Origin of the sequence: Lysinibacillus sp. BPa_S21 (genome assembly GCF_023337795.1) — a bacterium.
Lineage (GTDB): Bacteria > Bacillota > Bacilli > Bacillales_A > Planococcaceae > Lysinibacillus.
The window spans coordinates 115,343-576,715 of record NZ_JALIRS010000001.1 but is presented as its reverse complement, the minus strand read 5'-3'; the positions used below and the strand labels follow the sequence as shown (position 1 = coordinate 576,715).

The 461,373-nt window shown below is 36.3% G+C and carries 492 protein-coding genes, 9 pseudogenes, 3 riboswitches and 3 other annotated features (2 of these 507 only partly in view); of the genes and pseudogenes, 133 read left to right on the top strand and 368 right to left on the bottom strand.

Going from position 1 to position 461,373, the window contains the following annotated elements:
- From MOK21_RS03030 to MOK21_RS03020, 3 genes are all read left to right on the top strand, one after another.
- On the top strand, positions 1-860 hold the 3' portion of the coding sequence (locus MOK21_RS03030; protein ID WP_249072499.1) for a sensor histidine kinase. 1,324 nt of this gene lie to the left of the window's left edge; the window shows 860 of its 2,184 coding nt (coding positions 1,325-2,184); the start codon falls outside the window, past its left edge; its stop codon occupies positions 858-860.
- The gene (locus MOK21_RS03025) at positions 853-1,479 is read left to right on the top strand and encodes a response regulator transcription factor (RefSeq protein WP_249072498.1); all 627 of its coding nucleotides are present in this window, start codon (positions 853-855) and stop codon (positions 1,477-1,479) included. Before MOK21_RS03030 ends, MOK21_RS03025 begins: the two co-directional genes overlap by 8 nt.
- A gap of 219 nt (positions 1,480-1,698) precedes the next feature.
- Positions 1,699-1,899, top strand: coding sequence for a cold-shock protein (locus tag MOK21_RS03020; protein WP_053592785.1), 201 nt, complete (start codon positions 1,699-1,701; stop codon positions 1,897-1,899).
- A gap of 66 nt (positions 1,900-1,965) precedes the next feature.
- On the opposite strand, the gene ccsB is transcribed toward MOK21_RS03020, so the two are convergent.
- Complete coding sequence (gene ccsB, locus MOK21_RS03015; RefSeq protein ID WP_249072497.1) at positions 1,966-3,135, bottom strand: c-type cytochrome biogenesis protein CcsB; 1,170 nt, start codon at positions 3,133-3,135, stop codon at positions 1,966-1,968.
- Positions 3,136-3,225: 90 nt separating this feature from the next.
- Positions 3,226-3,552, bottom strand: coding sequence for a hypothetical protein (locus MOK21_RS03010; protein WP_249072496.1), 327 nt, complete (start codon positions 3,550-3,552; stop codon positions 3,226-3,228).
- Between the two features lie 407 nt (positions 3,553-3,959).
- Between MOK21_RS03010 and MOK21_RS03005 the strand changes: the two genes are divergently transcribed.
- Positions 3,960-4,631, top strand: a complete 672-nt coding sequence (locus MOK21_RS03005) for a class I SAM-dependent methyltransferase (RefSeq protein ID WP_249072495.1) — start codon at positions 3,960-3,962, stop codon at positions 4,629-4,631.
- 78 nt (positions 4,632-4,709) lie between these two features.
- On the opposite strand, the gene MOK21_RS03000 is transcribed toward MOK21_RS03005, so the two are convergent.
- Positions 4,710-5,189, bottom strand: coding sequence for a GNAT family N-acetyltransferase (locus MOK21_RS03000; RefSeq protein WP_249072494.1), 480 nt, complete (start codon positions 5,187-5,189; stop codon positions 4,710-4,712).
- A gap of 202 nt (positions 5,190-5,391) precedes the next feature.
- Between MOK21_RS03000 and MOK21_RS02995 the strand changes: the two genes are divergently transcribed.
- Together MOK21_RS02995 and MOK21_RS02990 are read left to right on the top strand one after the other, a co-directional pair.
- On the top strand, positions 5,392-5,985 hold the full coding sequence (locus MOK21_RS02995; protein WP_249072493.1) for a hypothetical protein: 594 nt from the start codon (positions 5,392-5,394) through the stop codon (positions 5,983-5,985).
- 200 nt (positions 5,986-6,185) lie between these two features.
- Positions 6,186-6,740 (top strand): GNAT family N-acetyltransferase, encoded by a 555-nt coding sequence (locus MOK21_RS02990; RefSeq protein ID WP_249072492.1) that lies wholly within the window; start codon positions 6,186-6,188, stop codon positions 6,738-6,740.
- A 66-nt stretch (positions 6,741-6,806) separates the two neighbouring features.
- On the opposite strand, the gene MOK21_RS02985 is transcribed toward MOK21_RS02990, so the two are convergent.
- Positions 6,807-7,361, bottom strand: a complete 555-nt coding sequence (locus MOK21_RS02985) for a histidine phosphatase family protein (RefSeq protein WP_249072491.1) — start codon at positions 7,359-7,361, stop codon at positions 6,807-6,809.
- 11 nt (positions 7,362-7,372) lie between these two features.
- The gene (locus MOK21_RS02980) at positions 7,373-7,999 is read right to left on the bottom strand and encodes a hypothetical protein (protein ID WP_249072490.1); all 627 of its coding nucleotides are present in this window, start codon (positions 7,997-7,999) and stop codon (positions 7,373-7,375) included.
- 558 nt (positions 8,000-8,557) lie between these two features.
- On the opposite strand from MOK21_RS02980, the gene MOK21_RS02975 reads away from it, so the two are divergent.
- Both MOK21_RS02975 and MOK21_RS02970 read left to right on the top strand, forming a co-directional pair.
- Positions 8,558-8,698 (top strand): Spo0E family sporulation regulatory protein-aspartic acid phosphatase, encoded by a 141-nt coding sequence (locus MOK21_RS02975; protein ID WP_374110096.1) that lies wholly within the window; start codon positions 8,558-8,560, stop codon positions 8,696-8,698.
- Positions 8,699-8,778: 80 nt separating this feature from the next.
- Complete coding sequence (locus tag MOK21_RS02970; RefSeq protein WP_249072488.1) at positions 8,779-9,267, top strand: hypothetical protein; 489 nt, start codon at positions 8,779-8,781, stop codon at positions 9,265-9,267.
- Between the two features lie 194 nt (positions 9,268-9,461).
- Here the strand turns inward: MOK21_RS02970 and MOK21_RS02965 are convergent, their stop codons facing one another.
- The 4 genes from MOK21_RS02965 to MOK21_RS02950 form a co-directional block, all read right to left on the bottom strand.
- Positions 9,462-9,821 carry a hypothetical protein gene (locus tag MOK21_RS02965; RefSeq protein ID WP_249072487.1) on the bottom strand — a complete coding sequence of 120 codons (360 nt, stop codon included), beginning with the start codon at positions 9,819-9,821 and terminating at the stop codon, positions 9,462-9,464.
- Between the two features lie 70 nt (positions 9,822-9,891).
- Positions 9,892-10,497 carry a hypothetical protein gene (locus MOK21_RS02960; RefSeq protein WP_249072486.1) on the bottom strand — a complete coding sequence of 202 codons (606 nt, stop codon included), beginning with the start codon at positions 10,495-10,497 and terminating at the stop codon, positions 9,892-9,894.
- Positions 10,498-10,515: 18 nt separating this feature from the next.
- On the bottom strand, positions 10,516-10,599 hold the full coding sequence (locus MOK21_RS23970; RefSeq protein ID WP_374110095.1) for a lipid II flippase family protein: 84 nt from the start codon (positions 10,597-10,599) through the stop codon (positions 10,516-10,518).
- A gap of 321 nt (positions 10,600-10,920) precedes the next feature.
- On the bottom strand, positions 10,921-11,430 hold the full coding sequence (locus tag MOK21_RS02950) for a hypothetical protein (RefSeq protein WP_249072485.1): 510 nt from the start codon (positions 11,428-11,430) through the stop codon (positions 10,921-10,923).
- Positions 11,431-11,714: 284 nt separating this feature from the next.
- On the opposite strand from MOK21_RS02950, the gene MOK21_RS02945 reads away from it, so the two are divergent.
- The gene (locus MOK21_RS02945; protein WP_249072484.1) at positions 11,715-12,074 is read left to right on the top strand and encodes a hypothetical protein; all 360 of its coding nucleotides are present in this window, start codon (positions 11,715-11,717) and stop codon (positions 12,072-12,074) included.
- Positions 12,075-12,139: 65 nt separating this feature from the next.
- On the opposite strand, the gene MOK21_RS02940 is transcribed toward MOK21_RS02945, so the two are convergent.
- Positions 12,140-12,616 carry a hypothetical protein gene (locus MOK21_RS02940; protein WP_249072483.1) on the bottom strand — a complete coding sequence of 159 codons (477 nt, stop codon included), beginning with the start codon at positions 12,614-12,616 and terminating at the stop codon, positions 12,140-12,142.
- 217 nt (positions 12,617-12,833) lie between these two features.
- Between MOK21_RS02940 and MOK21_RS02935 the strand changes: the two genes are divergently transcribed.
- Positions 12,834-13,340, top strand: coding sequence for a hypothetical protein (locus MOK21_RS02935; RefSeq protein ID WP_249072482.1), 507 nt, complete (start codon positions 12,834-12,836; stop codon positions 13,338-13,340).
- A gap of 50 nt (positions 13,341-13,390) precedes the next feature.
- On the opposite strand, the gene MOK21_RS02930 is transcribed toward MOK21_RS02935, so the two are convergent.
- The 6 genes from MOK21_RS02930 to MOK21_RS02905 all read right to left on the bottom strand — a co-directional run bounded on the left by MOK21_RS02930 (position 13,391) and on the right by MOK21_RS02905 (position 18,236).
- Entirely contained in the window at positions 13,391-13,876 is a 486-nt protein-coding gene (locus MOK21_RS02930; protein WP_249072481.1) for a GNAT family N-acetyltransferase, read from the bottom strand.
- An 11-nt stretch (positions 13,877-13,887) separates the two neighbouring features.
- Entirely contained in the window at positions 13,888-14,235 is a 348-nt protein-coding gene (locus tag MOK21_RS02925) for a DUF3147 family protein (protein ID WP_249072480.1), read from the bottom strand.
- Entirely contained in the window at positions 14,235-14,633 is a 399-nt protein-coding gene (locus MOK21_RS02920) for a MarR family winged helix-turn-helix transcriptional regulator (protein WP_249072479.1), read from the bottom strand. Before MOK21_RS02920 ends, MOK21_RS02925 begins: the two co-directional genes overlap by 1 nt.
- Positions 14,634-14,779: 146 nt before the next feature.
- A complete protein-coding gene (locus tag MOK21_RS02915) occupies positions 14,780-15,751 on the bottom strand; it encodes an HD domain-containing protein (RefSeq protein ID WP_249072478.1) in 972 nt (323 codons plus the stop codon).
- Between the two features lie 12 nt (positions 15,752-15,763).
- Positions 15,764-16,399, bottom strand: a complete 636-nt coding sequence (locus tag MOK21_RS02910; protein WP_249072477.1) for a class I SAM-dependent methyltransferase — start codon at positions 16,397-16,399, stop codon at positions 15,764-15,766.
- A gap of 25 nt (positions 16,400-16,424) precedes the next feature.
- Positions 16,425-18,236, bottom strand: a complete 1,812-nt coding sequence (locus MOK21_RS02905) for a S9 family peptidase (RefSeq protein ID WP_249072476.1) — start codon at positions 18,234-18,236, stop codon at positions 16,425-16,427.
- 535 nt (positions 18,237-18,771) lie between these two features.
- Between MOK21_RS02905 and MOK21_RS02900 the strand changes: the two genes are divergently transcribed.
- Positions 18,772-19,422, top strand: a complete 651-nt coding sequence (locus MOK21_RS02900; RefSeq protein WP_249072475.1) for a FusB/FusC family EF-G-binding protein — start codon at positions 18,772-18,774, stop codon at positions 19,420-19,422.
- 257 nt (positions 19,423-19,679) lie between these two features.
- Here the strand turns inward: MOK21_RS02900 and MOK21_RS02895 are convergent, their stop codons facing one another.
- From MOK21_RS02895 to MOK21_RS02885, 3 genes and pseudogenes are all read right to left on the bottom strand, one after another.
- Entirely contained in the window at positions 19,680-20,951 is a 1,272-nt protein-coding gene (locus MOK21_RS02895) for an oligosaccharide repeat unit polymerase family protein (RefSeq protein WP_249072474.1), read from the bottom strand.
- A 404-nt stretch (positions 20,952-21,355) separates the two neighbouring features.
- Positions 21,356-21,738, bottom strand: a pseudogene (locus tag MOK21_RS02890) (helicase); the annotation flags it as partial.
- A 106-nt stretch (positions 21,739-21,844) separates the two neighbouring features.
- Positions 21,845-22,015, bottom strand: coding sequence for a hypothetical protein (locus tag MOK21_RS02885; RefSeq protein ID WP_249072473.1), 171 nt, complete (start codon positions 22,013-22,015; stop codon positions 21,845-21,847).
- A gap of 479 nt (positions 22,016-22,494) precedes the next feature.
- Here MOK21_RS02885 and MOK21_RS23855 point away from each other — a divergent pair, with 479 nt between their 5' ends.
- Positions 22,495-23,499 carry a hypothetical protein gene (locus tag MOK21_RS23855; protein ID WP_308221854.1) on the top strand — a complete coding sequence of 335 codons (1,005 nt, stop codon included), beginning with the start codon at positions 22,495-22,497 and terminating at the stop codon, positions 23,497-23,499.
- A gap of 49 nt (positions 23,500-23,548) precedes the next feature.
- Here the strand turns inward: MOK21_RS23855 and MOK21_RS24050 are convergent, their stop codons facing one another.
- From MOK21_RS24050 to MOK21_RS02840, 8 genes are all read right to left on the bottom strand, one after another.
- Positions 23,549-23,797, bottom strand: a complete 249-nt coding sequence (locus tag MOK21_RS24050; RefSeq protein ID WP_483869387.1) for a YhjD family protein — start codon at positions 23,795-23,797, stop codon at positions 23,549-23,551.
- Between the two features lie 94 nt (positions 23,798-23,891).
- Positions 23,892-24,113 carry a transcriptional regulator gene (locus tag MOK21_RS02870; RefSeq protein ID WP_249072472.1) on the bottom strand — a complete coding sequence of 74 codons (222 nt, stop codon included), beginning with the start codon at positions 24,111-24,113 and terminating at the stop codon, positions 23,892-23,894.
- Positions 24,114-24,258: 145 nt separating this feature from the next.
- Complete coding sequence (locus tag MOK21_RS02865) at positions 24,259-24,807, bottom strand: hypothetical protein (RefSeq protein ID WP_249072471.1); 549 nt, start codon at positions 24,805-24,807, stop codon at positions 24,259-24,261.
- A 146-nt stretch (positions 24,808-24,953) separates the two neighbouring features.
- Positions 24,954-25,838 carry a GH25 family lysozyme gene (locus MOK21_RS02860; RefSeq protein WP_249072470.1) on the bottom strand — a complete coding sequence of 295 codons (885 nt, stop codon included), beginning with the start codon at positions 25,836-25,838 and terminating at the stop codon, positions 24,954-24,956.
- Positions 25,822-26,091 carry a phage holin family protein gene (locus MOK21_RS02855; protein WP_249072469.1) on the bottom strand — a complete coding sequence of 90 codons (270 nt, stop codon included), beginning with the start codon at positions 26,089-26,091 and terminating at the stop codon, positions 25,822-25,824. The genes MOK21_RS02860 and MOK21_RS02855 overlap by 17 nt, the downstream gene beginning before the upstream one ends.
- Before the next feature lie 30 nt (positions 26,092-26,121).
- Positions 26,122-26,349 (bottom strand): hemolysin XhlA family protein, encoded by a 228-nt coding sequence (locus MOK21_RS02850; protein ID WP_249072468.1) that lies wholly within the window; start codon positions 26,347-26,349, stop codon positions 26,122-26,124.
- A gap of 147 nt (positions 26,350-26,496) precedes the next feature.
- Positions 26,497-26,781 carry a hypothetical protein gene (locus MOK21_RS02845; protein ID WP_249072467.1) on the bottom strand — a complete coding sequence of 95 codons (285 nt, stop codon included), beginning with the start codon at positions 26,779-26,781 and terminating at the stop codon, positions 26,497-26,499.
- A gap of 96 nt (positions 26,782-26,877) precedes the next feature.
- Complete coding sequence (locus tag MOK21_RS02840; protein ID WP_483869389.1) at positions 26,878-28,020, bottom strand: siphovirus ReqiPepy6 Gp37-like family protein; 1,143 nt, start codon at positions 28,018-28,020, stop codon at positions 26,878-26,880.
- Between the two features lie 360 nt (positions 28,021-28,380).
- On the opposite strand from MOK21_RS02840, the gene MOK21_RS02835 reads away from it, so the two are divergent.
- Together MOK21_RS02835 and MOK21_RS02830 are read left to right on the top strand one after the other, a co-directional pair.
- On the top strand, positions 28,381-28,779 hold the full coding sequence (locus MOK21_RS02835; protein WP_249072465.1) for a hypothetical protein: 399 nt from the start codon (positions 28,381-28,383) through the stop codon (positions 28,777-28,779).
- 372 nt (positions 28,780-29,151) lie between these two features.
- Entirely contained in the window at positions 29,152-29,361 is a 210-nt protein-coding gene (locus MOK21_RS02830; RefSeq protein WP_249072464.1) for a hypothetical protein, read from the top strand.
- Between the two features lie 86 nt (positions 29,362-29,447).
- Here the strand turns inward: MOK21_RS02830 and MOK21_RS02825 are convergent, their stop codons facing one another.
- The gene (locus tag MOK21_RS02825) at positions 29,448-29,873 is read right to left on the bottom strand and encodes a hypothetical protein (protein WP_249072463.1); all 426 of its coding nucleotides are present in this window, start codon (positions 29,871-29,873) and stop codon (positions 29,448-29,450) included.
- 144 nt (positions 29,874-30,017) lie between these two features.
- Here MOK21_RS02825 and MOK21_RS02820 point away from each other — a divergent pair, with 144 nt between their 5' ends.
- Together MOK21_RS02820 and MOK21_RS02815 are read left to right on the top strand one after the other, a co-directional pair.
- Positions 30,018-30,257, top strand: a complete 240-nt coding sequence (locus MOK21_RS02820) for a hypothetical protein (protein ID WP_249072462.1) — start codon at positions 30,018-30,020, stop codon at positions 30,255-30,257.
- Positions 30,258-30,528: 271 nt separating this feature from the next.
- Positions 30,529-30,870 carry an ATPase gene (locus MOK21_RS02815; protein ID WP_249072461.1) on the top strand — a complete coding sequence of 114 codons (342 nt, stop codon included), beginning with the start codon at positions 30,529-30,531 and terminating at the stop codon, positions 30,868-30,870.
- A 97-nt stretch (positions 30,871-30,967) separates the two neighbouring features.
- Here the strand turns inward: MOK21_RS02815 and MOK21_RS02810 are convergent, their stop codons facing one another.
- From MOK21_RS02810 to MOK21_RS02795, 4 genes are all read right to left on the bottom strand, one after another.
- Positions 30,968-31,219 carry a hypothetical protein gene (locus tag MOK21_RS02810; RefSeq protein WP_249072460.1) on the bottom strand — a complete coding sequence of 84 codons (252 nt, stop codon included), beginning with the start codon at positions 31,217-31,219 and terminating at the stop codon, positions 30,968-30,970.
- A 110-nt stretch (positions 31,220-31,329) separates the two neighbouring features.
- Positions 31,330-31,650: a Holliday junction resolvase RecU gene (locus tag MOK21_RS02805; RefSeq protein ID WP_249072459.1), complete on the bottom strand. Its 321-nt coding sequence runs from the start codon at positions 31,648-31,650 to the stop codon at positions 31,330-31,332.
- A 76-nt stretch (positions 31,651-31,726) separates the two neighbouring features.
- Positions 31,727-31,987 carry a hypothetical protein gene (locus MOK21_RS02800; RefSeq protein WP_249072458.1) on the bottom strand — a complete coding sequence of 87 codons (261 nt, stop codon included), beginning with the start codon at positions 31,985-31,987 and terminating at the stop codon, positions 31,727-31,729.
- 445 nt (positions 31,988-32,432) lie between these two features.
- Positions 32,433-33,023 carry a YpjP family protein gene (locus MOK21_RS02795; RefSeq protein WP_249072457.1) on the bottom strand — a complete coding sequence of 197 codons (591 nt, stop codon included), beginning with the start codon at positions 33,021-33,023 and terminating at the stop codon, positions 32,433-32,435.
- A gap of 634 nt (positions 33,024-33,657) precedes the next feature.
- Between MOK21_RS02795 and MOK21_RS02790 the strand changes: the two genes are divergently transcribed.
- A complete protein-coding gene (locus MOK21_RS02790) occupies positions 33,658-34,620 on the top strand; it encodes a helix-turn-helix transcriptional regulator (protein WP_249072456.1) in 963 nt (320 codons plus the stop codon).
- 75 nt (positions 34,621-34,695) lie between these two features.
- Positions 34,696-35,328, top strand: a complete 633-nt coding sequence (locus MOK21_RS02785; protein WP_249072455.1) for a type 1 glutamine amidotransferase family protein — start codon at positions 34,696-34,698, stop codon at positions 35,326-35,328.
- 222 nt (positions 35,329-35,550) lie between these two features.
- Here the strand turns inward: MOK21_RS02785 and MOK21_RS02780 are convergent, their stop codons facing one another.
- Positions 35,551-35,892, bottom strand: a complete 342-nt coding sequence (locus tag MOK21_RS02780; protein ID WP_249072454.1) for a hypothetical protein — start codon at positions 35,890-35,892, stop codon at positions 35,551-35,553.
- Between the two features lie 34 nt (positions 35,893-35,926).
- Complete coding sequence (locus MOK21_RS02775) at positions 35,927-36,460, bottom strand: DUF4879 domain-containing protein (RefSeq protein WP_249072453.1); 534 nt, start codon at positions 36,458-36,460, stop codon at positions 35,927-35,929.
- 310 nt (positions 36,461-36,770) lie between these two features.
- Between MOK21_RS02775 and MOK21_RS02770 the strand changes: the two are divergent.
- Positions 36,771-36,866 (top strand): annotated as a pseudogene (locus tag MOK21_RS02770) (recombinase family protein); the annotation flags it as partial.
- 435 nt (positions 36,867-37,301) lie between these two features.
- Here MOK21_RS02770 and MOK21_RS02765 read toward each other — a convergent pair.
- The 5 genes from MOK21_RS02765 to MOK21_RS02745 form a co-directional block, all read right to left on the bottom strand.
- Positions 37,302-38,069: an ANT(4')-I family aminoglycoside nucleotidyltransferase gene (locus MOK21_RS02765; RefSeq protein WP_374110094.1), complete on the bottom strand. Its 768-nt coding sequence runs from the start codon at positions 38,067-38,069 to the stop codon at positions 37,302-37,304.
- Between the two features lie 100 nt (positions 38,070-38,169).
- Positions 38,170-38,691, bottom strand: a complete 522-nt coding sequence (locus MOK21_RS02760) for a hypothetical protein (RefSeq protein WP_249072451.1) — start codon at positions 38,689-38,691, stop codon at positions 38,170-38,172.
- 148 nt (positions 38,692-38,839) lie between these two features.
- A complete protein-coding gene (locus tag MOK21_RS02755; protein WP_249072450.1) occupies positions 38,840-39,631 on the bottom strand; it encodes a class I SAM-dependent methyltransferase in 792 nt (263 codons plus the stop codon).
- Positions 39,619-40,050: a BrxA/BrxB family bacilliredoxin gene (locus MOK21_RS02750; RefSeq protein WP_249072449.1), complete on the bottom strand. Its 432-nt coding sequence runs from the start codon at positions 40,048-40,050 to the stop codon at positions 39,619-39,621. Before MOK21_RS02750 ends, MOK21_RS02755 begins: the two co-directional genes overlap by 13 nt.
- Positions 40,051-40,160: 110 nt before the next feature.
- On the bottom strand, positions 40,161-40,373 hold the full coding sequence (locus MOK21_RS02745) for a hypothetical protein (RefSeq protein WP_249072448.1): 213 nt from the start codon (positions 40,371-40,373) through the stop codon (positions 40,161-40,163).
- Between the two features lie 317 nt (positions 40,374-40,690).
- On the opposite strand from MOK21_RS02745, the gene MOK21_RS02740 reads away from it, so the two are divergent.
- Positions 40,691-40,900, top strand: a complete 210-nt coding sequence (locus MOK21_RS02740) for an excalibur calcium-binding domain-containing protein (protein ID WP_374110093.1) — start codon at positions 40,691-40,693, stop codon at positions 40,898-40,900.
- Between the two features lie 573 nt (positions 40,901-41,473).
- Positions 41,474-42,094 carry a hypothetical protein gene (locus MOK21_RS02735; RefSeq protein WP_249072446.1) on the top strand — a complete coding sequence of 207 codons (621 nt, stop codon included), beginning with the start codon at positions 41,474-41,476 and terminating at the stop codon, positions 42,092-42,094.
- 310 nt (positions 42,095-42,404) lie between these two features.
- On the opposite strand, the gene MOK21_RS02730 is transcribed toward MOK21_RS02735, so the two are convergent.
- On the bottom strand, positions 42,405-43,127 hold the full coding sequence (locus MOK21_RS02730; protein WP_249072445.1) for a YukJ family protein: 723 nt from the start codon (positions 43,125-43,127) through the stop codon (positions 42,405-42,407).
- 838 nt (positions 43,128-43,965) lie between these two features.
- On the opposite strand from MOK21_RS02730, the gene MOK21_RS02725 reads away from it, so the two are divergent.
- Positions 43,966-44,154: a hypothetical protein gene (locus tag MOK21_RS02725; RefSeq protein ID WP_249072444.1), complete on the top strand. Its 189-nt coding sequence runs from the start codon at positions 43,966-43,968 to the stop codon at positions 44,152-44,154.
- A gap of 176 nt (positions 44,155-44,330) precedes the next feature.
- On the opposite strand, the gene MOK21_RS02720 is transcribed toward MOK21_RS02725, so the two are convergent.
- Together MOK21_RS02720 and MOK21_RS02715 are read right to left on the bottom strand one after the other, a co-directional pair.
- A complete protein-coding gene (locus tag MOK21_RS02720; RefSeq protein ID WP_249072443.1) occupies positions 44,331-44,573 on the bottom strand; it encodes a hypothetical protein in 243 nt (80 codons plus the stop codon).
- 164 nt (positions 44,574-44,737) lie between these two features.
- Positions 44,738-45,622: a LysR family transcriptional regulator gene (locus MOK21_RS02715; RefSeq protein ID WP_249072442.1), complete on the bottom strand. Its 885-nt coding sequence runs from the start codon at positions 45,620-45,622 to the stop codon at positions 44,738-44,740.
- 130 nt (positions 45,623-45,752) lie between these two features.
- Here MOK21_RS02715 and MOK21_RS02710 point away from each other — a divergent pair, with 130 nt between their 5' ends.
- Positions 45,753-46,511, top strand: coding sequence for an SDR family NAD(P)-dependent oxidoreductase (locus MOK21_RS02710; protein WP_249072441.1), 759 nt, complete (start codon positions 45,753-45,755; stop codon positions 46,509-46,511).
- A gap of 756 nt (positions 46,512-47,267) precedes the next feature.
- Here MOK21_RS02710 and MOK21_RS02705 read toward each other — a convergent pair.
- From MOK21_RS02705 to MOK21_RS02695, 3 genes are all read right to left on the bottom strand, one after another.
- Entirely contained in the window at positions 47,268-47,822 is a 555-nt protein-coding gene (locus MOK21_RS02705; RefSeq protein ID WP_249072440.1) for a putative glycolipid-binding domain-containing protein, read from the bottom strand.
- 122 nt (positions 47,823-47,944) lie between these two features.
- The gene (locus tag MOK21_RS02700; protein WP_249072439.1) at positions 47,945-48,592 is read right to left on the bottom strand and encodes a pentapeptide repeat-containing protein; all 648 of its coding nucleotides are present in this window, start codon (positions 48,590-48,592) and stop codon (positions 47,945-47,947) included.
- A gap of 127 nt (positions 48,593-48,719) precedes the next feature.
- Complete coding sequence (locus MOK21_RS02695) at positions 48,720-48,902, bottom strand: hypothetical protein (protein ID WP_249072438.1); 183 nt, start codon at positions 48,900-48,902, stop codon at positions 48,720-48,722.
- A gap of 145 nt (positions 48,903-49,047) precedes the next feature.
- Between MOK21_RS02695 and MOK21_RS02690 the strand changes: the two genes are divergently transcribed.
- Positions 49,048-49,452 (top strand): VOC family protein, encoded by a 405-nt coding sequence (locus MOK21_RS02690; protein ID WP_249072437.1) that lies wholly within the window; start codon positions 49,048-49,050, stop codon positions 49,450-49,452.
- Positions 49,453-49,645: 193 nt separating this feature from the next.
- Entirely contained in the window at positions 49,646-50,803 is a 1,158-nt protein-coding gene (locus MOK21_RS02685; protein WP_249072436.1) for a Ger(x)C family spore germination protein, read from the top strand.
- A gap of 430 nt (positions 50,804-51,233) precedes the next feature.
- Here MOK21_RS02685 and MOK21_RS02680 read toward each other — a convergent pair whose 3' ends face one another.
- A complete protein-coding gene (locus MOK21_RS02680) occupies positions 51,234-51,566 on the bottom strand; it encodes a DUF1093 domain-containing protein (RefSeq protein WP_249072435.1) in 333 nt (110 codons plus the stop codon).
- Between the two features lie 463 nt (positions 51,567-52,029).
- Here MOK21_RS02680 and MOK21_RS02675 point away from each other — a divergent pair, with 463 nt between their 5' ends.
- Complete coding sequence (locus MOK21_RS02675) at positions 52,030-53,376, top strand: C40 family peptidase (RefSeq protein WP_249072434.1); 1,347 nt, start codon at positions 52,030-52,032, stop codon at positions 53,374-53,376.
- Between the two features lie 160 nt (positions 53,377-53,536).
- On the opposite strand, the gene MOK21_RS02670 is transcribed toward MOK21_RS02675, so the two are convergent.
- The 4 genes from MOK21_RS02670 to MOK21_RS02655 all read right to left on the bottom strand — a co-directional run bounded on the left by MOK21_RS02670 (position 53,537) and on the right by MOK21_RS02655 (position 56,130).
- Positions 53,537-53,806, bottom strand: a complete 270-nt coding sequence (locus tag MOK21_RS02670; protein ID WP_308221860.1) for an S-layer homology domain-containing protein — start codon at positions 53,804-53,806, stop codon at positions 53,537-53,539.
- 221 nt (positions 53,807-54,027) lie between these two features.
- A complete protein-coding gene (locus MOK21_RS02665) occupies positions 54,028-54,723 on the bottom strand; it encodes an SAM-dependent methyltransferase (protein ID WP_249072432.1) in 696 nt (231 codons plus the stop codon).
- Between the two features lie 254 nt (positions 54,724-54,977).
- Complete coding sequence (locus MOK21_RS02660) at positions 54,978-55,397, bottom strand: hypothetical protein (protein WP_249072431.1); 420 nt, start codon at positions 55,395-55,397, stop codon at positions 54,978-54,980.
- A gap of 217 nt (positions 55,398-55,614) precedes the next feature.
- Positions 55,615-56,130, bottom strand: coding sequence for a gamma carbonic anhydrase family protein (locus MOK21_RS02655; protein ID WP_249072430.1), 516 nt, complete (start codon positions 56,128-56,130; stop codon positions 55,615-55,617).
- A gap of 74 nt (positions 56,131-56,204) precedes the next feature.
- Here MOK21_RS02655 and MOK21_RS02650 point away from each other — a divergent pair, with 74 nt between their 5' ends.
- Complete coding sequence (locus tag MOK21_RS02650; protein ID WP_249072429.1) at positions 56,205-57,182, top strand: NAD(P)H-dependent flavin oxidoreductase; 978 nt, start codon at positions 56,205-56,207, stop codon at positions 57,180-57,182.
- Complete coding sequence (locus tag MOK21_RS02645) at positions 57,179-57,586, top strand: PaaI family thioesterase (protein WP_249072428.1); 408 nt, start codon at positions 57,179-57,181, stop codon at positions 57,584-57,586. The genes MOK21_RS02650 and MOK21_RS02645 overlap by 4 nt, the downstream gene beginning before the upstream one ends.
- Positions 57,587-57,637: 51 nt before the next feature.
- Here MOK21_RS02645 and paaX read toward each other — a convergent pair whose 3' ends face one another.
- Both paaX and MOK21_RS02635 read right to left on the bottom strand, forming a co-directional pair.
- On the bottom strand, positions 57,638-58,462 hold the full coding sequence (paaX, locus tag MOK21_RS02640) for a phenylacetic acid degradation operon negative regulatory protein PaaX (protein ID WP_249072427.1): 825 nt from the start codon (positions 58,460-58,462) through the stop codon (positions 57,638-57,640).
- Positions 58,463-58,483: 21 nt separating this feature from the next.
- Complete coding sequence (locus MOK21_RS02635; RefSeq protein WP_249072426.1) at positions 58,484-59,260, bottom strand: enoyl-CoA hydratase-related protein; 777 nt, start codon at positions 59,258-59,260, stop codon at positions 58,484-58,486.
- An 836-nt stretch (positions 59,261-60,096) separates the two neighbouring features.
- On the opposite strand from MOK21_RS02635, the gene MOK21_RS02630 reads away from it, so the two are divergent.
- Positions 60,097-60,276: a hypothetical protein gene (locus MOK21_RS02630; protein WP_249072425.1), complete on the top strand. Its 180-nt coding sequence runs from the start codon at positions 60,097-60,099 to the stop codon at positions 60,274-60,276.
- Between the two features lie 27 nt (positions 60,277-60,303).
- Here the strand turns inward: MOK21_RS02630 and MOK21_RS02625 are convergent, their stop codons facing one another.
- The 13 genes from MOK21_RS02625 to MOK21_RS02565 form a co-directional block, all read right to left on the bottom strand.
- Positions 60,304-61,509 carry an acetyl-CoA C-acyltransferase gene (locus MOK21_RS02625; protein WP_249072424.1) on the bottom strand — a complete coding sequence of 402 codons (1,206 nt, stop codon included), beginning with the start codon at positions 61,507-61,509 and terminating at the stop codon, positions 60,304-60,306.
- Positions 61,506-62,375 (bottom strand): 3-hydroxyacyl-CoA dehydrogenase, encoded by an 870-nt coding sequence (locus MOK21_RS02620; RefSeq protein ID WP_249072423.1) that lies wholly within the window; start codon positions 62,373-62,375, stop codon positions 61,506-61,508. Before MOK21_RS02620 ends, MOK21_RS02625 begins: the two co-directional genes overlap by 4 nt.
- A 73-nt stretch (positions 62,376-62,448) precedes the next feature.
- On the bottom strand, positions 62,449-63,957 hold the full coding sequence (locus MOK21_RS02615; RefSeq protein WP_374110085.1) for an aldehyde dehydrogenase family protein: 1,509 nt from the start codon (positions 63,955-63,957) through the stop codon (positions 62,449-62,451).
- A gap of 16 nt (positions 63,958-63,973) precedes the next feature.
- Positions 63,974-64,747 (bottom strand): enoyl-CoA hydratase/isomerase family protein, encoded by a 774-nt coding sequence (locus MOK21_RS02610; RefSeq protein WP_249072421.1) that lies wholly within the window; start codon positions 64,745-64,747, stop codon positions 63,974-63,976.
- Between the two features lie 2 nt (positions 64,748-64,749).
- Positions 64,750-65,526: an enoyl-CoA hydratase/isomerase family protein gene (locus tag MOK21_RS02605; protein ID WP_249072420.1), complete on the bottom strand. Its 777-nt coding sequence runs from the start codon at positions 65,524-65,526 to the stop codon at positions 64,750-64,752.
- A complete protein-coding gene (locus MOK21_RS02600) occupies positions 65,526-65,828 on the bottom strand; it encodes an EthD family reductase (protein WP_249072419.1) in 303 nt (100 codons plus the stop codon). The genes MOK21_RS02605 and MOK21_RS02600 overlap by 1 nt, the downstream gene beginning before the upstream one ends.
- A 20-nt stretch (positions 65,829-65,848) precedes the next feature.
- Positions 65,849-66,346: a 1,2-phenylacetyl-CoA epoxidase subunit PaaD gene (paaD, locus tag MOK21_RS02595; RefSeq protein WP_249072418.1), complete on the bottom strand. Its 498-nt coding sequence runs from the start codon at positions 66,344-66,346 to the stop codon at positions 65,849-65,851.
- A 28-nt stretch (positions 66,347-66,374) separates the two neighbouring features.
- Positions 66,375-67,175, bottom strand: a complete 801-nt coding sequence (paaC, locus tag MOK21_RS02590; RefSeq protein ID WP_249072417.1) for a 1,2-phenylacetyl-CoA epoxidase subunit PaaC — start codon at positions 67,173-67,175, stop codon at positions 66,375-66,377.
- A complete protein-coding gene (gene paaB, locus MOK21_RS02585; protein ID WP_249072416.1) occupies positions 67,165-67,521 on the bottom strand; it encodes a 1,2-phenylacetyl-CoA epoxidase subunit PaaB in 357 nt (118 codons plus the stop codon). Before paaB ends, paaC begins: the two co-directional genes overlap by 11 nt.
- Positions 67,522-67,543: 22 nt before the next feature.
- Positions 67,544-68,497: a 1,2-phenylacetyl-CoA epoxidase subunit PaaA gene (gene paaA, locus MOK21_RS02580; RefSeq protein WP_249072415.1), complete on the bottom strand. Its 954-nt coding sequence runs from the start codon at positions 68,495-68,497 to the stop codon at positions 67,544-67,546.
- Between the two features lie 71 nt (positions 68,498-68,568).
- Positions 68,569-68,808: a ferredoxin gene (locus MOK21_RS02575; protein ID WP_249072414.1), complete on the bottom strand. Its 240-nt coding sequence runs from the start codon at positions 68,806-68,808 to the stop codon at positions 68,569-68,571.
- A 29-nt stretch (positions 68,809-68,837) separates the two neighbouring features.
- On the bottom strand, positions 68,838-69,854 hold the full coding sequence (locus MOK21_RS02570; protein ID WP_249072413.1) for an NAD(P)/FAD-dependent oxidoreductase: 1,017 nt from the start codon (positions 69,852-69,854) through the stop codon (positions 68,838-68,840).
- Positions 69,851-71,182 carry a phenylacetate--CoA ligase family protein gene (locus MOK21_RS02565; protein WP_249072412.1) on the bottom strand — a complete coding sequence of 444 codons (1,332 nt, stop codon included), beginning with the start codon at positions 71,180-71,182 and terminating at the stop codon, positions 69,851-69,853. Before MOK21_RS02565 ends, MOK21_RS02570 begins: the two co-directional genes overlap by 4 nt.
- A gap of 438 nt (positions 71,183-71,620) precedes the next feature.
- On the opposite strand from MOK21_RS02565, the gene MOK21_RS02560 reads away from it, so the two are divergent.
- Positions 71,621-72,055, top strand: coding sequence for a PaaI family thioesterase (locus MOK21_RS02560; protein ID WP_249072411.1), 435 nt, complete (start codon positions 71,621-71,623; stop codon positions 72,053-72,055).
- 105 nt (positions 72,056-72,160) lie between these two features.
- Here the strand turns inward: MOK21_RS02560 and MOK21_RS02555 are convergent, their stop codons facing one another.
- The 5 genes from MOK21_RS02555 to MOK21_RS02535 form a co-directional block, all read right to left on the bottom strand.
- A complete protein-coding gene (locus MOK21_RS02555; protein ID WP_249072410.1) occupies positions 72,161-72,907 on the bottom strand; it encodes an ABC transporter ATP-binding protein in 747 nt (248 codons plus the stop codon).
- Positions 72,900-73,697, bottom strand: coding sequence for an ABC transporter ATP-binding protein (locus tag MOK21_RS02550; RefSeq protein ID WP_249072409.1), 798 nt, complete (start codon positions 73,695-73,697; stop codon positions 72,900-72,902). The genes MOK21_RS02555 and MOK21_RS02550 overlap by 8 nt, the downstream gene beginning before the upstream one ends.
- Positions 73,690-74,742 carry a branched-chain amino acid ABC transporter permease gene (locus tag MOK21_RS02545; RefSeq protein WP_249072408.1) on the bottom strand — a complete coding sequence of 351 codons (1,053 nt, stop codon included), beginning with the start codon at positions 74,740-74,742 and terminating at the stop codon, positions 73,690-73,692. Before MOK21_RS02545 ends, MOK21_RS02550 begins: the two co-directional genes overlap by 8 nt.
- Before the next feature lie 13 nt (positions 74,743-74,755).
- Positions 74,756-75,637 carry a branched-chain amino acid ABC transporter permease gene (locus MOK21_RS02540; protein WP_249072407.1) on the bottom strand — a complete coding sequence of 294 codons (882 nt, stop codon included), beginning with the start codon at positions 75,635-75,637 and terminating at the stop codon, positions 74,756-74,758.
- A gap of 115 nt (positions 75,638-75,752) precedes the next feature.
- Positions 75,753-76,958 (bottom strand): ABC transporter substrate-binding protein, encoded by a 1,206-nt coding sequence (locus MOK21_RS02535; RefSeq protein ID WP_249072406.1) that lies wholly within the window; start codon positions 76,956-76,958, stop codon positions 75,753-75,755.
- A 493-nt stretch (positions 76,959-77,451) separates the two neighbouring features.
- Here MOK21_RS02535 and MOK21_RS02530 point away from each other — a divergent pair, with 493 nt between their 5' ends.
- Entirely contained in the window at positions 77,452-78,363 is a 912-nt protein-coding gene (locus MOK21_RS02530) for a LysR family transcriptional regulator (RefSeq protein WP_249072405.1), read from the top strand.
- 96 nt (positions 78,364-78,459) lie between these two features.
- On the opposite strand, the gene MOK21_RS02525 is transcribed toward MOK21_RS02530, so the two are convergent.
- From MOK21_RS02525 to pnuC, 3 genes are all read right to left on the bottom strand, one after another.
- Positions 78,460-78,768: a hypothetical protein gene (locus MOK21_RS02525; protein ID WP_249072404.1), complete on the bottom strand. Its 309-nt coding sequence runs from the start codon at positions 78,766-78,768 to the stop codon at positions 78,460-78,462.
- A gap of 180 nt (positions 78,769-78,948) precedes the next feature.
- Positions 78,949-80,019: a multifunctional transcriptional regulator/nicotinamide-nucleotide adenylyltransferase/ribosylnicotinamide kinase NadR gene (gene nadR, locus MOK21_RS02520; protein ID WP_249072403.1), complete on the bottom strand. Its 1,071-nt coding sequence runs from the start codon at positions 80,017-80,019 to the stop codon at positions 78,949-78,951.
- A complete protein-coding gene (gene pnuC, locus MOK21_RS02515; protein WP_249072402.1) occupies positions 80,016-80,708 on the bottom strand; it encodes a nicotinamide riboside transporter PnuC in 693 nt (230 codons plus the stop codon). Before pnuC ends, nadR begins: the two co-directional genes overlap by 4 nt.
- Positions 80,709-80,899: 191 nt before the next feature.
- Here pnuC and MOK21_RS02510 point away from each other — a divergent pair, with 191 nt between their 5' ends.
- The gene (locus MOK21_RS02510; protein ID WP_249072401.1) at positions 80,900-81,271 is read left to right on the top strand and encodes an NUDIX hydrolase; all 372 of its coding nucleotides are present in this window, start codon (positions 80,900-80,902) and stop codon (positions 81,269-81,271) included.
- Between the two features lie 608 nt (positions 81,272-81,879).
- Here MOK21_RS02510 and MOK21_RS02505 read toward each other — a convergent pair.
- Positions 81,880-82,164 carry a hypothetical protein gene (locus MOK21_RS02505; protein WP_249072400.1) on the bottom strand — a complete coding sequence of 95 codons (285 nt, stop codon included), beginning with the start codon at positions 82,162-82,164 and terminating at the stop codon, positions 81,880-81,882.
- A gap of 263 nt (positions 82,165-82,427) precedes the next feature.
- Between MOK21_RS02505 and yjcZ the strand changes: the two genes are divergently transcribed.
- Positions 82,428-82,622 carry a sporulation protein YjcZ gene (yjcZ, locus tag MOK21_RS02500; protein WP_249072399.1) on the top strand — a complete coding sequence of 65 codons (195 nt, stop codon included), beginning with the start codon at positions 82,428-82,430 and terminating at the stop codon, positions 82,620-82,622.
- A 266-nt stretch (positions 82,623-82,888) separates the two neighbouring features.
- Here the strand turns inward: yjcZ and MOK21_RS02495 are convergent, their stop codons facing one another.
- The 3 genes from MOK21_RS02495 to MOK21_RS02485 all read right to left on the bottom strand — a co-directional run bounded on the left by MOK21_RS02495 (position 82,889) and on the right by MOK21_RS02485 (position 85,139).
- Entirely contained in the window at positions 82,889-83,179 is a 291-nt protein-coding gene (locus MOK21_RS02495) for a DUF5316 domain-containing protein (RefSeq protein WP_249072398.1), read from the bottom strand.
- Between the two features lie 152 nt (positions 83,180-83,331).
- Positions 83,332-84,030 carry a Type 1 glutamine amidotransferase-like domain-containing protein gene (locus tag MOK21_RS02490; RefSeq protein ID WP_249072397.1) on the bottom strand — a complete coding sequence of 233 codons (699 nt, stop codon included), beginning with the start codon at positions 84,028-84,030 and terminating at the stop codon, positions 83,332-83,334.
- Between the two features lie 371 nt (positions 84,031-84,401).
- The gene (locus tag MOK21_RS02485) at positions 84,402-85,139 is read right to left on the bottom strand and encodes a polysaccharide deacetylase family protein (protein WP_249072396.1); all 738 of its coding nucleotides are present in this window, start codon (positions 85,137-85,139) and stop codon (positions 84,402-84,404) included.
- Between the two features lie 179 nt (positions 85,140-85,318).
- Between MOK21_RS02485 and MOK21_RS02480 the strand changes: the two genes are divergently transcribed.
- Both MOK21_RS02480 and csaA read left to right on the top strand, forming a co-directional pair.
- Positions 85,319-85,849: a hypothetical protein gene (locus MOK21_RS02480; protein WP_249072395.1), complete on the top strand. Its 531-nt coding sequence runs from the start codon at positions 85,319-85,321 to the stop codon at positions 85,847-85,849.
- Positions 85,850-85,861: 12 nt separating this feature from the next.
- Entirely contained in the window at positions 85,862-86,194 is a 333-nt protein-coding gene (gene csaA, locus MOK21_RS02475; RefSeq protein ID WP_249072394.1) for a chaperone CsaA, read from the top strand.
- Positions 86,195-86,368: 174 nt separating this feature from the next.
- Here csaA and MOK21_RS02470 read toward each other — a convergent pair whose 3' ends face one another.
- The 4 genes from MOK21_RS02470 to MOK21_RS02455 all read right to left on the bottom strand — a co-directional run bounded on the left by MOK21_RS02470 (position 86,369) and on the right by MOK21_RS02455 (position 88,266).
- On the bottom strand, positions 86,369-86,668 hold the full coding sequence (locus tag MOK21_RS02470; protein WP_249072393.1) for a hypothetical protein: 300 nt from the start codon (positions 86,666-86,668) through the stop codon (positions 86,369-86,371).
- Complete coding sequence (locus MOK21_RS02465) at positions 86,668-86,967, bottom strand: DUF2089 family protein (RefSeq protein WP_134026318.1); 300 nt, start codon at positions 86,965-86,967, stop codon at positions 86,668-86,670. Before MOK21_RS02465 ends, MOK21_RS02470 begins: the two co-directional genes overlap by 1 nt.
- 314 nt (positions 86,968-87,281) lie before the next feature.
- Positions 87,282-87,920 (bottom strand): O-methyltransferase, encoded by a 639-nt coding sequence (locus MOK21_RS02460; protein WP_249072392.1) that lies wholly within the window; start codon positions 87,918-87,920, stop codon positions 87,282-87,284.
- Complete coding sequence (locus MOK21_RS02455; RefSeq protein ID WP_249072391.1) at positions 87,907-88,266, bottom strand: hypothetical protein; 360 nt, start codon at positions 88,264-88,266, stop codon at positions 87,907-87,909. The genes MOK21_RS02460 and MOK21_RS02455 overlap by 14 nt, the downstream gene beginning before the upstream one ends.
- A gap of 253 nt (positions 88,267-88,519) precedes the next feature.
- Between MOK21_RS02455 and MOK21_RS02450 the strand changes: the two genes are divergently transcribed.
- The gene (locus MOK21_RS02450) at positions 88,520-88,903 is read left to right on the top strand and encodes a hypothetical protein (RefSeq protein ID WP_249072390.1); all 384 of its coding nucleotides are present in this window, start codon (positions 88,520-88,522) and stop codon (positions 88,901-88,903) included.
- Between the two features lie 18 nt (positions 88,904-88,921).
- Entirely contained in the window at positions 88,922-89,773 is an 852-nt protein-coding gene (locus MOK21_RS02445; RefSeq protein ID WP_249072389.1) for a hypothetical protein, read from the top strand.
- A gap of 430 nt (positions 89,774-90,203) precedes the next feature.
- On the opposite strand, the gene MOK21_RS02440 is transcribed toward MOK21_RS02445, so the two are convergent.
- The 8 genes from MOK21_RS02440 to MOK21_RS02405 form a co-directional block, all read right to left on the bottom strand.
- The gene (locus MOK21_RS02440; protein ID WP_249072388.1) at positions 90,204-90,743 is read right to left on the bottom strand and encodes a S16 family serine protease; all 540 of its coding nucleotides are present in this window, start codon (positions 90,741-90,743) and stop codon (positions 90,204-90,206) included.
- Between the two features lie 520 nt (positions 90,744-91,263).
- Positions 91,264-91,884 carry an NAD(P)-dependent oxidoreductase gene (locus MOK21_RS02435; protein WP_249072387.1) on the bottom strand — a complete coding sequence of 207 codons (621 nt, stop codon included), beginning with the start codon at positions 91,882-91,884 and terminating at the stop codon, positions 91,264-91,266.
- Between the two features lie 57 nt (positions 91,885-91,941).
- Positions 91,942-92,331 carry a hypothetical protein gene (locus tag MOK21_RS02430; RefSeq protein WP_249072386.1) on the bottom strand — a complete coding sequence of 130 codons (390 nt, stop codon included), beginning with the start codon at positions 92,329-92,331 and terminating at the stop codon, positions 91,942-91,944.
- A gap of 158 nt (positions 92,332-92,489) precedes the next feature.
- The gene (locus MOK21_RS02425) at positions 92,490-92,792 is read right to left on the bottom strand and encodes a hypothetical protein (RefSeq protein WP_249072385.1); all 303 of its coding nucleotides are present in this window, start codon (positions 92,790-92,792) and stop codon (positions 92,490-92,492) included.
- Between the two features lie 194 nt (positions 92,793-92,986).
- On the bottom strand, positions 92,987-93,187 hold the full coding sequence (locus MOK21_RS02420) for a hypothetical protein (protein WP_249072384.1): 201 nt from the start codon (positions 93,185-93,187) through the stop codon (positions 92,987-92,989).
- 45 nt (positions 93,188-93,232) lie between these two features.
- Positions 93,233-93,916, bottom strand: a complete 684-nt coding sequence (locus MOK21_RS02415; RefSeq protein WP_249072383.1) for a DUF1963 domain-containing protein — start codon at positions 93,914-93,916, stop codon at positions 93,233-93,235.
- The gene (locus MOK21_RS02410) at positions 93,906-94,481 is read right to left on the bottom strand and encodes a DNA-3-methyladenine glycosylase I (RefSeq protein WP_249072382.1); all 576 of its coding nucleotides are present in this window, start codon (positions 94,479-94,481) and stop codon (positions 93,906-93,908) included. The genes MOK21_RS02415 and MOK21_RS02410 overlap by 11 nt, the downstream gene beginning before the upstream one ends.
- A 25-nt stretch (positions 94,482-94,506) precedes the next feature.
- Positions 94,507-95,103, bottom strand: coding sequence for a class I SAM-dependent methyltransferase (locus tag MOK21_RS02405; protein WP_249072381.1), 597 nt, complete (start codon positions 95,101-95,103; stop codon positions 94,507-94,509).
- Positions 95,104-95,347: 244 nt separating this feature from the next.
- On the opposite strand from MOK21_RS02405, the gene aac(6') reads away from it, so the two are divergent.
- Positions 95,348-95,782, top strand: coding sequence for an aminoglycoside 6'-N-acetyltransferase (gene aac(6') / locus MOK21_RS02400; RefSeq protein WP_249072380.1), 435 nt, complete (start codon positions 95,348-95,350; stop codon positions 95,780-95,782).
- Between the two features lie 210 nt (positions 95,783-95,992).
- On the opposite strand, the gene MOK21_RS02395 is transcribed toward aac(6'), so the two are convergent.
- The 7 genes from MOK21_RS02395 to MOK21_RS02365 all read right to left on the bottom strand — a co-directional run bounded on the left by MOK21_RS02395 (position 95,993) and on the right by MOK21_RS02365 (position 104,033).
- Positions 95,993-96,184: a hypothetical protein gene (locus tag MOK21_RS02395; protein ID WP_132358405.1), complete on the bottom strand. Its 192-nt coding sequence runs from the start codon at positions 96,182-96,184 to the stop codon at positions 95,993-95,995.
- A gap of 544 nt (positions 96,185-96,728) precedes the next feature.
- Complete coding sequence (locus MOK21_RS02390) at positions 96,729-98,276, bottom strand: right-handed parallel beta-helix repeat-containing protein (protein WP_249072379.1); 1,548 nt, start codon at positions 98,274-98,276, stop codon at positions 96,729-96,731.
- Positions 98,277-98,537: 261 nt separating this feature from the next.
- Positions 98,538-100,220 (bottom strand): methyl-accepting chemotaxis protein, encoded by a 1,683-nt coding sequence (locus MOK21_RS02385; protein ID WP_249072378.1) that lies wholly within the window; start codon positions 100,218-100,220, stop codon positions 98,538-98,540.
- A 272-nt stretch (positions 100,221-100,492) separates the two neighbouring features.
- A complete protein-coding gene (locus MOK21_RS02380) occupies positions 100,493-100,930 on the bottom strand; it encodes a hypothetical protein (protein WP_249072377.1) in 438 nt (145 codons plus the stop codon).
- 70 nt (positions 100,931-101,000) lie between these two features.
- Positions 101,001-102,536 (bottom strand): YndJ family protein, encoded by a 1,536-nt coding sequence (locus tag MOK21_RS02375; RefSeq protein WP_249072376.1) that lies wholly within the window; start codon positions 102,534-102,536, stop codon positions 101,001-101,003.
- Positions 102,505-103,116, bottom strand: coding sequence for a DUF4166 domain-containing protein (locus MOK21_RS02370; RefSeq protein ID WP_249072375.1), 612 nt, complete (start codon positions 103,114-103,116; stop codon positions 102,505-102,507). The genes MOK21_RS02375 and MOK21_RS02370 overlap by 32 nt, the downstream gene beginning before the upstream one ends.
- Complete coding sequence (locus MOK21_RS02365) at positions 103,113-104,033, bottom strand: DoxX-like family protein (protein ID WP_249072374.1); 921 nt, start codon at positions 104,031-104,033, stop codon at positions 103,113-103,115. The genes MOK21_RS02370 and MOK21_RS02365 overlap by 4 nt, the downstream gene beginning before the upstream one ends.
- A 352-nt stretch (positions 104,034-104,385) precedes the next feature.
- On the opposite strand from MOK21_RS02365, the gene MOK21_RS02360 reads away from it, so the two are divergent.
- Genes MOK21_RS02360 through MOK21_RS02350 form a run of 3 tightly spaced genes read left to right on the top strand, consistent with a single transcriptional unit; the run spans position 104,386 to position 108,234 of the window.
- Complete coding sequence (locus MOK21_RS02360; RefSeq protein WP_308221859.1) at positions 104,386-104,952, top strand: sigma-70 family RNA polymerase sigma factor; 567 nt, start codon at positions 104,386-104,388, stop codon at positions 104,950-104,952.
- A 52-nt stretch (positions 104,953-105,004) separates the two neighbouring features.
- Positions 105,005-105,733: an ABC transporter ATP-binding protein gene (locus MOK21_RS02355; protein WP_374110092.1), complete on the top strand. Its 729-nt coding sequence runs from the start codon at positions 105,005-105,007 to the stop codon at positions 105,731-105,733.
- Positions 105,733-108,234 (top strand): ABC transporter permease, encoded by a 2,502-nt coding sequence (locus MOK21_RS02350; RefSeq protein ID WP_249072372.1) that lies wholly within the window; start codon positions 105,733-105,735, stop codon positions 108,232-108,234. Before MOK21_RS02355 ends, MOK21_RS02350 begins: the two co-directional genes overlap by 1 nt.
- Positions 108,235-108,394: 160 nt before the next feature.
- Here the strand turns inward: MOK21_RS02350 and MOK21_RS02345 are convergent, their stop codons facing one another.
- The 8 genes from MOK21_RS02345 to MOK21_RS02310 all read right to left on the bottom strand — a co-directional run bounded on the left by MOK21_RS02345 (position 108,395) and on the right by MOK21_RS02310 (position 114,942).
- Positions 108,395-108,919 carry a tubby C-terminal domain-like protein gene (locus MOK21_RS02345; RefSeq protein WP_249072371.1) on the bottom strand — a complete coding sequence of 175 codons (525 nt, stop codon included), beginning with the start codon at positions 108,917-108,919 and terminating at the stop codon, positions 108,395-108,397.
- 85 nt (positions 108,920-109,004) lie between these two features.
- Complete coding sequence (locus MOK21_RS02340; RefSeq protein ID WP_249072370.1) at positions 109,005-110,111, bottom strand: DUF4179 domain-containing protein; 1,107 nt, start codon at positions 110,109-110,111, stop codon at positions 109,005-109,007.
- Entirely contained in the window at positions 110,095-110,637 is a 543-nt protein-coding gene (locus MOK21_RS02335; RefSeq protein WP_249072369.1) for a sigma-70 family RNA polymerase sigma factor, read from the bottom strand. Before MOK21_RS02335 ends, MOK21_RS02340 begins: the two co-directional genes overlap by 17 nt.
- Before the next feature lie 288 nt (positions 110,638-110,925).
- Positions 110,926-111,642 carry a toast rack family protein gene (locus MOK21_RS02330; RefSeq protein ID WP_249072368.1) on the bottom strand — a complete coding sequence of 239 codons (717 nt, stop codon included), beginning with the start codon at positions 111,640-111,642 and terminating at the stop codon, positions 110,926-110,928.
- A 175-nt stretch (positions 111,643-111,817) separates the two neighbouring features.
- The gene (locus MOK21_RS02325; protein ID WP_249072367.1) at positions 111,818-112,699 is read right to left on the bottom strand and encodes a hypothetical protein; all 882 of its coding nucleotides are present in this window, start codon (positions 112,697-112,699) and stop codon (positions 111,818-111,820) included.
- On the bottom strand, positions 112,683-113,216 hold the full coding sequence (locus MOK21_RS02320; RefSeq protein ID WP_249072366.1) for a sigma-70 family RNA polymerase sigma factor: 534 nt from the start codon (positions 113,214-113,216) through the stop codon (positions 112,683-112,685). The genes MOK21_RS02325 and MOK21_RS02320 overlap by 17 nt, the downstream gene beginning before the upstream one ends.
- Before the next feature lie 91 nt (positions 113,217-113,307).
- Positions 113,308-113,691 carry an SRPBCC family protein gene (locus MOK21_RS02315; protein WP_249072365.1) on the bottom strand — a complete coding sequence of 128 codons (384 nt, stop codon included), beginning with the start codon at positions 113,689-113,691 and terminating at the stop codon, positions 113,308-113,310.
- Positions 113,692-113,742: 51 nt separating this feature from the next.
- The gene (locus MOK21_RS02310; RefSeq protein ID WP_249072364.1) at positions 113,743-114,942 is read right to left on the bottom strand and encodes an MFS transporter; all 1,200 of its coding nucleotides are present in this window, start codon (positions 114,940-114,942) and stop codon (positions 113,743-113,745) included.
- Positions 114,943-115,069: 127 nt separating this feature from the next.
- Here MOK21_RS02310 and MOK21_RS02305 point away from each other — a divergent pair, with 127 nt between their 5' ends.
- Positions 115,070-115,945, top strand: a complete 876-nt coding sequence (locus MOK21_RS02305) for a LysR family transcriptional regulator (protein WP_249072363.1) — start codon at positions 115,070-115,072, stop codon at positions 115,943-115,945.
- Positions 115,946-116,020: 75 nt separating this feature from the next.
- On the opposite strand, the gene MOK21_RS02300 is transcribed toward MOK21_RS02305, so the two are convergent.
- The 6 genes from MOK21_RS02300 to MOK21_RS02275 all read right to left on the bottom strand — a co-directional run bounded on the left by MOK21_RS02300 (position 116,021) and on the right by MOK21_RS02275 (position 122,522).
- Entirely contained in the window at positions 116,021-116,185 is a 165-nt protein-coding gene (locus MOK21_RS02300; protein ID WP_249072362.1) for a hypothetical protein, read from the bottom strand.
- Between the two features lie 13 nt (positions 116,186-116,198).
- Complete coding sequence (locus tag MOK21_RS02295; RefSeq protein ID WP_249072361.1) at positions 116,199-117,200, bottom strand: sensor histidine kinase; 1,002 nt, start codon at positions 117,198-117,200, stop codon at positions 116,199-116,201.
- Positions 117,197-117,868, bottom strand: coding sequence for a response regulator transcription factor (locus MOK21_RS02290; RefSeq protein ID WP_249072360.1), 672 nt, complete (start codon positions 117,866-117,868; stop codon positions 117,197-117,199). Before MOK21_RS02290 ends, MOK21_RS02295 begins: the two co-directional genes overlap by 4 nt.
- A complete protein-coding gene (locus MOK21_RS02285; RefSeq protein ID WP_249072359.1) occupies positions 117,865-118,857 on the bottom strand; it encodes an alpha/beta fold hydrolase in 993 nt (330 codons plus the stop codon). The genes MOK21_RS02290 and MOK21_RS02285 overlap by 4 nt, the downstream gene beginning before the upstream one ends.
- 123 nt (positions 118,858-118,980) lie before the next feature.
- A complete protein-coding gene (locus MOK21_RS02280) occupies positions 118,981-120,792 on the bottom strand; it encodes an ABC transporter ATP-binding protein (protein ID WP_249072358.1) in 1,812 nt (603 codons plus the stop codon).
- Complete coding sequence (locus MOK21_RS02275; protein ID WP_249072357.1) at positions 120,789-122,522, bottom strand: ABC transporter ATP-binding protein; 1,734 nt, start codon at positions 122,520-122,522, stop codon at positions 120,789-120,791. The genes MOK21_RS02280 and MOK21_RS02275 overlap by 4 nt, the downstream gene beginning before the upstream one ends.
- A gap of 272 nt (positions 122,523-122,794) precedes the next feature.
- Here MOK21_RS02275 and MOK21_RS02270 point away from each other — a divergent pair, with 272 nt between their 5' ends.
- Positions 122,795-123,856, top strand: coding sequence for a tetratricopeptide repeat protein (locus tag MOK21_RS02270; RefSeq protein WP_249072356.1), 1,062 nt, complete (start codon positions 122,795-122,797; stop codon positions 123,854-123,856).
- A gap of 61 nt (positions 123,857-123,917) precedes the next feature.
- On the opposite strand, the gene MOK21_RS02265 is transcribed toward MOK21_RS02270, so the two are convergent.
- The 15 genes from MOK21_RS02265 to MOK21_RS02195 all read right to left on the bottom strand — a co-directional run bounded on the left by MOK21_RS02265 (position 123,918) and on the right by MOK21_RS02195 (position 136,980).
- Entirely contained in the window at positions 123,918-124,958 is a 1,041-nt protein-coding gene (locus MOK21_RS02265) for a ribonucleotide-diphosphate reductase subunit beta (protein ID WP_249072355.1), read from the bottom strand.
- Between the two features lie 12 nt (positions 124,959-124,970).
- Positions 124,971-127,184, bottom strand: a complete 2,214-nt coding sequence (locus MOK21_RS02260; protein ID WP_249072354.1) for a ribonucleoside-diphosphate reductase subunit alpha — start codon at positions 127,182-127,184, stop codon at positions 124,971-124,973.
- A 162-nt stretch (positions 127,185-127,346) separates the two neighbouring features.
- Positions 127,347-127,536: riboswitch (cobalamin riboswitch) on the bottom strand.
- Between the two features lie 110 nt (positions 127,537-127,646).
- Positions 127,647-128,330, bottom strand: coding sequence for a hypothetical protein (locus MOK21_RS02255; RefSeq protein ID WP_249072353.1), 684 nt, complete (start codon positions 128,328-128,330; stop codon positions 127,647-127,649).
- Positions 128,327-128,821, bottom strand: a complete 495-nt coding sequence (locus MOK21_RS02250) for an ECF transporter S component (protein ID WP_249072352.1) — start codon at positions 128,819-128,821, stop codon at positions 128,327-128,329. Before MOK21_RS02250 ends, MOK21_RS02255 begins: the two co-directional genes overlap by 4 nt.
- Positions 128,822-128,838: 17 nt before the next feature.
- Positions 128,839-129,099, bottom strand: coding sequence for a hypothetical protein (locus MOK21_RS02245; RefSeq protein ID WP_249072351.1), 261 nt, complete (start codon positions 129,097-129,099; stop codon positions 128,839-128,841).
- 261 nt (positions 129,100-129,360) lie between these two features.
- Entirely contained in the window at positions 129,361-129,753 is a 393-nt protein-coding gene (locus MOK21_RS02240) for a bifunctional adenosylcobinamide kinase/adenosylcobinamide-phosphate guanylyltransferase (protein ID WP_249072350.1), read from the bottom strand.
- Complete coding sequence (locus tag MOK21_RS02235) at positions 129,702-130,301, bottom strand: histidine phosphatase family protein (protein WP_249072349.1); 600 nt, start codon at positions 130,299-130,301, stop codon at positions 129,702-129,704. The genes MOK21_RS02240 and MOK21_RS02235 overlap by 52 nt, the downstream gene beginning before the upstream one ends.
- Positions 130,274-131,050 carry an adenosylcobinamide-GDP ribazoletransferase gene (cobS, locus tag MOK21_RS02230; RefSeq protein WP_249072348.1) on the bottom strand — a complete coding sequence of 259 codons (777 nt, stop codon included), beginning with the start codon at positions 131,048-131,050 and terminating at the stop codon, positions 130,274-130,276. Before cobS ends, MOK21_RS02235 begins: the two co-directional genes overlap by 28 nt.
- Positions 131,051-131,090: 40 nt before the next feature.
- Positions 131,091-131,666, bottom strand: coding sequence for a bifunctional adenosylcobinamide kinase/adenosylcobinamide-phosphate guanylyltransferase (locus tag MOK21_RS02225; protein ID WP_249072347.1), 576 nt, complete (start codon positions 131,664-131,666; stop codon positions 131,091-131,093).
- A 12-nt stretch (positions 131,667-131,678) separates the two neighbouring features.
- The gene (locus MOK21_RS02220) at positions 131,679-132,293 is read right to left on the bottom strand and encodes a histidine phosphatase family protein (RefSeq protein WP_249072346.1); all 615 of its coding nucleotides are present in this window, start codon (positions 132,291-132,293) and stop codon (positions 131,679-131,681) included.
- The gene (locus MOK21_RS02215; RefSeq protein ID WP_249072345.1) at positions 132,290-133,375 is read right to left on the bottom strand and encodes a pyridoxal phosphate-dependent aminotransferase; all 1,086 of its coding nucleotides are present in this window, start codon (positions 133,373-133,375) and stop codon (positions 132,290-132,292) included. Before MOK21_RS02215 ends, MOK21_RS02220 begins: the two co-directional genes overlap by 4 nt.
- Positions 133,362-134,318 carry an adenosylcobinamide-phosphate synthase CbiB gene (cbiB, locus tag MOK21_RS02210; RefSeq protein WP_249072344.1) on the bottom strand — a complete coding sequence of 319 codons (957 nt, stop codon included), beginning with the start codon at positions 134,316-134,318 and terminating at the stop codon, positions 133,362-133,364. Before cbiB ends, MOK21_RS02215 begins: the two co-directional genes overlap by 14 nt.
- Positions 134,315-134,998, bottom strand: coding sequence for an adenosylcobinamide amidohydrolase (locus MOK21_RS02205; protein WP_249072343.1), 684 nt, complete (start codon positions 134,996-134,998; stop codon positions 134,315-134,317). Before MOK21_RS02205 ends, cbiB begins: the two co-directional genes overlap by 4 nt.
- Positions 134,999-135,225: 227 nt before the next feature.
- Positions 135,226-135,408, bottom strand: coding sequence for a hypothetical protein (locus tag MOK21_RS02200; RefSeq protein ID WP_249072342.1), 183 nt, complete (start codon positions 135,406-135,408; stop codon positions 135,226-135,228).
- Positions 135,409-135,621: 213 nt separating this feature from the next.
- A complete protein-coding gene (locus tag MOK21_RS02195) occupies positions 135,622-136,980 on the bottom strand; it encodes an aspartate kinase (RefSeq protein ID WP_249072341.1) in 1,359 nt (452 codons plus the stop codon).
- A gap of 641 nt (positions 136,981-137,621) precedes the next feature.
- Between MOK21_RS02195 and MOK21_RS02190 the strand changes: the two genes are divergently transcribed.
- On the top strand, positions 137,622-137,840 hold the full coding sequence (locus MOK21_RS02190) for a hypothetical protein (RefSeq protein ID WP_249072340.1): 219 nt from the start codon (positions 137,622-137,624) through the stop codon (positions 137,838-137,840).
- Between the two features lie 28 nt (positions 137,841-137,868).
- On the opposite strand, the gene MOK21_RS02185 is transcribed toward MOK21_RS02190, so the two are convergent.
- From MOK21_RS02185 to MOK21_RS02175, 3 genes are all read right to left on the bottom strand, one after another.
- Complete coding sequence (locus tag MOK21_RS02185; protein ID WP_249072339.1) at positions 137,869-139,206, bottom strand: sodium-dependent transporter; 1,338 nt, start codon at positions 139,204-139,206, stop codon at positions 137,869-137,871.
- A gap of 590 nt (positions 139,207-139,796) precedes the next feature.
- Positions 139,797-140,017 (bottom strand) — a binding site (T-box leader).
- 260 nt (positions 140,018-140,277) lie between these two features.
- Positions 140,278-141,720 carry a M56 family metallopeptidase gene (locus tag MOK21_RS02180; RefSeq protein ID WP_249072338.1) on the bottom strand — a complete coding sequence of 481 codons (1,443 nt, stop codon included), beginning with the start codon at positions 141,718-141,720 and terminating at the stop codon, positions 140,278-140,280.
- Positions 141,717-142,079, bottom strand: coding sequence for a BlaI/MecI/CopY family transcriptional regulator (locus MOK21_RS02175; RefSeq protein ID WP_249072337.1), 363 nt, complete (start codon positions 142,077-142,079; stop codon positions 141,717-141,719). Before MOK21_RS02175 ends, MOK21_RS02180 begins: the two co-directional genes overlap by 4 nt.
- Before the next feature lie 877 nt (positions 142,080-142,956).
- Between MOK21_RS02175 and MOK21_RS02170 the strand changes: the two genes are divergently transcribed.
- Positions 142,957-143,907, top strand: coding sequence for a TRM11 family SAM-dependent methyltransferase (locus MOK21_RS02170; protein ID WP_249072336.1), 951 nt, complete (start codon positions 142,957-142,959; stop codon positions 143,905-143,907).
- Between the two features lie 882 nt (positions 143,908-144,789).
- Here the strand turns inward: MOK21_RS02170 and MOK21_RS02165 are convergent.
- On the bottom strand, positions 144,790-144,951 hold the full coding sequence (locus MOK21_RS02165; RefSeq protein WP_249072335.1) for a hypothetical protein: 162 nt from the start codon (positions 144,949-144,951) through the stop codon (positions 144,790-144,792).
- Positions 144,952-145,314: 363 nt separating this feature from the next.
- Between MOK21_RS02165 and MOK21_RS02160 the strand changes: the two genes are divergently transcribed.
- Positions 145,315-145,566, top strand: coding sequence for a hypothetical protein (locus MOK21_RS02160; RefSeq protein ID WP_249072334.1), 252 nt, complete (start codon positions 145,315-145,317; stop codon positions 145,564-145,566).
- A 279-nt stretch (positions 145,567-145,845) separates the two neighbouring features.
- Here the strand turns inward: MOK21_RS02160 and MOK21_RS02155 are convergent, their stop codons facing one another.
- The 4 genes from MOK21_RS02155 to MOK21_RS02140 all read right to left on the bottom strand — a co-directional run bounded on the left by MOK21_RS02155 (position 145,846) and on the right by MOK21_RS02140 (position 148,013).
- Positions 145,846-146,223, bottom strand: coding sequence for an SET domain-containing protein (locus MOK21_RS02155; protein WP_249072333.1), 378 nt, complete (start codon positions 146,221-146,223; stop codon positions 145,846-145,848).
- A 97-nt stretch (positions 146,224-146,320) separates the two neighbouring features.
- Complete coding sequence (locus MOK21_RS02150) at positions 146,321-146,530, bottom strand: hypothetical protein (protein ID WP_249072332.1); 210 nt, start codon at positions 146,528-146,530, stop codon at positions 146,321-146,323.
- A 227-nt stretch (positions 146,531-146,757) separates the two neighbouring features.
- Entirely contained in the window at positions 146,758-147,075 is a 318-nt protein-coding gene (locus MOK21_RS02145) for a thioredoxin family protein (protein ID WP_249072331.1), read from the bottom strand.
- Between the two features lie 422 nt (positions 147,076-147,497).
- Entirely contained in the window at positions 147,498-148,013 is a 516-nt protein-coding gene (locus tag MOK21_RS02140; protein ID WP_249072330.1) for a DinB family protein, read from the bottom strand.
- A gap of 183 nt (positions 148,014-148,196) precedes the next feature.
- Here MOK21_RS02140 and MOK21_RS02135 point away from each other — a divergent pair, with 183 nt between their 5' ends.
- The gene (locus MOK21_RS02135; RefSeq protein WP_249072329.1) at positions 148,197-148,520 is read left to right on the top strand and encodes a hypothetical protein; all 324 of its coding nucleotides are present in this window, start codon (positions 148,197-148,199) and stop codon (positions 148,518-148,520) included.
- A gap of 102 nt (positions 148,521-148,622) precedes the next feature.
- Here the strand turns inward: MOK21_RS02135 and MOK21_RS02130 are convergent, their stop codons facing one another.
- From MOK21_RS02130 to MOK21_RS02110, 5 genes are all read right to left on the bottom strand, one after another.
- Positions 148,623-149,456 (bottom strand): CPBP family intramembrane glutamic endopeptidase, encoded by an 834-nt coding sequence (locus MOK21_RS02130; protein ID WP_249072328.1) that lies wholly within the window; start codon positions 149,454-149,456, stop codon positions 148,623-148,625.
- Between the two features lie 151 nt (positions 149,457-149,607).
- Positions 149,608-150,165 (bottom strand): NDxxF motif lipoprotein, encoded by a 558-nt coding sequence (locus tag MOK21_RS02125; RefSeq protein WP_249072327.1) that lies wholly within the window; start codon positions 150,163-150,165, stop codon positions 149,608-149,610.
- An 86-nt stretch (positions 150,166-150,251) separates the two neighbouring features.
- Positions 150,252-150,410 carry a hypothetical protein gene (locus MOK21_RS02120; RefSeq protein WP_249072326.1) on the bottom strand — a complete coding sequence of 53 codons (159 nt, stop codon included), beginning with the start codon at positions 150,408-150,410 and terminating at the stop codon, positions 150,252-150,254.
- 194 nt (positions 150,411-150,604) lie between these two features.
- Positions 150,605-151,399: a MerR family transcriptional regulator gene (locus MOK21_RS02115; protein ID WP_249072325.1), complete on the bottom strand. Its 795-nt coding sequence runs from the start codon at positions 151,397-151,399 to the stop codon at positions 150,605-150,607.
- Positions 151,400-151,472: 73 nt separating this feature from the next.
- Positions 151,473-151,907: a membrane lipoprotein lipid attachment site-containing protein gene (locus MOK21_RS02110; protein WP_249072324.1), complete on the bottom strand. Its 435-nt coding sequence runs from the start codon at positions 151,905-151,907 to the stop codon at positions 151,473-151,475.
- A gap of 349 nt (positions 151,908-152,256) precedes the next feature.
- Between MOK21_RS02110 and MOK21_RS02105 the strand changes: the two genes are divergently transcribed.
- The 3 genes from MOK21_RS02105 (at position 152,257) to MOK21_RS02095 (ending at position 155,557) form a co-directional block, all read left to right on the top strand.
- Positions 152,257-153,459 carry a macrolide family glycosyltransferase gene (locus MOK21_RS02105; protein ID WP_249072323.1) on the top strand — a complete coding sequence of 401 codons (1,203 nt, stop codon included), beginning with the start codon at positions 152,257-152,259 and terminating at the stop codon, positions 153,457-153,459.
- 283 nt (positions 153,460-153,742) lie between these two features.
- Complete coding sequence (locus MOK21_RS02100; RefSeq protein WP_249072322.1) at positions 153,743-154,825, top strand: helix-turn-helix transcriptional regulator; 1,083 nt, start codon at positions 153,743-153,745, stop codon at positions 154,823-154,825.
- Positions 154,826-155,044: 219 nt separating this feature from the next.
- Positions 155,045-155,557 (top strand): GrpB family protein, encoded by a 513-nt coding sequence (locus MOK21_RS02095; RefSeq protein WP_249072321.1) that lies wholly within the window; start codon positions 155,045-155,047, stop codon positions 155,555-155,557.
- Between the two features lie 161 nt (positions 155,558-155,718).
- On the opposite strand, the gene MOK21_RS02090 is transcribed toward MOK21_RS02095, so the two are convergent.
- Positions 155,719-156,813, bottom strand: coding sequence for a DUF418 domain-containing protein (locus MOK21_RS02090; protein ID WP_249072320.1), 1,095 nt, complete (start codon positions 156,811-156,813; stop codon positions 155,719-155,721).
- A gap of 241 nt (positions 156,814-157,054) precedes the next feature.
- On the opposite strand from MOK21_RS02090, the gene MOK21_RS02085 reads away from it, so the two are divergent.
- Positions 157,055-157,783 (top strand): helix-turn-helix domain-containing protein, encoded by a 729-nt coding sequence (locus tag MOK21_RS02085; RefSeq protein ID WP_249072319.1) that lies wholly within the window; start codon positions 157,055-157,057, stop codon positions 157,781-157,783.
- Between the two features lie 132 nt (positions 157,784-157,915).
- Here MOK21_RS02085 and MOK21_RS02080 read toward each other — a convergent pair whose 3' ends face one another.
- From MOK21_RS02080 to MOK21_RS02020, 13 genes are all read right to left on the bottom strand, one after another.
- Positions 157,916-158,638: an SDR family NAD(P)-dependent oxidoreductase gene (locus MOK21_RS02080; protein ID WP_249072318.1), complete on the bottom strand. Its 723-nt coding sequence runs from the start codon at positions 158,636-158,638 to the stop codon at positions 157,916-157,918.
- A gap of 121 nt (positions 158,639-158,759) precedes the next feature.
- Complete coding sequence (locus tag MOK21_RS02075) at positions 158,760-159,488, bottom strand: DUF2087 domain-containing protein (RefSeq protein WP_249072317.1); 729 nt, start codon at positions 159,486-159,488, stop codon at positions 158,760-158,762.
- A gap of 226 nt (positions 159,489-159,714) precedes the next feature.
- A complete protein-coding gene (locus MOK21_RS02070; protein WP_249072316.1) occupies positions 159,715-160,542 on the bottom strand; it encodes a MetQ/NlpA family ABC transporter substrate-binding protein in 828 nt (275 codons plus the stop codon).
- An 18-nt stretch (positions 160,543-160,560) separates the two neighbouring features.
- Positions 160,561-161,214, bottom strand: coding sequence for a methionine ABC transporter permease (locus MOK21_RS02065; RefSeq protein ID WP_249072315.1), 654 nt, complete (start codon positions 161,212-161,214; stop codon positions 160,561-160,563).
- Complete coding sequence (locus MOK21_RS02060; RefSeq protein ID WP_249072314.1) at positions 161,211-162,236, bottom strand: methionine ABC transporter ATP-binding protein; 1,026 nt, start codon at positions 162,234-162,236, stop codon at positions 161,211-161,213. Before MOK21_RS02060 ends, MOK21_RS02065 begins: the two co-directional genes overlap by 4 nt.
- A gap of 48 nt (positions 162,237-162,284) precedes the next feature.
- Positions 162,285-163,463, bottom strand: a complete 1,179-nt coding sequence (locus MOK21_RS02055) for a M20 metallopeptidase family protein (RefSeq protein WP_249072313.1) — start codon at positions 163,461-163,463, stop codon at positions 162,285-162,287.
- Between the two features lie 231 nt (positions 163,464-163,694).
- Positions 163,695-163,943, bottom strand: a complete 249-nt coding sequence (locus MOK21_RS02050) for a hypothetical protein (protein ID WP_249072312.1) — start codon at positions 163,941-163,943, stop codon at positions 163,695-163,697.
- An 18-nt stretch (positions 163,944-163,961) separates the two neighbouring features.
- Positions 163,962-164,192 carry a hypothetical protein gene (locus tag MOK21_RS02045; RefSeq protein WP_249072311.1) on the bottom strand — a complete coding sequence of 77 codons (231 nt, stop codon included), beginning with the start codon at positions 164,190-164,192 and terminating at the stop codon, positions 163,962-163,964.
- Positions 164,193-164,229: 37 nt separating this feature from the next.
- The gene (locus tag MOK21_RS02040) at positions 164,230-164,823 is read right to left on the bottom strand and encodes a TetR/AcrR family transcriptional regulator (RefSeq protein WP_249072310.1); all 594 of its coding nucleotides are present in this window, start codon (positions 164,821-164,823) and stop codon (positions 164,230-164,232) included.
- A 379-nt stretch (positions 164,824-165,202) separates the two neighbouring features.
- A complete protein-coding gene (gene yiaA / locus MOK21_RS02035; RefSeq protein ID WP_249072309.1) occupies positions 165,203-165,673 on the bottom strand; it encodes an inner membrane protein YiaA in 471 nt (156 codons plus the stop codon).
- Positions 165,674-166,088: 415 nt separating this feature from the next.
- Positions 166,089-167,918 (bottom strand): ABC transporter ATP-binding protein, encoded by a 1,830-nt coding sequence (locus tag MOK21_RS02030; protein WP_249072308.1) that lies wholly within the window; start codon positions 167,916-167,918, stop codon positions 166,089-166,091.
- The gene (locus MOK21_RS02025; protein WP_249072307.1) at positions 167,911-169,674 is read right to left on the bottom strand and encodes an ABC transporter ATP-binding protein; all 1,764 of its coding nucleotides are present in this window, start codon (positions 169,672-169,674) and stop codon (positions 167,911-167,913) included. The genes MOK21_RS02030 and MOK21_RS02025 overlap by 8 nt, the downstream gene beginning before the upstream one ends.
- Before the next feature lie 71 nt (positions 169,675-169,745).
- Positions 169,746-170,189 carry a MarR family winged helix-turn-helix transcriptional regulator gene (locus MOK21_RS02020; RefSeq protein ID WP_249072306.1) on the bottom strand — a complete coding sequence of 148 codons (444 nt, stop codon included), beginning with the start codon at positions 170,187-170,189 and terminating at the stop codon, positions 169,746-169,748.
- A gap of 584 nt (positions 170,190-170,773) precedes the next feature.
- Here MOK21_RS02020 and MOK21_RS02015 point away from each other — a divergent pair.
- Positions 170,774-171,286 carry a peroxiredoxin family protein gene (locus MOK21_RS02015; protein ID WP_249072305.1) on the top strand — a complete coding sequence of 171 codons (513 nt, stop codon included), beginning with the start codon at positions 170,774-170,776 and terminating at the stop codon, positions 171,284-171,286.
- Positions 171,287-171,608: 322 nt separating this feature from the next.
- Here MOK21_RS02015 and MOK21_RS02010 read toward each other — a convergent pair whose 3' ends face one another.
- The 9 genes and pseudogenes from MOK21_RS02010 to MOK21_RS01970 form a co-directional block, all read right to left on the bottom strand.
- Positions 171,609-172,022 carry a GNAT family N-acetyltransferase gene (locus MOK21_RS02010; RefSeq protein ID WP_249072304.1) on the bottom strand — a complete coding sequence of 138 codons (414 nt, stop codon included), beginning with the start codon at positions 172,020-172,022 and terminating at the stop codon, positions 171,609-171,611.
- A 73-nt stretch (positions 172,023-172,095) separates the two neighbouring features.
- Positions 172,096-173,322 carry an MFS transporter gene (locus MOK21_RS02005; protein WP_249072303.1) on the bottom strand — a complete coding sequence of 409 codons (1,227 nt, stop codon included), beginning with the start codon at positions 173,320-173,322 and terminating at the stop codon, positions 172,096-172,098.
- A 63-nt stretch (positions 173,323-173,385) separates the two neighbouring features.
- Positions 173,386-173,647: a binding site (T-box leader), on the bottom strand.
- Positions 173,648-173,892: 245 nt separating this feature from the next.
- Positions 173,893-176,022 (bottom strand): type IA DNA topoisomerase, encoded by a 2,130-nt coding sequence (locus MOK21_RS02000; protein WP_249072302.1) that lies wholly within the window; start codon positions 176,020-176,022, stop codon positions 173,893-173,895.
- A gap of 171 nt (positions 176,023-176,193) precedes the next feature.
- Positions 176,194-176,385 (bottom strand): hypothetical protein, encoded by a 192-nt coding sequence (locus MOK21_RS01995; RefSeq protein ID WP_249072301.1) that lies wholly within the window; start codon positions 176,383-176,385, stop codon positions 176,194-176,196.
- 345 nt (positions 176,386-176,730) lie between these two features.
- Positions 176,731-177,966 (bottom strand): HAMP domain-containing sensor histidine kinase, encoded by a 1,236-nt coding sequence (locus tag MOK21_RS01990; RefSeq protein ID WP_249072300.1) that lies wholly within the window; start codon positions 177,964-177,966, stop codon positions 176,731-176,733.
- 3 nt (positions 177,967-177,969) lie between these two features.
- Positions 177,970-178,666, bottom strand: a pseudogene (locus MOK21_RS01985) (response regulator transcription factor).
- An 85-nt stretch (positions 178,667-178,751) separates the two neighbouring features.
- Positions 178,752-180,716 (bottom strand): ABC transporter permease, encoded by a 1,965-nt coding sequence (locus tag MOK21_RS01980; RefSeq protein WP_249072299.1) that lies wholly within the window; start codon positions 180,714-180,716, stop codon positions 178,752-178,754.
- The gene (locus MOK21_RS01975) at positions 180,706-181,425 is read right to left on the bottom strand and encodes an ABC transporter ATP-binding protein (protein ID WP_249072298.1); all 720 of its coding nucleotides are present in this window, start codon (positions 181,423-181,425) and stop codon (positions 180,706-180,708) included. The genes MOK21_RS01980 and MOK21_RS01975 overlap by 11 nt, the downstream gene beginning before the upstream one ends.
- A gap of 26 nt (positions 181,426-181,451) precedes the next feature.
- Positions 181,452-182,123 (bottom strand): lipoprotein BA_5634 family protein, encoded by a 672-nt coding sequence (locus MOK21_RS01970; protein ID WP_249072297.1) that lies wholly within the window; start codon positions 182,121-182,123, stop codon positions 181,452-181,454.
- A 285-nt stretch (positions 182,124-182,408) separates the two neighbouring features.
- Here MOK21_RS01970 and MOK21_RS01965 point away from each other — a divergent pair, with 285 nt between their 5' ends.
- Together MOK21_RS01965 and MOK21_RS01960 are read left to right on the top strand one after the other, a co-directional pair.
- Entirely contained in the window at positions 182,409-183,152 is a 744-nt protein-coding gene (locus MOK21_RS01965; protein ID WP_249072296.1) for a hypothetical protein, read from the top strand.
- Positions 183,153-183,397: 245 nt separating this feature from the next.
- Entirely contained in the window at positions 183,398-184,012 is a 615-nt protein-coding gene (locus MOK21_RS01960) for an FMN-binding negative transcriptional regulator (RefSeq protein ID WP_249072295.1), read from the top strand.
- A gap of 91 nt (positions 184,013-184,103) precedes the next feature.
- Here the strand turns inward: MOK21_RS01960 and paiA are convergent, their stop codons facing one another.
- The 7 genes from paiA to MOK21_RS01925 form a co-directional block, all read right to left on the bottom strand.
- Positions 184,104-184,583, bottom strand: a complete 480-nt coding sequence (paiA, locus tag MOK21_RS01955) for a spermidine/spermine N(1)-acetyltransferase (protein ID WP_249072294.1) — start codon at positions 184,581-184,583, stop codon at positions 184,104-184,106.
- Between the two features lie 207 nt (positions 184,584-184,790).
- The gene (locus MOK21_RS01950; RefSeq protein ID WP_249072293.1) at positions 184,791-185,753 is read right to left on the bottom strand and encodes a proline dehydrogenase family protein; all 963 of its coding nucleotides are present in this window, start codon (positions 185,751-185,753) and stop codon (positions 184,791-184,793) included.
- A gap of 131 nt (positions 185,754-185,884) precedes the next feature.
- Entirely contained in the window at positions 185,885-186,697 is an 813-nt protein-coding gene (locus MOK21_RS01945) for an AraC family transcriptional regulator (protein ID WP_249072292.1), read from the bottom strand.
- Between the two features lie 370 nt (positions 186,698-187,067).
- Positions 187,068-187,964: an NAD(P)/FAD-dependent oxidoreductase gene (locus MOK21_RS01940; protein ID WP_249072291.1), complete on the bottom strand. Its 897-nt coding sequence runs from the start codon at positions 187,962-187,964 to the stop codon at positions 187,068-187,070.
- A 27-nt stretch (positions 187,965-187,991) separates the two neighbouring features.
- Positions 187,992-188,306: a thioredoxin family protein gene (locus tag MOK21_RS01935; protein ID WP_249072290.1), complete on the bottom strand. Its 315-nt coding sequence runs from the start codon at positions 188,304-188,306 to the stop codon at positions 187,992-187,994.
- 132 nt (positions 188,307-188,438) lie between these two features.
- On the bottom strand, positions 188,439-189,335 hold the full coding sequence (locus tag MOK21_RS01930; RefSeq protein WP_249072289.1) for an NAD(P)/FAD-dependent oxidoreductase: 897 nt from the start codon (positions 189,333-189,335) through the stop codon (positions 188,439-188,441).
- Positions 189,336-189,569: 234 nt separating this feature from the next.
- Positions 189,570-189,956 (bottom strand): Rrf2 family transcriptional regulator, encoded by a 387-nt coding sequence (locus MOK21_RS01925; RefSeq protein WP_249072288.1) that lies wholly within the window; start codon positions 189,954-189,956, stop codon positions 189,570-189,572.
- A 567-nt stretch (positions 189,957-190,523) separates the two neighbouring features.
- Here MOK21_RS01925 and speD point away from each other — a divergent pair.
- From speD to MOK21_RS01910, 3 genes are all read left to right on the top strand, one after another.
- On the top strand, positions 190,524-192,029 hold the full coding sequence (gene speD, locus MOK21_RS01920) for an adenosylmethionine decarboxylase (protein WP_249072287.1): 1,506 nt from the start codon (positions 190,524-190,526) through the stop codon (positions 192,027-192,029).
- Between the two features lie 349 nt (positions 192,030-192,378).
- A complete protein-coding gene (locus MOK21_RS01915; protein ID WP_249072286.1) occupies positions 192,379-192,888 on the top strand; it encodes a hypothetical protein in 510 nt (169 codons plus the stop codon).
- A gap of 61 nt (positions 192,889-192,949) precedes the next feature.
- Complete coding sequence (locus MOK21_RS01910; RefSeq protein WP_249072285.1) at positions 192,950-193,438, top strand: hypothetical protein; 489 nt, start codon at positions 192,950-192,952, stop codon at positions 193,436-193,438.
- A gap of 375 nt (positions 193,439-193,813) precedes the next feature.
- On the opposite strand, the gene MOK21_RS01905 is transcribed toward MOK21_RS01910, so the two are convergent.
- On the bottom strand, positions 193,814-194,425 hold the full coding sequence (locus tag MOK21_RS01905) for an undecaprenyl-diphosphatase (protein WP_249072284.1): 612 nt from the start codon (positions 194,423-194,425) through the stop codon (positions 193,814-193,816).
- A gap of 334 nt (positions 194,426-194,759) precedes the next feature.
- Between MOK21_RS01905 and MOK21_RS01900 the strand changes: the two genes are divergently transcribed.
- Positions 194,760-195,158 carry a glucosamine 6-phosphate synthetase gene (locus MOK21_RS01900; protein ID WP_249072283.1) on the top strand — a complete coding sequence of 133 codons (399 nt, stop codon included), beginning with the start codon at positions 194,760-194,762 and terminating at the stop codon, positions 195,156-195,158.
- A gap of 85 nt (positions 195,159-195,243) precedes the next feature.
- On the opposite strand, the gene MOK21_RS01895 is transcribed toward MOK21_RS01900, so the two are convergent.
- From MOK21_RS01895 to MOK21_RS01865, 7 genes and pseudogenes are all read right to left on the bottom strand, one after another.
- Complete coding sequence (locus tag MOK21_RS01895) at positions 195,244-196,020, bottom strand: class I SAM-dependent methyltransferase (RefSeq protein WP_249072282.1); 777 nt, start codon at positions 196,018-196,020, stop codon at positions 195,244-195,246.
- 182 nt (positions 196,021-196,202) lie between these two features.
- Entirely contained in the window at positions 196,203-196,364 is a 162-nt protein-coding gene (locus tag MOK21_RS01890) for a TetR-like C-terminal domain-containing protein (protein ID WP_249072555.1), read from the bottom strand.
- A 110-nt stretch (positions 196,365-196,474) separates the two neighbouring features.
- Positions 196,475-196,690: a hypothetical protein gene (locus MOK21_RS01885; protein ID WP_249072281.1), complete on the bottom strand. Its 216-nt coding sequence runs from the start codon at positions 196,688-196,690 to the stop codon at positions 196,475-196,477.
- Positions 196,691-196,861: 171 nt separating this feature from the next.
- Positions 196,862-197,402 (bottom strand): annotated as a pseudogene (locus tag MOK21_RS01880) (GNAT family N-acetyltransferase).
- 156 nt (positions 197,403-197,558) lie between these two features.
- The gene (locus tag MOK21_RS01875; protein WP_249072280.1) at positions 197,559-198,065 is read right to left on the bottom strand and encodes a hypothetical protein; all 507 of its coding nucleotides are present in this window, start codon (positions 198,063-198,065) and stop codon (positions 197,559-197,561) included.
- Positions 198,066-198,383: 318 nt separating this feature from the next.
- On the bottom strand, positions 198,384-198,827 hold the full coding sequence (locus tag MOK21_RS01870) for a GNAT family N-acetyltransferase (RefSeq protein ID WP_249072279.1): 444 nt from the start codon (positions 198,825-198,827) through the stop codon (positions 198,384-198,386).
- A 25-nt stretch (positions 198,828-198,852) separates the two neighbouring features.
- Entirely contained in the window at positions 198,853-199,170 is a 318-nt protein-coding gene (locus MOK21_RS01865; RefSeq protein WP_053482762.1) for a MazG nucleotide pyrophosphohydrolase domain-containing protein, read from the bottom strand.
- Between the two features lie 141 nt (positions 199,171-199,311).
- Between MOK21_RS01865 and MOK21_RS01860 the strand changes: the two genes are divergently transcribed.
- The 4 genes from MOK21_RS01860 to MOK21_RS01845 all read left to right on the top strand — a co-directional run bounded on the left by MOK21_RS01860 (position 199,312) and on the right by MOK21_RS01845 (position 202,455).
- Positions 199,312-199,887, top strand: a complete 576-nt coding sequence (locus tag MOK21_RS01860; RefSeq protein ID WP_249072278.1) for an LOG family protein — start codon at positions 199,312-199,314, stop codon at positions 199,885-199,887.
- A 629-nt stretch (positions 199,888-200,516) separates the two neighbouring features.
- Positions 200,517-201,674 carry a hypothetical protein gene (locus MOK21_RS01855; protein ID WP_249072277.1) on the top strand — a complete coding sequence of 386 codons (1,158 nt, stop codon included), beginning with the start codon at positions 200,517-200,519 and terminating at the stop codon, positions 201,672-201,674.
- Positions 201,675-201,878: 204 nt separating this feature from the next.
- Positions 201,879-202,067, top strand: coding sequence for a hypothetical protein (locus MOK21_RS01850; protein WP_249072276.1), 189 nt, complete (start codon positions 201,879-201,881; stop codon positions 202,065-202,067).
- Positions 202,068-202,146: 79 nt separating this feature from the next.
- Positions 202,147-202,455 carry an RNHCP domain-containing protein gene (locus tag MOK21_RS01845; protein WP_249072275.1) on the top strand — a complete coding sequence of 103 codons (309 nt, stop codon included), beginning with the start codon at positions 202,147-202,149 and terminating at the stop codon, positions 202,453-202,455.
- 56 nt (positions 202,456-202,511) lie between these two features.
- Here MOK21_RS01845 and MOK21_RS01840 read toward each other — a convergent pair whose 3' ends face one another.
- Entirely contained in the window at positions 202,512-202,955 is a 444-nt protein-coding gene (locus MOK21_RS01840) for a hypothetical protein (RefSeq protein ID WP_249072274.1), read from the bottom strand.
- A 130-nt stretch (positions 202,956-203,085) separates the two neighbouring features.
- Here MOK21_RS01840 and MOK21_RS01835 point away from each other — a divergent pair, with 130 nt between their 5' ends.
- Positions 203,086-203,331, top strand: coding sequence for a YkuS family protein (locus MOK21_RS01835; RefSeq protein ID WP_249072273.1), 246 nt, complete (start codon positions 203,086-203,088; stop codon positions 203,329-203,331).
- A 79-nt stretch (positions 203,332-203,410) separates the two neighbouring features.
- On the opposite strand, the pseudogene MOK21_RS01830 reads toward MOK21_RS01835, so the two are convergent.
- From MOK21_RS01830 to MOK21_RS01805, 6 genes and pseudogenes are all read right to left on the bottom strand, one after another.
- Positions 203,411-203,669 (bottom strand): annotated as a pseudogene (locus tag MOK21_RS01830) (CPCC family cysteine-rich protein).
- A gap of 91 nt (positions 203,670-203,760) precedes the next feature.
- Complete coding sequence (locus MOK21_RS01825; protein WP_249072272.1) at positions 203,761-204,060, bottom strand: YfzA family protein; 300 nt, start codon at positions 204,058-204,060, stop codon at positions 203,761-203,763.
- A 164-nt stretch (positions 204,061-204,224) separates the two neighbouring features.
- Positions 204,225-204,368, bottom strand: coding sequence for a hypothetical protein (locus tag MOK21_RS01820; protein ID WP_249072271.1), 144 nt, complete (start codon positions 204,366-204,368; stop codon positions 204,225-204,227).
- A 366-nt stretch (positions 204,369-204,734) separates the two neighbouring features.
- Positions 204,735-204,962, bottom strand: a complete 228-nt coding sequence (locus MOK21_RS01815) for a hypothetical protein (RefSeq protein WP_249072270.1) — start codon at positions 204,960-204,962, stop codon at positions 204,735-204,737.
- A gap of 135 nt (positions 204,963-205,097) precedes the next feature.
- The gene (locus MOK21_RS01810) at positions 205,098-206,033 is read right to left on the bottom strand and encodes a PD-(D/E)XK nuclease family protein (RefSeq protein ID WP_249072268.1); all 936 of its coding nucleotides are present in this window, start codon (positions 206,031-206,033) and stop codon (positions 205,098-205,100) included.
- Positions 206,034-206,046: 13 nt separating this feature from the next.
- A complete protein-coding gene (locus tag MOK21_RS01805) occupies positions 206,047-206,787 on the bottom strand; it encodes a sulfite exporter TauE/SafE family protein (RefSeq protein WP_249072266.1) in 741 nt (246 codons plus the stop codon).
- 91 nt (positions 206,788-206,878) lie between these two features.
- Here MOK21_RS01805 and MOK21_RS01800 point away from each other — a divergent pair, with 91 nt between their 5' ends.
- The gene (locus MOK21_RS01800; RefSeq protein ID WP_249072264.1) at positions 206,879-207,376 is read left to right on the top strand and encodes a DUF1648 domain-containing protein; all 498 of its coding nucleotides are present in this window, start codon (positions 206,879-206,881) and stop codon (positions 207,374-207,376) included.
- Between the two features lie 104 nt (positions 207,377-207,480).
- On the opposite strand, the gene MOK21_RS01795 is transcribed toward MOK21_RS01800, so the two are convergent.
- The 7 genes from MOK21_RS01795 to MOK21_RS01765 form a co-directional block, all read right to left on the bottom strand.
- Positions 207,481-208,341, bottom strand: a complete 861-nt coding sequence (locus tag MOK21_RS01795) for a hypothetical protein (RefSeq protein ID WP_249072260.1) — start codon at positions 208,339-208,341, stop codon at positions 207,481-207,483.
- The gene (locus tag MOK21_RS01790; RefSeq protein WP_249072259.1) at positions 208,307-208,825 is read right to left on the bottom strand and encodes an RNA polymerase sigma factor; all 519 of its coding nucleotides are present in this window, start codon (positions 208,823-208,825) and stop codon (positions 208,307-208,309) included. Before MOK21_RS01790 ends, MOK21_RS01795 begins: the two co-directional genes overlap by 35 nt.
- 119 nt (positions 208,826-208,944) lie before the next feature.
- Positions 208,945-209,568, bottom strand: coding sequence for a hypothetical protein (locus tag MOK21_RS01785; protein WP_249072256.1), 624 nt, complete (start codon positions 209,566-209,568; stop codon positions 208,945-208,947).
- A 168-nt stretch (positions 209,569-209,736) separates the two neighbouring features.
- Positions 209,737-209,922 carry a helix-hairpin-helix domain-containing protein gene (locus MOK21_RS01780; protein WP_249072254.1) on the bottom strand — a complete coding sequence of 62 codons (186 nt, stop codon included), beginning with the start codon at positions 209,920-209,922 and terminating at the stop codon, positions 209,737-209,739.
- Between the two features lie 450 nt (positions 209,923-210,372).
- Positions 210,373-210,981 (bottom strand): CPBP family intramembrane glutamic endopeptidase, encoded by a 609-nt coding sequence (locus MOK21_RS01775; protein WP_249072251.1) that lies wholly within the window; start codon positions 210,979-210,981, stop codon positions 210,373-210,375.
- Between the two features lie 515 nt (positions 210,982-211,496).
- Entirely contained in the window at positions 211,497-211,925 is a 429-nt protein-coding gene (locus tag MOK21_RS01770) for a GNAT family N-acetyltransferase (RefSeq protein WP_249072248.1), read from the bottom strand.
- A gap of 15 nt (positions 211,926-211,940) precedes the next feature.
- Positions 211,941-212,381, bottom strand: a complete 441-nt coding sequence (locus tag MOK21_RS01765; protein WP_249072246.1) for a GNAT family N-acetyltransferase — start codon at positions 212,379-212,381, stop codon at positions 211,941-211,943.
- A 112-nt stretch (positions 212,382-212,493) separates the two neighbouring features.
- Between MOK21_RS01765 and pdxR the strand changes: the two genes are divergently transcribed.
- Positions 212,494-213,882, top strand: coding sequence for a MocR-like pyridoxine biosynthesis transcription factor PdxR (gene pdxR, locus MOK21_RS01760; protein WP_249072244.1), 1,389 nt, complete (start codon positions 212,494-212,496; stop codon positions 213,880-213,882).
- Positions 213,883-213,904: 22 nt separating this feature from the next.
- On the opposite strand, the gene MOK21_RS01755 is transcribed toward pdxR, so the two are convergent.
- From MOK21_RS01755 to MOK21_RS01740, 4 genes are all read right to left on the bottom strand, one after another.
- The gene (locus tag MOK21_RS01755; RefSeq protein ID WP_249072241.1) at positions 213,905-214,303 is read right to left on the bottom strand and encodes a DUF5412 domain-containing protein; all 399 of its coding nucleotides are present in this window, start codon (positions 214,301-214,303) and stop codon (positions 213,905-213,907) included.
- Positions 214,304-214,549: 246 nt separating this feature from the next.
- A complete protein-coding gene (locus MOK21_RS01750) occupies positions 214,550-215,773 on the bottom strand; it encodes a GNAT family N-acetyltransferase (RefSeq protein ID WP_249072239.1) in 1,224 nt (407 codons plus the stop codon).
- A complete protein-coding gene (locus tag MOK21_RS01745; protein WP_249072237.1) occupies positions 215,770-216,501 on the bottom strand; it encodes an AAA family ATPase in 732 nt (243 codons plus the stop codon). The genes MOK21_RS01750 and MOK21_RS01745 overlap by 4 nt, the downstream gene beginning before the upstream one ends.
- Positions 216,502-216,539: 38 nt before the next feature.
- Positions 216,540-217,451 (bottom strand): DMT family transporter, encoded by a 912-nt coding sequence (locus MOK21_RS01740; protein WP_249072236.1) that lies wholly within the window; start codon positions 217,449-217,451, stop codon positions 216,540-216,542.
- 121 nt (positions 217,452-217,572) lie between these two features.
- Positions 217,573-217,772 (bottom strand) — a binding site (T-box leader).
- A 209-nt stretch (positions 217,773-217,981) separates the two neighbouring features.
- Here MOK21_RS01740 and MOK21_RS01735 point away from each other — a divergent pair.
- Positions 217,982-218,197 carry a hypothetical protein gene (locus MOK21_RS01735; protein WP_249072235.1) on the top strand — a complete coding sequence of 72 codons (216 nt, stop codon included), beginning with the start codon at positions 217,982-217,984 and terminating at the stop codon, positions 218,195-218,197.
- Positions 218,198-218,557: 360 nt separating this feature from the next.
- Entirely contained in the window at positions 218,558-219,949 is a 1,392-nt protein-coding gene (gene fumC, locus MOK21_RS01730) for a class II fumarate hydratase (protein ID WP_249072234.1), read from the top strand.
- A 168-nt stretch (positions 219,950-220,117) separates the two neighbouring features.
- Here the strand turns inward: fumC and MOK21_RS01725 are convergent, their stop codons facing one another.
- The 3 genes from MOK21_RS01725 to MOK21_RS01715 form a co-directional block, all read right to left on the bottom strand.
- Positions 220,118-220,312, bottom strand: a complete 195-nt coding sequence (locus MOK21_RS01725) for a hypothetical protein (protein ID WP_249072233.1) — start codon at positions 220,310-220,312, stop codon at positions 220,118-220,120.
- 263 nt (positions 220,313-220,575) lie between these two features.
- The gene (locus MOK21_RS01720; protein WP_249072232.1) at positions 220,576-221,028 is read right to left on the bottom strand and encodes a VanZ family protein; all 453 of its coding nucleotides are present in this window, start codon (positions 221,026-221,028) and stop codon (positions 220,576-220,578) included.
- Between the two features lie 620 nt (positions 221,029-221,648).
- A complete protein-coding gene (locus MOK21_RS01715; protein WP_249072231.1) occupies positions 221,649-221,795 on the bottom strand; it encodes a hypothetical protein in 147 nt (48 codons plus the stop codon).
- Positions 221,796-222,082: 287 nt separating this feature from the next.
- On the opposite strand from MOK21_RS01715, the gene MOK21_RS01710 reads away from it, so the two are divergent.
- Positions 222,083-222,676 carry a YdeI/OmpD-associated family protein gene (locus tag MOK21_RS01710; protein WP_249072230.1) on the top strand — a complete coding sequence of 198 codons (594 nt, stop codon included), beginning with the start codon at positions 222,083-222,085 and terminating at the stop codon, positions 222,674-222,676.
- 99 nt (positions 222,677-222,775) lie between these two features.
- Here MOK21_RS01710 and MOK21_RS01705 read toward each other — a convergent pair whose 3' ends face one another.
- The 15 genes from MOK21_RS01705 to MOK21_RS01635 form a co-directional block, all read right to left on the bottom strand.
- On the bottom strand, positions 222,776-223,030 hold the full coding sequence (locus MOK21_RS01705; RefSeq protein WP_249072229.1) for a hypothetical protein: 255 nt from the start codon (positions 223,028-223,030) through the stop codon (positions 222,776-222,778).
- A gap of 123 nt (positions 223,031-223,153) precedes the next feature.
- Entirely contained in the window at positions 223,154-223,747 is a 594-nt protein-coding gene (lepB, locus tag MOK21_RS01700; protein WP_249072228.1) for a signal peptidase I, read from the bottom strand.
- Between the two features lie 205 nt (positions 223,748-223,952).
- On the bottom strand, positions 223,953-224,186 hold the full coding sequence (locus MOK21_RS01695; protein ID WP_249072227.1) for a hypothetical protein: 234 nt from the start codon (positions 224,184-224,186) through the stop codon (positions 223,953-223,955).
- A 21-nt stretch (positions 224,187-224,207) separates the two neighbouring features.
- Complete coding sequence (locus MOK21_RS01690) at positions 224,208-224,405, bottom strand: hypothetical protein (RefSeq protein ID WP_249072225.1); 198 nt, start codon at positions 224,403-224,405, stop codon at positions 224,208-224,210.
- Between the two features lie 38 nt (positions 224,406-224,443).
- Entirely contained in the window at positions 224,444-225,094 is a 651-nt protein-coding gene (locus MOK21_RS01685) for a TetR/AcrR family transcriptional regulator (RefSeq protein ID WP_249072223.1), read from the bottom strand.
- Positions 225,095-225,751: 657 nt separating this feature from the next.
- A complete protein-coding gene (locus MOK21_RS01680; protein WP_249072221.1) occupies positions 225,752-226,564 on the bottom strand; it encodes a helix-turn-helix domain-containing protein in 813 nt (270 codons plus the stop codon).
- 33 nt (positions 226,565-226,597) lie between these two features.
- Positions 226,598-228,118 (bottom strand): aldehyde dehydrogenase family protein, encoded by a 1,521-nt coding sequence (locus tag MOK21_RS01675; protein ID WP_249072219.1) that lies wholly within the window; start codon positions 228,116-228,118, stop codon positions 226,598-226,600.
- A 13-nt stretch (positions 228,119-228,131) separates the two neighbouring features.
- Positions 228,132-228,677 carry a hypothetical protein gene (locus tag MOK21_RS01670; RefSeq protein WP_249072215.1) on the bottom strand — a complete coding sequence of 182 codons (546 nt, stop codon included), beginning with the start codon at positions 228,675-228,677 and terminating at the stop codon, positions 228,132-228,134.
- Positions 228,678-228,698: 21 nt separating this feature from the next.
- Positions 228,699-230,645 carry a primary-amine oxidase gene (locus MOK21_RS01665; RefSeq protein WP_249072213.1) on the bottom strand — a complete coding sequence of 649 codons (1,947 nt, stop codon included), beginning with the start codon at positions 230,643-230,645 and terminating at the stop codon, positions 228,699-228,701.
- A gap of 295 nt (positions 230,646-230,940) precedes the next feature.
- Positions 230,941-231,486, bottom strand: coding sequence for a GNAT family N-acetyltransferase (locus MOK21_RS01660; RefSeq protein ID WP_249072554.1), 546 nt, complete (start codon positions 231,484-231,486; stop codon positions 230,941-230,943).
- On the bottom strand, positions 231,486-232,034 hold the full coding sequence (locus MOK21_RS01655; protein WP_249072211.1) for a cysteine hydrolase family protein: 549 nt from the start codon (positions 232,032-232,034) through the stop codon (positions 231,486-231,488). The genes MOK21_RS01660 and MOK21_RS01655 overlap by 1 nt, the downstream gene beginning before the upstream one ends.
- Before the next feature lie 273 nt (positions 232,035-232,307).
- Positions 232,308-233,051, bottom strand: a complete 744-nt coding sequence (locus MOK21_RS01650) for an HAD family hydrolase (RefSeq protein ID WP_249072209.1) — start codon at positions 233,049-233,051, stop codon at positions 232,308-232,310.
- Positions 233,052-233,120: 69 nt separating this feature from the next.
- Entirely contained in the window at positions 233,121-233,894 is a 774-nt protein-coding gene (locus MOK21_RS01645; protein WP_249072206.1) for a DeoR/GlpR family DNA-binding transcription regulator, read from the bottom strand.
- 290 nt (positions 233,895-234,184) lie between these two features.
- Complete coding sequence (locus tag MOK21_RS01640) at positions 234,185-235,132, bottom strand: stalk domain-containing protein (RefSeq protein WP_249072204.1); 948 nt, start codon at positions 235,130-235,132, stop codon at positions 234,185-234,187.
- 435 nt (positions 235,133-235,567) lie between these two features.
- On the bottom strand, positions 235,568-237,340 hold the full coding sequence (locus tag MOK21_RS01635) for a glycerophosphoryl diester phosphodiesterase membrane domain-containing protein (RefSeq protein WP_249072202.1): 1,773 nt from the start codon (positions 237,338-237,340) through the stop codon (positions 235,568-235,570).
- Between the two features lie 256 nt (positions 237,341-237,596).
- Here MOK21_RS01635 and MOK21_RS01630 point away from each other — a divergent pair, with 256 nt between their 5' ends.
- A complete protein-coding gene (locus tag MOK21_RS01630) occupies positions 237,597-237,803 on the top strand; it encodes a FeoB-associated Cys-rich membrane protein (protein ID WP_249072200.1) in 207 nt (68 codons plus the stop codon).
- Between the two features lie 83 nt (positions 237,804-237,886).
- Here MOK21_RS01630 and MOK21_RS01625 read toward each other — a convergent pair whose 3' ends face one another.
- The 5 genes and pseudogenes from MOK21_RS01625 to MOK21_RS01605 all read right to left on the bottom strand — a co-directional run bounded on the left by MOK21_RS01625 (position 237,887) and on the right by MOK21_RS01605 (position 243,402).
- Positions 237,887-239,461 (bottom strand): amidohydrolase, encoded by a 1,575-nt coding sequence (locus MOK21_RS01625; protein ID WP_249072198.1) that lies wholly within the window; start codon positions 239,459-239,461, stop codon positions 237,887-237,889.
- Between the two features lie 342 nt (positions 239,462-239,803).
- Positions 239,804-240,388 (bottom strand): biotin transporter BioY, encoded by a 585-nt coding sequence (locus MOK21_RS01620; protein ID WP_249072196.1) that lies wholly within the window; start codon positions 240,386-240,388, stop codon positions 239,804-239,806.
- Between the two features lie 129 nt (positions 240,389-240,517).
- Entirely contained in the window at positions 240,518-241,180 is a 663-nt protein-coding gene (locus tag MOK21_RS01615; RefSeq protein ID WP_249072195.1) for a TIGR04104 family putative zinc finger protein, read from the bottom strand.
- A pseudogene (locus MOK21_RS01610) lies at positions 241,167-241,682 on the bottom strand (sigma-70 family RNA polymerase sigma factor). The gene MOK21_RS01615 and the pseudogene MOK21_RS01610 overlap by 14 nt, the downstream one beginning before the upstream one ends.
- Before the next feature lie 271 nt (positions 241,683-241,953).
- Entirely contained in the window at positions 241,954-243,402 is a 1,449-nt protein-coding gene (locus MOK21_RS01605) for a tetratricopeptide repeat-containing diguanylate cyclase (RefSeq protein WP_249072191.1), read from the bottom strand.
- Positions 243,403-244,249: 847 nt separating this feature from the next.
- Here MOK21_RS01605 and MOK21_RS01600 point away from each other — a divergent pair.
- Positions 244,250-244,690 carry a MerR family transcriptional regulator gene (locus MOK21_RS01600; RefSeq protein ID WP_249072190.1) on the top strand — a complete coding sequence of 147 codons (441 nt, stop codon included), beginning with the start codon at positions 244,250-244,252 and terminating at the stop codon, positions 244,688-244,690.
- The gene (locus MOK21_RS01595) at positions 244,677-245,030 is read left to right on the top strand and encodes a DUF4260 domain-containing protein (RefSeq protein WP_249072188.1); all 354 of its coding nucleotides are present in this window, start codon (positions 244,677-244,679) and stop codon (positions 245,028-245,030) included. Before MOK21_RS01600 ends, MOK21_RS01595 begins: the two co-directional genes overlap by 14 nt.
- 276 nt (positions 245,031-245,306) lie before the next feature.
- Here the strand turns inward: MOK21_RS01595 and MOK21_RS01590 are convergent, their stop codons facing one another.
- The 6 genes from MOK21_RS01590 to MOK21_RS01565 form a co-directional block, all read right to left on the bottom strand.
- The gene (locus tag MOK21_RS01590; protein ID WP_249072187.1) at positions 245,307-245,528 is read right to left on the bottom strand and encodes a hypothetical protein; all 222 of its coding nucleotides are present in this window, start codon (positions 245,526-245,528) and stop codon (positions 245,307-245,309) included.
- An 11-nt stretch (positions 245,529-245,539) separates the two neighbouring features.
- Positions 245,540-246,604, bottom strand: coding sequence for a LolA family protein (locus MOK21_RS01585; RefSeq protein ID WP_249072185.1), 1,065 nt, complete (start codon positions 246,602-246,604; stop codon positions 245,540-245,542).
- On the bottom strand, positions 246,604-248,052 hold the full coding sequence (locus tag MOK21_RS01580) for a HAMP domain-containing sensor histidine kinase (protein ID WP_249072183.1): 1,449 nt from the start codon (positions 248,050-248,052) through the stop codon (positions 246,604-246,606). The genes MOK21_RS01585 and MOK21_RS01580 overlap by 1 nt, the downstream gene beginning before the upstream one ends.
- On the bottom strand, positions 248,049-248,747 hold the full coding sequence (locus MOK21_RS01575) for a response regulator transcription factor (RefSeq protein WP_249072180.1): 699 nt from the start codon (positions 248,745-248,747) through the stop codon (positions 248,049-248,051). Before MOK21_RS01575 ends, MOK21_RS01580 begins: the two co-directional genes overlap by 4 nt.
- A gap of 264 nt (positions 248,748-249,011) precedes the next feature.
- On the bottom strand, positions 249,012-250,028 hold the full coding sequence (locus MOK21_RS01570) for an inorganic phosphate transporter (RefSeq protein WP_249072179.1): 1,017 nt from the start codon (positions 250,026-250,028) through the stop codon (positions 249,012-249,014).
- 15 nt (positions 250,029-250,043) lie between these two features.
- Positions 250,044-250,664, bottom strand: coding sequence for a DUF47 domain-containing protein (locus tag MOK21_RS01565; protein WP_249072177.1), 621 nt, complete (start codon positions 250,662-250,664; stop codon positions 250,044-250,046).
- A gap of 528 nt (positions 250,665-251,192) precedes the next feature.
- Between MOK21_RS01565 and MOK21_RS01560 the strand changes: the two genes are divergently transcribed.
- Positions 251,193-251,960, top strand: coding sequence for a sulfite exporter TauE/SafE family protein (locus tag MOK21_RS01560; protein ID WP_249072175.1), 768 nt, complete (start codon positions 251,193-251,195; stop codon positions 251,958-251,960).
- A gap of 14 nt (positions 251,961-251,974) precedes the next feature.
- Here the strand turns inward: MOK21_RS01560 and MOK21_RS01555 are convergent, their stop codons facing one another.
- Positions 251,975-252,241: a hypothetical protein gene (locus MOK21_RS01555; RefSeq protein ID WP_249072173.1), complete on the bottom strand. Its 267-nt coding sequence runs from the start codon at positions 252,239-252,241 to the stop codon at positions 251,975-251,977.
- 187 nt (positions 252,242-252,428) lie between these two features.
- Here MOK21_RS01555 and nhaC point away from each other — a divergent pair, with 187 nt between their 5' ends.
- Complete coding sequence (nhaC, locus tag MOK21_RS01550) at positions 252,429-253,811, top strand: Na+/H+ antiporter NhaC (RefSeq protein WP_249072171.1); 1,383 nt, start codon at positions 252,429-252,431, stop codon at positions 253,809-253,811.
- Positions 253,812-254,002: 191 nt separating this feature from the next.
- Here the strand turns inward: nhaC and MOK21_RS01545 are convergent, their stop codons facing one another.
- From MOK21_RS01545 to MOK21_RS01495, 11 genes are all read right to left on the bottom strand, one after another.
- Positions 254,003-254,932, bottom strand: a complete 930-nt coding sequence (locus MOK21_RS01545; protein ID WP_249072169.1) for an LCP family protein — start codon at positions 254,930-254,932, stop codon at positions 254,003-254,005.
- A 30-nt stretch (positions 254,933-254,962) separates the two neighbouring features.
- On the bottom strand, positions 254,963-255,607 hold the full coding sequence (locus tag MOK21_RS01540) for a helix-turn-helix domain-containing protein (protein ID WP_249072167.1): 645 nt from the start codon (positions 255,605-255,607) through the stop codon (positions 254,963-254,965).
- Between the two features lie 110 nt (positions 255,608-255,717).
- Entirely contained in the window at positions 255,718-256,350 is a 633-nt protein-coding gene (ytaF, locus tag MOK21_RS01535; RefSeq protein ID WP_249072165.1) for a sporulation membrane protein YtaF, read from the bottom strand.
- A 665-nt stretch (positions 256,351-257,015) separates the two neighbouring features.
- Entirely contained in the window at positions 257,016-258,188 is a 1,173-nt protein-coding gene (gene bioF, locus MOK21_RS01530; RefSeq protein WP_249072163.1) for an 8-amino-7-oxononanoate synthase, read from the bottom strand.
- Positions 258,189-258,190: 2 nt separating this feature from the next.
- Entirely contained in the window at positions 258,191-258,922 is a 732-nt protein-coding gene (bioW, locus tag MOK21_RS01525; RefSeq protein ID WP_249072161.1) for a 6-carboxyhexanoate--CoA ligase, read from the bottom strand.
- On the bottom strand, positions 258,903-259,406 hold the full coding sequence (locus tag MOK21_RS01520) for a hypothetical protein (RefSeq protein ID WP_249072159.1): 504 nt from the start codon (positions 259,404-259,406) through the stop codon (positions 258,903-258,905). Before MOK21_RS01520 ends, bioW begins: the two co-directional genes overlap by 20 nt.
- 351 nt (positions 259,407-259,757) lie before the next feature.
- Entirely contained in the window at positions 259,758-260,486 is a 729-nt protein-coding gene (queE, locus tag MOK21_RS01515; RefSeq protein WP_249072156.1) for a 7-carboxy-7-deazaguanine synthase QueE, read from the bottom strand.
- The gene (gene queD / locus MOK21_RS01510; RefSeq protein WP_249072154.1) at positions 260,479-260,952 is read right to left on the bottom strand and encodes a 6-carboxytetrahydropterin synthase QueD; all 474 of its coding nucleotides are present in this window, start codon (positions 260,950-260,952) and stop codon (positions 260,479-260,481) included. Before queD ends, queE begins: the two co-directional genes overlap by 8 nt.
- A gap of 3 nt (positions 260,953-260,955) precedes the next feature.
- A complete protein-coding gene (queC, locus tag MOK21_RS01505; protein ID WP_249072553.1) occupies positions 260,956-261,615 on the bottom strand; it encodes a 7-cyano-7-deazaguanine synthase QueC in 660 nt (219 codons plus the stop codon).
- A 128-nt stretch (positions 261,616-261,743) separates the two neighbouring features.
- A riboswitch (PreQ1 riboswitch) is annotated at positions 261,744-261,790 on the bottom strand.
- 108 nt (positions 261,791-261,898) lie between these two features.
- Positions 261,899-264,058, bottom strand: coding sequence for an alkaline phosphatase PhoX (locus tag MOK21_RS01500; RefSeq protein ID WP_249072152.1), 2,160 nt, complete (start codon positions 264,056-264,058; stop codon positions 261,899-261,901).
- A 325-nt stretch (positions 264,059-264,383) separates the two neighbouring features.
- A complete protein-coding gene (locus MOK21_RS01495) occupies positions 264,384-265,442 on the bottom strand; it encodes an alpha/beta fold hydrolase (RefSeq protein WP_249072150.1) in 1,059 nt (352 codons plus the stop codon).
- 188 nt (positions 265,443-265,630) lie between these two features.
- On the opposite strand from MOK21_RS01495, the gene MOK21_RS01490 reads away from it, so the two are divergent.
- Complete coding sequence (locus MOK21_RS01490; protein WP_249072148.1) at positions 265,631-266,389, top strand: class I SAM-dependent methyltransferase; 759 nt, start codon at positions 265,631-265,633, stop codon at positions 266,387-266,389.
- Positions 266,390-266,457: 68 nt separating this feature from the next.
- On the opposite strand, the pseudogene MOK21_RS01485 reads toward MOK21_RS01490, so the two are convergent.
- The 15 genes and pseudogenes from MOK21_RS01485 to MOK21_RS01415 all read right to left on the bottom strand — a co-directional run bounded on the left by MOK21_RS01485 (position 266,458) and on the right by MOK21_RS01415 (position 281,091).
- Positions 266,458-266,870: pseudogene (locus MOK21_RS01485) on the bottom strand (GNAT family N-acetyltransferase).
- 230 nt (positions 266,871-267,100) lie between these two features.
- Complete coding sequence (locus MOK21_RS01480; protein ID WP_249072145.1) at positions 267,101-267,424, bottom strand: YnfA family protein; 324 nt, start codon at positions 267,422-267,424, stop codon at positions 267,101-267,103.
- A 234-nt stretch (positions 267,425-267,658) separates the two neighbouring features.
- On the bottom strand, positions 267,659-268,396 hold the full coding sequence (locus MOK21_RS01475; protein ID WP_249072143.1) for an urease accessory protein UreH domain-containing protein: 738 nt from the start codon (positions 268,394-268,396) through the stop codon (positions 267,659-267,661).
- Between the two features lie 159 nt (positions 268,397-268,555).
- On the bottom strand, positions 268,556-270,034 hold the full coding sequence (locus MOK21_RS01470; protein ID WP_374110091.1) for a multicopper oxidase family protein: 1,479 nt from the start codon (positions 270,032-270,034) through the stop codon (positions 268,556-268,558).
- 86 nt (positions 270,035-270,120) lie between these two features.
- On the bottom strand, positions 270,121-271,164 hold the full coding sequence (locus MOK21_RS01465; protein WP_249072139.1) for a sensor histidine kinase: 1,044 nt from the start codon (positions 271,162-271,164) through the stop codon (positions 270,121-270,123).
- Positions 271,161-271,823 (bottom strand): response regulator transcription factor, encoded by a 663-nt coding sequence (locus MOK21_RS01460; protein WP_249072137.1) that lies wholly within the window; start codon positions 271,821-271,823, stop codon positions 271,161-271,163. The genes MOK21_RS01465 and MOK21_RS01460 overlap by 4 nt, the downstream gene beginning before the upstream one ends.
- A gap of 174 nt (positions 271,824-271,997) precedes the next feature.
- The gene (locus MOK21_RS01455; RefSeq protein ID WP_249072135.1) at positions 271,998-272,867 is read right to left on the bottom strand and encodes a LysR family transcriptional regulator; all 870 of its coding nucleotides are present in this window, start codon (positions 272,865-272,867) and stop codon (positions 271,998-272,000) included.
- 185 nt (positions 272,868-273,052) lie between these two features.
- Positions 273,053-273,985, bottom strand: coding sequence for an ABC transporter permease (locus tag MOK21_RS01450; protein ID WP_249072133.1), 933 nt, complete (start codon positions 273,983-273,985; stop codon positions 273,053-273,055).
- Positions 273,954-274,877, bottom strand: a complete 924-nt coding sequence (locus MOK21_RS01445) for an ABC transporter ATP-binding protein (RefSeq protein ID WP_249072131.1) — start codon at positions 274,875-274,877, stop codon at positions 273,954-273,956. Before MOK21_RS01445 ends, MOK21_RS01450 begins: the two co-directional genes overlap by 32 nt.
- A gap of 5 nt (positions 274,878-274,882) precedes the next feature.
- Positions 274,883-275,578, bottom strand: coding sequence for an ABC transporter ATP-binding protein (locus MOK21_RS01440; protein ID WP_249072130.1), 696 nt, complete (start codon positions 275,576-275,578; stop codon positions 274,883-274,885).
- A gap of 10 nt (positions 275,579-275,588) precedes the next feature.
- Positions 275,589-275,945 carry a GntR family transcriptional regulator gene (locus tag MOK21_RS01435; RefSeq protein ID WP_249072128.1) on the bottom strand — a complete coding sequence of 119 codons (357 nt, stop codon included), beginning with the start codon at positions 275,943-275,945 and terminating at the stop codon, positions 275,589-275,591.
- On the bottom strand, positions 275,942-276,715 hold the full coding sequence (locus MOK21_RS01430) for a hypothetical protein (RefSeq protein WP_249072126.1): 774 nt from the start codon (positions 276,713-276,715) through the stop codon (positions 275,942-275,944). The genes MOK21_RS01435 and MOK21_RS01430 overlap by 4 nt, the downstream gene beginning before the upstream one ends.
- 590 nt (positions 276,716-277,305) lie before the next feature.
- The gene (locus tag MOK21_RS01425; protein WP_249072124.1) at positions 277,306-278,064 is read right to left on the bottom strand and encodes an ABC transporter ATP-binding protein; all 759 of its coding nucleotides are present in this window, start codon (positions 278,062-278,064) and stop codon (positions 277,306-277,308) included.
- Positions 278,065-278,067: 3 nt separating this feature from the next.
- Positions 278,068-280,386 carry an ABC transporter permease gene (locus MOK21_RS01420; protein ID WP_249072121.1) on the bottom strand — a complete coding sequence of 773 codons (2,319 nt, stop codon included), beginning with the start codon at positions 280,384-280,386 and terminating at the stop codon, positions 278,068-278,070.
- Between the two features lie 78 nt (positions 280,387-280,464).
- Positions 280,465-281,091, bottom strand: a complete 627-nt coding sequence (locus MOK21_RS01415) for a TetR/AcrR family transcriptional regulator (RefSeq protein ID WP_283164566.1) — start codon at positions 281,089-281,091, stop codon at positions 280,465-280,467.
- 230 nt (positions 281,092-281,321) lie between these two features.
- Between MOK21_RS01415 and MOK21_RS01410 the strand changes: the two genes are divergently transcribed.
- Together MOK21_RS01410 and MOK21_RS01405 are read left to right on the top strand one after the other, a co-directional pair.
- Positions 281,322-282,185: a pentapeptide repeat-containing protein gene (locus MOK21_RS01410; RefSeq protein WP_249072115.1), complete on the top strand. Its 864-nt coding sequence runs from the start codon at positions 281,322-281,324 to the stop codon at positions 282,183-282,185.
- Positions 282,186-282,373: 188 nt separating this feature from the next.
- Positions 282,374-283,417 (top strand): annotated as a pseudogene (locus MOK21_RS01405) (IS110 family RNA-guided transposase); the annotation flags it as partial.
- 128 nt (positions 283,418-283,545) lie between these two features.
- Here MOK21_RS01405 and MOK21_RS01400 read toward each other — a convergent pair.
- On the bottom strand, positions 283,546-284,418 hold the full coding sequence (locus MOK21_RS01400; protein ID WP_249072113.1) for a phosphotransferase family protein: 873 nt from the start codon (positions 284,416-284,418) through the stop codon (positions 283,546-283,548).
- Between the two features lie 447 nt (positions 284,419-284,865).
- Here MOK21_RS01400 and MOK21_RS01395 point away from each other — a divergent pair, with 447 nt between their 5' ends.
- Positions 284,866-287,214: a M13-type metalloendopeptidase gene (locus tag MOK21_RS01395; protein WP_249072111.1), complete on the top strand. Its 2,349-nt coding sequence runs from the start codon at positions 284,866-284,868 to the stop codon at positions 287,212-287,214.
- A gap of 103 nt (positions 287,215-287,317) precedes the next feature.
- Here the strand turns inward: MOK21_RS01395 and MOK21_RS01390 are convergent, their stop codons facing one another.
- The 5 genes and pseudogenes from MOK21_RS01390 to MOK21_RS01375 form a co-directional block, all read right to left on the bottom strand.
- On the bottom strand, positions 287,318-287,689 hold the full coding sequence (locus MOK21_RS01390) for a hypothetical protein (RefSeq protein ID WP_249072109.1): 372 nt from the start codon (positions 287,687-287,689) through the stop codon (positions 287,318-287,320).
- 12 nt (positions 287,690-287,701) lie between these two features.
- Positions 287,702-287,827, bottom strand: a complete 126-nt coding sequence (locus tag MOK21_RS23680; RefSeq protein ID WP_283164565.1) for a hypothetical protein — start codon at positions 287,825-287,827, stop codon at positions 287,702-287,704.
- Between the two features lie 140 nt (positions 287,828-287,967).
- Positions 287,968-288,462 (bottom strand): DUF6584 family protein, encoded by a 495-nt coding sequence (locus MOK21_RS01385; RefSeq protein ID WP_249072107.1) that lies wholly within the window; start codon positions 288,460-288,462, stop codon positions 287,968-287,970.
- 178 nt (positions 288,463-288,640) lie between these two features.
- Positions 288,641-288,958 (bottom strand): annotated as a pseudogene (locus MOK21_RS01380) (DUF1569 domain-containing protein); the annotation flags it as partial.
- A gap of 160 nt (positions 288,959-289,118) precedes the next feature.
- Positions 289,119-289,613, bottom strand: a complete 495-nt coding sequence (locus MOK21_RS01375; protein ID WP_249072106.1) for a CDI toxin immunity protein — start codon at positions 289,611-289,613, stop codon at positions 289,119-289,121.
- A gap of 425 nt (positions 289,614-290,038) precedes the next feature.
- Here MOK21_RS01375 and MOK21_RS01370 point away from each other — a divergent pair, with 425 nt between their 5' ends.
- Both MOK21_RS01370 and MOK21_RS01365 read left to right on the top strand, forming a co-directional pair.
- Entirely contained in the window at positions 290,039-290,188 is a 150-nt protein-coding gene (locus MOK21_RS01370; protein WP_249072104.1) for a YjcZ family sporulation protein, read from the top strand.
- 419 nt (positions 290,189-290,607) lie between these two features.
- On the top strand, positions 290,608-290,997 hold the full coding sequence (locus MOK21_RS01365) for a spore coat protein (protein WP_249072102.1): 390 nt from the start codon (positions 290,608-290,610) through the stop codon (positions 290,995-290,997).
- A 189-nt stretch (positions 290,998-291,186) separates the two neighbouring features.
- Here MOK21_RS01365 and MOK21_RS01360 read toward each other — a convergent pair whose 3' ends face one another.
- The 10 genes from MOK21_RS01360 to MOK21_RS01315 all read right to left on the bottom strand — a co-directional run bounded on the left by MOK21_RS01360 (position 291,187) and on the right by MOK21_RS01315 (position 302,476).
- Positions 291,187-292,902 (bottom strand): FTR1 family iron permease, encoded by a 1,716-nt coding sequence (locus tag MOK21_RS01360; protein ID WP_249072100.1) that lies wholly within the window; start codon positions 292,900-292,902, stop codon positions 291,187-291,189.
- Entirely contained in the window at positions 292,877-294,136 is a 1,260-nt protein-coding gene (gene efeB, locus MOK21_RS01355; RefSeq protein ID WP_249072098.1) for an iron uptake transporter deferrochelatase/peroxidase subunit, read from the bottom strand. The genes MOK21_RS01360 and efeB overlap by 26 nt, the downstream gene beginning before the upstream one ends.
- 18 nt (positions 294,137-294,154) lie before the next feature.
- The gene (efeO, locus tag MOK21_RS01350) at positions 294,155-295,021 is read right to left on the bottom strand and encodes an iron uptake system protein EfeO (protein ID WP_249072096.1); all 867 of its coding nucleotides are present in this window, start codon (positions 295,019-295,021) and stop codon (positions 294,155-294,157) included.
- Positions 295,022-295,173: 152 nt separating this feature from the next.
- Complete coding sequence (locus MOK21_RS01345) at positions 295,174-296,373, bottom strand: MFS transporter (RefSeq protein WP_249072093.1); 1,200 nt, start codon at positions 296,371-296,373, stop codon at positions 295,174-295,176.
- Positions 296,374-296,385: 12 nt separating this feature from the next.
- On the bottom strand, positions 296,386-296,814 hold the full coding sequence (locus MOK21_RS01340) for a MarR family winged helix-turn-helix transcriptional regulator (RefSeq protein ID WP_249072091.1): 429 nt from the start codon (positions 296,812-296,814) through the stop codon (positions 296,386-296,388).
- A gap of 490 nt (positions 296,815-297,304) precedes the next feature.
- Positions 297,305-298,255 carry a nuclease-related domain-containing protein gene (locus tag MOK21_RS01335; protein WP_249072089.1) on the bottom strand — a complete coding sequence of 317 codons (951 nt, stop codon included), beginning with the start codon at positions 298,253-298,255 and terminating at the stop codon, positions 297,305-297,307.
- A gap of 473 nt (positions 298,256-298,728) precedes the next feature.
- A complete protein-coding gene (locus MOK21_RS01330; RefSeq protein WP_249072088.1) occupies positions 298,729-299,736 on the bottom strand; it encodes a FecCD family ABC transporter permease in 1,008 nt (335 codons plus the stop codon).
- Positions 299,729-300,730 carry a FecCD family ABC transporter permease gene (locus tag MOK21_RS01325; RefSeq protein ID WP_249072085.1) on the bottom strand — a complete coding sequence of 334 codons (1,002 nt, stop codon included), beginning with the start codon at positions 300,728-300,730 and terminating at the stop codon, positions 299,729-299,731. The genes MOK21_RS01330 and MOK21_RS01325 overlap by 8 nt, the downstream gene beginning before the upstream one ends.
- Before the next feature lie 25 nt (positions 300,731-300,755).
- Entirely contained in the window at positions 300,756-301,673 is a 918-nt protein-coding gene (locus MOK21_RS01320) for an iron-hydroxamate ABC transporter substrate-binding protein (RefSeq protein WP_249072083.1), read from the bottom strand.
- A gap of 14 nt (positions 301,674-301,687) precedes the next feature.
- Positions 301,688-302,476, bottom strand: a complete 789-nt coding sequence (locus MOK21_RS01315; RefSeq protein WP_249072081.1) for an ABC transporter ATP-binding protein — start codon at positions 302,474-302,476, stop codon at positions 301,688-301,690.
- Between the two features lie 138 nt (positions 302,477-302,614).
- On the opposite strand from MOK21_RS01315, the gene MOK21_RS01310 reads away from it, so the two are divergent.
- Positions 302,615-303,664, top strand: a complete 1,050-nt coding sequence (locus tag MOK21_RS01310; RefSeq protein ID WP_249072080.1) for an NAD(P)/FAD-dependent oxidoreductase — start codon at positions 302,615-302,617, stop codon at positions 303,662-303,664.
- A gap of 228 nt (positions 303,665-303,892) precedes the next feature.
- Positions 303,893-304,198 carry a hypothetical protein gene (locus tag MOK21_RS01305; RefSeq protein WP_249072078.1) on the top strand — a complete coding sequence of 102 codons (306 nt, stop codon included), beginning with the start codon at positions 303,893-303,895 and terminating at the stop codon, positions 304,196-304,198.
- Between the two features lie 412 nt (positions 304,199-304,610).
- Here MOK21_RS01305 and MOK21_RS01300 read toward each other — a convergent pair whose 3' ends face one another.
- Complete coding sequence (locus tag MOK21_RS01300) at positions 304,611-304,850, bottom strand: hypothetical protein (RefSeq protein ID WP_249072077.1); 240 nt, start codon at positions 304,848-304,850, stop codon at positions 304,611-304,613.
- Positions 304,851-305,043: 193 nt separating this feature from the next.
- Between MOK21_RS01300 and MOK21_RS01295 the strand changes: the two genes are divergently transcribed.
- Positions 305,044-305,790 carry a class I SAM-dependent methyltransferase gene (locus tag MOK21_RS01295; RefSeq protein ID WP_308221856.1) on the top strand — a complete coding sequence of 249 codons (747 nt, stop codon included), beginning with the start codon at positions 305,044-305,046 and terminating at the stop codon, positions 305,788-305,790.
- 106 nt (positions 305,791-305,896) lie between these two features.
- Here the strand turns inward: MOK21_RS01295 and MOK21_RS01290 are convergent, their stop codons facing one another.
- Both MOK21_RS01290 and MOK21_RS01285 read right to left on the bottom strand, forming a co-directional pair.
- Entirely contained in the window at positions 305,897-306,505 is a 609-nt protein-coding gene (locus MOK21_RS01290) for a TetR/AcrR family transcriptional regulator (protein WP_249072073.1), read from the bottom strand.
- Positions 306,506-306,523: 18 nt separating this feature from the next.
- Positions 306,524-307,234, bottom strand: coding sequence for an MBL fold metallo-hydrolase (locus MOK21_RS01285; RefSeq protein ID WP_249072072.1), 711 nt, complete (start codon positions 307,232-307,234; stop codon positions 306,524-306,526).
- A 447-nt stretch (positions 307,235-307,681) separates the two neighbouring features.
- Here MOK21_RS01285 and MOK21_RS01280 point away from each other — a divergent pair, with 447 nt between their 5' ends.
- From MOK21_RS01280 to MOK21_RS01270, 3 genes are all read left to right on the top strand, one after another.
- Complete coding sequence (locus MOK21_RS01280; RefSeq protein ID WP_249072552.1) at positions 307,682-308,812, top strand: DUF418 domain-containing protein; 1,131 nt, start codon at positions 307,682-307,684, stop codon at positions 308,810-308,812.
- A gap of 130 nt (positions 308,813-308,942) precedes the next feature.
- The gene (locus MOK21_RS01275) at positions 308,943-309,941 is read left to right on the top strand and encodes a sensor histidine kinase (RefSeq protein ID WP_249072070.1); all 999 of its coding nucleotides are present in this window, start codon (positions 308,943-308,945) and stop codon (positions 309,939-309,941) included.
- Positions 309,938-310,543, top strand: coding sequence for a response regulator transcription factor (locus MOK21_RS01270; RefSeq protein WP_249072068.1), 606 nt, complete (start codon positions 309,938-309,940; stop codon positions 310,541-310,543). Before MOK21_RS01275 ends, MOK21_RS01270 begins: the two co-directional genes overlap by 4 nt.
- A gap of 58 nt (positions 310,544-310,601) precedes the next feature.
- Here MOK21_RS01270 and MOK21_RS01265 read toward each other — a convergent pair whose 3' ends face one another.
- The 3 genes from MOK21_RS01265 to MOK21_RS23675 form a co-directional block, all read right to left on the bottom strand.
- Positions 310,602-311,960: a PepSY-associated TM helix domain-containing protein gene (locus tag MOK21_RS01265; RefSeq protein ID WP_249072066.1), complete on the bottom strand. Its 1,359-nt coding sequence runs from the start codon at positions 311,958-311,960 to the stop codon at positions 310,602-310,604.
- A 418-nt stretch (positions 311,961-312,378) separates the two neighbouring features.
- Entirely contained in the window at positions 312,379-312,561 is a 183-nt protein-coding gene (locus MOK21_RS01260) for a hypothetical protein (protein ID WP_249072064.1), read from the bottom strand.
- A gap of 63 nt (positions 312,562-312,624) precedes the next feature.
- The gene (locus MOK21_RS23675) at positions 312,625-312,747 is read right to left on the bottom strand and encodes a hypothetical protein (RefSeq protein WP_283164562.1); all 123 of its coding nucleotides are present in this window, start codon (positions 312,745-312,747) and stop codon (positions 312,625-312,627) included.
- Positions 312,748-312,778: 31 nt separating this feature from the next.
- Positions 312,779-312,970: riboswitch (cobalamin riboswitch) on the bottom strand.
- Positions 312,971-313,116: 146 nt separating this feature from the next.
- On the opposite strand from MOK21_RS23675, the gene MOK21_RS01255 reads away from it, so the two are divergent.
- The 4 genes from MOK21_RS01255 to MOK21_RS01240 all read left to right on the top strand — a co-directional run bounded on the left by MOK21_RS01255 (position 313,117) and on the right by MOK21_RS01240 (position 315,800).
- Positions 313,117-313,692, top strand: coding sequence for a TetR/AcrR family transcriptional regulator (locus tag MOK21_RS01255; protein WP_249072063.1), 576 nt, complete (start codon positions 313,117-313,119; stop codon positions 313,690-313,692).
- A 12-nt stretch (positions 313,693-313,704) separates the two neighbouring features.
- Positions 313,705-314,103 (top strand): DUF5367 domain-containing protein, encoded by a 399-nt coding sequence (locus MOK21_RS01250; RefSeq protein ID WP_249072061.1) that lies wholly within the window; start codon positions 313,705-313,707, stop codon positions 314,101-314,103.
- Between the two features lie 59 nt (positions 314,104-314,162).
- Positions 314,163-314,525 (top strand): VOC family protein, encoded by a 363-nt coding sequence (locus MOK21_RS01245; RefSeq protein WP_249072059.1) that lies wholly within the window; start codon positions 314,163-314,165, stop codon positions 314,523-314,525.
- 342 nt (positions 314,526-314,867) lie between these two features.
- A complete protein-coding gene (locus MOK21_RS01240) occupies positions 314,868-315,800 on the top strand; it encodes a C40 family peptidase (RefSeq protein ID WP_249072058.1) in 933 nt (310 codons plus the stop codon).
- A gap of 89 nt (positions 315,801-315,889) precedes the next feature.
- Here the strand turns inward: MOK21_RS01240 and MOK21_RS01235 are convergent, their stop codons facing one another.
- On the bottom strand, positions 315,890-317,275 hold the full coding sequence (locus MOK21_RS01235) for a UDP-N-acetylmuramoyl-tripeptide--D-alanyl-D-alanine ligase (protein ID WP_249072056.1): 1,386 nt from the start codon (positions 317,273-317,275) through the stop codon (positions 315,890-315,892).
- 132 nt (positions 317,276-317,407) lie between these two features.
- The gene (locus MOK21_RS01230) at positions 317,408-318,802 is read right to left on the bottom strand and encodes a UDP-N-acetylmuramoyl-tripeptide--D-alanyl-D-alanine ligase (protein ID WP_249072054.1); all 1,395 of its coding nucleotides are present in this window, start codon (positions 318,800-318,802) and stop codon (positions 317,408-317,410) included.
- A 149-nt stretch (positions 318,803-318,951) separates the two neighbouring features.
- Here MOK21_RS01230 and MOK21_RS01225 point away from each other — a divergent pair, with 149 nt between their 5' ends.
- Positions 318,952-320,157: an ATP-grasp domain-containing protein gene (locus tag MOK21_RS01225; RefSeq protein WP_249072551.1), complete on the top strand. Its 1,206-nt coding sequence runs from the start codon at positions 318,952-318,954 to the stop codon at positions 320,155-320,157.
- 83 nt (positions 320,158-320,240) lie between these two features.
- Here the strand turns inward: MOK21_RS01225 and MOK21_RS01220 are convergent, their stop codons facing one another.
- The 5 genes from MOK21_RS01220 to MOK21_RS01200 form a co-directional block, all read right to left on the bottom strand.
- Positions 320,241-322,511 carry a YheC/YheD family protein gene (locus MOK21_RS01220; RefSeq protein ID WP_249072053.1) on the bottom strand — a complete coding sequence of 757 codons (2,271 nt, stop codon included), beginning with the start codon at positions 322,509-322,511 and terminating at the stop codon, positions 320,241-320,243.
- Between the two features lie 111 nt (positions 322,512-322,622).
- Positions 322,623-323,054, bottom strand: coding sequence for a CotY/CotZ family spore coat protein (locus MOK21_RS01215; RefSeq protein ID WP_249072051.1), 432 nt, complete (start codon positions 323,052-323,054; stop codon positions 322,623-322,625).
- 210 nt (positions 323,055-323,264) lie between these two features.
- Entirely contained in the window at positions 323,265-323,600 is a 336-nt protein-coding gene (locus tag MOK21_RS01210; RefSeq protein WP_249072048.1) for a DMT family transporter, read from the bottom strand.
- 14 nt (positions 323,601-323,614) lie between these two features.
- Complete coding sequence (locus MOK21_RS01205; RefSeq protein WP_249072046.1) at positions 323,615-323,941, bottom strand: DMT family transporter; 327 nt, start codon at positions 323,939-323,941, stop codon at positions 323,615-323,617.
- A gap of 5 nt (positions 323,942-323,946) precedes the next feature.
- Positions 323,947-324,477, bottom strand: coding sequence for a TetR/AcrR family transcriptional regulator (locus MOK21_RS01200; RefSeq protein WP_249072044.1), 531 nt, complete (start codon positions 324,475-324,477; stop codon positions 323,947-323,949).
- Between the two features lie 191 nt (positions 324,478-324,668).
- On the opposite strand from MOK21_RS01200, the gene MOK21_RS01195 reads away from it, so the two are divergent.
- Positions 324,669-325,364, top strand: coding sequence for an SUKH-4 family immunity protein (locus MOK21_RS01195; protein ID WP_249072042.1), 696 nt, complete (start codon positions 324,669-324,671; stop codon positions 325,362-325,364).
- Positions 325,365-325,406: 42 nt separating this feature from the next.
- Here the strand turns inward: MOK21_RS01195 and MOK21_RS01190 are convergent, their stop codons facing one another.
- From MOK21_RS01190 to MOK21_RS01175, 4 genes are all read right to left on the bottom strand, one after another.
- Entirely contained in the window at positions 325,407-326,681 is a 1,275-nt protein-coding gene (locus tag MOK21_RS01190) for a DUF5068 domain-containing protein (protein WP_249072040.1), read from the bottom strand.
- 496 nt (positions 326,682-327,177) lie between these two features.
- A complete protein-coding gene (locus MOK21_RS01185) occupies positions 327,178-328,692 on the bottom strand; it encodes an ABC transporter permease/substrate-binding protein (RefSeq protein WP_249072038.1) in 1,515 nt (504 codons plus the stop codon).
- The gene (locus MOK21_RS01180) at positions 328,685-329,650 is read right to left on the bottom strand and encodes an ABC transporter ATP-binding protein (RefSeq protein WP_249072036.1); all 966 of its coding nucleotides are present in this window, start codon (positions 329,648-329,650) and stop codon (positions 328,685-328,687) included. Before MOK21_RS01180 ends, MOK21_RS01185 begins: the two co-directional genes overlap by 8 nt.
- Before the next feature lie 45 nt (positions 329,651-329,695).
- Positions 329,696-329,896 carry a hypothetical protein gene (locus MOK21_RS01175; RefSeq protein ID WP_249072033.1) on the bottom strand — a complete coding sequence of 67 codons (201 nt, stop codon included), beginning with the start codon at positions 329,894-329,896 and terminating at the stop codon, positions 329,696-329,698.
- A 627-nt stretch (positions 329,897-330,523) separates the two neighbouring features.
- Between MOK21_RS01175 and MOK21_RS01170 the strand changes: the two genes are divergently transcribed.
- Entirely contained in the window at positions 330,524-331,249 is a 726-nt protein-coding gene (locus MOK21_RS01170) for a glucosaminidase domain-containing protein (RefSeq protein ID WP_249072030.1), read from the top strand.
- A 65-nt stretch (positions 331,250-331,314) separates the two neighbouring features.
- Here MOK21_RS01170 and MOK21_RS01165 read toward each other — a convergent pair whose 3' ends face one another.
- The 13 genes from MOK21_RS01165 to MOK21_RS01105 all read right to left on the bottom strand — a co-directional run bounded on the left by MOK21_RS01165 (position 331,315) and on the right by MOK21_RS01105 (position 345,582).
- On the bottom strand, positions 331,315-332,142 hold the full coding sequence (locus tag MOK21_RS01165) for a C40 family peptidase (RefSeq protein WP_249072029.1): 828 nt from the start codon (positions 332,140-332,142) through the stop codon (positions 331,315-331,317).
- The gene (locus tag MOK21_RS01160; RefSeq protein WP_249072027.1) at positions 332,139-332,924 is read right to left on the bottom strand and encodes a serine hydrolase; all 786 of its coding nucleotides are present in this window, start codon (positions 332,922-332,924) and stop codon (positions 332,139-332,141) included. Before MOK21_RS01160 ends, MOK21_RS01165 begins: the two co-directional genes overlap by 4 nt.
- Positions 332,925-332,931: 7 nt before the next feature.
- Entirely contained in the window at positions 332,932-333,864 is a 933-nt protein-coding gene (locus tag MOK21_RS01155; RefSeq protein WP_249072026.1) for a S66 peptidase family protein, read from the bottom strand.
- A complete protein-coding gene (locus MOK21_RS01150) occupies positions 333,861-334,808 on the bottom strand; it encodes an ATP-binding cassette domain-containing protein (protein ID WP_249072024.1) in 948 nt (315 codons plus the stop codon). The genes MOK21_RS01155 and MOK21_RS01150 overlap by 4 nt, the downstream gene beginning before the upstream one ends.
- A complete protein-coding gene (locus MOK21_RS01145; protein ID WP_249072021.1) occupies positions 334,798-335,853 on the bottom strand; it encodes an ABC transporter ATP-binding protein in 1,056 nt (351 codons plus the stop codon). The genes MOK21_RS01150 and MOK21_RS01145 overlap by 11 nt, the downstream gene beginning before the upstream one ends.
- A 15-nt stretch (positions 335,854-335,868) precedes the next feature.
- Positions 335,869-336,843: an ABC transporter permease gene (locus MOK21_RS01140; RefSeq protein WP_249072019.1), complete on the bottom strand. Its 975-nt coding sequence runs from the start codon at positions 336,841-336,843 to the stop codon at positions 335,869-335,871.
- Positions 336,843-337,787, bottom strand: coding sequence for an ABC transporter permease (locus MOK21_RS01135; RefSeq protein ID WP_249072017.1), 945 nt, complete (start codon positions 337,785-337,787; stop codon positions 336,843-336,845). The genes MOK21_RS01140 and MOK21_RS01135 overlap by 1 nt, the downstream gene beginning before the upstream one ends.
- Before the next feature lie 324 nt (positions 337,788-338,111).
- On the bottom strand, positions 338,112-339,935 hold the full coding sequence (locus MOK21_RS01130; protein WP_249072015.1) for a peptide ABC transporter substrate-binding protein: 1,824 nt from the start codon (positions 339,933-339,935) through the stop codon (positions 338,112-338,114).
- A 126-nt stretch (positions 339,936-340,061) separates the two neighbouring features.
- Positions 340,062-341,129, bottom strand: a complete 1,068-nt coding sequence (locus tag MOK21_RS01125) for a dipeptide epimerase (protein WP_249072013.1) — start codon at positions 341,127-341,129, stop codon at positions 340,062-340,064.
- A gap of 23 nt (positions 341,130-341,152) precedes the next feature.
- The gene (locus MOK21_RS01120) at positions 341,153-341,947 is read right to left on the bottom strand and encodes a M55 family metallopeptidase (protein WP_249072011.1); all 795 of its coding nucleotides are present in this window, start codon (positions 341,945-341,947) and stop codon (positions 341,153-341,155) included.
- Entirely contained in the window at positions 341,944-342,690 is a 747-nt protein-coding gene (locus MOK21_RS01115) for a M15 family metallopeptidase (RefSeq protein WP_249072010.1), read from the bottom strand. Before MOK21_RS01115 ends, MOK21_RS01120 begins: the two co-directional genes overlap by 4 nt.
- A 450-nt stretch (positions 342,691-343,140) precedes the next feature.
- Complete coding sequence (locus tag MOK21_RS01110) at positions 343,141-344,448, bottom strand: glycosyltransferase family 2 protein (protein ID WP_249072007.1); 1,308 nt, start codon at positions 344,446-344,448, stop codon at positions 343,141-343,143.
- Between the two features lie 12 nt (positions 344,449-344,460).
- A complete protein-coding gene (locus MOK21_RS01105) occupies positions 344,461-345,582 on the bottom strand; it encodes an FkbM family methyltransferase (protein WP_249072006.1) in 1,122 nt (373 codons plus the stop codon).
- A gap of 786 nt (positions 345,583-346,368) precedes the next feature.
- Between MOK21_RS01105 and rfbF the strand changes: the two genes are divergently transcribed.
- The 6 genes from rfbF (at position 346,369) to MOK21_RS01075 (ending at position 354,349) form a co-directional block, all read left to right on the top strand.
- Positions 346,369-347,151, top strand: coding sequence for a glucose-1-phosphate cytidylyltransferase (rfbF, locus tag MOK21_RS01100; protein WP_249072003.1), 783 nt, complete (start codon positions 346,369-346,371; stop codon positions 347,149-347,151).
- An 829-nt stretch (positions 347,152-347,980) separates the two neighbouring features.
- Positions 347,981-349,219 carry a UDP-glucose dehydrogenase family protein gene (locus MOK21_RS01095; RefSeq protein ID WP_249072001.1) on the top strand — a complete coding sequence of 413 codons (1,239 nt, stop codon included), beginning with the start codon at positions 347,981-347,983 and terminating at the stop codon, positions 349,217-349,219.
- A gap of 57 nt (positions 349,220-349,276) precedes the next feature.
- Entirely contained in the window at positions 349,277-350,359 is a 1,083-nt protein-coding gene (locus MOK21_RS01090; protein WP_249072000.1) for an NAD-dependent epimerase/dehydratase family protein, read from the top strand.
- Positions 350,360-350,379: 20 nt separating this feature from the next.
- On the top strand, positions 350,380-351,723 hold the full coding sequence (locus MOK21_RS01085) for a glycosyltransferase family 2 protein (RefSeq protein WP_249071998.1): 1,344 nt from the start codon (positions 350,380-350,382) through the stop codon (positions 351,721-351,723).
- A gap of 17 nt (positions 351,724-351,740) precedes the next feature.
- Positions 351,741-352,613 carry a glycosyltransferase family 2 protein gene (locus MOK21_RS01080; protein ID WP_249071995.1) on the top strand — a complete coding sequence of 291 codons (873 nt, stop codon included), beginning with the start codon at positions 351,741-351,743 and terminating at the stop codon, positions 352,611-352,613.
- Between the two features lie 206 nt (positions 352,614-352,819).
- Complete coding sequence (locus tag MOK21_RS01075) at positions 352,820-354,349, top strand: glycosyltransferase family 2 protein (protein WP_249071993.1); 1,530 nt, start codon at positions 352,820-352,822, stop codon at positions 354,347-354,349.
- Positions 354,350-355,084: 735 nt separating this feature from the next.
- Here the strand turns inward: MOK21_RS01075 and MOK21_RS01070 are convergent.
- The 3 genes from MOK21_RS01070 to MOK21_RS01060 form a co-directional block, all read right to left on the bottom strand.
- Entirely contained in the window at positions 355,085-356,131 is a 1,047-nt protein-coding gene (locus MOK21_RS01070) for a DmpA family aminopeptidase (protein WP_249071991.1), read from the bottom strand.
- Position 356,132: 1 nt separating this feature from the next.
- Positions 356,133-356,831 (bottom strand): aspartate/glutamate racemase family protein, encoded by a 699-nt coding sequence (locus MOK21_RS01065; protein ID WP_249071989.1) that lies wholly within the window; start codon positions 356,829-356,831, stop codon positions 356,133-356,135.
- A gap of 81 nt (positions 356,832-356,912) precedes the next feature.
- Positions 356,913-357,197 (bottom strand): hypothetical protein, encoded by a 285-nt coding sequence (locus MOK21_RS01060; protein WP_249071988.1) that lies wholly within the window; start codon positions 357,195-357,197, stop codon positions 356,913-356,915.
- Positions 357,198-357,444: 247 nt separating this feature from the next.
- On the opposite strand from MOK21_RS01060, the gene MOK21_RS01055 reads away from it, so the two are divergent.
- Positions 357,445-358,842, top strand: coding sequence for an alanine/glycine:cation symporter family protein (locus MOK21_RS01055; RefSeq protein ID WP_249071986.1), 1,398 nt, complete (start codon positions 357,445-357,447; stop codon positions 358,840-358,842).
- Between the two features lie 50 nt (positions 358,843-358,892).
- Here the strand turns inward: MOK21_RS01055 and MOK21_RS01050 are convergent, their stop codons facing one another.
- Complete coding sequence (locus tag MOK21_RS01050; protein ID WP_249071984.1) at positions 358,893-360,854, bottom strand: methyl-accepting chemotaxis protein; 1,962 nt, start codon at positions 360,852-360,854, stop codon at positions 358,893-358,895.
- A 46-nt stretch (positions 360,855-360,900) separates the two neighbouring features.
- Between MOK21_RS01050 and MOK21_RS01045 the strand changes: the two genes are divergently transcribed.
- The gene (locus MOK21_RS01045) at positions 360,901-361,170 is read left to right on the top strand and encodes a transposase (RefSeq protein WP_308221855.1); all 270 of its coding nucleotides are present in this window, start codon (positions 360,901-360,903) and stop codon (positions 361,168-361,170) included.
- Between the two features lie 292 nt (positions 361,171-361,462).
- Here the strand turns inward: MOK21_RS01045 and MOK21_RS01040 are convergent, their stop codons facing one another.
- The 7 genes from MOK21_RS01040 to MOK21_RS01010 form a co-directional block, all read right to left on the bottom strand.
- The gene (locus tag MOK21_RS01040; RefSeq protein ID WP_249071979.1) at positions 361,463-363,424 is read right to left on the bottom strand and encodes a methyl-accepting chemotaxis protein; all 1,962 of its coding nucleotides are present in this window, start codon (positions 363,422-363,424) and stop codon (positions 361,463-361,465) included.
- 267 nt (positions 363,425-363,691) lie between these two features.
- Entirely contained in the window at positions 363,692-365,371 is a 1,680-nt protein-coding gene (locus tag MOK21_RS01035; protein WP_249071978.1) for a methyl-accepting chemotaxis protein, read from the bottom strand.
- 259 nt (positions 365,372-365,630) lie between these two features.
- Entirely contained in the window at positions 365,631-366,167 is a 537-nt protein-coding gene (locus MOK21_RS01030; protein ID WP_249071976.1) for a DUF1572 family protein, read from the bottom strand.
- A 181-nt stretch (positions 366,168-366,348) separates the two neighbouring features.
- Positions 366,349-366,957 (bottom strand): SCO family protein, encoded by a 609-nt coding sequence (locus MOK21_RS01025; RefSeq protein ID WP_249071974.1) that lies wholly within the window; start codon positions 366,955-366,957, stop codon positions 366,349-366,351.
- A 101-nt stretch (positions 366,958-367,058) separates the two neighbouring features.
- The gene (locus MOK21_RS01020; protein ID WP_082337366.1) at positions 367,059-367,181 is read right to left on the bottom strand and encodes a YvrJ family protein; all 123 of its coding nucleotides are present in this window, start codon (positions 367,179-367,181) and stop codon (positions 367,059-367,061) included.
- 76 nt (positions 367,182-367,257) lie between these two features.
- Positions 367,258-367,482, bottom strand: a complete 225-nt coding sequence (locus tag MOK21_RS01015) for a DUF2922 domain-containing protein (protein WP_249071972.1) — start codon at positions 367,480-367,482, stop codon at positions 367,258-367,260.
- Positions 367,483-367,494: 12 nt separating this feature from the next.
- The gene (locus tag MOK21_RS01010) at positions 367,495-367,710 is read right to left on the bottom strand and encodes a DUF1659 domain-containing protein (protein WP_249071969.1); all 216 of its coding nucleotides are present in this window, start codon (positions 367,708-367,710) and stop codon (positions 367,495-367,497) included.
- A gap of 120 nt (positions 367,711-367,830) precedes the next feature.
- Here MOK21_RS01010 and MOK21_RS01005 point away from each other — a divergent pair, with 120 nt between their 5' ends.
- Positions 367,831-368,259 carry a DUF2621 domain-containing protein gene (locus tag MOK21_RS01005; protein WP_249071968.1) on the top strand — a complete coding sequence of 143 codons (429 nt, stop codon included), beginning with the start codon at positions 367,831-367,833 and terminating at the stop codon, positions 368,257-368,259.
- A gap of 113 nt (positions 368,260-368,372) precedes the next feature.
- Here the strand turns inward: MOK21_RS01005 and MOK21_RS01000 are convergent, their stop codons facing one another.
- Positions 368,373-369,539, bottom strand: a complete 1,167-nt coding sequence (locus MOK21_RS01000; protein ID WP_249071966.1) for an ABC transporter permease — start codon at positions 369,537-369,539, stop codon at positions 368,373-368,375.
- Entirely contained in the window at positions 369,523-370,275 is a 753-nt protein-coding gene (locus MOK21_RS00995) for an ABC transporter ATP-binding protein (protein WP_249071964.1), read from the bottom strand. Before MOK21_RS00995 ends, MOK21_RS01000 begins: the two co-directional genes overlap by 17 nt.
- Positions 370,276-370,452: 177 nt before the next feature.
- On the opposite strand from MOK21_RS00995, the gene MOK21_RS00990 reads away from it, so the two are divergent.
- Complete coding sequence (locus MOK21_RS00990) at positions 370,453-371,151, top strand: LytR/AlgR family response regulator transcription factor (protein ID WP_249071963.1); 699 nt, start codon at positions 370,453-370,455, stop codon at positions 371,149-371,151.
- Positions 371,152-371,165: 14 nt separating this feature from the next.
- The gene (locus MOK21_RS00985) at positions 371,166-372,116 is read left to right on the top strand and encodes a sensor histidine kinase (protein WP_249071961.1); all 951 of its coding nucleotides are present in this window, start codon (positions 371,166-371,168) and stop codon (positions 372,114-372,116) included.
- Here MOK21_RS00985 and MOK21_RS00980 read toward each other — a convergent pair.
- The 5 genes from MOK21_RS00980 to MOK21_RS00965 form a co-directional block, all read right to left on the bottom strand.
- On the bottom strand, positions 372,082-372,324 hold the full coding sequence (locus MOK21_RS00980; protein ID WP_249071959.1) for a hypothetical protein: 243 nt from the start codon (positions 372,322-372,324) through the stop codon (positions 372,082-372,084). The genes MOK21_RS00985 and MOK21_RS00980 overlap by 35 nt on opposite strands.
- Before the next feature lie 2 nt (positions 372,325-372,326).
- Positions 372,327-372,461: a hypothetical protein gene (locus MOK21_RS23665; protein WP_283164561.1), complete on the bottom strand. Its 135-nt coding sequence runs from the start codon at positions 372,459-372,461 to the stop codon at positions 372,327-372,329.
- Between the two features lie 62 nt (positions 372,462-372,523).
- Positions 372,524-373,021: a CcdC family protein gene (locus MOK21_RS00975; protein WP_249071957.1), complete on the bottom strand. Its 498-nt coding sequence runs from the start codon at positions 373,019-373,021 to the stop codon at positions 372,524-372,526.
- A gap of 22 nt (positions 373,022-373,043) precedes the next feature.
- The gene (locus tag MOK21_RS00970; protein ID WP_249071955.1) at positions 373,044-373,412 is read right to left on the bottom strand and encodes a response regulator; all 369 of its coding nucleotides are present in this window, start codon (positions 373,410-373,412) and stop codon (positions 373,044-373,046) included.
- A gap of 52 nt (positions 373,413-373,464) precedes the next feature.
- Entirely contained in the window at positions 373,465-374,175 is a 711-nt protein-coding gene (locus MOK21_RS00965; protein WP_249071953.1) for a cytochrome c biogenesis CcdA family protein, read from the bottom strand.
- Positions 374,176-374,703: 528 nt separating this feature from the next.
- Here MOK21_RS00965 and MOK21_RS00960 point away from each other — a divergent pair.
- The 4 genes from MOK21_RS00960 to MOK21_RS00945 all read left to right on the top strand — a co-directional run bounded on the left by MOK21_RS00960 (position 374,704) and on the right by MOK21_RS00945 (position 378,609).
- A complete protein-coding gene (locus tag MOK21_RS00960) occupies positions 374,704-375,429 on the top strand; it encodes a FadR/GntR family transcriptional regulator (RefSeq protein ID WP_283164560.1) in 726 nt (241 codons plus the stop codon).
- Between the two features lie 199 nt (positions 375,430-375,628).
- Complete coding sequence (locus tag MOK21_RS00955) at positions 375,629-376,342, top strand: (Fe-S)-binding protein (protein ID WP_249071950.1); 714 nt, start codon at positions 375,629-375,631, stop codon at positions 376,340-376,342.
- A 123-nt stretch (positions 376,343-376,465) separates the two neighbouring features.
- Positions 376,466-377,893, top strand: coding sequence for a LutB/LldF family L-lactate oxidation iron-sulfur protein (locus MOK21_RS00950; RefSeq protein ID WP_249071949.1), 1,428 nt, complete (start codon positions 376,466-376,468; stop codon positions 377,891-377,893).
- Positions 377,893-378,609, top strand: a complete 717-nt coding sequence (locus tag MOK21_RS00945) for a LutC/YkgG family protein (protein WP_283164559.1) — start codon at positions 377,893-377,895, stop codon at positions 378,607-378,609. Before MOK21_RS00950 ends, MOK21_RS00945 begins: the two co-directional genes overlap by 1 nt.
- 240 nt (positions 378,610-378,849) lie before the next feature.
- Here the strand turns inward: MOK21_RS00945 and MOK21_RS00940 are convergent, their stop codons facing one another.
- Positions 378,850-380,136 (bottom strand): MFS transporter, encoded by a 1,287-nt coding sequence (locus MOK21_RS00940; RefSeq protein ID WP_249071948.1) that lies wholly within the window; start codon positions 380,134-380,136, stop codon positions 378,850-378,852.
- A gap of 139 nt (positions 380,137-380,275) precedes the next feature.
- On the opposite strand from MOK21_RS00940, the gene MOK21_RS00935 reads away from it, so the two are divergent.
- Positions 380,276-381,526 (top strand): helix-turn-helix domain-containing protein, encoded by a 1,251-nt coding sequence (locus MOK21_RS00935; RefSeq protein WP_249071946.1) that lies wholly within the window; start codon positions 380,276-380,278, stop codon positions 381,524-381,526.
- A 48-nt stretch (positions 381,527-381,574) separates the two neighbouring features.
- Here the strand turns inward: MOK21_RS00935 and MOK21_RS00930 are convergent, their stop codons facing one another.
- From MOK21_RS00930 to MOK21_RS00885, 10 genes are all read right to left on the bottom strand, one after another.
- On the bottom strand, positions 381,575-383,479 hold the full coding sequence (locus MOK21_RS00930; RefSeq protein WP_249071944.1) for an endonuclease MutS2: 1,905 nt from the start codon (positions 383,477-383,479) through the stop codon (positions 381,575-381,577).
- A 428-nt stretch (positions 383,480-383,907) separates the two neighbouring features.
- On the bottom strand, positions 383,908-384,297 hold the full coding sequence (locus MOK21_RS00925; protein WP_249071942.1) for a DUF302 domain-containing protein: 390 nt from the start codon (positions 384,295-384,297) through the stop codon (positions 383,908-383,910).
- A 129-nt stretch (positions 384,298-384,426) separates the two neighbouring features.
- The gene (gene rarD, locus MOK21_RS00920; protein ID WP_249071940.1) at positions 384,427-385,332 is read right to left on the bottom strand and encodes an EamA family transporter RarD; all 906 of its coding nucleotides are present in this window, start codon (positions 385,330-385,332) and stop codon (positions 384,427-384,429) included.
- A 123-nt stretch (positions 385,333-385,455) separates the two neighbouring features.
- Positions 385,456-385,989, bottom strand: coding sequence for a hypothetical protein (locus MOK21_RS00915; RefSeq protein ID WP_249071938.1), 534 nt, complete (start codon positions 385,987-385,989; stop codon positions 385,456-385,458).
- A 135-nt stretch (positions 385,990-386,124) separates the two neighbouring features.
- Positions 386,125-387,297: a toxic anion resistance protein gene (locus MOK21_RS00910; RefSeq protein ID WP_249071936.1), complete on the bottom strand. Its 1,173-nt coding sequence runs from the start codon at positions 387,295-387,297 to the stop codon at positions 386,125-386,127.
- 324 nt (positions 387,298-387,621) lie between these two features.
- Positions 387,622-388,872 carry an ABC transporter permease gene (locus tag MOK21_RS00905; protein ID WP_249071934.1) on the bottom strand — a complete coding sequence of 417 codons (1,251 nt, stop codon included), beginning with the start codon at positions 388,870-388,872 and terminating at the stop codon, positions 387,622-387,624.
- Complete coding sequence (locus tag MOK21_RS00900) at positions 388,850-389,755, bottom strand: ABC transporter ATP-binding protein (protein ID WP_249071932.1); 906 nt, start codon at positions 389,753-389,755, stop codon at positions 388,850-388,852. The genes MOK21_RS00905 and MOK21_RS00900 overlap by 23 nt, the downstream gene beginning before the upstream one ends.
- Before the next feature lie 11 nt (positions 389,756-389,766).
- A complete protein-coding gene (locus MOK21_RS00895; RefSeq protein WP_249071930.1) occupies positions 389,767-390,297 on the bottom strand; it encodes a DUF2812 domain-containing protein in 531 nt (176 codons plus the stop codon).
- A 211-nt stretch (positions 390,298-390,508) separates the two neighbouring features.
- Entirely contained in the window at positions 390,509-391,048 is a 540-nt protein-coding gene (locus tag MOK21_RS00890) for a DUF2812 domain-containing protein (RefSeq protein ID WP_249071928.1), read from the bottom strand.
- Positions 391,041-391,364 carry a PadR family transcriptional regulator gene (locus tag MOK21_RS00885; RefSeq protein ID WP_249071926.1) on the bottom strand — a complete coding sequence of 108 codons (324 nt, stop codon included), beginning with the start codon at positions 391,362-391,364 and terminating at the stop codon, positions 391,041-391,043. The genes MOK21_RS00890 and MOK21_RS00885 overlap by 8 nt, the downstream gene beginning before the upstream one ends.
- A gap of 433 nt (positions 391,365-391,797) precedes the next feature.
- Between MOK21_RS00885 and MOK21_RS00880 the strand changes: the two genes are divergently transcribed.
- Together MOK21_RS00880 and MOK21_RS00875 are read left to right on the top strand one after the other, a co-directional pair.
- A complete protein-coding gene (locus tag MOK21_RS00880; RefSeq protein WP_249071923.1) occupies positions 391,798-392,379 on the top strand; it encodes a TetR/AcrR family transcriptional regulator in 582 nt (193 codons plus the stop codon).
- Positions 392,380-392,432: 53 nt separating this feature from the next.
- Positions 392,433-393,635 (top strand): YhgE/Pip domain-containing protein, encoded by a 1,203-nt coding sequence (locus MOK21_RS00875; protein ID WP_249071921.1) that lies wholly within the window; start codon positions 392,433-392,435, stop codon positions 393,633-393,635.
- 244 nt (positions 393,636-393,879) lie between these two features.
- On the opposite strand, the gene MOK21_RS00870 is transcribed toward MOK21_RS00875, so the two are convergent.
- Complete coding sequence (locus MOK21_RS00870; RefSeq protein ID WP_249071920.1) at positions 393,880-394,599, bottom strand: metallophosphoesterase family protein; 720 nt, start codon at positions 394,597-394,599, stop codon at positions 393,880-393,882.
- Between the two features lie 224 nt (positions 394,600-394,823).
- Entirely contained in the window at positions 394,824-395,396 is a 573-nt protein-coding gene (locus MOK21_RS00865) for a TetR/AcrR family transcriptional regulator (RefSeq protein WP_249071917.1), read from the bottom strand.
- 191 nt (positions 395,397-395,587) lie between these two features.
- Here MOK21_RS00865 and MOK21_RS00860 point away from each other — a divergent pair, with 191 nt between their 5' ends.
- Positions 395,588-396,346: an SDR family oxidoreductase gene (locus MOK21_RS00860; protein ID WP_249071916.1), complete on the top strand. Its 759-nt coding sequence runs from the start codon at positions 395,588-395,590 to the stop codon at positions 396,344-396,346.
- 313 nt (positions 396,347-396,659) lie between these two features.
- On the opposite strand, the gene abaF is transcribed toward MOK21_RS00860, so the two are convergent.
- Genes abaF through dapA form a run of 3 tightly spaced genes read right to left on the bottom strand, consistent with a single transcriptional unit; the run spans position 396,660 to position 400,366 of the window.
- The gene (gene abaF / locus MOK21_RS00855; RefSeq protein WP_249071913.1) at positions 396,660-397,967 is read right to left on the bottom strand and encodes a fosfomycin efflux MFS transporter AbaF; all 1,308 of its coding nucleotides are present in this window, start codon (positions 397,965-397,967) and stop codon (positions 396,660-396,662) included.
- A 32-nt stretch (positions 397,968-397,999) separates the two neighbouring features.
- A complete protein-coding gene (locus MOK21_RS00850) occupies positions 398,000-399,484 on the bottom strand; it encodes an aldehyde dehydrogenase (RefSeq protein ID WP_249071911.1) in 1,485 nt (494 codons plus the stop codon).
- A gap of 15 nt (positions 399,485-399,499) precedes the next feature.
- Positions 399,500-400,366: a 4-hydroxy-tetrahydrodipicolinate synthase gene (gene dapA / locus MOK21_RS00845; protein ID WP_249071909.1), complete on the bottom strand. Its 867-nt coding sequence runs from the start codon at positions 400,364-400,366 to the stop codon at positions 399,500-399,502.
- 449 nt (positions 400,367-400,815) lie between these two features.
- Between dapA and MOK21_RS00840 the strand changes: the two genes are divergently transcribed.
- A complete protein-coding gene (locus tag MOK21_RS00840) occupies positions 400,816-401,361 on the top strand; it encodes a helix-turn-helix domain-containing protein (RefSeq protein ID WP_249071907.1) in 546 nt (181 codons plus the stop codon).
- 162 nt (positions 401,362-401,523) lie between these two features.
- Here the strand turns inward: MOK21_RS00840 and brnQ are convergent, their stop codons facing one another.
- Positions 401,524-402,861 (bottom strand): branched-chain amino acid transport system II carrier protein, encoded by a 1,338-nt coding sequence (gene brnQ / locus MOK21_RS00835; protein WP_249071905.1) that lies wholly within the window; start codon positions 402,859-402,861, stop codon positions 401,524-401,526.
- Positions 402,862-403,106: 245 nt separating this feature from the next.
- Positions 403,107-403,859, bottom strand: a complete 753-nt coding sequence (locus MOK21_RS00830; protein WP_249071904.1) for an alpha/beta hydrolase — start codon at positions 403,857-403,859, stop codon at positions 403,107-403,109.
- Between the two features lie 346 nt (positions 403,860-404,205).
- Here MOK21_RS00830 and MOK21_RS00825 point away from each other — a divergent pair, with 346 nt between their 5' ends.
- Positions 404,206-405,087, top strand: a complete 882-nt coding sequence (locus MOK21_RS00825; RefSeq protein ID WP_249071902.1) for a LysR family transcriptional regulator — start codon at positions 404,206-404,208, stop codon at positions 405,085-405,087.
- 155 nt (positions 405,088-405,242) lie between these two features.
- On the opposite strand, the gene MOK21_RS00820 is transcribed toward MOK21_RS00825, so the two are convergent.
- The 3 genes from MOK21_RS00820 to MOK21_RS00810 all read right to left on the bottom strand — a co-directional run bounded on the left by MOK21_RS00820 (position 405,243) and on the right by MOK21_RS00810 (position 407,248).
- Positions 405,243-405,716 (bottom strand): GNAT family N-acetyltransferase, encoded by a 474-nt coding sequence (locus tag MOK21_RS00820; protein ID WP_249071899.1) that lies wholly within the window; start codon positions 405,714-405,716, stop codon positions 405,243-405,245.
- A 92-nt stretch (positions 405,717-405,808) separates the two neighbouring features.
- Entirely contained in the window at positions 405,809-406,609 is an 801-nt protein-coding gene (locus tag MOK21_RS00815) for a DUF1835 domain-containing protein (RefSeq protein WP_249071897.1), read from the bottom strand.
- A 15-nt stretch (positions 406,610-406,624) separates the two neighbouring features.
- A complete protein-coding gene (locus tag MOK21_RS00810; RefSeq protein ID WP_249072548.1) occupies positions 406,625-407,248 on the bottom strand; it encodes a LysE family translocator in 624 nt (207 codons plus the stop codon).
- 313 nt (positions 407,249-407,561) lie between these two features.
- Here MOK21_RS00810 and MOK21_RS00805 point away from each other — a divergent pair, with 313 nt between their 5' ends.
- The 6 genes from MOK21_RS00805 to MOK21_RS00780 all read left to right on the top strand — a co-directional run bounded on the left by MOK21_RS00805 (position 407,562) and on the right by MOK21_RS00780 (position 414,102).
- The gene (locus tag MOK21_RS00805) at positions 407,562-407,945 is read left to right on the top strand and encodes a sodium:proton antiporter (RefSeq protein ID WP_249071895.1); all 384 of its coding nucleotides are present in this window, start codon (positions 407,562-407,564) and stop codon (positions 407,943-407,945) included.
- A 595-nt stretch (positions 407,946-408,540) separates the two neighbouring features.
- On the top strand, positions 408,541-409,635 hold the full coding sequence (gene proB, locus MOK21_RS00800; protein WP_249071893.1) for a glutamate 5-kinase: 1,095 nt from the start codon (positions 408,541-408,543) through the stop codon (positions 409,633-409,635).
- A 12-nt stretch (positions 409,636-409,647) separates the two neighbouring features.
- On the top strand, positions 409,648-410,898 hold the full coding sequence (locus MOK21_RS00795) for a glutamate-5-semialdehyde dehydrogenase (protein ID WP_249071890.1): 1,251 nt from the start codon (positions 409,648-409,650) through the stop codon (positions 410,896-410,898).
- Positions 410,899-411,190: 292 nt separating this feature from the next.
- Entirely contained in the window at positions 411,191-412,099 is a 909-nt protein-coding gene (locus MOK21_RS00790) for a DMT family transporter (RefSeq protein WP_249071887.1), read from the top strand.
- 150 nt (positions 412,100-412,249) lie between these two features.
- Positions 412,250-413,230: a carbohydrate kinase family protein gene (locus MOK21_RS00785; RefSeq protein WP_249071885.1), complete on the top strand. Its 981-nt coding sequence runs from the start codon at positions 412,250-412,252 to the stop codon at positions 413,228-413,230.
- A 107-nt stretch (positions 413,231-413,337) separates the two neighbouring features.
- On the top strand, positions 413,338-414,102 hold the full coding sequence (locus MOK21_RS00780; protein WP_249071883.1) for an aminoglycoside 6-adenylyltransferase: 765 nt from the start codon (positions 413,338-413,340) through the stop codon (positions 414,100-414,102).
- Positions 414,103-414,137: 35 nt separating this feature from the next.
- Here the strand turns inward: MOK21_RS00780 and MOK21_RS00775 are convergent, their stop codons facing one another.
- Together MOK21_RS00775 and MOK21_RS00770 are read right to left on the bottom strand one after the other, a co-directional pair.
- Entirely contained in the window at positions 414,138-414,836 is a 699-nt protein-coding gene (locus MOK21_RS00775) for a hypothetical protein (RefSeq protein ID WP_249071881.1), read from the bottom strand.
- A gap of 106 nt (positions 414,837-414,942) precedes the next feature.
- A complete protein-coding gene (locus MOK21_RS00770) occupies positions 414,943-415,368 on the bottom strand; it encodes a GNAT family N-acetyltransferase (protein WP_249071879.1) in 426 nt (141 codons plus the stop codon).
- 153 nt (positions 415,369-415,521) lie between these two features.
- On the opposite strand from MOK21_RS00770, the gene MOK21_RS00765 reads away from it, so the two are divergent.
- Positions 415,522-415,731, top strand: a complete 210-nt coding sequence (locus MOK21_RS00765) for a hypothetical protein (protein ID WP_249071878.1) — start codon at positions 415,522-415,524, stop codon at positions 415,729-415,731.
- A gap of 226 nt (positions 415,732-415,957) precedes the next feature.
- Entirely contained in the window at positions 415,958-416,410 is a 453-nt protein-coding gene (locus tag MOK21_RS00760; protein ID WP_249071875.1) for a MarR family winged helix-turn-helix transcriptional regulator, read from the top strand.
- Positions 416,411-416,658: 248 nt separating this feature from the next.
- On the opposite strand, the gene MOK21_RS00755 is transcribed toward MOK21_RS00760, so the two are convergent.
- The 16 genes from MOK21_RS00755 to MOK21_RS00680 all read right to left on the bottom strand — a co-directional run bounded on the left by MOK21_RS00755 (position 416,659) and on the right by MOK21_RS00680 (position 438,779).
- Entirely contained in the window at positions 416,659-417,486 is an 828-nt protein-coding gene (locus tag MOK21_RS00755) for an ABC transporter permease (protein WP_249071873.1), read from the bottom strand.
- Between the two features lie 11 nt (positions 417,487-417,497).
- A complete protein-coding gene (locus MOK21_RS00750) occupies positions 417,498-418,439 on the bottom strand; it encodes an ABC transporter permease (RefSeq protein WP_249071871.1) in 942 nt (313 codons plus the stop codon).
- A 17-nt stretch (positions 418,440-418,456) separates the two neighbouring features.
- Entirely contained in the window at positions 418,457-420,004 is a 1,548-nt protein-coding gene (locus tag MOK21_RS00745; protein ID WP_249071870.1) for an ABC transporter substrate-binding protein, read from the bottom strand.
- Positions 420,005-420,021: 17 nt separating this feature from the next.
- Complete coding sequence (locus MOK21_RS00740) at positions 420,022-420,993, bottom strand: P1 family peptidase (protein WP_249071868.1); 972 nt, start codon at positions 420,991-420,993, stop codon at positions 420,022-420,024.
- A gap of 37 nt (positions 420,994-421,030) precedes the next feature.
- Complete coding sequence (locus MOK21_RS00735; RefSeq protein ID WP_249071866.1) at positions 421,031-422,008, bottom strand: ABC transporter ATP-binding protein; 978 nt, start codon at positions 422,006-422,008, stop codon at positions 421,031-421,033.
- Complete coding sequence (locus MOK21_RS00730; RefSeq protein ID WP_249071864.1) at positions 421,983-423,011, bottom strand: ABC transporter ATP-binding protein; 1,029 nt, start codon at positions 423,009-423,011, stop codon at positions 421,983-421,985. Before MOK21_RS00730 ends, MOK21_RS00735 begins: the two co-directional genes overlap by 26 nt.
- A 14-nt stretch (positions 423,012-423,025) precedes the next feature.
- On the bottom strand, positions 423,026-424,483 hold the full coding sequence (locus MOK21_RS00725) for an aldehyde dehydrogenase family protein (protein WP_249071862.1): 1,458 nt from the start codon (positions 424,481-424,483) through the stop codon (positions 423,026-423,028).
- A gap of 11 nt (positions 424,484-424,494) precedes the next feature.
- Positions 424,495-425,241 carry an SDR family NAD(P)-dependent oxidoreductase gene (locus MOK21_RS00720; protein ID WP_249071860.1) on the bottom strand — a complete coding sequence of 249 codons (747 nt, stop codon included), beginning with the start codon at positions 425,239-425,241 and terminating at the stop codon, positions 424,495-424,497.
- 1 nt (position 425,242) lies between these two features.
- The gene (locus MOK21_RS00715; protein ID WP_249071858.1) at positions 425,243-426,331 is read right to left on the bottom strand and encodes a tartrate dehydrogenase; all 1,089 of its coding nucleotides are present in this window, start codon (positions 426,329-426,331) and stop codon (positions 425,243-425,245) included.
- Positions 426,328-427,560, bottom strand: coding sequence for a M20 family metallopeptidase (locus MOK21_RS00710; RefSeq protein ID WP_249071856.1), 1,233 nt, complete (start codon positions 427,558-427,560; stop codon positions 426,328-426,330). The genes MOK21_RS00715 and MOK21_RS00710 overlap by 4 nt, the downstream gene beginning before the upstream one ends.
- 450 nt (positions 427,561-428,010) lie before the next feature.
- Complete coding sequence (locus MOK21_RS00705; RefSeq protein WP_249071854.1) at positions 428,011-431,679, bottom strand: S8 family serine peptidase; 3,669 nt, start codon at positions 431,677-431,679, stop codon at positions 428,011-428,013.
- 481 nt (positions 431,680-432,160) lie between these two features.
- On the bottom strand, positions 432,161-433,285 hold the full coding sequence (locus MOK21_RS00700; RefSeq protein WP_249071852.1) for a conserved virulence factor C family protein: 1,125 nt from the start codon (positions 433,283-433,285) through the stop codon (positions 432,161-432,163).
- Between the two features lie 11 nt (positions 433,286-433,296).
- Positions 433,297-435,183, bottom strand: a complete 1,887-nt coding sequence (locus tag MOK21_RS00695; protein WP_249071850.1) for an ABC-F family ATP-binding cassette domain-containing protein — start codon at positions 435,181-435,183, stop codon at positions 433,297-433,299.
- A 175-nt stretch (positions 435,184-435,358) separates the two neighbouring features.
- On the bottom strand, positions 435,359-436,828 hold the full coding sequence (locus MOK21_RS00690) for an anion permease (RefSeq protein ID WP_374110090.1): 1,470 nt from the start codon (positions 436,826-436,828) through the stop codon (positions 435,359-435,361).
- Positions 436,829-437,166: 338 nt separating this feature from the next.
- Positions 437,167-437,781, bottom strand: a complete 615-nt coding sequence (locus MOK21_RS00685) for an HD domain-containing protein (protein WP_249071846.1) — start codon at positions 437,779-437,781, stop codon at positions 437,167-437,169.
- A gap of 764 nt (positions 437,782-438,545) precedes the next feature.
- Complete coding sequence (locus MOK21_RS00680; protein ID WP_249071845.1) at positions 438,546-438,779, bottom strand: S-methyl thiohydantoin desulfurase domain-containing protein; 234 nt, start codon at positions 438,777-438,779, stop codon at positions 438,546-438,548.
- A 69-nt stretch (positions 438,780-438,848) separates the two neighbouring features.
- On the opposite strand from MOK21_RS00680, the gene MOK21_RS00675 reads away from it, so the two are divergent.
- Positions 438,849-439,067, top strand: a complete 219-nt coding sequence (locus tag MOK21_RS00675) for a hypothetical protein (RefSeq protein ID WP_249071843.1) — start codon at positions 438,849-438,851, stop codon at positions 439,065-439,067.
- A gap of 205 nt (positions 439,068-439,272) precedes the next feature.
- Here the strand turns inward: MOK21_RS00675 and MOK21_RS00670 are convergent, their stop codons facing one another.
- Complete coding sequence (locus MOK21_RS00670; RefSeq protein ID WP_249071841.1) at positions 439,273-440,952, bottom strand: formate--tetrahydrofolate ligase; 1,680 nt, start codon at positions 440,950-440,952, stop codon at positions 439,273-439,275.
- A gap of 213 nt (positions 440,953-441,165) precedes the next feature.
- Here MOK21_RS00670 and MOK21_RS00665 point away from each other — a divergent pair, with 213 nt between their 5' ends.
- Positions 441,166-441,366 (top strand): cold-shock protein, encoded by a 201-nt coding sequence (locus tag MOK21_RS00665; RefSeq protein ID WP_249071839.1) that lies wholly within the window; start codon positions 441,166-441,168, stop codon positions 441,364-441,366.
- Positions 441,367-441,457: 91 nt separating this feature from the next.
- On the opposite strand, the gene MOK21_RS00660 is transcribed toward MOK21_RS00665, so the two are convergent.
- Positions 441,458-442,243 (bottom strand): VOC family protein, encoded by a 786-nt coding sequence (locus MOK21_RS00660; RefSeq protein WP_249071838.1) that lies wholly within the window; start codon positions 442,241-442,243, stop codon positions 441,458-441,460.
- Positions 442,244-442,437: 194 nt separating this feature from the next.
- Between MOK21_RS00660 and MOK21_RS00655 the strand changes: the two genes are divergently transcribed.
- Positions 442,438-442,926: a flavin reductase family protein gene (locus tag MOK21_RS00655; RefSeq protein WP_249071835.1), complete on the top strand. Its 489-nt coding sequence runs from the start codon at positions 442,438-442,440 to the stop codon at positions 442,924-442,926.
- Positions 442,927-443,019: 93 nt separating this feature from the next.
- On the opposite strand, the gene MOK21_RS00650 is transcribed toward MOK21_RS00655, so the two are convergent.
- The 3 genes from MOK21_RS00650 to MOK21_RS00640 form a co-directional block, all read right to left on the bottom strand.
- Complete coding sequence (locus tag MOK21_RS00650; protein WP_249071832.1) at positions 443,020-443,175, bottom strand: YezD family protein; 156 nt, start codon at positions 443,173-443,175, stop codon at positions 443,020-443,022.
- Between the two features lie 256 nt (positions 443,176-443,431).
- Positions 443,432-444,097 (bottom strand): phosphopantothenoylcysteine decarboxylase domain-containing protein, encoded by a 666-nt coding sequence (locus tag MOK21_RS00645; protein ID WP_249071830.1) that lies wholly within the window; start codon positions 444,095-444,097, stop codon positions 443,432-443,434.
- A gap of 101 nt (positions 444,098-444,198) precedes the next feature.
- The gene (locus tag MOK21_RS00640) at positions 444,199-445,074 is read right to left on the bottom strand and encodes a LysR family transcriptional regulator (protein ID WP_249071827.1); all 876 of its coding nucleotides are present in this window, start codon (positions 445,072-445,074) and stop codon (positions 444,199-444,201) included.
- Positions 445,075-445,209: 135 nt separating this feature from the next.
- Between MOK21_RS00640 and MOK21_RS00635 the strand changes: the two genes are divergently transcribed.
- On the top strand, positions 445,210-446,109 hold the full coding sequence (locus MOK21_RS00635; RefSeq protein ID WP_249071825.1) for a DMT family transporter: 900 nt from the start codon (positions 445,210-445,212) through the stop codon (positions 446,107-446,109).
- 145 nt (positions 446,110-446,254) lie between these two features.
- On the opposite strand, the gene MOK21_RS00630 is transcribed toward MOK21_RS00635, so the two are convergent.
- A complete protein-coding gene (locus MOK21_RS00630) occupies positions 446,255-446,695 on the bottom strand; it encodes a Dps family protein (RefSeq protein WP_249071823.1) in 441 nt (146 codons plus the stop codon).
- 138 nt (positions 446,696-446,833) lie between these two features.
- Complete coding sequence (locus MOK21_RS00625; protein WP_249071822.1) at positions 446,834-447,808, bottom strand: RpnC/YadD family protein; 975 nt, start codon at positions 447,806-447,808, stop codon at positions 446,834-446,836.
- A 158-nt stretch (positions 447,809-447,966) separates the two neighbouring features.
- On the opposite strand from MOK21_RS00625, the gene pepF reads away from it, so the two are divergent.
- Together pepF and MOK21_RS00615 are read left to right on the top strand one after the other, a co-directional pair.
- On the top strand, positions 447,967-449,781 hold the full coding sequence (gene pepF, locus MOK21_RS00620; RefSeq protein WP_249071820.1) for an oligoendopeptidase F: 1,815 nt from the start codon (positions 447,967-447,969) through the stop codon (positions 449,779-449,781).
- A 219-nt stretch (positions 449,782-450,000) separates the two neighbouring features.
- Positions 450,001-450,984 (top strand): SEC-C domain-containing protein, encoded by a 984-nt coding sequence (locus MOK21_RS00615; protein ID WP_249071818.1) that lies wholly within the window; start codon positions 450,001-450,003, stop codon positions 450,982-450,984.
- Between the two features lie 276 nt (positions 450,985-451,260).
- Here MOK21_RS00615 and MOK21_RS00610 read toward each other — a convergent pair whose 3' ends face one another.
- Positions 451,261-451,452 carry a zinc-finger domain-containing protein gene (locus MOK21_RS00610; protein ID WP_053482386.1) on the bottom strand — a complete coding sequence of 64 codons (192 nt, stop codon included), beginning with the start codon at positions 451,450-451,452 and terminating at the stop codon, positions 451,261-451,263.
- A gap of 157 nt (positions 451,453-451,609) precedes the next feature.
- On the opposite strand from MOK21_RS00610, the gene MOK21_RS00605 reads away from it, so the two are divergent.
- Positions 451,610-452,002 (top strand): ribonuclease HI family protein, encoded by a 393-nt coding sequence (locus MOK21_RS00605; RefSeq protein ID WP_249071816.1) that lies wholly within the window; start codon positions 451,610-451,612, stop codon positions 452,000-452,002.
- Between the two features lie 328 nt (positions 452,003-452,330).
- Positions 452,331-452,969, top strand: a complete 639-nt coding sequence (locus MOK21_RS00600) for a C40 family peptidase (RefSeq protein WP_249071814.1) — start codon at positions 452,331-452,333, stop codon at positions 452,967-452,969.
- A 396-nt stretch (positions 452,970-453,365) separates the two neighbouring features.
- Here MOK21_RS00600 and MOK21_RS00595 read toward each other — a convergent pair whose 3' ends face one another.
- Both MOK21_RS00595 and MOK21_RS00590 read right to left on the bottom strand, forming a co-directional pair.
- Positions 453,366-454,556, bottom strand: coding sequence for an MFS transporter (locus tag MOK21_RS00595; RefSeq protein ID WP_249071812.1), 1,191 nt, complete (start codon positions 454,554-454,556; stop codon positions 453,366-453,368).
- 14 nt (positions 454,557-454,570) lie between these two features.
- On the bottom strand, positions 454,571-454,969 hold the full coding sequence (locus MOK21_RS00590) for a MarR family winged helix-turn-helix transcriptional regulator (RefSeq protein ID WP_249071810.1): 399 nt from the start codon (positions 454,967-454,969) through the stop codon (positions 454,571-454,573).
- Between the two features lie 380 nt (positions 454,970-455,349).
- Between MOK21_RS00590 and MOK21_RS00585 the strand changes: the two genes are divergently transcribed.
- A complete protein-coding gene (locus tag MOK21_RS00585) occupies positions 455,350-455,925 on the top strand; it encodes a DJ-1/PfpI family protein (RefSeq protein ID WP_249071808.1) in 576 nt (191 codons plus the stop codon).
- Positions 455,926-455,946: 21 nt separating this feature from the next.
- Here MOK21_RS00585 and MOK21_RS00580 read toward each other — a convergent pair whose 3' ends face one another.
- From MOK21_RS00580 to coaW, 4 genes are all read right to left on the bottom strand, one after another.
- Positions 455,947-456,231 carry a DUF3889 domain-containing protein gene (locus MOK21_RS00580; protein ID WP_308221853.1) on the bottom strand — a complete coding sequence of 95 codons (285 nt, stop codon included), beginning with the start codon at positions 456,229-456,231 and terminating at the stop codon, positions 455,947-455,949.
- Between the two features lie 131 nt (positions 456,232-456,362).
- A complete protein-coding gene (locus tag MOK21_RS00575) occupies positions 456,363-456,506 on the bottom strand; it encodes a hypothetical protein (protein WP_185903432.1) in 144 nt (47 codons plus the stop codon).
- Positions 456,507-456,525: 19 nt separating this feature from the next.
- Positions 456,526-456,762, bottom strand: a complete 237-nt coding sequence (locus tag MOK21_RS00570) for a hypothetical protein (protein ID WP_374110079.1) — start codon at positions 456,760-456,762, stop codon at positions 456,526-456,528.
- 124 nt (positions 456,763-456,886) lie between these two features.
- Complete coding sequence (gene coaW / locus MOK21_RS00565) at positions 456,887-457,723, bottom strand: type II pantothenate kinase (RefSeq protein ID WP_249071805.1); 837 nt, start codon at positions 457,721-457,723, stop codon at positions 456,887-456,889.
- 563 nt (positions 457,724-458,286) lie between these two features.
- Here coaW and MOK21_RS00560 point away from each other — a divergent pair.
- Complete coding sequence (locus tag MOK21_RS00560; RefSeq protein ID WP_249071803.1) at positions 458,287-459,108, top strand: squalene/phytoene synthase family protein; 822 nt, start codon at positions 458,287-458,289, stop codon at positions 459,106-459,108.
- A gap of 60 nt (positions 459,109-459,168) precedes the next feature.
- Here the strand turns inward: MOK21_RS00560 and MOK21_RS00555 are convergent, their stop codons facing one another.
- Positions 459,169-459,657 (bottom strand): metal-dependent hydrolase, encoded by a 489-nt coding sequence (locus MOK21_RS00555; protein WP_249071801.1) that lies wholly within the window; start codon positions 459,655-459,657, stop codon positions 459,169-459,171.
- Positions 459,658-459,848: 191 nt separating this feature from the next.
- On the opposite strand from MOK21_RS00555, the gene MOK21_RS00550 reads away from it, so the two are divergent.
- Together MOK21_RS00550 and MOK21_RS00545 are read left to right on the top strand one after the other, a co-directional pair.
- Complete coding sequence (locus tag MOK21_RS00550) at positions 459,849-461,093, top strand: ferredoxin reductase family protein (RefSeq protein WP_249071799.1); 1,245 nt, start codon at positions 459,849-459,851, stop codon at positions 461,091-461,093.
- Positions 461,094-461,204: 111 nt separating this feature from the next.
- A protein-coding gene (locus tag MOK21_RS00545) for a nitroreductase family protein (protein ID WP_249071797.1) crosses the window boundary here: on the top strand, positions 461,205-461,373 show its 5' end (the start). It continues 458 nt past the right edge of the window; only the first 169 of its 627 coding nucleotides appear in the window; the start codon lies at positions 461,205-461,207; its stop codon lies beyond the right edge, outside the window.

Sequence of the window (461,373 nt, the reverse complement as noted above, 5' to 3'; positions counted from 1 at the left end):
TTACTCGCGAAGAAGACAACTTCGGGAATCACCTACTCTTACATGATACTGGTGAAGAAAAAATCATGTTAAACATTAGACATGTCCTACAGAAAGAAGAGCTACTTTGGCTTGAGTTACTTGCCCTCTATGTCTCGATGTTTATTGATAATTTGAAGCTCATTGAAGATTTAGTATATGAAATAAAGCTTATGAAGGATAACAATGATACACATCTCCCTTGGCTCGACAAATTACTATGGAATATCATTGAAAAGGAGAAAAGTATTTTAGCGCAGGAATTACATGATACGATTTTGCAAGAGCAGCTCCATTTAGCAAGAGAGCTAGATGTCATTGCCAGTTCGCCTATTATAAAAAAAGAAAAGGTCTTAGATATTCGTGAGCAATTGCTAAATGCATCGAAGGATTTACGTGAGTATTGTGAGAATCTAAGCCCTCCTTTGCTAGACACATTTGGGCTACAAATCGCCTTAAAAAAACTAATTCAAAAGGTGAAAATACGTGCAGACTTTTTGGTAAATGCTCAAATAGAACGTGTCCATTTTCAAGATGTCACTTTACATTTAGTCGTCTATCGGCTAGTACAGGAACTCTTCAATAATGCCATTAAGCACGCAGAGGCAACCGAAGTTTCACTAAGACTACAAGCGATAAATCGTGGCTTCATCCTCCAATACGATGATAATGGAATTGGCTGTGATATTGAAGACTTAATGCAATCTTCCGCTTCTATGGGTATTAACGGTATTCGAGAACGAGTCCGGGCTTTTAATGGAGACATCACGATAACCTCCAGTCTAAATGAAGGAATGCATATATTTATTCAAATACAAGAGGACGTGAATTCAGATGATTAATATTCTTATTATAGATGACCATCCTGTCGTTTTAGATGGTACAAAAACATTATTACAAGATTTACCAAACACCCATATTGATACGGAACAGGATAGTGCCGCTGTTCTGTCAAGAATGGACGTTCAATCTTTTCAATTATTTTTGATTGATATTAATATGAAGCCCATCAATGGCATCCAACTTGCTGAAATGATTAAGAAAAAGCAACCTGAAGCACTGATTTTACTGTATACAGGCTATGAGCTTTCCGATTATTACGAACTACTTATTGAGAAAAAGGTCGATGGACTTTTATCGAAGCTTGCTACGAAACAACAAGTAATTCAAACCATTGAAGCCGCGCTACGAGGCGAGATTCTACTCGCAGCTGATTTTTTAGATTTTGTACATCAGCGCACGAACCTACCGAATGTACAACAAGAGATTTTACTGAGCGACAAGGAGCAAGAGATTTTACAGCTTGTAGCGCAAGGCTGTACTAATAAAGCAATTGCTTCAGCTATTGGGGTCACACAGCGCACCGTTGAAAACTATTTATCCAAACTGTTCGTCAAACTCAACGTAGAATCACGTGCAGAGGCCGTAATTGTCGCAAAAGAAAAGGCATGGATCAACTAATTATACAGAAAAGAGATTTAATGTAAATTTTCTCTTACTAAAAGCGGAATATACTGGATAAATATCTAGGACTGTTATATAATAAGAACAATAATTACATTACTTCATCTTAGCCGTTAAAATCACGTATTCAAAAGTAATACGAGCTTTTGAATATGTGATTTATTTGCAAGCGATCGAAGCAATATGATTGTTTAATTTTTTTGGGAGGTTGTTCACATGACACAAGGTACAGTAAAATGGTTTAACGCAGAAAAAGGTTTTGGTTTTATCGAGGTAGAAGGTGGAAATGATGTATTCGTACACTTCTCTGCGATTCAATCAGATGGCTTTAAAACTCTAGAAGAAGGCCAAAAAGTAGAGTTCGGCGTTGAAGAAGGTAACCGTGGACCACAAGCAACTAATGTTGTAAAGCTTTAATTTATAGCTTTAGCATATAGAGTGCAAAATTCAAGAGACATCCAAATTGCGGATGTCTCTTTTTCGTTATGCGTAAGAATGTAACCCTGCAATGACTAAATTAACAAATACTTGATTAAACACGATAATGCCAAATCCAATTATCGCTAACCAAGCTGTCTTTTCTCCTTCCCAGCCTTTAGAAAGTCGGAAATGAAGGAAAGCGGCATAAAATAAAAATGTGATAAGTGCCCACACTTCTTTAGGGTCCCAACCCCAATACCTACTCCAAGCAATCTGCGCCCAAATCATGGCAAACAATAAGCCTCCTAGAGCAAACAATGGGAAACCTATAACAACTGCTCGATATGTAATTTCATCCATTAATGCTGGTTGTACACGGTTTGTTAATGGCTTTAATAAAACAATTAGTCGTCTTCTCGTAATGAGTACAATTACCCCATATAAAATTGTTCCAACGATAAATGACCATACAATAGTATTTAATTTCTTCGCATCTAACTTATTGGTAATCTGCAACTTACCAACTTGATCCCCACTAGATGTTACTGCACCTTTATTGACAACGATCGGCGTCATCGTATAAACCGCTGTTTCTACCTTCTCTAGCTTATTTTCAAATTGAACCTCGATTTGATCTCCAGCTACGTTAAAATAAGTACCCACACCGATAAAACCAACCACGACAATTAAACAATACATGACAAATTCCAAGGCAACTGTACTTTTCGAAAATTTAGAAACATCTAATGTTCTTAACAAATAAATAATACCTGTTGCAAATGAGATCGATAAAACAGCACTTGAAAATGCCACTGTCATAACATGAATCGTTAACCAATTACTTTGTAGTGACGGAACAAGTGGTGAAACTGTTTTTGTAAAAACGCTTCCATAACCGAGAATAATTAATGACACAGGGATCGCAAACAAGCCAACAACAATTTGTTTATATAAAAAATGAATGATCAAATAGCTACCAGTAAGCATGATGCCAAAGAACGTCATAAACTCATACATATTACTTACAGGTGCATGATCAACAGCCATCCATCTTAAAACGAAATAAACTAGCTGTAAAGCAAAAGCAATATATGTAAGTAGAAGCCCAATTTTTCCAAACATCTTGCCTTTTGATTTCACGGCAAGTCCAATCGGTATAATAGCGATCAGTAATAAAATAAATGCTACGAACAATGAATTACTACTTATACTTAATAATGTTTCTTTACTCAATGTAAAATCCTCCAAACTTTTTTCTCATACCCATAACGCGAGGCTGAGTTCTATTCCGACTGGCGCTTTGTAGCTGCCGCTTCGCTTTCGCTACAGAAAAACATTTTGTTGCTGCCGCTTCGCTTTCGCACAGAAAACATTTTGTTGCTGCCGCTTCACTTTCGCTACAGAAAACATTTTGTTGCTGCCGCTTCGCTTTCGCACAGAAAAACATTTTGTTGCTGCCGCTTCGCTTTCGCACAGAAAACATTTTGTTGTTGCCGCTTCACTTTCGCTACAGAAAACATTTTGTTGCTGCCGCTTCGCTTTCGCACAGAAAAACATTTGTAGTTGTCGCTTCGCTTTCACTACAGAAGAAATTGTTGCTGCCGCTAGCCTTCGTTCCTCTATCGCTGCAAGGAGTTGCCCCGTCTCCACTTCAATCAACTTTTATGTATCAGTATTCGTTTTAGAAAATGCCATCCCCGCCCTTTAATGATGATCTATTTTTTAGAGACTATATAGTAGCTTCCAATAAAAATAACGTTATTCGTCAAAAGAAGTGCCATCATTCTCCTATTAAATATTTATTTTCCTATAATTGTTACAATATTACGACACATAAAAACATAAAGTATAGAATAAATCTCTAAAGGAACCCCCTCATGTCAAAAAAATAAACCATCTATACAAGCAAATAGATGGCGAATTAGAAAAGTTGGCATGTCTCTACCTACATCTTACTAAAAATTGAAATAAAAGTCTATTTCTTTTCGAGTAGCTATGTGACAATAAATATGCGCAAATGTAACATAACGTTATGTAAGACAAGTGGAGGGTAACAAATGAAACAAAATATTTATGACCACCCTGAATTTTTCCATCAATATCAAAAGCTTCGTCAAGCGTCTTACAATTTCAATAATTTGCTTGAACAACCTGCATTAAAATCTTTACTTCCTAATTTAACTGATTTACAGATACTTGATATTGGCTGCGGAATGGGAGAATTCGCATATTATTGTATAGAAAATAACGCAAGGCATGTAACCGCTATTGATGTTTCAAAAAATATGTTGGCAATCGCTCAACGTGAACATGCTCATCAGAATATAGACTACTATTTGCAAGCAATAGAGGATTTTCGTGCCGTCATTCGTAACATTGCGAGCATGCTTCGACCAGGTAGCTTGTTTATTTTTTCTGTAGAGCATCCAATTGTTACAGCTCGTAAAACAATGGAGGATAATTGGATTTATGATAGCAGCGGCCGTAGGAGCCATTATGCGATGGACCATTACCACGATGAGGGCATACGTGAGCGAACATGGTTTGTAGATGGTGTAGTTAAATATCATCGGAGCATGTCTACAATTATAAATACGTTAATCGCATATGACCTTACAATAGAAAAAATGCTAGAGCCGCTTCCTGATTCAGAAGCCATTCCAAAACTGCCTTCCTTAGAAAAAGAGCATCGACGCCCGTCCTTTTTATTAATAAGAGCAAGAAAATAATCTCATCATTGCAAGGCCTCCCAGTAGTACTCTACAGAGAGGCCTTTAATTTTATCTTTGGTATCTTCATCTAAGTTTTCAATTAATTTCACTGAAGTAATAACTCATCACTTTAATCTCATCCCTAAACCCTTTTACCATTCTTCCTTCATCAACAAATCCGCATTTTTTATAAAGGGACTGTGCGGCAGTATTCGGTAGATTTACCCCTAGCACAAGCTCATTGATCGTTGGAAAATGCGCCAAAACAAAGTCCGGCAAAAGCTGTAATGCCGCTTTCGCATAGCCTTTACCTTGTTCATAAAAGTCGGTCGAAAAGGCGCGGATTAAAATAGCTTGTTCATTAGAGGAATATGGCGTAACGCCCTCTTTTTCATGCAACACAAAGAATGTCACGAGCTTATCTTCATTTAATACGAGAACGGCATGGCGATTTTTATCCTGCTTCACTAGTTTAATGCTCTCTTTCAGAGACATCGTATAACGAAGCTGCTCCTCTGTAATCGTATATCGTTTAATTAAGTGATCATCTTTTTCTTCATAAAATTTTAACCTCATCAAAGCTCTCCCCATTCATCTTAAGTTGTCACTTCTCCTAGGCATAATAGTAACTTCACTATCGTTCAGATCAACAATGCTTCCGGATTTTTATATTCATTCTGCTTTATTTGATTCGTTAACGATTATAATATATTAAATAAACGGAAAATATAATATATTCTAACACGATGTAGAAATTTATTTAAGAGAGGTGTTCATATTGGAACTATTAGAGAGAGCTCAGAAGCGGAAAGAAACTGCCATTCTTATTTTGGAAGAATTGGAATTGCTAGAAAAGTGGAATACAATTGGACAAGCTTATGTTGTCGGCGCTACAGCGTATGATTTACTAGTAGATCCAGATATTGATATCGAAACATTCTGTAGTCGCCCTAATGCAGCGGAAGCTATGATGATATTATCGGATTTAACTAACAATCCGAAAGTACTAGAATTAAAGTTTCGAAATTACTTGGAAACACCATTTAAAGGGTACTATTTTAAAATACAATATGAGCATGCGCCGTCAGAAATTTGGAATATTGATATGTGGCTGTTTTCCGAAACACGGAAAGGTCCCCTATCAAGAGATTTAGTATCATTAATGAACGATTCCTTAACAATTGAAAGTCGGAGGTATATTTTAACTATTAAAGAACAATTGCTTAAAAAATCCCTAGTACTCCCCTCGATTTATGTATATGAAGCTGTGTTAGACTACGATATTACATGCACAGAGGATTTTCTATATTGGATGGAGCAACAAGATGTAGACATTCAGACAAATTGGCGCCCTTTAAAAAACAGTAAATAGATACATCACTAGAAATCAGGGATATTTTACGTTATGAAAATTTTTATTTCCACTAATCACCAAAAATGCTACGATAATGTTATCTAAACGTAAGGAGTTGTGGATATGAGTGCGAAAAGTGCAGTAGATGTTTTGTTTAAACAATAAATAATCCAAGGGGTGTAAACTCTTACTGCAGCCCTTGAACAAGGGAGAAAACAATGGAAAACTATTTTAAAGAATTTCTTACAGGTCAATCTATTACTTTACAGCAAATGACTTCCTCCGACTTAGAAGCATTTGTTTCCATCGAAAGCGAAATGAAAACGTTGCTACTTGCCAATGACGAGATTCCCTTTCCAAATACCTACGAGGATCATGCTTCATTCTTTAAAAATATTAGTGCTAAAAAAGAGGAGTTTTTCTTCGGTATATTTGAAAAGTCGACGAATGAGCTTGTCGGCTCTTGTGGTGTCTATTCAATCAACTGGCAAAATAGCACTTGCTGTGTAGGCATTTCGATTGGCGAACAATGGCAAGGTAAAGGACTTGGAACGGATGCAATGAAAACTCTTATTCATTTTATTTTTAATTATATGACGGTTAATAAAGTAAAGCTTCAGGTTTTTAGCTTTAATAAAGGAGCTATTCGTTCCTATGAAAAATGTGGCTTTACAAAGGAAGGTATTTTACGCAATGAGCTTTTCCGTTTTGGTCAATTTCATGATATCGTCTTATTTGGCCTTTTACGAGAAGAATGGAATCAAATTGGGTAAGTAATTTTTCATAAGGTTGAAATACTTCAAACGAACCAATGGGCTGCCAGTAGACAGCCCCTTCTGTTATTCTTCCCAAACTCTTCGAATGTCACATAACACGGATTGTTCGAATGTAAGTTGATAGACATCAGGCATTGAAAGTTTTTTCCAAAACGTGTAGTCATACTCCGCATCAAAATATTGCATCATTAAGACCATTATATTGCCATGTGTACCAATCACTATATTGTCATTTGGATGGCCAATTATAATTTTTTGCAAGGCCATAATAGCCCTCGCTTTTGCGGTTTCATTTGATTCTCCACCCTCAAATACAAAAGTCGGTTGACTCCATACTTGATGCATGGCAGCGTCAAAATCAAGAATATTTTCAGTAGATAATATTCTTTCTTTCATAGAATCAATCGTCGTTATCTGTAATTTATGTTCTTGAGCGATGCCTTCCACCGTCTGCACAGCTCTTTTATATGGACTTGAATAGATAGTATGAATTTCTTTATTTGTAAATATAGACGTTACACGATCCCTATCATTGAATCCTTTATCCGAAAGTGGTCGATGATACTCGTCAGCTGTATAATAAGAATGAGCGTGTCTTACAAAATATATTACTGTCATGATAATCCCCTCTATTTTTCTTCAGATTTTGCTTTCTTTTCTTTCATATAATTGTATAAATCAACCTTCCACATACCATCCTCTTTTAGTAAAGAAAATAGCTTACGATAATGAGAGCTACCAAAAATTATATCCAACTGAACAATTGCTATACTTTCTGTACTAGTCTCTTTATCCAATGAAATATGATCGTAATATCGATACATTAAATAATCCTGTATTTGCTCATCAAATAAATAGTTTATATACTCACTAATAAAGGTTTGTTTATCGGGAAGTTCATCGTTATTGTAAGTAATTGCATATAGTTTATCGAAATTGTTCTCAAAAATTAAATTCATCATAATTAACACCATTTCCTCTGGTGTAAAAGTTTTTAAACTATTCATTTTCCCATTGCTTAAGAATTCATCATATAAATTTCTTTTTTCCTCTCCCAATTCCTCTAAATATGTAAAATCATAATCTCTATCAATGACCGGGGGTGTCGATTTAGAATCTTCCACTTGTCGAACAGTATGGTTCGTAACTGCAGTTGATCCTGAAGATTCTCCTGATTTTGTTTTCACTTCTGAACATGCGATTAACATTAAACTAGAAACGACAATAACGCTTACTATCGACAACCTTTTCTTCAACACTGGCACCTCCCCCTATCATTTAATAGATTAAAACCATTTCACCTATCATTCTATATTTTTCGAAAATTCTCAACATTTTAAACCTGAAAGAAATCTCCTCAATAACAAACAACAAAAAAGTATATTTGATAAATTGTGACAAGAAAATAAAGTCCATTAAAACTTCAGTCGATTACAGAATAAATTTTTATAGTAAAAAAGATGCGAATCTATTAAATAACACTCTATTCATTTTCTAAAATTTAGTCAAAAAAAAACACTAATATTCTATTGTATAGAGCATTGAAACATATTAATAATACAAAAAAAGTAATTTAAATAATGTAAAATACCCAATGATGATCATCTATATTTTTTTCCAACCTATAAGAATATATATTTTTTTCTATGACTAAATTACGAATTTCTCAACCGATACACAATATGACATATTTTTCATTTTAGGTGAGATACAATGAAAAAGTTGAATCGAGGTCAATGTATTTCAAGAATATGGAGAAAAAATTTTAGGGGGAAAAGATTTTGCTTAATATATCGTTTAAACATTTCTTGAAGATGGAGATTGAAATTAAAAGGAAAATTATGTATAAAAAAGCGATGGATTTAGGTTTCACCCATCCTAGCGTGGTAGATTGTAGTCAAGAATTAGATGTCCTACTAAATAAATATTCAAAAGCGATCAATAAAGCAAGCTAAAACTATTATCATAAACCTGTATTAGGTTCCGTGCTGTTGTAAAGAACGTATAAATAACATAAAAATGGGCTACCTTCTTTATGACAGGAAAAAGGAGGCCTAATTATGCAGGTATTTTTTTATCATTGGTCGTTACAAGCTTTATATTCCAGCAACCTCAAGATTCAGTAGAAAATACAGCACCGATTCTTTGCATACCTTCTAGAACTACATCTTATAAATATCCTAATAATCAATATCAGTCATTTCTTACTGAGAATTATTTTTATCATCAATTAGATAGGGCAATCTATGAGGAATATAACGAAGCTACCTTAAACATTCGTCAGAAAATAGCCTTTAAGGACGTTCAAAAGGCTGAGGAAACATTTCATCTAAAAACAAATTTTATACGTGAAAAAATAGACCTCTCTCAACATACTTTTATTCATCCCAATCGACAAGTATATTTTTTAGCATCCTTTAAGCAAAATAATCAGGACACTTATTATAAATACCTGGTCATTGACGCTGAGACACAAACTATCCTTTTAGGAAGTAGTAATTATCAAAGGAATAACGACAATTAAATCTATTTCGTTAGTTGTTTAATTTATTGTATGCTTAAAAATTCAATAATAGTAGCAAAACCGAAGAAAAAACTAACATTTTTTAGAAAATTTTCAAAAAAACATTTTCAAAACATTTATTTTAGCTTATTTTGCTCGCTACTAGGGGTAGTAACTTCCCCCTAGCAGCGAGCTAACAGATTGGTGTTACGTCTTCAGCCACTTCTTACTTCTAAAGTCTCATTGTGAGACTGCCACTGAATGCGAATATTTGGGGTAGCATCCTTTTTAAAGATTTTTGCGCTTTCTTTTTTCTTTAAGACAAACTGCTTATCCGTATTTACTCGTACATCATTAAAAGCATTTAATTCTTTAGACCCTTCAATCGTAATTTGTAAATCCCCTAATTCTTGCTCATCTCCAAGATAGAAAATTCGTAAACCATCGTCAGTATTACTATGATATACAGCCTTCCAATTTTCACTTTTCGCTATGTAATGTACCTCCTCTTGTTGATTCGTACTACAAGCAACTAACACAAACATCAATAAAATTACGAAGCATATTTTTTTCATTAGATATCGATTTTCCTTTCCTTGAAAGTGATCAACTTCAATCTATCCTTCCTAATTCCTAGAAAAGCTGTTACTCCGCTTGAATAGTTATCTTCAATCCAGTGGGCTTATCGCCAAAGGCATCGCTATGTTCTTTAAAAACAAAATCTAAACCTTTTAATTGATCAGGTAATGGGGGTGAAACGATAAAAGTGCAGCTGTCATGGCCATTAGTCCCTCCTCCGCTATCGATCCAACAGTCATATGCATCTCCTACATACAACTCAAAACTAGTATAATTTTCTCTAACATGAACAGTAGATTCTTGTCGAGGATCCCAATCCGTTAATAGCTGTACAACACTGGCATTTTCATACTGACGAACATACGTTACCGTATAGTATCGTTCATCAACTTCAACTGACTTTAAGACTGGGATATGCTTTCTAAACCCCGTCGGCTCTACACGAGGTTTATAATATTCTTCTGTTCTCATCACCCCAAATAATGATGCAAGAAAGGCTTCATAAAAACCATATTTTTTTGCCCATCGAGCAAGGGCTTCATCCGGTGGAAAACCAGGATTTTTATTTGATAGATGGTTACGCTGATTGATAAGTGCACAAATTTGCTCATCAATTGTAAACAGCTGATGATCATAATACTCTGTTGGACGGTCATACGATTCTTGATTCATGTAAATCCTCCTAAGTCATTATTGTGTAAACCAAGCAATATACTTTGCTTCAGGAAAAAATAAGAGCTGTGCCAAGAAAGTTCCTTGTAGCCTAGATCCCATCATCGATAAAAATGGAAATGTCAGGGTCAATAAATATAATTAGTCACATCGTCGCTATACCATTAATAAGCCCTGGCGACATTACAGCAGCATTCCTTTCCTCAGACTGATAGCTACAAATGTCGGTAATTGGAGAGTGCCTACTAATGTACGTCTTTCCACCTTATAAATTATACTTTATTTTCCATTCCACAACGAACTGGGATCATCCTTCCTTTTAATATTCTACGAAATTTACTGGATTAGGTTCCGTTATTTTCCTAACAAATAAAAAGCTATTCATTCGGTACTTCCCTCCTAATGAATAGCTTTTCTCAGTATTCAATGACTCACTACAAAATCATTATTCCAACTAATTGAATCAGAAAGTTGATAGGTCACCATATTAACCGTTACAGCAAGAATCACACCTGCTCTAGATTTATTTGTAGGAACAGGGTCCTCTAATACTAATACAACATACCCCTCACCACGTCCCATATTATCTATAGCCTTTGCAGCATTTATTTCGAATGTTGAATATGTTGTTTCTTTTATAGGAAAGAGCAATCGTTCCTCCTGATAAGCTCCGTTTTCCTTTAAATTATAGCATACGGGCATCCATCCTTTTGACCAATCAATACTGCCTATTATTTCGTTTTTATGAGAGGTAAGTTTGCCAATTGAAAATGTAAAGTTAATCTTCATAATAGCTTGGTCTAATTTATTTTTCCCTTCACATACAGCTGTAACTTCTAGCTGTATATCACCCTTCGAATGCTTCCGAATAACCACTAAAGCAACAGTTGAAATGAGGATAACAAGTACTATGCTGATAGAAATCAAACCCATTTAGTCCCTCCTAACATCAGTATGATCATTACTTTTAGATTACCACGTTTTAGGTGTAATGGTATTTATACACCAAACAATCTTATAAAATGACACAGGCATAAATGATCAGACAAAAAGCGAGAACAGCTTGCTTCGTTATTTGGGATGTAAACTGGCCATAAGGTTTTCTTATTTACACTTTCTCCTTGGATTTCCCAACTTTTTAACACCAATATTTTCTACTTACTTTTGAAATAAAATTCACCTATACTTAAGTGAATTTTATTTTTAGGAGATTTATTATGAGAACATTTATACCTTGTCCAAATTGTCAAGAAGCGATAACCCTTGATGACTTTGAGGATTTTTCATCACCATTTACGATGAAATGTCCATACTGCTACGCCAAATTAAAAGAAACAAAGGTAACCCCTCTTCTTTTAATTGGTTTGATTGTAGCAATTCCGTTACTTATTTTCTTAACAAAAACATTGATATCTTATCTATCAGGCATACTCCCCGTTATTGAAAAAATACCTCCTTATCTCGTAACGCTTGTCGTGTTATATCCGTTATATGTTATTTATGAGCGTTTTAATGGACTTGTTATGTTTAATAAAGGCAATTTACAACTAAAAAACAAAAGTGATAAAACAGATTAAAACCTAAAAAGTGCGAGAAATCCATATACATTGATTTCTCGCACTTTTATAGGAAGTCTCGCTGATTATAGTTTCACTTTAGTACTAGCTTGTAACTCAGCTGTTAAAGTAAATGGCATTTTTAAATATTCGTACTTAATCGTTATTTTTTTAATAGTAGGTGCTTCAACTTTGACTGCATAATGCTGAGGTTGCTTTCCGATAGCCTGGCGATCTATGTATGGACTAGGCAAAATGTTTATTTGCCTTAACTTATGATACGTAATATTCGGATTACCAACTAGCTTCGTTTCTGCCTCAAACGGTTCAGCCTTACTCACAACCAGCTCGACTTTTTCAGGCACTTTATCATTGACGAGTATTTGCTGAAGCTTTATGTCACGCAGGCCCTTATTCTCTATTTCCACGATTCTTATAGTTGAATCATCTGTAGGATTTGTATAGCTATTCATGACAAGTGGTGGATTGCTTTTTAAATAAATGATAAAGGCCGCTCCCACTACTAGAACACTAAATAATAAAACAAATAGTAATTTTTTCATTTCTTTCCTCACTTTCTTGCTACCTATCAAGTATAGCGAGAAATCGTAAGTGATGAAACCTCGAAAATAAACAGTGGTTCTTTCCGTAGCTCGTGAGGGTCTATTCATCAATTCAGAGACTCTAACCACGTTTTGGTACGTTCTTCGATCATTCTAGAAAGTCTATCCACGATTTTTGGTGTTCTATCCATCATTTTAGAGAGGCTATCCACGATTTTTGGCGTTCTATCCATCATTCCGTGGTCTATCCACGATTTTGGACGTTCTATCCATCATTGCAGAGGGTCTATCCACGATTTTTGGCGTTCTATCCATCATTCCAGAGGGTCTATCCACGATTTTGGACGTTTTATCCATCATTCCGTGGTCTATCCACGATTTGGGACGTTCTATCCATCATTCCAGAGGGTCTATCCACGATTTTTGGCGTTCTATCCATCATTCCGTGGTCTATCCACGATTTGGGACGTTCTATCCATCATTCCAGAGGGTCTATCCACGATTTTGGACGTTTTATCCATCTTTCCGTGGTCTATCCACGATTTTGGATGTTCTATCCATCATTCAGAAGGGTCTATCCACGATTTTTGGTGTTCTATCCATCATTTCAAAGGGTCTATCCACACTTAAGGTGTTCTATCCATCTTTCCGGAGGTTAATCCACGACTTTGGACGTTCTATCCATCTTTCCGAAGGGGCTATCCACCGCTTCAAGTTCTACTGAGGCTTTTTCTTCGCTTTGCGCTTCTCTTTAATGCAAAAAAACAACCTGACTCATGATAAGCCAGATTGCTTTGCTAATCTTATTTCATCACGTATTGGAATCCCGTCATTGCCGATTAAAGGAATTTCAGGTTTATATGTTCTTGCTTGATCGACTGCGTTTTGTATGATTTCGACTAAATGGTAACCTCGTTTTTGATAAAATTTTAACGCGTGTAAATTATCATTTGTCGTAATAAGGGAAATCATCTTACAGCTTTGTTCCAATGCATGTCGTTCAACTGCTTGTACAAGTAATGAACCAATCCCTATTTCTTCTACAATACTGTCGAGGGAAATAATTTCACATTCTTCAGGACGAATGATATACGTAACGAGACCTAATATTTTGTTCTGTTCATCCATATATGCGAAGCCATCTAATTGACTACAGTCATAAATCCCACTGGAAATAACCATTTCTGTACTTCCCCAATGCTCCTTAAAAAACTGCAACATCTCATTTTGTGGTAATTGTTGAATAGGAATTACTGTCATCTATTTTCCTCCTAAACTGAGATATGAAAAATACTAGTAATAGCTTTTTGAACACCTAGAAATACTGCCCACGAAGCAATGCCTAGTCCAATGGCAAACACGATATGGATCGATGATTTCATCGCCATATAGATAACAAATAGCATAAACATTGTAGCTGGTAGTCCAACAATTACACCAACCGTAAAGCGCTGAATATGCTCACTAGGTTCACTTTGCACAGTAAGCCAAATGATGCTTAAAATACTGACAAGTGGTAATGCTGCAATAATACCACCGTATGTAGGAAACCTTCTAGCAACCTCTGTCACGATACCAATAACGGCTGCCGAGCAAAGAATTTTTACAAATGTATACATTATTTAGCCACCTCGCTTAAAAGACGAAATGCTTGTAAAATCGATTCTTGCTCTTCTTCTGAAAGCTTGTCTAGTGCATGCTGTAGTTTTTCATCATCTAACTCTGTGTTTTTCTTTAAGATATGAAACCCTTCAGCTGTCAGATAAAGATGTACTTTGCGCTGATCTTCGATGGCCCGCTCCTTTTTCACCCAACCACTTCGCTCTAGCTTTTTTATATGTTCAGACGCCGTATTTTGAGAAATATTTAGTAACTCTGCAATATCGCGTACAGTTACATCGTCTTCCTTTTGAATCATCTGTAAAATACGCACACTTTGATGCGAAATTGCCACTTCGTGCGTTGGATGTAGTTGGTAATAAATCGATGTAAAATAGTTATTTAAATCTTTTATCATAAAAATTACCCCTTTGTATATATCGTCTTTTACGATTATATCGTAATCACAGATATATTAAAAGAAATATTTTAAATTTCATACTTTCAGTAGAAAGATGAAAAGGCTGACAATTGTCAGCCCCTTTCATCGTTTTATCGAGAAATTTAAAGAATTTTCACAAACGCTCCTTGTTGAAATTTTCCTTCAGCAACTGCATTCATTTTTCTAACATCTTCAGATAATTCGCTTGACCTTATTAATCGATTCTCAAAGTAAAGCAAAGGATCGATAAGTCTAGTTTTACCCTTTTGATGAATATCAAATTCTGTTTGGTCCACCCTCACGTTAATATGAGGATGAAGCTGTTTTAAAAGACTTTGCACTTGCCTATCATTTGAAGATTTCATCAGCGCAATTAGTTCTTCATCTTCCTTAAGAAAATCTGCAAGTGTAATAATCATTTTATCTAATGCTACCTTTAGCGTTTGTGATAGTTTATGATAGGCATAAATATTTAATGGATCCATAAAGAAATCAAGTACTTCTTGATAATATGTTTTCACAAACCATTCTGCACTTTCGATGCTTTTAAGACACATCTTCCCTTGATGAACAATGATATCATTTAAAAAAATTTGTATTTCTTCTAGGGATGCTCGCCCATATGTGTACATATCTCTTAAAGTATAATCTACTCGATCTGCACATAAATGAGGAGCTGGTTGTTCAAGTAAATCCCAAGTCGTAGTATTAGAAAGTAAATGTTCATAATCAAAATTATACTTTTTAAGAATAAGAGGAATTTCAGAATTCATAATGACATTCATTAATATTTCTTCATGATAGTCTTCAGCTTTATTCTCAAGAACAAAATCAATGACATGTGAAAAAGCTGTATGCGAAACATCATGCAATAATCCAGCAATTTGCTCCTCTAAAGAGCCACCTAGTTGTTTAATGACCAGCATGACACCTACCGAATGCTCATAACGTGTTACATTCCACTTGCTATTTACAAGATAACTTGCCCCACCTTGATGAATACCCTTTAACCTTTGCATCGGTTTACTCAAAATAAGTTCCGTTAACACTTCATCTATCTCGTATTCACCGTATAATACATCAGAAATAATCATGTAATCATCTTCCTAAACAAGATTCGAAAGTACAAAAACTCCACCACAATGTGAGATTGGGTAAAATTCTAATTGGCATACTCCTTGTAATAAGGTGCTAATTTCCTCATGGACAAAGTAAAATTCATCATCATCCCAATAATCAATACTGTCTTGACGACATTTTTCAAGCTGCGCTCTTGTTTCAAAGGCGATGTCGCCAATAAAAATTTTGCCTGCAGGTGTGAGTTGCTGCAATAATTCCGTAATGTATTGTACTTTCATTTCATCAGTAAAATGATGCAGCGCATAGGTGCTTATAATCGCGTCATATTTTTGATGAAGGAACTCTGTTGGCAGCCCCTTTGATAAATCCCACTCTATTAAGTTTGCATCAGGCATTTTTTCTTGAGCGATTTCGATCATTTTCGAGGAGAAATCGAGGCCATTGATAAAATGGCCATTGTCATAAAGCTTTGACGTTAACACCCCTGTGCCAAATCCAATGTCTAATACAGTGGATTTCGGAATGGCCATAACCTCATTAAAAATTGTATTTAATATTGCTTTATATCCTGCAAATGGATATTGATTGCTTTCTTCACTTAGCTGAACCGTTTTATCATAACCATCAGCCCATAAATTAAATCCTTGTTGATTTAGTAACATAAAATCCTCCTATATTTTCAAACGTTTAAGCTTTTGGAATTTCTAGTTGATTAATATGTGTAGTAAAGAATTCAAGTATTTTCTCATACACGTAAATTTCATTGGCCTTTTTCGTGAATCCATGTCCCTCATCTTCTAGCACAATATATTCCATTTCTCGCCCCTTGTCCTTTAAAGCAGCAACGATTTGGTCAGATTCCTTTTGCACAACACGTGGATCGTTCGCCCCTTGAATGACTAACATAGGTTTCGTCATACCATCTAAATACGTAATTGGCGAATCCGCCGTTAATCTTTCCTTATCCTTTACAGGGTCTCCCACCCACTGCTTCATAAATGGCACCCAAAAATCCGGAACAGACTCGATAAATGAAAATAAATTACTTGGTCCAAAAATATCGACAACCGCTTTAAAATAATTTGCATGGCGACCATGTAATAGCAGTGCCATATAACCGCCATAACTGCCGCCTAAAAGCAGCATTTTATCACGATCGGCATAGCCATTCTCAATAAGCCAATCAACCCCAGTAATATTATCAAGGCGTGGACCATAACCCCAATCGCCCTCAACCATTTTCATAAAGTCTAGACCGTAGTTCGATGAGCCTCTAAAGTTTGGTGCAAAAATAGAGTATCCCTGGGTAACTAGCAATTGGAACATCGGTCGAAATGATTTGCGTTCAAGGGCTTGTGGACCACCATGGGGCCATAAAATAACATGGCCATTCGAATTTTCTTCCTTCGCCTTAAATAAGAGTGCCTCAATTTCTAAACCATCAAACGATGGATAACGTAGCACTTCGGGTTCCACCAAATCCTCGTCTCGAACACCCGGTACTCTATAGTGAGTTAACTCCAACCAAGAACTTCCCATTTCCTTTGAAACAAAAATATTATTTGGCTTCGTAGCAGATTTCCCAAGCAAATATAAATGTCCGCTTGGCATAATCATCATTTTCTCAATAATATCAACAGGTGTTTCGAGTTTTTCATTTTTTCCATCGGCAATTGTATAACGATAAAGCCGATCCTCTACTCCATAGGAACCAACAATATATAGTGCATGCTCTTCTTTCGAATAATAAATACTTGAAAAGTTTTCTTTTTCAATTTGAAGCAACTTTGTAAATTGCTTTGTTTGAATATCGAATTTTGCCAAGTAGCTAAAATCGTCATCGTAATCTGTTAAAAAATAAATTTCCGTTTCAGAAGTATACACGATATCTGAAACTGTATGCTGCTTATCCGTTAATGGTGTAAGTAATACTTCCTCACCATCAATTTGTACATACGCTAAGGAATGCGTATTCCCAAACTGTTTAATATAGACAAACGTTTTTTCCTCTAGGCTCACTGCATCGATAAAAGTTGGTGCAATACTCCCCTCTATCAGTAGCTGTTCCTCTTCACTCTCAATGTCATAAACAAAACTATTTAAATACGTGGAATTTCCAGCTGTAGTTGAGTAATAAAGATGTCTACCATCCTCAGTCAAATATGAGTAAAAATGACGTTCTCCCTCTTTATAGCGAATTGGTACTAGACTTCCTCCCTCAGGTGAAATTGCGTAAATTTGACTATTTTCATCACCGTCTTTATCAAATCCAGCTAAAATAAATTCACCTGTTTTCGAATATTTTATAAAATTTGAAGTTTGATTATTAAACGTCATTTGATATGGGAATTTTTTCTCTAAATCCATTCCCCATAAATTAAAATATCCATTAAAATTCGTACTTAATACCATCTGCTTTTCATCAGGACTAATCGCAAAATCACTCACTGTTAAACTTTGTAAAAAATGCTTTGTGTTCATCTTTTCAAACTGAATCATAGACCTTCCTCTTTTCTAAAAAATTTTCTTTGAAAAATACTTTTAATTGTATTAAAGGTGTTAATCACTTATGAAAAATTTTTTGAGGCATAATGATATCTAAATTCCAATTTCACGTCATTCGAATAACACCTAAAAAACGGTGATTCCGAATAACACTATATTTCGCACTAAATACTTCTTGTTAGTACAATCCCTTTCCAACGGAGGCTTAACAAATGATCCAGGATCGCACAGTCAAAATGGAAATCAAGCCGACGCTATAGCGAATATCCTAATATAAACAAGTATACCATTTATTTATTGTAAATATCTGAATCTTTCTAACTTTATTTAATTCCTAAAAAATGCTATAATAAGGATAGTTTTCTTTTCAAGGAGGAATCGAAATGGACGCATTCTTTTGTAATGCTTGCTCTAGACCCAACACTTTACAGGTCAAAGAGGTCTAGAAAAGTTAACGAAATAACAACATTGAAGGATCTCTATAGGCCATAAATCTTAATAAAAGCCTACTATACTGGAGTGAATTCAAATGGAAAAACAAACAATTCAGCCGTTTCTAACGGTCGCAAACTATCATTTACTTGAGCAGCAAATGAATAAAATCATACAAACACTCGCAACAACAAAAGATAAAAACGTTATCCTAGCCGTACGCGGTATTGTTGAAAGCGAAATTATGGCAAAGTTAGCGCTGTCCACTGCGGAAGCTCAGTTAATTGAACAACTTTTTAAAGTCACGGATCGCGCACAGGGTGAAGCATATTTAGAGCAATTAAAACCATATGTCATCCCGTTCAAAACAGTCACTGCAAGCACACTAAAGAGCCTGTTTAAAAAGGAAAAAAAACTCAAGCTACCAAAGCTTGAAGAAATAGATTTTCAACAGATCTGTTATTTAGCTTGGGATGACCCTGGGACACATCGAAAATATGTCGTACTGGAACAAGATGAACAGCTAAAAGCCATTAAAGGAACTTTCTCAAATAATATAATTAAAGGAATATGTGCAATTTGTAACAGGCATTCCGATGTTGGCTTTTATACAACTTCCATAAAAGGGCAAGTCGTTGGAACGTATACCAGTCATAGTAATTACATTTGCGCAGATAGCCAAACATGCAATAAGCATGTAACAGATATCGAAAAGACAAAACAGTTTTTCAATAGCATCACTCAATAAAATAAAAATCAGTGGGGTATTCTTCATTCCCACTGATTTTTATTTTTCACCAATCGTTCTTTTGTACAATTATTGAGGGATAGGAAAAGCTCTCTCTCATTTTTCATTTCATTTACAATTTCCTTCAAAATTTCATTGCGCTCTCTTTGCAGCTTCACCATTGAAAACGTAAACCAAATGACAAAAGCTATCGGCAAAATGTAAAAAAGTAATATTGGTAAAATAGCAAAACCATACATACTTGAATATTCTTTTCTTTAAATTCGAATTTGTCCACGATCCCTTTTCATAATCGACGATGCAATGATGACAAAGCCAAGCATTAAAATAAAGATTAAATCGAGGAAACCAGTATGCATAGACACTGTAAATAGTGTAATGGTAAATGCATAGGCGACAGAATGGAAACTACGAATGCCCGCCTGTTTCACTTTATTATAAATAAGCGAAATTAAAACACCGTATAAAAAGAAGCCAATTGCGACTAATAAATAGCCACCATCTAAAAATAATTGACCGATAAAGGTTGGTGTGGTTGTGCGATTTCCACGTGTAATCACTTTTCCCTTCTCCACACTCACGGAATTGACAACTTCCGTTACCCTCATACGAGGTGAAATTTGCTCACCAGGTAATATCGTACTAAAGACACCTTTATGGATTTCACCGTTTAAATAACCGTTCTCCTGTGTATATTCCATAATTGTACTTAACACAATATGTCCTGTTACACTTTCTTCATTTAGTGCACGAATCCATAACGGCGTTTGGTTTACTTTTTGTTCAGCCGTTAACAGCTTGTCTCTCGCATCTTCCGTTAGCTCTACATCAGGCTGATCTCGGTTATTGAATTCTAATGACCTATCCTCCGTTAACACACGAATAAAACTAAACATAGAGAAAGCTACACCAATAACTAACAGCGTAGTTAAAAACCATGTTAATTTCACTCGCTTTACGACGTAGTGGATAATGATAATTGCCGTAAATAGCATAATTATTAACGGCGTGCGATAGGCTACTAGCACAAATAAAGACATAACTACTGCATAAATAGCACCGTAGATGAATGCTTTTTTCCATGTCAAACGTTCTTCCAAAATCATTTTATATGATAATAGCAATAATGCGCCAAACCATAGTAATTGACTAAAGAAGTTCAACTTTGGATTTAGATTTCGACGATTGGACTCATCCGAAATGCCAAGGCCGCTTCCAAAAACCATTAGTATGTAGGCACTTAAACCAAGTAATGTGAGAAACACAATAAAATGAATCACATATTTACCTAAAAAAGAAAGGCCAAATGAAGGGATTGTCCATTTCATCTTATCTATAACGTAAACCCCTATGTAATAGCAAATAATCGCTAAAATCACTGCTGGCCAAATAGAAACACGTATATTGAACATTTCAAACCTATGCCAATCAAACATGCTCGTAAAGAAATAAAGCAGTAAAATAAATGGTAAAAAGAAATACGGCGAAAACGTATCGATTTTATTTAGTTTTCTAAAAAATTGTTTCATAGCTTTTTACACCCCAAAATACTTACCCCTCCAAACTTTTAATAAATTTCCAATTTTGTAAAGCAAAAATAGTATAACATATTAATAGATTATTTAAAATATACACTTAAATTCTCTTTCAACCATAAAATTAGAAAATATCTCTGAGCTTTGCTTAATTCTTCTCCAACCACTAATATTTAGCTATTTTTGCTAGTAATACTCGTTTTTATTTTGGAAAGTTAGCTAGCGAAAATAAAGTGACAGGTGAATTAGAAAATCAGGCTCTTTTTGAAAATTAAGGCGGATTATTCAATGTATCTTGAAGATCCATCAGGGAATATTGTAAGGTTTATTTCCCGCAATGGTATAAATAAAGAACATTCAACGCCATTTCACAACCTGTATTCAGCATATTCATATTTTCAAGCTCTTAACTTGTCCTGTAGTGTTTTTTGATAAAAGATAAAATGATCATTAGGGTACCAAATGTGTAGCTGATCAGCACAGTATCCACGAAGCCACAAAACACCGTTAATTGTCTTAGGTAGAATCCTCTTGGAAACTCATCATCTTCAGTTAGTATCTCCGATGTTATTGTGATGGAGCTTGATGGAGCTTGTTGTTGCTGTAAAGAATTGCATGAATAACCCTCAAGCTGATCCAGGTACTCTAGTCTTAGGCGAGGTCCCAACTCTAGTGGGCACAATGCCAAACCAAGTTCCCTAGCTCTTTCAAAGATTCGAGCCATATTAGCTCCTTCAGGAAAGCCCAGGTCTGCAACAGTTAGTTCAACGGTCTGTAGGCTTCCTCAACCCACTATGATCATTCCAAAATGTTGTATAGACTCTAATTAGCGAATTGCTCTCGCCTCTCCTTTTTACGTAATAATCAAATTATTAATCATAGAGTATTTACAAAAACCCTATAGCATCAAACACCATAATATTTTTTATCTGCCTTACCAACAGCTTTTTCAGGTTAGGAAATAAGAAATAATTTCCCGGGTAAGCGCATGAACCGACAATTTTAGCTTTATCAGTACTGTTCAATTTCGGGAGCACTCGTTTTTCTTCTCCCTCCATTTCCGAGACAACTCTATACGTTATAAACATTGATAGTTCAATATTGTCGAACAAAAAAACACTCGTAGTTAAACGAGTGTTTTTTGACTTTTATGACAACCACTTAGGTGGCGTATTTTTTTCCCAGAGTTCAAATGATTTTATATTGTGTATTCTCCTATAGATAGATTGCTATAATATCAACGATTCATAGAGTATCTCATTTTTTACTATTTATATTATCGTATATTTTCGTATACTCTTTTGGGGTACTTCTGGGGTACTGAACAATTTTATGTACTTTCTATATAGCAATATCCATGCCCTATGCGTTTAGCTCTTTATAATTCGTTTGGCTATAATGTGAAATATCCCGATGTCCATACTTTAGTATTTGTGTTTTTAGCGAAATCTAATCTTTTTTGTACTAAACCATTACTGACAACGTTTGCCATAATTGATACAATTTGAAGTGAACATATAAAGGAGAATATTTACAAATGAAGAAAAAATTGATTTTTAGTGCAGCATTAGTATTGAGTTTAGGGTTGGCTGGTTGTGGAAGTGATTCTGCAAAGAATGAAAAGCCAAAAGAAAATGGTACTGAAGAACATCAAAAAGTTTTGGCTAAAACAATAGATGATGTACTTAAACATTTTAAAGATGATGGTCTAGAACTAGGTGATTTTTCAGATTTACCAAAAGATGAATTCGGAAACATCCGAAAAGAAGGTAAACGAATTTTAATCCCTTCTCTTGGTGATGATTCAGGCGGTCGATTATTTTTATTTGATAATGAAGAAGGTCTAAAAAAAGCAAAGGCTTATTATGATGAATTAGGAAATTCAAGCCCTATGTTTTATTCTCACACTCATCAAAGTGGCCTATTCTTAATTCAAATGAATGGTGATATGGAAGATGATGAATTTGCTAAGTATGCAGCTTCACTAGAAAAAGCAGTAACAGGTTCTACTGACATTGAAATAAAAGAAGGAAACAAAGCTAATAAAGCAGACAATTTAACAGTCGCGAATGTTGGTGATGTAGTGAAAGATGATTTTGCTGGTACATATACAATCACCGATTTATATGAAGCGCCAACTGAAAAATATAAAAGTGCTGATGTTGAGTTTTCAATTGATGGAATGAAAACAGCTAAACTGGTTGCACGTGATCCAGGAATGATTGAAACAGAAGCTGAAACAAACGTCCTTATATTGTCAATCACAGGAGAAAATTTATCTGACGATACTTTAAGTTTCCATCCAAATACAGCTAAAATGACTACAGATACAAAACGTCAAATCAATTCAATTGTTGAAATTTCTCATTTCGAATCTGAATTTATTGGCAAAGTAATTCAAAAAGGTGAAGTTATTTTTGATTTAGGAAAAGAAGGTTTAGAAGGCGTTAAAGAATTGAAATTTGTATTTGATAGCACTTCAAAAGATAACAGATTTATTGGCGATAAAGTAACAGTAGTTGTACCAGTAAATAAAAAATAGGTCACTCAAATGAGTGGCTTTTTTCATTGCATAAAAAATAGGCACCATATTAATCAGTGCCTACATTTATATGGCTAAAAAGTAGTTTCTCTACCTGTGTTTTAAGGGCTTGATTTGCATATGTCAGAACTATGTCTTCTCCGGCTGTAGTAACAATGAGATCACTAAAGTAGTCGTCTTTCTTTTCCCACTTTACCACTCTAATTTTATCTTTGGCCAACAGCCTTTTAGAGTTGTAATAATCATTAGTGATTATCTTTAGTAAATTATTAAGGATTGGCAAATATACTTTACTCATTTTAATGTTTCTATCTCTTTATAATCACGTTGCAAGGATTGTATAGCCATATCATAAACCACAAATTTATGGAGTTTTCTTTGCTCCGCATTTATCATACAACCTCTCGCTCCTTGTGAAGGACTGGAACAACTACTAGTACGCTATCAATAATAAATGTACGTTTTGCCTGTTTATTAAAACAATAAGCCTGAAACGAATCACTACCAATTTTAATGATTTTGATACGTCTTTTTGACACTTGACCGTCTTTAGCCATGTACATCATATTTAGAAATTGGTTACGTTGCATCCCTTTTATTAGTTGTTCTTTCATCATTCCACTCCCTAAATAAGAACATTTGTTTGTAACCATTTTAGAACAAACGTTTGCATATTGGCAAGAAAAAATTTTGGAAATAAAAAAAGTCAGGTACTCAACTATAATGAGCTCTAACCTTTTGGTTTACTCTACTCTCTTTTTAAATAAAAATAGTTCGTTGAAATTGATGATGGAATACTGTATTTCCTTCTTGAGGTACTCCGGTGTTATTAACCCCCCATGTATTAAAGATAACGGGGTCTCCAGGAGAAAAAGATGGAATGATAGGATCAGGTGGATACATCACAATTACTTCATAAATAGAGTCATTTGGTAACCAAGCATTTTGCGGAGTTGCATGAACGGTGAGAAGTTTTTTTGCTGGTATGTTAAATGTAAGAGGCTTAGGTGTTCCATTAAAAAGTGAAGGTTGGGATTCTCCACATAAAAAAGCGTCCTTCGGCATCTCAGCTTGGTCACAGCTTTGCCAATCTAATACAGATACTGTTACTGTTTGAGCTGTATCTGTTTTATTTAGAAGAGTGACAACAATCGTCTCTGTTGCTGGATTCCTCCATATTCCTCCTGTTGTAAAATTATTAGGAACTAGAAGTTGATCAGAACTAACGGTACAAACGGGACATGAAGATACTTTATTCAATCGGATTATTTTCTTATCGCAACCACAATTACAAGAAGGTTTTATCATTGCACCACTCCTTTTAAATAGACTAATAATAATAGGATATGGTAATTTATCAATAAAGTTTGGGAAATTTACTAAAGAAGAAGTTACAAAGTGGATAAACAAGAAAAGCCCAGTCTCAAAATTAATTGAGTACCTGGGCATTAGTATTACTTAATAAATTTATCGTAAAAACGTTTAAACATTGTTGCCATTTGCTGACGTGTTAGAACACCGGCCGGATTAGTGCCAGCTCCATCACCTTTGATTATTTTCTCTTTAATAGCCCAATCCCATGCGTCTTTATGCGTTGCTGCTACAGCTGATTCAGATTTTAGATTTGCTTTCTCACCTAATATTTTTTTGATTTCAGCAAGTTCTTTTTTTAGTTGATTATTTTCCTTTTTCAATTCATTATATTGGTTCACTGTTAGGCCCTCCTTTTTATTGTTGCTGTTGGTAAACCACGATAATGGCTTTGTACCATTCAATACGTTTAAATCCACGTTGCCTTTGATACCTGCAACAGAGCCACTTTCTGTATACTGCCATAGATCACAAGCGTAGTCGGGTTTCTTTCCCATAGCACTTGTGCCACTGTAACGTGGAATCCACAAGAAATCATAATTTTTGACAGTATCCATTTTGTAAGGCTTGTAAAAATGATGCCCAGTGTATAGCCCAACTTTGACACCTTTATCTTTTAAATAATCGATAAATGCCTGTGTACCTTCTTGGATATTCTTTGAATTTGCTCCAAAAGATTCTTCAACGTCCACAACGTAAAACAATGAATTATGTCCTTTTGCTCGCTCATAGAAGTCTTTTGCTTGCGCTAGTGCTGTTGCTTTGTTGGTGAATGTCACATAGATATACACACCATATGGCACTTTGTATTTTTTACATTCAGCAATATTTCGGACGTACTTACGGTCAATAGTGCTTGTACCGTATTGCGTGCGGATGATAGCGAGATCAACTTCTTTACTAGCTTTCGACCAATCAATATCTCCTTGGTGATGTGATATATCAATGATTTTACCGATTTTGTTCACCTTCTTTACTAGAGTATTGTTTGTATAATTGATTAGTGAATACAGCTGCTCCACTTACTAGTACGCCTTGTACAATAGCTTGTATATTGATACCCATAATTCCAATTGTAAATATCACGCCAAATAGTAATAAAATATATGGAACCAACCAGTCTTGCACTTTAGGTGTGTTCTTTAAAACTTGTCCGATAACTAATAAAACAGGCACTACAATAAGCGCCTGTTCGATGATGTAATCATATAAAAATTCCATAATAAAATCCTCCTATTTTGTTTTAATAATTTAAGCTAATAAAGCTAAAATTACGGATCCAATGATGGTTGTTGAAACCCACCAAATTACTTTGTCGATTTTATCTAATCGCTTATGAGCGCTTTTCGTACTTGCTAAAGCTTCCTCTGCAATATCTTTAGCATTTTCAGCAGTTTGACGAATGTCTCTTATATCATCAATCTTTGCCTCAATCCCACCCAAACGTTCATATATATTTCTAACCAATTCATCACCCATGCCATCACCAATCCTTTGCCCTAAAATAAAAAGCCATGAGAAGCATCGAGATTCAGTAACATGTACCGTTGCCCATCTCGATTTCTCTCACAGCGCATAATAAAAGCCCTCCACACTGTGGAAGGCATAAAACAAAATGTATTATTACTAATTTTGTAGTAAATCAAAGTTATATTTTTTATTTATCTTATTTGCAATTGTTTCTAAAAACAATTCAACAGTCATGTTTTCAACTTCTCTTGTATACCATGCAAGTTTTGCACCATAATCTTTTTTATTATAATTTACTTTTAATGGCCAAAAGTTTTTGGTTGCATAAGTATAATCAAATTTCACAAATAGCTCCTTCCCATCTGGGCATTCCATAATAACGTTATACATCGGATTTTTTCTTTCTGGCTCAAACTTAACTTTTCTAATTTTGGTTAGCAATAAATCACTCCTCTATTTACTAAATTCGACAAAAGGAAAGGAATCCCTCCTAAATTAAATAAATAATAAAAATAATGCTAAGCCTTAGCTTGCGTTTTATCGCCTTACTTCACCACTAATCTGACTCAGTTCTTGTTTAATCTTTTGAATCAAGGTAGGTCTGTTATTACCAAATGTAGCTTCAACACTAAATCCACCTGTCTCATAAATCTCCTTAATATCAGTAATACGAGCATCCATTGTTATTCCCCAACTGTTATTTTGAATAGTGGTAACATCACCAAGGTTATAATCCTTTTGATACTTAAAAGGGCTATTGGTTAATATCTGACCTTCGAAGTATTCCTCTTGCATAAGTTCACCGAGCTTTTGTTGCCCACGATCAGTTAAAGCTTGAATGACTTGTTGCTCTGGTAATGGATTATCGTCATCATCCGTTTCTGAAATATCACGTGCGTCGATAAATTCCTCATGTCGATTGATACCAGTTCCAATTCCAATGCCAGCAACTTCGATTACTGTTCTTTCTACACCTTCACCCTGTCCAGCAACTATTGCTACATTTTTATAATTGAGCTCGCTTTGTACATATTGTAATGATTTAAGTGATTCAAATTGTGGACTGAAAATTACAGGTGGATTAACAGATTGACTAGCAACTAAGTTACGGCCTTCCACAATATCGAATACCCACTGTTTATTTCGTATATCAAGAGTGACTTCCCAACCTAATCCGCTAGCTAATGATATAGTTGACATTTCTTCTGCAACATTTTTAAAACGTGAAGAATAATGATCTATATGAATGCCACGCTGTTCGTCAGCTGCAATTACTAACTGTGGTATTTTACGTCTTTTGTCTACAGGATTTACTATATTTTTATTTACATAATGCTTCATAACCGTTTCGGAGCTACCTGATTTATTGTCATAAGCCGTATGCTCTGGTGGCATTGTAATACGCTGTGCAACTACAGATTTTAGGGCATAACCTTTAATGAGCCAGTTTTCTGTTATCTTGCCGTTTTCATCAAGTTTGATTTCTCGGTGCTTAATAATAAAAACCTTATTCAAGTCTGTTCCGACCAAAATAAGGTTACCTTTTAACAATGTATCTGCGTATTTTTTGTAACGGTTGATTCGTAGTTCAATGCCTCCTATACCATGCCAGGAACGATTAAAAAACATGGACTGGTAGTTGTCAATTTCGCCTAGTATGTCCATGCTTAGTGATAAAATGCGAATGGCGCGGGTCGGTCGTCGGTCTGCCTTTTCCTAATATTTAGTATTTTATAAATACCAAGTGAAGAAACATTTACCTGTCCGACCTCCACTTTAGTTTACATCGCAGCTTACCCACAATGATACGTTTGGAACATCTGGAACATTTGTAACACTTGTCACATTTGAAACATTTGAAACATTTGAAACATTTGTCACTATTATATTTATATAACTAAAATCAATCATTCCGAATATTTTAGGTAATATATAACACATATGTTTTACGAAAGAAAAATAAGACTTCATTTACAAATATATCTATATATATATTAATTTTGTAATTGTTCACAATAATTACTAAAGTAGAGACTTTCTATGTCACAAACAAAAAAGTTATTTATGTGTTTAATCAGTTTAATTTTTTTAGTTGTTTTAGCAATACCTAGTTTAACCTCAGCAGCAATTTTAGACACTAATGAACTTTCTAAAGATGAAGTTGATGCATTGCTTTCTGATAGTGCATTTTACCAATCTGAAAAAAATGTACGTCCTGCAACAGATGCAGAATTCCGTCAAATTGCTGATAAAGTAATGGAAAAAAGAATCGAAAATCCAAATGCAAAAGTAGATGTAAAAGAAATTTTATCTGAATTAAATTTAGAGGATATTGGTTACATAGAAGAAGATAATTTTAATAATAGTGCGATAATAAGTCCAAGATTTTTGGCTGTTGGTTCAGTTGGTTTTAGTAATTATAAAACGGACAACATCTAGTTTCGAAGCTCGTGCTCACGTAAATAATTCAATCCCTTTTACGACTATTGATCAAATTTGGTTATTTCAAAGGATACTCAATCCTACCAGGTGCTACAGGAAATGTACTTCAATTCAATCAATATTTAAGGTTCCTTATGGAATAACTAAAGTTACAAGTTTGAAAAGTGTACCTCATTTCGGATATCATGCAAGGATGGAAATTTCTGCAGTAGTATATGATGGGGGGAAATCAACAACTGTATCTAATCGAGCAATAAGTAACCCCGATGGTACCTTCTCTCAGTAAAACATAGTAAAATAAAAAAACATCCATATAGGATGTTTTTTTATAATTGCTCTTTAATAAATTAATATTTTGGAGGTATTATTGTGTTTTATAAAACGGATTCTAAACTAAAAGATAGCTATTTTGTTATCATTCACCCAGCAACCTATTTATTTATTACAACTTTGGGATTGATAGGTATTATTACTTTATTAAAAAATAGAAAGAATAGATCTTATAATGATCAACATGTTACATCATCAAAAATTCTTTCCCAGTCCGAAGTAGAGGCATTACTTATGGAATCTGAATAACAATAATTAATCAATTTAATAATGATTATTAATTGCTTTTCGATCTTTTCCTAAATAAATAAATGAAAGGGTGATCTATCACCCTTTCATTTATTTATCATCATATCTAAAACTCGTTCTCGCACCCTCTGTACGCTTGTATGGCTCATATTTAGCTTAGCACCAATCCAACGGAAAGGCATGCCTTCTAACAACCAGAAAAGTACTTCTTGCTCTATGTCGCCAGTTACCTTGTCAGTTAAATTTTGTATCATTAGCAATTCGTCTTTGATTTTGTTAATGCGAACCTCTCGCGAAGCTCTGATTTGGACATGTGCATGTACTGGATCACTTGTTCCTCCAACAGCTTTTGGCATTGTTGCTTCAATTCCGTATTGTGCTGTAGATGCAGCAGCCGTTAAAGAATCAAGCTCATCCTTCATTCTCATGTATTTACACATGTTGTCATGATACTTCTTGATTGCCTTATCCAACTGATAACGATTTAATTTTATTTGCTCTTGTTTGCCCATTAGGTTTGCCCTCCTAAGTTGTGGTATAATGTCTTATCTGACCAACCGTAAAAGGGCATGAACCAATTCTGAGCTGTAGCGTGTGACGACGCTGTGGCTTCTTTTATGTTACAATTTACATAAAATACATAATGAGGTAATTGTATGGAGTTATTAAAAGCTTTTGCATTTGGTGGATTAAGCGTGCTATCTATCATATTGCCAGTATTAATGTTAATGGTTGTTGTAATTGGTTGTATCGTTGTTTTCTCGTCAATTTTTGAAAAACTACTCCCAAAAATAATTTATAAACCTCTTTTAGTTTGTGTGGTTCTAGTTGGTTTTTATATCTGGGCTGTGCCCATGGATATGGGATTTCGTGAATTTTTTAGAGCGATGTTTTAATCGCTCTATTTTCGTTTAATCCTCATATTGTTCACTTACCTAATATTGCTCTCACCTTATTAGGTGTTTCTACTACAATATTATGTCTTGATATATAGGATCACATTTGTTTATAGATTTTCTTTTGATATTTTTCCCACTTAACAATCCACATTTTTCTTTTATTTGTAGATATTGATCAATTAGACTAGAGAGTGTAACCGAATACTACATACTATGAAAATATAATCTGCAGATTATTCATCTTTAGTTATGAGGAGGTGAATATTACATGCCTTTAACAACTGGCCCAATTGAAAACACAGGAAATCAACCCGCTAATGCCGCTAGCGTTCGTATCAAAGTTCTCAATCTCACTGGAGGTTTACTAACTGGAGTAGTAAGAGTATTTAGACTTAACGGTACAAGACAATTATTATCAACAACTCCTTTTGCCGCTAATGCCAATGCTTCTACTTTTGTAACTCCAAGTGTAGCTAGCTCAGCTCAGTATGAAGTTGAAATTGTTCCTAATCAAACAGGCGGATTATACAGCGTTTACGGGCGAACAGCTTCAGGTGTAATCATCGCTGCCCAACGATTTGTGAACTCAGAATTAACTCCGATTCTATAATTTTATAAACAGATTTTAACTGTTAAAATCGCGGAAGCCTTATACTCAGTTATAAGGCTTTTCGTATTTTATCAATTCCCTTTCTGCACAATATCTTTCAACTAACCACTTTCTGTTCACCTAGTAATCCACCAATCCTTTGCTTAATCCGCCCAGACATTTCTAGGACCATAGCAATCAATGCCGCGCTTACTTGGCTAGTACAAAGCCTTTGAACTATCTTATTTATTGGACAGCCAAGATTCCAAAGAGTGATGAATATTTCAATCTGTTTTGTTGTAAATTCAAACTTAACCTTGTCGTGAGCTTCTCCAGTAAACAAAATGTATTTTTTCGGCTTTCTGTTCATCATTACACCTCCAACGCTTCCAGATAATGCAGTGTATAACCATCCTTTGACTTAACCTCTATACACTCATTCTCGAATGTTTCCCAGGCAATAGATTTTCTACCGCCGTTTTAAGCACTCCGAAAGGTAAGAGATATGTTCCGCCAAACTTCTTCATACTCACCAACAGAAAGACTTATAGCGCCTTTTTTGTGCCATGATTCTAGTAGCCTGTATTGGTGATGTGATAAATTTTGCAATGGGAAACTAGTTCCTGAAGTCTCTTTAGCATCAAAAGCAATGGCTCGCCCTTTACTTTTAGTGATTTGTACTGGCGTAGGTACTTTACGAATATCTGCTACACCAGTATTTCGGTATTTAGTGTTAACCATATCGATTATACGCTCGAATGTTACTCCTCGATTGGCGTATGATCTGTTTTTAACTGCCATTTTTCCTCCTGTTATCTCTCTAAGAAGTCTGCTGATAAAACAACCTAATGCCGTTCTATCAGCAGCGTGTATTTGGTTAAATTAAGCTTCCATCAATCAACAGCAATTCTGGTTGATCACTCTGTAATTGCTCCAGGATTTCATTCAAAGGAACCAACTCACCATCCTCGCCTTTTGCTTGGCTAAACTTAACGATTGCATAATCTCTTTCGATTTCATCAAACTCTAAATCACCTTCGTCATCAGCTACCCACTCAACATACTTTTCTTTCGCTTGTTCCTCATTTTCAGCCAAAATTAATGCGATATACGGGTTGTAAAAATCAAAGAATTTCATATTATTTTTCCTCCTCTAATCTTCCAGTTTAAATAGGCTGTAATCTATTATTTACTTCACTTTTCGAACGTCTTTGATAAACACCTGACATATAGAATCGAATCGTTTCAGGCTTCACACCATGTTCTTCTGCAATATCATTCACCGTTACTATTTTCTCGCTCGCATATTAAATCAATGATGCGTTTCTATAAAGTTTATGCACACTCATTTGAAAAAGATGAAGTACACTCATCTAATCTTATGGATGAGATTATCAATCTGAGTTCATTTGAAGAATCTGAGGAAATTAGAAAATGATGAATTTGGGGTACACGTTTTTCTCTCCACTCCCCCATTAAACTAACTTCTTTAACTAACAACTAAGCTGATTACTTTAAACGTTGATATATCAATGTTTTCGAACAAAAAAACACTCGCATTATAAGCGAGTGTTTCATAATTTTTAGGATAACCATTTCGGAGGTGTGTTTTTTTCCCAATAGATATCCCCTAAATTATTGTGTGCCATAAAGTCGTCCTCAGCACTGTGGTAGTGGAAGTTGTAAAAATAACCGTCTTGTGGTCTTTTTTCTGTGCGGACATGGAAGCGAATTAAATCCATGCCTGTTTCATTGTTGGTAATATTAAAAATTTTCTCACCATAGTTACCACTTGGCTTTTCTGAAATTGTTAATGATGCTAAAGACGTATCGTCTAAACCTTCAACTGTCATTGCAATAGCTTCCTCCATTTTCGGGAAAATAATGGAGTCAAACTCATTGCTAATTTTTGGACCGATTTTTGTGCCGAATTTAATATAGGATTGCTCTTTTGCTGCATCAACAAGCAACGCACTATAGTCAACCGGTTGTATTTCAGTTTGTTCTATCGGAAGAGCATTCGCTTCTGCAGAGCTTGTCCCTGATGGCCCGATAGAAGCACGATTTGATGGATTTTGATCAAACGCTTCCCATATTTCATGTGTTGGCGTAATTAATCCAAATGTTAAAAACGCAACCATTATGACGATACTTTTTTGAACCCATTTCTTCATTAATTAACACCTTCTCTTTATGTACAAATTGGTAATTCTATTACTTATATATACGTACAAGCCTATAAAAGGTTCCATATTTCTATATTTCATTGTACAATATTTATGTATAAAGTAAAAACTTCACATCCTGTGAAAACGCTTGTATGACCATCGTCCTGTTGCCCAAGATTAATTGGGCATTTACTGGCAGTATGCGGGATAAATGTGTCGTTTTGGTAAAAGGAGGTACAAAACATGGAAATCGCAATGGGTATTGGACTTTTATTAATGTTAGGTTATTTATCATCTTTATGCTTCACGAACTAATTTTATTATTTTGCATATGTACCCTATTAAGCCCTCAAAAGCCTGTGAAATTTCAGTCTTTTGAGGTTTTTCATTTTTCTTTACAATGCATATTAACGCAAAATAATGCACAGAGTTGAGGCTGTGTTGGGGCAAATCGGGGCTAATAAAATACTAATTGGCGGTGAGATTGTGAAGAATTGTACTTATACTAACTAAACATAATAATCTAATTCAAGGAAATAAGTTAAATTCAAAATGATACCTACAGTAAAATTGCTTACTACTAATTAAGGAAAATAAACTAATATGATAAATAATCAACTCCATTTAAGGGTGGATTTATATGCCTAAAATTGACAATATACTAGCAATTCTATGGATGCTTAATTCAAATGAAAAAATTACTGCAAAACAAATTTCGGAAAAGTTAGAAATAAACATAAGGACTGTGTATCGTTATATTGATACACTTTCAACAAGTGGTGTACCTATAATTTCAGAAACAGGCCATAATGGTGGATACACTTTATTGAACAATTTTATTGAGGCTCCTCTTTTTTTTGATTTTGAGGAGCAAACTTCACTAGTTCACGCTGCTATTTTTGCAGAAGAAGCTGGATATTATGGAGGTGAAGCACTAAATAGGGCTATTTCAAAGCTAAGTAAATATTCAAATCAAGAACAGGAAACAAAGATAAACCAACGTTTAACCAATCTTGAAGTAATAAATCGATTAAGTTCCTTCTCTACAGAGCCTTACTTGAAAGACTTGGAGCAGGCAGTAGCTGACGAAAACTCTGTAAAAATTCTATATCTTAAAAATGGGGAAAAACAATCAACATATAGATTAGTTGATCCGTACAGAATTATTTATTGGAATAATAATTGGTATGTGATTGGATTTTGTCATCTTAGGAATGATATCCGTAGCTTTAGAGTAGATCGAATTAAAAGCTTAATGCTAACTGAAAATAAGTTTAACCGACCAGAAAATTTTTCAGCACATGACTTTTTTATGGACAATCTCCTTCCAACTATAGAAGATAAAGAAGAGATTATCCCTTTGGTTATTAATGGGAATACAAGGGCATTGGAGGATATTTGCCAACATTGGTTTTTTGGACATTATTTACAAGAACGGACTTCAACTCAAGCAGTATTTCTTCTTAATAATGATATGATACATACATATGTACCTCATTTACTTTTGCCGTACGGTAAATCTATTCAAATTATTGGGCCAATAAGTCTTAAGCAAAGACTTACTGAAGTTCTGTCGGAATTAATAACATTTCATCAAGTATGATAACTTCACTGACGTTAACTGTCAGGGAAGTTATCTTATAATAGGCTATATTAATTGTGATTGGAGTGTTATTGAATGCAACCAAAAAAAGTTTATCTGTATGTATTTAATACAATGTCAGACTGGGAATATGGATATTTAATTGCTGAACTAAATTCCGGAAGATATTTCAAAAAAGATTTAGAACCTTTAAAAGTAGTTACAGTAGGAGCTAATAAAGAAATGATTACTACGATGGGAGGACTGAGCATACAACCAGATATTTCCCTTGATGAATGTACACTTGAGAGTAAAGATCTCTTAATCTTACCTGGAGGGACTACTTGGAGAGAAGATATTCATCAACCTATCTTAAAAAAAATTGGCGAAGCTTTAAAGCTTGGTACTATTGTTGCTGCAATTTGCGGTGCAACCGAGGCTCTTGCGAATATGGGATACTTAGATTCTAGAAAACACACAAGCAATGACTTAGAGTATATTAAAATGGTCTGTCCTAATTATAAAGGAGAAAAATTTTATGAGATGAGATCTGCAGTATCTGGTGAGAACTTGGTTACTGCATCAGGGGTGGCACCTCTGGAATTTACGATGGAAGTACTGAAAAAATTAGATGTATTTGCACCTGATACATTACACGCATGGTATAACCTAAATAAGACTCATAACGCTGAATACTTTTTCCAGTTAATAAATTCAATAAATAGATGAGCAAAAAAAATCAACTTAGCAGTTTTATATTATAAATAATTAATTTATATTATTTTGCATATGTACCCTATTAAGCCCTCAAAAGTCTGTGAAATTTCAGTCTTTTGGGGTCTTTACAATGCATATTAACGCAAAATAATGCACAAAGCCCGATTATTGAATAAGAAAAAAATCCTGCATATCAACACAGGATTTTTAATCACTCTTTATTTAAATAATAGCTTAAATGGATCTTTTATAAGCACTCATTGTTGAAGTGTATTGGAATATTTTAGGATTAACTAGTCCCTCACGTAAATCCATCATCCCTAATCGTCCCATTCTATTCAATAAAGGAATCAACCAACTACCACTTGGAGCACCTTGTAACACTTTAATTTGATCGGATGATAATTTTGAAACTTTACTAGTATCAATCGGTTCTTTTGCATTTTCTATTGCTTCTATAAAACCTTTCAAATCAGTTTTATACATATTCTCGCCAATTTGTTCAGTAAAACCTTTATATCCATAAGCTCCTTGAAGAATAGTTAACCTTATACTCCAATCTTCCATTGAAACCATTTTTAAATACACCTCTCTTCATAGTATTCCTAAATTATAAATGTGGAATATTTATAGTTCTTTCAATGGTGTTCCAAGGGTAATTTTGTGAAGTAGATCTAAACTTATATAATGCAGATGTTCCACTTGAGATTTTTAAGTCTGAATTAAAAGTTACTGTATGATAAAACGCATCTATAATTTTGTCATTATTAAAATCAATAGCAGCTTCATTAAGTTTGTAATCTCGATTTTGATATGTAATACGCTCATCATCTAACCATTGATTTTCAGTTCCATAGCCAACTTCCATAACTGCTACAGTAACAGTGCCTGAAACTGCATGAGAAGTTTGCTGCAAGCCAATATCCTCAATTTTTTGATTGCTTGTTCCAACTTGAGATATTACTTTGTCAATATAAACATTTGTTAAAGGTGGTGCTGGACCTCTTAGAACGGAACTATTTTGACTATTTTTTAATTCTTCTTTAATTTTGGCAACCTCATCTGAAGTTACTAATGTAATAGTCCAATCAGAATGGTTTGTTTTTAAATCTTTAATTAATGGATCTACTTCAACCTTACCCATTTCTATCTCTGAAGCTTCAGCTGTATTTAGCCCCAATCCAATTGTAAAATTCCAACAGCTAGTAAATATTTCCCTATATAACAACCTCTCCTTTCACATTATTTGTAACACATTATATTCATCGGACAACGAATAGTATTTTTAACATTATTTTACAAAAAATGATTATTTATTAAATAACTTCATAACTTTATTATATCACTTCAGAAAATGTTCATTTTAAGTAGCCGCCAGATGAACAAATCTTAATGTATTATCAATATATTAGATTATTCATTTTAAGTTATTCAGTAAATGGGATTGGAAAGTAATGATTTTTGGTTATGCGAGGGTTAGTTCTGTAGATCAAAATTTAGATCGTCAATTGAAGGAGCTTGAAGCTTTTGGTTGCGAAAGAATATATACATAGAAGAAGTCAGGGAAAGATTTTTCTAGGCGGTTTATCGTGAAATGCAATCCAAAATGCGCTTTTAGCTGAAATGCCATCAGTTTTCACGATAAATTGGACAAGGGGCAGCCTCGCTTTTGCGAAGCCACCCCTTTAGTATTTAATAGGTAACATTTTTCGTAAATTGTAAAGTCTCAACCCAATCATCTGGGGAATATTATATTGAAACATGTAGTTTCATCACCGCGGTAAAATTCCACTGTGTGCTTTCTAACTTAAGCAACGCAAACCCAACCTTCTTTTGCGTCCTTGCAGCCCCAAAGCATGCGCCAGTGTGAATAAGTATCCTTAAAAACAAAAAGCAGAATTCCAGATTACGTAAATATGCCACCTAAAATAGCACGGTTCATATTATAGCATAGAGTTTTTAAAAAGTAAACATTTCATTTCATGTTACCAAGGTATAGCAGTTGAACATTCAATTTGATACCCATGTAAAGAAGACCATTTTAGTAACGAATCCCAATAATTTTCGCAAATCGCAATAATATGTTGTGGATCAGAGAGCTTCCCAGACATCACCAATTCGCATAGATCGTCAAACCCTTCAGGTTGATCGGTTAACGACAATGCTTCAGATAATACTTGTGCAGAAGTTGAGAATAATTGTTTATTGTGTAATCCCAAAATCATTGCACCTGCAGTGGCAATTTCCATCGCCAAAATCGGTAAAAATGTTTGAGGACCTCGAACTTCGATATTCTTCATTTTACCAATATACTCGTACATTTCTTCTACTAAAGTCCGACAAATCGCTTCTTTAAATATCGAGCTATCCACTGAGCTAGCTTTTGCTCTCAATTCAGTGAAAAAATTCTTCGGGTCATAAATAGGTAGAACGTTGAAAAATTGTCCATGGGTCAGCGGCCATTCTTCGTCAACTGTAGTCGCTTCTTCGATAATATGTTCCGCACTATCAAAGTTCACTTCTGCCTTCCAATCTCCTGCTGTCCATTCATAGCTAAAGTCTTCATCTAAAGCGTTTAAAATACACTTTATTTCTATATCTGAAAATGGTCCATCTGTTTTTCTGGCTAATGAACCGTAAATTCCTATAGCTTGGACCTTTGAACCATATCTTTCTAACACTTGGTTAGCAATTGAATAAGCAATTTTCATTCTTTCTTCTCTCGTTACTTTTTTCGGACCAATCATATTTATCTCTCCTTGTGAATTATTTAAATGAGATAATAATTCGCCAGGGAGGACCACGAGCTTAACGAGGAATTTTGTCTGCTGTCATGTATATAATCCCCTTTCCTTAATTAACTTTCTGCTTTCTTTTTTCCAGCAAATCCGACATTTCGTCTATATCCATTTCAAACATAACCGAGTCATGTGATAGAGGTGCAAAATAATAGGCCACTTTTTCTTCCCCATATTCTTTCTCTAACCTCAACCATTTTTCAGTTGGTAGCAAACAAAAAGCCAACGTATCTCCGCCAAGCGAATCCATGTACCAACGGATTTGATATTTTGGAGCAATAAAATCCTGAACAGCTTTCAAAGTTGTGTCCCTATCCGTTTTTTCTTCATCATAAGGGATTGCTTTCTTTACTTCATCTTTTATCAAGAAAATATCAACACACCTTGGCTTATCATTTTCAACTAGTTCAACATTTATTTTATCTTCTTCAAGTAAAAAATCGTTAAAATATTCAACAATTGAATCGTCAAAATCTTTCCAATCCACCCAGACCAATGCTTCACTATCCCAAAAGCTTTCTTCTTCCGCAAGTGGATTTTTCAAAAACAGCTCGATTTCTTCAATTACTTGCTTCATATACATCCCCCTCAAAATTCTTTCCTCTCTGCATAAATGATATTTCTAGCCCCTCTTTTCATACTAATATTACCATATTTTAAATTTTAGATAAAAAATAGAGACCCGTTCAAATGAACAAGCCTCTAAAAAACACATAATATTTATTTCATTCAACAGTCAAAACACCATAATGAAATTTCGCAGTTGCTCTTTCAAATTGTTTAAAATGATGTTTGGCAAACCATTCTGAGCGAAAATGAGCCTTTAACACTACCCGTTTTCTTGCCACTCGTTTCGCCTCACTAACCCATTCATCTGTTAATGTCACATGTTCCCCTGCTAAGCGTAATGCTTCAAAATTATTGGCTTCTTCAATAATCTCTTCGAACATTGGATCCATATAGACGACATCAAATGAATTGTCAGGCAAAGTTTTTAAATAACTAACTGCCTCTGCTTGCACCACTTCAATTTGGCGCATACATACAGTCAAAGGAAGCTCTGTCGTATCGTAGGTTTTCATCCCCTGCTCAACAATAAATGCCACATTCGGATTTGCTTCGAGCCCAACGACTCGCCCCGCTTCACCAACTGTAAAAGCCGCCAGCATAGCATCCGCAGCAAGCCCCAATGTACAATCAAGCACCGAATCTCCTTTTTTAAGCTGTGCCGCTTCTAAAAACGGCTCCGCTTCCCCACGAGCAACACGCTTTAAACGAAACGCTGCTGAATTCGGATGAAAGAAAAACGGCTCATTTGCACCAAATGCATAATACTCAAAACGATTCTTCCCAGCAACGATCACATGCGCATGCAATTCCTGAGAAATCTTCCGAACAGAACGCTTTTTTCTTGGCTCAAACGAAGCCCCTAATTGTTCACACGCAAAAGCAGCGAGCGCCAACGATAAATCGTCTGGTCTGCCCGCTGTCGTAATAATGGTTTTTATTTCTCGCATGTTTGCTCTAAAACACCTGTTAAATGTGTAACGATTTGCTCCACAGGGAATCCTTCAATTTGCTCACGTGGAATAAAGTATGCCAATTGCCCATCCTTTAAAATCGCCATTGATGGTGAACTTGGTGGCACATCCTCAAAAAAGCTACGCATGGCTGCAGTCGCTTCAGGATCTTGACCTGCAAAAACAGTCACAAGATGATCAGGCTTAACCGCCTCCACTGCCTCACGAGCAGCCGGACGTGCCAACCCAGCCGCACAACCACAAACCGAGTTAATCACAACTAACGAAGTCCCTTTCGTCTCCGCCATAAATTCATTCACCGCGTCAGCAGTCGTAAGCTCCGTAAAACCAGCCACCACTAACTCCTCACGCATCGGCTTCACAACCTGTTTCATATATTCATCATAAGCGTTCATGCTTTTACCCTCTTTCATATGTATTCGCAAAGGTTATTATAGCAAGGATTTTCGCGAATGTACAAAGACTTGCTTTTTACCCGATTTCATGGGTTTTATTAAAAGATAATCTATAATTCTTCTAAATAAATTGTAACTTTAATGTTTCTCGGACTGTAAGTGAAAGCTCTTTCACTCACGGTCCTGTAATTATCCTTAATATTAACTACATCACCAATGTTCGGAATCAAAGCTGATAGAGAATCATTGATCTCGTAGCTCATCATTTCATCCCCGTTTTGTTCACAAAAACTTATATGAATATTTTCTAATTTACCTCTCATCTTTTACCACCACCTTCTACACTAATCATAGACTGGACATGATAAATTTCGTGATAGGATTTTGATACATTATTAAAAGCCATACTCGTTTACATGTGACTTTTTGCGCATTTGCTAATTGTTAATATAAAACAATTATGGATAATTTGATTTTCTACAAATATATTAGTAATATTTACTTAAGGTCATTAAACCCATTTTTCGCATTCATTAACAACTACATCAATACCCTAAAACAATAAAACTATTCTAGGAGGAACATTATGAAAAAATTAGCTACTACCATAATCGCAAGTTCATTATTAATCGGTGTAACAATGAGCAACCCTACACCAATAGAGGCAGCAGCGAAATCATACAAAAATTGCGCAGAATTAAATAAGGACTACAAAGGTGGGGTTGCGAAGGATGCCAATGTGAAAAATAAAGGTGGAAAAACTAAATACAAACCTTTTGTATCAGCTGAACTATATAAAGCAAATATTACGAAAGATCGCGACAAAGATGGCATTGCCTGCGAGAGATAAAGTTTGTAATACCGTAATTAATTTACCTTAGCTGAAGATACCTTGTGCTGCGGGGAACGTTTTAAAAAAATTATTGACTTTTTCCAGTTTTTTGTTCTATATTTACATTATCCATGTGCTGTTTAACAGTTAACTGTTAGGCAGCCTCTTTATTGCCAGCATGCAATACTTACTGGTACACCCTAGCTACAATAATTTGCCCACATTTCACAAAAAACCCTTATTTTCTCGATCTTGCCATCTAATATATAGATTCACTAACATTTGTAACGATAACTATTCCTATTTTCCGCTACATATTGATTCGTCATAATCAAATTCTCTTCCAATGAATCACTAGCTATATAGCCTTACATAGCGCTTGATTACTTTCCTAACATCCATCAAAAAAAACAGCCCAATTGGTTTAACAAAGCCTCCATTCCATACATCATGGTAGCCACTGCCTGCCTTATCAGGGTTTTTGGATTTAGCATACATCCATAAACCATTTTCAAAATGGCATTTTTTAAACTTTCAATTGAGTAGTAGTTTGTTATTGATTCAGATAAAACTACCAATAAAGGAGTTGTTTTGGTGTCTTCAAAAAAAGTATCTATCGGTCTTACACAATTTACAGATTTTACTTTCAAAGGCGTTACTGGTAAAACTTCAATGGTTCGACAAATAAAATATCAGGATGAATACAATCCTGCTTTTGATTACTGGAAACCTTTACGAAATGGTATCCGAAAATTTCATGAGAACAAATTTAATAACGATTTTCTGCTTTCTCTTGCTAACAATGTTTCTCAAGCTAAACAGAAAAATTATCTTGAAGCCGTAAAAGCACATTTAAAATTCATTAAAAATAAAGAAATTGAGTGGTTTGAGCCAGGTAAATCCAATTGGTTTAGCGATTATTTAACGGTTCGTTCATCACCAGAACTCGGATTAAAAATTGACGGCGTTCCATACTTAATCAAGTTATATTTCAAAGGGAAGGACGAACGTATTGATAAAAACAAATGCCGCTCATCATTAACACTATTAAATCAATCTCATTTTACCATTGAGCATTCTCCTGATATAAAACCTGCTATTTTAAACGTTCAAAAAGGACGATTAATTTCAGATGAACCCTCTACTGAAGATCATTTAATTGCACTTGAATCTGAAGCAGCACAATTTATGGTCATCTATAATAGAATTTAATCATCAAATACTTCACCTATATTGCCTTAGTCAGTTTTCAGTCATAGAAAAAGCATTCGATTTTGGCGAATGCTATGTAGACATAAGAAAAGTTTCGAAAAAGCAAGGGATTACCATTAATTAGCTGTAATAAAACACCTTACGTTGATAGATAAGGTTCAATGCCCATTCTCCAACGAAAGGTGTTTATTTGTTTCGTTTTTGGGGTTAGCTGCAACATTGCTACACTAGGCTTCTTTCAGTTTTCTTCTATTTAACTACTTCTACGGATAAAACACTAAACATAAATCTATTTATCGACAGTTAACGATTATCTGAGTGAAGCAATTATTGCCGATTTCCTATTTGCATGATTACATACACTAACTGGCTTTGTCGCATGACCTTGGTCATCTGTACACCAAGACTGCGATTGGAAGGCTAGGAATATACCTATCCATCTATTCTCTTCTTCAAAATGAATGAGTACCCCACCATCTTGCCATATCCCGTCGTCTTGTCTAAATTCCTTACTATTTCCTTGATTCATATGAATATCGTGTACACCTCTGCCTGGAGAAAAACCGAAATATTTATCTTTTTCCTCTTCTACTTTAAATTTTTCTCCGTAAGCATAAACAGTAGCTTTTTTAGTCATAGCCTCTTGCATATATTTATTAACTTTTTCATTTAGGTCATTGTCTGGTCCATTCTTTGTGGCTGGGAGAGGAATCATTTTTGAGGAATCAAATAAGCCTCCCCGAATATAATCTAATGCAATTTCACGATTTTCATTCGTAACTTCGGTAAATCCTTCTTCGTAGTTTGGAATAATTGTTAGTTGATTCGAGTTAAAATCTTCACTAACAAAATAGAGCACTTCTGAAGGCTTTACCTTAGAGGCAACATTAATGGCAATCCTATAATTCTCCTCCCGTTTATCCTTCTTTGTTGCTCGAATATGCACTTCGTAATGAGGAGTTTTGTCATATGAATCCACAGGTCTCACGTCAACAACTTTACCTTTTAGTACTCCGTATTTGTATAATGGCATAGTCAATTACCTCCAATAAAGTTTTATAGGCAAACTCTTTTGTTCAGGATTCATTGTCTAAAATTGCAAAATCAAACTTTCTCCATTTTGTTTGTCTAGCATTTATCTCCTCCCTTTTCTTTCGATCACTCCGAATTTATAATTGAATACCACTCTAAACACTTAATACCTTCTATAAAATTCCAATAACTCCTTCTAATTCAAATCAATTAGACTAAAAATTCAAGAAAGGTATGCCAATTTTAAAGTGAAAAATGGGACGTCGCTAGGGCTCTTTATTTTTATATCTATTTCTCAGGCTATGAACTATACAAACAAAGCTATCACGACATATTAATAGTAATGTAAAGCTAATTTAGCCTTACACCTCCGAATCTTGTTACAAAGGGTCACTCCTATCCCAAGTGGCCCTTTTTATAGTTTTATCACTCATAATGTTTCAGTAAAATACTTTTCATAAACTAGTGATATAACTAATATCATGCTATAATTTATTGACAATTTTTATCGAGGTGCTTTAATTGACATTGACATCCTTCAGAAAATACATATCTTTTGCTATCTTTGTAACATTGTTTTTATCAACAACCGTTTGGGATTATTTCAGAAATGGAGATTGGCATTTACTAAAAAACTTTCTCTATTCTTTATGGGCCGGGATTTCTTTTGCCCTGGGAACACTTTTAATTAAAAATAAAAAAGATGAAACTTATTAAAACTAAAACAGAAGCTGTTAAGACTAAATTAGCTTTTTTACTGCTCATAAATCTTCTAATTAAACAACTTCCATATTATGTTATACTCAATAATAATGATCCGTATTTCAGGAGGTCATTCATTGAAAACGCATACTACAATTGGAAAATTCATTTTTGGGATAGGCTTGTTATTATCTTTAAGTGGACTTGGAACATCATTTGGTCCATTTCATTTCAATTCATTTATTCAGAATAAATCTGTGGCACTTATATTCATTTTAGTTGGAGTTACTTTTTTGATCACATCAAGTTTCTTTAAAAAACATTAAAGGCTATTCACAATGCCATCCACCACTTCAACTCAACTACTCCGTTCGTAGAATAGCAACAATCTTTTCGAAAACCAAAGAAGCATATTCAAATTTAACGAATATGCTTCTTTTTATTAATGGCGAATAATGAAAATCGTCCTCACTATTTAATTAACCTTTACTACATCAAAGAATTAGTGAACAGCTTTTTTATCGATCAGTTTAGAACTTCCAAAAGCCATTACCAGCGCAACGAAAGATATAACAAATGTCGGCATAAAGCTTGTCTTTCCAAATACCACTTGCGATTGTAAAGATGAAACCTCTTCCCATTGAATGCTAGGCGTATAAAACATCGTTAATAACATCCCTGATAGCACATGCAACACGACAAATACTAACGTAAAACTTCCTGCAAACACTAAGAATTTTTTCAAGTTATCCCTCCTCCCTATTAACTATTACGATTGGAGTTTAAATAAGTTTCGCAATATTCTATTTTTAGTACGTAGTGGTTGTCTAGAAATTATTGTGTACCCACTATTATAGTACATTTTGGTATTTTGCGGTTTCCTCAAAATAACAACTTCGCAATTCCCTCTTACATTGTACTATCCTTCAAAAATGAAATAGCAAAATCACGAAAACTGTTTACGACAAACGAATTTTTTCTCTTTTTATTCCAAGCAATCCCTACGGTTTGGAAGCAATCCGGATTTGAAATTTTTACTATCTTTACATTGTCTAAATACTGATCTAAAAATGAGTATTTGAAAATAAAAGAGATACCCTTTCCTTCATTCACCAATTGTAAAATAATCGATAAATCTTCACCTTCAAAGGCAATATTCGGCGTAAAGCCTGCTCTTTCAAATAATTGATTTTCGGTAGTTCGGAAGTTTTGCCCTGTTTCTGACAAAATAAACAGTTCATCCTTTGTCTCCATCAATGAAATACTGTCCTTAGCCGCTAATGGATGACTTTTCGGGACTACTAAAAAGACTTCTTCTGTAAATAACGGAACCCACTCTATTCGTTCATCTTCTATAGGATTGATGACAATCATTAAATCAATTTCACCGTAAATTAATTTTTGTAGCGCTAATTTATCTGGTAATAAATACTGTCGGATTTTAACATTCGGGCGTTTTTTATAAAAATCATAAAATAACTTTGGCAGAAGTTTTGAATTCATCACATTTATCGCTACACTATCTTCCCGAATATTAGCTAGTTCTTGAACCTCTGTTTTCGCCTCTTGTAAATCATCTAAAACCTTTCCGACCTTTTCATAAAAAATACGTCCATATTCATTTAAACGAATAGATTTCCCTTTTCGATCAAAAAGTGGTACGCCAATATCATCCTCTAAACGCGCTATCGTTTTGCTTAATGAAGATTGCGAAACCTCTAATTCCAATGCGGCCTGCGACATATGCTCCAAGCGGGCTACTACTATGAAATATTCTAATTGTGTTAATTGCATGATTATTCACCTTCTTATCCTTATTACTATAAAGGAATAAGCTCATGCATTCAAAAATATTGAATACGTTTTTTACTGAAAGCTATACTACACATGTAAAGAAGACTTACAACTATGGGGAGGCAATACTATGAATGTTAAAGATTTTGAAGGTCGAGTTGTTTTAATCACTGGAGCTGCTACTGGTATTGGTCGTGCTACAGCACTAGCGTTTGCACGCCGTGGGGCGAAAGTAGCAATTGGTGATGTGGATGATCGTGCACAAGAAACTGTAGCGCTAATTCAACAAGAAGGTGGAGAAGCAGTTTTCTTTAAAACTGACGTAACAAGTCCAGAACAATTGAAATTACTTGTGAAACAGACTGTAGAAAAATTTGGTGGATTACATCACGCATTCAACAATGCAGGTGTTTTAAATAAACCAGCAAAATTTGTAGATATTGAAGAAGACACATTTGATAAAGTGATGGCAGTGGACGTTAAAGGTGTATTCTTTGCAGTGAAACATGAGCTCGAATACATGATTGCCAATGGTGGCGGTACGATTGTAAACACAGCATCAGTAGCCGGTGTCATTGCCGACCCAAATATGGCACCATACGTAACAGCAAAACACGCAGTGACTGGTTTAACAAAAGCAGCTGCCATTGACCACGCTCGTGACGGTATCCGAGTGAATGCTGTAGCGCCAGGTTTAACAGAAACACCAATGACGCAAATGTGGAAAGATAATCCTGAAGTTTGGCATGAAGTGGTGTCAAACGTTCCACTAGGTCGCGCTGCTAAACCGGAAGAAATTGCTGAAGTCGTTGTATTCCTTTCTTCAGACGCAGCAAGCTTCTGTAATGGCTATGTTTATGTAGCAGATGGCGGACAAGTTGCGCACTAATTTTTATTAAAAGAAGAACGAAAATAGACCGAGACAGATTTCGGTCTATTTTTATAAACAAGTTCGTGTCCATTTAGATGGCATAACTGACCAACAACAAAAACTTATCAAGGCATAAAATAGCATGAACGGAATACATTTTCAGTAAACGTTCACGCTTCTCCCTCTTCATATGTATTTGTAAATCTTAGATGAAACTTCTTAGCTACTCCTGAACTTTCTCTATAGCATGAATGAGTTTTTATACAGTATTAAAAAATATCGTAGTAACCTAATGGGAATCTTCGTCACATTATTTTTTACTTACGTATTTTAAAATATAAACAATAATCATAAATAATGTTATATAAATACTGCCTATTGAAATAGTTAGATAAAGAGTGTCTTTAATAGTATTAATATCAAAATTAACTAAACTAAAAATTAGTGCAAAAATGAATGCACAAATTAAATGCTTAAAATACATGAATACAACATTTTATTCTTACTGTTTTTTTTCAGTTACAACTGATACTACTAGAGCTACAAGCATGACGGGTGCAGTAAATGCAGTACCATAGATTCCGTATGCAATACTGTATGTTATCCAATAAATAATGGAACGATAAATATTCCCAGATTTATTGTAATGACAAATGAGATAATTTTATTTTTCAACATAGTATTTCACAACCTCTTCTTTACTTTAAAGCTGTCCTAGCAACGACATTCAGCAATATGAATTTTCTTTGACATTAGCCTATGCCCTATAGATATTTATATTCTTCTAAATACATTCGGATAGTCTATAACCAAACCATGTTCGTCTATACATATAATTGTTTCATAATCATAAGAACGGTATCTAAAATATCTCAATTTACCATTGTTTTTTAAATATTTATAGGATTGGGGAACTTTTTTTACTTCGAGGGATGGAATGGATATGTACACCATTTCAAAATGTTCCTCTTGATTAAGGACCCAATTCATTCTATTAATAGGAAGTGAATTCGAAAATGGTGTTGCAGATATATCAATATCAATTGCCCCTTTTAGCTTATCAATTACCTGTCCATCATTTCCGAACCAGTTTCCCTTTCCATCAGACTTTAATTTTAAACTGTTGTGTTCATCAACTATTATGGTCAATTTTTTAGTAAACCATTTGGAGTCTAAATCAACTTTGTATTCTACAATATGAGCATTAGATTGATCCCCTTCTACATATATAATTGTCCCTTTCGCTGAGAAGTTTTTTTCTTCTTTAAAAATGCTTAAATGCTCACAACCAAACTGTTCTTCATTCTGCCATACTACCTTTTGATTCAAAACTTTCTCCCCTATCTTTAATAAACTCTTCATCGAAGGCTAATTCTTCCCTGAATAAAACACCTATTTTCCTTAATAGCGGAATCTAGAATAAATAAATTTAATCGAGTACCTAGTCAATATTACCGTTTCACTTTTAAACCAATCAATTCAGCAAAGCCAATTGCTTGTTCAGTGGAAATCACACAGCCGTTTAAATTTTTTAAAGTTACATTTAAACGTTCAAAAGTGCATGTACTGATATCCACATCATGTAAAGGAGTGTCGTTAAAATCAACTTCATCAATATTGCATTGTTCAAATTTCACTTTTTTAAATTGGCAGTCATAATAGCTTGCACTACGTAATGAGGATTGCTCAAAACAAATCTGTTTTAATCTCGCTACTCCAAAGTTGCACAAATTCATCATACAGCCGTCAAACGTAACATTCCCTAAATGAGCCTCTGAAAAATCAACACCTACTAGTTTACAGTTTTTAAATGTAACCCGATGTATAATTCCTTCGTTAAATTTGGAGTTGGATAAGTCACAGTTTTCAAAAATAACATCAGTCATATCAATTTTATTGAAATTTGAGTTGATCAAAGATGCTTTTTGAAACAGTACTTTAGAAACAATTAAACGTTCAATATGATCATTCTCTCTACTTATATTCGTAATCAATTGATTCGTTAGATAAGGTTCTTCATCGTAAAAAATATCTTCAAAAGTTCCTTCAGCCAAATAGTTTGGAATAAGTGGAAGTTCAATTTTAAATTTAGTAGTCATTCTGTTCCCCTCTCTTGCTTTTATGTCGCTACTTAATTTTACCTCTAAATGCTTCCTCTACAAAAGAGAAAATCAAAATACCACAACCCAAAGATTGTGGTAAGAATTTTATTTATGGTCTTCCTTTTTATTTGTTGCGTTTGGAGGAAGTGTTTTCGTTGTGTTGTTTTTCATGCTTTGCATTGTTCATTTGCTCTTTCGTTAGATCATTTTCTTCACGCACATCTAGATCGTCGGGGCTTAAATCTGCTCCAAATTCTACTTGCTCTTCTTCACTTTTATTGCGCTTGTCGTTTGTCAAAATTATCACCTCCGCTATATAAATTATCCATTTTAGCGTAAATTATACTTGTAGGAATTTAAGATAAATGTTATTTTAATTTCTTCAGTTATTAACTATTCTGGTGTCATTTAGGGAGAAGCTGTTTGTTTTGAAATAAAAGGAGAGAGATTTTATGACTAAAAAGTATGTGCATCACATTTGCATACAAACAAATACATATGCTGAATCGTTACATTTTTACACGGAAGTACTAGGGTTTGAACTAGTACAGGAATCACCGAATTTCCACAATCGACATTTTAATACTTGGTTAAAACTTGGAGATTTTTATATTGAACTCCAAACTGGAAAATATAATGAAGACCTTGATCATTACAATCCGAATGCTCATGGCATTGTACATTTCTGTTTATGGGTGGACAATCTAAGACAAGAAGTTGAACGTTTGAAGGCTATGAATGTCAATTTTATTTGTAAAAATGATGAAATTATTTATAAGGTTGAAAATGGTCAACTTTGTAAGCTAACAGCACCTGAAGGAACCATTATAGAATTTCGCGATAATAAAGGAGTTTAAAAGAGGTTTTCTTCATACCTTTTCGCTTTTTATACCAGGTCTCATAGTAATGATGAGTCCTGGTATATTTGTTTGGGATGGCTAAATGTAGCTACTCTTCGTTTTTCACCACTTATAATCCTCTAATTTTTTGTCCAAGCTATATAAAGAACCTCAACATTTCACAAGAATTTCTAAAAGTAGGGATCAAAAAATGAAAAAGTTAATGACATTAATGGTAAGTTTGACAGCTGTACTATTACTTTCCGGATGTTGGGATATTACTGAACCACAAAGAATGTACTATGTTGATGGAATTGGTATCGATTTTAAAGATGGTCAATATGAAATATATATGCAAATTATCAATTTTGCGAATGTAGCTAAATCTGAAGGGCCGACTCCTCAAGCAGCACCTTCAGAGATTGGATTTGCAAAAGGGAAAACTATGGAAGAAGCCTTTTTTAAGTTATATCGCTCCATTGACCAAAAAGTGTTCTGGGGACATATGACTTTTCTTATTTTCTCCGAAGATGCTTTAAAAAACGAGAATGCCATTCCTGTTATTGACAGTTTTTTGCGTCATCGAGAAACTAGATACCAAATATTGACATTTTGTACAAAGGACCCTATTAAAGATCTTCTATTAGTGACACCGATATTAAATAAATCACTAACCGATTCGAAGCTAAGCAATCCTATGCATACAAAAGAGCTACAAACATATGTAGAGCCCATTGATTTAAGAAAACTAATTCTCAACTTAAATGAGCCGAGTCATGAAGCAAATATTCCGTTAATGACAATCAACAAAAACTGGGAGACTACCGATGAACCAACAAAGGAAACTGCTTTAACAGGTTTTGGAGTAGTTTCAAAGGATGGATTTAAAGGCTATTTAAATGATGGAGCAGCGAGAGGCGTACAATGGATGTATACTAAAAAAACTCGTGGAGATGTAACCTTTAAATTAAACAATAAAGAAAAAGAATTCTTAACAGTAGACTTAGAAAAATTAAGTACAGAATTGAAACCAATTGTAAAAAACAACGAAGTAACATTTGAAGTGGATGTAAAACTAAATGCCACCATCAATGGTTTCAAAGGAAAAGTATCCACCGACGAAATAAGAAAAGGTATTATTCGTGCAGTTAAAAAAGATATAAAAAATTCATATGCAGAAGGCTTAAAATTAGATGTTGATGTTTTCCGTCTATCTGAGACACTTTATCGTAAAAACGTAAAGGCATGGAAAAAACTTCAGAAAGATGGCAAAATACCGTTAACAGAAGATACACTTAGTAAAATAAATATTACCGTAATCAAAGTGAATCCTGGTCGAATAACATTTGCCGAAACGATTAAAGAATAACTATTTATAACACCTTTGTATCCACCCAGCGCTATATTCGATTCACTGAAATAAATTTTCTTTCATTAGCACTATGATTTTTCATTCTATGTGGTATAATGCTGTAGATGGCTAAGCCATTTATAAGGGCAAGACCAATTCTGAGCTGTAGCGTTGTCATACGCTACAGCTTTTTTATATTGTTATGGTAAAAACATACTTGGGTGACTTCATGCGGATCAGCACTAGGGTCAGTGGCACAAAAGTTCATTTCCCTTCTTAGGAAGAAATACAACTAGTCAAATCAAATTGCTTTTTTAGTAATCCTAATAAAGATACAGTGTTTGATTAATTCGTAAGTTTGGTTTTAAATTCAAGCATTATTTGAAAAAAGGCCAATTTCTTACTGTTAATGTTAAGAAATTGGCCTTTTCTATAGAGTAAATAGAATCTAATTCAGATTAAATTTCCCCTTAATATTTTTTGGTATCTCATCTGCTTTAATGACTTCCGGCTCCCCAGTATATCCTTGTAAACTTCTAGGGACACGGAGTAGCGTTCCTTTATCATAAGCTTTTTCTGCAAAAAAACTTACAACCTGCTCATTTCCATCCTCATCAAACCCCTCTAGTGCGTATACGTAATGACCATTACTATTTGGAGTTTGTAATTCCTCGTTGATTTGAATAAAGTAATCTTTTTCTATCAATGCACCTTTTTCACCACAACCAACTAATAAAGTAGCGAATAAAATGGTCATTGCTATAAATTTCATCATCTTCATTTTGCATGTCCTCCTCTTTTCTAACGAATTCGTATCGTTACCGAAGAGTATAGATCATCTCTTCACAACCTTAATTTTCGGGACATGACAGTTAGCTTACGAAATTGTCACCTTTAAAGCAAGAACATTTGTGTCATTAGAACCTTGCTACTGTTTCCAAATTTTTTTACGTTCAGCTTCAAAATAAATAGCTTGTCCGGCTTCTGTATTACTGCATGTTTATGGCGTTGATGGAACCATTGATTTTTGGGATACAAATCGGGAACATGTCCGAACACTTCACCCCTGAAACATTTGTAATAAAACTGTAATTTAAGGCACTGAAGCCTTTTATACCAGGTGTTTACAGCGAATCGCCATTCAGCGTGGTAACAATTACCTCGAAGAAGCCCTACTTTCTCATGCTACGATTAATGCCAATGGCAAGCCAACCTAACAATTGCATCAGGAGGACATGAACAACATGAATAAACGATTTTTAACAACAACATTAGCATTTACGATAGGTTTTAGTACATTGGGAACTATACAACCAACCATTCAGCCCATCAAAGTTGAAGCAGCAACTACAAATGTTCTAAATAACGATCAGGCCGTTACAGCGAAAGCAGAACAATTAATTCAAACTGGCAAAAGCTTAATTGGTAAGGCGACATATAGTAATACTGAATACAAGACTACATATCCTTATAAATTTTCTTGCGCTTCATTTTTGATGTACATTTTCGAGAAAAATGGTGTTGACCTTGCAACTTATAATGAAGATTATATGATACAGCAAGGAACATCTGTTAACAGAGGTCAATTACAAAAAGGTGATTTACTATTCTTTAAGAGTAAAAAAACCGGGACAGACCCAGACCACGTTGGTATGTATATAGGAGACAATAAAATGATTCACATGGCTGATTCTCAGCAAAATATTGTTATTTCTGATTTAAATAGCAAGCCCTATTATACAGAAAATTATGTAGGGGCCCGTAGAGTTTTACCTACATTACTCTCCGCTAATCCTGCAACTACAGGCGATAAAATCGTTGAAAATGCTTATAACTATAAAGATAAAGTAACTATGGGCACAACGAATAGTGAACAGAGTCTTCGTTTTACAGCGCCAGGATTTATAGACTTTATCTATCGTAAGAGTGGCATTAAACTTGGGACAACCGATTTAAAGGAACAAATGAATGTTGGGACAACGGTTTCACGTACCAATTTAAAAAAAGGTGATTTGGTGTTCTTCAATAGTGTTAAAGGTTCTAAAAATCCTTCACTAGTAGCTATCTATGCAGGAGATCATCGTCTGATTATTCCAAGTTCAAATGATATTACGACAAGAGTACTATTCGTTGACTATTATAATGAACATTATATTACTGCAAAACGTGTTGTTTCAGATAACTCAAATCCAACCCCTAGCACACCTTCTACTGCTGCTGACAAAATTATTTCTACTGCCACAAATTTGAGTAGTAAAGTGAAGTTTGGCTATTCGTATGACGAAAGCTCACTTACGTTTACGAGCGCAGGATTTACGTATTATGTTTTTAAACAGCATGGGATTGATTTAAAAGATAAATTAGCAAGCAGACAAGCATTAGTTGGGACTAAGGTGGAAAAAGCTCAGTTACAAAAAGGAGATCTTATTTTCTTCTCTACTAACAATGGCGGGATAGATATTAAACAAACAGGCATCTATCTAGGTAATAATCAATTTATTAGTATGACAACAAATCATGTTGTTACACAAAGCTTGACTTCAACATGGGCAAATCAAAACTATGTAACAGCCCGTCGTGTTTTAAAATAAACATAGAAAAGGCTGGATAGAAAAAATAACGAAAAGAAAAAATAACTTTTCTATTTCACAATATGAATTTCCTTATTTAAAATCAAAAAATGTCAGACCGATTTTATCTTGGTCTGACATTTTTCTTTTTGTCCCATCTCTTTCTTTTCAAAACCTCGCTTTATAAACCAAGCGCTCTATACATAAGCGCTGTAAATTGGGCGCGTGTTAAGTTTTCATTTGGTCTAAAATTACCGTTTTCATCACCTAGCGCAATATTGTGGTCCGCAAGAGCAGCAATATAGCCACTTGCCCAGTGTGATGAATCGACATCCTTGAACTTACTCTTACCTTCTGGCGTTAAGCCAAATGCAAGGACCATTACTTTCGCCATTTGCGCACGTGTAATATAGGCATTTGGACGAAATGCTCCGTTTGCACCATCCACGATACCTGCTCCGACCTTCTAAAACACGCCCCCTCCCCTGCCCTATTTTCATCCGTCCATGGACCAACGAAATATATCAACTGTTTACGTCATAAAAAGACATATAAACAGTGTTCATAACAAAAGCCACGAAACGTTGATTTAACAACATTTGTGGCTTTTAAAGTCATTTCGAAGCTTTCATTTGTGAACGTTAATTAAGTTTGTTTTGTATATTTTATAAATCATTTTTTTATTATTAACATTGAATTAGCATTTATTTGAAATTCATATGGCACGTTTACTTCTTCAACTGTACAGCCACTGTTATTCAGATAACTTATTAATTGCTCTAAATGTTTATATCTTTTTCCTTCTAAATCAACTAAAGGGAATATACGAATTTCTTCTTTCGTAATCCTCAATAATTCATTTAGCGTATCAAGATGGAATTGATAATCTAATCTATCTGAATACATAAATAAAAAATGTGCTGAAAGAAGCATATCAAATTCTTCATTTTCAAATGGTAATGAAGGTAAAGTAACGGGGATATATCTTTCATTAAATTCCTTCATATCATTGGTACAATCATATAATGCCCTTAAACGATTGTGTTTAAGACCTTCTATATCCTTGAAATAAGCCCATTTATAATTGCTTTGAACTTTTTGCAAATGCTCCGCCGTGTGTTCAATATCTTGAAGACCTTTATTTTTTAAGTCTTCACCCGAATGGTAATAAGCAATATCACAAGCTGTTACATCTGATTTGTTACCTATTGCAGTAAATGAACAAGCACCTGCTGGACAATCAAGTATTTTCTTTCCATGAAGTTCTTTCTCTGATAGTGAGAACATATTCAAATACTCTTCAAACGTTCTCCCAATAAAAACAATCCGTTCTAAATCTAACTTTGTACTCTGCTCGACTTCACTCATCTAAACTCACCTCATTAAAAAATTATATTTACAATATAACACAAATATTAAGTTATCCTTTTAAATACATTTAATCCAATATGTTAATTGAACAAAAAAATACACCCAAAGCGTTGTGGATCTCAAGATTCCGGACACACAAAAGTTAAGTTTTTATTGTGAGGCGCCTTCAATGGATTTCTCGCTCAAAATACAAAAAAATAGAACATGCTACACTGCATGTCCTATTACCCTTCTTATGATCCATTAATGTTTTATTTATATAATTCTTTATAAACGATTACTTTTAGTGCCATCAATTCTTCGTCTGTCAATTTACCTTCCATTTCTTGAATGACCTGTTCTTTTGTCATAGTACCATTTTGTACTTTTACTCTTATATTATTAAGCTCCGAAATACCAACTTTTTTAATGATTACTTTTGTCGCCTCTTCTTTTGTTGTAAACGGCAACTTGCTGCTATCTGCCGTTTTAGCCTCTTCCATAAAGGATTTTAATTGAGGGTCGCTTTCAATCGTATTTTTAATTTCATCCATTTGTCCACTTTCCTCTAACTCTGACGAAATTGTATCAGCGACTTTTTCGGACGCATACTTGACACCAAAATGATACACCCCATAACCAATAATACCAAGAACAATTACTATGATCAGAAGGAATTTAATGAATCTCATATTCTCACACTCCTTAATTCTAAACTTAATAATACTATACAGTGTGGAGAGATGAGAAATGATAACCTTGCGCACAAGACATTTTACAATATCATCCCTCTTTTAACAAATCCAACAAACAATAAAGAAATAATGAAAAGGATTAAGTTCGACACAACATTGAACTTAATCCTTACAAGCAGTTTAAATCTTTGTGGTTCACAAAGGTTTTTCGTATTTAATCCTCTATTATTTCTTTAAACTCTTTTCCCTTTTGAACGTATGTGTCGATTGATAACTGGATTAACTCGATGTCTTTGTCTTGCAGCTGGCGCACGACTTTCCCTGGTGAGCCAACGACTAATGAACGCGGTGGGATTTTTGAGCCTTGTGTAATAAGTGTGTTTGCACCGATAATGCATTCTTCTCCAATTTCAGCATGATCTAAAATAACAGAACCCATACCAACAATCGAGCGGCGACCAATTTTGCAACCATGTAAAACTACTTGATGACCTACTGTTACTTCATCCTCTACAACAACTGGAGCTCCTTCATATAAATGAATGGTTGAATTATCTTGAATACTACAACGTTTACCAATGGTAATACTATCTTCATCACCACGTAGTACAGCGTTAAACCAAATAGACGATTGTTCACCAACCGTAACATCTCCAATAATATACGTGCCTGGGGCCTGAAATACTGATTCATGAACATTTGGCTTCTTTAAAGCGTATGTAATCTCCATAAAAATCATCCTTTCAATCATCGGAATATTTTGCTAGAATTTAGTATAACACATTTTCAACGGAGGTGCTATTTTTGAATGAATTATGTTCTGTATTAGAAATAAAATACCCTATTATCCAAGGGGGAATGGGTAATATCAGTAGTCCTAAACTTGTGGCAGCTGTATCGAATGCAGGTGGCTTAGGGACAATTGGCTGTGGGACAATGACGCCAGCAGAAGTTGAAGAACGCATTATAGCAACGAAGCAATTAACGCAAAAACCTTTTGCCCTCAATGTGCCAATCAATGTCAATCCTTATACAAAGGAATTATTGCAATTAGCTATTACACATAAAGTACCGGTCGTTTCTTTATCTGCAGGTAATCCAACTTTATATATAGAAAAATTACATGCTCACCATATTCGAGTGATTGCTGTTGTAGCCTCTGTTAAGCATGCTATTAAGGCCGAGCAAGGCGGAGCAGATGTGATTGTTGCTGAGGGTTATGAAGCTGCAGGAATTAACTCCAATTTAGAATTGACTACCTTTACGTTAATTCCTCAAGTAGTCGATGCGGTTTCTATACCTGTTGTAGCAGCAGGTGGTGTTGGCGATGGTCGTGGATTAGCCGCTGCTTTAATGCTTGGAGCAGCCGGTGTTCAGATGGGAACTCGCTTTATTGCTACACAGGAAATGCCAGTACATCAGACCTATAAACAAAGACTAATTGATGCAACTGATGTGGAAACGGTCATACTAGGACGTTCGATTGGTCAGGTTCGCCGTGTGTTATGTTCACCTTTCACCTCTTCGTTTCTTGCTGATGAAGCAAAAGGTATAACACTTGCTGAATATCAAGAACGCACATCCGAAACCTATCATATAAAAGGTGCTTTGGAAGGAAATGAGCAAGGCGGTTTTATGAATAGCGGTCAAATCGCAGGGATTATCCAAGACTTACCGACCGTTACGACTCTTATCGAGACTATGATGGATGATGCTCAGCAATGTCTAAATCGGACATTACTGAATACTTTCCAAGACTCAGTTAGGGGTGTTCAATTATGACGACTATGATCGACTTAAAGCGAGTGATTGCTGGAGAAATTGAACCACCAGCATGTGATAAAACTTTAGGTATTCATGTAAAATCGGCTATTGCCGGTAAAGCCATTTGCATTTGGAACATCGATGAACGATTTTTAAATGGGCATCAAGTCGTCATGGGAGGATTCATCACTTCTGCAGCAGATATTACGATGGCCTATTCGATGGCTTCAATATTAGAAAGTAATCAAGGATTTGCGTCGATTAATTTGCAAACAACATTTTTACGACCTCTTCACACCGGGATGGCTACGGTTGAATCATCAATTGTCAAGCAAGGCCGAAAAACATGCTATGTGGAAGCAACTGTTTCTCAAAATGGACAGTATGCTGCCAAAATAACATCTTCTATCATGGTCCTCTAAACGCAAAAGAGCTTATCCATAATAAGTATGGACAAGCTCTTTTTTCGTATTTTAATTATCTGCATGGAATATTTCTTCAAAGAAACGGCATGATGGACCTTCCAATAGATTGTAATATTCTTGGAATAATAGCGCAGCATGATTTCCACTCCACATAGGCGGTAATAATTCTTGTGGCAGTCCTGGATCGATAAATAAAAATTTACGATATTCATGAACAAGATTTGTACGCTCTACAAAACACTCTGCATCTGACATTTCTTGTCTTGAGATTGCACTTTGATGAATAATATATTGCTTACTATATTGATCCATAAACTTCTCATAACGTGCCTCAATCTCAGCCAATGACCAGCTTTTTTCGATTAGCGCTTCATGATCATGAGGGCCAATGTATTCAGCCGTAAAAAAATCTACATGATTAGCAATATCATATTTTTGAATGAGGAGTTTAACCTCTTCTTCTAAATTATTCGGAGATATCCAACAGCCATTCGAAAAGGAGCCAAATCCACTCCATAACAGCTCTTTACGTAATTCATCTCGAATTTGTCGCTTATCTTCTGGAATAGAGTACATTAAAAGTCTCCATTTCCCATCCCACTGTGTTGGTTTTAATTTAAAAATACGATTTGCCGCCTCCTGCATCCGTATTTCACCGCGTTTAGTTAAAAAATAATAACTACGGTTCCCTCTCTTTTCAGATTGCAGCCAACCTTGTTTAACCATTCTAGATACAGAAACACGTACATTTTGCTCTGTGTGACCGAATTCTTTTAATAAACGAATCAAACTACCGATCCAAATTTTTGAACCGTAATGCATAATATAATCGCCATAGAGCGTAAAAATCATAGACTGTGTATTTGCGCCCATTCTCTCCCTCTACTTTCTAACTCATTTTCCTTGAAATGCAGGCTGCCGTTTCTCGCTGAACGCCTGTAAAGCTTCTAGGCGATCTTCTGTCGGAATAACTAACTCATAGGCCTTCGATTCGATCGCAAGACCCGTTTGAAGATCGACATTCATTCCTTGTGTAATGGCATATTTTGCTTGACAAACAGCGACAGGGCCATTTTGCATAATGCGCATTGCGAGTGATTCACATTCGTCCAACAATGTCTCCCGAGGCACTGATTTCAAAATTATGCCAAGAGCTTCTGCCTCTGTAGCTGTAATTTTTGCGGCTGTTAAAATCATTTCTTTTGCTTTCATTTCGCCGATTAATCGTGGTAACCTCTGCGTACCACCTGCACCAGGAATGATTGCCCAACTTGTTTCCGTTAGGCCGAGTAATGCCTCGTTAACTGCAATCGCAAAATCACATGCTAATAACCATTCAAATCCACCGCCTAGTGCATGCCCATTCACTGCTGCAATTGTTGGTTGTGGTAAATTTGCTATACTATTAAACACGTCTCGAATTGCTCGTACGTTTCGACGTACTTCTTGCGTTGTTAATGTTTTTCGTTCTTTTAAATCTGCACCCGCACTAAATGCCTTTTCACCCGCACCTGTAAAAATGATTGCGCGGACATTCTCAGCTATATGTAATTCGTCTACTACTTGTTGCAGTTGAAATAATGTATTATAGTTGAAACAATTTAACACCTCTGGACGATTTATTGTTACATAAGCAATATAATTTTCTATTCTAAATGAAATACTTTTCATTTGCAAACTCTCCTTTTCTATTCGATTGTTTCAAAAAAACGGCACATCGATTGTGCCGTTTCATGTTGTTGAAAACTTTTATGTTAATGAGATTAAAGTGTCCTATTAAAAGAAAGTATGACTTTTTTGCAACACGAAGTGGGTGATTTCCGTTCCAGCTGGGCGCTTTGTTGCTGTCGCTTCGCTTTCGCTACAGAAAACATTTGCCGCTGACGCTTCGCTTTCGCGCAGAGCAGAGCTTCCTGGGGGCGTCCGATGAGCCGCTTGGGCCAATATGATGTTGGTCACGAAGGCGTTATCACAGGACGTGATGGTTTTAGCCTTCGTTCCCCTATTTGCTCGCTCCAGGGTCTCGGGCCAACACGAGGTTGGTCACGAAGGCGTTATCACAGGATGTGATGATTTTAGCCTTCGTTCCTATATTGCTGATCCCCAAGGAGTCGCCCAGCCTTCACTCCAATCACCCATATCACCTAACATGTATATTCTGGCATGTCATTTTAAAATATTAAAACAAATATGCAGCGACAAGTGTTTTCTGAGCTAAAGCGAAGCGCCAGCAACTACAGATTTACAATCGCATCACCTTTATAATTCTATTACGCTCGATTAAGATGAGTAGCCTGGCTCGGAAATCACCTCATTTAAAGCGCCACAACAAAATTCCCTTGACCATTTAATTATTAAGCGGGTTGATTAGGAAAAAATAGGTTTATCATTGAGCGATAAGATTTTTTTTCCATTTTGCTAATATATGCCCATTTTAACTGATTGTAGCGTAGGGCTACTCTACTCCCGCGGGAAAGCGAGACAGACGAGACCCTGAGGCCAACACGATGTTGGTCACGAAGGCATTGTCACAGGACGTGACGCACTTAGCCTTCGTTCCGTTAGCGGAGGAAGCGGCTCGACGCTCGCCCGCAGGAAGCTTTGCTCTGTGCGAAAGCGAAGCGACAGCAACAAAGCGAGTAGCCCGTAGCGGAAATCAGCCTCTTCGAATTAATCCGAATGTATAAAAATGGTTAATCAATACACCTGTTTAATTATGATTCAATATTTTCAATAATCGTTGCAATCCCTTGCCCTACACCAATACACATGGAAGCAAGGCCATATTGTACGTTTTGTTTTTTCATTTCGTAAAGTAATGTGGTCACTATTCGTGCACCGCTTGCACCTAGCGGATGACCGAATGCAATAGCGCCTCCGTTAACATTGACTTGTGCTGGATTTAGTTCAAGCTGCTTCATGGATTCTATTGCTTGGGAAGCAAACGCTTCATTTATTTCATATAAACCAATATCATTTGTTGTTAGTCCAGCACGTTGTAATGCCTTTTTCGAAGAATAGATAGGGCCTAAACCCATAACGGCAGGCTCTAATCCTGCAACAGCACCTGTTATATATCGTGCTAATGGTGTTATACCTAAATCTTTTGCTTTATCCGCACTCATTAATAATAATGCTGATGCACCATCATTCACACCAGAAGCATTACCCGCTGTCACAGTACCATTTTCAAAAATAGGTCGTAGTTTGGCAAGTGCCTCTAATGTTGTGTCAGGGCGTGGATGTTCATCTGTATCTACGATGATTTCATTTCCTTTCTTATCTTTCACGTATACAGGTACGATTTCTTCTGCGAAACGGTTTGTAGCAAGCGCTTTTTTCGCACGTTGTTGGCTTTCAAATGCAAATGCATCTTGTTCCTCACGACTAATATTAAAACGTTTGGCTACGTTCTCAGCAGTTTGGGGCATTGTATCCGCTCCATACATGCTTTGCAATTTTGGGTTCGTAAAACGCCAGCCGATTGTTGTATCAAACATCTTTTGATCGCCTCTCGGATAATCCACTTCAGGTTTCCCCATCACAAAAGGTGCACGCGTCATACTTTCCGTACCACCTGCGATAAAAATATCGCCTTCACCACTCTTTATAGCACGTGCTGCATAATGTATAGCATCCATGCCTGAACCACAAAGGCGATTAATAGTAGTTCCCCCGACCTCTATTGGTAGCTCAGCAAGTAATGCAGCCATACGGGCGACGTTTCGATTATCTTCTCCCGCTTGGTTGGCATTTCCGAAAATAACATCCTCAATTTGTTGGACTGGCACTTTTGGGTTACGCTCTATTAGCGCCTTTATGACCGTCGCAGCTAAATCATCTGGCCGAACGGTTTTTAATGCACCTTTATAACGACCAATTGGTGTACGAACAGCATCTACAATTACGACTTCTGTCATTTTTTCACCACCTCTTTTTGCTCGCTATAGTCATAAACCCCTTTTCCACTCTTTCGGCCCAAACGTCCAGCTTGTACATATTGTTCGAGAAGTGGTGCTGGGCGATATTTTTCACCGAGCTTTTCATGTAAATATCTCAAATTATTCAGACGTACATCAAGACCTACTAAATCGACCAATTCGAACGGTCCCATTGGATAATTTAAGCCCAGTTTAATGGCTTTATCGATGTCTTCAGGACTACCTAAGCCTTCCTGTAACATATAAAACGCTTCATTTCCTACGAGTGCACTAATACGACTTGTAACAAAACCCGGGAATTCATTGATGACGACAGTTTCTTTGCCCATTTGTTTAGCAATTTCACAAATAGTTTGGACTGTTTCATCACTAGTCTCTAAACCTCTAATAATCTCCACGAGCGCCATTTTATGCACAGGATTAAAAAAGTGCATCGCAATAGTTCGTTCAGGTCGTTTTGCATAAGACGCAATTTCTGTTGGACTCATCGTTGAAGTATTTGTGGCAAATAAACAGTGCGGTGAAGCAAACCGTTCCATCTGCTCGAAGACAGCCCGTTTAATGTCCCTTTTTTCGGGTACGGCTTCAATGATTAAGTCTGCTTTATTTGCGACAGTAGCTAAATCTGTTACATAAGTCAGACGTAGCGTTGCTTCTTGTACTTGCTGCGCTGTTAATTTTCCGCGTACAACCGCTTTTTCGAAAATGGATGTAATTTCATTTTGGGCATTTTGTAACGCCTGTTCGTTAATGTCTATAATAGCTGTTTCAAAGCCACTGATTGCGCTAACGTAGGCAATGCCACGCCCCATAACCCCTGACCCGATGACAATAATTTTTTTCATGAAAACAACCTCCTTATTGTGAAAACCACATACGACGAGTAAAGATATCTCATCGCATATGGTTTTTGTGGGGTTAGACGCCAAGTGGATTTAGTGGGCGACTACCATAATATGAAATGATACTTTTCGTCTCTGTATATAAATCTAATGTTTCGATACATAGCTCACGTCCGAAACCAGATTGTTTATACCCGCCAAATGGGGTACCTGGCATTGCGGAGAATGGGCAATTGACCATTACGATTCCTGCTTGGATTTGATTTGCAACACGAGTAGCACGTGCCCCATCTTTAGACCAAACTGCTGAGCCTAAACCAAACTCTGAATCATTTGCTAGTCGAATCGCTTCTTTTTCATCGCTAAACGGCATAACAACTACTACTGGACCAAATATTTCTTCACGCACAACTTTCATGGATTGCGTTACGTCTGTAATAATAGTTGGTTCATACCAGAAACCATTTTCAAAGCCCTCTACAGCCGCCACTTTGCCACCTGTTAAAATGGTTGCTCCCTCTTCAACGGCAGATTTCACATAGCCATCGATTGTATTTAATTGGTCTTGGTCGATAATTGCCCCCATGTGAGTACCTTTATCGAATGGATCACCTAGTTTAATTGCTTTTGTTTTGGCAACAAATTTTTCTAAAAACTCATCATAAATGTCTTTGTGTACGTATAAGCGTGAACGTGCCTCGCAAGATTGCCCTGAGTTATAGAAAATGCCGTACAACGAACCATCTACCGCCGCATCAATATCAGCATCTTCAAACACTAGATTTGGTGATTTCCCACCTAGCTCTAATGTAACGCGTTTTAATGTTTGAGAAGCTTTTTCCATAATTCCTTTTCCGACTGGTGTGGAACCTGTGAAGGCCACTTTATCGACTTGCTGATGCTCCACTAAGTAATTCCCTACATCTTTACCTGAACCAGGAATGATATTCACAACCCCTGCTGGTACACCTGCTTCTAGACAAATTTCACCTAACACGATCGCTGTTAGAGGCGTTAAAGAAGCTGGTTTAACAATAACGGAACAGCCAACAGCAATGGCTGGGGCAATTTTCCAAGCAGCCATCATAAGTGGGTAATTCCAAGGAACAATTTGGGCACATACTCCGACAGGCTCTTTTTCAGTGTAATTATGAAATTGACCTGGCATATTATTTACGGCTCCACGATGGCCAACAATCGCGCCTGCGTAAAATTCGAAATCTTCTATTGCTTGGTTTACTTGGCCCTGCGCAGTGCCAATGGATTTCCCGGTATCTAGCATCTCAAGCTCTACGATTTCATTAAAGCGAGAGCGCATAATAGCAGCAATCTTATGGAGCACCTGTGCACGACGATTAACTGGATATTGCTTCCACTTTCCGAAATCAAATGCTTGGCGAGCTGCTTGCACCGCACGCTCAGCGTCTTCCTGGGAAGCTTTTGCGACAGTCGCTACGACTTCACCTGTCGCAGGATTTATCGTTTGGAATGTCTCACCATTACTGCTCTCTACCTTTTCGCCATTAATAATTAAATGATAAAAATCGCGTTTCACTAATACTTTCTCTTGTACTTGTTGTGTCATTATCATTCACTCCTTTTTATTGTCCATTAAATTGAGGCTGTCTTTTTTCTGCAAATGCTTTCATACCTTCTTGATGATCATCTGTCGCTCCAGCAATACTTTGGCTTTGTGCTTCATAAACAAGGAAATCTTCGAACTTTAAGTGTTCTGCTGCCTTGATATTACGTTTAATAAGGCCGATTGCTTTTGTCGGTAACTGGACAATCTGTTGCGCGAATGAATGAACGTCATCTTCAAATGTTTCATTGCTATAGACAGCAGTTGTTAAACCTAATTGTTTGGCTTCCTGTGCTTTAATACGTTGACCGAGTATTGAAATTTCAAGTGCTTTAGCATCGCCAACTAATCGTTTTAAGTAGTAAAGATTCCCAGAATCAGGAATCAGCCCTACGTGGATAAAGGCATTCATAAAGAATGATTTTTCCGACATTACACGGAAGTCTGCAGCAAGCGCTAAACTAAAGCCAGCACCTGCAGCTGCACCATTCACAGCTGCGATAATCGGTTTTTCACAGCTATGTAACTGTTGAACCATCGGACCATAGTTATCTGTTAAAATATCACCAAGTTTCATATCTTCGCCAATAGCTGAAAGATCTTGTCCTGAACAAAATGCGCGTCCTTCACCACGAAGTACAATACAACGTACTTCATCATTTAATGATGCTTGTTTGACGGCAGTACGTATTTCATGATTCATCTGTGCAGTGAATGCATTTAATGTGTCGGGACGATTTAATGAAATATAAGCTATGGATTCTTTTAGTTCGTATTTTATAGTTTCAAACATAATTATCTCCCCTTAAAGTTCGGTTGACGTTTTTCAACAAATGCTTGCATGCCTTCTTTTTGATCTTCTGAAGAGAATAATAAATAGAAATTTTTTCGTTCAAACTGCATACCTTCATAAAGCGAGTAGTCGACAGCTTTGTTAACAGCTTCTTTAATAAGACGTAAAGCGAGAGCTGGCTTTTGTGCGAGCAGTGTCGCTGTTTTATGTGTTTCTTCTATTAATATCTCTGGTTGTACTACCTTGTTGATAATGCCATATGCGAGCGCTTCATCAGCAGTAATCCTTGCTGCGCTCCAAATCCACTCTAATGCTTTCGTTCGCCCTACTAATTTAGTTAAGCGCTGAGTACCGCCCGCACCCGGCATAACCCCTAGGTTTATTTCAGGGAAGCTAAATTCTGTGCCCTCTGCTGCGATTAATACATCACAACAAAGGGCTAATTCAAAGCCACCTCCGAAAACGAATCCTTTCACACTACCGATAATAGGCTTTTTAATTTGCCCTATACGATCCCAATCAGCGAATTGATTTAAAAGTTCTAAACGCACCGTGTTGTCTGCGACCATTTCATCAATATCTGCACCGGATGAAAACGCTTTTCCATTTCCGGCTAAAACGATGACCTGTACGCCTTCGTCACGGTCAAACAATTCCATCGCCTGCATAATTTCCCGTACCATGGCACGATTTAATGAATTGTATTGGCGAGGACGGTTTAAGTTAATAAACCCTATCCCACTGTCAATCGTTACTTCAATAAATGTGAATGCTGTCATTATGCATCTTCACCGATGATTAATGTGACGATATCACTTGCAAAGCTCATTAAATCTTTGCCCGACGCTTTCCCTTCTGGTGACCTTAGTCCATTCTTTAAATCTTCTGGGCTATCATAGGTCATTTCACACATTAAGTAATACGGTGTTTCTGTTCCCATCGGAGTTGAATTAAATTTCGTTACTTTCATTTCACGCAAACCTGGTATTTTCGCAGTAATTGGCGTATGAACTTTTTCGTAATGCTCATCAAATGCCTCTTTATCAACAGGGTGTTTATATAACGCGATTAATTTAGCCATCTTAAAATACGCTCCTTTGTCTACATGGAAGTAGAAATTATTTTCATTGCTTCAAATGGATTTTTACAGCTTTTGCAATATAAAATACTACGACAAGCTGTTGGACCAAAAATATTTTCTAGCGTGACATAGGTAGAGCCACAGTAAGGGCAATCTACATGCCAAGAGCCGTCTTCTTTTAAAAAACGAGGTGGTGGTGCAATACCGAATTTCTTTAGTCCTTCTCGTCCCTTTTCTGTTACACGATCAGAAGTCCAAGTAGGATGATTGATAAACACGACACTCACTTCCCGAACGCCATCTAGTTGTTCGACTGCTTTTTTTATATTTTGTTGAATAATTGTCAATGCAGGACATCCTGAAAATGTTGGTAGCACTTCAATACGGATATGACCATCATTCACTTGCACACGCTCAATCATGCCAAGGTCAATAATACTCACCGTATCAATTTCAGGGTCCTTCACTGCATCGAGTACTTCATAGATGTGTGCTTCGTGCAGACCCGTAGTTGCCATCGTTATCCTCCTTTTTTGCAATAGATCGTTACCAGCTTGCCGCCAAATCTGATCGATACACCTCTGACATTGTCTCAATAGCCGAAGTTAAATCATCAGTATGTTGCCCGTCGCGACCATTAATGATCGGATCAGGTAATACAGGTATAGCGATTTCCACCGCTTCAAAAGTTGGTGTTACAATGGCTAGCCAACGCTCTTTTATAGCCACTTCTGATTCTATTAATTCACATGCTGTAATATGCTTAACTGATTTGCCAAATGACAATAAATCACCGGCATCTTTTATTACTTCTTGTAATGCTTTCATCATACGGGAACGTGATTCTTCTGTTGCTGTACATAGTTGCGTAAACCACGTTGTCCAGTGCATTTGATGATAATAAAGTTCGGTACTTATTTTCACAGCCACTTCTCTGATGGGTGCATAGCTGCTTGCTTTGAGTGCATCAATCTTCGCTTTTTTCGCCGTTGTATAGATATAATTACGCGCAACTGCGTATCCCCAATCATAATTCGGTGCTTCTTTGTAGTAACCTTCTCCATTCGGGCGTTCTACAAGTAGACTGTTACAACGCTCCTCTTTCGGTCGTAGCTGGGCTAATGAATCTGCAGAACCTTCGCCAAGCTCTTCTAAAAGCGTATAATATAATTTTGCGTGTCCCATTGTGTCTTGTGTTATGGAGGAGAATGCTACATCTTCCTCAATATGCGGCGCCAGCCCAAGCCACTCAGAGCCACGATAGGAAAATAAGTAATCGTCATCCGCTAATTGATAAAGTACTGTAAGGACTGCCTTTTTATATTCAGGCGTTATTTCATTTGTCATCTTTTTTCCCTCCCCCGCCCCAAGATAGAATTTCTTTTTCGTCTAGCATGACTTGTTCATAGTGACGCCATTTTTTCTTTAAATAGCCGTAGCCTTTTGTTGTACGGTAATCTTTATTGTCTAGTCGCTGCAGCGCTTGTTTATTGACTTGGGTTAGACCGTGTAAATGTTTACGATTCACTACCCAAATGTCTACCACAGGCTCACGACGCATAAAGTTTTCCTGTGCCATAACTAACGCCATTTCTCCATTCGGTGCTAAAAGGCTAAACTGATGTTGAAAATTTGATGTTGGTGTTCGTTTGCTAAATACTTCAAATTCTTGATAGAAAGATTGCTTTTCCACGATGATCCTCCTCTCTAAAGAGTTAATTTACTAGTGCGGTTAATGCTTCCCGTACCCAAGCGTTATTTTCATAGGATGAACGGCGAAGAGCTAAGCGTTCTTGTGAACATGGACCTTCGTTGCGTTGGATTTTTTTAAAAATTTCCCAGTTTGGCTCTTGGTATATCCATTTATTTTGTGCTTCATCAAAGTGCAAAGTTGGATCTGGCACTGTCAAGCCTATCGATTGAATACGAGGAATGTATTTAGATAAAAAGCTTTGGCGTAGCTCTTCATTCGTTTGGACACGAATTTTATATTTAATGGTTATATCTTGTTTGCTTGTACCTGTTGTGTCCTTTGAAGCTGGACCAAAGAAAAATAATAGTGATTCCCACCAGCGATTTAACGCATCTTGTACAAGTGCACGCTGCTCAGGTGTCCCCTCTACCAGAGCCATAATAATGGCTTCACCGTGTTGTGCATGGAATACTTCTTCTGCACATATACGTTGTAATGCACGCGCATAAGGTCCGTATGAAGAACCTAACATGTTGGTTTGTGAAATAATGGCCGAACCGTCAACAAGCCAGCCAATCAACCCCGCATCCCCCCATGATTTTGTTTCCATATGGAATACGTTGTGGAACTTTAGACGTCCTTCGAATAAATCAATCATTAAATCGCCGCGATTTTTACCATATGGTTTAAGCAAATCCTCTGCTACGCGTAATAATAATTGACCATGCCCCATCTCATCTTGAACCTTTGCCATAATGCCTAGCTTTCGATATAAAGTCGGTGCTTTCGGAACCCACTCTTTCTCAGGAAGAGCACCCATAATTTCACTAATACCATGCATCGAAATTAATTTGATTAGTGCCAAGCGATATTCTTCTGGCATCCAATCGTCTACTTCAATCTTTTCACCCGCAGCAATCCGCGCCTCGAATTGCTCTTGTAATTCTTGTTCAGACAATTGTGTAACGACACTCATAATAAAAGCCTCCTTATATAACCTTTTCCCGATAACCGTTACCATTATGTTATGTTGGAGGGCAAAAAAAATCACACTTCCAACAAGATTTTATTATCGTTTGCTACTTTAATTGATTCTGTTGGACAGCCTTCCATTGCATCCTCTAAATCATCATATAAATCTATCGGAACTTCTTTAGAACCTTTGTTATTGTCTAAAATAACAAAGGCTATTCCTTCGTCATTATAGTCAAAAATATCCGGAGCCGATGCGCCACATGCCCCACAAGCAATACATGTATCTTGATCTACTCTAGTGAATTTCGGCATATACTCATTCCTTTCACAAACCTATAGCGTTAAGTAATTTGTTTCTTTTTTTCCTCCATTAGACTCGTACTATGCAACGGCTGCACTTTAGATGTTGGATCAATGTATACTTTTGCGTTACTAATAGCAGTAGGCGCCTCTCCAAACCCACTAACAATTAACTTTACTTTCCCTTCATATGTGCAAATATCACCTGCCGCATAAATACCCGGAATGTTAGTTTCCATGCGTGAATTAACGACGATGGAGTTTTTGTTAATTTCTAAGCCCCAATCTTTAATGGCACCTAAAGAGGAAACAAAACCAAAATTCACGATTATATCATCGACTCCATAGATTGGTTGTTGTGTTTCATCTTTTGCATGTTTTAATTTAACTTGTGTAATGCAATCTTCCCCTATAAGTTCTTCAGGTACATAAGGTGTGATCACCTCAACCGATGATTGCATTAACTTTTCTACGCTATGCTCATGTGCACGGAATTTATCTCGTCTATGGACAATAGAGACCTTTTTAGCAATTGGTTCTAGCATCATTGCCCAATCTACTGCTGAATCACCGCCACCAAAAACCATCACGTTTCGGTCTTTAAAAGCATTGAGATCATTAATGAAGTAATGCAAATTACATTCTGCATACTTTTCTTCCCCTTCAAATTCAAGCGTACGAACTTTAAACGCACCGTTTCCGGCAGTAATCAGTATTGTACGTGAATAATGAGTACCCGTAGTCGTTTTAAGCTTAAAAATACCGTTTGCATCTTTTTCGATTGTTTGTACAGATTCATTCGTACAGACATCCACTGGGAAAATATTCATTTGTTCTTTTAAATTATTGATAAGATCTTGTGCACGAATTTTTGGAAAGCCCGCAATATCATAAATATATTTTTCTGGATAAAGAGCAGCTAACTGGCCACCCAGTTGAGGAAGGCTTTCGAGAATTTTGACGCTCATGCCTCGCATACCACCATAGAAGGCAGCAAACATACCAACGGGTCCCCCACCTATAATGGTCACATCTTTTATTAGCTCAGTATCAATCATTGAAGAACCTCCTTATGTTCCATTCTTCTATCAATGACACGAATTGCTTTTCCTTCAGAGCGTGGAATAGAACCAATATTTTCAATGACAAGACTAACAGAAATTAAACATGCATTTTTTAAATCGTGCTTGATTTCCTTCATTAACAATTGTATTAGAGGATGGCTTAGGTCACCTCCTACTTTTTCGTATAACTTCGGTGTTAACTCAACATGAAGTTCGATCGCATCCATATTTCCTTTTTTCAATAAATGGATTTGATAATGAGGTGCTAACCCTTCAATTTGCAATAACTCACGCTCAATTTCAGATGGGAAAATATTGACTCCTCGAATAATCAGCATGTCATCTGTACGTCCCTTAACACGTGCCATACGCATTGTTGTACGTCCACATTTACATTTTTCACGTGTAATCGATGTAATATCACCTGTACGATATCGAATAATTGGTAGCGCTTCCTTCGTTAAACTTGTGATAACCAATTCTCCGTCTTCTCCATCGGTTACAGGCTCTAATGTATCAGGATCGATAACTTCTACTAAAAAATGATCCTCTGCTATATGTAAACCATTTTGAGCTTCGTAGCATTCAATTGATACGCCTGGACCTAGCACTTCACTTAAACCATAAATATCCATTGCGCGAATTTTAAATTTATCCTCAATGGCACGGCGCATTTCCTCTGACCAAGGCTCTGCCCCAAAAATTCCATATTCAATCCCGTTCGCTGCTGGATCAATTCCCATTTCCTCCATCTTTTCAGCGATGGTTAAAATATAAGAAGGTGTACCCGCGATGCCTCGTGGTTTAAAATCTTCAATTAATGTAATTTGACGTTCTGTATTACCACCTGAAACCGGTACAACTGCTGCTCCTAAAGTTTCCGCTCCGTAGTGTAAACCCATCCCACCAGTAAATAGACCATAGCCATAAGCATTATGAAAAATATCTGATTTACGTCCCCCTGCGGTAACAATAGCGCGAGCTAAAAGTCCCGACCACATCTCAATATCATTTTTTGTATAACCAACAATTGTTGGTTTTCCACTAGTTCCCGAAGAACCGTGAATGCGGACTACATCATCCATCGGTACTGCAAAAAGTTTAAATGGATATTGCTCACGTAGATTTACTTTATTAGTAAATGGCAATTTGCGAATATCTTCTAAACTTTCAATATCAGCCGGTTTAACGCCAAGCTGATCAAACTGTTCCTTGTAGAATGGTGTATTGTTATAAACTTTTTCAACTGTTGCTTTTAATCGCTCTAGCTGAATTCTTGCCATTTCTCCCCTTGAAGCTGTTTCTATTTCTAGATGATACATTTTCCTAGCCCCCTTTATGCTATTACAATACATCAAATATAACAAATTAATTACGAGAGTTTTAATTTCGTAATTAATATTAAGATAAAACAAATTTGTCCGAATTGTCAATATATTTTATTTTTTCTGGTTATAGTTGATTAATTAGTCGTCTATAAACGTTTTATCTTGAATACTATTTATTCATAAACACAAAAAGCAACCTGTAAAGTTCCCCTTCTAGTCCACTATTAATAAGAGATATTTAAATAAAAACACAAAATAGACAGAAAACTCAAAATAATTACGCAAAACTATAATAATACGTTTACTTTCCCCAAAATAGGTGTTAAATTGATTTTGCATATCACTTTTATTTCATTCGTTTTTATTTTGTATGCAGAATTTTACTTATTCATGAATGATGAACACATTTTTATTTACAAAGGGGGATTTACATTGACATTAACTGAGTCACAACAACACGAAAAATATTATGATGAAATTTTTCAAGCTTTATCAAAGGAGCCATACGCGAATTATTTAGGGATAGAATTAGTTGAATTAAAAGCTGGCTTTGCAAAAGTGACACTTTTTCCAAAACCTCATATGCTCAATACACATGGTACTGTACATGGAGGCATTATTTTTTCTTTAGCTGACTACGCATTTGCAGCGGCTAGTAATTCTTACGGTAAGACGGCTGTCGGTGTTACGAATACCATACATTACATGAGCGCAGGTTTGGCAGGACAGCAACTAACCGCTGTCGCAGAAGAGGTAAAAAAAACGCACCGTTTAGCCTGGTATCGGATTCATGTTTGGAGCAACGATGAATTATGTGCCACAATGGAAGCTATGGTTTATCGTAAAAACGAAAGTTTCATCGAATAACGGAAAGAGATGTGAGTGACCTCCGATCAAGGGGTTTCTCACATTTTTTTGACATAGTAAAATCCCTCACTTGTTACAACAAGGAGGAATCTCGATGAAGTTATTTTATACCTGCATAATATTTTTCGACGTTGTATGAGGTTTACCGAAGTACGCTTCTTGGATTTTCGGATCATTCAACAGCTCTTGTGCTGTACCTGAAATGGCCATCTTCCCATGAGCTAACACGCAGGCACGATCAGCCACCTTCAAAGCAGCTTTTACATTTTGCTCTACCAAAATAATCGTGACACCTCGTTCATCACACAATCTACGTAAAATATTCATAATGTCTTTGACGATTAAAGGAGCGAGTCCTAATGATGGCTCATCAAGCATCAAAACTTTGGGGTTGGCCATTAAACCTCGCCCAATTGCCACCATTTGCTGTTCTCCACCTGAAAGTAAACCTCCTGGGCGATTAAGCATTTGCTTTAAGCGGGGAAATAACTCTACAATCTCCTCGTAGTCTCGATGAACCGTTTTTTTATCTCTACTATAGCGATGATAAGCACCGAGCATCAAATTGTCCTTAACAGATAATGCAGAAAAAATCTGTCTTCGCTCTGGCACTAAACATATCCCATTGGCAACTGTCTTTTGTACTCCGTCTTTCGTAATATCTATTCCTTTGTATTCAATTTTTCCTTCACTCGGTGAATACACACCCGCTAATGTGCCGAGGAGTGTACTTTTCCCCGCACCATTTGATCCAACAATCGATAATAACTCTCCTTCTACTAGTTCAAAGTCAATACCATCAAGAACATGTAAATGCCCGTGATAAGTATGTAAATTTTCGACTTTAAGCATAGACCGCACCTTCTTCCGCTTCATCATCGCCTAAGTACGCTGCCACAACCTTTGGATTTTTGTAAATCTCTTCTGGCGTACCTTCTCCAATTTTGACCCCGTTATCTACAACAACTAAACGATCTGAAATAGACATAACGGTTTCCATATCATGCTCGACGAATAAAAAAGTCATTCCTTCAGCGCGCATTCTTAATATGACTTCTACTAATTGCCTTGATTCCTCAGCATTTAGGCCCGCCATCGGTTCATCTAATAAAATCAATTGAGGTTTAGAGATTGCCGCACGTGCAATTTCAAGAAGTCGTTGGCTGCCATAAGGTAATTTATCTGCCATTTCATAGGCAAACTCAGCAATACCTACATCTTTTAAACATTGTAATGCTCTTTCCATCGTATCTACTTCTTCTTTCACTACAGTTGGTAAGCGTAACCCAGCCGTTAAAATATTTGTTTTCATCGCAATATGAGCACCGGTCATGACATTCTCGATAACGGTCATATTATCGAAAACTTCCAGGTTCTGAAATGTTCTTGTAACACCTGCTTGTGCTATTTGATAAGGCTTTTTGCTTGTTAACCGCTTGCCTTGGAAATAGACATTTCCTGATGAACTTGGCAAGACCCCTGTTATCATATTGAAAAGTGTTGTTTTCCCTGCACCGTTAGGACCAATAACTGCGAATATTTCTCCTTTATTAATCGTGAAGGACACATTATCTACCGCAACAACTCCTCCAAATACTTTCGTTAAGTTTTCGACACTTAAGATAAGTTCTTTGTTAGTCATTTGCTTTCCCCCCTGTAGCTTGCGTATCAATTGTGAACGCAATCGATGCATGGCGTTCTTTCTTCTTAAGCTTTCTGGCAATTTTCATAAATTGAGGAACTAAGCCATTAGGCATATAAATCAATGTTAAGACTAGTAATAAACCGAAAAATACGATTTCGAATTCCCCACCAATGTTAGGGAAGAAAACTGGCACAAAATGTTTTAATAATTCTCCAAGTAAAACGTAAGCAGCTGAACCGACTATGGCACCCCAAATATTATTTAATCCACCGATAATAACCATTATTAATAAATAAATGGAGGTATTCGCTGTGAATAAATTTGGATTAATAAATGAAACATAGTGTGCTAATAACGAACCTGAAATAGAGGTGAAAATAGCACTTGTCACAAAAATTTGTAATTTATATTTCATTAAATTTACACCAACGGCATCTGCTGCAATCTCACTTCCCTCAATCGAACGTAGGCCACGCCCGATTCTTGAGTGTATAATATTCCGTGAAAAAACAAGTGCCATAAAAACAAATAGCCAAATAAGATAAAAATAACTTTGATCTGTAACGAATTCAAAGCCGAATAAATGAATAGACGGTATCCCAAAGAAGCCATTCGAGCCACCTGTAATGGATGTTAATTCTTTAAATGCTGTGTAAACAATAATTCCAAATCCTAGAGTTGCTAATGCTAAATAATAGCCTTTCAACTTAAAGGTAGGAATTCCGATTAATAATGCAACAAGCGCAGAAATGAGCGCTCCTACCAATATTGCTAGCCAGGGAGAAAACCCTAATGTAGCTGTCATATAAGCAGACGTGTAGGCACCAATTCCATAGAAGGCCGCATGCCCTAGTGAAATTTGTCCCGCATAGCCTGTTAGCATCGTTAAACCAATACATATTAATGCATAAAAACCAATCATCGTAAAAATAGCGAGTGTATAATTTGATCCAACTAGTGGGATACAAAATAATAGTGCGAAAAAAATACTTGGTCCAACTAAGCTGTTATTATAGATAAGCTTTAAGCTTTTTTTGTTCATAGTTGTAACCTCCCTATACACGTTTTCCAGAAGCTTTCGCAAATAGGCCTTCTGGTTTTATAAACAAAATTAAAAGCAATAAAGAGAAACTCACTACATCTTTTAATCCAGATGACCATAACCCCTCTGTAAATGCTTCAATAATTCCAATTAGAAAGGCGCCAGCAATTGCAGCTGGAGCATTTGTTAAGCCACCAACGACTGCTGCTACAAACGCTTTTATGCCAAGCATCATCCCCATATCGTAGGAAGCACCGGAAATCGGTGCGATAACTGTACCCGCTAAAGCCCCCACACCAGCACTTACTACAACAGCAAGCAATGACATTTTATTTGGGTTGATCCCCATTAGGCGTGCAGCAAATGGATTTACAACACAAGCCGTTAATGATTTCCCAGTAAATGTAAAGTTAAAGAAGTACATCATTACGATTAGAATAACGATTGATAGACCAATTGCCCATAAATTTTGCGGAAGCAATACAGCTTCTAAAAATTTTATAGGTGTATTATCCGTAAACGGCGGTAATGTTTGGGCCTGTGTTCCCCAAATTAAAATCGCAATACCTCGAAATGCAATGGATACACCAATTGTAATGATTATGAGTGTTGTCATGGATGATTTACGCGCTGTATGAATTGCTGTTCGTTCAAATACAGCACCAATTGCTGCCACAATGACGATACTTAAAATAATAGCTAACCATAATGGTAGATTAGCTTTCACCAGTGAAATACTAATTAAAGCACCAAACATAGCAAATTCACCTTGTGCAAAATTAAGGATGCCTGTCACGTTATAAATAATGACAAATCCAACCGCAATCAATGCATAAATGGCTCCTATAGTTAAGCCTGAAAATAATAATTGCAACATTTGAGAAAATGTTTCCATATGTCGTTCACTCCATTCATTTCGGGATTACTAAGCTAATAATTTAATGAACAGTGATGGAGAGACACCACTGTTCACTAAATTTGTATTTTATTGAGGTGTGTTGATTAACCATTTATTTGTCTTCTAAAGTCCACTTTCCATCAACAATTCGTACCATAGCAAAACTATCCGGACTCAATCCCATATGATTATCCGCAGTAATGTTAAATGTACCTGTCAAGCCTATATATTCACCTAGTTCTTGCTCAATGTAATCTCGAAGTGCAGCGCTATCACCGCCTTTTGCTTCAATTGCTTTCGTAGCTATCGAGAAACCATCTGCTGCATACGCACCAAATGTACTTGCTGGTTTATTGTATTTTGCTGTGAAAGCTTCGTTATACGCTGATAATAATTCTTTTTGTGGATTTGAATCTTCTAATTTGTCCGCAATTAATAATTTACCAGTTGGCAACACCACATCGTTTGCTGCCTCACCAGCTACTTCGATAAATTGACCCGTTGCAACACCATGACTTGCAAGAACTGGTAAATCAAGTGATAATTCACGAATATTTTTAATGACAACCGCTGACTCTTGTACGGTTCCCCATACAATTATTGCATCAGGATTTGCTTTTTTCACACGAGTTAACAGTGGTTTTGCATCTGTGACTGTCGCTTCAAATTCATCTTCAATTACTGATTTCACACCGTAATTTTCCATGTGTTTAACAAATTCTTCGTGACCACCAGTTCCAAAAGAATTCGCAACGTTTAACCAGGCAACTTTCGTTAAGTTATTATCTTTTAAATATTGTAAAATTCGCTCCACAGCTTGTTGATCATCTTGTGGCATTTTGAATACCCATTTGCGTGCTTGTCCATTTTCATTCATGTAAATTTGTTTGCTGGCAGCAACAGAAATGTAAGGCACTTGATTTTGCTCTGCCAAAGGTAACATCGCTAATGAGTTGCCACTTGTTGTCCCTCCGATAACAATCGATACCTTGTCTTGCGTTAATGCTTTTTTCATCGAAAGAATGGCTTCATTTTGGTCAGATTTGTCATCATAAGTGACTAAATCAATTTTTCGACCGTTAATGCCCCCATCCTCATTTTTTTGATCGACTAACATCTTCAACGTTTGCATTTCTGGTTCCCCTAGAGCAGCTGCCCCACCAGATGCTGAGAAGATTCCAGCAATTTTGATTGAATTAGCTGATGCTTCAGAACCTGTACTGGCGGAAGATGCATCACCTTTCCCCGAAGATGAACTACAGGCCACAAGCAATAGTGCCCCCATCAATAGGAATAGAGACAATAAAGTCTTTTTCATAAATCCTACACCCCTTAAAAATTTTTTATTCCTATAAAACCGCATCCCCTTTTAAAATGACGGTATGTATAGCCTCTCTAACGAAAATAAAAACCTTTGATGATATCTGCAATATATTATTTTGCTTAAATAATAAGATAAAATTAGATTATTGAAGCTTATCAGCTACATTAGGCAGAATTTTCAGATTTCGATTATTCAAAAGAATAACATGTATTTTAATAAATGATAAATACTAAAAATATATATAAAAAATTCATATATATACGTTTTAGGTATATCCGTACTTTTATTGTTATATAAATTACATAAAAAACACACTATTTAAAAATCCGCAAAACCCTTATTAATTCTGTGATTTTGCGGATTATTTATCCAAAAAGCCAGAAATGTCTAACAAATATTACGAAAATACTCGAAAAAGTGTTACTATACAGATGAAGTATACAAATTGCATAAACTATTTAATTTTAAGTATAGGGGTGAGAGAGTAATGGATTTAAGACAATTAAATTATTTCATTACAATTGTTGAAGAAAAACAAATTACGAAAGCCGCCAAAAGATTGCATATGGCACAACCACCACTTAGCAATCAATTGAAATTTATGGAGAAAGAATTAAATTGTAAACTACTGGATCGAAATGGTAGAACATTAGAGCTTACTGAACCAGGAAAAATTTTATATGAAAAAGGAAAAGCATTATTAGCTAATTTTGAAGATACGATTTTGGAAATAAAAGAAGTTGGTGAAGGGCTAAAGGGGGTATTATCGATTGGCGCAGATCAAACTTGTTTATCTTACCTACCTGAAAAAATTAAGCTGATGCGCGAAAGATACCCTAATTTATGCTTCAAGATTATTGAAGGAGATACATTTTTCTTAACGAAAAGTCTTTTAAGTAAAGAAATCGATTTAGCTGTACTGCAGCAACCAATTGAAGATGAAAATTTCTCTTCGATAGATTTAGAATTTAAGGAGTTTGTACTTGCCACTCCTGCAAAATGGAATTTACCGAACCCAATTCGTATGGAAGATTTAAAAAACTTACCGTTTCTTTCTTTTTATCGTCATCGTAGTTGTAATACGTTTCGCATTATTATCGATGAATTTAAAAGTCATGGTTTTGAGCCTAATATTATTTGTGAATGTATTGATATTGCAATGGTCATTTCCTTAATAAGTGAAGGATTGGGGGTAACGATTTTACCAAAAGCAAGTCTCGAAAAATTTTCAATTAGAGATATTAGAATTATTAATTTTGCCAATTGTAATATCCAATCCAATGCGAATATTGTTTGGCCAAAAGATCGCTATTTAGCAAAGTATGCGATGAACTTTTTAGAATTATTTATGGAAGAAACTCATTTGCTATCCCGTGAAACAATCCCTCAAAGTCAATGAACTACATGAAGAATTAATCTGGCACTTAAGTGATGAACCCTGATTAAATAAAATGATACGCTCCCGGTTAAAATGATTGACCGGGAGTTTTTTGATTTATTTCACATACTTCAAATACTTTTTCACAAAATCTACAATGTATAGCACTTCTTCTTCTGAAATCGTAAATAGGGTGCTCACTTTTCGTAGTTTAGCGGGTGATTTTAATTGTTCACGTACTTGATCAATTCTCATGTATTTACATTTACGAGGATTTACACAATCCCGAATCTGCTTGTAACGAAGGTAAGCATACCGAGCAAAAGCATTTAGCATTTCCCGCTCCTGCTCATCTCGTTGTAATTTCTTTGCGGCTTCATCGATTTCTTCAGAATCAAATGTCCATGTACCATCTGTTAATTGCATAGTACCACCTCTTTCGTTGCGTAAACTGGATGTCAAATATAGCAGCACCTTAATCGACTAATATTAAGAAAGCTTCCACTACTAGTTAGTAAATGCATAAAAAAAAGCCACACTTAGTTAAATGTGACTCTTTTTGTATTTTTGTTTAGTTGTAAACTAGTTTATTCGAATCACCATTCATTAAAACAGGTTTGTAATCGCCTCAACGCATTTTTCGAAACGCTTATTTCTGTCCTCCTCATCGACAATTACTAATTCGATTTCGTAATAGTCGTAAAGCGTTTTAAGTAAATTATTTCGCGAATGACGTTCTTCTTTCGTTAAATGTCTACGAGTACCGTCTAACTCATGAAAGTTATGCGGTTCGATATAAATATATTTTGCAATTCCTTCAGCTTTTGCTCTAATTAATTCATCAATCACCTTGTTGTAACGCTCGTTCTCTAAGAAATGAAAGAATTGAGTGTAAGAAAGGTCTGTATCTACCAATAACAGTTTGTTAGATTTTTTACTAGCATCATTGATTAAATGACAATGCCCTACTGCAATATCTATATAATCGTTAGGGTGTGAAATGTCTTGAAAACCGTTTATTTCATCATAATAAGATCGTCCATACTCCCCAACATAATTCGTATGAAAATGCTTCGCTAGCATTTTTGTTAAATGCGACTTTCCAACTGATTCAATACCACAAATCGCTACCCGTTTTGTGTAATATTCTTGTACTGACTTCGGCAGAAAGTTCCACTTGGCATACACTCCTTCATACCGAATTTGCGTAGCTGAAATAGGTCGGTCAGTTCTACCTTCATCTAAAACTACGTGTTGAATGCCAGGAAGGTATCTCTCAAAGTAAACGTCATATTCTTTCTCACTACTAAATACAATGTCGATCTTTCCGCCGATTTTATTTAGAAGTTCCGTATACGATTGCTCAATAGAAGTGTCATTCATGTATTCATCTGATCGTCTTTCATATTGTGACAATACCCTAATATTTTTGAATTCCTTTAACTCCTTCGTAATCCAACGCTCCCGTACTCGATGATTTACATGTTCAAATTTAGTACCTTCACAGATTTTACCGTCGTGAAGGACATCATATCCTACAACTACAAATAGAATATCTACCATAGACTGTGCTTTTAATATGCAATCTAAATGGCCGTAATGGAAAGGCAGAAACTTCCCTCCATAATAGCCTATTGTCTTTCCCTCATACTCGTTTACTTGTACGCCGTAATTCATTGCGCCTCATTCCCCTCGACTTTACTAATACGTAGCCAGTTAACATATCCGTAAATAGAATTAATTAAGAAGGCTACCCACATTGCTAATAAAGTCCAATCGTTTCCTCCGCTGCGCACTAAAATAACAATCCAAAGCGTGATAGTAATCACGTTAATGATAATCCACATTAACCATTGCTCCGCGAAACGTAACACTAGCAATAACTGTGCTACTACTGAAAGAACTACTGCTAATCCATCTAAACCAGCTAAATTTGCACCTACTTTTGCAAGGAATGCCGAATAACCAATATATGAAACAACTACAAAAACTAAAACATACATCCATTGTTTACGATTTAAGCGTTTTGCATAAACATCTTCCCCGTTTATTTGATTAGCATTTTTACGGTTTTTCCACCATAAATAAAAACCTATAAACTGAGATGGTAAGAAAAATAAGAGGTTTAACATCGACTCTCCATAAAGTCCATATGTATATGAAATATAGCCATAAGTTGAACATTGAATGATGCCGAACAAATAACTCGAAATCTTCCCTTTAGCTACCAATACCACACAGATGATTCCGGCAATAGATGAAATCATTCCTAGTAAAGTGTCGTTCCACAAAAATCCTAAAAATGTGATAATTGCTACTGAAATTATTAACCATGCTTTCTCAAATAACGTCCAATCTTTTAACATATTAATCCTCCCTACCCTTTATTTTTACACAATCATATGTTTCCTCTCGAACTCCTTCCACCGAGAAAGAAACGGCATCGTTAAATTATACCATCTCTATTCAATCGATGTGATTACTGTTTCAGCAAAATGATTGAGAATTACAGCAAGTAACAAGTGTACATGGGGTTTGTTTTTATCAAGGGAATGTTTTGTTAGATCATGTTGACGGGAGAGGATTTAACTTTCCTGGAGGTCATATAGAAAAAGTAGAAACACCTGAAGTAGCATTTCATAGAGAGGCATTTGAGGAATGCTATGTCAAGGGTCCTATCAATTATATAGGAGACATCGAAGTCAGCCACGAAGAGAACCCTTTATACAACGCTGAAAGTAAGTACCCTTTTATCGGAAAAATGTTTTATCGCATGGACATTCAAGAGAGTCTCCCATTTCTTCGAGAATATGAAACGCTTTCCCGCATTTGGGTTGAGCCGGAGCAAATTCCTTATGTAGTTAATGACTATGAGCTTATACACATAGTATTACAAGCAGCTTTAAGTATTAAGCCTTCTTATATGTAAGCTGTACTTCAGCGGAAAATTATGTTTTAGTAAATAAATATTGAAAAATAGGCTATTATGGTCTGTGATCATTGTGGATGCATTACTTTTATTTACCTGCATATTTTATTTTTTTAATCTCATTCACAGGCATTTCACTATACAAACATAGCTACCAAATCATATTAATAATAGTATAAAGCTAACTTAGCTTTGTACCTCCTAGTTTGTGGTTTAGGGTCACTTTGGTTCGAGTGACCCTTATCTATGCTAAATTTTACTTTTTTCTGTTGATTTTTAAAATTATTAAGCTAACAACACTTATAAGCGCAACTCCATACATAATTGTTTTATTCGTTTCACCCCAAGTGTCCACCATTGCTATAAAAATTATGATTAATAATAAAAAATAAAGTAAGTAATTCCGCATTTGGTAAAACCTCTGTTTCTTAAGAAAAAAGAAGAAGATTCCACTTTTTAGTGATTATTAAGCGAATTTTTTTTAAGCATTTTCATTTTCCTGTTTATTATTTTCGTATAAAACTAGCTTTGGGATATTCTCTTTCATAGTTTTCAAATGGTGTCACTGTTTCACCAATCGATTTGTTAGTCATTCTATCTAGGTTAATTTATCTAAACGATACCTTCCTTTTATCTTTCCGAACAATTAAAAACATGTATAGGCTAAACATTAAAATGATAATGACTATCACTGCTAAGAAATATGTATCTTGAATCTTAAACAAGAATAAATTCAAAGAATTTAATAATCCAGCTAACATTAAGAATAACCAATAGTTATTTTTTCTTTTTGATTGATCACCGTACCTTAAATAACTAGCAGAAAGCCAGATAAAGAAAGGTAAGAAACATACAATGGAAAAAGTTAGCACAATCCATCCAATAACCGACATAGCAAAACACCTCCTAGAGCCTTCCTTATTTTTTACGATTGACATGAGTAATAGTTTCATTTTTATTATTCTATAAAAATTTCGAAGAAGCATTTTGACTTTTAAACCATGAAAGAGTAGAATTTTGGAAAAAATGCAACCTTATTTCATCCACACCTAAAGCAATGGGTTTTCTCACTCGGTAAATCTGTATTATCTAGTTGAATACCTCCCCTCCTTTCAACACCCAAGCATACTATGATTGTAGAAGGGGGGGATATTTCATGGGATACTACGGTGGAAATTATGGTAACTGCTGTTACGGAGGCTACGGTGGTGGCTATGGCGGCGGTTACGGCGGCGGTTGTGGCTATGGCGGTGGTTATGGCTATGGCGGCAGAGGTACTGGTTCAGCATTCGCCTTAATTGTAGTTCTTTTCATCCTTTTAATTATTGTTGGTGCAACATTCATGTATTAAATTTTTTAATACTTTAATTTCTATTCAGGTCTTTAATGAAAAAGTTAAGGCTATTTATCATTGTCACAATTAATCTTTTCCAAAACCGCTTTTGCTAAATATCACATACCTAGTAATAGTAGGATAAAAAACCAGCCTAACATACTACAGTGAAAACAAAAAAGGTCACTATTGTCCGAGTGACCTTTTATTTCAGATTGTTCAACTTTTATCATGGTCTTTGTTCCATAAAATGCTTTACTTCTCCTACGGCGGCCAATTAAATATCATTTATTTAAATAATAAAATAAAACCGCCACAACAATATTTGGTATAGCAATATATAAGGAATTTAAAGTAAATTTATTACGTTCGTCTCGATGATCTGTTGTTTCGGTAGCAAAGTTAGCCCTCATCCTGTCCCCACTAACCATGGATCCCGAAAAAATCATTGAAATGACAATAAAGATACAGCCAACCGTGCCTGACACTAAATAACTCTTTTCCATCCCCCACAAAATGATCGATATTAAAACACCGCAAAGTGATAAGAAAAGACCAATTAATAAATATTTCACCCAGCATCCCCCTATCCTTATTATATGTTTGATACCATATTTTGTTTCGTCTTTGCTACTGAATTCTTCGCCTCAGGAATACTATAGAAGCAATTTATGGAGAGCATTAACTTCTCTTAAAAAATCATGAGGTAGCTTTTTGTTTGAAGTTATTAAATACTTCCTAAATAGTCAACAGGTAACGCTTGCTCATTAATTTCTTGATTCAAGGAGACCTTATATGCTTTACCATTAGGTTTTGAACTGATGATTTTATGGATTTCTTGATCGATAAAATGAACGGCTACCCCGTCATCTGCGGCAATTCCAGATGAGAGTTTTTTAGCTTTCATCAAATCGTGATATGCTGGTCTGCGATGGATTTCTCCATCATAATGAGGACAGTTACTACCCGGAAGAAAACCTAAGCATTTTATCGGCTCTAAATCTTCCCCGAATGAATCTGTTATTCCTTCTTCAAACCAACAAATTGAGCCAGCACTAATGCCCGTTAACACGATTCCCTCATGCCAAGCAGTTTTAAAAATGGCATCTAAAGACCATTCTTTCCATAAAGCTAAAAGGTTTTTTGTATTGCCTCCCCCTACATAAATAATATCCTTGTCCAACACAAAACTTTCCAAATCCCGAGTAGGTGGAGAAAAAAGTGATAAGTGGGACGGAGTACATGGCTGTGAGTGAAAAAAGGAATAAAATCTTGATATATAATTTTCTGAATCTCCACTTGCCGTAGGAACAAAGCAAATTTTAGGATTCGCTTTGTTAGATTGTTGTAAAATATATGTATCTAATAACGGATTATGAGGCTCCATAGAAAAGCCTCCTCCTCCTAATGCAATAATTTGTTTCATCTTTTCCCCTCCTTTTTAGAAAATACTGTATTTTCTAATTATATTAAATTTCTAAAGGGAACGCATCCATTAGATGAAAAACTTTTCATTAGGTATACTATTTTTCGATAAAAAGTACAGCAAAGAATTTTTGCCAAATTGTCCTGCACATATTGGGTTCGCCGCAAAAAGTGTGAGTTGCGCCGCTAACTGAAGGAAGAACGCCGCTAAACCATAAAATTGCGCCGCTAGGTTTGCAAAGAGCCAACATGTATTGGAGAACGCCGTCAAACTATAAAATTGCGCCGCTAACCTAGCAAGGATCGAATACACCAGGTTCAAATAAAAAAGCAAGGCCCAGGTTATATAAAAAAATGAGCCCTGCCTATATATTATTTTCCATCCTTTTTACTTAATTTTTGAATCTCCAGCAACTCTGAAATCGTTACAAATTTATATCCCTGGTCTTCTAGCTCTGGTAAGATTTTTTCTAATGCTTTCACTGTTTGTTCACGATTTCCACCGCCGTCATGAAATAACACAACACTTCCAGGCTTTGCACCTTTTAAAACCGTATTGATAATTTTCTTTTCTCCAGGACTTTTCCAATCAAAAGTATCTAAATGCCATGACCACATGACCACTTTATACCCTTCCTTTGCTATTGCATCAATCATCGAATCTGTGTATTGACCTTCAACTGGTCTAAATAACACAGGAGCATAACCTGTAATACCAAAAATTGTTGCATGCGTTTGTTTTATTTCTTTCATCAAATTGGAGACATTAGTTCTAAAAGGGTGCGTATATGTGTGAATGGCTAGTTCATGTCCTTCTTCGTGTATACGGTAAGCCAGCTCAGGGTTTTTTTCTGCGTTTTCACCTACAATAAAGAATGTAGCCTTTGCATTATATTTGTCTAAAATATCTAAAATGTCAGGTGTGTACTTTTTATGAGGACCATCATCAAAGGTTAAGGCGATCACTTTTTCATCTGTATTAATATCCCACAAAATCTGCCCTGCTTTTTCGTAATATTTCCTACCCTTGTCTGCAAAAGATTTTTCATTTACAAAAAATAAGAGTAGCCCAAATGTGCATAATGCAATTAACAGATAAAATTTCCTCAAGTTTTCACCTCCTGCATTTCATTATTTCTACTCTTTATTATTTGAGGTTTACAGTAAAAAATGCTTTAAATTTTGCACTTTTAACTGGTATAAAACCACTAACAATCCAAAATGTAAGTAAATAACGCTGCACATTCCAATTCCATAATGTTATATTATTGGCAAGGAGTGTGATTATTTTGATAATAAATGTAAAAGAAAAGGATTTTGAGTTTAACAGCTCTAGTCTAAGTCAAAGGTGTTTCGAACCACTCATTAAGATTTATAAGGTAAGAATGTCTGAAGAAACTACTATCGGTGAGAAAGAACGTTTTTATGAGGAACTTACGGAAGGCCAAAGAGCATTATTTATGTTTAATGTTTATTCTAATCATATTAGTAAATCTCTAATCGAATTTTATTGGTGGAGTGCTTATTTCTTGGCTCAGCCTAAAATTTGGGCATCGATCAAATCATGTTTTACGTATTTTCATGATGAACCTTTTCTTTTACTCCTTGAGAAAATTGAACAGGAACTAAAACGACATAATCACCCTACTACATTAGAGAATTTTGCAATCACTCGAGATGAATTAAATGATAACAATGAACTCCATGCATCATTTGAATCGCTATATGCAATATTCGAAAATATTTATCCAACTACTATAGAAAAAATAAACACTTTCATCGAAAAGAATTTACAAGAGTTTATACAAATTGAAAAGTAAGGAGTATTTTTTATGGCATCTATAGAAGACTTTGTGAATCTTGATATTAGAATTGGTACTGTTATCCAAGCAGAAGAACTTACAAAAGCAAGAGTTCCTGCTATTAAAATGAAAATTGATTTTGGAGAAGATCTTGGCATCAAGCAATCCTCTGCACAAATTACTAAACGCTATACGCCAGAAGGAATTATAAATAAACAAGTAGTGGCGATCGTTAATTTCCCTCCTCGTCGTGTAGCAGGCTTTAAATCTGAAGTTTTAGTGATTGGCGGCGTTCCTGAAGAAGGAGATGTGATTTTATTAGCTCCTGATCAGCCTGTACCAAACGGAACGAAAATTAGTTAATGCTAGAATTTTGGGATAGTGATTGCCCAAAACTAGTTTTAATTTCTTCATAATGAAAGCCTAATTTAGCCATAATAAGGGTCACTAATGTGGCCCTTATATTTTTTGCATTGTTTCATAAGCAATAGTAAGAGCATTTCTTAAAAAAAGTCTAATCACTCTATTTTCTATTCATTAATTAATGTCATATAACTTCATTTTTTCTAATTCTTTCTTTCTTTTATTTTTTAGAGATTCCCTTCCTTTTGCCCAAGTTCCTAATAAAAACACTGAACCAACAACAGCAACCTTAATGAGTGAATATGTAGTGACATTTTCTATTCCATTGAACCACCATCCGAAAATAAAAACTAAATACAGAATAGGTACAATTGCACCCCAGTAAACGTTTGTTCTTCTAGATAAAAAAGATTGAATTCCTATTAATACAATGGCTATTAAAATGGCTAATATCCATTTATAAATTGGATCCATTATTCATCATTCCTTTCGCTTTTATATTTATCAATTATCATTTTTGCCGTTTCTAAACTAAGACGTTCATCAATAACCAAATTTTTAATCATATTAACAAATTCCAAGTCTTCAGTATTGCTATTCAGTTCAATTTTTTTAATTAAAGTATCTAATTTAGTCCTTACTGTCGGATACGAGACACCATAAATTTTAGATATATTCTTTAAAGACCCAGAATTTATAATAAATTTTCTTATAAATTCAACAGATTCTTTATCTAAAGACAAAATCCAAGCTGGTACTTCATCACGGTTCATAACACTCCTCCTTTTTAATAATGTTAAATAAAAATTAAATAAAATTCAAGTATTCATTAACATTATTTATTTATTTTAAGGTTATTTTAAGCTAAACGGGGAACTTTTCATTTAGCTGTGCTATGTTTATCAATTGTTTTGGGGAATTATTGCCGTTTGTTTAGCCATCGTTTTACGAAATGATAATCATGTAAAAAAAAGACTTTTCTTGAAGGACGCTTAGGGGAAATTTTTACTTGTATGCTAAAAAAATATAACAAGCAAAAAAGCACTAACATGCAGTCCGTCAGTGCCTCCTAATAACAAAATGGTGCTTACTTCTTCACTTTTGAAAGTGTCATACCATCACCGATTGGAAGAATAATCGACTCTAATTGGGGATGGTTTGCTACCGCTAGATTAAACTTCTTCATTAATTCCGTATAACGTTTTGGTTGGATATTTGGGTCTGCCACACTCCCATTCGCAAGAACATTATCGGAAACGATCATAGCATCGGGATTTGCAAGCTGTATACAATAATTTAAATAGTTTTCATAATTCTCCTTATCAGCATCAATAAAGAAAAAATCGAATCGTTCATTACTTTGCGCCAATTTTTCAAGGCTTTGCAGTGCAGGTCCCGTTATATATGTCACTTGTTCACCAAAACCTGCCTTCGCTAAATTACTGTAAGCCAGCTGCGCGTATTTTTCCTCTAATTCTAGAGAAGTTAATGTTCCATCATTGCCGAACCCTCTAGCCAGACAAATGCCACTATATCCACCGAGAGCCCCTACTTCCAGAATGTTTTTAGCGCCACTCATCGAGACAAGCATTGTTAAAAGCTTTCCAGAGGAAGCCGATACAGAAATGGCGGGCATTCCGTTTTCTTCGATAGATGTAATAACCTCCTCTAAAATAGAGTCTTGCTTATAAAACACAGAATCAATGTAATGATTAATTATTTTCATTCTGATTATTCCCTTCTTCATCATGATTTAAAGATTTTTCGTCTTCTTGACTGTCGGGGGTATCCATTGTTTCACTTTCATGTATTTCAAATAATTGAATGAACTCATTGATGACCATATCAATGGCTTTTAATTCACCGACTAATATTGGCTGAATCGATTGAAACTCTGGTTGTTCTAGTTGTTGCTTAATCGTTGCACGCTTTAAATTCATCATCTCTAAAAAAGCAATAGCTCTTCCACGTCGGAAAGTTTTAGGTCCACGTTGTGAGCCGTCTCTTCCTCTATGGCGTCCCCCACGATGATGTCCCTCTTCTCTAAATTCCTTCATTTTTTCACTTCTCATATTACCCTCCTCTATATGTATATATTTGTATACGATTAATTACATTTTTATTGTATACAAAGTGTATACAAATGTATACACTTTGTCAATATTCCTATTTTATTCATTCTACATTTACTTCTTCCATTAAACTGTAAATGCGAGATCATAACTGGTAATATTAGTAATACCAAATAAATTCTTAATATTTTTTTCGCATAAATCAAACCCATTAATTTTGATCGATTTTCCAAATTGAAAAGGTGGTATATTGATGAAAAAAACCTCTTTATTATTTGTTGCATTGTTTAGTTTATTGTTAGTCGGTTGTAATGAAACAGTCACGGGAATCACTGCTACTTCTAAAAAGCCTGATGCAGCAGAAACTTTAAGATTGAACAACCAAGCAGATATTTTTCAATGGGAAGGAAACATTTTAGAGACCGATATAGAATGGGTCGATGAACTTGAACTCAATGAAGGACAATCTATTGGTGAGATAAAATTTAATGCCACTAAAGCTGAGGATTTTAAAAATGGTACAGCTAATCATTTACCAATCGGTGCTAAGATATATACGGTAAAAGAACGTGATGATATTTTAATCGTAAAATATGATCGTGTTGTTAAACGTTATTATGTTCTATCTGAAGGATGATTAGAAGGGAGACGGACAATGTTCATTCATGATACAGTTACAGATTTTACCCAAAATTATGTACCTACCATTGATTATTTAAAGGATTATTTTAAAAAGCATTCGAGCCATTTTGAAGAATACTTTCGATATCATTGCCATAATGTAGATGAAAAAATGAAAACGGCTATTCCAAAGCACCAAGAAAAGATGCCCGCGTTAATTGAAATGAAAGATAAAATGCCTAAGTTTATTCGTGCTATTGCAAGTGACTATGAAGAGATGTACGGTATCACTTTTACAAAGGATGTACATCTAATTGTAGGTTTATATGGAAGCAATGCTTTTACCTACCGACAAATCATACCGGAAATTGCGTTTTGCATAGAGAAACTCTCCCCACTAAACCGCCATTTGCAAATTATTATTGCTCATGAGTTTGGGCACGCTTTACACCATTTATTATCCGAAAAAAGCGGTATAGATTGGGTAATGGTAGACTGGGATAGCCCATTTACTTGGCTTTTACAGGAAGGCAGCGCAACGTATTTTTCTACAAAGGTAGTAAGTGCGAGGAAAGATGAATATTTTGCGTTTCAAGAAGACTTAGAATGGCTAACATTTGCAACGAATAATAAACAAATTATTACGGATGTGTTTTTAAGCGATTTAACAACGCTAGATGCAAGATCAATGTTTCGTGAATGGTTCTCTATTAATGGAGGTAAACGATTTGGTTTTAGTCGCTTAGCCTATTTTATCGCATACGAATTAATACTAAGCTGCCTTCAAGAACTAGCAGAATTAGATGTTATTGCCTTATGGCGAAACGAAAACTATCAAGATTTTATTTATCAACAATTAACCAAAATGGCAAAGAATAATGTATGATTTACAGAACTCGAATACAATGTTAGCCTACCGCGATAAATCAAATGAATGAAACGAATTCATTTTCATTTGTGGGCTTCTATTTTATACATTGCCAAAATATTAATTACACATGAACAAGCTACTTAAAGGAGAAATGATATAAAAGTGACGGATACAATTGCCTGGACGACGGATATATCTGTCGAAGTGACGGATAGTTTGACCTGAGCGACGGTACCGACAGGAAGGGACGGATACTACAGCCTGAACGACGGAAAGATTTGGCTATTCGACGGATATATCTGTCGAAGTGACGGATAGATTGGCCAGAGCGACGGTATTCCCAATGTTCATTCACTTCACACCCGGGCAAAAAGAAAAAGACATCATTTGACGCCTTTATCAGAAGAAAGCAAGTAGATTTTTTTATAGCCATCTTTCGTAAATTTCATTCATTTGCTTGATTATTTATCTCATTAATTAATTGCACAGCTTCATCGATTTTTGACACATCCAAAATTTTTACGTTGATATTATGCTCCTTTTGAATTTGTGCTGCCTCTTCTGCATTTTTAGTAGGAATAATCATGAAAGGTACACTGGATTTTTCTGCGATTAGTATTTTTTCCTTTAGTAACCCTATCGGTAATACCTCACCTGTTTCGCTTATTGCCCCAGTCACTGCAATGGGTACGTCGTTTTGTACATCGCCTCGCATAATGAGTCCTGTTAATGCAAGCCCTAAGCCAGCACTATTGCCATCCATATGATCCTGCTTAAAAAATTCGTTTATTCGTTCATCTTCTTTACCTAGATAATGATTTACGTTGTCTTTCATTTGAACTACTTCATTTTCTTGGAGATGAAGCCATTTTAATATTTGCTGATTTTTGCTCTCATAACGCACTGAATTCGTAATTTCATCTACATTTAAAAAAGGAACTTGCTGTTTATTTAATAGATTTTCCACGGATTGTGTATTCTCCATAAATTGAAACTCTATTTTATTTACCCCTATTAAATAGATGTCAGTACCTTTGGCATGTAATGGCTCTATGTATATGTATGCGACATGCGAAGTTCCTTCATAAAATATAAGAGGTATTTCGAAACTAAACACCAAGAACATGATAAAAGTAGCGAGTGTGATTTTTCTTTTATATAGCTTTTTTCTAAGCAAAATGCGAGCAATTAATAAGACGATGAACTGAACGAATAGTATTGCAACATAAGAAATTCCACCAATTATATCTTGAAGATACAACCATAGAAATACACCATAATCGAGACATACTAAAATGATAGTACCGAAATAAAGGAAACTTCTTTTACGATTTGAAATATTCTTCACTCCTTAATTTCTTTCAAACATTGCTTTTCTCCGTGTACATATTCCATAAATATCCTGAAAACCCTTCTTAATCAATCACCTTAATAAAAAGCGTTAATCATTTCGATTAACGCACTTCCACCCTTATCGGCTTTTTCAAAATTATCCGCTTCTGAAATCAGTACGCAATGCCTACACGCGATTTCACAAATTCTTTACTATGAATTTGTTTATAGACAAACTCCGCGGTATCTGCTACAGATATCTCTGTCCCACCTTCAGGTAAAAAGTCTCGTTCGATACGATAGGTACCCGTATATTCACCATCAGGTAAGTATGTAGGACAGACGATTGTCCAATCAGTGACTGATTCCTTCAATAAATGATAGACTTTATGATGCTCTTCTGCTGCGAAAGTTGATTTTCTTTTGGATTCGCTCGATTGATAACGTAAAATACTTGGTGTCAGTCGACTTTGTAGAATCCCAGCTGTTCCAACAGTTATAATTCTGTTCACACGCTCTTTTTCCATGGAGTCAAGAATTAACGGCATACTTTCAGTTAATGTACTTGTGCCATCTGTATTTAACGCACTAATGACAACATCAACATTTGTCATAATATTTTCTATATCTTGTTTTTCTAAGACATTCCCTTGTACAATATGTAAATTTTCATCATTTATTTTTAACTTATTTGGGTGACGAACGAGAGCAGTAACGCTATGTTCATCTTGTAACGCTAAGGAAACAATGTGGCTACCCACTCGCCCCGTAGCACCTAAAACTAAAATCCTCAACATGATCACCTCTTCATTTGATTATAGCACACAAATTTTCTATCAATATTGAGGATGTTAGTGAACATCAATAAGTCTGATAGTAACGATAAACAATTGAAGATCATTCGTTTCCGCAATACTGTTGACGATATGTTGGATTTCGCTTTCCGTACTCTTTTCAATTTTATCTAAGTTATGTAATTGTATAGTAATTGCTTGATTGTTTGGAGATTCAATTAAATAGCCAATCGTACTATCTGGAAAATAGCCAGCAGCTCGTAACGCTACGATAATTTTTTTTGTAAAATTTGTATTTTGTAATTTTTCACTAATTTCTTCATTATAATTTGTATCGGGATTTTTTTGAATGGGTTTTTCAAATGAAGGTTGATTATATTTAATCAAAGCTGCAGTTATGATTAGTACGGAAAATAAAATAAAAAGACCTTTTATTAGCCCTCTCATACATTCTCTCCATTTCATCTTTTTAATAGACTACGCTTATCATATTAAATAATGAATCCCACTTTCCCGGTCTCACATTGAAAACCTCAAATTCATATTTGCCAGACTTCCTAATCGATCGCCTGGCAAATTCGTGGAAGGCAATGGTAAAATACACCTTAATCGTTTACGATGACTTTCACCACAGGCTCTAATTTTCCTACATAAGCATCCCCAACATACTCAACATCTATGACGATAGCTCGTGGCACGAAACGTTGAATGCTTTCTAAAATACGTGCGGTATTACGTCTTTTGACAAGCTGAAAAGGCGGAAGAGTGTCTAGTTTTAAACCAAAGTCTCTGTAAAAAGGGCAAGATATTACGAAAGTAGATAATATAAACGCTACATTTTGCAATATTTCATCAACGCCTGTAGCATTTAAATCAATATTGCTTGTGGCGGTCACTTGATGTGTCATCCTATCAACCTTTCTTCTACGATACATGGAAAGATGTCTGTAATCTTTCTTAATATGAGCTTTTCATTGAAAAAAGAGCACTTAGTTATTTATGCGAATTGCTCAAAAGTTATGAACGTAGCACACATTCATTATTGTATGTATACAATGCAATGTTTCGTTACTTTGATAGGATTTCACATATTTGTTATTTTTTATCTTATTATTGCGTAATAAATGACATACAACCAACTTAAACAACCATGTATGATTGCCCAGATGATCGAATGATTGGCACTCCAAGAAATAGTAATGGCTAATACCGAGCCAAAACTAATACCGTTCTTAATAACTGTTTTATTTTCCATTTTCTTCACCCTCTTAACTTTTCTTATGTCGGAAGTATGCCTTCTCATCTTCATTCCTCCTAATCATGTCATCCATAGATGTCCCTTTTACGGCTAATAAAAATCACAATGAACGCGCCACTCATTTAACGTTGAATTAAAAAAGAAATAGAAATTTCCGTTATCGATGATATTGAAATACGCTTTCTCATCAGAGGCAATCTGTAATACAAACGGAAAATCATCTCCATAATCATGACCACTTTGGCAAAAAGCTGGATAGCCACCTATTTTATGAATTGCGTATATTTCCTCTACGATATCATCGAAGTACTCAACATCCTCCTCGTGCTCTAACCTCAAAATTTCATCCTCCACTTCAGATGGAATCCCTCCTCCATCCCATGTCGGATAATCATTTTCAATAAGTTTTGGAATCAGAGGGAAAGCACGAATGCGATCATGCTGCCAGTCTTTCTGGATCAACCCTTCTAAGGAAGTATATGCTCTTATTTCGAAAAAACGGCTAAGATCATCTTCTATTAAATGATCAAATATTTCTTCATGAATACATAATGTTAGCAGTTCAATATGCTGCAGGGATTTGGGCACAAAAGGAAGGTCCGTTAAAAACAATGTTGCAAGTGGCTGAAATCCCTGAGTCAAATGTTCCCCTGGTAATGACCATCTTACACTGCCAATCCAGCTTTCGAGTAGATCATATGTAGGTCTAACTCCACCTGTTTCAAAGATCATTGCTTGCCTTACTATTTGAGCTTTAATTTCATCAATTTTCATTGGCTATCCCCCCACCACGACAAAAACAATCGACAACATGATCATTCACCATCCCTGTTGCCTGCATAAATGAATAGCAAATCGTACTACCAACAAATTTAAAGCCATCTTTTTTTAATTGCTTGCTCATCCGTTCACTAATTTCTGTTGTAGCAGGTACATCTGCTATGGACGACCATTCATTAATGATCGGCTGATGATCTACAAAGCTCCAAATATATTCAGAGAAAGAACCATATTTCTTTTGTATCTCTAGAAAGGCCCTAGCATTCGTCACAACACTAGCAATTTTAAGCTTATTACGAACGATGCGTCGATCCTGACGAAGCTCCTGTAATTTGTCCTCAGAATAGAGAATAATTTTCGAAGCATCAAATTGGTCAAAAGCTGCCCGGTAGCCCTCTCTTTTTTGTAGAATTGTCCACCAGCTAAGTCCAGCCTGCGCCCCTTCTAGACAGAGCATCTCAAATAAATGCTTATCATCATAGACGGGAATCCCCCACTCCTTATCATGATAGTCAACATATAAAGGTTCATCTAGCTTGACCCATTCACATCTTGTCATTTAAACATCCTCCTTTTTCTATGTATTATTTAATGCCTGTTATGCAAAGCCAACCTTTTTGCGTGTTTTCTTTAATCGTAACGGTTTTAAACCCAGCACGTTCAAACAGCTGCTTGATTTCAGGTTTTGTTTTATAGGCTTTCATATGATAATTAATTTTATAGAGTTCTGAAATGATGATAAACTTCCCATCCTCCTTCAACACCCTAAAAACTTCCTTCACATCATTTGCTAAGTCTGGCCAAAAATAATGCGTTTGGAACGCCGTAATCGTATCGAAAAACTGATCTGCGTATGGAATATTTGAAACACTTGCTTGTGTCACGATTACTTTTCCATTTTCTACATCCATTTGATTTGTTTTGATGGAGTCTTTAACAGATTGCTCAGAAAAGTCTATACCATATATTTTACCACCTGGATTAATTTTCGATAAGGAATGTAGTGTTTTTCCACCCCCACATCCAATATCTAATACAATATCGCCATCATTTATTACTTCTTGTCTAATTAGCCAAGTATTCATACCACTATGTGCCTTATTCATAATTCTTAACATCAAAGATCCCACGAATCCTCTTGGTTTCTTAGCTTGCTCAATTAATCGTTGTAAAAGCGTCATATCAAAACCGCCCCTTTGTTATTTTCACTTTCAAAAATTTCCTGCTTATTTACAGTGAATTATTGCTTTCGCTCAAATTCATTCCTAATATAAAGGATAGGGACATTTGATTTTCAGCTCTTTTTATCAGGTCATTAATGTTTACTGAAAAATATAAACCTCCCTGTATTTTTATATCTAATATTTTTACGTTTAAAAAATTCAAAAGTTTCAATTTTTACCATTTTAAAAAAGGAGGCTCAATATGATTAAACAAGCCAATATAGAAGATGTTCAAACAGCAGCTTTATTAGCACTACAACTCTGGCCAAACCATACGTTAGATGAATTTAAAGAGGAGATGGTGCAACTAATAAATGCTGAAAACGCTACGATTTTCCTTGCATATGTGGATGATGAAGCAGTCGGTTTTGCGCAATGTCAACTTCGAACAGATTATGTTGAAGGTACACACTCAAGCCCAGTCGGCTATTTAGAAGGACTCTTCGTAAAAGAACAATATCGACAGAAAGGCTTTGCAAAGTTTCTGATTGAGAGTTGTGAACAATGGGCTAAACATAAGGGATGTACAGAATTCGCGAGTGATTGTGAAATACAAAATCTCGAAAGTTTAGCAGTCCATCTTAAATTAGGTTTCTCCGAGGCAAACCGCATTATTTGTTTTACGAAGGAATTATAAAAAGAATTCGATTGATGATACTATAATAAATTAAGATTATATAAGCTTGCGAGTGTATAGATATAGTTAGTATTTAAAAAAAGAAAAAAATCACAAGTGCTTTTTTACACACTTGTGATTTTTATTTTTTCGATAAATAAAGGATCTATAACAGGAACACAAATCATAAAAGTCCTTTTATTTTAGATATTAAAAGATATGTAATATTTATTAATTTAAATATGTATTGGCTGAAATGTTTCTTTCGCGCTCGTCCATTACTAGGTGGATAATAAATGCAAGTTGTTGTTCAATTCGCTCATTATTAAGATACATGATGTTCGCAATTGCTTTTTTTTGCTTTTCTTCTAATCCTACCTTCTCAAGCAATAACATAATTTCTTCTTTCGAAAGCCCAAACATATTTATTCACCTCCAATTATTATTTCATAATCATTATTCACTTTTCTCAAACAGCAAACTCATCCAACCATTCTATGGCCTATTTCCACTGATTATAGGATAACACATAGAATTTAATCAATCCAAAATCTGTTGAAATGTAATAAAATTTTAACCACTGTAAAAAATGATTGTTATTTAATAATACTTTTCAATGGGGTACCTATATTGATTTCTTGGTATTCATTAACTCTATTATAAAAACAATAAACACTTTTGTCGAATTTTAGCATTCTGTGCTACCTCCTAAAAATCACTATAAGAAACCGTTTACAAAACTGCTATGAGCTATGACAGTAAATGTCTTTATTTGTAGTCATCTTCATTATACACCCTTTCGTATGACAGCGCTTATCCCATTAAAAAAGTAATTTCAAAATAAAATTGAAACTACTTATCCTAGTCTTTTATTCGGTTCCAACACTGTTTTTATTAATATGATTCCTCGTAATACTTTGTTAAGTTTTTGTAAATTCCATACTGATAATTCATTCGAATTTTGGATTTAAGCATCTAATTCTTTTAAAATGACGCCTTTTGTCTTGTCACTAGTATTGACTGACAAATGAACTATTCTCGACGTTGCATCCTTCTTCCATTTTGTCTTGTTAGTATAGCCCACGATGAATAACTGACTCTTCCCCTGAACAATCGCCGGTGTTTTTACAACCGTTAAATCTGTGTGCACCATCTCAAGTAACGATTGATTGGACATTGCTAAAAATGGACGTTCTGCTTGATCAATTGTACAATGCTCAATGCGCCCCATTGACTTATCAGACCAGACTATTGCATAAGGGCCTTCATAACAATTGTTAAATTTACTATTCGCTACTTCAAAAATAGCATCAATACAAGTAATCGCATTCCCGCTAATATGTTCAAAATCACAATTGTCAGTAAAGAGTCGCGCCTTATTGATATAAATATGATGACTTTTGAGCTCTCGAATGGTTGTATTGTGAATTGTAATCTTGGCGTAATCATTGCCATAAATACCACCCGCCTGCCCAAACTGAATGATACACTGATTGAGCTTTAGTCCACTTGAGTCGACAATAAAGTGAAATTGAGGGTGTTCTTGAAGATTACATTCTGTCATCGATACATCGGCTTCGTTGACAATTGTAAGTCCTGTCGCCTTCCCATCATCTATCCTACAAGTACGAAATTCCGCTTTACTATTATCAATTAAAAATTGCGACTTCGCATGTCGATGAATTTGACAATCGTACAACATCGCCTTAGAGCTCTCTCCAAGATAAAGGCCGTTCCCTGCTCCTTCAGAAAAGATAGCATCCGTCACCCACAACTCACTTTGATGAACAACCAATTGCGTATCTTGATGTTCCTTGATTTCACAGCCATCTATCGTTAGTTTCGAGCGATCGAAAACTTGTATCCCTACATCTTGCCCTTGATGAATAAGTGTATTAGTCATAGCAATCGTGCTGGAGGCTGCAACAATTTGTGCTTGTTGATGCCCATGAATTTCACAATCCACAAGTTCCATTTTGACATCCTGTCGTGCATAAATTCCATTCTTGCGCCCTTCCAACAACATACAATTAGTCAATGCAATTTCACTATTTCTAACATTAATTTGAGCCTTTACATGATGCTGGATCGTCGTATCCACTAATATAACGCTTGAACCATTATCAATATTTATGCCAAAGTGATTGACAGGGCTCGCCAAAATATCAACATTTTTCATCATGAGACTTCCGAAGCTAACGGTCACTTGTGTTTGCACCATTTGCTGCTCAATAACACAATTTTCTAGCTGTAAATCTCCCTTTACATAAATACCCTGTCCTTGTGTAAAACGTAGATTTCGCATACTCACAAGTGTCTGATAGCGAATAAATACGCCACCTTTAATCGTCACATTCCCCACCCCATAAAGCGTCAGCCTTTTGGCAATTTCAAAGCTTTCTTCATAAATCCCATCCCGAATTTCAATAAAATCTCCCGACTCTGCCTCTTCAATCGCCTGCCCGATACTTTGGTAACGGTGCATAATACTTCTCTTTACAACAAGTGTCGCCATCTCCACACTCCTTAACAAAGCTATTTCATAAAATTCATGAAATCATTTGTCGGTTTTATTTTATTTATATCCCCATTGAACTTCCTGTTATTCAATTTTGTATAAATTATTTATACCGCAAAACGTTTTGCTAAGAAGTTAAAGCTGTTTTTTTCTAAACTCCAAAATAAAACCAGCAATCACGATTTCCTCGTCAATTGCTGGTTTAACCGTTTTTATTCTCTTGTAACTACTACAAACAGTACTAGTTAATAATTTTAATTACAATTTAAACTTTCCAACAAGGTCGTTTAGATTTTCTGCCATGCTAGCTAAATTGGCTGAACTATGTTTGATTTCGTCCATAGAGCTTGCTGCTTGTTCGATCGTTGCTGAAGTTTCTTGTATGCCTGCAGCGGATTGTTCTGATACAGCAGCAATTTCGTCCACAGACTTATTAATCGTAACCGTATTTTGTACTACCTCTTCTAGCTTTGCCGTCATGCTATCAATATTCGTTGACATGGAGTAAACAGCCTCTGCAATCTGGTTGAACGTTTCATTTGTAGATGCGATTTGAGCCGTACCTTTTTCAACCTCTTGATAGCCAGTTTCTAGTGAGGATGTCACCGTGTCAGAATCATGATGAATTTTATGGACAATTCCTGTTATATCGTCTACTGAGACAGCTACTTGTTCGGCGAGTTTACGTACTTCATCTGCGACGACCGCAAATCCTTTACCCTGCTCCCCTGCGCGAGCCGCTTCAATGGCTGCATTCAATGCTAGTAAATTCGTTTGTGCAGCAATGTCCTGAATCACAGCTACGATTTTTGAAATTTCTTGTGTTTGTTTACTTAGTTCATCTACCTTATCAACAGCATCCTTCACAATATGATGAATGGATGTCATTTGTGCAGTAGATGCGTCCATTAAACCTTGGCCCTCTTTCGTTAAAGCCATGACATTTTGGGAATATTGCTGAACATCCGTACTACTATTACTAACATCCGTCATTTTAGTGGTAAATTCTGTCATTGTTGTAGCTACATCTGATGCATTACTTGCCTGTACTTCTGTACCACTCGCGATTTCAGTAACTGTGTCGACAATTTGTTCTGTACCAGTTTTCACCTCTGTCGCTGATTGCATAAGTTCTTCACTATGCGCAGCTACGTCATTGGATACTGTTTGAATTTGCTTTAATAAACGATTTAAAATATCGGACATCGTATTAGTCGCTTCTGTCAGTTGTCCTACCTCATCTTTTGATTTCACAACAAGTGCAGGTTCACTTAAATCACCTTCAGTAATTCGTTGCATACGATTTGTCACAGCGATAATTGGTCTTGAGATTAATCTAGCACTTAACAATGCAATGATAATGGCAACAATAACAATTACAACACCGACGATGATGCCTGTTAGCTGCTTCGTCTCGCCTGCACTAATAATGTCTGCACCAGTTGCATTAATCGATTGCTTACGATGCTCTGCTAACCCCTCAAAGCCTTCACGTATTTCCGTCGCCTCATCACTCATAGTTGCTAAATTTTTTGTTGCTTGGTCAATCTGGCCTTGATCATAAACAGTAAATACTTCTTTTTCTACAAAACTACTCCATTCTTTAGCCATTTCCGCAAATTTGCTGAAATCACCCGACTCTGATACCGCTGAACGTAATTTCTCATTCTCTTCAGCAAGCTTAACATTATCTTCAAAAATTTTCTTATACTTTTCGTCACCAGAAAGTATATATCCTCTAGCTGCCGCAATTCTTAGCCCTATCGTCTGGGCTTCCTCATAATCTGAAATGAGTAATTGCAATTCTTCATCAATTATTTGTTCCGTTGCGCTGTTACTTTGCTTGACTGCATAAAAATTATAACCAATGTATAAAACCACTACTGCTACAACAATACTGAAGGAAAAAACAATTCTTTTACTAATGGATTTAAAATTCATTTCAAATTCTCCTTATTTTCCAATACAAACCTAAATTTGCTTTGTCATAATTTGAATACCATTAGTAATCTACCATTTTGATGAAGAACTTGGATGTATCAGGAATTTTTTCTACATTAAATGAAATAACTAGCTAATTTTTATGTAATTTATAGCAGATTATACACTACGAAAAATAAAACAGATGAACTATCCAAAAACTCAAAATAGTACTTTTATCACACACAAAAAGGAACAGTCATAAAAAATATGCTGTTCCTTCTATTAAAATATTAATCCCAATCATTAAACATAACCTCTCCGATTGTTTTACTGTCAAAGTGTGAAATGTATTTCCATTCCAAATCAGTTAAGCTGTGCAGCTCCTTATCCTGCGTCAACAATGTGTTTAGTGTATCGGCAGTAAGGCATTTACGCATCGGAAAATATTTGTGTAAGTGAGCTTTCGTAATAAATTGAAAGCTTTGCTCTTCATCAAACTTAGCAAACGCAATATACGGCATTAGCCTATGATGAATTATCGTCAAACGTTCATCCCCCAGTTGAATCACCGCTTGCATATAAACAACACGAGGCTGATCAATAAATTGTATAGCTTTTGCTCGTTGTTCACTTGTCACTAAATGATAAACCATCGACTGGAAAGACTGCATATCCTGTTCAATGAGATGGTCTGCATCAAAACCTGAAATCCCTTTCGTTAATCGCAACGAATCACCCCTTTATTTTTGTGTCTATATGACCTTCTAGTTAATAAAGACAGATTCCTTCAATACTGATCTATTTTTTTGTTATGTGATAGTCAATTTCTAAAAAAGGCAGACCGAAAATACGCATCTTGTGTTCAGCCGTTAATGTTGTTTCATCTTCTGCCTTTATCTTAAAATGCTCTTGTAAAGGTAGTTGAAATAAAAAACGGTTGATGGCTAAATAAATCCCCGCATCACCATCGTGATTGCTTGTTAAATGTAAATCACCTTTATCTTCATATAAATATAACACACCCATCATTGTTGAAAAAGGCAGTGGAAGTGCAATGTTCATATATGTTGTTTGTGCTGTTTTATGCTTTGAATAGATTGCGACAAAGGTTGTTTGTTCATCTATTTTACGAATCCATGCACGTGGAGCCAGACGCCCATCGTGTAACGCATCTACCTTAACAACCTTTCCTGTCATCTCAATTTGCTTACTAGAGAAGGGTAAATTCAGCTGTTGCATGAAGCGACTTAAAAATTGATAAATAAAAGCAAACGGTTTAAACCAGGTTTTCCATTTTACAGATGCCATTAAACGATACTGATAGGTTTCTTCATAAAAATGTGGAATGATGTGTGGTAGCTTCGTCGTATCCACAAAGTCACTAAGCGCATCGACTAAACCTGGATGCGAGTCTTTTCGTTCCCGCAATTTTCCCCTAATTTGGCTAACTGGAAAATGAAATGGTTGAAAATTAGTTTCGGGAATAGCTATAGCCCAAGCTAGCACCCCTACTCCACCGAAGAAAATACCATTCATAAATCCATGAAATTTTAACATTTCTGGTATCCCTACATATCCAAATGCATACATAAATGACCATATTATTGTGATACATAGAGACCCATAGGAAATGCGTAACAGTAAACCTTGTCCACGAGGAAGTTTCTTTTTTAGAGCAAGGAAAAATAAACTGTAAATCGCAGCGATATAAAGTGTCACTGAAATAATTTCAATTATTGTAGAAAACGTTATACCTATTGCAACAAGAAGTGGGCCTGTCAATAAAATAACAACGACTGCATTGTACCATCTACTTTTATGTATTCGCCCAAAAAGACCTATAGAAATTGCTAATAAACAAGCTGAGTAATGAAAATGGATGGCTGTTAACCACGTTATTAACGATGAAAAACCTGTATCGATGTTTGCGATAAAAGCAAAAAACCATAGTCCACCGATCAATAAATAAATAAGCCCCACGTCAATTGATATCTCCGCTATATTTGTAAAGCCTCGCTGTAAAAATCGCTTCACACCTTGTATAGCTATAAACGATGTATAAAGAACATAAATAAGTACGAAAACGATTGCTATCCAACCTTCAGACCGCCAATGTAGCAACGTAATAGCAAGCATCATCGCGACAATAATAGCATCGCCGGCTTTGTTAAAGGAAATGACCATTTTCACCATCGCTGGAACAAAGATCAGCTGGGCAACTGTGAGTAGCAACATATATTCAGGTTGCGGGCTAAACAAATAACAAACGACCGTCAGCATAAGCCCTAATATTAGGACAGGACTACTTAGATTGTTGCGTAAATTCACCAGCATACATCATTAGCCTCCCTATCAGTGGATTATGGATGGACACATGAATCGTAAACACATTCTTTTTGTCGTCAAATCCTTCCTCGACGATAACACGCCCCTCTAATATTTTGGGTAATGGACACTCTATTTTTGAAACTACAAATCGTTGAACCCCGGACCGAATAACCAATGTCCCCTCACGTGTCACCGTAAAATGCAAATCTGAATAGAAAAGAGCTGGTGATCCTAAGTAATCCTTGACTATATTTCGGACTGGATCAATTGTCATTTTCGCATCAAAATGTCTAGTTCTGTTTGAAAAAATGAACGTACGCTCCCATAACACTTCAAGTTCTCCACTTGGTAATACTCGACAAGTATTACAAATGGAGAATGGAACATCGTCGCCTGATTCAGGAAACAAGAATTTAGTTTTGGAAGCTAACGCATAAAAGGGACGCAGCCACTTTGCACCAGACTCAATTTTATGCATCACGCCAGTGGCATAAAAAGGCCGATCCACAGGTAACATATAGCGCTTTTGCAGCATTGGATGGAGTCGAGTAAAGTCTTCGCCTAGTAAAGTTTTATAAATCGTCATATTGTTCCTCCTCGCTTTCGTTTACAGCTTTTGGCACTAGGCATATCTTTACTTAGAATCAACCCGATAATGGACAATACCCACAATGCTAGATTAAGTGTTATTGGATTAAATGGAGCAGTAGCAATCGTTTTATCTGCTAACACGGCACCCAATGTTAAACATGGAAATAGCAATATTTGCACCCCAAACAATAAACGCTTTCTTAGAGGCAATAACCAACAAAGTGCAAAGATTATCTCTGCAAGTCCAATAAAGTTTACTATTTCTCTAGTGTTACCCGATCCATTCAACTGACCTAGTAATTCCTTAATCATCATCACCTCAGTAGGATGTTGTACGATGATTTTCGGTACAAGACCGTGGTACAACCACACAAAACAAAAAAGCACACTGATGAGCATTGTTAAAAAGAAGCGACGATACTGAGAAAAAGGATTTTCTCCTTTTTCAAGCCATCTTTTTAAAACATCGAAACTAAGAGCAGTTGCCCAGCCCATTACGGGACGAAACACGCCATCAAATAATTTCCCTAGTTTCCCGTAACGAACATCATAGTCATACTGCGTTAAAAATGTAAGCCCCTTGTTAGTAGGAATATATTGCCAGTATCCTTTCCCCTCTGCAATTGGGGATATTTTTTGGGGTGTACCAAAATGTAACGAGGATGTTTTCGTGCCACCTTTTTTATGATGCTCTCCTTTACTCTCTCCCCAGCCACTAACCGATAAGCCCGGCATCACCTTCGTTTCATAGGTAAAGCGCTGAGGTTCTTCAGGAGATTCTTTATCGATATATGTAATAGAAGTAAAACGTAAATCCCATTGCTCATGCAACTTAGGGTTTTGGGTATAACTCCAAGCCTCGTCGATGGGTACTCGTATATCCACCTCCACATAAATAGGCTTTTTCTTCATCCTTATTTCCTCCTTAAAACAAGCTTATTGGTTATTTTAGTTTACTTACTTTAAACTTCCATAATAACCACTCTATTAATGGTATTATAGCAATAAATTAATTTTTCACCATAAATTGGACTTTATCTATTAAATTGGAACAATACTATAACATAGGGTTGATTTCCCTCCCGACAGAGCGCTTCCTGTAGGCGTCTGATGAGTCGCTCAATTGGAATGAAGATCAACTTTCAATGTTTAACTTTAGCAAATGTAATCTCCTGTTTTTGATGATGCCCCACTAATTTTCCATAAAATAAAAAAAGTTGAATCGAAATGATAGTTTGCCAAGTCTAATAGTCGGAAGGAGGCGATTTTCATTACAACAAAGCAAGAATCATTCATACAGTTAGCACAAAACGGAGATGAGCAAGCCTTTTACCAGCTTATAGAGCAGGAGCAAGATAAGTTATATCGAATGGCTTATGTTTATGTCCAAAATGAAAATGACGCCGTAGAAGTTTTTCAACAAACCATTATCCGTGCCTATGAGGGCTTACCTAAATTAAACGAGCCTCAATATTTTTCTACTTGGTTAACACGCATTATGATTAATTGCTGTAAAACCTATCTTGCCAAGAAAAACGCGGTACAGCTTGTAGAGCCACATACCTTAGAGGATCTCAATAGTACAGCACCTACATATATCGAAGAAGAACTTGATTTATGGCAAGCCCTCTGCAAGTTAGAGGAAAAATACAAAACGGTTTTACTATTACGTTTTTATCAAGACTACTCGGTAAAAGATATTGCCGTGATTTTACAATGTCCTGAGGGTACTGTGAAAACGCATATTCGCCGGGGCTTACAAGCTTTACGACAACAATTAAAGGGGGCATATATAGATGAATGGGTTCAATCCGTTGAAAGGAGTTATTAATGCGATTCCTATCCCCGAAGGACGTTTAACAGAAGTGTTACGCATCGAAGGGATGTCAAAAATCTTTCAACAAAAGCAGCATACAGTCAATGCATTGAAAAATATCCATTGTACGATTTATCAAGGTGAAATGGTGGCTATTATGGGGACAAGCGGTTCTGGTAAAAGCACACTGCTCAATATGATTAGCGCTATCGATGAACCGACTGAAGGGGCGTTATTCTTATTTGGAAAGGAAGCACATGATATTTATCAAGAGCCAAAAGCATCGAAATTCCGTAAAGAGAATATCGGCTTTATCTTTCAATCCTTCCATTTATTAAAGGATTTATCAGTTGAAGATAATATTGCGCTCCCCCTTATCCTTAATGATGTGCCAAGTAAAGAGATCAAAGAGCGTGTGCAGCAAATGATGGAAAAGCTAAATATTGCCGCCTGGGCAAAACATCGACCCAATGAACTTTCTGGTGGTCAAAAGCAACGAGTGGCTATAGCTCGCGCCATCATTGCAAATCCACCAATATTGCTGGCAGATGAGCCTACTGGTGCATTGGATGTGAATACAACAGATGAAATTTTAGAGCTGTTAGTAGACTTGCAAAAAAATATGAATCAAACCATGTTACTCGTGACACACGACCCTTATGTGGCAACTTATGCAAATCGCGTATTATTCTTCCATGATGGCGCCATTGTGGATTCCTATCAAAATACGCAAACAGCCGAGGATTTAGATTGTATTTTAGCAAAGTTCAAGCTGATTACTAGAGGTGATATGTAATGTTTACGATGCGTACCATTGCGCTGAAGCTATTTCGTGCAGCTTGGGCCAATGTATTAATGAGTATTAGTATTATCACCATTTCCATTTGTCTTGTCATGACAATGAGTGTTTACATATGGAATGCCAATAGTCAAATGAAAGAAGAAATACAAGCATTATATGGCGATATGGATTTAATGGTCGGCTATAATCCCGAGCAACATAGGCTACTAACTACGGAGCAAATTGAAAATTTCGAGGAAATGCCTGGTGTTACAAACGTTTCGAGTGTGTCACTAGCTCAAACAACTGTTGAAAATGAGAAAAATACATCATTTTATACAGTTGGTGTGGAAAACGACGACTTAGTGAAAAGCCGCTATCATTTTAATGTCGATTTAGGCCCGAACGAAGTTGTGATTGCTGAAAATGTGGCACGTCTTTTCCACAAAGAGGTCGGCGATACGCTAAACGTTACTTTCAATAAAACGGTTGGAGACTCTGTTGAAGCAAATACAGGTAGCTTTACGATACAAGAAATCCTTCCACCCCTTAAAGGTACAGATAGTCCGAATTTTATCCTTATGCAAAATGATGTGTTGAAAACTTGGATGGATAATAGTGATGCACAAACAGCCGGTATGTTTGCACTCATTAAAACAGAAGATAATGTGGCTACCGCGGTTGGTTCAGATTTGAAACAGCTCGATGAAACATTACGTGTCGATGTCATGAGTGACTATGATGAATTTAAGAAAAATTTACAAGCATTAATGATTTTTATGATTGTGTTGTCATTCTTTATCTTACTTATTTCAAGTGTCTTACTTCTTTCAACGTTCCAGCTCTTATTTTACAAAATTAAAGAACAGCTTATGGTATTTCGTGCACTTGGCGCCTCTACCAAGCAAGTAGGACGGATTGTACAATTGCAATTATCTACAATTATTGGTTTTGGCGTAGTGCTAGGGACAGTGGTCAGTTTATTGATGATAAAAAGTTGGCTACCTCAACTCATTAGCCTGATGAAAATGCCAGATGCAAAAACGGATTTACCGATGATCTTTGTGTTGGTGATTGCTATTGGAAGCTTTTTATTGCTCCAGCTAATCACAAAGTGGCAAGTCCATAAAAGCTCTAGTCTATTACCTTTACAAATCGCAACTGAGAATGAAAATTTAAGTTTACGATGGGCAAAATGGAAAACGATTGTTGTAAGCGGCGTTGCAATTATAACCCTATTGTTGTTTTTGAATGCTTATAAAGTCGGAGTGAGTAGTGAACGGGGTGCACCCATGATTTTAATTGGCACTTTACTTGTCAGTGGTATTTTACTTTATATAATGCCATACCTCTTCACAGCATTATTCAAATTTTCATTAAAGCCTATTCGTACTATGTTCGGCAAAGAAGCATATTTAGCCTGTCAGCAGCTTATGCCACAGGTACGTAGAAATATGCCAATTATACTTAGCATTATCGGGTTAATGGTCATTTTAATATTCGGTAGCTCTTTATTTAAATCAGTTCAACAAGGCACAAATGATTATATTAACTTTCAATATGAAACATCGATGAAAATTGAAAATGAATTAAATGATCCTACTATTACACCTGCTCTGATGAAAGAAATTGAGGCATTGCCGAGCGTGTCCTATGCCTATGCCCGGAGCAATGTATCTAGGATAGAACTTGCAGGCGAAAATGGCTGGGAAGGTGGTAATTACAATGCCATTGATGTTGAAAAATACGTCCAATTAAAAAAGCTTGATGCTGTTAAAGGAGATTTAAAAAATGGCGTGATCATTACAGAAAGATTTGCTAGAAAACATCAATTGGCAGTTGGTGATCACATCAAGGCAGGGATATTTAATGAAAGACTACAACAAAATGTGCCGATTGGTGAATTGCTAGTAATTGATGTAGCTCTTGATTCTTTTAATAAATATATAGATTTATTTGTGGATTGGTCCTCTTTTATAGTATCTTCTGATTCAACTATCATTACAGACATTATGGTGGAAGCAGATGATACAGAGCAGGCATTGAATGATCTCACATTCTTACAAGAGCGGTGGCCAGCTCTAAAAATTACTGATAAAGAGACATTTATCAAGCAAAACGATGAAATGATCTTCCAGCGCTGGAGCCTATTTGTTGGCGTCTTTGTTATTTTAATTTCTGCGACTTGTCTCGGCGTATTACAAACACTGCTTCACTCCATTTACTCAAAACGTGCTGATTATGCGATTCAGCGGCTTATCGGTCTTTCACCACGAGGATTAATCAAGCTGATTTTGACGCAAGTGTTATCCTTTGTACTTTATGGACTGGCTGTTGGGACATTTCTTGGCCTTCTAGTAACAAGATTACTGTTCACGATTGACGAAGGATCTTATGACTTCGTAACATTAGGAGTTACGAGTATCGTATTTTTAGGCGTCACTCTCATTGTCTTTACGCTACAAGGTTTCTGGATTAGTCGTAAAAAATTGGCGAATGAAATGATTGATATTTAAACATAAAAGCAGAACCTCTTTAGGCGCAGAGGGTCTGCTTTTATTTATCGAGCTATTTTTCCATTTTATCGCTCAACTTTTTCAGTTTATCGCCTAACTTTTTGGATTTATCGCCCAACTTTCTCCATTTTATCGAACACTTTTTCAGATTTATCGACATCTATGCTCCTACAAACAAAACCGCTTGTCCGATCGCAATAAAAAAAGCTTCATGCTGTATCGGGCTGTTTTCCTCAATTTGTAGCGTAATCTCAAAATGTGTCTCTCGAAAAATAGCCTGCCAGCGTGCAATCGGTTGATCATCTAGCGTAAATACAGACCAGTCTTCCATTTCTTTATTTAGTTTTATTTGTTGGACGCCATCCGTGATGATTAAGTCAGGGATCATAATTTGCCAGCCATCATAGGCAATCATATAGTCTTTTCCTGTGACGAAATCCTTCCCTTTAAAATGCACTCGCCCACGACGCGACATCTTCTTACATGTGAAAAGCGGCTGACCAACGCCATCACTGACATCAAAACGTACAAAATAGCGATAGTCCATCGTGCGGTCAAACGCCTTTTTCAATCCATTCGAATAAACACGCTGAACAGTAGATGATACTTCCCCTGCTTCATTTAAAATGGCGACTGACTCTGTTGACTCAATGGCCGCTGGTTGTTTGTATGTATAAATCTTCAATCCGTTCGCTCCTTCATTCAATCCTTCCTATAAACTAACATAAAATAAGCGCCAAATACAAAGGTTGTATTTGACGCTTGAATATTTATTTAGTTTGCTTAGGTACATCCACTGTGAATGGTTGAAACTTCACTTCTTTCACAGTTGGTTTCTTAAATGGAATTTTTGTTTCTACGCCGTTTGTATCAACTTGTACACCGCCTCCACCTGTTGGAATCACTAAATACGGTGTAATCATTAATTTTTGAACATCGTCTGAAATCGGGTCAAAGGATTTGGTACTGCTAAAGTTCCAAACACCATTGTCGAAATGACCTTCTCCCCCACCAGAATGCGAAGTAATCTCCTTGCCATTCTGATCGGTCATACGGAACTCTATAAAGGATGCACCTACTTCCGGATTATCAATCGTCCCCTTTTCAGTAGCTTTATAGTCAAGTGCAATACCTGATGGGCTTAACGAAATTTTGGATACATCCAGTTGAATGCCCTCTGCTTGTTGGTGATGATGTACAGGAACATCTATAATATTCGTAATCTTTTTAACAGGAACTGAAAATGCCCATTTTTCCCCTTCTTTCCCTTCTAACGTTAAGCCCATTTCAAAGGAGTCCGGCATGTCCTCCTTCACTTCAAATCTTGCGATACCTGTACGGACCGTTGGACTTAAATCTTTTTCACCGTAGCCACCAGAGCTCACTTTAGGGTTTTTACCATTAATAGTAAAGTTCGGTCCTGCCCCGAAGTAATAATCACTTAATTTCTTTTCAGATTCAAATGTCAGTCCTACCGTTATAATAGACGCGTCATAAAGGACTTCATCTACTGTTACGGAAATACCGTTAATTGTATGCTTTTCTCCAATAGTACTTGTTAACCCTTGTTCACTTGCCTGTTTTAAGCCAGGTAATTCCGAATTACTGAATACCGAACCAACGATTGGTAGTTGTGATAATGTGCTTGCGAATGTTGGCGACACATAGGCAGCGGAACCAATCATTATACTGAATGCGGCCGCGGCACTCGCTACATATAATAATGGTTTACGCTTGCTTTTTCTTTTCATTTGAATAGGGGCTTGCGTCATATTTATTTGCTCCTCTGCTTGTTGGATTCCTTTGGAAATTGCTGCTCTTACCTCATCTTTCGGGAATTCCGGAAGAGTACCTTTTACATTAAATGGCTTTTTCATTGAACGTTGCACTCCTTTCTAATTCTCGCTTTAATTGTTTTTTCCCACGATGCAAATACGTTTTAATCGTGCTAACTGGCTTTTCCATTACTTCTGATATTTCTTTAATCGGCAAATCTCGATAATAAAATAAAATGATAGCCATTTGCTGTGAATGATTCAAATTCTGAATAGCATCTGATAAATCAATTGGATTCGCCACAACATTTTCTTGCTCCTGTAAACGATGTAATAATTCACTTTCTTCATAAGGAATGATTTTCTGCCCTTTTTTTAGTAATCGGTAGCACTCATGTATTAAAATGCGAAACAGCCAAGTAGAAAAAAATTCTGGATGCTTTAGCTGATGAACGGTTAAATAGGCTTTACACGCCGCTTCTTGAATTGCATCTAATGCATCCTCTTTTTGGCCAACATAAGAAAGCGCGGTATAAAATAATTTTTCTTCTTCTAGAATGAGCAGCTGCTCAAACGCTTCTTTACTCCCTGCAATTGCCTGTTTAACGATCGATAAGTCATGTTCCATGCCGTTCCTCCTTTCAATACTTAGAGTCAATAACTCTATCAAAAGGTTTCATTTTGATAAATTTTTTTAAACAAAGTTTTCTGGTGACAGTCAATCCGTCACTTCGGCTCTTCTATCGTGCATATTATTCGGTCTATCCACGAAATTAATTGTTCTATCCACAGTTTTGCATATTCTGTCCACGATTTTAATCGTCCTATCCACGACTTTGACCGATCTATCCGACTTCTATGTTTCTACTAAAAAAAATGTAGACTACTCATCTAAAGTAGCCTACTAAATTTTCCTTTATTTATCCAATTTGAAGGTAATGTCGCCTACTCCGATTTCTGAGTTGACCTCTATTTTTACATCTGCTTTGTCATACGCTTCGTTTACATAAACCCCTTTGCCTTTAGAAATGAGGCCTTCTATATTGGATGAGCCGATACCTTTTTCTGTCGTAAGCTTTACCCCTACCTCTGATGGTAAAATGACCGTAGTTTGCCCGACACCTGTTTCAATATTCGTTTCGAAGCTTTTTTTCCAATCTCCACCTAAATTCACTTTAAGATCGCCAACACCCGTGTTAATATCTAAATTTTCAAGCTGCAAACCTTGTAAGTCTAACTCTGCATCCGAAGCGCCCGTTTCGATGGAGAGATCCATTGGAATATCTTCATTTAGTTTAATATCCCATATATTTTTTATTTTCCCCAAACGCACGCTAGTTGAGCCTTTATGGTCAATCGATACTTTACCTGCCTTGCCGCGTAAGTCATATTTTAATTTTGGAGCAAGTTTTTCAATATTATATTGAGCTGTACCTTCCACCCAATCCTTGGCACCTTTTTCTACTGTTATTTGTCCAATGCCAAGATTTAATTCAACATCTAACTTTTCTGCTTTATCCTTTTCGACTAGGATCGTTTCATCTTTGGTTTTACCTGGTATGACTGAGTTGCACCCCGATAGCGCAATTAATGAGGCACCTATAACCAAACCAAGTCCGATAAATTTTTTCAATGTAATTCCTCCCACTATATAATATTCCAATAAATTCATTATATAGGAATTTTCATTTATAAAAACGACCCTCCGCTTTAAATCCGTCTAAGACCTAAGACTTAGTGAGAACTCCTTCCATGGAAATGTCAAAAATGAACCCGTATGAAAACATCATATTCATACGGGGTAGCTGTTAATAGGTGAAAATACGTGACTCATTATAGAGAATAGAAGTCTTTCCTTCATGATCCATTGCATGTATCAGCATTTGAGAAGTAGCTATTTCTGATTTTAGAGGCACTGCTATTAATTGCGCATCATTCGAATCAACTGCTTTCTCAATACGCTCGGCCCCAGTGTCTATTATTAATTTTTCAATGTTATGATTTTCAACTAATGGTATAACAATATGGTGGATGTCTTTCAAATAAATTGCATTCATGGTATCTAATTTGCTCTGTATAAATTGATCCATTACATAGCCTTTTCCATCATGCTTAAAGATTAAAATGCCTCGAAAAGAATCCTTTGAAAAATAACCAATTCTATACTGACGAATCGTCATTGTATCATTCATTTTTACATCATCAGGGAATGGTATCCACTTTATAACATTTTGAATTTCTGCTTCATTTTGTACATAAACGCGATAGCCGATTCGTTCAGACATATTCCCTAAAATAGCAATTATAATGACAATACATAGTAGTACGCGCCAAAACCAATTTTTCAAAAATGCTACTATCGCAAAAATAAATAAGAACAGAGAACTCACTAATCCTGCTACCATCCATGGTCGTGTTAAGTTGCTATAGTCTTTCACCCTTCCCGACTTTTCTGGATAGAAATTTGAATCGATAACCGTCGATGTTGTTGATTGGATATCATGTTGGAAAAGCATCATCTTTAAGCCAATGATCAGACAAGCTGATACAACTACTGTTAAGATAACTGGCACTATTGGCGTTTGCTTCTTCGTTTTTTGATTGATTTTTTGAAATGTTATTACATGATTTTCATGAGAGAATTTGCCTTCCTTATACATTTCGTTGATGGCATTACGAATCTGATCCATATTCGAACCCCTCCTCCAATAGCGTGATGCCGACCATTTGACGCGCTCGTCTTAAACGTGTTTTCACCGTATTTGTTGGCAGCTTTAGCACTTCTGCAACGTCCTTTAAGGAAAACTCTGCAAAATGAAATAGCAGTAGTACATCTTTATATTTCGTTGGAAGTTTTTCAATTGCTGCCACTATCAATGCATCCGTCTCTCCCATCAATACTTCCTCTTCAGGATTATCGGATAGGCTCTTTAATTTGCTCCAATAGTCAATCACTTGTATTTTTTTATAGCGCCAGCTTGAAAGATAACTATGGCATTTATTGATCGCAATTCGATATAAATAAGTTTTGACGGATGCTTCTTCACGAAATTGCTCCATTTTTTCATAGTATTTAACAAATGTGTCTTGGACCAGATCCTCAGCCACTGTCCAATCTTGTACATATGTATAGCAAACTCGTAATAAATAATCTCCATACATTGTCATAACACTAGATAAGTGAGCGTCTTTCTGTTCTTTTAACATTTTGCTCGCCCCCACTAAAGCATTTACAGTTAGACTGATGAACAACGAAAAAGTTTCATGAAAAAATCAATTTCTTCATGAAACTTATATATTAAAGGATATCACTCTCCACTAAAGCTTTTAAGTTAGCGAGAGAAGCCTCGTAGCCGCTCGAATTAAATGTAACCACGGTGCCATTTTGTTCTTCCTCTAAGACAATAGCGATGAGTGTTTCTTCAATACCTAAGTAAAACGAAAACTCTCGATTCGGCGTTACATTTTTTATCGTTAACACCATCGGCAATTTTTCTACAAGCTGATTATGATCATTCGGTAGTAACGTGAAAATGACCTCCGCTCCTGCCTCTAATTTTGGAATTTCCCAAGTTGAATCAAGGGCGTACCATTGCATCAGCAGCTGTTCCTCGGTGACAGCTCGCCAAACTGTCGCAATACTTGCATCAATCCAAACCGAACTTTTTTCTTGATCCATCATCGCATTCCTCCGTTTGCTGAAATCATACATCCCAAACGATTTTATCCTAATTTAGGAAATAAAACAAAATTTACCTTTTGTAGACTTATATAGATTTATTGCACCCAGCGCTACAAAGGCTGCCACAATGTCCATCGCCAATTGATAGCTTGAAAATGCCGTTACCATAAGTCCAAATAACGAAGGGGCAATGACGATAAATAGTTGATTCAACGTCAAGGCAGCACTCACAGTTAGACCGATATAATTTGGGTTCGATTGCTCTGTTACACAGGCGATAAACAATGAATACCAGCCAAGTGCTACAAAGCCTAATAAGAAACAACATAACAGCATTAACATTTTTGCTTGTAGCATAAATGGTACTAGGACAGTCAGAACTACTGCGAAAACCATGACGATTATTAATAAAAATTCTCGCTTGTGCGCAAAAAATTGATCACTCATCCAAGCAATGGCTACCCTGCCAATCATCCCACCGATTAATACAAGGCTTAAATACTGCCCTGCCTGTGTTAAAGAATATCCCCCTTCTTCATGTAAATAACTCATGAAATGGGCAACGAGTATCATTTGTAAGGACATCATAACGATTCCTACAATATAGATTGGATATAAATCCTTATTATTTTTAATTGCTACTAGCTTCTCTTTAAAAGTAACGGAGGTTGCAGATACTTTTCCGCGAATTCTAGGCTCCCGATACATAAGTAAGAAAAGCAATCCGCCTGCAATAGCTACGATGCCCTGCATAAAATGCACCGATGCTAGGCTGTAATGATGATACATATATGTGAGAATTATTGATGCTAGTGCCCCACCAATGGGGATCCCTGTTTGTCGAATGCCAATCGCCAACCCGCGATGTTTGTCCGGAAACCATTTCACAATTGCGGTGCTTCCACCCGTTTGTGCACTTCCGTACCATACGCCCACGATGAATAATAAAAATAACAATACTGCATAATTATTTACTAACATGAGGAGTAAAGCGGAGAGTCCCAGCAAAATGGAGCCCCATCCGATAATTTGCTTTTCCCCTTTTTTATCCATTAAATAGCCGAACAGTATCATCGAGAATATGGGTCCAATATTAACGGCCGAAACGATAAACCCTGTTTGTAACGGTGATAAATTCCATTCAATTTGATAAAATGTAGCAATGGGTCCCATGCCGTACGTCACGAAAGTTGCCGCGGTTTGAGACAGCGTAGCTACTAATACGATGATCCATTTATAATATGTATTCATAATCATTCCTCCAATGTTCTTACACATTCCTATTACGTATTTGAGTTTACGCTTGCTTTATGACTGCGTAAAATGGAGGAAAATGATAGTAGCTATCAAAAATTTTTATAGGTGTGTGAAAAACAACATGAACATAGAAGAAATAACATTAAAAATCGAAATTTTGGAGAGGCAAAACCTTAGTAAATCCGCTGAAATGACGAATTATACGCAATCTGCCTTAACTTCTAAAGTGAAAAAAATAGAGGCTGAAATTGGTCAGGAAGTGTTTAAACGTACACCGCAAGGCTTAAAGATCACAGATGTTGGGACTCGCTATTTAAAATTTTTAAAGCTCATTACACAAGAGTATGATGAATTTTTACAAGAAATTGGTCTAGCACAAACGAATAAAAAAATTAACTTCGGCTCTTCCCATACAACAATTAAAATTTATGGCGCATCCATTATGAATGCCTTACAGACAAATAATATACCATTAGATGTAGATTTCACGGTGGAATCCAGCACTTCCTTAAATGAAAAAGTACATAATGCCGCAATGGATTGTGCTCTGACAAGTAATCCTATTAAACACTACCCTGATTTAAATTACGACATGATTACAACTGAAACATTTGAAGTGATATCGAATAATTCACATATTATTAATTTCAACGAATGTTCACCCATTACACTACTTGTGTTAAGTAGAGGCTGTATGTATACTCGGGCGATGGCGGAGTGGTTAAAAAAGAATCAAGTGCCCTTTACGATGAAGGAAATAAAATCGGTAAGTAGTATCCTTGATTTTCTACAAATAGACAACACGATAGCTGTGTTAAATACGAAACTAATTGATCTTTATAACTATGCCAACATTCACTATTATGATTTGCAGCAGCTAAATAAAGAAATAGAAACTGTATATATTTATAAGAAAAGCGAAAGTCAACAATCTCCTATTGTTCAATTAAAACAAGTAATCGAATCTTTGCTGGAAGACCCTATCGATCAAAGCTAGTTTGATTGATAGGGTCTAGATTAATTTATCGGAATAATTTCGAGATTTATCGGAACAATTTTAGAATTTGTCGCCCTAATTTTTAATTTTATCGCCTAACTTTTTTAATTTATCACCCAACTTTTTAGATTTATCGACCAACTTTTTTAATTTATCGACCAACTTTTTAGATTTATCGACCAACTTTAATTTATCACCTAGCTTTTTAGATTTATCGACCAACTTTAATTTATCGGCCAACTTTTTTAATTTATCACCTAACTAGCTTATTAAAAGAAAAATTAACTTCAGTTCCTTCTTCATTTGAATGGAGGGAATAGTTTACTTGAAGAATTCTAGCGATATCCTCAATTATCTTCAACCCCAGACCTTGTCCGCTGAGATTTGGTTTAAAGCCAGTACCATCGTCAGTCATGAAAACCTTATTATCTTTAATCGTGATCTCAAGCTTTGTAGCTTTTGAATGTTTCAAGGTGTTCTGGAATACATTATCGAACATTCGTTGTAGCCATAGTTCATTACTTATCCACGTTACAGGACTATCCTCCTGATGATAGATTAATTCAATGTTTTGCATTCGATATAGATAGCTCCACTTTTTGATCATCATTTCAAATAATATCGTGAGTTGCACTTCTTCCTGTACAATATAAGAATTCTCCAACGTATCTAAGGATTGCCAATTCAATTCATTCGTTAAGCTAGCGATGTATTGAATTTGCTCATTCAAGGACTCTACCAATTTTGGTTGATCCTTAAAGCTATCTTCTAAATAAAATAATTGTAAACGCATCGCTGTTAATGGAGTATTAATGTCGTGCCTTAGCTTTTGTAGTAGTTCTTTTTGCAGCTTCTGCTGTTGTTGAAGCTCTAATTCCCGATAAGTAGTTCGCTCAATTAGTAAATTCACCGACTGAATTAACTGCCCAATTTCATCTTCACTGCCGACCTCTAATGTACTCGGTGTACTTTCATTACTCGCTAAGTCACGAATTGTTTTGTTGAGCATATTTATTTTCGTCAGTAATGAATTGATCGATTTCGAAAATAAATATGCTAGCAAACATAAGGAAAGGAAGAATACAATCAGCATCGTTGGATAGGCGAAAGATTCATGGAATGGAGTGCCTTTATTTCTAGTTTTAAAAGCGAATTCGTACACAATAGACATCGACACACTGATCCCTAACAAGACAATTGGAACACTGATGATGGCCGTAAATAATAATAATCGATATTTTGTTTTTAAAGTCATTTCTTTATGTAGGTATTTAATCGATACCCTTCTCCGTAAATATTTTGTAGGATAGTACCCGATGGATCATTGATTTTCGTTCGGATCTTTTTGATGTGAACATTGATGATATTTTGATTGCGATCTTCAAGCGGCCATAAATAGTCAAAAAAATGATCTTTCGATAAGACCCTATCCTTGTTGTCAAATAAATAAAAGAAGATTTTACGTTCGATCGCAGTTAATGCTATTTCATCATGTATATTATTTTTAAATAATTTAAGATGCTCTGCATCAATCAATAGATGCTGGATTTGCGTGAATGTTCCATATTGCTGCTCGAGCATTTTCTTTATTCTTAGAAGAAGCTCTCTTGGATCAAATGGTTTTGTCATATAGTCCTCCCCAACTGTTAACCCTTGCAGCTTGCTCTCAATATCAGCGCGAGCAGATAAAAAAATAATGGGAATATTTAAGCCTAGACTTTTAATGTTCTTTGTGAGCTGATAGCCATCTTCCCCTGGGAGCATAATGTCCATTATAACTAAATCGATTTGATGGACGATTGTCATCATGTCTCGTCCATCTGTTTTCCATACAACGTCATAGCCTTCGCATTGTAGTATTTTTTGCATCAAATCACCAATCATTGGGTCGTCTTCTACTATTAAAATCGTAAATCCTTTCATTCCCTCGACCTTTCCTTGTTGTCAACTTTAGTCTTCATAAAATCTATAGCAAGCCTATAAATCTCCTCTGGTTTATATAAATAGATACTATGCGTACCACTTAACTCTTTCACATCCGCAATGTTAATTTGTTCGGCAAATTCCGCATATTTCTGGCTATGATACTTCGTAAATTTCGAATCTTTATTTTGTTCGGCAATAGCATCTATTAATAAAATAGGTGTGTCTTTTGGTTTTGGAAGCTCTTCTGATTTTATACTATTTTCGTACACTTGTAGTAGCTCATTTTTCATATCATCATTAAAAATTTGTTTATAGGATAATGCTTTATAAATTTCTTTTTCTTTCTCAGATAAAAATGATTGTTTGATTACTTGTTGATTGTACACTTTCGAAGGGGCTAAGCGATGTACGCCCAATTTTGTTAGCAAATTCATTCCTTTAACAGTCCATAAATCGACTGCTCCCATTTTATGTTCCGCATATTGACTGGGCAAACCTATATCAAGCGCAATTATCCCCTTAATTTCTTTAGGGTATTTTTGTGCCCAATAAATCGCTTCAACACCTGAAATAGAGTGTGGTACTAATATATAAGGAGGTTTATTGCCACTTTTCAGGAGCGCCTCTCTCGTCTGTGCTAATACTGTATCCATATCTCGTTCATCCTTTGAAACATCGCTATAGCCATACCCCGCTCTTTCAACAACAACAATCTTATGTCCTTGAGAAAATTGACTATACAACCCTTTCATTTCATAAATGGGGGCCGCAACCCCTGAGCCTGCCATAAACACATAAGTATCCTGACCATCCCCCTCCGTGTAAACATTGATTTTTTGATGATCGACCTCAACAAGTGTTCCATTAGTATCTAAATGTTTGGATTCCTTACTAAGCTGATATCGATGATAGCTGAATATCGCCACTAGTCCAATAAGTATAACTGCAATAAAGTAGATAACTATTTTCTTAAATATTTTTTTCATAAAATTCCCCTCTCAGTTGATAATGAAAAGGATAAACAATAAAAATAAATTTCTAATTAATTTTTTGTAGAAAAAAAACTGCCTAATAAGTATTTACATACTTACTAGACAGCCTTCTATATGTTATTCCGCTTGTTCCAGCAAAAGTTTTTGCTGCAGGTTACTATAAATGCCTTGTTTTTGCATGAGCTGCTGGTGATTGCCTTGCTCCACAATTTTACCTTGTTGAATCACAAGAATTTGGTCAGCGTTTTCGATTGTTTTTAGACGATGTGCAATAACAAAGCTTGTGCGGCCATGCATTAAATGCTGGAGCCCCTTTTGAATATCAACTTCTGTTTGCGTATCTACACTCGATGTAGCTTCGTCTAAAATTAAAATGTCTGAATTTTCAAGAATTTCCCGGGCAATTGCCAGCAATTGTCGCTGACCTTGACTTAAGTTTGCCCCACCTACCTGCACAGGTGTATCATATTGCGCTGGTAAATGTTTAATAAAATTATGAGCATTCGCGATTTTCGCCGCTTCTTCCACCTCTTCATCTGTAGCATCAAGTTTGCCGAAACGAATATTTTCACGAATCGTCCCAGAGAATAAATACGTATCTTGTAAGACGACACCCACTCTTTGACGAATTGCGGCCATTTTATAATCCTCGATAGGATGACCATCAATCAAAATTTCTCCAGCATCAACATCATAAAAACGAGTTAACAAATTGATAATCGTTGTTTTCCCTGATCCCGTTGGACCAACAAGAGCAATGGTTTCACCCTTCTTGGCTTGGAAACTAATATTTTTCAATACTGGCTTCTCTGGCAAATAGCTAAAGGAAACATTTTTAAATGTCACATCCCCTTTCAGACGTTGGCAATCAATGGCATGCTTTTTATCAGCTGATTCCGATGGTTCATCTAATATTTCAAAGACTCGTTCTGCCCCTGCAATCGCCGACTGGAAGGTATTCAAAAGATTTGATAGTTGATTCAATGGACGGAAAAATTGACGAGTATACGTGACAAATGCGGCAATAACCCCTACTGACACGATCCCTTTTACCGCTAAAAACGCCCCTGTGCCAATGACAACAGTTAAACCTAAGTTATTCATAAAATTATTAATGGGGCCTAGAAGACCTGAGGTAATTTCTGCTCGCTGTGCCGAGTTTCGAAGATTTTCGTTGTGCTTCTGGAACGTCTCAATCGTTTGCTGTTCTGTCCCAAAAAGCGTCACAACCTCTGCTCCCGTAATCATTTCCTCAATATAACCGTTCAGCTTTCCTAAATCCCGTTGACGGGCCGTATAGTTTTTACTACTACGCTTAACAATTTGCTTCGTCGTAAAAACAATTAATGGAATAATGATTAGCGTCACGATTGCTAGCTGCCAACTTAGAGAGAACATAGCAATACTCACACCGATTACCGTTAAAATTGACGATACAATTTGTGTCACACTTTGTGCAAGTGCCGTATTTAAATTATCGATATCATTTGTTACACGGCTCATTAAATCACCGAGTGCTCGCTGATCGAAAAATTTCAGCCTTAACATTTGTAGCTTCTTAAAAAGTTCAAGTCGTAATGTGCGAATTGTTTTCATCGCTACATGAATCATGACATATGTTTGTAGCCATGTAAAAATAGATGCTGCTGTATAGATAACCCCTAAAACAATTCCTAGCCGAATTGTACCAGCAACGTCCTTTTTCATAATGTATTCATCAACGATATGTCCGATTAAGTACGGTCCTGCTAAGCTTAAAAATGTAGAAGCTATGACAAAGACTATAGAGAAATATAGCCCTGTTTTTTGTTGTTTCACATATTGCCAAACACGATTGATCGTGGCTTTTTGATTTCTAGCCTTTTCAGCTGGCCCCGCCATACGTGGTCCGCGTCCAAAATTCATTTGCTTTGGTTGACTTTGACTCATTGGTGTACACCAGCCTTTTGCTGTGAAGCGTAAATTGCTTGGTAGAATTCATTATTCTGTAATAATTGTTGATGTGTACCTTGTCCAACAATTTCGCCGTCATCCAATACTAGAATCAGGTCTGCCTGTTGAATAGAAGCGATTTTAGACGCTACGATAAATGTCGTTGTGTCATTATATTGATGACTAATTGCTTGTTGGACATGTTTTTCAGAGGCGCTATCCAGAGCTGATGTTGTGTCATCCAGCACTAAAATGGCAGGCTGTCTTACGAGTGCACGTGTTAATGCTAGTCGCTGCTTTTGACCGCCCGAAAGATTGGTTGCCCCCTGCGAAAGTTCATACGCTAAACCTTTATCCAGTCGGCCCACAAATTCAGTGGCACATGCTGCCTCAAGAGCTTGCTGTAATTCTACAGACGTTGCATCCTCCTTACCAAGGCGGATATTTTGGTCAATTGCGCCCGAGAACAGTAATGCTTTTTGTGATGTATAACCAATATGTTTGCGTAAAGTGGATAATGCATAATCCTTTAGAGGCTTGCCATCCATGTAGATTTCTCCACATGTTGGATCAAATAAACGTGGTAATAGCTTCACTAGCGTTGATTTCCCACTACCTGTTTTTCCGATCAGACCTACCGTTTGCCCCGGTTTCACGGAAAATGTAATGTTTTTCAGCACATCCTCTGCCGATTCATAATAACGATAGCTCACATTTTGAAAGTCAATCGCTCCTTGTATTGGTGCGGTAAGTGCATTTTCCGCTTCCTTGACCGCTACTTCTTTATTTAAGACATCTACGATACGCTCCCCTGAAGGAATAGCACGCGCAATTTGCATCAGCACCATACTAGAAGTCATCAATCCATTTAGGATAATCGTTAAATAGTTAATAAAAGCGAGAATGACCCCAACCTTTAATGTACCAGCTTCTACTTTAATGGCGCCTAGCCAAAGAGCTGCTATAATCCCTAGATTGACAACAAACATCGTAAACGGCACAAGCACACCAACAATTTGCTCGGCTGTAATAAAGCGCTTCGTCAACGTATCATTAAGCCCACTAAATTGTTCAATCTGTTGCGTTTCACGACGGAACGCCTTCACAACACGAATCCCTGCTAAATTTTCCTGAAGCTTCGTATTCACACCATCAATTGCTTCCTGTACTCGTCGATACAATACACCAGAATACTTTGTGAAAAAGTACATCGCAATAATCAATAGCGGTACAATAATAAGAAGTATAGAAAATAGCTCACGTGCTGTCACAAAAACAATAATTACGGCCCCAATAAATAATAAAGGACCACGTACAAAAATACGCAATGTCATCATAAACGCGCGCTGAACACTTTCCACATCACTCGTTAAAATCGTAATAAGCTTCCCTGTTGTAAAAGCATCACGTTCCTTTGCAGAATAAGTCATCATTTTTTCATAAAGTGACTGACGCACATCCGATGCAAAATGAATGGCTGCCTTTGAACTATAATAGGAACAGCCTATCCCACCAACAAGTCCGAATACCGCACTCATTAGCATCCAGACGAACATTTTCAGCACATACGGATTGTCACCATTCGCAATCCCCGTATCGATCATATGCTGCATAATAGTCGGCTGTAGTAAATCCATCGTCACCTCGAGTACCATTAATAGTGGTGCTATCAAGGTAAAAAATTTATAGGGTCCTAAATACCCTCCTAACTGTTTAATTGCCTGCATTCTTTCGTCTCCGTTCTTTTCGTTCACATCTTAATTATAACTGAAAATCATTCTCAAGTGGTAATTAATTTTTCGCGTCTCGTAATATTCGGGAAACGTTTAATTATGTAAATGAACTTCTGGCTAAAAAAGGGTGTTTTGAACTCTTTTTCCAGTATAATGATTATAGGTAATTAATTAGCTCATCATAACTTGAGATTGTATACCGTTCCGACTGAGCATTTCCTAAGGGCTGTCCAACCCTTAAATTAAAGCAGAGACGAGGATGATTCATGGAAAACACTATACATAGTGCATTACATCTACGAAGACAAGGGAAACTACAAGAATCGAAAGAAATGTTTTTGACATTATTATCAATTGATCCACTCAATCCTTCTCTCCACTATCAATGTGCACGAAGCTTTGATATTTTAGCTGAAGAAACAAAGGCAATGCCATTTTATGAGCAAGCGATTGAATTGGGCTTAACTGATTGCGAACTAGAGGATGCATTCATCAAATTAGGAAGCATTTATCGAACGCACGAACGCTTTTTAGAGGCGAAAAAGCTATACCAAGAAGCAATGCGTAAATTTCCTAAAAAAGAACAAATGAAAATATTTTACGCGATGGCATTATATAACTTAGGAGACCATGCTGATGCAATGGGTTTCTTAATTGGCAACCTCGCTTTTACGACAACTAATCAAGATATATTAAAGCACTATCGAACAATTACTTATTTAGGTAGTCGATTAGATTCTAGTAGCGATGAAATTATCACAATTGATAAAAATCAGCCATTACAGCCTACTACAAAATCTATCGTAGAAAAAGTAACAGAGGGTCTTAAAGGTTTTGGTATTGGAGGTTTTTATACTAGTAGTGGTTTTGAGTATGATGAATATTATCGCTTTTTTAATGATCGAGATTTAGAAACACGGAGATGTGCTCTTGCAGCTTTTACAGTAATGCTCGGTGCATGGCATGCTCTTAGTGGCTTTACTTTTATTCCACAGCACGACCGAAAATATTTACGTGGATATAATCCAAATGAACCATTTCATGAATTGAATAATTACATCGAAGCCTTCGTTACTCATCATCAACAAATAAAACAAGATTTCCCTGTGATGTTTGAATATATTATTGATTTTTTAATTTCTATTGAAGTAGAAAGAAAAGTACCTTACGAAAAATGGTTTCCCGAATTAGATGCTCAACTCGTTCAACGATTAAGAGATGAAGTATTACTTCCCAATAAATCACTTTTAGACAACCCTACTGAATACAAATACTTTTTAAGGGAAGCTGGTATTCCACCATTTTTCGAAGACGATTTTTTTGAATAACTAGAGAAAAGCCATGTTAGCATGAATCACGCTAACATGGCTGTTTTGACTCTAAAGTTTGTTACAAATCATCAAACCCGTTATCTTCTACATTGACCTTCACATATTGGCGAGAACGTTGCTCGAAGAAATCTGTTTTTCCTAAGTCAACATCCTCATACGCTTTCACCCATTTCAATGGATTTTTGCGATAGCCTTCAAACGGGCGCTCCACGCCAAGCTGATTACAGCGTACGTTCGCATAGAAATGTACATAATCATGCACATCTTCCACATCGAGGCCATCAACTTTATCGCCAATCACTTCATTGGCCCAATCGACTTCTAGCTGAACGGCTTCACGGAAAATCTCTTGTACACGAGCTGCTCGTTCAGGTGTATCGTATTGAGGATATTCCTCTAATAGCTCCTGATAAATCTTCACAAATAAATCCACATGTAGCTGCTCATCGCGATTAATATAATTTATCATCGTTGACGTTGCGACCATTTTTTGATTGCGTGCTAAATGATAGAAGAACGCGAAGCCCGAATAGAAGAATAGACCTTCCAAAATAACATCATAAACAATCGCTTCTAACATATTTTCAACAGTTGGTTCCTCTGAAAATGCGCGGTAGCCTTTAATTACGAAGTCATTACGTCGCTCTAACACTGGCTCTGTACGCCAAAAGTCAAACGTACGATCCTGCTCATCTTTGTTCACAATACTTGATAACACATAAGAATAAGAGTGATTATGAATAACCTCTTGTTGCGCTAAAATAATCATTAATGCATTTAGGCTTGAATCTGTTAAATAATCCGCTACTTTCCCTGCAAAATCGGTTTGCACACTGTCCAATAATGCTAATAAGCCAATGATTTTTAAAAAGGATTCCTGTTCATCTGGCGATAGCCCAGAGAACTGCTTCACGTCATTGCTCATATTAATTTCAAATGGTGTCCAGAAGTTGCCCAGCATTTTTTTATACTTAGGATAAGCCCAGCTAAAACGTACATCATCCCAGTTTAAAATGTTAGAAGAGCGCCCGTTCACAATGCCTGTTGAACGGTTTGGCGCTTCCTTATCCATAATTTGTCGTTTTGTAATTGTTGTCATTGTTATTTCCTCCTAGCTAGCGCAAGACTCACATTCTAGCAATTCTACAGATGTTGAGCGTACATAATACGTCGTTTTCACACCGCTCGCCCATGCATTCATATGCAATGCCAGTAAATCTTTCGCCTTAATCGTATTTTGAACGTATAAATTAAGTGAAATGCCCTGGTCGATATGACGTGCTCGTGCAGCATTTTGCTTGATAGTCCAATTTTGATCGATGAAATAAGCAGATTTATAATACCAAGTTGTTACTGGTGATAAATCTGGTACTGTTACTGGAATTTTGTAATCCTTCTTCTCCTCTGAATAACTCTTTTGGAAGATAGGATCAATCGTAGCCGTACTGCCCGCTAAAATTGATGTTGATGAGTTCGGTGCAACTGCCATAACATAACCGTTACGCATTCCTTTATCTGCAACCGCAGCGCGTAGCTCATTCCATTCCTGACTGTCATAGCCTCGTTTGTCAAAATACGCACCAGTATGCCAATCCGAGCCTTCAAATAATGGGTAAGCCCCTTTTTCACATGCCAGATTGTTAGAAGCACGAATCGTTAAATACGCAATTTCCTCATATAGCTTGTCCGCAAATTCTACAGCGTCCTCAGACTCCCATTGAATTTCTTTCAACGCTAATAAATGGTGCCAGCCAAATGTGCCAAGTCCAATTCCACGATAGCGTAAGTTCGTACGCTCTGCTTGTTTGACCGGAATTGTATTGAGTGCAATCACGTTATCTAACATACGTACTTGAATCGGGATCAATCGTTCTAAAACACCAGCTGGTACAGCTCTGCCTAAATTGATTGATGATAAGTTACATACAACGAAATCACCAGGTTTGCGACGTGTTACGATGACATCATCTTCAAGGGTAATAGACTCGAATTCTGTAGCTGACATATTTTGAAAAATTTCTGTGCACAGGTTCGAGCTGTAAACCATCCCTTCATGCTTATTCGGATTCATGCGATTTACTTCATCTCGATAGAACATAAACGGCACACCTGTTTCAAGCTGTGAGCGCATAATACGCTTCATAATATCAATGGCTGGTACAACTTCACGACTTAACAATGGATTCGCGATACATTCTGCGTATTTTGTACGGAAAGAACCATCACCCTTTTTCTCATCATAGAAATCCTCTAGTGAATAGCCCATCACTTCTCGTACTTCATGTGGGTCAAATAAATGCCATTCCCCGCGCGCTTCAACCGTTTCCATAAATAAATCCGGTAAGCACAGCCCTGTGAAAATATCATGGGCACGCAAACGCTCATCCCCATTGTTTAAACGTAAATCTAAAAACGTAAAGACGTCTTTATGCCAAACATCTAAATAAACTGCAATAGCTCCTTGTCGTTGACCTAGCTGATCCACTGAAACCGCCGTATTGTTAAGCTGTTTAATCCATGGTAAAACGCCACTAGATGCACCTTTAAAGCCTTTAATAGATGAGCCTCGGCTACGAATTTTGCCCATATAAACACCTATACCACCGCCGTACTTAGATAGAGTTGCGACATCAGTATTCGTGTCATAAATACTTTGTAAACTATCATCTACTGTATCGATAAAGCAACTTGATAGCTGTCCATGTGTTTTACCTGCATTCGATAATGTCGGTGTGGCAACAGTCATATATAGATTACTCATCGCCCAATAAGACTCTCGTACTTTTTCTAAACGATTTTCTGTTTCATCCTGCATAAGTGTCATCGCAATGACCATCCATCGTTCTTGTGGTAGTTCCACTGGAGTTTTCGTATAATCACGGACTACATAGCGGTCCATTAATGTTTTTAAACCAATATACGTAAACAATTCATCTCGACTTGATTCTAAATAAGCAGCAAGTTCCTGAAGCTCCTGCTCACTATATTTTGTTGTTAAACTTTCATGATACAAACCAGCTTCTGTATAGTGTGCTAAATGTTGCGGAAAAACCTTATAAACATCCTTTACTGAAACGCCGCGGCGCATTGCAAATTGGTCATATAATTTTTCTAAATAAATTTGAGCAGCGACAAATGTCCAGTATGGCTCCTCCTCATCAATTAGGCTAAGCGTTTGTAAAATCATCGCATCTGCCCATGCTTCAAACGTGGCATTGTCGTTTTTTCGTAGCCATCGATCCGATAATCTTACAAAACTTTCGAGTTCATCCTCCGTGTAACTTTTCTTGAGCTTAGCTAATTGCTGTTCGATTTGAATTGTCATGTATACATTCTCTCCCTTTCTTTCTCCAGCAACACAAAAAGCGATCACGCAACATCTATCGGTTACGTGATCGCTGTAAAATCGGAAATGGAAATGAAGGACATGCACACAAAGAAGTGAACAAATCTCTCGCCTCCACTTCTCAATCCCCGAAGAATGTGTTGCTGTCTTGAACGACTCGGCAGGTCTCCTGGCTCGTGCTTCTTCCAAATGATGGCCTTCCCATTGTTCACAGTGGCCTATTCATCATTTGTCAGCACTTACAGTTGCGGGGACAGCTTCGGCTTAAGAGCTGACTCTTTTTCCGAATTCCCATTTAAACCATATTGGTACCGCTCGTCCAAAATACTATATATTGTGTTTTAATTCCTAAACAAATCTAACATATTGTGTTTGTTGTTGCAATAGGTGTTTTGCCCCTTGCGACTTATAAAGTGCTACTTTTTCTCGAAGCAAGCCCAATTACAATGCAGTTTTACGTAGTTTTTCAAAATTTCTAGAAAAATATTTTTGTGCCAGCTGCTCTTTTTCTGGATCAATTCCTAGCAAAACTACTGCACATGGACCAGCCGATTTCTCAACATTTAATGAACTTTTGACCTGTTGCTTACCAAAAAGTCGAGTAAATTCTGCTTGTAGACCTTTTGATCCAACTGGCCATATTTGCTGCACGATTTCTTCTTTCCACGCTTGAAAAATAGGTTGGAGCTGTGCGACATCTTCAGGCTGTGCGAGGACTTCATCGCCTACAAGCGGCAGGCCATAAGTGTACCAAATAAGCTGTTCATGTTTCAATGTTGCGCGTTTCCGCAGCTCACCAAGCATCGATATAGACAAACCCGATTGAAGAGTCGGCATATTGGACTCTGTACTACCATCTATTGGCGGACAACTAAAACCTGCCTCATTAAATACCTGCTGAATACCTGCAATATAACGAGACCATGCTGCATCCCCTGAAAAGTTAGCTAGTAGGATATGTTTGGGTAAAGCATTTGCAGCGAGCTGCTCTAAAAAAGTAACACGTGCCGTTAAGTATGCAGTTAGTTGATCTGGCGCAGACACAACATCTTGTGGCTTTTCACCAATTGCTGCTGCATTATCAGTGGTAGCAATTAATTCACCAATTTTTATAGCATTTCTCAATGGACTCGACCTTCCTTACGCACAAACACTTTCGAGAGAATTGGCATCGCGACCGCAACGATCACTAGATTTACGAGTGTTGCCAATGGAAGACTAGTAAGTGACGTCCAGTAAAACGCAGGACTAATGATAAAGTAAAATGGTAATGGTGCCACCACGCCATTTAAAACAAGTGCTACAGGCCATTTCCAGAAATGCATTCCTTTTTTATGCATAACCCCAAAGATCCATACAACAATAAACATTTCCATTGCGATGATAATATGTAATGGTCCTAAAGGAAAGCCCATCGTTAAGGCTGAAATAAAATGCCCAATGACTCCCGCAATCCCAGCTAATACTGGAGATAAAAACACAACGCTCAAAAATGCGGGTGCTGCGTCAAGGGCAGCAGTTGAAATAAATGTAGGAATTTTAATGACTGCACCTACTGCACAAATTGCCGCTACCATCGCAGTAAGTGTCAATTTCATCAATCTTTGTCGATCCATCCCATTTCCTCTTTCTTTTATATTTTTTTATTATAGCGCGGGGTTGATTTCCGTTCCGGTTGTGCGCTTTGTTGCTGTCGCTTCGCTTTCGCACAGATAAAACATTTGTTGCTGTCGCTTCGCTTTCGCACAGATAAAACATTTGTTGCTGTCGCTTTGCTTTCGCTACAGAAAACATTTGCCGCTGACGCTTCGCTTTCGCGCAGAGCAGAGCTTCCTGGGGGCGTCCGATGAGCCGCTTTTGTTGCTGCCGCTGCGTTAGCACTACGCTTTCGCACAGAAAACATCCGCTACGCTGCAGGGTCTCTGGCCAACAGATGTCTTTTGCGCGAAAGCGTAGTGCTCACGAAGCGTCAGCAGCACCGATGTTGGTCACGAAGGCGTTATCACAGGATGTGATGCTTTTAGCCTTCGTTCCCCTATCGCTAATCCCCAAGGAGTCGCCCAACCTCCACTCCAATCAACTTATTTACAAAGCATACGTCCTAGAAAACTTATCCCCAAAATGAAAAGCCTAAAATAAATTTTTTTAAACTATATCATTTGATTTGTTCCCCAATACCGTACCAAATACGGACGACTTGTTCGGCTTCAGCAAATAACGCCTGGTACAAACGCCCGCATGTATCACGAAGTAAGCGCGCCTGTTTTTCCATCGGCACAACTCCTCTTCCCATATCGGTCACTATTATGTACAGGGCACAATTTTCTTCAAGTATCTTTAGTTTTGTCAAAATCATTTTGACAAGGGGTTCATCATCCTCAAGATTTTGTGTCACAAGCCATTTCTCTAAATTTTTAATCACTAGTACATCACAAGATGGAGCGCCATCAGGTAGGGTTCCTTCTACTAATTTGATTTTTTGGCCTGCAAGCAAATTCATGACATAGTCGGTTTTTCCACTATAGGCTCCTCCGATAAAGACATGCATCTCGCTCCCTCCTCCCAAGCCTTTCTTGTAAACGTTAAAGAAAACATTTTATCATGTGGCGTTTGATACGACCAAAAAGGTTGCTCAGTTGGTGCAAATGCTACGAGAAGTGCTCGAATAACTCCACCATGCACAACGAGATGATAAACATCTTCACCTTTTGGTAATTCAGTGAACCCTTCAATGACACGTGCACAAAAAGCATCAAAGCCTTCCCCTTTTGGAGGCGGTGAATGTACGGGATCATCTAACCATGCACAATAACGGCTATCTAATTTCAAGTCCTCATATGTACGCCCTTCAAACACACCGAAGTTCGACTCTCGAAATCTCCTATTAGACTCGTATGTTGCATTCGGGAAATAACGGGCAGCTGTTTCCCGACAGCGCAGTAAATCACTGCCATACACCTTCGTGACATCTTTATCTACAATCGTTAGTAAAGATGGATTCGCTAGTGAAGAATCTGTCCAACCAATATAACGCTTTTCTAAATTTTCCTTAGTTGGTGCATGTCTCATTAAGTGCACAATAACAACGTCACCCACAATACAACCTCCATTCCTTCAATTGATGCCCCTAGTAAATCTCCAGAAACGCCACCAAAGTTGCGCACAGTAAATTGCCGAAAGACTAAAAAAGCAATCGCTACTACAGCCATCAACACAAAAGGTACAATTGAGAAACCAATTACAACTAATAAAGTGATATTCGCAACAACTACTGTTAGAAGCATAAAGCAGATCAGTAATCCCGGCTTAATATGTGTTTTAAAAAAGTAGGCAAGTCCCTTTTCTTTTGAGCACTTGAGCGACATAAAATAAAAGCTCATGCCTACTCGTGTACATAACGGAATAAACACAAGCATCCACAGTGCTAACTTGTGCTGTACGAATAACTCATGCAGTACGACAAATTTACCAAGCACTAAAAATAGCACGGAAAGCACACCGAATGCACCAACACGGGGATCATCTAAAATCTCAAGCCGCTTTTCCCGATCCCGATAGGAAAAATAAGCATCCCCCATATCAATAAAACCGTCCAAATGTAAACCACCCGTAAATAAGGCAAATAATCCGATAATCACAAAGGAAAGCAAGACCTCACTGCTAGCCGTCCATTCCGTTAAACCATAAACCACCGCTGCCACTGTGGTACCCATAAGGGCCCCTATCCACGGCAAAAAGGCGAACATCCCTGTAATTGTTGCTTTCGTTAATGGAATTTCTTTATGAACCGGCAAAACTGTAAAAAATTGAAATGCAAGTTGCATACTATGCCAGAAATTTTTCATCGTCTTGCCTACCTTCTTTTTATTTTTAAAGCGTCTGTCGTTATTTCCATTTCTTTACCACACCATAATTTATTTCATATGCCTCATCCGCTATAGACACGAACCATTGATGCAATTTCCCAAGCATTTGTCGATATAACTCTACTTCTTCGCTAGCATATGGCGGCTCGTCGAATAATTCGTTGGAGACGATAAAAAACGTCACCCTTTTCTCAAGTAACGTCTTTACCGCCTTTTTTAAACCTTTAATTTTCTCCTGTAAACAGCCTGGTTGTTCTATACAGGGAGTACCCCTGTCAAAACCCTCATAAAAAGCATTGGTCAACCATGTCGTAACACAGTCCCATAACACGACATCTCCATCGCTCAGATTATACAACGTATTGGCGATGTCATAAGGTGCTTCTATCGTCAACCATTCAATATTTTGTGCACGTCTATCTGCCTGATGACGCACTATTCGCTTTTCCATCTCATGGTCCAGTGCTACGCCTGAAGCAATATAAATAAGGCGTTGTGCTTGCATAAACTCTGTTTGGTAGTGAGTAACAGCCGCTTTTTCAGCAAAGTGGGATTTACCACTGCGCACTCCCCCTGTAATGAATATCAGTGGCAATCGTTACGCCTCCTATTGTAAATGTTGAATGTTGCCGATATCTTGAACGAGCCATTGTTGCTCTTGTTTTTCAATAATCGTTACACTTGTCCCATTAATAAATGGCTCTGCCCACAACTTATCAATGCCTCGCCCCAAAACAGCATTAATGATACATTTAATCGTCACAGCATGGGACACGATTAAAACATTGTTGTCGGGATATTTTTCTGCAATTTTCTTTAGTGTAAACATCGCTCGTTCTGTTACCATCCCAAAGCTTTCCGTATGGGTTGCGACGAATTGTCCTGGATAATTGGTATACAATTCATAATCGGGATGAGAAGTCATAATGTCCTCGACTGTTTTTCCTTGCCAATCTCCTAAAAAAATCTCCCGTAAATCATCCTCATAATAGATTGGAAGCTGTTGATCAGCTAGAAGTATATGCAAAGTTTCCTTAGCACGTCCGCTTGAACTACTAAATGCGGCAGTAAAAGAGATACTTTTCAAATGATCTCGTAGCTTTTCAGCATGTAAACTACCAATCTCGGATAATGGCGAATCTAACCATCCCTGTAGCCGATGTTCTTTATTCCACATCGTTTCACCATGTCGTACTAAATAAAAAGTTGTCAACTTTCTCACCCCAAATTTTCGTTAAACCACGCCTGCAAACAATTATGTAAATACGTCATAGCCGTTATATCTTTAATTCCTATACGGAACCATTCGCCATTTAAGCCCTTAAAGTTTTTTGTATGGCGCAGAACAACGCCCTTTGATAAACAATAAGTAAAAAATGTATCTGCATGCTGATTTTTCGGCAATGCAAAACATACATAATTCGTTACACTATTAGTTACCCGACAACCATGCTCATGTAAATAGTTTTGTAGCGATTCACGTTGATTTTTAGCATAGGCAATGGCTTGCTCACAATATAGGTGTTCATCTAAACAGCCTGTACCTATAATAAGGGCAAAAGCATTCAAATTCCAATGCGGTAGGTTCAACTTTAGCTCAGTAACAACTACCGGGCTTGCTACTAAATAGCCAAGGCGCAAACCTGGGATGGCATACATTTTTGTCATCGAACGGACGACAATCATATGAGGATTTTCAGCTACATACTGGATCAATGAATAGTCTTCATCCACCCAGTCAATAAATGCTTCATCAATGACGAGCTCACAATTGACCTTTGCGCCATGAGAGATTAATTTGAGAAGTTCCTCTTTCTTCGGTAGCACCCCGGTCGGATTGTTCGGTGTGCAAATATATAACGCATCTGCGTTCACCATTTCACGCTCCAGGTCTTCCATTGGCAATGTATAGTGAACAATATCCTCTACAATAATAGGCACAATTTCAGCGCCTGCTGCTGTTAATGTTCGTTCATATTCTGAAAAAGTTGGATGTACAATAATAACACGCTTATTGGCGTAGCGTCTAACTAGAACACTAAAAAGCTCAGATGCTCCGTTACCTAGTAATATAGATTCTTTTTGAACTTGATGAAAAGCTGCCACCTTTGATAAAAACGGCTCACCGTCTGGATCTGGATAACGTTGAATGAGCGGATAAAATGTCCGCCAACGTGCCTCGACAAACGGGGGTGGCCCTGCCGAATTAACATTTTCGCTAAAATCATACACCTCTTCGGGCATAGCAAGCCCTAGCTGATAATAAACATTTTGCGGATTTGCTCCATGATTAGGTAATTGCAAAAATAAACACCTCCACTGCTAACATAACTAAAGTAAAGAGCAAGGTCGCAATGCGCATATGAATTACAGACGTTGCAATATGCTCCTTCGTTAATGGAACTAATTTCTCGCCCATCACTGCTCGATAAGAAACGACACCCTGATATGTATTTTTTCCACCCAGTTGTACACCTAATTGAACAGCTGTAGCGGCTTCTAAATAACCACTATTAGGACTTGGATGCTTTTTCGCATCCTGTGCCCAACGTTTTAAGCGCTTACCGAGAGATACATTCGTTTCATTTTTCGTCCCTAGCACCATCAATAGACCTGTTACTCGGCTAGGAATAAAATTCAATACATCATCTAACTTTGCCGCAAACATACCAAAATCTTTATATTTCTCATTTTTATAACCAATCATAGAGTCTAACGTATTGACGGCTTTATAGCCCCATAACCCTATCGCGCCAAATAAAAAGGCATAAAATAACGGAGCGGTTACCCCATCACTCGTATTTTCTGATACCGTTTCCACAACACCTCGAACAATCTCATCCTCGTCAAGTTTCTCCGTATCACGTCCAACAATCCAAGACAATTTCACGCGAGCTTCAGCAAAATCGCCTTTTACGAGTGGTTCATAGACAGCCATCGCCGCTTCCTTCAAGCTACGCTGTGCTAATCCAATCCCAATAAGTAAGCCCTCAACCAAAATGCCACATAGCAGGTTTACCTGATAGCTTAGTAGCATAATAGCCGTGACAACAAACATCGTTGTACCAACTACAGCGAGCGTCATCACCATGCCACGAAATTTTCTCATGCTTCCCTTATTCCATAATTCTGTTTGAGATTGAATGAGCTTTCCAATCCAGCGCACTGGATGAGGCATTTTAGGAGGGTCCCCCACTATTACATCAAAAACAAGCCCAATGATACAAGCAATCGCTAGTGCCATCATAAAGGATTCTCCTCTTTATCTTTCTTATATTTTTGAATGGCCTCACGCATTGTTTCATAAACACCATGGCCAATGACTTTACCTAGCATTGTAATAGGCCCTGCATACTGATGGTAAGCACCTTCCTCTGTCGAGGCAATCAACAAGCTATCCGTTGAAGTACCTGTCGCTTGTGTACCCGTTGTTGGATCTGTTATGTCCTCATCAAACAGTGCCTTGACCTTGGCCTCTGTCGTAGAAATCATGGCCTGAAATAATGCTTCATCCGACAATTTCCCGTTTATTAATACCCACGTATTAATAGTCCCAGCATGATACTGTTCCTGACGATGAAAGGCACGCGTAATATCGACCGCATTGCCAAGACCAGCCGTAATCATAATGACAAGATGAATTCCTTCATATGTAAACTCACGAATTGTTGCATACCTAGCATAGACGGCCGTCATCATCGCAACTGTATTATCAATCGGAAAGCCCTCAGACTGTAGAAACCGTTGTAATTCTTTCTGTGGTTTACGTTCATCATACGTATAAGGCACGGAACGATTCATCAAATGTGTATAAAAGCCAAAGCCCGGATTATGTACCGCTGACGATACGACCTTCATTGGTGAGTCTGTTTGAATGGCAACATAATGGTCAGAAATATGAATATCTTCCTTGCGTAATATTGGCATTATCTCGCCTCCTTTTCAATATGTTGGGCAAGCGATAACAAAAATAAAAAAACAAATTCTTACAAAGAAGAATTTGTACTGTTTATTTTTAATTTAATAATTTATTGCAAATATAAACCTTTGAATGATCGTACAGCATCACAACTTCAACATTTTCAAATTATTTATTTTTTTGAAATTGTATCACAAATTCACGAGTTATCACAATTCAATTTCGATATATTCGTTTATTGCCTTTGCTTTAAGGTTTTAAAACGAATAATGGAACCCGCAATGATAAATACCCAGCCAATACCGATATAGACAATTTTCATTGTTTTTGTCGAGGACGGTAAAATATCCACAATAGTTAAACAAACAAATAGTATGCCAATCATTGAAAGAAGCATACCAATTGATAATTTTTTCAAAATAACAACCTCCAATCAATGTACGCCCTCGATTTTACCGTATTCCAGCCAAAAAGAAAACACCAATCCAGTTTAAGGATTAGCGTTTACACCACATTAACGAGCAGTAATTTTTACCTATCCCGAAAACAAAGCCCTTAAAGCTCGATGGAAGAACACTATTAATCAGTGAGGATAAAGAATCCCCACTGATTTATGTTTCACATTATTTCCCTACACTCTTGCATGCGCAAAAAATTCTCCATAAAGTGCTTGTAAAATTTGGTTTTCATATTCTTGTAGCACACCAAATACTAAACTAACCTCAGATGAACCTTGATTTATCATCTCTATATTTGCACCTGTTTTTGAAATCGCAGTAGCAGCACGTGCCGCTAAACCTGTGTTATTACGCATACCTTCGCCTACTATAACAATCATCGAAAACCCATGACGCATTTGCACATCATCTGCATTTAACTCACTTTTCACACGAGAAAGAATTCGTTCTTCATTTTCTAGTGTTATTTGATTTGAACGCATAATGACAGAAATATCGTCTAATCCAGACGGTGTGTGTTCATATGAAATATTTTCATCTTCTAAAATTTGTAGAAGCTTGCGTCCAAAGCCTACTTCCCTATTCATCAAATATTTTGACACATATAAAGTTGAAAAGCCACTGTCTGCCGAGATCCCTGTAACCGGACGTCCTGTTGTAGAACGTCTTGGAACGATACGAGTTCCCGGGGCTGATGGATTATTTGTATTTTTTATGTTAACTGGCACCCCAATCTTATAGACAGGCATTAACGCTTCATCGTGGAAAACTGAAAAGCCTGCATAGGATAATTCGCGCATTTCGCGATACGTAATTTCTTTAATTTCCACTGGATCATTTACAACTTTAGGATTCGCGGAGAACACACAATCCACGTCCGTAAAGTTTTCATAAAGCTCCGCTTCAACAGCAGCTGCTAAAATAGAGCCTGTAATATCAGAGCCTCCGCGGTCAAATGTACGTAGTATGCCCGCTTTAGTGTAACCGAAGAAACCAGGGAATACAATAATTTCCTTGGTATATTTTAGATGCGCTAAATTAGCATAAGCCTCTGGTAAAGCATACGTACGTTCAGGTAAATCATTGACGACCAAACCTTCTTTTGGACTTACGTAACGTGCCGGCATACCGATTGAATTAAAATAAGTAGCGATTAGCTTCGCATTATTGTCTTCTCCTGCCGCTTTGATGCTATCGATAAATAATTCCTCATTCGATTTATCACCTTGGACACGTTCACGTAAATCTTCAGCGATCACATCACAAATTGTATGATCTAACCCCAAATCATCCGCAATCGCCATAAAACGATTGACAACGATTTGTAATTCTTTTTCTATTTCTTCATTTTTTAATGCTGCCGTTGCTAAGTTAATTAATAAGTCCGTTACCTTTATATCGTCACCAGAGCGCTTCCCTGGTGCAGAAACGGCTACGATTTTACGTGCCGGATTAGATTTTACAATGTTTGCTACTTTTTGAATTTGTTCTGCACTTGCTACAGATGTTCCACCAAATTTACATACGATCATAACCATCAAATCCTAACTTTTTAAATTGAATGTATTCCTCCAAAAAACAATTGAATGTACACAGTGTACAAATTATCGTTCCTCACGTCAATACAATTTAAAAAATTCACGCAATTAATCGATAGAAAATGGACAATTTTCACACTGTTTGATTTATTATACGGATTTCGTATGAAATAGTTAAGGTTTTTACAAATTTTTTTCGTAGAATTCCTATAATCGTACAAATATTTGTCTGAACTAGCTGAAATCATCAAATTTACAGAAATTTTCAATCCTAGATCTGTCGTGGTAAAACAAACCACGTCTTTAGCAATCTAAATGTGGCGATTCATATGAACTATTTTGTTTGTATAACGTAGTTTCTCTAAAAGAACCCTTTTGTGCATACTTAAATTATTTAGTGTTTTTCAGCATACTTAATAAAATTGTAGTGCCTTTCTTCTATATTAATTGAAGAAAACGCTTTCTCCATTATGATATGCAGAACTAATTGTGATGTTTGTGCTATTTATGGATGATGTCAAGCTATTCTTTTTTTTGAATTTTTTATCTGTTTTAGGCGGGTATTGCTTTGATTTGCGTAGGTTTCTTTTTTCTGTGGAGGGGCTGTATTCGTAGGGACCAGAGCGATTCTTGAAGTGATCCGATTGGTGTTCTCTTTACCTGTGCAGTTTTTAGGGGGAGCCGATCACTTTTCTCTTGGACCTGAGCAGTTTCTTGAGGAACCCGATCACTTTTCTCTTGGACCTGAGCAGTTTTTTGCAGGACCTGATCACTTTCCTCTTGGACCTGATCAGTTTACTTTGTTAAAGTATACGAATGGCAAAACGGTTAACTTTATAGCGAAAAGGCCCTAACATAACGATATGCTAGGGCCTTTTATATTTAGATCAATCCAATTACATTTAAAAATACGATAATAATGGCAAGTGGTGCTATATAGCGAAGTAAGAATAACCATATTACAAATAATTTATAGCCCTTATTTTTACTTACGCCCAGTTCATTCATTAAGACATCTTTCTTCATTTTAAACGGTACGAAAATCGCAACTAATAATACACCGAGCGGCATAAGAATATTACTGACTGTATAGTCTGCTAAATCAAATACCGTTTTCCCAAACAATGTCACATCACTTAAGACGCCATATGATAAAGCCGATGGAATCCCAACAACAAAGATTAGTAATCCGACAATCAATGCCATTTTTTCGCGCTTCCCATTCCCTTTTGCCGTTATAGAGGCCACACTAATTTCCAACATGGAAATGGCTGATGTAATCGTTGCAAAGAAAAATAGTAACAAGAAAATAATGAAGAACACTTTTCCGAATGCCATTTTACTGAAAATAGCTGGCAAGACAATAAATAATAGACCAGGTCCTTGCGATGGTTCCATTCCAAATGCGAATACTACTGGGAAAATAGCAAGCCCTGCAAGCAATGTAATGACAAGCGTTAAACCGACAATAGAAAATGCAGAACGTGGTAAACTTTCTTCTTTCGGTAAGTATGAGCTATAGGTTACCATTACGCCCACACCGACAGATAATGAGAAGAACGATTGCCCCATCGCATATAAAATAATTTCAGATGTAACATTTGAGAAATCTGGCTGTAAGAAGAAACGAACCCCTTCCACTGCCCCATCTAATGTAAGAGCACGAATAATCAATACAAAGAATAAGACAAATAGGGCTGGCATGAAATATTTATTCACTTTTTCAACACCATTTTGTACACCTTTACTTACGATAAAAATAGTCATCAGAATAAATAATAATTGTGATCCAACCGCTAAAAATGGATTAGAAATGATGTCACCAAAGGTTGCTTCGTACGAGCCATTTCCTTCCCACAGTCTACCTGTAATGGCATTCCATAAATATAATAAAATCCATCCTCCAACAACACTGTAGAATGACAGCAATATGAAACAAGTCACAATCCCTAATTTACCAACCCACGGCCACCTCGACTTTGGAGCAATAGTTCTATATGCTTCAACAGCCTCTTTTTGTGCGCTTCTTCCGATGACAAATTCCGCCAATAATAACGGTAAACCAATTAATAAGGTAAAACCGATGAAAATTAAGAAGAATGCACCGCCACCTCCAATACCGGCCATATACGGGAACTTCCAAATCGCACCTAGACCTATTGCCGAGCCTGCTGCGGCTAAAATGAAACCTAATTTCGATGTCCATTGCTGTGATTCCATCTCTTTAACTCCTCTCTTCTACTATTTCTTTGTTTATGACAATTCGGTCTTTGTTCATTTTGGCCTATCATGACCCCTTTCACATACAACCACTGCCTTCAAACCTAGGGAAGATAAAAATACCGCGGTACCTTCCTGGTTGCGTAAATACCATCAAACTATTCACAAAAAATGCCCCTACGCAAATACGTAGGGACGATATAATATCGCGGTACCACCCTAGTTATGAAGCTACAACAAGAATAAAACCTTAATCCATTATGCCTCAGCATAATTGCGTCCGAAATCGGCTTTGTACCTACACAAAGAAATCCTCTCCGATTCCGTGACACCCGCCGAAGGCTTTAACTTCTTTTAGCGGGTGTTTGGATACCCACTAAAAGAAGTTAAAAATCGTCCCTACGCATATACGTAGGGACGACTAAATATCGCGGTACCACCCTAGTTATGAAAAAATAACAAGAGTATTAGCCTTAATAAAAAACGCCCCTACGCAAATACGTAGGGACGATTAAATATCGCGGTACCACCCTAGTTATGAAAATACAACAAGAATTAAACCTTAATAAAAAAACGCCCCTACGTAAACACGTAGGGACGATATATATCGCGGTACCACCCTAGTTGTGAAAAATCTTCACCACTTTATTTGATAACGGTAATCACTACCGTCTTCCACTTCCTCACAACATGTGATTTATGAAAGATGCTCCAGGTCGAAATTCATGATCATCTATATACTGATTCGCACCAACCATCAGCTCTCTGAAATAGGGAGATTTTCACTACTTAATCCTATCATTGCCCAAATATTCATTTTCCGAATTGATACTATCATTTTTATCACACATTTAATACTAGAGTCAATTAATTTTTTGAATTTTTATGTATTTCCCTCTTATTTTTCGTACTTTCGCATACATTTTTATACATCACAATAAAACTAGGCTCACATTGTTGGTGAAACCTAGTTTTTTATTTCAATCAAACTATATCGCGAATTTTCAGTCTCTTGTATTCAATAAGACCCAAATCCTAGAAAGTTTTCAGAAAAGGTGATCCATGAAAATATTAAGGGTTCTTACTGTTTTTATTTAAGGGCAGACTTTCTAAACGGTCAATAAGTTGTTGCAGGCTTTTTTCGTCTGTGGCGTACTGTCTGACATCCTCTCCAACTAATTTGTCTACCTGTTCTCTAGTAAACGTAAAGCTATTAACTATATCATCGCTTTGACCCGAGCTGTCCACAATCGAATAGGTTATACTATCGATGTTATCAATCAGGCTTAAGAGGACTATGGCATTACGATGAAAAGCTTCGCCATTTATGTTCCTCTCTTCTTTCCTACTTATAGAATCCTTCATTCTATAATTGATCGTCACTCCATAAGGCTGAACCTTCGTTTGAAGTGCCATGTTCCATTGATAATCTGTTGGATTGGGCATTCCACCGATGAGCCCGCCTACTTTAGTAGCATTACCTACATAAAGTGTTTTGTTCTCTATTAGCTGATCAATATTATATCCTGATGGTCCCTGTGACGTTTGCTGCAAAGGCTTTGGATTGGCAGTACATCCTACAACTAAAGCCATAATAACAATCATATATGCTGCAATTGTTCTCTTAGAAGCTTGACGGTAAGTAAGAATATTTTTAATTCTTGCTTTCACATTGCTCTCTCCAAAAGCAAGCGGACTTCCGGTTGGAAACCTTTTATTGCTGATGGAAAGAGTAAGCAATGAGGTTGAGTAGCTTCTTTTAATCTGGTTGCCCATCTTATTAACGACACTCTCATCGCAGGACATCTCCATATCCTTACTCATCAACGCGTAAGATAACCACATGAGCGGATTAAACCAGTGAATGATCAGCATGATAAATGCCAAAGGTTTTATGAGATAATCACGCCTCATAATATGAATCTGCTCATGAAGTAAAATGTAAGACAGCTCATGATCACTCATGCCGATTGGGATGTATATTTTCGGATTCAGAAAACCAAGAACAAAGGGTGTTGCAATCTGGTCAGTCTCATAAATATTATCTTTGACAAGTGTTGCAGTTCGAACTCTAACTACTATTTTGAAGTACGATATAATGCTGTAAAGTAGCAGTATAACTACACCTGCTATCCAAATTATACTTGCAATCCAGATAATGATTTGCATAGGGTTTGTACTTGCCATCGGAGTAGCCACTGGAAGAGATGAATTTATAAAATGACTTACTTCTTTAATGCCACCATCTACAACAGGCGTTTTCTGCATACCAATTTCCGCTGGCACAAATTCCAGGAAACCCGTGCCTGTTTTATCCTGAGGTTTCACGAAACGTAATATACTAAAGCTTGAAGCGAAACTAACGGGAATAATCAGTCTGATTGCTACGGCCACCCATAGAATATAAGAGAATATTTTAGGAGCGCGCTTCAATAGGAATCTCGCCATGATCACAGCTAGTGCGACAAAACTTGCAGTAATGCTCATATTAAGGATTATAAGAAACAGGTTCATTCTTTCGTTGCCTCCTCAATAATCCGCTTCAACTCTTCCGCTTCCTCATTCGAAAGTCCCTTTTCACCTAGAAAAGCAGTTAAAAACTGTGGCAAGGAACCATTGAAGGATTTTTCAACAACCATTTGGCTTTCGTATTTCAGTGCGTCCTCTTTTTTAACGACGGCTGTGACCGTTGCCTTCTCATTTCTAAGGATTCCACGCTTACATAATTTTCTTAAAACAGTATAGGTCGTGGACTTTTTCCAGCCAAGCTCTGTTTCGCACAGCTTAACAAGATCAGTAGAATTAATGGGCTCATGATCCCAAATCAGACATGCAAATTTGTATTCAGCATCGAACAATTTATACGGTTCCATTCTAATCGTCCTCCTAAGTTTATCGTAGTAAACCTCTTGTTTGTGAGTTTATTGGAATAAACCTCTTTTGTCAACAATTAGATTTTATTTTTCGAATACTGTTCCAGAAATTCAACGACTATATATCGCTGTTTCTGCTCAGTACGATTTGTTGAAATCATTTTGCTTGTAATTGTTGCTACCTATGCTTCAATCCATTGCCCAAAAGAAATGACCCACATAACTGCATTATTTATTTTTAACAAAATATGTTACTCTAACATTATAAGGGAGGGATATTTTGTTAAATTCCTTTAGCAAATATACAAAATATGTAGTGCTACTCATTTTTATAGTTAAAATAATTTCTTTTGGTATTCCTGAATATGTAAAGCCTATTTTTATTTATGAATATTTTATATTTTTCGGATTTAGTTATTTATTTGCTATTCTTCAAGATTTTTTTAATCCAAGTGAAAAAACAGATATTTACCTACGTGTAGCCATCATCATCAGTTCTATCGTCATGTTGTTTACTTCAATCTACTATAAAGCCACGTTCTCGTTTACTTTTTCTGTAATAATATTCATTTCGTTTAGTTACTCATTATATTTAGCAATCAAGCAAAACAAAGTGTACAAGCAACAGGATTAATACCTTTGCTTGTTTGGTTTGTTGACATAAAAACAACAATTAGGAAGCAATCTTTAGGAATAGACCTCATCCCTACTTAAATACTATCTAATCCCAGATGTTCCCCTCTTTCAAATCTATATATTGATATCCAGTGGCTTGATAGAGTCACCTATGATACGATTACCAAATAAACAACTTCATTTGTTTTTTATGAGCGTTAGTGAAATCAAGTGAACAACAACTTAAAAGGATGATAATCAATTGAGTAACGAACAAAATAACAGTAAATTTATATACACTTATGTCCATCATGTTGACGAATATGATCTATGTAGAATGGAGATGCGTTCATTTTTTAGTCTGGATACCCCATCAAACTTTATAATAAGCGATATTAAAATTGATCCAAGCCGCAGTCCTTTTATACAAGATAGACTGGAAGTGCTATATGAAGATAATAGTTTAGAGAACATCAAGTCATTGGTGAAGGCGATAAAAAATGAAGCCACTTTTAAAGTAGTTTGTTTAAATAGTATGGATATTGGTGAAGAGAAGAAAATTCATCTGCCAGAGCGTCGATTGATAGAACGTGAGGTAGGATTGTGCATAGAGGGCGAACCAGAACTAAATGATCCTGCAATTGTATATGGTCTAATTATAATCGATGGCATATGGTATTTTGGAAAGCATATGAAGAGTGTATCCATTTGGCGTAAACATTTACACAAGCCACACAGTTATTCCACGGCACTTAGTACTAGAGTAGCTCGTACGGTTGCGAATATCGCGGTTCCGCAGCCTCAAAATATTCGTGCAATCGACCCTTGTTGTGGTATAGGGACAGTCGTAATTGAAGCCCTATCCATGGGGATTAATATTGAAGGTCGAGATATTAATTACAATGTCTGTCATGGTTCCAGAAAGAACATCACTTATTTTGGGTTGACAGGCAACATTACATTAGGTCCAATCTCCGAAGTGAAGGAACATTATGATGTCGCTATCATTGATTTACCCTATAATTTATTTACGCATACCTCCACCGAAGATCAATTCAATATTTTAAAACATGCTCGACGCATTGCAGATAAGGTAGTTGTCGTTACTATTGAAACAATTGATGACATGGTAGAAGATGCCGGTTTTGTTATAGCTGATCGATGTGTTGCTAAAAAGCAATCGTTTTTACGACAAATTCTATTATGTGAATAAAGACACGTACTATCTATCCAAATACGGTCACTGAGCTACGCCCTTTCCGTTCTTTCACGTAAAAGTCTTCTGGCAGGAAATGATTGAATCGCTTCAAAGGCGATTTGCAATGAGAAAAAAGTAAACCACCTAACAGCTTGCAAAACCGAGGCAGGTTTACTTTTTTGTGTAAAAGTATATGACAGTGTTATTGCTTTTTAACTCCATAAAAAAACAAGATTTGAAATTGATGATAAAGTAATTACCAAGCCTTATTCAATCTATCGTGTACCTTTAGAATCATTATTGATTAAAAAATATATTTTTTTAATCGCTAATATAAAAAAACTCCATTTTGAAAAATCATTGATCTTTATCTTTTTAACTTAGTATGAGATTTTTAAAAAAAGTTTGATTATTTTTATTCAACTAAACCCCCTGTTTAAAAACAACAGCAAAGCTTATTAAACAATCGCGCCTTATTGTTATTAATCACAAAATATAAAAAAGTGCAGACTGTATACATACGTTGTAATGAAGTAAACTATATTATAAAAAGTACAAAATGATTTTGTACCTTAGTTTAACTTTTCAATAGGAGTTGGAGAATTGCTGAATATAAGGTAGGAATTATTAAGAAAAGAAGGAGAGATACAATGTTCGATCAAGCTGCGTTTTTTATTTTTAGAGCCCTGGTAATTCTAACGGTTTTGGTTGTTGTGTTTGGAATCCCTCTTGGGGATACACTGCTTAGAAGAAAATAAGACTGCATCCAAATGGATGTAGTTTTTTGATTTTACATCTTGTTTCGTTTCTGATTTCGTTTGTTTGTAGGGGCATCTGAACCAGGAAACCGACGTCGGAAGCATTCCAAAACGCTTAATTACGCTACTTATTCCATGACTAATAGCTTCTCCTGTACATTTCGCAATAATCCATTATGCTATTTTCCTTATAGTTATTTTCTGAAACACAGGCTCCCCGTCCTCCTTTTATTTCTTCATCCGTATGATTTTTAATCTGACGCTTCCTTTTATTGAATATACCATTAATTTTGTACTTCATTGATTCTGCCTCCCTTCAAACTCACCCGGATCAAATCATTAATTTATTTTTTTAAAACTGTCCTAAGCAAAACGCTCAATCATTATTAAATCATACTAATTTTCACACCCTGTTATTGTATGCTATCTTTGATCTAGTGACTGGACTGTTCCCTAGAAGTATTAAAGGTAATTTGAAAACGTTTCATACAAGTCGGGGAAAGTTGTTTTACACCCTCACACTTGGTTAACCATTACTTCTATCTTCGTAATTCTTGTAATTTGTAAGCTATATCAATAATTTTGATACTATTAAAATCAGATATAAATGAGGAGGTTTTAAAAAATCAAGTTAAATCGATTCAAGATATTAGAGACAAAAAAGATGACACTCAAAGTATTAACTTTCGGTTTCTTGGTCTTATTATCATACTTAATTTACTGGGGCTATTTTGAAGAAAATCTCTTAATTGAAAAGAAGTACACTTCTGGAGATAAAGAAGTAATAATTAATGAATATGGAAATGATATTATCATAGGTTCACCAGCAGTTAAGATCTACTTTAAAAAAGATGGAAAGACTAAGAAAACTAAAAAAATTGACGTTGATAATTTAAAGGAGTCTAACTTTTTATAACATAAGAAAGTACTTCCTTGTTAGGCACAAAAAAACCAATTACCGATTAAGGGTCGGCAACTGGTTTATAATTGGGACCAGGTGTAGATAATTATATAAATTAAATCCTTTTCATTCGGCCAAAGTACTTGCTGGACACCTCTTATTCCCGAAAAAATTCTAATAAAAAGAGCCCGCTTCAATTATCAAATTTAGTTTTAAATCCTGTACCCCAATAACTTCAACAAAAAAAGCGTCAACCCTTCTTGGATCAACGCCTTATTTTCTATTAAATACTTTTTATTCCTGATCAAACCATAGTAGCTCTTTATCGTCAACGTCGCCATTATAATTGATTAGAATTTCATCTCCAGCTTTAATATCTGTGTAAGCAAAGAAGTCAAATGTTTGATTTTTAAAATTAATTTCATAAATTGCATTTGGTTCATAAGAATGGTTAAACAACATTCCATAACCAAGAAGGATTGCAGATCGACCTATCCCATACTCAAAAGCGTAATCACCGAGTAGGGTTTGTTCGATGTATTGATGCTGTTCGTTTGGATAAGAAATGACAGGTGCTTCGTGAAAAAGCTGTCCTTTTTTAATATCACATGTAGCAAATATCCCTCTATTGAATTCTCCATCACTTATTGGAGATGTTTTTACTTCAATCATGTTTGTTCTCCTACTCACTTTTAAAATATTCTTTGTAGCTGTAAACATTGAACTTTTTTTATTAGCTAGTTCATTTAAATACATTGTTTATCATTGATTAGCGTGATTCTTTTGGGGGTTGACAGACGTCGCATTTACGTTGGTGTTTATTTTTAAACTTTGTAAATGTTTTTTCAAATTTATTACCACATGCACATTTCAATAATAACTTTTGAGAAAAACCATGATATTCCGTCGTTAGTAACTTACTTTCCGAATTAGTCTCAACAAATTCTTTAATTTTATCAATCGTCCATTTTTTATTCAATCTCTTACACCTCTATATTTTATCTCTATGCGGAGGCTTTTTGGCATCCGTTCAGTTATAAGGAACGTCTTAATACCCTTAAGTTATTCATTATAACATGAACTGGTATATATTTAAACAGCTTCAAGATATCGTTATCGAATCTCTCTATTGTAACAGCGCTTTCTATTATCCAACGTTATGAATGGCGGCAATCTTGAAATTTGGATATTCTACTGATCTAGACATCAAATCCCAATCATATGCTTCAGTTCTTCATATGGCACATATCCAATAATTGGTTCTCGTAGTTTATTATGAATAATCAATCGAGAATGAGGAATGCCCATTACCTTATATTCCGCTGCAATATCTGGGCTTTTTTCAACATTCACCCTTATAATTTTCACCTTACCACTGAATTCTTCATTAAGTTCTTTAAGCACCCCTTTGAACATTTTACATGGGCCACACCACTCTGCCCAAAAATTTATTAACACAATCTTTTTAGTTTTTAAGTGCTCTCGTAATTCTTCCTTTGTTGTTACCTGTACAATTGACATCATTCTTTTCCTCCCTTTTGAAAATAAAAATCTTGAAGTTATAATATGCCATTAATTATTATTAGACCCTACTCTTTCCCTTTTGTTTCACATTAAAGACCTATAATGTCTATAAGTAAGCACTTTGAATCTTTTAGCAGCAATGGCTATTAATTAAATCTGGCCCTTTGACAGCCTCACCCTATTGATAAACATTTTTTCTGAGGTACGTCCCATCTGATCCACTTCAATGCTACCACTTTCATTTAAATGGCAAGCGAGCTGCTCTGCAAATTGATTTGGACATACAAAGTTAAGTACTATTAAACTGCCAACTTTTTCTATTTCATTGAATGTTCAGTAATGTTTCAATATCGGAGTAAAGTTCACCTGTTGCCAAGATAATTCTCTCAGGAACATACTTAACTTCTTCTAATTTGAGGTTTTTATTTATTTTTTAATACGGCAAGCATCTGAAAAATCTGTCCCCTATGATAGGCCTCGTGTTCGAGGAGATGATAAATAACCCACTCAGGTGTGACATCGTAATGGGGAAGTTTTCTAGATTCACGCCAATCCTCTACGTCCATAGTACGAAAATGGAAAAGCAGTTCATCACGTACACATTGTAGACGATATAGATGTTCGTCTAAAGTTTGATCCTTTATGTGGCTCAAGGTGCCATCCATGTTACGGTCCTCTTGAGGAAATAAGGAACGAATCTGTGAATTCCATTTACCGCCAAGAACCTCTTCATAGAGCCAGTCTGCCTCAATTAAGGCAATATGATATAATAACGATCCGATTGAGTGACCGTTTAATTTGGCATCAAGCTGTTCCTGACTTATGTCTGATACTTTTTTTATAAGCGTACGCCGAACATCTTCCAAACACCCTATCCATCGACCAATCTCTGGCTCAAAATCTGATAAGGGAACGACAACTAAATTTTCTCTCTTCATCTCTTTCTCCTCCGCATTCCTGAAAATTTGTGTTTGCTACTTGCACCTATATGTTAATAGCAGTATTTCTTTAATTTTTACGATCTCATTTAGAAAGATTATAGTGTAGAAAGGTCTATGAATGGTCTATAATCAAAGATAATATCAGATTGTTTTGTTAAGAAAAAAAGAAGGTGCGATGTATTGCAAGAACATAGTGTAACGAGCCATTCATTTTCACTTGCTCGTTTAGCGAAATATTATAGTTTTGGGATGATATTAAGTATTGTAACTTTGTTATCGATTGAATCCGGGGTAAAGGCTCATCTGACATTTTCATTGAAAACGCTCCTTATTATATTATTCCTTTCACCTTGTTTTTATTTTTTTAATAACTTGTTTCGAGATTTTAATAAAGCAGGTTTTCGGATGAAAGGAATATATTTTGTAGTAACAATGGTCGGTTTAGTATTAGGTCTATTTGTTTGTGCATTTCTTTTTGGAATGGAAGCAGAATTATTAAATTAAAGATTTGAACTTCGCTACTCAAAAATAAACGTATTCAAATTTTGAATACGTTTATTTTTTGTAAAGAAAATCTCCCGATAGTTGAGGTATATAGCTGTATTACTAAATCATTGAATGCTTTCTATGAATTACATTTGTCTCTTTCTTTCTATAAAGTACATTCTTTGGATTGATCATGATGACTAAAACCGCTAAAACAAAATAAAAAATGGCATTATACATGAGTAAATCAATTAATTTTCCATTTATTAAGCCCAGAAAAAAATTAAAGAATTGGTGGATGATGATTGGGACGATTAAATTTTGATTTAAATTATGAAATGCTGTCATGACGATCTTAGTTGACATGATTGCAATCATAAAGAGTAGAATATATTTGATTAAATCAATGCCCACAAGCCCTGTAGTAAACCATATAGGTAGATGCCACATCCCCCACCAAAACCCTATAATGATTGAAGCTTTTAATGGCGAATGCTTCTTTTGGAGCTCCATTTGAGCGAAACCTCTCCACCCTATTTCTTCTCCTAGAGGCCCAGAAAGGAGATGATTAAAAAAGTAATAAATTAGCATTCCCCATGAAGAAACAGTTAAAATTGAGTCTACTTCACTAGTATTAGATACAATAAACAAAATCATCAAAAATATGAAAGCTTGAATCATCATTGCCATAAAAATGACAGAAAACTTAAGTTTATTCTTGAATTGATCTTTTACAAATTGTATAAAACTTTGCCTAGGATAGATTTTTTTAAATAATATCGCAAAAGCAAATGTTGAGGACCAAGCTGATACACAGAGCATGACATCAAAAATCCATTTAGGAAGACCCACCATGCTGATGAGTCCTACAAGACAAAAAAGCGGTAAAAAAATGATATTGGTTAGTACTATAAAACTTGCTACTGGTTTTTTTAGTTTCTTTTCGTTATTCATACATATGCCCCCGCTTCAAACTCGTAAATATATTTAACAATATCTTTAGCTTAAACCTGGGGGTTGCTCACAGGTCAATACTTTTACCATCTCAAAATCCCACGAAAAAAATACCCTTCAAAGACATTGAAGGGTAAAAAATATATTCTTTCTATTCATCGAAATATGTAGTTTTAATTTTTTTCTCGTCCAAAAATTTTTCGATTTTTAGTTGCTGCCTGCCGTTCGCTTTAGAAAAATGCTCTGAAGCAAAATCTGTTATTTCTGTCAAACTACCATTTTCAACTGCTCCAACAATTTCCTCATCAAATTGTGTTAAAGTTGCCCGAATTGATGAAACAAATTCATAAATTGTCTTTGAAGGTTCTTTATAATCATCTGGGATACTATTATTACTTATAAAATCATTAAAATTCGTATCATTCTTTTTCCCTTCATCTATTAATTTATTTAATGTTTCCCGATCCGATTCAGTAGCATCCTCATATTCATAAACAATTGTCTCCATTTCTTTATCGATGACATGACTATAATCCATATACTTTTTTATACTTGCTTTCATTTCATCTTCAGTAATAGTTTCGTTCTTTTTAGTAGAAACGAATAGATCATCTGGAATTTTAGCAGATACATTGCTTACGGCATTTCCCTTACTTTCTTTATTGCTTGCTTCATCGCTTGCTTCATTAGACATGTATCGTTTGAACAAGCACACATCAATACAATCGTGAATGCCATTAATACATAAAAAGTAAATCTTTTCATTGTAGTCTCCTTTTCAACTAGCCGTTTTTTTTATATTGCTAAAGCTATTGGTTCCTTTTTAATGTTTACAGAACCACTCCCTACCTTAAATCGATATTCAATTGTTGAATTAAAATGCTTACCACCAATAGTAAACTTCGCAGTTGAACAATTAGTTGTATGCTCATCATACTTAAAATACATATTCATCCATTGTCAGCATCCTTATTCATAACATATCAAATGGTTTCTACATGACGCCATAGTGTACTAGCTAAATAGTACACTATGACTATTAAGTTTTCAAGCATTAAATTCAAAAAAAAGGAAGAGCTATTTAATAATTGGCTCTTCCTTCATTAAATCATGTTGAATAACGTATGCTTAGGTAGCAACAATAATATTCACTCGATAGGTGCATAAGTCTCTAAAAATACACGTTCAAGACCATCTTCATAAGTGGTCAGTAATAGATTTATATAAACTTTTCCCAGTAGTGCATACCCTTTTTCTATTGCAAATTTTCTTAAATTCGCTTCCACACGTTGATCAATATTCTCTCCACCAGTTGACCATCTTCCATCTTCAATAATTGTATAAAGACATTTTGGATGTGATAGAATTTCACCTTCTATTGCTCCATCAAAATCCTCCACTTTTCTTACAATAATAAACTTATCCCCTATAATACCTTCTTCATTGAAGCTGATGACTCTTCTTAAAGATGTGAGTGTAACTGCTTTTTTTAAGCTGTCTGCATTCTTTTTTAAAGTGTCGTATTCATCATATGCTGTAAAATGTTCTATTTCTCCCTTTATTGCTAAAGGTTTCATTTCCTTCACTATGAATTTTCCTAAGAATTGTTTGATTTGCTTACAATCTTCTTTTACTATTTGAATCTTTTTCAATAGCATTTTTTTATATTCGATTTCCAGTAAAACCTCTTGTTCTTTTTCTTCTAATAATGATTGAATGCCATCAATACTCTTACTCTTTCTTAATTCCTGGATTTTTTTAATTTCAATATCAATTTCTCTGTAGAAATTTACTGTTGTAATATCATAGATATCAAAATGATTATATTTTCTATACCCATTCTCAATATTTTGCTTTGGCTTTACTAATTCCTTTTCCTCATAAAATTTTAAGGTATCTCTAGATACACCTAAAAAATTAGCTACTTGCCCAATTGTGTACATGATACTCTCCTTTATAAAATCTCCTTATTGATGAATTTTTGATTCTTCTATTCAATCATTGTAGTTGTAGTTTTTATTTTACATTTACATCAAAAACAAAAGTCTCTTTTCCTTTATTCCATGTTACCTTAAGTTCATAAATATAATATCCTTCTTTAGATGGCATTGTTATTTTATTATCATTCATTTCAACATTATCAGTTGTACCATCTTCATTCTGTTTAGTTATTGTTATAAAAGAAGGATTTTTTTCAATTTCAAATTTTAATATATCTTTTTTATCGACATCTATTGTTTCAAAATCATCGGCTAATTCATTTAGATCACGCGAACGCAATTCTGTTATTTTTACATCCCCATCATCCCATTCGAAATTACTTGGAATCATTGTATATGGTTCTCCGTTCACAATAACTTTGCCTTCAGGCTGACTAAACGTATCGTTTTGAAAACCGTTACAACCACTCAAAAGAGTAACCATCAAAATGGATAAAATTATTTTTTTCATTTCAACACCCCTATAAATAAATTTATAGACTCAATCATCGTAAATGTGTTCTTCAGTATCCTTTTAAAAACACGAAAATGTAATTGTCTACCCTAGCTGGTTTGCTGACCACCACACCATAAGTTGTTATGGGAAATGGAGTAATAGATGAAATCCTATACAGTATTAATGGATATCTTGCCTCTTTTCTAAGCTTAAAATGTCAATATAGACCATTCATCTATAATGATACATGAACAAACTTGCTAAAGGAACTCATTGTGCATTAACATAGTTAAGCAATGATATGTGACTGTATCCATTACTCTTACACAATCTTGAAATTATTTTTACTAAAGGAGTGGTAGAATTGGCACGTGTTTTATTTATAAATGCTGGATCAGAAGGACATATCAATCCAACGATTGGAGTTGTGCAGGAGCTAATTTCACGTGGAGAAGAGGTCGTGTTCTTTACGATAGAAGCTTTTCGCGAGCGTATAGAGAAGACAGGAGCAACAGTACGCACAATAGATGGTCAAAAATTTATAAAAGCTTTTATCTCAGGCGGAAGAAATCATTTATTAGAAAGAGTCAACGGTCTTTTACTTACTGCAGATATCGTCATACCTAGTGTTCTTGAACAAATTAAAGGAGAGCATTTTGATTACATCATCCATGATTCTATGTTTGGTTGTGGCCGTATACTTGCCCAAATCCTGAAGCTTCCGGCAATCAGTTCATGTACCTCTTTTGCTGAGACAAAAGAATCTTTCGAAAAAACTTTAGAACATCTTTCACAAAATGTCCCAAATGAAGATTTAACAAGGATCCATAATGATTTTTTAAAACTAACGACAAAAATCAAAGAAAAATATGGTGTTGAAATCCATTCTCCATATGAAGTATTTTGTAATCCCGCACCGCTTACAATCGTTTATACAACTAGAGAATTTCAACCTTTTGGAGAAGCATTTGACCCATCCTTTAAATTTATAGGTCCATCCATTTCCTCACGGTTAACACAAGCAAACTTCGACCTTTCTGCGATCAAGGGAAAACACCCTATTTATATTTCACTCGGTACGGTCTTAAATCAAGCCATTGATTTCTATAAGTTGTGTATGAAGGCATTCGGGAATACTGAGCATACCGTTGTCATGTCGATTGGGGAACAAACATCACTTGAAGCATTAGGAGAGATTCCTGAAAATTTCATAGTGAAAAATTATGTTCCACAAACCGAATTGCTACAATACACTAAATTATTTATCACACATGGCGGCATGAATAGCACCAATGAAGCTCTCTATAACGGGGTTCCGCTAATCGTGATCCCACTAAGTGCGGATCAGCCGATCATTGCTAAACAAGTTACCAACATCAGAGCAGGTATTCAATTACAAATGGAAAGTTTGACAGCCAATAAACTATATGAAGCTGCCAATCATGTGTTAAACACCCCTTCCATCCAGAATGCTGTTGTAAGCATTAAAGAATCCTACCAACATTCTGGTGGGTATCACAAAGCCGTTGACGAGATTTTCAAGTTTAAAAGTCAATACGGTATTTAAAAGCTACCATTATTGGCGGCTTTTCAACTCCAATACTCAGCTATTTTGTAAGCTCTTTATATGTATTAGCTCTCTATGAATAAAAAAAGAAAAGGAGAAAATGAAGTCACTTTTCTCCTTTTTATATGATTACTTGCTGTCGCTTCGCTTTCGCACAATAAACACTTGCTATTTCCCCACATCAACCTTAACGTTGAAGCTAGTTCGTCTCATTCCAAAAACACAACGAATATCAAAACCGCTTTTCATTCTTCACTATAATTAAAAACAGGAGTGATACATGATGAACAATATGATTCAAGATATGATTGATTGGATTGAAGAGCACCTGTTTGAGGGGTTTTCCCTGATGAAATTAAGCGAAGCAATGGGCTACTCTTCTTATTACTGTTCCTTTAAATTTCATCAAATAACAGGCATTAGCATTAAACGCTATATGACCCTACGAAAAACTTATCTGTCTTCAATCTCCCTTAGTGAAACAGATGCTAGGATCATTGAGATAGCAATAATGCATGGCTATTCATCGCAAGAAGCATTTTCTCGTGCTTTCAAGGAAATATTCGGCGTTACCCCTAATGCCTTTCGTTTAAGTCCTGAACCATTGCAATCTTATGTAAAGCTCACTATGAATGAAGCGAGGAGTTACTATATGGATATTTCTAAAAAATTAATAATTGAAGATTTACAAAAGCATGTGGATGAACATTTTGATCATGAAGTATTGAACATTTTAAATGGACAACATATGTATGAACAATTCAGTTCTCAACAATTAATGGGAAAAAGCGATTACGCACCATTTAATGAAGCGATGTGTGTACATGACACCGTTAAAACCATTTTTAGCGACTCATTCAAACAGGTTCGAGCGGCAGGACATGAAGTCTCATTAGCAGAATATGAGGCCATTACAGTTGCACCTCTTAAAAAGACCTTATTTTCAAAAGAATATCAATGCATCGTTCTTTGGTTTGGTGAAGATATGTTTTGTCAGATGAATTTAATAACCGTGTTAGCTTATTTAGAACAACTATCATTCAAAGGAACGATTTACTATCATGCGGTGAGAGAGCAAACATATGATGTGCAAGAAACTGACATAACATTAGGTAACTATTTTGATATATATAAAGCAGTATTAATAGACCACCGTATGCCAGATGTAGAATTAATGCCAGTTATGTATCAAGGAATCAAATTGTATTTAGAACTATTGAACAACGACAACGAAATCACAAAATATATTCAAACACATCAACATCTACCTCAAAATGAAATCGTACGAAACCTGCTACATCTCTTCCCTCAGTACGGTTTAGGGGATTCTCAATATTTAGCATTAATTAAAGCGACGAAAAAATAATGATTGAGCGCTGCTTACCTCACTCCCCTATAGGGCGATGAAGAATTGCTATCAAGCTCTTCATCGCTCATTTCAACACCAGGAAAAGTGCTTTGTAGAGAAAATTAAAATATTCTTTGTTTTCAAACAGCAACATTGACATTGCATCAGATTTCTATAATCTGTAATAATCCATGAAATTTGTAAAGTAATATGAAAACGAAGAATGGAGTGAATTGAATGAGGATTATTAAAGTTGTAGATTATAACCACAATTGGAGCAGCCTCTATCAGAAAGAAGAACGTTCTATTAGGGCTATCCTTCAAGAAGAATGGGTGAATAGTTTTCATATTGGAAGTACATCCGTTCCAGGTTTAAAAGCAAAACCAATTATCGATATTTTACTAGTAGTCAATGATATTCATAAATTGGATTCATTTTCTAAGCAATTTCAAGAGCTTGGATACGAAATTAAGGGTGAATTCGGGATAACTGGAAGAAGATATTTCCGTAAAGGTGGCGATCATCGCACACACCAAATTCACGCTTTTCAATATAACAACATTGAAGAAATAGAAAGACATTTAGCATTTAGAGATTATCTTCGAGAGCATCCCGAAATTTGCAGGCAGTATGGGGAACTAAAGAGCCAACTTGCCGAGCAGTGTATTGATGGCTACTGCAACGGAAAAGACGCTTTTGTCAAAAGTGTTGAAAAAGATGCTATTAAATGGCACTGGACTGTCCGTTAATAGTAATGTTCATTAGGCGTGTTGATTAGGAAAAATATAGCTTTATTATTGACCTTAAAATTTTTTTGAAAATGTATGCCCATTTTTAACTGATTGTAGCGGAGGGCTACTCGACTCTCGCGGGAAAGGAGTAGCCCGTAGCGGAAATCAGCCTCTTCGAATTAATCTGTCATTTTTCTCATAATCCATTCGATGGGCCCTCTTTTAAATTTATTTCTCCATAAGACAGAAAAGAAAATACTCGCTACGAAAAATAATATTGTAAATACTAATGAAAATGCTAACGTTTGGTTTTCTAACCGATTGAATAATGCCAATAGGCCAACACCATTGAATACATGACTTACATAATGCGTTAATGTTAATTGTCCTGTTTGAATAAGTGATTTTATCAACCATTGCTCAGCAAACTTTTCTACAATATATATAGAAGCAACAATAACAATAATCGCAGAAGCGGAATTTGATAAGATATATAAAATGTTTGGTGGAATTGGTCCAGTTTGAAACAAAAATTCTGCACTGTTACCATCTAATACCGACAGAGATAGTCGCATCAATACTTTTGAAAGTACCTCTATCGTTATAAGTGAAAATAAAGAAATGTATAACATTTTGTTTCTTACAGCTTTCTTCGATAAATCAAGTCTGCCAAAAATCATTCCAAGCAAAAAGAAACAGACCCAAGGGAATACTGGATGATACCCATTAAACAACAGATTTCTGATAAAACCTTCTATTGTCCAAAAATCAAGATATTCCATAAATAGTTGTTCTGGATGCCATCCTTTCAAATAATTCATTGTCACTTGTAAGATTTGCGAGGTAATTAAAAAAAGACTAGATAGGATGATCATGCGCTTTGTAGAAGCTACGATAAGAAACGATGCAATCAGCATATAAACACCATAATAATGGAGGATATCTCCAGTCCAATCTGCAACATATAAAAGTAAACCTAGAGTAAAAAGAAATGCGGAACGTTTCCATAATTTCACCCTATTTTCTTTAATAATAGAAAGTTCAGCGCCATCTCTAGCTTTTCTTGTCATTAAGGCGACTCCGATACCGGCCAACGTAACAAAAGTGGCTGACGCTCTGCCTTCAAAAAGTCCAGTAAACCATATAAGCCAATCTGGCCCGTTTCCTGCTGCTCCCATAATAATTTTAAAGTTAACGATAAGCATCCCAAACATAGCTAATGCTCGAGCGAAATCTAACCCTTCAATCCGCTTAAATTGTATCTGTTTGGCCATAAATGTTCCCCCTTCTTTAATTGCGCCCTTCTTCATACATCATCACTTTAAACTATAGGGTAGACCTAATGTCAAACCAACTTTGTTCGTGTTCAACTCTCCATTCATTTGCCCAATTATTCATGGGTAGAATGATGCTAAAACCCATACGTCGACAACTAAATTCTTATTATCACTTAAGTTTATTGTTTGACATTAGGCTAGCCTTAGAGTTTATATTTATCTAGAGAAGAGGGATATTATGGATGAAACAATTACAATAAATCAATTGGCTAAAATATTTAATATTAGCCATCATCAAATACGATATTACGAAGAAAAGGGGCTGTTATTTCCATCCTACACAGATCATAATAGATATCGAAAATATTCTCTTAAGGAAATTTATCAACTTGCTCAAATATTAATGTTGAGGCACTTAAATCTTTCAATCGCACAAATTAAAGAAGTTGTAACTTCGTATGAAAAAAATGATTATTTGAGTTTATTAGGAGATAAATCAAAAGAACTTTCAGAGGAAATAAACAAATTACAAAAGATTAAACAGGCCATTGATCACCATTATGTTACTATTACAAACAAAAAAGTAAATTCAACAAAATACTTAGAAGAGAGTCATTTAGAAAGACTAATCACTTTAAAAACGAATGAAACTTTATCAGCCAAAGATTTTTTAAAATTACAATTATCAACGCAATTTTTTTATAATGATATTATTTATGTTTTTGAAGAAGATGAATATCATATGTGTATAAAAACAGAACATCCAGCTGATTTCATCATGAATGAAGGTAACTATAGTTCTATATTTATTATGGGTGAAAATGATGATGAAATTGAGGAACAAATAGTATCCATTATCGACAAGAAAAATGGTCCTATCTATGTAATGGAGCTCTCAAGCGGCATTTTTACTAATAGTAATATTCTTGAATTAGAAGTTCTAATTCAAGAAAAAAGTGATAACTAATCGGGTAAAAATTTTGTTCATTGGGAAAATGATATGGGAAAAACCCAAAGAAAATAATTGTGAAATAAGCACTATTTTAAACGGCTCACATATTGAACAGAATCGTTCAACATACGAGCCGTTTTTTTACTATTATACATTCATGTCAGTAATAGCAGGAATATTGATCTCCTTCACACATGAAACTGGTGATAAATTAATCACACATTGGACAATGGCTACAATATCTTGTACAGGAATACGTGTACCTTCATACAACTTAATTGCTTTTTCAGCCCTTTCTTCAAAAGGTACTTCAGTAGCAAGTTCTCCTGGATTTATACACGTTACAGCGATCTTATCTTTTCTCACATGCTCGCGTAAAGCATTCGTAATGCCTCGTAAGCCAAATTTAGATGTCACAAATGAAACTTGCGCATTATTCGAATGATCTAAACCTGCTGTCGATCCTATTAAAATTATTTTCCCATTTTCCGCTTGTCTTAAATTAGGTAGTAGTGCCTGAATATATTTAATTGTGGAAGTTACATTAATATTTATTAAGTTTGCAATATCCCCAACTTCATCTTTATCAAACGTATAGTCATCTTCAAAACCATGCTTTTCCCATACTCCAACATTGTAAATACATACATCTATAGCAACGCCTTGTAAAGCTTCTTTTAAAGCTGGAATATGTTGTTGACTAGATAAATCAATAGTCAGCCATTTACGATTAACGCCATCATCTAGATCTAAACTACTTGGTCGTGTTCGAGAAACCACCCATACTGTATCTCCTTTAGTTGGTAACCCCTTTACAAATGCATCACCTAATCCTTGGCTTGCTCCAAATATAATATAGTTCTTGCTCATCCAATCACCCCTTCTATATAACTACAACTTAAGTATAGTTAATATAAAAAATAGTGATAACTAATGTGATTTATGGAAACATTTAGGTGTTTAAAAATACGTATGCTTTTTCATGTTAAACTTATTTCACCCAATACGTTGTACAATCGTCATTTCGATCTAGGAAACCATATTCAATTAAGTACCTTCTTATAGATACATAATCACTATAAATAGGCTTTAAAATCTCATTTACTTCTTTTTCGCTATATTTACGCCCTACCTCAAACTTCGTGACAATGTATTGCAGTAAAATAATTTTTCGTTTTTCTTTACTTGGAAAACTTTCAATAGGACCATCTAAGCCATGTTTAAAATACGTCGCTAGTACTTTTTCTTTCTCATCTACTGTAATCGCAAAACGCTCATCCACCTGTGTTGCCCCCTTATGAATTGGCTCGTATACTTTTGTTGTTTCTAAAGCCTGCATAATTGCGAGAAAAACTTTTGCCTGTTTTTCTTTTTCTTTCAATTTAAATCGATGCTGTCGAATTGTTGAAATACTATTTGCGGAAGTGCTATTAATAATTTCCTTATCTGGCGCCCCTGTTGCAAATAACTTCAGCAATTCGGTTTGGATATCTGATAGCCCAGTATCCTTCTTATTTAATTGAAGTAACGCTTCAAACACAGAGATATGTTCTTTCTCAATATGGAGATGAATAGCTTTTTTAGCTGTAAAGAAACGACCCTCTATGTTGAATACTTCTTGGCCATCAAAAATTTCTTTACAAAATATACATTCATATGCTTCCCCTGTGTCTACATACCCCCTCGATAATTCATCAATAGTCAAATCAGTTAAACTCATAAACAAAACCTCTCTTTGTTCATCATTTAATAAACAATATATAATAAGTTTATTTATTTGTAAACAACGATAACATTTGTTTATCAAAAAAGAAAAATCTATTTTGATAATAATTAATCAAAATAGATTCCTCTCAGGCCATAAATCCCTATTTAATAAAAGGAATTTATCAATTTTGTTATTCAAAATCTTTTACCCCTAGCAATACATGCTACTTACACTAGGATTAATCATTTTTAGGGATGAACCAATAATTATCTTTGTTATTTTTATCCATGTATTTTTTAAACTTCGGAGAATGATAGGCGTCCTTTACTGCTTTTGCCCATTTAGTTTCTTGATTTTTTTCAGCTACTACTGCTACTAACTCGTAATTTTTCACAACATCTTCTTGCAATATTGCCTTTTTCGCATCAATCCCTGAAGAATATACAATACTTCCTGGAATTACACCATAATCCAAGTCTTCTATTGTTCGTGGGATTTGAGCCGATTCCATTTCTTTAATTTCTAAATCATATTTATTTTCAACGATATCCTGGACTGTTGCTTGACTGGGATTTACACCTTCTTTAATTTTTATCCAACCAGCTTTTTGTAGAATCGCATAGGCTCTTGCTGCGTTTGATGGATCTTGTGGAATACCAATTATGTCACCTTTTTTAACAGAATCTAATGATGTCTTTTTACCAGGGAATAAAGCCGCTGGAACTGTCGGCACAGCTGTTAAAGCAGCAAGAGTGGAGCCACTTTCCTTATTGAAATTATTCATATATGCTGTATGTTGGTCTACATTTAGATCAATCCCACCATCCGCTAATGCAACATCCGCTTGACGTAAATCTGTAAATTCTGTGTCTTCTACTTTATACCCTTTCTCTTCAAGAATTGGCTTTACAGCCTTTAAAAATAATTCACTATACGGTCCTGGTGACGTACCGACTTTAATTGTTTTCTTATCATCCGAAGAGCTTGAACTAGAATCTGATTTTCCGCAAGCTACTAAAAAAATAGCAAGCGATACTAAAAGAAATGCTGAAATATATTTTTTCATAAACGTAAGACTCCTTTTTTATTGATGTCTAATTTTTTTGGCTAAATAACTTCCGAGCGTTTGGATAATTTGCACGATTATTATTAAAATAACGACCGTTAAAATAATGACAAATGTATTAAAACGTTGATAACCATATGATATTGCTAAATTCCCTATACCACCGCCACCTACTGTACCAGCCATTGCAGTTGCGCCAATCAATCCAATTGTCGCTGTTGTTAACGTTAATATAATAGAAGCAAGTGCTTCAGGAATTAAAAAATGTCGAACGATTTGTAAAGGCTTTGCCCCTAATGATTTAGCTAGTTCGATGATTCCAGGATTAACTTCTAGTAGTGAAGTTTCCACTAAGCGTGCAATAAATGGAGCAATGTAAATAATGAGCGGAACAATCGCCGCCTCTGTACCATATGTTTTTCCGACAATTAAGCGTGTGAATGGAACAATTGCTACAAGCAAAATAATAAACGGTAACGAACGAATAATATTAATCATAGAATTTAAAATGAAATAAGCAATTTTATTTTCTTTAATACCATTTGGTCTTGTAAGGACTAACAATAGCGCAAGTGGTAGCCCTAATAACGTTCCTATTAATAAAGATACTGAAACCATATAAACAGTTTCGATCATAGCCTGCCAAATTATATCAGGAGAAATCCGATTCATATGTTCACATCCTCTACAATGACATTAAACTCTTTTATAAATGCTTTCATTTCTTGAATGATTGACTCATTTGCAGAAAAAGCGATAGTAAAGATGCCTAAAGTAGTTCCCTCGAGTTCTGTCACATTGGCAGAGACAATATTGCTTTCTACATGATTGAAACGTTTATTTAGTTGAAATAATAACGAACTAGCTGTATTTTCTCCTAAAAACTTTAGCCGTAATAAAGTATACGATTGTTTATTTTTTTGATAAAAATCCAATAAATCTTTTGGAATTTTATGGGTAATAACCGTTTCTACAAAATCTTTTGACGTTGATTCTTTCGGTTGACCGAACACTTGAATCACATTTCCTGATTCAATTAATTGACCATTTTCCATCACAGCTACTTTATTACAAAGGTCACGAATAACTGCCATCTCATGTGTAATTAATAAAATCGTTATATTAAACTGTTCATTGACCCGTTTTAACAATTTTAAAATGGATTTTGTCGTTTTAGGATCGAGTGCAGAAGTTGCCTCATCGCATAATAAAATTTCAGGATTTGTGACCAATGCACGTGCTATCCCAACACGTTGCTTCTGACCCCCAGACAGTTGATTCGGATAATTTTTATCTTTATCTTCTAACCCTACAAATGAAAGCATCTCCTTTACTTTTCTATCGATTTCTTCTTTACTTTCATTACGAAGTTTTAATGGCAAAGCGACATTGTCAAATACATTTTTAGACTCAAGTAAATTAAAATGTTGAAAAATCATACTAATCTTTTTCTTATTGAAGATTTTCTCATTTGGACTTAATGTTTGAATATCCTTTCCGGCTACGATGATTTGTCCTGAAGTTGGATTTTCTAAGCCGTTCACCATGCGAATTAATGTACTTTTACCTGCTCCGCTATAGCCAATAATTCCGAATATATCTCCTTTTTGAACTTCAAGAGAAACATCATTTACAGCAGTTATTTTCTTTTTCTTTTGGTAAAATTCTTTTACGATATGTTTAAAAACAATCAAGGTATCATTCCTCCGATTCATTTGCTACTAAACTGAAAATATGGGCTTTTAATCGATTAAAAAATGATGTGCAATTTTTAGGAACATTTCCCCTGAATGTAACAGGGCTCGTTCATCAAAATCAAATTTTGGGTGATGATGAGGATACTGTGTATTTAGATCTTTATTATGAGCGCCTACATAAAAGAAATTACCGGGTTTTTCTTGTAAATAGTAAGCAAAGTCTTCCGCTCCTAACACCGGCTCCTTATGCATAAAAGCACTCTCTCCAAACTGTTCTTTCGTGAATCGCTCCACAATTGCAGCTTCTTCCACCGGATTAACTAGTACTGGATAACCATGGAGGTAATCTAATTCAAACTCTATATAATTAGTAATCTTTAATCCTTCTAATATGGCTCGAATCTCCTTTTCTATTTGTGCTCGAACATCTTTATTTAATGCACGAACGGTTCCTTCTAACATAGCTGAATCTGCAATTACATTGAAGGCATTACCTGCGTGAATACTTCCCACTGTTACAACAGCAGCTTCTGTTGGATTAATACGTCGACTAACAATTTGTTGTAAGTGTTGAACTAGTTGAGTTGCCGCAATTATGGAGTCTTTCGTTTCATGAGGCCGAGCTCCATGCCCACCTTTACCTAAAATTTTAATCGTAAAAGCATCAACTGAGGCCATGATTGCACCTGAAGCGGTTGACAGCTTGCCAATAGGAAGATCTGTCGCTAAATGTGCACCGAATATATAATCCACATCATCTAAAACCCCATCTTCGATCATAAATTTCGCCCCACCCGGTGGCTTTTCTTCCGCAGGTTGGAAAATAAATTTTGCTGTTCCATGAATACGATCCCTATGTTTTTGAAGAACTTTTGCCACCGCAAGTAATGCGGCAGTATGTCCGTCGTGTCCACAGGCATGCATAACGCCAGGCACTTTGGATTTATATGTAACTTCTTTTTGATCCTCGATAGGTAATGCATCAAAATCCGCGCGAAATGCAATCGTTTTTCCAAGTTCTCTTCCATGAACAATTCCAACTATACCTTTATCACCAACATCCTCTTGAACAGAGATTCCGTAACTTTTTAATGTATCAGCGATAAAACGGGATGTTTTTTCTTCTTGAAAAGAAAGCTCTGGGTTTTGATGTAAAAAGCGACGATTTCCTACGATTTCTTCAAATAAACCATCCAACTCTTTTGTAAGTGTCTCAATAGTCAATTCTTAACCCCTCCTTGAATTAGTTAATCATTCAATATATTCAGAACGATTAACACGATTTTAAACATATAAAACCAATAAGTCAACTATGTTTTATACATTTTATATTCACTCTAAACTAAAACAACCATCTAGCTTCGATTGATAATCGATGCCAGATGGCTGCAAAAGTCTGTCTATTAGATAAAGAAAAATGTTTATTAGTCTTCGTTATTTCGGCTTTATACTTCTCTAATCGTTTTTTTCACTTTGCCGATAGATGAAAATACTGCTTATTATGCTAAGCCCGCCAAATAACAAAATCCATATATTCTTAAATAAAAGCCCATAGATGGTCATTACACTACCAATAATTCCACTTGAAAAAGCACTGGATACTATGGACTTTTTTGTTGGTTTAGGGAATTGAATAGAGGTTCCCATATTTTTATTTCCCCATTTACAAGCCGCATCCATGATACTCTGTAGTTTGTCTAACATCTTTTTATCCTCCTATTTTTAGAATACGAAAAAGGAAAAGAATGCATTGGACAGAGCACCCAAAAAAGCCAACATTGAAAATGATAAACAAACCATTCCGCCAATCATTTTCGACCTCTGTTCTCTATTCTTTTTGGATATTAAAACTAACCCGAAGATTAGTAGGAAGATTGCTAAAATAATATTCAGCGCGATAAAGTACGGTGCTGTTTCTTTTAGAAAGTCTATAATACTCCAAAATAAACTCATTGATATCTCCTCCAATTGTATAGTTGATATTTAGCCTCTACTCAAAGATGCTTGCGACCAATTGCTTTGTCATAAATTGAAAGGCGGCTAAGTGATCACAGTTCTTCGAAATTCCTTCTTTACTGGCAACGCTTGAAAGAAGAACTGAGAAGGTAGAAAAAGCTAAATTTTCAGAGACTTTTAATTTAAGATTTGCTCGTTTGATTGCTGTGCGAAAAAGTTCACTACTATCAAATATTAGTTTTTCTTTCATTTCCTCCGAAAGTTTACTATAAAACGATGTGAAATCAACCGTTTTCACGTCATAAAGAAATGGTTTGCTTTCGTATTCATAGTAAAGCTGTATTATGGCTGTTTCAAAGCCGGACTTTTCAGGGCATTGTTCAATTCGCTCAATGAAATTTTCATAAATCGTATCTTGAATATCATACAGAACTTCAAAAAAAAGTTCTTCCTTGCTGGCATAAAAGTTATAAAAAGTACCTGTCGATATTTCTGCCTTTTTACACAATGCCCCAATACTTGTTTCTTTGTAACCCGGCGAAACCCAAAATGCCATACACTCATCTTTCAATTTACTTTTAATCAGAATTTTATCTTCTTCTGAAAAAACTTTCTTTCCTCTTGCCATAGATAAGCACCTCCTTGTTTATGAATATTTTATATGAATATTCATATGTTATATTCACATGATAGCATTAACGCCAAATTTTAACAAGGGGTTAAAAGCAACCATTTGAAAAATCACTCTAATCTTTGAATTCACTGTACAATAAAAAGCCAACGTTTTGAAAAAACGTCGGCATTTCTTTCATTTCGAAAAATTTATTATTTAATTTTTTGTTCTTAAGTATTAGCTTAATACATTTTCAACAATCCTTCTCATCAATAAGAAAAGCTGCCTTTGACTTTGGCAGCTTGATCTTATCTTTTAGTAGCCATGAACCCTTAGCAAGCCACGAAAACCCCTTTCAGCATATTAAAGATTCTGCTCCATTGTAGAACATAACTCAACCTTTTTCTCTTGCCCTCTGTGTATCTCTTATATTCTTTTGAACTGTTATAGCTGCAAATAAACTAAGAACAAACGCCATACCATAAAATCCTTTTTCACTTAAAACAATGCTTCCTGCATTGTATAAACCGATGGCCATTAATGCAATCGATACAATAAGCGCGAACCAACTAATACCATAATAAATATGAGTAACTGCTACTCCCTCATCTTTATCTCTAACTGCTTTTTGTAAAGATATCGCTGAATAGAGTCCGAACACTAAAACTGCAAAGTAAAATCCCTTTTCATTCAATTGCATCGTTGCGTTAAACAAACCTATAAGATAAGATGCAACACCTACTAATAGCGCTGCCCACGAAGCCCCTTTAAAGGCCGGAGTCGGTTCTCCTTCTTTCCTTTCTTCCTTCACTTTTAAATCATTTCGTTTCTCTTTATCTATTAAGACTTCATTATCATCTTTCAAATTTCCGCCTCCATCATTTAGTCTAATAAAAATGGAGCACCCGAGACACTGAAGTGCACCCATAGCCCTGCAAAATGTACCCGCCATAAAGTTAAACAAGAAAAAACGGTCTTCGCTATTAAAGTATATGCACATTAGCATGAAGACTTCACAATCTTTAAGTTTTCGCGATTCGCCATAATGGGGATCGAAATTGGCTTTGTGCTTGGCCAGGCACAAGAACGACTGCTCTTAAGAACATTCCCACTCCGTAAATTTAATAAGAAACTTCTTTAATTTATCGTTGTCAACAGTATTCAATGAAAAAATCACCTCTTAGAAAATAACGAGGTGATTTTTATCAATGCCTTATTATGAATTTTTCAAAGCTACACGCTTCCCAAGTAGCCGTTAGCGAGTCTATCGGCAATCAAATTCAAGAAGCATCTTCAAACTGACTATTATAAAGATCCGCATAGAATCCTTTTTCCGCAAGTAACTCTTCATGATTACCGCTTTCGATAATATCTCCATCTTTCATCACTAAAATCAAGTCGGCGTTTTTAATGGTTGAAAGTCTATGGGCAATCACAAATGATGTTTTTCCTACCATGAGTTTATCCATCGCTTGTTGAATAAGTACTTCCGTACGCGTATCAACGGAACTAGTTGCTTCATCTAAGATAAGCAACGGAGCCTTTTTAACCATTGCCCTTGCAATCGTTATCAGCTGTTTTTGTCCGACAGATAAACTTGTATTATCATTTAAAACTGTGTCATAACCTTTCGGCAAGGTTTTAATAAAGTGGTCCAGACCTACTGCTTTACAAGCTGCAGTCACTTCTGCATCGGTTACATCATCTTTATTATAAATGATATTTTCCTTAACGGACCCTTCGAAAAGCCAAGTATCTTGCAGCACCATACAAAATAAATCGTGAACATTTTTTCGAGTAATCGACTTATTTGGTACGCCCTCAATCATGATTTCTCCACTATCGACTTCATAGAAACGCATGAGAAGATTAACAAGCGTTGTTTTCCCGGCTCCAGTCGGTCCGACAATGGCAACTTTTTGACCTGCTTTTATTTGAGCTGAGAAATCTTTAATAATCAGTTTCTCTTTCGTATAGCCAAACTTAACATTTTTAAATTCTACATTACCTTCGACATCTTTAGCTTCTAAAATCATTTTCTTTTCACTTTCGTCTTCTAGTTCCGCTTCATTTAAGAATTCAAATACACGTTCACTTGCAGCAGCAGTTGACTGTAAGCTTGTAGCTGCCTGAGCTAACTGAGACAACGGTTGTGTAAACAGGCGGATATACACCATAAATGAAACGATTACACCAAATGTGATGGAACCTTTCACAGTAAGTGCAGCCCCTACTACACAAACAACAACATACCCTAAATTTCCGATAAAGATCATGAGAGGCATCATCATGCCCGACATAAACTGTGCGCGCCAAGCGCTATTAAAAAGACTTTCATTGATTGCATTAAATTCTTGCTTCGCTGCTTGTTCACCGTTATAGACCTTCATAACATCATGCCCTGAATAGATTTCTTCGATATGGCCGTTCATTCTACCAAGGTCTTGCTGCTGACGTATGAAGTATTTTCGGGATTTGGATATTATAAAGGACATTAATACAAATCCAATGAAAGTTGCAGCAATTGCAGAAAGTGCCATCGTTACATTTATATAGAACATCATTATTAAGGATCCGAAGAACATTACAACCGCTGTTACGAGCGAACCAATACTTTGGTTTAAAGACTGTCCAATCATATCTACATCATTCGTGACACGGCTTAGCACATCTCCATGGGTTGTAGAGTCAAAATATTTCAACGGTAATCGATCAATTTTGTTCGAAATGTCTGTACGTAAACTTTTGGAAACACGCTGTGTAATCGTAGCCATAATAAACGACTGCGTATAATTAAAAATAAAACTCAACCCATACAAAATAGCAAGGAACAGGCCAATTTTTCCTATAGCTGTAATATCAATCTCACCACTAATGCCTGCCATTATTTTATCAGTGATCTCACTAAGCTTATTCGGTCCAATAATCGTGAAAACTGTTCCGACAACTGCCAATACAAGGGCTAAGAGAATCGCTGGCAAATAAGGCTTACAATAGGCAATCAACTTTCCCCAAGGCTTTTTAAAGCTCTTTGGCTTTTCTCCAGGAGCTACCATATGACCTGGGCCACCGGGACCTTTTCGGGGCTTATTTGTTTGTGTATTACGCATTTTCCAACTCCTCCTTTGAAAGCTGCGAATAGGCGATCTCCTGATAGGTCTTACAAGTTTTCAATAATTCACTATGTTTCCCCATACCAACGATTTTACCTTCATCAAGAACAATGATTTTATCAGCATCTTTAATCGTTCCTATTCGCTGTGCCACAATCAAAGAGGTTGCACCTTTCGTTTCTTTTTTCAAGGTAGAACGAAGTTGACGGTCTGTTTTATAATCTAAAGCAGAGAACGAATCATCAAAAATAAAGATTTCCGGATTTCGATTCACTGCTCTGGCGATAGAAAGACGTTGTTTTTGTCCCCCTGAAAGATTTGTACCGCCCTGCGCAATCGCTGCATCATATTCGTCATCCATTTTCTCTACAAATTCTTTCCCTTGCGCAATTTCCACCGCTTTTTTGATCTCCTCATCTGTCGAGGGAGCCTGACTGTTGCCACCATAAGCAACATTCGATTTTACCGTACCCGAAAATAATACGACTTTTTGAGAAACGTAACCAATCTTGTTATGAAGCGCTTCCTGTGCATATTCTTTCACATTCATGCCGTCGACGAATACTTCACCTTTAGTAGTATCGTAAAACCTTGGGAGTAAATTAATTAGCGTACTCTTACCACTACCTGTAGAACCGATTAAAGCGACCGTTTCGCCTTTATGTGCAGTAAAGCTAATATTTTCTAAAACATAGTCCTCTGCATTCGGATATTTAAAGCTAACATTTCTGAATTCAATCTCACCTTCGATTCCCTTAGGTGACGATTTCTTTTCTCCATCAATAATGGTCTGAGGTGTATTTAACACTTCATTAATACGTGCTGCAGATACTGCAGCTCTCGGAAGCAAAATGAACGTCATTGATAACAGCATAAATGCCATAACCACTTGCATTGCATAAGATGAAAATACGACCATATCACTGAACAAACCGATTCTATTCATACCTTCTGCATTATTAATTAAATGCGCTCCAATCCAGTAGATAGAAAGAGTTAATCCTGACATAATCAGACCCATCCCCGGCTGCATAAGGGCCATAAGTCGGGTCACGAAAAGATTTGTATCCGTTAAATCCTTATTTACTTTGTCAAATTTTTCTTCCTGATATTGTTGTGCGTTATAAGCATGAACAACACGAATACCCGTTAAACTTTCTCTCGTTACGCGGTTAAGATTATCTGTCATTTTTTGAACGACTTTAAATTTCGGTAACACAAAGATGATCAGGTTGCCGATCAAAATAAGTAAAACAATGACAGCTACTCCGGTTGCCACTGACCACTCCCAGCTTTTCCCCGTAATCTTAAAAATAGCCCATACGGCAAGGATAGGCGCCTTAATCATTACTTGAAGACCCATCGCAACCGTTTGCTGTATTTGTGTTATATCATTTGTAGAACGAGTAATTAGACTTGCGATTGAAAAACCATTAATCTCCTCCATAGAGAAAGAGAGCGTTTTATCAAATACGCCTTTTCGTAATTCCTTTGAAAGCGACGTTGCTACCTTTGCCGCAAAATAGCCCACAATGACTGCCAATATCATACTGCCAAGGGCACATAACAGCATCTTCCCTCCAGTTGTCCATATTTCGCTCGTTTTACTACCTTCCGTTTGTACAAGGGTTGTAATTTTAGACATATAATCTGGCAACTTTAAATCCAACCAAACTTGCCCTACTATGAACACAATACTAGCTAAAATAAGCGTCCATTCTTTTGGTTTTAGATATTTAAATAATTTCAACACGTTTGCATTCCTCCTCATATAGTTAGCATGCTAACTATATACAAATAAAAACTTTAAAAATAGCATCTTCCTCAAGATTCTATATTTTCTTTCATAGCATCCATTACTTCAAAAAACACGTCAAGTTTCTCTTCTGGGATACCTGTGAGTAATTTTCGTTCAAGAATCGCCCTACGAGTCATGATATTGTCATGTATTTTCAGTGCCTCTTCTGTTAAAACAATTTTTTTAAGTCTTGAATCGTAGGGAACAGATTGCCTTGTAATTAACCCATTACTTTCCATAGATTTTAGGATTCTAGACGCTGTTGATTTACGAATAGAAAAATCTCGTTCAAAATCCTTTTGAAAGACATCTTTATCTTGGTTTTTGTAAAGATAACTAATGGTCCAACCATGCATGGCAGTAAGGTTATCTTTTTCCGGTATTGTCGTACATGTGGTTTGATCCAATTGCCTTCTCATTAGGAGCGATAATGTGCGCAATTCTAATCCAACCGATCTCCTTTTGCTCAATTTTACAACCTCCAATATTTCTACGCCCTAACTATCGTATTTAAAAACTAGTTTAGTAGCATTTCTGCATCTCCATAATAAAAATACTCATGTCCTTAGGTGCCGAATGTGATCAGTAGGCCCCGAAAGTGACAGGTATCCCTGTAAAGTGATCAGGTAGGCCCCGAATGTGATCAGGTATCCCTGTAAAGTTGATCGGGTAGGACCCGAATGTGATCAGGTATCCTTGAAAAGTGATCGGGTAGGACCCGAATGTGATCAGGTATCCTTGAAAAGTGATCGGGTAGGGCCCGAGTACCGATAAATCATGTTAAGATATATCTTCGTATTCAGTTTGCCATATTGTCTTTAAATAATCCAACAATAAAGTATGTTTATAAATGTCAAAATAACAATGATATTGTGCTTGGTTGCATAAATAAATTTCTATAAAGAACGAATGACATAAAAATTGTTAGAGAAAAATATTTACCTACAATGAATCATGAAATCTCGGGATTTGTTTTTTTATTTTACATATCTAATTTATAATAGGAAATAATACAAAGTGGTCAATATAATTTTCAATTTTAAGGAGGATCAGTATGTCTACATTTAAATTGCGTGATAAAGTACCTAATTTCACTCTTCCAGCAGTGAATGGAGAGGAATTCTCTTTTGCATCTCATCAAAACCAGCATAAATGCTGGCATCTCATTATCTTTTTCCGAGGATCATGGTGTCCTGTTTGTCTTCATGACTTAAAAGAGCTCGAAGAAAGTAAAAGTTATTTTGAAGGCAAGAATGTTCATCTAATTACTATCTCAACGGATAAGTTGGAAAACTTAAAGAATATGGTCGATGAGCATAACCTTTCTTTTACCGTCTTAGCCGATGAAGAGTTAAATACATTAAAAGCATATGATGTTTTTTATCACGGAGAAGATGCGCCTTACGAGGATCATGGTACGCATGGAGAGCCTGCTTATTTCTTAGTTGATGAGAAGGGACAACTGCTATATCAACAAAAACAAACAAGTCCATTTGGACGCCCATCATCAACTGAACTTCGCAAGATTGTCCAATATATCGGAAAAAATTTAAAGTCAAATGAATAAACAAACGTAAGTATATTTTAAAAGCAAAATAAAAAATCCACATCAGAAAAGCGCGAAAAATCAACATTTCTAAAAATTGATTACTCGCGCTTTTTAAAACTAATTCCATTTCCATTTCTGACAGCTTATAAGGATCAGCTTTTTATTTTTATATCTATCTGTACATTTCCTATTCATTTTATTTTTGGAAAAAAACATTAGGTTACTGCATTGGAACTTACATAAACCAGGTTTTGAGATATTTATTGCATTTTGTTCACCGTTAGCAAACAATACCCCTAACCAACAAGAATTCCAAAACGTTCTCATTAACAATTAAATCTTAAAGTTTTTTTGTGTAATAGTACCGCTTACCCGTTAGTGGATAATCATTGAGTACAAATTCTTCTTTATAGCCTAGCTTCACGTAAAAATCAGGTGCTTGAAAACTAAACGTATTTAAGGCGGCAAACTTGCATCCTCTATTAATAGCAATCTTCTCAGCTTTACGCATCAATTCCGTACCAATATGCTGTCCACGAAGTTTTTCACTTACCCATAAATACTCTACTTCTAACCAATTTCCATGTGTATCACCAATCAACCCCGCAACTCTTTTTCCTTGTTCATCTTCTACAAAAAGACCAATATCTTTTACTATCTTATCTTCAATATTATCAAGATTGTATTTTAATAACTCTTGAATAATATGTTCTTTTTCTTCTTCAGTGACCTTTTCAGATTCAATATATTTCATTTCTTCAACCCCTTTATTTAAAATTCTACTCATAATAAAATGCATAACATAGTGTGATTCAAGCCTTTTTTATTTAACTGTTTAAAGAAGAAGCAGCTTTTTTAAAATATCCCTGCCGTTTACCACCTGATACAGCTTTTAATGCCACTAACCCTAAAAAGAAGAAGGCAAATGAACCCATTAACCCCACAGGACGGATCGAAGTTAATTCAGCAGCTAAACCTATTAAAACTGTTAAAGCAACAATGAAACCTGCTTCAATGACACTAAAGATGCTTCCGAATCTTCCCATCATCTTCACAGGAACATGATTTTGGTAGAACGTCAAATACCCTGTATTTGCAAACGTTACAGCAAACCCGATTAAAAACACACCAGGAACTGCACTAAAAAAGCCACTCGAACTATAAAGTACTAAATATCCTATTGAGGTAAAAATGGTACCAATACCTATTAAAAGATTAACAGCAAGTTGCTTTGAAAATAACGAATTAATAATGGATCCTATTATTATTCCAGCTCCAAAGACACTTAATAAAAACCCATAATTGGTGTCAGATATTGAAAGTACGCCTTTAGCAAATGCTGCCTCGAGAGAATCTATTGCGGTCATGAATATAGTAGTACCACTAAATAATAAATATATTTTTGTGATATAGGTATCGTCCTTACTGAAATTAAAAACAACTAAAAAATCAGTTTTTATCATATCCCATGTAAATCTTTGCCCCTCAGTCTCTTTGAGTCCTGAATCAACATTTGGTAGCATCAAGATAATCAGTGCTGAAAAAAATAAAGCCACTGCATTTATATGAATGGCAGTATAAGGGGTACCCATCCAAAATAAAATCCCAGCAATAGCAGGACCTATTAGTGAACCACAAGAGTTGATAAAGCTACGAAGTGCATTAAATCGTTGCCGATCTTTTTCTGGTATAAGTTTAGTCATATAAACCATAGATGTAGGTTGAAAAATAGCACTTCCCATATTAATGATAAACGCTAGTACATAAACATAAATAAGTGAAGGTAAAAATGGAATTAATGCAATACATATTGCTCTGAAAACATCTAATCCCATCATAAGTCGCCGTGTATTTACCCGATCAATTAAACTACCTGACCAAGCATTAGAACATATAGTTGCAATTGGACCAAGTATATATAAAAAAGCAATTGCAAATGGGGAACCTGTTTCATTCAAAATAATTAAATTTAGTGCGATTAGGTAAACCCATGCACCCACATTTGAAATACCTATTCCCCCTAATAGTATTAAAGGATACTTCCATCTGGACATAACACCACTCCTATTTTATTTTTTGAAAAACAAAATAAAAAAACTCACCCCCAAGATAGTTATCTTGGGGGCGAGTCATATCGCGGTGCCACCCCAGTTCATTTCTACATTGCTGCAGAAGCCTTATCGAGTACAGCTTTGGAAATAAATCCTGCGATACTCTATCTCTTTAACGTGAGAATACGTTGCACCATCATTGTTCCAACAAACAAATCCAATGCACAGCTCAAAGGCTTGTTTCAACATATTTCCTATCCCTCTTTTTCAGCTACCAGAGGTCTCTGTAGATAGTCCGTATGTTTACTCTTCTTTTCATAGCTTTTCATATGCAATTTTGTAAATTTTATACTATTTAAAACTAAAATTCAATACAAAAAAACGAAGACCACTAATTATTTCTATGACAAATATGGAATTATTCGCATTTGGTGTTACAGAAACTTCATGCATACTACAATTATTGTTATTCAACTAATCCGTTCATTTAGTAGCATAACATTACACCATTCAATCAGTTTAAAAAGGAACTGATCAAATGGTACTCTTTTTCTTTTCTTAATGCTTCCGCTTTTACTTTTCATTAAACTCAAATTCAATCTTTCCTTCTACCAAACGGAGTGACGCGCTAAATTGTTTACCATTCTTTGATTTAAACCCTTTAATCACAGCAGTCTTCCCACTCTTACATAAATCATTAATGTTCTTTTCAGTCAGTTTTTTTCCTAATAGCCTTCCTGGGAACGTTTGCTTACAACCATTTTTATAATTCGAGCAACCGTAAAAACTTTTACGCAAACCTATTTTTCCTACTTTACATGTCGGACATGTCACAATATCTTTCGCAGCAGCTGGTTTAAATTGCTCAGCTTCAATTGTAAGTGACTCTAACTGTTGCGGTACCTCCCCGATTAATTGATTAACAAACTTGCCTATACTTTCAATAAAATGTTTTGCAGAGCCTTCCCCACGACCAATTTTATTTAAGTAAATTTCCCATTTTGCCGTCATAGAAGGGCTTGAAAGTAGTGTTCCTTCAATTGATCGACATAAAAGCTCCCCTTTAGGCGTGATGCTCACTATGTTTTTTCGTACTTCAATAAATCCATGCTTTTTAATCGTCTCTATAATGCCACTCCGAGTTGCCTCTGTACCAATACCTTCAATCGATTTCAGCACCTCGATTTCTTCTTCATCCTCAACTGATTTACCACATGTTTTCATCATCGTAATGAGTTGCCCTTCTGTATAAGGCTTAGGAGGAGTTGTCGTGCCTTCTAAAATAGAAATCTTACTTTGTACCATCTCATCTTTGGAAACGATAGGTAACGACTTTTCACGCTCCTTTAACTCTTTTTCACTTGAAAACAATTCTTTCCAACCTTTTATAAGTTCTGTTTTCCCTACCGTTTTAAACTCTAAATTTTTGACATTTGTTATAATCGTTTTTTCATCGTATTCATAATCTTGGTGAAACATAGCGAGTGTCGTATTGACTATCTCAAAATAAATATTTCGCTCATCCGCATTCATAGATTGTAACGCTTTTTCGGTCGGCACTTTTTTCGTTGGAATAATAGCATAGTGCTCCCCAACGTTGGCACTGTCGACGTAGCGTTTGTTATTTCCTCGATTAATCACATTAAATGACTTTCCTACGAGCTGCTGATATTTTGGCAAGGATTCATTTAAATAGGCAAACTCATTATGTGTAATGAGCTGTGAATCGGTACGTGGGTAAGAAACGAGTTTTTTCTCATAAAGGGATTGCGTCAGTTTTAACACATGCGACGGACTGTATTTCCAGCGTTTATTGGCGGCAGCTTGTAATGTTGATAATGCATGTAGTTTGGGTGGTGCTATACGCTTCGTTTTGTTCGTTACACTCGTAATCAGACCTGTATCCTTCGGTTCGACCCCATGTTGTTGCAATAATTGCACTGCCTCTGCACGCTCTTTTGTTTTTAACTTTGCCTTTCCTTTATATAAGCCATTTTGTGCTTTAAAAACCCCTTCAATTTCATAAAAATTTTCAGGTTTGAAATGTTCGATTTCCTGTTGCCTTTTATAAATTAAATATACGGTTGGTGATTGCACACGTCCGATGGAAATACTACCCTTAAAGCCTTTCTTTTGTAAAAGTAGCGTATATAGGCGACTGCAGTTCATACCTACTAACCAATCGCTAATTTGACGTGTTTTTGCTTCTTGGTACATGAGCAAATCACGTTCATTACTTTGCATATTATTAAACCCTTTTCGAATTTCCTCAACTTCTAATGAATTGATCCATAATCGTTTTACAGGCTTATTTACTTTCGTCATTTTTAATAGTGAGTAGAAGATATTAGAACCCTCACGTTCACTATCGCAGCAATTATAAATCATTGTTACTTGCGGATCACTTAAAATTTTTTTGACTGCATTAAATTGTGTATACATTTTAGAGACAACTTTATCTTCAAATTTTTGTGGAATGATAGGTAAAGATCCAAGCGACCATTTCTCCCATTCCTTTTGATATTCTTTTGGCTCCTTTAACTCAACAAGATGACCAACTGCCCAAGTAATTACTGCGCCCATAGGAAAAGTAGAACAAGGTTCCAATTCAATAAACGTTTTCTCTTTTTGTTTAATTTTAAATGCGTCTGCATAAGCTCTTGCTTGAGATGGTTTCTCTGCCAAAATGGCGATTTTCCCCATTAATCATCACATCTTCTTTAAAATATTTTAGTAGCTTTATATATAAACATTAAACTCAACTAATCAGATTAGTTGAGTTTATTATGGCATATCTTACTACTATTTTACTTTAAACAATTTAAAATATCACTTACTAAAATCTTTGTACCTAGAGCACCCTTCCATCTTAAATCACATGAAGTTATTTGCGGCACTACCATCTACATCAAATTTTGAAACGGATTTTTCAAGTTCTTCTGCCATTTTGTTCAGTTCTAAAACAGAATACAGGATATCTTTATTGTAGCTTTCTTGCTCTATCGTACGCTCTACAACACTTTCTGTTGCCTTTGCAGCCTTATTAGCAAGCATTGTTGTTTCCATTACTCCTGCTGTAATCTCCTCGGAAAATGCGGACATTTCTTCTTTTAATGCTTTTCCTAATCATGAAAAACTAAATCTCGAATTTAACTATGGTATATTTGAATATCGATATTAGAATCCATTCAATCTAATTATTTTATTAAAATTTTTCACCGCAACTCTTAGATCCCTTCTAAAACTAAAACAAAAAGTTTGGAAGATTAGAAATACCAATAAATAGCAATGCATTTACATGATATTCATAAAAAAGGCAGTAGAAACAAGGATTTGTTCCTTGTTTCACTGCCTTTCTGTTATATGTAGAAAACTTTGTATGGACATGGATCGATTGCAATTAAAAAAATATTAGAATTTTATAAAGGTAATTGTAAACTTTGTATAAGCATTTTTCTCACTTTCAACTTTAATCAAGGCTTGATGAGCTTCAATAATCGCTTTTGTTAAAGCCAAGCCAATCCCTGTAGAATCATGTTTTTTAGAAGTGCTTGCCTTGTAGAATCGATTAAAGATATGTGGTAAGTCTTCAGCAGCAATCCCTTCTCCAAAATCTTGAATTATGAGCTCTGTATAAATCGGTGTATCATTAACTTGAATTGTGATTTTATCACTATGTTTGGAATGCTCAATCGCATTTTTTAGCAAGTTCATCAAAGCTTCTTGCATCCATAATTTATCGTGCATAACCATTACTTCCTTCGGCCCGTCCCAGTCAATTGACAAATCCCTTTCATTGATTATATTTTCCAAACGATTCAAAACTTCATTAATGGTATTCACCAAGTTTAAAGGTTCTTTATCAAATGAAATTGCTTTGGCATCAATTTTTGCTACTTTTAACAAGTTTTGAATTAAGACATTCATTCTGGAAATTTGAACTTCATTATTTTGCAATAATTGAACTTGTTGCTGACGGGGCAATTCTTCATTCAATAACATTTCATTATAGATGGAAATAGTTGAAAGTGGCGTTTTTAATTGATGGGATATGTCTTGTAACATTTGTCCTAAAAATTCCTTCTCTACAAGTAAATCCTTCATATTTTTCCTAATTATGTCTTTCATAGAGCGGAATGAAACAGCTAATTTGGCGATTTCTCCTTCTTTATTTTCATTTATTGTAACTGAGTAATCTCCATCAATTATTTTCTTAGCAGTTGAAGTAAGTTGCTTGATTTTATTGAAAATAATCTTGTATTGTATATAGTTTGCCAAAAAAAGCATTAATCCGAAACCAATCAATCCCCATAATATTGTTTGATTAAAGCTAGAAATATGGTTATTTAAAAGTGGAAAAAGTTTTGTCTCCAAATCTTCGTATAATCCATACTGCCTAAAGATTTCTCTCCCTTTCTCCTGATACTCACTTGAATCAGAAGAATTACTTGTTAAGACCTTCATAATTTCTGTTTCATTCTCAGGATTTTGTTCAATCAATTTAGCGGTAATTTCTCCCCAGGCTGTAATAGAATCCGTTTTTAAATGATTGTAAAATATTTGATGTGAAATTAACTGACAAACCACAAATAGAGAAAATAAAACCACCAGTATTATCATATAACCTTTCAATTCGATATTTTTCATCATCTATTCTCGGTTCACATCCTTGTCCCAATGATATCCTAATCCTCTTTTAGTTATGATAAACTGTGGATTTTTGGGGTCATCTTCAATTTTTTCTCTTAAACGCATTATGTATACAGATAACGTATTTTCTCCAAAAAAAACATCTTCTTCTTCTGTTATTTTCAGTAAGATTTCATCCCTTTCTAATATTTTGTGAGGGTTTTTCATAAAAGTTAACAAAAGCTTATATTCTAAGGTTGTTAATGGAACAATACCTTGATTTTTATATACCTTTACTTGGTTCATATCCACCTTTATATTTTCAGATATTAATCATTGAAACTTCTTCCAATCTAGCTTGTTTGCGTAATTGTACTTTTACTCTCGACATAAGTTCTCTCACTCGAAAAGGTTTTGTTATATAATCATCTCCGCCAATATCTAATCCCATTACCACATTTGCTTCTTCATCCAGAGCTGTTAAGAAAATAATAGCTGTTGCATTATTTTGTTTTTTGAAGTGCAAACATAAGTCATACCCATTTCCATCTGGAAGGTTGATATCTAATATAGCCAAGCCAAAAGTATTATCATTAAATTGACTTTTCGCTTCTTTTACACTAGTGGCTCTAGTCACCTCATAACCTTCATTTCTTAATGAAAATTCAATGGCTAGACCGAGTGCTTCATCGTCTTCTACAAGTAATATTTTATTCAAGTATATCTTCTCCTTCCTCTCACTCTATATTAGCAGTTACCACCAAATCAGAATAGCCTGACTATACGTAGCCAGGCCTTTGGTATTATTCTTCTCTTATCGTATCTATAATATTATCCTGTTGGATTCTTCTCAGCGGTAGCAGAACAGATAAATAACTGATTAACAAAGCTGCAGCAAGCGTAATGAAACAAGCGTTATAGGGAATCGACCATTCAACATTAAAGAGACCGGATGCAGCCGTGTACAAAATATATGAAAGTATACAACCATAAAAAATGCCTTGCAAGCTTCCAGAAAAACCGTAAATCAGTGCTTCATAAATAATCATTTTTTTCAAATCCCTTTGGGACATGCCTATGGATTTTAGTGCAGCCAATTCTTTTCGTCTAATCATGATACTTATAGTAATCGTATTAAGGATATTTAAACTGCCAATTAAAGAAATGACCACAATAAAAGCATATACAAGAACTTTGATAACGAGAGCTGACTCATTTTTGGCTTTATTCTCTTCAAAGTTATTGACCACTGTAATGGAGTGTTTTTTTCCAATGGTCTTCTGGATGTCTTCAACAGTTGCGATAGATTGATTTGTATCCTTCAATTCAATTTTAATACTTAAGTCTTGTTCATAAACCTCGGATACATTTTTAATCAACTTTATTTGTTCTAAAATTTCCAGATTCTCAGAAGAAACATTATTTTCAATTGTAAGATCCGACTTGGACGGATCGTTCACAAGTTTGGATGAAAATGCGATGTCCATCAATGATGAAAAAGTAATAAACAATACACTACTTATAATGATTGATAAAATAGTAACGACATAACGATTTTTATTTCTTTTTACATTTTTAATGGCCATACTTAATGGAAATGAAAAAGGTTTTCTTAGCACCTTATTATTTTGTTTTTTGATTCTCTCTTTTTTTATTGACAATCTACTGCTAATTGCCAACAAAGGAGATATTCTTCCTGCGAAAAAAGCAGGGAAATAACTGGATACTAATACAGCTATCAGAGTAAGAATCGAACTAGCCAATAATATCTTCCAATCTATATAGAAAAAAGAAACATCTGAACCTTTGTCTACTAAAATCACGAAAAAGGCTTGGAGAATAGCAAGCGCCAATAAGCTGCATACAACCCCAATTGGTATGGCTATGAAAGCTAGCACGGCTGCTTCTTTCATTACAATTTGTCGAATTTGTTTTCGTGTAGCACCGATGCTTCTCAGCAAGCCGAACTGCTTCATTCGCTCTACGACGCTGATTTGAAAAGCGTTGTAAATAACAATAATTGTAGAAATTACAACAATACTGACAACGATAACTAGCATAATCAGAAGCGATTGATTCGTTTCCGGTTTCAAAGCTTGAATCAAATGCGTATTAATAACAATGTTATTATCCTCAGTAATTGAGTTAAGTTCGTCTAAAACCTCATTAAAGTTGGCCTTCTCGTTAATTTCAATTAATATCCTTCCCTCTCCAATAGCAAACTCACTTTTATATGTTAATAATCTCCCCTCTTTATTTTTTTGTGTAAACCCGCTATTATTCAGTAAACCGACCAGTTGATATGTTTTTCCATCCAGTTCAAATGAGTCACCTAATCGAAGATCTTTTTTTATAAAAGGAATTAACCAGGAGTCGATAGCCGCTTCGTGAGCATTGGTCGGTAATTCCCCATCTAGTAGGCTGTAGGTTAGAAAGTTTAAGGCTTGATGATCCGCGAAATTTATACGTACAGAAACCTCTTCAACCGGAACAGTGTCACCCTGAGACATCAGACCAAACGATTCAATTTGGGGATTAAATCTGATTTTATTTAAAATCGCCTCATCATAGTTTGAAATTCCAACGTGAAAAGAAATGCCGTTTATCTTCTTGGCGTTCTCAATTTGAGAGATTTGTGAACCTTTCATAAACAGACCAATAGTTGAAATTAACGCTACAGAGAGCACGATTCCAACCAAGGTCAAAATTGTTCGTTTCATATTCCCTTTTAAATACTTAGTACCTAGTTGCTTATAACTATTGATCAAAATCATTCCCTCCGGTCAGTGACTCTTTCGCAGTCAGTCGTTGGTCAGAAATGATTTCACCGTCTTGTATTGTGATAATCCGATCTGAAGCTGATGCTATCGTAAGATCGTGAGTAATTATTACAATGGTTTGATTATATTTTTTTGCCGTGAATCTTAATAAATCCATAACTTCTTTCGTATTTCGAGTATCCAGATTACCTGTAGGCTCATCAGCAAGTATCAAATGCGGACGATTAATAAGCGCCCTGCCAATTGAAACCCGTTGCTGTTGCCCACCAGATAGTTCGGAAGGTAAGTGATCCTTACGTTCTTGAAGCCCTAAGATATTAATAATTTCATTTAAATACTCCATATCTATAGATTCACTATCCAATAACGTAGGTAAAGCAATATTTTCTTGGACATTTAATACAGGTATCAAATTAAAGAATTGAAAAATGAACCCAACTTTTCTTCTTCTGAATACTGAAAGCTCATTGTCTGAATATTTATATATGTCATTATCCCCTATGAATACCTTTCCAGAACTAGGGCGATCTAACCCACCTAAAATATGTAGCAGCGTACTTTTTCCAGAACCAGAAGCACCGATGATTGAGACAAACTCTCCTTGCTGAATAGAAAGATCAATTCCTTTTAACGCATCTACCCTGTTATTGCCTTCTCCATAACTTTTCGTTATATTCTCTAAACGTACAACTTCCATATAACTCATCCCCTCATCATTAAAACTCAATCTTGTATGTCTACAAAATTTACTTTGCGTTGGCTATCTGGATAGACGTTCTCAATTGTTTTGAAAACTTGTTCTACTTCTTCTTTATCTTCTTTATAATCAAATTTATAATCCTTTAAGTGAATCAGTGTCATAACGGAATCTGGGTCAGCTAACTCATCATAAGTTTTATCATTTAGAATAACAAAATCCATACCCATATATCCGACCCATATTTGATTCTTAATATAACTTACAGGTATCATTTGTCCATTCAAATCTATCTGATGATCTACCAAATCATAATCACTTATAGAATAGAACAAATTTTGTGAACCTGCTAATTCTTTAATTTCATGAACTGGTTCTGAAATGATAGATGCACTGCCTGGTTCTTTTCTTGCTCTAATAACTCCTTTCTTAACTAATTGTTCAGCAGTAGTTTTGTTAATAACCATATACTCACTTTCTGATTCACCTTTTTTTGTTACGATGAACTTCGCTTTGTAATCATTAGTTTGTTTGGTTTTATTTTTATATTCCTTCTTAACTTTATTTACCTCTTCTTCTGTGCCGATAACTACTATTCCATTGACCGGTTGTGCTGGACCTTGAACATATCGTTTTACTCCGAATCCTATGCCTATAAAAATAGCGATAACTAAAACTAAAGTTATAATTTTTTTCATTTTCTTTCTCTTTCTCCTTTTTACTAGATGTCTAAATTATAGACTAGATATTCTTTATATTTGAATAACTGTTATCTAACTATTTATGCTCTATTCTTACTCAATTGTAAGAATAGATACTTTTTCATGTGTTAGGAAATGGCATTTGAAACAATTTAATATATCACTTACAAAAATCTTTGTACCGTAGCACCTTTTAAATATTTTAAATCTCGCAAATCGATTAATTCCGTCTAGTTTTTTTGAAGTATAATAAATAGAAAATATTGTAACAGAGGGGATTGAATGAAGGTGAAAAAATATTTACATGTAGGAATTTTATTAACTACTTTCATATTGATGGGGTGCAATGAAAAGTTAGAAACAGAAGAACAAGGTAAGAAAGAGGAGATCAAGATTTCACCTGTTAATCAAGCAACAGTAGATAATGCTGTATCTGATATAAATGAAGAAAGACCAAAAACTCCTTTAAAATTATCTCAAGAACAAAAGAAAGAATATCATAAACAATATGTAAAAATCATAGATAAAGTAAATCAACAGAAGTTAGGAATGCAACTGGGAGTTTCCCCAATAGATGAATTTAAAGCAGCAGATTGGGTAGAACCGGAAGTTTTTGCAAATAGGATTCAGAAACAAGTAGATGCTTTTTTGGAAGAGGAACGTAAAGCGTTAGCTGCTATGACAACGAATAAAAATCAAGATGCTACCGAAGTAAGTGGTGGTTGGGCATTAGAAAAATATATTTATGTTGCAGGTATAGTAACTCGACTTGAGATTATAGTGGATTTTGAAACACAATACAGCGAATCTAGAAATGGTCAAGTATTTGCAGGAATAAACAAGATATCAACGCAAGTAGCAAAAGGTTCGGAAGGAACGTGGGAGCAAACGTCTTACAAAGCCTCTTTGCTGGATGACCAAACGTATAGCATTCGTATTGAAGGTATTCACCATAATAATAATTTATCAACTGATAAATTATTTACTATAGAAATTAGCTGTGATAAGTTCGGAAAAATACATTAATATATAGAAACATTTTTGGTGAAAAATTTACTTAATAAACGGGGCGATTGGTCAATTTGATCTCTTCGTATGCTAACAAGGTACTTTAGTTACATAAAAACAGAATTGGTTCTAACTATGTTTTTATGTTTTAACAGCAACAATCTTTTTGAAAACAGCCTATAATAAAAACTACATTGTGGTAGAGAAAATCTTGTTTATTGTAACATCCCACAATGATTTCTATAAAGAAGGAGAGATTTTGCTTGTATATTCCTAAGTATTACAAAGTAACTGATTTAGAGGAAATCAAAGAGTTTATTAAAGACAATTCCTTTGCCACAATTATTTCAATAAGAAAAGGAAAACCAATAGCATCCCATGTACCATTATTATTGAATAAAATTAAGGATGAATATTACCTAACAGGTCACCTTGCATATGGAAATCCTCTTTGGAAGACTTTTGAGGATATAGATGAAATATTAGTTATATTTAATGGTCCACATGCGTATATTTCTTCTTCTTGGTATGAAAAGGAAAATGTACCAACCTGGAATTATCAATCAGTTCATGTTTATGGAAAAGCAAGTCTCATAGAAGGAAGTGAGTTAGAACAGGATTTAACTCTTTTACTTGAAAAATATGAGAAATTCCGTGAAAATCCTGTATTGTGGGATAAACTTTCTCCTGAAATGTTACAACAAGAGATAAAAGGAATAAAAGGATTTAGAATTAACATAAAGGAAGTTCAAGCTGCCTATAAATTAAGTCAAAATCGTAATGCTACTGATTACGCAAATATTATAAGCAAGCTTTCTAAAGAAGATGATCCTAATGCTGCTGCAGTAGCAGAAGCCATGAAGAAAAATAGAAAATGACTAAAACAGAAGGCAGAAATGTTGTTATCTCAACGTTTCTGCCATGAATATTTTATATATGTGTTTTTGTCATGATAATATCAATTTGTTCTTAATCACCCATATAAAAAGAGTGAGCTCCCGTTTGGATAAAACCTATTTTCTTATAAAAACCTATGGCATTATCATTCTTTTCCCAAACACCTAACCAGATGCTTTTTTTGTTTTGTGCTACGGCTCTTTCCATCGCTTTGTTGATTAAATGTTTGCCAAGCCCTTTTCCTTGATAGTTGTTTCTAATATAAATTCTTTCAATTTCGAGTGAGTCATCCCCCATAGCTTCAGATTGAGCCTCATTAACATTTACCTTTAAATAGCCCGCAGTTTCGTCGTCGTAATAGATGAAATAAAATTCCGAATTTGGATTGGACAATTCTTTCTCCAGCTGTAAAGTATTAAATGCTTTCTCCAAATAAGTTTTCATATTATCAGGTGAATTTTGATCTTTAAATGTGTCATTAAATGTTTCGATACTGATTTCTTGTAGTTTTATTAAATCTTCTATTGTACTCTTCCCTAACTTTACTGTCATTGATTACACTCCTTTATTATTAACTCTCTATAAATATTCATATTGTAAGTGCAACATAAAAGGCATGTATTCAATTTAACTTATTTTTGTTGTATTTGCAACAAAAATAACTATAGGAAATCTTAATTTTGTCACCCTTCACCCTTTAACATTTTTCTTATTCCATAAACGCGCTCGATTGTGGGAGATACTAAATTATAGGATATATTAGTAGGTATTTATTTTTTCTTTATCAGTATTTTGTTCAATTATATCTGAAATAAATGTATAAATATTCGATGGATATTCAGCAATACGATGAACTAAATATAAATACCACTCACTACCATATGTTACATAAACTTTAGCCTGGATATTATCCTCCTTTAAAGATCTTAATAAATCAGGTCGAACCCCATCTAGCATCTCTACCTCAACATTCGGACTATAAAGAAATCCTTTTGCTTTTAGGTCCATCAATAAATTTTCATCATGTGTAGCAACAGATAGTGGCTGATTACTATCTATACACATAGATACAAATTCTATATACCGTTTATTTAACTCTTCGGATCTTGCAATATACAGATCTTCAGACTCTTGATAAGCCCCCTTTACTAAACGTATTTTACCCGAGGTTTTCAATAGATCATTTAAGTCCATAGAAGAACGATTCAAATGAACTTGTAATGTTATCCCAACATTTGAAAATGACTTAGATATCCTTTTATATAGTGGTAAAATTTTATCTGTTTTTTGTGATTCTTCCATACTTATCATAAGTTGAATATTATGCTTTTGTGCTTCTTTTGCTAATTCTTCTAAATTAGTAAATGCTACTGCATCAGAAATCATCATTCCAATATGAGAAAGATCAAATGATACGGTAGCCTTCATTTGATTATTCCCGAGATCTTTTATTAATTCTTTGAATTCGTTTTTGGCAAGCATACAGTCTTCTTCGGATGTTGTATTTTCGCCGATAAATTCCAATGAAATCTGATAACCTTTGTTATATAGATATATAACGCGTTCTATCCCTTCCGTACGTGTTTCTCCGGCCACAAATCGGTTAGCACCTTTAATAAAAATCGGGAAAAGTTCTTTAGAATTTTGAAAATAGGCTTTTAGTACTTGATCTCTAGCAATCGATTTGAGTGCTTTGGAAAAGCGTCTTTCTTCATTAAACATGAAATGATCACACCCTTATTTTTTATCTTATTTAGGATTACATTTTTCCGATGATTGATTTTTACCCACAAAAATCAAACTCCTGCATTTGGATTGAACCTCAAATTAAATGGTAATAAATTTAAAGCAGATCATTTAAAAATATCCCTGTATTGCCCGGGGGTTAATCCAATAAATTCTACAAAGAAATTACTTAAATGACTTTGATCTACAAAACCTGTCTCTATTGCCGCATCAAGTGGTTTTACACCCTGTCCCAATCGTTTCTTTGCTTCATTAATACGTACCGTTTGTAAGTAACGATACGGGGTAATCCCCTTCATTCGTGTAAATGAGCGTAGCAGGGAATATTTGTTCATATTAGCTATCTTCGCTAAATCATCTAAAGCAATATGTTCTGCATAATGTTCTTCTAGGTAGTGACAGACATTTTCAACATCTTGATTAATAGCTCTCGGTTCTGTATCTTTGATGGCTTCGGTATATTCTTCGATAAGCTGTTGAATGAGAATATAAAAAGTTTCTTCTTTCTCTAAATCTGATATTTCATCCATAATCATCTGGTGAAGTTTTTGCAACAAATGAGCTTTTTCACTACGATAGGCAACAGGTGAAGCAAAGGATGGAAGATAATCTTGCCCTGTAATCTCTTTTGTAACTTTTCGCATGATTTCAGGCTTGATATTCAAGCAGCGATAGTCTAATTTTTCGTTATCAATTGATTCACAGGCGTGATTGTCCATGGGGTTAAAAAATATAATATCACCGGTACCTATTACATATTCTTTGTTCTTAGAAAATAATCGTCTTTGTCCACTCTCTATAAACCCAATCACATAATATTCATGGAAATGGTTCGGAAACTTTTGCATGATACCTTCAAAACGATAAGCTTCTATTTGTAGATCATAATCAAAACATACCGTTCTTTCTTCTCGTCCCATACGAACAGCCTCCTTTTGATTTCTGATAATTAATGTAACACATTTAGTTAATGCTCTCTTGTAAGATATTGACTAAAAAAATGGTGTGACAGTTTAAAAAACTGGCACACTAAAGGTTTCATTAATATTAAATCTACAACAATTAAAAGTGCCTGATGACACCTTAACTTTTTTACTGGGAAAACTAAATTAATTGTGGTTTTATCTTCATTCAGCAGGTGTTAAAGACCCTCTGAAAAGAAATTTCGAACACATTCATCTCACCATCTTTTAATATGGGAGTATATTAAAGATGATATTTCTTTCTCATAGTTCTAAGTAAGACATCTTGATAGGGGGCTACTCTTTGATAAAAAAGATCTAAATTTATTTAAAATTTCTCAATTGATATATCTGAATTAATTGTTATTGCTGCTTGAATTCCCGTTGCTTCTGAAAGAACAATTTCCGTTGGTGCAGGTTGAGCAGCATCACCGGCAGCATATACATTTTTTTCCGATGTTCTTCCAAAGTGATCAACAATGATTAACCCTTGTTCATCTAAATCACAGGAAAATCCTTGACCAATGGTATTTGTTGTATACATGGATGGGGTAACAAAACCTGCTTCCCGCTCAATTTCTAACCCATTTTCAAAAATAACACTATTCAATGTCCCATTAGATCCTTTCATTTTTTTAATCTTATTGGTAATCACATTTATCCCTTTATTCTCAAGCTCTTTCTTTTCATTTTCCTTTATTTCATGACCGTTTGTTGCCACGACTAAATTATTTGATAAGTTATAAATTATTTTAGCAGTTCGTGCAACATCGCCTGTTTCATTTATATAAATCAATTTTTTATCCTTTAATTCCCAACCATAGCCGTATGGCGAAGTAAAAATACTTTTATTATAATATTGCTGAATATTTGGGATATCAGTCTGTATTTTTGTACCATCTGTCAAAAGGATTTTTTCAGCAAGGAAACTCTCGCCATCTTCTGTATAAATTTTAAAAAGCTTATTGTCTGATTGTTTAATAGCCCTAACGCTTTGACTAACAATGGAATGTATAGTAGGGTATTGATTTAATTTTTCTTTTGCTACTTGCATGAATTCAATAGCTGCATTGCCATTTCTTGAAATACTCTCTTGAAGCTCGAATGCAAGATGGTCATTATTTGTATCAAACAATGCTACTATTCGATTCGCTCTACCTAACAATAATGCTGCATTTAATCCTGCTGGTCCTCCACCAATAATTGCACAATCAAAAATTTTCATCTATTTCCCTCCTGTATTTATGACGAATCAAACGCCAATAATTTGTTTTAGATTTTCAAAAGGAATGTATCCAACAATTGGTTCATGTAATTTATTATGAATAATTAAACGGGAATGAGGAATCCCAAGTACCTGGTATTCCGCTGCAAGCTCTGGGCTTTTGTCAACATTCACCCTTAAAATTTTCACCTTATCACTACATTCATCGTTAAGTTGATTAAGAACCATTCCGAACATTTTACATGGGCTACACCACTCCGCCCAAAAATTTATTAACACCATTTTTTCAGTTTCTAAGTGTTCTCTTAATTCTTGCTTTGTTGTTACATGTGCAATTGCCATAATTTTTCCTCCTTCATGGAAATATAAAATTTAAAGATAAAATATGCTTTACGTGTTAATTACCTGAACCTACAATCCCCCCTTTCAATAAATACTAAAGAGACCTTTAATATCCGTAATTAAAGTGAAGTTTTAAATTGTACTATCAAAAACAACTGCCATCGCGCTTTTATATCCTTCAGCAGCAGCAACTATTAATGAAGACTGACCCAATTTAGCTGTCTCCCCCGCTGCATAAACATTTTCCTGTGACGTTCGCCCTGCCTCATCTGTCACAATGCTACCATTTTCATTTAATTGACAACTAAGCTGCTCAGCAAATTGATTGGGACGTACAAAAATAGGGACTATAAATCCTCCAGCTCTTTCAATTTCAAGTCCAGAGCTAAACACTACTTTGTTTAAATATCCGTCCTCACCATTTAGATTCTGAATAGGTTCAGTAATAACTGTTATATCTTTTCTTTGTAGTTCATTCAATGTCGGAGTAGAAAGTTCCTGACCATTTGTCGCTATTACTAAATCCTTTGACCAGTTATAAATAAGCTTTCCTTTAAAAAGAGTATGTTCTTCATTTTCTGAAATAATAATTAGGGGTTGATCTCTTAATTCCCATCCATCACAAGTTGGGCAGCTAAATAAACTTTTTCCATAATACTTTTTAATGTCCGAAACCGATGGGAATTCCTCTTGTACACCTGTTGCTAATATAATTCTCTCTGCAACAATCTCTACATCTTCTAACGTTTCAATTTTAAACAATCCGTTTGATTGCTTTGTTATATTCATAACCGTGTTTTTATAAAAATGAACTGATGAGTATTTTTTTACATCATTTATAGCTATTTCTTTAAACTCTGCTGGTTTAATCCCATCACGTGTTAGAAACCCATGTGATTCCTGAGTCACTCGATTCCGATTTGTCCCATTATCAAATAACGCGACTTTTTTACGGGACCTTCCTAAAATCAAACTTGCATTTAAACCAGCGGCACCTGCACCTATAACTGCACAATCAAAAAATTCCATGTAACTTTCCTCCATTAATTGTTTAGAGTACATGTTGTACAACATGCATTTTAGTCCAAAATTAAAGTTTAAACAGCATAATCTAAGCTATAACCATTTGATATTTTTAAAAATAAGCACCAAGAAAAATTCCAGAGTGTAAAAATTCTAAGATCGCCCGTTAACTTTTTAAAGACTTAAAAGACTCATTATATCCGCAATTGTTCAAAAAATAATAGTGGACTAAATCCACGACTATTTTTTCACAAGATCCGATATTTTTCTATTTCTTAGCTCATTCTCCAGTTTTTCTTCCGCAGATAACATTACTTCTTTTATTACACACTTAGGATCATTGTATAAACAACAATCAAACAACGAAGATTTGCCTTCAACTGCATGTATAATATCTAAAAATGAAATATCTTCCCAATCGTGACGAAGTGTATATCCACCATTAGCACCCGAAACGGAGTTGATCATTCCCTCTTTTACTAACTTAGTTAGTATTTTAGATAAATAAGTGGGAGAGACATTTTGCATCTCAGCTAATTGTTGGACACCCATTGGTTTATTTGGTATTTGTTTTGCAAGAAAAAGCATTGTGTGTAGTGCATAATTGGTAGCCTTAGAATATTTCATTACTGTTATTCACCCCAATAAAAGACTTTATATGTCCATAATAGCACTGAATATTAGCTATTTCAATATTTATGCCTTCATGTTGAAAAAAGATGTACTGTTCGCAAGTTTCCTGATTACATTTATCTCCAAAAAAATAAATGTTCCATCATAAATGCCTAGCTTTATGTTCTAATTATTTTGATGGCTCATCCTTCGCAATTTGTATAAGGACATTCCTATCCCCTTTTATAAATTACTATCCACATTTTGAGCAAAATTCACAGATTAGCGAGAAATACTAAAATTTGCATATTTACTATATCTATTATATAGTTGAAGTACTATTTTATTAAAGGGTGAACTTTTTGTTACTGTAGAATTCTAATCTAAATCAACGTTATAGCTTAATTTTGTTGAACAATACCACCTTTTATGGGTGTTATTTGTTGTGCAAAAAATAGCAGGATTAGAATTAGTGAGCTTAGTATAAACTTTAGCGCGACTAATTTTAGTCGCGCTTTTTCTATTCGTTGATTTAGACAATTTTAATTTTGTACTTATTAAAATTGAGAGGACGATTCTACAATGCAAAAACAATTACAACAAATTACAGCTGATATGCAGCTTGAAGAACATTATCATACATTAGAAAAAGCTCTACTTTCTTTATATTTCTATAAAAATTGTACAACTAAATCTTTAGCTTATATGACAGACTTACCAATACCCATCGTTTCAGCAATGAAGAAAGAATTTGCCAAACAAGGTTGGGGGAAACATAGCTTAACGAAAAAAGGCAAGCTAGCCGTTTCGCAATATTTTCAACTCTCAGGTGCCAATGCTGAACTCTACCTTCAATTAACGACAGATGAAGCATTTCGGACAGAATGGATTAATCAACATATAAGCGAATTAAGCACTATTTATGATGCTAGACCTACAGCTGACGTGGCAATTGATCAAGCAAAATGTACAGTTGAGACAGCCTTAAAACGTGCATTGCTTGCACTGGATTATTCGATGCTACTCAATAAGCGTATTTTGTGTTTAGGCGATGATGATTTTATCAGTATTGCACTAGCGTTTTTACTAAAGAAAATCGCTCCACATTCTGCAACTAAAATTGTTGTGTTAGATATTGATAGACGCGTTTTAAGGACTATTGACAAAATAGCTAAAGACTATGAGATTCCGATTAAAGCAGATTATTATAACGTTCAGAAGCCACTACCAAATCGATACGCTCAACAGTTTGATTGCGTATACACAGATACACCATATACCTTGATTGGCGCACAGCTCTTTTTATCTCGTGCAATTGATGCACTAAAGCCAGAAGCAATGCGGCATGTGTTTTTTTCCTACGCCAAACGTAGCTATCAAAAACAGTGGGAGCTACAGCAAAGCTTACATGCTATGGGCTTTGTAATTAATAGTATTAAATACGACATAAATACTTATGAAGGTGCGCAGATTTTAGGCGCTACAAGCCAGTTATTTGTTTTACAAACAACCGATCAAATGATTCCCTACATTCCTAATCAGCGTAAATTTACGCGATCAATTTACACAGGAGAGGTTGAGCGGAAATCTGTTGTTTATCAGTGTAATCATTGTAAGAACTCACTTACAGTAGGTGCTGGCAACGAATATACTACGATTACTCAACTTCATTCCAGCGGTTGTGCGTATTGCAAAAACAACAAGTTTTCACAAATTAAGAGAACAGTAGAAAAATCACAATCCCAGCAAGCATTAGGGCATCATATTTTATTAGAGTTGCACGATTGCAATGTTGCCTTGCTCAATGACGTACAACAAATTAAAAAGATTATGTGTCAAGCTGCCCATAAAGCAAAGGCAACAATTGTGACCGAACATTTCCACCATTTTTCACCTTATGGAGTTAGCGGTGTAGTCATTATTCAAGAATCACATTTGACTATTCATACGTGGCCAGAATTCGGTTATGCCGCAATAGATGTTTTCACTTGTAACAGTAAATTAGCGCTACAACAGGCTGTCCAATATATTACTGAGCAATTTAATGCAGGAAATGCCACACAGCATTATGTACATCGGGGTAAATAAAAATGAGTAGTATAAGCCCATAAAATCAAAACAGGCTGGGACAGAACTCGATTATTTTGAAAAATAGCACTTCAATTAGTAGAGTGTTCCTTCCTAAATCAAAAAATGTTAAGCCGAAATACAACCGGTTTAACATTTTTCTTTTTGTCCAACCTCACTTTGTAGAATTAAAATGCCCTTTAGCTTCCCACGAAGGCAACCAAAATCAAGCAGCTTCTTCACGATTAGGTTGTGACAGTTACAACTTAGTCGTTTAAATAAAGTTGTTTAAAATTTGAACTTTTAATATCTGTTCGTTTATAATTAAAATAAGCGAACGAATGTTCCTTTTTATTAAGGGGGATAGATTATGAGTGGTGTGAAATGGTTATATATTTCTAAAGAATGTAAAGTTTATAAGGTTCCTAATCCTAAGAACGGGAAGTTTAAAGAATTAAAGGAACTTTCAGGGCAAGATGTTTTAAAAGTCATGCTTTATTACGAAACAAAAGATAGAAAACCGGATAAGCTAATATTTGTTGAATTTGACCGAGTTAATCTTGATTCTGAAGGTATATATGAGTTGAATGATGAAAGGAACAGCAAGGTGTTGAAAAATGCATTTCAGTTTATTTATAATACACCTCAAGAACTGGCAGATAACAAATCACCTTTTGAATTACCTCTAGCACCTAGTGTTCCATCTATTAACGAAAAAATAGCTTTATATGAGTATTTAAATAAAAAATTTCCTAACTTAGGAAAAAATGCACCGGTAGTCGTAGAAAATAAAATATGCTCACTAAAAAAAATACATCAAGAAAAAATTAATATGATTAAAGAAGCTAATAAATTGAGAATAAGTAGTAGTAGAAAGTAAACTATTATATTGTAGTCATTGTGAAAAATAGTAATGACAAATTATTTAGGAGTGGTTCGTTATGGATTACAAAACCATGGTAGAAGAAAAATTTGGGAAGCCATTAAAGGAAATTATGTATGTAGTTTGTGTAGAAAAAGGAATGGAGAAGTGGGAGGGTGCCGAATTGCTAGGTGTTCCAATTAAAACATTTACAGCATGGCGTTCTAAGTTTCGCTTCGGACCAATGCAAGTTCAAGCAGATAAAGCTGACAAAATGAGAAAAGAAACGATTGAAAAGTATAATGACGAATTAAAAGAAGTTAATTTAGCACGACCATTTGAGAATAAAGGGGAAAATTCATTAAAAGAATTTAAAGAACTAACTGAAAGAATTTTAGAATTAGAAAAATATAAAAGAACTATTCAAGAAGTAGCGCCAATGTCGGAAATAGCGATTACATTGAAAATTGGAATGTTAGAGTCAACTCTTGAGTCAATAATCCAGTTTGAGAGTGGTAAACTATACGATCAATATATGTTTGAGTTACAAAATTTAAAAGATGATTAAATTTGATTCTCATTAAGCGATTTAATCAAACTTTTTTGAAAAGCTACCTAAATATCAATTTAGTTATTTTGATTAATCTTTAGTCAGAATAATTAGGTTTAGTTTGTTGTAAAATCAACGTTTGCAAAGTAGTTTTTCAAACATTATTCTAAACCTACATAACATTGATGTATCTTATATATCTGTTCATTTTGTACTTCTAAGATTTCTTTAACATATTGATACAAATTTAATCCTTTTATTTTGCTTAAATAAAGATAAAGAGGCTAGGACAAACCCCAACTAAAAAACCGGTGAAATTTTACTGATCGTAGAATTTCACCGGCTTTTTAGTTTAGAGATGGGTTTTGCCTCAGCCTCTTCATCTTTGCTTTATTAATTTCCTTGACTTAAATCTTTAGGTCCGAATTTCGCTAAAAAAGGGATGCGTTTCGTTAGTTTGTTATAAATACTGAATAGAACTTGTACCACTGGCTCCAATATGTTGGAGAATTTGATAATGACAAAACCTGCCCCCAGTGACAAAAGGGCTCCGCCAATTACGTCCGCTGGATAATGAACCCCTACGAAGATTCGCGAAATACCTACTAAGATAGCCCATATTAACACAGGATACTTCCACGAGTCTTTTCGTAAAAGTAACGTCCATGCTAGAGCGAATACTAAGACTGAATGATCACTGACAAACGAAGAATCATCAGCATGTGGTACTAACTGATGAACATCATATGTAATGAATGGTCGCGCATGATAGTAAAATAAGTGAATGAGTGCGTTTAGACCCAATCCAAGTATAACTGTAAAGACAATATAAAAAGCAGTATATTGTTTTTCTGTCCTTTTTTCTTTGTTTGCTGTAAACCATAAAAATAACATGAATACGATGACGACATACGGAACGCTATCTGTAATGAAAATCATCCCTTTATCAAGTAAAGGATAGCGACCAGCTAAATCATTAATCCATTGAAAAATTCCATAATTCATTTTGTAAATCTCCTTGCATTTAATTTCTTAGTAAATATAGTTCCTCATATTAAATAAGTAAGGATCGTTTTCCCGTAAGTTTGAATCTATCGTTGGTCAAAGTGATATATACCGATTAATTCCAGTTGAATTCCTTGCTTACTTTCATAAATGACGTCATGGTAAGCAGTATAGTTTCCTCATTTTAAAAATACCCTTTCATAAAAACAAGGAACGATGGAACTCCCGTAGTCATCCCCTACAATATTTAAACCTAATTTAGAAAATATTATAGTAAGCTAGCAAAAATCAGCATAAAGATGATAAAATATTTTAATAAAGGGGGGCTTTAAATATGGGGAAATTAAGCAAAAGGAATATACTGTGGATTGTGCCAATCGCGATTTTAGGGGTATTTTGGTATTTTTACGGTCCACAAAAGGATATAACCGATAATGAATATATTACATATGTTAAAAACTATTCATTTGAAAATAGTCATAAAACTTTAGAGTCTGGCCTTGCAAACGCTTGTGAAAATCCTTATTGGGTGTATTTTGAAACACAAAAAGGACAGAACGTTGTTGAATTTAAAGGAGACTGTCCTGTCAATAATAAAATCGAAAAAGTGAATGTTCAATTTTTAGTTGATCGAGATATGACAAATGTGAGATATGGCGCAATGCTGGTCAATAATAAAATGCAAGAAGAAGCAGATCGCGATCAATACCTAGTCGCTATAGTTGGTAAATAAATAGAAAAATGCTCTCGTTTGTACAGTGAACGCGAGCATTTTTCTATTCCTTAAAATGATTGATAGTAGGGCCCAACGAATTTTTTCATTTCACTGCTTTCCAAATCGTCCATCTGTCCTTCTCTACTATAGCACCCTCAGTTGATATGGTTTTATCCATATCATTCACTAATTCCATTAACTCTTCATCGTTTAACTCGTGTAAAATACTTCGACCCGTTCTTCCCTGTAAACCCTTTAATAATTGTTCTTTCTGTTCATACACCTTTCTTGTTTCCCAGAGCTTTACTTCTTTAATCTCACTAAACCCAATTTCTTTAAGTGTCTCAATGACTAATTCACTACTATGTCTGCGTTTAATTTCTTGTTCCTTTAATTTTGGAAAACGCTCAAAGAAATAGCCTCTAATATGATTGTCATCCCCTTTTAAAAGACAATCTTCAGGTGTCCGATCCTGGATAATATAGACCCCTTTATCCTCTAAAATTCTATATGCCTCTTGAAAACAAGCCTTTAAATCCTGAATATGATGAATTAAAGCTCGTTCCAGTACTAACTGGAAGCTGTCATCGTCTAAGCCTGTATCCAATGCATCTCCTTGCTTGAAAGTAATATTATGATAGTCTTTACAATTTTCTTTTGCCCCAACAAGCATAGCCTGTGAAAAATCAACAACTATTACAGAAGGTACGCCCATATCTGCTAATGCTTTAGCATAAATTCCTCCGCCACAGCCAATATCTGTAGCCTTCGAAGTAGTCATGCTAGGGACAAGTTCTTTCATTGCTTCCACCCATGATTGGTCTGCATGCCGAGTAGTATAAGTAGTTTGATTCTCTTTATTGTGAAAATCAATGCCCATCTTCATCACTCTTTTCTGTTTTTTATACCATTCTTTATTACTAACATTATTTTACAACCGCTTTGTATATAAGTAAAATCAATGTTAATTATTAATTTCAATAAGTTTCACTTATCGAAATTAGCGTTGATATCGAAAAAAATCGTTGAGTTTTCCATGATCAAGCACTTCTTTATCGCTTTCTACTCACTATCTTTTTCAATAATTGAACGTAATCCACTTGCTTCAAAAGTTCCTTTTAACATTGTTTCCATCAACATCGTTGCTATTTCCTCAGGTGATTGTTGCGTATCATGTTGCAGCCAGTAAGTAATAACCCCCAAAATAGCATTTGAGTTACCCATTTCTTTCAAAAATCTTAATATTCCTATTAAATTAATGAATCCTCAATCCAAATTCTTTTCTCAAAAAAACCCATGCAATTTTAATTACTTTTTGCATGAGTTATTTTTATTTATTTTGAATCTACGGATTGGATAATGTTTAGCTCAAGTATTCGAATTTCCTTATTTAGCTTTGCAATGGCTGCTTCAATTTGTTCAAAGCAATCCTTTTGTCTTTTACTGACACTGTGCGTGGATATCGCTTCTTTTAATGCTGCTTGCCCTGCATATAGAATTTCAAGTAAATCCAACTTTTCAAAATAAGCTGTACTATATTGTATTCCCATTTCACAAAGCCCCTTACTTTTACTTTTTCATCACTCATAATAATCCTAGCCATTACTAGCACTATATCCGAAATAAGCAAGCACAAAACTATGTCATAGTTATCATTTTTTATCAAACAATAAATGATTTTACGTAGGTTAAGAGACTTTTTACTTAAAAGAAAGTTTTTCTTATCTGTTTTTTAAAATAGAATAGATAAATGTATCGCGTGACTGACCATTTTGATATATATAATCTCTTAGCGTTCCTTCCTTTACAAAGCCTATCTTAGTTAGCAGCTTATTCGAGGCTTCATTTTCCAAAAATACAACAGCGCCTATACGTGTCAGCCCCATATGCTCAAACCCATACGATACAATTTTGGAAACCGCTTCTTGCGTATATCCTTTTCTCCAATAATCAGGATGAATTTCATAGCCGATTTCTGCTCGTCTGTGAGTAGGCGACCATACATTAAAACCAATTGTCCCGATTATATCCTTAGTTCCCTTTCTTTCAATTCCCCATCTAATGCCTCTTTTTTCAGCAAAGTTCTTTGAAAATAATTTCACTAAATTTTCTGCCTGCCTCATCTCTATAAATGGCTCTTGCCCATAATAGCGTGTGACATCTTCATTTGAAAAACACTTAAAAACACTTAAAAACACTTTGTGCATCATCCTGCGTCAGCTCTCTTAAAATCAGTCTTTCTGTTTCTAAAATAGGAAACATTGAAACTCCCTCCTTCTCTACTTTCCTCTATTCTCCACACTCAATTCAAAATCCTTTAACAACAAAAAAGCACACCCGATAAAAAGTGTACTTACTTTGTTTAATTGATTTTCTAAATTTGAGCGGCTATGGCATCTTTTAGGGGTGGCTGCTTCTTTACTGAAAATAATAATTGACTACTTCCTCAGCCGAATGAAAAATGATATTACTTTGCGTTTTATAAATAAACTTTGGTGAAGTACAAGCTTTTTCAAGACTTTTCGCGTACTTTAATGTATCTGTCATTTGCTCGATAATATCAGAATACCCATCAAGATTATTGGAGATTTTCGGCATCATTGTATCAGAAACGTCTAAAACAATGGAAACTTGATCTTCCGCAAAACTATTTAAATTAATGAAAAAGCACTCCTCCAAATCTTTCGAATGCTTATCAACATTTATAACAGCTTCACTATACTTTGCAATCAGTCCAGTCGATGTCTCCGTAATCGTAAAGCCCTGTTCCGTAAGTTTTTTATTAATGGCATTTAAAAAAGCATTGACTTCTGCATCCATTTTAGGTGTGACAGTCGTCTGCATTAAATGATCACAATTTTGATGAATGGTATCAATTTCTGCCTGCTTATCAACTAGTAATTTGAAGTTTGATATCGAGTACACACTAAATCTCCCCTTTTTTATAAGTTTGACATTAGGGTGTTTTTTTAGTCATCTTTCAACCATATATTTTTTTGAATAATGCTCTAATTTAGAAGAGAGAGGATTGTAAGTCTGAAGTAGGTAGTAGAAACTCGAAGAAAATAGTTGTTCAGTTAATATTGAACATTCATGGATATAACCAAAGGCTGTCTCAAAGAGTTAATCAGACAGCCTTTCTAACAATCAATTATGCCTCAGCATGAATCGGCTTTGTGCTCAGGCCTGCAAATGTTAATTTGTGCGAAAGCGTAGCGACATTTGGACACCTGCTGAAAGAAGTTAATCTAGATGTTTTACCATCGTATAATAGCTGCTTCCAGGTGGATAATCTTTTATTTCTCCTACCACTTGATAGCCTCTTGCTTCATAAAACGTACGTGCTTGAAAATCATAAGTCGTTAACAATGCTTTCGTAGCACCCATTTGCTTTGCCGTTTCTTCAGCTTTTGCTAGTAGCTGTCCTCCAATACCTTTTCCACGGAATTCTTTACTAAACCAAAACTTGTTGATTTCTACCCATCCCCAATAAACCTCCGCAGTGATGCCGCCGATCCATTGCTGTTGATGATCAGATACGATTAAATTTAACGGACGAACAGAACCCTTTTCTCTACTTTTTTTATGGTACGGTGAATGTTCATCGTTGTATTCCCGAATCTTTGCATTTAAAAATGTAGTAAAGTCATCATGATTTTCTACTAAAATCTCAACTTGATAATCCATATGAATCCCCTTTCCATATGTATTTCTATGCTTTGTAACGTTCCATTAGTTTTTCTTGATGCGCTGAAAAAATTTCTTCTAGTGAAATATCATATTTATTCGCTATTACGATGATATTCCCTAATACATCCCCAAGCTCTTCTACTAATTCTTGCTTATTTTCCTCGTAAGATTGAATCTTTTCATCTGGTCTATCTCTACCAATTTCCAACGCTCGTATAGCTCTTGCTACTTCCCCTGTTTCTTCAGCTAGGAAGCCAATGCGTGTGAAAATACTTAAATCAGACCAACCGCGTGTATCATAGTAATCCTTCAGCCATTTTTGAAACTCATTTAATTCCATTTTTTCTTCCTCCATTTCTTTCCTCTTAAAATTAAATTATACTATAAAAGTGAAACTTGCATCAGAGTGGATTGATCATCTCCTATGGTTAGAAGTTCACTATAATGCGGAAAGAAACTTATCTGATATGGAGGATTAATTATGGATAGTATTGCAGTATTTTGCGGATCAAGCATCGGTGCTTCTGAGGCATATAAAGAAGGAGCTATTCTTCTAGGAAAAGAATTAGCAAGACGTAATATTACCTTAATCTATGGCGGAGCGAGTGTAGGCGTGATGGGGGCAGTTGCAGATACAGTTCTTCGTGAAGGCGGCCAGGTAATTGGGGTTATTCCGACGTTATTAGAGGAACGCGAAATTTCTCATAAGCATTTAACTGAGCTAATTGTCGTCAATTCTATGCATGAACGCAAAAGTAAAATGATGGAACTAGCTGACGGTTTTATTGCTTTACCTGGAGGACCTGGTACGTTAGAAGAATTATTTGAAGTATTCACTTGGAATCAAATCGGCCTTCTACAAAAGCCTTGTGGTATTTTAAATATCAATCATTATTACGATTTACTCATTGGGTTATTTGACCATATGCAAAACGAACAGTTTTTACAAGCTCAATATCGAAATGCACTACTTGTTGATGAAGATGTTGCGGGACTATTAGATAAATGTGCAGCCTATGTTCCTCCTGCAGTTAAAACATATCAAACGAATAAATGACGTTATGGATGAAAGCAACTTATTTTAGGATAGTAAAATCCTTTACTATTTCCATACCAAAAACAGCTGAAATATATGAATTCAGCTGTTTTTTCACTTTCTTTTCTTTAATAAAATGAGCAAAATCCTGTGACACAAAGGCAGTCTATTAACACCCAGAAGTTAAAAAATAAATGATTAGAAAAAGGATTGAAAAAGGATATTTCGTAGTCAAAATATGGATTGATGTCATTTTGAAATGATACGATTCGGTAAATCGTTATGCTCAAAATCAGCACAAGCACCCCTGAATAGCAGGCTTGAAATAGTTTCCTTTTCGCTAAAAAACGTTCATGTACCTTTTCAAAAAGCAAAGAAAAAATAAAGAATAATTAACATCGGAAATACAACAAACATTAAGCCCAGATTTCCATTTCCTCCCACAAAATTGTCATCTGCGGGGTTGAATGAAATGGTAGCCATTTTTTTGAAATCTTCATGTTACGACGTTTTTCATCTTTTATACTAAGCACAACCACAGAATGTTTTGAACCATTTAACTTTTTGTAAAAATAACGAACCTTTTTATTTGGTAATTCGTCTAAATATTGGAAACACGATGTTCCAAATTAAAAAAGGGGGAAATGATAATGAAAGTACCGATTAAAAAGTATTGGATAATTGCTTCAGCACTAACTATAGGAATGGCTGTTCTTACGCCACTACAAGCAGGTGCTACTTCAGTAGAACCAACAAATGGTGTTACTGTACAAATCGAACAGCAAATTACAGGAAAGATTAAATCTATTAGCGGAGATGGGATTGAATTAAAAGGCAGGGACGGTAAAAACTACTATATCGGTTTCTTTAAATTTTCTGAAGAACAACTAGAGAAAATGAACTTAGTAGAAGGACAGGAAATCACAGTTGAAGGTAGTGTAGCAGAGGATTATTTAGACTTCTACACATTCGAAGCATATAAAAAGTATTTGCCTAAAGAGGTATCAAAAGATGACTTAACTAAGTTAGAGAAAATGTTTAATGAAGTAAAAAAGCTGGAAAAAGAAGCTTCAAAAGCATATGAAAATAATGCGATGGAAGAAGCAGAACAGAAATATGAGGAATTGGGTAAAATTTATGTAGAGATGAGAAAAATTACTAGACCATATTATTTAGCTAATTGGCAGCCCCAAACATTTGAAGAGTATTTGGGGGATTATGAATTTAGTGAAAACAATATAGTTATTTCAGAAAATGATAAAAAACAGCTTCAAGCTATTTATGAAGAATGGGTAAAGCTTGAAAAAGATGGCCAAGAAGAAAAAGCTAATGAAAAAATGGACGAATTTCATAAAATCCTAAAACCATATTTCGAAGAGCTTTATCCACCTTTACCATTTGAGAAATATATGGAAGACTTTGAGTTAGTAGATATCCCTGCTGAAACTTTAGCAAAACTAAAAAATCTTTATGAGGATGCCCGAAAAGCAGAAAAAGATGATAATCCTGAATTGTATGACAAACTATTTGGGGAATTCTATGACATCATTCATCAATTCTTAAAACCTCAAACATTTGAAGAATACATGACTGACTTTGATTTTGAAGTTAGTGAAGCGGATCTTAAACAATTAAAACAGCTTTATGAAGAAATCTTAAAGCTAGATAAGAAAGAAGAACAAACAAAAATTGAAGAGAAATGGGAAGCATTCCACACTATTTTAGAGCCATATTTTAAAGCAAATAAAGAAATTTTAATTTCAGCTTCTAAAGTAACCATTAATGGCGAAGAATATCTTCCGCAATAAGTAAAAGATTTGGGGTGTCTCACAATCATTGAAATGACTGTTGAGATTCCCCTTTTTTTATCTAAAGTCAACTTTGGTCCTCCATCAATCCGAAAAATTATTTGAATAATTTAATTTATCTGGTAATCTTTTAGTGAATGAAAATGATATGGGGTGATAAATTGACATTTCATCTATTCAAAACAATTGCTCGTTAGGGGACGAATGCCGAAGTCAGTGAATATAGGAGAACACCTACTAGTGGAAGATGGAGCGGTCCGTCTTACAGTGGTTGACACAAAAATACAAAAACAATCGTGGTCCGGATCAAAGGATGAAATAAGTCTTTGTGCAGTAGGAACTAGAAGTAATCGTTTTGAAGAGCAAGACGGTGAATTGGTTAATTCCCTATAAAAGCCTGATACTACTATTGTAGAAAAAGAAAACGGAACCCTTTCTCCAATGTTGAAATAACATTTTGGAGGAAGAGCAATTGAGTAGAAAAAATGAAAATACAGCATTTCAATGTGAAAATTGCGGTACAATGGTTGAACCATTAACGAACGGCAGTTTCCGAAATCATTGTCCAAATTGTTTATTTTCGAAGCATATGGATAATGTTCCAGGAGATCGAGCAAGTTCTTGTAGAGGCATGATGAGACCCATTGGAATCGATTACACTGGAAAAAAAGGCTTTCAGCTTATTCATCAATGTACAAAATGTCAAAAGATTAATCGTAATAAAGTGGCTGTTGATTCCATTCAAGAGGATCAACTTATCCCCTTTATGCAATCCGTTTAGGTAAAGTATTCTTCGAAAGACACATTGGAAAGTAACTTCAATGTGTCTTTAATTAATCATTTTACTTCTATAGAAAAAATATAAGAACCATTTCCTTTGTCCCATCTAGCGAAAATACTATAAATATATGTCCCCTTCTCTTTTGGGACAGAGAACACATTACCATCTACCTTCACTTGTTCAACCTCATTGCTACGTAGCCATTTTTCTACTTCTATTCCATCAATCGGTTGTTTCTTAAAATTGATTTTAATTTCACTTTGGGGAGAAATAGAAAACGGAGTAATTTTATTATTAGCGATAATTTCAGGTGGTGAGATTTTATCCACACATTCATTACTCAACAAATTTTGCCAACAATATGTACCTTGAACGGTTGGTACCTTTTTGCCTTCCGACAAGACAACAGGCTTTGGTGGTCCAGCATTCAGTAGCATAATTATCCATATAAAAGCGATAATAAATAAAATACAAATTATTTTTAGCTTTAGACTTCCCATATAAAATCACTCCTAACCTGGAAAATACATTTCACGCCATTTAAAATTTAATTATGTATAACAAAAAAATGAATTAAGTGCATAAATAGCAATCCTATATGACACATTACATATAGGAGGTGGAAGAAAAATGACTAAAATAATTGGTGTAGAACAAACATTAACAAACGTTGAAGACGCTTTAAAGGCAAAAGGTTATGAAGTTATTCAACTTCGTACTGAAGAAGATGCAAAAAAATGTGATGCCTGTGTTATCACAGGGCAAGACAGAGATATGATGGGAATTAGCGATCCAGTCATGGCAGGACCTGTGATTGACGCTGATGGACTTTCTGCTGATGAAGTACTTCAACGTGTCGACAAATATTTCCACTAAATATGACTTAGGTGCTGCCCCTATAGACTTGTTGACTATAGAGCAGCACCTTTTACTATTTATGTCGAACAAAACAACATTAATAAATTCGCCAATTCGGGTCTTTTATATTTTCTTTGTTTGGTTGTCTTACAAATTTTACGTACTCTTTTTCACAAGCTCCAAATGATAGAAAATTTCGTTGTGCTTGTTTTAAGGATACTTCATTTGCACCGCCACTATAATCAAGATTACGAAATTGGACCCCGTCATTTTCCCAGAAGCAAATCTTACAAATTTCATATGTATCTGGCGGTTCCTCATCTAAGATATCCACAACATGGACAAGTATATTTCAAGTTTTCACCTCGAAAATCTGTTCAAGCAAACATCTTTTACAGTACCATTTCTTAAAGGATTGCTCAAACTTTCTTTCGAAACAGCCTTTACTTATGTAGACCTTGGTGAAAAAACGCTTTTCATCGCACCAACTATTCCAGGCACTAGAAATACAATGCCAAAAAAGATAGTTAGTAAATTGAAATGCTTTGTTTCATAAAAAGTAAACCACTCTCTAAAAAACGAAGAGTCAGTAATTCTTCCAAATAATGTTCCACTAACATCTCGGTAATTAGGGATCCATCCCGTTGCTTCTAGTGTAATGAAAATGATCTGTGACAATACAAATACACCAATAGAAGATACCCACGGACGTTTCAAAAATGGAATATGTTTTTGTTTGTAAGCCAATTCATATCCCCCTTCCATTAAATACCATTCATATACATTTGCATATGCATGACAAAGGTTATATACCAAAATGAAACATACTATCTGCTCCTGAAATGTGAATCTCCCGCAGACGATGATCATTACTTTTCAAGTTATTTTCTCCCTTAGCTCTATAACTTTAGCTAATATTTCTCTGACAACCCATCCCTAAAAAATTCTAGTATTTCTTGACCAAAAAACGACACAGACAATAGAATAAATACAAGGAAAATAACTAAACCACCAAAAATAAATGAGAACACTATCCCCATTTTTTTATCATTCATTAAACACCCTCCCTACAAAGCGGTACCGTTACTATAATAATACCTCAAATTAGATTCATTTGGATAAAAATTCCCTTTTATTTAAAATATAGTCATTAAAGAACAGAGATAAGAATCAAATGATCATTTTGTTGAATAATAGATCTCTTTTTGAGCATCTATCCCATTACGGTTGTTGTCTTATTCTGTGAAGGAAAAAATGTTTGAATGCACACTGGTATATTTCGTGCGCTTTATGGCAGAATTGATTCTACAAGCGTTTGTCGATTAACCCTGTCTCTTTGCCTTTAGAGTATATTCCATCCTTTCAAAGCATAATAATAAAAGCCACACCTTGTTTAGAAAGATGTGACTTCGTACATTTGACTAATCAAATTCCAAAATATTTTTTTCTACTTCTACCTTGTAAACATCGATAGTACTAATTAAAATTGTTTTAAAATTTTCTGTCTCAGTAAATGAATACCAAGGCTTCTCATTGAATTCATTAGAAATTTCTTCTGTAAATGTTTCTTGTTCGATATTATTTTTGATTTTATATTCTTCTTCACGATCCTCATTAAAGTAAAACTTCACTGTATATTCGTACTCCATAAGAAAACACCTCCTATCTACATATATAATGGATTGTTAGAACAAAAAATATGATACAAAATAAAAAGCCACACCTTGATAGGTATGACATTTTCTATAATTTCTCTCCTTTTCGTGTCCCGTTCCTTTTCTTGCTTAACTCTGTACACATAATTCTTTAAAATTACACCCTTTACAGTGCCATTTTTCCAGAGTTTGTTCAAATTCTTCCAAGTCCACTGGTTCATTGGAGAAAATATCCGCCTGATATTTTTTCATTTCCAGCACACTTCGCTGAAACGTATGTAAAATATTGTCCATATCAAATGCTGTAAAGGCGTATTTTTTTCGTTTACCAGTCAATAAATATTCATTATAGACATCAATCTGGTCAAGAGATACACGATATTTCTGCTGTATATAGTAGGCATAGAGCGCCAACTGCTGACGATCGTCATCGGACTCTCCGCCTGTTTTCCAGTCGATAATTATCCACTTGTCTGCTATCTCATCATAATAATGCAAATCCATTACGACGAAAACTTGTATCCCCTCCATTTTCATGGAACGAAATTGTTCAGGCTCACCGATTCGTAAGGAACCTTTTTGAGCGGTAATTTGCCGGAACGTTTCACTGTTAAGAAAGTTTTCAAACACAGCTGTCATTCGCTCTTTATAGTCCTGTACGAGATCAGCATTTAATGTCCCTTCGTAATAAATTTCCTGCATCATATAAAATTTATTAGGCTTATGTCTCCATAAATCTACATACCGTGTAGAATCGATAAAAGCAGCATTAAGTTGGCCACGTGCACGATTTACTAGTTCGGCAACAGACGGCGCCTTGCCGGTTTGCAAATACTCATTAATCGATTGCTCTATTAAATGATGGACGATTTGTCCAAATAAAATCGGCATGGATTGAAGCTTTTTCAAGCGATAAACATGCTGATGATAGGGCTCCACATTGTAACTTAACCAACCATTATGAGAAAAATAATATTCATAGCCATATTTTCGTGCGCAGCTTGTCAACGTTTTATGACGTGACAGTGACCACGAAAAAGATGGATACGGTGTAATTTCAAACATGACTATCGCCTCCCTAAATCTGTTTGATAAAATCATATCCGAGCTGTAATATTAGCACAATTGTCACAATACGTAGCAATAGCTTTACTTGATTTGCCTTAACCTTACTTGCAAGAATAATGCCAATTTGAGCACCAATGACCGAACCAACCATTAAAACGATGGTTAATGGCCAGTCAATTTTACCTGTGGCAATATACGTAATTGCGGCTCCAAAGCACATCGCAAAAACGCCTACACGTGACAGACCTACTGCTTTCATATAAGAAATCTTCTCATGTGCATATGTATAAAGTGCCAACGTACTGCTACCAGGACCGAACATCCCATCATAAAAACCAACCCCAAGTAGTATCGGTCCGTTTTTTCGATTCATCGTAAAGCTTTCTTTATCCCCAAACTCGGCCCCACCTACAAAGGACATAATAAGAGCAAAACCTAATAAAATAATCGCGATCAGCGTTAATGCTTGACTGCTCATAAACGATGCAAACAGCCCCCCAAGCGTACCACCGACTAGGGAAACAAGTAATACGGAACGCATTTCTGACCATAACAATTCTTTTCTTTTATAAATCGTGTAGAAGCTTGAAAAGGCACTGACCATATTAGACACTTTATTCGCACCTATTGCTGAATGGACTGGTACGCCCATTAACATCATGGTCGGTAAGGTAATTAGCCCTCCTCCTCCAACTAACGTGCCAACGATGTTGCCAACAATGCCTATTAGTAAAAATAACAAGTATTCCATCTAATCCACCTTTCTGTGACACACATGATGGTATTCATATGATACAGTATAACAGACTACTATTTTATAAGATAAACTATGAGGTGAACGAATGCTTGAACAACAAAAAACACCTACACCGCGTTTTTGTAAGTCGCTAACGCTTATTGTCGCGACTATTTTTTTAGCTGGCATTACGGCAACGCTTATCCAATACAGTAAGCTCCCCGCATCTATCCCAGTTTTGCAAAGCTTTAAGGGTGAACATGCCCAATTTGGCCCGAAAATCGCCATTTTTTATTTACCCTTTATTGCCTTCTTGTTATTTTTACTTTTACAATACTTAGAGATTAGAGCAGCTTATCCTATCTTACGTAAAAATAAGCCTACCCTATCTCATTCAGAGCGACAAAATGGAATCATAACCTTTTGCCTCATTAAAAATAGTATACTCTTATACTTTACATATTCACTTTTCAATGACCTAACTGTTGGTTTAGGCCATACACGTATTTTACAGCAGTGGCATGCTTATTTATTTCTATTTGTCCTGTGCATTATATTTATAATGGGAGTCGTTCGTGGGATTCTATTGAGTAAGAAGAAATAATGGATACCTCCCTGCAATACTGCGTTGTTGGGTAATTAAAACCACCTATACCTTTGCAATTGTCTCATACGCAAAAGGTACAGGTGGCTTTATTGTTACAACTATTAATAAAGTATAATAATTAAAACAAGTGTTGCACTAATAATACTTATTTTTATTGTTTCTACTTTATAGACGGAATATGTCTGTACTTCTCGCTTTATATGATGCCAAATAATGAAACCATATAAAAACGCACACATAATCATTAATGGTTTATACAATGGACCGACCCAGGCTGCCCAAGCAAAAACACTGGATAGCATCGCAACTACAAGTACTATCAGCCCCCACATACGCCTCGACGGTTTAATTCCTTGTAGATTATGACGTTTATAATAGGACATAGAGAATATATTTATAGGGACCATAATCAGTGGGAAGATAAACATCCAAGGTAATATTTTTACAGAGTATAATGCTTCAAATACTTCATCGTATACGTCAGAATTCCCAACAAAAAATTGACCAGAATCAATATTTAACATACCCGTATCTGAGATCTGATAGTGTTCCTCTTGACCATCCCTGACAACGACTACATCAGTTATATGGTTCCCTAACTTTCCATCTACCTCTTCGACATACTGTGTTAAGTCTTCAAAAAAGCTAAAAACTGTTGGATCTTGGACCTTTTTCACAGACATATACAAACTCGAACTTCGCGCAAAGAATTGCCCTTCTTCTCCTCCGAAATGCATGTAAATCGCTTGAATAGGGTGACTAGCTGTCTGAGGTGATGAAGAACTTTGTGGTAGCATGATAAAAAATAGAGTAATCATGGCAATCGTAAAAAGTAAGGCACCTTCCTTCCAAATCGGTAAACCTTTTTTCTCCTTGCGGTGAATCCGTTCGTAAATGCGATTCTTTATGTACTGATCCTCTGGTAATTTATTGAGTTCCTTCAGTCGATTGTTTAAATCCAAAGTCATCACCTCCTAGTTTTTTCTCTAAAGCTTTCATAGCACTTCGCTGGGTATTTGCAATTTTCACTGTAGACCATCCTAATATTTCACTAGTTTCGGCTAAAGATAACTCTTCGATTTTTCTATAAATTAGAACCTCTCGATATTCAGGCTTTAATAACTGAATTGCCTCATACAATAGCCGACGTTCTTCAGACTGCATGATCCAATCATGTGGCACATATTGTGTCTCCCGTTTTTCATGTTTTCTTTGAAATGGAAGCCATTTAATAAGTGCTTTTTTTCGATAGGTGTCATAAACAAGATTTCGTGCAATTCTCCTTATATAAGTGTCCATAGCAGCCTCATTTCTAAACTGTCCTTTATAAACTCGAATGAATGTTTCCTGCGTTAAATCCTCCGCTAAACTTGGATCCGAAACCATATAGTAAATAAATTGATAAATGCGTTGAAAATATTGTTCATAAAGCTCATCAAACTCCATCTTTTCACCTCTCTTACTATATTAGACGAATGAGTAAACAAGATTTGTATGTTAAGTGTAAATTTCTTAAATTAAAAAATAGGCAACCTGACACCCAAAAGCATCAAGTAGCCTATTTTTCACAGATCCGTTTTCATTTTTTCAAATGTATGTATTAACACATATTTTTGTACACCGCGAGCCAATTCAATGCTTTCTTGCATATAAAGATGAAGGTCTGCTTCATTCTTCACTTCGTACGCATAAACCGCTTCAATTGCTGGCTGCATCCATGGCTGTGTAAGCTGATCGCTTCGCATGTCAGTTGTTCGTCCTTCAAGTGCAGCGATATAGCATTTTGCATAGCTAGTTAATGGCTCTTTATTGATTTTATTAGCGGCATCCTTTGCTTCCTCTAAATTTTCTTCCAGTATTGCCTTTATAAATTTATAGTTATACTTTATAGCTGGCTGCTTATATTTTTCAATAGCTATGTCTAGGGAATGAATCAAGTCCACTCTTGTCCCATAAGCAACTGCATAAGGGTAAGCAAAAAAAGGATGCTTCTTGCGTCCTTTGACTAACTTATCCACCCATTTCATATTATTAGTCCAGAATAAAATATGTATATGTCTATAAATCATTGCAATGGCAATTAAGATAAAAATGCCAAGTGAAATTTTTACGTTAACCCCCGCTAGTGATAGTACTAGTGCCAACATAAAAATGATTAAATAAAATATAACTAGTTTTGTAATTTTCATAATTCCTCCTATTGTAGTTTCCTTCGCATTTTCCGAGAAAAAATAAAGCCTGCTCCAAGGAAGAATACAAGCGCCATAAATTTCATGAGAGGAATAATAAATAACTTGCTAATCACCAAAACAACAAAGATATAATAGACCACCATTGCCAGTAAAAATAATGATAGTTTATTCACTATGCTCCCTACTTTCATTCAGCGCCGTTTCAAGGGCTGCTAGCGCTTTCGGTCCCATCCCGTGTAATTTTTTTAACGTTGATAAATCAACCTTTTCCAATTGCTCTAATTGTGTATACCCTGCCGCATTCAATGCTCGTATAGCAGGCTTTGATACTCCCTTTGGCCATTCCGACATTTATGCTCGTCCCTTCCTTTTTCGTCTATTAAGTATTTCTGTTTCAATAATACCTATTAATAGTATAGCTAATGAGGCGACGTGATAATCAACGAAAAAAGGCGTAAATGCTATATTATAATAACGGCATATCGCAGTGATCATACGCCCTCCCAATCAATTATGCCTCAGCAAAATTGCGCCCGGAATCGGCTTAGTGCAAAGGCAAGACGATGTTTTTGCGCGAAAGCGTAGCGGCAGCACTGACACAGGTCAGTTAGCCGTTATCGCATGGCCGCGATAATCTTTAGGCTAACATCCTCTAAGAACTTCTTTTCATTCCATGACATCCGCCGGAGCCTTTAATTTCTTTCAGCTACTAAAAGAAGTTAATACAAAAAAATTGAATTTCTATCACGCCTCTGCTTTATTATGCAATCGAAAATGACGAAATGCAAATGAGCTTAGCCTTTAGAACATATTAAACATTGCCGTTAAGGAGGCAAACAAATTGGCAAAGCCATGTATACCCCAGCTTGTTAGAATAGAGCCATTGGATTTTCGTTCATTTACCCACCCCATTAAATACCCTACAAACGCGGTTGCCAACACAACTAACACGACAACTCCAAAAGGTATAAATGAAAACATCATCAATCCATGTAAAATACCAAATAGTAAACTTTGTACGATATTTCCAATTTGAAAGCCAAACTTATGCATGAATCTTTTCAGTAAAAAACCCCTGAAAAACAGCTCCTCCGACAATCCTGTTTGTACAATTGCATAGAAAAAGGCTGGCATGAGCCCAGAAATACCAATCCCTGTAAAACGATTGGACGCTAAGATTGAACTGTCTAAGTAGAAATAAGTAATTGAATAAAGCGGCACATGAAATAAAACAATAATGAATAATAACAATACAAAATAATTCCTTTTATTTTCAATGACCGGCTTTTTGAGGCCTAGCCATCTTAAAAATGTTTGTTCTTTTCTTGCTGAGAAAAACCACCAAATAAACGGTATAACTGAAAATAACATGACTTGAATCATTGCACTTATTATACTTTCCAAAACCATCATTTTTCCCCCTGTTCAAAATGTTTTACATGAAGAATGACAAATGATCATAAGAAGTTTTTCAGGAATCGTTGGTTGATGTTTGAAGTTCGATGGTAACATCTGCTTTTCCGCCGCTTAATGTGCAACTTGCGCCGCTAACTCCTGTTTTCCGCCGCTTCATGTGCAAGTTGCGCCACTAACTCCTGTTTTTCCGCCGCTTAATGTGCAAATTCAGCCACTAACTCCCGCTTTTCCGCCGCTTAATATGCAAATTCCGCCGCTAACTCCCGCTTTTCCGCCGCTTCATGCGGAAATCATCGTCTGTGCTCTATATTGCGCCCTTCTTCATATAAAGCATATTAAATGGCAGTGTTGAAATCAAGATAAATTTAATGATAATCGTTAAATAATTATCCTTTATGAATAAATATTGAATGTTAATCATTATATAAATATTTAAAAAGCGACTAGAAAAACTCTAGTCGCTTTCACTCTTTATTTGGATTTTGCTCAATAAATTATTCACTGCACCTTTACATTGCTTTTCGAAAAGAATAGCACCATTTTTCATAACCTAATCGATCTTCATAAAAGCGATGTGCACTCCCCCTTTGAATACCAGACTCTAAAGCAATATAGTGTGCGCCATTTTCTTTGCCCCATTGGTGAAGATAATGCAATAATTTTTCACCATATCCTCTTGAACGATTGGCCTCATCCGTTACTAAATCATAGACAAAAATATGGCGTTCACTGTAAAAATTGACTCTCCAACATAATCCGGCGACAGCCACAATGTTCTTATTTTCGTATAAAGCAAATAACATATAGCCATCTTGAGTCATTTCCTTTAATAATTGGAGGTATTTTTCCACTGTTAATTCCGTACGAAGCTGCACCATAATGCAATATGCTTCCATCCACTCCTGCTGAGTTGTTAAGTGTTTGATTGTTATAGTCATTTTTCGAAACTCCTCTTACCAATATTTAATATAATGAAATACGCCATCGTCTATTTTCATTCCGAGCTTCTCGTATAATTTTTGAGCACGAACGTTGTCTGTCGCTGTTTCTAAAGCTATATAACGTGCATCCTTCTGTAAACAGTAAGAATAACATTGTTCAATTAGGCTCTGTGCTACACCTTGTTTCCTAGCATGCTCTGCCACAAATAAATCGTTTAAAATATACGACTGTTTCAATGCCACAGATGAAAAAATAGGATAGAGCTGGGCAAAACCAACTGGCTGCGCATCTAGATAAGCAAGAAACATAACTGACTCCCTCTTATTTAAACGCTCCATCAGAAACTGCTCAGCCTTTTCTAAATCTGATGGTTGACCGTAAAATTCTCGATAAGCGTTAAATAATGGCACTACATCTCCAACTGTTGCTAAGGTTACTTTACAAATCTCCATTCTCGATTCTCCCCATTTCTTTTAATATGTAATTCTAGTATTATGATAAAAAACAAACTGACATTTAAAAAGAAACAGTTCTCTACATTCCAGCATGTCAAGGAGGGACTTTATGGAGGATTTTATTTTCTTATTTACAGACGAAGAGGCAAAATATAAACAAATTTATCAGCAAATCAAATGGTTAATCGAACAAGGAAGATTGAAAACTAATGATTCCCTTCCTTCTATTCGAAGAATCGCCGAAACTTTACATGTCAGTCGGAATACAACTTTAACTGCCTATGAGCAGCTCGTCGCGGAAGGATACATACGTGGTGAGGGACGAAAGGGTTATTTCGTGAATGAGTTTGAAAAAGTATTCCTTCAGGAGGAACAGCCGAGCCTTACTCAAAAAATGAAAACGAACAGTCGAGATGTCCTCATTGACTTTCGAGCTGGAGCAGTCGATCAACAACATTTCCCTTTAAAAATATGGCGGCAAATGGCTAATCAAGTGTTACCTTTACAAAGATGCTATGAATATGGCGACCCTTTCGGTGAGCCATTTCTAAAAGAGCAGCTTGTACATTATTTGCTTCAAGCTCGTGGCGTTCATGTAAATGAAGAGGACATTATTATCGGTAGTAGCACGCAACAAATGTTAATTTATCTATGCTTTTTATTAAAGCAGGATTTCCCAAGTGTTATTTTAGAAGACCCTGGCTACAACGGTGCACGAGAAGCATTCAAGCTGCATGACTTTCAGATTGAAACTTTACCTGTGTCGGAAAACGGTGCAAGGCTTGAGCATTTAAAGCACCTACATTCGCGCTTAATCTATGTCACACCTTCTCATCATTTTCCATACGGCGTTTCCATGAGCATTCAGCAACGGCAAGCGTTAATTCAGTGGGCTAAAAAAGTTGGTGGCTTTATACTTGAGGATGATTATGATGGTGAATTTCGTTATACGCAACAGCCATTTCCTGCTCTCGCCTCACTCGACAAGTCACGTGTAATTTATCTAGGGACATTTTCAAAATCGTTTTTACCAGCTATTCGTTTAAGCTATATGGTGTTACCAAGGACACTTGTACAGCCATATAAAGAACGCTTTGCTCATTTCGAACATAATGCCTCGTCCTTACATCAATTAACAATGGCGAAATTCATGGAACAAGGTGAATGGACTCGGCATATTAAAAGAATGCGTATCACCTATAAACATAAAATAAATGCGCTTGTAGCGGAGCTTGACAAACAGTTCGGAGAAAAAATTACGATACTTGGAGAACAATCCGGACTTTATCTATTAGTGAAGGTGCAAACTCAATGTTCAGAAGAGCAGCTCATTCAAAATGCTCAACACTACGGAGTCAAGGTCTATCCTACAAGCCCATATTTTCTTCAACAGCCAAGTTCTGTGCCAATTATTCAATTAGGCTTTAGTAAATTAAAAATGGAGGAAATTACTCTCGGTGTACAACTGCTAAGAAAAGCTTGGATCACAGAAAAATAAGCCATAACTGCTATGGTTATGGCTACTCATTATCTCGATCATCATATGTTTCATCAGGCACATTCAATGTCACACCGTTAATACTTACTGTATCATCGTCGCTCCAGTAAATGTTAGCTTCACTTTCTCGATATTGCCAATATATTTTTTTAGGCTTTCTTTTCTCATGGTTGAAAACTAACTCTCCAAACACCGTATAAGAAGTCGTCGCACCAGCATCTGAAACATAAGCCTTCACTGTATAAGTTCCTTGTGGAGATGTAGATTCAGCAATCAGCTCTTGTTTAAATCTAGCACAATCAAAAAACAGCCAATAAATACCGTACCCAATAATACCAGCAAAAAACAATATCCAAATAAATAGCACTAGAAGAGTTTTTTTGTATACTTTCTCCTTTTCTAACTTCTCGGCATCGTTCATCTGTAGCCCCCAATCTGTTAAGATAGAGACGATTTCAGCGGAATAGATGTTTCCTAAATAAGGAGAAACTTTCCACCCTCGCATATTTAGTGACTGGAGCAGTTCTTGTGGTTACCCGAGCAGTTCTTGCGCTGACCTGATCAGTTTTCCGTTGAACCCGAGCAGTTCTTGCGCTGAGCTGATCAATTTTTTCTTGAAGCAATAAGAAAGGGATCTGTACATCCTCCGCACAAATCCCCATTATTTTTAAAAATAATCAATAAACGTTGGAATGCCTATTGGTAGCACCGTCTCTAGTAATGCAATTTCTATGGCATTGCCATGTAAACGCTCGATTTTCTCTAAATAGCTCGGTCGTTTATAGCCTAGTAGCATCGTGGCAAGTGTTTGGACCGTTAGCTGAATAGCATTTTCGGATTGTGTCTCACTCACCTTTTCAACGGTAACATTTCCATTGTGCTTCGTGATAACAAATGTGCCATTATTCCATGCCACAATGCGATCACTAACAGCGAGGCGAAGCTGAAAATCATTTCCCGAAAATGGATAGCGTAGTAGAAATTCTTTTACGTCTACAATTCGTGCCATAAAATAAGGAGATACCTTCTGAATAATTTCACTATCCTCCAACAGAAAGGCAACGGCTTCATTGCCAGTTGTTTTACCGTAAACATTGTAAATCATTGAGTTATGCGCTGAGACAAAATTCCATAAACCTTTACGTGCTTCTTCCTGCAAATAGACCATTTCATCGATGTAATAATTTTCCTCCATAATACGGTAAAACATATAACCCTGTGGTATATCATCCTCATCATAATAAACCGCTGCCTGGAGGTTTACATCACTATCAATAAATTTTTCCTCCCAAAAATCTTCCTGAAACTTTTCATTCCAAGCGATACTATTACGAACCATGACACCGTGCGTCTTCTTTGAATAATGCGCATAAATCGTCACAACGTCTTCATGTTTCGGATCGACACGACGGATTTTTCCATTTAGACCACCATAGCGAGGAAGCTGCGTATCTTTGATTTGAAATTCCACAATATCACTCATAATTTCCCAGCCCCTTTTTCGGTAATACGGGATAGAATATGGAAATAAATAGGATATAAATTGTCCTTCATTTCGCATCCGCTCCAAGCTATCAATGATAAGGCTCTCCATCAAACCATGCCCTGAATATTCAGGGTACGTTCCGACCGCAGTAATGCCTCCCATTTCATAAATCCTACCATGAACATTTACCTCAAAAGGTAGGCTTAAAATTTGAGATACAAGATGTGAGCCATCGAACCAACCAATGGCATGACCTTCGTTAAATTGCTTACTTTTAGCATTCACAAAGCGGCGGTCCTTATGAATAGACATGGACATTTGAAAAACATAATTAAGCAAATCGATTGATTGTGCCATTTCATCTAATCGAATTTCTCGCATGACTAAGCCTTTACGTTGATTCATGATTCTCTCTCCTCATCAAATAACTCTGAAAAAATGGTTTCCGGTGCATTTAAAAAGCGCTTCGTAACAATGTAATGTATAGTATCCTCATAACGAATAGATTCAATCTCCTCATTATCAAAACTATAGATGGTCGCATTTGGATAGCCAAGCAATATAGGTGAATGTGTAGCGATAATAAATTGTGCCTCATGCTCTAAATCTTTCATAATTTTGAGTAGGCTCAGCTGTCTCGTTGGTGACAATGCGGCTTCTGGCTCATCCAATAAATAAATGGCCTTGCCTTTAAAACGATGCATAAATAGCGATAAAAAAGACTCGCCATGTGATTGATGATGTAGCGACTTGCCACCGAAAGCGGCATACTTATTTGGATGACCATCTAACAAATCAATATGACTCGCAAATTGATAAAACGTTTCCGAACGTAAGAAAAAGCCATTTGAAACTTTTGGCCACCAGGATAAACGAATAAATTCCCCAAGTGCAGATTCCGCTTTATGTACTTCATATAAATTTTGACGACCACCACCCGCAGTATTAAAATCACAGCGATCAGCTATAGCCTCTAGCAGTGTTGATTTACCAGAGCCATTTTCCCCAACAAAGAAGGTTACATTTGTAGGAAACTCTAGCTCCTGTAAATCCTGCAAACTAGGTATATTAAAGGGATATTGGTCTTTATCTACGATCTCTCTCTGTAATACCTTACATGATTTCAAATACATTATGTTCCCTCCCTTACTATTATTATAACGCGCTTACGTTACTCTGAAACCGTCCGTTTTTCTAAATACAAGCTACACACGCCCAAAATAAACAATAGACTGATTCCTATCAGGGAAACGGGCGACCATGATAGCCTCGCATCAAATAGTTGAAAGAAAAATGCGAATATTGGAACAAAGCATAAACTCATCATAACTATTAGCGGCGAACAATACTGAATGCCTATCTGCAATAAATACATTGGAAGCATGACACCCATTGCTGTCACAGCGATTATCCACGAAATATTTCCCTGGAAATATTTAAAAAATATGTCGAAAGTCGCGAAAAAAGATAATAAAATTATGCCATAATAACGATTCGCTAAAATCATGGAAGTAGTCCAACCAGCCTCACTTAACCTCTTAGAATAAATCGTACAAAGTACAGCTCCAATTCCACAGCCAACACTCGCGATTAATGCTAAAACCACTTGCAAGTTTATCTCCATTTGAATAGCTGATTTCCCACTTACAACCGCAAATATTAATATAGTACAAGCGATAAACGTTCCTGTGGCAATTACCCATTGTGATTTCGGAATTGATTCCTTAGCAAAAACGGCCAATACCAAGACAAAAAGCGGTCCAATGCCCATCTCTAACGCACTCACAATCGCTGACTCTACATATTTTAAAGCGAAATAAAAGCCCATAAATGCTAACACGGACGCGACATTCAACTTCACAACATAATGAATATTTCCTCGCCACATATTAGCTTGTTTATGTTTGCGTGCGAAGAATGAGAAATAAATAGCTGTCATGAAAAAACTAATACCTGTAAATAAAAATGTTGGTACCTCTTGCACCTGCTTTGCATAGAAAACCTGACTCATTGCTGTTAAAAGTGCTGATAATACAAGCGCTACTAATCCAACTGTTGTTGCACGTTTTTTTGTGATCTCCATACATTTCCCCCTTATGTTTTTACATAAAAACCAAGTATTTTGTCGAAGAAGCAAAGATATTTGCTAGTTGCGATTCGTCGTCTTTCAATTTCCTAAATAAAAAAACTTCCTCTCTAATAAATATAGAGACGAAGTTATCCGCGGTACCACTCTGATTAGCTAAAAAGCTCACTTTACTATAACGGTAGCAGCCGTTTACGCTTACTGCATTCAGCATAAAAACTCCTGGACGAGTTCATAAATGGTTTGCAATGATTTCCACCAGCCATCATCTCTCTAAAGCAAACTACATTCATTACTACTTCCAATCATTGTTAATTTATTTCGATATATCATAATGGTTTTTTACTTTTTCGTCAAGGTCCAAAGTAGAAATCCCGGCAATATAACGAATGTTCTATATGATTGGTTCTTATCATACATTGAGTAAAAACCTTCCCCTGCTAATTACTTTTTTTACATTACATACGGGCAATAAAGGAAGGGCTTTTTTCTAGGTTCAAATAAAAAAAGTAATAAGGAGAAAAAATATGTTTGTAACTCATTTTTATGAAAACAAGACATCCGTTTTAAGTCAGCTGCTCGTAAATTTACCAACTGTCGAAGAGAACATTAAAATTAAAGGACGTAAAGCAAAAGTTGTTCAAATTGTGCAAATAGACGATAACAACTATCAGGTAAGTATCATCTTTGAAAAAATACCTAAAAAACAACTATTAAAAGAAATTGGGAAGAAAAAGCGATAGCTCTTCCCTAAAATGATCAATCGACGCTATCGTTTGGTAGCGTTTTTTACACTTAGAAGAACTCTAAGGAAAATTCATTGCAAATTAATTCAAAATGAGATTTTTTAAAGCAAAGCATTTGACTTTCTAATTGATAACAATTATCATTATCAATAGATTATTTCTTTACTCTGAAATGCTTAATTCAGAATCCCCCCTATTTTTTGAAATAAGCATGTATCAAACGGATATTCTTACATCAGACTAAGAATATCCGTTTTTTAACTTCTTTTTAGCAGATGTTTGGTACCCGTTGAAAGAAGTTAAATTCTCCGTCGGATGTAATCGGAGAGATTTACATAAATAAAGGAGCTGTTTAACATGGATTATCGTATTGAAAAAGACACTATGGGTGAAATTCAAGTACCTGCAGATAAGATTTGGGGTGCTCAAACACAGCGCAGTAAAGAGAATTTCCAAATCGGTACAGAACAAATGCCTATTGAGCTAGTTCAAGCAATGGCCATTTTAAAGAAAAGTGCTGCAATAGCAAACATTAAATTAGGAAAGCTTTCAGCTATAAAAGCAAATGCGATTGTGCAAGCAGCAGACGAAATTTTAAAGGGTCAATGGGACGACCAATTTCCTCTTGTCGTTTGGCAGACTGGTAGTGGTACACAGTCAAATATGAACGTCAATGAGGTAATTGCGCACCGAGCAAACCAACTTTTACAAAATGCTGGCGAGGCTGAACGCATCCATCCAAACGATGATGTCAACAAATCTCAAAGTTCAAACGATACTTTCCCGACGGCTTTGCATATTGCAGCAGTGTTAAAAGTTGAAGATTATTTACTACCACGACTACGCTTGCTAAAAGCAACACTTGATGACAAAGCTGAGCAATTTAAAGAAATTATTAAAATTGGCCGTACCCATTTACAAGACGCGACACCACTTACATTAGGTCAAGAAATTAGTGGCTGGGCAGCAATGCTTGCTAAATCTGAGCAAATGATTGTCCAAAATATTGAATATATGAAAGAACTAGCGATTGGCGGAACAGCAGTTGGTACAGGTATTAACGCACATCCGGAATTTGGTGAGCGTGTAGCAGCGGAAATTAGTGAATTGACAGGTAAACATTTTACTTCAGCCGCAAATAAATTCCATGCACTGACGAGTCATGATGAAGCTGTTGTGGCACATGGCGCATTGAAGGCTCTTGCAGCTGACTTGATGAAAATTGCCAATGATGTTCGCTGGTTAGCCAGTGGTCCGCGTTCAGGTATCGGAGAAATTACGATTCCAGAAAACGAACCAGGCTCATCCATTATGCCCGGTAAAGTAAATCCAACCCAAAGTGAAGCGATGACGATGGTTGTGACACAAGTCGTTGGCAATGATGCAACAATTGCCTTTGCCGCTTCCCAAGGTAATTTCGAGCTAAATGTCTTCAAGCCCGTCATTATTTATAACTTCTTACAATCCACTCGCCTACTAGCAGACACGATGAAATCATTTAATGATCATTGTGCTGTCGGAATCGAGCCAAATAAAGAAGTACTTGACCATAATTTACAAAACTCATTAATGCTTGTAACAGCACTAAACCCTTATATCGGTTATGAAAATGCAGCAAAAATCGCGAAGAAAGCCCATAAAGAAGGCACAACATTAAAAGAAGCAGCCATAGCATCTGGCTTACTAACAGAGGAACAATTCGATGAATATGTAGACCCTGCAACGATGATTTATCCAAATGTTAAGTGACAGGAATGAAAATCCATCAAATAGCACCTTCAAAATATTGATATATCAATGTTTTCTAAAATGGGGCTAATTAATAATGCAGAATAAGAAGAAACTAGATTGGGGCTAATAAGCTTCAATCTTTTTTCGTTATTACCCGTACGTTTTAAAGAACCCCTTTCAAGCATTTTAGTCTTTAGTTATTTGCCGTTTCCTATAAACAATCAGACCAATAATCGCAAAAATTAAAGCTAAAGTACTAGAAGTCAAAAAGAATAAAGATAAAGTTCTCTTTTCTCCCCAGTTGTTAAACGCTTGCAAAAAACCGATAAAAATCATAAAAAAAGATAGTACCAATTGAAGTTTTGAAATATCTTTAAACAATAGAATACCTCCCTTCTTGTTTTGATTTTGAATTTATTTTTACTTTAGTTCAATTTAGATTACTTTGATTAGCACCATATACGAACGTTTACACTGCAAAAATCTAATCTTATCCTAATTTGGAATATACCTTTATATTTACTTATTCCAGTTCTTTTAGTCGGAGCTGATTTGGGGCTTTTAAAAACTAGACACTGATCGGCCCATCAAATTGTGCAAATTACCCAAAATAAAAATGGAGCAACCATTGAAAAGTAAAGTGATTAGACTTCTTTAAAGACATTTTTGCAAATTATAAATAGTATGTAGCCTATAATACAACTTATTTGGTTTAGTATAATGTCATCTATATCGAAACTCCCTAAAAAGAAACTTAATTGGAGGATCTCTATACTACATATCAAAAATAAACATAAAATCATGGTTTTTATTATTTTTCTTTGAGAAGGAAAAGCCATAGGTATTAAAAATCCCAAAGGTATAAATGGAATGATATTTCCTAGGATATTTATAAAAGCTACGCCAAAGCTCATATCACTTATATAAGTTTCAATTGTCCTAAAAGGAACTAAATTTATACCTGGTCCTCGTTCATAATTAGTTTGTATTGTATCGACGAGTTGGTTTATATTTCCGTGGAACTTAATCACTACAAAATTAAGCAACAATAATATGTATAATATAAATAGATATTTCCAAATTGCTTTATTAAACAAAATTAAAAACCCCCAAAACTACTTTTATAACTGTAATTTCATCTTTACAGTTCTTGAACTAAATCCCATTTTTCCATATAGTTTAATCGCATTATTCCCTCCGTAAGCATTAAAGCCTCTTCCTGGATTATTTGTCTTATGCCAACTCAGAAAAAAACGAACCAAAAATGCCCCTTAATAATTATTTATTAAGAGAACTTTATAAAATTCCTAATCTATCACTTATCTCCAACTGGTTTTAATACATTCACTGAAAGCTTACCAAGATATCTGACCTCTCCCTCGAATCTTACTAATAGATAACCGTTAATTTCAATACTATTGAAAAAATGCTTCCCTTTTCAAACGTTATTTCAGGTTTAGCTTTTCTTAATCGAGTGTGTTTCGCTTCTGCATTTTCTGTTAGCTCATAACGAACGTCTGCTTTTCTCAAAGATTTTAAGATCTGTACCAGGGTACTTATCACATAATTTGTAATTATATTTACCATCACGATTAATATCAATATAAGTTGGTTTTTTATAGAAAGATGCACAAATTTTTATTGGAATTTCTGTAAAATGTTTTGACATTATATTTCTCAATATCATACGTAGTTATTTCGTTTTACCATCAACGAATCAAATGTACCATCTGGATTTCTCTTGTATACCTTTAAAGGTCATTTTTCCTGTTTGCTCTTTTACAACCTCGGCTCCATCATACATCACTTTCGCTTCTGATTTTGTTGGATTTACTAATGCGAATACTAATGCTCCTAGTAGCATAATAAAAAACTTTTTCTTCTTTTTTCCCTATTCAGTTATAGTTTAGAAAACACAATATTTATTCAATATTCTACTAACAGAAGTATAATAATATAAAGAAATCAACAAGAGTATAAAAAAGGTTAGAGACGCTCACTATGATTTGTGTACTCTACTCGCAATTTTTTTGAGATGATCGATTTTAGTTCCCTATTTTTAGCTAGACATGACACTAATGATTGTTTTATTATAAAACGATTAGAGAATTGCTATCAGCTATTTAAAAAAATGTAGAGGGGTATTCCTTGATGACAACTAGTAAAATGAATCCAAAGGTTGATGAATTTTTAAGTAAAGCTAAAAAGTGGCAGGAAGAATATACGGTGTTGAGAAATATCGTTCTTGACTGTGAACTGACAGAAGAATTTAAATGGATGCATCCTTGTTACACGCTTGAGAAAAAAAACATCGTGTTAATTCATGGTTTTAAAGATTATTGTGCCCTTCTGTTTCACAAAGGTGCTTTGTTAAAGGACACTCACGGGGTTCTGATTCAACAAACGGAAAATGTACAGGCCGCGCGCCAAATTCGTTTCACTAGCGTTCAAGAAATAGTTGGAATGGAAAGCATCATAAAAGATTATATACTTGAAGCCATTGAAGTAGAAAAAGCTGGTTTAGAAGTGCCCATGAAAGAGCATAAGGAATACATCATTCCTGAAGAACTTCACAATAAATTTAATGAAATGCCTGCCTTGAAAACTGCCTTTGAAGAATTGACGCCAGGACGACAAAGGGCATATATTTTACATTTTTCTCAGCCTAAACAATCCAAAACTCGCGTGTCAAGGATTGAAAAATACACACAGCACATTCTTGATGGTAAAGGATTAAATGATTAAATTTCCTTTAATAAAATAATCAAATTGCTCAATCTAGCTGAGCATATATAAAGGGTTGGAGCAAATTGCTTCAATCTTTTTATTTTTGTTTGGTGGTTCTTACCAGACTTGGGCTAGTCTTTCCGTCGCTTTGACTCTTCTTTCCGTCACTCTGCCTCTTTCTTCCATCGCTTTGCCTGTTCTATCCACGACTTTGGCGGCTCTATCCACGATTTTGACGGTTCTATTCACAACTTTAGCTGCTCTATCCACGATTTTGGTGGTTCTATCCACGACTTGGGCTAGGCTATCCGTCGCTTTGCCTTCTTCCGTCGCTCTGCCTTCTTCCGTCGCTCTGCCTCCTCTTTCCGTCATTCTGCCTCTTCCTTCCGTCGCTTTGCCTTCCTTACAGATGATGATCTAACACAATATAAAAAAACCACTCATGTAGAGTGGTCATGTGTAACATCTTTATCAAGTCTTTAAACTTTCGATATATCAGTTAAAGTTGAGATCAATATGCTTGATCGGCCAACAGATGATACTTGTTGTACCCATTATTTTTTCTTTAGGGATAAAGCCTACTTTAGGATTTCTACTATCATTACTTATACGACGATTATCACCTAATACAAAGTAATGTCCTTCAGGTACCGTTGTTTCACCTAAAAGTTGGTCTAGCGTAAAATTATAAGTGAGTGATCCCTTGTCTTTTAATTCCTTCTTGAATTGATCTAAATAAGGTTCACTGAACTTCTCTCCGTTTATGTATAATTGATCATCCTTATACTCGATTTTATCTCCTGGTAGACCAATGATACGTTTAATAATATTTTCTTCTTCATTTTTGTTAAGAAGAACATTTTCAACAACAACAACGTCAAATCGGTCAATCGAACTAATTTTCGGACCGATTCTATTAACAATAACACGGTCTTTGTCTTCCAGTGTCGGCATCATAGAAGCACCTTTTACGAGTATTGGCGTAAATAAAAACTGTTTGATGACAAACGCCACTAATAAAGCGAATACAATCGCCTTTATCCATTCGACTAACTCATTCTTTTGTTTTCCCTGAACTTTTTCTTCCAAAATTTTCACCTCCTAGTGTTCTCTTATTTAATACGTTTATCAATGGAAAAAGTTTCAATTCCCTATTCATATAATTAAATATTTATAAACAAACGTCAAGAAATCATTTTATGCGATTGATATCGCTACGATTATACGACCTGAGCCTTTAATACCGGGCCCAAGCCGCTTTTATTATTCCCTTGATCTGGCACAATTCAGTATTCTAAATCTTTCTAATTTCATTGGTCGTAGCAATAGAGCTTAAAATACTTATTGTCCCGAGAACTAATAACGATTTCGATGGACCAACAATTCCTAATGTTAATCCTCCTACACCTACAACAGTTGTAAAATACCTACTATATTTCAGTCTAGATTTTGTTACTTTCGGCGTTTTCACATTTACCCCGACCTTCTTATTCACCTTATTCAAAGCAGCATCTAATTGTTTAATCATTTTAGTTTACCTCCGTTAGAATTATTTGAGTAAAAAATCAATAGCTGGATTTACTAATAGCAAAAAACTGGAAGCCAATACATATATGCCGTATTTTTTCTTTTTTAAAATACAAATCAAGCCAATAATAAATACCACTAGTGCAAGTCCAATTGATATGTAGCTTAATATTCCTATAGTGCTATTTTGTTGCAAGATATCTACTATTAAATTTCTCAAAGTAAATTCCCCCAATTTTAATGTTTGTTTCTGTTAGTTTACACAATGTAAGTAGAAGGATTTTTGTTTGCTAAAGAAGTCGAATTTCCAAAAATTTGATACATTGAACTATCGAGTAGAAAATTGAATATTTCGCATTTGTTATAAATTAAATCTTTTTTCATCGCTGCGGTATATAAAAGTGTGCTAAAGATTCCATATGCTTTTTCTTTTGAAATTTTAACTTCCAGATTTGAACGCTCTAAAACTTCAAAAAAAATATTCTTATCATTTTCTCTTAGATTTTCAATTTTTTCTTTAGGTAGCTTTTTTAAAAACAAATGATAATCTGGATTGTTGAAATTATATAATGTAGGATGCTTTGCATACTCTTCAAAAAGCCAGTTCATAGCCTTTTTAAACCCTTCCATACCTGAGTCATTCTGTATCATAGAGTACCATTGTTCTTTCAATTGATGTTGAATCATTGACAGTACTTCTAGAAAAAGCTCTTCTTTTGTTGTATATAGCCTGTAAAAAAATTCAGTTGATATGCCAACTTCAATAGTAAGTGTATCAATGCTAGTTAATTTGTAACCTTTCGTTTTCCAACTCTGAGCACAACATTCACGTAACTTTTGTTTAAAGAATGGAATATCTTCTTCAGTAAAATTTTTAGCCATTCGATCGGTTCCTCTAATTAGTATCATTTAGATCAACCCCTTTCATTTGGTACTTTAATTGTACGAATCGATTGTCTCTTTTTTCTTACTCATTTCTTACAAGTTTATTAATTTTAGAAAACGAATGGTGAAGCAAATGAAAAAAGCCCTCCACATAAGATTGTGGAAGGCAATAGAATTTTTTAATGCGAAACTTGTCCTTCAAAATATTTAAAGGGAGACAAGCTTGCCTCCCACTTATCAAAATTTAATATAAGGCACTTTTTCAAAACCCCTGCCTCTTGCCAATACTTCTACCGCCGTCATTTTCCCAACGATCAATGTCCCAAACAACATCTTCCCAACTGTCATGTATCTCTTCGCAAGGAAGGGTACCAGTTCTTACTATAGAAATCATACATCATCCTTTTTAATCATATTTCATGCTTCTATAATATGTATTGGTATTTGTTTTGTTCAGTATTTTGGAGCTAATAATCCAAAAGCCGCAGTACACAGCACTATTTCTATGGTTGCATACTCTTTACTACCGATAATTGCACTCTCATAAAGATAAGGTTGCGAATCGTAAATGCAGTTAAATGAATTGATATGTTTTTTTTCGAAAAAAAAATTGTTCATAAATAAAAAAAACATACTATCATTAGTATGTTTTTTATAAGAAAGAGTGAAAATTTTGAGGGGCTAATAAGATAGAAACTTTCGTTTTATATTTTTCCAACCTAAACATTCTTTTATATATTCAGCAGGTGTTATGACAAGTAAGCTTTTAAAGTCTTTGTAATAATGTGAAGGATCGTAGTAACCATATTGGTCGATGTTTACAGGTGTCTCTTCAAAAGAAAAATGTTGAAGCAAAAGTTGAATACGTATGAATTTACTTAGTTTTTTTGGTCCAAAACCTGTTTTTTTGTAGAAAAGTTCTCGAATATATCGCTCAGAATAACCTGTTTTATGCTGAATGACATCTGGTAAGAACAGCCCATTATTGTCAATAATGGAATCAAAACAAGTTGCGAAAATTTCATCACCTAAGCTTTTTTCCTTTTTTTGAGAACCAAAATACTCATTACAAATCTGCACTCTTTGTTCGAAATTTGCCGCTTCAAAAATAGCTTGTATAAATTTAGCGTCCAGTGTGCAGCCTACTTCAATATTCACAAACGGTTGTTGAACAATTTGTTTTAATGCGCAATTGTATTGAATAACTGTTTGTTTTGGATTTAGACGAATCCCAAAATATTTACCTTTTGGGGTAAATGAATAAATTTCACGTGTAGTCGGGGTATTCCCTAAGACAACCTTTTGATCTTTGCCCATATAAAACATTAAATCCTGGCAAGCATCAGGAATAACATGAATATCACTATTTATGCCTATTGGTTCAAACTCATAATAAAATAGGATATCCTGGCTTAATTGGTTGTTCGGAGTCAGTTCTCTATAAGAATACGTTTTTTGAACCAATTCAGGTTGGATTGGATAATAGCTACTCAATAAGCCGCCCCCTCACTTCACTCTTAGGTTAAATTAAAAGAATCCTTGCGCCTGTTCATTGTAACTAGCTAAGACACATTTAGTTGATTGATATGATTCTAAAGATTTTAAATGATTTTCTCGACCAACGCCTGACTTTTTGTAACCGCCAAATGCTGCACCAGCAGGGTATTGGTGATACGTATTAATCCAAACACGTCCTGCTTGGATCTCTCGACTTGCTTTATAGGTAACGTTTGTATTACGTGACCATACAGCTGCCCCTAATCCGTACATCGTATCATTTGCAATTTCAATCGCTTCCTCGAAGGTTTTAAACGTAGTCACAGTCAATACAGGACCGAAAATTTCTTCTTGGAATATTCGCATTTTGTTATTGCCTTTAAAAATAGTTGGTTTAATAAAATAACCCTCTAAATGATCCAGGTGATTTTCGGCGCCACCGATTAAACATTCTGCGCCATCTTGTTTGGCAATTTCAAAATAAGATAGAATTCTTTTATGTTGTTCTTCTGAAACCTGTGCACCCATCATTGTTTCAAGTTCGAATGGATTACCAACTTTAATTTGCTTTACTCGTTCGATGGCTTTTTCCATGAAACGATCATAAATAGACTCATGGATCAAGGCTCTAGATGGACAAGTACAAACTTCACCTTGATTTAAAGCAAACATAACTAATCCTTCAATCGCCTTATCTAGATATCCGTCATCAGCATCCATGACATCTTCAAAGAAGATATTAGGTGATTTGCCACCTAACTCAAGTGTAACAGGAATTAGATTGTCAGATGCATATTTCATAATCAGTTTGCCGACATCTGTAGAACCCGTAAAGGCCACTTTGGCAATACGTGGGCTTGAAGCTAACTCTTTCCCTGCCTCTTCACCAAAACCATTAATGACGTTTAATACACCTTTTGGTAATAGGTCTTGAATAAGTTCAGCTACGAATAAGAATGATACCGGCGTCTGTTCTGCTAATTTTAATACAACACTATTTCCTGCAGCAAGTGCTGGCGCCAATTTCCAAGCTGCCAATAAAATAGGAAAGTTCCATGCAATGATTTGACCAACTACACCAATAGGTTCTTGGTAATGATAAGCTACTGTATCCTCATCAAAAGGTGTCACTTGCCCTTGCTGTGCTCGAATGGCACTTGCAAAATAGCGGAAATGATCAATTGCCAATGGAATATCAGCATACATCGTTTCACGAATCGGTTTGCCATTATCCCACGTTTCTACCCTTGCAATTTTTTCAAGGTTTTCTTCCATTCGATCAGCAATGGCTAGTAAGATACGTGCCCGTTCTGCTATAGGTGTTCTCCCCCAAGTTTTTTGGGCTTCATGAGCGGCATCTAATGCTAGTTCTACATCTTCTTTTGTTGAACGAGCTACACGTGTAAATACTTCTTTCGTGATAGGCGTACTATTTTCGAAATACTCTCCTTTTACGGGTGCTACCCATTCACCACCAATAAAATTGTCATATTTCTTTTTAAACTGAATGCCAAATTCTTCAATATTCGGTTTAACATTTACCTTTACCATATTATCGACCCCTTTAATGATGATTGTGATGCTGTTGTACTTCTTTTACAGGTACCTCATGTTGAATCTCAAAACTACTTAAAACTAGTACACAAATCATTAAACCAGCCACAATGTAAATATGCTTTGGAATGGCTTTTAGAAAGATAGGAAACATCTCACGATTCCATACACCGATAGAAATGATAGCACTTACAATAAACATCATTGTAAAAAAGATAATGCTTAACGTTAAAAATTGAGTGGTCATTAATGTGAGCATCACGCCCATCATTGCTCCCATAAAACTAGATCCTACACTTTCCATGAATAGGTACATTGGTAAGCCAGTTGACAATAAATAGCCTAATGCAATAGAGATAATAATAGATACTATTGCACCTAGTACCATATCGGAAATCCAGGTAGCCATATTTATCCCAACAGCAGTACTCATTGTCATAGAAATCAGCATTATACAGCACTTGGTCATGCCATGATTAGCAAAACGCTGTTTTAATAAACGGTTAGTGATGACCGTAAAGGTTACAATCACCAGCATGCTTAGGAATGGTAGCATATAATCACTCCTCTAAGAGTTTTATTGCTTATGACAAGACGAAGTTGTGTGACATTTTTTGTCCGGTCTAGGAACGTCTATCGCTGGGTTTCGATCAAAGAATCCAACGGGTTTCAATTGGAAATTGATGTATGCAGTTGGCATGACAGGCCAATCTTCAGGACGCGGGATATGATGATGGCCCATTGTGTACCAAACGACGATATCTTCATCATCAATGGAACGGTTATTCTCAACGTATTTCGGAAGCCCATCTCCGCCAGCATGTTGATTTGGATACATACCTGTTGCATATTTTTCATTTTCATCAAATTGCGTAACGTGTAAATGGTGTTTAAGGAATCCAGCACGTTTCATAACGCTTGCTTCATCATGAGCAAATGGGAAGCAATTTTCGCCAGGCAAAATTTTATATCCAACAGGTTGATTCACTCGGTTAAGTGAGTTTTTATTAATAATTTTCCAAGTACGCTGCGTTTTTAAATCTAAATTACGTAGAGCTTCCTTCTCCGTTTTAAAGATACGTGAAACAGGATAGAAAGCATTGCTATTAGGATTGTGTTCTCCCAATGTTTCTGATACGGTTTCTGTTTCAACGACTGAGTTATTTTCACCATCTAACATCGTATCAAGTCGGAAATTAAAGAAGTGTTGATGATGTGATGCGTTTAATCCTGGAGAAATCTCTGATCCATATTTTGTTTGGATACCATCTTCACATGTACCAGTGTTTAAAATACCTGTTAGTTTGACTTCCGCTTCAATCGTACCGTCTTGGTAGAAACTCCAATAGAAGCCGTAATCATAATTTCCAACAGTACAGAAGAATGAAATCACTAGTCGACGTGAGCGCCGTACTTCTACATGGCCAGTACGCCAATCTGTATGTTTCCAACCAATCCCGTAATCTTCTTCGTGTAAGCAAATCGCATTTTTGATTGTCCGCGCATTTCCTTTAACATCAGCTACAACACCATCAAAGTAATGAATTTCGCCTAAGCAGTCGCAACCTAGTTCTAACGAATTGGCTAATTGACCCATTCCATATTCACCAGCATCAAAAGCATTTTGTGTGTTATGCGAAAATGTTGGTTCACCATAAGGGACTACCATTTCCGATAATGCTGCACGATAAAGAATTGGACGATCCTTACCTTTGTCATGGTAATTAATTGTGTATAATACAAGGCCTTCACGTGGTGTAAATCCATAGCGGAAACTCCACTTTTGCCATTTGATCAAATTACCTTCAATTGTAAAGCTTGGACCTTCAGGTTGAATGATTTCCAATGGTTTCAAGTCATTTCTAAACACAATGGATTCATCAACTTCAGGATGGTAATTACCTGATGTTGTTGGAATTGGACGGACCCCGTGATCTTCTACTTTGTAAACTTCCATTTTGTTTAGGTCTACATACGTTACAATGCCTGTTAAAGGGTAAGCATAGCCGTTATCTTCTAGTGATTGTTTTTGCCAGCAAATCGCACGAAGTAAACGTTTACCTTCATGTTCCTGAACGCCAAAATTTCCTGCTGACCAAGGATCCACCATGATTAAATCAGGATTGTCAATGCCACGTTTCTGTAAAGCTGCTACAAAATCAGGGTGGCCTTTTACCAATTCTTCACATTGCTCAAATTCCTCTAAAGCTACATTTGGTTGTACGCCAGGAATATATTCGTAGGAATCAACTTTTTCTGCAGTTAAATTGACAACTGCTTCAAACGTTTTCAATTCTTTATCATCTAAAATCACTAAAAAAACTTGGCGATCTACAGTATGACCAGGTTTGTAATTTAGTACTTCTGATTTTTTAGGTTCATGTAACATCACCGACATAAATCGTACATGTTCAGACAACTGTTGCTGTTCCTTGACTATTTGAACAGCTTTTTCAATTTCCACTTCAGATAATGGTGATAATGGGTGGCTTAGCTCAACGTTTGGATTAACCTTTACTGACATTCTATCAACCCCTTATAATTAGTTCCCCTTCATTGTAATCTGAAAATTCAGTGAAGTGATTGTAAATAACGGCATTTTTACAGATAAGTCATTTTTAGCTAAAAACAAACATTTTTTTTGTTTTGAGTTCATTTTTTAATAATTCTCGATATAAGTATCGCAAACTCTATGTAATTTCGTTAATTTCAAATATGCAATACATATTTGCAAAGGATCATTGTATGTACAGGTCATTTTTTCGTAGCCAATTTGAAAAAAACAGCTAAGCATTTGCTTAGCTGAGTTTATGTTTGAATTATGCCTTAATTCTTCCCATGACAATCGTGTGATAATAGTTGCCATCTGAAAGGAGTTTATCATTTTTTAAAACGCCTTCAATTTCAAAGCCGAGCTTTTTATAGAGCAAAATTGCTTTGTCATTTGTCTCTACAACAGTTAATGCCATTTTTTTTATGTCATTCGTGTCTGCCCACTCTATCGATGTTTTTAATAAATTTTTGCCTATTCCAAAGCGCCAAAACTCCATTAATACACCTACACCGAAATCTACTTTATGCGCAAATCTTTTTAATGAAGACCCCGCACATCTAGAGAAACCAACGATGCGATTATCAACCACCGCTACTAAACACAAATTCCTTGGATTTTCTGTGTCTTCCTGAATGATCTTTTCAAATCCTTGCGTATCAATATAGCCTTCTCCTGGTTCTCTATCGAAGTTTTCCGTTTCTCCATCAAGCTGTAACCTTACATCTGATAACGCTTGAGCATCTTTGATATTGGCAGATCTAATTGTATAATGAAGTTCATTAACTTTAAATTCTTGGCTGTTTACGATCATCATTGTAACTCTTCTTTAGTTAGTTTGAAAAAAGTTGGTGGCTGAATGTTCACGAATCGATTGTGCCAAACAGACTCGTGGTGCTTTATTATTTGCTGTGCATTTAATACATGACTATCTAGGGTGGTATGCGCACCTTCAATTAAGATATTATGATGGTATCCACGGCTATAGGCATTGCGAATGGTCGTATCGAGGCAAAACTCTGTTTGAGCACCCGCGAAAATAAGCTGCTCAATTTGTTTTTCCTGTAAATATTGCGCTAATTCAGTTTGATAAAAAGCATCCCACGTTGTTTTTTCAATCACTTTATCCCCTGGTTGTCGTAGAAGTCCGTGATATAGATCCCAGCCTGGCTTGCCAAACGCAAAATCATCGTCTTTATTTGAATCCGTATGCTGGATAAAAATAATCGGAACATCACTATTTCGTGCCGAAGTTATTAACATATTAATATTATGTAACACTTTCTCAACATCAAATAAGTAATTCTCACTATCCAAAAAGAATGCTTCCTGCATATCCACAATAATTAAAGCTTGCTTCATATAGTTCTCCTTTAGAATCTGAATTTAATTATTTTATTGTACAGAAATCTATTTGCTATTTAAAGAGAATTATGGAAATGGATCCATTTCAAAAGTGATGCAACCTGATTTCTATGAAATTTTATTATGTATTAACCATCTAATATTTCTTCAAATTAGATGGCGATTCATGATCATTTAATATATTATAATGTTCAACAATATTTAAAAACTCGGGAAATTTCCCCTAATACTAATTCAGTAATTTTGGCTATTAACTGCTTGTCCATATGTTCATTCCTTTTTTACAAACATCGTTACTAATGATTCATCATAGGATTCAATAATTTTTGTTGCATCTGGTAAATAATCTTTCGGGAATATTTCCTTTGGGATAATGCCTATAGAAAATTGCATGCCTGCATTTTTCGCAAAGAGCATATCGGCATTGGAATCACCAATCATTACTGTCCGTTCGAGTGGAATATGGTATTTTTCCTTCGCCACATTTGCCAAATCTGGAGAAGGCTTGCTATGAGTGGCTTGATCACTTCCAATTACAAATTCAAATAATGATAAAATATCTAGTTGCCTTAAATGTGCCTCAGCACGAGCAGTCAGATCCGCAGTGATTACACCCATTTTTATGCCGTTATCTTTTATGGCCATTAATAACTGTCGAATACCCGGTATTTCTTTTACAATTACATGCTCTTGTTGAGTATTTGCTAAGCTTGTCGCAGCTCTCGCTAATGTCACGCCCTTACTCCAAGCTATATTTTGTTGGTAGAGTAAATAAGCTACAATTGTTTCAGCTTCTTGTATACTTCCAATAGCTAATGGACTTGTTGGATCAATGGAGGTACCATTATTGTTTACACCTATACTTTTTAAAAACTCCTGCAATGTAAATTTAATTTCGAAATCAGAATTTTCAGTTAAATTTAGATATACATTTTTTGCCCATGATATCCATAAAGAATCCATTTCAATAATAGTTCCATCCTTGTCAAAAATAATCCATTCTACTTGATTCATGAAAATAACCATCCTTTTCTTCAATTCTCTAATGACTTCCATAGGTGTAGCAGAGACTTTTCCACCTTCCTATACGTCACTTGCTATTAATAGCTCTACTTTTTTTTGAGCTAATCTTTCTTGCCATTGTGTAGAACTTTTTTCGTCTGTTATGATCATGGAGACATCTTCCAAATGACAAATATGTGCAAAAGTAGTGAGCCCAAATTTTGTGTGATCCGCTAATATAATTGTATTTTCAGCACGTTCAATTAATTTTTTAGAAATGGCCGCCCCAGTAATATCAAAATCTGTAATTCCATCATTTAATGATATTCCACCAGCAGCTACAAATGCTTTATTCGCCTTTAATTGATTGAAAAATAAATCAGCTAATGGACCACCCAAAAATTTTTGTTGATGTTCATACTCACCTCCCGCAAAAAGGACCTTGCCCTGAAAACATTCTGCCGCTAGTGATAAAACAGGGAGAGAGTTCGTCACCACTATTACATTTGGTTTATCACTTAAAAAACGAACAATTTCACAGGCTGTGGTACCATGACCAATAAAAATAACGTCTCCGTCTTCCACAATACTAGCTGCAGTCTTACATATCATTCTTTTCTCAAGGTTGTTAAGTGATGTTTTCTGCTCGAATGTCCGCTCATACTTTTCTTTAGCCTTCACGGCACCCCCATAGACTTTGTGTAGAAGCCCTTCCTTCTCTAAACGATCCATATCTCGACGTATTGTCTCGCCCGAAACGTTTAATATTTGTTCCGCATCGCTTACTTTTACTTTACCTTCTAAATCTAAAATATCTAAAATTACTTTTTTGCGTTCCTCAAACGAAAGGGACATTCACGATCACTCCAAACACTAGTAGAATCCAACACAATCCACAAATCCAACTAAATATTCCTGTTTTCTTGTGGATTTGTTTGAATTTTAAATAACCATTCAACAAAAGTCAATACTTAAATAATCAAATTCGTCTAAGTTATTAATAATACTTTCTACTTTAAACGATTTTTTTCTACCTAGTTATTTTAGAATAACTAGGGATATCTCCAAATACACATAATCAGATCAATTCAAAGTAAACATAAAATCCCCCTCACAGCTCGACGCCATGAAGGGGTGTAAACATTCTATTTCATTAATTCCTCAACAAATTCAACTGGTACATATGTTTTTGTTGGTTCTAATAAAGCTGGTGCAACTTTAAAATAACGAAGTGCTTTATTATAGCCATATTGTTTTTGATCACGTGTAATTGTATAAGATAATGCGCCTTTAGAGATAATAGCGCCTTTTCCTGTTGATTCTACTTTAAAGCCTAACTCTTCGGCAATTAAACGTAGTGGTACCATTTTAGTACCGTCCACCTCATAAAAGTCATTGTTCATAATTTCCTGTACAGCAGCTATAGACGGATCCGTTTCACCAGGATCAACTTCACCTGGTACCTGTTCAATCGAATCTAAAACAACGACTTTTGTCGGAGGTGTTTGTGCTGGGATACTCATTGTTGTGATTGTGTAGAACACTAGTAAATGTTGTTCTGCTAAATCTTCAGCCTTTACTTTCTTACCAGATTGGCTAAGTAATTCTGTTTCTTTTCCAACATTTAGTTTTAAATTGTTATCAGTATTTACTAATTCCTTATTGAAGAAGTCTACTTCAACAGATCCCATTTCTTTTGTTTCAACAATAATTACCTCTGGGGTATATTGCGGTGGATAGATCGTAATCATTGGCTTATTTGCATATGAGTAAGCCATTACTTTATCACCTTTTTGTAGTTTAACTTCTTTTCCAGTATTATCGAAAACTAGTGTATCGTCATTTACGACAAAAACATTTGTGTTTTCATCTTGTTTAACAGTGTAATAAGTTGCATCCTCACGTTTTTCAACATTGTCAATTGTTCCAGCTATTTTAACAAAAATAGGTTGAACTTGTGGATTTTGCTCATTATTATCAGTAGAGTTCGTCACAACCGTTTCTCCTTCGCTTGCGAATGCAGTTGGAGCCACAACAGCGCCCCCGATTAATAATGCTGACATAGCAAATGGTACGACTTTCGTCATTTTCATAAAAAAGCATCTCCTTCATTTCACGAATTCATAGTAGTAGTCGAATTGAAAAGAAAAAGGTTACAACATTGCCAATATTTTTTTATCATGTCACTAAAAAGCCGTGATTCTTACTCCTAAAAGAATCACGGCTTTGAGTATGTTGTTCATTCTCACTAATCGCGGGTATTTGTTTCTCTTCCGCGGGTATTCCACCATTCGTGGGTATTTGCCTTTCTTCCGCGGGTATTCCACCATTCGCGGGTATTTGCCTTTCTTCCGCGGGTATTCCACTCTCATTCGCGGGTATTTGCCTCTCTTCCGCGGGTATTCCACTCTCATTCGCGGGTATTTACCTCTCTTCCGCGGGTATTCCATCCTCTTTCGCGGGTATTCCACTCTCTTCCGCGGGTATTGAGCTTAGTCAGTTGTTAATTTTAATCCAGACATATATTTTTAGAACATGAATTGAAGTAGATGAAGTATACGCTGTAAAAAGTATTCATGCTCATTTTGCTTTTTTCGTATAACCAAAGCTTTATCAGGGAGATCCGTAATGACTCCATTGACATTTTTCCTAATAAATTCGTGTAACGATCGTTCTTTATTTAATGTCCAGACAAACAAATCAATTTTTTGTTGCTTCAGTTCTGAGATTAGCTGATCAGTTACCCAAGCTTCCTCAAGAGAAATAAAATCTACTGTTTCATCCATCGGCCCAATATTTAAAGCATAGACAATTCCAACACGTAAATTCGGTGCCAATTTTTTTAATTGCGACATCATTTGTGGATCTGCAGATTGCACATAATACCTATCGAGAACTTTATAAGCCTTAAGTTTTTTTACTAATTTAGGTAATACATCTTCCGTCTCTTTACCATGAACTTTCAATTCAATTAGTAAGGAAACATTTAGGGCTTTTGCTATTTCAATAAAATCATCTAAAGATGAAATTTTGTCGTTAAAGCCATTTGCATGAATCGTTAACGTTTTTAATTCACCGAGTGTCATGTTGGCGATAACACCATTTTTACCTGTAAGTCTTCTTAACGATCGATCATGAAATACAACGAATTGTCCATCTACCGTTTGCTGAATATCTACCTCGATTAAGTCTGCACCAGCACTTGCTGCGCTTACAAGACCACTTATCGTATTTTCCACATTCCCCTCCGTGTAGCCACGATGAGCAATAATTTTAGTATCTGGTGCATAGACACTTTTCTCTAACGAAATAATATTCATCACACTTAAGACGATGAAAACAACCAAAACGATGAAAGACAACGGTTTATAACGCCTTCTTTTATATTTAGGTGTCAACCAAGACTTACCTAAAACAGGTGTATTAAAAGTAAAAGTTACCATAACTTGTGCAAACATTGCTTGCAGTAAACTAAATAATATGATGAAGACCAGTTCTAAAAAAGCGAGAGTAATCCCCGCTGTGACAAGTGCTGTACCCGGCATCAAACGCTCCAAAATATATAATGGCAGAGTACCTATAAAGCTAATTCCAAGCATTACAAGTAAATGAACCGTAACAAGCAAAGCTAATATTCCGATGAGTTCCAGCAAGCCTCGAGATGAAAAACGCCAACTCTTTATTAATGAACGCACGAATGATATTTTGGGCTGGGTTGTAAAGATCGGAAATACCAAAATGCTACGTACCCCCACTATTATTAATATAACGACAACAACAGCATATAATAAACGTCCCGAGCGACTGCTCATTATTTCATCTGTCAAAAAATGTGGAATGGACATTACTTGAGTTACCGTTAGTGGAAATAAAACTAAAAATAAAGGCAATAAGAGTGCAAGATAAATAAAGAAAATAATAACCTGAAAACTAAAAAAAGAAAAAACCTTACGATTAAGTTGCTGCCAAATGTGTAGAAATCGATAACGAATTCCCCGTTGTTGATAAAAGGCCATTAAAAAAAGAAAGCCCATTTCATAATAAACAAATAGCAATATGAGCATCATCAAAAGAATGATCATCGAGATAACAAAGGGATGCACCATAAAACTTTGAATATTCTCCTCGGTAATATGTGTGTAACCCGTTATACGTAGCATTAGTTTAAATACGATAGCTGTCAAAGGAACAATTAATAAAAACTGAAATAATTTAATCATTGCGAAAACCTGTAAATAATCGGCGCGATACATATAAATATTGTAGACGGCTCTTCGCATTACTTGTCCCGCTTTGTGCATATACTCACCCCAGTCATACCTATCGTATCCCCTATCTTAAGCAACTTTACGATTTTTATAAGCACTTTTATACCATATGTTAAACCATTTATTTCAAATTATTTTCCGCTCTATAAATACAATTTGTTCCATATAATATGCATGGAAAAATGATAAGATTTCTGTATTTATAGTGTCTATAAACATTTTCTTGAAACTTTTTTGTACGTAACACAGTAAATAATAAAATCAATACAATTTAAGGAGGCAAATAATTATGAGACAAACAATGTTTAACCTTGGAGATATTATTAGCACAACCGTCATTCTTATCATTTTCTTCTCCGTTTTTTTCGTGATGATTAATATGATCAAAAAAATGAAATCGACCGCTCCAATGCCTCCTCAAGGAACTCTACAGCAAAAGGTAGATCATTTAACAACACTGGAGCATCAAGTGAAAAATTTGTCCGATAGACAGTAACTCCTAATAAGGGAATAGTATCTTTTGGCTTCATAAGAGCTAATTCCTTGCTATTTTGTTGAACTCAAAAACGCTGTAAAGGTTTATTCTTTACAGCGTTTTTCATAAACAATACGGCCATCCACAACCGTATTTGCGACTTTTACTTGTGGTATATTTTCAATATTTATCGTAAAAAGATCTTCTTCTAGAATAGTGAAGTCTGCTGTATAGCCCTTCTCGATCTTCCCTCGAACATGGTCTTGGGCTATTATTTGTGCAGCTCCTATAGTATAGAGTTGTACTGCCTCAAAGCGGGAAATTTTCTCCTCTGGACCGTACCCACGATGAGATTCTCCAAAGTTCCGTCTTGTTACTGCAGCATAAATACCAAATAAAGGATTTGGTACTTCAATCGGAGCATCACTGCCACCTGCAACAACTAATCCACGATCTAGCAACGATTTTAATGGATGCAAGCCTTTTGCTCGTTCCTCCCCTAGCCTAGCTAGTTCTGCTGCATACTCTCCCTGCACAAATTGCGGTTGCATATCCACCGCGACAGGCAATGCAGCAAGCTTTTCTAAAATACCGCTATCGACCAGGCTACAATGAATTACACGATCTAATTGACCTTCGCAAGGCGGATAGGCGGCAAATACGTCTAAAATTGTTTCTATGGCTAAATCACCAATGGCATGCACTGCCACTGTGTGTCCATATTTACGTGCTAGTTGAACATATTCCTCTAATTGATTTGTTGAGTGTACAAGCATTCCATAATTACCTGGCTCATCATAGTACGGTTCACGTAGGGCAGCAGTACGTCCTCCAAAGGCACCATCGATAAAGATCTTCATTGCACCAAACTCTAAATAGGAAGAAGATGTTTCTTCCATCTTAACAACTTCCACAAATACTGCGTGGTGTTGTAATAAATGAACTTTAAACGATTGCTTGGACTCGACGATCTTTCGAAAAGCATTTATTGGTTGAGATGGTGGTCCATAATAGCTTAAATCCTCAGAATGACCACCTACTAAGCCATATGATTGTAAGGATCTTACTGCTTTCTCAAGAGCATCCTCGATATACTCAGGTGTAATATGAGGCATATGGTTAACAATCATATATAATGCTGCATCCTTTAAAACCCCTGTTAGTTGTCCATCCACCTTATCAATTACGCCACCGTCGGGTGATGGTGTGTCCTTTGTAATTCCCGCAAATGCAAGTGCTTTGGAATTAGCCAAGATTAAATGATGACAGCTACGCTTAATAATTAAATGAGCTTCTCCTAAAGTATCAATCTCCTCTAAAGTTGGGAAAATAGGATCTTTAAATTGTGTCTCATTAAGACCTATCGCAATCACCCATTCAGCAGGAGAAACTTCTAACATCCGTTCACCGATAATGGCTAGTAGTTCATCTTTACTTTTGACGTTCGATACATCAATATGCTTTAATTTCTCCCCATAGCCAATAATATGTAAATGACTATCAACAAACCCTGGATACATCACATTTCCTTGTAAGTATTGAATAGAAGTAGCTTGTGGCGACAAGCTCTCTACCGAGCCTGTCGCCACAATTTTACCATCTTCTACAAGAACTGCTTCAACTGTTTCGTCAACTTGTGCCATCGTGTAGATTTTTCCACCTGTCCATAACGTCGCCAAAACAATCCCTCCTATGCCATCGCTTCTAATCAATTATGCCCCGACATAATTGCGTCCGGAATCAGCCTTGTGCTTAGGCCTGCCGGATGCAGGTCAGTTAGCCATTATCGCATGGATACGATGATTTTAGGCTAACATCCTCTGTGAACTCCTTACGACTTCGTGACATCCGCCGGAGGCATTAGACCAACGTAATGTTGGTCCCTCAGTCGTGTGTTGTTGCTGTCGCTTCGCTTTCGCACAGTTAAAACCATGTTGCTGTCGCTTCGCTTTCGCACAGTTAAAACCGTGTTGCTGTCGCTTCGCTTTCGCACAGATAAATTGCCACAGGACGTGGCGTTCTTAGACTGAGTTCCTCTGTTCAGCGGGTGTTTGGATCCCGCTGAAAGAAATTAAATGAGCTCGCTCTAGTCGGCGACGAACAATTACACCAAACCATGCTGCCAGAACAGCTTTCACAATACCTGCAACAATAAATGGCGCCACTCCACCCATAAATGCGGCTGTCCAAGATAAATCTCCGACGATTTTTAACCAAGTCGCCCCAAATGCCAACGTTACAACCATCCCAATAATATTAGCAATAATTGCGTGGACAAACGTAATACCAAATTTATCTAAGTATAGCCCCATAATAATTGCTGTGAAAAGGAAGCCAACGATATAGCCACCTGTTGGACCAATTAAAATAGCAATACCACCCGACATACCTGTAAATACCGGGATGCTTGCAGCACCAAGTAAAATATAAAGCAGTACCGATAAAGTACCAACTCTTGTCCCTAAAATTGTTACGACTAAGCCAACTGCTAATGTTTGTCCTGTAATTGGAATAAGTGGAAGCGGAATATTTACTTGTGCAAGAACAGCAATAATCGCTGCACCAAATGCCGCTAACACATAATTATAGGTACTACTCTTTTTCAAACTAAACTGCCTCCCCTTGTACGTTAACTCATGTTGTAAATAAGTTAACACAAAGATAAAGCAAATGAAAACTGTTGTCAATCTATTTCGAAAAATTACTATAGTGAACTAGCAATCCCCTTCAACAAATTACCAAAGCGGATCGTTGATAGGATCATCCTCTTGTAAATCGAAAACATATGGTGCTAATAGACGATAATAAATAATAATACTAGGTAAATAGAAAATGATTCCGATCGTAATATTTGAAAAAACATAATGCATGAAAACCATAAATGGAAACGGAAACGTTAAAATACCACTCATTTGCATCGATTTTTTAGTGCGATATTGTTTTTTCCCACAATAAGGACATTCGAGCTGTCCATTTTTCCGGTACATTTTTCGAGCATGCTTTCCTGACCAAGTTTCCCCACACTCAATGCACACTGGTAGGCCATATCCTTTTTTTATTAACACCCATTTAATAAAAAAAGCAATCCCCACCATAAAGCTAAAAACTAATATACCTCTTACTAAGTCATATTGTAAAAATGTCCATATACTCCATGTATCTGTTTCTTGCTGTAAGCTTGTTGCCTGATGTCTTCCTGAATTTTTATTCTGTGATAATAAATAACTAAAACCAATGACAAAAAGCGTAAACGTTGCTAGCACCACGCGATATTGCCACGGACTACTTCTTCTTTGTTTCGTTTTACTACGAGCTTTCTGGGCAATCATTCGTTTTTTTTCATCTGTAAGCTTTACGTCTTGAAGTTCTTGTAGCACATCTTCTTTAAATTGATTCATGGCGTAACACCTCCCAATCATAATCTCCGATTGCTGTTGCAAGCTGCTTTCTTGCACGTTGTAATCTTGTACGTATGGTCGCTTCTGGACAACATACAAGCTGTGCAATTTCTACTGTCGTCATATCTTCAAAATAATAGAGAATCAATACTTCCCTATAGGCCACAGATAATGTAAACAGAGCTTCCACTAGCTCTCGTTTTGTGGACTTAGCAAGAAATTCTTTTTCAGGCGTGACTGTCGTTGTACGCCCTGTTATTTTTTCAAAGAGTGTCAGTCGTTTACTTTTCCAGCTCCGCAAATAATCATGGCTTCGATTGACCGTCATTTTTACTAAATATGTACGTAATGATGATTCTTGACGAAATTGCTCTTGCTTTTGATAAAAGGCGATAAACACATCCTACACAATGTCCTCAGCTGTTGCTTCATTTTTCACATATAAATAAGCAACCTTTAGTAAATAATCACCGTGCTCTGCAATAATTTTTTCTATTTCCATTGTTGTCCTCACCTTCTTTCTAAACTACTGACGGACGCCGCTTCATTTCCGATTCACTTTTATTTAAAATTTTTCAAAAGAAAAGAATCTGCAAAACTCCAACGATTATTCGTTGAATGTAGCAGATCCTTAATCAATTATGCCTCGTCAGTAACATGAGGGCCGACAAGACGTCGGTCATTTCGGTCGGAGTTCCACTATTTCAACGGGAGTTTGGACATCCGCATTCATCTCACAAGATTAAATCAATCATTAGCCATCATGTGATTTGTTAAGTTACGATTTCCGCATCACTGTAATGATCAAAAACAGTAATTTGGTTACGACCATTGCGCTTGGACGTATAAAGTGCTGTATCCGCATTTTGGATCAGCTCCTCGACAGTGGCAATCTGGCCTTGTTTATTCGTACTTACGCCAATACTAAATTCCAACTGAACGGTCTCATCATTGATTGTTAAGGACAGAGAGTTTAATGATTGATAAAGATCTTCCGTCATCGTTTGAAGAGATTCGCCTTTCTGTAATTGACAAAGCACAATAAACTCATCCCCGCCAAAACGGCCAACGATTGACTCAAATGACTGGAAATAGTCTTTTAATGTCGTGGCAGTAATCGTTAAAGCATCATCACCAAATAAATGACCATTTGTATCATTAATTTCTTTAAAATGATCTAAATCAATCATCAGTAATGCTAATTGCTGATTTTCTTCTGCAGCTTTCTCCAGCATCTTTTCTGCATTCTCATCAAAATAACGTCGATTATAAATATTCGTTAATGGATCAATGTAAGAAGTTTTTTCAAGTTGTTTCTTCTGGTCATTGTACTCCATCTCAAATAATAAATGTGTATAATTTTCCCTTTGAATTTCTAGTAAAATGTCAATATATTCCTTTTGTATCGCGCACAATACAATTTTATTACCTTGCTTTTCTATTAGCTGTACTAAAGAATTATAAATCGTTTGAAGCATTGATAAATCATTATTTTGTAAGGCATAATATTTTGACTTTTGATACAAATCGATGGCCTCACCAATGCGTCCCTGCTTTTCACACAGTAATGCATAGGCATTCATAACCTCTAATTGTAACTTGGAATAAGGTGGTTTCTGAATCATCGCCAGCAGTTCTTGCAATAATTCATCCGCTTCTTCAAACTCCTCCAACCAAATTTGAGCGACAGCTAAGTTTATTTTTGAATACATAATCCCTGTATACGGATTTTCATGTTTGGTCTCAAAAAAATTAGCATAGTACAAGCTCTTTAATGCAAAATCCTTCGCTATTTGGTAATTTCCAAAAGAGTTTTCTAAGTCGCTTAAATTATTATAAATTTTCCCTATACTTTCTATATGTTGAACACGTTCGGCAATCTTTAGGCCCTTGACCAAAAATTCTTTTGATTTTTTTAAATGGCCAAATGTCCCCCAATAGACTGCCGCTAAAATATAATGATGGATTAAATCGATATCATCGCCATATTGAAAGGTTAATTCACGATATTGTTCAAGCACACTAATGGAAACCTGTAAATCACCTGTTTGAAAATAGCTTGCACAACGAAAACGTAATAAACGGATTGCTTTTTTATGCATACCAAGCGTAATAGCGCTTTCAATTGCGGCGCTACTTAATTCAATATATTCTATAAAGCGATTCGCTTCATACAATTCATTTAGAGTAATCCATAATTCTTCAAACTCCTGTGTGTTCATACCGCCCCTCCTTATGTTAACCCCTACTTCTTTAATACTATCTTTATGTGCATTATATTACAATTCCTCAGACTCATTTATTTTCAATTTTATGAGTAAATTTAACCTCAAAATTCCATTTCATGATTCATTTCTCCTAAAAAAATGTAATCCCTCTGTCATAATGACACTTTTTATATGGAGAAATGTAGGACAGTATAAAAACTATAATTTCCTGACATATAAAAAACAAGCCCCTTCTTTAGAGAGACTTGAAGAATGTTAGAAAAACTATAATCTATGTAGATCATCACCATAACGTTGTTTGGTTTCTGTCCCTACTGTCGCTTCGCTATCGCGTAAAGCAAAGCTTCCTGTGCGCGTCCAGGCTTCCCTTCAATGAGATACTTTCCAATATTAAATAACTGGATGAAGGCGCTTTTTCACTTTCTATCTGATTCAATCAACACCTGCGATAAGCAAGTGGAAGTACCAACTCCTACAAATAGCAACACTTTTGTTATTGGGTAACTTACTATTGGAACTGATGAAATTGCTAAAACAAACAATAGTTATATACATACTATACAGCTTTTTACATACAAGAAAAAGCGTTTATTTTGAAGATTTTTCAATACCTAATAGCCACTTTAACAATAATGTGTGATACCACTATTTTTTTTATTAATTGTCATATTCCCGCTTTAGAAAAATATTTTGCTCATAGCTATTTAAGTAGGCGAGACGCAAAAAATGCGCTGTATGTTTCATCCATCATTTTTTCAAGTATGCTGCACATTTCCCTTTACACTACCGCATTGACATTGGAGCATCCTCCAATGTTAGGATGAATTCAGGAGGTGCTCACATGCATATCAAACAATTTGCAGCTAAGTATAATTTATCTACTGATACTTTACGCTACTATGAAAAAGAAGGATTACTAAATCCAAGTAAACAGGATAACGGCTATCGCGTGTATGATGTCACTTGTGAACATAAAATAAAATTTATTTTAGTATTAAAACAGGTTGGCTTTACATTACAAGAAATCAAACAGCTTCTGTTACTAGAGCAAAAGCCTACTTCAGATTCCTGCAATCAAGAGACCGTGCAGCTATTCTTAGCAAAGATCGCACATATTGAACAGCAGCTATTTTTTTATCAGCAGGCACTACAATCCTTACAGCTCACTCAAACATTAATGGCCGAAGGAAAATATGCTGAAAATAAGTTGGTCATCGGCTCTCTGATCGAGGATATGTATAATAAATTACAAGAAGGAAGTGTTCATCATGAAACTACGTAAAATTATTTCATTGGAATATTTAATAGCATTTTTAGTAACTGTATTTTTTTATTGGCATTTTGAATTTTCGTTCCTTTATTTTGTACTACTTTTATTACTACCTGATATAACGATGTTAGGCTACATAATTAACACTAAAGTCGGCGCAATTTTTTACAATATTGGCCATAGTTTAGTCCTGCCAGCCATTCTCTTGATGATAGGCTTTGTCACTGTATCATCACCACTACTAATGGCCTCGATAATTTGGCTAGCTCATATATTTTTAGATCGTACACTGGGCTATGGTTTAAAATATGATGTTGCCTTTACTAAAACTCATTTGCAACAAATAGCTTAAGATCGTATCGGCGGCAAACGGCGTTCGTGTTTTATCAGCGATGTCAATGTTCTTCTGGCGTTCCGGCTCTTTTATCAGCGATGTTCACTGTTTTATCAGCGGTTCTGACTCTTTTATCAGCGATGAGCGTCTCTAGCGGTCATAGCCCTGTATGCTACAGGAAAAACGCAATTAGCTATTATCTTTGCCCTACTCATCATCATTAATCAGATTTTATTGTCTGTTTTTCATCAACGTTAAAAAATCCACTTTTCTTCAAAGTGGATTTTCCTCATTTTAAATAAGTCGCTTAATCTTCGTTTCATATAACGCAACAATTAGTATGCCACCTAGTATAGGGGTTAATGAGCTAAAGTTGAAATAAAAACCTCCATCATTGTATTGTCCGAAGAAATGAAATTGTAGCCATGGAACACCGTATGTTTCACCTACACCGTATAAAAAAACTGTGCTAAATAAAAACAATGCGAGACATTTGATAAATTCATTTCTTTTCATTACAATTCACCTCATTTAACGATGGTCATTTGTTTTGCGTATGCTAATAGGTCTTCTTTTGTGAGTTTAGGATTTTCGCTTAGAATATTATATTGATTTCCATTTTCTTGCCAACTAATAGTTAGGATATCACCCAACTTCATGAATGTACCTTTTTGATTTCGCACTTCAATAGGCTCTTCACCTGGAATATCACCCATTTCTGTATCATCCTCAACCGCTTTCAAGAGAGATACTGAAAATGCTGGTTGTTGATCTTGTGAATATTCGAATGCAAACTCTGAGCGATCTTTTATCTTCATTTCTTGTATATTCGATATTTCTAAACCATTTTCTTCAGGAACCATTAAAAATTCACCAAACTGTTCTTTTACTCCATCCAGTGTTACTGACTCAGGTTCAGCCCCACTCACTTCCTCCACCTTTACATCTTTTGGTATATCGAGAATGAATTGTGCATCGCCAATTTTTGCGCTTTCATCCATTTTCGTATATTCAGTCGTTGTTTTGTTGCCTGCATTGTTCGTTGTCATTTTTAATGTCAGCCACGTTTTTTTATCTACCCATACCTCCATATCGCCAAACAATGTATTATCTTTTTTGGCTTTGGCGACAAGTTTGTACGTATCTCTTCCTGCAATTTTCTCCTCGCCTGACATCGAAACATCGTGGGTATCTTTTACCAAATCAAACATCTTTTCTGCCTGTTCTCTAGGGGACGGAAAAGATTCCAAACCATCCTCAGAGATATCTATTTTAAAAGCGCTTTTTGCTTTTACATTGTAAGAAATGATTTCCGAGCCATTGTTGACCGAAATAATATGCTCCCCTTTATCACTTGTAACCTCAACACGACGTTTCCCATCTTTTGTCCACTCTTTGACTTGAGCTTTTCCACCAACCTCGCCCATATCCATTGTGTATTCAGCGTAATAAGCAAGTGATTCTTGCGTTTCCTGTAAAGCATGATCAATAATTTCTTGCGGTGAATATGCTCCTTCTGTATTACAACCTACTAAGCTAAATGTTAATGCGGCAACTAAACCTGCTGCACGTAATGATTTTTTCCAATTCATTATGAATTCTCTCCTTTAAATGGTGGCAACCAGCAAAGTACAGCTGTTCCAGAGCCTTCTTGCGATACCAGCTCGACTGTCCCACCATGCTTTTCTATTATTTGTTTGGCAATATTTAATCCTAGTCCAGAACCACGCTCGCCAACTTTTGTTCGCGCTGAATCTGCTTGGTACATGGGCTCGAATAACTTCTCAATATCCTCTTTCTTTACACCTTGCCCGCTATTTTGCAAGATGATATACATACCTTCTTGCTTTTTCAGAGCTGGCGGTACAAATTCAAAGCACCATAGCGGACACTCTCCAGCATTCACAGCTGCTAAACCAATCGTTGTCCCTACTGCTCCGTAGCGCCAAGCATTACTCATTAAATTGTCGATCACCCGTTGAAGCTGCTTCGGATGCACAGCATACACGCCTTCTATGTCACAAGTGACTTCAAGCATAAATCCTCGATCCTTGCATAATTGCTCATAATCAGATAGAGCCATTTCAAAAAACTCAGCCCCATCTACTACAACAAGTTCTAAATGATAGCTTGTAGATTGCAATAAAGTGAACATTAGTAAATCCTCTAACATATGCTTCATCGTTTCAGACTTTGTTAAAATAATTTGTCGGTACTCGTCTTGCTGTTCCTCTGATAACGCCTTGCTTTGTAAAGACTCGGCATATGCTTGAATCGCTGTAAGAGGCGTTTTCAAATCATGGGAAATACTTGCAATCATTAGCTCCTTTTGCTGTTGTTCAACTTTTAAATGAACACGCGCAGTTTCAATTTCGTCCTGCATAGTAAGAAAAGTGTGAGCAAGTTCTCCAATTTCATCTTTTCTCTCCACTAAATTCGATTCAACATGCTCCCCCTTTGCAAAAGCACGCATTTGGCGCATCAGTTCTTGTAACGGTCGATTTAATTTACGATTAAGCAGCATCAAAACGGCACAATAAATAAGGAGGAATAATAATATAGAGCTAGCTATCACAAGCCAAGAACGACTTTCTACACCTTTTACCCAATCCGTCCTAACTAATTGAATTTCATAAACACCAAGCAATTCCCCATCTTCATAAACAGGTTCTTTATAAGTAAAGGCATTGTAGTTTTGCTTTAGTTCATATAAACCTTTAAATATATTATTTTTAGATTCAAACCCCGAATTCAATGGATTGGAGGAATATAAAACAAGACCTGATTTCGAGTAAAGTGTAATGGCCAGCTGATCATTCGATAGTGCTTCAATTTCTTGTATAGCTGCACTTTTTTTATAATGCACAGGATTATCAAGAACTGATTTCACCTGATTAAGCTCCGTCGTTTTTTCGAAATATTCAGCAACGCTTTTATCTTGATAATAGGCATTAATCCACACATAAAGGCTATATGCACCTGTGATCGGTAACACCATCACGATAAAAAAAGTGATAAGTAACCATGTTTTAATTTTCATAGCGGTTCACCAATAAAGCGATAGCCCTTGCCCCAAACCGTCTGTATAAAATACGGGGTTTTGACAGGGTCTTTTAACTTTTCTCGTAGCGCCTTTATATGTACTGTGACTGTATGTGTTTCATCTACGCTCATCTGTTGCCAAATATGCTGGTAGAGCTCTTCTTTCGAAAAAGTTTGACTTGGATTTTTCGCAAGTAGTTTTAATAGAGCGAATTCCTTTTGTGTTAAGGCAAGTTCTTCATCATAAAGACGCACTGTTTCCTTTTGCCAATCAATGTTTAATCCTTGTACAAAGGATGTTACATCTTCAGCGATTTCTTTTTTCGTATAACGTTTCCAGCGACGCAAGTGTGAGGCTACACGTGCCTTTAACTCCTCTAAGCTAAACGGTTTCGCAATATAATCATCAGCGCCCTGCAAGCCCTCAACCTTATCTGCCTCTTCCTTACGCGCACTCATCATTAAAATAGGAACATCACTTTCCCAACGAATATTCTGGCAAACTGTAAGTCCATCCATCTCCGGTAACATCCAATCGACTAACACTAAATCGAATGTATCTGCCTGAAAATCAGCTAGCCCTTCTAGTCCCGTTGTTGCCCAAGTAATTTGGTAACCCTCTTGCTCAAGCGTATCCTTCACAATACGTCCAATCGCCGTATCATCCTCTATCAGTAATAGCTTTTCTTTCATCTATTTTCCTCCTGCACTAACCTTACTATGTAAAAAGACATTTTTTCTGAACTTTATACTTTCTTTATAATTACCATAGATCTGGCTATTCGTCACTTTTCGATTTTTTTCTGACGTTAAGTGTGAACAAACCGTCTGCTGCATTTCTTTCCGTCGTTTTGCCTGGTATATCCGTCACTTGGGCCATTTCTATTCGTCGCTCTACCTATCCGATCAATCAAATAAAAAAAGGAATGCACGCAATTTGTGCATTCCCTCATTATGTTAGAAAAATAAACTTAATATAAAGTAAATAGCTGCAGCCATGACTGCGGAAATTGGCATTGTGATTACCCATGTTGTCACAATTTTTCGTGCCATGCCCCATTTAACACCTTTTACACGGTGCGCTGTTCCAACACCCATGATGGATGAAGAAATAACATGAGTTGTAGATACAGGTAGATGAATTAATGTCGCACCGAAAATGATAGAAGCAGAGGCAAGGTCAGCTGCAACGCCATTGACTGGACGGATTTTCATAATTTTTCCGCCAACTGTTTTGATGATTTTATAACCACCTACAGATGTACCAAGACCCATCGCACATGCTGCAGCAAAACGTACCCAGAAAGGAATATCATCTGTATGATGCAAGCCTCCTGCGATTAAAGCGAGTGTAATGATCCCCATCGCCTTTTGTGCATCGTTTGTACCGTGCGTAAACGATTGTAAAGCTGCTGTACCAATTTGCATTGTCCGGAAGCCTTTATTCGTTCGATATAAATTCATATCCTTAAATAATAATTTAAATAGAGACATCATTAAGAAACCAGCTGCGAACGCAAGTAATGGTGAGAAAATAAGCGCCTGAATGATTTTTATAAAACCGCTATAGTTCAATATATTAAAGCCCGCCGCAGCAATTGCAGCACCTGCCACAGAGCCGATTAAAGTATGCGATGAACTTGACGGAATACCAAAGTACCAAGTGATCAAATTCCATGTGATTGCTGATAATAATGCCGCTAAAATAACGACAGAACCTGTAGTATCTCCATTAAAAGCATTTAGGCTGAACGGGTCAACAATATCTTTTGTTAATGCTTTCGCTACCCCAACGAATGTAATAGCTCCGATGAAGTTCATAAGTGCAGCCATGTATATTGCTGTACGTGGCTTTAATGCCCTTGTTGATACAGAAGTTGCTATCGCATTGGCCGTATCATGGAAGCCGTTAATAAAATCGAATACAAGTGCAAATATAACGACTAATATTGTTATCAGTAATATCGTATCCATTTCGTACACTCCATCTTACGCGTTACGCATAATTATTGTTTCAATTGTATTTGCTACTGTTTGACAGTAGTCTGCAATATCTTCAAATTGTTCATATATACTCTTGAACACGATGAGGCGCATTGGATCTTTTTCTTGAATAAATAATTGCTTCATAGACGAGCGGAAAATTTCATCACATTCACGCTCATAATCCTTAATTTGAATAGCATGTTTTCGCATTTCAACAAGCTTTTTACTATTTAACAGCTCCATTGCTTGAACCATTTCATCTGTACTTTTTGCAATATATGTTAAGAATTGGCGCATTGGGTCTGTCACTTCTGTTAAATTGTACATATCAAAATGTGCAATACAACCTTCCATACCATCAATAACATCATCTAATTTATTGGCAAGTGATAAAATATCTTCACGCTCGATCGGAGTCATAAATGATTTATTGAGCATAACGATCAGCTCATGAATTAATTTATCACCACTTGTCTCATATCGCTTCATTGTGTCTGCGATTTCTTTTAATGAATCTATATTTTCAATACGTGCGTTATGAGCGTAATAAATACCTTCTTTAACGTTTTTAGAAATGTTTAATAATGCTTTAAAAAATGGATCTTGCTTGTTTGAGTTGAACATCATGTTCCTCCTGTTGAATGAATATTGTCGATTTCTGCAATCATCATAACAAAACTTTCACATAATTCTACAACTTTTTAAACATAAACGAGTTGAATTTACAAAAATGTAATATAAAATTTGCCACAATTATTTTAAGGTGCTTTTCCAAGTTGAAAACGTTGGAAACTCGATAACAAAAATTATCGATATTTCTTCAAATATTACCGTTATTTCTTTTATTTTTATAAAAATACTTGAAAAAACTTTTTTTCTTGCAATTTTTTCATCGTTATCAATGTTAAGGAATTGTAAACGCTATTTACATTCTATTAAACCTTTGCTGTCGCTACGCTTTCGCCTAGAAAATGACCTCAGGACGTGGTGTTCTTAGACTGAATTCCTCTATTTCAGTGGATATCCAAGCACTCCGGTGAAAGAAGTTAAAAAAGTAAAACTGCATTGTCAATTATGACAATTCACAGTATGGTTATAAGAATAGAGTAACTTACACAATATGCGTTATAGAAGGGTGTGCGTATTATACATATGGACATTGATTTACTTTCGCTTGCAATACTTTTAGTACTTGGCTTTATCGCATCTTTTTTAAATGCGATTGTCGGTGGCGGAGGATTAATTTCGTTACCTGCGCTTATGGCTATTGGTTTACCCCCAAGTACAGCGATTGCCACAAACAAACTCGCTAATACAATTAGCAATGGGACTAGCATGTTAACTTTTTTACGAGCTGGCAAAGTTGATGTAAAAAAGAATGGGAAAATAATACCTTTCATTTTTATTGGTTCATTCATTGGCGCATATACTGTGCATCTCGTATCACCATCTATTTTAAAGCCTCTAATGCTTGTTATGCTCGTCCTTGTTACAGCTTATACAGTTTTCAAAAAAGATTGGGGGCAGCAACCAGAAGAGCGATCATTAAGTACTGTGAAGAAAATAGCTTTTGTTGGTGCTTTTACTGCTGTAGGCTTTTACGATGGTTTCTTCGGTCCTGGCACTGGCTCTTTTTTTATTTTCATTTTATTAATGATGGGAAATGATTTTTTGCAGGCTGCAGGAAATGCAAAAGCCTTTAATTTCACATCAAATTTAGCTGCACTTGCTATGTTTTTACTATTAGGAAAAGTTAACTTTTTATACGGTCTACCGATGGGCTTTGTCATGATTTTTGGAGCGATTATGGGTTCAAAATTTGCGCTGAAACGTGGAACAAAAATGATGCGGATTATTTTTATCATTATGACTTGTACATTAATTGTCAAAAATGCATGGGATTTTTTTAGTATTCATTAAAATGGGTCACATTATTACATGTGGTTGATTTCCGTTCCGACTGGGCACTTTGTTGTCGCTGCCGCTTCGCTTTCGCACAGAAAAACAATTGTTGCTGCCGCTTCGCTTTCGCACAGAAAAACAATTGTTGCTGTCGCTCCGCTTTCGCACAGAAAAACAATTGTTGCTGTCGCTTCGCTTTCGCACAGAAAAACAATTGTTGCTGTCGCTTCGCTTTCGCACAGAATACATTTGTCGCTGCCGCTTCGCTTTCGAAAACATTCGTCGCTAATGTTGATCAAGAAGGCTTATCATAGGATGAAATGAGCCATTATGTTCAGTTTTAAAAAATCACTTAAGGAAAATACGATTGATTTCATTGACAACATTTATCAGTCAATTGACAAAATTTATTTGCGTGCTATAATACTTTTGGGCTTCACCGCATTGAAGCGGAGAAGTCCTACTAGGAATACTAGGAGGATTAGCATGTTTCGAATTGAAGCAAAGAGTAACCCTCGATTTATCGAGGCAAGCTTTATCATACTTTTAATTATCGCCATGATGGCATTAAGTATTTGGTATTTAAAGGCGACACCCCATATACCTATTTTTCTAATTATTTCACTTTTGCTTGCTTATGGATTACTAAAAAAAGTTCCGTTTCGTGAGCTAGAAGCTGGTATGATCGCTGGTGCAAGTGCTGGACTTGGAGCCGTTTTTATTTTCTTCTTTATTGGTATTTTAATTTCGAGTTGGATTATGGGTGGTACAATTCCAACACTTATCTACTATGGCTTTTTAACAGTTTCTCCAAGCTTTTTCTTTGCAATCGTATTTTTGATTTGCAGTATCGTTGGTGTTTCAGTTGGTAGTTCTTTAACTACTGTTGCGACAGTGGGCGTTGCGTTTATGGGGATCGCTGGTGCAATGGATATTTCTTTAGCTATAACCGCTGGTGCGATTGTTTCCGGAGCTTTCTTTGGTGATAAAATGTCTCCCCTATCAGATACAACAAATCTGGCATCTGGTACAGTTGGTGTAGATCTGTTCGAGCATATTAAAAATATGGGTTGGACAACAATTCCAGCTTTCGTTATCTCATTCGTTCTTTATGCAATTATTTCGCCAACAGAAGCAAATACTTCATTTGAAACTGTTGAGCAATTTAAAGAGGGATTACTGTCAACTGGACTTATTCATTGGTATACATTATTGCCAATTGTTGTTCTTGTTATTATGACTTTTTATAAAGCACCTGCACTTATCACACTCGCAGTAGTCTCAATTATTGGCGTTGGTCTTGCCTACATACAAGAACCAATTGCTCTATCGAATGTCTTTAAAATTCTTTTTGAAGGCTATGTATCTAGTACTGGATTTAAAGACATAGATGCATTACTGACTCGTGGTGGTATGAACAATATGTTCTTTACCATTGCTTTAGTCTTATTAGCCTTAACAATGGGCGGTCTATTATTTACACTCGGCATTATTCAAAGTATTTTAGGGAAAGTTGAGAGCTTCTTTAAGAGCGCTGGCTCAGTTATTACAGGAGCCGCTATTACAGGAATTGGTATCAACACATTAATTGGGGAGCAATATTTATCCATCTTATTAACTGGTGAAGCATTTAAAGCACAATTTGCTAAGGTTGGACTTGCCCCCAAAAATCTATCCCGTGTGATGGAGGATGCAGGTACTGTAGTCAATCCTCTTGTTCCGTGGAGTGTGTGTGGTATGTTCATTGCTAGTGTGCTAGATATCCCGACAACGTCTTACCTGCCATTTACCTTCTTCTGTCTTCTCGGACCCATTTTGACTATTATCTTTGGTTGGAGTGGTAAAACATTAACAAAGCTTGAAAAATAAAATTAGTAGCTGATGAATATATCAGCTACCTTTTTTTGTGACGTTGATGAGCCAGCGTTGCTTTGAAAATAACTTACCATTATCAGGAGACTATGTATCAATGCAAAATAATAAAAAGAGTATGTTTTGAAGGAATAGTTCAAAACATACTCTAATTTTATCCTGTCTTCTTACGTAAAACTTAATCTGTTTTAGTCATTTTCCTTTGCGGATAAAAACTCTTCTATCGCCTGTTTGTTCTTATCTAAGTCAATATCCAAGACTTCCCCAACGTCCACGCGTTTATCTTCATAAGAATCTGCGGTAGGAATTCGTAAAGTGTCCATACTGTTAGATTTTCCATTGACAATCCCTTTTCCAATTGTAAGGATTGTTTTATTATCAACGTTTGTATCCACATAGGAATCTACAACGCCCAGTATTTTCGGCAAATTCATGAAGCTTGAAACACCGATTTGTTCTTTCACCTTAGTCAAAACCTCTTGCTGGCGTTCCACTCGCCCAAAATCACTTAAACGATCGTGGCGGAAACGTACATAGCCTAATAACTCATTTCCGTGTAAAGTTTGTTCTCCGGGATGTAATGTCATACCAATTCCATGTGACATTTCATAAGGAATATCAACCTCTATCCCATCTGGTGCTAAAAGATCTATAATTTTAGGGAATCCTTTAAAATCCACTAGAGCATAGTAATTAACATCGATATCGAAATTTTGCTTAATTGTTTTCCTTACAAGTTCAGGACCTCCAATAGCAAATGCAGCATTTATTTTATCCATTCCATGATCCGGGATGTCGACATACGTATCCCTCATAATAGAAATCAGTTTTACCTTATTTGTCGTTTGATCGTAGTGCGCAATCATTAAAGTATCTGATCGACCATCCTCGTCTCTAGCGTCACTTCCCATTAACAGTACATTAATCTGACCAAATTGCACATCCGCACCTTCAAATGGGTCAAATGCATTCTCGCTATCTTTCAAGTGACTATCTTCTGCCATAGCCAATCCGCTATTGTATTGATACACCGAATAAATAATCCCTGCTACGAGTATTATTGCAAATGCTAAGAACAAATTTCTTAGCCATTTACGGCTCTTTTTGCTTCTTCTCATAAATAAATCCACCTATCACTTAAGTTTAAGTTAATTTTTTAATAATGCCTTTGAAGTTAGTTGTACAGCTATTGCATCGTCTAAATAACCAATAGGAAATAAATAATCCGGTATTACATCTACTGGGATAATAAAATATAATAATGCGCTTCCGATTATTGTTAGTTCAAAAAGTGTCCCTTTCCCAGAGGCAAATTTAGCATACAACTCTTTTAATTTGCTTATAAATGGACCAATGCTACCTACACTCTTAATTTTTTCATCAAAATCCTTTAGTATCGAATTTTTACCTTCCTCTGTTTGCGCATAGAGTCCATAGCTTTCTAGTTTCTGTTCAACATTTGCCACTGAAAATTCATCATCATAAACTTTCGAAGACTTGAGAAAAGCTTGTATTGCATCAACAGACGTATGGATATCTGAATCTGACTCTTCTTGTCTCTGTTCAATTGGGTATCCTGCTGCTTCAAAAAGATTGATTAAAGGAACCTCAAGACAGTCGGCAAATTTTTCTAAATGCTGTGGTGTCGCTTTTCTCTTTCCATTAATGATGCGTGAGATCGTAGCTGTGTCGATTCCAGTTTGTTCACTAAACTTCCGCATAGATAATGAACGCTCTTTCAATAACTCCCTCAGCAATGAACCAAGAGTATTACTATTTATCTGTTCAGCCATTTCCGATTCTCCCTTCTTTCCGTGAATAACGTGACGTAACGCAATTGTCTAATATGAAATTACCATTCTCAAAAGTGTATAATTCCGTTGACATTTTGTCAACAACTAAGTCAGAAGAATGCGCCAAAAGCGACTATTAACAAAATAACTCCGCTAATAATTGTTCCAAATTGTCCTAGAGTAAATGAACCGATTCGGACATCTGCTACTTTACTTCCTAACAGAACCCCTAACCAAACAGTAATAAAACTCCCAATTGCAGCAGTTATTGAGATGACAAGCGGGGAAAGACCGAGTAAACCTGCACCTACCCCATTCGTAAGTGCATTCGCTGATAAAGCGATGCCAAGTAGTACAGCTTCTCCCCATCCAATTTCTCCAGACTTATTAAACTGAGCTTCCTCAGGATTTCTTAAAATATCCTGAACAGTATTTGACTGAATCTCATAGCTACTCTCCTCTGTTGAAGTTTCTTGTTTCTGAGGTTTAGCCAAAAGGATAATCCGAATTCCGATGATAAATAATAATAACGCTCCAATTATCACAGGAAGCATACCTGGAAGAATTTTAGAGAGCCAAACGCCAAATGAGATGCCCCCCATACTCATTAGAAAACAAATAATCGAGATTAATATATTTTTATCAAATCGAACATTTATCTTCCGAATCCCGTAAGACAGTCCGACACCCAAATTATCAATGCTAGATGAAAAAGTAAAAGCAACGATCATCAACCAATTCATTCAACCACTTCCCTTATTTTTTCTATAGCATATTATTTATGTTGACAAATGGTGCCTAATTGTCTAAAAAATGTTGACAAAAAATCAACACTGCTTAGTAACACCATGAAATATTGCTCGGTCAAAGTCTTGAATAGACAGTCGAGATGAATGGATAAACCGCTCTAAATCGTGGATAGATAGTCAATATTCATGGATAGAACACTCAAATTCGTGGATAGAAGTCAAAGTCGATGGATTAACCGCTCTAATTCTTTGGATAGAAAGTCAATATTCATGGATAAAACGCTCTATTTCGTGGTTAGATAGTCAATATTCATGGATAGAACACTCAAATTCGTGGATAGAAGTCAAAGTCGATGGATTGACCGCTCTAATTCTTTGGATAGAAAGTCATTATTCATGGATAAAACGCTCTATTTCGTGGTTAGATAGTCAATATTCATGGATAGCCCGCTATTTCGTGGTTAGAAAGTCAATATTCATGGATAAAACGCTCTATTTCGTGGTTAGATAGTCAATATTCATGGATAGAACACTCAAATTCGTGGATTGAAGTCAAAGTCGATGGATTGCCCCCTAATTCGTGGAAAGAAAGCTAAAAGACTAATCAAAATGTGAATTAAATCAACAATTTAATTAGTCTTTTAATAAATCTTATTAACTTATACTATAATACCCATCTCTTTTCCAATTTTTTTAATTTTATATATGACTGTATTGAGCTGTTCTATTGTATGTGTGGCCATCACTGTTATCCGCAATCGGCTTGAATCTTTTGGCACAGTTGGTGGCCGAATTGCTGGTATAAAGACTCCTTCTTCCATTAGTTTCTCAGAAAACTGCATTGCTTCATGGGAATCACCAATATGAAGAGAAATAATTGGCGTTTCTCCTTTCCTAACTACAAAACCGGATTCCTCCAATTTCAAACGTAAATACATTGCATTATTTAATAATTGTTCCCTTCGTTCGGGTTCATTTTGAATAATGGAAAGTCCTTCTCGTGCTGCTTCAATCGCGCTTGGAGATAAACCAGTTTGGAAAATAAATGATCTAGCGTTATTCAGTAAATAGTTCTTTGCTATTGACGACGTCGCCACAAAGCCTCCCTCTGCACCAATCGCTTTACTCAATGTGCCTACTGTAAAATCGATCTCCTCTTTCAATCCAAAATAATCAGCAGTACCACGACCATCACTTCCTAAGACACCTGTCACATGCGCATCATCAATCATGATGTAAGCATTGTATTTCTTTGCTAACGTAACTATTTCGGGTAGTGGAGCAATATCACCATCCATACTAAAGACGCCATCCGTCACAATTAACTTCTTTCCATCTCCACGTGATTGCCTCAATTTATACTCTAAATCCACCATATCCGCATGTTCATACACAATTGTTTTTGCTCGACTAAGTCGACAACCATCGATAATACTCGCATGATTCCAGGCATCAGAAAATATAAAATCCCCTGCCTTCATCACACTCGAAATCACTCCAATGTTCGCTAAATAACCACTGCTAAAAACAATAGCAGCTTCCGTTTTTTTAAAATCCGCAATTTCAGCTTCAAGTTGTTCATGAATGTCAAAATTTCCGGTAGTTAATCTCGAACCACCAGCTCCTGTACCGTATTTATTAATACCTTCAGCTGCTTTTTTTCTCAACCGAAAATCTGTTGCAAGGCCTAAATAGTTATTAGATGAAAAAAGCAGGAATTTCTCACCATTTACGATGACCTCACACTCATTTCCATTTGAAAACGAACGTAACTTCCTGGTCAATCCTTTCTCTTCTATTAATTGTAGTTCCCGTTGAAACCAATGATCCATTTTTAATCCCTCCTAATAAGAACCGGTACACTTTCTAAATAGTCTATAAAAGATTCTAGTTCAACTTCATCTGACACAAAATAAATCCGTCCACCGCTTTCACAGCCTTCCCTTTTTAACGGTGTAATTCTGACATAACCAATGTCACGATTACTTACATATCCAGTCACGTAATCAGGATCGTCAGACCAACATAATTCAGCAATTGTATAGGGGGAATTTGCCACTTTCGACGCCAGAGCCAATGCCTCACGAACACGCTCATTAAGTTCTTCATTAGCATCTCGCCAATCGATTCGTGATACACGAACACCCTTTTGTCCCCGATCGTCAAGACGTAAGCCCGTTTTACTATTTAGGATAATGGCCCCACGGAGATTTTGATGACTACTAAGTTGATGAAAAGCAACATTCAGTGCATGTTCCGAAACACCTAATGATGTTAGTATCTTTCTTGCTTCATGATGGGCCATTTCGATTGAAGCCGCCTCAACTGACGTAATTTCTAAGGGTGGTATATACTCAATCTGATCACGCGCAATTTTTTCAACGGTAATTTGAATAAAGTCTGCATCTCCACGTGAATGATTACTTGCTTTGTTCAGTAACTGTTTTACAATTGGCTCTATTTGTGATTTACTACCTATCCTTTCACCTCCAGAGATATGCTTTTCTCCTAGTTCATGGCATCTTTCAGCCGCACGCATTCGAATGCTATAACACGCTTTTAACATGATTATTACCTGCTACTTTCCTATTAATTGTATGTAATATTTTCGTTATGGGATAAACACTAACAGCTGTGATTACCATGCCTGGAATAGCCAAAATTAATAACGGCAAAAATGGAGTCCCTAACGTAAAAGCCAAACCAAATCTAGCAATCGTTGTTCCAATTGGGCCTGCCAAAACAAGTACTGGAATGGACGTCCCCAATAAAACAATGAGTAGACCTACAGTCAATCGAAAAATTAATGAGATTTCCACATTTAAGATTGAGTGTATACCTAGTAAAAATAACATTAAACTTGCAATGATCCCGGCAAGGAAATATCGCTTAAATCCGAAAACTGCTGCAATCGCAACTGCAATGGGTGCTGATAATTGAAATTCAGACCCAGGAATACCTATTGGAATTTTAAACATGCCAGAAACGATAATCAGACAAGCTAGCAATGAGATCTGGGCAAGATCATAAGTAGAAAACTTACGAATCATTTTCTTCCTCCTATTTTTCTGCATTTGTGTTAACTTTAATTAATTATAAGTTAACACAAATATAGATTCGAAAGTAGATAAAATGGTAGGATTTTTTACTATTTATGAAAATACAGCAACAACCTTTGACCTTTAACAGAAAAACTTTTGTGTTGCTTGGCACATTCATCAAATTTTATATCTAGCCTACTATCGCATGCTTTCTTCATTTCCGTATCGCCACGAACACCTTTGCACTTGCTAGGAAAAGATTACATCCATGCTGGGCGCACGAAAAAAGTATAGGCCAAATTAGCCTATACTTTCATACCGCCCAAAGTTATGAGCATATTCTTTGTTTGTAATGGCACACTATACCCCTCTTTTATTCCCCCAAACAAGAGCATGCAGCTGAGGAAGTACTTTGACATCTCTTAATTCTTCATCTTTTATCACTCTATCAATCAGCGCATGATACTTATCTAATAAATGTACGATTAATCGTGAATTGTCAGTCGTTGTGACATCATCATTACCGACTTGGAGATACAAAGGTATCATTGGATATCGATGGTGAATTTGTTTAGCATAATCGTAATCCTCTTGATTAAAAACGACTATTTTGAGGGACATATGGTGATTACTGTTTCGATTTATAAGTTTTTCGATGATATCAGAGAGTACCGAAAAGTCTGTGGTCATTCCAGAACTAGGTGGCTTTGGTGAAATTGTTAGTTCATCAATGTCATACATCCATTTTTGCCATCTGCTTCCCTGGGTTTCCATCGCGATCTTTATATCGTTTTCTTTTAAAATTGCAATGAGCTCTTCCAAATTTCGAATGAGTGCAGGATTCCCACCTGAAATCGTGACAAATGAAAAGCCATTGCCTCCTAGACGTTTTAACTCAGACCAAATCTCTTCCGCTGTCATTTGGACAATAAGATGCTTCCCGCTGCCATCCCACGTAAACGACGAATCACACCAAGAACACGAATAATCACAGCCGGCAGTTCTCACAAACATTGTCTTTTGGCCAACTACCATTCCCTCACCCTGAATCGTTGGTCCAAAAATCTCGATAACAGGGATCTTACTCAACTTCCATCCACTCCCGTCTCGCTTCTGCATAGCTTGTGGGCGTTTCATATAGCCTAATAAACTCTACACGCGCACCGTTATATGTTTGTGTATCAAGCAAGGCCTCCGCCAACTTTTCGTAAATCCAAACAACAATATTCTCTGCCGTCGTATTCATCGGTGGAAGCGTTTCATTCAAATAACGGTGATCCAAATGAATCTCAATTTTTTCTTTCCATATTTCTTTTATATCGCCAAAATCAATCATTAAACCGCGTTCATCTGTGTATCCACTCAGTCCTAAAACTACGCGATACGTATGACCGTGCAGGTTTTTACATTTCCCCTCATAATGATGTAAATGATGAGCAGCATCGAAGGTAAATTCTTTGCTTACGAGAACTCGCTTTGCATGATAGTTCAATTGATTTCTTTGAATATCTTCATCTATTTTTTGGAGCTTCTCGACGATTACGAAATCTGACATATTTTAAGACTCCTTCCTGTAACTCAAATATTCATCAAGCCCTCTTTTTCGCAGTTTACATGCTGGGCATTCCCCACAGCCATCTGCTATTACACCGTTATAGCAAGTCAACGTTCTTTCCCGAACAAATTCAAGTGCCCCAAACTGATCAGCAAGCTCCCATGTTTGTGCCTTATTCAGCCACATCAACGGTGTATCAATCACAAAGGAATCATCCATTGATAAATTTAACGTTACATTCAAGGATTTAATAAAAACATCTCGGCAATCCGGATATCCGCTAAAATCCGTTTCACAAACACCCGTTACAATATGCTTAGCTCCTACTTGGCTCGCTAAAACGCCAGCAAATGAAAGAAAGAGAAGATTTCGACCAGGTACAAACGTCGATGGAAGCTCACCATTTTCTCCGTCTTCTACCTTTATATCTTGTCGTGTTAATGCATTTGGAGCAAGCTGATTCAGTAGTGACATATCAAGAATGTGATGCTTAACACCGAGCTCCGCTGCTATTTCTTTTGCACATTCAATTTCAAGACGATGCCTTTGACCATAATTAAACGTAACTGCCTCAACCTCTTTAAAATGTTCTTTTGCCCAAAACAAACAGGTTGTACTGTCCTGACCTCCACTAAATACAACAATTGCTTTTTCCTGCTTCATCACGTAAAAAAACCTCCTTGTAAAATGTTTCCCAACACTTTTCAAGAGAGGCATCACCAATTTCTATTAAAACATAAGTAAAAACATATAAAAAAGCCACGTCCGATATGGACATGGCCTATTGTCATGTTTCCATAGTTTTTTATAGAGGGTATCAGCTATGAACCTCTCCCGTTCGAGTCCGGGCATTCTATTCTTCAATATAATATAAAAGAATAGTACAAAATGTCAAATTGATTTTTTATAAAAACTCCCCATATATGTGTCTCTGAAAAAGACACTGTTATTTAGAAACAACTTCTACGACCGTTGATTCAATTTTGTGTCCAACCTTGTCTTTAGCCTCAACAGTTAAGCTTGTGCCTGCTTTTTGAGCTTTAATCTTCACAGTAAACTTCCCCTTTGAATTTGCTTTTCCTTCCCCTAATAATGTTTTCTCTTTATAAACTTGTACCGTAGCATTTTTTTCAGCTGTACCTGTAACTGACTTAGATTTTGCTGTTACTTTATCTACTTTAAGACCATCAGATGTAGTGAAATCTGGCATATTTGTTAAAGAAGGCAGGCCAGAAATATAACCAATGCCACCTGTTTTATTTATACCAATTTGTTCGTCAACAGCCTTAAGTAATTCATCTTTATTAACAGCTGTAATTGCCTTAGCCTCTACTTCATCACCAGGATGCTGGAAATTACTGAAAATGTAGGGGAATCCATTGCGGTCATCAGCAGCAAATAAACCAGTTGCTTCCGCTCCTGCTGGAACAGATAAGACACAATCTAATTTTTTCGTATCAACATTATATGCCCAAACGTAGTTATTTGTGTGAGCTCCACTATCTTCACCAATAAAGAGTGTTCTCATTGATTCAGAGTAACTTAAGTTATCCGGATTGGCTACTTTTTCTACATTTGCAGTGTTTCCAAATGCATCAGTTTCTTTTAAATCTTCCCCAACAACTAATCCAGACATTAATAGGGCTACATAAGAGCTATTAATAATCTTTCCTTCGCTATCCTTTTGACCATCTTGTAAATCTAATTGATAAGTTACACCAGCTTTAATTTTTGGTAATTGTATATGGTCGGCTGGGTCTTTTCCTGTTGAATCTTTTTCCATAGCCTTACTTTGATCGGAAATTGCGATATATACTTTTTTATCCTTTTCGTTTAGTGCTAAACCTTCCATTTTGTTAAATTCAGTAGTCGCACCGAGAATAGCAGCATAACGACGAGTTTCTAGGAAGGCTGCCGCTTTTTCTTTGCCAGGTTTAAGTTTTAAATACTCAACTTTGCCTTCATTTGAGTATGTTTTAATTGCTGTAAAACCTTCTTTAGGCTCATCTGAAGTTTCAAAAATATCGTTGAAGGTAATACCGCTATCAATAATACTTTTCACTTCTTTATCAGTTGCATGTCCTAAATTAATCCATTGTAAATTCCCTGAACCACCGTTTTCCGTACCAGTTTGTTTAAATTTGGCTGCATATAATGTACCTGATGATAAATCTTTTTCTTTGTCGGCCACATACATAAACATCCCTGTATTACTGCCATCATCCCCATAAAAAACAGTTTTGTTATCAGGCATGACTTTCGCTAACTCATGAGAGAAGCGTCCTGTACTATAATGCTTGACAACTGATGTTTTCCCGTTCTCTTCTATTGTAATTTCAGGAGTGTACCCATAGAAATAAGGATTAGCCTTTCCTTTATCTCCAAAATAGAATTGAGAGAATGTTTCAACTTGACTTCTTACATTTGAAATTGGATCTAAGAAAAGTCGTGCATCTGGTTCATACTCTTCAGACCCTAAATGTGTATTCCAAGGAGATAATGATCCGTTACATGGAATCCAAAGTCCATTCACTGCTGAAAAATCAATTTTTTCTACTTTTACAGGTTTCAATTCACCTGTTTTTTTGTCTTGTTTCAACTCCGTTAAAGACATAGAGGCAGGAACTACTCCGTATGCTGAATTACCGGCAGCATCTATGGTTTGATATTCATAATGTGTAACCAAATAAAGCTTTCCATTAATCGGGAGCATTAGGCTGTTTGAATCCGGAGCATCAGAAACAAAGTATTTTCCATCTGTACTGCTTGGATCCTTAATTGGATTTCCTTTTACATCAATAGGTGTACCTGCAGGGATTTTTTCACCTTTAACAGTTGCTACTTTATCTTCCGATTTAAACAAGTAGTTGTATGACAACGGAAATGATTTTACTTTTCCATTGTTATATTTCACATCAACTGTTGCGGTTGTATACGTTTTTACCATTTCTTCAATAGTAGATGGTGCTTTCATTCCATTGAATTTAACAGCTTCTATTGTTATATTTTCCTGAGCATTCACCGCTGTCAGTGATAATTCTGGAACTGCAATAGCTAGAGCAAGTGCTACAGTAGCGCCTTTTTTCACAAGTGTGTTTTTTATCATCTAATAACCCCCCTAGTAGATTCCTTTTGTACAGTTCTATTAAACTATGTGAATGTTAATTTACTGTTGATTTTATGTTTATAATTTATAAACATTGATATACCAAACAGCTTTTTTACATTTCATAATAGAATAACCAGATAATGAAGAAAGGCGGAATGAAACTGAGTATTGTTCAAATTTATAATATCGCCTGCCAAAAACAGCACCATCCACACGTAATGGGATGGTGCTGTTTTTCGAGAAAATACCTCATTTATTTATGATATGATTCACCGTTATGGTTGTAAGTGAGGTTTGCAAAGATTGTTCTTGAAAGTCGATATCAAGATTCAAATGCTCCATTTTGAAGCTCATTGAAGGTTTTATTTAACCATCCAGTAAATTTCTCTTTCTCTTCGAACTGCGGATAATGAGCTGATTCTTCAAATATTATAAACTCTTTTATAGGTGCTTCCAGTTTATCAAAATAATTTTTTGCAGCATTAACAGACGTCATATAGTCAAATTTCCCCATTACAAAATAAACTGGTAGATCCACCTTCTTTACAATATCCGGAATATTATGTTGTGCCTCTTCGTTCAATAAATTTTCTTGTGTAATATTAATCCCTCTTAGATAACGAATGACATCCAGCCCGTTATATTCAGTATTTAAAAGAAATCCTCTTTGATAATCCCTATTATCATTAATAAGTCTCGTCGCACCTCCATATTTACGTACAAGATTTCTCGGTGTATGTTCTTCTCCCTGTTCTATCGATCGTTGAAGAAGCTTTAATCTTTCCACATCATCCAAATTTCCTTCTAGTTTGGCCTGTTCCATTATAAATTCTAAACTATCCAACTCACTTTGAACCGTATTGGCTACTTGCCCAATACCTATATATGCATAATATTTCTCGGGTGCTTCAGCGACAGCTCGCATTCCAATATAAGTACCAAATGAATGCCCGATTAATAAAACCTTTTCTTGGTTAAACTTCTCCGAAATATAATCAGTTAATGCCAGCAAATCCTCAACCAACAAGTCAGTGGTTAGGTTTGAATAGTCTTCAAAAAAGTGATAGGATTTTCCACTGCCACGCTGATCATAATGTACAATGGTAAATTGCTTTTCAAGGTCTTTTTGATATTTCCTTACGTAGGGAATTTCGGAGCAAGCTGGGCCACCATGAACAAAAATTAGTATTGGATTGCTTGCATCTACTCCTCGAATCATAATTTCATGTTCTGCTCCATTAATTTCAACTTGTTCCATCGTACTTATGCTATGCTCCCCCTTAATGTGTGGTGTCCATGTAGGGAAAAACACCCAAAGTAAAACAATAAACAAAGCAATTATCAAACTAAACTTGATTATTTTAGGTATACTCCTTTGCATTCTATTCCTCTCCTCACGGCATAGTCATATAATCTAATTATGACTAAACTAAAAAACCTACGTTCACCAAAACAAATGTTAAACGGACACCCCACCATATATTCCAATTCGGAATCAAAACTGATCATTTTACGCATTTCTGTTCGATTAAACTCTCTGTTATGCTCAAACAAAGGAGATGAGGGACAATGACAACAAAATGGAATGCCCAATTATATGATCAAAAGCATGACTTTGTTTCAAAATTTGGAGGCAGCTTAGTGGATTTGCTTGCACCACAAAAAAATGAAGGGATTTTAGATGTAGGCTGTGGCACTGGTGATTTAGCTCATGAAATTGCTGCTCATGGTACCCATGTTCAAGGGATTGATGCTTCCCATGATATGATTATCACTGCACAGCAAAAATACCCAAACATTACATTTCAAACAATGGACGCAACAGCGCTTCATATGACAAATCAATTCGATGCAGTCTTTTCAAACGCAGCGTTACATTGGATGAAACAGCCTGATGAAGTCATTCAAAATATTTACAACGCACTTAAGCAAGGTGGCCGATTCGTCGCTGAAATGGGTGGACACGGTAATATTGCTTCTATTGTTTGGGCCCTTCAAAAAAGTATGGAGGCATATAAACTACCTTATATTGAAGACTATTTCCCGTGGTATTTTCCAACTTTAGAAGAATATCAGTCGAAGTTGGAAAGCGCTGGATTTACAGTTGAAATGATTACACTCTATGAGCGCCCAACACCGCTTCAGGGTGAGGATGGACTAAGGAATTGGTTAGAGATGTTCAGTCATAATATGCTTCAACATTTATCAGAATCTGAAAAAGAACAAATTTATGTAAAATGTGAAGAATTATTAAAACCAAAATTATATCAAAATCATCAATGGGTTGCGGATTATTGTAGACTACGTTTTGTTGCTTTAAAAAAATGACAATCATCATGAAAAAATTTTTTGGACAGAAAAACGCTTGGAAATTAGCCAAGCGTTTTTCATTCTATTTATTTGTTTGAAATTCCAGACTGCATTGCGTAATTTCTGACGAGCATGCCGTTAGATTTTATCATCCCAAATTCCTCATAATAAGGAACTATGTCATCGTCACAACACAAATCAACCATGTAAATATCATCAAGCTCTTGTAATATTTGTTTGACTAATTCCTTGCCGATTCCTTTATTTTTATACGCTGGCAATACTTCAAGAAACGGAATGTAGGAGATAGAACTCCGTCGCTAATCGCTGTTATAAATCCAACTACTTGCTTCGTATGATCATCTAAAGCAATGACCACTTTACTGCTGTTAGTTAGCAGTTTTAAGTGAGTTTGCGAATTTGGTGGATTCGGCCAATCAACAAAAAAGCCATTCAACATATCAGAAGTAATTCCAACAAGCGTATTTTTGTATCTCATCATCTATCAGCTCCTAAATTATCTATTCATTTTTAGGTAGATGATAGATATCAACAATAAAGTAGCAAAATGATGACCTCCAAACATTTTTAGCCTATCTATTAGCTATTCGCTTCAATTTCTAAAAGTCCTTCATCTTTGTAATTGTTCCTCTTCAACTAAAGTTCTTGTTAGGATTTTTCCTACTACTGTTTTAGGGAGCTCTTTTTTAAATTCAACTTTTCTCCCACTCATGAACGAGGTAATAGAATCACCATAACACCAATCAAACAAATGCATGCGCCAACCCAATCCAAGACGTCTGGCTTTTCTCCGTCAATTCCCCAGCCCCACAAAATAGAAAGGACAATAAAGACCCCTCCATAGGCAGCGTAGACTCTTCCGAAGGTTGGGAAGGATTGAAAAGTAGCGACAACTCCATACAAAGCCAACGCAATCCCACCCATTATTCCCCAATAAAAGGGTTTACCATCTCTTAACCAAAGCCAAATTAAATAGCCCCCTCCAATTTCGCCAATACCTGCGAGGATAAATAATAATATTGCACCAATCATTTTTTTCACTCTTTCTATATATGTTTAAAAGAAATGTCACTCTATTATACCTAAAAGGATGTTATCATTATTGAAATCAAAAAATTTCGCTTTTCTCCTTTGTAACCATATAAAAGAGGTGGTTACTGTAAACGAAGAAATGAGAAATATTAAAAGTAAATATCACTATTATATATTTTATTACACTACCTTTTTTAGATGTGTTTTCGTTTTTTCAAAGGTGTTCCTTCCTATTTAATACAATCCCCAGTATGTAATCGTATCCGATATGCCGATAAAAATTAGAATAACACCCGCTACGTTTTGAATTACTCTCCCCATTCTCATGCTTGTGCGCATAATGAATCTTTTTGCGCCAAATAAATGAATAAGCCCTAGCATCACTAGAAGTGGCCCGGAAGTAGCTATACCAAAAATGGCTGGCAAAATTAGTCCATACGAAGAAGTTGCAACTGTTGGCATTAACCAGACGAAAAATAGTACAAACATCGTAGGGCAAAAGGCAATGGAAAAACTAGCACCCATCAGAAAGGAACCCAATTTCCCCTCATTTATAACTGACGGAATATAGGTAGATATTCGATTCAGAAATTTTAATTTTAAAACGCCAATTAGTACGAGTCCTGTTACGAGCATAATCGGGCCAATCGCTTTGCGAAACATAGGAAAATACTTTGTCATTCCAGTTTCAAAGGACTGACCGAATAGCCACGCGAATATACCTATTACACTAAATACAACGACTTTCCCTAGCATAAAAAACACAATTTCTTGCCAATTGTTTTTCATTTGCAATGTTCGACTTCCATAAAAAGTGATCGCACTCATATTCCCTGTTAATTGACAAGGTGCTAAAGCGCCTATTAATCCAAGTAAAATCGCAATAATGAATGGGGAATGTTCATAGGAATTTAGAAAAATGGTAATTGGTTCACTAATGATTTGGCTTATTTTCGACATTAAACTATACATTATAAACACCTTCTATTTTTTAATAAAGTAATTAAAACACCTCAATATCCGCTCGTAAAAAAATAGCTAATCACTATAATCAATCACAATAACATAAAAGAAAAATCCTGTATTAAAAATTAATACAGGATTTTAAAAATCTTTAATTGCAATAAAGCATTAATCCACCTTAATTTGACCCATCATTCCATTATCCTCATGCTCCAGAATATGACAATGGAACATGTAGACGCCCTTATGCTTAAATTGTACAGCTATTTTTACTGTCTCACCTGGTTTTACAGAGATACTGTCCTTCCATCCTTGTTCATTTTCAGGTGGCTTTTTCTCATCACGAGAGAGTACTTTAAATTGTGCTCCATGAATATGGAAAGGATGTATCATGCCACCCATCATATCCGGTTTATTATAAATTTCCCATACCTCGGTAACCCCTTGTTTTTGTGTAAAATCAATTCTTTCCGGATCAAATTTCTTTCCGTTTATCGTTACCATGTCCATCATTCCAAAGAGTTCTACTTTTTTTGTAACAGGTAGATCCATTTCTTTACCTTCTAATGTTAGATCATTTAATTTTTTAGGGAGCTTACTGGTCTTTCCACTTTGATCAGTAACTACAAATGGTAAAAGGACTGAACCATCCTCATTGATTAAAGCTAGATCATTAACGTCCTTCATTTTTGAAAAGTCAACTACGATTTCTGCCCTTTCGGAGGGCGTTAGTGTAATCTCTTTTAAAGAAACGGGTTCATTCAAGAAACCACCATCTGTGGCGATTTGAAGAAAGGAATCCCCAGTACTCAATCTAAAGGTATAATTTCTCGCATTTGATCCATTTAATAAACGAAGACGCACTTTCTCTTTGTTTACAGTCAATTTAGGATTGAGCGTTCCATTAATTAACAATGTATCTCCAATCGTTCCGTCTGTGTTCATTGCAGCGCTATAATTCAATTGTTTCTTATCATCAAATGTTCTATCTTGGAAAATCAAGGGGACATCGTTCTTCCCATAATCATTTGGCAATCCTAGACTTTTTGAATGATTATCTTCAATATAAACCAAGCCTGCAAGCCCATTATATACCTGTTCTGCCGCTTTTCCATGTGGATGAGGATGGAACCATAGCGTCGCCGCTTCCTGATTCACTTTAAACTCGAGGATTTTTTCTTCGCCTGGTTTAAGAATGCTTTGTGGACCACCATCTTTTCCCCCCGGCACCTCTAGTCCATGCCAATGAAAAGTTGTATCCTCATCAAGTTCATTTTTAGTTTTAATCTTTACGGTTTCACCTTTTTCTAGACGAATCATCGGGCCGAGAAACGATCCGTTATACCCATACGTATTTGTTTGAACACTATCGAATATTTCTGTTTTTCCTTTTTGTGCCTTAACTGTGTATACAACTTCATCCTTATTATTACGTTTAAGTTCAGCAGGGACTTTTACTTCATTTACACCTGTCGAATTGTTTAAACTTACCGAATTGCTATGGCTCTCATGACCCTTCATCTTGCCATGATCCATGTCTCTCATATCTTTCGAAGAGTGATCCATTTCTCCCATCTTCATAGAAGAATGATCCATATCCTTCATATCGTTACTATTTCCTTGGCTACAAGCCCCAAGTATGCCCATACTGGCGATAATACTTGCTGCTAATGCTATTTTCCTCATATCAACCATTCCTTTCACCTTAAGCATATAGAACAGTTGTGTAGGAATTATGTAGAAAACGGCATTTGTATATAAAATGTAGTTCCTATATTTTTCTCACTGTTGACGGAAATTGTACCGTTATGTGCTTCCACAAGTTTTTTGGTAATTGTCATACCAATACCATTGCCAGTATATCGATTTTCCACTCGATAATTTCGCTCAAAGATTTTTTCACTTGTTTCTTCATCCATACCGACTCCATTATCATGTACAAGAATTATATAATCGCTATTTTCTTTAAATAATTTGATTAATATCTTGCCATCTTTTTGAACATGGTACATAGCATTTTTTATAATATTGTGTAGAATTTGATTCAATCTCAAAGCATCTACCTGTGCATTGATTGTTTTGTCTAAATCCAATTCTACCTGTATATCTTTTTCAAGTAATTCACTTGCCAACGCAATCACAGACTTTTCGATGACATTAGCAACCTGTTGCTCTTTCATCATGACCTTAAATGTAGGATTATTAATATCATTTAATGTATCTAATTCTCCAACAAGGAGAATTAGCCTATCAATTTCCTCAACACATGCTTTCAAACGATCAGGAGTAGCTGTCCAAATCCCATCTTCAAAGGCACTTAAATAGCTTTTTATTGAGGCTAATGGATTACGAATTTCATGTGCAAGATCCTGTGTCATTTCTTTACGACGGAGTTCATAAGCGTTTAATGTTTTATCTAGTTTCATCAGTGATTTACCTAATTGACCAATTTGATCATTCACCGTATAGCGTATATTTAAATGACGGTCTCCACGTACTAGTCTTAACGCAAAGTGATTCAGTTCTTGGATAGGTTTCGTTAATGTTTTTGCAATTAACAAACTAGAAATTAGTATAAAAATAAGCAAAAGGCCTAATGACCACATTGCTGTTTCCCTTAATGCCATATCAAAATGGTGAATTAATTCCTTAGAATCTGTAATATGGAGCATCATCAAATGTTCATGACCTTTATAAAGTAATATCCCTGTGATGAATAAGAGTATGCTTGTAGAAAAGATAGCGACAATTAAGGCAATTTTTATATGAAATTTCATTGATTTATAACCTTTTCATTTATTTTGTATCCTAAACCAAAGACAGTTTGGATGTACTCTTCCTTAACTTTTTTACGGATATTTTTAATATGTTGATCTACAATACGAGGATTCATGTTCAAATCAAAACTATATATTTTTTGAATAATATCATCCCTGCTAAAAACCTTTTTAGGATTTTCGGCTAGTAACAGTAAAATGCTAAATTCATGTGGCGTGAGCTGAATACTTTGATGATTTACTAATACTTTTCTTTCATCTTTATGGAGTTCCAACTGTCCTAAAATAATAATTTGATTTTTATGTGAACTGGGTAACAACCTCTCTGCTCTTATTAATATTTCTTTAGGATGAAAAGGTTTAACGACATAGTCATCTGCACCCATTTCAAATCCAATTACTTTATCATCAATAGAGATTTTTGCTGTAAGCATAATCACAGGAATATCGTAATTTGATTTTACATATTGGCAAATATCTTCTCCGGCTATATCAGGCAACATTAAATCTAAAATAATCATATCAAGAGGTACTTGATCTATCATTTGGATTGCGGATTCTCCTGTATGTGCAACATATGTATAATCTCCGTTTTTTTCAAAATAAGATGCCAATACTTCTGTAATCTTTTCTTCATCATCTACGATTAACACTTTCATTTTCTAATTACACCAACTTTATATAAGAATTCAAGAATATTATAAATAATAAAAAACAGTAAAAGCGTTTCATTCATACTTTTAAACAACCTTTTAATGAAAGAACGATTATTTTGGACCTGAACTTTTAGCTGGAGAATTTTCTTCTTCCAACACTTTAATTCTTGCTCTATATTAATCATTAACTACATCTGTGTAAATCAGATGACAAACTGCTAGAAACGCCTCAATATCCGCTGTTACATATTTCGTTAAAAAATAGGTATTCGAAACAATATGTGCAAATTCCTTTAACGAATAGCTATGAAGCAATTGTTGATGAGATTCAACCTCGATCACACTCTTTGGTAAAAAGGCAATCCCTAATTCTTGTTTGACAAAGTTTTTTATCACCTCGGTTTGATTAATATTCATACTTTTGTAGTTTGGAAATTGTTGTAGTACTTGCTGGATGTCCTGCCAGTAAGGTGCATATTCATGTGTTAGGATCGTTTCCTGCTGTAAAAGAGTCCGTGCATCTGTCGCCTTTTTTGACATCGGGGCAATCAATTGAAGTGGTTCCTGAGCGAGAAGGACTGTGTGAATGTCACGTGTCGATGTCAATTTTGATAAACCGATGTCTACCTTGCCTGCATGTACAGCTTCCCCGATTTCGTTGGACTTTAATAGTTCGATCGTTATGTGAATTGCAGGGTTTTGCTGCTGAAATGTATGAATAATTCCTGGTAAAGTAGAATTGGCAATTTGCGGTGCAACTCCAATAGTTATTTGCGACGTATAACCATTCAAGTAGGATACTGTTTTTTGTAATCCTTCATCAATCGTTCCCAACATGTTCTCTGCATGTTGAAGAAAGTGAGCACCGATATGATTTAATTTCACATGCTTCCCCTGTCGTTCAAAAAGTGTTGTTTGTAGTTCTTTTTCTAAGTGTTGAATATGCTTCGATACAGTTGATTGTGTAATAAAACGTTGTTCTGCCGTCTCACGAAAATTCTCTGTGTTCGCAGCAACAATAAAAGTTCGCAACCATTCTGTTTCCATCTATATGCCCCTCTTTTTTTCATTCATTATATCGATTCTATTTACGTCTTGGAACCTTTTCTAGCAAAATCTATTTGTTCTCTTCAACTTGTTCCACTATTATTCTATCAGAAAAAAATGCACGCCAATTGTCAGTTATACATCTAACAATTGGCGTGCAGTTCATGAAACGGCATACACCTTTTTTATGCGGTTACGTCACGTTTCATAAAGGACATATAGCTGATTACAAGGAAAACAACAGCATAAATCGCAAGAATTGTGAGTGAGAATGGCATTGTAATGCCATCTAGTATTGAACTTGCATGTTCATATTGTGTTAAATCTGAATGAGTTAACCAAATATATTTAACGATTTTAAATTTGCTTAAGAACATGACAACCATTCCACCTGAAAAGGATAGGAAAATTGTTAAGCCAATCGCTAAAGAGCTTGAACGGAAAACGGAGCCCACTAAAAAAGCAAACAATATGGACATGACAAAGTCTCCGCCAGAAAGTAAATAGTGGTATGCTAAATCATTCCATACCGCTTTTTCTACAACCTGACCGTTGACTACTTCTAACTCAGCACCAGTAGAACCACCAAATAGTATCAGTCCCACTAGAGCACTTACTCCTACATTGACAACAAACAATAATAGTCCAAAAATGAAAGTTGTAAGTAATTTTGAGGTTAATATTTTTGCTCGCGAAACCGGACGCGTTAATAGCATTTTAATCGTCCCAGTAGAGAATTCATTAGATACAATACTTGCGGCAACAATAACTGTAAATAATGTTACTAATGTCAACATGCCACCTGTTAATGACATAAAGCCTGCAAAGTCTTGAGACGGCACATCGTTTGCTAATCGATACTCAGAAATAGCTATTTGATCTTCAAAGTGATTTTTATCCTCTGCCGATAAATTGTCATCTTTCAATATCTCTTTATAATTATCAATGGACTGCTGTTCAAGTTGCTGCCACGTTTTATCCTCTTTTGTTTCATAGTATTTCAACATAATACCAGGACCAATAATAAAGAGGACTACTAGCGCGACCATTGTCCAAGTTCCTTTTTTATGCCATAATTTCATCCATTCATTTTGCATTAGCTTCAGCAATTTGGCCACCTCCTGTCATTTCTAAGAATTGATCCTCTAACGTTTTTTGATGCGGTTGTACTGCAAATAATTGAATTCCTTCTTGAACAAATTGCGCAATGAGGTTCGGTATATCCTCTTTCTTTATTTCCAATACGTAACCATTATTCTCCGCCACAAAGTTGTAATCGAGTTTCTGTAGAAGAGCTGCTGCCTGATCATTCGGTGTAGCTTCAATATAATAAAACGAAGATGTTTCAACGTTGATATCACGAATATCGATAAGTTTTCCATTTTGTATAACAGCTACTCGATCACACATTAACTCAATTTCGGATAATAAATGACTGGAAACAAATACTGATACGCCATCTTCCTCCGCAATTTTACGCAAATACATACGGAACTCACGGATACCTGCTGGGTCTAGACCATTCGTTGGTTCATCTAAAATTAAAAATTTTGGTCGATGAAGTAGTGCCTGTGCAAGTCCTAAACGCTGACGCATCCCTAACGAATACGTCGAAACCTTTTCATGAATACGATTTTCAAGACCGACCTGTCTAACTACCTCTTGAATACGCTCTTTTGTAACGTTTTTATGCATACGCGCAAAGTGCAGTAGGTTTTTATAGCCCGTCATAAATTTATACATTTCCGGGTTTTCTACAATTACACCGACCTTACTAATAGCTTCCTCATATTTGTCCTGTAAGGAAACCCCATCAATAATGACCTTTCCTTCAGTTGGATTCATAAGTCCCGTCATCATACGAATTGTCGTCGTTTTCCCTGCGCCATTCGGTCCTAAAAATCCAGTGATTTGCCCTGGATATAAATCGATATTTAATTGCTGAATCAATTGCTTACCACCAATAGTTTTTGATAAATTTTGCAATTGAACAATTGGTTGTGTTGTCATTCATTTCACCCTTTCTTATAATAAGCCTTCATCCATTGCACAGCATCCTTATTCGAAACATCTCGAATGGTCTCAACTTCCTCATGTGCAATGATCGAACCATTTTGCAATAAAATGATTTGATCTAGAATAGGCTCTACCTCATATAATTCATGCGTTGATAACAATATTGTTTGGTGTTCAATATCTGTAAATTGAATTAACCCTTTAATCAGCTGTTCGCGGACAATTGGATCCAGACCAGAAAATGGCTCATCCATTAAATAATAGGGTACTTCTCGCCCAAGCGTTGCGGCCATTTTCATCCGACCACGGTTCCCCTTTGATAATTGTCGTAGCTTTACATTTTTATCAACTTGTAAAAACTCTGCAACGATACAAGCCTTATCATACGAAAAATCTTCGAATTGAGAGGCATAGTGTTGAAAAAGCTGCTCACCTGTGTAGAAATCAAAAAATAAATCAATATCTGGTAAATAAGCAATTTTATCAGCGCTTCTGCGTGTAACAGGTGTTCCATTTAGCAATACTTCACCATTTGATGGACGTAATAAGCCTGCCAACACTTTTAATAGTGTCGACTTGCCACTGCCATTTTCTCCAACAAGCCCAATGATTTGTCCAATAGGGATGGTAAAAGATACATCTTGAAGAATAGACTTTTTCATATAACGAAAAGAAACGTTAGATAGCTGTAGCATATATATCACCTCACGATTTATTCTGTAAAACAACGAGCATCTCTTCCTTTGAAAATCCAAGCGCTTCAATGGAAGTTAAAAAATGCTCTGCCAGTTGGTTTTTCATATCTTCCCGTAAAAGAACAATTCGTTCTTCATCGGTTGTTATAAATGTACCTTGACCTCGTTTGGTTTCCGTTATATTCATCGCTTCTAACTCCTTATACACCCGTTGCACAGTATTTACATTGACACCTGTTTCCACTGCATACTCTCGAACCGAAGGAAGTCGATCTCCAAGCACTAACTTCCCTTTCAAAATGTCCCCACAAATCCGATCTACAAGCTGACTATAAATGGGCTTATCACGTGAAAAGTCGATTGTCATCGTAAAACCACCTTTTCAAGCCACTTTGTCGCTATGATAAATAGGAAGACGATCATAATGGTACCTGCTACCTCTTCAACAACATACAGTGAACCCAATTCTAACTTCATTGTTAGTAACTTCGGGAAAAATTGTTCCAGACCCGTTAATGAAATCTCTACATGATGGAAAATATTATCATATAATTTACTCCCTGTAAATTTCACCCATTCATTCATACTAATGAAAAAGGCCACCATCGTAATTACAATGGAAAAACTTCCAATAAAGTGTTTCATTTGGAGATTTAATGCTAAAAATAGTAGCATTATCACAAATATCATTAATTGAAGAATAACAATAATGGCTACAAAAAATAAAAGTAATAAAAGTATTTGGGCGAAGTTGCCTATAATAATTTCATCTTTGACTTTGTAAATAGCTATACTTATAAAGATAAAATTGAAGATAGCGTATCCTATTATGGAAAATACAATTTTCGCACCTACAAGCTGTGCAATGGAACTAGTTGAATGCAGCCATATCTCTTTGTTCTTTAAGTCATGACGCATACTAGCCAGAAATTGTAATATCGAAAAAAATCCACCTAAGACTAGTACTAGTATCGAAAAGGCAAATGTCATCTGGTTTTCCATCGTAAATTCATCATTTAACCGCCTTATCAAATATGGAACTACCACTGACAGCATGACCCCAATAAAAATTCCACCAAATAGCCATACTCTATAGAGCACCCATTCCTTTTTCAAGAGCCCTGCAAATTGTTTCAAATTAAAACACCTCGTGTCATAGTGTACTAGCTAAATAGTACACTATGACTTTTAACATTGCAAGCATTAAATGAAAAAAAAAGGAAAAACCACTAAATAAATGGCTCTTCCTTCATGTTGTAATGAAATTAAGTTAAATAAAGAATAGATCTCTTCAGCAATTTGAGGGTGATTTGACGTTGTAACAATATGTCACCCAAACTTTTAGTTTTATCACCCAACTTTTGCGTTTTATCACCTAACTTCTGAATTTTATCTACATCCATGACTGGTCGCAGTCAAGTCCTTAATATTGTGTAAAATTCTATACAAAGTTTTTCAACTCTGGTTTTAGTTTTGTCAAATTGTCCTGCTTATGTTGGAATTCGCCGCTAAAAGTGTGAGTTGAACCAAAGGAGGAACGCCGCTAAAACATAAAATTCCGCCACTAACCAAGCAAGAAACGCCGCTAAAACCCGAAATTCCGCCGCTAACAAGCAAGCAACAGTCCGATGAGCTGCTTAGGCCGACACGATGTTGAACACGAAGGCGTTTTCATAGGATGTGATCACATCTCTGATGCACGCTCTAGCGTTAGTTGATACAACAACTCATATCCCGATTTCCCACATTTTCTCCGTTACTTGCCCTACTCTGCCATCAATATTCGTTCCATCAAACTTTGGAAGCTTTAACTCACTGACAATTTTTCCATCGCACATAAACAACACACGCTCTGTTCGTGCTGCTACCTTGGCATCGTGAGTGACAAGCATAATCGCAGTACCGCCCGCGTTAATTTCAGAAAATATGTCCATGATCTCTTGTGCTGATGTTGAATTAAGTGCACCCGTAGGCTCATCACCGAAGATAATTTTCGGGCTGTTCAAAAGCGCACGACATATTCCTGCTCGCTGAAGCTGTCCTCCTGAAACTTGCGTAACGTCGCGCGTTTCAAGCTCCGCAATGCCTACTCTCTTCATAAGCGCTTTTGCCTTCTCTGACATTTTCGCAACGTTTTTTCTGTTATCACGGATGGATGGAAGAATAATATTATCGAGAATATTTAGATTTTTAAGCATCGTTGGCTGCTGAAATACAAAGCCCATTTTTGTTCTACGTAAATCTGAAAGTTCAATCTCGCCGACTGACGATAAATCACTGCCATCAAAGTTTACCCTTCCACCATCAATGCTGTCCATGCCGCTTAATGCAAACATGAGCGTCGATTTTCCCGAGCCAGAGGGTCCCATAATTGCAACAAACTCACCCTCGTTTATGTCAACGGATGCTCCGTCGAGAACATTGCGCTTTTCATCACCCTCGCCGAAAGATTTTACAATGTCTTCACCGATTATAATTTTCTTCATAAGCTACTCCTTTATATTGTCGGATATTTTTATTTTCCCCACATTCCATGTGCCAATGATAGTTGTGATCAGGACTGAGCAAATCATCAATAACGGAGAAAGCACGTACGCCGAAAGTGGATTGATTGAAAAGCTAAACGATGACGCCCCGAACGAGGTGATAACCGCGCCTGCAAGTACCTCTCCAAGAGTGTTTGCCAGAAGGGTGCCCAGGACAATCCCGATAATGGATACAAATACCGCTCGCGAACCGTACTGTACCGTCATATCAGAGTTTGTAAAACCTAATGCTTTCATGACAGCAATCGAATATCTATCCTTTGCGACAAGCATTTTCATAAACAATAGTGTCACTAGGACCGTTATTATAATCGCTATAGCAATTGCAGCGATGGAAGCCTTTTCAACTGATTTTATGGTCGAACCGAATGTTTGTTTTACAAATTCATCAATATTGGAGATTTTAGCAAAAGTAAATCGGTCCGCATACTTTGAGATTTTCTCATCGGCAAGGGTTTTATCTGAAAGCTTTGCACAAATAACGCTCCACATTATATTTTCCGAACTGTCGGTAAAAATAGCCTTTGCCGTTTTTCCGCCGTTCGTAATGTCGGAATAAATGCCACTTACCGTGAGCTTACTCTCCTTCCCCTTTATAATGATCGTAATGGTATCGCCGACTTTTTTGCTCATCTCTTCAGCGTTCAAAGCCGAAAGTGCAATTTCCTTTTCTACAGCGGGTGCTCTTCCCTCTGCGTATTCGATAGGGAATATCGAGTGGTCGCCAAGTTCGATTTTTATATTTTCCTCCGAACCATCTTCTATTTTTGTTTTGAATGTCTTTGTTGTAAGGATAGTATAGGTTGAAATAGAATTGTCGCTGTTCATATATTCTAAAATTTCCGAAGCTTTTTCAGAGATTTGATCCGTCTGCTGAATATCCATTCGAATATCGTAGTTTCCAATACCCATATATTTAATGAAGCTTGTTGAGGAAATCGTGTTGTAAAGGTTTTGTGGAACAATAATGATAAATGCCGAAATGACAAGTACTGCAAGCATTGTGCCGTAAAGTCTTTTCCTTGCGAGAACATCTTTGATACCTAGGAAAATATTTGTGTTCAACAGCTTATTTTTATTTAGGCAAAAACGCTTTGCAGCTGTGTTTTTTTCCTGTGAAGTACCATAGCGTATTGCTTCTGCAGCAGATATTTTTCGAAAGCGTCTCAGCACTCCATTTACATAGGCTACTATGGCGAAGAATACAAGTAGAATGCCGATGATCCCTAAAAACGTAGCAAAAGAAGAATTTTCACTTTCCCCCATATGAAGCCGGATGTTTTCAAGAAGCATGTTTTTGAACATCAACGAAAGTGCGTACCCGAGAATACTCCCCCCTGCAGCAATTGCAGCATACTTCGCAAGATAAATTTTCTTAATGTCGGAAAGGCGCAGCCCTATTGCCTTCATAACACCAATTTCACGGTAATCGTCTTCGATTTTCGCAAGGAGTGTAAAGCGGATACACATAAACGCGATCACAACAACAAGTACGCTTATAAGAAGTATAACGGCTATCATAATCCCGTCGGACAGCGCGTTAAGTGTTTTGAAAAGTGGATATGTAATGGTTGGTCCGTTTGCTTCAAGTCCTGCGGAGGCATAAGTAGTTTCAAATTCACCAAGTGCCGATAAATCCTTCAATCTAAACTCGATCAAATACTCCATAGTTCCAAGACCTTTTATTTCAGCGTAATCTTTTTCACTAACGAGAAATCTTTTTGAAGAAGACAGCATAGAATTCATCTGTGAATCCCGGAGGAATCCCGCTACGGTAAATTCCTTTCCGCCTATTACAGCTTTATCACCGACCTTCGCCGTGGTGTCCTTCATATAGTTTATTGGAACGTAAAGCTCGCCATCGGATACGTTAATAATCTTTCCATCAAGATCAAGAAGATAATCAAATTTTTCACTTTGTATGCTAAAACCATTGTCTTGAACATTATTCGCAAGTGAACGATCACCTAAAATAATTTGACTGTTATCCACGTTGAGAAACTCAAGCACTTGATATTCATCAACATTACTGTTTTTCTCCGCGAAATTTGCAAGCCGGACAGTATCGATATCCCCAGAGTGCATTTGCAAAAAGTGCGGCGTTTTCGCCTGATTCATAAGTGAATCGATAGCACCAGAAAGATTTACGATAAGAATCGCCGATAAAGAAACGAGCATAGCCGCAGCAGCCACAAATAGCATCGTTGTCAGCGTAATCAGTTTGCTTTTAACCATATCATTACGAATTAATCTGAAATACATACGTCACCTCTGTTTTCAAGCTTTTTAACTGACTTCAGGTTGAACAGAATGACCACTGTCGTTTCCATTTCTTCCAACCTAATCTCCATTGCCAAACATCTTCATCATGTACATAAGGCTTCCACTTTCGACACCGAGCAGTCTTTCTACGTTGAAGACAAAAGCTGGTATTCGTGCAGCGCGTTCTTCATCGGTTATATCAACCATATCATCATCAAAAACGGTATTTGTATAGGCCACAATCATTTCCATACATTCATACGGATACGGCGTGTTAAATAGTCCTTGCTCAATGCCCTCACGGATTATTTCCGTCAGTATTGGGGGAAGACCATTTATAATGACCTTTTGTATTTTCTGATGCATAAGCGCATTCTGAGGCTTATGTATATGATCCATAATTTCCTTGCCGTTTCCATCACTTATGTTTAGTGACATTACAACCCTGATAATACGCTCGTTCACGGGTATGCTCTTATTTGCCGCAATTTCCTTTGCAGTCCCTAAAATTTGAGCATTATACCGCTCGATTAGCGCGTCCATAATGTCTTCCTTTGACTTGAAGTGATAATATAGTGTTCCTCTTGCTATCCCAACCTTTTCGAGAATATCGTTAGTACTTGTGCCATCAAAGCCCTTCTGACCAAAAAGCTCATCTGCCACATCAAGTATTTCGTTTCTGCGCTCCATCGCTTCTTTTCTCATTTTCACTCCTCCAATATAGACCGACTGTCTGTCGATAAAAATTATAGCATTTTACAATAAATTGTCAATGGGATATCCTAGTTTTGTAAAAAACTAGACAGTTCAACGAGAAACATTTTAAAGGGAATACCATTGTATGCAAAATTATTCCACACAAATATATCCTTTTATTTGTAAAAAGTGATAAAATTATCAGTAAGAAGTCTATGCGTTAAGCGAGGAATATAATGATGTCTAAAGTAAAAAAAATAGATGATTCAATGGGAAAAAAGATACCTGAAAGCTTCCAGGCTGATTGCCAAAGCTGTTTTGGTCTATGCTGTACGGCTTTAAATATTACTGCTTCTAGCGACTTTGCTATTCATAAAGCAGCCGGAACACCTTGCCCTAATCTACAATCTGATTTCAGCTGTCAAATTCATAGCAAACTTAGAGACCAAGGGTTTAAAGGCTGTACAGTTTATGACTGTTTAGGAGCTGGACAAAAGGTTTCGCAAACAACCTTCCATGGACAAGACTGGCGGCGATTCCCTGAAGTTTCCGAAAAAATGTTTTGTGTCTTTCCTATTATGGAACAGCTTTATGAAATGATTGCTTACGTAGCAGAGGCTTTATCATATAAGGTAGATTCATCTTTATTTAATAAGCTACATATACAACTAGAACAGCTACAGCGTGCAACAGAGCTAGAAGCTGATGCATTACTAGCAATAGATATTCCTACTTTCCGACTGCCAGTGAATGGATTACTGTTAGAAACAAGTGAGCAAATTCGCCAAAGTCTTATCACAAAGATTGGGAAAAAACCTCGAAAGTATGATAATCGTGGCGTTGATTGGATAGGAAAAAATTTAAAGGGCAAGGATTTAAGAGCAACAGATCTAAGAGGCTCTTATTTAATTGCAGCCAATCTACAAAATGCTGATTTAAGAGGCGTTGATTTTATTGGAGCCGATTTACGTGATGCAAATTTACATGGCGCAGACCTATCAACAAGTATGTTTTTAACCCAGATGCAAATTAATTCGGCACAAGGCAATCTACAAACAAAATTACCCTCCCACTTGAAACGTCCTTCTCATTGGGTTGATTAAAATGAAAAAGGGCAGATGAAAGAATTTATTCATCTACCCTTCTATTTATTTGCGCATCACCATTGCTATTATTAATAGACTCATAACCTCTAGCACTATTCGCCATCTAGCACATACAGGTGAACCACAAGATTGTAAAGGTTTACTTACACTACTAATCCTCTGATAAACCCTTCTAACCTGATAAAGGTCACTATCATGCCCCAGTTGTACAGTTTTTAGAAGCAAGAGAATACATTGTCATTATCGTAAATCCACTGGTATCTTACCGAGCAAAAAGTTCTAGCTTGCGAAAAACCAAAACTGATGCCATTGATGCTTATCACTTAGGCGAACTGTATTACAAAGAGGATTTAGCGCCTCAGAAAAAGCGTGGTATACAGTTATTAAACCTTCGGCATCTAACAAGGCAACATGAAAATATGACGGGAATTATGATTCAAACAAAGCTTCAATTTCAAGCCGTATTAGATCAAATATTCCCTGAGTACAAAGGAGTGTTTGGCGATTTATACGCTGAGATTTCCTTAAAAACTTTACAAGCTTACCCTACTTCTGAATCAGTTAAAGAAGCAGGTGTAGAAGATATCGCACAATTCATTGATACACATTGCAAAGCACGTTCGTTTAATTGGGCGCTTGAAAGATCGGAAAAATTTATCGGAGCTGCAGAACGCAATCCATTTCAATCAACTCTTTATCAAAGTCTTCTAGTCAGCTTGAATATGTATATTGATTTACTTCAAGTGTACCACCAACAACTTTCTACGTTGGAGCGTGAGATTGATGAGTTAGCGGCACAACTTGAAGAATATGAATTACTCCAATCAATTCCTGGTATTGGTGAAAAAATCGCTGCAACGATTATTTCAGAAATCGGAGAAATTGATCGGTTTAATCATCCGAAAAAGTTAGTAGCCTTTGCAGGACTGGATCCTAGTGTGTTTGAATCAGGTCGCTTTAAAGGCACGAAAAATCACATTACTAAACGCGGCTCGGCTAGGCTTCGCCACATGCTTTATACAGCTGTTCGTTGTTCTATTCGAGATAGTCGGAAAAAGAAAACAACACCTGAAACTATCGCACGAAATAAGCGATTACGAGCCTTCTACGATTTAAAACGTGAGGAAGGAAAGCCATATAAAGTAGCCATTATTGCTTGCGCAAATAAGCTTTTACATTGGATTTATGCGATTTTAAAAACGAAAACACGATTCCAAGAAACCATGTAGTGACAGAATTTCCAAATACCACAAAAACCTTCCAAATTGAATTCGGAGGGTTATTTGGGTTGCGCTTTTTAGTATAGCATGAAGTGTTTATTAATTTAAAAGATTTTTATTGACAATCTATTAGCTGGTTAGTTCATTAAGACGAAATTAAAAATGTCCGTTTCTATGGTCCATTTTAAACGTCTTATCCATTCCTCCTGTACTTCTTGTGGAGCTTTTTTGACCTTATGTAATACTTTCCATACCTTATATACACAGTAAGACCTTAATACTTCAGGAGATAAGTGTATTGGATTATTAATTTTATATTCTTTAATAAATAAGAGATTTAATGAGTCCGCATATTCAGGGTAATGAAGTTTTGTAAACCAGCAGACCCATCCTATATCGGTTAAAGGATTTGCCCATTCAGACCATTCCCAATCTAAGACTGTAAGAGTATTAGTATCTGTGTATAAAACATTGTGAATCCCATAGTCACCGTGCGTTAAAACCCATTCCTCCTTATTATCGTTTATGTTTTGTAATATCTCCATAGAATTTGCAATAAGAAATTCAGGTACAAAATCTAAACTTAAGTTAAATTCATTAAAAGTACATTCTCTAATTCCACTTGAAGTATAGTTATATTTTATTGAATGAATTCTTTTAGCAAGAGATGCTCCTAAGTTTTTATATAATTCCTTTGTTCTTTCTAATTCATTGTTATCTAAAATGGATTGTCCATTTATTCCTTTTCTGTACTCCATTACAATTATTTGAAGGGCATCTGTTTCTATTAACTCATAAATTTTTGGTGTTACTCCTGTTTCTTGAATTAAATTTAAACAATTTATTTCATTTTCAATGTCTTCGTTAAATTTATTTGTAACTTTAACAACTAACGGAGGAAGTGTACCATTTAACAAAAAAGTGTCATTTGTGTACCCTCCAGTTAATCGAACAAGTGAAAAATCACCGTATTTTTCTTTCAAATGTTTTTTTAATACTTTTTCAGTCAAAGTTATCCATCCAATCATTCTTTTGTATCTATTAATTTTACTATAAAGCAATAACAGATCCCCTTTAAACCATTCAATATATATTATTTCTTATTCAACTAACCTGCTATTATGTTTTAATTCATCTATATTATTATTTATATAAAAATGGACATAACTAAGATACTTGGCCCTCCAGGTTGAATTCAATGGGTTTTTCTTTTATCTTATTACGGTTCTTATTTGCCCCCTTCATTTCACACTACAGTAATACTAAAAAAGTGACCTTTCTTGTGCTACGAGTTGAACTTAAAAGCTCTAGGCTAGACATGCTCTCTTGAAAATGAAAAAGCTCTTTACATATTTTCAAACTAAAATAAAACAACTATAATGGTGTTTAAATGGCAGGAATTCTAAACACTACCATTTATCTTTGTTCACACCAATCTACTATAGAGGAGCGCGAATATGAAAAAGAAATTTTTATCCTTACTCATGACCATCATAATGGTCCTATCACTTAGCGTATCGGTGTATGCAGATGAAACGTCGCCACCAGCAACAAGGGGAGAGATTGTAAAAACCTTGTTAATGGCAGCGGACGCTTATCAACCAGGAATTAGTAAAGAATACATTATGCAGGGCTCTAAAAACAAAAATTTAAGAGCGCCAGCTAAGAAGGTCGAAGCTTTAGTTATGTTGAGTAGGGCATTTGGCGAGTTGCCAGAGCCTGTCGGAAATGATCTGCGCATTGGAACATTTGACGTCGAGTTCACCGATGTACCCGATTGGGCTAAGAAAGACATCGATAAATTGGTAAAAGCCGGCGTATTGACGGGCAACCCTGACGGCACATTAGGCGCAAATGACAATATTACGATCGAAGAATTTCAAAACATTATCGCCAGAATATGGACGCTTAAAGGCTCTCATTTAAATGACGATTTTTATGAAGCAATTAATAAAGAATGGTTAAATCAATCGACAATTCCGGCAGGAGAAATCATGGGCGGCGGCTTTTCCGAGCTGCAAAAACAAAATGACGAGAAATTGGAAAAAATAATAGATGACCTCGTTGGCAAACAATTCGAAAAAGGAACGAAAGAACAGAAAATTGCTGACTACTATTCGACTGCGTTGGATAAAAAAAATAGAAATAAACAAGGAATTGAACCTATTCAAAAATATGTAAAAGCAATTGACGGAGCTAAAACGCTTGATGAACTCGTTCAAGCAGATCTTAGCCTGGAGAAAGAATTGGGTTTGAGCTCATTATTTAACTTTGCAATTATGAACGATGCAAAGAACAGCAGTGAAAATGCTTTGTATTACACAGGATTAGCTATTGGTCTGGATAAGAACAGCTTTGTTACGGAAGATGAGAAAGCGAAAAAAGCCTATATTCAATATATGACCAAACTTCTTGTGGCATCGGGCGAGGAAAAGTCCGCTGCGAAAGCACTTGCCGAGAAAGTTTATGACATGGAGAAAAGCTTAGCTTCCGTATCGCTTGAACCTTATGAACAAAGTGATGTCAATAAATACTATAACCCGTATACAATCGAACAATTCGATGACATGTTCAAAACAGTAGATATGAAACAAGTCTTGAAATCGATGAAAATCGACAGTACTGATAAAGTGATCGTCAACGATGTGAAGCTTGCGCAAAAAGGCGCAGAACTCTTGACTGATACTAATCTTAACGTGTTGAAAACTTACTCCAAATTGCAACTACTTATAGCAACAGGCAGTTTATTGTCAGATGAAATCGGAGATGCTGCTAAGGAGTTTGCCGCAACGTTCTACGGCATTACAGGAGAAAAAACAGATAAAGAAAACGCAGTAGACTTGACAACTGGCACAATGAGCAGTTATTTGGAGCAAATGTTTGCCGAGAAACATTTTTCACCAGAAGCTAAAAAAGATGTTGAACAGATGGTAGAGAAGTTAATTGCTACGTATGAGGAAAGAATCAAATCGCTTGATTGGATGTCCGAAACAACAAAAACTAAAGCGATTAAAAAGCTGGAAACGATGATTGTTAAGATCGGATATCCAGAGAAGTGGGATACGACTTTAGACAAAGTAGCGATCAAGACATATGACGAAGGTGGTTCGCTGTTATCTAATACTTTCGCAGTAACCAAAGCATACATTGATCACTCGAAAGCCGAGCTTGGAAAACCAGTGGATAGAACCAAATGGGTAACGAGTGTTTATACCGTAAATGCTTTCTACTATCCGCTTAATAACGAAATTACGTTCCCTGCTGGTATTCTGCAAGCACCCTTCTATGACATAAAAGCTAAACCTGAAGAAAACTATGGGGCAATTGGCATGGTCATTGGTCATGAGATCAGCCATGCATTTGATAACAACGGATCGGCATATGACGAAAATGGAAATGCAAATAACTGGTGGACAGAGGAAGACTTTAAGAAATTCAAAGAGAAAAACCAGAAACTGATTGATTTCTATAATAACATTGAGATTATTCCGGGTGTGTTGAACGACGGTCAGCTTACACTGAGCGAGAATGTCGCTGATTTGGGCGGAATGGCCGCTTCACTGCAAGTTGTATCCAATATGAGTAATCCAGATTATAAAGCATATTTCGAAAGCAATGCAGAAATGTGGAAATTCACAACTACAAAAGAGCTTGCAGCATATCTAAGCAAAAACGATGTACATTCAGCCAATAAAATTCGGGTAAACCGCACGATTGTAAACTTCCCGCAATTCTATGATACCTTTGGAATTAAGGTTGGAGATGGCATGTATGTAGCTCCAGAAGATCGAGTTTCTATCTGGTAGAGGCTACCAAGGAAGCCATTTTAGAGTAAGACTGTTTTAAACAAACAGGCAGATTTAATCTACAAAAAGTGTAGATTAAATTCTGTCTGTTTTTTCTATTAATCTAGGACCTCGTTCGTTTTCGCTCTTTTATTCTCGCAACTAGGAACAGGTCGGATAAATTTTTTACAACAGTTAGTTTATTTTCAATTATCGTCTCAGTCTCTTCAGCATATTCATGATCTAATAAATAGACAGGAGGATTATTTCCTTCGTGTATATTTATTGCGTAAGCATCACCAATAGCTATTTCTACTCCGATACAAATATAACCACTCTCAAATACTGCACATCCAGGAACAGCATCTAAACATTGATCAATAATACACTTTGGATTCAAGAATTCGATTCGTAATTGGGGATTTTCTTCATCTTCTTCATCTTCCGCATCAAAAGGAACCACCAATTCACTATTACACACTTCTACCGTAGTCATTAAATCTATCAATCATTCTGGAAGTTTAGTATCTAGTTTTTCTTTTAGGTCATTTATTTCCCCAACTGTCGCTATCCTAGTGGATGTTCCAGACCTTTGAATCATATTTTTAGCATTTGTAATTACTTCATTAACCAACGTGACTCCTCCATACAATTAGAAATATATTTCTTTAATTATGATTAAACTTCTTTTACATGATCCTTTTACTAAAAAGTACGTCAAAAACAGTCTGACTTTTAGCTATTGCGTTAGTAAAATTTTCTTTCCATTTTCATTTAAAATATCCATGTGAAAAATGTATAAACTCCAACTAATGCAAAAATAAATAGTAAAATTATTATTGAAAGACAACCAAAAATAACCCAGTTATGTTCACCTTCTATAGGTGCATCTGGTTCTTCTACTAATTTTTCTTTTACTTTATTGATAGATAAAAGTGCTAGGTCCAATTCCAGTCCTTTTAAAAGTTCAATATCACCTTTATACTTTAAAGCTCTCGCTATATTATCAATGTCTTTTCCCATAGAGTTTTCAAATTCAATACACGCATTTATCATTTCTGGCGTCTTATTCTTTTCTAAATACCAGTATCGACCAGCCATTGCAGGATATTTTAACTCGAAATAAATATCTCCCAATTTTTTACGGAGTTCTAATTCATTAGGAAAAGTTGTTATTAATCCGTGTAGTCTATCCCTTGCTTTCCCCAAATCATCATTTTTAATATCCTCTTCTATTCGTTTTAAAGTCTTGGAAAACTTCCCCTCCAATAAAAAACACCCGCTTTTATCTTGATAGTACCACGCTAATTTCTTTTCATAGAATACTTTACCTATCAAATCTTAACAATGTATTGCTTTATTTTATATATGTAATTTTTTCCTCATTCAACTTCTTATGTTTCACCAATAAGGATTTCAACGCCCCTGTTAGTGAATTAAGTTTAGGGATACTTTGTTTTAGCTTTTCTTTTTCTATCTCAAATTCTCTTTCATCTGCAATCAAAATGGTAGGGATCGTAGACATATTGTGAGGTGAGGCAATGCCCTGTCATTGTACATGATTTGTTTTGCAAACCGCCCTACTATTATTCCTAACCAGCTCCTTGGTGGAAAAGATTGCCCCATTGCAATATCTTAGAAAGCTGAACAATGCGCTAGCATTTGGGCGACATTCATTTTTCCCCACTGCGGCTGTGAATTCGGATTTAATTTGTGGACGCTTTAAAATTTTTGCTGTATGCATTTGATTAAAAATAGTTTTCATCCGTGCCTATTTTTTTATAATGAGTCAACCATCTTAACTTATTTGGCCCGATTGTGGAATAAGAAAAAAACTACTTTGATACAGGATTTATAGCCCTCTATTGAAGTAAAGCACTTCGTTCGTTTAAATGTAAAGCTTCACATTCTTCTGTTGTAAACACTTATTTCTTCCATCCTACTGCTATATCGTTGGAGGAGAATTCGATAACCAAATTAATTTGAGGTGAATAAATATACCTGTCCCAATTTCTAACTTCTTCAACACTGTGTAAAATTCTAATCAGTTTTGTTTTAATGACATATTGAGAATTAAGGTCAATAATATAGCATATTTCATTACTTACTTTATGATTTTTAATTACTAGTTCTGCTAATGCACCTTCATAGTCAACAAAGTTAGAAAATATAGTTTTGTAAAACATATGTGTCCACTCAATTCCGCTACTACAAAACGGAAATTTTTTAAATAATTCATCAGTAATTTTTTTTGAATCTTCTTTTGATAATATTTCTACTTCCTCTTCAGAATCAGTATTTGGAAATAACTCATTAACTTCCTCTAAAACCGTTTCGTATACATTTTTCTCCTCCTCTTTTATTCTTTTTTGTTTTTGCTTATCTAGCAACTCTTTTAAACGTTCCTTTTTATCCTTCAACATATTCACCCTAGCTATTTTGTTTGTTACATTAGATCGTATACCAATTCCATCTTTCACTAACCCGTTAAAGCAGGATCCTTCATTTCTTAATATTTGTAGTAAGTAGTGAAATACCTTATTTTATATTGTTTATTAGTTTATTTTAGGTGTTATGCTGCTACCGTTTTTTTATTTTTAAATTTATTTCACAGGCAATTCACTATACATATATAGCTATCACGACATATTAATAATAAGGTAAAGCTAATTTAGCCTTACACCTCCGAATCTTGTTACTAAGGGTCACTCCATCCCAAGTGGCCCTTTTTTATGGTCTTATCTCACAAAAGTATATTTTTTAATGCCTATAGCTGAATGGTTTAACAACCACACTCCTTCTCTGCAGTCAACATATTATATATTGTAGAAAGGAGGTGTGTCTTATGGGATACTATGGTGGAAATGTTGGTGGCATTAATAGTGGCTGCTACTCCGGTGGCGGTTATGGTAATGGTTCACAATTCGCCTTAATTGTTGTTCTATTTATTCTTTTAATTATTATCGGCGCTACTTTCATGAATACAGGGTATTAACATTTCCGATTAAAGGGTCGCCCTCCTAGCCTGGTGACCCTTTTGTAGTTTCTTTACTCATAAATCGTTCAATAGTTTACTGTAGCGTGTTACGATGCTACAGCTTTTTTATTTTTAATATTTATTTCACAGGCAATTCACTATATATAGCTATCACGACATATTAATAGTAATGTAAAGCTAATTTAGCCTTACCTCGCAAATGTTGTTACTAAGGGTCACTTCTATCTCAAGTGACCCTTTAATAGTTCCTTTACTCAAAAGTACCCTATAGGATTGACTTCGGTCTAGAAACAACATGGCTAATTATAAGTATTGAAAAATAATTTTTACTATATCTTCACTCCACCTTCCTAATTGTCCAAACATCTGTTTTCGATATGAATAAAATATTTATTAGAAAAGGAGGTGAAAATAAAATGGCATCATTTGAAATTGGAGCTAGAAGTCTTTTCAACTTTCGAAACGAACGCTTTTTCCTATTAGTTGAAGATGAAATTACCATTCCACAGAAAGGTGTGGAGATTGATCCAGTTAATATCTATGAGATTGACCAACAAACTTTCAATTTTATCAGAGATGAAGGAGATACACCTGTAGTTGTACCACGTTTTAATCTTCCTCCTGTACCACCTGGATTTAAATTAGAAAGAAAATGTATTTTTATGGTCGATAATTCATACTTTGCAATCTATGATTTAGAAAATGGTACTGATAACAATGTTTTATTAAGAATCAGTGCAGCTTTGTTTAACTCATTAAGAAATTCTGGTGTTCGTGAATGTGTTCCACAAGACTTCATTAATTAATAAAAAGTCCAACATTCAGAACATTATTATCATCATATTTAAAGTAATGTTCAGCAAGATTTTTCCTTTCTTGCTGAGCATTTTCTTTCAGATATTCACGCTTGATTAGCGTTACAGATGACACCTTAATTTCATGCATTTAGATAACTAAAGAAAGGCAGATGAAAGTAAATTCATCTACCCTCCTATTTATTTCTGCTTCTTTTTATAAATGATCGTTGCGACAACAAGTAAAAGTAAAATCGCTTGTCCAATCATCGTTTCTACCGTTGGATAGAAACCAATGATGGTGACAACTGGCAAGCCATCTATAATTGTTGTTGAAACTGCATCCCTCAGCTGCAATGTATGCAGACTGACACCAATAATTTTAAATGCCAATACATAGATTAACACCGTTGCCACTGCGAAAAATTTATGAACTGGAATTTTTCCACTTGCTTTCAATAACACAAATGCAAAAATAGCTAATACTACAAGTGCTACTACAATACCTAGCACAAATTGAGATGTTTCCATTTTAGGTGCAATTCCTGCATAAAAGACAAGTGTTTCTGCCCCTTCACGGAAAACGGATAAGAAGCTAATTGCAGCCATCGTAAACACCGATCCAGTTGAAATAGCATTACCCATTCGTTTGGAAATATAGCGATTCCAGCTTACTACACTCGATTTACTATGGAGCCAAATACCAACGCCAATCATCATCGCAGCAGCTAATAACCCAATATAACCTTCCATCAGCTCTCGACTTGTATCAACTGTCGCAGATTGGAAAATTGTCGACATTAAAATAGCCGCTACCGCTGAAAGTAAGATCCCTACAAATGAACCGATATATATCCATTTACGCATAGTTTTTTGTCCAGATTTCTCTAGGAACGATGCTAAGGCCATAATAATGAGTAGTGCCTCTAAGCCTTCTCGCAGTAAGATTAATGCTGCATCCCATAGCGTATAATCTGAGTCACCTTGAATCAGTTCAATTTCGGTACGGAAATTATTCAGCTTACTTTTTATGGTTTTAACATCGACGTTAGACTTCAATAAGTCACTAACGAGGATTGGCATTTCACTTTCAATTTTTGTATAAAGGTTGCCGTTACGTGTTGAAATATCTATTTCTACGCTCGGCCATATTTTAATGAACTCTCGAATTTTATCAGATGCAGCCTTGTAGTCACCTGCATCAATCAAATCATTCGCCTCATCAATATAAGCAATCAATGTTGCTAGAGAATACTCTCCTTCTACGACTTTCGCCGTATCATTTCCAGCTACAAAATCCTCAATTGTTTGTTTTAATTCTGCATATTGAGATTGCATTAAAGCTACATCAGGCTTTTCAGAAGCAAGTGAGATTCGTATAAAGGCCATCTGTGTTTCAATTTGGCCGTACATCGCTATGCTTTGCTCACGTACAGGGCGTTCAATTTTCTTCCATTTCGCATTGAAATCCTTATACGCTGCATCGATTGTTGTTAAATCACCATTTGCTAAGGCATCTTCAAATGCTTTCATGATAGGTTTAAACTTCGTGCCAAATTCTGCTCGCTGCGCCGCTTCATCTACCGGATTCTCAAGCTTTTCTAATGCACGTAAGGCATTTGATAAATCAGATAGTGCTTTTAAACGTTCATCTTTAGAAGTAGCTTTAACTGCTTGCGCAAGAATATTATCAACTTTTTCTTTTGCTTCCTTTTGATCAGATGCAATCGACGCCCAGTCTGTCGCAAACTGTTCAAGAGCTTGTTTTGCCTCAGTTTCCTTGTCCTGCTTTGTATTCATCAATGCATCACTTATAGAAATGTACAAGTGACTATATGACTGCGCTGCCTGCACAGGTACAGCAAGTGCCACTAACAAGCAAAGTACTAAACTACAGCGCGTTAAAAAGTGCTTCACCAATATAACTCCCCTTTGATACACCAGGGAAGCAAGCAAAGACTGCACTGCCTCGATGGGTAATATATTCATTCATTTTATCCATACGTCCTAAGCTATTTTGAACTGTTATAAATTGAGCTGGGTCTTTTTGAAAAGAAATAAACATAAGTCCCGCATCATGCGCACCTGTATTGGTCATAACACCAGATGCATATGAGTAAGAGCGACGTAAAATACGGGCACCTGATTTACGTGCCAAATGCACATGTGACGTATCTGGCATAATATACTCACCGTTGCTATCTTTCGCCTCTACATCGAAATCATCGAACTCTTTCTTTTTACCAAAAGGTGCACCACTATCTCGATAACGACCAAATGTTGCCTCCTGATCTTTCAAAGATGTACGATCCCATGTTTCTAGATGCATTTGAACTTTACGTGCGACTAAATAAGAGCCGCCTTTTAGCCAGCCTTTATCGACCCATACAACTTTATTTAAATCTTTGTCATCGGTAGTCGATGGATTTCCTGTGCCATCCTTGAATGCAAATAAATTTCTCGGTGTTCCTCCACCAGCTGGAAATGAGTTAAAGCCAGATTGAGACCATTTAATTTCTACCTTACCAGATGCTGCACGAACTAAATTACGTACTGCATGGAATGCCACCTGTGGGTCATCTGCACATGCCTGAATACAAAGATCTCCACCTGTAAATTCTTTTTGAAGCTGATCCTTTGGGAAATGTGGTAAATCTTTTAATTCTGCCGGCTTCAAATGTTGGATACCAAGCTTATCAAACAAAGATGGCCCAACGCCGATTGTGATCGATAAATTTGAAGCGTCTAAACCTTCTGCTTCACCTGTATCGCCTGTAGGAACTCTAGTATTTGTTGTTAAATCTACCATTAATTCACCATTCATTAAACGTACAACAAGAGGTGTCCATTGTTTGAACAACTCTTGTAGGTCTTTCTTTGATGTAAATAAAACATCTAAAGAAGCAAAATAAATATTCGTCTGAACAGGTGTAATAATGCCAGATTGATGTTTTCCATAAAAATCAACTTTATTACGTGCTGTCGTGCTGTCAGCAACAGGCTCGAACACATCGTAGCCCATTACTTTCATAACACCACCTAAGCCAGAAGCACCGATAGCTATACCAGCTGCTCCGATACCTGTTAGCTTTAACATGTCACGTCTTGAAATTTTTTTATTGATCCATTTTTCATCATTTGACGCTGTCATTTATTATCACTCCAAAAATTACTCCAAAATAATACCCATTTGACTTAATGGTTCTCCAAGTTGATTAACTGCTGTTGCAAGTGCTTTTGTGTTTTCTTCCGTTAACTTTTCATAAGAAACATATCCGCCATCAGCTGTCGCATGTTTCGCCAATAAATCATCTACTGCTTTGAATTTTTCATCTAATGTTGCTACTAAGTCTTTGTCTTTCGCTTCTAATTTTGGACGTAGGATTTCAAAGATTTTTTCTGCGCCTTCGATGTTTGCTTTAAAGTCATAAAGGTCTGTATGAGAATAGATTTCTTCTTCACCAGTGATTTTAGATGTTGATACTTCATTTAATAAATCAACTGCACCTGTAATCATTAAATCTGGTGTTACTTCTACAGTTTGAACTAATGCGTGTAATTCTTTTGCGTCTGCTAGTAATTGATCTGCAATTGCCTCATAGCCTGCAGTTTTATGTTCTACCCAAAGCGCATGCTCCAGCTTATGATAGCCCGACCATTCTTCTTCGCCTTTACCTTCTTCTTGGATATCCGCTAAACGACCGTCAATACGTGGATCAAGGTCACCAAAGCTTTCAGCGATTGGCTCTGAACGTTCAAAATACATACGTGCTGGTGCATAAGCTGCTTTTGCTTTTTCAATGTCACCAGCTTTAAATAACTTCACAAAGTCTTCTGTTTTTATTAAGAATTGATCCATTTGCTCTAAAGAAAATTTCTGATAGGCTGCTAGCTCAGCAGATAGATCAACCTTTGTAGCTTGTTCTGCTTGTTCTGTTGCTGGCTTATCTTCTTTTTTAGCTTCATCTGTATTACCACAGCCAGTCATTAGAATGCCTCCCGCAACTAATACTGACAATAATGATGTTTTTTTCATGCTATGAACCTACTTCCGAAATAGTTTATATTGAGAATGATAATGATTATCATCTTCGATTGCAAGAAGTATTTTCATTTTAAGAAAAAAACGTCATTTCCTAGTTGATACATTTAGACAACTAGAAATTGACGTTTTCCTATATGAAGTTACTAAGAAATTTCCGCTTGTTTTCTATTTTCATATTTTCCATATAAAAAATAATAAAGGACAATAGAAACTAAAATAACGAATACCATCGCAAAGAAAATAGCACTGTACCCTGACGTCGGCACGAAAAATCCTAAGAAATAAGGACCAACCCCTAAACCTAAATCATATAAAATAAAATATGTCGACGTCGCAAGGCCTAAACGCTCATTTGGTGTAACTTTAATAGCTATTGCTTGCGCTACTGAATTGAAATTACCATAACCAATCCCTATGCAAGCTGCGGCTAGTAAAAATGCAACACTGCTCGTCGCCGAACTAAAGGCATACATACCAATGGCAAAAATAACTAGACATGGGTAGACAACAATGTTAGCACCTCTTGTATCTAGTAATTTCCCTGTAAATGGACGTGTCGCTAAAATGACAATTGCATAAACGATAAAGAAATAACTTCCGGCTGATACCAAATCAAGCTCTTTCGCGTAAAACGTCATAAATGACATAACTCCTGAGTAGGCAAAACCAATAACGAGTGCCACAAAAGCAATTGGCACAGCACGCATCTCGATAAAATTAGTAAGTTTAAAGCCTGTTCTCCCTGCCATTTCTTTAGCCTTCTTCGGTGCGTCTGGAACGGTTACGATAAAATACATCAAAAAGCAGATTATTGCTAATACGGAATCGACTGCAAAAATCATCCGGAAATCTTCAAACAACTGTGTTAAAAGAATGCCTACAAACGGTCCGATAGCAGTGGCCAAAATAGCACTTAAGCTATAATAACCAATCCCTTCCCCTCGTCGATCAGGCGGCAAAATTTGTGCAATAATTGTTCCAGTCGCCGTACTAGCCATGCCAAGGGCAATCCCTTGTACTAAACGATTTAACATTAAAAGCGGCAAATTCGTTGCGATAAAATAAGACATCGTTGATAGCATAAACAACAATAATCCATAAAATAATGTTTTTTTGCTACCCCAATCCCCAATGATACGCCCTGTCCCAAGACGACCAAATAAAGTACCAATAATAAAAATACTCGATACAAGCCCTGCCGTACTAGTTGAAGCCCCAAAATGCTCAACCGCATAGCCTGCAATCGTTACCATCAATAAAAAAAATATTAATGTAATGGTAAAATTAATAAGTGAGACGATTAAAAAGTCCTTCGTCCAAAGTTTATGTCTAGTTGCTTCCACTTTTTCTCTCTCCTACCTATTGATATTTGCACAAATGTTCGCTAAAACTTTTGTGGCAATTTCAATATCCCTCTCTGAAACGCCAGCGAGTGCCTGTTCAAAAAATGGTTTTAATTGTGATTTAATTTCCTGCACAATCTCTTCCCCATTTGCCGTCAATTGTACAAGCTTCTCACGCTTATCCCTACCCGCAACCGTCTCTACATAACCAAGCTCCACAAGCTTTTGCACAAGCCTTGTCACACTCGGCTTTTCAATAAACATGAAATTCGCAATGTCCACAAATGTATGTGGCCCTTTATCCATCAATAACCGAAGAAGCGCCCATTGGGAGCTAAACAACTGATATTTCTCAAGCTGCACATTCACTAGATTGATAAAAGGTCTATACATTAAGCGGTACTGATTAAAAAATTCTTGTTCGATCGTCAAAAATACCACTCCTTTTAAATTAGTTAGCCTAGCTAACTATATACCTTTAATTTTTATTTGTCTAGTAGGAGATTAGCGAGAAGGTTGGCATTTTGAACGTCTTTATGTCGGTGTCGATTTTCTATCCACGATTTTGGGTGGGCTATCCAGCTTTCTCGCCTTTCTATCCACGATTTTGAGCGCTCTATCCAGCTTTCTCAGCTCTCTAACCACAGCTTCGATCGCTATCCATCATTCTCGGCCTTCTATCCACGACTTTGAACGCTCTATCCAGCTTTCTCGCCTTTCTATCCACGATTTTGAGCGCTCTATCCATTCTCGGCTCTATCCACGATTTTGAACGCTCTATTCAGCTTTCTCGGCTTTCTATCCACGACTTTGAACGCTCTATCCATTCTCGGCTTTCTATCCACGATTTTGGGCGCTCTATCCAGCTTTCTCGCCTTTCTATCCACGATTTTGAGCGCTATCCATCATTCTCGGCCTTCTTTTGACTAAGCTATTCATCTTTAATCCTATATTTCCTATGTTTTTTTATTCCCTCCGCTTTCAAAGGTAATTTCTGCAATAGCCTATACGCTAGATTTGGTGAATCTATTGCGAAAAACTCACAAAAACTTTTATTCGTTAGTGAATCGCCCACTAACAATTTGTAATCTTCAAGCGTTCTGAAAACAGCCTCCCGATCAACGAATCCGCAGCGTGGACAAGTCCATTTTTTAGAGTAATAGCTCATTCGCTGTCCATTTAAACAACGTACACAAAGCACGCCTTTTACAATATCCTGAACTGGAATGGTTAAATCTCTTTTAATTGGCATATGCCTGGACAATAATTTAGTAGAAAGATGAAAGAGGTCATCTGCATCTAGCATCACCTCTTTATGCTGTTCAAGCCATTTCCTTACATAATAACGTAATCCTGAAACATGAAAAATGGGTTGTCCTTTTAAACTTTCTGATAAAATAGCATTTTTCGTTGCCAAAACGACTGCGTAATGAACAGGAATCTCAACTTTGTACTGCTGTAACTCCCTCTTTATCCACTCAGCATGTCGTCTAACTTGATGAAAAGGATCAATCATTCCCTCAACATCACCTTGAGCAGTAGTTCTTGTAAATTGAGCAAAAGACTCATCGAATTCAAGAAAGCCTGTTATATTTTTTATTTCTAGTATTAATATAAAATGGGGGCATAATAATATAGTGTCTATTTGATGTGTAGTCCCAAAGCGATTAAGTATTTGTAAATCATGAAGGAAATAATGTGGATTGGGCAAATTAATCTCTAGCCATTCTGCATCTACTCGTTTTTCTCCAGCAAAGCCAGCCTGTATACGCATTAACCTTTCAAAATTATTCATGTAGTCTACGTGTGTACTAGGCAATCTTCGTAACAAGGCTTCGAGAATTCTATGCATTTGTGATTGCTGTCGTGCTAATAAAATCATTGTCTCATCCCTCCTGTATTTATTATATGAATAATTACCGTTATAAAAAGAGGTTCCAAAAAACTTGAAATACTAATCATACAAAATAAATTTTTAGCCAATTTATTTAGATAAAAAGAACGGAAAAATCGCCTGGCTCTAGCACCAGATACTACTTTTCTGCTTCGTATTCCCATTTTTACGACGATACTATCGATCATTTTTGGCTTTCTATCCACGATTTTGAAAGTGCTATCCAGCATTCTCGACTTCCTATCCACGATTTTGAGCACTCTTTCCATCTTTCTCGACTTTCTATCCAGCACTTCGAGCGAGTTCCAGCATTCTCAGTTTTCTATCCACGATTTTAAAAGAGCTATCCGTTTTTCTCATCTTCCTATCCACGATTTTGAGCGCTCTATCCATTCTCGGCTCTATCCACGATTTTGAACGCTCTATTCAATCAAAAAAAACAACTGAACAGCCGAAGCCATTCAGTCGTTTTTTCGTAGTAAATATAAAAAATAAGGTGCACCGATACATGCAACGACAATACCTGCTGGTACAGTCGCACTTGAAATAGCAACGCGGCCAATTGTATCCGCTAGCATAAGTAAACTTGCACCGATCAACAATGTGAGCGGTAAAAAGAACTGGAAGCGAGGTCCGACAAGCTGCTTTGCAATATGTGGGGCCATCAGACCGATAAAGGCAATGCCTCCTGTAATCGATACAGCTGCTGCAGCTAATGCTACAGCTACAACGATTAATTGCAAACGCTCTCGAGCGATAGTTACGCCTAAGCCAACTGCCGTTTGTTCGGTCATCGCAAGTACATTTAACACATTTGCTTTATAAAAAATAAATGGAATGCCTAGCACTAGCCAAGGCAATAAAGCCCAGAGAAACGGCCAATCTGTTCCCCAAACATTGCCCGCAAGCCATTGTGCGATAAATTGCACATCGCTACGTTCAGCTGAGGAAATTAAAATCATCATTACTCCCGATAAAGCAGATGCTACGCCTACTCCGACTAAAATAAGTTGGACTGGCTGCACACCTTCATTGCGCTTATACGAGAAAAAGTAAATGCAGATTGCCGTTAATAAAGCGCCACAAAATCCTACAAGTGGTAGCACATACGCAAAATGAGGCAGATCCCCATCGACAAGGAGATAAAAAAGTGTAACCCCTACACCTGCTCCCGCATTTACCCCAATAATACCAGGGTCAGCCAAATCATTACGCGTCACCCCCTGCAAAACAGCACCTGCTAATGCTAACGCCATCCCTGCTGCTGCCAGCACAAACAATCTCGGCAAGCGAACAGAGAACAAGACGAATGATTCTTTGAAGCTACCGTCTCCCATTAAGATCGGTATGATCCGATTCATCGAAACGGAGGCGGCTCCCATTGAAATTCCTAAAACAAAAATAACCACTGTTAATAGTATCCAAACCAATACCCATTTACGTTGTTTTTTTCGCCCGACATTAAACAATTCGACGACCTCCCTTTCGAACTAGAAGTAAGAAGAATGGAAGGCCGATCATTGAGATAATGGCAACTACCGGTGTTTCATATGGAGCATTAATCATTCTACCTGCAAAATCTGCAATCACCATCAACCATCCACCAACGATGGCACTCATCGGTAAAACAAATCGATAGTCTGTTCCAACAATTGCACGAACAATATGTGGAACCATTAATCCAACAAATGCTAGATTACCTACAAGTGCTACTGCGGAGCCTGCAAGAATGACCACTATAAACATCATAATACCCTTGATGACTGTTGTATTTTGTCCTAATCCGACAGCTAATTCTTCATTTAAACTTAAAATGGTTAGCTGCCGACTAAACACAAATGCAATTATTAAACCTGTTAAAATAACTGGAGCAATGATTAATGCTTGCCAAGTAGTACCGATTAAACCACCACTGGTCCACATCGAAACATCTTTTGAAATTTGAAATAATATGCCCGTACCATCTGCTATTGCTTGTAATAGAGCAGAAACAGCCGCCCCCGCCAGGACTAGCTTTAATGGTGAAAAGCCATTTTTTGTTGAAGCACCAATACCATAGACAACAATCATCCCTAGGCCCGCACCTACGAAACATGCAAAAATTAGCATATAATACGAGGTATTTGGGATAAATGCCATCGTCAATGCAAGTGCCGCATTTGCACCTGCTGTCAAGCCAAGGAGCCCTGGGTCTGCTAATGGATTTCTAGTAACCCCTTGCATAATCGCCCCAGCAACTGCAAGTGCACTCCCTACAAAAATAGCAGCGATAATACGAGGAAATCGAATTTCACGTAATATAGAATAGTGCTTGCCACCGCCTTGTCCGACAATTGCTTGATAAACATCTTGTATACTCGTATTTGCCGCGCCGATACATAGTGAAATCGTAACTGTTACTGCTAATAAAATCAGTGCAAGCAATACTTGAAGCCAAAATGGGAAATATCGAAACTTTATCATTTGCCTTCGCTACTCTCTACTGAAATTATTGTAAAAATTTCTTTTCAAAGAAATCTAGTTGATATTCTAAAGTTTTTGGATCATTAAAGTAAAATGCATTGCCATTCACTGCAAATAAATGACCATTCTTCACCGCTTCTAAATCCTTAAACCAAGCAGCATTTTGAATGGCGCTATCCTCACCTTTAAACGTACTAAAAATCACATAGTCACCTGCATACTCATTTAATACCTCTGTAGAAATTGCGAAATAACCTGGTTTTAAAGCATCTTCTTTTACTTTTCCAGGCATTTTCAAGCCCATTTCTTGATATAAAAGTTCTGTTCCACGACCCCAATTATCTCCATATACATACATTTGTTTATTAAACATTTCTGCGACAGTAACCGTTGCATCTTCGCCAATTTTTTCTTTTATTTTTGTACCCGTTTCTGCGGCACGTTCTTTAAAATCTTTTACCCAATCAGTTGCTTCTTTTTCTTTATTTACAACTTTACCGATTTCGATAAATTGCTGTAAATAATCAACTTTTCCATATGTGAACAACACAGTTGGTGCGATTTCGGCTAATTTATCTGCATTTTCAATACCATTTAAACCAATAATTAAATCTGGCTCAAGTTCGATCATTTTTTCGATGTCTGTATTCTCAACGACTACTGCATTTTTAAGATCATCTTGGAAGTTTGGATTGTCTTTAGCCCATGAATCAACACCCACAACATTAACACCAAGCTGTAGTAAGTCCCCAGCAAATGAAGATAAAACAACTACACGTTTTGGATGTGCTGGCACTTTAATAGGACCAGATTCTGCTTGATACGTAATCGTTTCTGCTGATGCTTTATCTTTAGAGTCCTCATCCGCCTTTTCATCTTTATTGCCGCACGCTGCAAGCACTAGTACGACCATCATAAACATTGGTAATAACCACTTCTTCATCAATAAATCTCCTTTTACACTGTTTGTAGTAAGTTATATGTAATGCACATTGGCTTATCTGTCCTTGGATCTTTACCAATGACTGCATCAATATTAAACACTTTTTCTAATACTTCAGGTACTATAATTTCTTCCGCTGTACCAAATTTCACAAGCTCCCCTTTTGATAGCGCAACAATATAATCTGAAAAACGTGCTGCCTGATTTAAATCATGTAGCACCATCACAATTGTGCGTCCTTCTTCTTCGTTAAGCTTATAAAGTAATTCTAATACCTCTAGCTGATGAGCCATATCTAAATAGGTTGTTGGCTCATCCAAAAAAATGATATCGGTCTCTTGGGCTAATGCCATCGCAATCCACACTCGTTGACGTTGTCCACCTGATAAGGCATCAACTGTGTTTAGTCGAAAGTCATTTGTTTTAGTGACCTTTAAGGCCCAGTCAATCATTTCTTTATCCTTTTGCGATAAATTACCGAAGCCCTTTTGATATGGAAATCGACCGTAGGATACAAGCTCTTCCACTGTTAAGCCATGAGCACTTTCCGGACTTTGTGGCAATATAGCCAGTTCCTTCGCTAGCTCTTTTGTGTTCATCTCGGAAATATTTTGACCGTCTAATATGACTTGCCCACTCTTATGCTTCAAGATCCTTGTAATGGCCTTTAAAAGTGTGGATTTACCACAGCCATTTGAACCAATGATGGTCGTTATTTTACCGTCTGGTATTTGAAACGATAAATCATGGACAATCGTTTTGTCCTCATAGCCGATACGAATCGATTCAACTTGTAAACGCACACCGTTAACCTCTCTTTCCTTTTTGTTTTTTCCATGCTATGATAACAACTAACCGATAATGATAATCATTATCACTAAAGTTAGTCTAGTTTTCTACTACAGTTTTGTCAAACACTTTTTAAGGATGTGGCGATATACATGCAACAAATATACGATGTAACAATTATTGGCGGTGGCCCTGCAGGTCTATATAGTTCCTTTTATAGCGGTCTTCGAGGACTGAAAACAAAATTAATAGAGAGTCAACAACAGCTTGGTGGTAAAATTTTGCTTTATCCCGAAAAACTAATTTGGGATATCGGTGGTCACCCCCCTGTGTTAGGCGAACAATTTGTGAAACAGTTAATTGCACAAGCAAAAACGTTTGATCCAACCGTTTTAACAGGTACAAAAATAGATTTTATCGAGCGCCAAGATGACCTATTTATTCTTCATACTGCGCAAGGAGATAAACATTACTCAAAAACCGTTCTTTTAGCAGTTGGTGGTGGTATTATAAACCCTCAAAAGCTTTCACTAGAAGGTGCGGAAAAATATGAAATGACTAATTTACACTATACAGTGCAGTCTTATCGACATTTTGTGGACAAGGAAATTATGATTTCCGGAGGTGGAAATGCAGCAATTGACTGGGCCGTTGAATTAAGTCCTATCGCTAAAAACGTAACTGTTGTTTATCGTAAAGATAAGTTATCTGCCCATGAAGCAACCATTCAGGGGGCTTTAGATGCTGGCGTAAAAATTGAATGCAATACAACTATTACAAAATTGACTGCTAATGCTGACAAAACAGCCATCCAATTAGTGACATGTGAAAACTCAAAAACAAAACAACGCTATACGCGTCAAATTGATGAAGTAATTGTAAGTCATGGCTATAATCGAGAAGCCTCATTAGAATTAGATCCGAACATCACCATTCCTAAAAAAAATGATTACTATTTCGAAGGGAAAGCAACTGGAGAAACAGCACAGCCTGGTATTTTTGCAGCGGGTGACATTTTAACGTTTGAAGGAAAAATCAATCTCCTTCTTGGTACCTTCCAGGATGCAGCCAATGCGGTCAACTCTATTAAAACGTATTTAGAGCCTACCGCCTTTCGCCATGGGGTCGTATCATCACATAATGACGTATTTAAAGCGAAAAACCGCTCTATTATTGAAAAGCATTTTAAACAAGTAAAATAAGTTCAAAGACTTGGTATTTTGAATAGTGGTCATTCGTTGTTAAGCCAACTTTACGTATTCTTTTCTTTGACTATTTTTCAGTCCCTATTTTCGCTAAACTTATAATGTGGATAAATGTTCAATAAAATAAAGTTAACTATTTTAAGGTACATGAATAAATTTTTGATGCAACGAAATTTATGTTAAAATATCCCACATAATATTAGCACCTATTGGGGGAGTGGTGATTTGAAGAAAAAAGTTATAATTAGTGTTTCTTTGTTGGTTGTCATTATATTGTTGCATTCAACACCAAGTATGGCATTAAGAACTCATGTGTTTTTTTTAGGTTATCCAATAGCCGCAATTTCTTCAGGAATTATTGAAGATAAAGAACATAATAAAGTAGATAAAGATAAATTTGCTGAATTAAATGCCAAAGCATACACCCTAACAAATCCTCCAATAGAAAAGGCTACTCAGACCAAATTAAGAAACTTTCTTGTGAGGAAATTTGGATTTTTACATTTTGCAGAATACTACGGTGAATCTTAATAACCTTCGTCAGTCGAACTGGGGTTCAATTAAATGAATAAATTATTATAAAAAAACGCTCAGTAATATGAGCGTTTTTTTCTGCCGTTTATGTTGCTAATTTACTGTTAATATAAGTGTCAATCAGGTTATTATTCACTTTGCTAAAAGTGTTTTTCTCCCCAAGTGTTTAATTAGAGGGAGCTTTTTGTTGATTGAACATTTTTCCGTATTATTTTCTGCTTCTTGGCCTTAAAATATTTGGAGTTATACGTATTCCCCTTATAACTATAAAGTTAACAGTACCTCTGATAATGTTAATTTTTCTTACATACGAAAATCAATCCCCAAAAACATTTTTCTTCATACCTATCAAGATATTCCTTTCCCGAAAGAAAGGCTTTATTATTACACCATCTTTGATCCATGTAATCTATCTAAAGAAATTTAAAAATGCTCCCATTTGTCTTAACATACCAACTCCATTTGTTATTGTTCCGGCATGGCCCATAATAGTGTTTATATGTTGTGGCAATCTTCCAAATCTAGACGTTTGGGGTTGTTGATAAGGATGAAAAAAAGGTTGTCTTCTTCCTTGCATAGGAGGACCAAAACCTTGTCTATAGCCTGGTGGGAATGGTCTCATTCTAGAATTAGGCGGATAAAATGGCATCAATTCACCCCCTATCAAATATCTTTTCACTAGTATACGTCTGTATTTTTTTATTGTTTAGACTATCGGATAAGTTGCTCAAAAATAATATACATAGGCATTGTAAAATATCGGTGCCTACTAAATTATTATTCTCCTCCTACTTTCGGAAAAGGTTCTTCATGATAGCTACGTCTCTTACAGGAACCATACTATTTTTAATTTCATATTATACAAAAATACAAATAAAGAAGGGATTCCGATTCAAAATTCAAAATATCTAGAATTTCTGTCCAAGTTTGGTGTTGGGGGTGCGCATCCTGGTGGCATTAATCTAACAAAGGAAATATTCAAGGCAGAAAGCATTGGCAAAAATACCCGTATTTTGGATGTAGGTTGTGGTACAGGCCAAACCGCTGCCTATTTGGGGGTGGAATATGAAGCAAAAGTAACTGGAATTGATATTAATCCTGAAATGGTCGCAAAGGCTAAAAGGAGAATGAAAAAAAATCGCTTACCCGTAAAAATAATGCAATGCTCTATAGAACAAGTACCTTTACGTGATGATACCTTTGATTTTATTATTTCTGAATCTGTGCTTTCATTTGTCAATAAACCTAATGCCCTTAAAGAAATCTTTCGTTTATTAAAAAATGGCGGTCGATTAATTGCCATCGAATTTACGATTCATCAACCACTTGATGAAAACATTGAAAAGGAAATCTTACAGTTTTATGGATTTGATTCTTGTTCCATGAAAAAGGATTGGGTAGCTTTGTTTAAGCAGGCTGGTTTTAATAATATTCGTATACAAAAGAATAAATCAATCTTCTCAATTCCTGAACTCCATTACTCTAAGGATATTGCACCTGAACTTTATGAGATAATGGATAAACATTTTGCTATGAACTTACAGTATGAAGGGATTTTAGACTATAGAATTTATTCATGTACGAAATAGTTTGAGGTTGTTCAAACGAGGGCTCATTCAACGTCAAATTTCCTTGTGGTACTGTTCAATGACATATAGCGGGAAATTAGTCCTCTGTGACATTTCCCGCTTTTTCTTATTCCCCTGCCTCATTCATTTGCATGTATTTATCTTCATTATCCATAACTGCATGAATGCCTTCAATAAAGGTATTAATTAAGATTGAAAAGCTTTTATTAATATCAAGTGGCATCCCGAATCCGCCGATCTGCTCAATTGAAGAGAATCCATGTAGAATACTTCGTAATCCTCTGACCATATGAATCGCGATTTCTTCCTGTAAATGATAAGCATCTAACACTTGAAGTACAAGTTGCACGACAGATTCTTGGGCTTGCTGCAGCTCTTTGTCATTTGCATCTGGAAAGCGAGTGCTGGCATCATACAACCCCGGATGCTCTCTAACAAGTTGAAGATATGCTTTACTAATTGCACGAATAGCGTCATCACTCGAACGTCCTACTGCAGCCTGCAACATATATTCATGTAGTTTTTTTACACCTTGAATAGCTAATTTCTGCTTCAACTCATGTAAGCCATCAAGATGGTTATACAAGGACGGTGGCCGTACTTCCAATTTTTCAGCTAATAATCCAATTGAAAGCTGATCCAATCCTTGTTCATCTGCTATCTCTGTTGCCTTTTGTAAAATAATAGATAAATCTAACTTCATTCGACGGGACATTTTTTTCACTTCCTATTTTTATTGTATAAAAGCTTTTTCTGCTTCTGCTATAGCCATGTTCAAAAGTTCCTGCGGTTGTTTTACCATCTTCCCATGCCCCACAGCAAGTAAACTTGGATTCACTTCGCTTAATTTTTTTGCACTTTTAAGAGCTGTCTCTTTATCCCATGTAGCAAGAGCAGGAAACGGAAACAACGGATTCATCATGCCCGATACTGCTAGCTTTCCCCTAGTTACCAGGGCATCACCAGCAATTAAACTTCTATTGCGCGTATCGAAAAGAGTGATGGAACCAGGTGTATGGCCTGGTGTTGCAATTACTTCTAATGAACCTACACGATCACCTTCCTCAAGTAATACATCCGGTTTCGTTTTAATATTTTTCGGAATGCCTCCCCGAATAGGTGTGTTTTTTTCATTTGGAAGTAATGCGCTATTGCCTTCTAATAGCAACGCATCTCTGGAAGAAATGTAAACCTGACAGTCTGGCAACAATTCTTTTAACGTATCAAGCGCTCCTATATGATCACTATGTGCGTGAGTAATGATGATTCTTGTTATCGGTTTTCCAATATTTTCAGCAGCTTTTATTATACTTTTTGCACTATATGGTAGTGCTGCGTCGATCAGGGTCAGCTCGTTTTCTTCTTCTACAACATAACAATTAACAGGAAATATTCTTGGCATAAATGACAATTGAAATACTGTACCAATGTTTTCGATTTTCATGTTAAAAATCCCCTTTGCAAACTAATTGTATTTATATTTTAACTAATACGATTAGTTTTCGCAATATTTAAGTTAAAATTTTCATAATGAAAAAGCATTACTAATTCTTGAACACCATAAAAATGACACCTGTCATAAAGAAACTTTGACTGGTGTGAATATGTTTTTTTCATTCGCTTTCTTATCATTATTGTAGGCTGTTTTTTTTGAAACATAAAATAAGCGTGTGTTTTTATACTTTTAAATTTTTATTGTAAGTAAGAATGTGGGGGATGGATCGAAGCTCTATATTTTTTGAAACACTAAAAGTATGGTCTTTAGTACTAGGAGTTGATTTTACCATATCTATTTCTTATTTCATTTGGCCACGAGGAAAATAGAACGCTTAAGCTAACGAAGCATAGTAACAGCCTTATTGTAAAAAAACAAAGAAAGAGTGATTTCATGATGAAAGTTCAACAAAGATTACCTCTAATTGATATGTTACGGGGTTTTGCTGTATTAGGGACACTTGGCACGAATATTTGGATTTTCGCTTATCTTGGAGATTTATCGTATATCACTACGAGTAATTATTCTGGTTGGTGGTCATTAAACGACTTTTTACGCATGGTCGTCTTATTTTTCGTAAACGGTAAACTCCTTGGGTTATTAACAATCATGTTTGGTGTAGGTCTAGAATTAAAATATCAGCAAGCCTTGCGAAAAGGACATGCATGGCCAGGAATCTATCTTTGGACAATTGTATTTTTGTTTATGGAGGGATTAATCCACTTCACCCTAGTTATGGAATATGATATTTTAATGAGCTATGCTGTGACGGCCATCATTGTTGCCTTTATTGTTAGGTTTGGTGATAAAGCCATTCAACTCGCTTTATACGTTTTCGGTAGTTTCCATGCACTAATGATTCTGCTAATTTTAGTTAGCGCATTGCTGGGTGCCAATGCTTCCTTTGCTAGTTTCGATCCTGTTGTGAATCTTTATGAAAATGGCACCTGGTTTGAGCAAATACAATATCGTGTAACAAATTTTCTTTATTATAGAACGGAAGCTATTTTTATTATCCCAATGAATATCTTTTTATTTTTACTTGGTGTTAAGCTAATGAGAAATGGTGTATTTTCGCAAGATGACAAAGGACGTCAGGCTCGTCAAAAGCTATTTAAACTCGGTATTTTTATTGGCGTACCTTTAAACCTCCTCATCTTTATTCCAGGCGGAGTATTTGATTTACCCGTTCGTTATTTATTCGCGCCAATTCTATCAATTGGCTATATTGGTATTTTAGGTAAAATGATAGAATATAAAAAGCTTGATTGGTTATGGAAGAGGTTTGGCGAGATTGGGAAAATGTCCTTAAGTTGCTATGTACTACAAAATGTTATTTCATCTATTATTTTCTACGGCTGGGGCTTAGGTTTAGGTGGCAAATTGAATAGTATTGAAGTGATCGGTATTTGGCTAACTCTCTCCCTTCTACAACTTTTCATTGCACATATTTGTATCAAGCATTTTCATGTTGGACCAATGGAATGGATTCGGAAACAGGCCATTCAAAGTGTCACACAGAAATAATCGAAAAGGGATGGTGTGAACTATAAAGATTTATCCAAGAGATCAGGCAATACACTATTTAATTATCGATGTTGTATCGCTCGTTTTTTTATTTACCATGGTATTAAGTTCAAATTCACAGTTACCTTTAATGGCTAAAATTATTATCCTTATGTTATTTTTAGTAGCCTTCTATATTGCTTTATGGTCTAGAGATTGGCGTTTACTGTTAGCCTCTTTACTTGGCTTTACACTTATTATCATACTAGGGATTTATGAAGGTTCTGCTATGTTACTTTTTGGATTCACATTTGCCGATTTAATTGGGCGAGCGAAAAAGAAGTGGCATATTGCTTTAGGGATGATAGCCATTGCCCTAATGTTTCTGATCGTTATTTGGTTTGAATCAGGAGCATCTTTCAAATTACAATCCCAAGTATTACTACCTATTATGATTATTCAACTACTATTTCCAATGTTAATTTACTATGTAGAAAAATCAAAAAAACTACAATCGGAATTAACAGTGGTCAATACCCAGCTTGTTCAGCAAGAAGAAAGACAACGTATTGCCAGAGACCTCCACGATACGCTTGGTCATACATTAACAATGATTAAAATAAAAACCGAACTAACAACAAAATTAGTCGATAAAGATACAATGCGTGTGAAAGATGAGCTAAATGATATTTTAGCAACAACACGGACAGCGCTAAAGCAAGTACGAGAATTAGTATCCGATATGAATTTTATTTCGTTGGAAAGTGAACTTATTCATTGTAAACAACATTTACAAACAGCAGATATCTCCATAAAAATCAATAATAACTGTCCAAAGCTCCTACTAGCAAGTGTGGAAGAAACAATGCTGGCTTTATGTCTTCGGGAAGCAACTACGAATATTATGAAACATAGTCAAGCAAAAAAATGCAAAATAGATATCAACTATATAAATGGCATTTTAAAAATAAACATAGTTGACGATGGTGTCGGCTTACATAATCAAGGGCATGGGAACGGATTATCCTCGATGAAAGAAAGAATGAATGCCCTTCTCGGAAATGCTTCAATTGACACTTTACCGACAGGCGGAACGATTGTGACCTTTACACTACCTATCCAACACTATAGAAAGGAGCCAACTACATGATACGAGTATTATTAGCGGAAGATCAACAAATGTTACGTGGCGCTTTAACTTCCTTGTTGTCATTTGAGCCTGATATTAAAGTGATCGCAGAAGTTTCAGATGGTCAAACAGCGTGGGAATGTATTCAACAGGAGCTACCCGATGTTTGTGTATTGGACATCGAAATGCCCCATCTTTCTGGGCTTGAGCTAGCAGAAAAAATTAAACAAGAAAATTTACCGTGCAAGGTGATGATTGTCACTACTTTCGCAAGACCTGGTTATTTACAAAAAGCGATGGATTGTGAGGTACATGGTTATTTATTAAAAGATGAACCAATCGACTATTTAATTGAAACAATTAGAACAGTGATGAATGGTGAAAAGGTCGTCAGCAGAGATTTAGCCGCTACATTGTTTATGAAAGAACAGAATCCGCTAAATGAACGGGAAATTGCTGTTCTACAGCTTGTAAAAGTAGGACTGACAACGAATGAGATTAGTAAAAAACTATTTTTAACGAAAGGTACTATTCGAAACTATTTATCAACTTCTATTCAAAAACTCCATGTTGAGTCTAGGCAACAAGCTGCTCAAGTCGCCAGTGATAAAGGCTGGCTTTAGAACAAGAAAAGCGATACTGTAGTCCTCATTTATAAAGGATGCAGTATCGCTTACTATTTTAATGGACTTCTTTTTTATTTTTAGACACCAAATTGATGACAAACTCTACAAGTAAGACAGCAATTAAAGAAAAGCCAAATAGCGGCATCAGTATTCCTAAAAGAATCATGAAAATGATAAATGGAATGGATACCTTTTGAGAGATTTTAGGTGGTGCCGATAGTATACCTTGTTTCTTTCGCAGTAGCCATGTTCTGAATCCCCAAACAATAACTACTAAAAATGCTAGACATACTAGTAAATTGATTAATTTATTTGGCCAACCAAACAAATGACCTTCATGCAAAGGAATACCCCATGTGAACCATTTGGCAAGAATGCCGTAGTCCTCATAGCCAACTTTGTCAATAAATTTCCCGCTATATTGATCAAAATACATGGTCGTTTCATCATCCGGGCTAACATCAAGACCTGTGACACCTGTGTTACTAGATTTTGCTACTGTATAGACGCCGTCTTCACTAGTAGGATAAATGATTGCGTAAGGTTTTGAAATATTCATTGCATCAATTTCATGTTGTAGCTTTTCCACACTTAGTTGGTTAGGGTTGGCAACATAGCCCATATCTGCTCCCATACCGTGATGAGCTGCATGTCCTGAATCTGACGTTGGAGGAGTTTCTTGACGAGTAGCCCAAGGAATCTCACTTACATCAGATGTAGGTGGCTGTTGCTGCAATAATGGCGTACCGAAAGAAGGATGATCTTGTGAAGCTTGGTAAATATATTTCCCCATAAACGCAGACCATGGTAAGCCTGTGAAAATAATAACAAGCATTGGAATCGTAATCATTGTCCCTACAAGGGCATGAAACTTCCTACTCTTTTGACGTTTGTTTGTCTGCTTTGTTTTCTTTAGTAGTTTTGCTCTAAACGTCATGTAAATGCCTGAAAGCATTAAAAAAATAGCCCAGCAAGCCGCTAATTCAACTAAATAATTAACAAATGTCCCACCAATAAATAAGGAACTATGAGTGTTTCTCATAATATTTGCAAATGTGTAACCAGCATCCTGACCACCAATTATTTGGTTATGATCATCTAAGAACACATATTTCTCTTTGCCATCTGCATTTTTCATTGATAAACGTGTATTATATGGCTCTTCTAACTCAATAATTTTGTTTGTTTTATAGCCCGCATATGATTCTTCTGCAAGTTTTACAGCATCATCAATAGATTGTACCTCGGTTTTTCCACTATCACCAAAAAAGTATTTATCATATAACTGATTTTCAACATTGGTATAAAATAAAAAACCGATACCACTTAATGTTAGCGAAATAAGCAGTGGCGTAATAAATAATGCGGCATAAAAGTGCATTCGCCAAAAGCTTTGATAAAGCGTGTTCTTCATGTTGTATTCTCCAATCTATTATAATCAATTTCGCCTTGGCGTAATTGTAGCTGTCGCTTTGCTTTCGCTACAGATAAACAATGCGTCCGGATTTTGAATTGTGCCTGCACAATTCATTCCTTCCAAAATCCGTGACATCCGCCGGAGGCATCATCTTCATTCAGTAGGTGTTTGCTGAATGAAGATAAGCGCAAAATTATTATATAGATAAAAAGTGAAATAAGAATGAAGTCCTAGAGGTTTTTTTATGACAAATATATGTATTCCTATTAAAATAATAAGTTTATTTAAAATAAAAGAGTAGCCAAACACAATCATTTCTAGTTGGCTACTCAATTTTTTCCTATCCTATTTACAAATTTATATTCACGCTATAGCAATGAAGTTATATGGGATTAAACTGCCGTATACGCCCGATTTATCCTATAAGTTCTTTCATTACATTCTTATAAGCTGTTAAAATATCATTTTTATGATTAGCATCCTGTCCTACATACTGTTCAATTAGCTCCCCTAATGTTTGAAAAGTACCTGTATACTGCATTTCCATAATTTCAATTTTTAACAGACTTTCATAATACTCGATTACTTGTAGATTCATGTGTAACACTCCTTCAAATTTTAAGCATAAAAAAACATCTTTCCTTCTGTCGAAAGATGTTTACTATGACAAAAACACGACATAATACGGTGATTGCCATGGCGAATAAAGCTTTCTATTAGAAATAGAAGCTACCTTTTTAGCAAACATCGTACTATGAGCATGCAGGAGAATTTCTCTAGTCACACTCAACACCCCCTATCCTCGTAGGTTTTTTTGGCTGTACTAGATAAAGGCAGGTCTCCTGGCTTATGTTCATCACACCTTTCACCTTCCCATTACAATGTGGTAACAGTGGTCTTTTGAAACGTGCTCCCATTTACAGTTGCGGGACAGCGCCGGATTTGCACCGATCTTCCCTTTTAAACAAATCGAAATTCCGATTTGTACCTCTATCTTATTATTCCGTTTTTATTATTATACCATAGTATCTAGTATAGTTGAGAGCTTCAATCAATTATCCATCATTGCCAAAAACACACTTGTAAATTAAGGAATATTCTGTTATTTTTAAGTTAGTTATCCAACTAACTAATAAGGATGGAGGGAAATTGAATGGCAAAACCAACTGGTATTGAAAAGTCAGATTTATTAACGGCTGCCAAGCAAAGTTTAGTCGAAAAAGGGATTGAAAAGTTCACCTTAAAAGCTGTTGCTGAGCAAGCGGGTGTGACACAAGGCACTATTTATTATCATTTCAAATCAAAAGAGCAAATCATTCTCGAAATTGTCCAAGACATCTGTGAAAATTCTTGGAATGAGCTTTTGTTGACGGATCAAGAAATAATTCAAACTGCACTTCTCTCGGCAAAAAGTCGATATGAAAATGATGCTTTTTATCATAAATTATTTTTCACCTTAATCGTCTTTGGCTTTACTAACCCGATTATAAGACAGCAAATTGGCCAAATTTTAGCAGCTGAAAATGAACATTTATGTAATGTTTTAGGAAAATTATGGCATACTTCTCCCATCGATGGTGTGTCAATGGAAACTTGGAGTATTTTTTTCAATGCCCTTATGGATGGGTTAGCGTTACAAGTAATGATGCGGGACGATTTCGATGTAGATTTATTTTATCAGCAATTAGAAATAATCATTCAGACACTACACCGTCTAGGAAAAAATTAAGGAGGGATAACTATGCCATTCTTTTTATGCTGGGGTTTTGGGATTTGGCTTGCAGCTAGTGCTGTATTTCGATTAGTTGGACATTATTTTTTCACCCTTGAACATCCTTTCCTCATGATAAGTGCTTACATTGTAACTATTCCACTCATTTGGGTAGCTACAATACCTATTTATTCCTTGAAAAAGATAAAGGGTACAGAGCGATTTCTAGCTTCTATCTGTATCGCGTTACCCGGCATGCTCATCGATGCAGTCGTATTATTAATTTTCGACAAAGCTTTTCCGAATTTATCAGCGGATGTAGATCGTTATTTCGCCTCATGGCTTCTATGGGCCTATTCTCTAATACTTCTTACCGGTTTTTTAAAGACTTCATTTTTGAAGAACAATTCTATTTATTCCTCAAATTAAAGGGTTTGGAATGATTATCCTAGAAGTATATATTGAAGATACATTAAGGAGGAGAGAAAATGGTTATAGGTTTACATCACGTTCAAATAACGATTCCAAAAGGTGAAGAGGAAAAAGGAAGACATTTTTACTGTCAAGTATTAGGACTAAAAGAACTAGAAAAGCCTGATTCGCTTAAAGGACGAGGTGGATTTTGGTTACAGGTCGGCAATAAAGAAGTACATGTCGGAACAGAAGATGGTTTTGATAGATTAACGACAAAAGGTCATATTGCCTATCAAGTTGAAAATATAGAACGGTGGAAAAAGATATTAGCCGAACATCATATAGAAATTTTCGATTCCGTTCCTATTCCTCATTTTGAGCGCTTTGAATTTAGAGATCCATTCGGCAATAGAGTGGAGATGATTCAGGAAATTTAAAAGATCATTTAACGAACAGTTGAATAGAAGTTACTGTCTATTCAACTGGTATGTTGTTAAAAAATATAGTGATTGGCGCATAAGACAGACGTTTTATCGCCCAACTTTATTAGAGGTGCTTGACCTTTATTTCCACAAACACTTCACCCAACTGAAACATTTGTAATAAAACTGTAAATTAAAGCGATGAAGCCCTTTATATCAGTTGTTTACAGCGAATCAGCATTCACCGTGGTAACAATTACCTCAAAGAAGCCCTACTTTTTCATGCTACGATTAATTCCAATGGAAAGCCAAAACAGGATTAATCTTAACAATTAGCTTCAGGAGGAACTTTACAACATGAATAAACGATTTTTAACCACAACATTAGCATTGACGATAGGTTTTAGTACAGTGGGAATGGTACAACCAACAATTCAGCCAATAGAAGTAGAGGCTGCAACAACTAATGCTCAAAATAACGCACAAGCTGTTTCTACGAAAGCAGATCAATTAATTCAAACTGGAAAAAGCTTAATTGGTAAGGCGACATACAGTAATACAACATACAAGGCTACATATCCATATAAATTTTCTTGTGCCTCATTTATTATGTATATTTTCGAGAAAAATGGTGTTGACCTTGCGACATATAATGAAAATTATATGATACAACAAGGGACATATGTGGCAAGAAATCAATTACAAAAAGGCGATTTACTTTTCTTTAAGAGTAAAAAAACAGGAACAGATCCTGACCATGTAGGAATGTATATTGGAAACAATCAAATGATACACATGGCTGATTCTAAGCAAAATATTATTATTTCTGATTTAAATAGCAAGCCCTATTATACCAATAATTATGTAGGTGCCCGTAGAGTATTACCTACTTTACTTTCTGCAAATCCTGCAACAAAAGGCGATAAAATTGTTGAAAACGCCTTTAATTATAAAAATAAAGTAACGATTGGTTCTACAAACAATGAAGCAAGTCTTCGCTTTACTGCGTCAGGTTTTGTAGACTTTATCTATCGTAAGAATGGCATTAAACTTGGTACAACCAATTTAAAGGAACAAATGAATGTTGGAACAACGGTTTCTCGTACCAATTTAAAAAAGGGTGATTTAGTATTCTTTAATAGTGTTAAAGGCTCTAAAACGCCTTCACAAGTAGCTATCTATGCAGGAGATCAACGTCTTATCATTCCAAATTCAAATGGTGTTATGACAAGAGTACTACTACTTGACTATTATAAAGAGCATTATATTACAGCTAAACGTGTTTTTTAAGAAAGTTTACTAGAAGCTTCATTTTGAGATGCTCAACAGAATTAATGTTTTAAAAAAAGAAGCTTTCCTTAAGGAAGCTTCTTTTTCTATTATTTATTTTTTAACTGATTGGCAAATTCTATCATAGATTTGCTAGACATTGGACCTTTAATAAGAACAATGGTTTCACTATCGAGCTTATGCTTTAGTACATCTAAAACGCCTATAACATCTTTAAACATATGAACATCTGCCTTAGTGCCTTCCTTCAAAGCTTGGTTCGCAATATTTTCTGCTCTATTGCCAATAGTAATAAGCGTATCAATATTTCTCTTCGCGACCAATGTGCCTATCTCTCGATGGTATTTTTCTTCGAAATTTCCTAATCTCTTAATATCACCTAAAATAAGAATTACTTTCTTCCCTTTTCCTATCGTATCTAAAACCTTTAGTGCCGCTTCAACAGAAGTCGGGTTATTTGTCCAAGTATCATCTACTATAGTACATTCACCGATGCCCGTAGAAAATTCTAAGTGTCTTGCCATCGTTTTGAACGTTTTTAATTGCGAAATTGCAACAGCAATGGAAAGTCCCATTTCCTTCACTGCAGCTATAGCCGCTAATGCATTATATACTTGGTGTTCTCCGTATCCTGGAACAAATAAATTGTATTTGTTATTTGACACTTTTAGTACAAATTTCATGCCGCCTTTTGTGAATTGTATATTCGTAGCTTGATAATCTGCCTTTTCGTTGACGCCAAAGGTAATAATCTTTCCTTTAAATTTGTTTAGGGGGATTTTTTTTATGTTTTCATCATCACCATTAATGATTAACGTGCCATCTTTTCTTATTCCTTCTACAATTTCAGCCTTTGCCTTGATATAACCATCAAGATTATTGCATCCATCTAAATGATGGACACCAATATTCGTAATAATACCAATCGTAGGCTGATAGATCATACATTGGTGTTTAATATTCCCGATATTACCCAACCCTAATTCAAAGATAGCTGCTTTTGTATTCTGATCGATTCCAGTCAAGTACGGTAAGGATTGCCGTGGCTCATTTTTACTGCTAACAGATGCTTGAACATTCCATTCCTTACTAGCTATGTGTTTAATCATTTCTTTCGTTGTCGTTTTACCACATGTTCCGGTCAAAGCAACGACTGGTATTTGAAATAAATTTCTGTAATGCCCCATGAATTTCCAATAGGCATGTAAAATACTCTTGACGCGTATAACGGTCGTATTCTTCAGCGCATTTTTCAATTCCTCTGATGATTTATCAGAAATGACTAGAGATGGTCCCTTTCGATCTATTTCTTGCCAGTTAATTTGATCACTTTTACTAACAAACATAAGTGTATGATGTTGAGTCAGTTCATGTCGGTTATAATAAATTGCATGTTTAACAGACCAGTGTTCAGAACCACTTAATAATTCTCCTTGTAATAATTTTCTTATATCGCTCACACTTATATGTTGCAAGTTGACTACGCCCCCTTTCTATAAAGTATATTTCTGAATAAATGAGTATCATAGTTTTTGCATTTCTAGCAGTTGACTATAGATATGCTCATTCTAGTAAATGAAGAAAAAAAACATTTATTTAGGTGAAATCTATTCAGAAGAAGATGATTTTTTTATTTTTAAATCATCTGCCAACTTAGAAACTTCTTTACTATACATATCTCCTTTAATGAAAAGAACCGTATTTTCATCTACGATGTCTTCTAACAATTTATAGACGCGCGTACTATTTTTAAAAATATACACTGGTGAACTCATTCCCGCCTCAATGGCATGAAGCGCCATAATGCTTGCATGTTCCCCTATCGTAATAAGCACATCGACCCCAATTTCACTAATTAATTCTCCCGCTTGTTCGTGAATGATATATCCCCAAGACCCTAAATCTGTTATCGTTCCAATAATGGCAATCGTTTTCTTGCCTTCTCCGAGCGCTTTCAAAACCTTTAATCCTGCCTCTAAAGAAGTAGTCGTAATATTCCATGTATCATCTAGTAATATGGAATTATTAATGCCCTTAAAAACCTGAAGCTGCTTATTCAATTTTCGGAATGATGGCAGTTTTTCAGCAGCTAAAGAAATCGGCAAACCCATTTCACAAATAGCTGCAATCGCAGTAAGTGCATTATATACTTGATGCTCACCAAAACCTGGTACATAGATTTCATAGAGTTTCTTCTTGTGATGAACATTGAACAGCATCCCATTTTTGTGGTAGTGAATATTACTTGCTTGAAAATCACAGGATTCATGCTTACCTACTTTAATAATGCGTCCTTGAAACTTCGATAAATCTATTTTACTTGTGTTGATATCATCAGCATTAAGGATTAAGGAACCTGTGGGACTAATAATATCCAGCATTTCACCCTTTGCTCGGATATATCCCTCTAAAGTTTTACAATAATTTAAATGATGCGCTCCTATATTTGTAATAATCCCAATAGTCGGCTTGAAATATTCCCCAGCAAGTTTGATATCCCCCGGTGAACCAACAGCAGTTTCAAAAACGGCTGCGTCGGTATGATCATCAATATTCAGTAAATATTGTAAAGAAGCAGTTCTAGAATTACTACTAAGTGGCGTCGATGCTACATTTTTTTCTGCAGAAAGTATATGTTTGATCATTTCCTTCGTCGTCGATTTACCAGAAGTACCAGTAATGGCTACAACAGGGATATTAAATTGATTGCGATAAAAATTTACAAACTTCCAATATGCCTCATCTGAATCTTTTACTTTAATGATGATTATTTGCTCAGGTAATTCATTTTGACTGTATAGTCTATCGGTTACAAGCACTATAGGATAAAGTGACTCATAATCTTTCCAGTTCACAATACGCTTATTTGTAAAAAGGGCGGTATTTGGTTTTTTCACTTGCTTTAGTCGATAAGCGCCGTGTTGAATTAACACTTCCCCCGACCCTTGCACTAAATGACCTGCAGTAATGACTGTTAAATTCTGCACCGTAAGAGGCTTCATATTATTTTTCCCTCCTTTCCACTCTAGTATATGTAACTTCTTAAAAGTTGCTTGGATGTATACGAGATACTTAACTAGAGGAAATCTATTTCTTCGCATATATATATAGTTGATTAAGTATCTAAGGAACAATAGAAGGAGTGATATACCTGAAAACAATAATATTTATTGGCACAAACAAATCCGGGTCAAGTCGTGATGCAACAAAAGCAGCAGAAAAATTAGGTTATTATACTGTCCTTTTTACAAACAATAAAAAGCAGTTACAACAGAGAAAAGCCTACCCAGATATTCATAAAATGATTCTTATTGATACTTCGAATATAGAAGACATGAAAGATGAAATTTATAATTTAACTAAAACTGGGTTAGAAATAAAATCTATTGTTAGTTTTGTCGATCCTTTTGTCCATATAGCCTCCATTTTATGTGATGAATTTTGTGACAACTATACATCTTCAACAGCTATTGAAATGATGGAGGATAAAGAAAAAACTAGAAACTTTTTAAAGAATCAGCCTTATTCTCCTAAGTTTTTTCTTCTTAAACCAAATGAGTCCTTCTCTAATAATCCGGAGTTTCCACTTATTGTTAAATCTCCAAAATCAACAGGCTCCAAAGATGTATTGTTAGCAAACAACTCAGACCAATTAAAGAAACACCTGAGCTATCTGAGAAGCAAAAATCCTCGAGAAACAATAATGATTGAAGAATATATCGAAGGTCCACAATATTTAGTAGAAGCACTTATCTATAAACGGCAAGCTAATATCATCGGTATTATTGAACAAGAAATTACTCAAGGTAAACGTTTTATCATTACTGGATATGGTGTTCTCGTTAAAGCTCCAAAAGAAATTCAAGCTGGTCTTGAGGAAGTTCTCAAATCTATTGTTAAAGCGTTTAATATCGAAAATGGTGCGCTGCATTTAGAACTTCGTTTAACAAAGAATGGCTGGAAGCTTATTGAGATTAATCCACGAATCTCAGGGGGAGCAATGAATACTATGCTTCACGCCGCCTTTGGATTTAATCTAGTGGAAGAAACACTTAAATTATTTTTAGGTGAGCGCCCCGATATTAATCCAAAGCATAGAAAGTTTGTCTATACAAAATACGTCATTGTTGAAACTAAAGGGATTTTAGAAAAAGTTATTGGAAGAAATAAAGCAGCTAATTCACCAGGAGTTGTGGATGTATATGTGAAGCCGAAAAGAGGGACATTGCTGACCCCTCCTTTATCGATGGGACATCGTTATGCATATGTAATTGCGGAAGGTGCGACATTAGCTGAAGCTAAAAATAAAGCGATAAATGCCGCGAAAGAAATAAAGTTCATCCTAAAAGTATCCTAGATTTAAAATATAAATGCTGTCCTACAAAAAATATCCCGAATAATTGTCTCCTTTTATAAGGTCAATTACTCGGGCTTTTTTATTTACTCTTTAAAACGTTGATCTAAAAATTTAACCGTTTCAAACATATTCGTTTTACTAGCACCCTTTACTAAAATGGTGTCGTGCGGTTTTATGACTTTCTCTAAGAGAGCATGCAATTTTTCCTTATCGAGGAAATGATAAATTTTAGAAGGATCCATCCCTTTTGCCTTCGCTGCCGCTCCTATTTCCTCCGTTCTGAAACCATAGGTGATGAATAGATCAATGTCTTGCTCATAAATGTATTCACCCAGTTTACGATATTCCTCTTCTCTCAAATTCCCTAATTCTCGCATTTGACCAATAATTGCCACTTTACGTTGCTTCGCAATATTAGTAAGAACATCGATCGCAGCACGTACGCCCTGAGGATGAGAGTGAACGGTATCATCAATGACCGTAATGTCATCACGGCAGTTATAAATGGTTAATCTTCTAGGTGGTTTTTTGAAATTTAACCCCGCTTTAATATCTGTTGGACTAAATCCTAAAAAATCTGCCACCGCAACGGCATTCAGCGCATTGTAAACATGATGTTCTCCCAAAATTGGGATATACATGGCCATTTCCTGGCCTTGTAGCTTAATTTTAAACGTCATACCGATGTCTTTATATTGAATATCATATGCTTTATAGTCTGCTGCGGAATGAATACCTACTGTTATGATTTTTCCTTTAAACTGCTGTGTCTCTAAATATTTTGAATTCTCATCATCCTTATTTAGGATTAATAAACCGTTTTGGTCCATTCCATGGATTAATTCCGATTTTGCCTTGGCAACCCCTTTAATATCTCCCTCAAAGTTGCCCACATGAGCTAAACCGATATTTGTAATAATACTAATATTCGGTTGGATAATGCTACAGTGATTTGTTATGATACCTGGATAAGCCATTCCGTACTCAAGCACAACAGCCTCGTGTGAAGCATTAATTTCTTCTTTATGTTTTTTCGTATGTTCTGTTGTATTCCAATAATCTTTTGACTCAAAGATATTCCATTTTTCTGATAAAACGGAAGCAAGAAAAGCTTTGGATGTCGTTTTTCCAGCGCTACCGGTAATGGCGATAATCGGTAAAGGCTTTTCTTCGACTGTATCCTTATTTACCTGCTGTGGCATAATTTCTCTTTTAATTTCAGTTTTATCCTCGTTGTCCTCTTGCTGTGTAATTTCGCTTTTCACTTCACTTATACCTTTATTTTTCTTTAGTTGCCTAATTTCCCTTTTAATTTGTTTCTGGTTGTTAGCAAGGTACATTGCATACCTGATCGTATTGATCACCACATCTAATTCTAAATAAAAAGCAGGAGGGCAACCTGGTCGCCAGTTTACTTCATACATCCAAATTTTCCTTTGATCATCTAAACCGATATCAATGCCAATTTCATCAATAACTTCTCCAAATTGCAGCATCTGAATTTCATCTAAATGTCGTGCTAGTGACAAGGAAAAATGCTCTAACATCCGACGAATATCATAAGCTTCTTCTTTAAATTCCTGCTCTAAAAAAGGATCTAAATAATTCGTAAAACCACCATTGTTAATATTCGGTATAATCGAGCCATTTGGTGCAATTCGTGGATAAATCGTCGTGATCACCCATTCACCCTCACCATTTTTTTGAACATGAAGACGAAAATCATATATTTGACCTGATTTTGTTTTGGATTGGATATAAGGCTGCACGATATAAGTACCTGTTGAAAGTTGCCCTTTAATTAATTCATCTAACTGTGACTTTGAATAAACAGTAGTTTCCCTATCCTTCTTTACCTCAAAGTTAGTTCTACCTGATTTCGAAATAAAATAAATCCCTTTTCCCTTCCGTCCATCTATCGGTTTAAATACGACTTTTTTATAATAAGCCATAAAATTATGGAGTAAATCAACATTTTCCACAACTTCAGAGGGAATTAAATACTTCTCAAATTCCTTTGCTTCTTTCAGTCTCCTCATAACGTTCCATTTATTCCCTATAGAATACGTTGTAAAAGGTATTTCCTTCTTCAACTTCTCAATAATGTCCTTTGATACCGATAATTTTTCTGGACTCCCTGCATTATATATAACATCTGGGAATGGCATCATTTTTTCATGCCAATCTCCATTTTCATATACCTTACCTCTTATGGAACGTTTATCAAAATCAACGCTTCTTGGTGTAAAGTAAAAAAACTGAGCCCCCTCTGCTTTTGCAACGGCCGCATATGCATATGACTTAATAACTGTTCGAGGATCTAGACGATGATGTAACATTCCGATAATTGTCATTCATTAATCTCTTCCTTTCATAGGATTCTCTCTCTAATAAATTCAATGAAAACAACTTGCACCTAGACAGATGCTCTAATTTTTTTGTTATTTTAGTAGGTTACTATTGCATCACCATTTAGGTTCAATGATAAATTTCCCTTTTAACATGTCAGGCTTTAATAACTGAATCGCAGATATCCCACTTAATTCAATGGATTTTTCTGAGGATGTTCGCTCTAATCGGACAACCTCTGCTATCAAATTCGTATCATGTCCTTCATAATCATAGGCTCGCAAAAGCGACACAGTTCCTCGACAACTTTCTCTATCAATGGCCTCTATGCGAAAAAACTCTGTTTCAAACTGCTTTACAGTATCCATTAACCTTAAATGTGTACCGTTGTGTGTTATTAAAAAAAAGGGAATTGTATCACTTCCCGCTATTTTCACAAGCAGCTGACCAAAATATTTAGAATGAAAATCCTTTATCATATCCTGGAGTGCTTTTATATCATAGAGCGCTTCACATAGAAAATGGTTTTTTTTATGTTCCTTATTCATTTCCCCAGCCCTCCTCATTGAGCGATCCATAAACACAAGTACAAAAGTATTTAACACCTTCTCGCTATAATATGTAGCCATTAGGAATATGACGACTTTTTTCGAAAAGAATCACTATAAAATTGGTTTTTAAATGAATGGGGAGACTAAGTAAAGAGCTATTTCAATTACAGGATTTAAAAAAGCAAACGTCCAAAAATGAACGTTTGCCTATGTAGTCGCATCATGTTGATCTCCCTGATTTAGAAGAATAACACCACCAATAATTAGTGTAATTCCGATTGCTGAATATAGATTAAACATATCTCCCCAGACAACGATTCCAACAATGACCGTTAATGCTGTACCTATACCTGACCAAACGGCGTAAGCAAGACTTAATGGTAGCGTTTTTAAGCATAGGGATAATGAGTAAAACGAAATGCCATATCCGAATGCGACAGCTATCGAGGGTCCAAGTATTGTAAATGCTTCTGAAAACTTAAGCATCGTTGTTGCAAATACTTCACTGACAATGGATAACGCTAAAAATAAATAACCCTTCATTGACAAATTCCTCCTTAATGTCCGCTACCAGCAAGGTTTAATATAATGACACCGACAATAATAAATAAAATACCCATCAGCTTTTTTAGATTGAATAATTCCTTATAAAAGACCACACCAACTATCGCAGTCAGTGCCGTCCCAACTCCTGCCCATATTGCATAGGCTGTACCAATTGCGAGAGATTGCAATGTTAAGGATAGAAAATAAAAAGCTGTTCCATATCCAAGCACTACACCTATTGATGGTAGTATTCGTTTAAAGCCATTTGTAAGTTTTAGCATCGAGCTAGCAAAAACCTCTGAAATAATGGAAATGAATAAAAAACCAAAAGCACTCATGTAGGTTAGTCCTTCCTTGTCATATGCATTAATTGTTCAAAGACACCTTCTGTTTCCTTAGCGGAAATCGGTGCGATATTTAGCAGTTTTGAATAATACAATCCATCAATCGTTAAGCGAATTAGATGAACAACGGAAACGTCCAAGCCATCCTGAAACAATTCCTCTAGTAAACATTCATAAACGGCCGAGATGGATGAGTGGTCATTTTGCAATAGTTGAACCGCAATATTTAAGGATCCCCCATTTGCTAGATCTTTTTGGGAAGCTAAAATAAACGCTCTCGTTAATCTACCTTTCCCTTGCTCAAGACTTGCTTGATGCTCATAAAATTGTACAACATCGTTTAAAATCGTTTCAGCGATTGCTGATTGAAGTGCATCCTTCGTTTTAAAATGATACAATAAACCACCTTTACTAATGTTCGCCCTATCAGCAACTTTATCTAAGGTTAACGTGCTTAAATCATTGTCTTTTAAATACTGAATCGCCGCTTCAATAATATGTAATCGTTTTAAATCTGCTTTTGATGACACACAATTGCCTCCTTATACAATAAAAAAACCGTCCGGACGGTCTTTTTTATTGTATAGGTCTTCATTGATAGCGTCAATTATATTAAATATATAAGGCAATCGTTATTTATTTTATCTTTATATATAGCAGACTAAATTCAGTATAATAATATTAGCCCATCACCAATAACTTTGAAAGGAAGGCTATACAATTGGATTCTTTACCTACATACAGAGCGATCTTGCAAATGGACCAGAAAGGAATCTCTCAAACTTCAATTGATTTTTTAGTAAAAAATATTGGAGATGACTTTGAAAAGTTTCGTAAGAAATATAAATTTTTATCGATAACAAAAGGTTTTTTGAGAAGTTATTACTCACTTTTAGAAACGAAATTAAAAGCAGAAATATCATATTTAGAACAAGCTGGTGAGGAGGAACCTTTAAAGAAACTTGAAAGCGATTGGTACTATGCAGATATTATCAATAAACTACCGAATTATTTACTGTTTGAGGATTTCTATCTGTTGAAAGAGCATACCGATCATGAATATTTTGCACTCAGTAACACTAGTGATGAAATTTTTTTAATTGACTATAGCCATTTTGAAAACTTAGAAAGCATCTATGTAAATTCATCAATAGAGGCTTTTTGTCATTCATTGGAGGTCTATAAACGTTTCGTCAATAAAATTGTGAAATACTATAATAATTTTCGAGATAAAGAGGAAATGAAGTTTAGTGATGAAATACTAGCCATCCCTCATCAATTAAGGACTAAATTGCGAAAAATTGACCCTACTATCCTTCCTTTCCATTATTGGGAGAAGAAATGTACTGAATGGGAGGAAAAACTCGTGATGCTAGAATCGTCCCATCGCAAAGGATTAGGGCTAAAAGGATGGTAAATTAAATTAAGCCCTCTCAAATTGTGAGAGGGCTCCTGCCATTTATTTAGGTAAAGTAAACGTTTCTTTTTTACCTTTTGAAGTATCCTTTACATCTTTATCTCGAATAGGACCTAATTCAACTTCAAAGCTTTTATCTTTCCATATTTTCTCATATTGTTCTTGATCTAAAGCAAATACTTGTAATAGCTCGCCAGTTTCGCCAGCTTTAATGACGTCATTATACTTGTAATTTAATAGCATACCCTCGCTTAATGAATATTGCATGCCATCGTTAACTGATAACTTCGAAGTCATCGCAGATAAGCCAATTTCACTTGTCGCTTTATTTTCTAGCTTAAATTTCACTGTTAATAAAGTGACACCGTTCGTGAAATTAGAGAAACGAGGAGCTTCCACCTCATTAGGTGTGAATTGTGTAAACTGGTACCCTTCTAGAATAGCATTTACATCTCCTATTTTCTTACTTTCATTGATGTCGCTTTTTTCTTTCAACATCTTCTTTTCACCCATATTGTCCAATGTTACTTTATCTTGATAAAATGACGAATCACTTGCTACTTTTTTCGAACCATCCCTATTTAAAGCAAGATTAAATCTTCCATCTGAACCGAGCGTAGAGCTATAATTTTCTTTTTCAGTATACGGTTTTGGAACCTCTACCGTTACTGTTCCTAATTCATTGATTTTTGCTAAATCTGTTTCACCGAATGGATAAGCGATATACCCCGTTATCTCTTCACCTGCTTTTAACAAATAATCAGTCTTGTAGCCTAGTTTTGTTGGTAATTGACTTTCTTCCGGAATTAAATCCTTGTCATTCGTATAAATTTTATTTGCACCTGTAAATGTAAGATCTAAACTAGGCATATAATAAACATCTTTATCCATATCATTCTTCACTGTATATTTAGCTAAAATAACACCGCCGTTAGTTTGTTCTCCAAATGGAATATTAAAATCTGTGTGGAAATCCTTTAATTCTACAACGGAATAGGCATCAAGCGAAATTGAGACCTTCTCCATTTTATGTACTTGCGATTCATTATTTTCAAAAAGGACTTTCGTTTTCCCTTGAGTTTCCTTTTCCATATATGAAATTAAAGAAGCAAAGTCTGCTGAACCTTTAATGGATTCTTGATCTTTTTTAGATTCTTCCTTTTCGACTTTATCTTTATCTTTCGCCTGTCCTTTTTCCTCCTGTGTTTTCTTCGGTTCATCGTCTTTTTTTGTTTCATCCGCGCTTTTACCACAACCTCCAAGAATAATTGAAGTTGATAAAATTAGCGAAGACATTAAAAATAAACTCTTTTTCATATTTTCCTCCAAGGTGTATCTTAAAAATTTTTAGCTCAACTCTAAAATCAGAATATAAAGGCAATTTTTTCGAGCTGATATCCATTTTAATCCACATTTAGCTCCGAAACAACTTACCCTGGAAGAAATTGTACTATTGAAGTAATGACCATCCAAATATTGTTTATTGAATAATTCAATCTTATTTTTCAATTTCCATTATTTTTCATTTCCAATCTTTGTTAAGTTATTTTCATAGAATAATAATTAAAATTGAACTAAAAAAAATGTACAGCTATTCGTTGTCAGAAAATAAGTAACATATACCTATGAAAATAGTCGTATGTTAATCTCGTATTTTCACCTTGACGATTTGTAGCTGCGTCACGCGTTCACGGATAAACATAGCGCTATCACATCACCACCCGTTTCAAAATCTGTGATAAAAACGTAACAAAAAAGCTAGATAAAAGATATTCATCTCTTTTCTAGCTATTTGTATCATATTATTTTCGTCTTACAACAATTCTGCCTTTATTAAATATTCGCGTGCCACGTCCTCTATATTTTGACCTTTAACATTTACTTGATAATTCATTTCACGCATCTCATCATCTGTTATTTGATTTGCCAGCTTATTTAAGGCAGTTTTAACCTCAGGATATTTCTCTAATGTCTCTTTTCTTAGTAAAGGAGCGCCTTGATACGGCGGAAATAGTTGCTGATCATCCTCCAAAACTTGTAGATGATATTGTCTGATTTCACTATCTGTTGAATAAGCGTCTAATACATCAATATTTCCTGATTCGATCGCCTGATATCTAAGCTTTGGCTCCATCGTTGTTATGTTGGAAAGTATAATACCATAACGCTTTTGAATTCCTAAATAACCATCTTCTCGATCATTAAATTCCAATGTGAAACCGGCTTTGATCGTTTCTTGAATAGGTTTAATGTCAGAGATTGTTTTCAAATGGTAGGTTTCAGCCATTTGCTTTGATACTGCCAGTGTATACGTATTGTTATATTTCATCGGACTAAGCATCACCATGCCAAACTTTTTCTTCATTCCTTCTTTTGCCTGATTATAAACATCTTCCTGATTATTATTGATGGCTTCCTCTTTTAAAAACTCTGAAATTGCCGTTCCAGTAAATTCTGGATATATATCGATGCTACCAGATTTAAGTGCATTGAATACGAATGAGGTCTTACCAAGCCCAGGTTTTAATTGCACCTTTAAGTCTGTTTCATTTTCAATAAGCAATTTATACATATTGATTAGAATTTCAGGCTCAGCGCCAAGCTTCCCTGCAATGACAATTTCTTCTTTCTCTTTGAAGTTTAGTAGCGGGAAGATAATCATTAATACGGCCACAACACTTAGCATACTCAATGCCGTAAACGTGCTTTTAAAGGAAAGTGATTCTAGCTTTTTCAGTAAGAAGTCGAACACCAATGCTAAAAACGCTGCAGGAACAGCACCTAAAATTATAAGAGCTGTATTATTTCGATCAATACCAAGTAAAATGATATCCCCTAATCCTCCCGCCCCGATTAATGCTGCTAAAGTTGCCGTTCCAACGATTAATACCATGGCTGTTCTAATTCCCGCCATAATAACAGGCATAGCAAGAGGCAATTCTACTTTCACTAATCGCTTTCGCGTATTCATCCCCATAGCCATCGCTGCCTCTTTTAAAGACGGATCTACTTCATTTATCCCAGTAAATGTATTACGTAAAATCGGGAGGAGTGCATAAACAACTAAGGCAATAATTGCAGGTACTTTGCCGATGCCAAACAACGGAATCAACAACCCTAATAATGCTAATGAAGGGATTGTTTGTAAAATCGCACTAATACCAATGATACTTTCTGCTATTTTCTTTTTATTTGTTAAATAGATGCCTAGAGGAATAGCAATGACTACTGCAAGGAATAGTGCAATAAAGGAAATTTGAATATGCTCTAATAAAGATGCCAACAGTTGGCCTTTTCGTTCACTAAACACTTCAATAAAATTAGCCATTTTGATTACCTCTTTCTAGGGAATCTTGCGCTAAATACAGAAGCATAGATGCTCTTGTGACAACACCAATTATTTTCCCTTTATCTTCCACAACTAAAAATTCATAAAGAGCTAATTTTTGTAGAATGGTTTGTAAAGAATCTTTGTAAGAAATAGTGTTCTCTTGATTGCTCTGAATAGCCTCATCAGCAATTGGTTCAATTACCGTTTGGATATGGAAATTATTTATCTCATACTCCTTTATCCCAACAAATTCGCGAACAAAAGCATTAACGGGATTTTGTAGGATTTCATGTGGAGTACCAATCTGTACAATCTCTCCATCCTTCATTACACATATTCTATCACCTAATTTTATGGCCTCCTGCATATCGTGCGAAACAAAAACGATTGTTTTTTGTATCGTTTGCTGAAGCTCAAGAAGATCATCTTGTAATTTTGTACGGCTAATCGGATCTAAAGCACTAAAAGGCTCATCCATTAAAATGATTTCGGGATCAGCCGCTAAAGCACGAACAACACCTACCCTTTGTTGCTCACCACCAGAAAGCTCTTTGGGCTTGCGCTGACTATATTTATCCGGTTCAAGTCCAACCATATCTAATAGTTCACGCACTCTTTGCTGGATTTGAGGTTTACTCCATTTCTTCAATTCAGGAACAACAGCTATATTTTCTTCAATCGACATATGGGGAAAAAGTGCAATTTGTTGAAGAACATAGCCGATATTCCATCGCAACTCATGAATGTTGTAATCGCTAATTCTTTTACCATTAATTCGGATGGTTCCTTCTGTTAAAGGAATTAAACGATTAATCATCTTTAATAATGTTGTTTTTCCACAGCCGCTAGGTCCAATAAGAACAAAAAATTCTCCTTTGTTGATCTCTAAATTAATAGATTTCACTGCGACTTGGTCATTTACATATTTTTTTGTGACATGGTCAAATGCTATCATTGTATAAGCTCCTTTTTTAGAGAGACATCGTATTACTATCATTATTCACCGACTAAATGGTTCTTCGGCAAATCGAGTGGTTGATTTCCGATCCCACTGGGCGCTTTGTTGCTGTCGCTTCGCTTTCGCTACAGAAAACATTTGTTGCTGTCGCTTCGCTTTCGCTACAGAAAACATTTGTTGCTGTCGCTTCGCTTTCGCGCAGATAAAACAGTGTTGCTGTCGCTTCGCTTTCGAACAGAGCAAAGCTTTTCCTACACTACAATCAACTAAACCCTTTACCCGCATTTCTTGATTTTTTGAGAACGTACTATGTATATTAACTTAATGTTTGAATATAGAAATAAACTACTATTTTAACCCTCTTCATTTCATATACGTTAAACATTGTAGGTCTAGAACTATCTCTTTTTTTAGATTCACTATGTTCCTTTTTATTTTTCACTAACTAAAGTCATTTCAAACTTATTTTTTTGTTCTACATCATAACTTTGGTCCTCTTGACGCTCTACTCTATTTGCCTCATAATTTCCATAGAAAATCGTATTCCTTTATTGAATAATAAAACTATTATTCAATAAAGGTCCCTTCAAAATGTATAGCCTCATCAATGTTAATATCTCATTTTTTTGTTTTTTTGAGTAGCTATTGCTATTTTAATGACCTTTTATTTCTAAAAGGTGCTGGTAATTAAGGAACTAAATAAAGGATTTTTCGTTCTATTTATGATGTACTCTATAAAAGTAAACTGACTTTTTTTCTATATAAAACTCTTAATATGAACTTCGTTATGGAAATAAGAAAGGAGGAAGATGTTGTTATACCCAACATCAATCAACAATGAAATACATCATTAATTTTTTTAAAGGCCTTATGATTGCTGTTATTGTTATCTGTATTTCGTTTTTTATGGTGACGCAACTATTCAATACGAATGAGAATGTAGAGCCTGAGAATGTTGTTGAAAATCCTAGTGTAGAAGAGTTCATTGGCTCTATCGCTGAAATTGCTCGGAAGCAAGGTGCCGAAAATGATTTGTACGCATCAATTATCATTGCGCAAGCCGTTTTAGAAAGTGAACATGGACAAAGTGGTCTTGGATCTGCTCCAAATAATAATTTATTTGGTATGAAAGGTAGTTACCAAAATAACTCCGTTACATTGGAAACATCTGAAGATGATGGTTCGGGTAACATGACAAGGGTAATGGCTGAATTTCGCAAATATCCTTCCTATGAAGCTTCCATTCAAGATTATGTGAAATTAATGCGTAATGGGGTTTCATGGAACAAAAATTTCTATGCAGGCGTTTTTAAAAGCAATACGAAGTCCTATACAGATGCTACGAAGTTTTTAACAGGCTCCTATGCAACAGATTCACAATACAACGAAAAACTTAATGCAGTAATAGCAAAGTATGATTTACAACAGTATGACAGCCCCGTCAAAGATAAAAAGACAATTACCGTAGCTGATGGTGACTCTCTTATGCATATTGCAGAGGCTCATAATGTTAAAGTTACGTCCATTAAACAATGGAATCAGCTTCGATCTGATAGAATTGAAGCCGGTCAACAATTAAATATTTATAAATATTAATGAAAAAAATCTCCATGTGCAATTTTGGACATGGAGATTTTATCTTATAAAAGAATAAATTTAAATTAATGTGTATACCTACAGAATAAACTGCCCACAGCGGTAATGGTGGTTGCCAAATCTTTTCGGTATTGCTCATGCTGTTCGTCCAGACTATTAATAGTCACCTCGTTCCCACCAAGCGAAGAATGTACATAAAGGTGATCCCCTATATATAAGGCAATATGTCCTGGGAAGTATAATAAGTCCCCCTTTTGTATGTGCTCTAAAGATATTTCCTTGATTGGAAATCCATCTACGATTTTTGCATCCCGATAAATAGTTACCCCATTTAGCATATAGGCCATTGAACATAAACCCGAGCAATCAATACCTAGCGGCGATTTTCCTCCCCAGCGATAGGGTGTTGCTAAATAGCTAAGCGCTGTTTGGACAACATTTTCTCGTAATTGTTGCTCGGATAAGCTGTTTTCTGGAATCTTTTCTTGTAGCCATTTCTTACGTACATAACCAATCTCCCCCGACACTAATTGCACTGCTGCCCATTTGGGATCTAGCTCGTCAATAGTGATTGAACAGATGATGGAGCCTTTAACGAGCGTCATCATTTTCGCACTCTGAATTCGAGGTTGCTGCAAAACATCAGCGAAGCTTTGGATAATAAAATGATTTGCTTCTTGTCGCCAAGTATCTGTTTTTGTTTTATCAACGATGAAGTTATCTTTTTGACAAAAACCTTCATAGTGATAGGCGGTTTGGATGCGTACCCAGCGCTCATCTATGTCTTCCATGATTTGAACCGTCATTCCGTATAGTACTTCATCCACTAATTCGGAGGCTTCATCCGGCTTTGCATGTAAATTGGCAATCATTGATTTCACAATAGCATTCATTCTATCAACTCCTTCCGCTTCACCAAGCTCTCGTAAACAGTTTTGGAAATACGACCAATTAGCTGCCTTGCAAGATCATTATTCGTAACCTCTGTTACGAAAACGCCAATAAGATAATCCCCCGAGCTGCTGTATACAATCCCTGCATCATGATCTACTGTTTCAAGACCACCTGTTTTATGAGCAATCTTCACATCATCTACTAAATAACGCGTTAATGATTCGTGAATACGTTGACGCCTTAAAATATCTATCGTTAGCTCACTAAATGTTGGTGATAATAAGTCCCTGCGATAAATTCGAGTAAATAGCTGTGCCATATCACTTGCAGTCGTTGTATTATCAAAGCCTTGTGCAAGCCTTTCAACATCCATCATCTTACGTTGAATGGTTGTTTGCACAAGCCCAATTTGACGAAAGTATTGATTGAGTGCATCCATTCCTAGAAAATCGATTAGTACATTTGCTGCTGTATTATCACTCGTAATAATCATCCATACTAAAAGCTCATAGATGGTGCTTTGCTCTAAACGCTGCTCACTAATAATGCTAAAATCAACCCATTCTTCCGGTGCTATGTTAACCTCTTGCTCTAAAGATTGGTTGGTACTTTCTAAATAGTTCAAAACAGCAAGCAATATAGGCACCTTGATTAAGCTAGCACTAGAAAACGTTTCTTCTAGTTTCTCACGAATGAAAAATTGTTCCGTTTTACAATCTTTCACATACATACGCACATGATAGGGAGCTTTTTGAAGAAGCTGTGTGATTGTTTGCCTCATATTTCACCTACTCTATAACTTTTATCGTCTGATTCTCTGTGTCCATCGTTATAGTTCGACCTAGTGGCAGTGACATCGTTGGTAAACAGTGACCACAAGCTATGTCCTTGATGATAGGTTTATGGAGTGGACCTAAAATTTCTTGAAAAATAGTTTGTAGGGATAGGCTATGCTCTGGATGTTTTGGACTTTCAGGGCCGCAATTTGTCCATGCTCCTAATAAAATACCTGCCACATCATCTAGTTTGCCTGCTAATTTTAGCTGCGTAAGCATTCGATCAACGCGTTGCTCACTCTCGTCTACATCTTCTAAAAATAATATTTTGCCCTTTGTTTCAATTTCATAAGGTGTCCCAAGAGATGCGGTCACTAGTGTTAAGTTCCCACCAATAAGTTGCCCTGTCGCTTTTCCATCTACAAGCGTTGTCATTGTCCGTCCTGGTGGATTTTCAAGGCCGTAGTCTAAACGTTCTGTTGCCGTTACACTTTTAATAAAGGAATTCCAAGTATATGGATCCATCTCTGATCGAATAAATTCTGTAGAGGGCATTGGTGTATGATATGTGACAAAGCCACATTTTTGATTAAAAGCGATATGTAATGCCGTCACATCGCTATAGCCAGCAAATACTTTTGGGTTTGCCTTGATCATATCGAAATCCAGAAGCGGCAATATTTTCGTCGCTCCATAACCTCCACGTATACAGAAGATGCCGTCAATATTAGTGTCCCTAAACATTTGATTCACATCAGCGGCTCTTAGTTCATCAGAGCCTGCTAAGTAGCCATGTCTTGCCCTGCAAGTTTCCCCCGTAACAACCTTAAAACCTAGCTTTTCAATGCTTTTAACTGCTGGGAGAAATTTTTCAGGTGGTGTTGCACCCGAAGCACTAATAAGACCAATTGTGTCACCTTTTTTCAATGCCTTTGGAGAAATCATTTACGCACCTCCGTTTTTAGTGAAGTTCGGTATCTTTCCAATTCCTCTTCATTTGCCAATACAAAATGACCTTCCTCTATTTCGTAAAATGACGGTGGTTGAATATCATAGCGGTGCTGTGAAGGATCATAGATTTCTACGACTTTATCACGCTCCTTATAAGGATTCGGCTCAGGTACTGCCGACAATAATGCCCTTGTATAGGGGTGAACAGGATGAGCAAACAGCTTTTCTGTTTCCGCTAGCTCTACGATTTTACCTTTATAAATAACAGCCGTTCTGTCCGTAATAAATCGGACGACTGATAAGTCATGCGCAATGAATAAATACGTTAAATCATTTTGCTGCTGTAGCTTTGCTAATAAATTTAATACTTGTGCACGAATGGATACGTCTAATGCGGAAATTGGTTCATCCGCAATAATAAATTCTGGCTCCATTACTAGAGCACGTGCAATGCCGATACGCTGACGTTGCCCTCCTGAAAATTCATGTGGGAAGCGACTAGAAAACTCCGGTAGTAATCCTACATTTAATAGTGCATTTCGTACCTTTTGCTGACGCTCAGCCTCATTTTCAAAGTTTTTTGTATTAATAAGACCCTCTGAAATAATATAGTCTACTTTAGCGCGTTCATTTAATGATGCCATAGGATCTTGAAAAATCATTTGGATTTTCTGAGTGATTTCTCGATCCCACTCTCTCGATATTTTGCCATTTAGTTTCTTACCGTGATACAGAATTTGCCCTTCGGTCACTTCATTGATGCGCATAATCGCTCGACCAATTGTTGTTTTCCCAGAACCTGATTCACCTACTAAACCAAATGTTTCGCCTTTAAAAATATCGAAGCTAACATCATCAATAGCTGTAAATTTATGTTTGCCTTTACCAAAAACAACCTTTAAATTTTTAACTTCTACTAATACATCTCTATGATTCATGCGCGAATCGTCTCCCTTCCGCAAAAAAAGCTTGTAGTGCTTCAGGAGGCTCTACTTTTGGAGCGAGTGGATCTAATAGCCATGTACGAGCATAATGTGTGTCACTCACCTTAAAAAATGGAGGACGCTCGACAAAATCAATCTTTAACGCATATTGATTGCGAGGTGCAAAAGCATCTCCTTTAATCTCTTGAAAAAGATTTGGTGGAGTACCTTTGATAGAAAAAAGCTGCTCCCCTTTTGACCCTAGTTGCGGCAATGATGAAATAAGTGCCCAAGTGTAGGGATGCTTGCCATTAAAGAATATTTCATGTGTCTTACCCACTTCGATGACATCACCTGCATACATGACTGCAATACGATCGGCAACCTTCGCTACAACGCCTAAATCATGCGTTATATAAACGGTTGTGAGTCCATATTTTTGTTGAAGATTTTTTAAAAGCTGTAAAATTTGTGCTTGAATTGTTACATCTAATGCAGTTGTTGGTTCATCACAAATTAAAATTTGGGGCTTACATGCTAGCGCAATTGCGATGACGATTCGTTGACGCATGCCTCCGGAAAATTCGTGAGGGTATTGCTTATAGCGTTTTTCCACATCGTGAATACCTACATCTTTTAACAATTTTAAGGTTTCTTCGTATGCAGCTTTCCCCTTTAAACGTTGATGTAAATTCACGCATTCCTCAATTTGCTTACCAATCGTTTTAAGTGGATTTAATGATGTCATTGGATCTTGCGTAACCATGGCTATTTCTTTTCCTCGGATGCTTAGCCACTCCCGTTCGGTTTTAAACTGTGCTATATTGTGATGATTATAGATAATCTGTCCCTGATCAATGTAGCCATTTTTATCGAGCAAGCCCATGATTGACTTCATTAGAACGGATTTTCCTGAACCAGATTCGCCAACAATCGCCAGACTTTCACCTTTATATAAATCAAGAGAAATATTTCGAATAGCCGTTAGCACTCTACCACGAAGAGTAAATTTGATGACAAGGTTATGGATGGTTAAAATAGGCGATTTCGTTTGTGTCATTTCCATCAGGCCCCTTTATACGTGATTTTTCGGATCTGCTGCATCTGCGAATGAATTTCCTATTATATAAAATGCAATCGTTATGATGCTTAATACAATACTTGGAAAAATGAGCTGATATCTTAATTCTGGAGACATCATTAGAACGCGTCCTTCATTGATTAAATTCCCTAAAGACGGCTCACTAATCGGTAGTCCTAATCCAATGTATGTTAAAAAGACTTCTGAGCCTATTGCAAATGGGATAGCTAGACTCATTCGTAACATAATGACGGAAATGAGATAGGGTAATAGATTTTTCACTATAATTCGGTAATCAGGTGTTCCTAAACATTTTGAGGCTAAATTATATTCACGATCGCGTAAAATCACAATTTGATTGCGTATAAATCTCGCCATTTCTACCCAGCCCGTAATACACATGGCAATAATAATAGTTGAAATACTTGGCCGCAAAATATAGGACATTAAAATAAGCACGATTGTTGTCGGTATGTTATCAACGACGTTGTATAGCTGAGTGATGGGTACCTCTAATTTACGCGAAAACCCCCATATTGTACCGATTGTAATACCAACGATCGCCTCTACTATAGCAACGACACAGCCAATAAATAACGAAGTCCTTGTCCCTGCCCAAATACGTGACCATAAATCCTGCCCGATGGAATTTGTCCCAAACCAAAATTCAGCGTTTGGAGCAATATTACGTGCTTGAAGCCCTGTTTGCTCATCTAAATATATTTCAGTCGGTGATTTTTGCGCTGGTAAATACGGCTGTAAAATGGTGAAACCTACAATGATAAGCACACCCACTAATAGAAAGACAGCCATGCGATTTTTCAAAAAGGATTTCCATGTGGAACGCCAATAGGAATAATTAGAGTAGGCTGTTTCTTCAGCTTGGCGCTCATCTACTTCTGCAAACTCGAACAATGTTTCACGTGATCTGTCTGACATATTGTTTATTTCTTCTGAATACATTCCCATTAACGTACACTCTCCCCTTTCCCCAATTTAATGCGCGGATCGACCATGGCCATTGCAATATCACCTAAAATAAGTCCGATAATTCCAAGTGAAGAGAAAATAAGCACTAAGCCTTGTACAATCGCATTATCCTGCCGTTGGATAGCATCTACAAGCAAGCCTCCCATCCCAGGAATAGAATATAAGGATTCAATATAAATGGAGCCTATAATCGTATATAAAATGGTTGCAGGTAAATATTGCGCCATCGGAATAAAGGCATTTCGTAGTACATGTTTAAACATTAAAGTACGCTCTTTAACGCCTTTTGCTCTTGCTAGTTTGATATAATCCTTATTTAATTCATCTACCATATAACGGCGCATCCACATAGCATAGGAAGCAGTCGGCGCTAGCGCCATTGATATAAGTGGTAGAATCCAAGTAACAGGCCTATACTCATCAAAGAGCATTGGTAAATGGAAAATTTCTGTAATATACATTTGAATCACTAAATAATAAACAGCGGCTGGTACTGCAACTACAATGACAATATAGCCAGTTCCTAAACGGTCCAGCCAGCGCCCCTTCATCTGTGCCATCAATATTCCGAGTGGAACCCCTAGTAAAAGAGATAACGCAACTGCCCCTAAGCCAAATAGCAAAGAATACAAGATTTTATCTGCAATAATCGTGACGACTGGTACATCTGTTCGATATGTAACGGATTTACCTAAATCACCTTGAAACAGATTCGCGTAAAAATTTCCTAATTGAACAAGTAACGGGTCACGTAAACCTAAATTCGTTAAATATATCTCCTGTTGAGCAGGTGACATCTTATCTGCAGCTGCTCCTAAATAACCCTCTTCAGGCATTAACCGTAGTAATGAAAAAACAATCGTAATAATAATAAACAGCGTTAAAACTGATTGTAATAAACGTTTACCTATATACCCCAGCATCACATCATCCTCCTTCTTCAGAAAGACTGAAGGAGATGCCGACTATTATTCGGTATCTCCTCGAATCAATTCAAGCCTTGGCGTAATTACGTCCGGATTTTAATTGTACTCAGGTCTGCACGAGAGCCGACACGATGTCGGTCATTTCGGTAATGCCATAGGACGTGGCGTTTTTACCGATGCAGGTCAGTTAGCCGTTTTCGCAGAATACTTTTCAAAATCCATGACATCCGCCGGAGGTTTTATCTTCATTCAGTTGGTGAAATAGAAACCACACCTTAGAGTCTTCTGTATGAAGATAAATACTCAGCGCTTTTAGTTTTTTTATTTTGCTGCTTTAGCTAACGCATCGGCACGTTCTTGCTCCCACTTCGCTAAAGCTTCTTTAAACTCATCGTTACTCATTGGTTTATCTAAAACTCGCTGACCTTTAAATTTCTCTGCAGTCACACCAAATGGAGAGTATTGAGCTTCAAATGGATTTAATTTAGAGGCAACATAGCCGCTACCCCCTACCGAATAAGGAATGACAAATGCCTCATCAATTAAGAACGCTTCCGCTTTAGCAAACAGCTCGTAACGTTTTGCTGTATCGATCGTCGCTTTTGCTTCATCCACTAAGTTTTGATATTTTGATTTTCCATTTGCTTCTGTATAACCTTCAGCTAGCTCTGGTTTATTATAAGTACCGTCTGCAGTGAATGGATCCGTATATGTTGATGGATCAGCATAGTCTGGACCCCAGTTTGCTTCCATCAAAGCAAATTTACCAGGTTTACGAACCTCTGATAAAAAGCCAGTAGATGGTCCTGCTTCTATGATAATGTCAACAAAATCAGTACCTAATAATTTTTCAAGCTGTTGTTCAACCACTTGTGAACGATTTGCCCAATCTGGCATACCAGAGTTATAAGGCATTAACACTTTTACTGGGAAAGTAACTTTTCCATCTAGCGCTTTTTTTGCTTTTTCCTTATATTCCAATGCCTTCTCCTTATTGAAGGAGTCGTTTTTTGAAAGATCAGCTAATGGTGCTAACTGTGTATAGTCAACCCCTTTAACATTGACAAAGTTTTTAGGCGTAATGGTGTTGCTCAGCAAATCTTTTGGGTTATAAGGTTCTAAAGTTACCATTGCAGATACCCGGTCGAGCGCATGAAACAATGATTTTCGGAAATCTTTATTATTAACCGCTTTCTTCCAATTGTCAGGCTCATATTCTGTATCAAATTGCGGGTTAAAGTTTAATGCATAGAAATACGTATAGAAGTTATTTTGTGTTTGACGTATTTGTGATTTTTTCTTGTCGTCTTTAAACCACTCATCGATAACAGAGGTTGGAATACTGGCTGTATCGACTTCTCCTCGTAAAAATAATTCTGGTTCTACGGTAGCCGCTTCTTTATTGTATTTATAACGAATACGATCAATTAGTACTTGGTCTTTATCCCAATACTTATCGTTTTTCACAAGTACACGCTCATTTTGCGGTTCAAATTTATCTAAAACAAAAGAACCGTTATAAAGGATATTTTCATGAGTTGTACCGAAACTATCACCTTTTTCCGCTAAAAACTTACCATTAACCGGGAAGAAGCAGACATAATTCAACATTGAAAGGAAATAAGGTGTTGGTGCTTCTAAAGTGTATTCTACTGTATGTTTATCGATTACCTTTATACCAACCTTCGAAAAATCTGTCATATCTCCGTTATAGAATGCTTCCCCATTTTTTACGACCGTAGCAATCCACGCTGTTGAAGATTCATTTTTTGCATCAAGCACATAATGTAAGCCATCTACAAAGTCTTGAGCCTCAACATCCGCATACTCTTTCCCGTCATTTGTAACCCATTTTGCATCGTCACGCAGCTTGAACGTCCACACTGTGGCATCGTTATTTGACGACCAATCTTTAGCTAAGCTTGGTTGTACAACACCATACTTATCATACTCAATTAATCCATCAATTAAGTTCGCCGCTACAGCAAACTCATTGGTTTCAGAAGTCTTTAAATAATTTAGCGTTTTTATTTCTCCTGAATAGACAACGCGATACTCTGATTTTTTTTCACCTGAAGAGTCATCGCTACAGGCTGCACAAAGCATTACAACAAGACACACGAAAAGCATCCAATACTTCTTCATAATTTGCATCCCCCTAGTAATCTTATTTACCTACATAAAGTGACAGTAAATATCCCGTTTTAAAAAATATAAGCGGGAAAATAACTGTCTAAAAAGCCCGAATGTTATTGTCAGTCATTAACCCCCTCAACTTGAAAATCCTATCCCAACTGCCTCCGTCATCCTAATTCGATCATTTTCAAATAACGGACCACCAGCAATAGGATCTTTCAAACATAAACTTGGTCCGTCCAAATCTACCATCGTGATATTTTTCTGCGATGCGGCAAAATGTGCGGCGGCACTTACACTAATTTTAGTCTCAAGCATACAACCAATCATGCATGGGATGTCATTTGCCTCCGCAATGTGGCAAATTTTTTGAGCTTGATAAATGCCTCCAGTTTTCATGAGCTTAATATTAATCATATCTGCAGCTCTTTTCTCGATAATTTCATAGGCATCTTTAGCAGAGAAAACACTTTCATCCGCCAAAATATTTGTCAATGTATTAGCCGTCACGAATTGCATTCCTACTACATCATGGCAATGAACTGGTTGCTCAACCAATTCAACATTTGCACCTGCATCTTCAAGCGCGCCAATTATTTGTACTGCCTGTTTCGGTGTCCAGCCCTGATTCGCGTCAACTCGTAATGTTATGGCGTGTCCAACCGCATTACGAATAGCAACAACTCGCTCTACATCACCTACTGGATCTTTCCCCACCTTGATTTTTAAAATTTGAAAACCTCTTTGTACGGCAGCTAGACTATCCTTCACCATTTCTTCAGCATCATTTACACTTATCGTAATATCTGTTATTAATTCTTTCCGATAGCCCCCTAATAATTTATAGAGTGGTGTTTGATAGTGTTTCGCAAATAAATCATAAATCGCCATATCTACCGCAGTTTTAGCACTTGTATTTTGATAAATACTGCTGTCGATTCGCTCCATGATTTCTGTCAATTCTTCAATATCCATCCCGATAATGGCAGGCTTGATATACTCTTCTATTGCGCACGAAATAGATCCTAGAGTTTCGCCCGTAATGGCTGCAGTCGGTGCCGCTTCACCGATCCCTATTTGCCCATCATCCGTGTGAACATAAACGACAATATTGTGAATGCTATGCACGGTTCTCAGTGCTGTTTTAAACGGTGTTAGTAGCGGTGCCTTTACCTTCCCTACGACAATATTTTTAATTTTCATCCATTCACCTACCTTTACACTACTTATGTTAAGAACTGTAATATTCGAAGCACCTCATAAAAATCATCCGTTACGAATTCCACAGTATTATGTGGTTTAAACGTCGCATTCGGATAAAAAGAATTTCGATATGCTCGTGTATGATCCCGATAAATGATTTCCACTTCAAAGCGCTCAGGTAATGTCACTTGTAAATCTTCACGTGACACCTTCATCGAATCCTCGACAAGTCGTTTCGTTTCTTGAATCGTCAGCTGTGGACTTACACTAATGGTCGCATTTCCGATTCCTTCTTTTGTGGCAAATGTGATGATATTCTCATTGACCGATTGAATGTCCTCTGTTAACCCCACATCTCCACTGACAAACGAAACCGGAACACCATGTAAAGCAGCCGCGTACGTATTAATTAAAAATTCACTCGCGTACTCTCCATTAATTTTCACATCCGCAAAAACACAAAGCGTATGGGCTAAAGGATTACGCGCACTTCCTCCTTTACTGTGATAGCCAATAAAAATCGCTCTATCAAAACTATTATCAAGTCCCGCAACCATGCACATCGGGTCATACGTCCAACCACGAATGACCTTGCAATTGACCGGTAAATTAGAAATATCAAGATTACGTGCGGAATCATGAGCATCCTTCAATAAAATTTCTGTCGCTCCTCCAAGAATAGCCCCCTCTATAGCGGCTTCTACTTCCTTTGTCATTTGCTTTTGGAAAAACTGATAATCTGGCGAGTTTAGCTCCGTCTCACTCCAAGCGGTTGTGCCAGTAATCCCTTCAATATCTGCACTAATATAGACCTTCATAGAAATCGAAACTCCTTTACTTCATTGTTTTTTATCTTACCTTCCACAGCTCCATAGGTAGCTTCTTGTGCACCTACACGTCTTGCCCATGAAACATTATTAAAATCGTAATGCCACCATTCCTCTGCATAATTCGTAAACCCAGCTATCGTCATACAGTTATATAAAAGACGTCGATGCTCACATGCCTCCCTATTTTCCTCTGGATGCTGTTCAAAATAGCGTGTCGCAGATTTTTCACTTATTTCATCAAAGCCGGTACCAAGATCTAATGCATGACCGTTTACATCACCTAGTGTCATATCAATCGCTCCACCTGTTAAATGTGGTGCAAGATGAGCATGATCAATGCTTGGAAACGCAACATACTTGCGCGTTTCTTTGTCAATCTCTTGTTCGGTAAAATGAGGGAATCGTTGCTTCATTTGTATTGAAAAATGACTAAACAAGTACTGCTGCACCTGAAATGGTCTATAGCCATCATATAAAATAAAGCTATAATTATTAGGCAACAACAATAGTGCTTGTGTGAGTCGCTCATATGCACCCTCACGTAAATAAATTGCGCGTAAACTATTAGGAATTTTTTGCCGATAATAAATGGGCTCAATAAATATTCTAGGGTGATCTTCTCTGATTTGAATGAATGGCTCCCCATTTTCACGAACGGCTGGCGTTGACTCCTTCATCGAACGATTGTCTGGTTCAATGGGTTGAAAAACGGCGTACTGTATTGTCCACACCCCATTTCTAGGTTTCCGAAAAATATTTTTAGATAATTCAGTTTTTTAAGTGAATGTTAGCATACCTTAAAATCATTGACTAGATAAAAAAGGTAACATGACAAAATAACAGCTATTCTCTTCCGTTTAAACAAAATCAGTCAATTGTATTCCCCAAAAGTCGAAAAACCATGTTTTTTCACTTATTTAGGAATTTTATTCAAAGCTGCACTAGAAGATTACTAAATAAAACAAAAAACGACGAAAGGAATAAAAAAAAACCTCCATTTTGAATAAACATTGCTCAAAATGGAGGTTAATTGTGACTGAAATTGAATTACCATCAGCCAATTTCCAACTAAATAATATTTTTTTATTATTTCACGCACTAAAATGATGATGTATCATTTACAGAGGAACGGATATGACATTGTATCATTAAGGCTAAACTAATAGTAATGTATGGTGACCCTAATAGATTCTGCTGGCAAATTGGAAATCACGAAGCCCCAGCTCCCTCAGTTGCTTCTTTATCAACTGTGCAATATGCTCGCTCTGTACTGTAACGATTACGAATATACCGTCCCGGAATTCTGGCGACATTCGTTCTAGTGTACTAGGCAAACTTACAGGAAGTCCATTGATGACACAGCCGACTTTTTGCTCGCTGTTATCCAAAAAACCTTTTACATTGTACCCCGCGTTCTGCAAGATTCTAGCTGTGCCTTCGCCGCTATATCCTGTAGGAAATACATAAATCATCTCTTTGTCCTCTTGACCGTACAACAATTCCAATGTCGTTTCTACAACCAGTGTACGGTACATACATAATCCGGTAAAAGGGCCATACACATCGATCAATTCAAATAAATAATAATTCCACGGCAATTTTCCGACCAGTGAAAAAATGTCCATATTCTTTTCAATGATGTCAGCTAATTCATGTAACTCCCTTCTACAAAAGGTATCGCAACGCGTTGCGAATAAGCCAAGTAGAAAGTCAACACGCGAATAAATGAGATCGCGCCGGGCATCTTCATAATTCTTTTCATGAAGAAACCTCAGTAAATGCAAAGTTACGATGAGATGAGACTTGCTGTTTAAATATTCTTTCGTTGCCGTTACCGATCCGCTTGCTCTCGGTCGATAACAATAAAAAGGCTCATGCAGCAAAGCGAATGTATTGGCACAACATATTACTTTCGGAAACCATTCCTCATCCTCCGAATGGCATCCTTCGGGAAACGTAATGCGGTTAGCCAATAATAATTCTCTTTTTACAATCAATTTCCAAGAGGTGCATAACAGGTTAGGCAAACTGAGAAGGTATTCTGCCATTGAACTTGAACAACACCATTTAAAAACGTCTGGATCGGGAGTGACGTCGTTCGTAATGTACGCCCCTTTTTCCGGTACACAAACAAACCGCCCCATAAGCACATCAGGACTAGAACACTGTAATAAATCTTTGATTTGTAAAAATATCCCATGCACATAATAATCGTCGCTATCACAAAAATGGACATAGTTGCCTGTTGCTATCCGTAAACCTGCATTCCGCGCCCCCGCAGGAAGGCTATTCACATCCAGGTGAATTGTTTTGATATGTTGGTAACGTGCTGCATAGGCATCACAGATACGGCCACTATGATCCGTTGATGCATTATCGACTAATATAACTTCATAATCGATATCAACCTGATTTAAGATGCTTTGAAGGCATTCGTCCAAATACGATTCAACATTATATACAGGGATGATAACACTTAGAATCGGCATATATCCCTCTCCTTATGTGACAGCATAACATACAGTTTCACAAAATCCATCGCTGTAATGCCTCATAAATAGTTTATATTCTGGTACTAGCTGCTTTAAATACAAAGGTATTTGTACGATATCCAACGGTTTATGATACACGCATATAGCAAGTTTTGGTTTATATTCTCTTATTGTCCGCTCTGCCCCCTTGAGCGCTTCTAACTCTGCACCTTCTATGTCCATTTTGATAAACGTAACGGGCTCCCCCTTGAGCGCTTCATCAACAGATATAACGGGAATCTCAATATTCCCGTTGGCGCTTAACCCGCTGGCTACACTCCCCTGTGCATTGAAGAGGAGCTGGTCTTTTTGACTCCACAGGCCGCACGGTATAAGCTCAATATTTTCCAATTGTGCAAACTTGTCAAGAAACTGTTTATGTTTAAGTTCCTCCGGTTCAAAAGCATAGATTCGCTTATACTTTCCTCCCGTTTGCTCAAGAAATATTTCTAGGGTGTCGCCGGTAAAAGCCCCTCCGTCAACAAAAACTTCTTCCTCAGACAATGCGATTATATCGGATTCGAAATACTGAGGAGCCTCGCTTTTCAAAGGAATCAGATGTTCGCGGTTCCCAGTAATACAATAATTGATTCGTTCATAAAAAACATGCTTGGACTGTTCATCTGCAAGCATGTTGTAAACGGTGTTAAAATCAGTGCTATTCATACTCACTACCGCAAAGTAATTCCGGAATATTAAATAAAAAGCAATGTCTGATGCGACAATATGTTCAATCAGGTTGTGGTGCAATTCATTTTCTTTTAATTGAACAGATATTTCTTCACTGTATTGATATGATGTAATAAGAATAAAACTATCACTATACTTTGTCTTTAGATCATCAAAGCTTATGACAGGAACCCCCTCTATTTGAGTTCCCCGCTTTCTTGAATCATTATCGCAAAAGAGAAGCCTGTCGGTTATATGACGAGCCCTGAAATATTTCAGGTATTCAACCCCGATCTCGCCAGCACCAAATAAAACAATAGAAATACTTTCGGATTTTTTTAGAAGTTCAGCGCATTTATCGATAATCAGCTCTAAGTAATTAGGTTTATTTTTAAGCAAATCCAACGAAATTTCGTTTACCATTCACATCTCCAATTCCCCTTCGATAATATCCAGTTTATTCAAATCAAAAAGAAAATATTCTAAAAGCGCTTAGTCCAACTAGGGTTCGTTGTTGTTTCTGCCACGTTTCATCGACTACCGTATTCTTCAAGTACCGCTGGAAATTTGGAGGCTTAATTCCTCTTCGTTTATTTGTATCAGAACCAAACGCTGTACCATTAAACATCGCAATAATTTCATTGAACAAGATCATCGACATGTAATACATCGATTTTTGGAGTAAGCAAGGGTTCAAACTATTCGTCATTGTTTCATGTACGAAAAAAGGATTGAAACGATTCATACCTTATATAAACAAAGCTAAAATCTGAGCTCAGATTTTAGCTTGTCGACATACGACGAATTGCACATTATATTCTAAATCGTATAAATTTTCATAAAGATAATTTAAGGATATTTAAACTTTCCACCAGAACCTCATACCAGCATATTTATCGACATATTGTATTTAATATCGGAAAAAGAGGAGGTAATCAGATAATCTGTATACTTTAAAACTCTCCCTTTTCTAATATAGCTTTTCTATGAGATATGGCATTATTCGACAGACAATAAGTGGCATGGTCACCACTCAAACCTGTCCCCCGTATCATTCCAAAAATAAAAACAAGTCGCAATTTTTTGTGTTCCTCAGGACTTATGACCACATTCAAACTTTTGGAGTTTTCATTGTCATGCATTTAAAGAGGAGCTAAAACACTGATTAGCTTTCGGTCTTTTAGATCCAAGGCTGGAATGGAGGTTTGTATGAAAGTAGTAATTCTCGCGGGAGGCTTTGGTACTCGCATAAGTGAAGAAACGCATTTACGACCTAAGCCAATGATAGAGATCGGCGACGCACCGATTATATGGCATATTATGAAGATTTACTCTCATTACGGCTTCAACGAATTCATAGTATGTTGCGGCTACAAGGGATATATGATAAAAGAATACTTCGCCAATTATTATATACATCGTAGCGATATGACATTTGACTTTACAGCTGAGAACAAGATGATTGTACATGCAAACGATGTGGAGCCATGGAAAGTCACCGTTGTCGATACGGGGTTGCACACACAGACCGGTGGACGTATTAAGCGCATTGCGCCCTATATTGGCAATGAGCGATTTATGATGACTTACGGTGACGGAGTCAGTGACATTGATTTAACAAAACTGGTACAAATGCATGAAAACTCAGGAAAGACAGCCACATTATCCGCGATTCAACCAGCTGGGCGGTTTGGCATTCTCAATATCAATGATCGTGACGGTACAATAACTGGCTTTCATGAAAAAGCGCAAGAAGAAGGTGCTTGGGTAAACGCAGGGTTCATGGTGATGGAACCCGAAGTCTTTGATTATATTGATGGAGATTCAACGATTTTTGAGCGTGGCCCGCTTGAGCGCTTGAGCGCGGATGGCAAGCTCGGTGTATATAAGCATAACAAATTCTGGTCCTGCATGGATACGGCTCGGGATAAAGGGGCACTCGAAGCTGATTGGGCAAGTGGCAATGCGAAGTGGAAAGTATGGATGGATTAAATCATGCAATCTTTTCGGTGATCGTGCTGAGATAGTCTAAACCATCAGAGGATACCGTATATATGATGATGAACTGGATGATAAAGATAACTATAGCAAAGCGGCTATCCACCAATCAGAATGTCACACTGGTACCAACGGAAACGAATTACTTTTTACTCATCATGCAACAAACTGTGCGGAATCGTCACTTATTTATAGCGTAACTAGCATAAAGAATACTACGGTCTGGTAGTTCACTTGATTATCAGTGCATTGCCACCTTTCAATCAATTATGCCTCGGCATAATTGCGTCCGGAATCGTCTTTGTGTTTAGGCCTACGTGATGTAGGTCAGTTAGCCGTTATCTCATGGATGCGATGACTTTAGGCTAACATCCTATTTCAGAACTCCTTTCCGATTCCATGACATCCGCCGGAGGCTTTACACGAGGTTGGTCACTCAATCGTTGCCACAGGACTTGGCGTTCTTAGACTAAGTTCCTTTATTTCAGCGGGCGTTTGAACACCCGCTGAAAAATAGCTTAAATTCGCATTCATCTACCACCTATTGAGGTGGGAGACTTCTGTACTTGTCGCTATGCTTTCGGTACAAAAAAACATTTGCTGAAAGAAGTTAAAATGGATATTGAAGACGCTACATGGTTCCACAGAAACAATCAAGCAAGGCAAACCAAAACTTACAATTTACATATACCATAATCTAGAAGAGGTTTCTGAATTACCGAGGACCATACTCGGTAATTAGAATGATTATAACTTTGTGCACTGTGAACATGAGAATGGCTATTTTGACACCCTATTGTATGCGGGATAGGAGGAGAAGAAAATGCGTATTGCCGTATTTGGACTTGGATTTGTCGGGCTGACCACTGCGCTCGGTTTTGCGGACAAAGGTTTTTCTGTGTACGGATATGACATTAACAAAGAGCACTGTGCAGTGATATCCGGCGGAAAAGTCCCTTTTTTCGAGCCAGGATTGGACGACGCGCTTGCGCGAAATCTCGGAAAAGCATTCACCTTAGTGGACAGTGCAATTGAAGCGGCGTATAAGAGCGACATCTGTTTTTTCTGTGTTGGAACGCCGAGTCTACCTAACGGTAGCGCGAATTTGGAATATTTGCTATTTGCAATTGACAGAGTTCTTGAAACAGTCTCCCAAGCCTGTGTGCTTGTCGTAAAATCCACGATTCCACCGGGAACGCTTAGCGAACGAGTTACGCCGCATGTCCGTGCGAAGGGAGCAAACAATCCGATTGTGGTAAACCCGGAGTTTTTGCGCGAGGGTCGGTGCTGGGATGATTTTATGAACGCTGACAGAATTGTCTGCGGTGTGAAAGATGATACAGCAAAGAGTGTGCTTGCGGAGCTCTATATGCCGTTTGGCGCGCCGCTTCATTTTGTAGAGCCTAACACGGCTGAGTTTATTAAATATCTATCAAACTCCTTGCTTGCAACACTAATCAGCTACTCGAATGAGATGGCTCTACTCGCAGATGCAGTTGGCGGTATCGAAACGGCAAGGGCGTTTCGCATTCTGTATGAGGACAGCCGGTTTGCTGGCGCAGAAATTAGCAACTACATCTATCCCGGCTGTGGTTACGGTGGGTATTGCCTGCCAAAAGACACAGCTGCCCTTGACGCTATCGCACTAAGCCGGGGATTCACGCCGCGAATACTGGAAGGTGTAATTTCTCTTAATAACGAAATGCCAGACCTGACTGCTCGAAAAATTGCCCGTGCGACAGGCAAAAAAACTGAGAAAATCGGTATACTCGGTCTATCGTTCAAACCAGGCTCTGATGACGTCCGCGACAGCCCAGCGGTGAAGATCATCAGAACATTGATACGCGACGGTTATGTTAATATCTATACCTATGACCCACTTGCCATGCGGAAATTTCAAAGCACGTACAGACTTCCCATTACTTATTGTGAGTCAGCGTACGAGGTGTGCGAAACTTGCGGCACGGTCGCACTTGTGACCGCTTGGGATGAATTTAAAGGAATTGATAAGACCTTTTCGGATACACACTTCGTCGATTGCAGATATTTCTTAGAAAATTAAGCGTTAATTGGACTGGAGTGGCAAAACATTTGGTATAGATAAGGAATGGTGAACAATATGTCGGATAACAGAATTCTACTTGAGGACTTGCAGCGCATCATGGATGGATTAACAGAGTACGAGCGCAGCACTTTGAAAGGAAGGAAAATATTAATAACGGGCTTTGCTGGCTCCCTTGGATTTATGCTGGTACAGTTTTTTGCCCAATTTGGGCAGATACTTGGTGTAAAACGCATATACGCGCTTGATAATTATATTTTCGGAAAGCCCAAGTGGGTCCACGCAATAGAAAGCCATCCCCTGTTTACGGTGCGCGAGGGCGATGTCATTCAGGAGGATTTTTCGTTTGCCGGCGACGCGGACCTTATTTTTCATATGGCGTCACTGGCGTCTCCCGTTTACTACAGAATGCATCCAATCGAAACGATGGACGCCGACGTTGTTGGGCTGCGGCGCCTGCTTAACTTTTACAGCGGCAGAGGTATTTTCAATTTGTTGTTTTACTCTACCAGCGAGGTTTATGGCGATCCTGATCCCAAAATGGTGCCAACGCCAGAAAGCTATTGGGGCAACGTTAACAGCTCCGGACCGCGCTCCTGCTATGATGAATCAAAACGGTATGCCGAAACGCTCTGTTATAATTTTCATTATCAGAAAGCCTTTCCAGTGACGGTGTTACGGCCGTTCAATAGCTTCGGACCGGGACTACATACAAATGATAAACGCGCCCCGGCGGATTTTGCGATGAATATTTTGCAGAATGAACCGATTGTCTTGTACAGCAACGGTAAAGCGACTCGTACTTTCTGTTATTCTTCGGATACGACGCTCGCGTCGCTAAAATGCGCGTTGTACGCGCGATACGACACCTTCAATATCGGTAACGACAAGGAAGAAATGACGATTCTAGAATTAGCGGAGATATACCGTTCCGTTGGGAATTCCATCTTCGGATATAATGGGAGCATCTTATTTAGTGAGCATACAGACAAACATTACAATACAGACAGCCCACAACGCCGCTGCCCGGATTTGAGCAAAATAAAAACAGTACTGGCTTACACGCCGTCCGTAGATACGCGTACGGGAATAGAACGGTATTTGAGGTATTTAGAGATAAACGGTCATAATGGAAAATGAATCATTAAAGAGGTGTAACTATGCAAATGTCTGGGCAGAGACCGCTTGTAAGCTTTATCGTAAGTGTATACAATCTAGAGCGTTATATTGGTGCGTGTTTGGACAGTATCATTAATCAGCCCTTTGATGATTATGAAATCGTTTTGGTTAATAACAATTCTACTGACAGAAGTGATGCCATTTGCAGAGAATACGCAAAGCATAATAAACAGATACGATATTACGCGCTGACCGGTGAATCAATAATCGGCAGGGCGGTCATATACGGCACCCAAAAAGCGTTGGGGCAATATATACATTATATAGATGGCGACGATATGTTAGCTCCGGGCGCGTATGGCGAAATCGCAAATATTTTACGAAGCAGTGCTCCCGATGTGCTATTCGGGCAGTTCAGTACGGTTTTAGAGGAAAGTATCATCAATTTTACTGACAGATTTTATCAAACTGAACGTATTAACGGGCAAGATAAGGATCAAGCCCTTGAATACCTAACCGAAGTACAGCCATTTAATGTAGCAACGTGGCGACTGATTTTTTCGCGAAAATTACGGGCGAATTATAATGCGTCCATAAAACGTTTAAAGACGTCAGCAAGTATTTACCATGATGTCTACGTATCTATCCGTACTTTGCTCTCGGCGCGCTCGGTACACTATGTTGACATGTTGGTTTACTTATACCGTGTGCGTTCTTCATCAATTTCAAGGATCCCCCCGTCCAAGGCTGTTTCGGAGTGCTACAAGCTGTTGCACTCCTTGACGTTGTTGATGCGCTGTGTGGCAAAAACGGAACAAGAGCGCGGTTTTGTCCGCGTCTATATGGAGCAATTTCGTTACCAACTCATTGCTGCATTATGCACCGTAAGCAACGAACAAATAGCCGAAAGCGCCTCCGCGATAGATAGATACTTGGAGCAAAAAGATTTGAAAGATACGGACACGAGCTCGGAAGACTACGGCTGTTCTGTAATTGATACGCTGTTATCAGAGGGCACTGTGGCGGGCCTTGCCAGTTTACAAGTGCAAAACTTAAATATAATTGAGCAAATAGCCAGGAAAGTTTCAGCAAAAGAGGGACATATATATATTGCTCCGACCGGCCATATTGGTTTATATTTAAAAACTGCTTTTGAGGCAAGCAACCTTTCTTTTTCTGGTTTTTTTGACAACGATGTACAAAAAAATAGAATGTTAGCTGATGGAATTCCTGTTTACCTTCCTGCCGCTGTAAAGAAGATAGCTGGTGACAAGCCAATAACAATCCTGATTGTATCCGGATACCAAAATGTGAGGGAAGAACTCAGGACACAGTTTATCGCGCTTGGTATTGATGAAAGCGATTTGCTTTTCGTCGAATTCTAACATCTGGAGAGGTGTCTATGCCGTTTATTAGCGTTATATTGCTTACATACAACCGTGAGCAGTACCTGCCAGCTATGCTGGACTCCCTACGGAATCAGACATTTAGTGATTATGAGCTAATTCTAGTCAACAATGGTTCAACAGACGGTACAGCGGAACTCTGTACTGCTTACGCGGAAGTGGATGCGCGGGTGAAACTATTAACAATTTCGCAAAACATCGGTGCATCGTTTGGACGCAACAGCGGTCTTGCTGCTGCTACAGGCGAATATGTTATTTTTGTGGATGACGACGACCGATGCGAGCCATCGATGCTCTCGTTTCTCGCCGATCTTGCACGCGAAGAGAATGCCGACATTGCTATGTGTGGAAGCTATAACGATTTCGGGGATAGGCTGGAGCCGAACTTCATTTGCAATGTTCGGTTCGTTTTTGACAGATTACAGGGATTAAGAGAGTTATTAAACCGTCGCCTTTACAACGCCGCGCCACCACCCAAAATCTTTCGGCGCAGTTTGTGGACGGGACTGTCATTCCCGGACAATGTAATGGTGGACGATATTCACGTTATCTACAAGGTATTTGAGCGAGCGGAGCGAATAGCTGTGTGGAATATCGCGAAGTATTATTTTAGGAAGCACTCGTCCAACATGACGGCGTTTATACATAACAAGCAGATGACGCCGGAGTTGCTTGATGAGTATTTGGCGATGTATCAAACACGGGCAGAATACCTCTCCAAACGTGCACCGGAAATTGTTGAAGATATTGAAAAATCTTTGTTCGCTTTTATGCAACGTATGTGTGAGAACATCAAATCAAACCACTTTATGGGCTTTGAAAAGCAACTAGAATATATGACGAATTACCTAGCTGATAAGGGAGTGTAAAAAAATGCAGTCGCCAAAAGATATGTTTCCAAATTGATAGAACCGACGCATGCACGTTGGCAGATTCAAATTGTACACGCATTTGTGGTAACTACAAGAAGTCTCTTAATGTACAAAGAAACATTCTGTATAAACCCACATAATCTATAGGAGCTGGGGAAAAAACGTTTTATGAAAATATTTTTATTCTTAGGGGATGATGTTGCTTGAAAAAGTGTATTTTCTACACATATGCTTATAATGCAGAAAAAACGATGGCGCGCGCGATTGAAAGCGTTATTGCCCAGACTGAGCAGAATTGGGTTTGGTATTTATTAGATAATGCTTCGACAGATGGAACGGGCGAAATCATAAAACAATATGCTTCCAAAGATTCGCGAATTATTGCGCTTAGAAACAACCAGAATCATGTTCATGAAAAAGGACATAGTTGGACAGAAATCATTGAGAATTATGACGAAGGCGATTATTTCTGTTTTCTCGATGCAGACGATGAATATAAAACGAATTTCTTAACGAACATGGTACGATTTATATCAAATTACAATCTCGACGTTGCCGCTTGTGGACATGATTTTATCGATGAAACAAACAAGGATCTCATTGCTGTTCGAAGATTGGATCAAAACCTCATATTAGATACACCAGAAATGTTTAACACATATTTTTCTGATTATCATCAGTTTATGAGGACAGTATGGTGCAAACTTTACAAGGTGTCGGTTTTACGCAGGTTTGATTTTTCACGTATGCCAAGTATGCACTACGGTGCAGATACACTGTTTACAATTGAAAACTTTCGTAATGCCAGCCGTGTCGGAATCCTCGCAGACTCATTACATAAATACTATATGAATCCAAAATCTTCTTCGTATCAGTTAGACGCTACTCGTATTACTTGCGACCGTATACTTGACGATATAGCACGCGCGTTTCTGATTGATAAGTGCGGAGCCATCAGCCCGCAAAACGAACAGTTTCTTCATGTTGTCTACTATAACGGAATAAACGACACGATAGCCATTATATTTAAGGAAACCTTGACAAACTATGCAAAACTGCAAACCCTATATGATGTATTAACCCACGAAAAAACCAAGAAACTGTTCCAACAAATCGATTATCCTGATAAGGAGTTGGATTTACTGCGCACTCCCGTTGTAAACTGGCTTGTTCTTGCGCAAAAAAAAAATCGAGCCTACAACAGCGCTGAAATGACCGTTGAAATACTTATGACCATCTATCCACACTTATCTCAGTTTATAAAAAAAGAAACGATGAAGTATTTACTATTGAAAATTCCTGATATGATACCATATGTTCTACGAAAAGACTACAATAGCATTATTAAACGTTTTCAATCTTGGTATAAAACCCGTAATGTAGATGATCCTTCGTTAACAGAAATGGAAATCATCGCGTATCGTGCCGTAAATAAGCCGGATGACCAGCTACTATTGCTATTTTTAGACATCAAAAAGAAACGACCTTTGTCGTCAAAAACATTGAATATTGACTCGCAAATTGCCAATCTACTCACAAAGTATCCGTTGCTCCAAAATATCAGTGACGACTTAGTAGCTATTTTTTCAAATACGGTTCGTTGGATAATGCAGGGAGATCTAAACCGTGCGTTTGATGAATTTATCTCTACTTCACAGAACACTGAAATTCCTGACACTGAAGCTTATAACTTGTTTGGTCAAAACTTGTCAGCTGCTGTAGAAAATCTCTGAGACATATATATTTCGAAAAACCCGGATATTCTATTTGTTAGATTGCTCGCACAGTTAAGAAGTAAAAGGTAAACTTGCTAAGTTCACGCAATTATTACTGGATACGTAGGTTTTTCTAATTTAAAAAGAATAATTCTGAATCTAATGAGAAAATCGCGATAATTCCAGTGGGTGTAGTTCCTGAGGGGGTAGCAGTAAACCATATACAGATTAGTGGGGGTACCGTATTAGTACCTCTTTTTAATGCCTTCAATATCTGCCCTAATATAGACCTTCATATAAATCGAAACTACAGTGTTTTTTATCTTATCTTCAACTGCTCCATAACTAGCCTCTTGTGATTTTGATGCTGTAATGAAAACACCAGTGATGTTTGAAGAAGCTTCAGATGATAAATTTGTTAAAGTTTATAATAATCTAAAATGCCTATTATATCCGATTCAACAAAACGTCATTTTCCATTTACAAGAGAAAGAGCTACCTCATTGAAAATCTTTAAAAAATGGTTCTCATCAACAATTCATCTAACTGATAACGAGGCAAATAGAGAAGATGCGTGGTATTTGTATTTAAAAGGTGAAAGTGGTTAGATATCCTTTACATAGAGATCTTTCAAAAGATTGAAACGTTATAAAGGTAGATTTTTATATATTCGCACTCAAAAACCAGCGTATCCGAAAATTCTCGAATACGCTTTTAATTTGATAAAAACCACAATCAAGTTAAACAAAGCAGTCATAAAAATGTATACGCTTCAACTTTATGTCCATTACGACCAATTGTTGTCTTTGCCTGTGATAGTGAATTTAAAATGGCTTCCTCAGTTGCTTCTGCAGCTGCAGCGAATAATTGATTCATGATAGGATGTTCCTCTCGTAGATGTGTACGTGTTTCAACAAGCTGATCTGATTTATGAGCGATATGGTGGGCTGTCGTAAAGCCAATGACAATGTCTCCGCTGCCATGTGAAAAATGACTACCTGTACGTCCTAGGCCGACACCACAGCGTTTAATGACACGTTTCAGTTGACGACTACTGAGCGGAGCGTCTGTGGCAAGTACGATAATAATGGAGCCATCTGTCGGAGATAATGTCGATTCTTTTTGTGCGTTTGCAGTAAAATATTGATGTGCTAAAAACTCTGAGCTTTGCCCGAAATTACTAAGGACCATACAGCCTATCGTATAGTTCGATGACTCATGTGTTACGATTCGAGAAGATGAGCCAATCCCACCTTTGTAGCCGAAGCACATCATCCCTTTTCCAGCACCCACTGCTCCCTCATCTACCGTTTCATTTGACGCCTTGCGAATCGCCTCTACAGCATGCTCAGGTGTGATTGGACATTCTCGAATGGAATTTAAAAAACTATCATTACATTCCCCAACAACGATATTGATAGTTCCTGTCGAATGCCCTATTTCACTATTAGCATCTAGCATATATTGCAGCGTTCCCTGAGCTACAGCTGGAACACCAAAAGTATTCGTTAGCATAATTGGTGATTCAATAACCCCAAGCTCATTTATTTGCACGAGCCCTGTCGTTTTACCAAAGCCATTAATAACATAACTTGCAGCAGTAACCTTTTGCTGAAATAAATTTCCTCCATGGGGTAAAATAGCGGTTACTCCTGTACATGCATAAGCGCCGTCTCGATTAATTTTCTCATCGAGCGTCACATGCCCTACACATACGCCAGCTACATCCGTAATGCAATTTTTCTCACCTGTTGCTAACGTACCAATTACAACCCCCATTTCACGTACTTTACTAGGCATATTACTCCCCCTTCTGAATAGCCAACTTTACAGCAGCCTGTGCATGGAGAATTGTTGTATCAAAAACAGGGATATTAACATCTTCCTGTTTAATAAGTAATCCAATCTCTGTGCAGCCTAATATAATTCCTTGTGCTCCTGATTGCACAAGGTTTCTAATCACCTGTAAAAAATAGTCCTTCGACGTTTGTTCAATTCGACCCAAGCATAATTCTTCATAAATGATACGATTGACCTCAGCACGATCCTCCGCATGCGGAACAAGCACTTCAATGCCAAATCCCTCTACTCTAGCTCGGTAGAAATCTTGCTCCATCGTGTACTTTGTCCCAAGAAGAGCAACTTTCTGTAATCTCGCTTCTTCTATTTGATTGGCTGTTGCATCCGCTATATGTAAAATTGGAATTACGACTTTCGCAGCAATGAAATCGATTACCTTGTGCATTGTATTTGTACAAATAATTATAAAATCAGCCCCCGCACGCTCTAAACATTGCGCTGCTTCTGAAAGCACTTGACCTGCCTTCTCCCACGCTCCCTCAGCTTGATAATGTTCAATTTCCTGAAAATCTACACTATACAAAATACATTTTGCTGAATGTAAACCACCTAATTGTTGCTTTACTTCTTCATTCATAAGACGGTAATACTCAGCAGAAGACTCCCAGCTCATACCACCAATCATGCCAATAGTTTTCACGAAAACCCCTCCTTTTATTTTATTATTATACTAAAATCTTCAGATAAATAAGGGAATTTTCAAAAAAATAAACTTAACATTTTAAAAACCTTGTTCTTCCATTTCTTCGGCTTTTCTTTTCAAAAATAGTAAGTATCTAATTAATAAGATAGGGATAGAGGAAGCAACAAGATTTATACCGATAAAAAACAAACTTGCCTCCTTAAAATCAATGCATATGGAATACACAAAGCCAATTAAACCACAAATGAGCAATACTACTATAGAAGGAAACCTAGGACATATAAACGTGATCATTCCTGCAAATATCATCATTACCATAACCATTACAAGAAAATGCCAATACAAAAGAACGTAAAATCCCATACAAAACCTCCTGTTCAATTCATTTTTCTTTGTTAATCTTACTCGATAAAATTTCGACATATTCCTGTATGGAGTATAACAAGCATCTAGTATCTCCTTTACTGCACCGGCCTTCGAACAAGATATTTCAACTATTGTAAAAATATTTCAACAAAATTTTATTTCTATAATTCAGTATTTTCTAAAAGTGGATATATTGCAAAAAAACAGTGTAGACTAAAACGTATTGAGATTGGAGGTAAGCAAGATGGAATGGATTTCGAATATTGTAAATGATGCTAATAATGTTTTATGGACATATATCCTCATTACACTGTTATTAGTTGCGGGATTGTATTTTTCATTTGGCACAAAGTTTGTGCAAATTCGACTTTTCCCTGAAATGTTTCGTTTAATAGTGGAAAAAAGAGAAGGAGAGTCAGGTGTTTCTCCGTTCCAAGCCTTCACGATTAGTGCAGCCTCACGTGTAGGTACTGGGAATATAACAGGCGTTGCTCTAGCTATCGGAGTAGGTGGACCTGGAGCAGTATTTTGGATGTGGATTATCGCCATCTTAGGAATGGCGACTGCCTTTATTGAAAGTACGCTTGCACAAGTGTACAAAGTAAAGGATGGCGATACATTCCGTGGTGGACCAGCCTATTATATGGAAAAAGCGTTAGGTCAACGTAAATTAGGGGTCATTTTTGGTATCCTTTTAACGTTGTGCTTCGGCTTTATATTTAATGCAGTTCAATCGAATACGATTGCAACTTCTGTAGGTGAGGCATTTCATATTAAGCCTTCTATCATTGGTATTATGCTCGTTGTGTTAACGGCCATGATTATTTTTGGTGGCGTACATAGAATTGTAAAAGTTACGCAAGTACTTGTACCCGTGATGGCAGTTTTCTATTTAGCAGTAGCCCTTTTTGTTGTTGTAACAAATCTGTCTGAAATACCTGCCGTTTTCAAGCTGATTTTCACAGAAGCGTTCGGTCTTCGTGAAGCAGCTGGTGGAGCGATTGGAATCGCTATTATGCAAGGCGTACGTCGTGGATTGTTTTCAAATGAAGCCGGTATGGGTAGTGTTCCTAATGCCGCAGCTACAGCAAATACTTCACATCCTGCGAAGCAAGGACTTGTGCAAAGCTTAGGTGTATTTTTTGATACAATTATGATTTGTTCTGCGACAGCGTTTATTATTATTTTAGCAGGTCTATATAATACTGGTGAAAGTAATGGAATTATTCTTACACAAAATTCCTTAGCTGTACATGTAGGTAGCTGGGCTCCTTACTTTATCGCCATTGCTATTATTTTCTTCGCCTTTAGTTCGATCGTTGGAAACTACTATTACGGTGAATCTAATATTGAGTTTATGAATGCTCATAAAGGTTGGATGTTTGGCTACCGTATTATAGTTCTTGCAATGGTGATGTTTGGTTCTCTTGCGCAAGTAGAGCTTGTGTGGAACTTAGCAGATCTCTTCATGGGATTAATGGCTTTAATCAATATTACAGTCATCCTGTTACTTGGTAAAATTGCCTTCCGTGTTTTAGACGACTTTACTATGCAACGGAAAACTGGCAAAAATCCTGTGTTTTATGCAAAATCAATCCCAACATTGAAAAATACAGAATGCTGGGAAGAAGAAGATCGATAATTAGCCAAAAACGCCATTCCTTCATTGGAATGGCGTTTTTGGCTATTCTTTTAATATTTAAATTGACTAATTAGCTGTTTTAGCTCATCTGCCATATGCGCAAGCGCTTGTGCAGAAGCATTAATCTCTTCCATTGAAGCTAATTGTTCCTCTGTAGATGCTGCAACGTCCTCTGAAGCAGCTGCATTTCCTCGTGCGGAGAATGCCAAATCCTCCGTAACAGCTGTTACCTCTTGTACACTTGCTGACATTTGTTCAGAGGCAGAAGATACCTCTTCCATTTTTGGGGTAATTTTATCCATGCTTGTTTTAATCACTTGGAATTTCGTGATAGCTTCATCCGATACTTGTAGTCCATTTTCAACATCCTCTGTCACTTTTGCCATAATGTTTACAGATTGTTCTGTTTCTAATTGAATACCATGAATGAGCTCGAAAATTTGCTGTGCAGATTCCTGCGATTGCTCCGCCAATTTTCTTACTTCATCAGCAACAACTGCAAAGCCTTTTCCGTGCTCCCCTGCTCTTGCTGCCTCGATTGCTGCATTGAGAGCAAGTAAATTCGTTTGATCTGCAATACTTGTAATCACATCTAAAATGGATGTAATTTGCTTAGAACGCTCATGTAGTGTTTGAATTTTCGTGTTTGAATCGGTCACCGATACATGAATAGACTGCATTTGATCTTTTGTATTTTGAACTGCCTGTCCACCTTCATCTGCTTGTAGCGTTGCATGCTGTGAAAGATCCGTCACAGTAGAAGAGATTTCCGCGATATGAAGAATGGCCTTCGAAAGCTCCTGTAATGATTCTGCATTTTTGTTAGCACTCGTCGTTTGCGTGTCAGCACTCGTCGCAACATCTTGTATCGAAATAGCCACTTTTTCAGTAGCAATGCTCGTTTGGTTAGCATTGGCTGTTAGCTCTTCTGCAGACGAAGCTACCTCTTCGGCATTTTGTTCAATTTTTTGAATTAGAGTTCTTAAACTGTCTTGCATATCGTTAAAGGCTTGTCCAAGCTGTCCAATCTCGTCATGAGATGTGATTGTCACTGTCTCTGTTAAATCGCCTTTACTAATCGTGACTGCACTATCCTTTAGTAATCTAATCGGTTTTATAATTGCCTTTATAACAAAAAAGAAAACAATCGAACTGATTACAATCGCAGCAATTAGGACGAGAAACGTTTTTTTCAAAATAGGTGATGCTGATTCGTCAATTTCTTTGGTGAAAATTGTCCCTGTGATTTTCCAATTTGTTAATTCATTTGTTGTATAGAACATTATACGGTCTTCACCGTCAAAGACATATTCAAACGTTCCCGATTTGTTGTCGTATATTTTGTCGAGGAAACTTTCTTTTAATTCGCCACCTGCTTCTAAAGTTGGATGCGAAATGACCAAATTATTGTCACCAAAAATAGAAGGATATCCATTTTTTCCGATTTTTATAGAATCCGAAATTTTTTGAAGGTCTGTTAATTTTAAATCAATTGCCACTACCCCAGATTGATCTTTTAACTGACGAGCAACTGTTACGACCATTTCTCCAGTACCTGCATCTATGTAAGGATTCGTAATTAAAGTCTCGCCGTTTAATGCCTTAGCCCTTTTATACCAATCTCTTTCCAAAGGATTATAATCCGCACTATTTATTTTTGGTTCTTGAATGAAAGTTCCGTCATTTGTTCCAATATAAATACTTAAAACATCTGGACTCAGCTTCATATATTCTTGAAAATTTGGTAGTATTGTGGTTTCCTTCTGTTCGTACTTAGAAGAATCTATTTCCTTGCTAAATGAAGTAATTTCGTTTATTTTTGCGCTAATGGAACTATCAATTAGCGTATTCAAAATTTTAACACTTTCATCCGCACTAAAAAGTATTTCTTCTTTTATCGAATTTTTAGCCGAAAGATACGATAAGCTCCCTACTGAAATAACTGGGATTAGTAAGATAAGAGCAAATAACATGTAGAGCTTACCCTTAAAGCTTCTAAATAATTTTTTCATGTAACAGTTCTCCTTTTATCTTCAAAATTCTTATGATCGATGAAATATCGCCCAAGGCTTTTATCGGAAGAAATACTTAAATTCAAACCCCTTTTTTCATTTTTTTGATTTAACTAGGCTTCATCATAAGCTTTCAGAAGAAAAAAATGGTATCATCTATCGACAACGAAAAATCAATGTGGAATCTATTTTTGGATTCTTAAAGAAAAATATTCCTTTTATTCGATTTCCTTTCCGTAGTAAAAATAAGGTTGAAAACGAAGTAGGTTCTGTTTTGACGCCATTAAATCTTCGTAAATACACTACCATTATTTAAAAAGGTAAAGAAAATAGAATGACTTGGTCAGAGAAATCGTGCTATTTCGATTTCTCTTTTTCTATCAATTAGTTATGTCCCAGTCTCGTTTATTAATGTTGATTGAGTACTTCAAAGATTTATCGAAACAAAATCCTGTTTTATCCGAAAAACAACCTCTTTCTATTAACAACGTTTTACCGAGGAGCCATTCTTTATTTAAAATGAAATCTTACTCTCATTGAAACAATAGTTTTTAAACAATTTGAAATGCCACCCCTCAAAGGAGGAATGGCATTTTTTCGTATGTCTATTAATATTTAAATTGACTAATTAGCTGTTTTAGTTCATCTGCCATATGCGCAAGCGCTTGTGCAGAAGCATTAATTTCTTCCATTGAAGCTAATTGTTCCTCTGTAGATGCTGCAACGTCCTCTGAAGCAGCTGCATTTCCTCTTGCAGAGAATGCCAAATCCTCCGTAACAGCTGTTACCTCTTGTACACTTGCTGACATCTGTTCAGATGCAGAAGAGACCTCTTCCATTTTAGGAGTAATTTTATCCATGCTTGTCTTAATCACTTGGAATTTAGTGATAGCTTCATCCGATACTTGTAGTCCATTTTCAACATCCTCTGTCACTTTTGCCATAATGTTTACAGATTGTTCTGTTTCTAATTGAATACCATGAATGAGCTCGAAAATTTGCTGTGCAGATTCCTGCGATTGCTCCGCCAATTTTCTTACCTCATCAGCAACAACTGCAAAGCCTTTTCCGTGCTCCCCTGCTCTTGCTGCCTCGATTGCTGCATTGAGAGCAAGTAAATTCGTTTGATCTGCAATACTTGTAATCACATCTAAAATGGATGTAATTTGCTTAGAGCGCTCATGTAGTGTTTGAATTTTCGTGTTTGAATCGGTCACCGATACATGAATAGACTGCATTTGATCTTTTGTATTTTGAACTGCCTGTCCACCTTCATCTGCTTGTAGCGTTGCATGCTGCGAAAGATCCGTCACAGTAGAAGAGATCTCTGCAATATGAAGAATGGCCTTCGAAAGCTCCTGTAAAGATTCTGCATTTTTGTTAGCACTCGTCGTTTGCGTGTCAGCACTCGTCGCAACATCTTGTATCGAAATAGCCACTTTTTCAGTAGCAATGCTCGTTTGGTTAGCATTGGCTGTTAGCTCTTCTGCAGACGAAGCTACCTCTTCGGCATTTTGTTCAATTTTTTGAATTAGAGTTCTTAAACTGTCTTGCATATCGTTAAAGGCTTGTCCAAGCTGTCCAATCTCGTCATGAGATGTGATTGTCACTGTCTCTGTTAAATCGCCTTTACTAATCGTGACTGCACTATCCTTGAGCAATTTAATCGGTTTTATGATGCCCTTCAGAACAAAATAGAAAACAACCGTACTGATAACAATCGCACTAATTAACACGAGTATCGTTTGATATAAAATAGGAGATGCTGACTCGTTAATTTCCTTTGTAAAAATCGTGCCGGTAATTTTCCAATTCGTCAGCTCATTCGTTGTAAAGAACATAATACGGTCATCACCGTCAAAGACATATTCAAAAGTTCCCGATTTGCTGTCGTACATTTTGTCGATAAAGCTTTCATTTATTTCGCTACCCGGTTCTATAGTTGGGTGTGAAATAACCATTTTATCTTCACCAAAAATAGAAGGATATCCTTTTTTTCCGATACTAATAGAGTCCGAAACTTTTTGAAGGTTTGTCAATTTTAAATCAATTGCTACTACCCCAGATTGATCTTTAACCTGACGAGCAATTGTAACGACCATATCCCCTGTCGCTATATCCTTATACGGCTCTGTTATTAGCGTTTCTCCCTTCAAAGCCGTAGCTTCTTTATACCAATCTCTATCCAGAGGATTGTAATCAGCACTATTTGATGATGGCTCTACAAATACTGCTCCATCACTTGTTCCAAGATAAATGCTTAGAACTTCTGGATGCAACTTTATATATTGTTGAAATTTTGTTCGAACTGCAGATCCCTGCTGTTCATACATCGTAGAATTTATATCCTCACTAAACACACTAATGTCCTTTGTTTTTGCACTGATCGTATTATCAATTAACGAGTTTAAAATTTTTACACTTTCATCCGCACTAAATAGTATTTCGTCTTTTATCGAATCTTTTGCCGAAATGTACGATAAGCTTCCGACAGAAATAACTGGGATTAGTAAGATAAGAGCAAATAATGTATAGAGCTTCCCCTTAAAGTTTCCAAATAATCGTTTCATGTAATAGCTCTCCTTTTAACTTTACAAGCGTATATTTTGTGGCTTCCTTTAAAAGGAAACCGTCCCTGTTCACACATTTCCCTTCTTGGATCGATTAAATTTTCTCCTTAAGTTTTATCGGACGAAATACTAAAATTCAAACCCCCTTTTTCATTTTTTTGATTTTCCTAGCATAAATTCTTCGATTCTTGCACTTTTTCATTAAGTAGTTAAGCATAAAACCCCTATGTATCATACTTTAACTATGATGCATAGGGGCTCTTGTTGTTAATATTTAAATGTCTGAATTGATTCTTGTAGGTCTATCGCCATTTTCGCCAAATGCGTAGAGGCTGCAGCTACTTCTTCCATCGCTGCATTTTGTTCCTCAGCGGATGCCGCGACACTTTGAACATTGCTACTCGATTTCATCGACACTTCGCTAATGTAGTCGATTTCTTTTACAAGTTTTTCGATATCTTGATGGATCGTTCGAATGGCTGCTGTAACTGATTGTGCTTGTGCCTGCACGTCATTAATGGCATTGTCAATTTGTATGAAATTATCTCTTGCCACATTAACTTTTTCACGACCGGCTTTTACTGAATCATTACTGTTGATCATGTCTTCCTCGATAATTCTTGTATCCTCAGTAATTTGCCCTACGACTTTTTCAATATCTACTGCTGCTAAATTTGATTCATCTGCTAGCTTTCGTACCTCTTCTGCCACTACTGCAAAGCCCTTGCCATGCTCACCACTGCGTGCAGCTTCTATAGAGGCGTTGATAGCCAATAGATTTGTTTGAGTCGCAATATTTTTAATAACATTGACTGCTGAGACAATTGCTGCTGTATTTTCATCTAAGTCTTTAACACGAGTACTTAGTTCTGCTGTATTATCCGCAATTTCATTCATCTGTTCAATGACATTTCGAACAGATGAACGTCCTATGCTAGCCATATTTTTAGTTTCTACCGTTGCATCGTTTACATGATCAATACTCGTTGATATGTCATCCATTTTTTTCAAAATGTGTGAGGATAAGTTTCGTACATCACCTGTCAATGTATCCTGTTCCTCAATACCGTGGGCAATATCTTGGATCGATTCTGAGACAACTTCTGTTGCCTGTGTCACTTCCATACTACTCGCTGTAAGCTGCTCGGAAGTAGCTGCTACCTGCTCAGATGAATTAGCTACATGCTTCATAGTATGTCTAAGCTTTTCTGACATCGAATTAAAGGAAGCAGCCAGCTGTGCAAACTCATCCTTTGTTTTAAATTGCAGGTGTGTTTGTAAATTACCATTTGAGAATTTGTCCATCTCTACTACAGTTTGTTGAATATTTTTCGCTACTCTTCGCCCAAAAACTGTCGCAATAATAATGCTTATAAGCAAGGAAACTATTGCTAGTACAGCAATTTCTTTGCCACTTCTGTCGCCTTTTTGCTTTGTAGCCTCTATACGAGCTTGCATTTCGTCCTGCTGAGCCGTTGCCATCGTTTTCCCAAACTCAACGAGCTTGAGAGAACCTTTCCCTAAAATTGGTAATGCTAACTGCTGTGCTTGCTGTTTATCACCACTTTGAAAAAGCGGTACAATTTGATCATCTATAGGTTTTTCCCATTCCTCTAACTGCTTTAAAAATTGTTCAAAATCTGCATTTTTATGTCCGAGTTCTTCAATACGAAGAATGGATTTATGTAAGGTATCTCGTATTTCAAGATGATTGTCGAGCATATCTTTTTTCCCATATAACATATACCCTCGAATGGCTGCGTTTGCCCGAACCGTTTGGAAGGAAATATCATTATATAAATTGATTAATTCCGTGTTTTTTTCGATTTCCGCAAGTGTCTGTTTATTGTCATTTAAATAATACATTGCAATACTAGTGATTAGTAATAGAAATAAAAATACTATACCAAAAGCAAATTGCAGTTTTCGTTCTACCGTTAATCTCATACGACTCCCTCTATTCTACTATTTACATTATCTCTCTTGAGTATAGCCTAAATATATCTATCATCCTATAAGGAGTGCGCCTTTTATCATAAATTAACACTAAAATTTTACAAAAAATAAAACAAGTCTCTAAATGCCTTGACTTCTCCAACTTTTAAAAAGTTTTTATCAGCATTCAAAATGTCTTCGTCAGTAACTGGTACAGAAATGCCCAACACACCAAAAAAAGCCATCACACACTAGTGAGACGGCCCCATTTCTATCTTTGATGTTTTTTTAACATAGACTCTGTAAATGCTTGAGATTGCCCTTTTGGCACACTTAATGTTTGCCACTCAGAGCCCTTTACTTGCTTAGCAATGTAAACGATTTGACCGACATGTTGTGAATAATGAACCATTTGCCTTTCGATAGCATCTATAACAGAATGCTGTTCTCCCCTTATCGTTACAACCCTTTGTAAATCTACTTCCGTTAATCCTTGTAAAGCGTCTAAACATACTTGCCAGCCCTGTTCCCATACTGTAATGACCTCTTCTATAGTTTGTAGGCTATCCGTAAATTCATCATCACGATTTCTCGTTGCTTTCTCACCATCTGTCGTTAAAAAATCAGTCCATCTCGAGATCATATTACCAGCAACGTGTTTTACTATAACGGCAATGCTATTGGATTCCTCATTAAAAGCCCAATGTAGTTGTTCGTTATTTAATTGACAGAGAGTTTTATCGCCTAATTCTTTCATACTTTTAAACCTTTTTAGAATAACATTTAAATAAGTCTGCTCAATGCTCATTTATAAACGCCCCCGGATATTATTAAACTAAATATATGCAGTTTTTTAAACTTAGAGAATACATTGTGGATTGATTTTTATTCAATCGTCTATTTAAATGATGCTAAAATTATAAAAGATTAAATTTCGTCCATAAAAAAAAACCGTCTCTTCGTTAATCGAGACGGTTTCCTTTCATCCATTATAAATTTTCATCAATATATGTTTCTATATCTGATACAATTGTGTCAATTGGCACATCATCCGCATTCTTTGCAAATCCTGAATACATTTTTACGATTACGCCATCTTTATCAACTAAGAAAAATTGATTTCCGTGTATTACTTGGTCGGTATTAGGATCATCTTTTACTAATATTTTCGTTGATTTAACTGCAAACTGCTCGATATACTTTTGTGAATATCCAGTAAGAAGATTCCATTTCGATTTATCCGGAACATTATATTTACCCAAATAATCAGCTAATACTTGTGGCTTATCCACATCAGGATCAATTGAAAACGCAACAATATTATAATTCTCTACACCTTTTTTCTTTAGCTTTTCCTGAACTTGCGTCATATTAAAGGTCATTGGTGGGCAAATTGATCTACAATTTGTGAAAATATACATACCAATCCACGGTTTTCCTTTTAAGCTGTCTAAAGAAACTTTATCCCCGCGTTGATTAACATGTTCAAAATCTGGTAATTCCAAGCTATAATCTGCTTTAAATTTTGTATTTCCACACGCACTGAGCACTGCTGCTAATGCAAAAAGTAGAACAAGCCCAATTATTTTATTTTTCATCTTTAACACGCTCCCCACTACTACCCCCATCCTATCGTACGATGTCACTATTGACAAGGACACTCAAGTGACATCTTTCGTACATCTTTGTGAAATCGATTTCACTTTAAGGAAACAAGTGCATCATGAATTGCATCTAATTTAACTTCTACTCGGTGCAGTAAATAAAACGACACTAAAATAGGAAAACCGATATCCGATATCATGTTTAACCACTGTTCCATATTATCCCCTCCTTCGCAAGATAAACTATTACTGAAAATGGTCCTTGCAGTACATTCTGCAAAGACCATTCCATGATTATTCGATCCCTAAATCAAATTCTGTTACTTGTCGGTCAACGATACGAGCTCCGCTCATCGCAACTAGAGTGCCAGCTTGTCCATCAAAAACGTTTTTAGCGATCATTTTTTTCATTACCTTCTGAATGTCTTCTGTTGTTAATTTTGGCTTCGGCGCATCAATAGAAAATGTGGCCTTTTTCCCTGCTGATGTTTCAAATTGTAGCTCTAAAACTTGTGTCATAACTTTCCCTCCTTAGGATAATTCTGTTGTTTCTAGTTTTACTATACTGTCTAGTGCGTGTGAAGATAGACTTGCAATGGCATATGCTACCTCTACTAAATCCTCTGCCGTATGCGAGCCGTTTAAATTGCGGTACGTCTTTGTTGTGAACATGGGCTCGTTTTGTGCATTGTGCCTATCGACATACTTTAAGCGCAGTGTAGCGCCTACAAAATTGACTTTTGCCATGAGGGTCACCTCCTTTCTACACAATATATACCGACTAGTTGCTAAAAAAGGGACATTTAGGATGAATTTTTTTATGGAAGCTTTTATAATAGAGTGAGAGAAGACAAAGAGGTGAACGATTTGTTAAGTGGTTGGTTTTTATGGTTTATCCTATTTTGGGTAGTTGTACTCATTTCATTTATGGGGATTGGCGGGTTTTTTATGTTCCGCAAATTTTTAAAGGCATTACCGAAACAGGACGGTAAATCTGATTTAGATTGGCAGGAGTATTATTTAGATAAAACCATTCATTTATGGGGACAACCTGAAAAAGAGCTTTTATATGAGCTTGTAAGCCCTGTACCTGAGCTATTTAGACAAGTAGCGAAGGAAAAAATAGCGGGTAAAATTGGCGAGCTTGCTTTAGAAGAAAAAGCACCTGCCATTAGCCAAGAATTGATTATTCGCGGCTATATTCAAGCAACGCCTAAACGCGACCATAAATTTTTACGTAAAAAATTAGATGAAATGCAAATTGACATCGCTCCATATGAACATCTATTTGAATGAAGAAACGCTGCACACTGTTTTTGTGCAGCGTTTTTCCGCTATATACATGTTTACTAATGCTTCGGGGTAACTTTTCATTACATAAATTGCCCATAAGCATTACTTTTCTTTATCTATGAATTCATTACCCATCGATCTTTCATAAACAAAATCCGACAGATGATAAAGATGATTAAAGTTAAAGTAAGATTACTTATAAATGTAATAGCAATATGATCAAACTGAACAATTCCAAAAAGTAACTCTTTAAATATCGTAAATAAATTGACAATTGGAATAGCAAAATGCACAATTTCTAATTCATTAATGCCTAAACCCATAATGTACATTGCAGGGAGTATTACAAGCATTAAAAACGGTGTGCTATAAGTTTGGGCCTCCTTAACGGTTTTTGCTAAAATACTTGTCAACATTAAGAAGGATGCACATACTGAAGCATAAACAACTGCTGTCAAAATAGCTGTTATTAAGACAATATACGTTGCTTCTCCTAATGAAATAGCGGCTTTTAAATCTGTTGTAAATAAGACGATCTCGCTGACAACCACGATTAATGTGATAATTCCTGTAAGTGATGCGATAGTTGTAGTCGTCAGCCATTTTGCCATTAATAACGTAGAACGTTTTACAGGAGTCATTAAAATAGCCTCCATCGTTTTACGCTCCTTTTCTCCTGCAAACAAATCTCCCGCTGATGGACCTGCTCCCATGCCAACTGCTACCGCCAAAATTAAAGGGATTAAATAAGCAATCATCGCCAATGAAAAATCTCCCTCAATTGTTTCCTCATAAGCAATAGAAAACGGCTCCATAATAGAAGCATCAATCTGAAGTTGTTGTAATCGTTCACTAATGATTGTTTTTTCATAATCCGATAATGCACTTTCTATATTGGACATAACAATCCCGGAATTTTGACTAAGTACATCTCCAATGATTGTAATTTCCATCGTATCATTACTTTTTTCAACTTCCGTAACACTTCTACTAAATTCAAGCCCAATAATTGCACGCCCATCTATAACTGCACTTTTAGGATCGTTTACTTCTATAAATTCGAGATTTTTATAGTTTGCAAATATATCTCTATCGGCTTCGTCAAATGGTTGTTTAACAGCAACTGTATACACTTCATTTTTCCCATGTGAAGCAAACTGCTCTAAAACAAAAACAAAGCATGTCATAAGCACAATCGGTAAAACAACTGTTAATAATAGTGTTCGGCGATCACGAAAACAGTCTTTCAATTCTTTAAGATAAATATTAAATAGCATAGTCATCTTCACCTCTTACTAATTTACTCATAAAGATAAAATTCAAATCTCGGCTGCTTTCTTGCTCATACAACTGTTCAAGTGATCCGTGATAAACCAATTCGCCTTTATGAATCATTGCAACGGCATCACAAAGCATAGATACTTCCTCCACAATATGACTAGAGAATATAATTGTTTTTCCTTCCCTTTTTAGCTGATGAACAAGCTGTCTAAATACATTTGAGGAAGTGATATCGAGACCCGTCGTTGGCTCATCAAATAATATTATTTGTGGATTGTGTACAAGGGTACGTGCAATAGCAACCTTTTGACGCATGCCCTTTGAAAAACTTCCTACCTTACGATCCATATAGTCTCTCATTCCAAACATTTTTGAAAGTTCATCAATTCGTACTTTTGTTTCATGCTTGCCAAGTCCATATAACATTGCAAAATATTCGAGATTTTCGCGTGCGGTAAATCGGTCATATAATCCCGTCTCACTCCCGAAAAGCACACCAATCTTTTTTTGAATTTCTGCTGACTGTTTTACCGTATCAAATCCTCCAACTAGGACCTGACCAGTTGTGGGATCTAATAATGTTGCAATTGTACGCAACAAAGTCGTCTTTCCGGCGCCATTTTCACCAAGTAACCCTAATACCTCTCCTTGCTTCACCTCAAACGATACATGCTTCAAAGCCGTGACATATTTCTTTTTATCTTTGAACTGCTTCGTTACTTCTTGTATTTGAATCATTGTCTCACCTCATTCAATTTTCTTAGCTTAATCTTACATAGCAAAACTAGGGGTGTCTGCCATTATGTCGCGAATATACCTTTTTATGTCGCGAATCGGTAAAATTGTAGAAAAACAATAAAAATAATCTGTTATGATAGTAAAGAAATAATATTTATTTTGCTGAAGGTGTTAAATATGAAAATTGGTATAGTAGATGATCGTCAAATAGATTTAGATAAAATTCATGGCATTATTTCTTCAGTAGAGGATGTTGAAATTATCTTTTCTACAACATCAGCGGAGGAAGCTTATGAACAAATTAAGAAACAGTCCATTGACCTATTAATTGCAGATATAGAAATGCCTCATTTATCCGGTTATGAACTAGCTGATATCATACATTCGCATGCTTTAAATATTACAGTCATTTTTGTCACTGCTAATAGCGGCTACGCAGTTCACGCATTTGAATTACAAGTTCATGATTATATAATGAAGCCATATTCGAGAGAACGTTTAATACAATCCATTGAACGATTAATGGAAAAAAATAAAAAATCTGAAATAACTGGACGCCTATATTTAAAGAAAAAGAACAATATTCACATTGTCCAAAAAAAGGATATTATTTTTATTGAACGATCTGGTCGTTCTACAACGATACATACAAAAACGGGTCCGATAACAACCTACCAGACACTAAATGAACTTGAAGGGGAACTACGAGAACGAGATTTTCTTAGATCACATCGCTCATTTATTATCAATATACATTTTGTTACAAACTTCTCCCTGTATGCTAAGAACTCGTACATGGTGTCATTTGAAGGAATCGAAGAAAAAGCTATGATTACAAAAGAAAACGTTGATTTTTTACAGAAACATTATTTTTGAGGTGGTGGTTTAATTTGTCCCAAATTAGCACTATTTTATATTTCACTTTATTTTTAATCATTCATGTACAAGCACAAATTACATTTTTTCAGCTTTCTATTCCAATTTATTTGATAGCTTTAGTCGTTCTAATTATCGTATTTTTGCTTAGAGATCGCCTTGCATCACCACAGTTGTTCTTTTGTATGATTCAAGGAATTGTGTGTAGTATCTATTTCTTAGTAGCCCCTTCCGCTATATATCTAGTTGCAATAGTTCTTTTTCTTTTATTGGAATGGTATCGAAGAAAAGAGTCGAGGAATAATAAATCGCTACAAGTAACTTTACATCAAATTCAGACCCAACAAAGTCAAGTTAATGAGACTTTTAGAGTTGTTCGCCAGGAACGGCACGATTTTTTAAAACATGTAGCAGCCTTACACTTTTTAATGGAAAAGAACGATTATCTTGCAGCTAAGGATTATTTACATCAACTTGTGGAAGGTTACGAGGAAACAAATCTCTCTATTAAGGGAGAACGGGGAGTTATAGCAGGCATTTTACACGACAAGTATAAACATGCAAAAGCATCAAATATAACAATCCTCTATGATTTAGACACCCCCTGCTCACAACTACCTATAGCAGATACACATCTCGTTGCATTACTCGGCAACATACTAACCAATAGTATTGAAGCCTGTCAAGAATGGCAAGTACTAAATCAAGACAAGGGCACTATTAGTTTACAGCTTTATAAACGAAGTGGTTTATACATTTTGATTTGTAAAAACAGCACAATCCCACTGCCTACAAACATCGTAGATTCTTTATTTGACCGCTCTGGGCTAACAACAAAGCAGGAGCACGAAGGCCTAGGTACAACGATTATTAAAGATATAGTCCAAAAATATAATGGTTTCTTAGACTTCACTTATAAAGATGAGGAATTTACACTAAAGCTAAAATTTCCTGCAGTTCATTAAAAGCTATTTCTATAAAAATGGACATGTAAAAAGAATTCTGTACGGTAAAAGTACAGGATTCTTTTATTATTCGTTCGCTTTTGTTTTTCTTTCCGTCGCTCTGACTTCTATCCTTCACTTTGGCTCTTTCTTCCGTCGCTTTTGCCTTTCTTTCCGTCACTCGGCCGACTCTTTCCGTCGTTCCGGCAATACTATCCGTCGCTCTCATTTCTATCCTTCACTTTGACCTCTTTCATCCTTCACTTTGACTCTACCATCCTTCGCTTTGGCTACCCTTTCCGTCACTCGGACGATTCTATCCATCGCTTCGCCAACTTCATCCGTCGCTCGACCTACTCTATCCATCAACAAAACCACGCGCACATAAAAAAACTACACTAGATTAAATCTCTAGTGTAGTTTCTCCACTACATATTCTTCAGCGGAATTGTTTTTTTGATTTTTATAAATTGAATAAGCATTGCGATTCGCCAAGGGAGTAACATAGCGAACGCTAAAATCCAAAACATTCCTGCTAATTCACCAACGTCTATCGAGCTACTTAATATCATTTTTGCGATTACACGGAACACTAATAGTCCGACTAATATAAAAACGAACGCTTTTGAACGTTTTAAATAAATATCTTGACCTTTTACTTCAAACTTAGAAGTGGCAATTAAGATTGTTGAGAACACCACGCCGACTGCAGCCGCTTCAAGGATTTGCATGGGCGGTACTCTAAATTGTTCAAATAAAAACATTAACGCACCTGTAGACATTGCAATAGGTGGAATGATAATTTTCTTCTCATTGGTAGGTTTCTTAGATGCTCGCATACGTAAAACCATGACAAAGGTACCCATAAAAATGGCCATTATGGTAGAACCTATTACATAATATTGAGAAGGGATATTGCTAAACATAAAAATTCCTCCTCTAATGTCATTAACAATTTTGTCCAAGTAATTGATCAACGACAGCTTTTAATCTTTCTGGCTCAAAAGGTTTTGTCATAAAATCCTTTGCACCACTTTCAATTGCTTCCACGATTAACTTCTGTTGTCCTAAAGCTGTAATCATTATTATTTTTGCATCTGGAAATTCAGGAATGATTTCTTTTACTGCTGCAATACCTGTCATAACTGGCATTGTTACATCCATCGTTACAAGATCGGGTTGTAACTCACGATACATAGCCACAGCTTCTTTCCCATTTGCTGCTTTGCCGACTACTTCATAACCCCACTCAGTAAACATATTACTTATTGCAACACGCATAAAGAGCGTATCATCCACTACTAAAACTGTAGGCATATGTTCATCTCCCTCCACGTTAAAGTACGGTATGCCCATTTAGTTTAGCAGATTAGAAGCCCTTAAATCCACCAAAAATAGGCTCTAATATACGCGTAATATAACTTAATCCATCAAAGAACAGTAAAATACCTACGACAATCATAATATAACCGCCGATTTTCACAATTTTTTGGCTATGTGTACGAATCCAAGTCATACGTGCTATAAAGAACGATAACACGAAGAATGGAATCGCAAAACCTAAATAATAAGCTAACATATAGCTAAATCCTGCTGTTGGATTTGCACTTGCTAAAGCAATGATCGAAGCTAAAATTGGACCTGTACACGGCGTCCAGCCAGCAGCAAAGGCTATTCCGATTAATACCGATCCTAAATAACCAGATGGTCGGTTTTTAAATTGGAATTTTCGGTCCTTCATTAAAAAGTCTATTTGTAGTAATCCTACAATCATTAAACCAAATACTACGATTAAAATGGCTCCAACCTGACGTAATAATGTTTTATAATTAAGGAAGAACTCTGCTGCTAATGATGCACTTAGACCAATTAAAATAAAGATGATTGAAAATCCTAGTAAAAAGAAGAGGGTGTGCAAAATTGCACGCTTTTGCATCATACCTCGTTCCGATTTTAGCTCATCTAGTGACATACCTGTTATGTATGATAAAAATGCTGGATACAGCGGTAGCGTACATGGTGAAATAAAGCTTAAAAACCCTGCACCTAAAGCTAAAAATACGTTAATATCAGTTTGCATATTTCCTCACTCGCTCCTTACAGTTACTGTCTCCATCGTACCAAAAATCATTGTAAATTGCGCCCTTCCTGTTTGTGAACGTTTCATGGCAAAAAGGTGTTGAAAAAGTGAAGTTCCATCATACTATTAAACAAAATTTAATTTTCATACCTTATGACATCAAAGTGTATTTGTTAATGTACTTTTGCATTATGCGCCCCCTCGTTTTATCTGTCAATAAAATTCACTATAATTCTGCACAGCTTTATATAGAGGATCTTATATTAAATATCAGCTTTGCGGATTACCGTTTTTATACATTCGATTAAATTCGAATAGCCTGATTTCTGCTACGGGCTACAATCAGTATATTTTAGCAAAATACCAACAAAAAATACTTTTATTACTTAATCATAAACCAATTTTTTTATTAACAAACCTGATTAAATGTAATACCTTTTTTATTTACTAAATTATTAGTAAATAACTTTTCTTCATGTATAATAAAAAACAATAGAACCATTGATAGAGATAAATGAGGTGTAGTCCTTGGAATTAAGAAAAATTAAACCAAAAAAAATATATGAGGAAGTGTCTGAAATCCTCTATGAAAAAATTAGAGCTGGCGAACTGAAGCCTGGTGACCGACTTGATTCAGTAGAACAGCTTGCTGAACAATTACAGGTAAGCAGATCTGCCATCCGAGAAGCTCTTTCCGCTTTAAAAGCAATGGGGCTTATTGAAATTAAACAAGGCTCAGGCACATTTGTTAAAAGTAATCAAACCAAACAGCTCGATTTCCCCTTATCGACTGCCATTTTAACAAATAAGCAAGATATCTCACATTTGTTAGAAGTACGCAAAATTATAGAAGTAGGCGCAGCGGCTAGCGCAGCCTTTCATCGAACTGAAGAAGACTTACAGTCAATGATGCAAATTTTAGATGAAATGAAACGTGTACAAGGTGATGGAGAGCTAGGGGAAAAAGTGGATTTCCAATTTCACACGGCCATTTCTACAGCGTCTCAAAACCCCCTACTCGCAACGATATTAGACCAGGTTTCAGGCTTAATGATCGAAACGATGAGAGAAACACGTCGAATATGGTTGTACTCTAAAAAAACTACAAGCGAAAAGCTATATGATGAACATATGCAAATTTTCCTCGCGATAAAACAGCAAAATGAAGAGCTTGCAAAACATGCTATGGCTTCGCATTTAAGTAATGTGGAGAATGTCTTATTGCAATATTTTGAAACAACTAAAACTTTATAATAAACAGTAGCTGCCTAGTTTTGAATAGGCGGCTTTTTACTTCTTTCAGCCCCGAAGTATAATTAATTTTTCGAAAATTTCAAATAAACACCTTTCATTCTTCCGAAAAGTTGTAGTATGATAAAAACAATATATTTACTTCCAAAGTCATCTGATGACCTGTTGATTTATCTATTTGAGGAAAAAGGAGCGATTATGAATGAAAGTAACACTTTTTGCGACTTGTTTAGTTGATATGTTTCAAGGTGATGTAGGAAAGGCTGTTGTTGAGGTTCTTGAAAGGCTCGGGTGTGACCTAGACTTTCCTGAACATCAAATTTGCTGTGGGCAGCCTGCGTACAATAGTGGCTATGTAAAAGAGTCCCAAAATGCTATGAAGAAAATGATAACAGCCTTTGAACATGCTGAATACGTCGTCTCCCCTTCTGGTTCCTGCGCCTATATGTTTAAAGAATATCCAGAAGTATTTCGGGGTGATCCTGTTTGGGAGCCAAAAGCGCAAGCATTGGCAGATAAAACATATGAATTTACAGAGTTTATAGTAGATGTATTGAAGGTCGAGGATGTAGGTGCCCATTTAGAGGGTAAGGCTACCTATCATACCTCCTGTCATATGACACGTTTACTTGGAGTTACTGAAGCACCGTTAAAATTATTAAATCAGGTTAAAGGCTTGCAGTATGTCGAACTCCCAGGAAAAGATCGGTGCTGTGGATTTGGCGGAACGTTTTCAGTAAAAATGGGCAATATTTCAGGAGAAATGGTCAATGAGAAAGTACAGAATGTTGAAGAAACAAGGGCAGATATTTTAATCGGAGCTGATGCTGGTTGCTTAATGAATATTGGTGGTCGCATTACTCGGCAAGGTAAACCTATTAAAGTCATGCATATTGCTGAAGTATTAAATAGCTGATCCATAATCGTGTCCGGAGTCGGCTTTGTGCGCAAAAGCGAAGCGATTTTTAGGCTAACATTAAGAAATCCTTGCCGGTTCCGTGACATCTGCTGAAAGAAGCTAAAAGGGGGTAAATGAAATATGTCTATGAAAACAAGTAATGAACGCTTTCATCATCGAGTAGCGAAAGAATTAGAAAATACATTTATGCGCGGAGCTGTGTCGAGCGCACAGGAACGCCTTCAGACACGTCGGCTAGAACAGGCTGATGAGCTCGGACATTGGGAGGAATGGCGTTCGCACGGTGAAGAAATTCGAAAGCATGTGCTTGCGAACTTAGATTATTACTTATACCAGCTAAGTGAAAATGTTTCAAAAAGAGGTGGGCATGTTTACTTTGCCCAAACTGCGAAAGAAGCGACAGACTATATTCAAAGTATCGCGAAAAATAAAAACGCCACTAAAATTGTGAAATCAAAATCTATGGTAACGGAGGAAATTGATCTAAACGCCGCTTTAGAAAAACTCGGATGCCAAGTCATAGAAACAGATCTTGGAGAGTACATTTTGCAAGTAGATGATCACGAGCCACCCTCTCATATCGTTGCTCCAGCTTTACATAAAAATAAGGAGCAGATTCGTGATATTTTCAAAGAAAAACAAGGCTATGAGAAAAGTGAAGAGCCAGAGGAATTAGCTTTATATGTACGTCAAAAATTAAGGAATGAATATTTAACAGCCGACATAGGCATTACAGGCTGTAACTTTGCTATTGCAGAGAGCGGCTCGATTACACTTGTGACAAATGAAGGGAACGCAGATTTAGTAACAGCCTTGCCCAAAACACAAATTACGGTAATGGGGATGGAAAGAATTGTTCCTACATTTGAAGAGATGGAAGTCTTAGTAAGCTTATTAACGAGAAGTGCAGTTGGCCAAAAGCTAACAAGCTATATTACAACGTTAACGGGGATCAAAGATGAAGGTGACACAGATGGACCAGAGGATTTCCATTTAGTTATCGTCGATAATGGACGTTCTGCTATCTTAGGTAGTGAATTCCAGCCTATTTTACAATGTATCCGCTGTGCAGCCTGTGTTAACGCTTGCCCTGTTTATCGACATGTTGGTGGGCATTCGTATGGCTCTATCTATTCTGGGCCAGTAGGTGTTGTTCTTTCGCCATTATTAGGTGGCTATGAGGATTTCAAAGAGTTACCATATGCCTCCACTTTATGTGGTGCCTGCACGGATGCTTGTCCTGTCAAAATACCGTTACATCAGCTTATCCATAGACATCGACAAGTAATTGTTGAAAACGAAGGCAAAGCTCCTGTATCAGAAAAGCTTTTAATGAAGGCCTTCGGTTTAGGTGCTTCCTCCCCTACCCTATATAAAATGGCGACAAAAGTGGCTTCACCAGCCATGGCTCCATTTACGAAAGATCAGAAAATTTCAAATGGCCCTGGCCCATTAAAGGCTTGGACGGAAGCAAGGGATTTTCCAGCTCCCAATAAAAATCATTTCCGCGACTGGTTTAAACACCGCCAACAAGGAGGCGATGAATAATGACAGGTACTATTGAAAATAGAGATGTATTTTTAGCAAACATTGCGAAACAACTTGGACGTGCACCAAGAACAGAAATAGCACGACCAACATGGCAATATCATCCACAAGATCGTGTCCTAAAAGAAGCGACAAAAGATGAGTTAGTAAAGGTTTTAGCTGCTCAATGCAAAAATATTCATACGGATATTGTCATTTCAAATACAGCTAATCTTCCTACAGATTTACAAAAAGTAGTTGAGTATTATGGAGGCCAATCAGTTATAACATGGAAAGATGAGCGTTTTAAGAGCTATGGACTCTCCCCATTGATGACCGAGCAATGGCCACAAGCAAATATTCAGCTGCACGAATGGGACTCCGAGCGGCCAGAGGAAAATATTCGACAGGCCGAAAAAGCGAACATCGGCATTACGATAAGTGAAATAACATTAGCAGAATCAGCAACTGCTGTACTTTTTAGTAGTAAAGATAAAGGTAGATCCGTTAGCTTTTTACCAAAGAACTCTATTATTTTAATCCCTAAAAGTACGATTGTTCCAAGGATGACGCAAGCAGCCCGCTTAATTAGCGAAAAAGTTAGAAGTGGCGAGCAAATCGCTTCCTGCATCAACTTTATAACTGGACCAAGTAATTCGGCAGATATCGAAATGATTCTTATTGTTGGTGTACATGGGCCCATTCACGCAACTTATATTGTGATTGAGGATCAGTAAATCAATTTCGCTTGGCATTCGCTGCATTGATTTGTTACTGAAAACAAACCAGGCATACTTCAGTGCTGAAGGCATGCCTGGTTTTATTTTTTAAACGTTAAAACTAGTGAAATTCGCTGGTGGATGGCTCCGAATCGCTGATAAATTTGCCACCATCGCTGATAACTTTCATAAATCGCTGATAAAACTGCCTTTTTCGCTGATAAATCTCATCTCGTTATTAATACCTTTAGCGAGCCATCAATTTGTTACACTCTTTGATACTATCTTTTGTTCATAAAACTCTGGATGTGCTTCTTTTAAGACCGATGTTCGCAGCATAACTAATGATATCGTTACGATAATTACACTTGTGACAAGTAAAATAATTGTGGCTGGGAATGAATCGTACAAGATGCCGTAAACGACCATTCCGATCGGCATCATTGACATTGCCATTGTTTCCATTAATCCCAATACACGTCCACGGTATTCTTCTGAAATTAGCTTTTGCATATAAACCATAATCGGCATATTAATTCCCATCTCAAAAATAGCGAAAATAAAGTAAATTACCAGATAAAAGATAACAACGGTTACATAGGATAAATTTGTTACTAATGGGACAACCGCCAGCCCTAAACTGCTAGCCAACAGCAATAAGCTGAATTTAGAAAAACGTAGTGGTGCCTTTACCTCTGCCCTTGTTGCGAAATAGATGGAAGCAACAAGCATGCCTACCGCACCCGAAGCCTCAATAAAACCAAAATGAGTTGATTTTACTTTTAATAATTCAATAATTATATATGTCCCCCCTACAACGATGGCAGAGAAAAACAAATTAATCCATAATGAAATCCACATGATTGTTTTAACTACTTTTTGTTGCTTTATATAATGAAAACCACTAGCAAGACCAGCCCACATTTTTTCCTTTTCTACAGTCTGTTCCCTAGTACTATAGAGAGTAAAATTCATTGTCGCTTCTAAGCAAAATGCAATCATATAGGCCACCATATGTACAAGTAAAAAAGCTTCCATGGAGAAAAATCCATACATCATTCCCCCGATTACTGGCCCTCCAATAGCTGCTAATGACACTGACATTTGATTGAATGACAGTGCTTTTTGTAGGCGTTCCGGATCTACTAGTGTTGCGATTGAGGAAGTAAATGTTACACCCGAAAAGGCAGCGCATATTGTATTAAAAACGGTTGCCATATAAATAGCATAGACCGACAAACCGACCATTTCTGTATAGAGTAGTAACCCAGCAACGGTTAATATTGTACCTGCTTGCGCGAATAAAATTGTGCGTTTCTTTGAATAATTATCTGCTACATAACCTGCCAGAGGTGCGACCAAGGCACGAGGCAAAATCGAACATATCATGGTTGTCGCAAAACTCATCGCTGACCCTGTTAGTGCCAAAATATATAAACCTATCCCAAATGACAATACATGGGAACCTAGCAACGAAATCATTTTACTAGCTGTAAATGTCCATAAATGATAAGTTGCCTTTTTATATTTTTGCGCTTCATTCATCAAAAATCCCTCCATTTTTTTAACTAAGTTAAAAAGTTTAATTTAATTAAACAAAATATAACATAGCCCCCACTTCCCTCGCAAGTGAAAGTTTAATATAATTAAACAAAGAACATGTTTTAAAAAAGGAGGCGAGGCAATGGACTCTTTAGGTACACGAATTCGTAAATTAAGGAAGGAACAAAAGTTAACATTGGAGGCACTTGCCGGTGATCGTCTAACAAAAGGTATGTTAAGTCAAATTGAAAATGATAAGGCCAAGCCTTCGATGGAAAGTCTTGATTATATAGCGGAACGTTTAGGCGTCAAAGCAAGTGAATTGCTTGAACAAGTAACCTCCTCTTCCATACGTCATCTTTTAGAGCAGGTAGAGATTTTATTTGCGGAATTAAAACTAGGTCATACAGATCATGTACAGCAAATCGTAGAGATGATTAAGCCTTATGTAGAAGATCTTTCACTTAGTTATGAGGCAGGGCGTTTACTGTATATATATGCAGCAGCACAACATCATGCGAAATTAACGACATGGGAATCACCGCTTCAACAGGCACGCTTTATGTTTAAAGAAATTAATTTACTAAGCCATTGGTTTGAAACTTATATATTTGAGTCGGGCATATTATCGGAAGAAAGAAACTACAAAATGGCTTATTCTTGTATTTTGCAGGCGAAAGAAGAGGCTGAGCAGGAAAAGTACCAATTAGATTCGCGAGATACTGTGAAAATGGCTTATTATATTAGCATTTTTCAGTTAGCAATTGGTGAATATAAAGAAGGAAAACAGCTTATTTATGAGACCATTACCAATGCACATAAAAATCAATTTTATTCTTATATAGATGATATGTATCGTATTGGGGCGTTTTGTGCCATGATTGACCATGATTTCGAGCAAGTGGAACATATGCTGAATAAGCTTGAGCAGTATCGGATATTTGCCGAACAAGTGAGCGTGGATGCTTTGATTTTCGTATTAAGGGCGCATTATTATAACAATTACACGCACGATTATCAGCAGGCACTAGAGGAAATAGAGCGTTTTGGTTCGCTTATGCATAATAATTCGGTTATTTTCGAAAAAAACTTTTACTATTCGGAAAAAGGAAAGTCCTTATATTTACTAGGTCACTATGAAGAAGCTAAGGAAGCATTTGAACATTTTACAAACGTTCCCCCATTCGTCTTACATCCATTTGACATATTAAGCTTAAATGAGTGCTTTTCCTACAAAGCTCTTTGCTATGCACAATTCGGTGAGCTAACAACTGCCTACGAAATCGCCAAAATGACCTATAAGGATTCTCAGGATTTAATTGATCTACCTTATAAACAAAAAATTGAAGAAACTTATTTTTCAATTAAAGCGCAAATAAATTCGGTTCAATAAATCAAAGGGATTGCACATTAACATTTATGTGCAATCCCTTTTAGGATTTTAGCTTGATTTATCTCTCTTCATTTCCTTCCGAATCTTGCGAAGAGCTTTTTTCGAACCGCGCTCTATATCATGCTGCAGTTTCCGATCTTTATAGTCCACAAACAATGTTTCTAAATCATATCCTTCTGGGTATAATTCTGTTGCCGGTAGCTCTAATGCCAATCGTTTAACATTTACCTTTATGAATTCTCCCTCACAAAACACGTCAATATTATAGAAATTATCCATTTCTTGATAAACAATTCCAACGTCATCATGATCTAACAGCTTCACACGATCGCCCTTTTTATATTCATACTTAACTTTGGTTCTCTCTTGCTCAATCTTAACCTTCCTAATTTTACTGTCATTTACTCGTTCTAAACGATAATCCTTATTGTCAATATAGCCTTTCGCTCTTTGTAATACGGTTTCACGTATATTCATTTTCTTAGAAATCCATAATGCATTACTTTCTCCAGATGTTCCGATCACTAATTTATATAACGGCTCTAATGTTTCTCTATTAAAACGCATTGCCGCATTCATAAAATCACTGTGCATTTCAGAGAAACGCTTAATTTCCCCATAGTGAGTTGTCGCCACTGTCATACAGCCCATATGATAAAACTCCTCTAAAATAGAAATGGCCAGTGCCGCTCCTTCATTTGGTTCCGTGCCACTTCCTATTTCATCAAATAACAAAAGCGTATTATTATTGGATGCCCTCATAATGTCTGAAAGATTTTTCATATGGGATGAAAACGTACTAAGTGCATTTTCAATACTTTGATTATCACCGATGTCTACAAAAATATGATCAAATATAGCTATTTCAGTACCTTTATCTGCAACAATATGGAAGCCTGACATTGTTGCTAATGTTAACAAGCCAATTGTTTTTAGGACGACGGTTTTACCACCGGCATTTGGTCCTGTAATAATTAAGCTGCGATAGTCTTTACCGATTTCAAAATGAAGCGGCACCGCCTCACCTGTTAACAGTGGGTGTTTACAATTGATGAGCTTCACATAGCCAACATCATTTAAACTTGGTTCTACGCCGCCAATATGCTTGCTGAACTTGGCTTTAGCAAACACCATATCATATTGGCTAATTAACTCCATGTTGATGTTGATTTCACGGATATGTTCCATTAGGAGCCCCGATAATGTCGCCAAAATCTGATATTCCTCCATCGCTTCCTCTGCCTGCAAAGTGGCCAATTCCACGTTAAATTTAGCGACCGTACTTGGTTCCATAAAGACCGTTGCACCTTTAGATGAAATCTCTACTACCGTCCCTTGCACATGATTTTTATAGGAAGCCTTAATAGGAATTGTGTAGCGATCATCCTTTTTACTAATAAAGAATTCCTGAATATATGTTTTATTGGCACTATTATTTAAAAATTTTGCTAAGCGCTCTTTAATTTTTTCCTCTGTTGTTTCCATATGATTGCGGATACGCTTTAACTCCCTACTAGCAGCTGAATCCACACGATTTGCTTTTATAGCAAAGTTTATTTCCTCTTCTACACGTTTAAATTCAGACATCGAATTAGCATAAGATGCAAGTACTGGTGCAAAAAATTCCTTTTCCAGCATAAATTTTTTAATTTTTCTACAGCCTCTTAAAAAGTCAGAGATGCTCACTAATTCACTAGGGTCTAAAATAATGCCCTTTTCAAGTTTTTTAATAGTATTGTCAATATTGGATACCCCTAAAAACGGGACATGCCCTTCAGCATCTAAAATTGTTCGTGCCTCTGTCGTTTCATTTAAGCGATTTTTAACAACCGTCAAATTTGAGCTCGGCGTTAATTTATCTAATAACTGTTTACCTAATCCACTAACACAATAGGATTTAACGATATCTTTCAATTCATTGTATTGTAATTTCTCAAAAGTAGTATGATTCATTTTAAATTCTCCTCACGATGATTTTCCATAATCATTCATGAAGATACCTACTCATTAGATATCAACGATGTTCTATTCAATTAAAAAAGCTGCGGGAGAACCCACAGCTTTTACATTACAAGGCAAGTGTAAAAACATCACGAAAAAAACCTCATCAAAATGAAGTACATTCAGAGCATTACACGCTTTATAAAGTATTGTAGGTATCTTCATAGGTATTGAAATAAATCCACGACTAAATAAGGGGTCACTTTATGACGTAAATCCCCCGTCGTCATTCAATTTATTTCATTAAGTTGTTCCTATTTAGAACCTACCGCACTCATCAAAAGCACCTCTCATTACTTTATAATTTTCATCATTGCTATCTAATTGATTGTCATAATATTACTATATGCTGGCAGAAAAGTAAAGTTGCTTACTATTCATCATTTGCTTTTCTCTAATACATCAATTAAAACCTTTTCAATTTTTTCAGCAATTAATTTTAATTCGGGGTCATTTAACAAACCTATCATAGCAGTTGGTTTTGGAAGTCCTATTTTCGTTTCCCCAGCATCTTCATAAACCGTTATCTTACACGGTAGAAAGTATCCGACTAATGCATTATGACCAAGTACCTTCGCAGCTTCTACTGGATTACAGACCTCGAGAATTCTATAAGGCATTTTAAAACTATCTACGCCCTTTTTATGCAACGTTTCAGTCAAGTTGAGCTCCCACAAAACGCCAAATTTATGTTCTTTTAAATGTATTGCTATAGCTGAGATTGTTTCTTCAATCGTTTTAGTTGTTTTGACTGTATAGTGAAAATCCATATAGTTTCTCCTCTTTCATTGTAAACGAAATTCATTTGTGACATTTTACATGTGAGTTAAAGATAGAATTGCCTAATTTTTATGGATTATACGAAAAGGACCTGTAGAAAATTCCTACAAGTCCCTTTTTTAGGCAGATTTATGTTGAGCCCTTCTCGTTTCAATGATTTTCGAGCCTGAAAACAGTAGTAAGGCTGCCCAAATAATGCTAAATGCCAATAGCTCTATTTCACTAAATGGTTCCTTATAAAGCACGATCCCTAAAACTAACACAATCGTTGGCGATACGTATTGAATAAAGCCTAATAAATAAAGCGGAATATTTTGCGCACCTTTCGCAAATAAAATTAACGGTACTGCTGTCACGATCCCACTTACAATCATGAGGGTGTCCGTCTTCACATCAACATGTAAAAACGAGGCTTGATTCGTCATAAAAAGGTAAACATAATAGCCTAATGCAAACGGTAGAATAAATAACGTTTCAATGACTAGACCTCTTGTCGCGTCAAGCTTAATTTTCTTTTTCAGAACACCGTAAATGGCGAAGGATAAAGCAATAAGCAGTGCTACCCATGGAATTGAACCATAATTAATCGTTAAAATAATGACAGCAATAAAGGCAATTCCGGTAGCCGCCCATTGCGCGCGACTAAGTGCTTCTTTAAAGAACACAACCCCAAAAATCACTGACAATAAAGGATTAATATAATAGCCTAAGCTCGTTTCTATTAAGTGGTTATGAGTAACTGCCCAAATATATAAAAACCAGTTCATTGAAATAACAAATGAAGCCCCAACAAGTTGCCAAAAATGCTTTTGATGTGACCACAAATATTTTAAGTCTGCCAGAAGTTCTTTGCGCATTCCAAATACTATAACCGCTAGTACTGTAAAGACAAAGGACCAAATGACGCGCGATAGTAAAATTTCCATACTTGGCACATGCTCAAGTAATTTCCAATAAAGCGGAAATGCACCCCACAAAGCATAGGCTAAAAAAGCCGCCAAGACCCCTTTTTTCTCATTTGACATTGCCTCTAACTCTCCTACTCCATATGAATCTATACGACCTTGCGCAATATTACCATTTAAAGAATAGACTAATTATAGGACTTTGTTCGAAAACTGTAAATGCTAAATTTCATTAAATTGACATTAAACTCTATTTTCAGATTCAAGTTCAGAAATATAGTTACGTACCATGCTATAACTGATGTCAGGATTAATTTGACGTTTAATACGAATGTGAATTTCTTTAATACCAACACCTTGCTCTCGCATATCACGAATCATCGATTTTAGTGGAACTGACAGAGAATCCTTCGACAAAGTAGTATGTTTACTTAATTCAATTAATAACTCTGTATTTTGTTGGCGAAGCTCCTTCAGCTCTCCTATTACACAATTATATTCTGTTAACTTTTTTAGCAAGACCGCATTTTGCAGCTTCATTTTTTGCATTTCATCTACAAGCTGTTCATTTTGTTTCTTTACATTTTTTCGCTCCTGCTCCAAAACATGATGCTTTTCATCTAAATTTTTATGTAAAGCATTATATAACCCTTCTATATGTGTCAATTCTTGATAGCGACTTTGCGGTAACAGCATAAGTATTTCAGTCATATCAATAGCAAGTGTTCCATCTTTTAACGTTTCACACGATAATGTAGTTTGATTTATTTTGTTCATCGACTTACCTTCACTCCATCACTAATTAATTTGTGTAATGGCATACTTTGTTCAACATTTTTAATTATCATCTGAATTTCTTTTTTGTCAATAAAAAAAAGCTTCTTGCGAAAACAGATGCAAGAAGCTTTACGATTACATTTTTTTCAGTTTCTCGTATTCAAGCTGAAGACGTTCAATACGTTTTCGGCCTTCCTCACGATTTTTAGCAGTTTCTGCTTGAATTTGCTTCGTTTCTTGAATACCAGACATAATCGTTTGCCATGTCGTTTCAATTGTTTCGATTTTAATGCTTGGGCTACCAGCCGCACGCGCAATATTAACACTATTTTTGCTAATATTCTCTGCATTTCGTACAAGCATTTCATTCGTACGACGATCTAATTCAACCATTGAATCAGAAATTAGCTTTTGGCGCTTTAATGTTACCGCGTGAATAAGACCTTGTTTGAATATAGGAACGGTCGTCACAAAAGCAGAATTAATTTTAGCAATTAAATGGTTATTACCTTGCTGCATTAATCGAATTTGTGGGGCTGACTGGAATGAAACTTGCTGCGCCATCTCTAAGTCATAACGACGTTGTTCTAGTAAATCAACGGCACGTAGCATCGTTTCGTATTCCATTGCCGCTAACTGATCACCCGTTTGTGCTTTTTGTTCCAGTTCCGGTAATGATGAACGAACTTCATCTGTTTTTACTTCAATTGCTGCAATAAACTTACTTAAAGTTTGGAAGTAATTCAAGTTTTGATCATATAAGTTTTCAAGATCAACTGTATTACGTTTCATTTCACCTTCGTACTTTTGTACCTCACGGAAAATGACATCTACTTCCTTATTCATGCTGTCATATTTGGATAGAAACTTTTCTAATTGTTCCTTCCCTTTACTGAACAGCTTAGTAAGAAAGCCACCTTTTTTGTCCTCTGCGAAATCTTGAGGATCAAATTTATCCATAATTCTATTTAAATTATTTAATAATACACTTGATTCCTCAAGCTTACTTGTTTTCATTGTTGCTAGCATTTTATCTGAAAAAGTAGAAATACCATTCGCTGTTTCTTTTCCAAGTTCCAGCATGGCAATTTGATCTTTTACATCAATTTTTTGTGCTAACGCATGGACCTCAGGATCTTGCTTTAATGCAAGTTGATTTTGAGCAATTTGTGATAGCTCTTGCTCTGAAACAAGTACTGGTTTTTGCTTTTGCTCTTGCTCCTGTAATAATGGATTAGGCTGTAGTAATGGATTTTCTGATGCGAATGGATCCTTTGATTTTAATAGGTCGTTATCAAATTCAGACATAAAGTTTTACCCCCTGCGATTTATCTCTTTTATTACATACGATTCCAAGCTGAAAAAGTTTCATTTTAGTCAAGCCTTGCAAAAGAAGAGTCACTAATTATAAGAAAACCTACGTGATTCTCCAACCTGGCATGACGTTGATCGGTGATTTCTTTAATCAAGTCTCAATCCTTGCTTGACGAGCCAAACTTCACTCTCTATGTTAAATTATAGCTTGTTTCATTAGGAAATTCGACTGAATCCACGAAATACTTTACACCCTTTTCTATAATTGGTATATCACAACCAAAAAAGCAGCTACTCAATGTAGCTGCTTTTCCTCTATCATGTTGTCACTTTTAGTACTGTCTTAATTTTTTGAATAACGCCACCAGAACTATAAGTTAAAACGCTGCGTTTATAGAATGATATGCTGAATAGATATGCCACAATAATTGTAGCGATTAAAACGCCTAACGATAAAAGTGGTACCGTTACGCCTATATCAGTAGCCCCAATACGCATCGGCATGATCATTCCAGAGGTAAATGGAATATAAGAGAATACCTTAATAATCATTGTATCTGGGTTACCCATTCCTGAAATCATAACATAGAAACCTATTAATGTAATCATCATGGCTGGCATTAATACTTGACCCGCTTCTTCCACTTTAGACACTAAAGAACCGAATAATGCTCCGACAATTAAATAAAGAATAATTGTTAACAGTAGGAATAGAATGGCATATATCACGTAACCTATTGATAATTCTTTAACAACGCTTGCTGCTATATCCCAAATGAAACCATTCTTCACAAATTTCGCATAGATTAGGAAGACTACTGTAATAATACCCATCTGTGTTAATGCCAGTAATAGTACACCAGCAATTTTTGCTTTAAAATGGGTAGCTGGTTTAACACTTACTAGTAGCATTTCCATTGCACGAGAACCTTTTTCAGTAGCAATTTCCGTTGTAATCATAGATAGGAATGTAGAAATAAAGAAATAAATTAAAATACCCACTGCATAAGAGACAAATAGTCCTGATTGTTTTTCCTCTGCGCTTTTACCACCAGAAGATTCTGTATTTAAGTTTTTATCCGTGATAATCGTTTTCGCATCCATAATTTGAGCTGCTTGGTCAGGCGTTAATGATAACTGTTGTACAGCATAGTTTTGGCCTGCAAGTTGCAGGATCGAATTGATCGCACCTTGATCATTTAATTTCAACGGAGTGAAAGTGGCAATTTCAGCATGTAGCTGACCCTTTTCATCTGTTATTTTAACAATCGCATCTAATTTTTCGTCTTTGACCTTTTTCTCTAGCTCTGATATATTCGATTCATTTTGTATAAATTCCATATCACCATTCGATACAAAGAGACCGCTTAAATCAGCTGTTGTTTCGTTGACAATTGCAATTTGTTGCGCATGATCATCACCTGTAAAAAGCTCTTTAATATCTGACCAGAAAACTGCAACGGACATCCCAAGTATATAAATGACTGTCATTACAACAAAGGATTTTGATTTGATTTTTGATTTATAAAGCTGCTTCATTAATAAATTAAACTTCGACAACGTTGCCACCTACCTTATCTTTAAAGATTTCATCTAACGATAAATAATCTAAGCTGAATTTTTCTATATATTTACCATTGGACAGCTTCTCGAAAATGCTTTGTGCATAGCTTTCATCCTCCAGAGTGAGCACGGTTTGCTCTTTCTCCACCCGAACATCTTTAACTCCTTCAAGTGCCAACAATTGAGTTGTCGACCACTCAGAACGTACTGCCAATCTTGTTTTTCCGTATTGTTTCTTTAAATCTAGTAGACTACCTGAAAATAGTGAAACTCCTCGTTTTAATAGACAAAGATGATCGCATAACTCCTCTACATTATCCATTTGGTGACTTGAGAACAAAATCGTTGTGCCCTGTTCTTTTAAATGTAATATTGCATCTTTCAGTAAATCCTTATTTACAGGATCAAGTCCACTGAATGGTTCGTCTAGTATTAAAAACTGCGGTTTATGAATAAAGCTAGCAATCAGTTGAACTTTTTGCTGATTCCCTTTTGACAACGTTTCAGCCTTATCTTTCCGTCTATCTTCAAGCTCAAATCGGCTAATCCAATAGTCAATCTCCTTCTTTAACTGCGACTTCTTCATGCCACGTAACTCGCCAAAGAAGTAAAGCTGATCCTCTACCTTCATCGTCGGAAAAATGCCTCGTTCTTCTGGTAAATAGCCAAGAACATCACGGTTGATGGCATTAACGGGTTTGCCATCCCATGTAATCGTGCCAGCCGTTGTCTCTTGTAAATCTAAAATCATACGGAACGTTGTTGTTTTACCAGCTCCGTTTTGCCCAATCAGCCCAAAAATCTCCCCTTTTTCAATGGTGAAATTTAAGTTGTCGACCGCTGTGAAATCTTTGTATTTCTTCGTAACACTCTCTAATTGTAATGTCATCTTTTGCCCTCCTACGCTTCAAATATATGTAATTCCCGTTGTAGTCCTTTTTTACGCCTTGCAACCTTCAAAATTTGCATACACACAATTATTACGACTACAAAATTTAAGATTGATACTCCTATGTTTAAGAATCTTTCTGTTGATTCTCCAAGCCCCATATAAAGATTGATAAACCCAAATAAAAGATTTAACAATATTGCGGCTATAAAAAGGCGGCTTATTGATGTTAAATATTTTATTTTCGAAGGATTATCTGAAAATAATTCAAATGGGCCTTCTGATTTCTTTTTGCGGTAATAAGCCCATACGCCAAATTTTGAAACAAACTCAATATTCATCGTCTCTAAAAAATCATAGTAGTCCTGCTTTTTACCTTTGACTAGTTCATTGCGATAAATATATTGACCAGGTTCCCCTTTTTCAAAAATAAAGTATCCAACCATTGTACGCTTTAGATACCAACCTTGTTCCGCCATATCATTAACCCATGCTTCTTCCTTCTCATAATCAAGAAAACAACGATATACTCTTTTCTCCATAAAGTTCCACCTCCCATCTACATCTTATAAAATTGATGTGAACTCCTGGTTAAATATGAGCCTTCATAGTAATGTAGCAATTTCTCCGTTGAATTATTTGATTTTTCTGATTTCCCGGAAAATAATTTCGAAGCAAATATTCATCCCATACTTATGAAATCTTTTATCAAACTTGGCAAATAAGCAACCAGTTTTTTATCTATCTCCAAAACTAATCTGTAAAAAGATCCAAATCCTTCTTCAAATTATTGCGCACACGCATAAGTTTTATTAATGGTATAGAAAATAACACGACCACAAGAATATTTGTGATATTCATTGATAATTTAATCCAGTCTATTGCCTGTACCGAAAGAATCCCACTCAGACCAATTACACCTATAATCAAATTTAGAAGGATGAGTGATAGTAGTAGGGAAATTTTTTGAGACAGCTTCCTAATTTTATTTTTCTTATCAGAGTAAAGTTCAAAAGGTCCATCATTTGCCGGCTTTCTAAAAAACACAAAATTTCCAGAACGATCTACCTGTTCAATTCCTGAGGACTTTAGAAATTCTAAGTATTCGTCTTCATATGAGGCACCACCAAATCGCTCCAATTCATCATGCCGATAAATATAGCTACCTGGCTCCCCACGTTCGAACGTAAAACGTATCCAAGTGAATTTTTTTAAATGCCAACCTTGGCTTGCCATATTATTGACCCATTTCTCAATATCATATGGGTTGACGACTAATCGATATTTATCCATTTGTTCCATCCTCCTTTGTTATACGGATGCCATTGTCAAAAAGTTCCCTTAATCTCAAAATTTCGTATCCAATAACTTTCTTTCCACTTTCAGTAATAATGTATTCCTTTTTTCGCCCATCTCCATCTAGCGCCTCAATCCAACCTCGCTCGAGTAATGTTTTAATTGCTCCATAAATCGTCCCCGCTCCTAGCCGAACCCGACCATTACTCATTTCCTCTACTAATTGCATGATGCCGTAACCATGCCTTGCATCAAATAAAGCTAATAAAATATAATAAACGCCTTCTGTTAATGGCGGATGCTCTTGCGTCATACATATCCCCCTTTTTGTATCGTCTATCAATATATCGTCAGCTGATACATTTAAAATATATCAGCTGACGATATAGTTGTCAATGCTATTTTTTCCATAAAAAGTTATAAGAGTTAGCACTATTTGGTTGTTTTTATTCACCTTGAGTGATTTTCATGTCGACCATAGCAGTTTTGAGTCTTACCTGAGCGATTCCCTTAGTCACCCGAGCGGTTCTGTGTCTTACCTGAGCGATTCCCTTAGCCACCCGAGCGATTCCCCTAGTCACCTGAGCGGTTCCGTGTCTTACCTGAGCGATTCCAATTGCTACCCGAGCAGTTCTTCTAGTCCCCAAACGTTATCTGATTGCCACTGTCTGGTAATATTTTTATTGCATTCGAAATTGCTCTATGCTAGCATGTAAGTAATTACTTGCATGAAAGGAAGAACTCTATTGTCTACAAAAAGCACCGCAGAAAAAATCATTGATGCAGCTTTACAACTCGTCAGCGAGAAGGGCTATACTGCGGCAACAACTAAAGCAATTGCTGATTTAGCAGGAGTCAATGAAGTAACAATTTTTCGCCATTTCGGGAACAAGCGTGGCATTTTGAAAGCCATTATTGAGCAATTTTCCTATTTTCCTCTTTTGCAGCAAGAGATCAATAAAAATGTTACATGGGATTTGGAATCGGATTTACTAAATTTCTCAGTCAAGCATTTTAACTTTTTAATGTCTATTAAAGATTTTGTCATGATTGGCTTTAAGGAAGCGATGCAGTTTCCTGAAATTAATGAAGAGATTGCTAATATCCCCCTTCACATTAAAAATGAACTAATTCATTATTTTAGGGAAATGCATGAAAGAGGAAAAATTAGAGAAGTTGATTTTGAAGCAGCTGCATTATCACTTATCGCTGTTAATTTTGGTCATTTCATGTCACGTGCACGCTTAGGAACAATTGTTTCAAATATGTCTACTGAGGAATTATTAAAAACAAGCATTTCCATTTTTTCTAGGGGATTGGCTCCCTAGAAAAAATTTTTCCACACCATGCAAGTAAGTACTTACTTTATAGGAGGTCTTTTATGAAAGGTTTACAAGCTTTATTTAAAATTCGCGAAACATATATTGGCATCGCCATCACAATTGTATTTCAAGTAATTTTCTTTTCCGTATGGATGACTGCGTATGATGGTGTCAATGACAGAACAGATAATTTAAACATTGGATTAATTAGTGAAGATACTGAGATGGGGAGGCAAGTAGTAAATGAAATAAAAGGAAAACTACCATTTACAATAAAAAATTACACCTCTCTAGACAAAGCTGAACAAGAGCTAAATCAACGTGATATCCAAATGATTATCCATATTCCAAGCAACTTTACGAGTCAACTACAAGCAGGTAAAGAAGCTGAAATTATTTACTCTATTAATCAAGCGAATGCAAGCATCGCAAAAAACATGATGGACGGAGTAGCCAAACAACTAACTGAGGAAATTAATCATAATATTTATCCTTTACAGCAGGGTAAAATCATTGAAGCATTTTCTCAAAAGTTTTCACAGCTTCCAATGGAACAAAATACAGCACAACAAATTAACAAAGCCGTCGCTACAACAATTATGAGTGTTAAGGATCACGCGATAAATTCTACGATTATGAAAACGAATAATGTTGAAGAATTTGCTGCAAATTTTGTGCCTTTGATGGTTATAATTTCTTCGTTCGTTGGTGCAATGGTAATGATTATGCAGCATCAACAGGCTGCACAACTTGTGCAAGACACCGTTTCGAAATGGCAATTGTTCTTAGCAAGACAGCTTATTAATATTGGTGTTGCCTTCGCCCTTCCGCTCTTAACGATTGGCTTAATGCATCTATTTAATATTTCAAGCACAGCAAACTTTTTAACAGTATATCTTTTCCAGGCGCTATTATTCTGGGCTTTCCTTTGCCTAGCGCAATCCTTTATTATCATCTTTGTTAACTTGGGTATGATTTTTAATATTTGTGCACTTTCTATACAGCTTGTTACATCAGGTGCACTTGTTCCACAAGCGATGCTATCTAATTTTTACAATAAACTAGGGTCACTTCTTCCAGCTAGTTACGGAGCAGATGGCTATTATACGATTATTTTTGGAGGAGACACTGATCGTTTAATGAGTAATTGTGGCTCGTTAGGAATGATCATAGTTGTAACATTGGGCATATCTGCTATCGTTGTTGCTTTAAAAAAATCAAATGTAAAAAACGAACAAACGGTCCCAGCTACTGTTCAATAATATTGTAAAAAAAGCGATGTACTACTGATGAGTTAGTAAAACGCTCGTAGGTTAAAATTACAAAAATGTGAGGGTATGTTTTTGCAATATACCACTTGTTACTTTAAATAAAAAGAATCCATTTTGGAGAAATGATCGATCAAAACGGATTCTTTTCTATAGAATTTAGGTTTCAGTTTACAAATAAGTTTTTTATCATTTTCTACCAAAGCTACTCAACAATCGCTCCCGATTAAAAACGGCTTTAAGCATTTCGATAATTTGCTAACATAATTTCATCATAATATTTATCAAATTGCGGCAAACCTAATTCTTCTGCAATCATAAGCTCGGCATGCCTGTCGTAATCTACTCTAATAAATTGAATGGCATTGTTTGAATGTGTTCCATCTAAGATTGCATATGAAGCTGAAGTTAAGTCAAGTGAGTTTCCGACACTCCCGACGTTACACAGAATACCCTTTTTATATGTATGTAAAAAAGTCGTATGTATATCGCCGTAGAATACAATATCAGGAAGTCTATTATCACTAATAGAATTGGTTTCTTCACTATTCTCAAACATTGATAAACGCTTTTCAATTGGATGACTAACTGAGATACGTTCAAATTCACTTCTTGGAGATGCATGGAAAAACCTTATCAATTGTCCATTTAATTCAAGATCAATACTAAATGGTAACGAAGCTAGATACTGATAATCTTTTTCTGTAAGTCTAGCTTTGAACCACTGTAAAAAATCATCATCAGAAGGTAATTGAATGAATACGTCCCAGTTACCTCGAACTACTTGTTCGCAGTTCTTTTGGATGAGTTCTAGACATTCAGATCCTCGGGGACCTTTGCCGATTAAATCACCCAAACAAAAGATTCTTTCAATCTTTCTTAATCGAATGTCTTTTAAAACTGCTTCTAATGCAGTTTTGTTTCCGTGGATATCTGAAATAATTGCAATTTTCGTCACAAAGATACCTCCTTATTTCCATATTTTTTTTGTAGTGTCTTCATGTTATTCGACAAAACGCCATTAAATCCTTTAAAAACTAAATGGACCGATAATCTTTAACATAATGAAAGACTACAGAAACCTCTTTAGACAAAGCATATCTAAAGGGACAAACAATGTAACTTTGTTTAATCGGCACGACTGAACAAAGACTATCTTGTTCCACGCTTCTATTCCGTTCCTTAATACTTTTCACCAATCCGCAAAATAGCCGCAAGTTGTTTATTCAATGTACTTACGCTGTCCACAAAATCTTGGCGGTACCATTGAATGATTAGGCCAATGATTGCATTGGCTTGATACGCACTATAATACTCAATGGATATGTCATCCTGTATTTCATTATGAATTGTAATATCCCTTTTCAGCAGGACAAAAATCCCATCAAATAACATATAATAGTAAGTGAGCGGCACATTTTTTGAAAAAACAATGCGATAGAACATTTTAAAGCGCTCAATATGATGAAAAATACGAATTGTATTTGGATCGATTTGATTTTTATTTAATGTTGTTACTGCACGATAGGGTTCCTCATATGAATTATTCAAATCCTCCATAATTTCCTGAAAGTATTCCTCAAATAACCCTTCTTTTTGCTCATAGTGCAAATAGAAGGTACCTCTATTCACTTTGGCCATCCGACAAATTTCTGCGATTGTAATGTTTTCTAAAGGCTTCTTGCTCAATAAAGTGAGTAAAGCATTATGTAAGGATTGCTTCGTTTTAACAACCCTTAAATCGTTAGCGTTCAAATTTTTTATCCCCTTACTATACAGATTTTTTATTTGTGTTGATTACTGAACAGTTCTTAGTATTTCGCTTATTGAAATCGCTTACAATGTCATTATATTATTTTAATGAACACATGTTCAATATCTAACATAATATATAATCGCTAGGCCAAACTCTATTGAAACAACATAAATAATAGGAGGTCTTTAAGATGAGACTAGAAGGTAAAGTAGCCATCGTAACAGGGGCAGCGTCAGGTATGGGTAAAGCAATTGCAGAAGGCTATGCAAAAGAAGGGGCAAAGGTCGTAGTTTCTGATTTAAATTTAGAAGGTGCACAAGCTGTTGTTGAAGGCATTCAAGCAACTGGTGGCTCAGCAATCGCCGTTCAAACAAATGTTGCATCAACAGAAGATTTACAACGTTTATTTGATGAAACAAAAAATGCTTACGGTAAATTAGATATTTTAGTGAATAATGCTGGTATTATGGATGGAATGGAGCCAGTTGGTGAAGTTTCTGATGAACGTTGGGACAAAGTGTTCGCAGTCAATACGACTGCTGTGATGCGCTCAATGCGTATGGCAACAGAGATCTTCCTTGCTCAAGGACACGGTGTCTTTGTGAACAATATTTCTGCTGGCGGTCTATATGGTGCTCGAGCCGGGGCTGCCTACACTGCTTCTAAGCATGCTGTTGTAGGTCTTACAAAAAACACAGCATTTATGTATGCAGATCAAAATATTCGCTGTAACGGTATCGCTCCAGGTGCAGTTATAACGAACATCACTTCTACCATGACAAATGTGAGTCAAACAGGTGCAGCTCGTCAATCACTAGGTTTGTCCATTAACCCACGAGCTGGACAACCTGAAGAAATCGCTCAGCTTGCTATTTTCCTTGGCTCAGATGAAGCAAGCTTTGTCAACGGACAAGTAATTGCCGTTGATGGTGGTTGGACGGCTTACTAATTTTCTTTATACACATATAAAAAAACAATTGTAATTTCGACAAGTTAAAAGTTATTTCATTAGTAGCATTTATAAAATGAGTTCGGTGTTGAATCGAACTCATTTTGTATTTAGCCATTATTATTCATTCACATTAATGCATTAGGACCCATCTCAGAATAATCTCGGCTATTAGTCTCCCCTTCTGTTCCATTTCAACGATTAGAAAAGTACATCCATAAAAACCAAAAAAATGACCTCTTAGAGACCCGCAATTCCAAGAGACCATTCTTCACAGTTATCAAGCTATTTTAATTAAAACAAATGGAGCCATTTACTGTGCTTTCTTAAAAGTTAGTGATTTTCCTTTAGTTTCTTTTACTAGCATCATACATGAAATAGAAATGATACTTGCTATGACCAAATAAATTGAAATTGGGATGGAGCTATTATACTTATTTAGAAGACTTAATGAAATTAATGGAGCCAATGAGCCTGCTAAAATTGGTGCTACTTGATAACATAAAGACAAAGCTGTATATCTAATATGGGTTGGAAATAACTCTGTCATTAACGCTGAGTATGGTGAATAGGTCATTGATTGTATGAATAAACCAATCATTATGGCAACCATGATGATCCAGTCATTCCCTGTATCCATCATAGGAAAACCAATAAACCCCCAAAATGCAGTTAAAACGGCTCCTGTAAGATAAATTGACTTTCGACCCCAAACATCACTTAAATGTCCCATTAGTGGTATAAAGAAAAAGTGAATAGCATGTGCACCAAACATTAATAATAATATTTGTGAAGTATCTTTATTGACAACAAGTTTTAAATAACTAATGGAAAAAGTGACAACCATATAATATAAGATATTTTCTGCAAAACGTGCTCCAATACCAGCAATAATAGCTTTTTTATGATATTTAATCACTTCTACAACACCTAATTGTTGCTTTTCTAATTGTGCTTGTTTTTCTTGTGCTTCTTTAAAGATAGGAGCATCATCTACACTTTTTCGAATCCAAATACCCACTAGTACGACAACTGCAGAGAACCAAAAGGCTACCCGCCAACCCCAGTCCATAAATTGCTCGGGACTTAAGTTTTTGGATAAAAGTAGAAGCACAATTGTAGCTATTAAATTCCCCAATGGCACACCTGCTTGTGGCCAGCTTGCCCAATAACCACGTCGATCGTCCGGGCTGTGCTCAGATACTAAAATAACTGCTCCTCCCCATTCACCACCAAAAGCAAATCCTTGAATTAGACGTAAAGTAACGAGTAAAATAGGAGCCCAATAACCGATACTATTGAATGTCGGAATACAGCCCATTAAGAAAGTCGTAATTCCAACAATAATTAAACTAATTTGTAATAAATTTTTTCGTCCAATTTTATCACCATAATGACCAAAAACAAGTCCCCCAATTGGTCTAGCTAGAAAGCCTACTGCATAAAGAGCAAATGCAGCTAGAATTCCATCAATAGCGTTTCCTGTTTTTTGAAAGAACAATTCTCCAAAAACGAGAGCAGAAGCTGTACCATATAAGAAAAATTCATACCATTCAGCCACAGATCCAATCATCGATGCAGCAACAACTTTTTTTAGCTGTTTATTATCTGTTTTCTCCATATATACTCCCCCAAGGAATCTGATTCAAATTATTATGAATGAACGTACCAAATTACTTTTGTCTGCACATATTGTTCAAAAGCTTCTAATCCATTGTCTTTCCCACCAAAACCAGATTGTTTAAAGCCTCCAAATGGAGTTGTAATATCACCCTCGCTAAAACCATTCACAGAAACAGTTCCTGCTTTAATGGCACGTGCCACGCGTATTGTCCGCTGTACATTTTGGCTATAAAAAGAAGCAGCCAAACCATAAGAGGTGTCATTGGCAAGTGCAATGGCTTCTTCTTCCGTTTCGAACGTACTAACCGCTAAAATCGGACCAAATACTTCATTTTGAAATAAAGTCATGTTTGCGGTTACATTATCAAAAATAGTTGGTTCGATATACCAGCCACTACCCAAATCACAACGAATTTGACCTCCAGTAACTAAGCGCCCCCCTTCTTGAAAAGTAATGTCCAAGAACGATTTCACTTTATTAAAATGTGCTTCTTCAACCATAGGGCCGATAGAAACCGACTCATCCATCGGATTACCCACTTTCCAGCTTGTTAATCCGGACTTTAATTTTTCTAATAATTCCTCTTTAATGGATTCATGTACGATTAATCTTGAACCACAGCTACAGTTTTCACTCATGTTCCAGAAGGCAGCTGATAAAATATGCGGAACTGCCGCATCCAAATCAGCATCTTCAAACACCACTTGTGGACTTTTGCCACCGCACTCTAAAATAATTTCCTTTAGGTTACTTTCTGCTGAATACTTCAAGAAATATCTACCCACTTCTGTTGAACCTGTGAACGAAATAACGTCCACATCCATATGCCGCCCCAAAGGTTTACCTACTTTTTCTCCCAAACCACACACCATGCTTAATGCGCCTTTAGGCACACCTGCTTCATAAGCAAGTTCAATCATACGGAAAGCGCTAAGTGAAGTTAATTCAGCAGGCTTCACAACCACAGAATTACCAGCGGCTAAAGCAGGTGCCACTTTCCAAGCAAACATTTGCGCTGGAAAATTCCAAGGTAATACCGCACCAACTACGCCAATGGGTTCCGTGATAATTAATCCTAAAGCATCTTTACCCGTAGGAGCGACTTTACCAAAGACTTTATCAATCGCTTCAGCATACCAATAAAATGTTTCAATGGTTGCTGGTATGTCGGTATTTATACATTCTGTAATAGGTTTACCAGCATCCACGCAATCCAAAGCAGCCAATTCTTCGCTGTGTTCTTCTAGCAATTTTGACCAGCGAATCATTATTTTTTTGCGTTCACCCGGGGATAGTTGACTCCAAGTACCCACTTCAAATGTGTTTCTAGCAACCTTAACAGCAGCATCTACATCCCTTGCATCACCATCGGCAATATAGCCAATTTTGCTGTTGTCAATGGGGGTACGATTTTCAATTTTGCAGGCTGCACTCGTAAAACCTTCAATTAAGTTACCAGCCCATAGCTTCCCTTCTTTAGCAAGGGTAAAGACTTGTTCTTTTGATACGATCATTTTCTCTCCTCCAAATTATTTATTAAAAAAAGCCAAAAACTCTGCTTTTTCGTCTTCCGTTAAATCAAATAGAGGTAGGCGTACGGTACCAACGTTAAATTCACCTTTCATGCAGCCTAATTTAGCTTTTTGATTATAGTAACCGGACTCCATAGAATGAATAGCAGGGTAAATATCACTCATGATTTCTCGGGCCTTATCCCAGTCACCACCCTGTGCAGCATTGAACATGGCTACCTGTTCTTCCGGAAACACATTACCTGCTCCAGCAATCCAACTTTTTGCACCCCAAAAGAAAAAGTCTACAGGTTGATCATCGCAACCGCAAATCACTTCAAAATTCTCAAATGGTGTTTGTAACAAACGTAGTGCGCGGCTAAAGTCACCACTACTTTCTTTAAGACCAACAATATTCGGATTTCTCGATAAATGCAGCACCGTTTCGTATTCAATTTCAATGCCGATACGAGCTGGAAAGTTGTACATGATAATAGGTAAATCGGTTGCCGCCGCCACAGTTTCATAATGAGCAATTATCCCCAATTGATCTGGTAGGCTATATGGTGTTGGTGATAACATTAAACCTTCATAGCCCAAATCTTTGGCTTGTATGGCACGGTTAACCGCTCCCTCAGTTGATAAATCATTGATCCCTGCTATTAAAGTTATACGACCTTTAGCAACTTCTGCTACTGTTTTTAAAACCATTTCACGTTCCACTTCGTTTAAAGCGTAGTATTCTCCTGTCGTGCCACAAACTACTAAACCAGTAACACCTTTGTCAATAAATGAGTTAGTCAATTGCTTTAAAGTATCTACATCTATGCTCTTATCACTTTTAAACGGGGTCACTAACGGAACCAAAATGCCATGAAAATTCATTTTCATTCTCCTTTTCTTTTGAAAGATTACTTAAATCTAAAACACTTATATTGAAGTGACACTTCAATTATTCAAGATAATAACACACTAAATTTTTGTTGTAAATATAATTTTCCGAATATTCTAACTGCTGTACTCTTAAACTATTAAAGTGGTACTTCAACATAAATGACACTTCTTATTTTCGGAATTACGATATTTACTATAGCTCTACAAGTCCATTTTTGTAATCGTTCTGTAATTAGTGCTTTTATGTTATCCTTATCAACGTGACTCCTTATATTTGAAATTTAGACAGGTGCATTAAACTACAAGGCATCGTGACAGCTAGCTATAAATGTAATTAGCTGTTTTGGCATATTTAAGGAGTAAATCTACTATTAACATCTTTTTGTGCAAAAGATTTTAACTAACTTTTATTTTCATATCAGTAACAGGGGTGGAGAATAGTGAATGACTTAATTGGAGCAAAAATGAAAAGTTTACGAAAAGAGCGAAAGTTAACATTAAAACAAATTGCTGATCAAACGAATCTTTCAATTAGCTTTTTATCTCAGGTTGAACGATCAAAATCATCCATAACGCTCGAATCATTGAAAAAAATTTCCGAGGCACTTGGTGTTAATCCAAGTTACTTTTTTTCTGAACCCGATGAGCAGACATCATCGACAGTTATGAGAAATATTATTAGTAAGACAAACACATTGCATAATCAATTTTTTTATAGAGATTTAGCGGGAAACATCGAAAACCCACTTTTTCATCCGATTCTAGTACTGCTGAACCCAGGTGCAAATCGCGAGGATTCTTATTCACATTCAGGGCAAGAATTTCTTTATGTTCTTGAAGGGACCCTGACAATCGTCATTGACACAGAGGAGCATGATTTGCATCCTTATGATTGTATTTTCCTAGATTCAACCACGCCTCATAATTGGACAAATAAAACGGATTCAATTGTAAAGTTCCTTTGCATTTCTAGTATTCCAGTATAAATATTTGGTGAATTCAATAGACACTTCTATAAAAGGAAAAAATACTCACAGCGCATTACACTCTGTGAGTATTTTTTATGTATACCATTTGTAACTAAAAAAAATCATAACAAACTTCATGAAAACAAAATACCACAACCTAGATTGTGGTATTTAAGCCTGTTACCCTCTTCTCGCTGGAAATAAGCATCCTATCAATGCCCCAATTAGTGCTGGTAATATCCAACCTAAGCCTATATCGTAAAAAGGTAATATATTCGAATATGCTTTCTCAATCATATCAAAAATACTTAACTTTGCCGTAGGGATGCTAACGACTAATGCTTTGTAACCATCAATGATACTAATAAAAATGGTAAAAATCATCGCAATAGCATATACCGTTTGCTTATTTTTAAATAGTGATGAGCATAATGCAAGGACAATTAAGACAATTGCAATCGGATATATGAACATCAACACAGGAATAGCAAACTTAATAATATTCGTTAATCCGAAGTTGGCAATTGTAAATGACGTAACACACAATATCAATACAAACCATTTATAGCTAATTTTCGGAAACACTTCATGGAAAAATTCACTACAAGAAGTGATTAAGCCAATACTTGTCTTTAAACAAGCAAGGACAATAATAACTGCCAATAAAATAGCCCCGAATGATCCAAAATAATGATCTGCCACTGCTGCAAATATTAAACCACCGTTGTCGTAAGTACCAACAGCTTCAATACTCGATGCCCCCATATACGTTATTAAACCGTATATTAACATCATTAATGCCATGGCAAAAATACCAGATTTCCACGTTGCTTTAGCAATTTCTTTTCTTTCTGTGATTCCTGCGCTTTTGATTGCATTAATGACGACAATACCAAAAGCTAGTGAAGCTAACGCATCCATTGTGTTATAGCCTTCTTTAAAGCCTGTCATAAATGCTGAATCAATATAATCTCCTATCGGCTGCTGGAAATGCCCCATCGGTTTTACAATACTAATAATAATTAAAATAAATAACACGATCAAAAATGCTGGTGTTAAATATTTTCCAATATAATCCATAATTTTCGCTGGGTTCAATGAGAAATAAAAAACGATGGCAAAAAATACGAAGCTAAATAAAGCAAGTAAAATTGTTGTATGCTCAGCTTGTATATATGGCTCAAAGCCTACAACAAACGGAACTGTCGCTGTACGTGGAATCGCAAAAAAAGGACCGATCGTTAAATATAGAGCTAACGAAAAAATAACCCCGAATATTGGGTGAACACGGCTCGCTAAGTCACGCAAACCGTTACTACCTGATAAACCAATAGCTAAAATACCTAGAAACGGTAAACCGATAGCTGTTACTAAAAATCCAATTAGGCCAAACCAAAAGTTGGTCCCTGCTAATTGTCCAAGCTGAATTGGAAAAATAAGATTCCCTGCTCCAAAATACAGTCCGAAAAGCATTGTACCAATGACTGCATATGTTGAAAAAGGTATTTTCTGTTGCATTTTGATGTACTCCTTAGATGTATTTAACAATTGCAAATAATTTAAATCGAAGAAATTCCTCACTATAATTCCACTATATTAACATAGCATTTATTTAAAAAACAATGGTTGTTTTTTCTTTTTAGAAAATAAATTGTACAGTTCCTAGTTGTGAACTACCCACCACTTGACAGTTTTTGAAGTGGGAACTTCTTTTGAGGGTAGGTTAAATAGACAAAACTAAAAGAGCTGTCTGCTGACAGCTCTTAGTTTGCTACAGACCACTCTATATGATCTAAAAACTTGTATACGTCCTCATACACTTTTTCACGTTCTTTATCTAAAGTAATAATATGACCGGAATTTTCATACCAAATAAGATCTTTATCATCAGTTTCCACAGTGTTTAAAATGAAAGGCGCACTTTCTTGATAAAGTTCATCATCTAATGAACCTTGTAATACTAATGTAGGTGCTTTAATAGTAGATAAATCTTCGCGTGTTTCTGTAGTTAAACGTGTCACACCATCTAATGAATCCTTAGGTGTAATACGTAGTTCATGTAATTCTGAAATAATTTGATCTTTTGATTTATTTTCAAAATGTTTATATAAACGAGCGTAATGATATAAACGTGTAAATAAGCCTTTTGAGTTATCGCGTGTGATTGGTGCACACATAGCAACACATGCTTTCACAGGAAACGTTTCTGCTACTTTTAACGAAAATACGCCACCAAGTGAAATTCCTACTACAGCGATTTCTTCATAGCCTTTACTTTTTAGGAAGTTATAACCTTCCACAACATCATTCCACCAGTCTTCTGGTTTTGTTTCTAGCAATGCTTCTGGTTCTACTCCATGCCCACTATAAATCGGTGCATGAACCGTATAACCACGTTTTGATAAAAATTCACCTAGCTTTTTCACATCTTTTGTGCTACCTGTGAATCCATGCAGTAATAGTACGGCTTTTTTGCCTCCCTCAATTGTTAGAGGTTGTGGCTTAGATAAATTCATTTATAATATCCCCTTCACGGAAACTTGTAATTGTGTAATTTATGTGTCTATCTTAACACCCTTTATTCATAATGTACAATTTATAGTTTTTATCATATTAATGTCTTTCATGCATTAACGATGTAAGGTTAATGACTGTTATAGCACACTTTCTGCTACTTTCATTTTGCAATCTTCATTTTTCGTACTCCATTTTCATAAAAATTTTTTATGCCTCATTATCTGCTTAACTGACCGAAAGGAAGCATTAGGTTCATGCAAAAATTCACTTTATATCTCTATACTTCCTACCCTTTAACCGTTATAATGCAGTTAACTCAAAAACAACTGGAATTAAGGTGAAAATATGGAATGGCAGCAATTAGAATATTTTGTAGCAGTAGCAAAGCTTGAGCATATGACTCGTGCTGCTGAAGCATTAGCGATTTCTCAGCCAGCATTAAGTCGCTCGATTTCAAAGCTCGAAGAGGAGTTAGGAGTGCCCTTGTTTGATCGACAAGGACGTTCAATTATGCTTAATAGATATGGCGAGTTATTTTTATATAGAGTCCAACGCATGCGTAAGGAGTATGAAAAAGCAGTCATAGAGTTACAGGAGCTTAATAACCCAGAGCTTGGTGATGTGTCACTTGGCTTTTTACATACTCTGGGGACTAGCATTGTACCTGATTTAATCCGCGCTTTCCGCCAGAATCATCCGCATATACGTTTTCACTTTACACAAAACTACTCACATTCACAGCTGAAGCAATTACTCGCAGGAGAATTAGATCTTTGCTTACTTGCGGCGATTGACACCGAGCCACCTGTTTGCTGGAAGGAGCTGTGGCGTGATGAACTTTTTATTATGGTGCCGATTGATCACCCCCTCTCCGGCCGTAAAAGCATTAAAATGAAGGAACTTGAGCATGAGAATTTTGTTCTGATGAAGAAGGGTTACGCATTGCGCCGTACAGCTGATAAATTATTAAATGCTGCAGGTATCAAACCGAAAATTACATTTGAAGGTGATGAGGTATCGACAGTTGCTGGTTTTGTAAGTGCTGGGCTTGGTGTGTCGTTACTCCCTGTGGACGAAGACTTAAATCCAAATAAATTGGCAAAAATTCGTGTTGAGGATATGGTTTGTGAACGGATCATCGGTATGGCTTGGATTGAAAACCGCTATCTTCCACCGTCAGCACGACAATTTCAGCAATTTGTATTTGATTTTTATGATAAAAAATAATGAAAGTAAAAAATGGGCTAAAGAGGGCGAGTAACAACTGTTACTCGCCTTGCTGTATATATTCAATTGGAGAAGGTAACAAAAAAACAGAGTTAATCTACAAAATATGTAGAATCAACTCTGTTTTTATGGGACGTTCAATAATAAACTAAAATTTAATCTAATTTTTTTACAAATAAAACCCTGTCTTGATTTGGTCCGTCATAGTCTGTATTTAATGATAGACTATCAACAATTCTATCTCCATTTTCAATTTCAAAACCCATCTTGGTATGATAGGCAATTGAAACTTTATTGACAGGTGACGTTACACAACGAACAATACTTCGATTATTTTGCCTTACCACATTAAAAAATTGATTGTATAATTTTTTTCCAATATTATGCTTTCTGTATGCAGGATGAACGCCAACGAAATGAATATACGCTTCATTTGAATAAGTTTGAGAGAGGAATCCTATAAGAAAACCCACAAGTTCACCCTCCTTTTCTGCAATGAAACTTGTTTGTGTAAAATGGTCAAAGAATAATTTTGGTAACATATCAGACATATTCCTACCACCCCACCACTCATTGACTAGAGGTGAAATTATATAGTAGTCTGAACCTTTAACTGAGCGAATTTCCACTTTAATCCCCCTATTTATGTAAAAATCTATTTAAACAAATACAAACGGCACTTCATAATCTATTAGAAAGCACTTTTATCTAAGAAGCTTCTTTAGTTTTTTCCTACATATTTTACTTGATACGAATACATATCTGTTGGATCTCCATGAATCTCAAAAAGTCCCTGCTTTGCAAGAGTCATTAGGCGTTTTTCCACAAACTCTTCACTTAAATAGTCATCTATTGCACCAATTGTTTCACCGATGATACGCATTGGTATAAGCCATTCCTCATTTAGTTGTGCATGTGCTTTTTCCGCACTTTGTAAAATGATAGGATCCAATGTGTCCTCCGCTACGTGAACTATTCCATCTTGCCAAATGCGCAGTGTACTAGGGTTTTGTTTTAGCTCTTCCCATTCCTTTGCGAGTTGTTGACACTCATCCACAGAAAAACGCTTTGCCTCAGAACGCAGTCTCATGAGCAAGTCTGAAGAAAGCTCACCTGTTTGACGAATCGTCATGTTTGGCTGTATACGTTTCACTCCATCGGTTGCATCAATTCCATATACCATATTACATGTATTGATCAACTCGCTCATGGCAAAACGTAACCCAATCTCTTCATGAGTGCATTGGCTGTACCATACCCAGACATCAATATCGCACGGTAAATTTTTAATTTTTTTCTCCCACGCTTTATGGAAATCGTCGTACAAATCAAGGTCTTCACTTTCCCTATAGATATAGGCTTCTAACCAGCTTTTTCGTTGTTCTAAACTACTTAGTGGACCAATCGAGAAAATATCATTGACGCTAATCACTGACTCATCACGTTGTAAGTGATGTTGTCGTATCGCATGTTTTAACGAACCTTGTGCAGATAAACCAAATGTTATATGTAAAATTGCCAAAATAATCCTCCCCCGTTATTGTTTACTAAGCGCAATTTGTATTCCAATAAAAGTGAAAAGTACGCCTTGGATCATATTTAATCTTTTAGCAATTGCAGGCTTTCCAATAATTACTCTTCTTACTTTACCAGCAAAAATACTAAATAAAGAAAATAGTATAAGCGCTTGTACTAAAAATACACTACCCAAAATGAACATCTGTAAACTTACATGGCCATTCGAAGGGTTCACAAACTGTGGCAAAAGTGCTAAGAAAAATAAAGAAACTTTTGGATTTAATATATTCATTAATATACCTTTTCGATATAACATCACATAGGCTTGTTCATTATGCTGTCCCAGCGTGAATGGATCACCTTTCGCGCGAAACGATTGCCATGCTAAATACAACAAATACGCTGCTCCTGCAAACTTTACAATGGAAAAAATAACTGTTGATTGATAAATAATAGCTGAGATACCGAGAACAGCCGCGCCTATATGGACGAGTAAACCTGTACACAGACCAAGTGATGTCGCTATACCTGCTTTTTTGTCCTGTGTAATGCTTTGTGCAAGAACAAATAAATTATCTGGTCCTGGCATTAATGTTAAAATAATTGCTGCACCTAAAAACGCTAATAACGTAGAAAAAGTCAGATACTATCCCTTCTTTCTATTATTTTTAGAAATTGCTCCCATCAAGTAGAGTTGGATTCCTGTCCGATTGGGCGCTTTCTTAGGAGCGTCCAGTTTTCATTTCAATTAACTTTTTTACATTATGAACAAATACTTTATAATCAATATTATATGTTTTATTTCTATTATACTATATTCCACTTATTCATTTCTGAATTTTCACAAAATAAAAAAATCAATTATGCCCTCTTCAACACTTTTCTATTTTAATACATTATAATGAAAACTATCATCATGTAAAAGTCGTATATTTTAGAGAAAGGGGTGTTTGTCGGTGGCAATAAGTCATATTGTAACGCAATATGAAGACGAGCAAGGAAACGTCTATTATAAAATGAAAACACATGCTATCGAGGTACACGCTACACAAACTTCAGGTTTAGCGCCAGTTATTACTTATTGGATGGGTGAAAAAGAGATTACAGACGACATTCGAAGTTTGCGCTTTAGCCCTCGCCCTCCATCGAGTTATATTCAAGATTACGATGAATTTCAAGCCATGCTTTATGCGAAAGAACAACATGCCATCAACGAGCTATATGAACAAATGAGTATAAAACCGAAAAATATGTCTTCAGGAAAACAAATGTTATGGAGTTTTTTCGTCATTGTTATAGCGATGCTCCCACTATTCGTCGCAATCTGGTGGTTTAAGTAAAAAAAGTGGAGTTTCCGCCTCATACTTTACTCTCGATTGTTCAGTTTTACCTACTCATTTATTCAAAACTTTCTATTAACATTCCTAATTAGCTTGACAGACATGCTAAAGTAGTGCATTCTTTATAGAAATCGGACACCCACCAATTGTGTGGTTCCTTTCAACAAAGATTTTGGATGATACTATAAAAGCGAGCGAAGATTAGTACCTAGAAACTGCTTGATCAGAGAGCGATGTCCATCGGCTGTAAGACATTGTACAAGAAAGACTAAAGAACCTACTTCGTAAAACGTCCTAGCTAAACTAGGCGCAGTCTCAAGCGTTATGAGCAAAGTGGAATGTCAAAATGATGTTCAATGTAGGTGGTACCACGGAAAGCAAACCTTTTCGTCCTAAATATTAGGATGAAAAGGTTTTTTTTATTTTTATTTTCTTTGTAGGCGTCAGCTACATATATCAGCCACACCTATAGGCGATAAAAAATGGATAACCAAACCCCTGCTGATAGAAATTAGTCTATTTGCGGATGTCACGGAATTATGCCGGGGCATAATTGATTTAAAACAAAGTGTAATGGCAAATTGGAGGTATTGCTATGGAAAGAAAAAGAATTGTCGTCAAAATCGGGAGTAGCTCCTTAACAAATGCAAAAGGTGAAATTGATAAAATACGTTTAATGGACCATGTTCAAGCGATAGCTGAATTAAAAAAATACGGTCATGAAGTATTGCTTGTTTCTTCAGGGGCAGTTGCAGCAGGCTTTAAACAGCTAGGGTACCCTTCTCGTCCAGTCACAGTAAAAGGTAAACAGGCAGCGGCGGCAGTTGGGCAAAGTTTACTAATTCAAACCTACAATGCTTTATTTAGCATTTATGATATTGTGCCTGCACAAATTTTATTAACACGCACTGATTTTTCAAAAAAAGAGCGCTATAAAAATGCCTATGCTACGTTTGAGGAATTATTAGAGCGCTCCATGCTACCCATCGTTAACGAAAACGATACGGTATCTGTCAGCGAATTAACCTTTGGAGATAACGACATGTTATCAGCACTAGTCAGTGGTCTTGTTCATGCTGATCAGCTCATTATTTTAACAGACATCAATGGCTTGTATAACGCCAATCCAAATAAAAACCCATATGCCAAACGTATTGATCGTTTAACAGAGGTATCTGATGAGATGCTAGGCTTTGCGGATGGTTCTGGCTCGAAAATTGGAACAGGTGGTATGGAATCCAAATTATTAGCAGCTCGAGCAGCTTTAAATGCAGGTGTCAAGGTGTTTATCGGAACTGGTCATGGCGCAAATAAGCTGGTCGACATTTTAGAAGGACGTGGCGATGGTACGTATGTAGAACATGACGCGCTTGCTGTTTTAACAAATAATAAACAGTGGATTGCACTCACGGAAGTATCTGGTAAAATTTTTATAGATAGCGGTGCAGAACATGCACTATTAGCAAATGGGAAAAGCTTGTTGCCTGCAGGTGTTTACCGTGTCGAAGGTGACTTCGCAAATGGCGACGTTGTCGAGGTCTTTAGTGACAAGGGATTACTTGGCCGAGGTGAGGTTTTATATTCTTCCCTAGAGCTAGCACATGCGATGGGAAAACGAACAGATGAGTTAGCGAACTATCCTATTGAGGTTATTCACCGAGATAAATGGCTAAAAATTCAAACAAATTAAGGAGGAATTCACATGACAAGTGAGGTTCAACAAAAAGGAAAGCTTGCAAAGGCCGCAAGCTATATTTTAAATATTAAAACAACTTGTGAAAAAAATGAGGCTCTCACGAAAATTGCTGAGCAATTACTAATCGACCAAGATACTATCATTGCAGAAAATGCAAAGGATTTAGCACTGGGCGAACAACAAGGAATGCCCGCTTCTACACTTGATCGCATCATGCTCAATAAAGAACGAGTAGAAGCTATGTCAAGCGCTATTCACTTACTTGTAGAATTAAATGATCCAGTAGGCAGTCTCTTAGAACGAATTGACAAAGATAATGGATTACTCATTGAAAAGCGTTTAGTGCCACTTGGCGTTATCGGGATGATTTACGAGGCACGACCTAATGTAACAGTAGATGCAGCAACATTATCTTTGAAAACAGGCAATGCAGTCATTTTACGCGGCAGCTCTTCTGCCAAATTTTCAAATGTAGCGCTTGTGGCAAGTATTCATCGTGCACTTAGAAAAACATCTATTCCTGTGGATGCTGTACAATTAATCGAGGATACAAATCGTGAAACTGTTAAAGAATTATTCCATTTAAAAGATTACTTAGATGTCTTGATTCCTCGTGGCGGAAAGGCACTTATTGACTTAGTAGTAAATGAAGCCACTGTACCAGTACTAGAAACAGGCGCTGGCAACTGTCATATTTATGTGGACCAAACGGCCGATTACAAAAAAACAGAAAAAGTTTGTATCAATGCTAAAACACAGCGTCCTTCAGTTTGTAATGCAGCAGAAAGCCTACTTATTCATCCTGATTGGTTTAATGAGCACGGTCAACAGCTACTTAGTGCTATGCATCAAGCAGGTGTGACAGTTATCGGTGATGAATCTGTTTGTCAAGCTCTTAATTTCGCTCAACTAGCAACAGAAGAAGACTATACAACTGAATATTTAGATTTAAAGATAAGCGTAAAAATAGTGGAAAACGTTTATGAAGCCATTGAGCACATTCATAAATACGGTACGAACCACTCTGAAGCCATCATGACAGAAGATCAGTTAATAGCAGATACCTTCTTAAATAGCGTGGATGCTGCGGCTGTTTATCACAATGCTTCAACTCGCTTCACTGACGGCTTTGAATTTGGCTACGGTGCAGAAATCGGCATAAGTACGCAAAAATTACACGCTCGAGGACCAATGGGTTTACCAGCTTTAACATCTACAAAGTATTTCATTCACGGCAACGGGCAAATCCGAGAATAATTGTAGAATCATGAAAAGCCGACAGTTGACCTACGCTGTCGGCTTTCTCTGTCTATTTTTGTATCATGCGATTGAAAGATTTGTAGAGTGGTGGAAGGTTTCTATCTGAGTAGATTCTACTGTTAACTCAGCAGGTTCAGACTCACAAGCTGAGCGGATTTCACTCTTTGCCGAGCAGTTTCTTTATCTATCTGAGCAAAGTCCTTTTACAACGGGGCGAAATAACGTGAAGTCTCCCCTACTTTCAAAAGCATCAAAAATTATATTTATTTAAATAGAAAGAAGGTTTTGTATGAACATTTCAGCAATTATCAAACTAACTGTTTCAATGGCCCTTTTTGGCTCAATTGGATTTTTCACCGTTCATACCGGCGTACCTGCTATCGAGCTAGTATTTATTAGATGTATTTGTGCTACTCTCTTTCTAGGAGGAATGTGGCTGATCACGGGTGGTCATAAGACGGAAAAATGGGATAAAAAAGAAATATTACGTACACTTTTATGCGGTGTCTTTATTGTCTTAAACTGGGTATTTTTATTTAAAGCCTTTGAAGAGATGTCGATTTCCATTGCCATTTCTATCTATAATTTAGCACCCATATTCGTTTTAATTTTTGGGGCATTGTTTTTAAAAGAAAAAATGACTATTCAAGCACTACTAGCAACAGTAACTTGTTTTATCGGCAGTATGTTCATAATTGGCTTAAATAATTTTATGTCACTCTCTGAATTTATGAAATCTGGCTTTATTTGGGCATTGCTGTCTGCATTGTTTTACGCGTTTACGATGCTTACAAGTAAAACAATCACAAATCTTAGCTCTTACGCATTAACATATATCCAAACAGCAGTCGGAATTATCATACTATTGCCATTTGTTAATTTTTCACTGTTTGAAGGCTTAACAACCACTAACTGGCTATATATTTTAGGAACAGGCTTTATTCATACAGGATTTGTTTATTATTTATTTTTTGATAGTATTCGTAGCCTATCAACTATTCTAGTTTCTGTTTTAGTATTTGTTGACCCGGTTGTGGCTATATTGCTTGATATGCTGTTGCTTGATTTTATACCGAGCTTCATGCAAACAGTTGGTATTGTATTAATTTTTGGCGGTATTTTTTACACAATTTACGTTCCAAAGAAAAAGCGTGTGCCTCGTAACGATAGCGAAGCGTCAGCTAGAAACTCCGTCTAGGTACTTGTGACGGAAAAGTCAAGCTAAACGACGGAACGCCCTTGTAGAACGACGGATTCTAAGCGCAAGGTGACCTGAGCGACGAAATACCCTCGTCCTGTGTCAGCTACAATTAAGCCTAGGCGAAATGGATATCAAGGAGGTTTTTCCGTGAGTAAACTTTATGCAATTGGTGAATTATTAATTGATTTTACACCTTCTGAACCAAACGCCTCCCTAGCTACCGTTGAGCAATTTACTAAAAATGCTGGGGGGGCTCCTGCTAATGTTGCAGCTGCTTGTGCAAAGCTTGAACAACAAGCGGCCATCATTACACAGGTAGGTCAGGATGCTTTTGGAGATTTTCTTATAGAAACTTTAAATAAGGTCGCTGTCGATACAAACTATATTGCTCAAACTGTTGAGGGTGAAACAAGTTTAGCATTTGTTTCACTGACAGGTGATGGTAGCCGGGATTTCTTATTTTATCGTCGTCACGCAGCAGATTTACTGTATAACAAAGAGCAACTCCCACCAAATCTATTAACTGATCAAGATATTCTTCATTTTTGTTCAGTTAATTTAGTGGAAAGCCCCATGAAACATGCACATATGGCGTTGATAGAACAGGCTCATCAAGCGGGTAGTCTTGTTTCTTTTGATCCAAATGTTCGCTTACCACTTTGGCATGATGAGATGGCATGTCGTCAAACCATTTTGGCATTTTTACCGGAAGCTCATATCGTGAAATTGTCAGAGGAGGAGCTTTTATTTTTAACAGCGATTGAGGATGAGGAAACAGCTGTCCATTCTTTATTTCAAGGGAAAGTTCAGGTACTTATCATTACTTGTGGAGCAAAAGGTGCTCGTCTTTATACTAAAAAACTTCATGTCAAAGTTCCTGCTGACAAAGTCCAGGCGATTGATACAACTGGAGCGGGTGACGCCTTTATTGGAGCATTGTTAGCGATTCTCCTAAGCAAGCAAATTACAGCGACCAATTTAAAAGACTTTTGTGAACAGCATGCTGCCCCCCTTCTCACGTTTGCGAATGGCTATGCAGGAGCTTCAACAGAAAAACACGGTGCCATTGCCTCTTACCTTACCAAGCAAGAATTTCCATTCAAAGATAATCTAAGGGATTTGGCTTAATAAATGGTGCCAGGTCTTGAATTATCATGCTTAAAAGAAATCTAACGAAATATGGCTGCTCAAAATATACTTTGAGTAGCCTGTTTTAACATAAGGAGTGAATACATTTGAATTTGGACCATGTTGTTGAGGTGTTACTCGAAAGTCTAAAAGATGATCCATATATCGAAGCGGTATTTTTAAGAGGATCTATAGCTAGAGAGGAACATGACGAATTTTCAGATATTGATATTTATTGCGTTGTTCATGAAGAAAATGTCGAAGCATTTTTGCCCAAACGCAAACAACATATTGAAACTTATAAAAAAACACTATTCGTTGATGACATTTATATTATTGCCCCTCAGTTATTAGTCGTATATGAAGATATGATTCATATCGATTTATTTACCGTAACTCCCTCTAAAATAGGTAACCAAGATGCCATAAAAATCTTATGGGATCCAAATGGAGTCCTTACAGTTAAACAGAAAAATACAACTTTGTCATTAACTCCACTCGAATTTAAAGATGCTGTAGATGATACTGTCTGGTATTTATATCAATATTATTGGAGTGCTAAACGTGGAAATGGGATTTGGTGTGTTCATTTACTGCGAAATAGTTTAGAACACTTCGCTAAAGTACTATTGCATAAATATTGCCCTGAGCGAGCTTTACTTGGACTTAAAACGTTATACAATTCGTTACCTACTTCCCCATTACATGAGATTATGGAGATCATGAATTGTATGAGCCTAGAAACACATGAAATGGCAGTAAAAAAATTAGTGAACGCCTTCCACAATGAATCCAATTGGATATTTGAAAATGTGCCGAATAAAGAAGAAATTAAGCCGTTATGGGAAAAAACAAAAGAGCTATTGCACTAAAACAAAAATAGCAAACTAATTTTAGATCTAGTTTGCTATTTTTTGGGAATAAAACGTTGGATGTCGCCTGACAAAATCTCTGTATCTGACGGGTACCAAAAATATGTAGTTCCGTCATATTGAATACTGCACTTATAAGCAATCGGATCATCCGTGTATAAAATAATATCGTACATCATTGGATCACTAGTAGTAGTATTAGGTTGAAATGCTGGAGCCTTCTTACTATTTGAAAGGATTTCCAAAAAGTCTTCTATTTCCGTTTCATCCTCAAAAGCAGCTATTTGCTTGTTTCCCTCTGTTGTCGAATATAGTTCAATCTTTTTTACTTGATCTAAAGGTACTTGATCAAAGTGCCATTTATAATCGGTTCTTTCTCTATTAAAATAAATTCGATAACCATTAATAGCTGATTGATCCTTTACGGCTATAATATCATCTTTTCCTTTAACAGAATAAAGTTTAGTTCCCTTTTCATGAAACGCCGCATCTCCGTCTTTTAACTTATAAGATGGATTTGAAACATTATCGGCTACTTTAAATTGAACTTCTCCTATTTCTTTTTCTATTAAGGATTTATCTGCTAATATACCATCGTAAACAACGTCATATTCACTATCGTCCCATTTGATAAAATCTACCCAGTCAATTTCTGTTTGACTACTTCCAAATGGTATTGATTGACAGCCAACAAGGAACATTAAGAAAAAGCTTAGCGCTACCCATTTCTTCACTTTATCACCCCTTTTAGAATAGTAGACTTTCCATATCCTAAAAAGTTACAATTTTAGCTATAATGATGATTATTTGGATGTAGCTTTTCCCTGATATTTCTCTCAATTACTTTTTCATTAAAATATGTGGGATTCCACAATCCATAAATTCTTCTCCTGAACGTTTATAGCCTAATTTTTCGTAAAAACCTTCTGCATAAGATTGAGCATTTAATTTATAATTTGATAACCCTTTTTCAAGTGCAATCTCCTCTAACTTTTGGATAATGACTTTACCAAGGCCAAATTTACGAAAGTCTTTTAGTAAACAAATTCGCTCTAGTTTGCCGTAACCATCAACAACTCGAAGTCTACCAGTACCAACTGGTTGATCGTTATAGTACACAAGAATATGATCACATGCCGCATCTAGTGTGTCGAATTCGTCAAATTCTTCTTCTTCAGGCACCTTTTGCTCCTCAATGAAAACCTTTTGACGTATAGCAAATGCTATTTGTAAATCTTGTTCCTCTGTAATTTGTTTCGTATTCATTTTTATATTCCTCCTGATTGTTACTTGAATTTGGTGAACTCTTAAGGCTCATCAACATAATGTAGGGTTGATTTCCGTTCCGACTGGGCGCTTTGTAGCTGACGCTTCGCTTTCGCTACAGAGCAGAGCTTCCTGGGGGCGTCGGGGCAACAGATGTTTTTTGCGCGAAAGCGTAGTGTTAACGCAGCGGCAGCAGAGGGTTTTGCTTGTGCGAAAGCGCAGCGACAGCAACAGCAGGATGTTGGTCACGAAGGCGTTATCACAGGATGTGATGGTTTTAGCCTTCGTTCCTCTATCGCTAATCCCCAAGGAGTCGCCCAGTCTCCACTCCAATCAACTTATATAAATAGCATAAAAATATAAAATATAATCCTAACCTTCAATGATGAGTTACTCTTTTTATCTTTTGATAGAATTTTCCGTTCCATTAGTAGAATTGTCAATTGCGCTGCTAAATTCGCCCATTGCACCACTACGCTTTGAAAAAGAAAACCATATGAAGATATAAAGTGAAATTTCCCTTCTTGTTTGATAATATATAGTATAGAGTATTTTTTATTGCAAATACAATATTTTTTGGAGGCAATCAATGAAGGAAATTTTACGAGATATTGGTGCGATTGCGCGGGCACTTGATTCCATTAGTAATATTGAGTTTAAAGAACTTGATTTAACAAAGGGACAGTATTTGTATGTCACTCGCATCTGTGAAAACCCTGGAATTATTCAGGAAAAGGTTGCTGAACTATTGAAAGTAGATCGCACAACTGCCTCCCGAGCGATTCAAAAGTTGGAGACAAAAGGCTTTGTAGAAAAGCGTCATGAAATTGGAAACAAGAAAAACAAACAGCTTTTCCCGACAGACAAAAGTCTCAAGATTTATCCATTTTTAAAGCGAGAAGGAGATTATTCGAATGCTAGAGCATTAGATGGTTTTTCTCCTGAAGAAATTGACAGTATACATGACTTTTTAAATCGTATTCGTCAAAACATTGAAACGGATTGGGAATATGTAAAAAAAGGTCATACACGAAATTATTAAAGGCGATTCCTTGCGCATCTAAGCATTAGGAATCGCCTTCCTTTGCGAAAAAACCTTTTCAATTACGAATGAAGTCCCCCTTGATGATGATATTGCAGCACCACCTCAAAATGATACAGCTGAACAACTATTTATTGTCCACCAAACACTTAATAATCGAATACTAGAATATATTGTAGGTGCCGATTTTTTTACAGGCCCCATATCGTCTTAATTTAGAAATAATGAATTATTGAAAAAAGCAGCTTTTACGTTTTTGAACGAGGATCCATAAAATCTCGTAACGCATTGCTAAGCAAATATAAACCTAATACGAGTACTGTAATAGCTCCACCTGGCGCATAAGTGTACCAAGGAGCTCCCACTAAATAGGCTTGTGAATCTTTTAACATTCGTCCCCAACTAGGGTTTGGTGGCTGCACGCCAAGCCCTAAATAACTTAGTGCCGCCTCCGCGAGCATCGCAGTCGCAAAGGTCACAGTTGCAGCGACGATAATCTGCGATGAAATATTAGGTAATATATGGCGAAACATAATGCTATAAGGTTTTACGCCGATTAGCTTTGCGGCTAAGACATATTCAGTGTCACGATGTTGGACGAAACCACTACGTGTAATTCTAGCAATGGCCGGTATGGCAATTATGCCTAATGCGATAGCCGTATTAACAATCCCCGGTCCAAATACCGCCACGAGCATTAACGCTAATATTATTCCTGGAAAGGCCATTAATGCATCCATCATGCGCATAAAAATTTCATCGATCCAGCCCCCTACATACCCGGCTATACTACCAATTAAAATACCAAAAATTGTTCCTATAAATACCGTTAGTAGACCGACCGCAAAGGCCGTTTGTGTTCCTTTCATAATACGGCTAAAAATATCACGACCGAATTCATCCGTTCCAAAAAGATAATCACTACTTGGGCTCCGTAATTTTTCAGGTATATTCATCGAATTTACATCATGGGGTGTATAAAAAAAGCTGACAATCATGACGATAAGAAAACCGACAATGACTAGTAGACCAATGATTAAGTTGATATTTTTCATGTACCTTTGTATAATTTTCATCGTATCCACTCCTATCGTAATCGGATTCTAGGATCTAACACAGAATATAAAATATCGACTATAAAATTAATCATCACGACCGCAACCGTAATATACATAACGATTCCCTGTACTAATGGAAAGTCACGATTACTAATAGCCGTAATAAGGAGCTGACCGACACCCGGGAGCGAAAATACTTGCTCTACAATAATTGTTCCAGCAACAACTTCAGCCATGATCAATCCAAATACCGTTAATATTGGAATCATTGAATTTTTTAAGACGTGCTTATACATAACATTTTGCTCAGACATTCCTTTACTACGGATCGTACGCACATAATCGAGCTGAACTTGTTCTAAAATGGCCGTACGAACATACCGGAAATTAACTGCTATTTGTGGAATCGCAATGGTTAACGCCGGGAGCAAGAGCGTACTTAACGCCCCTGCTACACTTTGCGTCCACGGAATATACCCACTTATTTTAAAAAAGCTGAATTGCATGCCAATATATAAAATGAGTATCATCCCAAGCCAGAAGGAAGGAATGGCCATTCCAACTTGCGTCACTGTTGACAAAGACATATCACTCCACTTATTTTGTCTTCTCGCCGCAAACATCCCTAACGGTAAGGAAATGAGGAGCACGATGAAAAGGGTGAGCCCAGCCAATGACATCGTTACAGGCAATCTATCAGACAGTAAATCTGTTACTGGCATTGAAAAACGAATGGAATTTCCTAATTCCCCTGTCAATAATCCCTTCATCCAATCTGTATATTGCTCATAAAGAGGGCGATTCAAGCCAAGTTCTGATCGCAAATTTTCAATTTGTGTGGGATCCGCTTCAGTTCCTAACATTGTCCGAACAGGATCACCAGGTAAAATTTGAAAAACACCGAATGTAATGATCGACACTAGAAGGATGGTTGTTATTAACAGGATAAATCGACGTATCATATACATCATCAAGCATTCATCCCTTTCTAGTTGGAAAATTTAACTTCAGACATATCATGGAACCAGAATGGATAGTTCTTTAATCCTGTAATTTGCTTTTTAGAGCCCCAAACAATTTGATAATCTGCGATATATACCGCTGCTGCCTGCTCAGCTAAAATTTCCTGTGCACGGTGGTAATACTCAATTTGTTTTGCCTGATCACTTTCCTTTAAAACGTCTGCCATAATTTTATCGTATTGATTATTTTTAAATTTGAAGAAGTTTTCACTATCATTATTTGAAATGTAATCATTTAAAATATCATAGGCTGAAGCACGTCCTGTTAAATCGATTGTTGTCATTTGATAGTCGCGGCCGAAATAAACTCGGTCTAGCCAAATTCCCCATTCTACAACTTCAATCTCCACATCAATGCCAATTTCCTTTAAATTAGCTGCTACGATTTGCGCAATATTTGAATAAATATCATTATGCGAGGATACCGTAATTTTTGTTTTAAAGCCATTAGGATAGCCCGCTTCTGCTAATAATGCTTTGGCCTTTTCCACATCACGCTTATACATATCTTCTAAGCCTTTCTTTTGATAGTCCCCCATCGCAGGGCTCATATTTGAACCAAGTGGTACAGCATAGCCCGCAAAAACTGAATCAATAATATCGGATTTACTGATAGCATAGTTGATTGCTTGTCGGACCTTTAGATTATCAAAAGGTGCTTTCGATTCATTAAACGTAACAATTAATGATGAGTTATTATTTTGATGAGATAAGTTATAACTACCTTTTACTTCCCCTACGCGTTGCCAAGGTACACTCGTTAAATCAACTTCATTAGCCATTAAACTCATAATCGCCGCTTGATCATCCGATTGGAAGGTAAACGTCACTTTATTCAAGAAAGGGTACCCTTTCTTCCAATAGTTTTCATTTTTCTTCAACTCTAAATTTGTACCAGGAGAGTATTTTACAAAAGCAAATGGTCCAGTACCTATCGGGTTTTCATTATGCTTTCCATCATTGCTTTTTGGTAAAATAGCTGATTGACGAGCTGTTAATGAATTTAAGAAGTTAGAGTTCGGCTCTTTTAGCTTGATCACAAATGTATTGGCATCTGGGGCTTCCGTTGACACAACATTATCAAAGCTGTTGGACATCTTTTCGCCACCACTTTTCCCCATTAAACGATCAAATGAATATTGAATATCCTCAACAGTTAAATCTTCACCATTATGAAATTTCACACCCGGACGAATTTTGAATGTATATGTTAAACCATCTTCAGATATTTTGTAGCTTTCGGCTAACCCTTCTTTTAAAGTCCCATCTGTTTCTGGTGCCATTAGTCCTTCAAAAATATTGAGAATCATTTGATACGATATGGATGCCGTTGCTTTATGTGGATCTAAAAAATCTGGATCATCATTAATACGTACTACGATTTCTTGAGGTTCTTCAGCAACTGACTTCCCTTCAGATTTTGCATCTTTTTTGTCATCATTTGAACAGGCACTAATTAGTAAAACTGTTATCAATGTCCATAATAACATCAACCAATTATTCTTTAGCCTCATGTTATTTCCCCCTATCCCTATGTGCTCATTATTTGAATGCTTTTATAGCTTTCTACTTCCGCTAATTTATTTGCAGCTTTAATGCCAGTTATTATGGCTTCCTCCATAACGCTTGTTGCCAAATGCCCCAAATAATCAACTGGATATGTTTTACCTCCTGTCCCAAGCACGAAAATCGTGTCTCCATCAAGCATTGTGTGTACAGGATAAATTGTTCGTGCGAGAGCATTTTGTGTAAGCTGAGCTATTTTTTTGGCCTCTGCTTTTGTAAGCTTCGCATTCATTGCAATGACACCGATTGTCGTGTTCGTACCAGGTAATCCTTCCGATTGCGCATGCTCTTCTAAATAAGCACAGCAATCAATCCATTCTCCTGTTTGCGGATTCCTTGCACCTGCTAGCATTTCTCTTGTATGAGGATCTTTGACATCCCCAACAGCATTGACAGCAACAATGGCGCCCACTACAATACCCTCTTTAGCAGCTATAGAGGCGCTACCTAGTCCTCCTTTCATACAAAATTGAGGGCCTGCCAATTTCCCTACTGTCGCACCATAACCAGCTCCTGTATTACCATTTGCAAATGGACCGACAACCGCACTTTTTGCCGCTTTATAGCCCATCGAAGCAGTAGGTCTTGTCATTGGATCACCGATAAATAAATCGAACAACACCGCACTAGGTACAATTGGAATTGTAGCAACACCTGCACCTAGCCCAACACCTTGCTCCTCCAAAAATTGCATGATGCCCGTCGCAGCATCCAATCCAAATGCACTTCCTCCGGACAAACAAATCCCGTGTACTTGATCAATTTCGTTGATAGGATCTAATGCATCAGTCTCTCGAGTACCCGGTGCAGAGCCTCTTACATCGACACCACAAACTGCACCATTCTCCACTAAAATCGCTGTACAACCTGTAATTCCTTCACTATTTTCTGCATGCCCAACTTTAACTCCAGGCACATCTGTAATATTTCCAAACATCATACACACCCCACTTTCAAAAAACTGATTATTCAGTCTATTTATCATATAAAAAGCATGCTACTCGCTGCTGTTTATTTTTTTCCTGAAGCACAGGGCGTTCCTGCCGACATCTTTCCATCACATATGGACAACGTGTATGAAACACACAGCCGACAGGAGGATTCATAGGGCTTGGTAATTCACCCTGTAATGCTATTTCTTGTTTCGGTTTATCAAAATTGATCTCTGGAATAGCTGACAGTAAAGCCTTCGTATATGGATGCAGAGGATTAGCATATAAGTCATTTTTCACACCAATTTCCACTACCCTCCCTAAATACAACACAGCCACTCGATCACTAATATGTTTCACTACACTTAAATCATGTGAAATAAATAAATACGTCAAACGAAATTCATCCTGTACATCCATCATTAAGTTCAAGACCTGTGACTGCACCGAAACATCTAGAGCAGATACAGGCTCATCCGCAATAATGAATTCCGGATGTATAGCAAGAGCCCGCGCAATACCGATTCGTTGTCTTTGACCACCGGAAAATTCATGCGGAAACTTTTGCATAGCATCCTCTGGTAGACCTACCTTTTGTAAAAGTTCCTTTACACGTGCCTTGCGTTGCTCTTTCGTTAATGTTAACTGCAACTTCATCGGCTCTTCGATAATGGTACCTATTCGCATACGGGGATTAAGGGATGCAAAAGGATCTTGAAAAATCATTTGCATTTGATTGCGATAGGTTTGTAGCTTACTTCCCTTTAACTGTTGAATAGGCTGCCCTTTATACAAAATTTCTCCCTCGGTCGGTTCAACGAGTTTTAAAATAGTTCGGCCAAACGTCGATTTTCCGGAGCCAGATTCTCCTACGATCCCAAGCGTCTCACCACGGAAAATTTCAAGAGAAATGTCATCGACTGCTTTAATGACTTTTTTCTCTTCCTTCATCGACTTACGTTTTACGGGAAAATAGGCTTTTAAATGGTTAATTTCAAGCAAAATTTCTTTTTTCGTCATGATTTAACACCCCTTCCTCCGTAAATAAATGACAGCGTACTTTATGCTCGTCTAGCATATGGATTACCTCTGGGAGAACGGAATGGCATTGTTCCATTGCAAACGGACAACGTTGTGCAAAGCGACAGCCTTCGGGTAATGCATAAGCCGATGGAACGGTACCCGGTATTGACGGTAACCTTTTAACATCCATTTCTAAATTAGGCATTGTTTTTAAAAGAGCCGTTGTATATGGATGCTTTGGATTCATGAAAAGCTCTCGTACTGGTGCTTCTTCTACAATTTGTCCTGCATACATGACCAACACGCGATCTGCTGTTTCTGCTACAACGCTCATATCATGCGTAATAAATAAGATAGCCGAATGATGTTCTTCCTTCATCTTCATCATAAGTTTTAAAATTTGTGCCTGTACGGTTACATCAAGTGCCGTCGTTGGTTCATCAGCAATCAACAACTGAGGGTTATTGGACATCGCAATCGCAATCATGACACGTTGGCGCATACCACCTGATAATTGGTGCGGGTATTCAGCAATAACCTTTTCTGCATTGGCAATACCGACTTCTTTTAAAAGCTGTAGAGATTTCCCCCACGCTTCTTTTTTTGAAATCCTTTGATGTCGACGAATTCCTTCTATCATTTGATTACCAATTGTAAAAACTGGATCTAACGATGTCATTGGTTCTTGAAAAATCATGCTCATTTCATTGCCTCTTATAGTGCTCATCTCTTTATTTTTATAGTCTAAGAGATTTTTACCATTCAATTTAATCGTACCAGCTGTAATTTCTCCTGGTGGTATGGGTAGTAATCGCATAATTGATAATGATGTAATACTTTTACCACTTCCAGACTCACCAACAAGCGCAACAGTTTCTCCCTTACGAATCGTAAAGCTCACATCATCAACAACTTTCGCCTGCTTTCCATTTTTTAAATGGAATGTTATTTTTAAATGATTTACCTCTAGAAGCACCTGTTTCTCATTTGGCTGATCCATATGCTTCCCTCCGTCTATCCCTTGTGATTAGGTGGTGCATAGCGTATTGCAATATTTTTCATTTGCGTATAATTTCTCAATGCGACTAAACCTTTTTCTCGGCCAATACCACTCTTTTTATAGCCACCAAACGGCATTTGAATCCCCCCCGCTGCTCCATAGTTATTAACAAATACTTGCCCGGCTTTTACACGGCTTGCGACATAATGTGCCGTATCTAAATCCTTCGACCATACTCCTACAACTAGACCGTAGTCTGTACTATTCGCTAATGCAATGGCCTCCTCAACAGTCGTAAATGTAAAGACAGTCAACACCGGTCCGAAAATTTCCTCCTGTGCAAGTGGATCGTTCGCCTCTACCCCTACAAGTATTGTTGGTTCAACATAATACCCCTGTTCATAGCCATCAATCGTCAGTGTTTTTCCACCTGTAACCACATAGCCATCTTCTTTTGCCTTTTGCAATAGTGTTGATATCTTCGTATATTGTCGTTCATTTAGAAGTGGCCCCATATCAACGTCAGCCTCACCCGGACCCACTTTTAAAGCTTGGAATTTTTGCACTAATTGTGCTAAAAATTTTTCTTTGACGCTCTCTTCAATTAGTAGTCTGGCGCCCGCAGAGCATGTTTGTCCGGCATTCTGAATAATAGCACGTACAACTCCCTCGAGCGCTTGCTCCATGTTGGCATCCGCAAAAACGATATTTGGAGATTTCCCTCCAAGCTCTAACGTCACAGGTACAACATTTTCAGCGGCTGACTTCATCACCGCAATGCCTGTTGCAACAGAGCCTGTAAACGTAATTTGGTTGATATCTGGATGGGCTGTTAAATAGGATCCAACCTCACGACCTAAACCTGTAATATGCTGAAAAATACCTCTTGGCAATTTATCCGCAAACCATTCTGCTATTGCGTGTGTAGTTAATGGCGTATCCTCAGCACTTTTGACAATGACCGCATTGCCAGTCGCAATGGCAGCTGCTACACTTCTCGCTGTGATTTGAATAGGATAATTCCATGGCACGATATGTACGGTAATTCCAACAGGCTCTAACACTACCGCATTTAAAATACCGTCTTCAATAGGAATCGTGTCACCCATCACTTTATCAGCAGCTCCCCCATAGAACTCAAAATAGCGAGCTGCTGCTTCAATATCGGCTCTTGCTTGTGTTAACGGCTTTCCTACATCTCTACATTCTAATAAACTCCATTCCTCTGCATGCTTGCGAATATAGTGTGCAAACTCAATGAGTAGCTGTCCCCGTTCATAGGCTTTTATGTTTCGCCACTCTTCACTTTCAAACGCTCCACGTGCAGCGCGTACAGCCTCATCGACATGAGCTTTACTCGCATTCGTAATTTGAGCAATGACTTCACCAGTAGAAGGATTCATGACATCCAATAATGCTTCCATATCACCATGAATCCACTCGCCATTTATAAACATCGGAATTTTTTTCACCCTTATCCCTCCTATAGTCCACGGCCACCGTCTACATGTAATGTCGTTCCTGTCACCATGCCCGCTGCATCTGAAAGTAAATAACTTACTGCCCCTGCAATGTCCTCGGGCTTCACTAAACGCCCGAGGGGGACAGATTGCACAAAAACACTTTGCTTTGTTTGCTCGATGTCCGCTCCTTGTGCTGTAAATTGAGCGAGCATTTGTGTATCGGCTGGCCCTGGATGAATCGTATTCACACGTATTTGGAACGGCGCTAGCTCAATTGCCAAACCTCGTGTAAAGCTCTCCGCAGCACCTTTAGATGCAATATAAGCCTGTAAACCAGGACGCGGACGAACAGCGGAAATGGAGGCGATGGTAACAATTGAACCTCGTCGACGCTCCTTCATATACGGAACAACTGCCTTCGTTGTAATAAACAAGCTTTTTACATTGACATCCATTAACCGATCCCAATCGTCCATCGTTACTTGCTCAAGCGGTGTTGCTGACTGTGCAATACCAAGTGCATTGACTAGCCCATCAATCCGTCCATACTTCTCAAAAACCTGCTTGAACACTTCGTTCACGCGCTCCTCTTGCAAGACATCGACTTCAAAGCATTGTAAGGCATCGTGCGCTAAATCGCTTAGGGGAGCTACTGATAAATCGAGCCCTACTGCAATATTGTCCTTTGCAAGCTGCTCCTGAATAATGGCTTTCCCCATACCACCCCCTGCACCTGTGACGATGATAACCTGTTGTTCTACTGCCATGTTATACACCCCTTGTCGATACATTCATTTTGGAAATCTCCTGACAAATCGCATCACCCATTTGTGCTGTTGTCGCCTGTCCACCAATATCTGCGGTTCTCACATTACCTTCTCGCAGCACTGTCTCAATCGCATGGACAATTAGCTCTTCTAGATCCGATCTCCCACTATGTCCAAGTAACAAAGCAAGTGACCAAATCTGTGCAATTGGATTTGCTATGCCCTTTCCTGCAATATCCGGTGCTGACCCGTGCACAGGCTCAAACATAGAGGGAAAATCCTTTTCTGGATTTAAATTAGCTGATGGTGATAATCCGAGACCACCAACTAGGGCAGATCCTAAGTCTGATAAAATATCACCGAACAAATTAGAGGCTACAACAACTTGAAAATCTTGTGGTCGTTCTACAAAATAAGCTACTAAAGCATCGATATAGATAGATTCAAGCTCTAGAGTTGCTGAGCCCTGTTCTAGCATTCTCCTAACATGCTCATCCCAGAACTTCATTGAATGGATTATCGCATTTGACTTTGTCGCACTCGTAATTTTTGTTTTGCCATTTTTAGAAGCATAATCGCAGGCAGCTTGAACAATTTTTTCAATACCTATACGAGTCATAATCGTATTTTGAATCGTCATTTCCTGCGGCTGATTATGATAAATTCGACCACCACTATCGGAATATTCTCCTTCTGCATTTTCCCGGAAGATCACAAAATCAATATCTCTTCCAATGGCAAGCGGCGAGGCTATGCCCGCTAGCGATTTAATCGGACGGAAATTAACATATTGCTGGAAGCTTTTTCGTATCGGCATAATTAATTCCCAAACTGTCACGTCATCTGGAACGCGAGCATCTCCAATAGCCCCGAATAATATCGCATCAAATTCTTTTAATATGTTTAATGCATTGTCTGGCATCATCCGCCCGTGCTTAAGGTAATAATCTGAGCTCCAAGGAAAAATTGTTGTTTCTATTTGTAAAGAAGAATCGTGTTCCTGCAGAAAATTTAGTACCTTTAGTGCTTGCTCCATCACTTCTTTTCCAATGCCATCACCTGGAATGACGGCGATTTTTATGTGCGTCATTGTGCATCATCTGCTAAAAACTTTAATGCTGCCAAACGGTAAATGGCTGTCGTTTCTGCTAATTCTTCGACATCGACATATTCGTCAATTTGATGGGGAATATCACGATCACCAGCTCCAACGGTCACTATTGGTACTCCATAAGCATGAAGGAACGTTCCATCTGTAGCCCCTGGGACACCGTTATATTTCGGCTCTTTTTCCGTGACCTCAGCGACTGCCGCATAAATAGCTTGTACAACAGGATCCTCCTTTGCAGTTGCTGTTGCAGGGCGGTTATCAAGCACCGTTAACTCAACTTTAAAATCTGGATCATCTGCTTGCAGACGTTTAATCATCGCATCAATTTTACCGAGAAGCTCATCATGATCCTGTGTGGGAACTGTACGAATATCAAGCGTCGTCATACAATGATCAGGAATCACATTAATTTGCGCATCTCCTTTTACGGGTGCTCGTAAAATCGTCGGTGTAATAGAGGGCCAATTAAGCAAAGGATCACGCCCTAAACGAGCTTGCTCTTCTTTTTCCAATTTTTCAAGCTCTACGATCAAACGTGCCATGCGCCAGTTCGGGTTAATGCCACTCCAAGAAATTGCACCGTGTGCCATTTTACCGAAAATATCTACTTTCAAGCGAATTGCCCCGCGCTGTGCGATACAAACGTTGTTTTCCTCAGGCTCACATATAATCGCGCCATCCACACCATCAGCCCAGCCATTTTTTATAAAATGTTTAATACCAAGCATCAGTCCTTCTTCATCGCACGGAATACATAAAATAATCTTGCCTGTAAATTCCTCCTGATCCAGTAACAACGACTGACAAGCTGTAATCATACAAGCAAGATTTCCTTTTGTATCATTTGTGCCTCGACCATACATTCGACCATCAATAATTTCTGCGCCGAATGGATCATAAGTCCACGCTTCACGATTTCCTTCAGTAACGACATCTGTATGACCTTCAAAGAGTAATGTTTTTCCCGGCTTGCCCGAATCAATAATTCCAATGACATTCGGCCGACCTGGCACAACCTCCTCAACATGCGTTTCAATCCCTATATCGCGTAAATATTGAGCTACATAATTCGCGACTTCTTGTTCATTGCCATTTGGATCATCTTCTCGATAAACGCTTTCTATACGTACTAGCTTTCGTGTAAGCTCAATAACTGCTTCGCGGTCACGAATATAAGATGCTGATGTCTTTAAACTTTTTACTGTCATCCACAAGCCCTCCTTATTTGAAAAAAATTTCAGAGATCAATCATACCTCGGCATAATTGGACACCGGCTAAAAGAAGTGAAATAATTCTATCATTGTCCTATTAAACAAGTATTAGACAATTTGTTAATAATATATAGAATGCTATTAACTTTTTGTTTAGTAGTAAAAAGTTAAAAAACAACAAAATTATCTATCTTATGTTGTTTTCCGATAATAAAAGACTCGATATTTACCATAATGTAGGGGTTGAAATCCATTCCATTGTGCTCTTTCTTGAGAGAGTCAAACTTCACTTCGCATGCCCTAGGTTTTATCAAAATGTTATTTCTGAAAGAACATGTCACAGTTAGTTTTGTAGGAGATCATCTTTTTAAAGGAATTGCTTATAATAAATAGCAAAAAGAGAAATTGCACTGTGCAATTTCTCTTTTTGCTTGAACTGAACTTAATTATAGCTCATCCTCGGTCACTTCATTATTATTTTTATTACCATTGCCGTTACCATTACCCGGCTTAACAACCAACACATCAAAAGTTAGTGTGTGCTCACCATACGTTACCGTAATCTTCGTATTACCTTGACCTTTACCTTTTACAGCCCCTGCTTTTACAGTAGCTATTTTATCATTCGCTACTTCGTAGGTTGCAAGCTTTGTAACGTCTTTTTCTGTTGTCTTACCTTTAAAAGTAGTTACTTCAGTAATCTTAACTGGAACTTCTTTACCTATTCTAGTTTCGACCTGAGCTTTATCAATTTCTAGTGTTACTATTGGTTTTTCTTCAACAGGTGCTTTAACTGTCACATTTATAGTAACGTCATTATTTCCGTATGAAATAGTAATTGTAGTCTTGCCCTCACCTACTGCCGTTACTAATCCATTTACTATTGTTGCAACACTCTCATCTCCAACAACATAAGTAGCTTTTGACGTTACGTCTTCCTCTGTTGCATTACCTTCTGCAGGTTTTGACGTTTCTGTCACCGTAAGTTGTGCAGTTTCTCCAGCTGTTAGGTTTAGCTCCGTTGGATTGACAGAAAGTGTTACTTTTGGTTCTACTACGTCTTTTTCATAAATCATTGCTTTACCAACATTCCCAGCTGCGTCATTTATTACTACTGATACAGCATTAGTTTCTGGTGATACCGGGAATGTGAAGCTACCGTCTTGATTTAATTCAAAAGCAACTGGCGCTTGTTCTTCGCCATTTACCGTCGAAATATAGGAAGCTTTTAATTTATCATTTAAATTGTAATTTAAACCGTATAAATACAACTCTTCATTGTAGTCGATATACTTATCTTTTACCTGCCCTGTAGCGACACCTTCAGCTACTGAACCAGTAATTTCTGGTTTAGTCGTTTTCACGACAATTGGTCCAACATAATCGGAAACTACCCCTGATGCTGCAAGAGCGGTGAAGTCAATTGTATACAGACCATCTGGAATCGTTGTGGCAGGTTTTGTTCCCCATGGTTTATACTGCCCAGCAACATTCAGCGTATATGAGCCTTTTCCTAGCGCAGTACCTGCATGTAGATAACCAATGTAGCCGTCTCCATATTCTCCACCTTCAGGATTCATAATATCCCAAAGCTCGATATAGTTTGTTGTTACATCTCCAGTCAGTGTGAATGAAAGTACAGCCGAGTCTTTCACTCCATCTCCATTAAAGGATAGGTCTGTTTCTGTAATCTTAAAATCTTTTATTTCAGTTGCTGCCGCGCCGCCAAAGTCAGCAGCGAATGGCAATGAAATTTCTGTATCCCCACCGCTGATGTATATATACCCTAGTATTTCAGAGCCTTTTGGTGCATTAGCTTGTGAAGCAGTTAAAGTAATATTTAAAACTTGCTCACCATCTAGATTAAATGTCGGCTGATCTACTGTAACCGTTGCATCACCAAATGTTTTTGTCACATCAATAGATACGTTATAATTGCCGCCGTTCCCTTTCATATCTTTTACTAAAACTTGCTTCGTAACAGAAATATCCCGATCTTTTAGTGATTGTGGACCGAAAGTAACTGTACCTTTCAAGTTTTCTGTAACTGCACCAGTTCCATCTAAAATTGCGCTATCGAGTGCATAGGCAAGAATTTCCGGATGAGCTGCTGCATAAGCATTTACACGCCCTGCTCCCTGAGAAAACACATCGTATTTTGTTTTATCTATAACCTTTGCTGTATTAGAAAGCGCTACTTTTACATCGAACGCGTTCCAATCAGGATTTGCTTGTTTAACTAATGCAGCAATACCAGCAATATGGGGTGTTGCCATAGAAGTTCCTGTTTTACGACCATATGCTTCTCCATAATCTGCATCAGGGAAATCTTTTTTATACATTGGAATCGTTGACATAATGTTTGTTCCAGGTGCACTTACATCTGGTTTAATATCAAAGTTTGGTGTAGATGGTCCACGTGAACTTGTATCGTTTACATCATCCCCCAGTGTCTTCGTGGAAGCAAATTTACTAAAGCTTACTTTTCCAGTTCCCCCTGCTAATGCAGCGCGAATAGCATCGCCATCCGTTTGGGACATATCAAATGTTGGCAGAAATTCAAATGAATCACCAAGGAATGTGCCTGAAATGTTCGGCGCATTTGTTCCACCAGCAAAGTTATGAATAATGGTTGCGATTGCTCCATTTGCCTTTGCGTTTGCAATTTTATCAACGAATGCGATACTCCCACGAGAAATCAATGCCACTTTACCTTTTACATCAATTCCTTCATAGTCTTTTACTTCCCCGTTTCCAGGAACAGCAACTAGGTCAAATTCTCCTTCAAGCTGTGTTGCTAAATTCTTTGCAAAAGTCGTTCCCATTAACGGAAGCTGTTTTGTTAAGTTGTAGTCGCCAACTGTAACATTCACTTCCCCGTTATACATTGTTTCAGGATTTGATGTATTACCAATAGCAATTCCTAAACGAGCGGTTGCAGGCGTGCCCATTGTTCCGCGATTTGGACCCTCGTTCCCTGTTGCAATTACTCCGATTGTTCCAGCCATCATTGCATTATTAATAGCAAATGAACCAGCATCCGTTTCGGAGTTAGCTCCCCCGCCAAGTGAAAGGTTGATAACATCCATTTTTTCTTTTACAGCAGTTTCAATTGCTTTAACAATACCGGATGTGGCTCCACTTCCGTACGCTCCAAGAACACGGTAAGCATACAGGTCTACTTTTGGAGCAATTCCTTTAATACCAAATTCGTTAGCTCCGATTGCTGCAATTGTTCCAGCAACATGTGTACCGTGAGAAGTATAGAAGGCACTTCCCTTTTCATTAAATTCAGGTGTCCCAACCGGACGCTCCGAAGGCAATGTTTCCGATGCATCGTCATCTGTCCGAGGCTTCGTGTATGTTGCCGAATTGGGAATGAAGTTTTTCCCACCTTTGTAAACTCCGGCGAACTCAGGGTGATCTGCATCAATACCAGTATCTAATACTGCTACTTTTATTCCTTGTCCTTCAATTCCTTCCTTCCATAGCTGTTCGATGCCAAGGAAAGAAATACTAGTATTCATTCGAGCTTCTATTCGATCTTCCTTCATAAGCTCCGATGATTTTATCGTACTATCTTCAGATGCATAAACAATTGCATCTGGTTCGATTAATGTAATTCCTTCTACTGTAAGCAGTTTCGGGAGATCATTTGCTTTAACAGTTGCCGCAAAACCGTTTAAAACAGTATCAAATGTGTATCCTTGAGTCATCTGAACCTTTTTAGTAGCTAACTCTTTTTTAACTTTTTCTTGTTGTGCTTTTACATTTGAACGGACTTCATTTGCTCGGGCATTGGAGAATTTTTGGCCTTTGACTTGGCTCATTCCTTGCTCTAGTGCCACAGGCTTTTCAGATAAATGAACGATGACTGCAACATCTTGATTGCCTGATACATTTTGTAAGCTATCGTGAAGAGTTGGACCATCTTTAGACAAGCTTAGCTGTTCAGCGATAGCAGCTTTTTGTTGAATTATACTTTCACTTTGACTATTCTGCTTGAATGGTTTCGATTCTTCAGCACTAGCACTAGACAACGGAACCAACAGAGAAAGCACCAAAAAGAAAGCTAGAATACTACTTAAAAACTTCGTAAACTTAAACTTTTTCAATTCTCATTTCCCCTCTCTTTTTAATTGTCACACTTTTCAGTTTAATGTGATATTTCCAATCTATCACAAGGGAACTAATCCGAATATCTTAATGTTCGAAAATTACAAAATATTGATAATTAGTATCAGTTTGTCAACTATAGATTAAAACTATCTTCCTAGTAAACTCATAAAAAAGTAGAACTTTTTAAATGAAAAACGACTAAGTAATTCATTCATTTTTTCAATTAATCCTATCAAGACAGCAGTTATAGGTATAGTCGGTGGTGTAGTTATGAATAGAAAATTAGAAGGAAATGTAGTCAGCAAGCAATTTCCTTATCGGCATTTGCCAACTGGAAAAGTGAAATTTAGCTAGAAACTTCACTTTTCAGAAAAATCGACAATAAAAGAAAACCAGCATCTCTGTTGAACTTCATTCATAGCAGAGAGCTGGTTTATTTCTTTTATACATTATCGGGTCACTGATTAAAGTTTCTCATTATTGCTGACGAGATTCCGTCATTTGCTTCCAAACAGAACCTTTTGCTTCCTCACCTTGTTCGATGCGGGCAATCGCCATTTTTACTTGTAGTTTTACTTCAAACTCTTTATCTTCTGAAGCGGCCTTTAATGCCGCTAATGATTTCTCAGTGCCGACCTCATATAGGTACATAGCTGCACGCCAGCGAACAAGTTTGTTTTTGTCCTGTAATGCTTGCTGCATCGCGTCTTCAAATTCTACAAAGCCGAGGTCGCTCATACAATCTCCGGCAGTTCGACGGACCGCTGCACTTTTGTCCTGTAATGCCTTTTCCAAATATGGCACAACTGCCACATCCTCAATCATTCCTAAATAAACGGTTGCAAGTCGTCGGATAGACATTTGCTCATCTTGTAACGCCAATTCTAAAAGCGGTAAATCATCGAGCTCTGGATCTGCCATTTGGTCAAGCAATTGGAAACGTTTTTCCCATTCTGGTTGCTTAAACTGTTCAACCGTAATTTTTAGCTTAGCTGGCTTCTGAATCGCTTTCTCGGAGTCATTAATCGTTGCAACAATCTCTGCTAAACGTTCCTCAGAATATGTCACATTGATTTCTTGTTTTACGGATTCCGCAATTTCTTCGAGCTCTCCATAACGTACGCCATAGTCAATCCATTTACGTTGGAAAATATAATTTTCGTCAACCACTGTTTCAATAATTTTATTGAAAGCTTCTACAAAGCGCTCACCACAGCTTACACGGTGCTCACGTTGGTTATCAAATACTTTTACTTGAAGTGGTACTTGCTTATAAAACTGCACATGAACATACACTTCACCATAAAATTCATTGGCTACTTGTTCTTTATTTACTTCCTGAACGTCTTCCCCTAACACTTGGCGAATGCTTGCTAAAATACCTTCCCATGCGTACTTTGCGTTACGCTCAACTGCGAAGAAATCTGCTACATGATAAACGCCCTTCACACCTTCAATTGCTAAAATGGCTGCTGCTTCGCCTGTCGCTTCCTCTTTATTATCCTTTGTAAAATTATAGGCTTTGCCAAAAGGTAACTCAGTATCAACGACAATCTTCATAGAATTAGGGCTTGGTGTCGGTTCAATTGTAATAATCTTCATATCTTTCGCTCCTATCCGTTTACGATTTCATCTAAATACGACCATCTTTCAATAAGATGTTCATATTGTGCATTTAACTCATCCAGTTTTGCCGTTAATTCCTGCAGCTTTGTAAAGTCCGCACCCGCATTGGCAATACCTTCTTCTGTCTCCATAATCGCTGCTTCCGTCTTTTCTATTTCGTCAGCAATAGTTTCCCATTCTTTTTGCTCTTTAAAAGATAATTTTTTCTTGTCTGATTTAGGCTTTTCAGTCTTAGGTTTTTCGACTTTTGGCCCCTCTACCTTCACAACTGCTTCCTGTTCACGCTTTTGTAAATACTCACTGTAAATATCAAGCGATTCATCAACATGTCCAAGACCATCTAAAATCCACAGTTTTTTAGCGATTCGATCTAAGAAAAATCGATCGTGGGAGATTGTTATAACGACTCCAGGGAAATGCTCAATGAAGTCCTCAAGCACACCTAATGTTTCAATATCTAAATCATTTGTAGGTTCGTCTAGTAACAGTACGTTAGGTTGCTCCATTAATAATCGTAATAAATGCAGACGTTTACGCTCGCCACCCGATAATTTACCAATCGGTGTACCGTGCGCATGAAGTGGGAATAAGAATCGCTCCAGCATTTGAGCAGCTGAATAACGGACACCCTCTGCATCTGTTATATCATTTGAAGCTTCTCGGATATATTCAATCATGCGTTCATTCTCATTCATTTTTGGTAAAGTTTGTTTAAAATGCGCTAACTTCACTGTCGAACCAACAAGAATTTCACCAGCATCAGGTGTCAGCTCTCCTGCTAGCATGTTCAATAATGTTGATTTTCCTACACCATTCGCGCCGATAATGCCGATACGATCGCCCTGCTGTAGTAAAAATGAAAAGTGATCTAGGATTTTTTGATGGCCAAAAGCCTTTGAAATATTTTCAGCCTCTAAAACCTTCCGACCGAGACGTGTTGTTGCTAGTCCCATTTCAAGTGAAACATCCTCAGATTTACGCTCCAAGTTCTCCTCTAACTGTTCGAAGCGCTGAATACGTGCCTTCTGCTTCGTAGAACGCGCTTTCGCACCGCGACGAATCCACTTCAATTCTGAGCGATAACGGTTTCGATCTTTTTGCGCAGAAGCCGCTTTTATTTCCTCACGAATTGCACGTGCTTCTAAATAATCCCCATAATTCCCTGTATGGCGGTACAATGTTTGATCGGCTAACTCGTAAATATGAGTCGACAGCTCATCTAAAAAATAACGATCATGGGTAATAAATATAACTGCTCCCTTTAATCGTAACACCATTTCCTGCAGCCACTCCGTAGACTGCACATCCAAATGGTTGGTAGGCTCGTCCAATAAATAAAGATCTGCCGGCTCTATTAATACTTTAGCTAAAGCAACGCGCTTTTGCTGACCGCCTGACAGCGTTAATACTTCTTTATCAAACATTTCAATTCCAAGCTTCGTCAGCGCTGTCTTAGCGAGGGCATTGACATCCCACGCCTGCTCCTCATCCATACGATGTTGCAAGCTAAATAACGTTTTCTGTAAACTTTCTGAAGTCGGATTTAACGCAAGTGCAGCAACCGTTTCCTCATACTCACGATTTAATTTTAAAATAGGGGAATCCCCTGCAAACACTGCCTGTAACACAGTTTCACCACTATTAAAAGTAGGCTCCTGTGGTAAATAAGCAACACGGTATTTATTTGGACGGTCAACATTCATTGAATCCGCTTCAATTTCTCCTGCTAAAATAGAAAGCAATGTGGATTTACCAGTACCATTAATACCAATTAGCCCAGCTCGCTCCCCCTCATAAATTGTAAATTCAATATTTTGAAAGAGCGTTTTATCGCCCACAGTTTTCGTTAAATTTTGTACTATTAAATGACTCATTACACTTGTCCATCTCTTTCATTTAGGTGTTGTTTAGTGTCAATACTACTATGTAGTTTATTATTGATATCCATTTTTATCATAACACCAAATGACAGGTAAACAAAGGACAACAAACTCTCAAAAAAATATCCGGATAGAAAATATTCTATCCGGATACAGAAGCTTATTCATATTACCAATAACCAAGAAGCTTCCACCATAATCCTCCTACTACAACAAAAATCAGGATCGTCACAACGGAAACTACAAAACCAACTGTCCACCATCTTTTTTGATCAATATAGCCTGCACCAAAGAAGACCGGTGCTGGACCAGAACCATAATGAGTAGTGGCGCCAAATAAATTACTAAATGCAGCTAATAATATCGCTGCCAACATAGCAGGTGCACCTGCTTGCAACATAACAGATAAAAACGCTGCATACATCGCACTAATATGAGCAGTAGAGCTCGCAAAGAAGTAATGAGAATAGAAATAGACTAATGCTAATATGACAACGGCCCAGATCCAGCTATACCCAGATACAAGTCCACCCACTTCATTACTAAACCATGGAATTAACCCTAGTTTGTTCATAAAAGATGCCATCATAAATAATGTTGCGAACCAGACTAGCGTATCCCATGCTCCTTCTTCCTTTTTGATATCTGCCCATGTTAATACATTTAACAATAACAGCAATGAAAGACCTATAAGAGCTGCTGTAGTAGCACTAATGCCTAAGTAGTCCCCACCTATCCATAAAGACAACACAACAACAAATACTACGATCATTCGTTTTTCAGAACTTTTAAGCGGCCCAAATTCTTCCAATTTCTTTTTCGCGATATCTGCCGCCTCTGGTGTTTCTTTGATTTCAGGCGGATAAATTTTATAAATTACATAAGGAACAACGATTAAAGCTGTTAGTCCAGGGACAATCATTGCCAATGCCCAACCGAACCAAGTAATAGTTACCCCAGCTGAATCACTTGCTAGCTTAACAATTAAAGGGTTCGCTGCCATGGCTGTCATAAACATAGCAGATGTTATTAAATTCCCTTGAAAGCCCACTTTTAAAAGAAAGGACCCCATTTTACGCTCTGTCCCATCTTCTGGTTTAGATCCGAAAGTATGAGATAATGACTGGATGATTGGGAATATAACACCACCAGCACGCGCTGTATTACTAGGAATAGCGGGCGCTAATATTAGATCACTCGCAAGTAAAGAGTAAGACAAACTCAACGTTTTTTTCCCAAAAAGACGAACAAATACATAGGCAATTCGTTCCCCTAGTCCCGTTTTAATAAATCCACGAGAAATAAAGAAGGCAATTACGATCAACCAAATCGTTGAATTACCAAAACCACTTAATGTTTCTTCAATGGTTAATGTATTCGTTATGGCAATCATAGCCATAGCTATAAAGGATACCGCTCCCATTGGCAACGGTTTCGTTATAAATCCTATAATTGTCGCCACAAAAATAGCAAATAGATGCCACGCTTTTTCATCTACTCCTGAAGGTATTGGACAAAACCAAATAGCCACACCAACAGCTAGAGAAATGAAGAAAGGAATCCAATTGACTCCGCTTTTTGCTTCTTTCATGATGTAAATACTCCTTCGACGTTTACCCCGTTGTTTTTCACAAGAGATTTCTCCCACGATCTACTATTTATACTCAGATCTCAAGATCCCATTGTCAAAAAAACATAAGTAATTATATATGCTTTATGTTATGGATGAAAAGAGATTTAGCTCATTTCTAATAAAAAAACGACCTAGATTCAAAAACTTTCCCTTTTTTGTCAATTTTATTGGTAAAAAGATACTTTATTCATTAAAATTAGCATGTGCAAATCTTTTGAAAAAATACACTTAACGCGCGAATCACAAAACATGCACGTTTTAAAAAAATTAAATTCACATTTCATCAAGTTCCAAATTTTTCAACATAAAAATCCGTTGTCTATTGGAAAAGACAACGGATTTTTTTACTTACCTATTTCATTTTGTAATTGCTCTAAAAACTGTACCATAAATTGATGGCGTTCTTCAGCCATTTGCTTGCCCTTATCTGTAATCATTAAATCCTTCAACAATAATAGCTTCTCATAAAAATGGGTTACTGAGGAAGTATTTTTATTGCGATACTCCTCCTCTGTCATGTCTGTACGTGCATTCTCTTCCTTATCGTAAAGCTTTCGACCCTTTGCCCCACCATAAGCAAATGTGCGTGCTATGCCGATTGCTCCAATCGCATCTAAGCGATCCGCATCACGTACTATTTTTGCTTCGAGAGAAGTTGCCTCTAGCTCATTGCCACCATTAAACGATACTTGCGCGATACAATCTCGAATATGTTGCTTCTTCTCCTCGCTTAAAGACAGCTCCGCAATAAGCTTATTCTCTTGCTCCTTGCTATCGGTATACTTTTTATCACTAACATCATGTAACAGCACAGCAATTTTCACGACCTCTGCATCGGCATCTGGCTCTGCCTGTAAAATAGCTAAAGCATTTTGATAAACACGTTCGATATGTTGAAAATCATGACTAGCATCAAATTGCTCGTAAATTCCACGTACTTTGTCCATTAAATTGTTCATAATCCTTGTTCAGTCCCTTCAAGCTTTATTATACTGTATTGCTTAGAATAGTTGGCAATTATTAAGTAACATATAGGCTAAACAAAAAACAATATAGAAAGTAAATTTCAATTGACAAATTTTTCAGAATATTGTAAGGTGAATGTACAGAACATTTAACTTTGTTCTGTAGCTCACTATTTCAGTGATGTACAATAACTATGTTTTGACAGATTACAATAACTTCAGCGGGCTTTACAATTGAATATTGTATTGAAAGATGACGTGCGTAAAATGAAAACCAATCATCTAAACAAATAAAAGTGAACACTTTCCCTTAGAAATTCTTTGTTTTAACCCGCATAGTGAATGTACATGACGAGATAGGTGAATAAATCATTAACTTGTTTTCACGACCAAAAAAACTTTGAGCATATGTTGCAAGTGTGTGATAGTTTTATCATTAATCGATGTTACCTTCTTCTATTCATGATCTTGAATAAGTGAACGTAACTCCTCCCATTAATGACAAATAGCCTACCAATTTCTTGCCAACATTTTGCGAAAAGGAAATTCAGAGTCGTGCAACAAAACTAGAGAATTCTTTTTAGGCAACAATTTTTCCGAATTTTTCAAACCGTAAGCGAAGTTATAAGTTATGAAGGAAGTAGGAACGATAGTTATGTTATGTAATACCAACCCGCTGAAGAAACAATAAAAGCTGCCCATCTTATTTATTTTAGATGATGGCAGCTTTTATTGTTTTTCCCCATTTTTCAACTCATTTATAGAACCGCTTTTATAACCTCATAAATCTCCTGTAACAGCACCTCATTTTTCATCGTTGTACTTAATTGTAGATGATGTTGATCGACTAAAATAACAGCAACGCGCATCCCTTCTCTAATGCTTGCACTCGGTACTGGAATCATGTTTTCCATATCAAAAGTCATGATGAGGTCTGGAAATTGAGATTGGATATTATCTTCTTTAAATACGAAAAAACCCTGGTTATACACCAGAATCTCAAATCAAGTGACTACATAATGAAACTAGCCAACTCATATCCTCTATATGAGAGGATGATTATGTTGATAAATCTAGTAGAAAATACAAGCCTTTTAGAAAACGTATATGAACTATCTATTGCCACTCTACTTCTATGTTCTGTTTTTTTCGTTAGACTTCTAAAAAAAGTAAAACGAGAGAGAAAGCTTTCTGCCTTTGAATTGACAATGGATATAATCATTCGAGTAGCCATTTTTTTATGGTTGGCTAGCTTTTTGCTTCTTCAATATGGAGCCTAACTACTTTGAACTTTCTTTCAATATTACCTTGGCATTATTACGTTCGGAATGGCTTTGTGCTTAGGCCTCTAGATGTTTTTTGTACGAAAGCGTAGCGGCAGCTGAGTTCCTCTATTAAACCGTTATTTGTCACCCGCTGAAAAAAGTTAAAAGCTGCACCCTTTAAGAAAAAGGGAGCAGCTTTAACGTTAATATTTTGTAGCACTTAGAACAACCCTACCGCATGTCCTTCATTATCTACATCCATGCGTAAGGCAGCTGGTGCTTTTGGTAAACCTGGCATTGTCATAATATCGCCTGTTAAGCAAACGAGGAAACCTGCACCGAGCTTAGGGATGACTTCGCGAATAGTAATTGTAAAGCCTTCAGGACGTCCTAAAAGACTTGGTTGGTCAGATAAAGAGTATTGCGTTTTCGCCATACAAACCGGCAGAGAATCCCAGCCGAATTTTTCGATTTGAGCAATTTGTTTTTTCGCTTGGTCGGTAAATTGTACATCTTTCCCGCCATACACTTTTTGTACAATCGTACGCACTTTTTCTTCAATAGATTCTGTTACATCGTATAAAGGTGAGAAATTGTTTTCTTCTTCAAGAACAGCCAGCACTTGTTCAGCTAAGGCTAAACCACCTTTTCCGCCTTCTTCCCAGACATTTGTACGAGCAATGCGTACATGTTTTTCTTGACACCAATTTAATACAGCAGCAAGTTCTGCCTCTGTATCTGTAATAAAGCGATTAAGTGCAATAATCGGCTCTACACCAAATGAACGAATAGTCTCGACATGCTTCTCAAGGTTTTCAATTCCTTGTAAAAGTGCCTCTACATTTTCGCCAACTAATTCTGTTTTTGCTACGCCACCATGCATTTTTAATGCACGAATAGTAGCCACAACGACAACGGCACTTGGTTTAAAGCCTGCTTTACGTGCTTTAATGTTCATGAATTTTTCAGCACCTAAATCTGAACCGAAGCCCGCTTCTGTCACAACAATATCAGCAAGCTTACGGGCCGTTTGTGTCGCCATTATCGAGTTACAGCCGTGTGCGATGTTCGCAAATGGGCCACCGTGAATAATGGCAGGTGTTCCCTCAAGTGTTTGCACTAAGTTTGGTTTGAAGGCATCTTTTAATAATAATGTTAATGCCCCTTCCACTTGAAGATCACGCACGAATACAGGCTCACGATCAAATGTATAACCGATTACGATACTTGCTAAACGTTCTCGTAAATCTTCAATACTTGTAGCTAAACAGAATACGGCCATAACTTCTGATGCAACCGTAATATCGAAGCCGTCCTCACGTGGCATCCCTTGAACAGGACCACCGAGACCTACCACAACTTTACGAAGGGCGCGATCATTTAAATCCATAACACGCTTCCAGATAATACGGCGAGGATCAATGTTTAAAGCATTTCCTTGGTGGATATGATTATCGATAAAGGCTGATAATGCATTGTTCGCAGTCGTAATCGCGTGAAGGTCACCTGTGAAATGTAAGTTAATATCCTCCATCGGTACTACCTGTGCATATCCGCCACCTGTTGCACCACCTTTAACACCCATTACAGGGCCAAGAGATGGCTCACGTAAAGCAACAGCAACATTTTTCTTCAATTGATGAAGTGCATCTGCAAGACCAACTGTAACAGTTGATTTCCCTTCACCTGCTGGAGTTGGACTAATAGCTGTAACTAAAACAACCTTTGCATCCTCACCATGTGCTGTTATTTTTAAGGGATCAATTTTTGCTTTGTAGCGACCGTATTGCTCAAGTGCATCCTCTGGAATACCTACAGCTTTCGCGATTTCTGTAATAGGTTTCATCACCGCTTGATTCGCGATTTCTAAATCTGATAAAGGTTGATTTGTCGTTGTCATTTGGCATCCTACTTTCTATGTTGTTAATTTCCATTATAGACTTAATTGTGAAAAAAATCATAGTTAGTTATACAAGCATTTCGACAATCAATTGACAACTTTGCTCAATTCATGTATGTTCTTAATGAAAATGCATTTTTTTCACATTTTCACAATTATGTCACGACTGTATTGATTTTATTCTACATTCAAGCGCATGGGAGGCGAATGCTTATGCAACAAGGAATCGTAAAGTGGTTCAATAATGAAAAAGGTTATGGCTTTATTGAATGTGATGATGGAGAAGATGTATTTGTACATTTTACGGGAATCCAAGAGGAAGGCTTCCGTACACTTGAAGAAGGTCAAAAAGTTTCATTTGATGTGGTGGAAGGCAATCGAGGCCCACAGGCGTCAAATGTTATGAAAGTATAAACGTAAAGGAGCTGTTCGATGGATGAACGGCTCCTTTTTTAGATGTTCTTAAATTGTATTAGTGCTGCTTTTTCTTATAAACGCGATAACTTCAGCGGTTGATCCAATAAAGAGCTCCGGGAAAAACCAGCGTTTCCTTCGTTCTGTCAGGATCCTTTAATGTAACGCCAAATGCCCCTTCATTTAAATGACCTAGCGTCATAGTAGTTGCAGCAACTTCGTCATAAAAATCTAGGCGAATATTTGGTAAATGTAAGGAAACAAACTTTTCTTGTTGTTCAGGCTCTGGTAATTGTAATACTTCCCGCCATAAATTCACTATAGCTTGCACATCTTTCACATAAAATTGGACAGATTCCATCGATATTGATTGATTCGTATCAATGGCTCCATTTTCTTTTAATTGTGCAACACGTTCCTCATCAGTATCAGTCCACTCAATCAAAAATGGAAAATCAATTGCTAGCTCTGGCTTCCCAAAATGCAATAGCTTCCATTCTACTACAGTGCCATCTGGTCTTGTACGACTACAAGCATCGGGTCCATATACTTCATATCCAAGTGCACGTAAACGTTGTGCCTCTTCCTCAATATTTTTTGTACGTAAGGCAATTCTTGAAAAACCATAGCGCTCGTTTGCACGTTTAAACGTATAATGTAGGGAATACGGTAATGTCACTGCATGTTCAAATAAATGACGATCATAAATGGCTATTTGCTCAATATAGTTTAATCCAAAGTAGCTTAACGTATTGTATGTCCCCCACATTGTATGTTGACCACCGTTAACTGTATGGATATTTCGTTTATTTAAGAAAACCTTTGTATTTTCTGGTGATTGAACTTGATGAACTAGATGGTCAAAAACTAAAGTCATGACTGAACCCCCTTTTTTCTATTATATACTTTACCTGTTAGTTTTGTTGGTTTAAAATAAAATTATGAATATTAGAACTATTATGAAGTTACTATATTTTATAATATCTCCTTTAAAATGCTAAGAGAAGTGATTTTAATGCTGATAGTTCATCAAAAAATTTTGTTCCGAAAATCAACGAAGAGGTGATAAGAATGACAGACAAAGTAGCTGCTTTTAAACTAGCATTAGGTAATTATCCAACAGGTGTAACGGTTGTCACTACTTGTAATGATGTAAATGAACCTATTGGCTTAACTGTCAATTCCTTTGCGTCAGTTTCCATAGATCCACTCCTTATTTTATGGTCACTTGATAAAAAATCACAGTTACATCCATATTTTACAATAGCTCAAAAGTTCGCTGTCAATATTTTAGCAAGCAATCAAGAACAATTATGTACGATATTTTCAAGTAAAATCCCAGATCGTTTCGCCCAGGCTAAATGGTCAACCTCATCTTTAGGTCTACCAGTTTTACATGATAGTGCAGCCATTTTACAATGCAAAGCATATCAGCAAATTAATGCTGGAGATCATACGATATTTATCGGGCAGGTCTTAGAAATTGATGATGCACAGAAGGAACCATTACTATATCATCGCAGACATATTGGTGAAATCCCAAAAAGTTTTTATGAATAGGCTATTGCAAAAACAGGATGATTCGTTGTTATCATCCTGTTTTTCGTCATAATCTTCTCTGTGGCCTTATAAATTTGTTCAACTATCATCTGCTTACTTTTTCTGTGGAAATCTCTGCTTTTCAAGTCTGTTAATTTGCACAATGACACCATCTTGAATCGTAATGTGTACTTCTCCAAACTCCAAATTTTGAATAGCCTTTGCTATTGCCTCTAGTTTTTTGTCATCTACCTTTGCCTGTTGAGTCATCCGATACACCCCTTCTTTTAACAAATTTTTAGTACAAGAAAGGCAAGACCGCGTAGTACATCGCTTGGGAATAATTCTATAATTCAAAAAACACATTGTCAATAATAAATACCAGAAAACTTAGTTGTTTACTAAGAAATTAAGAAAAATGACGTTTATCTATAGTGATGTCAGTATGTATCACCTTTATCTTCGGAAAAAAACAAAAATAAAAAACTGCGTAGATCTATTTTACCTCTACACAGTTTTAATCACTTTATAAAAGATCTATTAATGTTTTTGCTGTCTTTTGCTTGCCCATAACCTTTGTCGGTTTGCCTGTAGCCGGTACAATCCAGTGTGGTTCATCCCCACCATATAAAGATTGTGAGCTATTAGCTACCATAAATTGAGCGTTGGCCGATTCCATTCGCAAACGTGCGCGGGACAGTAAAAATTCCTCATCATCTGTTGCCTCAAGTTTAAAGCCCACTAATTTAACTTTCGGCTGCCACCCTTTTATTTGGCCTAATATTTTAGGCGCCTTTTTAAAGTGAATGATAGGTGGCTCATCAGATGGCATTTTACCTGTTTCCTCTATTAAATTCCCAGATTGGTCAAACACTTTATCAATGAGCCAATCGGAACCTGCAGCTGCCATAATAACGATATCCACCTGTTCTTCCTGAACAGCATGTCGAACCTTCTCGCCTAAATCTTCAATACCTTCGAATCGAATGGTACGCATTTGATCTTTATTCGCAGGAAGCTGTGCGAAATAACCATGCATATACAATACATTTGCCCCAGCCTCTAGTGCCGCTTCAGCTAAATAACAGCCCATCGATCCTTTCGATAAATTCGTATGCCCACGCACACGATCCCATTTTTCAAGTGTTCCCCCACTTGTAATGAGTACGGTCTTACCTCGTAATGTCCCCATACACTCACCTTTTTTCTAGAAAATATACAAATACTATTTTAACGTAATGCTATATCATGCTTCAATGTTGTTTTTATAGGATAAGTCGTTCCTATAAGAGGTTATTTTCTATTTTGTTCTTTTAACCAGGAACTTAATATTTCCGCAAATTGCTTTGTCACTGGTGATGCTTGGTGTTTCATAGCTATTCCAATTGTGCGATAGCCACCTTGTTTTAAAGGTATAGCTTTGATAGTAGGAGGTAAATTATACGTCACTAATTTCGGTAATATACTTATTCCAAGATGATGAGCAATCATCGAAATAATCCCTACTTCTTCCGAAAGTTCAAAGCGAATATTTGGCTTCACGTGATATTGTTCTAACAGTACTTTTACATCATTTGTCCCTTTATAGGAAGTCATAATAAATGGCATATTTTCTAATTCAACAATATCAATTTCTGCTTTATTATAAAGTGGACTTTTATCAGAGACAATACAAAGCAGCGGATCCTGCTGAAGTTCAGTAAACTGAAACTGCTTAGACTGTTGGCCATTCAAAAATCCTGCGTCAACTTCTCCACTCAATAGCCATTGTTCAATTTCATAATAATCTCCCTCACGCAATTCAACTTGTATGCCAGGAAATTGATGGTCCATAATACGAACGATTTCCGGCATCCAGTTGGAAGAAATACTTGAAATTACTCCAATCCTAACTTTCCCTCGAGTAACGCCCAGTATTTGAGCAGCTTCTTGCTGTAACAGTTCCTCTGCATCGAGGACATGTCTCATTGCCCTTAGCATTGTATCGCCTTCACTCGTTAAGATGACACCCGCTCGACTTCTATGAATAAGTGCAAAGCCGAACTCCTTTTCCAAGCTTGAAACAGCATGACTGACAGCAGATTGGGTTAATCCCAGTGCATCTGCTGCTTTTGTAAAGCTAGCTACCTCAGCCACTTTATTCAAAATCTCATATTTGACTAAACTCATCGCATTGTGTCCTCAATATACATGAATTTTTTTAATACTAATTATTATAAACATTCGTTTTACTAATAACAACACAAGAGATATAGTAAATTTTAGGTTAAAAACTGTTTTAGTACACAGATTGTAGGTGAGCAAATGGGTATCCAAGGAAAAGCAAATTTATTAATGGTTATCGTGACAATGTTTTGGGGCTTATCTTATACCTTTATGGTTATGGGGCTTGAAACATTGGCTGTTTATAATGTGGTGGCATTGCGTTGTATCATCGCATTTTTTGTAGCAGGTATTATTTTTTATAAACGCATGATTAAAGTCGATGCGAAAACATTAAAATATGCAGCTATACAAGGGTTTCTATTATTCATAGTGTTTGTCCTAAGCTTATTCGGACTAGAAACCACTTCGGTATCAAATGCTGGTTTTATTTTAAGTCTAACAGTTATCTTAGTACCTATTTTCAGCAGTTTTATTGAAAAAAAATTACCTTCAAGAGCAGTTAGCTTTGCGATTATTTGTACAATGATTGGTATTACAATTTTAACAACACATGGCTCATTTACCTTTCAAAAAGGGGATATTCTAGTTGCCATCGCTGCACTATGTTATTCGTTTTACTTGTTGTTAAACAGTACATTTACACGGAGCGTTGAATCAATTACTTATGGCATTTACCAGCTTGGTTTTGCTGGGCTATATGCACTTGTATTTACATTTATTTTCGAAACTCCAACACTTCCAAATACAACGACTTCTTGGATTGCCATTATAGGACTTGGTGTCATTTGTAGTGCATTTTGCTTCATAGGTCAAACTGTTGCACAACAGTTCACTTCTGCTACACATACAGGACTAATATTTTCCTTAGAGCCAATTTTTGCAGCAATGTTTGCTATGATGTTTATTGGTGAAGGAATCACAGTAAAAATATTAATAGGTGGTAGTTTTATCCTAATTGGTAACCTTGTTGCTCAACTGGAGCATCTACATGTATTACGCTTTATTAAAAAACATCAACATGAAAAAGCTATTAATTAATCCTTACAAACAACTAAACAGAGTGATGCATGCGCACACTCTGTTTTATATGCAATATTTTAAACTCTCCCTATTATTTACCTTTTGAAACAAAGAAAAGGAAAAAGGCAATGGAACTACTGTAAATTCCCATCACCTATTGTTATTAATGTCCTAGGAAGGCCTTCAACATCCATGCATGCTTTTCAAGAGACTGGTACATAGCATTTAGGATATCCTCAGTTCGATCGTCCCCTTCTTCTGCCGCAAGCTCCATTGTTGAATTTAAAGCCTTCATTAACTTTTGGAAATCTGCAATGATTGTAGCCACCATTTCCTCTGTCGTCTCATTTCCTGTCGCTTCCTCTACATAGGATAGCTCAAGATGTTCTTTTAACGTAGCAACTGGTTTTCCATCTTTCGAAAGAATGCGCTCTGCTATTTCATCTAGATTTAACGTTGTTTCATTATATAATTCTTCAAATTTTGCATGTAGTGTAAAGAAAGCATTTCCCGTCACATACCAATGATAATTGTGTAATTTCGTATAAAGTACAGACCATGTAGCGACAAGTTTATTCAGTTGTTTGTTTAAGTTTTGTGTCATAATTGCTCCTCCAATGTGCTAGTTGTTATAGCCATTAGTATGCGTTGTATAGTGTACTGGCTATACGCACATTTTTCACACTGACTCAAAAAAGCCATTGTAGATACAAAAAAACAAAACTAAAACATTTTTTACTAATTATTTAAGTTCCTCACGAATATCTTTTATCTTTGCCACTGGAAGCTTTGAAACTTTAGCAATCCACTCATCATCAGCACCCGTTTCAATCAAACCACTGATTATTTGTTTAATGGTTTGTTCAATTCCTTGTTCAATTCCTTGTTTAATTCCTTGTTCAATTCCTTCTTGTCTTTCTAATTCCAAAACTGCAGCAAGTGTCGGTGGTAAATCTTCTTTATATAGATGCAAAACCTCTTCCTCCCCTTTAATTTCTTCTTTTACATCCCTTACAAGTTGCTCAGATATAGCTCTTGGTAGTTTTAACAAAAAATCAATAAAGTAAAGCAACGCTCTTACTTCTTCTCGTTCCATATTGTGTAATGACCATACTTCTCTTAACAAAGCTCTTTTGTAGGCACTACGAAGGTTCATCTCGTTTTTGGTTCGATTTAAATAAATAGAGGCTAGTAACGCTTTACTAAGTAGGTTCGGTGATTTTTTCAATTCTTCTTCATCAAAATCTGAAACAACAAACTTGTTAAATGTGTAAGTGATTTCTGTACCATAATACTTTTCATGATACTGATTCTTACTTTTTGTACTCTTATTCGTAAAAATAGCAATAGCCACAATCTTCTTACCATATCGATCCCTGATACGATAGAAATACTCAAACATACGCTTCGCAAAATGTTCTTCATCGATAGCTTGTATTTCCGTATGAACAAGAATCCATTGCTCTTTCCCACTTTTAAGATGTACCTTCGCTATTTGGTCGGCTATTTTGCGTCCTTGACGATGTTCAATAATTTCTTTGAAAAGCTCCTGTTGCAAAAACTCGACTTGCTTTGAAAAGTCCACTTCTGCGTGTAATTCAGGCAAAAAGAACAACAAAAAATCTTCAAACAAATCCGCAATTAACTTCTTCCATAAATTATCTTGATTCACGTGACTAAGCTTATACATGTCCGGATTTTCCCAAACTAGAAGCATAGTAAATAGTTTCCCCCCTTTTAAATCTATTATAGCTAACCAGAACATAAGTTTCTACATTATTTTTAAGAAAATTAAAACTATTCTCTATAATTATTTCACTTTCCGAAATAGTTTCGTTATAATGAAGTCACTTATACAAAAAGGGGTGTTCATTGATGGAGGTTTTACCATTTCGAAAAGATGTACCAGTGGAACAAACATGGAATTTAAAAGATTTACTTGAAAATGACGCGGAATTTGAGCCTGTTTTAGCGCAGCTTGTGGAAGATGCGCTAAATTTCGAACATACGTATCAAGGTACAATTACTAATGCCCAAAAGGTAATTGAAGTTTTAACAGCTTATGAAGCACTGTTTGAAAGCATAGTTCCTATTGGTACTTATGCAAGCCTTAATAATCAAGCTGATCATACAGATAACGCAGCCCAAATGCGTGCAGCAAAATATAGTACGGCAGTCGGAAAAATAAGTAGTACATGTTCTTTCGTACGCAGTGAATTACTAGCACTAGATGAGTCTATTTTAGTGGAAGCTTCAACATTAAACCCAAACTATAAAGTCTATTTAGAGGAATTATTAAAACAAAAGCCTCATCAGATGCATCCGGAGGTAGAAAAAGCATTAGCTGCATTCAGCTCTACTTTTGATGCACCATATGAAACGTATAATACGACAAAGCTTATCGATATGCAGTTTGGCGAATTTGAGGCTAATGGAGAAAAACTTCCGCTTAGCTTTGTATTATACGAAAATGACTGGGAGTTTAACGCTGATACAAAAGTACGCCGTGCAGCATTCCAAGCATTCTCAAATAAGTTACGCGATTATCAGCACACAACTGCGAAAATTTATAATACACACATTCAACAGGAAAAAACAATGGCTGATTTACGAGGTTTTGATTCTGTCATTGACTATTTATTATTTAGTCAAGATGTTGATCGTTCTCTTTATAATCGTCAAATAGATCTAATTACGAAAGAACTTGCTCCACATATGCGTCGCTACGCAAAGCTTATTCAACAAGCAAATGGTATTGAAAAAATGACATTTGCTGATTTAAAGATTGCCCTTGATCCAGACTATGATCCGAAATTAACAATGACGGAAGCAAAAGAATATGTTGAAAAAGCATTAGACGTTATGGGTGAAGATTACAAAGAGATAATTGAAAAGGCGTTTAATGAACGCTGGATTGATTATGCACCAAACAAAGGAAAATCGACTGGTGCATTTTGTTCAAGTCCATATGGTAGTCATCCGTATATTTTAATGTCTTGGAACGAACGTATGAATGAGGTATTCACTTTAATTCATGAGCTTGGTCATGCAGGGCATTTTGTGAATGCACAGGCCCATCAATCCTATTTTAATAGTCGTCCTTCACTATATTTTATCGAGGCACCATCAACTATGAATGAAATGCTGCTAGCCAATTATTTATTAACCCATAACAATGACCTTCGCTTCAAACGTTGGGTAATTTCTAATATTGTGTCCAAAACGTATTATCATAACTTCGTCACACACTTGCTAGAGGCAGCTTATCAACGAAAAGTATATGAATTAATCGACGCTGGAGAAGCTGTGAATGCAACTGTTTTAAATCAGTTAAAACGCTCTGTATTAGAAGACTTCTGGGGAGACACTATCGATATTATTGAGGGAGCAGAGCTTACTTGGATGCGTCAACCACACTATTATATGGGCCTATATCCATACACATATAGCGCTGGCTTAACAATTTCTACTCAAGTATCCAAGCGTATCTTAAAAGAAGGCAAGACGGCTGTAGATGAATGGTTAGCAGTCCTTCAAGCTGGAGGTACGAAATCACCTGTAGAGCTAGCTCAAATGGCTGGTGTCGACGTTACAACCGATCAGCCTCTTCGAGATACGATAGCTTACATTGGTCACCTTATTGATGAGCTTGAACGCTTAACGACAGAAATGGAAGCTATCAAAGGCTAAACAAAACGAGAACCATCTATATTATTTAGATGGTTTTCTTTTTTAGTTCTATGTATGAAAATACGTGCATATACTAGAATCAGGGCGTCCCTCTATATTTTTCCGACATTTCAAAATAGACAATCATTTTTCTTCATACAAATGTACCGTTATTATTAATTGTATGCAATTTATTTAGCAAAATTCGACTAACAATTTTCAAAGGAAGTGTTTCTAATTATGGTAAAACGTAATGATCCATGCCCATGCGGTAGCGGCAAAAAATATAAAAAATGTTGTGAAGGTAAACAACAGGTTACCGTAGAAGCAGTAGCAATCGAAGAATTAGAGCGTGTACTACAAACATTTTACTTAGAATATCCTGAACGCAAAGATGTTCGTGCCTATATAGAGCATGTAGGTACATGGCAACCTAAATTAGAGAGCGTTCTACAAAGAGAGCTGATTGAAGCGATCGCGTTAGACGACTTCTTCTTCCATCAAGAGCCATCTATTTGGAAAGGTTACTTAAAGAAAACCAAGAAAAAAACGGTTAGACCTTCTACGGTAAAAGTATTAGAAGGCTGGACTCAACCTCGTCTATTTATTGGTTCCGTATCAGTTGTAGAAGAAAAGTATTTTAAGGCTACACATGTGTTATCAAATGAAGAAATTTATATTCGTCGTGAAAATGACAAACCAATTCCTGAAGGTATGCATGTCTTTGCATTCATCTTACCAGACGGTACAAAAAAATCAGAGCATTATTTAGCTGTTTCAACGCTTATCTTTTTCCCGGAAGATCACGCAAAGGTGTTTGAGCAATTCAAGAAAAATTTTGAGGCTTCTGAGAAGAAGGTTGGAACATTCTTAAAAGAAGAGCATCTATCCTTCTGGGCGTTACTTGTGTCAAACGGTTATAAAGGCGAGGAATTTACGAACTTTGAGAGCAATGTCATCACACAAGTTAAAGATTTCCTAGAGCAAAACGAACGCGAAACAGCCCCTATGTTAGAGCTTTTAGAAGACTATTTAATTGAAGGACAACCATCTGCGCGCAAAGAGGCTGCCATTGCCGCTGGTGCAATTCGATATGGTCAAGAAAAAGAGCTGTTCGAGCCGTTATCAATGACAGTAAAAGAAATTGCCGCGACGTTCGATATTTCAGCTTCTTCTCTCACAAAATACTATCAAGATTTAAGTAACTATGCAGAAACTAAATAATGCTTAAAATAGTGCCATACCCTCTAAACAATCTTAGCGTGTATGGCACATTTTAATTACCCATAGAAAAAAGCTACATTTTTATCGGCAATGTGCCAATAAAAAGTAGCTTTTTCTATGGTAACCAACCAATACTATTATTTCCGATCATAATGTTATTTATGCATCGAATTTAGTAAATATGATAATTTATTGCGTAAAAATAAATTTAGTTTTACTTTATTTAAACATAGTCCCTATGATTACTTTGCTACACAATTCTAATAGTAAAAACATTTATTTACTATACACCTTTAAGAGCTCTTCTCCGAGAAATTGCAGGCGCTCCCCTACTGAGCAGGCTTCAATACAGAAACGATGAGCTCCAGGTTTACCACGCTCTTTTCGTAATTGCTTTATCACTAAACAGTCAGCACAATACGTATCATGTAGTTCATCGATATCTTTCATAACCGTCACTTTATCCAATTTGAACTTTCGCTCCTTTCACGCCCAAATTTCGCTTCTTACTATTATGAAGTGAACATTTTGAACAAGCAACTATTTTGTTTTTCCATATTTAACATCAACAAAGCACTATTGATGTACAATAAGTGTAAAATCTAAATCAAAAAGTAGGGATTTAATGTTAGAAGTATATATTGATGCTGCTAGTGCCGGAAATCCTGGCCCCAGTGGTATTGGGATATTTATCAAAGGAGAAAGCCATCATATACAGATCAGTGAGTATATAGGGCAAACTAATAACCATATTGCCGAATTTACTGCCTTAGTACGCGGCCTTGAAGAAGCACGAAAACTTGGTTCAACCATAATCTCAGTGCGCTCAGATTCAAAAATTGTTGTAGCCTCTATGGAAAAAGAATATGTGAAGAACGAGGAATTTAAACCTTTTCTTGAACAGGCACTTACACTTGCAAGTAGCTTCGATTTATTTTTTATCAAGTGGGTTCCAGATACGCAAAATAAAGCGGCAGATGCACTTGCACGTAAAGCTATTCAAAAAGAAAAAAAATAAACTACAGGGACAGTCTCTTGCCTTAAACCAAGAGTCGGTCTCTCCACTTTATTCAGATACTTATTATTCCCCAATAATCTATCTTTATTCAGCAAATATTTTTGGTTGCGAAAACGAAGCATCCGCTCTATTACTCCAATCCACTTATATTACTGCATACGTTTAATAAATTCCTGACTTTTGATGATGAGCCATAAAGTTAGCGATTTCCCAACCTTTATCAGAGAAATTGTTTCCTTAATGTTATTTTATTGACATACTATTGTAATATTACAATGTTAATATCATTTATGTATTAAGCGTTAAAGCTTTTAGGAGGAAATATATTATGAAAAAGAATAAAAAGTATAGATGGGGATTGAGATTGGCTACATTGGCTTTAAGTTCATCTGTACTTTTTTCAACAATCGAAACAGCATCAGCGGCAACTTACACAGTAAAATCTGGTGATTCTTTATGGAAAATTGGCAATCAATATGGTGTTTCTTATCAGACAGTCATGAAATGGAATAACTTATCTTCTTCAACAATTCGTGTTGGTCAAAAGTTAACTATTAATGCTCCAACAACATCAGCATCCACGTCTACATCTAAACCAACATCTAAACCAACAACAAGTGTAGTACAAGTTGCTAAACAACAATTAGGCGTAAAATACACATTTGGTGGAAGTAAACCAAGTACAGGTTTTGATTGCTCAGGCTATGTTACTTACGTTTTAAATAACGCTGGTATTTCGACAGCTCGTAAGTCTGCAGCAGGTTTTTACAATTCAGCTAAAAAAATTAGTTCACCTCAAGTAGGCGATTTAGTATTTTTCTCGAATACATATAAAGCTGGTATTTCACATGTAGGTATTTATCTTGGAAATAAGCAAATGATTAGCGCAAGTGACAATGGTGTTTCTGTTGCGAACCTCAACAGCACTTATTGGAAAAACCACTTTACAGGATATGGTCGTTTATAGTGCATAAATAACAAGCAAAAAACGCTCTGAATTTAATCGGAGCGTTTTTTCTTGTAGAAAAATCATCAAACAACCTCACTTTCGGTTATTCGCTGACATTATATTCAATAAAAAGCAGACCAAATTCTTTGCAAATTAGTCTGCTTTTTAGTATTCTAATTTAACTATTTTTTCTTAACCTTAAACATATACTACTTATTTTTTCGATCAATTATACCTCAGTATAATATCGTCCCGAATAGGCTTTATGCTGACAGATGTTTTTTTGCGAAAGCGTAGTGCTAACGCAGCGGCCGCAACCGGTTTTATCTGCGCGAAAGCATAGCGGCAGCGGCAATAGCACGATGTTGGTCACTTAGTCGTTGCCACATGACGTGGTGTTCTTAGACTGAGTTCCTATATTTCAGAGGATGTTTGCCCGCTGAAAGAAGTTAAACGCATTAAATAAATGATAAAGACAATAACTAATAAGCCTGCCCCAATTAAATAAACAGAACTGTAGCCTGCTTGCACAGCCACCATTCCTAAAATATAAGAGCCAAGCGCAATACCAAGGTCAAACATCGTAAAGTACGTTGCGGTTGCATAACCACTGCGAGTGTGTGACGTAGACTGTACAGCTAATGCTTGTAAGCTTGTATTCACTGCTCCGTAACCAAATCCTATAAAGATGGCTGCAAATAAAAATAATGCCGGTCCTGAGACAAATGCGAGCATAACAAGGCCTATTGCAAAGGATATGATACCAGGAAGAATAACAAACTGCGGCCCTTTTGTATCATAAAGCTTACCTGTATATGGTCTTGTTATAAGCATTGCCGCTGCAAAAACTGCATAAAACAGACTCGCAACAGCCATTAAATCCTTTTCTTGTGCGTACACTGATAAAAACGATAAAACACTCGCGTATGAAAAAGCTACTAAACTAGCAATAGCGGCTACTGGAAGTGCATGACGTTCAAATAAATCATCAAATTTAAACGTCAATTTCCCCTGATGTTCAGGCTTAGGCAAATCATCAGTATTTATCGTTACAGCTAGAATCCCCCCTACTAATATACATATACTCATCACAATAAATAGTACATTGAAGCTACTATATTGAATAAGCAGTAAACCGATAAATGGGCCAATTACTACTGCTAAGTTAGTAGACATTGTAAAATAGCCTAGACCTGCACCTTTACGATTGGCAGGAACAATATCTGCTGCTAAAGAGCCAGCTGCCGTTGTAATAATACTAAAGAATATCCCTTGAATAAAACGGAGTCCTAGTAAAAGTCCAAATGGATGAATAAATAAATATAAAACGGTACATAAAAAATAGCCGATTATTGAAATAATTAAAAGCTTTTTCTTTCCAAAAACATCTAATAGTTTACCTGAAAAAGGACGAACAATAATGGCTGATAATAAAAACCCCGATAATAACAATCCCGCTTCTTTATCTGTTTGGTGCAGTTCACCAATCGCATAAAGCGGCAACGTCGTTACCAAGCCATAGAAAACGAAAAATACCGAGATATTTGTTAAAAAGAGACTAATAAAACGTTTCGTCCATATTTTTGTATTTCCCTCTTGCTGCATGTCAATCAACTCAATCAACCTTTCATTTTTTCCAGTAAAATCATAAATTGCTGCTGTTCCTCGTCAGTTAATGCTCCCACCATTTCTTTTTCAAAAGCTAAAATCGTTTTCTTAATAGCAGGAAAATTTTCCTCAGCATATGGTGATAAGGTAACGATTTTTTCACGTTTATCTTCACCATCAACTCTTAGCACCCAACCTAAATTTTCGAGTCGCGTAATTGCTCTAGTTATACTCGGTGCCTCAACGTTTAAATACTTCCAGATTTGTGTTAATGTCATTGGCCCATGATTATGTAAGCAATATAAAATAGTCCATTGTGAACTATACAAATTGTGCTGTTTCAGTACTTCATTTAAACAATTCGTTAAATAACGACTTTTTTGGAATAAAGCATGAAATATAGGATTCATGTTAGCAACCTCCTAAGTCTAATTTATTTACCTAGCTAAACAAATACTATACGCTTCATTTTTTTTGTTGTAAAGTATGCTGTTTGAAGGTTTGATTATCAGCGACTTTTATGGGGTTATCAGCAATTTTTTTATTTTTATCAGCGATTCTTCTGCGGTTATCAGCGATTTTTACTTTTATCAGCGATTCTCCCCGGTTATCAGCGATTTTTTACTTTTATCAGCGATTTTACTCCGGTTATCAGCGTTTTTTACTTTTATCAGCGATTCTCCCCGGTTATCAGCGATTTCCTTACTTTTATCTTTTCTAAAATATCAGAAGGAAATTTTTTGAAAGTGTCGAATTAAGCTACTAGATTACAATTAAAGGAGATGGAAGCATGGGGAAAAAGGTATTGATACTTGCAGGAGACGCTGTTGAAGCTTTAGAAATTTTTTATCCTTATTATCGTTGTCTTGAGGCTGGCTATGAGGTAACGATTGCGGCACCTTCCTCAAAGAAATTACAGACTGTCTTGCACGACTTTGTCGATGGAGTCGATACATACATCGAGCGTACAGCATATGGCTTAGAAGCACACGCATCCTTTGCTGAAGTTGACCCAGCACAATTCGACGGACTGATCATTCCTGGTGGACGTGCGCCAGAATACATTCGTTTAAATGAGCATGTTCCAGCATTAGTGAGCCATTTCTTTGAAACAAATAAACCAATCGCTGCTGTCTGCCATGCAGCTCAAATATTTGCGACCATTCCAGAGGTTCTGAAAGGCCGTGAGCTAACAGCATATATTGCTTGCAAGCCCGAAGTTCAAGTAGCAGGAGCAACGTATGTAAATGCTAATCTTCATACAGACGGTAATTTAATAAGTGGTCACGCATGGCCAGATTTACCTGGATTAATGCGAGAATTTATTAAGAAGTTAGAAATTAAAGGACGGAATGAGGATGCCTGAAAATTTAGGCATCCTCTTAATTTACGATGTGGTTTCTTGGATTTCTATCTTTTCCACTTTATTAGAATTTGTAGCAAATTTGATTCGAACGTGTACACCGAATTCCTTGTCACTTTGTTTTAGCCAAAGCTTAAATTTTTCAATAGTGGCGTCTTTAGTAACTTCTCTTCCCTCATGCAAATAATCGATGATTTTAGCTTGAGGGTATTTTGCCTGTGTTTCTTTTATCGCTACTTTTCCCCATTTTGCATGGGCAGGTATTTCTTGTTGAGCATAAGCGATTGTTGAATTAATGACAGCAAACAATACAAGAAAAATTCCAAGTTTTACACAAAGTTTTCGCAAGTAAATCCACCTCTCAAGCATAATATCGCCAAAACAGCAAAAAATAAGTGCTCCTTAAGTATTTTTCAATCTTCTTAAGGAGCTGTTTTTTATTATCTTTTACTGGATTGTTTTGGTTGTTGAGGATTGTTATGAATTACTTGATTAAATTCTGCTGAATACTCTTCGCGATCATTTCTTTTATGTGTATCTTCTTTCTTTTTCTTTTTGAAGCTTGTTTTATTCTTCTTTGCCATTATTTAAGCCCCCTGTTGATTATTTGTTTTTGTTGGACTGTTGATGTTTCTTATGGTTCGTTTTATTATCTTTATTTTTGGCTTTTGCATCAAATTCTGCACCGAATTCTTCATTTAGATTATCATTCGGATTATTGTTATTACTATTTGATTGATCGAGGTCTATTTTTTTGTAGGTATCAAAAGGATTATGCGTTCTGACATTCATTGTTTTATTGTTATTTTTATTGTTCCTATTGGTGTTTCTATTGCCCACGGATATCACCTCCTAATTGTAATTTGCTCAGGATAAAAGGATTTATGCTTTGGGGATTGCTACAGACATTACCAGTATAAAAAAAATGTACATCACTAATTTAAAATAGTAATGTACATTGTATTTAGACAATCGTATATTCAGTTATATTTAATAATGCACCGACTGCACCTGAAAAACCGTGGTCATTGATAAAGATTGGTGTATGCTTTTTCGTCCGTGTGTAATTGGCAATAACACGTGTAAGATGATCATTGTTACTTAAAGTAGAGCCAATATAAACAATATGCTGGGCATTTTTCTCTTCCGCATACTGAATACTAAGTGTAGTAATAACCTCACCGACAAGCCCTTGTACAGTTGCAATAATATCTTCTGTTGGATGTTTAACAGACTCTGTAATACCAACTTTCCCAAAATTACTGGCTGTCAATTGCCCATCAATAGGTGTGTCCATCCCTTGGTAAATATCCTTTACAAGTAAATCAATTTCTTCTCGATTACCGTTAGAAGCTAGTTTTCTTATTTCATTATAATCTGTGATACCCGTTGTAAGCGCTGACAATCCAATCAATGTTCCGCCACCAACGCCTGTCCCACCAACACGAACATGCGTATTATCTTCCATATAATGAATTGAAGTACCTGTACCAATATTCGTAATCATACTTCGCTCAAAGAAGTAACCCTCTTTATGCAACAAAAATCGAACGCCCTTCAATGTGGCTTCAAATTCTACTATATAATGAATCGATTTCATTGTTTTAATGACATCCAGTAATTGATCTGTACGCCCTCCCGTAACACCAATATCCTCAATATCTGGATGATTAATAATCCAATTTTTCACAGCTTGCAAATCATTTGACGGGAAAGTTGTTAAAACAAGCTCATTATGCTCATCTAAATAAGCAACTTTTGTCAATGTTCCGCCTGCATCAATACCTATAGCCTTTGGCATACCATTCTCCTTTGACTTTACGTACAATCTCTATTTCAGAAGGTGAGATATATACTAGATTTTGCTTGTATTCAAGAGGATTTTATAGCCTGTTGAATAACGTTCATGCCTCCACAAATGTACGGATTTCGCAAGGAGTTATTGTGCCAAAATCCGATGTATTGTATTTTAGTACCGAAGGCAAATCAACAGCTTCCATTACTCGAAAAGTGAAGTTGTTTCTTTGTCCTTTCTAAACTTTAACCCTGTTGAAATAATTGTGCAATAACTTAGCAAACTTTCATGAAAAAAATACGAAAAACATCAAATTTTTTCTATTAAACACACGATTTTCGTCGCATTTTTATAACTTTATCATTATTCTACTAAAAAAACAAAAGAAGTGGAGTGTCATTTCATTTTATGAACTACTAGTCCGCTTACCGAAAATTATTTTGCCTTTCGTCTTACTCTATACCTTTTTGAAATTAGTTGATTATAAATTGAACAATCTGTTTTATCTTTCATCATTTTTACGATACGATATACTATAGATGTGTGACCATTTGAACGGAGGAATACAATTGAAAGATCAAAAGAAACTTTATAAAGAAGCGATGCAAGTTTTAAAGGAAACTAGTCGCACTTTTTATATACCGATTACTTTTTTAAAAAATGATTTAAAAATGTCAGTGGCAGCTGCTTATTTAGCAATGCGTGCTATTGATGAAATTGAGGACCACGAAAAGCTTTCAAATGATGTAAAGTTTGATTTATTAACTGCGACAAGCGAATTATTAAAGGAAACGTTTGATGCGAAAGCATACGAAGCATTATTAGCTCCTTTCGCAGATCAGCTTCCTGAAGTATCTCTTCGTTTAGCAGATTGGCTAACTTTCTGCCCTGAGGGTTCACGTAAAATTGTTCAAGATTCAACAAGTGAAATGGCTTTTGGAATGGCTAAATGGGCTAAAGCAAACTGGCAGGTGCATACGCGAGAGGATTTAGATGATTATACATACTACGTAGCAGGGCTTGTTGGGACAATGCTGTCAGAGCTTTGGGCGTGGGGTGCAGACATTCAAACAGATCGCGATTTAGCTATTGGCTACGGTCGAGGTCTCCAAGCAGTTAATATTTTGCGTAATCAGCACGAGGACATGGATGAGCGCGGCGTAAGTTTCGTTCCTGATGGCTGGACACGTGATGATTTATTTGCATATGCAGAAGAAAACCTTGCGAAGGCAGATCTTTATATGAAGGATATTAATAAACGTACGGTACTATTATTCTGTCGTTTACCGCTAGCATTAGCACATAAAACTTTGAAGGCAATGCAAGAGGGTCGTGAAAAAATGTCAAGAGCAGAGGTTGAGAAAACAGTCGAAGAGGTTCAGGCTGACTAGTGCTTTCACCTTTTTAAAAAGCCCCAGTATGAGAAAAATTCCATACTGGGGCTTTTTACATTAAAAGTTCTGAATTAGATTCATCATAATTTCATAGCTAAAAAAGACTGAAAGCATTGTTAACATCATAAACACTACCTTTTCCGCTTTACTACCCGTTTTTGTAGTAATAGGTAGACGTACTGAAATGGTTACTGGGAAGAAAAGCTTAACACCCTTCTTCGTCCCCATATCAAGAAAAATATGACTTGCCATCCCTATTAAAATACCAGCTGTTACGGGTTCGTAAGGTACAAATATATGTAGTAGCAATGCGACTAAAAACAAAAAAAGCAAACTATGTGTAAAGGAACGATGCCCAAATAGCATATTGACGCTTTTTGAAATGATCGGAAACTTCCTCCCGATTTTGCTTCCACCATGGCAAATATCTGGAAGTAATGCACCAATAACGCCTGCTCCTACTAAAATAAACGGATTATCATTCGAAATTTGTGCAAAGGCTAGGCTTGCAGTGATGCCTCCAACAATATGTGTATTCCCTTGCATTATTTATGTCTACTCCTTATGTCTCTATATTTTTACCCTTCTTAATTTAACACACTCTACCGTAAAAGGGAACATATATTCCGAACGTACAATCCCTTTTTACTCCCGAAGTTAAAAATATCAGAAACATTTCAGGTTCCACTTGTATATATAGGATGAATAGAGATAAAAATGAATAGTGGAGGTTATTTATGAAATCTATCAAAGGAATTTTGTTTATTATACTAATCATGAGTAGTAGTGCTTTACTGTGGTATTTTGCTACACCTATAGAGCCGATCCAGACGGTTAATAGGCTTAGTCACGTGATTGGAGGCATGGCCATTACGGGCTTCTTTCTTGTCTTTTTGTTAGCAACAAGAATGAAGATTTTTGAACGCTGGTTTCATGGACTAGAGAATGTTTATTTTTATCACAAATATATAGCCATATTTTCACTAGTGTTGGTGATTATTCATGGGCAATTACAAGGTATAGTACCCCGCTCAGATAAAGTAGAAAGAACTTCATTCAGCGAATTAGCGAAAGAACTGGGGTCACTAGGCCAATATGGTTTCATAGCACTTATTTTGATTGCACTTCTTGCTAAATTTCTAAAATATGAACACTGGCGGATCTTCCATCGATTATTGCTGATCCCTTATGCATTCGGAATTTATCATGCTTATTTTTCAAGCAGATACGATTTATTACAACCTACACCTTTAGGAATTTTTACCGCAATAACGATGACTATTGGGTTTATGTCAGCATTATATATGTTGACAATGTATCAGGATATGTTTTTTAAATATAATGGTAAGATTACCGGGATTAAAAAATTGGGCTCCGATGTTATCGAACTAGAGTTAACACTTGATAAAAAAATCTCTTATCGACATGGACAATTTATTTTTATAAAGATTTTACAAGATGGCATAGAGAAGGCGCCTCATCCGTTTTCTATTTCAGGTGGCGATGGAAAAAAAGTATTTATTTCTATTAAGGCACTTGGTGATTACACAAAAAAAGTATATGATGCCGTTCAACTGAATACACCAGTCGTACTTGATGGTCCTTACGGTCATTTAAACTTTGAAAATGGTACGCAACAACAAGTATGGATAGCTGGTGGTATAGGCATTACCCCATTTTTATCGTATTTGCAATCACAGCCCGTTGATCGAGATATTGAGTTATTTTACACGTATCATGGTCAAGGCAACGCTATCTATAAAGAGTTTTTACAAGATTATGCACAAACTAACGAACAGTTTAGCGTGAACTTTATTGATACTAGTCAATCGGACAGGCTTTCATTTGAAAATTTTTCAGTTCCCCCGCAAACAAGTATTTTTATGTGTGGCCCTGAAAAAATGCTAAAACATTTTAAAAAGCAATTGAAATCCTGCAATAAAGATATAAGCGTCGACTTCGAAGCATTTAAATTTAAATAATTAATAAAAATAGGTAATTCAAGAATCTCAAATTCGAGCAATTTACTTGGAATATTAAAAAGTATATCGTATAGTAAATTATCATTAAAAATAAAGGAGATTTTTTAAACGATGCCTACAACTAAAAGTTATTTAAATAAAGTAATGCACGATCGTAAATCTGTTCGTAAATATGAAGCAAATTTTAAAATTCCTCAATCTGATTTGGAGGAATTACTTATAGAGGCAACAACCGCTCCATCATCAAGTAATTTACAACCTTGGCGCTTTTTAGTGATCC

Excerpts from the sequence above, each read along its gene's own strand:
- MOK21_RS03025 (WP_249072498.1), top strand. The coding sequence starts at position 853 with ATGATTAATATTCTTATTATAGATGACCATCCTGTCGTTTTAGATGGT.
- MOK21_RS03020 (WP_053592785.1), top strand. The coding sequence starts at position 1,699 with ATGACACAAGGTACAGTAAAATGGTTTAACGCAGAAAAAGGTTTTGGT.
- MOK21_RS03005 (WP_249072495.1), top strand. The coding sequence starts at position 3,960 with ATGAAACAAAATATTTATGACCACCCTGAATTTTTCCATCAATATCAA.
- MOK21_RS03000 (WP_249072494.1), bottom strand. The coding sequence starts at position 5,189 with ATGAGGTTAAAATTTTATGAAGAAAAAGATGATCACTTAATTAAACGA.
- MOK21_RS02990 (WP_249072492.1), top strand. The coding sequence starts at position 6,186 with ATGGAAAACTATTTTAAAGAATTTCTTACAGGTCAATCTATTACTTTA.
- MOK21_RS02985 (WP_249072491.1), bottom strand. The coding sequence starts at position 7,361 with ATGACAGTAATATATTTTGTAAGACACGCTCATTCTTATTATACAGCT.
- MOK21_RS02975 (WP_374110096.1), top strand. The coding sequence starts at position 8,558 with ATGGAGATTGAAATTAAAAGGAAAATTATGTATAAAAAAGCGATGGAT.
- MOK21_RS02970 (WP_249072488.1), top strand. The coding sequence starts at position 8,779 with ATGACAGGAAAAAGGAGGCCTAATTATGCAGGTATTTTTTTATCATTG.
- MOK21_RS02965 (WP_249072487.1), bottom strand. The coding sequence starts at position 9,821 with ATGAAAAAAATATGCTTCGTAATTTTATTGATGTTTGTGTTAGTTGCT.
- MOK21_RS02960 (WP_249072486.1), bottom strand. The coding sequence starts at position 10,497 with ATGAATCAAGAATCGTATGACCGTCCAACAGAGTATTATGATCATCAG.
- MOK21_RS23970 (WP_374110095.1), bottom strand. The coding sequence starts at position 10,599 with ATGGGATCTAGGCTACAAGGAACTTTCTTGGCACAGCTCTTATTTTTT.
- MOK21_RS02950 (WP_249072485.1), bottom strand. The coding sequence starts at position 11,430 with ATGGGTTTGATTTCTATCAGCATAGTACTTGTTATCCTCATTTCAACT.
- MOK21_RS02945 (WP_249072484.1), top strand. The coding sequence starts at position 11,715 with ATGAGAACATTTATACCTTGTCCAAATTGTCAAGAAGCGATAACCCTT.
- MOK21_RS02940 (WP_249072483.1), bottom strand. The coding sequence starts at position 12,616 with ATGAAAAAATTACTATTTGTTTTATTATTTAGTGTTCTAGTAGTGGGA.
- MOK21_RS02930 (WP_249072481.1), bottom strand. The coding sequence starts at position 13,876 with ATGACAGTAATTCCTATTCAACAATTACCACAAAATGAGATGTTGCAG.
- MOK21_RS02925 (WP_249072480.1), bottom strand. The coding sequence starts at position 14,235 with ATGTATACATTTGTAAAAATTCTTTGCTCGGCAGCCGTTATTGGTATC.
- MOK21_RS02920 (WP_249072479.1), bottom strand. The coding sequence starts at position 14,633 with ATGATAAAAGATTTAAATAACTATTTTACATCGATTTATTACCAACTA.
- MOK21_RS02915 (WP_249072478.1), bottom strand. The coding sequence starts at position 15,751 with ATGATTATTTCTGATGTATTATACGGTGAATACGAGATAGATGAAGTG.
- MOK21_RS02910 (WP_249072477.1), bottom strand. The coding sequence starts at position 16,399 with ATGTTACTAAATCAACAAGGATTTAATTTATGGGCTGATGGTTATGAT.
- MOK21_RS02905 (WP_249072476.1), bottom strand. The coding sequence starts at position 18,236 with ATGATTCAGTTTGAAAAGATGAACACAAAGCATTTTTTACAAAGTTTA.
- MOK21_RS02900 (WP_249072475.1), top strand. The coding sequence starts at position 18,772 with ATGGAAAAACAAACAATTCAGCCGTTTCTAACGGTCGCAAACTATCAT.
- MOK21_RS02895 (WP_249072474.1), bottom strand. The coding sequence starts at position 20,951 with ATGAAACAATTTTTTAGAAAACTAAATAAAATCGATACGTTTTCGCCG.
- MOK21_RS02885 (WP_249072473.1), bottom strand. The coding sequence starts at position 22,015 with ATGGAGGGAGAAGAAAAACGAGTGCTCCCGAAATTGAACAGTACTGAT.
- MOK21_RS23855 (WP_308221854.1), top strand. The coding sequence starts at position 22,495 with ATGAAGAAAAAATTGATTTTTAGTGCAGCATTAGTATTGAGTTTAGGG.
- MOK21_RS24050 (WP_483869387.1), bottom strand. The coding sequence starts at position 23,797 with ATGAGTAAAGTATATTTGCCAATCCTTAATAATTTACTAAAGATAATC.
- MOK21_RS02870 (WP_249072472.1), bottom strand. The coding sequence starts at position 24,113 with ATGAAAGAACAACTAATAAAAGGGATGCAACGTAACCAATTTCTAAAT.
- MOK21_RS02865 (WP_249072471.1), bottom strand. The coding sequence starts at position 24,807 with ATGATAAAACCTTCTTGTAATTGTGGTTGCGATAAGAAAATAATCCGA.
- MOK21_RS02855 (WP_249072469.1), bottom strand. The coding sequence starts at position 26,091 with ATGGAATTTTTATATGATTACATCATCGAACAGGCGCTTATTGTAGTG.
- MOK21_RS02850 (WP_249072468.1), bottom strand. The coding sequence starts at position 26,349 with ATGGGTGATGAATTGGTTAGAAATATATATGAACGTTTGGGTGGGATT.
- MOK21_RS02835 (WP_249072465.1), top strand. The coding sequence starts at position 28,381 with ATGTCACAAACAAAAAAGTTATTTATGTGTTTAATCAGTTTAATTTTT.
- MOK21_RS02825 (WP_249072463.1), bottom strand. The coding sequence starts at position 29,873 with ATGGGCAAACAAGAGCAAATAAAATTAAATCGTTATCAGTTGGATAAG.
- MOK21_RS02820 (WP_249072462.1), top strand. The coding sequence starts at position 30,018 with ATGGAGTTATTAAAAGCTTTTGCATTTGGTGGATTAAGCGTGCTATCT.
- MOK21_RS02815 (WP_249072461.1), top strand. The coding sequence starts at position 30,529 with ATGCCTTTAACAACTGGCCCAATTGAAAACACAGGAAATCAACCCGCT.
- MOK21_RS02810 (WP_249072460.1), bottom strand. The coding sequence starts at position 31,219 with ATGAACAGAAAGCCGAAAAAATACATTTTGTTTACTGGAGAAGCTCAC.
- MOK21_RS02805 (WP_249072459.1), bottom strand. The coding sequence starts at position 31,650 with ATGGCAGTTAAAAACAGATCATACGCCAATCGAGGAGTAACATTCGAG.
- MOK21_RS02800 (WP_249072458.1), bottom strand. The coding sequence starts at position 31,987 with ATGAAATTCTTTGATTTTTACAACCCGTATATCGCATTAATTTTGGCT.
- MOK21_RS02795 (WP_249072457.1), bottom strand. The coding sequence starts at position 33,023 with ATGAAGAAATGGGTTCAAAAAAGTATCGTCATAATGGTTGCGTTTTTA.
- MOK21_RS02790 (WP_249072456.1), top strand. The coding sequence starts at position 33,658 with ATGCCTAAAATTGACAATATACTAGCAATTCTATGGATGCTTAATTCA.
- MOK21_RS02785 (WP_249072455.1), top strand. The coding sequence starts at position 34,696 with ATGCAACCAAAAAAAGTTTATCTGTATGTATTTAATACAATGTCAGAC.
- MOK21_RS02780 (WP_249072454.1), bottom strand. The coding sequence starts at position 35,892 with ATGGTTTCAATGGAAGATTGGAGTATAAGGTTAACTATTCTTCAAGGA.
- MOK21_RS02775 (WP_249072453.1), bottom strand. The coding sequence starts at position 36,460 with ATGGGTAAGGTTGAAGTAGATCCATTAATTAAAGATTTAAAAACAAAC.
- MOK21_RS02760 (WP_249072451.1), bottom strand. The coding sequence starts at position 38,691 with ATGAAGCAAGTAATTGAAGAAATCGAGCTGTTTTTGAAAAATCCACTT.
- MOK21_RS02755 (WP_249072450.1), bottom strand. The coding sequence starts at position 39,631 with ATGCGAGAAATAAAAACCATTATTACGACAGCGGGCAGACCAGACGAT.
- MOK21_RS02750 (WP_249072449.1), bottom strand. The coding sequence starts at position 40,050 with ATGAACGCTTATGATGAATATATGAAACAGGTTGTGAAGCCGATGCGT.
- MOK21_RS02745 (WP_249072448.1), bottom strand. The coding sequence starts at position 40,373 with ATGAGAGGTAAATTAGAAAATATTCATATAAGTTTTTGTGAACAAAAC.
- MOK21_RS02740 (WP_374110093.1), top strand. The coding sequence starts at position 40,691 with ATGAGCAACCCTACACCAATAGAGGCAGCAGCGAAATCATACAAAAAT.
- MOK21_RS02730 (WP_249072445.1), bottom strand. The coding sequence starts at position 43,127 with ATGCCATTATACAAATACGGAGTACTAAAAGGTAAAGTTGTTGACGTG.
- MOK21_RS02715 (WP_249072442.1), bottom strand. The coding sequence starts at position 45,622 with ATGCAATTAACACAATTAGAATATTTCATAGTAGTAGCCCGCTTGGAG.
- MOK21_RS02710 (WP_249072441.1), top strand. The coding sequence starts at position 45,753 with ATGAATGTTAAAGATTTTGAAGGTCGAGTTGTTTTAATCACTGGAGCT.
- MOK21_RS02700 (WP_249072439.1), bottom strand. The coding sequence starts at position 48,592 with ATGACTACTAAATTTAAAATTGAACTTCCACTTATTCCAAACTATTTG.
- MOK21_RS02690 (WP_249072437.1), top strand. The coding sequence starts at position 49,048 with ATGACTAAAAAGTATGTGCATCACATTTGCATACAAACAAATACATAT.
- MOK21_RS02685 (WP_249072436.1), top strand. The coding sequence starts at position 49,646 with ATGAAAAAGTTAATGACATTAATGGTAAGTTTGACAGCTGTACTATTA.
- MOK21_RS02680 (WP_249072435.1), bottom strand. The coding sequence starts at position 51,566 with ATGAAGATGATGAAATTTATAGCAATGACCATTTTATTCGCTACTTTA.
- MOK21_RS02675 (WP_249072434.1), top strand. The coding sequence starts at position 52,030 with ATGAATAAACGATTTTTAACAACAACATTAGCATTTACGATAGGTTTT.
- MOK21_RS02665 (WP_249072432.1), bottom strand. The coding sequence starts at position 54,723 with ATGAGTGAAGTCGAGCAGAGTACAAAGTTAGATTTAGAACGGATTGTT.
- MOK21_RS02660 (WP_249072431.1), bottom strand. The coding sequence starts at position 55,397 with ATGAGATTCATTAAATTCCTTCTGATCATAGTAATTGTTCTTGGTATT.
- MOK21_RS02655 (WP_249072430.1), bottom strand. The coding sequence starts at position 56,130 with ATGGAGATTACATACGCTTTAAAGAAGCCAAATGTTCATGAATCAGTA.
- MOK21_RS02645 (WP_249072428.1), top strand. The coding sequence starts at position 57,179 with ATGACGACTATGATCGACTTAAAGCGAGTGATTGCTGGAGAAATTGAA.
- paaX (WP_249072427.1), bottom strand. The coding sequence starts at position 58,462 with ATGGGCGCAAATACACAGTCTATGATTTTTACGCTCTATGGCGATTAT.
- MOK21_RS02635 (WP_249072426.1), bottom strand. The coding sequence starts at position 59,260 with ATGAAAAGTATTTCATTTAGAATAGAAAATTATATTGCTTATGTAACA.
- MOK21_RS02630 (WP_249072425.1), top strand. The coding sequence starts at position 60,097 with ATGTTGGTCACGAAGGCATTGTCACAGGACGTGACGCACTTAGCCTTC.
- MOK21_RS02625 (WP_249072424.1), bottom strand. The coding sequence starts at position 61,509 with ATGACAGAAGTCGTAATTGTAGATGCTGTTCGTACACCAATTGGTCGT.
- MOK21_RS02620 (WP_249072423.1), bottom strand. The coding sequence starts at position 62,375 with ATGAAAAAAATTATTGTCATCGGGTCAGGGGTTATGGGGCGTGGCATT.
- MOK21_RS02615 (WP_374110085.1), bottom strand. The coding sequence starts at position 63,957 with ATGACACAACAAGTACAAGAGAAAGTATTAGTGAAACGCGATTTTTAT.
- MOK21_RS02610 (WP_249072421.1), bottom strand. The coding sequence starts at position 64,747 with ATGTTTGAAACTATAAAATACGAACTAAAAGAATCCATAGCTTATATT.
- MOK21_RS02605 (WP_249072420.1), bottom strand. The coding sequence starts at position 65,526 with ATGACAGCATTCACATTTATTGAAGTAACGATTGACAGTGGGATAGGG.
- MOK21_RS02600 (WP_249072419.1), bottom strand. The coding sequence starts at position 65,828 with ATGGCTAAATTAATCGCGTTATATAAACACCCTGTTGATAAAGAGGCA.
- paaD (WP_249072418.1), bottom strand. The coding sequence starts at position 66,346 with ATGGCAACTACGGGTCTGCACGAAGCACACATCTATGAAGTACTCGAT.
- paaC (WP_249072417.1), bottom strand. The coding sequence starts at position 67,175 with ATGACAAATGAAATAACGCCTGAATATAAAAAGGCAGTCCTTACAGTA.
- paaA (WP_249072415.1), bottom strand. The coding sequence starts at position 68,497 with ATGAGTGTCGTTACACAATTGTCTGAACAAGAATTACAAGAGCAATTC.
- MOK21_RS02575 (WP_249072414.1), bottom strand. The coding sequence starts at position 68,808 with ATGCCGAAATTCACTAGAGTAGATCAAGATACATGTATTGCTTGTGGG.
- MOK21_RS02570 (WP_249072413.1), bottom strand. The coding sequence starts at position 69,854 with ATGATTGATACTGAGCTAATAAAAGATGTGACCATTATAGGTGGGGGA.
- MOK21_RS02565 (WP_249072412.1), bottom strand. The coding sequence starts at position 71,182 with ATGTATCATCTAGAAATAGAAACAGCTTCAAGGGGAGAAATGGCAAGA.
- MOK21_RS02555 (WP_249072410.1), bottom strand. The coding sequence starts at position 72,907 with ATGCTTAAAGTCGAAAATTTACATACTTATCACGGGCATTTACATGTT.
- MOK21_RS02550 (WP_249072409.1), bottom strand. The coding sequence starts at position 73,697 with ATGACTAACAAAGAACTTATCTTAAGTGTCGAAAACTTAACGAAAGTA.
- MOK21_RS02545 (WP_249072408.1), bottom strand. The coding sequence starts at position 74,742 with ATGAACAAAAAAAGCTTAAAGCTTATCTATAATAACAGCTTAGTTGGA.
- MOK21_RS02540 (WP_249072407.1), bottom strand. The coding sequence starts at position 75,637 with ATGGAAACATTTTCTCAAATGTTGCAATTATTATTTTCAGGCTTAACT.
- MOK21_RS02535 (WP_249072406.1), bottom strand. The coding sequence starts at position 76,958 with ATGAAAAAGACTTTATTGTCTCTATTCCTATTGATGGGGGCACTATTG.
- MOK21_RS02530 (WP_249072405.1), top strand. The coding sequence starts at position 77,452 with ATGGATTTAAGACAATTAAATTATTTCATTACAATTGTTGAAGAAAAA.
- MOK21_RS02525 (WP_249072404.1), bottom strand. The coding sequence starts at position 78,768 with ATGCAATTAACAGATGGTACATGGACATTTGATTCTGAAGAAATCGAT.
- nadR (WP_249072403.1), bottom strand. The coding sequence starts at position 80,019 with ATGAATTACGGCGTACAAGTAAACGAGTATGAGGGAAAGACAATAGGC.
- pnuC (WP_249072402.1), bottom strand. The coding sequence starts at position 80,708 with ATGTTAAAAGATTGGACGTTATTTGAGAAAGCATGGTTAATAATTTCA.
- MOK21_RS02505 (WP_249072400.1), bottom strand. The coding sequence starts at position 82,164 with ATGTCGGTTATTGGATGGATTGTGCTAACTTTTTCCATTGTATGTTTC.
- yjcZ (WP_249072399.1), top strand. The coding sequence starts at position 82,428 with ATGGGATACTACGGTGGAAATTATGGTAACTGCTGTTACGGAGGCTAC.
- MOK21_RS02490 (WP_249072397.1), bottom strand. The coding sequence starts at position 84,030 with ATGAAACAAATTATTGCATTAGGAGGAGGAGGCTTTTCTATGGAGCCT.
- csaA (WP_249072394.1), top strand. The coding sequence starts at position 85,862 with ATGGCATCTATAGAAGACTTTGTGAATCTTGATATTAGAATTGGTACT.
- MOK21_RS02470 (WP_249072393.1), bottom strand. The coding sequence starts at position 86,668 with ATGGATCCAATTTATAAATGGATATTAGCCATTTTAATAGCCATTGTA.
- MOK21_RS02465 (WP_134026318.1), bottom strand. The coding sequence starts at position 86,967 with ATGAACCGTGATGAAGTACCAGCTTGGATTTTGTCTTTAGATAAAGAA.
- MOK21_RS02460 (WP_249072392.1), bottom strand. The coding sequence starts at position 87,920 with ATGAAAATAATTAATCATTACATTGATTCTGTGTTTTATAAGCAAGAC.
- MOK21_RS02455 (WP_249072391.1), bottom strand. The coding sequence starts at position 88,266 with ATGAGAAGTGAAAAAATGAAGGAATTTAGAGAAGAGGGACATCATCGT.
- MOK21_RS02450 (WP_249072390.1), top strand. The coding sequence starts at position 88,520 with ATGAAAAAAACCTCTTTATTATTTGTTGCATTGTTTAGTTTATTGTTA.
- MOK21_RS02445 (WP_249072389.1), top strand. The coding sequence starts at position 88,922 with ATGTTCATTCATGATACAGTTACAGATTTTACCCAAAATTATGTACCT.
- MOK21_RS02440 (WP_249072388.1), bottom strand. The coding sequence starts at position 90,743 with ATGGAGAATACACAATCCGTGGAAAATCTATTAAATAAACAGCAAGTT.
- MOK21_RS02430 (WP_249072386.1), bottom strand. The coding sequence starts at position 92,331 with ATGAGAGGGCTAATAAAAGGTCTTTTTATTTTATTTTCCGTACTAATC.
- MOK21_RS02425 (WP_249072385.1), bottom strand. The coding sequence starts at position 92,792 with ATGACACATCAAGTGACCGCCACAAGCAATATTGATTTAAATGCTACA.
- MOK21_RS02420 (WP_249072384.1), bottom strand. The coding sequence starts at position 93,187 with ATGAGAAGGCATACTTCCGACATAAGAAAAGTTAAGAGGGTGAAGAAA.
- MOK21_RS02415 (WP_249072383.1), bottom strand. The coding sequence starts at position 93,916 with ATGAAAATTGATGAAATTAAAGCTCAAATAGTAAGGCAAGCAATGATC.
- MOK21_RS02410 (WP_249072382.1), bottom strand. The coding sequence starts at position 94,481 with ATGACAAGATGTGAATGGGTCAAGCTAGATGAACCTTTATATGTTGAC.
- MOK21_RS02405 (WP_249072381.1), bottom strand. The coding sequence starts at position 95,103 with ATGACGCTTTTACAACGATTAATTGAGCAAGCTAAGAAACCAAGAGGA.
- MOK21_RS02395 (WP_132358405.1), bottom strand. The coding sequence starts at position 96,184 with ATGTTTGGGCTTTCGAAAGAAGAAATTATGTTATTGCTTGAGAAGGTA.
- MOK21_RS02390 (WP_249072379.1), bottom strand. The coding sequence starts at position 98,276 with ATGGCGACACTTGTTGTAAAGAGAAGTATTATGCACCGTTACCAAAGT.
- MOK21_RS02385 (WP_249072378.1), bottom strand. The coding sequence starts at position 100,220 with ATGAATTTTAAATCCATTAGTAAAAGAATTGTTTTTTCCTTCAGTATT.
- MOK21_RS02375 (WP_249072376.1), bottom strand. The coding sequence starts at position 102,536 with ATGCTGGTGAATTTACGCAACAATCTAAGTAGTCCTGTCCTAATATTA.
- MOK21_RS02370 (WP_249072375.1), bottom strand. The coding sequence starts at position 103,116 with ATGACGATTTATAAAACTTTACTAGGCGAAGACTTTACTCGACTCCAT.
- MOK21_RS02365 (WP_249072374.1), bottom strand. The coding sequence starts at position 104,033 with ATGAAGAAAAAGCCTATTTATGTGGAGGTGGATATACGAGTACCCATC.
- MOK21_RS02355 (WP_374110092.1), top strand. The coding sequence starts at position 105,005 with ATGTCAAAAATCTTTCAACAAAAGCAGCATACAGTCAATGCATTGAAA.
- MOK21_RS02350 (WP_249072372.1), top strand. The coding sequence starts at position 105,733 with ATGTTTACGATGCGTACCATTGCGCTGAAGCTATTTCGTGCAGCTTGG.
- MOK21_RS02340 (WP_249072370.1), bottom strand. The coding sequence starts at position 110,111 with ATGAAAAAGCCATTTAATGTAAAAGGTACTCTTCCGGAATTCCCGAAA.
- MOK21_RS02335 (WP_249072369.1), bottom strand. The coding sequence starts at position 110,637 with ATGGAACATGACTTATCGATCGTTAAACAGGCAATTGCAGGGAGTAAA.
- MOK21_RS02325 (WP_249072367.1), bottom strand. The coding sequence starts at position 112,699 with ATGGATCAGATTCGTAATGCCATCAACGAAATGTATAAGGAAGGCAAA.
- MOK21_RS02320 (WP_249072366.1), bottom strand. The coding sequence starts at position 113,216 with ATGTTAAAAGAACAGAAAGACGCTCACTTATCTAGTGTTATGACAATG.
- MOK21_RS02315 (WP_249072365.1), bottom strand. The coding sequence starts at position 113,691 with ATGATGGATCAAGAAAAAAGTTCGGTTTGGATTGATGCAAGTATTGCG.
- MOK21_RS02310 (WP_249072364.1), bottom strand. The coding sequence starts at position 114,942 with ATGAATACATATTATAAATGGATCATCGTATTAGTAGCTACGCTGTCT.
- MOK21_RS02305 (WP_249072363.1), top strand. The coding sequence starts at position 115,070 with ATGAACATAGAAGAAATAACATTAAAAATCGAAATTTTGGAGAGGCAA.
- MOK21_RS02295 (WP_249072361.1), bottom strand. The coding sequence starts at position 117,200 with ATGACTTTAAAAACAAAATATCGATTATTATTATTTACGGCCATCATC.
- MOK21_RS02290 (WP_249072360.1), bottom strand. The coding sequence starts at position 117,868 with ATGAAAGGATTTACGATTTTAATAGTAGAAGACGACCCAATGATTGGT.
- MOK21_RS02285 (WP_249072359.1), bottom strand. The coding sequence starts at position 118,857 with ATGAAAAAAATATTTAAGAAAATAGTTATCTACTTTATTGCAGTTATA.
- MOK21_RS02280 (WP_249072358.1), bottom strand. The coding sequence starts at position 120,792 with ATGAGTCAAAGTCAACCAAAGCAAATGAATTTTGGACGCGGACCACGT.
- MOK21_RS02275 (WP_249072357.1), bottom strand. The coding sequence starts at position 122,522 with ATGCAGGCAATTAAACAGTTAGGAGGGTATTTAGGACCCTATAAATTT.
- MOK21_RS02270 (WP_249072356.1), top strand. The coding sequence starts at position 122,795 with ATGGAAAACACTATACATAGTGCATTACATCTACGAAGACAAGGGAAA.
- MOK21_RS02265 (WP_249072355.1), bottom strand. The coding sequence starts at position 124,958 with ATGACAACAATTACAAAACGACAAATTATGGATAAGGAAGCGCCAAAC.
- MOK21_RS02260 (WP_249072354.1), bottom strand. The coding sequence starts at position 127,184 with ATGACAATTCAAATCGAACAGCAATTAGCTAAGCTCAAGAAAAGTTAC.
- MOK21_RS02250 (WP_249072352.1), bottom strand. The coding sequence starts at position 128,821 with ATGGATCGACAAAGATTGATGAAATTGACACTTACTGCGATGGTAGCG.
- MOK21_RS02240 (WP_249072350.1), bottom strand. The coding sequence starts at position 129,753 with ATGCATGTCTTTATCGGAGGAGCCTATAGTGGAAAAACCGACTATGTC.
- cobS (WP_249072348.1), bottom strand. The coding sequence starts at position 131,050 with ATGAAAAATTTCTGGCATAGTATGCAACTTGCATTTCAATTTTTTACA.
- cbiB (WP_249072344.1), bottom strand. The coding sequence starts at position 134,318 with ATGATGGCACTAGCGATTGCTTGTATCATTGGGCTTGTTTTTGATGTA.
- MOK21_RS02205 (WP_249072343.1), bottom strand. The coding sequence starts at position 134,998 with ATGCCAATATTACGCAAGGAAGATATTCATATTTCTGACCATTATGTT.
- MOK21_RS02195 (WP_249072341.1), bottom strand. The coding sequence starts at position 136,980 with ATGATCGTATGTAAATTTGGTGGAACATCTGTAGCAAGTGCAGAACAA.
- MOK21_RS02185 (WP_249072339.1), bottom strand. The coding sequence starts at position 139,206 with ATGGAATCACAGCAATGGACATCGAAATTAGGTTTCATTTTAGCCGCA.
- MOK21_RS02180 (WP_249072338.1), bottom strand. The coding sequence starts at position 141,720 with ATGAACCTGTTTCTTATAATCCTTAATATGAGCATTACTGCAAGTTTT.
- MOK21_RS02175 (WP_249072337.1), bottom strand. The coding sequence starts at position 142,079 with ATGGAACCGTATAAATTGTTCGATGCTGAATACAAATTTGCATGTCTG.
- MOK21_RS02165 (WP_249072335.1), bottom strand. The coding sequence starts at position 144,951 with ATGAAGTACAAAATTAATGGTATATTCAATAAAAGGAAGCGTCAGATT.
- MOK21_RS02160 (WP_249072334.1), top strand. The coding sequence starts at position 145,315 with ATGACACTCAAAGTATTAACTTTCGGTTTCTTGGTCTTATTATCATAC.
- MOK21_RS02155 (WP_249072333.1), bottom strand. The coding sequence starts at position 146,223 with ATGATTGAAGTAAAAACATCTCCAATAAGTGATGGAGAATTCAATAGA.
- MOK21_RS02145 (WP_249072331.1), bottom strand. The coding sequence starts at position 147,075 with ATGATGTCAATTGTACAGGTAACAACAAAGGAAGAATTACGAGAGCAC.
- MOK21_RS02140 (WP_249072330.1), bottom strand. The coding sequence starts at position 148,013 with ATGAAGAGAGAAAATTTAGTTGTCGTTCCCTTATCAGATTTTGAGCCA.
- MOK21_RS02130 (WP_249072328.1), bottom strand. The coding sequence starts at position 149,456 with ATGAATAACGAAAAGAAACTAAAAAAACCAGTAGCAAGTTTTATAGTA.
- MOK21_RS02120 (WP_249072326.1), bottom strand. The coding sequence starts at position 150,410 with ATGAATATGTATTTTAAGTATGATGAGCATACAACTAATTGTTCAACT.
- MOK21_RS02115 (WP_249072325.1), bottom strand. The coding sequence starts at position 151,399 with ATGTACACAATTGGGCAAGTAGCTAATTTTTTAGGTGTATCTAGAGAT.
- MOK21_RS02110 (WP_249072324.1), bottom strand. The coding sequence starts at position 151,907 with ATGAAAAAAATAATTTTATCCATTTTGATGGTTACTCTTTTGAGTGGT.
- MOK21_RS02100 (WP_249072322.1), top strand. The coding sequence starts at position 153,743 with ATGAACAATATGATTCAAGATATGATTGATTGGATTGAAGAGCACCTG.
- MOK21_RS02095 (WP_249072321.1), top strand. The coding sequence starts at position 155,045 with ATGAGGATTATTAAAGTTGTAGATTATAACCACAATTGGAGCAGCCTC.
- MOK21_RS02090 (WP_249072320.1), bottom strand. The coding sequence starts at position 156,813 with ATGGCCAAACAGATACAATTTAAGCGGATTGAAGGGTTAGATTTCGCT.
- MOK21_RS02085 (WP_249072319.1), top strand. The coding sequence starts at position 157,055 with ATGGATGAAACAATTACAATAAATCAATTGGCTAAAATATTTAATATT.
- MOK21_RS02080 (WP_249072318.1), bottom strand. The coding sequence starts at position 158,638 with ATGAGCAAGAACTATATTATATTTGGAGCAAGCCAAGGATTAGGTGAT.
- MOK21_RS02075 (WP_249072317.1), bottom strand. The coding sequence starts at position 159,488 with ATGAGTTTAACTGATTTGACTATTGATGAATTATCGAGGGGGTATGTA.
- MOK21_RS02070 (WP_249072316.1), bottom strand. The coding sequence starts at position 160,542 with ATGAAAAAATATATTTCAGCATTTCTTTTAGTATCGCTTGCTATTTTT.
- MOK21_RS02065 (WP_249072315.1), bottom strand. The coding sequence starts at position 161,214 with ATGAATCGGATTTCTCCTGATATAATTTGGCAGGCTATGATCGAAACT.
- MOK21_RS02050 (WP_249072312.1), bottom strand. The coding sequence starts at position 163,943 with ATGTTAGACAAACTACAGAGTATCATGGATGCGGCTTGTAAATGGGGA.
- MOK21_RS02045 (WP_249072311.1), bottom strand. The coding sequence starts at position 164,192 with ATGAGTTTATTTTGGAGTATTATAGACTTTCTAAAAGAAACAGCACCG.
- MOK21_RS02040 (WP_249072310.1), bottom strand. The coding sequence starts at position 164,823 with ATGGCAAGAGGAAAGAAAGTTTTTTCAGAAGAAGATAAAATTCTGATT.
- MOK21_RS02030 (WP_249072308.1), bottom strand. The coding sequence starts at position 167,918 with ATGCGTAATACACAAACAAATAAGCCCCGAAAAGGTCCCGGTGGCCCA.
- MOK21_RS02015 (WP_249072305.1), top strand. The coding sequence starts at position 170,774 with ATGTCTACATTTAAATTGCGTGATAAAGTACCTAATTTCACTCTTCCA.
- MOK21_RS02010 (WP_249072304.1), bottom strand. The coding sequence starts at position 172,022 with ATGAAATATATTGAATCTGAAAAGGTCACTGAAGAAGAAAAAGAACAT.
- MOK21_RS02005 (WP_249072303.1), bottom strand. The coding sequence starts at position 173,322 with ATGTCCAGATGGAAGTATCCTTTAATACTATTAGGGGGAATAGGTATT.
- MOK21_RS02000 (WP_249072302.1), bottom strand. The coding sequence starts at position 176,022 with ATGGGGAAAATCGCCATTTTGGCAGAGAAACCATCTCAAGCAAGAGCT.
- MOK21_RS01995 (WP_249072301.1), bottom strand. The coding sequence starts at position 176,385 with ATGGAAACAACAATGCTTGCTAATAAGGCTGCAAAGGCAACAGAAAGT.
- MOK21_RS01990 (WP_249072300.1), bottom strand. The coding sequence starts at position 177,966 with ATGAAAAATATCGAATTGAAAGGTTATATGATAATACTGGTGGTTTTA.
- MOK21_RS01975 (WP_249072298.1), bottom strand. The coding sequence starts at position 181,425 with ATGGAAGTTGTACGTTTAGAGAATATAACGAAAAGTTATGGAGAAGGC.
- MOK21_RS01970 (WP_249072297.1), bottom strand. The coding sequence starts at position 182,123 with ATGAAAAAAATTATAACTTTAGTTTTAGTTATCGCTATTTTTATAGGC.
- MOK21_RS01965 (WP_249072296.1), top strand. The coding sequence starts at position 182,409 with ATGAAGGTGAAAAAATATTTACATGTAGGAATTTTATTAACTACTTTC.
- paiA (WP_249072294.1), bottom strand. The coding sequence starts at position 184,583 with ATGACAGTAAAGTTAGGGAAGAGTACAATAGAAGATTTAATAAAACTA.
- MOK21_RS01950 (WP_249072293.1), bottom strand. The coding sequence starts at position 185,753 with ATGTTTAATGAAGAAAGACGCTTTTCCAAAGCACTCAAATCGATTGCT.
- MOK21_RS01945 (WP_249072292.1), bottom strand. The coding sequence starts at position 186,697 with ATGGGACGAGAAGAAAGAACGGTATGTTTTGATTATGATCTACAAATA.
- MOK21_RS01940 (WP_249072291.1), bottom strand. The coding sequence starts at position 187,964 with ATGAAAATTTTTGATTGTGCAATTATTGGTGGAGGACCAGCAGGATTA.
- MOK21_RS01935 (WP_249072290.1), bottom strand. The coding sequence starts at position 188,306 with ATGGCAATTGCACATGTAACAACAAAGCAAGAATTAAGAGAACACTTA.
- MOK21_RS01930 (WP_249072289.1), bottom strand. The coding sequence starts at position 189,335 with ATGGAATTTTTTGATTGTGCAGTTATAGGTGCAGGTGCCGCTGGTTTA.
- MOK21_RS01925 (WP_249072288.1), bottom strand. The coding sequence starts at position 189,956 with ATGAAATATTCTAAGGCTACCAATTATGCACTACACACAATGCTTTTT.
- speD (WP_249072287.1), top strand. The coding sequence starts at position 190,524 with ATGCAAAAACAATTACAACAAATTACAGCTGATATGCAGCTTGAAGAA.
- MOK21_RS01915 (WP_249072286.1), top strand. The coding sequence starts at position 192,379 with ATGAGTGGTGTGAAATGGTTATATATTTCTAAAGAATGTAAAGTTTAT.
- MOK21_RS01910 (WP_249072285.1), top strand. The coding sequence starts at position 192,950 with ATGGATTACAAAACCATGGTAGAAGAAAAATTTGGGAAGCCATTAAAG.
- MOK21_RS01905 (WP_249072284.1), bottom strand. The coding sequence starts at position 194,425 with ATGAATTATGGAATTTTTCAATGGATTAATGATTTAGCTGGTCGCTAT.
- MOK21_RS01900 (WP_249072283.1), top strand. The coding sequence starts at position 194,760 with ATGGGGAAATTAAGCAAAAGGAATATACTGTGGATTGTGCCAATCGCG.
- MOK21_RS01895 (WP_249072282.1), bottom strand. The coding sequence starts at position 196,020 with ATGGGCATTGATTTTCACAATAAAGAGAATCAAACTACTTATACTACT.
- MOK21_RS01890 (WP_249072555.1), bottom strand. The coding sequence starts at position 196,364 with ATGGGTAACTCAAATGCTATTTTGGGGGTTATTACTTACTGGCTGCAA.
- MOK21_RS01885 (WP_249072281.1), bottom strand. The coding sequence starts at position 196,690 with ATGGGAATACAATATAGTACAGCTTATTTTGAAAAGTTGGATTTACTT.
- MOK21_RS01870 (WP_249072279.1), bottom strand. The coding sequence starts at position 198,827 with ATGGATTATCAAGTTGAGATTTTAGTAGAAAATCATGATGACTTTACT.
- MOK21_RS01865 (WP_053482762.1), bottom strand. The coding sequence starts at position 199,170 with ATGGAATTAAATGAGTTTCAAAAATGGCTGAAGGATTACTATGATACA.
- MOK21_RS01860 (WP_249072278.1), top strand. The coding sequence starts at position 199,312 with ATGGATAGTATTGCAGTATTTTGCGGATCAAGCATCGGTGCTTCTGAG.
- MOK21_RS01855 (WP_249072277.1), top strand. The coding sequence starts at position 200,517 with ATGAAAGTACCGATTAAAAAGTATTGGATAATTGCTTCAGCACTAACT.
- MOK21_RS01850 (WP_249072276.1), top strand. The coding sequence starts at position 201,879 with ATGCCGAAGTCAGTGAATATAGGAGAACACCTACTAGTGGAAGATGGA.
- MOK21_RS01840 (WP_249072274.1), bottom strand. The coding sequence starts at position 202,955 with ATGGGAAGTCTAAAGCTAAAAATAATTTGTATTTTATTTATTATCGCT.
- MOK21_RS01835 (WP_249072273.1), top strand. The coding sequence starts at position 203,086 with ATGACTAAAATAATTGGTGTAGAACAAACATTAACAAACGTTGAAGAC.
- MOK21_RS01820 (WP_249072271.1), bottom strand. The coding sequence starts at position 204,368 with ATGAATGATAAAAAAATGGGGATAGTGTTCTCATTTATTTTTGGTGGT.
- MOK21_RS01815 (WP_249072270.1), bottom strand. The coding sequence starts at position 204,962 with ATGGAGTACGAATATACAGTGAAGTTTTACTTTAATGAGGATCGTGAA.
- MOK21_RS01810 (WP_249072268.1), bottom strand. The coding sequence starts at position 206,033 with ATGTTTGAAATTACACCGTATCCATCTTTTTCGTGGTCACTGTCACGT.
- MOK21_RS01805 (WP_249072266.1), bottom strand. The coding sequence starts at position 206,787 with ATGGAATACTTGTTATTTTTACTAATAGGCATTGTTGGCAACATCGTT.
- MOK21_RS01800 (WP_249072264.1), top strand. The coding sequence starts at position 206,879 with ATGCTTGAACAACAAAAAACACCTACACCGCGTTTTTGTAAGTCGCTA.
- MOK21_RS01790 (WP_249072259.1), bottom strand. The coding sequence starts at position 208,825 with ATGGAGTTTGATGAGCTTTATGAACAATATTTTCAACGCATTTATCAA.
- MOK21_RS01785 (WP_249072256.1), bottom strand. The coding sequence starts at position 209,568 with ATGAAAATTACAAAACTAGTTATATTTTATTTAATCATTTTTATGTTG.
- MOK21_RS01780 (WP_249072254.1), bottom strand. The coding sequence starts at position 209,922 with ATGTCGGAATGGCCAAAGGGAGTATCAAAGCCTGCTATACGAGCATTG.
- MOK21_RS01775 (WP_249072251.1), bottom strand. The coding sequence starts at position 210,981 with ATGGTTTTGGAAAGTATAATAAGTGCAATGATTCAAGTCATGTTATTT.
- MOK21_RS01770 (WP_249072248.1), bottom strand. The coding sequence starts at position 211,925 with ATGACTATAACAATCAAACACTTAACAACTCAGCAGGAGTGGATGGAA.
- MOK21_RS01765 (WP_249072246.1), bottom strand. The coding sequence starts at position 212,381 with ATGGAGATTTGTAAAGTAACCTTAGCAACAGTTGGAGATGTAGTGCCA.
- pdxR (WP_249072244.1), top strand. The coding sequence starts at position 212,494 with ATGGAGGATTTTATTTTCTTATTTACAGACGAAGAGGCAAAATATAAA.
- MOK21_RS01755 (WP_249072241.1), bottom strand. The coding sequence starts at position 214,303 with ATGAACGATGCCGAGAAGTTAGAAAAGGAGAAAGTATACAAAAAAACT.
- MOK21_RS01750 (WP_249072239.1), bottom strand. The coding sequence starts at position 215,773 with ATGAATCAACGTAAAGGCTTAGTCATGCGAGAAATTCGATTAGATGAA.
- MOK21_RS01745 (WP_249072237.1), bottom strand. The coding sequence starts at position 216,501 with ATGTATTTGAAATCATGTAAGGTATTACAGAGAGAGATCGTAGATAAA.
- MOK21_RS01740 (WP_249072236.1), bottom strand. The coding sequence starts at position 217,451 with ATGGAGATCACAAAAAAACGTGCAACAACAGTTGGATTAGTAGCGCTT.
- MOK21_RS01735 (WP_249072235.1), top strand. The coding sequence starts at position 217,982 with ATGTTTGTAACTCATTTTTATGAAAACAAGACATCCGTTTTAAGTCAG.
- fumC (WP_249072234.1), top strand. The coding sequence starts at position 218,558 with ATGGATTATCGTATTGAAAAAGACACTATGGGTGAAATTCAAGTACCT.
- MOK21_RS01715 (WP_249072231.1), bottom strand. The coding sequence starts at position 221,795 with ATGCTACTAGGAGCATTAGTATTCGCATTAGTAAATCCAACAAAATCA.
- MOK21_RS01710 (WP_249072230.1), top strand. The coding sequence starts at position 222,083 with ATGACAACTAGTAAAATGAATCCAAAGGTTGATGAATTTTTAAGTAAA.
- MOK21_RS01705 (WP_249072229.1), bottom strand. The coding sequence starts at position 223,030 with ATGACGGAAAGAGGAGGCAGAGCGACGGAAGAAGGCAGAGCGACGGAA.
- MOK21_RS01695 (WP_249072227.1), bottom strand. The coding sequence starts at position 224,186 with ATGATTAAACAATTAGATGCTGCTTTGAATAAGGTGAATAAGAAGGTC.
- MOK21_RS01685 (WP_249072223.1), bottom strand. The coding sequence starts at position 225,094 with ATGATACTAATTAGAGGAACCGATCGAATGGCTAAAAATTTTACTGAA.
- MOK21_RS01675 (WP_249072219.1), bottom strand. The coding sequence starts at position 228,118 with ATGGTAAAGGTAAATGTTAAACCGAATATTGAAGAATTTGGCATTCAG.
- MOK21_RS01670 (WP_249072215.1), bottom strand. The coding sequence starts at position 228,677 with ATGCTACCATTCCTAAGCATGCTGGTGATTGTAACCTTTACGGTCATC.
- MOK21_RS01665 (WP_249072213.1), bottom strand. The coding sequence starts at position 230,645 with ATGTCAGTAAAGGTTAATCCAAACGTTGAGCTAAGCCACCCATTATCA.
- MOK21_RS01660 (WP_249072554.1), bottom strand. The coding sequence starts at position 231,486 with ATGATCGTAAACAGCCAAGAATTTAAAGTTAATGAACTTCATTATACA.
- MOK21_RS01655 (WP_249072211.1), bottom strand. The coding sequence starts at position 232,034 with ATGAAGCAAGCTTTAATTATTGTGGATATGCAGGAAGCATTCTTTTTG.
- MOK21_RS01650 (WP_249072209.1), bottom strand. The coding sequence starts at position 233,051 with ATGAATCAAGTAGAATGGATTATTTTTGACAAGGATGGAACTATTATT.
- MOK21_RS01645 (WP_249072206.1), bottom strand. The coding sequence starts at position 233,894 with ATGTCCCTTTCGTTTGAGGAACGCAAAAAAGTAATTTTAGATATTTTA.
- MOK21_RS01640 (WP_249072204.1), bottom strand. The coding sequence starts at position 235,132 with ATGAAAATGACGAAAGTCGTACCATTTGCTATGTCAGCATTATTAATC.
- MOK21_RS01635 (WP_249072202.1), bottom strand. The coding sequence starts at position 237,340 with ATGCACAAAGCGGGACAAGTAATGCGAAGAGCCGTCTACAATATTTAT.
- MOK21_RS01630 (WP_249072200.1), top strand. The coding sequence starts at position 237,597 with ATGAGACAAACAATGTTTAACCTTGGAGATATTATTAGCACAACCGTC.
- MOK21_RS01615 (WP_249072195.1), bottom strand. The coding sequence starts at position 241,180 with ATGAATCAATTTAAAGAAGATGTGCTACAAGAACTTCAAGACGTAAAG.
- MOK21_RS01605 (WP_249072191.1), bottom strand. The coding sequence starts at position 243,402 with ATGAACACACAGGAGTTTGAAGAATTATGGATTACTCTAAATGAATTG.
- MOK21_RS01600 (WP_249072190.1), top strand. The coding sequence starts at position 244,250 with ATGCATATCAAACAATTTGCAGCTAAGTATAATTTATCTACTGATACT.
- MOK21_RS01595 (WP_249072188.1), top strand. The coding sequence starts at position 244,677 with ATGAAACTACGTAAAATTATTTCATTGGAATATTTAATAGCATTTTTA.
- MOK21_RS01590 (WP_249072187.1), bottom strand. The coding sequence starts at position 245,528 with ATGAAAAGAAATGAATTTATCAAATGTCTCGCATTGTTTTTATTTAGC.
- MOK21_RS01585 (WP_249072185.1), bottom strand. The coding sequence starts at position 246,604 with ATGAATTGGAAAAAATCATTACGTGCAGCAGGTTTAGTTGCCGCATTA.
- MOK21_RS01580 (WP_249072183.1), bottom strand. The coding sequence starts at position 248,052 with ATGAAAATTAAAACATGGTTACTTATCACTTTTTTTATCGTGATGGTG.
- MOK21_RS01575 (WP_249072180.1), bottom strand. The coding sequence starts at position 248,747 with ATGAAAGAAAAGCTATTACTGATAGAGGATGATACGGCGATTGGACGT.
- MOK21_RS01570 (WP_249072179.1), bottom strand. The coding sequence starts at position 250,028 with ATGGATACGATATTACTGATAACAATATTAGTCGTTATATTTGCACTT.
- MOK21_RS01565 (WP_249072177.1), bottom strand. The coding sequence starts at position 250,664 with ATGTTCAACTCAAACAAGCAAGATCCATTTTTTAAAGCATTATTAAAC.
- MOK21_RS01560 (WP_249072175.1), top strand. The coding sequence starts at position 251,193 with ATGGACATTGATTTACTTTCGCTTGCAATACTTTTAGTACTTGGCTTT.
- nhaC (WP_249072171.1), top strand. The coding sequence starts at position 252,429 with ATGTTTCGAATTGAAGCAAAGAGTAACCCTCGATTTATCGAGGCAAGC.
- MOK21_RS01545 (WP_249072169.1), bottom strand. The coding sequence starts at position 254,932 with ATGAGAAGAAGCAAAAAGAGCCGTAAATGGCTAAGAAATTTGTTCTTA.
- MOK21_RS01540 (WP_249072167.1), bottom strand. The coding sequence starts at position 255,607 with ATGGCTGAACAGATAAATAGTAATACTCTTGGTTCATTGCTGAGGGAG.
- ytaF (WP_249072165.1), bottom strand. The coding sequence starts at position 256,350 with ATGAATTGGTTGATGATCGTTGCTTTTACTTTTTCATCTAGCATTGAT.
- bioF (WP_249072163.1), bottom strand. The coding sequence starts at position 258,188 with ATGGATCATTGGTTTCAACGGGAACTACAATTAATAGAAGAGAAAGGA.
- bioW (WP_249072161.1), bottom strand. The coding sequence starts at position 258,922 with ATGTTAAAAGCGTGTTATAGCATTCGAATGCGTGCGGCTGAAAGATGC.
- MOK21_RS01520 (WP_249072159.1), bottom strand. The coding sequence starts at position 259,406 with ATGATTCGTAAGTTTTCTACTTATGATCTTGCCCAGATCTCATTGCTA.
- queD (WP_249072154.1), bottom strand. The coding sequence starts at position 260,952 with ATGTCAGATTTCGTAATCGTCGAGAAGCTCCAAAAAATAGATGAAGAT.
- queC (WP_249072553.1), bottom strand. The coding sequence starts at position 261,615 with ATGAAGCAGGAAAAAGCAATTGTTGTATTTAGTGGAGGTCAGGACAGT.
- MOK21_RS01500 (WP_249072152.1), bottom strand. The coding sequence starts at position 264,058 with ATGATAAAAAACACACTTGTGAAAAAAGGCGCTACTGTAGCACTTGCT.
- MOK21_RS01495 (WP_249072150.1), bottom strand. The coding sequence starts at position 265,442 with ATGCAAAGGAGTATACCTAAAATAATCAAGTTTAGTTTGATAATTGCT.
- MOK21_RS01490 (WP_249072148.1), top strand. The coding sequence starts at position 265,631 with ATGACAACAAAATGGAATGCCCAATTATATGATCAAAAGCATGACTTT.
- MOK21_RS01480 (WP_249072145.1), bottom strand. The coding sequence starts at position 267,424 with ATGATTGGTGCAATATTATTATTTATCCTCGCAGGTATTGGCGAAATT.
- MOK21_RS01475 (WP_249072143.1), bottom strand. The coding sequence starts at position 268,396 with ATGTATAGTTTAATGTCGAAAATAAGCCAAATCATTAGTGAACCAATT.
- MOK21_RS01470 (WP_374110091.1), bottom strand. The coding sequence starts at position 270,034 with ATGGGCATACTTGGGGCTTGTAGCCAAGGAAATAGTAACGATATGAAG.
- MOK21_RS01465 (WP_249072139.1), bottom strand. The coding sequence starts at position 271,164 with ATGAAATTTCATATAAAAATTGCCTTAATTGTCGCTATCTTTTCTACA.
- MOK21_RS01460 (WP_249072137.1), bottom strand. The coding sequence starts at position 271,823 with ATGAAAGTGTTAATCGTAGATGATGAAGAAAAGATTACAGAAGTATTG.
- MOK21_RS01455 (WP_249072135.1), bottom strand. The coding sequence starts at position 272,867 with ATGGAAACAGAATGGTTGCGAACTTTTATTGTTGCTGCGAACACAGAG.
- MOK21_RS01445 (WP_249072131.1), bottom strand. The coding sequence starts at position 274,877 with ATGACAACACAACCAATTGTTCAATTGCAAAATTTATCAAAAACTATT.
- MOK21_RS01440 (WP_249072130.1), bottom strand. The coding sequence starts at position 275,578 with ATGCTACAGCTATCTAACGTTTCTTTTCGTTATATGAAAAAGTCTATT.
- MOK21_RS01435 (WP_249072128.1), bottom strand. The coding sequence starts at position 275,945 with ATGACAATCGACTTTTCACGTGATAAGCCCATTTATAGTCAGCTTGTA.
- MOK21_RS01425 (WP_249072124.1), bottom strand. The coding sequence starts at position 278,064 with ATGAAGAAAATTATAATCGGTGAAGACATTGTAAAATCTTTCGGCGAG.
- MOK21_RS01420 (WP_249072121.1), bottom strand. The coding sequence starts at position 280,386 with ATGTATTTCAGATTAATTCGTAATGATATGGTTAAAAGCAAACTGATT.
- MOK21_RS01415 (WP_283164566.1), bottom strand. The coding sequence starts at position 281,091 with ATGAGAAAAGAAGCGATGGAGCGCAGAAACGAAATACTTGATGTGGCA.
- MOK21_RS01410 (WP_249072115.1), top strand. The coding sequence starts at position 281,322 with ATGTCTAAAGTAAAAAAAATAGATGATTCAATGGGAAAAAAGATACCT.
- MOK21_RS01395 (WP_249072111.1), top strand. The coding sequence starts at position 284,866 with ATGAAAAAGAAATTTTTATCCTTACTCATGACCATCATAATGGTCCTA.
- MOK21_RS01390 (WP_249072109.1), bottom strand. The coding sequence starts at position 287,689 with ATGACTACGGTAGAAGTGTGTAATAGTGAATTGGTGGTTCCTTTTGAT.
- MOK21_RS01370 (WP_249072104.1), top strand. The coding sequence starts at position 290,039 with ATGGGATACTATGGTGGAAATGTTGGTGGCATTAATAGTGGCTGCTAC.
- MOK21_RS01365 (WP_249072102.1), top strand. The coding sequence starts at position 290,608 with ATGGCATCATTTGAAATTGGAGCTAGAAGTCTTTTCAACTTTCGAAAC.
- efeB (WP_249072098.1), bottom strand. The coding sequence starts at position 294,136 with ATGACAGCGTCAAATGATGAAAAATGGATCAATAAAAAAATTTCAAGA.
- efeO (WP_249072096.1), bottom strand. The coding sequence starts at position 295,021 with ATGAAAAAAACATCATTATTGTCAGTATTAGTTGCGGGAGGCATTCTA.
- MOK21_RS01335 (WP_249072089.1), bottom strand. The coding sequence starts at position 298,255 with ATGATTTTATTAGCACGACAGCAATCACAAATGCATAGAATTCTCGAA.
- MOK21_RS01325 (WP_249072085.1), bottom strand. The coding sequence starts at position 300,730 with ATGATAAAGTTTCGATATTTCCCATTTTGGCTTCAAGTATTGCTTGCA.
- MOK21_RS01320 (WP_249072083.1), bottom strand. The coding sequence starts at position 301,673 with ATGAAGAAGTGGTTATTACCAATGTTTATGATGGTCGTACTAGTGCTT.
- MOK21_RS01310 (WP_249072080.1), top strand. The coding sequence starts at position 302,615 with ATGCAACAAATATACGATGTAACAATTATTGGCGGTGGCCCTGCAGGT.
- MOK21_RS01300 (WP_249072077.1), bottom strand. The coding sequence starts at position 304,850 with ATGCCATTTTATCCGCCTAATTCTAGAATGAGACCATTCCCACCAGGC.
- MOK21_RS01290 (WP_249072073.1), bottom strand. The coding sequence starts at position 306,505 with ATGTCCCGTCGAATGAAGTTAGATTTATCTATTATTTTACAAAAGGCA.
- MOK21_RS01285 (WP_249072072.1), bottom strand. The coding sequence starts at position 307,234 with ATGAAAATCGAAAACATTGGTACAGTATTTCAATTGTCATTTATGCCA.
- MOK21_RS01280 (WP_249072552.1), top strand. The coding sequence starts at position 307,682 with ATGAAAGTTCAACAAAGATTACCTCTAATTGATATGTTACGGGGTTTT.
- MOK21_RS01275 (WP_249072070.1), top strand. The coding sequence starts at position 308,943 with ATGGCTAAAATTATTATCCTTATGTTATTTTTAGTAGCCTTCTATATT.
- MOK21_RS01270 (WP_249072068.1), top strand. The coding sequence starts at position 309,938 with ATGATACGAGTATTATTAGCGGAAGATCAACAAATGTTACGTGGCGCT.
- MOK21_RS01265 (WP_249072066.1), bottom strand. The coding sequence starts at position 311,960 with ATGAAGAACACGCTTTATCAAAGCTTTTGGCGAATGCACTTTTATGCC.
- MOK21_RS01260 (WP_249072064.1), bottom strand. The coding sequence starts at position 312,561 with ATGAATCTACAAGTAATCGAGTATTATGAAAGTCTGTTAAAAATTGAA.
- MOK21_RS01255 (WP_249072063.1), top strand. The coding sequence starts at position 313,117 with ATGGCAAAACCAACTGGTATTGAAAAGTCAGATTTATTAACGGCTGCC.
- MOK21_RS01250 (WP_249072061.1), top strand. The coding sequence starts at position 313,705 with ATGCCATTCTTTTTATGCTGGGGTTTTGGGATTTGGCTTGCAGCTAGT.
- MOK21_RS01245 (WP_249072059.1), top strand. The coding sequence starts at position 314,163 with ATGGTTATAGGTTTACATCACGTTCAAATAACGATTCCAAAAGGTGAA.
- MOK21_RS01240 (WP_249072058.1), top strand. The coding sequence starts at position 314,868 with ATGAATAAACGATTTTTAACCACAACATTAGCATTGACGATAGGTTTT.
- MOK21_RS01230 (WP_249072054.1), bottom strand. The coding sequence starts at position 318,802 with ATGAAGCCTCTTACGGTGCAGAATTTAACAGTCATTACTGCAGGTCAT.
- MOK21_RS01220 (WP_249072053.1), bottom strand. The coding sequence starts at position 322,511 with ATGACAATTATCGGAATGTTACATCATCGTCTAGATCCTCGAACAGTT.
- MOK21_RS01215 (WP_249072051.1), bottom strand. The coding sequence starts at position 323,054 with ATGAATAAGGAACATAAAAAAAACCATTTTCTATGTGAAGCGCTCTAT.
- MOK21_RS01210 (WP_249072048.1), bottom strand. The coding sequence starts at position 323,600 with ATGAAGGGTTATTTATTTTTAGCGTTATCCATTGTCAGTGAAGTATTT.
- MOK21_RS01205 (WP_249072046.1), bottom strand. The coding sequence starts at position 323,941 with ATGAGTGCTTTTGGTTTTTTATTCATTTCCATTATTTCAGAGGTTTTT.
- MOK21_RS01190 (WP_249072040.1), bottom strand. The coding sequence starts at position 326,681 with ATGAAAAAGAGTTTATTTTTAATGTCTTCGCTAATTTTATCAACTTCA.
- MOK21_RS01185 (WP_249072038.1), bottom strand. The coding sequence starts at position 328,692 with ATGGCTAATTTTATTGAAGTGTTTAGTGAACGAAAAGGCCAACTGTTG.
- MOK21_RS01180 (WP_249072036.1), bottom strand. The coding sequence starts at position 329,650 with ATGATAGCATTTGACCATGTCACAAAAAAATATGTAAATGACCAAGTC.
- MOK21_RS01170 (WP_249072030.1), top strand. The coding sequence starts at position 330,524 with ATGATTGCTGTTATTGTTATCTGTATTTCGTTTTTTATGGTGACGCAA.
- MOK21_RS01165 (WP_249072029.1), bottom strand. The coding sequence starts at position 332,142 with ATGAATGCTATTGTGAAATCAATGATTGCCAATTTACATGCAAAGCCG.
- MOK21_RS01160 (WP_249072027.1), bottom strand. The coding sequence starts at position 332,924 with ATGAGGCAAACAATCACACAGCTTCTTCAAAAAGCTCCCTATCATGTG.
- MOK21_RS01155 (WP_249072026.1), bottom strand. The coding sequence starts at position 333,864 with ATGATTTCTCCAAAGGCATTGAAAAAAGGTGACACAATTGGTCTTATT.
- MOK21_RS01150 (WP_249072024.1), bottom strand. The coding sequence starts at position 334,808 with ATGAATCATAGAGATGTATTAGTAGAAGTTAAAAATTTAAAGGTTGTT.
- MOK21_RS01145 (WP_249072021.1), bottom strand. The coding sequence starts at position 335,853 with ATGACACAAACGAAATCGCCTATTTTAACCATCCATAACCTTGTCATC.
- MOK21_RS01140 (WP_249072019.1), bottom strand. The coding sequence starts at position 336,843 with ATGGGAATGTATTCAGAAGAAATAAACAATATGTCAGACAGATCACGT.
- MOK21_RS01135 (WP_249072017.1), bottom strand. The coding sequence starts at position 337,787 with ATGCTGGGGTATATAGGTAAACGTTTATTACAATCAGTTTTAACGCTG.
- MOK21_RS01130 (WP_249072015.1), bottom strand. The coding sequence starts at position 339,935 with ATGAAGAAGTATTGGATGCTTTTCGTGTGTCTTGTTGTAATGCTTTGT.
- MOK21_RS01125 (WP_249072013.1), bottom strand. The coding sequence starts at position 341,129 with ATGAAAATTAAAAATATTGTCGTAGGGAAGGTAAAGGCACCGCTACTA.
- MOK21_RS01120 (WP_249072011.1), bottom strand. The coding sequence starts at position 341,947 with ATGAAGGTCTATATTAGTGCAGATATTGAAGGGATTACTGGCACAACC.
- MOK21_RS01110 (WP_249072007.1), bottom strand. The coding sequence starts at position 344,448 with ATGCCGATTCTAAGTGTTATCATCCCTGTATATAATGTTGAATCGTAT.
- MOK21_RS01105 (WP_249072006.1), bottom strand. The coding sequence starts at position 345,582 with ATGGTAAACGAAATTTCGTTGGATTTGCTTAAAAATAAACCTAATTAC.
- rfbF (WP_249072003.1), top strand. The coding sequence starts at position 346,369 with ATGAAAGTAGTAATTCTCGCGGGAGGCTTTGGTACTCGCATAAGTGAA.
- MOK21_RS01095 (WP_249072001.1), top strand. The coding sequence starts at position 347,981 with ATGCGTATTGCCGTATTTGGACTTGGATTTGTCGGGCTGACCACTGCG.
- MOK21_RS01090 (WP_249072000.1), top strand. The coding sequence starts at position 349,277 with ATGTCGGATAACAGAATTCTACTTGAGGACTTGCAGCGCATCATGGAT.
- MOK21_RS01085 (WP_249071998.1), top strand. The coding sequence starts at position 350,380 with ATGCAAATGTCTGGGCAGAGACCGCTTGTAAGCTTTATCGTAAGTGTA.
- MOK21_RS01080 (WP_249071995.1), top strand. The coding sequence starts at position 351,741 with ATGCCGTTTATTAGCGTTATATTGCTTACATACAACCGTGAGCAGTAC.
- MOK21_RS01070 (WP_249071991.1), bottom strand. The coding sequence starts at position 356,131 with ATGCCTAGTAAAGTACGTGAAATGGGGGTTGTAATTGGTACGTTAGCA.
- MOK21_RS01060 (WP_249071988.1), bottom strand. The coding sequence starts at position 357,197 with ATGGGATTTTACGTTCTTTTGTATTGGCATTTTCTTGTAATGGTTATG.
- MOK21_RS01055 (WP_249071986.1), top strand. The coding sequence starts at position 357,445 with ATGGAATGGATTTCGAATATTGTAAATGATGCTAATAATGTTTTATGG.
- MOK21_RS01050 (WP_249071984.1), bottom strand. The coding sequence starts at position 360,854 with ATGAAAAAATTATTTAGAAGCTTTAAGGGTAAGCTCTACATGTTATTT.
- MOK21_RS01040 (WP_249071979.1), bottom strand. The coding sequence starts at position 363,424 with ATGAAACGATTATTTGGAAACTTTAAGGGGAAGCTCTATACATTATTT.
- MOK21_RS01035 (WP_249071978.1), bottom strand. The coding sequence starts at position 365,371 with ATGAGATTAACGGTAGAACGAAAACTGCAATTTGCTTTTGGTATAGTA.
- MOK21_RS01030 (WP_249071976.1), bottom strand. The coding sequence starts at position 366,167 with ATGAGCATTGAGCAGACTTATTTAAATGTTATTCTAAAAAGGTTTAAA.
- MOK21_RS01025 (WP_249071974.1), bottom strand. The coding sequence starts at position 366,957 with ATGAAAAATAAAATAATTGGGCTTGTTCTACTTTTTGCATTAGCAGCA.
- MOK21_RS01020 (WP_082337366.1), bottom strand. The coding sequence starts at position 367,181 with ATGGAACAGTGGTTAAACATGATATCGGATATCGGTTTTCCTATTTTA.
- MOK21_RS01015 (WP_249071972.1), bottom strand. The coding sequence starts at position 367,482 with ATGACACAAGTTTTAGAGCTACAATTTGAAACATCAGCAGGGAAAAAG.
- MOK21_RS01010 (WP_249071969.1), bottom strand. The coding sequence starts at position 367,710 with ATGGCAAAAGTCAATTTTGTAGGCGCTACACTGCGCTTAAAGTATGTC.
- MOK21_RS01000 (WP_249071966.1), bottom strand. The coding sequence starts at position 369,539 with ATGACTATGCTATTTAATATTTATCTTAAAGAATTGAAAGACTGTTTT.
- MOK21_RS00995 (WP_249071964.1), bottom strand. The coding sequence starts at position 370,275 with ATGATTCAAATACAAGAAGTAACGAAGCAGTTCAAAGATAAAAAGAAA.
- MOK21_RS00990 (WP_249071963.1), top strand. The coding sequence starts at position 370,453 with ATGAAAATTGGTATAGTAGATGATCGTCAAATAGATTTAGATAAAATT.
- MOK21_RS00980 (WP_249071959.1), bottom strand. The coding sequence starts at position 372,324 with ATGAGAGCGACGGATAGTATTGCCGGAACGACGGAAAGAGTCGGCCGA.
- MOK21_RS23665 (WP_283164561.1), bottom strand. The coding sequence starts at position 372,461 with ATGGATAGAGTAGGTCGAGCGACGGATGAAGTTGGCGAAGCGATGGAT.
- MOK21_RS00975 (WP_249071957.1), bottom strand. The coding sequence starts at position 373,021 with ATGTTTAGCAATATCCCTTCTCAATATTATGTAATAGGTTCTACCATA.
- MOK21_RS00970 (WP_249071955.1), bottom strand. The coding sequence starts at position 373,412 with ATGCCTACAGTTTTAGTAGTGGATGATACGCTCTTTATGCGTGTTGCA.
- MOK21_RS00965 (WP_249071953.1), bottom strand. The coding sequence starts at position 374,175 with ATGCAAACTGATATTAACGTATTTTTAGCTTTAGGTGCAGGGTTTTTA.
- MOK21_RS00955 (WP_249071950.1), top strand. The coding sequence starts at position 375,629 with ATGAAAGTAACACTTTTTGCGACTTGTTTAGTTGATATGTTTCAAGGT.
- MOK21_RS00950 (WP_249071949.1), top strand. The coding sequence starts at position 376,466 with ATGTCTATGAAAACAAGTAATGAACGCTTTCATCATCGAGTAGCGAAA.
- MOK21_RS00945 (WP_283164559.1), top strand. The coding sequence starts at position 377,893 with ATGACAGGTACTATTGAAAATAGAGATGTATTTTTAGCAAACATTGCG.
- MOK21_RS00940 (WP_249071948.1), bottom strand. The coding sequence starts at position 380,136 with ATGAATGAAGCGCAAAAATATAAAAAGGCAACTTATCATTTATGGACA.
- MOK21_RS00935 (WP_249071946.1), top strand. The coding sequence starts at position 380,276 with ATGGACTCTTTAGGTACACGAATTCGTAAATTAAGGAAGGAACAAAAG.
- MOK21_RS00930 (WP_249071944.1), bottom strand. The coding sequence starts at position 383,479 with ATGAATCATACTACTTTTGAGAAATTACAATACAATGAATTGAAAGAT.
- MOK21_RS00925 (WP_249071942.1), bottom strand. The coding sequence starts at position 384,297 with ATGGATTTTCACTATACAGTCAAAACAACTAAAACGATTGAAGAAACA.
- rarD (WP_249071940.1), bottom strand. The coding sequence starts at position 385,332 with ATGTCAAATGAGAAAAAAGGGGTCTTGGCGGCTTTTTTAGCCTATGCT.
- MOK21_RS00915 (WP_249071938.1), bottom strand. The coding sequence starts at position 385,989 with ATGAACAAAATAAATCAAACTACATTATCGTGTGAAACGTTAAAAGAT.
- MOK21_RS00910 (WP_249071936.1), bottom strand. The coding sequence starts at position 387,297 with ATGTCTGAATTTGATAACGACCTATTAAAATCAAAGGATCCATTCGCA.
- MOK21_RS00900 (WP_249071932.1), bottom strand. The coding sequence starts at position 389,755 with ATGACATTACAATTAGAGAGTGTTACGAAGAAATACAAAGATTTCACA.
- MOK21_RS00895 (WP_249071930.1), bottom strand. The coding sequence starts at position 390,297 with ATGGAGAAAAGAGTATATCGTTGTTTTCTTGATTATGAGAAGGAAGAA.
- MOK21_RS00890 (WP_249071928.1), bottom strand. The coding sequence starts at position 391,048 with ATGGATAAATATCGATTAGTCGTCAACCCATATGATATTGAGAAATGG.
- MOK21_RS00885 (WP_249071926.1), bottom strand. The coding sequence starts at position 391,364 with ATGACGCAAGAGCATCCGCCATTAACAGAAGGCGTTTATTATATTTTA.
- MOK21_RS00875 (WP_249071921.1), top strand. The coding sequence starts at position 392,433 with ATGAAAGGTTTACAAGCTTTATTTAAAATTCGCGAAACATATATTGGC.
- MOK21_RS00860 (WP_249071916.1), top strand. The coding sequence starts at position 395,588 with ATGAGACTAGAAGGTAAAGTAGCCATCGTAACAGGGGCAGCGTCAGGT.
- abaF (WP_249071913.1), bottom strand. The coding sequence starts at position 397,967 with ATGGAGAAAACAGATAATAAACAGCTAAAAAAAGTTGTTGCTGCATCG.
- MOK21_RS00850 (WP_249071911.1), bottom strand. The coding sequence starts at position 399,484 with ATGATCGTATCAAAAGAACAAGTCTTTACCCTTGCTAAAGAAGGGAAG.
- dapA (WP_249071909.1), bottom strand. The coding sequence starts at position 400,366 with ATGAATTTTCATGGCATTTTGGTTCCGTTAGTGACCCCGTTTAAAAGT.
- brnQ (WP_249071905.1), bottom strand. The coding sequence starts at position 402,861 with ATGCAACAGAAAATACCTTTTTCAACATATGCAGTCATTGGTACAATG.
- MOK21_RS00830 (WP_249071904.1), bottom strand. The coding sequence starts at position 403,859 with ATGAATTTATCTAAGCCACAACCTCTAACAATTGAGGGAGGCAAAAAA.
- MOK21_RS00825 (WP_249071902.1), top strand. The coding sequence starts at position 404,206 with ATGGAATGGCAGCAATTAGAATATTTTGTAGCAGTAGCAAAGCTTGAG.
- proB (WP_249071893.1), top strand. The coding sequence starts at position 408,541 with ATGGAAAGAAAAAGAATTGTCGTCAAAATCGGGAGTAGCTCCTTAACA.
- MOK21_RS00795 (WP_249071890.1), top strand. The coding sequence starts at position 409,648 with ATGACAAGTGAGGTTCAACAAAAAGGAAAGCTTGCAAAGGCCGCAAGC.
- MOK21_RS00790 (WP_249071887.1), top strand. The coding sequence starts at position 411,191 with ATGAACATTTCAGCAATTATCAAACTAACTGTTTCAATGGCCCTTTTT.
- MOK21_RS00770 (WP_249071879.1), bottom strand. The coding sequence starts at position 415,368 with ATGAATACGAAACAAATTACAGAGGAACAAGATTTACAAATAGCATTT.
- MOK21_RS00765 (WP_249071878.1), top strand. The coding sequence starts at position 415,522 with ATGTTTTTTGCGCGAAAGCGTAGTGTTAACGCAGCGGCAGCAGAGGGT.
- MOK21_RS00760 (WP_249071875.1), top strand. The coding sequence starts at position 415,958 with ATGAAGGAAATTTTACGAGATATTGGTGCGATTGCGCGGGCACTTGAT.
- MOK21_RS00755 (WP_249071873.1), bottom strand. The coding sequence starts at position 417,486 with ATGAAAATTATACAAAGGTACATGAAAAATATCAACTTAATCATTGGT.
- MOK21_RS00750 (WP_249071871.1), bottom strand. The coding sequence starts at position 418,439 with ATGATGTATATGATACGTCGATTTATCCTGTTAATAACAACCATCCTT.
- MOK21_RS00745 (WP_249071870.1), bottom strand. The coding sequence starts at position 420,004 with ATGAGGCTAAAGAATAATTGGTTGATGTTATTATGGACATTGATAACA.
- MOK21_RS00740 (WP_249071868.1), bottom strand. The coding sequence starts at position 420,993 with ATGTTTGGAAATATTACAGATGTGCCTGGAGTTAAAGTTGGGCATGCA.
- MOK21_RS00735 (WP_249071866.1), bottom strand. The coding sequence starts at position 422,008 with ATGACGAAAAAAGAAATTTTGCTTGAAATTAACCATTTAAAAGCCTAT.
- MOK21_RS00730 (WP_249071864.1), bottom strand. The coding sequence starts at position 423,011 with ATGGATCAGCCAAATGAGAAACAGGTGCTTCTAGAGGTAAATCATTTA.
- MOK21_RS00720 (WP_249071860.1), bottom strand. The coding sequence starts at position 425,241 with ATGGCAGTAGAACAACAGGTTATCATCGTCACAGGTGCAGGGGGTGGT.
- MOK21_RS00715 (WP_249071858.1), bottom strand. The coding sequence starts at position 426,331 with ATGACGCACATAAAAATCGCCGTCATTCCAGGTGATGGCATTGGAAAA.
- MOK21_RS00710 (WP_249071856.1), bottom strand. The coding sequence starts at position 427,560 with ATGACAGTAAAAAGTTTAAAGACATCAGCATCTTATATTCGTGACCGC.
- MOK21_RS00700 (WP_249071852.1), bottom strand. The coding sequence starts at position 433,285 with ATGAAGATTATTACAATTGAACCGACACCAAGCCCTAATTCTATGAAG.
- MOK21_RS00695 (WP_249071850.1), bottom strand. The coding sequence starts at position 435,183 with ATGAGTCATTTAATAGTACAAAATTTAACGAAAACTGTGGGCGATAAA.
- MOK21_RS00685 (WP_249071846.1), bottom strand. The coding sequence starts at position 437,781 with ATGAACAATTTAATGGACAAAGTACGTGGAATTTACGAGCAATTTGAT.
- MOK21_RS00675 (WP_249071843.1), top strand. The coding sequence starts at position 438,849 with ATGTTGATAAATCTAGTAGAAAATACAAGCCTTTTAGAAAACGTATAT.
- MOK21_RS00670 (WP_249071841.1), bottom strand. The coding sequence starts at position 440,952 with ATGACAACGACAAATCAACCTTTATCAGATTTAGAAATCGCGAATCAA.
- MOK21_RS00665 (WP_249071839.1), top strand. The coding sequence starts at position 441,166 with ATGCAACAAGGAATCGTAAAGTGGTTCAATAATGAAAAAGGTTATGGC.
- MOK21_RS00660 (WP_249071838.1), bottom strand. The coding sequence starts at position 442,243 with ATGACTTTAGTTTTTGACCATCTAGTTCATCAAGTTCAATCACCAGAA.
- MOK21_RS00655 (WP_249071835.1), top strand. The coding sequence starts at position 442,438 with ATGACAGACAAAGTAGCTGCTTTTAAACTAGCATTAGGTAATTATCCA.
- MOK21_RS00650 (WP_249071832.1), bottom strand. The coding sequence starts at position 443,175 with ATGACTCAACAGGCAAAGGTAGATGACAAAAAACTAGAGGCAATAGCA.
- MOK21_RS00645 (WP_249071830.1), bottom strand. The coding sequence starts at position 444,097 with ATGGGGACATTACGAGGTAAGACCGTACTCATTACAAGTGGGGGAACA.
- MOK21_RS00640 (WP_249071827.1), bottom strand. The coding sequence starts at position 445,074 with ATGAGTTTAGTCAAATATGAGATTTTGAATAAAGTGGCTGAGGTAGCT.
- MOK21_RS00635 (WP_249071825.1), top strand. The coding sequence starts at position 445,210 with ATGGGTATCCAAGGAAAAGCAAATTTATTAATGGTTATCGTGACAATG.
- MOK21_RS00630 (WP_249071823.1), bottom strand. The coding sequence starts at position 446,695 with ATGACACAAAACTTAAACAAACAACTGAATAAACTTGTCGCTACATGG.
- MOK21_RS00625 (WP_249071822.1), bottom strand. The coding sequence starts at position 447,808 with ATGCTTCTAGTTTGGGAAAATCCGGACATGTATAAGCTTAGTCACGTG.
- pepF (WP_249071820.1), top strand. The coding sequence starts at position 447,967 with ATGGAGGTTTTACCATTTCGAAAAGATGTACCAGTGGAACAAACATGG.
- MOK21_RS00615 (WP_249071818.1), top strand. The coding sequence starts at position 450,001 with ATGGTAAAACGTAATGATCCATGCCCATGCGGTAGCGGCAAAAAATAT.
- MOK21_RS00605 (WP_249071816.1), top strand. The coding sequence starts at position 451,610 with ATGTTAGAAGTATATATTGATGCTGCTAGTGCCGGAAATCCTGGCCCC.
- MOK21_RS00600 (WP_249071814.1), top strand. The coding sequence starts at position 452,331 with ATGAAAAAGAATAAAAAGTATAGATGGGGATTGAGATTGGCTACATTG.
- MOK21_RS00595 (WP_249071812.1), bottom strand. The coding sequence starts at position 454,556 with ATGCAGCAAGAGGGAAATACAAAAATATGGACGAAACGTTTTATTAGT.
- MOK21_RS00590 (WP_249071810.1), bottom strand. The coding sequence starts at position 454,969 with ATGAATCCTATATTTCATGCTTTATTCCAAAAAAGTCGTTATTTAACG.
- MOK21_RS00585 (WP_249071808.1), top strand. The coding sequence starts at position 455,350 with ATGGGGAAAAAGGTATTGATACTTGCAGGAGACGCTGTTGAAGCTTTA.
- MOK21_RS00575 (WP_185903432.1), bottom strand. The coding sequence starts at position 456,506 with ATGGCAAAGAAGAATAAAACAAGCTTCAAAAAGAAAAAGAAAGAAGAT.
- coaW (WP_249071805.1), bottom strand. The coding sequence starts at position 457,723 with ATGCCAAAGGCTATAGGTATTGATGCAGGCGGAACATTGACAAAAGTT.
- MOK21_RS00555 (WP_249071801.1), bottom strand. The coding sequence starts at position 459,657 with ATGCAAGGGAATACACATATTGTTGGAGGCATCACTGCAAGCCTAGCC.
- MOK21_RS00550 (WP_249071799.1), top strand. The coding sequence starts at position 459,849 with ATGAAATCTATCAAAGGAATTTTGTTTATTATACTAATCATGAGTAGT.